This window comes from Aquimarina amphilecti (genome assembly GCF_900109375.1).
Classification (GTDB): Bacteria; Bacteroidota; Bacteroidia; order Flavobacteriales; family Flavobacteriaceae; genus Aquimarina; species Aquimarina amphilecti.
Window position 1 is genome coordinate 1 of record NZ_FOAB01000001.1, and the last position, 461,373, is coordinate 461,373.

Below are 461,373 nucleotides of genomic sequence, written 5' to 3' on the forward strand. Positions count from 1 at the left end.
GTAAAGGCAGTAATGTCATAGCCGAGTAGTACTAATAACCCATAGGCTTATGCGCACGTCCTGCTAAGCAATTAGCAGGACGGAGAATTGCTTTGATAGCTTCTTTTTAGTTACTTTTTTAGATCGTATTTTATAATTTAAATCAATATGTCAACAATATTAGTTGAACTCTTGTGATTAACAAGATTCAGCAAACAGCTTAAGGTGGTTATAGCATCGGGGCTCACCTCTTACCATTCCGAACAGAGAAGTTAAGCCCGTTAGCGCCAATGGTACTACAATCGTGGGAGAGTAGGTCGCCGCCTTCCTTGAAAACCCTTCATTATTATAATGAAGGGTTTTTTTTATATCCAAAATGTAAAGAAAGATATTTGCTCAGTTAAGAAATAGATATCTAGTAAGTAGTTGGTATGCAGTATATAATAGTGTGGTTTTTTTGCAATTATATAGGGAGGCCATTATGCTTAGAAATATTATTGGGAGATGATGTATATGTTTAGGAGATTAATTATGCTAATCATCTTTTTTGTCATCTTAAGAATCAAGAGAAATGAAGAATGACAATCATGTTTATTTATATTATAAATAAAACCTTCAAAACCATAGAGCTAAATATTAGGCAATGTTTGAAAAGATAAATCTACCAGAACTCTAAAATAAAAGCACATTACAATTAAAACAATTAAAACTGCTTCTTTGTCTTTATGAAGCTTTAGAGATAGTACGATTAAGATTGGATTCAATTTTATTGAAAAATTCCTGATTTTTATATGGTTTTCTAAGGAAATCACTAAAACCGGAATCAGGATTAAGAATTGCTTGTACAGTATCTTGAGTGTCTGAAGCTGTTAAAGCTATAATAGGAATGTTAGGATTAAATTCTCTAATTATTTTAGTTGCTTCCATTCCTCCCATATTTGGCATATTTAGATCCATTAATATAAGATCGTAAGAGTTTGATTTAGACATTTCTACGGCTATGAGGCCATCATCTGCGATTTGCGATCTGTATCCCTTTGTTTTGAGAACATTTTGTGTGACTATTTGATTTATTTTATTGTCTTCTACGATAAGTATAGTATATTCTTCTTCATTTAATAATGGAATACAGTCTTTACTATTATTAATAATGTTATTTTCTTCTTTATTAGCGGGATCAACTTCAAAAGAAATAGAAAAATAGAAGTTAGATCCTTCTCCAGGTTTACTTTTTATTTTAATATCTCCACCATGTAGATTCACTAATTTTTTTACAATATTTAATCCTAGCCCTGTTCCTGTTGTATGATCTTTAGCATCCGCTTGGGAAAACTTATCAAAAATTAATTCTTGTTTGTCAACCGGAATTCCTCTTCCGTCATCTTTAATTTCGAAAGTAATTTTAACTTTATTATCTATTATTACAGGATTAATGAAATTTAGCCAAATGTTTCCATTTTTGGTGAATTTATTTGCATTACTAATTAAGTTAATGAAAATTTGAGATAACCTTACCTGATCACCAATAAGAGAATTAGGAATGTTTTTATCAAAATTTAGATGTAATGTATTACCATTTTTATCTGCTTGATATTCAAATGAATTTTTAATATCATCCGCTAGATTTTTTATATTATATGGTGCTTTGTCGAGACTTATTTCATAGGATTCCATTTTTGTTACTTGGAGTACATCATTAATCAAATTAAGCAGGTGATCGGCTGAAAACTTCATCAGCTTTATAAATTTATGGTTTTCTTCATCTTTAATACGTTCCATTAGAATAGACGATAAACCTACTACACCATATAATGGTGTTCTTAGTTCATGGCTAACAGTGGAGATAAATTTTGTTTTCACTGCGGCTAAACGATCAGATTTTTCTTTTGAAATTTTTAATTCTTTGTTTCTAAGTGCCAAGGATTCTCCAAGTACTTTTGTTTTTCTGTGATTATAAATGAAAAAACAAAATAAGATAAGACATAATATGAGTAACGTTAGAGTGAATATAGAAACAGTTTGGGACTGTTTTGCTTTTTGTGTTTGTATGCTGTTATTTTTATTACTTACTACTAATTTATCTTTAAATTGATTCGTTTCTAGTTTTTCGGTTTCTAGAGCTGTCTCATGATGTTTAGTGTATTTTTTAAGAATTGCATATGCTCTATCTTGCCTTCCTATTTTGACAAGTAACTCCTCATATTTTTTATAAATAGTCATAGCCTGACGAAACATTTTGTTCTTTTCTGCAATAGAAGCAGCTTCTTCAAAATGCCTTATGGCACTATTATAATTATTATGAATTTTATAGTACTCTCCAAAACCTAAATATGTTATGAGTAATTCATTAATATGCTCTGAATCCTGACTAAAGTACTTTTGACATTTTTTTAGTAATCTATAAGCTTTTCTGTAATTCCTGGTTTTTAGATAGATGTTGGCTAAATTTAATTCTAAACTATGCTTGTAGTATTTATCTAAATTCTCGGAACTTTCATAGATATTCTTAATTCTTTTTAATGCCCTTGCTGGTTTGTTAAACCCTTCTAGATAGACTAGTGCAATATTATTATTAACGTCTATAATTAATTCAGAATGGCCTTCTAATTCTTTTATAAATAGTTCGGCTATTTTATATTCCTTGAGCGCTTTTTTATATTCTTTATTTAAGAAATGTATTTTTCCTAAAAGATTATAAGAATATCCTTTTAAGTAGTATTCTTGTTGGGTATTAAATTTAGAAGAGATATCAATAATATTTTCAATAAGCATAACGCTATTTGCTCTTCCTATTGAATTTAAATGTTCTTCTGTGTGTATGATTGTACACTCCAATTCTGGAAATGACATTTCTTCATATTGATAAGCATAAAGAGTGGGGAAAAATAAGTTAAGACACAGGAAACATATAAAATGCTTTGCTATTTTAATACTTTTCATTATTCAATACAGATTTGGGGCTTTCAAATATATGAAAAAAAAGGAAATAAATGGTTAAAATGCATTTAATGTGCGTTTAAAAATGATTTTACATATTTTTAACTTTAATAAAATAGGATTATTCCTACATTTTAAATTAATTTCAGTAAATTTAATTAGATAATAATGATATTAGTTAAGTACAAAATGTATCACTTTGCTATTTTTGTTATATATGAAAATACAATCAGCTATAGAGGAAAGATGGAATTGGTTAACACACGCTATTGGTTTGGCACTTTCTGTTTTAGGTCTTTTTTTATTGCTTTTAAATAATACTCATAAGACATCTTACAGTACGTTTTCCGTTTTATTATATTCCATTACATTGATAATTCTTTATTTTTCTTCGTCTGTTTATCATTATGTAAGTGATACTGCTTTGAAAAATAGGTTTAGGGTTATGGATCATATTAGTATTTATTTATTAATAGCCGGCACTTACGCTCCTATAACTTTAATAGTTTTGTTAGATAGTAAAGGGTGGTTACTTTTTACTTTAGTGTGGTCTTTAGCGGGTTTAGGTGCAGTCTTGAAATTATTTTTTACAGGTAAATTTGAGATCGTTTCTGTAATGTTATATTTATTGATGGGTTGGTTAATTGTTCTAGATATATCTAGACTAACTGATATTGTAGGTTTCGAAGGGATTATGTTTTTGATTTATGGAGGACTGGCTTATACTTTAGGAATAATTTTCTATGCTTTTAAGAAGTTATATTTTCATCATGTAATCTGGCACCTTTTTGTATTAGCAGGTAGCATATTTCATTTTATATTTATTTTGAAGTATATTATATAAAAGTTAGAATAAACCATAATAAAAGACATTACTTACTATGGTTTATCCTATTGTAAATTATCCTCTACATCCTCTAATTACTCCAAAAACGTAATCATCGGCAGCTTCATTGAATTCATCTCCACAGTTTCCGTCACTACTTCCTCCGCTAGCATTATTTACATTACTGCACTGATCATGGTCCATACAGTCTTTAGTCCAGGCGCTTGGGATCCACCATCTACCGCAATCACCACCACATCTACCCATGCATCCGTAGTTATTTCTTGGTTTGCTTCCAACTTTTACTCTGTCTTTATGATTCCCTCTTGAATCATCATATTCAGCATTTACATAGGTGTTTTTTCTGATACAAGTAATACCTTCATTTCTACTTTTTAAAGCATTAGGGTTTGGGGCAGATGTAATCTCCCTTTTACTATACACGTAATTTACTGGAGATTTACCCCAATATTCAATTAGGGATAATAATGTATATTCTGTCATTGATATTTCTCCCTTTTTAGTAGCTAAGAGATATTCCGAAATTACCTTTCCTGTGTTTAGTAAAGCTTCTTTTTGTAATTCAGTAAAATTGTTATTGTGACCATTTATAGTTATACCTTCTTTTTCATAATCAACAGAAGCTTCAATTGTTTTTTTGTCAATTGTTAAGTCAATTATAAATTTCAGTTCAGAAATTGCTTCTATGGAATAGGTGATATTACTGTTGTTCGTATAGAGTTTACCTGAAAATTGATTTTCATTCTCTATTTCTAGTCCAATTTCTTCTGCTTGTGGGGAGATATTTTCTTGAGTACATTGTACAAATAATAGTGCGCATAGCAATATCGCTATAAAGCTAACATAGTTTTTCATAATTATTGAGTTTGTGTTTTAGTTAATCCCAATATATGAAAAACTAATCAAAATATTAATTTGGTAATATTTTGATACTTAATTTAAGAATTTGTTACAAATTAGTCTTTATAGTTGCCCTTAAGTTAGTTTTCTATAAAATCTTTATATTCCAAAAAGAATGATTCAAGTTTATCCATTTGATTGTTTAGAAATATCATGGTATCCTCCCATGTGTTACGATTGTGGATACTCACGTTTGGTAGCTCAGTATATACTCGAGAAATAATTTTGTGATTCTCTAATTCGTATAATTCATTAAAAATGATATCACTAATGTATTCTTCTTTGAGTATGTTTTTTAAACTTAAAAGCTTATCGAAATAATAGGCTCTTATTACTTCATCATGAGGTTCTATATCAATTGAAACTTGAGCTATTTTCGTAGTAAAAGTAAACTTAAGTGTTACATCTTTGATTTTCGTATTATATAACAACCATTTTCTTGGATAGTTGGAACCAAAGGTAGTCCAAAATTCTTGTCTTATTTTCTTGGATTCTTCCTTACTAAACATATTAAATGAAGTATGCGCTAGCTGTAGCTCCTAGAATAACCATTAGCTTGGTAATGTTAAATTTATGTCCTTCATTACTTTCAAATAATATAGTTGTAGAAACGTGTAAAAAAATACCGATGACAAGAGCCGTGATCTCTTTATAATAGTCTTGAACAGCTTCAAAATGTTGGGAAATAAATGTTCCCAAAGGTGTCATTAATGCAAAAAGAAGAAGGAATAGTAGTATAATGGGCTTTTTTATTTCAGTATTAAATAAAAAAGTAGTCAATATCATACCTATTGGAATTTTATGTATAATAATACCAATTAGTATACCTTCTGTATGATGAATCGGAAAACCTTCTAAAACAGCATGAATCCCAAGACTTATAAAAAGTAGTTTAGGAACTTTAGTAGTTTTTTTATTAATATGTATGTGTCCATGTTCTGCTCCCCTTGAGAAATATTCTAATACTTTTTGTAATAAAATACCAATCATAATCCAAACACCTGTTTGTTTGGCATATTCATGATCCTCGAATACTTCTGGTAATAGATTGAATATGGTAATTGCCAATAGAAATGCTCCACTAAATGCTAAAAGTAATTTTAGATTTTTTTGATTATTGGGCCTAAATATATATACTATTAAGGAACCAATAAAAACAGCTGATATGGATAATATATAGTTGTACACTATTTAAAAATAAGAATGAGTCTAGGAGAAGTAGTTTTATGAAATTTTTCAAGTTGATAATTTCCAAAAATATCAAGTAGATTAACTTCTGCTTCTTCAAAATAATTCTGAAAATCTTTTAGGGTCAATGCCTTTACTCTTTCAGTAAAGAATAATTCTTCATCATTAACATTAAACTTTATTTCTTTAAAAATATATCCTTCTTTTACATATCGTTTTATATGAAATATAATCCCTGAAACTTCTTTAGTCTCTTCTGGAATAAGATTATCAATAACATAATCTACATTCATGAAATCTATAACACCGAATCCTTTTTCGTTTAGATTTGATTTTATAGCTTTTATGGTATTAAGGTTACATTCTTCTTTCTCAAAATACCCAAAACTTGTAAACAAATTAAAAACAGCAGAAAACTTTTCAGAATATGGTTTTGACATATCGTGTACTCTGAATCTCAATGTTTCATTTTCGAATTTAGCCGCGTAATCAATACTGTTTTTAGAAAGATCCACTCCAGTTACATCAAAACCCAGTTGATTTAGATAAATACTGTGTCTTCCTTTTCCACAAGCAAGATCTAATATTTTCTCATCTTGTTCTAAACTAAGATAACCACTTAGGTTATCCATGAACTGCTGTGCTTCTTGGTGACCTCTGTCTTTATATAGTATATGATAGTATGGTGTATCGAACCAAGATGCGTACCACATTGTAGAATCTTTTAGCATAGGGCGCAAAATTAATGTATTTTTGCGGTTTAATAATAGCGAATTAGAATATAGTGAGTAATTCATTTAAAATGGTAGCCAAAACCTTTTTTGGTTTTGAAGAAATATTAGCTAAAGAGCTAAGAAACTTAGGAGCGCAAAAAGTAGTAGTAGGAAACCGAATGGTTAGTTTTTATGGCGATACGGGTTTTATGTATAAGGCAAATTTATGTTTAAGAACTGCGTTAAAAGTTTTAAAACCTATTTCTTCAAAAAAAATAGGAAATGAAAAAGATTTGTATAGTTTCATACAGTCCATTCGTTGGGAAGAATATCTTAATACTGATGATTCTTTTGCTATCTATGCTACTGTTAATTCTACTGTATTTAGGCATTCGCAATTTGTTTCTTTAAAGTCAAAGGATGCTATCGTAGATAAGTTTAGAAAAGAAACAGGAAAAAGGCCCAGTGTTGATACAGATTATCCAGATCTTACTATTAATATACATATTCAGCAGGATTTATGTACTGTTTCTTTGGATAGTTCAGGAGGATCACTACATCATAGAGGTTATAGAACAGCAACTAATATAGCACCAATAAATGAAGTTTTAGCTGCGGGTTTATTGTTGTTATCCGGATGGGATGGGCAATGTGACTTTTTAGATCCAATGTGTGGAAGTGGTACTATGGCAATTGAAGCTGCAATGATTGCTTGTAATATTCCTGCCAATCTAAATCGAAAAGAATTTGCTTTTGAAAAATGGTTAGATTGGGATATGGATTTATTTGAAAAGATAGAAGAAGCTTCTTTGAATAAAACCAGAGATTTTCATCATACTATTATTGGGTTTGATAAGGCTCCTTCTGCCGTAAGAAAAGCTAAGAATAATGTAGAGAATGCCAATCTTAGTGAATTTGTAAAAATTAAAGATGACAACTTTTTTGAAAGTACCAAGGATAATGATAATAAGTTACATATGGTTTTTAATCCACCATATGGAGAACGGTTAGAATTAGACGAAGAAAAATTCTATGCTCAAATTGGTGATACACTTAAACAGAATTATCCAAATACGAATGCTTGGTTTATCACCTCTAATATAGAAGCATTAAAATTTGTAGGGTTAAGGCCTTCTAGAAAAATAAAAGTATTTAACGGTAAGCTAGAATCTCGTTTAGTAAAATACGAAATGTATGCTGGAAGTAAGAAAGCCAAATTTCAAAATAATTCTTAAATAATTTATCGAAAAATAGCTACTATCTTTTTCTTTTAATAAAAGGGATTAAATAACTTATTGTATAAGTATAACCTACACCGAATTCACTAAAATCGTTGGTTCTACCATATCCAGGAATAAATAAATTTTCGAAACCTGCGGGGTCTTTTTCATTAACGATCCTTCGCAAAGAAACACTTGCTCCTAAATATAAGTTGTTTAACACTTCTACTTTTAGACCTAAAACAAACTCTATCCATCCAGCGGTTAAATCTTTAGATTCTCTTATCTCATTTCTGAAATTTTCAGGATTATTATCGAGGTCAAAAAAATCTGTTCCCGTAAATATGTTATAATTATTAAGAGTTTGATCAAATGTTGAGAAACCGTATCTAAGTCCAGCATAAATATTGTTCTGCATTCCATACCAATTCTTGTAGGTGTTATAATCAACACCAAATCTGATATAACTTCCAGATCCTTCCACTTCAATATTGGTTTCATCTCGTAATAGAGATTCGTTTCCTATTTCTGCAGCTAGATAATAATTTTTATACACTCTATAATCTGCATTTATTTCAAAACCAGAATAGTCATCATTGACAGCTGTTCTAATTAATCTACCAATATCTACACCAACCCTGAGGCCATATTTTTCTGATGGGGGTAATGTATCCCTAGCAGAGATATTGGTTTCTTCTTGTCCTAAAATAGTACCCGAAACTAGGAGACTAATGAAAAATAAGTACGTGCGCAGCTGTTTCATCTGTTACATTATCTTCTTCTATAATTATACTTTTGATCCAATTCCCATCACCATCTTCTTGGACCACACTAGCAGTAAGGCCGTTATAATTGACTTTAAAACCACAAGCGCTACTTACATATTCTTCAACTGGTGTATATTGAAAACTGACTACATCGGTATTTGGAGTGTCAGAATCAGATTCAATAATAAACTCAAAATCCGTTAACAAGCCTCTTGTTCTAAGAGGTATAAGTATGGAATCTTGATTAGTCTCGTAATCAATTATATTCAGGAACCCAGGAGATCCTATTTGTAATTCATTTGGTTGTTTGATATCAGATACTGTACCATCTTCAATAAATTTAATAATAAGTAGAGGAGTGGTTAACGTATCTTCGGCGCAGATATCGTCTCGTTCACAACTCGAACTAAGATAGATACCAGTAATTCCGAGAATAATAGGAATAAAAGCTTTATATAACTTCATTTATTATCTTTTTTCTAATAAAACCACATTTTCTACATGGTGTGTTTGTGGAAACATATCTACAGGTTGCACTTTTGTAACTTTATATGTACTATCTAATAACGACAAATCTCTAGCTTGTGTTGCACTATTACAACTTACATATACAATCTTATTAGGAGAAATGTTTAGTAATTGGCTTACAACATCCTTATGCATTCCATCTCTTGGTGGATCAGTAATTACAACTTCCGGTTGTCCATGAGTAGCAATGAAATCCGAAGTAAACACTTTTTTCATATCGCCTACATAAAATTCTACATTATCAATGTTATTATGTTTCGCATTTGATTTAGCATCTTCTATAGCTTCGGGTACAGCTTCTACACCTATTACTTTTTTCGCCTTTTTTGCAACAAATTGAGCTATAGTACCGGTTCCTGTATATAAATCATATACTAATTCATTCCCTGTTAGACCAGCAAAATCGCGAGTTACTTTATATAACTCATAGGCTTGTTTAGAATTAGTTTGATAGAAGGATTTTGCATTAATTTTAAAACGTAGTCCTTCCATTTCCTCTTCAATATGATCTTTTCCCATATAGCATACTACTTTTTGATCATAAATAGTATCATTTCCTTTAGAGTTTATGACATATTGTAAAGAAGTAATTTCTGGAAACTCAGAAGCTATATAATCTAATAATAGGGTTCTTTTCTCCACATCTTCGTGAAAAAATTGAACTAATACCATAATTTCACCTGTAGACACTATCCTTAACATTAAAGTTCTAAGAAAACCGTTTTGGTTTCTCGCATTATAAAAAGATAGGTTATTTTCTGTGGCAAATGTTTTTACTTTATTTCTAATGTCATTACTTGGGTCTTCTTGTAAATGACAAGTGTCAATATCCAAAATTTTATCCCACATACCAGGAATATGAAACCCTAATGCATTTCTGTTTTCAATTTGAGTATCACTTTGAATCTCTTGGAGTGTCAGCCATCTACTATCGCTAAAAGAAAATTCCATTTTATTTCTATAAAAAAACTGATCTTCAGAACCCAGAATTGGAGTAACTTTTGGTAATTCAACTTTTCCTAAACGAGTTAAATTGTTTACTACTTCTTGTTCTTTATATGCCAATTGATGTTCATATCCCATGAATTGCCATTTACATCCTCCACAAGTACCAAAATGTCTGCATGCAGGATCTACTCGTTTATTCGATTTTTTATGAAAGGTTGTAGCTGAACCTTCATAAAATGCTTTTCGCTTTTTTGTTGTTTGTATGTCTACTACATCACCAGGTACAGCGTTATTAACGAATATAATTTTTCCATCAGGAGCCTTAGCAATACTTTTTCCTTTTGCTCCGGCATCTACGATTTCTATATTCTCAAAAACCTGCTTTCTTTTCTTTCTTGCCATAGCGCAAAAATAAGAATAGATAGCATATACTTATTAATTATTCAATATATCTTATGAAAAGAATAAAAAAAATGAGTCAAATAGATATTTCCATGTCCATTATTCTAAAGACTTCTATATTGTAAATTCTTCAATCAACCGCAATATTATTTTGAATAATTAAAAATAGAATCTATTACAGACTCGAAAATTAAATATTCGATAAAGATTTAGTAATTTGCGACTCTCTTAGGGATGATTTCTCTCCCACGCTGAATTTTCGAGTCTTTTCGAAAGGATAAAGGTACAGAAGGAATGGTTATTTTATCAATTTAAATTATTAAAAATGGCTGTTTTAGAAAAATTAACTTCTCAACAAGCAATCGATTTAGAAAACAAGTATGGAGCTCACAACTACCACCCTCTACCAGTAGTTTTAAACAAAGGAGAAGGTGTATATGTATGGGATGTAGAAGGGAAGAAGTATTATGATTTTTTAAGTGCCTATTCTGCAGTGAATCAAGGACATTGTCACCCAAAAATTGTAGGTGCAATGATGGAACAAGCGCAAACTTTGACATTAACCTCTAGGGCATTTTATAACGATAGGTTGGGAGCGTATGAAAAATTTGCTTCGGAGTATTTTGGTTTTGATAAGTTATTACCAATGAATACAGGAGCAGAAGCTGTAGAAACTGCGTTAAAAATCTGTAGAAAATGGGCCTACGAAAAGAAAGGTATTTCAGAAAATGAAGCACAAATCATAGTTTGTGAGAATAATTTTCATGGAAGAACGACAACTATAATTTCATTCTCCAATGATCCTGTCGCTCGTAAAAATTTTGGACCTTATACATCTGGTTTTATTAAGATTGAGTATGATAACCTAAAAGCATTAGAGCAAGCATTGGAAAGTAATGCTAATGTAGCAGGTTTTTTAGTAGAGCCAATACAAGGAGAAGCAGGGGTTTATGTACCTTCAGATGATTATTTATCCAAAGCTAAGGCTTTGTGTGAAAAGCATAATGTACTATTCATTGCGGATGAAGTGCAGACTGGTATAGCAAGAACAGGTAGACTGTTAGCTACATGCGGTGATTGTTCTTGTAGTGATAAAAACTGTTCAGGAACACCAAATGTTAAACCGGATGTTTTGATTCTTGGTAAAGCGCTGAGTGGAGGAGCATATCCAGTTTCAGGTGTATTAGCAGATGATCATATCATGGAAGTGATAAAACCAGGGAACCACGGAAGTACTTTTGGGGGGAATCCTGTTGCTGCTGCAGTTGCTGTAGCAGCTTTAGAAGTTGTAAGAGATGAAAAACTTGCAGAAAATGCTTTTGAACTTGGAGAACTATTCAGGTCAGAACTAAATGAATATATTAAGACTTCTAATATAGTAAACCTTGTAAGAGGTAAAGGGTTATTAAATGCTATTGTGATTAATGATGATGAAAATAGCGAAACGGCATGGAATATTTGCGTTGCTTTAAAAGAAAATGGGTTATTGGCAAAACCAACTCATGGAAATATTATTCGTTTTGCTCCACCATTAGTAATGACAAAAGATCAATTGCTAGAATGTGTAGCAATAATAACGAAAACATTAAAAGAGTTTGAGTAAAACTTTTTTGATTGTTTAAAAATAATATAAAGAGCGGGAACAAGTTTCCGCTCTTTTTTTATGGGGCTAATATTTTAAAAGGATAAAAAGGAATATTTCGAAGAGCCCAAAAAAAGATTACAAAAATCAATATACCGTATGTATAATATTTGTTGTGTGAAATATCAACCACTTCTTTTTTTAAAAATAGTTTTGCAGAAAAATAATAAAGCTTAATTATTAAAAAACTAAAAAGTACAAGAAACATTAAATTATGACTTAATACTTCATCAATTCTCCCATGAAGTAAATCATGGATTGCTCTTTGACTTCCACAACCTGGACAGTGATATCCTGTTAAATAATGAAACGGACATGTGAGAAAGATGCTTTTTCCAGAACTATTTTCTGGATCGAATAGATAATAATATTTAGTAATAAAAAATATGGGTATCACTAGTAAGAAATACCCATATTTTATGAAATATTTTCGTAACAAGTTAAAAATTATTACCACTAGCTAAACCCGAAAAAATGGCGATTCCAAAAAAGGCAAAGTATGCTATTGCAATGACAACACCCATTCCTATTCCAATAAGTCCCCATAATTTAGCATTTTTAGATGCAGCAACAGCTCCTTCGTAATCTCCTGCATCATATTTTGAATTTACTTGAGTTGAATAAATAATACTTACAATACCTGTTATTAAGCAACATAAAATTGTAGAGATAATTGCTAGGGCTAGGTGATTGTTAGGTCTCGGTTGATTAGCTTCCATAAAAATAAACTTAATTTAGTAATTAATTTGTATTAAATAATAATGTAAAATGGGGTGTTCAATAAATTTACGAGGTACAATATACACAATTTGAGTATTCCAAAAATTAATGTTTAGAAAAAAACTAATATTTGATACTTTTGCGTTATGAATAAATTGAAGTTGAAAAAGATTGTGAGTTTTCTTTTGATTTTAATAGGAGCAGTTCTTTTAATTATGGAAATAGCTTCTGCTAAAAAGAATTATTATACACAGGTTGGGGGTATCATCTGTTTAATGAGTGGAGTGTTTTTGATTAATACAAATGTTACATCTAGGTTTTCAGAAAAAACAACAGAAAATCAGGAAAAAAACGAAGAGGAGTAAGGGTTATGATACAAGTAGGAGACGTAGTTTCGGTATTAGATGAGCCAATATCTGGCAAAGTTATTTTAGTTGATGGAAATGATGTAACTATTGAATCTAATGATGGGTTTGATATGATATTTTCTGTCGATGAATTGGTTAAAGAAGAATCTGATAGTTTAATTATTCCTTCTTATGAAGAAGTTCAAAAAAACCTTCAGCAAAAGGAAATTTTTAAAAAGAAACCTAAAAGAAAAATTTTAAAGCCTAAGGAAAGAAATATTCCTGCTATGGAGGTAGATCTTCATATCCATAAATTAGTAAAGTCCACAAAGGGGTTGTCTAATCATGAGATGGTCATTTTGCAACTTGATACAGCCAAAAGACAATTAGATTTTGCTATCAATAAACGTATCCCTAGTGTTGTTTTTATTCACGGAGTAGGTCAGGGAGTTCTAAAAGAAGAGCTGAAATATTTATTTGGAAGATATGAAAACGTACGTATTTCTGATGCGGATTATAAGAAGTATGGATTAGGAGCTATGGAAATATATATTATTCAAAACCCGAGAAGTTAATTTTAATTAGGTATAGTTATATTATCTAAGCCAAGTACTAAGGATTGTTTTCTTATAGCAATTCCATTTCCTTCTAAGGTTATGTCTTTTAGTGTTACGGTTCGAGAGTATGTTGTTTCTGTTGTAGAAGAAGTTACCTCCATATAACTAATCTCTGCAGTTCCATTGGAGCTTATTAGTTCTTGTGTTACAGTAATACCACTAACAGGAATACTATTGCAAAAATATTCAGTTCCATTAATAGAAGTATCAAATTCTCTATATATAAATTGATTGCTAGTAGTGTTTAGAGTAATTACAGTAGGCTCGTCTATGGATATTTCAGAAACGTTTTCTGGAATAATTTCAAAGCTAGTATCAGTGAAGTTTAAAGATAGTGATCTATTTATATCTTGATCAATTACAAAAAACACAAAAGTATTATCATTTTCATTAGAACAATTTTCTAGATCTCCGTTTAAGTCATCAACAGAAATTTCTATAAGATCACCTTCACTACAGTTTATTAATAATAATGCAAAAAATAAAAAATATAGTCTATTCATAATTATATTAATCTTCATTTTTAGGAGTGGTTATAGAGATGGTTTCATCTCTAAAACCAAAGGAGAATTCATCATTTGTAAATTGATCATTGACTTCGTTTAGAATAAGATTATCTATTGATAATGTAGTTCTAAAAATTGTTATAACCGTATTGTCAAGAATAGATGGGTTATCTATGTTTGTGTTCACTTCGTCATTATCTGGATTATTAGCATCAAGGTAATTTGGAATTCCATCACCGTCAGTATCTTCATTCAATGGGTTGTCATTTGTGCCACTAACTTCATCACGAGTCAAAATACCATCATTATCGTCATCTGGATCTAGATAATTTGGTGTTCCATCTCTGTCCGTATCATCATCTCTAGGATTTCCATTACCATCGACATCTTCATCAAGAGTAGGTATATTGTCATTATCATCATCAGTATCAAGATAATTTGGAGTACCATCATCATCTGTATCTAGAAAACTTTCATCATTAGGATCACTATTAATCAACTCTACACTGGTAAGCACATTATCATTGTCATCATCTTGATCTTTAAAATTTGCGATTTGATCTCCATCAGTATCATATCCGTCTTCAATCCCTAAATTATCTGCGGTTTGATCGGTGTTTCCAATGCTCATGTCATCCATTCCATCGTCTAGGTAATTAGGAACTCCGTCTCCATCAGGATCTGCTTCTGGGTCAATTTCATTTGGGGATTCTTCCGTAGATTCCAACCCATCATTATCATCTTCACTAACTATTTGATTTATAATAGTAGCTTGACCACTTACACTTAAAAGCTCTTCAGTTACAACAATATTGCTATCAGGGATATTACTGCAGTAATAATCTGAAGTAATAGTGTTGTTAAATTTCCTATAAATCAAACCATTATCGGTGTCTTCTAGATCTATAATAATAGGGTTTTCTGTTTCAGTAGTTTCAGAATATGTAGCATCAATAAAGTTATAGGATATAGACTCATTGATAGAAGTATTGATCTTAAAGAAAACGAACTCATTGGTTGTAGCTCCTTCACAAAGTTGAAGGTCAACATCATCAAATTCAAAACTTGTTACAATAATATCACCATCATCACAAGAAGCTAATATTAAAAATATAGAAATATATAAAAGCTTTTTCACTGTTTGCATTTTGAAAATTAATAACAAATTATAGTCTCGTCTTAAAAAACTACAATACATAAAATAACGAATAAAAAGATTTTTTTTTATAAAGACGAATGAAATTTATAAATGTTCATTCAAAAATTGTTTTATGCGTGTTTTGGCAAAAATAATGGAATTGAAAGATTATAACGCTCGGTGTGGAAAATAATTTTATTTGAATTAGATTTGCTTTATTATTATGAGGATATAATAAAATGTATACTCTGTTAATGTGATTATTATATATTTTCACCAATCATCAACTAAATTTTTAAATTTAATGCAAAAAGTTTATTTCGATAGTGCAGCAACTACACAGTTACGTCCAGAAGTAATTGATAAAATGACTACTGTATTAAGAGAAGATTATGGAAACCCTTCTTCTACTCACGGATTTGGTAGGTCTGCAAAAAATCATATTGAACAGGCTCGTAAGAATATTGCTAAATACTTAGGAGTAAAAGCCTCCGAAATTATATTCACATCTGGAGGAACAGAAGCTGATAATTTAGCATTGAACAGTGCAGTTAGAGATCTTGGAGTTAGACACATTATTACTTCTAAGATCGAACATCATGCAGTTTTGCATACAGTTCAAGAGATACAAGCACATACTGAAATTGCAGTTAGTTACGTGGATATTACTTCTGATGGGGCAATAGATTATAAGCACTTGGAAAGCTTATTGGCTAATGCTTCTGAAAAAACATTAGTTAGTTTAATGCATGTGAACAATGAGGTTGGAACAATTTTAGATATTAATAGAGTAGGTGGTTTATGTAAGGAACACGAAGCGCTTTTTCATAGCGATATGGTACAATCTATTGGGCATTTAGATGTAAGTTTAGGTGATCTTCAGGTAGATTTTACTGCAGTAAGCGCGCATAAATTTCATGGCCCTAAAGGAATTGGTTTTGCGTATATTAAAAAGAATTCAGGGCTTAAGCCATTAATATATGGGGGAGAGCAGGAGCGTGGTTATCGAGGAGGAACAGAAGGAGTTCATAATATAGCCGGAATGGATGAGGCTTTGAGATTGGCATATGCACATATGGATGAAGAGAAAGCATATATTTCTGATCTAAAACAATACTTTGTAGATCAATTAAAAGAACAGATTAAAGATGTTAAGTTTAATGCTAATTGTTGTGATTTAAATCATAGTACGTATACGTTAATAAATGTCTGTTTGCCAATATCTCAGGAGAAAGCAGGTATTTTGTTATTCCAATTAGATATTAAAGGAATAGCTTGTTCCAAAGGTAGTGCTTGCCAGAGTGGTAGTGGAAAAGGATCACATGTACTTGCCGAAATACTTTCAGAAGAGGATATGCAGAAACCTTCCGTTAGATTCTCTTTTTCTAAATACAATACTAAAGAAGAAGTAGATTATGTTATTAGTGTACTGAAAGAGTTTCTGGAGGATTAAAACTTCATCCCTAATCGAACATTGAAAACCCTTTGGGTTAAAAAGTTAGGAATAGCAAATTGACGTTGCGAAGCAGCATCTCTAACAAAAGTGTTGGTAATAGAATTAAGGTTATCAAAAAGATTGAAAATTTCGAATCCGACATTCAGTTCTCTAAATTTATTAAAGAAGTTTCCTTCTTTACGTCTTATTTTTTGATCCACCACGATGTAAGAAATTCCTAAATCAGCTCTTCTGTAATCTCGCAATCTAGTTTGAAAGTCATATGGATCTGCATTAGAAGGGGATCCACCAGGTACACCAGTTTGGTATACAAGGTTAAGATACATTTTTAGGTTAGGAATTGTTGGAACATAATCTTGAAACAAAGCACCTACTTTAATTCTTTGATCTGTTGGTCTATCAATATATCCTCTATTGTCTAAGTTTTCTTCTGTTTTAAGTAGTCCTAAGCTAAACCAGCTTTCTGTTCCAGGTACAAACTCCCCATTTAACCTAAGGTCAAATCCAGCAGCGTAAGCCTCAGCATTGTTATTAGCTCGATATCTAATTCTTACATTTTCGATTGTGTATGAGTTTACATCAGTAAGTTTTTTGTAGTATAGTTCTGTTGTAAGTCTGAATGGTCTATTCCACATATTAAAACTATAATCATTACCAGCTACAATATGTATGGATTGTTGTGCCTTTACATCAGGTTGAACAGTCCCTTGAAGATCTCTTAGTTCTCTGTAAAAAGGAGGTTGGTGATACCATCCACCAGAAAGACGAAATATCATGTCTGATTTCCAATCTGGTTTAATAGCGACTTGTGCTCTTGGACTAAATACTGTTTGAGATGAGCTGCTTATACCATCTCCAGAAACATTCCAATTGTGTGCTCTTACACCAACATTTGCCCAAATCTCGTGTTCTTTTATATTTGTTCGCAAACTATATTGAGCAAATCCAGAAAACCTATCAATATTTACCATATTAGTTGCTCTAACACTAGTAAAAGGAACTATTGGACTGGCGTTAGGGTTGTATGGCTGATCGTTTACAAAGGTGCCAGGAGGGCGAATTGAAAAACCTGCAGAATCAATGATTTCATATTCTTGAATTCGATCTCTAATATCTTCAGAAGTGTATTTAATTCCCCAATCTATTTGATGTTCATCTGCAGTATAAGTTCCTTTGTGTTCTAAGTTAAAGATCAATGCGTCAAGATTATTTCTAGCATGTGTTAGTTGGGAACCGACACCTTCACTAAATTCGACTTCTCCTAAATCTTCTCCACCGATATCAGTATTAACAGTTCCTAGAAAGTATGCTGCAAAAATATCAAAGTGCTCTTGTTCTTGTGTGTGATAGGCAGAACCAATTAATTTTAAAGTTAAATTTTCATTTGCTCTATACGTTCCTTTTAAGGCACCAAAATAAGTTTCATACCGATCTTCTTCTTGACCATCATAGAATACTGTTAAGGCTATAGGGTCTGTTATTGGTCCAAAGTTAGTTTGACGTGTTAGCGGTTCATAATCATATTTATTTATTGCTATATTTCCTAGAAAACCAAGTTCGAATTTCTTAGAAAAATTATAAGAAAGATATGTTTGAACATCAGCAAATCTAGGTCTAAAATTAGTTTCTGTTTGTCTAGCATCCACAAGTAGACTATTGTCCCGATATCTTACGCCAACTACTCCAGCGAACTTTTTGTTTTTTGTAATTCCTCCTGCTGATATGCTTCCGCCAAGTAGACTTAGATCAGCTGTTAGATCAAATCGGGTAGGTCGACGATACGTTATATCTAAAACAGAAGAAAGTTTATCTCCATACTTTGCCTGAAAACCTCCAGCGGAGAAATCTACATTTCTAACTAAATCAGTATTTACAAAACTTAGACCTTCTTGCTGTCCAGATCGTATCAAAAAAGGTCTGTATACTTCAATTTCATTTACATATACTAAGTTTTCATCAAAATTCCCTCCTCTTACAGCATATTGAGTGCTCAATTCATTATTAGAACTTACTCCTGGTAAGGTTTTTAGTAAGCCTTCAACTCCTGCATTGGCAGATGGTGTTATACGTATGGTTTCTGGGTCTAATGTTGTGATACCTTCCACTATTTTTCGCTCTCTTCCAGAAATTACAACTTCACTTATTTGTTCAATATCTGTTTTCAATATTGGATTTAGCTCGTATGTTTGATTTTCTTGTAGATTAATAGTGAAAGTGATATCCTTTAGTCCAACATGACTAATTTTAATTGTGATATCTTGATTAGAAGGTATGTTTAGTATGTAAACACCATTCTCATTGGTTTTGGTTCCTGAACTTTTATAGGATACATTAGCTCCCTCAACTGGTTGATTTGATTCGTCTAAGACCACTCCTTTTACAATGGCATCTTGTGCGAATATATGTTGACTAAAAGTGACTAGAAAAAAAATAAAAAGAAAGAGGAGATTTTTCAAAGAGTATATCTGTTTATGGTTTTCTAAAGAATATTGTTTCAAATGTAGTATTATTTCCTACTTTATCTAACACAATAAGTTTAAATTTATTTTCCGTCTCCGAAATTATTTTATCTTCAAAATTATAAACCAACATCCCTGTTTTATAATCGTATTCCATTAAAATAAACTTTCCATTGATAGTGGCTCTATAGCTTTTGATGCCAGAATCTGTATCATCAATCTTAATTTTTAAAAAATTAGCCTTAGACATCCATTTTTTATTAGCCACATTTATTGGCACTATTGTTGGCTTTTCTAGATCCGAAAATAGTGAGTAGCTACCTAGAGTTCTTGTTCTGGTAGAAAAACGATTATTTTTTTTGTTTGTTTTTACGTGGTAATGCTTATTGTTGTAGCCTAATCTTCCTATATATAATTTCTTTTTGTCTGCTTCACTGTAATTAGTGACATCAAAAACAACTGTCATATTCTTATGCAAAGGAATTTCGTCTTGATGGATTTTTATAGTATCGCCGTTAGCTTCGATGTCTAAATACGCTTTTTCATACAAACTGCCTTTTGGGATATATAGATCGAAAATCCCAGAATTATACGTAAAGTTTTCCGTAGGTTTAGCTAGATATGGAGTATTCGTTATCTCTTTTTTGGAGATTTCTTCCATCTGTTCTCCTTTTATAGGTATACTAATTTCTGTTGTATTGTTTTTGAAATCTTTTACAAAAACTTTAACTGTATAAGATAGACTATCTTCTACCGTGATAACACCTTTGTCTGTAACATTTTTGTAGATAGAAAGAGGGTTGTTTTTTTCAATGAATAGTTTTGTAATTCTACTTCGATTCTTTTTGTAATATTTGTAATCGATTAATCGATTTATATACCGCGTTTCAGAAAAAGAAAACCGTTTCATTTCCATAGAAAAGTTTTCTTGTCCATTTATTTCAGTGGTGATGTTATAAACTCCATTTTTGTTTGCCGCTAGATTTTGTTGGTCTATTGTAGAGACACCTATTCCTAGTCTCCCTAAAGCCTTTATACCTTCAGCTTTAAAGTTTCCATTATCCATAGGAACCAATCTTAATTTAGTTAATTCTTGGTTTCCGTTTATATGAGAAGATTCGTCTAGGTTGTATACCCATACACTATTAATTGTTGGTTTCTTGGTGTCTTTTACTTCAATTCCGAAACACATGGGATTCATTGGTCTAGCCTTTGCATCTCTTATTTCAAAATGAAGATGTGGACCTCCACTACCTCCAGTGTTTCCGCTGAATGCTATTACATCTCCTTGTTTTACAGATAATGCGCCCGCCTTTGGAAAAAGCTCTATTTCATAAGATTCTTTTGCATATTGTCTTTTTTTAATGTAAGCTTCTATTTCTGGAGAAAATTTTTGTAGATGTGCATATACCGTTGTGTATCCATTAGGATGGGCGATATACATAGCTTTTCCATATCCAAAATGAGAAACTTTTATTCGACTTACGCGGCCAGTTGCGGCTGCATATACTTTTAAACCTTCTTGACCTTCTGTTTTTAAATCTATACCAGAATGAAAGTGATTGGATCTTAATTCTCCATAGGTTCCTGAAACGGCAAGTGGAATGCCTAGTGGGTTTATAAAATAATCCGTTGGGATGTCTTTTTGACTATATCCAATTGTGAAATTGAAGATTAAAAATGTTATAATAACTCGCATAGAGGGTAAATGTAAAAATTTAGGGATTAAAATTAAAGTGATGTTTAATTAAAAACTAAAAGGCTATAAACGAATCACTTGATTGATGAGATGTTGTCGCTATAAAATTAGTTTAAAAACTATTGGGTTTTTTCAATTGGTATGTTAACTTTGTGTAACGAAGTATTGCGTGAAATTATAATGAGTGATTTAATTGAAATTGTTGATTCCCTTGAGAATAGGATAAGCAAGTTGCTTCATAAGTATGATTTACTTAAGCAACAAAACGCCGATCTTAAAGGAAAGATAAAGAATTTGGAATCTAATTCAGAAATCCAGGTTGATCAATTAAAGCAGTGGGAAGAAAAATTCAGTGCACTCAAAAATGCAAATGCAATGCTAGGCAGTGACGAATACAAAAGGGAAACCAAGCTCAAGATAAATGCCTTAATAAGGGAGATAGATGTGTGTATAGCGCAGTTATCAGAGTAATTGATACTATGGCAGATAAATTAAAAATCAAACTTTCAGTTGCGGATAGAGTATATCCATTAACGATAAACCCTGATCAAGAAGAGGGCTTACGTAAAGCAGCTAAAAAGATTGAAGCCATGATTAAACAGTTTGAGCAAAGTTATGCGGTGAGAGATAAGCAAGATGTATTGGCAATGTGTGCTTTACAGTTTGCAGCACAAGTAGAACAAAAGGTTATAGATAAAGATAGTGATGATATAAATGTTTTGGGCAGATTAGGTGCTCTAAATGATTTATTGCAAGATCATCTATCGTAGACGTTCATTAAAATAAATAAGGTTACTGCCTGCACTAGTTATTATTTTTTGATAAACTCAACAAGAATTATTTTAAAAAGGGTGAGTTTAAGTTGTAAAAGCAAGCCGTGCTGATTTTTCAGTATTACGGATCCTTGATCAGCTTGTTAGCCCTAAACCTGTTTTTACAGAGTTTATACAAAACCCAAACTAGTGCAGGCTTTTTTTATATATAAACACTAACTAGGATTATGGATAATATTATATTTTTGATTGTTGCGGCTGTTGTGGGCTTAGTGATTGGTTTTATCATCGCTAAGGTATTAGAGCGGAATAAAGCTTCAGAAATTATCAAAAGCGCTAAAAAAACATCTAATAGTATTTTAAGAGAAGCTAAGAGTGAAGGAGAAACTATTAAGAAAGATAAAATACTTCAAGCTAAAGAAAAGTTTATTGAATTAAAATCAGAGCATGAAAAAGTAATTTTTTCTCGTGATAAAAAGATGGCTGAGGCGGAAAAGAGAACTAGGGATAAAGAATCTCAGGTTTCTAATGAAGTGTCAAAAGGTAAAAAGCTTAATACAGAATTAGAGCAAAAGATTAAAGATTACAATCATCGGAATGATTATCTCGAAAAAAAGCAAAGTGAACTTAAAAAGCTTCATAAAAGTCAAGTACAGCAATTGGAAGTTATATCTGGATTATCTGCAGAAGAAGCAAAAGATCAACTTGTAGAATCTTTAAAAGAGCAAGCAAAAACAGATTCTATGGCTTTGATTCAGGATACTATTGAAGAGGCTAAGCTTACAGCTCAACAAGAAGCTAAAAAAGTAATAATAAATACAATTCAACGAATAGGGACAGAAGAAGCAGTAGAGAATTGTGTATCTGTTTTTAATATTGAAAGTGATGATGTAAAAGGGCGTATCATTGGACGAGAAGGAAGGAATATTAGAGCTATAGAGGCTGCAACGGGAGTAGAGATTATTGTAGATGATACTCCAGAAGCTATTATACTTTCTTGTTTTGATTCTGTGAGAAGAGAAGTTGCACGCCTTTCCCTTCATAAATTAGTAACGGATGGTAGAATACATCCTGCACGTATTGAGGAAATAGTAAAGAAGACTAGAAAACAAATTGATGAAGAGATTATAGAGGTTGGTAAAAGAACAGTTATAGATCTTGGTATTCACGGGTTACATCCAGAACTTATTAAAACCGTTGGTAGAATGAAATATCGTTCTTCTTATGGACAGAATCTTTTACAGCACTCTAGAGAGGTGGCTAAGCTATGTGGAGTAATGGCTTCGGAATTAGGTTTAAATCCTAAATTAGCTAAAAGAGCTGGGTTATTGCATGATATAGGAAAAGTGCCAGATACTGAAACAGAAGTTCCTCATGCAATTTTAGGGATGCAATGGGCTGAAAAATATGGAGAAAAGCCAGATGTATGTAACGCTATTGGAGCACACCATGATGAAATAGAAATGACTGCACTTATTTCTCCTATAGTCCAGGTTTGTGATGCAATTAGTGGAGCTAGGCCTGGAGCACGTCGTCAGGTGTTAGATTCTTATATACAACGATTGAAAGATTTAGAAGATATTGCGTTTGGATTTAACGGAGTGAAAAAAGCATATGCTATTCAGGCTGGTAGAGAGCTTCGAGTTATTGTTGAAAGTGAAAAGGTAAATGATGAACGAGCAGCTAGCCTATCATTTGAAATTTCTCAAAAAATACAAACAGATATGACGTATCCTGGGCAAGTTAAAATTACGGTGATACGAGAGACTAGAGCGGTTAATATTGCAAAATAGAAACAGAATTATAATGTAAAAAAAGAGCATCAGTTTTTAATTGGTGCTCTTTTTTTGCTTACTTATTGATGTTGTATCATCGTTGTTTTTTTTGACAATATCATCTTTCCAGATTAATGCAGCTTCTAAATTCTCAAACTGTTTGAATTCTTTTTTAAAAAATGACTTTTCATAAGTGGTTAGGATCTTCTGTTTTGGGTCATTGGATACAACAGCGAATCCAATAAGATTAGAAACTTCAGCTGTTTTGATATAGATAATGGGGTCTACTGCATAGGAATTGAGTCTGTGAGTGATATAAACAAAAGGAGTTTTCTTAAAATGCTTTTCAGCAATTTTAATAAGAATTGAGTTTTTAAGTGTGCAAACTACAATTCCTTCGTTCATAACTGCGACCATGTAGTTATGATATATTTCGAGTTTGCAAAAATCTAAATTATATAATCTAATCATTGGGGAGGTTTAGCAAGTGGTATGGAGAATAAATACTGTTCAATATAATCTCATTCTTTTTTTAATATTTTATTTTTCCACTCTAAAGCTTCATCGATTTTGGAGAAATACTCCAGTTCTTTTTCGAAGAATTTACTTTCGAGCTCCGTTAACTTTTTTTGCCTATGATTTTTTGATACTACCGCTATACCCGCAAGAGTATCTATTTTCGTGGTTCTGTGATAAACCGTGGGATCAACTGAGTATGTGTTAATTCTGTTAGAAATATACACAAAAGGAGTGTCCTTGAAGTATTTTGTTACAAATTCCAATAGTAGTTTGTTATGCTTAGGCATAACTAAAAACCCTTCTGAAATGGTGTTTTTAAGATAATCTTCCCGGATTTCCACCACAGCGAAACCTAAATCATAGCGTTTTGACATTTTGATAAAACAAAACTATTATCTAAGTATGGTTAATTTTTTATTAAGTTACGATAAAAGTATTGCTTTTAAAAATTAAAATTTAATTCCCTAATAATATTTTGGGGAAATTTCAGTAAAATGTTCCGTGATATTTTTCTAACAATTCAGTCTTCCATTGTAGCGCAGATTCTATGTCGTCAAACCGTTTTAACTCCTTACTGAAGAAAGCTTTTTCCAATTTTGTTTGTTTTTCTTGGATGGGGTTATCAGATACTACTGCAAAACCTATTAGATTTTCAATTTTGGCAGTCTCTAGATATATAGTTGGGTTTACTGCGTAAGAATTAATGCGATGTGTTAGGTATAAGAAAGCTTTATTTTTGTAATGTTTTTCTACCATTTCTAAAAGAACATCATTGTGTTCTGGAGATACAGTTACGCCTTCGTTTATGGTGACCTTTATGTAGTCTTCGTAGATTTCGATTAAACCAAAATCCAATATATAGGAAGTAATCATTTGGGGTATTTTTTAACTAAAACAAATATATATTTTCATAACTTAAAAAATAAAGATTTTTAAGTTTTATTTGGGATATTTCCCTTGATTAGTTATTTGTTTTTTTTAACTACTTAGTTTAGAGGGGTGTAATATTTTTTTATGATTAAGTTCCATAATAGATAGTGTTAAAGAAAGAATTTTGGTTAAAAAAAAACTCTCGTTTATGTAAACGAGAGTTTTTCAATAAAGACTTTTAATCAGAATTTATGATTCTGTTGATTCTTCAGCTTTCTTTATTTTTATAGTTAATTCATTAGAGTCATCATCAAGATCCATAAATATACTATCACCTTCTTGTAGCTGAGCGCTAATAATCTCTTCGGCTAAAGCATCTTCTATATATTTCTGAATAGCTCTTTTCAATGGCCTTGCTCCATATTGTTTGTCAAACCCTTTTTCTGTAATGTAGTCTTTTGCTTTCTCGCTTAGAGATAATTCATATCCAAGGCCTTTGATTCTTCCGTAAAGTTTTTCTAACTCTATATCAATAATCTTGTGGATGTCTTCACGCTCAAGCGCATTAAATACAATAACATCATCAACTCTGTTAAGGAATTCTGGAGCAAAAGCTTTTTTCAAAGCATTTTCGATGACACCTTTAGCATAGCTATCAGATTGTGTCTTTTTTGCACTAGTTCCAAAACCAACACCTTGTCCAAAATCTTTAAGCTTACGTGCTCCTATATTAGAAGTCATAATGATGATTGCATTTCTGAAATCAATTTTTCGACCAAGACTATCTGTTAGGTAACCATCATCTAATACCTGAAGCATCATATTGAATACATCCGGATGCGCTTTTTCAATTTCATCTAATAGAATCACCGCGTATGGTTTTCTCCTTACTTTTTCTGTAAGTTGACCACCTTCTTCATAGCCTACATATCCTGGAGGCGCACCAATAAGTCTTGATACGGCAAATTTCTCCATGTATTCACTCATGTCAATACGAATAAGGGTGTCTTCGCTGTCAAAAAGCTCTCTGGCAAGAACCTTAGCTAGCTGAGTTTTTCCTACACCAGTTTGTCCAAGGAATATAAAAGATCCAATTGGTTTATTAGGGTCTTTAAGTCCGGCTCTATTACGTTGTATCGCTTTAACTACTTTAGAAACAGCTTCATCTTGGCCAATTACCTTACCCTTAATAAGATTTGGTAATTCTGCAAGTTTGTTGCTTTCCGTCTGAGCAATACGGTTTACCGGAATTCCGGTCATCATGGAAACAACATCAGCTACACTCTCTTCATCAACAATTTCTTTATGTAGTTTAGAATCTTTTTCCCATTGTTCTTGAGCCTGAGCTAATTCTTTTTCAAGATTCTTTTCATCATCTCTTAATTTAGCAGCTTCTTCGTATTTCTGTTTTTTTACAACACTGTTTTTGAGTTCGCGAACTTCTTCTAGCTTTTTCTCTAAATCTAGAATTTTTTTAGGAACATCGATATTTGTGATATGTACTCTAGATCCAGCTTCATCTAAAGCATCAATAGCTTTGTCTGGTAAGAAACGATCTGTCATATATCTATTTGTAAGTTTTACACATGCTTTAATAGCTTCATCAGTATAACTTACATTGTGGTGTTCTTCATATTTTTCCTTAATATTTTCAAGAATTTCTATGGTTTCCTCTATATTGGTAGGTTCTACTATTACTTTTTGGAAACGTCTTTCTAGTGCACCATCTTTTTCGATGTATTGTCTGTACTCATCTAGTGTAGTTGCTCCAATACATTGTATTTCACCTCTAGCTAAGGCTGGTTTAAACATGTTAGATGCATCAAGACTTCCTGTAGCACCACCAGCTCCAACAATCGTATGAATCTCATCTATAAAAAGAATAATATCATCATTCTTTTCTAACTCATTCATAACAGCTTTCATTCGCTCTTCAAATTGCCCTCTATATTTTGTTCCGGCTACTAAACTAGCTAGATCTAGGGTGACTACTCGTTTGTCGAATAAAATTCTAGACACTTTTCTTTTAACGATTCTTAAAGCTAAACCTTCTGCAATAGCAGATTTTCCAACCCCAGGTTCTCCAATTAGTAGAGGATTGTTCTTCTTTCTTCTACTTAAGATTTGCGATACACGCTCTATCTCTTTGGTTCTTCCTACAACTGGGTCTAATTTACCTTCTTCTGCCATAGCAGTTAAATCTCTTCCGAAATTATCTAATACAGGAGTTTTCGATTTTTTGTTTGTTTTTGCTCCTCCAGTTGGAGAGTTAAAAGGATTTTCCTTTGATGTGTCACCGGCCATATCATCATCATCAGAAAATGATTCAGCTTTCGGATTTTCTATATATTCTTCTTCGTTAGCAATCATAAATTTAAATTGATCTTTAACATTATCATAGTCTACCTTTAGTTTATTTAAAAGTTTGGTAGTTGGGTCGTTTTCGTTTCGTAAAATACACAGCAACAGATGTGCTGTATTAATAGAGGAGCTCTGAAATAATTTCGCTTCCAAAAAAGTTGTTTTCAGGGCTCTTTCTGCTTGTCTAGTCAGGTGTAAATTCTTTTTTTCATTTGTCGCTACTGCTACATTAGGATTTGCTGGGCTAAGAATTTCAACTTTTCTTCTCAAATTTGTTAAATCAATATCTAACGCATCAAGTATACTAATTGCTTTTCCGCTTCCATCACGTAGTAGCCCTAACATAAGATGTTCTGTTCCAATAAAGTCGTGACCTAGTCTTAGTGCTTCTTCTTTACTGTATGCAATTACATCTTTGACTCTCGGTGAAAAATTATCATCCATATAATTAGTTTCTTTCTTTTTCTGTGTTTCTTTATTACTAAATATAGTAATTTTTAAAATTAAACTGACAAAAACTATTCCTTTTAACCATCATTAACAGCAAAGCTGACATAATAGTTTATAATGTCATATTTTCAGTAAGCCTAAAATAGTATTGATATCTCTTACAATATTTAGTAATTACAATCCTGAGTATTTAGATTTTTGAGTAAATAGACAAAAAAAGCTTTAATAATCAAAATCTATATTTATAGACTTATTAACTATATGGTGCGGTTAAGTTGTTAATAAATTACGTATATTAGGAAGTGTATTGCATGTTAAAACCGTCTTAATTTACTTAAATTAGCGCGTTAAATAAAATCAATTTTAGAATAAAATAATTTTTATGGCAGAAGGAGAAAAGCTAATACCTATCAATATAGAGGATGAAATGAAGTCTGCATACATCGATTATTCGATGTCGGTGATTGTATCACGTGCACTTCCTGATGTTAGAGATGGTCTTAAACCAGTGCATAGGAGAGTTTTATATGGTATGTATGAGTTAGGCGTAAAAGCTAGTAGTGCTCATAAGAAATCAGCGAGAATTGTAGGAGAAGTACTTGGAAAATATCACCCGCATGGAGATACTTCCGTATATGATACTATGGTGCGTATGGCTCAAGAATGGAGTTTACGTTATATGTTAGTAGATGGTCAGGGTAACTTTGGTTCTGTGGATGGAGATAGTCCAGCAGCAATGCGATATACAGAAGCAAGAATGCGTAAGATTTCGGAAGATATGCTTGCTGATATCGATAAAGATACTGTTGATCATACATATAACTTTGATGATACATTGCAGGAACCTACAGTTTTACCTAGTAGAGTTCCAGGTTTGTTGATTAACGGAGCTTCAGGTATTGCCGTTGGTATGGCTACCAATATGCCTCCACATAATCTTAGCGAAGTTGTAGATGGAACTATTGAATATATCAATAATAATGATATTGAAATAGATGAACTGATACAACATATAAAGGCTCCAGATTTTCCAACTGGTGGTATTATTTATGGATATGATGGTGTAAGGGAGGCTTTTAAAACTGGTCGAGGTAGGATTGTTATGCGTGCCAAAGCTAGTTTTGAAGAAGTGAATGGTAGAGAATGTATAATTGTATCCGAAATTCCTTATCAAGTCAATAAGGCGGATATGATTAAGAAGACTGCTGATCTTGTAAATGATAAAAAAATCGACGGTATTTCTACTATTAGAGATGAATCAGATAGAAAAGGAATGCGTGTGGTTTATATTCTTAAAAGAGATGCCATACCTAATATAGTACTGAATCTTTTGTATAAGTATACTGCTTTACAATCTTCCTTTAGTGTTAATAATATAGCATTAGTTAAAGGAAGACCTCAGTTGCTTAATGTTAAAGAGATGATTCATCATTTTGTAGAGCATAGACACGAAGTTGTTGTGCGAAGAACAAAATATGAACTAAGAAAAGCAGAAGAAAGAGCACATATACTCGAGGGATTGATTATTGCTTCCGATAATATTGATGAAGTAATTAAATTAATCAGAGCCTCTTCTAATGCCGAAGAAGCTAGAGAAAAACTTATCAAACGATTTAAACTCTCTGAGATACAGGCAAAAGCTATTGTCGAAATGCGTTTGCGTCAGCTAACAGGTCTGGAACAAGACAAGTTACGTGCAGAGTATGACGAGTTAATGAAAACTATTGAGGACCTTAAAGATATTCTAGACAAGAAAGAACGTCGTATGGATATTATTAAGGAAGAACTTCTTGAGGTTAAAGAAAAATATGGAGATGCTCGTCGTTCCCAAATAGAATACGCGGGTGGTGATCTTAGTATTGAAGATATGATTCCTAATGAGAAAGTTGTAATTACTATTTCTCATGCAGGTTATATAAAAAGAACTTCTTTAACGGAATATAAAAAACAGAATAGAGGAGGAGTTGGTCAGAAAGGAAGTACTACTCGTAATGAAGATTTCTTAGAACATCTATTTGTTGGTACCAATCATCAATACATGTTATTTTTCACTCAAAAGGGGAAATGTTTCTGGATGAGAGTATATGAAATACCTGAAGGTAGTAAAACTTCCAAAGGTAGAGCTATACAGAATCTTATTAACATCGAGAATGATGATAAGGTAAAAGCATTTATTTGTACTCAAGACTTAAAAGATGAGGAATATATTAATTCTCATTATGTAATAATGGCAACGAAAAAGGGTCAAGTAAAAAAGACTTCTTTAGAACAATATTCTAGACCACGTACAAATGGTATTAATGCTATTACTATCAAGGATAATGATGAATTATTAGAAGCGAAACTTACGGATGGTAAAAGTCAAGTTATGTTGGCGGTTAAATCTGGAAAAGCAATTCGCTTTGAAGAAGAAAAAACGAGACCAATGGGTCGAGGTGCATCTGGAGTAAGAGGAATACGCTTAGCAGATGATAAAGATGAAGTAATAGGAATGGTTGCCGTAAATGATATGGAAAGTAATATTTTGGTGGTTTCCGAAAATGGATACGGAAAACGTTCTAAACTAGAAGATTACAGAATAACCAATAGAGGTGGTAAAGGAGTAAAAACAATATCAGTTACTGATAAGACAGGAGGATTAGTTGCTATTAAAAATGTTACTGACTCTGATGATCTTATGATTATAAATAAATCTGGTATTGCAATACGACTTTCAGTAGAAGACCTTAGAGTTATGGGACGTGCTACGCAAGGAGTTCGTTTAATAAACTTGAAAGGAAAAGATTCCATAGCCGCTGTAGCTAAAGTTATGCACGAGGAAGACGATGTTGAAGATATTGACGAGAATATTGAAGAAATTGACATATCTTTGCAAAATGATGGTGACGCTAACGATGGCACAACTATTGATGAAACAAAAGAAGAAGAATAAAAAGAATCCCGTAAAAACACAAGTAATGAGAACTAAATTTGTCATAGCATTTTTCTTAGCGATAAGTGCTGTTGGATTTTCACAAAAGAAAGCTCTGAATGCAGCTAAAAAAGCATTGAAATCTGGAGATATAGAGGTTGCTAATGATGCGCTAAAAGCAGCTGAAGGTCAATTAGAAGCTGCAGATGATAAGCAAAAAGCACAATATTATTTCCTAAAAGGACAAGTTGCTTCGGCATCCTCAGATAAGTCTTTGGATAAAATAGAGCAGGCAGCTAATTCTTACACGAAAGTGTTAGAAATTGAAGAAGCTTCAGGTAGTAAAAAATATACTAATCAAGCTAATACAGGAATACAAGCATTACGTCAATCACTAGTAGAGCAAGCAGTAGCGGATCAGAAAGCAGGAAATAATAAAGAAGCTGCTGATAAGTTATATTTAGGATATAAAACAAAAAAGAGTGATACTTCTTACTTATATTTTGCAGCTTCTAATGCTGTAAATGGAAAAGATTACGATAGAGCTTTAAAGTATTATAATGAATTAATTGATCTTGGTTATAAAGGAATTGAAGAACGTTTTACAGCTACTAATAAGGAAACTGGAGAAGTAGAACCATTTGATTCAAAAGAATTAAGAGATTTTTCTATAAAAGGAGGAACGCATATTAAGCCAGAAGCTTCCAAGACTAAATCAAGACAAGCTGAGATTACTAAAAATATAGCTCTTATTTATATTACTCAAGGTAAAGATGAAGAAGCGATTAAAGCGATGGAAGCTGCTAAGCTTCAGAACCCTAACGATCCTGCTTTAATGCAAGAAGAAGCTAATATGTTTTACAAATTAGGGAATCTTGAAAAGTATCAAGAATTAATGCAAGCAATAGTTGCGAATGATCCTGAAAACCCTAATTTATTGTATAACTTAGGAGTAAGTGCATCACGTCTTGGAGATAATGAGCAAGCAATCAAGTACTATCAAAAAGCTTTAGAGATCAAGCCTGATTATTCTTCTGCGCAAATAAATATTGCCGCTATTATTTTAAGTGGAGAAACAGCTCTTAATGAAGAAATGAATAGTCTAGGAGGATCAAGTGCTGATTATAAAAGATTTGACGTTCTTAAAAAGCAAAAGCAAGATTTATATAGAGAAGCTGTTCCTTATTTAGAAGGAGCTTTACAATCAAAGCCTGATAATGTAGAAGCTGTTCGTACGCTAATGCAGATCTTCTATCAATTAGATGATCCTAAAGCTGACGATATGAAAAATAAATTGAAAGCTTTAGAAGGAGGAAACTAATTCTTTTAAAAGTTTAATAAAAAAGAGCGAATCAACATTTTGATTCGCTCTTTTTTTATTAAACAATATGTATTGTTTAATAAGTAGTCATGGATGGTTTCTCTAATAGTTGAATATTACTTTGTAGACGTTCTCGTACAATATTCATCATTCTCTTGTTTAATGCTGAGGAGTTTTCAATGTATATCAAATACTCATCTACTGTAAATTGGCCAATGATCATTCCTTTTAGGCTGTTTCTAAACTTCATGTCCTTTTGTACAGCATTTTCAATAAACAGTAAACGTTTTTCTACAGAAAGCTCATAAAAAGTGTTTTTCCTTTTTTTGATATAATTTCTAAACACTTCGACTAACAATCCATTTTGTAATTTAATAATAGGTCTGATTGTTTTGTTTTGAAACTGTTCATCATTTGACATGTTTTCAGAAACTCTTGCATTTAAAATTTGTGGGCGTATAGCCAATAAATTTGATTCCCTGTTTTCCATAATAAAGAGTGTTTACTAAAAATACAGAATTGTTTCATCCAAATTTCAGTATGGTTACCAGAGTTTTAAACCAGTTATGAACATTTTCTAATTTTAAGTTGTATGAAAGAAATAAGGCTTCCAATCTGGAAGCCTTATTTTTTTAACTATTTACTTTTTTAAGAATTCTTCTTTTGGTTTAATATCTATAGGTGTAATTTCATTTTTCTCTAGATATTTAACAAGCTTAGAAATTCTCTTGTCTTTTATTTTTTGAAAATCTACTGTAGCTTTTTTTAATTTTTCATTCAATACTTTTTGGTTATTTAATTGAGCATTCGATGGTTTTTCAAAATTATTTGTAACCGCATTGTATAGATTAGAAATTTTTTCTCTTAATTCAGGTTCAGCTTCCTGGACATAGTTGTCTCCTGTAGTAATAACCAAAGACTCCTTTAGTTCAGTTAGTTCTTTGATAACAGGAGTTGCTATTTTCGAAGATTTTTCTTCAATTGATTTAGCTTTTTTTACAGTTTGATCAATTTCGTGTACTAAATAAGCTAAATCTTCTATCATTACGTAAAGCTCTTTAGAAGTTTTACGTTGTAACTTTCTTTCAGCTTCAGTTACTTCAGAATTTTTGTCCTGCTCAACCTCTATGTTATGTTCATAGGTGTTTTTTCCTTTAGTGACTACAACTTTGTATTTGCCAGCAGCAACTCTCGGGGCAGCACCTATAGAAAATGTTTTACCAGATGCAGATTTAGGAGAGATACTTCTATAGTTCCATCGAACAATATTAATTCCTTTGGCTTTTCCTGGTGGTAAATCGGTTATTTTATTTCCATTCAAATCTTGAATTTCCATACTCATTTTACCAAAAGTATGTCTCTTTTTTAGGTAATACATTATTTTCAGATTGCTACTCGGATTTTGACCTATAAACTGAGTTTCCGTGCTTCCGCCACCAAATCCGTTGTCCTCTTTTATGATTCCTGGTTTTGTGTTAAAAAAATGTACATTTTTAGCTAACACTTCTTGATTGATTTGTCTTAGAGAAGAAATATCATCCAATATTATTACACCTCTTCCATGAGTTCCTAAGACAAGGTCATTAGTTTTTTTGTGTAAATCTATAAAATGTACTGCTGTTGCTGGCATGTTATTTGTAAAACGAGACCAGTTTTTACCTCCATTAATGGTTACAAATAGCCCAAACTCTGTTCCTAGAAATAATAAATCTTCTTGTTCGTAGTCTTCCTGTATGTTTCTGGCAAAACCAAGAATATCACTTGTTGCTATAGATTTCCAGTTTTTTCCGTAATCTGATGTTTTATATACATAAGTATTCATATCTCCAGCAGTGTGTCCATCAAAAACAGCATACGCAGTACCTGCGTTATGAACACTTGCTTCTATGTGATATACCCAAGTGTTGGCTGGTAGACCAGAAATATTACTAACAGTATTGGTCCAGTTTTTTCCTCCATCTGTGGTAACTTGTACATTTCCGTCATCAGTCCCTACCCAAATGACATTTTGGTTTACAGGCGATTCTGCAATAGTAAAAATAGTTGTATGTGTTTCTGCTCCAGACTTGTCTTTAGAAAGACCTCCTGATTCCTTGTCTTGTTTAAGAGGATCATTCGTTGTAAGGTCTGGTGAAATTTTTATCCAGTTGTCACCCATATCTTCAGATTTATGAAGATATTGACTACCCATATAAAAGCGATCCGGTTTGTGAGCACTAATTGCCATTGGTGCGTTCCAATTAAAACGAAGTTCTTCATCACCATCAGGTATAGGCTCGACATTTTTAGTAGTATTTTTGTCAGTATTTATTCGCCATACATTTTGAGCTCCTTGCATTTCAGAATAAATAATAGGTTTTGTAGGATGTTTTAGTACTCTAAAACCATCTCCATAACCTATTCTATTCCAGTCTCTAGCTTCGACTCCTCCTGGAGAAGAAGATGGACCATACCAAGAACCGTTGTCTTGTAATCCACCATATATGTTATAAGGTTCTGCGTTATCTAGACTAATCTGATAAAATTGTGATACGGGAAGATTTTCTACTATTTCCATAGTAGCACCACCATCCCAACTTCTATATACTCCACCATCTGTTCCTGCATACATTCTGTCACTATCATTAATGTCAAAAAGTATATCGTGAATATCAGCGTGCATGTTTCCAAGGTTTTTGAAAGTTTTTCCACCATCTTTAGAAATAGCTCCAAGAAAACCTCCTTTTACAATAGTTTCAGGGTTTTTAGGATCAACAACCAATCTAGAAAAGTAGAATGGTCTTACTACTAATTCAAAATCGTTATTTAATTGTTTCCAATTTTTTCCTGAATCATCAGACCTATATAATCCTTTGCTTTTATCATCTTCACTTTCGATCGCTGCATATAATATTTTTGGATTTGATGGTGCGATTGCAATACCAATTCTTCCTAAGTTTCCTTCAGGAAAGCCAGAGTGAATTTTATTCCAACTTTTTCCTGCATCTATAGATTTATAAAGTGCACTGTTAGCACCACCAGAATTAAAAGACCATCCAGTTCTTCTATGCTCCCACATAGAAGCATAAAGTATGTTAGAATCATTTGGATCCATTAAAAGATCAGAAATACCCGTTGACGTGTTTGTGTAGAGGATTTTTTCCCAATTTTCACCACCATCTGTGGTTTTGTAAACACCACGTACATCACTGTCACCCCATAGAGCTCCGAGTACTCCAATATAAACTTCTTTGGAATTTTTTGGGTTTATAACAATGCTACTGATACGCTCAGATTTTTCAAAACCTATTTTTTTCCAGCTGTCACCTCCATTGGTTGTCTTATAAAGCCCATCTCCAATAGAAACACTATTTCTTGTCCATATTTCTCCTGTTCCTACCCATATTGTTTTGTCAGGATCGTTAGGGTCGACAGCTACAGCTCCAATAGATTGAGCATGTTCGTCAAAAATTGGGTTAAATGTTGCACCTCCATTTGATGTTCTCCATACTCCACCACCAGCTGTACCTGCATAAATTATTCTTGCATTGGTTGGGTGTGCTTCTAGATCAATAATTCGACCACTCATTAATGCAGGGCCTATATGACGTGCTTTTATATCGCCAAAAAGTTCCTTTCCATTTAATGAGATTTCTTGTGCTGTAGTACTCATGTTTATACATAATAAACAGCATAAGATTTTAATGTAATGTTGCATAATAGTTATTTGTGTGATTAAAAAAAGCCTCAAACTTTTATGAGGCTTTTTTTATAATAATATGTTTCTTATTTCTCCGCTGGAAAAGCAAATAGACCAGCTTCTATTTCTGGATTTAATACAATTTCTTTTATCTCAATAGGTTGTGGACCTTGCGACATAGAGAAAGGAAAGTAAAGGCCATCTACTTCTTGATAATCACTCATAGTGATTGAAGTTTTATTGTCTCCTTGAGTTGTTTCAATCAGAATAGGCACATAATTTTCAGTTTCGAAGTAGTAGTAACTAATACTTGGAGATTCTACTCCATTTACAGATACAGGTTCCATAGTTAACTGTACTTTGAAAGTTTCAGCACCTTCTTTAGTTTCTTTTCCTAAGTATTCTACAGTGTATCCTTTTTCTTTGTAATCTATAAAAGGATTAGGGAAATCATTAGAAGATAATTTCATATTATCCGTAGTTTCCTTGTCACTCTTTTCTGCCTTCATGGTCATAAAGTTTGTTGACCACATTGTTTCGCCGTCAAAAGCAAACTGAGTCATTGTTTTACCTTGTAATTCAATTACTACGGCTTGCTCACCCTTATTTCCAGAATATATAGTTACAGGTATCACCATTCCTCCTTGGTTTACTTGTGCTACCATTTTAGTTCCAGTAAGTTTTTTCCAGTTTTCTTTACCTCCTGTATTTTCAAGATATGTATCTATAATTTCATCAGCAGTTTGCGCTTGCGTAGGAGCGATAATTGCTATTATTAATGCTACAATTAGTGATTTTAAAATATTCATCGTTAAATTTTTATTGTTGTTACTGTAAAGTTAGTCATTCGAATCCTATTTTTGTTACACTATTTATAGTGAAAATTTTAAATAAATATTATGAAATTTGGTAAAGTAGAACATCCAGAAGCTATAAACTTTCTCCTACCAAAGGATCATCCAGATACTTTAAAAGTTCTTAAAGAAGAAGATAAAAAAGATATATCAATTTATGTAGGATGTGCTAAATGGAATAAGCAAGATTTGAAAGGATTTTATCCGAGAGGAACAAAAGATGAATTACATTATTATTCGAGACAATTTAATTGTATTGAATTAAATGCTACTTTTTATAGAATATTTTCTGAAGATCAGTTTAAAAAGTGGTATGATAAAACACCTGAAGGGTTTAAGTTTTTCCCAAAACTTGTGCAGAATATATCCCATCTTAAAAGACTGAATGAAGATGTGCAGCCCTATGTTGATCAATATGTAGCTAATGCGATTCATTTAAAAGAAAAGTTAGGGACGATTTTTTTACAGATGCATAGCAATTTTGCTCCTAAATATTTTGATAGAGTTGTACGTTTTGTAGAGAAATGGCCAAAAGAATTATCGTTAGCTATAGAGTTTAGACATACAGATTGGTTTAATGACAAAGTAGTCGCTAATGAATTGTATGACTTGCTAGAAAACTCTAATGTCGCTAATATAATTACAGATTCCGCAGGAAGAAGGGATTTGTTGCATATGAGACTTACTAATAAAGAAGCTTTTATTAGGTATGTAGGGGCAAATCATGAAACAGATTATACGCGATTAGAAGAATGGGCGACTAGATTAAGATTCTGGAAAGATCAAGGGATTGAAGATATTCATTTTTTTGTTCATCAAAATATAGAAAAAGAATCTCCATTGCTTTCTAGATTTTTCATTGAGTTGATGAATAAGGAGCTAAATGCAAGACTTCATTTGCCCAGTCATGCATCTGATGAAGCTACTCTATTTTAGTCTCAAAAGCTTCGATTTACGGTTTTAGCTTTCTTGTTGTAGTCTTAATCAGTCGTAAATAGTGTTAAAAGTGCAAAAATATTTGCACTTAATCTTGTTTATGTGTATTTTGCCGATGTTTTAAAATAATACTGTTCAAATTATCGATATTTAATTTTGGTATTGAATTAAATTTGAACTTGTGTTAATAAGCCAAAAGATATACATATGACTAAACTATTACGCCCCGCTTTATTATTTGTTTTTGTATTGTGTTCTTTTAATATACAGGCACAGGAAGATATATTAAAAGAAACTATTATCCAATTTAATAGTGATATGACAACTTTTGACTTTTCCATTCCTCATGAAAATGAAATCACGCATGATAAGAAAGTTTTTTCTTACGAATGTGTTTTTGAAAATGCTAATCATAATCACGCTAACCACGAAGTTCTACATTCAGAAGATATAGCGTTAATTGATATTATTACTTCAGATGAAGGAACAGACTTTAACTGTTCTGGAGGTTTTTGTATGGATAAATCCCATTTTCATAAAAAGGGATTGACATTGAAAAGGCAACTATTTGATTATTTTATGAAAATCTCTTGCTAAAATTTTAATTAATTTATTCGATGTATTGACCTATTTTGTTGGGCAATGAATTTATTCATCTATTTTTGCATCATAAAAAAATAAAGGATGAAATTTTCAGAACTAGGTGTTCCCAAGGACCTCAATAAAGGTCTTAAAGAAATGGGGATTATTAACCCTACAAAGATTCAAGAGCAATCAATACCAGTGCTTATCAATAATAGAGTTGATTTTATTGGTAAAGCTCAAACAGGTACTGGTAAAACTGCTGCTTTCGGTATTCCTTTATTAACTACAATTGATTCCCAAAAAAAGGAAGTTCAAGCCTTAATTTTGGCTCCTACAAGAGAGTTGGGGCAACAAATTGCGAAACAACTTTTTAAATACACGAAGTATACTGATAAAATTTTTACAGAATCGGTATATGGTGGAGAAAAAATAGAAATTCAATTATCTAGATTAAAGAGGCCTACTCATATTATTGTTGCAACTCCAGGAAGATTAATAGATTTAATTGAAAGGAAAGCTGTCGATATTTCTAAAATCAAAACTATTGTATTAGACGAGGCTGATGAGATGTTAAGTATGGGATTCAAAAAGGATCTTACTACTATACTAAGTAAAACTAAAGGATATAGAAACGTATGGCTTTTTTCTGCTACTATGCCGTCTGCGCTCAATGAAATTATTAATTCCTATGTTGATAAGAATGCCGTAAGAGTATCAATTGATAAAAATGATGCTGTTAATAAAGGTATTGATCATCATTTTGTAGTTGGAGAAGAAGTTAATAAACTAGATACGCTTACATATTTTCTTAAATCTAATAAGAATCAAAGAGGAATTATTTTCACTAAAACTAAAGCTGCAGCTCGTAAGCTATCAAAACAGTTGATAGCGAAAAACTACGAAGTTGGTTTGTTAGAAGGGGATATGACTCAAAAAGATAGAGATAAAGTAATGCGAGCGTTTAAGAAGGGCACTATGGAATTACTTGTGTCTACCGATGTAGCTGCTAGAGGAATAGATGTAGCTGATTTAGCATTTGTTGTTCATTATCAATTACCAGATCAAATAGAATATTATACACATAGAAGTGGTAGGACTGCTAGAGCAGGAAAAACAGGGTTGTCATTAGCATTCATAGTAAAACAAGAACTAAAGGTAATTAGGGATTTAGAAAAAAACCTCGGAATTAAATTTACTCAAATCCGTTAATATCTTTGAAATAATTACCTGAAAACAGGGGGCTTCTTTTACCCAAATACGAGGTAGAGATATTCGATATTTAACTATATTTTTGGTTTAGCTAAAGTATTTATCGTTTTTTTAAGGGAAAAACTACTCAAATAGTATCAAAATGAAATTTTATTTTGAGCAATTTGATAATTTTTTGCTAATTATTCGGTTATTTATTTACTTTACGAAAAACCAACTTCATGCAAATACTAGATTATACGTTATCATCAAAGGTTGATAATGCAATTCACATAGCACAATCAATTGCTAAAGAGTATCATAATGATGAGTACAATGCTGCACATCTATTAAAAGCTCTTTTGCATAAAGATGTAGGATTAAAAGATTTTTTTAATCAGATTGATGGCGATATATATTATTATGAAGAATGGTCAGAAGTTAGAATAGAGGCGTTACCAAGAGTAGTGAATATTCCTGATGCTGTCCAGGGCGATAAGTCGATAGAAGCGGTATTTAACGAAGCAGACACTCTTAAACTTAAATTAGGTAAAGATGAGATTACCCCACATGCAGTTTTAATTGCATTATGCACTCCAGGTGTAGGGTTTTCTTATGAGCAGTTAAAAACATTACCGCTTAAAGCAGATGAAATTTTAATTGCAGCAACCCAAGGTAAAACTGGTAGCGGAAAATCGGTTTCTACAAAAGGAGGAGTAACAACTTCTAAAGGGCAAAAAGGAGATTCTGGGATATTAGAAGAATATTGTTTTGACAAAACTTTTGCAGCTAAAAATAAACAATTAGATGATGTTTTTGGAAGAGATGCTGAAGTAAAGATGATTACTGAGATTTTAGGAAGACATTCGAAACCCAATGTATTGATAACTGGAGAACCTGGTGTTGGTAAAACAGTGCTTTTGGATGGTTTTTCGGAGGCAGTAGTAAACGGGAATGTTCCTGATGGATTAAAAGATGCTCAAATTTATGAGTTAGATTTTATCAATCTCGTTTCTGGGGCAAGTTATAAAAGTGAGGTAGAAGACCGTTTCAAAAAGATTTTAGTTGCTTTAAAAGAATTCGATAAACCTGTTTTGTTAATTGATGAGATTAATAATTTAACAGATAAAAACAGTGGCAACCAAGGATTGGTAAATATTCTAAAATCTGAATTAGCTAAAGGGGAGGTTACCTTCATTGCGACAGCTACGAATGACGCTTTTAGAAAACATATCGAAACGGATGAAGGGCTTGCTAGAAGATTTGAGATTGTTGCTTTAGATGAGCCATCAGAAGAAGATGCACTTACCATGATTTCTAATACTATCGATAAGTATAAAGAACACCATAGTCTAGATATTATAGATGAAACAATCGCCGAGGCAATAAGGCTTTCTAAGCGTTTTAATAAAGATAGAAGTCTTCCTGATGCTGCTATAGATCTTATAGATAGAACAATGTCAGCTTCTAGGTATATGATAGAAACAACTGCAAATAATGTAGAGGCATTATTGAAGGATGTAAAGGAAATAGGTGAAAAGAAATCCGAAGAAACCGATAAAATTACTGCTGTAAGTTGGATATATAATAATCTAAAAAGTAAATTTAGTTATTTATTATTCAATGAACTAGGAGAGGATGAAATGGTTCTGGGAGAAGAGACTTTTGATACTTATAAGACGAAGATTGTTACCATTTTGGATCAGTTTTTTAAGAAAGCCTCAGAGGAGAAAACTTTTATTGATAAAAATGATGTTTCTGCTACAATAGCAAATAAAACAGGAATTCCAGTAGGAAAACTTCAGGCAGATGAAAAAGAAAGGTTACTCAACATGGAGGATCACCTTAAGAAAAGAGTGATTGGCCAAGACCATGCAATTAAAACTATTTCTGAAGCTGTTTTGGAATCTAGATCTGGTTTAAGTAAACCTGGCTTACCAACCGGTTCTTTCTTTTTTACAGGTCCTACAGGTACAGGTAAAACGGAGTTAGCAAAATCATTGGCAGAATTCTTGTTTCAAACAGAAGATGCGATCATTAGATTTGATATGTCGGAATTTAAGGAAGAGCATTCGGCAGCATTATTATATGGAGCACCTCCTGGATATGTAGGGTATGAAGAAGGAGGATTATTAGTGAATAAAATAAGACAAAAACCATATTCTATTGTACTGTTTGATGAAATTGAAAAAGCACATCCATCTGTTTTTGATATTTTCCTTCAAATTTTGGATGAAGGAAAGTTGAATGATAGATTAGGTAAAACAGGAGATTTTTCTAATGCTGTTATCTTATTCACATCTAATATAGGTAGTGAACATGTAGTGAAATCATTTACTGATGGTGAGATTCCTAAGTCATCGGATTTGTTAGAGCTGATGTCCAGAAATTTCAGGCCTGAGTTTTTAGGGAGATTAACAGAGATAGTTCCTTTTGCTCCAATAACAAAAGAGAATGTAGTAAAGATTTTTAATATTCAATTAAAGGACTTGCATAAAGCTCTTAATAAGCAAGAGGTTACATTAGAATTAACTGAAGCTGCACAGGAATATTTGGCTTATAAGGGATTTACCCCCAAATATGGTGCGAGACCGTTACGAGGAGTTATTAGAACTGACTTAAGAGGCCCTTTGTCTAAAATGCTGATTACGGGTAAGATAGGTAAAGGTAGCAAGGTGGGTCTCGATGTAAAAGATGAAAAAATGGAATGGTCCTACGAATAAAGAACCGTATCCTGCAATAAAATTAGTATATTTATAATTCACAATCATTATTTAGAGAAAATATGAGCAATAACACATATGGATTAGGAGGAACAGAGGTAAAAACCGATGCTAGTGAAGCTATATTGGAAATCGGACAAAATAAAACACTTCTTGTTCAGAAATTAACCCAAGATCAGCCTATTAAGCCGCAAATTGTAAACGGTTTGACATCTATTGATCATGTATTTGAAAATTATAAGCCTGAGGTAGAGGTAGAGTTTGAAGATGCGGATGGAGTAGAGAGTAAAGAAACTTTGAAATTCAGTCATTTAGGTAATTTCGGAAAAAAAGGTATCATAAACCAGAGTAAGTTTTTAAATGATTTAGATACTGAAAAGGACCAGTATTTAAAGGTAGTTAAACAACTTAAATCCAATAAGATCTTAAAAAGTGCTTTAGCAGATCCAGATGCGAAACAGGCATTGATAAGATCAATTCAATCATTATTAGCAGAATTACAGCAAGGTTAAAAGATAAAGACACATAAATCACATGGCAGCAGGAAAACAAGCTCAAGAGAGTGTTAAAATAGAGAATCCAGCAAAGGAATTAAAAATAAACGAAGAAAAATTAGCTAGATATGGCGGTTTTGATCTTTTAGAAGCGTGTATAGATGACGTTCAGAATATGAATCCTGATCGTAAGGCTCGTAAAAAGATTTTTCTTACCGAATCAACTAAAAAATTAGAGAGAGCAAAACTTCAAAAAACATTAGAGATTTGGAGTGAAGTTTTATCATCTTCGGAGGATATTTCTGAAATGGTTGAAGAATCGGAAAAGCGTTCTGAAATTGCGGGTAAATCTTTGGAAAAAAACCTAGGAGCAGCTTTAGAGCAAACTAGGGAACTAGAACAATCATATAGATCGGTAGCCTTATTTTTTAAGAATACAGAGTCTCAGAAAGTTAAAAATATCAATATCATGAATGCCGAATTGGAGCAGTTGAAAGATCTTGATAATACTAGATTTATTGATGCTATTCAGGAAGAACTGGTTCAAGGATATGATCGTCTTGATTTAAGAGATAATTATGGTATTTTGGTTATACCAGGTTATTTAGGGTCTAATAAAGTAGTAGAGAAATGGGCTAAGATAGCACATGAAAATAAGGTAATGATGATTACTGATTTTGAGCATCTTGATGAGCCAGATGATGTAATGGAAATGTTTGAAGCTGCTAATCTTACAGGTGGAGATAAGTATAGGTCTAATGTTATGATGGCTTGTAACTGGTTAGTAGGAAGAGGGAAGCATGATGAAGTAGGAGAAGAAGATGATCTTTTTGTACCTCCATCTAGTGCATTAGCTGGACAGGTATATAGAACATTAATGTCACAGGTTGCTGCAGGTAAGAAACATGGTGGTATTAATGAAGTTGATGGCGTTAGATTTGACTTAAAGAAAAGTGAAATCGCTCAGTTAGAAAAGCTTGGATTGGTGCCTATGGTTAATGAGTATGGAAAAGTAATGGCTTTTTCTGCTAAAACATTATTTAATGGTGATAATTTAGGTCTACAAACGTATTCTGTAGTTAGGGTATTTGATTATGTTACCAAGGTATTAATGGACTTTTTGAATAGAAGAGCTTTTGAAAACTTTAATGCAAGAACCCGTAAAGAGTTAATGGGACAGATTGTTAAGTTTTTGGATGAAATTACTGGTCCAGATCAATTAATTGAAGATTTTTCGATTAAGCGTTTTGAACAAGATCCAAATCAAAAGGATAGAGTATATTTAGATATACATATGAAACCTTATTTCCCAGCAAAAAACTTTATGATTAAAATGGATGGTCAAAAAGGAGATGATGGGACTGATTGGGATTCTGATTATGAACAACAATAACAGAAAGTAATAATTAATTATTATATATGAAACGAACGCTCTTTTAGCGTTCGTTTTTTTTTAATTAATTTTTTGTTTGACTTTTGAAATAGCGGATAAAAGTTTGTCAAAATTAACGGGCTTAGAGAAATATTTATCAAAGCCAATTTTAATAAATTTTTGAGCATCACCCGGCATAGCGTAAGCGGTTACGGCATATATAGGAATGTTTTCTAACATGTCTAATTTCTTGAAACGTTTTAATAATTCGCACCCATCCATCTGATTTAGACCGAGGTTTATGTCTACGAGAATTAAATCTAGCGTGGATTTTTTTACCATTTCTAAAGCAGTTGGACCATTTTCTGCAATCATCACTTTCGATGCATTTTTAGAAAGCATCCTATTCATAACCATGGCATTTATTTTATTATCCTCTACGTAAAGTATATTCATATATTTTTTGGGATTGTAATAATGAATTTTGTTCCTTGATTCAATTTGCTAATAACTTCAATTTTTCCTCCAAGGATTTCAATGTATCTTTTGGATAAGCTTAGACCAATTCCTGTCCCTTCATATTTTCGACTAAGGCCTATGCTTTCCTGAATAAATGGATCAAATATTTTCTTTAAACTATCTTTTCCAATTCCAATACCAGAATCTTTTATAGTAATTTTTATCTTTTCTTTCTCTCCTTTTACTTTTACTAAAACCTTTCCCTCATCTGTATATTTAATGGAATTGTGAATGATATTATTTATAGCCGTTCGAAAAATATCTTCATCAATTAAAGCTGATGGACAATCTTCATCAAGTTTTAGAACATATTTTAATTTTTTTGAATTCGCAAAATGGCGATATTCTCTGTAAGACGTCTCTATAGTGTAATTCATGTCAGCCTCTACATAGTTTAGATTTTTTTGAATCGTTTCTATTTCACTAAAATGCGATAGATTGTTTATAGTGGCAAGAAGTCTTTCTTTACTTTCATCTAAATAAGCACTTAGTTTTTCACGTTCTTCTGGATTTTCTTCACCAGATAATAAAATATTGCTTATGGTAACAATACCATTAAGAGGAGTCCGTATTTCATGACTAAAATTTGATAGTATATTTGATTTTAGGTTACTTAGTTCTTGTTCTTTTATATGCGCTTCTTTTCTAGCTATTTCCGCAGTCTTTTGTTCAGTAATATCATGAAAACTAACTAGAATTGAATTAACGTTATTTTCCTCGTCTTTAATAGGAGTATATTTTGATTCTAACCATTGCAAAGCCCCTTTGTAAGTAGTTCTCTCTATTTCTTTTTTGACTGTATGTCCTTTTAGAGCTTCATTGAATTCATGAAAAAATGAGGTTTTAAAATTTAGTGGCATTACTTCTATAAAAAGTGTAGGTTCCGTGGTGGGATCCACATTAAAATCTCTTTTTATTATTTTTAAAGAATCTTGATCTGCCATCAATATTTCTCCAGAAGTATTTAGTAAAACCGTATAAGCAAAACCATTATTAATCATGGCTAATAACCTACTATGATTTTCTGCTATCGTATGCTCATTTAATTTTCTTTGGTGCACATCGATAAGGTTACCAATCATCCTGGTAGTTTTGTTATTTTTATCCTTTTTTCGATATCCGTAGATTTCATAATATCTATAATCACCCTTTTTATTTTTTATTCTGTAATGATTAAAATAATGATGACCTTCTTTTTTTAGACCTTTAATATGACGTTTAATAGAATCATCTAGGTCATCCGGATGAATTAATTTCTTTAATAAATCGGTGGATATGAAATCTTTATCTAACGGTAATCCAAGCATTTTCTTAAAATCCGTACTGTAGTAAGTGGCATTAATATCAAAATGATGATCAAATAAACCAGAACGTATGCCTTTTAGAGCTAGACGTTTGGTTTCTTCATTGTATTTTACTTTTTCTAAATAGTTATATCGTTCCGTTATATCAGCAAAACTACCATTAATAAAAACTACTTTGTCATTATGAATAATAGGTTCTCCTAAAACTCTGATCCATTTTTCTGTACCCTTTTCTGTAACTATTTTTTCTGTATAATCAGTAGGTTTTTTATTGATTAAATCCTCAAGAAACTTCCAAATTTTTGGTCTCGATTCTGGGCGGTAATAACTTATTGCCTTTTCCATTGTTATAGGAGTTCCTGGTTCTAAGTCGTGTAAGTTGTAACATTCTTTAGAAAAAAACATTTCTTCACTAATTGGATTGTAATACCAAGCACCTGTTTTGGTCAATTTTGATAATGAAATAAGCGAATAGTGTTCTTTGTTTTCTTCTGTAATATCGATTCCAGAAGCATAAATAAGATCATTGTAAAGAATGAAATCAAATTTTAGAGTTAGTATTCCAGTATTGGACGCTGGAGAAAACCGAAACGTATAGTTCTGTGGGGATTTAAGATTACAACATTTAGATATGATTTCTTCGAATTTATTTTCTTCTTCATCAATAATAAAATCCCTAATAGACATACCTATTATCTGATCACCAGGCAATTGAAATAGTGTTTCACTACGTTTATTGGCATAATGTACATTTCCTTCTTTATCTATAATAATAAGATAAAGCATTGTTTTTTCTGTCAAAGTAACAAACTCTTGTCCCGTAAATGCCATAAATAATGTAGGTGATTAGCTTTTTAAAGTTACAAAAATGATTTATATAAAGAAGCGTTACGCTGCTTTATATCGAATTACAATCTTTTTTGTAGGTTTTAATTGTTGTTTTTTTATAATTAATATGGGAGTATTGATATATAAAGAGGTACTTATTTAGGTCTTTTTATAAATCTATAAATTATAATAATTACTCCGATCAGTATAAGTACATATAATCCATAAGATTGCCATAAGGAATTACTTTTGGTAGTGAGTAGGAGTGGTGTTTCTTTATTGTATAAAATTTTAATTGTATCTCCTTCATTGTCTAATGGACCTATAAACGGGATATGCATTAGCTTTACGGTACTTGTGAGACTATCACCTTCTAAAGTTTTATAAGCAACTTTGGCAGTTGCAGAAGATCTCCTAGATCTAACTTTGAAATTAATTTCCTGGATTACAGCCTCGGTTTCAATATATTCTGTAGTAGTGTCTTGAGCGATTAGTGAAAAAGAAAAGCAAATAAAAAAAATATTGATGTAATAGATTTTAAAATTTTTCATTGTTGGTCAATTAGAATTCTAAATATACTACATCAATATTGGATTAAGAAATGAAATTTTTATTAGATAAATTTTAATAAGATTTACCAATTTGTTTCCATTTTTTTAATGATTTCTTGTTTTGATTTTTCAGAAGCTAGTGAATTTTCTTTAAACCAGTGTATTGCAGTGTCCTTGTCCTTAATTAGAAGAGACATTGCGGCGATTCTTACCTGGCGTCTTATTTTTATAAACTTATGATAGTCATTTAACCATTCGTGTTTTTTTTCAATTCCATCTAAGATACTTTCTAGTGTTGGAAACTTGTTGAATAAATTAAAACCACCATCTTTAATATTTTCAATAATTTCATTGGCAATACTTTCTACTTGATCCGAATTATTAATAGGGATTGAAATAAAGTTGTTATCCGTATCTTTAAAGTGACTGATAGATCCAGTAATTATAGGATACGAATTTAGAAAATCCTGAATTATCTTTTTATCTAAAGAATTCACTTCCTTATAATAAATACCCGATGTGATACCTATATATGTTTGACCTGTATGCGGAGCTCTTCCTTTTCTGGAGGAAAAAGAAATCACTTCTTCTCTTTTATGAAGTTTTTCTTTTCTAATAAAATCGTTTTTACCTCTTTTTGTATATCCTTTATCTATTAAAAAAGAACCTACTTTATCTTTTACAGATTCTAATAGGTTATTCATGTTTATTAGATACAATATTTTTCTAATTCCGGATAATCTCCGAACCAGAACTTGAAAGCTTTTTTATTAATACCATCTTTCCCTAACCACCAATCTACCGGATAATTCCAATCAGAGCTATGAGTTTTCGTTGGAGCAATAGCCAAATTAGTATATTGATTTAATAAACCTTTATGTTCTTCTGTTTCTAAAATACTGCAGTAACCTAAAGTTTCTAGAAGTGCCTGCCTTTGTTCAGAATCAGATTTAAATCCTTTTATTTTAGAGATTTTTTTTTGTAACTCTTTTTTTACAGTATCCTTGTTGTTTGCATTTTCTAATATTTCTAATATTTCTAAAAATATTTTATAATCCTCTTTTTTAGGTTTGATACTTTTTAATTCATTCGTTTTCTTAAGATAATAAAAATAGTCTAAGAGATCAAAGCCTGTTAATCCTCCTATTTCCTCAAAGGACTCTTCCACTAATTCAGTATCCAGCTCAATTTGTTCATAACTAGAACAAAAATCACAAGGTGATATTCGTGACGGTTTTTGATTTTTTACAAGTTTGAATTTGTGTTTCGGAAATGACTGCAGTATTGCAAAAACTGGTAAACCGCTTCTGAAACTTAAATGATCTGAACTCAAACTCGATAAGAATGCAGATGTGTATTTTATTTTATCCGCCTTTTTATATTCTACGAAAATTCCTTCTATTAATTCATCGTGACTTACGATATCTTTTTCTAATAGTTTATCAGTATTCATAATTATTTACAGCCTAAATCTTTAAAATTTAATTCATCTAACGTTGGTAATTCAGTTACTTTTTTACCATTTAATAGCTTATCAGCTGCTTTGAGTCTTCTTTTACCTTTAGTCTTTTTCTGTTTTGCTTCAGACATACCATTTATTTTATTTCCTCTAGCTTTATCACTATTCCTACCCAGTAAATCATTTTCCGCAACTCCCCTTTGTTCAACACCTCTTACCGTATCCTTTGGTGTTTTAACTGGTGTTTTTCTTTTCAAAGTATCTCCTTCACCGAATCTAGCTCCATCTGTTCCTGTAGTTTTAGAATGTCTCCTTCCTACATCTTTCATACTTTGATTGTCAGATGCTCTACCATGATAATATGCGTTACCATTTGAATCTTCCAAAACGTAATTCCAGTCTAATCCAAAAACATCGATTATTGAGTTAGTGTCTGAAACATAATTATATAAATTATATTCTCTACTATTAATCCCTATAGGATCTTGTGATATATAGACTCCTTCATTCGGGCTATAATATCTAAACCTATTATAGCACAATCCTGTTTCTATATCTTCATATTGTCCTTGGTATCTAAATGGACAATCTTCCAAAGAACCTTTAGCTAACTTACGTACTTTTCCATAAATATCATACTCTACTTGCCAGGTTTTTTCACCATTACTATTATACATTTCTACAGGAGTGCCTAGATAATCCGTAATGATAGAGTAGGAGTCCTCTTCTGTAATCTTAGCAGCAGGTTTAAAGGTGCCTTCATCAAATACCCAAGTAACTAAATTTTCAATAGGCTCTGGTTTACTTTCTTTGAGCATACCATATTCATCTACTACTAATTCGGGTCTTTGATTGAGATCATATTTCCATTCATGGAGCGGTACGTTGCCGTCCCAGACGAATCTTGTTATTTGCTTATTGGCCTTCGACAGGCTCAGGCTGACATCCGTGATCTTAGCGGTACGACGACCAAGTGCGTCGTATTCAAATTCAATAGTGTTATTTTTTGGATCAGTAACTGATCGTAGCATTCCGTTGCCGTACCAAGAATATTCAAATGTGCCAGTGGCACTGATTTTGGTGATTAGATTTCCTTCGGCATCGTACTTAAACTTATTTCCATTGGCTTCCAGTAATTGTCCTCCAGTTCCATATTTTCGATCTCCTTTACCCTCGGTTCTGTATAAATTACCTACTTCGTCTGGTAGTTTATAGTCAAACTGTTTGTTTTCATATCGTGCTCCTGCCAAATTATTGAACTCGTCATAGCTATAGGCTACAGTTCCATTGGTTAATTGATCTACCATTTTGGTCAGTCGATCATTTACGTTCCAGGTATAGGTCCGATGACGCATTTCTTTATTTCCAGCCGTTACTTTGTGTTGTATTGGTCTGCCCGCTTGATCATATTCGATATGATTAATGATACCACCAGGAAGCATTCTTTCTACTTCCATTCCTAAGCTATTGTGTGCAAATTGTGCATTCCAAGCTTTCGTTGATTCTTCAGATTGAGATAGATTATTAGCGTTTATTTTTTCTATCAATCCAAGTTTAGTTCTGGTAATTGCAATATTTGCTCCAAGACTACTTGTAATGTTAGTTCGATTGCTTAAAGAGTCGTATTCACTTTCTACCAGGTGTCCATCTTGATTTTCGGCTATTATACGTCCTGCGGTATCTCGTATGAGTTGCACATGACTATTTTCATTTACAGCTTCAATCAAATTACCGTTAAGATCATAACTATAGGTTTCCCATGTACCATCGCTGTATTCTGCTCTTGTAATTCTACCGTTAAAATCATATTCGTACTCCGTATATTTATCATCAGGTCTATTTACTTTTAATACTTTTCCCGCTCGATCCCGATCATATTTTCGGGTAAGTCCATCAAAACCAATTTCTCTAATAATTTCCCCTTTTTCATTTCTAGAAAAACGATAGTATTCATTATGCTCATTGGTAATGGTATTCAGTTGTTCTTCTGTATCATATTTAAAGTAAACTTTTCTACTATTTTCTTCTCTCATTTTGAGACTTCCCATAGGAGTGTAGTCAAAATTAACTTCTCGTTTCTTTTGATCTATGGTCTGGATTACCTCATCATAGGCATTATACTTTAATTTAATAAGATTATTATCTGCTTGTCGTATTTGATAGATACGGTCTAATTCATCATAAAAGAATTGTTGTTGATGGTCTTCAGAATTTTTGGTATGTAAACATCTTCCCCAAGGGTCATATTCCCAAGTAGATTCTGCATTATTAGGTAATGTTAATTTATTTAGGTTATGATCTTCATCATAATTTAGAAAAGTCCTATTCCCTGCATTGTCTCTTACTTCATTGATCAATCCTTGCTCATTATATTCAAAGGAAGTAACACCTCCATCTAATCCAATTACAGCATGTAGACGATCATTTTCAAAGGATTTTACTACTGATCCACCAGCAGGATCTTTGGTAAGTACTAATCTGTCTTTTTCGTCATATACAAACCCAATTACAGAACCATCAGGCTGATGTAATCCGGTTAGATTTCCTCTATTATCATAACCATATCCAGTAATATTTCCTTCTTCATCAATATCTCGATAGGGTTCCATATACGGAGTATATTCATGGAATATATGATCACCTTTAGGGTCGGTTACTTGAGTACAGAGATTTAGGTTGTTAAAGTAATAGATACTCTCTTGATCTAACGAATTAGTTACTACGTTATATCCTTTGTTATATTCTATAGTCCCCGAAAGAATTCCTTGATCTCCCCAAGTCTCAATACATTTGGCTCCAGTATTTTTTCCGTCGTATTTCCAATAGAAAGCTTGTCCATTACGATCTGTTTTTTTGACCATAAGATGATTCTCATATTCCATGATCGTCTTTTGATCTAATGCGTCGATGATTTCTATGAGATCTCCATCTTTATTATATGTGTACTGTACTAATATTCTTGTAACTCCTTGATGCGTTGCTGTCACTTTTGTCACTCTACTAGCTTCATCCAGATCTAGATCAATTCGTCTGCCAGCGGTATCTATTATTTGTTCTAATTGATATACTGCATTGTATATAAACCTTACTTCAAATCCTTCAGGGTTTCGTAGTCTTGTAGGTTTGTATAATGTATCTGTATATTTTTTAAAAGTATAGGTTTGTTTAGATTGATGATCAATAATTTCATAAGTGCTAGCATCAATACAGCTTAAAGTTAATTTCTCTGTGCGGTTATAAGAAGATTCATTTTCTACAACTAATAAAGGGAAAGAAGTTATTCTTCCATCTGGTAATCGCATTACAATGGAATCTTCATCATAATCAATATACATTGCTAGGTCATAATTACAATGCATTCCATGCCCCATCATTCCTTCATATCCAGAATCTGAATACCAATTTCGTTCCCAACGGATTGGTATAGGTCCGGCAATGCTAAAATCTTCTCCTTCATATACCATACGACCTGTAATAAGGTCGACAGGTTCGAATCCCATTTTACACATTTTTTTACTAAGCCCTTCAGTAGCAGGGAATTTTTTTAATACTTTATGGTTTAGTTTGGTTAGTCCTTTTCCGGCTCCTTTCATTAGCGCTCCAAAACCATATGACATTACAAGAGCCATTAGCATTCCCATCAAATCTGGAGCGTATGGTCCACCTACATTTACAGGTTTTCCCATTGGTAAAGGAACACTCATTGATGATGGTAGATATAAACTAGGAATTGGTTTCATCTTTTTTCCTGGTGTTAATGACAACGGCATTCCGATATCATTACAAGTCATTGTCATATATCCAGCAGGAGTAAAATAAGCATCTTCAGCACTTACTTTTGTACTGCCAAAAAAGTTCATAGAATCATGACCAATCATAGGCGCCATAGCAAATGGACCACCCATAGGAATGTGTATTACAGTACCGATCATACCTGCGGTACCACTATTTCCTTTGGGAACACAATTTACATTAACGGTAGAGCCAATAATCGGAACATAATCCATTGGGTCAACTACCATACCGATATATGGGTGCGGAATTGGTACCGGTACTCCTGGAGGAACGATAATGATATGTATATCAATTCCGATGACAGGGGTAAAGTGTTTACTTGCTAATAACATATCTAGAACCAGTTTAAAATTGAAAGACTCTTTTTTTCCATTTCTTTACGGTGCGTTTCTACAGTTAATCTCCATTGTTCTCCTTCAATCTCTTTCATGAACGTATCTATAGATTCACACTCCTCTTTATTTCTGTTTTTCTCGCAGCTATTGTAATAATCTGCTGCTATGTATGCCAAACAGGTCGATTTTATTAATTCTGGAGCTAACGAAACTCCGTATTGGTAGGCTTCAGTAACAATATTAGTGTACCTTTTTTTGTCTCTTTTTTTAATCACATTGTATCCCAACCACCATGCAGTTAATGCTTGCGGTCCAAAACCATATTCAATAGACATTTCCGCTTGTTTACAAAATAAATCAGCTGCTATATCTTTTTGTTTTTGTAACTGTTTACAACTCGCTTGATACCCATAATTTTGCACAATAATTGGCTTGCAAGTATCATCACCTCCTGATAAACCTTGTTTTGCGATTGCCATCCCTTTTTGTAATAGCTCTTCAATAATTTGATATTCTTTGAAATTGAAAAGCATTCCTGCATAGATAACGTGAGCTGTGGCAAAGGCTGATTTGCTTCCAGACTTCTGGGTAACCATTAGTCCTTTTTTACCCCAATTATGAAGTCGTGGAAGGTTTTTTTTAGTAACGCTTTTAGACATTTCTATCATACATTGTCTAAATTGAACTTCAGGATCATTAGGATCACCAGCAGCCGCTATTTTATTGATGGCTCCTTGTAAATCTATAGGAACTGCCAAAGATTTTGAAATGCCCTGATGTGTTTTTGAAAGTTCGTCAAAGTGCCTTTCTTCAACATAGTCAAAAAACATAAGTCTTACTTTATCTGGTAAACCTAATGTTATCATTAAGTCAATCCACTTGGCATATTCTTTTGTACTTTCTATTGAATAAGGGTAAAGTGATAATGCTAATGATAATTGCGGATTAGGCATGGCTTTCTGAAAAGTGCTTAACATTTCTAATAATAATAAATTGTAATCCGTATTTTTATTTTGGAGTTTTGCTTCATATTCAGAAACTTCCCAATTAAATTTCAGATCTTTTGCTTTCAGATCTTGCTGTAACTTTTCATCTTTTTTATATGTTTCAATCCAATCTTGTATTAGTTTTTGACTATGAGTTTCTTTATTCTCAAAAGCCGTAAGTAATACAATTGGAACATCCGGAATTCCTCCGTTAGGAGTAGATTCTAGTCGTAAGAAACCTTCATATAATCTAGCTTGATCAGGTCTTATGAGCCACCTAATCAATTGGAGATGGTCATGTGGACTTACCTCATCAATCCATTTTTGTTGAATTGTGGTAATTAATTGCGCTATGGGATTATGTTCATTGTTCATGATAATTATCCACAGTTAAGATTTAATAAACCTCCTTTTACATTTGTAGCAACAGTACCATCGATATCTGTCATTTTACCTGACATTTTTAATTCTGCTTTTCCTTCTATTTGCGTACTTTTTGCAGTGATTTCAACTTTAGCCGCACTTTTAATGATGGTTTTAGAACTTCCGTTGTTAAGTATTTCTTTGGATTTAACATTTACATTATTTGTACCATCAATATTTACGGTCTCCGACGCATTAATATTAATTTCTTTAGACGAAAAATTAATTTTTTCGGGAGCACTGATGTTTATTTCTTTTTTGGAAGTGTCTAAGATGATAGAATTTCCATTTTTGTCAGTTATCGTAATGGTTTCTTTTCCGTCTTCATCAGAGAAGGATAGTGTATGACCGCCTCTGGTCTTAATCGCCTTGATATCATTCTTTTCGCTTTTCCAATCACCTGCATTACTCCCTCCGGTAAAAAGAGCTCCCATTACATATGGTCTTTCTGCATTGCCTCCTTCAAAACCTACAATTACTTCTTCGTCTTTTTCGGGCGTGAATTGAAAACCTTTACCACCTCCAGCATGCGGTGTTAAAACACGAAGCCATGGGGTTTCTTCTCCAGTAGCTTTTTGCCAAGGAAACTGAACTTTTATTCTACTCATCCCTTCTGGGTCGGCATTATCCATTACAGTAGCTACCTGAGATTCACTTTTCGGAAATGCCATCATATTTGTATTAGGGTAGACGTCTAAATCAGCGGTTACTCCCACAAAACGATTTTGATACTTTCCATTTTCTGTAGAATTATGAGATACACTGATAATTCTAAAACTTCCATAATCAGAGTTTTCTCCTTTTATTTTGACAACTTGACCAAGATTGACACCAGGATTGTCACTTACTCCTTGTATTTCAACTTGTCTTACTTCAGTGGCTTTCTTTTGCTGCTCAACATGTTTGTCTAATCGTTTTTTTAGTTGAGGGTCATAATATGAATTAACATAGATGCTTGTTTCTTTGGCAAAGATTGCCTCACTTTTTTGACTAGTAAAACCATTAAAACCATTAACACCAGAATTTACCTGAGCTGTAGCCATTTCGTGCTGCTCATCTGTAAGATAGTCGTTGGTGAAGTATTTAAAATTATTAGGAGTAGGGTTGAGGTTTAAAGAGAATTCTTGTAAATCATGCCCATAATTTAATTCTGTTGGCTCTTTATCTTCGGGTTTTCCGAATATTAGTTTGCTACCATCATAAAAAAACCATTCACTATACTGTGCGGCTAATCTACTTGCATATTTGAAGGCACTTTCATTATGCTGAACACTATAATGAAGACTTTCGGAATTTTGAGGACTAATATTAGTTTCGAGTTTAGATTTATCATATCCTTGAAAAGTCTTATTCAATATTTCGGAAAGCCCAACATCACTATGAGAATCATAATGTGGACCGTCATCCGTAATGATGCTGCAGGAATGTGCTTTTATAGAAACTAGATCACCGTTTTGTTGATGAAATCCTTTAGTATTACTCACGGATGTAACAATGCCTTTAAACTCTAGTTCTTTATATCCGTTAACAGTATCTAAAGAGGATACTTTTACGGTTAGAATTTCACCAAGATAATTTTTGCTTTCTGAGGCAATTTCTCCAGTGATAGTTTCTAATACATCCATTCGACATAAAAGCTCTAACACGTGGTGCGTGCCAATTTCTTGATGTAGCATTAACCTTTTATACGCTTTTATTGGAGATCCTCCGATAAAAATTTGTGTGTTTGATTGCAGTGCCATGATTTTTCTTATTTCCAGTTTTGTAAAATGTCCTAATAATAAAAAACTCGTTATTTAGTCAACTATTAGTATACCATTTATAGACATAGTTAACAGCTCGAACGATTTGGGGAAAGAATATATGTTCGAATTGTGTATAAACCATCAAAAATAGTACCTAGCTATTCTCTTATAAAAATACTTAAAATTTTAAAAATCTTATAGTTAGCAACGTTATTTTTACGTTTTCTTACACAAAAATGGGTTGTTTTCCCCCTTTGTTTTGTGCGTTCTACTTTATATACAATCGATAGTGTAATTGTTACCCCTATACATTAGAAAATGTTTTGTAGGTGTGTGATAGAAATTTATGGAAGGGAAGCGGGTATTCTATTTTGGACAGACTAGAACCTCTAAGATTATTGGAATAAAATGTTATATTAAGTTTTTTAATTATGTATCTTGATATGTATGTTCTGATAGGATTTATTATAATTTCCGGAGCTTTCCCACATCGTAGCTATAGGAGTTGCTTTTACTAGAAAAGAGAGATTAGAAGTCCAGAGAATTTCAGTATTTTTAATATTTTGTCCCCAATAAACTATTTCTATTATACGTTTTAAAGTAATTTGATTCTTATTGTCTATTGTATAAATGAAAAACTCAGAACGATGATTATACGGATTAAAATAAAAACAAATTATAGTCTTTTTGTCTGGCGAAATATGTGGGTAATTTGGGAACCTAGTTTTTATTTCTCCATTATTTTGATCGACAAAAAAGAAATCTCCTTCTTCAAAATAACTGCCTTCTATTAAGTGGTAATCGAATGATTCTAAAAATCCGATATATTCGTAAGATTCCGTACTCTCTAGGTATTCTGTGTTATTTATGAATGTTTTTTTCTTTCCATTAGTCAGTGGTAGTGTTATTTTATCTTTTTCTAGTATTACGTTATCATTTTTGGTGATAAAATTAGTAGGGATACTATTGGGTAGTTTTTCTAAAATAATTGAGTATATATCATCTAAACAAACCCTTTCTCCCTTATTAAAAGGGTCTTTATCATCCTCTGTAAGCATATTTGGACATAATTGAGTATTATATAGTTTTAATGCGGTATCATCAACAAGGTATCCATCAAAAACATATCTTCTTTTGTTGTAACCAGATTCATAATTACATATTTCTACTATAGAGCCATTTATTATTTTTCCATTATCATTTACAGATAATTCTTTATTGGTATATTTTATAATATTTACTTTTTCTCCATACAGTAATTTACCAATTTTGTTTCCATTTTCATCTCTAATATTAAGCCCATTTAATGCTTGTACATATTTTACCGCTAATGGATCAAAATAATGAACACAGGTATCTGGGATGTTTCCATTGTAGTATTCTTTTTCACTTACAATTTCACCTGTATCTTTAAAAATAAAATTTATGTACTCTATCTGTTCTGGTTCGATATATAATGCATCCATTCTGTGAATACGGTGTTGGGTAATAGTACTTTCTGATAAAGTCCATCCTTCTGCATTTTCATCCAATGCAAGTTCTTCTGAATCGATAAAATTATATTCTAAATCATAATTTACAAGTGTTGTATGAAGTTCTTCGCCCCAATAATAATAAACAACCCAAGTTTTATAATTCTCGGATAGATCAATACTATAAAGAACACCACAATCTAATCGCTCCCAATCTTCTGTGATTTTATCAAAATGAAGTGCTTTTTTTTGAATTACTGTAATGTGATTCGTCGGTGCGTTATGATCTAATTTCGTTTTTTCTTCTAGTGGAACTTCTTTAGTAGAATAATCGTTTAAAAACTTATAATTAAACTTCTCTTGTCCAAAAGATAAGGTTACAGTAACGATAGAAATGAGCAAAATGAATGTTTTAAATCTTTTCATAAGATCAATAAACTCTTGTTAGATGATTGTTTTCGAATTGATATAATCGTTTTTCTTCTTGAATACTACTTTCTGATTCGTTATGAAACATTAGCATGGAAAAAAATAACGAAGTTCTACTAGTTTTTCGTTTCGAAATGTAAATATATAAAGATCATCAGATAAAGGGTGTGAAAACATGTTGATTGTAATTATTCCATTTTTTTCTTCACTCTTATTTTTTATAAAGGAAACCGGGAAATCTTCTTTAAAATTTAGCAGCGTATATTTTTTTGAAAAAATAACATTCTTATGTTTAATGGTAAAATTAGAAGATTTTAAATCTATTTCTCTGAATGCATATTCAGTTTTTGATACTTCAATTTCACAGTGTAAGTATTTCCATATTTCATCAGAATCATCGATAATAGTTCCACAATCATCTATCTGTTTTTGGATAGTATCAGGTGTTTTTATTAAAAGTTTTAGAATATTTATTTCTCCTTGTAATGGGTATTTGTTATTTATAAATATGATTTCTGACAAATACTCTACTTCTGATTGGTCCCTTAAAACAGCACCTTGTTCTATAGTTGAAGAAGTACTTTTTTTATTTAAATTTGTGCTTATTTCTTGAGAACTTATCTTTGTTGTATAACTACTAAGAAATAAAATACATAGTATTAAAGGTAATATGTTTTTCATTTACTTATTTCCAATAATTTCTCTTTTAAGTAGCACTCCTTTATCTGAATATTCTTCGGTCATTAGAAGTTTATCTGTTTTTTTTGGTAATGGTATTTATTACGTATCCTTCGTCATTTACCTCCTCAATAGTTTCTAACATATAATAATACCATTTTTCAAAACTAATTAGTTTTACTAATTAACTTTTTTAGGTCTAAAAAAACACTATTGGCTTTATGTTTTTCAAATTTAAAATTTGGTTGGGTGCTTTTGCCTTTAAAAAAAATTACTGGGAGTGTTTTTTGGCTAACAGTTAAATCATAGTCATCTTCTCTTTCTATAGAATGATCTAATGAAACTAAAAGTTCCTTGTCTTCATTAATTATTATAGAATCAATATCCCAAGGATACCCCCAAAATAAATCATTTGGAAAATTTTCATCTGTTATTATCGGAGTGAAAAATAATAATGATTTATGATTGTTATCAACAGTGTCATAAATCCCATAATTTATTCCATCTTCATATCCTTGAGCTCTGATAATTTCGTGTAAATCATCATGATCTATATCTATAATCCATTTGTAATTTATTGATACCCATGGGTATTCTATTTTTCTTAATAATTCACCTTTCTTAAACCAAAACTCATATAATTGAGAATATGTGTCATCTGAGGCAGTTATAATTGTCTCAAGTTCTTTATCATTATCAAAATTTAGCTTTTCAACTTTATCAATAATTAGATCTTGCGGAATTTGTTTTTGTAAATCAATTTCTTTGGAGATACTTTGAGATTTACAAGAGAAACAAAAAATAGAGAATAGCACTATTAATATTTTCATTTTTGTGAGTTTTTATCTGGATTTTTTACTACGCAATTCCCTAATTCTTTAATTTCCTGAAGAGGGTCAAATGAAGGTTTACTGTTCTTGACGGTTCTGACTTCGAAATGTAAATGAGCCATTTTAGATGCCTGTCCTTTCGCATTTCCAGTTTGCCCAGTGGTTCCAATAATATCTCCAATTTTTACGGGGCCTGTCTTATATGTAGTGAGGTGTGCATACATTAAATAGTATGTTTTTCCTCTATATTCTCCTTCTAAAAATATTCTATTCCCATAACCACTAGGATCTTCTCGGAAAGTTATAGCCCCTTCAAAACAGGCATATACATTTTTTCCAGTTGGGGAATATAAATCTAAACCGTCGTGTTTTCCTCCTGTTCTTCCGTGAAAGGTACTTTTTGTTGGAGTCCATTGCTTTTCTCCATACCAACCTCTTAATTCCATTATGTCTAAAGGATTAACCCAGTGCAAACTATTTAATTTAAAATAATCTTTAAAATCTTTATTAATCATTTCTCCAGGTTTTTCCATACTATCACACTGCGTCGTTAACCAAAGAGAAGTTGTTTCGTGTTGTGCTATTTTAGGAGTAGAAGCTTCTTGTACAGTTGTAGTTCTAACAAATTGCGGAGTAATACTTAGTTCAGGTTCACCTCTAAAAGGCTCTATCTGTACTTTTTTCCCTTTTAATGCTTCATCAAAAACAATAGTTAGTTTATTTTTCCCATCTACAACTTCTGTTTTGGCATATGTATATAATCCTGATTTACTTTTTGATGTGATGTATGTACTTTTTTTGTCAGTTTTTGATTCGCCCTGTACATAAAAAGACCAACGAATATTATTTTTATCTTCTTCTTTTGCTGTATCCGTATTTTTTATATCGAGAATATATTCTATTTCTTGTCCAATAACTGCTGTTTTAGGAGCATTAATTTTTCCTGAAGGATAAATTCTCTTTATAGCTTCTTTGTCAAATGCCATAATAGTTGCATTTTCACCTTCGGCATCTCTGGCTGTTTTACGAGCTTTAGCATCTTCAATAGCTTTTTTACCATCATCGGTTTCGTTCTCTCGGATATATAAGGCTTCTTGCCAACCCTCAAAACTTTTATGAGCATCTTCTCCTTCAGTTTTGATTTTGTCTTCTTTAGGGCGCAACTGTATTTTTTTGATACCTACTTCTATTTTATTTTCGTTTTCTTCTTTATACAAAAATAAATCATCCCCATCTATGTTTCCATTTTCTTCTTTAACGTCTATTTCTATCCAATCACTAACTTCTGTATCGGTAGTAGTGTCTTCTTTTTTTGCAAAAACCTTTACTGGTAAAGTATCATCTTTGGTTTTTAAGATTTTAAAAACACTTTTGTTTTTGTCATCTTTATCTTTTTCTTCCTTTTCGTGAATCTTGATCTTTACCTTTTTATCTTTAAGATTTTTGGTCTCAGTAACAAGATATACTTGATACCCCATTTGCGCAGAAGGAATCTTTTTGTAATATATCTTAGTTTCGTTTTTATATTGGTCAAAGGTTAAAGTACTATCTTTTGCGTGACTTTGTAAAGGCCATTTTTTACCTGTTTCCTTTTCATTAATAACTTTTGTAATGTCAATTAACTTTACTTCCTTATGTTGCGATGATAATTCATCATTTATACTTTTATGGATAGCTTTGACTACATTGGATCGTTTTGTTTTGCTATCGGTACTCGTTTCTTTATCAAACGTATATTGATAGGTGCCATCTTTTAAGGATTCTTTTTTTACCGTTTTCTCTGCAAAATAAGCACTAGAAACTTCAGGTTCTAAGACATTTTCTAAGGTCAACGTTTCATTATAAGTGAATCGTCTGTCAGCCGCTGTTATGGTATCAATAACTATTTCTAATTCCTTATTACTCATAGCATCCTTTATTTATAATTTAACAAAAGCGATGTTCCCTTATTACTATAGGTTATATCTAAGATGTTAATTTCCTGTTTGTTATTTATTTGATATGTAAAGATATTGTGTTCAAATTGATGTTTTAGCTTTTTTGTTGTTTCAAAAATTTGATATAACCCTTCTAGTGTAAGTTCTTCATTATTTATTTCGAGAATACATCTATTACTTTCTTTAGTTTCTTTTATAGTATAAGAAGATGATTGATACGTACCACCGACATCAATATTTTTTATAGTAAAATTTTCTTCATCAAGTTTGTATTCCATTACCATTTCCTTTTCACGGACTCGATCCAATGATTGAGGTGGTGTATAAAGTGATATATCTGTTGCTGTTAATGATAATGAAGTGCCATATTGATGATCCTGGTATGTTTTAGGTAAGCTGTCCATATAACTAGAGTTTTTTAGAGAGTCTACAAAATGCTTCTGAGACTCTATTTCTGCTAGTGTAAATTGATGTATTTTTTTTAGTCCAGTAGTGTTGTTTTTTAAATTAAAGACATAATTAGCGTCATAATCATTAAGGGATGTATAACGAATTTCCATTTCTTGTTTTTGTGATTTACAAGAAAACAGGAGTGTACAAATCAATATGGATATATAACTATATCTTATCATAATTCTATGTTTAGCATAATTGCAAATGGTTGAAACTTATTTTTATCCTCTACGTTTTTAAAATGTTGAAGACAAAACATAGATACTAATCCAGGGATCCATTGTTTAGCCATTCCATCAGCTCCTCCATCTTCCCATCCAGCTCCGAATGTGTCAAAAAATGAAAGGTTGGTAATCGTGGCACCAATTTCACCATTTTGATCATAAATTTCGTAATTAGCTAAGCAACCTTGAATACCTCCAACAAAAGTTGCAATTTCGTTCACATTAGGATTCATTCCTTGTAAAGCGCTGTAGTAGGGTAGGCTAGTTCTAAAATTATATACTTTTTGCGGATTCTTGGTTACGTAGTTGTTTTTTTTATATTGATCTACCAATTCTTGTTCAAGTTTAGGTATAAACTCATCTTTAAACTGACTAGAGTCTTTGATTTCCCTAACTGGGTTTGATTCGTTGTCAAAAATAAAGTTACTCCCATGTCCATCAAAAAAGTGATTGGCCAAATCCCTTCCGTTTTTACCAAACCCATCTTCGATATCCGAGAAGCTCCATAAAACCGCTTTCATTTCTGTTTTAAGCATAGCAGTATGGTAGGACTTAGTAAGATTAATGTTTGTAACATCATATCCAGACATTCCATTTTTTTTCATTAAACTTTCACTAGGAGCATCCGCATAGATCCAATCATATGCGCGCTTACCCTTAGAATTAACAATAATGATCTTTCCATTTTCGTTAATACGATTTCCCTTATTAACAACTCCAGTTTCTAAAATTACTTTTTCGGAAGTGTTTTCATTTGATGTTTCATTATTTGCAGCAGTCGTTGACGAACTATTAGAGTTGGAAGTAGCTGTTTCTTCTTTTTCAGGTTCATCAATACATACTAGATCTAATGCTACTGTGCCATCGGCTTTTACATTTCCTGAGTAGATTAATTCATTTTTTCCTTCTTTTATCTCCTTACCATTTTTTGCTTTTACTCGTACTTCTACTTTTTCGCCAACTTCCATGTTTTCCGTTTGTACAAACATGGTTGCTTTTTCTCCATAATTGATTTTATCAATCTTTTCTTTACCAGCAGCATCCATCCAATAACTTTCTACTACTTTAGGAGCTTTGTCGTTGCCCATCATCGCACCAGGAATAGTCATTGCAATTTCCTTGAATTTTTCACTAGCATTACCACCAGTATTTATTTGCATAGGTTGCATAATGGTAACTTTACCGCCAGTACCACACATACATTCAGAATCTTCGTATAAGAACTTTTTACTTCCTCCTAATGTTGAGGTTTTAGTAGTTTTAGTCCATTTTTGCAATGCTGGCATACAAGGTAAATATCCACCACTAGTTGGTTTTAGTTTACATTGTCCAAAAGTAGCAGGTACCTGCACATCCATATCCGTAGCTTTAAACTTGCCTTGGATTTTCACTTTCTGATTTTGCGTTACTAAAAGCTTAGCAGGTACAAATCCCTGATTGCATTCTAGTAATGCGCCATCTAATACATATATTTTACTACTCATCTTTTTCTAAATTAAAGGTTATGGTAGTTGTTTTTTTATATAAATCCTTTACTTCGAAGGAGTAATTTAATGTTCCTTTGGTTACCAATCCAAATTGAGGTTTTACTTTATAAGTACCCTTATACTCAAAGTCCAACGTGTGTTTTTCACCAGGAGATGTTGGTAATTTACCTAAAAAACCATTTAGCTTAGCTAATGGAAATTTTTTATGATTAATATCCATTTCGGCTTCTGATGTAATGGTTACTTTAGTGAATCCTATATCTTGCTTAGAAATCTTTTTTTTCTCTAAAATTGGGATGTTTATATTTCCAAGAGCGTTGGCAGCAATTTTAGCTTGTTGTGTTAACTTTTTATCTTCAAATTCTTGATAGAAAATATTTGTAAAAAAGAATTGATAAAAATTATCTTCTAAAAATACCCTTTGAATATTATCTTCTTGCAATTGCCAGTCAAAATCACTTGTCATTTTAAGTAAATCTGGGTATTCTTCTAAAAGATCAATCTTTACCTCTTTCCATTTTTGTCTTATTTCTTTGGTGTTGTTGACTTTATTTAATTTAAAACTTTTGTCAACTTTTAGTTCTAAAATATCATTAACGGAAGCAACTTTTAGTGCAATTTTTTGTGCTTTATCTACTTTACGAACAATACTAAATTTTTCATTTAAGAGGAATCGCTTTTTAACTTCCATTCTGTAATTTAGGAGTCCTTCTTGATCAATCCCATAAAAAGTTAGATCAAATTCAATTGCCACAGCAGCAGAGGATTTGTTTTTACCTAGCTCTATATGGTTAACTACTTCAGAAGTATAGGTTCGTGTAATCCGTTCTCCGTTGAGTTTGATAATCTGATTTGTATGAGGCAGGGTTCGTGGCATTATTATTTTGTTATCCAGCTTGTGTTACTCGTTCTCTATTACCATTTACTCTATTCGGTCCCATACCTATGCCACTGTAATGAGCAGAAAAATGGAAATAACGGTTTCTAAGTGTTTCTAATAGAATTCTATGCTCTGGATTGTCATAAGACATTTCTACACCATCGTTAAATACATATTCATCTAGAATTGTTTTAGCTGAATTTAATTCAGAGGGTATTTTAAATTCTCGAGTGATTTTACTCATTATTAAATTCACATTTTTATCAATTGAGAATTTTGTCATAATTTGTAAAGGAATAAAGCTGTATTTATTACTTAGACCTTTTCTATCTCCAGTTAGCGTTCCCCAAAAATCACTTACCGTTATTTCTTTAGGTTTAAACCATCCTTGATCAATGAGCAATTGCCTTTCTCTTTCTAGATCATTAAGATTTGTAATTGTATAATCAAGACGAACTTCTTCATCCGCATTATCCACATAACCGCCTCCAATATCAGAATGAACTCCAGGAAGAAATTTCTCGACACCTCTATTACCTGTACTTCTGATATCCGTAAGTCTAAAATTACTTCGATGTTCATCGGCGGCAGCAAGTTGCAATGTATGCTGAGATTTTTTTACAGCGTTTAACTTTAATTGAGTAGTATTATTATCGTGGGACAGTCCTAAGGAAGCCACCGTATCGAATAATCCTGCAAAATGAATTACTATCATTTTTACTTTGATTCCTTTCTCTTCTAGGAATTCACCAAGTGCTCCATAATCGACCTTATAATAGATTTTTCCACCACGTCCCACACGTTTTTTAAATTGCCCTTTTCTTTGAGTTATTTCGTATATGAAATTCCTTGCAGCTGCGGCACCTCTACTAAAGCCGTATGTTTCTATATTGAGTATGTTAATATTTGTAATACTTAAATCTGCAATAGCATTAGATACTTCTTCGCACCCTTTTTTTACTTTAGCTCGGACTCCAGTAGATCCTGTACCTAATCCCATTCCGGTTTTAGAATCAGAACTTTCATTTTCTGTACCAATACCTTCTATGTAAATCGAAAATTTTTTTATTGTCTCTTCTTCTACAGGTTCATAAGCTGGTTCCATTCGGGATACATTAGAATGATCATTATCATAGCTACCTGTTTTATTAGGACTCCAAGGAGTGCCCCACCAAAAATCGCGATACTTTTTTACAAGCTCCTCATCATGTGGCTCATCCCGTTTCATCTTCTCATACTCCAAACGAATATTCGTATTTTCTCTATTGTTGGCTGTTCCATCAAAAAAAACAGCGGCAGTGACATTTACAGAATCATCTGGTGTTAACTCTTCGTACTCTGCATTCCCTACATGAACTGGAGCGGTTTGCACATTAACTCCGCTTAGGACATTTTTGCTAGCCTCTTGAGCTCCTGATGATGTAGCTGTCAATCCAATACCTCCCATAATATTTATTAATTAGAAGTTTCGTATACTTTTATTATTGCCTTTTTAATATCGATGCTTTCTGATGCATTCTGTAAAGCAATAGTAATATTGCTATTGTATTTATCAATAGTTAACATCAATTCTGTAGGCACATCTTTTGACTTTTCATACATTTTTTCGAAAACAGTGTGTATTTCATTTTCTTCAAAATAAATTCTAGTCCCATATTGATTATTATTTTGATCTGTCCATTCCATTCTGATATGATCCGGAATAGCATAATTCTGAAACTGATCTAATATTTTGTTTGAACCAATAGTATATAGACTTTCACCATTAAAAAATGTTATTCTTATTTCTTCAAGCTTTCCTTCTTTTTTAAATGCAACAGAGGGCTTCCATTCGAACTTTTTTCTATACGCATTCCATTTGCCAAATGGAATACTATCTGGATTCATTTTAGCTTTTACTTCGTCTTTAAAATCTTCTTCTAGTACAGAATCAATAAATTCTTCCATAGAGAGTTCTGCATAAGGTGAAAATTCCTTAATACTCACTTCCGTTTCTGAAGCTTTAAATATGCCGATTTCTTTGGACCATCCATTTCCCATTATCCATACGACAACTTCTCCTCCCGGAATTAATCCGATATTAATCCTTCCGTAGGTGTCTTTCTTACCTAGTCGATTAATATACCCTTCTTTAAATAGTTTATTTATTTTTTCTGAAGGTAAATCGAAACTACCTGTATAGAATTTTCTTTCTAAGTAGGAAATCCACGTTATTTCTAATTTTACAGGTACAGGCTTTAAGTCTTCACCCACCACATGTGTTGGTCCTATTTTACCCCACCCTTGATGTAATGTATGTCCTGAAGGAATGTAAATACTTTCTCCATTTTCATAAAACAATCTCCCTTTATGAATCTGCATAGGATTATATTTCGGTGCACAGGCAGTAGGTCTCCATTCGTATTTTTCCATTTTTTTTGTAGTCTTAATTTCTTGGGAATTATTCTTTTGACAAGAAACAATTCCAATACTCATTACGGTGAATATTACCATCAATAAAGAAGCGGTATTACCAATACTGCTTTTATTCTCCATATTCCACTGTTTCTGCACTAGCAATTGTAATTTTACCACCTGCGTTGGTTTTTATTTCACCACTGGCATCGGTAGTTATTTCCTGAGCTTCTTGCTTATATTCACTACTGATTACTTTGATCGTTTCTCCTATCTGACGATCTTCATTAGTAGCACTAATAAAATAATCTTCTGAAATTGTTTCGTTTTTATTTTTTCCAACAGAAATATCTAAATTCTCATCTACATTTATCTGCATATTTTTAGCATTTAATGTCATGTTTTCTCCTGCAGAGATCGTAATGTCATTATTAGCAGTATCTATATGAATGATATTTTTGTTTTTATCCGTTATCATTATGAATTCTGATCCGTCTGCATCATTTAATTCTACTGTATGTCCACTTCTCGTGCGCAACGCTTTTACATCATTGCTTTGGGTATTCCAACTTGCGGGATTAGCTCCTCCGGTATAAAGCGTGCCTAATACGTATGGTCTTTCTGCATTCCCTCCTTCGAAACCAATCAATACTTCTTCATCAAGTTCTGGGATGAAATGAAAACCTTTTTCTCCTCCCGCGTGAGGAGTCACAATACGTAGCCAAGGAGTTAATTCTCCAGTTTCCTTTTGCCAAGGAAATTGTACACGTATTCTTCCTATTCCGTCAGGATCACTATTTTCTTTTACAATAGCTACCTGAGATTCACTCTTAGGAAATGCCATTAGATTGGTATTTGGATATACATCTAAATCGGCAGTTACACCTTCGAATTTGTTTTGATACCTTCCATTTTCGGTATTTGTATGTGTTACCTTTGTAATTCTGAAACTACCATAATCGGCACCTTCTCCTTTGATAGTGACTACTTGTCCAATTTTTACTCCAGGATTATCACTAGAACCTTTAAAAATCACTTGTTTTATTTCTTCTGCTTTTTTCTGCTGTTCTACATGAGCATCTAATCTTTGTTTTAGAGAAGGATCATTATAAGAGTTTAAATATATATTGGTTTCGTTAGGAAATATCTCATCACCTTTATTGCTTGTGAATCCATTATACCCGTTTACACCAGAACTAACTTCGGTCGTTGCTTTTTCGTGTTGTCCATCCGTAAGGTAGTCATTAGTGAAATATTTGTAATTATTGGATGTAGGTTTCAAATCCAAAGAAAACTCTTGTAGATCGTGGCCATATGTAAGTGTAACTTCTTCTTGATCTTCCGGTCTTCCGAATACCAAAGCACTTCCATCATAATAAAACCATTGACTGTATTGAGCAGCTAATCGACTGGAATATTGGAATGCACTTTCTTTATTTTGAACACTATAGTGGATGTTTTCTGATCCTGAAGGATTAAAAATAGTTTTTAGTTTTGACTGATCATATCCTTGAAACGTTTCATCTAAAATTGTAGTTAAATCTACATCATTAAATGAATTATAATGAGGTCCATCATCAGCTATAATACTACAGCTATGAGCTTTTATAGTTACTAAGTCTCCGTTTTGTTGGTGAAACCCCATAGTGCTATTAACAGAGGTTACTACTCCTTTAAACTCAAATTCTTTATAACCTGTTAATGTCCCAAGAGATGAGATTTGAATAGTTATAATTTGCCCTAAATAATCTTTGGTTTGAGATGCAATATCTCCAGTAATGTTTTCCAGAACATCCATTCTGCAAACTAATTCTAATACGTGATGTGCATCAATTTCTTGATGTAGCATTAATCGTTTGTAAGCATTTATTGGTGTTCCTCCAATAAATATTTGAGTGTTAGATTGCAATGCCATGTGTTTTATTTTTTTGTGATTTGTTAACCAATATGTATTGATATAATTTCACTTGATTTTTATAAAGTTACCATTTTAGATTAACAAATAGTATCTTTTTATTATCGGATACTGTTTATTGTTCTACTTAACAACGACCCATAAGTACTTGTCAAAGTCTAAGATTAAGAAATGTCTCGTTATTAACAAATGTCTAGAACCCTATATAACTTAAACGAAAGTCTTGTTTTTAAAATTAGGATATCTATTTGTTTAGATAGTTTAATCTCTTTTTTGTTTGCTGAGAACGATTAAAACTTATAATGTTTCTATATAATTATATAGCACTATTAGTCTATTGGTACTGTTACTATATACCCAGAAAACCGATTATCTTAGAATAAAAATTCTATTAGACATTCTAATTCGTTGCGTAAGAAATATTCGCAATTTGAAATAGCTTGTCTTATAGAATTATGCTTTAGAAGGCCAATTATTGGTAAATGTAGTTCCTTTAATCGAAATTTCTTTAGCGGATAGGACTAAGTGTATTTGTAAAGGTTTTGTGCTTTCTGCATTAAAATGCTCTGTATATTCAATACAATAAGCATCTTTAACCTCTACGTTTTTGAGACTTGACATATTATCTCTTCTAAAAAAAGTGATTTTACAACTTTTGGTAATAGTAGGAGAGATGGTCCAGTCTAAGAAATCAGTTTTGGCTGTAGATTCTATTAATAAACTAACTTGTCCTCCTTGTGGTTTTGCACAAGGTCTCCCTGTATAATCTGTATCTTGTCTAAAGGTGAAAGAGCAATCCAAAATATTAATCTCTTCCCCATCAAGATCTAGTTTTGCTAAAAATGACATAAGTAATAATTTTAATGTGAATAACTACTTTATCAATTCCATTATTGTTTACAAGAAAAATGTAATGTAAATAGAGGAAATGATGATGTAAGATAAGAAAGGGAGTGAAAAAACCACTCCCTTAATTTAAATCTTATATAAAACGAATAGGATTATACCCACTCATTCATGTGTTCACCGTTTCCGATAGAAATTTCTCTTGCAGAAAGAGTGATTTTTTCGATCATTGGATTTTTTCCAGTAGCATCAAAATTTTCCATATACTTCACTGCATAAGCATCAGCGAAATTCAATTCCTTAGAAGTAGCTTCTGTATCTCTTTTTAAGAAAACGATAGAACCACTTCTCATTTCGAAATTGTTAAACATCCAATCAGATAAACTTGTGTCTGAAGTAGATTCTACTTCAATAGTGATCATACCACCTCTAGTTACAGATGATGGACGACCTGTTGCATCAGTTTCTTGAGCTAAACCGTAGTTACAGTTCAATACATTGTACTCTTTTCCACCTACTTTTAATTTTGCTTTAAAAGACATAATAAATAATTTTTAAGTTAATAATAATAATTAATAATAAATAATAAACGTAACTTGTACAGTGTAAAGATAGTAAAATATATCAGACTTAGCTTATTATGAAATTGTTAAGCGTTAAGTAATCAGTTAATTAGGAAGGAAAAGGACTACACTGTTTTCAGGGAATTTACACTTTATCGTGAAGTTTATCTAATAAAAAAAAGATCTCAACGAGTAATTAGAGATCTTTTTTTAACAAAATTTTAACAGATTTTTTTTATGCTCTTTTGCATATAATAACATCATTTTCCTTGATATTGTTTCCTTCAATAGTTCGCGTAAAATCAACATGTGATTGCATTCCCATCCAGTTAGGTTTAGTGTAAAAAATCCATCCATAAGGGTTGTTTTTATCATCAAGAAACTCTATTTCTCCTTCAGGATGTCTGTCATTATAATCATTTATAAAGAAGTAGAATAGCTTGCCAAACTCCATCTTTTCTGGTGCTTTTAATCTGAAATTACTCAGTTCATCTACATTTTCACCTTTATTAAACTCAAAAGAAATAACTAATGGATTGATTAGTTCATCGTCTTTAGGGTCTTTCATTTTTTTGTCAATAGGGTAGAACCATTTCTTATAGATAGGTACTGGCACAGATACTGCAAATTCATATAATTTTACAATCATTATAGGAATAAGAAAGCAAATAGATGAGGCAGTGAAAATATATTTATATTCAGGTTTGTAGATTCCTACCACAAACAGAAATGTAATCAATCCAACAAATGTTGTGACTATTGTGTATAAAAATTCTGGCCAAAATTTGGTGGGATTATCGTCTAATAGATTTGGGAAAAATTTACGCATAGCAAATACATGTAAAGATCCCAAGCATAGAAAAATAATCTGGAAACCTATAAAGCTGTTTAAGGGTACATCATTAAGTACTTTTTCATTGCTTAATAAAGCTGTAGCTGCAAATAATAAAAGAACTACCAGCATGTATAGTAAAAATTTCTTTTTGTTTTTAACAAAAAGTTTTTTCAACCCGGCAACAACTCCCATTAAAATAGCACTAACGGCTAATAGTATTATTCCCACCTTAAAAAAATCAGCATTTAATGCTGCAGATTGTAATATCAAATTCATATCATAGTTGTTAGACCCATCCTGGGACCGTTAGTCTCATTTAATACAAATGTTTCTTCTTTACTCGAGTATGTTACGTTAATTTTTGTATCTATTTCCATAGGGATAAAATAGTCACAAAAGATAGTAATAAATTTTTTAGTAGCACCACTTACTATGTATTTATCAATATTTTTTTGGTCTACAGGTCCTATGGTTATTTCCCAACAAGGATAAGAGATTACTGTTTCTTTTAACTCTAAAACTAAATCTACTCCTAGTTGATGCTCTTTAGATGTGTCACTTATATTATCGTCTAAAGTTTTGTATTTTTTTTCAATACTTACTTTTTCTCCTATAATTTTTTCTAGACTTAAAGCGGTTAATTCAATCTCACCAGATATTTTGTGTACATATGGTAATAATTGTAAAAGTTTTATGCTGTAATCAGAAGGGATTTCGGGGTCTAAATTCCAAAATTTTAAAAGAAAATCTGTCTTTAAATTCGCAAACTCATTTATAAGTTTCCGTTCATTTTTTTCAATATTAACCCTTTGGGTGAAAAATTCATTTTCTAGAGGAGAGAAAAAAGATCGAGCATCTTTTTCTTGTTTTTTTTGTGTTTGATGTAATTCTGTAAAAGAAATATTACTTTTTGCTTTTACAGGTTCATGAAAGAGTCCTTCTGGTAAAGTATCATAAAGGCCATTTCTAGCAACGTTAAATTGTAGTTTATCTGTATTCCCAGAATAAGAGTCTATTTTAAAATTAATTACATCTCTTCTATAGGATCTAGAAAAAGTACTGTTATTAAAAACATCGATGTCGGTAAGATTAACACTAGAGTTTTCTAAAATTTCAGTAACAAAAATTTCTGCTTTTAGATTTTGATAGGTAGTAGTTAATTCTTGATAGATATCTTGTATCTCTTTGTTCTTCATTCGTTTAGTTGGTGTAAAGAATGTGAGCTCCTTCTCTAGTTTTCTACAGTGTTTGTGTTGCTAAATTTAGGTTTTTTGCCTCCAGCAACAAACATTTTTTTCCAAGGCTGTTTGGTTAAGTCACTAATTTGGACTCCATTTCCTCCAGAATTTCCTTTTCTAGAAGTAGAGTGAACAAATTTATTATTGCCAAGGTAAAAACCTACATGTGTTATGCTTTTGTGTTCTGAACCTTGGTGGTTGAAAAATATAAGATCACCTTGTTTAAAGTTATGTTGCTTCTTAAACTTTCTCGTGTCTTTTGCATCAAATTGTTTTTGTGCAGTGCGCTCAATTAGATTACCGTAGATATCGTGATAAATATATTGTGTGAAGTAAGAACAATCGATTCCTTGTTTAGTATTTCCCCCTAATAAATAGGGTGCATTCATCCAATCATCAATAAATTCAAACAAAGGAACATTGTCTATTTTTTTTGGGGAAACACCCAATATTGCTCCATATTTTTTCTGAATTGGTGAGATAGCATTTTGTTTTGCTAGTGCGATAGAATCTCTCCTTGCTTGGGCTAAAGCTTCTTGTTCTGCTTTTTTAGATCCACCACAACTCATTGCCCCAACAATAATGATAAATAAAAATAATGTTTTTAAAAGTGTATTCATTTGAAAAATAAAATTTACACAAATATAAAAAACTTATGCTTATTTTCTACTCTTAGTGTATTGATAACACTAAAATAAAATCATAAAATCAATGATTGTTGTTTTTTTGGTTAGTTTATTGAATTATGAAGTGTAGATAAATAAAATCTTTATTAAATTGCATTTACTTTGTAAGTAAATTAAAGCACACAAATTATCTTGTATGAATTCTTCTTATTATAAGTTGCCTTTAGATACATTTAAAATTGTTAAAAATAAAGAAGTTGAGAGCTGTGATCTCAATCAATCTATTATTGGATATATTCATTTAATTACCACATCTTATTTTGGAGAATGTACTTTTGATGAATCTTTTGGATGCTCTATTTGGAATGTAGACTTTGATAACCTTACTAGTACTAATAAGTTACGTAACACAATTTCGGAATCTTTGGTCGAGAGTATTGTTTCTCAGGAAAAAAGACTTAAAAAGGTTACTGTAGATGTGACGATTCAGCAAGAAGAATTTAAAAATAGAGGAAGTTTAAATAGAATAAAGAAACTAGTAGAGATAAAAGTAAATGGAGTTGTAAGTAGGACGAATGAACAATTTGCTTGCTTAGAAAGGTTCTATATCGCTCCACTTTCATTTTAATAGGGTTTATGGGTACAGAAAATAAAGTTCAAATAAAAAATAGAATGATCAAAAAGGCGGCTTCACTTTGGGGAGTTTCCCCGAATGAGATAGAAAGCTCTTTTGATCCTGTAGTATCTCTTCTAATTGGTGCATGTGCTTCTGAGATAGAAAAAATTTCTGGAGAAATTGATAATTCGCAAACGAGAATTACCGAGCGTTTAATTCAATTAATGACTCCAGAAACTTTATATGGGTCTCGTCCTGCTCATGGTATTGTATATGCAGAGCCTATTGAGAAAAAGACGACGATAACACCTGAACATTTATTATATTATAAAAAGAAGATAAAAACAAAGAATGCCAGTACAGAGCTGAAAAATATATATTTTTCGCCGATTCAGAAGAGTCAATTAATAGATGCTTCTGTAAGTAGAATGATTTGTGGAAATAAAATCTTTGAGTTAGAAGGTAAAAGAAAAACACCTATTGATTTGTCTTTAAAATCAGGAGGGTCATTACCACCATCAACTCTGTATTTGGGTATTAAAACAGAGCACAGTAAAATTTCTTTAAAAGATGTTTCCTTTTATTTTGAGTTATTAGATGTGCAGGAAAATGAACTTTTTTATCACCATCTTAAAAATGCAAGTTTTAGTTTTAATAATAAAGAGTTTAAATCTTTTCCTGGGTATTATAACAGTGATATTTCGAGGCGGATTAATTTAGAATCAATATTTGATTATAAGCCAAATAAGACAAGGAACATAGAAGAGCAGATAAAGAAGTTATATAAAAAACATTTTATTTCTATAAAATCTGATATTTCATTAAGTTCTAAGGCTGATATGCCGGAAGAATTTTCTAAATTTATAAATCAGAAAGATCATGATGATTTAGCTGATTTTAATTGGATAAAGATTGTGTTTCCAAGAATCGTAGATAATTCGATTTTAGAAAGTGTTTTCTGTACGGTAAATGCTTTTCCTGGATTGAACAGAAAGTGGGAGAGTATATCTTACCAATTAAAAGATTACATTGATATAGTGCCAATAAGTACCCAAGAATTATTTTTAGATGTAAAATCTATTTCTAATACTTCTGGTAAGGAGTATAGATTACGAGAAAATGATTCGGCGATAGATGATAAAGGAACTTATGTTATTAGAAGAGATAATGTAAGTAAGTTAGATTATAGAAAAGCAAGAGAATATTTGATTCACTTAATAGAGTTGTTGAAAGACGAAAGTGCTTCTTTTTCATTTTTTGGAAATGATTTTTTACAATCTAATATTAATGAGTTAAATCAAAACATTTCTCTATTGGAGAAAAAGGTTTCTGATATGAAAAAGTCTTCTGAAGAGACTAATTATATTTCGGTGAAACCATATAAAAAGAAGGATACTCTTTTAGTAGAGTATTGGACTACTAGTGGAGAAGATGCTAATCAGATTAAATCAGGTAATAGTCTTAGTATCTATCAGGGTAGTGATCTTAAACAAAAAGGAAGTATGTTTCTAACTTCTACATTCCAAGGTAAGAACAATCTAGGGATGGAAGAGAGACTTAATGCGTATAGAAGAGCTTTGCTTTCTAGGAACAGAATTGTTACTAGAGAAGATGTAAAAGCGCTTTGTTATGAATTGTGCAGTAATAAAGTAAAAGAGGTAAAGGTGTCCAAAGGTTTTAAGACGGATATACATGTTTCTAAAGGTCTTATTCCTTGTATTGAGGTAAAGCTTTTAGAAAATAAACAGGAGAATACTTCATCTGTAGAATGGGATTCGTTAAAAAGTAATATTTTATCTATTTTAGAACAACAATCTTTAAACGTTTTTCCCTACAAAATAACAGTGATAAGTTAATTATTTAGAAAACAATTAATAATGAAAACATCAAGTAAAACAACAAATTATCATTTAGATAAAAGTGTGATATTGTTTTTTGTAATAACAATATTAGTGACGGCAACAGTTTTTGCCTTTAAGTATGTAGATTATGTTCCTTGTGAGGTTATTGAATTTTCTTTTAAAGAAACAGAAATAAGGGTTGATGAGTCTATTGAATTTGAAGATAAAACTCTGGGTGCTTTAGAATGGAAATGGGATTTTGGTGATAGTACGGCTATAGATACCAGAAGAAAATTGTATCACACTTTTAAGAAGCCGGGAGAATATAACGTTTCATTAATTGTGAACGGGAAATGTCCTAAAATTCAAACAATTACGGTTTTAGAGAAAAAAGAAGTTTTAGACCCACTTAAGAAAGCTAAGTTTAAAATTTTGACTCCTAGAATTAGGGTTGGTGAGAAACTAAGGGTAGAGGATAATACGTTAAATGCTGAAACTTGGGAATGGAACTTTGAGAATGCTTTAGGAGGAACATCCAGAGAGAAAAGTCCTGAATATATATATAGTACAGAAGGAAAGAAAACGATTACGTTAATTGTTAACGGAGAACTTAAGTATTCTACTAAACAGACTATAGAGGTATTGCCAAAGAAAAAAGAAAAAATTCGTAAAGATGATATAGTAATAAGAGATGTATCTGTTATACCAGATGATCCTATTGGAGATGATCCAGTAGCGGATGATCCTAAGGATGAATTCAAAGCTCCTTTTATTAATGAAAAGTCATTTAAGTCTAAATTGATTTTAGTGTCTACAAAGAAGTTAACGGCTAAAGATTTTAAGGATTATTTATGTGGGAATTTGGATCTTCCAATTATCGTAAAGAAAAAACGAACTACTTTTATTGAATTTTGTGAAAAAATAAAAGGTAAAAGTATTGTTATAAAAGATTTAGATTTAACTCATGAAGATAATAACTGTATAAAGAACATTGTCATTGATTACCGGAAAACGAGTATATTTTAATTGAATGTTCTATAACAAGTATATTTTAAAAAGATGGAATTAAAAAATAAAAATCATCATCGTGTCAATTGGATTGATGGGATGAAGATTAATAAGAATCATTTTATTGAGGCTGATAATGCGTTTACCAATTTTTCTCAATTAATAGGTTCTAAGGATGTAAATGCTATAAATTATGGTTTATTACCTGATTTAGCAGGTGATGACGCCGTGGATATGGTTTTTTCCATGGACGGTCAGGATACAATAAAAATTCAGCTTAATAAGTGTAAAGCGATCACTAAGGGAGGTTATATTATTAATATTACACCAGAAATTTCTTCGGCATTAGAGCAGAAAGGAAGTATTATTAATACTGAATATAAGATTAACAGTGGGGAGGAAGAATGTTATATAGTTCTTAGTGTTGATCCTTATGGAAGAGTTCCTGTTGGTGATGCGGATCCAGAAGAAGAGCCTCCGAGACATCCATTTGTGTTGCCAGAGTACAGCCTTAACATAATCAATTTATCAGAAGCTAATGAAGAAGAGTTTGGTAAGCATCATATTACTATAGGAAGAATTGAATTTAATGATGGTGTTGCTTCTCTAGCAGAGGATTTTATTCCTCCTTGTGTGTCTATACAGAGTCATCAGGATTTACGATATATCTATACTGAAATACATACTTTTTTTAATGCGATAGAAAAGTATTCTATGAACATTATACAAAAGATTTATCAGAAGAAACAGTCTAATGAACTAGCTACGATGGTTTTAACCTTGACTCAGAATACATTACAGTATTTAGGGGGGATGTTGCCAGAATTTAGGCTATATGATAGGCATTTGCCGCCAGTTACTATGATTACTAAACTAATGTCTTTAGCAAGGGTAATCAAAAATAATATGGATATATATGTAGGAACTGGTAAAGAAGAGCTGTTAAATTATTTATCGGATTGGTGTGATTTAAATCAGGGAGCCTTCGAAAATGTTTTGATAGAAATGATGGATTTAGAATATCAACATACAGATATTAATAAAGCCTTGTATAATGTGTCTAGTTTTACGAAATTGATGCTCTCTTTGTTTAAGAAACTAAATGAGCTTGATTATATTGGAAAAAAATCAGATTCTAATATATTTGTGAAAGAAGAGGTGATCGCTAAACCTGATGTTAAGAATAGACGAAGCTTCTTATTAGATTAATGTGTAATTAAATATAATTTACGGAAAATGAAACCAAAAAACAGTAAAGAAAGAAGAAATAGTGTTTTAAAATTTGCCTTACTATTTTTATTTACAGCCGCATTAATTGTTACTGCATTCTTTTTTGATTTTGATAGAATACCTTTTAAAGAAAATGAAGTCTTACGAGAACGTACCGCAATTGTAGAAAAAGATGCAAAATTTCAGAAAGATTTTTCTAAAGGGATGTTTAAAATAGAAAAACTAATAGATTCTTTAGAAAGACCAGGTAAAGAAGATAATCTCTATTATATAAATAGAAATCTTGAATCAGAAATAGGGGATCTAAACGAAGCTATAGATCCAAATGATACTACATATAGATATAAAATGTATGTAAATATAGTAAGTTCGTATAGGCAGATCAAAGAGTTGAAAGCTCAGCTTGCTAAACAGAAAAAAGAATTTCAAGAGTTTGATGAATATAAAGCAGCTTTAGAAAAAGCTAGAGAACAGTTGGATAGAGCTAGGAGCGATCTTGATCGTTGTAGGGCTGCTCTTTAGTTGCTAAATATAAAAAAGTCGACAATAAACATTGTCGACTTTTTTATTTCTATAAGTCAAAAACAAATTATTTTGCTTTTAACCAATTCTCTCTTTTTAGTAAAGCTTTTTTACTTGGCTTAGAAAACTGTGTGATAATGACTTCAGGGTCAACACCAAATTTTACTAAAGCTTTTTTCTCAATACCAAGCCTTCTGTATATAAGTGTAGCTTTTTTACCAGGTTTATATTTGCTGATAACATCGTTGAATTGATCGATATCTGAAAAAGATTTATTATCGATCGCTACGATTACATCTCCTTTTGCTAAACCAATAGTGTAGGCAGGTGTTCCTTTTTTCACATATTTAGAAACCATTGCATTGTCGTCTTTGTCAAATGTAATATCCGCTCCTAAATATGCTTTTTTGCTATTTGTCTTAGGGTATATTGCAACAGATCCAAGTAGTTTTTTGAAATCAGGAGTTTGACTATCAAAAATGTATTTTTCAAAAAAGTCATCTGCAAAAGATTCTCCTGCATATTCTCTTAAAGTAAAGAATAAGTTTTCTATTGTATAAGGGATTTCAGTTTTTCCGTACTTTGTCCATACTAGTTTAAGGTAATCATCTAGATTCAGATCATCTTTATCTCTAAGAGATAAATCCAATGCAAGCCCTAGCATGCTTCCGTAAGAGTAGTAAGATATAAAGGTGTTACCTCTATTAGTTGGGTCTATGGATGTTGCTGCATCTACAAAAGGAGCTTGGTAGCTCATTTCGATCGGATTAAAATATTGTAGGGCAGGAGAGTTCCATACGTAGTTATATGTTTTACTTAATCCAGCAATGTATTGATCCTTAGTAATAATACCAGCTCTACATAAAATCAAATTTGTGTAGTAGCTAGTAAACCCTTCCGCAAACCATAACTCACCAGACATATTTGCATTTTCAAAATCAAAAGGTTCTAGTGATATCGGTCTAATACGTTCTACATTCCAAGCATGAAAAAATTCATGCGCTACTGTACCAATGTTTTTCTCCATACCTCCATCCGCAAGGCTTAAGGTGCTAGTTAAAACAGTAGAGTTTCTATGCTCCATTCCATCTCCTGAAACTTGAGGCATGTAGCTAGCTAGGAATGTATATTCTCCATAATCAAAATTTGGATAATCTCCGAAAACTGCTTTTTCTTGTTCTACAATGCTCTTTATTTGTTCAAAATATTGATCAGCTTCTTCTTCTGTACCTTGATGAAGTAAAGCTAGCTTTATAGTATATTCCGTTCCTCCAGAAGCTACTTTGAATTCTTTTACTGTATGATTGCTGATTTGTGCCGGACTATCCATAAAATACTGAAGGTTAGGTGCTAAAAATGCATTACCTCCTAGTGGAATCAATTGAGTTGCAACTTTCCAATTTAGATCTTCTCTTACCTGATATGTAACCTGTACGGGACGATCTTTTAATGTAGGAATATACATGAAAGTTGCTGGCATATTTAAATGTGCATGAGTTTCATCAATTTGAGAATATGTACCATCTCCTCTGTCAGCAAATAGGATGTATGAAACATTTAAAGTACCGTCATGACCAGAAACATCCCATTGGTATGGATTTGGTCTTGTAACAGTAACATCTTTTCCTTTGCTGTCTGTGATTTTAACATCGTAAACGTTTTTTGCAAACTCATGTAATGCATATCTACCAGGAGAGGTTCTGCTCATTCTTAGAGAGATTGTGCCACTTTCTAAATTGGTAAATACCGCATTAATCTGAGCTTCATGATGCACAGCATTTTCAAAAGAAATTTGGTATTCATTTCGTACTTGTGTATACCCTAATTGGATAACAAATAGAAAGAAAGTAAAAAGAAAAATTCGAAAAGATTTCATTAAAACGGTTTTTGGTTAAAAGATTCGTGCTTTTATTAGCGGCAAAAATAAAAATATTTTATTACCGACAGCAATCAGGGAAGTTCTAAATATTTATGGGGCTCTGAATTGAACTATACTTTCGTTTAGATTAAAACAGAATCCAAAAATACAACAAACTCTTAATTGGACAAATATTAGATAAGGAAATTAAAGGTTATGCCAAAACAGTAAGGATATTATTGTAATTCTTAGGTAAAAAATAAAACATATGTTAATTATTGTTTAACTAATAACGAAAATAGTTAAACAGTTTTGTAACTTTGAGAATGTAAATTATTACTTAAACGGAAAATGTTATATAAAATTTTTAAATCAAAATTTTATGCATTGCCAAAATACAATTATAAACTAGATGAAAGTAGGGATAGAAACATTGATGAATTCTAATGGGTATAATTTAAATGGATTTTCTATTGAAGAAATAGGAGATGATCATATAAGCACAGGGATGGAAACCCCTATGAGAAGAGATGCTTTTGATATATCTAATGATGAGAAAAAGAAAAAAATATCACATTTATTTAAGGAGATTATGGAGGTTATGGGGCTCGACCTTACAGACGATTCGTTGAAAGGTACTCCTGATCGCGTTGCAAAAATGTATATAGAAGAAATTTTTTCGGGATTAGATCCTAAAAATAAACCAAAAGTAGCATTATTCGATAATAAATATAAATACGAACAAATGCTAGTAGAAAAAAATATCACATTTTATTCTAATTGCGAACATCATTTTGTTCCAATAATTGGTAAGGCTCATATTGCTTATGTTTCTTCTGGTAAAGTGATTGGTTTGTCTAAATTAAATAGAATAGTACAATATTTCGCAAAGAGGCCACAAGTGCAAGAGCGGTTAACTAATCAAATTGCAATGGAGTTAAAACAAATTTTGCAAACGGAAGATATAGCTGTTATTATTGATGCGAAACATCTTTGTGTATCCTCAAGGGGGATTAAGGATGATACTTCTGCAACAGTTACCTCTTATTACGGCGGTGTTTTTAGAACATCCGATAAAATTACAGAGTTGCAGAATTACCTAAATAACTAGTAATAAAGTCTTAGTTGTATCCATAATTAGAAATTACACATGCATTATACAAAAGAACAGATTGAAAATATGGAGCGCGTAAAGCGCTTGAAAATTATAAATTCAGTTTCTGGGATAAAACCAGCAAATCTTATTGGCACAATCGATGATACCGGGAAAACAAATGTAGCAATATTTAGTTCTGTAGTGCATTTAGGAAGTGATCCTGCTCTTATGGGTTTTATTATGAGACCAATAGGAGAGGTGCCAAGGCATACGTATGAAAATATAATGCAAAATAAACAGTATACGATTAACCACATTCACCAATCGTTTGTTAAAAATGCCCATTATACTTCAGCTAAACTGGATAGGAATGATTCGGAATTCGAAAAATGTGGTTTAACAGAAGAATTTATCACAGATTTTAAAGCTCCTTTTGTAAGAGAAAGTAATCTTAAAGTTGGATTACAGTTTTTAGAGGCAATAGAAATTCCTCTTAATGGAACAATTCTAATGATAGGAGAGATAAAACACTTAATTCTTCCTGAAGAAATTATTACTGATCAATTAGATTTGGATTTAGGTTTAACGAATACAGTAGGTATATCTGGATTAAATACATATTATGCTTTGGAGAAAATTGAAGAGTTTCCTTACGCGAGAGCTTCAGAAATACCAAATTTTTAATAAATGGATCTTGGAATAATACAGTTGATCTTAGATTTTGGACTTTTGGTGTTGATCTTATTAGTACAATTAGTAGTTTATCCTAGTTTCAGATATTTTCAGATTGATGATTTATTAAAATGGCATCAAGCCTATACATTGCGTATCGGAATCGTTGTAGCGCCACTTATGATTGGGCAGTTAGTGATAGCTTTGATTAATGCTTTTGAAAGACCTATTATTTATAACTTCGTATATCTAATACTTGTTACAGGAGTTTGGGTTTTAACTTTTTCCAAGTTTGTCCCAATGCATAATCGTATTTCAAAAAAACTCGTAGATGATAAACTATTACATAATTTAATCAAGATTAATTGGTTGCGAACTTTTTTATGGTTAGTGATATTTTTGTTGAGTTTTATTCTCTATTTTTTCAATTCATAAATACTCGTGTTACCTTAGAGTGTTGATATAGTTCTTTGATTAGATGTAATTGCCAATATCCGGTGTATAAACGTTTTTATCTTGTTAAAATTCTAATATCATTATAATTTTGTTTAAGTATTTTGTAAATTTATTAAACAAAATAGAAAATGAAAAAATCTCATCTACCTACTAAAGTATGTAAAGTCTGTGAAAGGCCTTTTACCTGGAGGAAAAAATGGGAAAAAGTATGGGAAGAAGTACAGTATTGTAGCAATAGATGTAGGAATAATAAGAACCGACAAAAGAACTTTTCTTAGGAATTGATTATATGATAAAAACAGGACTTGTATGGTTTAGAAATGATCTTAGAGTTAGCGATAATGCTTCGTTGACTAAAGCTACATCTAGTAATGATAAAGTTATTGCTGTATTTTGTTTTGATCCAAGGTTGTTTAAGTTAAATAAATATGGTTTTAAAAAAACTGAAAAATACAGAGCTAGGTTCCTTATTGAAAGTATCACCGAATTAAGAGAAAATTTAGCTAAACTTAATGTCACTTTGCTTACCTATTATAATCCTCCAGAACAAATTATTCCAGAAGTTATAAAAGACTATAATGTAGATGCCGTATATCTCCAAAAAGAATGGACTACGGAAGAAGTGACTGTTTTAGAGGCTGCAAGAGATAATACAAATAAACCAGATTTGGAGTGGGTTGAATCTTACGATCAATTTCTTTATCATCCAGATGATATTCCTTTTGCAATAAATGAAATACCAAAAATTTTTACTGTTTTTAGAAAACAATGCGAGAAACTAGCAAAGGTACGATCAGAAATTTCGATTACTTCTATGGCTATTGATAATGTGTTAGAAAATCCAACTAGTATTCCATCTTTAAGAACACTTGGGTTTGATGAGTTTGAAATAGACTCCCGAACTGCATTTCCTTTTGAGGGAGGAGAAAGTAAAGGATTGTTAAGAATTGAAGATTATTTTTGGAAGACTAATAAAATATCATTTTATAAAAAAACAAGAAATGGATTATTGGGTACTGGGTATAGCTCAAAATTATCTGCTTGGTTAGCGAATGGATCAATTTCTGCCCGTACTATCTATTATCAGTTATTGGATTATGAAAAGAAAGTTCAGAAAAACCAAAGTACTTATTGGTTGATTTTTGAACTTATTTGGAGGGATTTTTTCAAGTATGTTTCTCTTAAGCATGGTAATGATCTTTTTAAGTTAGAGGGAATTCTTTATAAAGAATATTCTTGGTTAGAAGATATGGATAGTATTAATCAATGGATTCTGGGACAGACTAATGAGCCATTTGTAAATGCTAATATGATCGAACTTCATAATACAGGATGGATGAGTAATCGTGGTAGGCAAAATGTAGCTTCTTATTTTGCAAAAGAACTGGGATTAGATTGGAGAATTGGAGCTGCGTATTTTGAGTCTTTGCTTATTGATTATGATGTGCATAGTAATTATGGTAACTGGCAATATGTTTCGGGAGTTGGTAATGATCCAAGAGATAGGAAGTTTAATGTTAAGTTACAATCAGAACGATATGACCCGCAACAGAAATTTGAAAACCTTTGGTTACAACAAACCTTATTTTAGTATATGAAACTACGCTTATTACTTGGCGATCAATTAAATTATAATCACTCCTGGTTTAGCGATGAGAAAGAGGATGTTTGTTATTTTATGGCAGAAATGCGACAGGAAACTGATTATACACAACATCATATTCAGAAGGTTGTAGGTTTTTTTCAGAGTATGAGAAACTTCGCTTCTTGGTTAAGAAATAATAAGTTTACTATTGTTTATTACGAATTAGATCATGGAAATAATAAACAAAGTTTAGTTGAGAATTTAAAAGAAATAATAGTTGAGAAGAATATAACAAAGTTTGAATATCAACTTCCGGACGAATATAGATTGGATACTCAATTAAAAAACTTTTGCAACGAATTGTCTATAGAAACAAAGGTTTTTGATACGGAACACTTTTTAACTTCGAGAGAAGATCTATTGATTTTTTTTAAAGGTAAAAAACAATATATGATGGAATACTTTTATCGTGATATGCGAAAGAAGTATGATGTTCTAATGATTACAAAGAAAGATCCAGAAGGAGGAAAATGGAATTTTGATCAAAGCAATAGAAAAAAATGGACGGGAAATCCTAAGATTCCGGGAAAGAAAGATTTTTATAAAAATGTTAGTGATCTGGTGGAGCTTATCCAAAAATCTGAGGTTAATACTATAGGTAATATAGATTCAAAGGAATTTAATTGGCCAACATCGAGAGAGGACTGTTTGTCTCTTTTGACGTATTTCTGCGAAAACCTGTTGGTATATTTCGGAGATTATCAAGATGCAATGCATCCTAATGAAAAGTATTTATTTCATAGTAGGCTTTCCTTTGCAATGAATACCAAAATGCTTCATCCAATGGAAGTGATTTCCAAAACAATAGAATATTGGAGAGAAAACAAAAATGAAATAGATATATCTCAGGTAGAAGGATTTATTCGTCAAATTCTTGGCTGGAGAGAGTATATGCGTGGAATGTATTGGGCAAAAATGCCTGATTATAAGAATCTTAATAAGTTGGATAATCATAACCGCCTTCCTTCATTTTATTGGACAGGAGAAACTAAGATGAATTGTATGCGTTCTGCAATTAAACAAAGCCTTGATGATGCTTATGCACATCATATACAGCGATTAATGATTACCGGTAATTATGCTTTATTAACAATGACAGATCCGGATGAGGTTGATCAATGGTACTTAGGTGTTTATATTGATGCTATCGAGTGGGTAGAGATTACAAATACTCGTGGAATGAGTCAATTCGCAGATGGAGGATTGGTGGCAACAAAACCATATGTATCTAGTGGTAGTTATATTAATAAAATGAGCAGTTATTGTAAAGGTTGTCATTATAAAGTCTCAAAAAAACACGAAGAAGATGCTTGTCCATTTAATGCGTTATACTGGAATTTTTTAGATGAAAAACAATCATATTTTAAAAATAATCAACGAATGTCCATGATGCTTAATTTGTTACATAAAATGGATAAGGAGAAATTATACAAACTGAAGGAAAAAGCTAATCATATTATAGAAAACCCCAATGAATACTGATAAAGAACATGTTAATATAGTTTGGTTTAAACGTGACTTGAGATTACAAGATAATGAAGCGGTGTATAATGCTATAAATGCAGTTAATCCAACATTGTTATTATATGTTTTCGAGAATTCGCTTAAAGAAGATAAGCATTATAGTGAACGCCATTGGGATTTTATAAAACAATCGTTAGATGATATAAATAATCAGTTAAAGGTTTATAATACAAAGGTATTGTGTGTGTCTTCTGAGGTTATTCATGCTATTGGAACTTTACAACAATTCTGGAAAATCGATCAAGTGTTTTCTCATCAAGAAACCGGTATCCGGTTAACGTATGAAAGAGATAAAGCATTTTCTAGGTTTTGTAAAAATAATTTAATCCAGTGGGTAGAAAACACAAACAATGGCATACATAGAGGTTTGAAAAACAGAGAGAATTGGAGAGAGGATTGTGAACATTATATGAATCAACAGCCGTTTATGTTTGATCCAAATCCAAATAGTTTTATTACTATTAAAAAGATCTTAGAGCTTGAGAAGATTTTTAATGTGGTTAGTTTAAATACTTCCTTAGCTAATAATTTTCAACAAGGTGGAACAACAAAAGGGTATGAATATCTAACCTCTTTTTTTAAAGGTCGTTATAAAAATTATAGTTTTCATATTTCAAAACCAGAATTGGCTCGTAGAGGATGTAGTCGACTATCTCCGTATTTAGCATGGGGAAATCTTTCAATTCGTCAGGTTTGGCAATATGCAGTTCAACGAAGAGAAGTGTTAGATAATAAAAAACAGATTGACGCTTTCACATCTAGACTACAATGGCAGGTGCACTTTGTTCAAAAGTTCGAAATGGAGGATATTATGGAGTTTGAGAGTATTAACAAAGGATATCGAAAATTAAAGAAACAAATTTCTGATGCATATCAATTAGCTTGGAAGGAAGGAAAAACAGGATATCCCTTGGTTGATGCTTGTATGCGCTGCTTGAAGGAAACAGGGTACATTAATTTTAGAATGCGCGCTTTGGTAGTTTCCTTTTTTACACATAATCTTTGGCAACCATGGCAAAATGCAAGTGCACATTTATCGAGTATGTTCTTGGATTTTGAACCTGGTATTCATTTTCCTCAATTGCAGATGCAGGCTGGTGAAACTGGAATTAACACACTTAGGATATACAATCCAGTTAAAAATAGTATAGAGCATGATCCGGAAGGAATCTTTATAAAAAAGTGGGTTCCAGAGCTAAAAAATGTTCCATTGGCTTACATTCATGAACCTCATAAAATGCCTCCAATGGAGCAACAGTTTAATAATTTTGTATTAGGAGAAGACTATCCTTTTCCAATAGTCGATATGGATACCACTAGGAGAAGAGCAAGTGATACTTTATGGAATATGAAGGATGATGCTTTAGTGAAAAAAGAAGGGTATAGAATTTTAAAGAAACATACATTACCGAATAGAAAAATTTAAAAAAAAATGCAAAAAAATTTAACAATACGTGATGTCGATAGAATTATAGAGATGGCTTGGGAGGATAGAACTCCTTTTGATGCAATTCTTATGCAGTTTGGATTAAAGGAGCAAGAAGTGATTACTTTAATGCGAAATGAAATGAAGCCATCTAGTTTTAGGATGTGGCGTAAAAGAGTGCAAGGGAGAAAAACAAAACATCTTAAAAAACGTACTTTTGAAGATGGAAGATTTAAATGTTCGAGACAAAAACAGATTACCCATAATAAAATTTCAAAACGATACTAATGAGTGATAAAAAACCGGATCAGGTAGTTTATAATGAAGATGAAAAAAAGTATGATGCTGCGTTAAAACCATACGCAACAGGAGTAGGTGCTCCTATTATAACAATCCCAGATACTGTAGCCTGGAAAAACACCAACGTTCATAAGGTGAATAAACAGGTAAAGGCAAAGTATGATGAGTTAAAAGCCCAATATGATACTTTAATGGAACAGTTTGAGTATAATAATTTAATTTATAATGCTAAGTTTACTTTTGAGCCAATTGTAGGAGAAATTTATCATTTGTATAGAAATAAAAAAGAAGAATCGTTTTTATCAATAATAGCGCCATCAGAGTGTAGTTTTGATCATTTGGGAACTTTTAGGCTTAATGCTGATAAAATGTGGGAACAGTTGTAGTAATTGTCAGGTCAAGGGTATTTAAAGAAAGAATTTCATAGTTTTTATGAATACCTACTAATAAAAAACATCTTTCTGTCAACGATTTTATCAACTAAAAAAGAAAAGCCTTGTGAATCAAAAGATTACAAGGCTTTTTGCGGAGAAAGAGGGATTCGAACCCCCGGAGGTGTGACCCTCAACAGTTTTCAAGACTGCCGCATTCGACCACTCTGCCATTTCTCCAGTGTTTAGTCTCATCAGGTATTCCCTGAATGCGGGTGCAAATATAGTACCTTTTTTCAATTCTAAAAAAAAAATACAAAATAATTTCAGGATATTTCTTTTAAGAAAATATTCACTATTTGATCTCTCTCTAAATCTGTATATTGCATGGAGTTATAAAAAAGAATTAAATGAAAAATATTATAGTTGTATTTGGTGTGCTACTACTGCTATACTCGTGTGGTAGTTCACAAAAATCATCAAATACAGATGGCTCCAATTCTAAAGAAGTTAAGTTAGATGTAACATCGTATGCAGAGACTATTACTTCAGGGGAACTTAAGGATTATTTATTTACGTTTGCCGACGATAAATTTGAAGGAAGGGATACTGGAGAGCCAGGACAAAAGAAAGCTGCAGAATTCTTAAAAGAACAATATAAACGAATGGGTATTTCTTCTCCATTAGGTGACGATGATTATTATCAAGAAATACCTGAAAGTTATTTTAGAGGAGGTATCAAATCCTCAGAAAATGTATTAGCGTATATAAAAGGAGTAGAGAAGCCGAATGAAATAGTGGTAATATCTGCTCATTACGATCATGTTGGTGTTGATAGTGATGGGAATGTATATAATGGAGCAGATGATGATGGTTCGGGAACTGTAAGTATATTAGAGATTGCTGAGGCATTTGCCAAAGCGGCTGAAAACGGGCAAGGACCTAAAAGATCTATTCTGTTTTTGCATGTAACAGGAGAGGAAAAAGGTTTATATGGATCAAAGTTTTATACAGAAAATCCAATTTTTCCTTTAGAAAATACCGTTACAAACCTTAATATTGATATGATAGGAAGGATTGATAAGGATCATGAAGAGAAGGATAAGAATGATTACATTTATTTAATAGGAAGTGATAGGTTAAGTACTGAATTGCACAATATAAGTGAAGAAGTAAACAATGAATATACTAAGTTGAATTTGGATTACACGTATAATGCAAAAGATGATCCTAATAGATTCTATTATAGAAGTGATCATTATAATTTTGCAAAAAACAATATTCCTATAATATTTTACTTTAATGGGGTTCACGAAGATTATCATAAACCTACAGACACTCCAGACAAAATTGAATATGAGCTTATGACCAAAAGGGCACAATTAGTTTTTTATACAGCTTGGGAAGTAGCAAATAGAGAAAAAAGACTTATAGTCGATGGTATAGGAAAAGAATGATTTATTTTTAAACGAAACTGTTTGAAAACAAAAGACTCTGTACATAAATACAGAGTCTTTTTTTTTTAAAAGGGTGGAAGATCGGTTTCGAACCGACGACCTCCTGAACCACAATCAGGCGCTCTAACCAACTGAGCTACAACCACCATTTAATTTCGGCTGCAAAAATAAGGTATTTCTTGCTTTCCGCAAAAGAAAAAATGAAATTAAATTAAGTCAAAAATGGAATTCACTGCGGGATAGCGTTCTACAGTATACCCTTCAGCGTATTCAACTCCTATTATTCTTCCTAAATCTGCTGCTCGATAACGAATACTTTCTTTAAAATTTTTACTAGAAATAGGTGTAGAAGGCGCATCGCTTTTGGCATCATAAAACTGAGTTTTATAGGCCATAACGCTTTCCATTTTTTTACCCATATAACCACTAACATCTACAACAAAATCTGGTTCGATAATTTGCCATTGAATATAATGATATACTTTTTTAGGTCTCCAGGCTTCTTGTTTTTTACCATCAATAGAAGTTTCTATTTTACGTAAGCCAGATAAGAAACAAGCGTCACTAACTAGTTGGCTTCCTTTTCCATGATCGATATGTCGATCCTTAATTGCATTACAAAGAACTATTTCTGGGCGATATTTTCTTAATATTTCAATGATAGCTAATTGGTGAGCTTCATCATTTTTAAAAAAACCATCTCTAAAACCTAAATTCTCTCTAACAGAAACTCCTAGGATATTAGCAGCATCTTTTGCTTCTTGATCTCGTGTTTCTGGAGTACCTCTCGTGCCAAGTTCACCTCTTGTAAGGTCTAGTATTCCAACTTTTTTTCCGTTGTCTACTTCCTTCGCAACAGTGCCTGAGCAACTTAATTCCACATCATCTGGATGTGCTCCAATAGCTAGAATGTCTAATTTCATTTTATTGCTCAAGTTCTAAAATCTTTATTTTATGTAATGCTTGTTCTATGTCGATAATAAGGTCTTCAGTTTCTTCAATACCGACACTAAAACGAAGTAAGCCATTATTGATTCCTTGATGTTTTCTTTCTTCTTCCGTTAATAAAGCATGGGATGTTAGGGTAGGAGATAGAATAGTACTCTCTACTCCAGCGAGACTCATAGAACTTTTGATTAGTCTTAATTCTTTTTGAAACTTGCTAGCGTCAAGTCCTTCTTTTAATTCAAAAGAGAGCATTCCTCCAAATCCTTTCATTTGACTTTTCGCCAATTGATAATCTGGATGGGATTTCAATCCAGGATAGTAAACAGCCTGTATGTCATCATGTTTTTCTAGCCATTTTGCCATCTTCTTGGCATTCTTATTTTGCTGTTTTACACGTAGTCCTAATGTTTTAATACTTCTTTCTAACATCCAAACTGTAAAATCACTTAAACTACCTCCCAAGTTTTTTGCGAGGTGAAAAATTTGTTCCATATTCTCTTCGGATGAAACAACTGCTCCTGCTAAAATATCGCTATGACCTCCTAAGTATTTAGTGGCGGAATGTATTACAACATCAATCCCTAACTCGATTGGATTTTGGTTTACAGGAGAAGCAAAGGTGTTGTCAATCATAGTTACTATTCCTTTTTTCTTCGCTAGTACTGATATTGCTTTTATATCGGTTATAGTCAAAAGTGGGTTAGAAGGAGTTTCGATATAAATAACTTTAGTATTTTCTTTTATTTTTTCTTCAAAACCATTAACGTCTTGATTATCAACAAAAGAATATTCTATACCATATTTGCTAAATTCCTCATTTACTAGATTTGCAGTTCCGCCATATAGCGTCCTCTGTAGAACTATATGATCTCCTTTTTGTAAAAATGCTAACAAAGCGGTACTTATTGCGGCCATACCACTTCCGAAAATTAAAGAAGCTTCTCCTTTTTCTAGTTGTGCGATTTTTTTACAAAGCGCTTCTTGATTAGGAGTGTTAAAGTAACGAGGGTATCTTTTTATATCTACGTCTTCAAAAGCATACGAAGTAGATAAATAAATAGGAGATATTGCACCTTTGAATTGTTTGTCTTCAATTTCTCCAACGTGAGTACATATGGTGTTAAAACCTTTGTTTTTTGAGTTCATGTCGTATAGTAAGCTTGAATTTTTGCTCTAAAATAATATATTCAAGAATAAAAAGAATAAGCTTTAACAGAATAAATAGTAGATACTAATTGAAATCTAACTGATGTATTTTACTTTAGAAATATTCTTCATTATGGTTTGGAAGAATTGTTGAGTATCATAAGGTTTTATGATTACATCGTTCATACCTACAGATAAGGCCTGATCTCTTATTTCACCTTCTTCTACTGCCGTAAGTGCTATAATAGGAATATGAGAATTAAAAGTTCTGATCACTGTCGTTGCATCTAATCCATTCATTTCTGGCATGTTAATATCCATTAAGATTAAATCGAAACTTTCACTTTTTACCATATCTATGGCATCCATACCATTACTGGCTAGGTTACAGGTGTATCCTTTTTTCTTTAATATATTTTGAGTAACGATTTGATTGATTTTATTATCATCTACAATTAAAATATTAAAGTTAGTAGTACCGATACTGATTGTTTCACCAGTTTGCGAAGCGATATCTTGTTCTTTTACAGCTTTTTCATAGCTTAGATCAAATGTGAATTCTGATCCAACTCCTTCTTCACTATTAATTAAAATTTCACTGTTATGTAGATGAATTAATTTTTTCACAATTGCTAAGCCCAAACCTGTACCTTCGTATTCTTGATTTTGATTTTTTACCTGAGCAAAATTATCAAAAATAGTTGCTTGTTTACTTTCAGGGATTCCTATACCATCATCCTTTATAATAAAACGTAGTTTGTGGATATCACCTTCTAATCCTAAACTCTTTACTTTGATCCAAATATTACCATTATTGGTGAATTTAAGAGCGTTACCAATCAAGTTGATTAATATTTGAGATAATCTTACGGAATCTCCAAGTAGGGTACTCTTGATATTTTTGTCAATATCAATATGAACAGTATTACTATTGTGCTTTTGTTTAGAATGTAAAGAATTTACAATTCCTTCAACAAGAGACCTTATATCAAAAGAAACTTTTTCTAACTTTACTTCATTAGTTTCAATCTTACTTAATTGTAATACATCATTAATTAAGGCGAGTAAATAATCTCCTGAAAATTTAAGTGACTCTAGGTATTCGTTTTTCTTTTTTTCTTCAGGATGTTCCATTAATAAAGAAGTAAGACCAATAACTCCATAAAGAGGAGTTCTTAATTCATGACTTACCGTAGATATAAACTGAGACTTTAAAGTAGAAACTTGTTCAGCGGTCTCTTTAGCATTAACTAATTCTTTATTCTTTTCAATTAGATCATTGTTTAGCTTTTTCTTTTGCAAATTATTTTTATATGCACTAATTAAAAATGCTAGAGATATTAATATAAGGACAACACCAAGAATTGTGATAATATGCCATTTTATTTCTTTAGAGTAGTTTTTAGCATCTTTTTTATTAGCTTGTTCTACTTGATCTTTCATTTGATCAACATTATTCTCTATGATGGCTTTTTGTAATTCTATTTCCTTGATAAAATCTTTTGATTTAGAAATGTGTTCGTAATGTTTTTCTAAAAAAACGGTTGCTAATTCAAATTCTTTTTGAGATTTATAGACCTTATATTTAGTATGATAAGCTGTGGCAAGCTGAACGTGAAAGCTAGATATAAGTCTTTTGTTTTTGTCAGTCTTATGAATTTCGATTTCTTCCTCAGCAAAACCTATTGCATTATCAATATGTTCGTTTGCCCGTTCATACCTTCTTACACGTAAAAAGTACTTTCCGAGTAAATTACTTAACTTAATTTTTTGTGGACTTTCGATATTCAGCTCAGAACCAATTATCGCTCTCACTTTCGTTAGGTATCCATCACTAGTTTTATAGTCATTATTGTCTATATAATGCTCGGCTAGGTTCAATAGAGGTGTTACCATTTTCACGGTATCCTTTATTCCTTTAGCGATATCATGACTTTGTTTAAAACGTTTTATACCTTTATATTTCGTTTCATCGTGTTTAATATATAAAGTACCTAGACTATTTACTAGTTTGGCTTTTAGTTTACTGCTTTTTGCACTGGCAGCATATGTTAATGCAGTAATGTAATTGGTGATAGCTTCGCTTTCTTGTTCGTTTAATTCGTGAATCTGAGCGATTAAATCATATATCTTAGCTAAACTTTTATCATCGTTATTATACTTAGCGCTTTTGAGGGCAGCATTTGCTTTTTCTAACGCTTGCTGATATTTATATTCTTCTAAGAATTCTTCGGCTCTTTCAATATATAATTGAATGCTATCCGAATCTAGTATAGATTGGGCAAAAGTGTTTACAGAAGAAAACACTAAAAATGCGAATACTGTATGTCTAATAAAGTTCTTCAACTTTTAAATTTATAGGCTAAGTTTACTTAGCGAAAATACAAAAATAGATCTAACAAAGTGTAAATCATCGTGTAAAAAGGACAATTTATCCGTAATTTATGTAAGGTATTTTCTTTTTTTGTAGGAATATTTGTTGATCAATGAAGGAATTGTAATGTATTAGAAAAAACTATCAACGTATAGAAAATTAAAATTACCTCATTATATATGTTCAGTAATGAGATGTATATTTGCCACTTCAAAAATTAATTAATCACATTTTAAAAAACAAAAAATGGCATTTGTAGGTAAAAAATTCCCGAATTTAAACGTTGATGCAATGAACGATATGGGAGATACTTTCAAACTTAACGTATTGGAAGAAGCTAAAAACAATAACAAGAAAGTAATATTGTTTTGGTACCCAAAGGATTTTACTTTTGTATGTCCAACAGAATTACATGCTTTTCAAGAAGCGATAGCTGAATTTGAAAAAAGGAATACAATCGTTATAGGAGCTTCTTGTGACACTCCAGAAGTTCATTTCGCTTGGTTAAATACATCTAAGGATAATGGAGGTATAGAAGGTGTAACATATCCAATTTTAGCAGATTCTAATCGTAACCTTTCTAGTACTTTAGGAATTTTAGACGTTACTAATGAAACTTATAATGAAGAAACTGGTGTTGTAACTGTAGACGGAGATAACGTAACTTATAGAGCTACCTATTTAATCGATGAAGAAGGAACAGTTTTTCATGAAGGAATAAATCATATGCCTGTTGGAAGAAATGTAGCTGAGTTTTTGAGATTGATTGATGCGTACGCTCATGTTCAAAAAAATGGCGAAGTATGTCCTGCAAATTGGGAAGAAGGAAAAGATGCTATGTCAGCTAATAGAGATGGAGTAGCTTCTTACTTAGCTTCTCACTAAGAAATAATTATTTATAAACTTCTCTAAAGTCTATACTTTAGAGAAGTTCCTTTTTATTTTATGAATTATGATTCAAGAGTTAACGACAGATAACCTTTCTGAGGTAATAAAAGATAATACTACAGTAGTAGTGCAGTATTCTGCAACTTGGTGTGGAAACTGTAGAATAATGAAGCCTAAATTTAAAAAATTAGCTTCAGAAAAGAATGATACTGCATTCGTTATAGTGGATGCCGAAAAAAACCCTGAATCAAGGAAAATGGCTACTGTGGATAACCTTCCAACGTTTGCTACTTTTAAAAATGGAGTTTTCGTAAATCAAGTGCAGACAAATAAGTTTGACATTCTAAAAGAACTAGTAGATGAAGTTGCCAATAATTAAACACCTTACTTCTTTTATTGAGGAGAATGATGAAGATTTTGTTGTAGAAACAATTGAAACATTAGAAATGCTTACGGAAGTTCCTTCTTTAAAAGATCAAGAACTAGATGTGATAGGGGAGTTGATTTCTAATATGTACGGAGCTATCGAAGTGAATAAAATGATTAAGGATGGTACTCCTAAAAAAGAGGCATTAAATAATTTTATGCAGCGAGTTATGGGGTCGATAGATTCTTAATAAAAGAATTGCTTTAAAAATATAAAAACCCCACTTGTCATTTGACAAGTGGGGTTTTTATATAGTTTAGTAATGTTAAATATATTGGTTTTTCTAATAGCTATTAAATGTTTGTGTTACTATAAAAACAATTATTAAGTTTAAAACCCTAAAAATTTTTTTATTTCTCTTGTTATGTGTAAACTTGAAGTAAAATAAACCCATCTATTTATTTAGATAAAAAAACACAAAAATGGCGGCAATAACATTAGGCGGAAACGCAATACATACAAATGGAGATTTACCTAAAGTAGGCGAAGCGGCTCCAGATTTTGAACTAGTAAACACGGATTTATCAGTATCTAAACTTTCAGATTATAAAGGATCAAGAGTTGTTTTAAATATTTTCCCATCAATAGACACGGGAGTTTGTGCTGCTTCAGTAAGACAATTTAATAAAGAGGCAAGTAACTTATCAAATACTAAAGTTCTTTGTGTATCTCGAGATTTACCATTTGCACAAGCTAGATTCTGTGGAGCAGAAGGATTAGAAAATGTAGTTAATCATTCTGATTTCAGAGATGGTAAGTTTGGAAAAGATTATGGATTAGAAATCGTTGATGGCCCGATGAAAGGACTTCATTCAAGAGCTGTGGTTGTTGTTGATCAAGAAGGTGTTGTAACGTACGCAGAACAAGTTCCGGAGATTGCTCAAGAACCAAATTATACTGAGGCTATAAAAACATTAGCGTAATACCAATTATGAGTAAATTCTCAACTTTTATTATTGGTAGGTTCCGTGGTTGTGGATATGCTATAAAAGGAGCATTGATACTTATAAAAACAGAACCAAGTATACAAGTACAGGCTGTTATTGCAATTGTAATGACAGCCCTTGGCTTTTACAAGAATATTACAGGTGTAGAATGGATATTACAAACTTTTGCAATTGGTCTTGTGATGAGTATTGAGGGAGTGAATACTGCTATAGAAGCAATTGCAGATTTTATACACCCTGATTTTCATAATAAAATTGGATTTATTAAGGATATAGCGGCAGGAGCCGTCTTTATAGCCGCAATAACAGCTGTTATTATCGGTTGTGTTATTTACTTTCCGTATTTATTCTAGAAAATTTTTTTTCCATTTTTACGTTCCAATATAGATATTCGTATTTTTGCGATAACACATCCAAAAAATGGCAAAAAAAAAGGTAACAACAAAAAGGAAAACTTCAAAAAAACCTAAAACTCCTTTAAAAGAAAGACTAACATTATCCAGACAGCAAAAAGTTATTTTGGGTAGTTTCTTGTTTTTTTTAGGGATTGCATTATTCTTTGCATTTATATCTTTTTTCTTTAATTGGAAAATAGATCAAAGCGAGATATCGCAGTTTCCGAATAGAACTTCATCTGCAAAAAATTGGTTGAGTATTTCTGGAGCAAAAGTGAGTGACTTTTTTATTTTTAGAGGTTTTGGTATTTCGGCGATAATTATTCCAGTGTTAATTTCATTAACCGGTGTGTATTTGTTTTTTGATTTGAACAAAAAGAAGCTTGCTGGATTTTGGTTTTGGGGAACTCTAGTGATGCTATGGATTTCAGTGATTTTTGGTTTTGTACAAAAAGAAAGCGGATTGTTTGCTGGAGTTATAGGATATGAAGTTAATGATTTAATGCAGGACTATATTGGATTTATTGGAACTGTATTAGTTCTTGCATTTTTTGCTATTGTTTATATTGTTGTCCGTTTAAGATATACACCAGAAAAGATTTCAGCTTCTTTAAGAAAAACTCAAACCGAGATCACTAAAGATTATGAATCTGCTAAAAAGATTAATGGTTCGAAGGCAAAAAGAAATGAAAATAAGGAAGTAATAACAGACAAAGAAAACTTATCTGCGGGGGACACTAAAGATCTTTCAGTAGATACTCCGGTATTAGAAAAGGTTACAGAAAAAGTAGCCAAAGAAATTAATAAAGCTACAAATTCTACTAAAAGAACTGTAAATGAATTTTTTGGTAATCCAGAAAATCAATCTGATGATGTTCCTGAAAAACTAATTATCAAGTCAGAAGATAATCCTGATGACCTTGCTATGGAAGTGGAGACTGTGGTAGAGGAAGAGGAAGTAGAAAATCTAAGCGCTAAATTAGTAAAAGACTTTGGAGAGTTTGATCCAAAATTAGAGCTTGGTAATTATAAGTACCCAACAATTGAATTGTTAAAGGATTATTCAATTCAGAATGGAGGAATAACGATTGATCAAGGTGAGTTAGAAGAAAATAAAAATCGTATTGTAGAAACATTAAAAAACTACAAGATAGAAATTGCTCAGATTAAAGCTACTGTTGGTCCTACGGTTACATTATATGAGATAGTGCCCGAAGCTGGTATTCGTATTTCGAAAATTAAAAATTTGGAAGATGATATAGCTCTTTCCTTGGCAGCTTTAGGGATTAGAATTATAGCGCCAATTCCTGGTAAAGGAACTATAGGTATTGAAGTTCCTAATAAAAAATCAACTATCGTTTCTATGCGATCGGCAATTGCTTCGTCTAAATTTCAGGGAGCAGAGATGGAGCTTCCTTTATCTTTAGGTAAAACGATTTCTAATGAGACATTTGTTGTCGATTTAGCAAAGATGCCTCACTTATTAATGGCAGGAGCAACTGGACAAGGTAAATCAGTAGGTTTAAATGCTATTTTAACATCTCTTTTGTACAAAAAGCATCCAGCAGAAGTTAAGTTCGTTTTAGTAGATCCTAAAAAGGTGGAACTTACATTGTTTAACAAAATAGAACGTCATTATTTAGCTAAATTACCAGATGCAGAAGAGGCAATCATAACGGATAATAATAAAGTAATTAATACTTTAAATTCTCTTTGTATAGAAATGGATGCTCGATACGATTTGCTAAAAAATGCAATGGTTCGTAATATTAAAGAGTATAATACTAAGTTTAGAGCAAGAAAGCTAAATCCAGAAAATGGGCACAAATTTTTACCATATATAGTTCTTGTTGTAGATGAGTTTGCGGATCTTATAATGACTGCTGGTAAAGAGGTAGAAACACCAATTGCTAGATTAGCGCAATTGGCAAGGGCTATTGGAATACATTTAATAATTGCAACTCAAAGGCCTTCCGTAAATGTAATTACCGGTATGATTAAAGCGAATTTTCCAGCAAGAATTGCTTTTAGAGTAACATCTAAAATTGATTCTCGAACTATTTTAGATACTGGTGGAGCGGATCAATTGATTGGTAGAGGAGATATGTTATATACGCAAGGTAATGATCTAGTTAGGATTCAATGTGCTTTTGTGGATACTCCTGAAGTAGAGAGGATTACAGAGTATATTGGTGGCCAAAAAGCCTATCCAGATGCCTATTTATTACCAGAATATTCTGGAGAAGAAAGTGGCACAAGTCTTGATATAGATGTAAAAGATAGAGATAAACTTTTTAATGAAGCTGCAGAAGTTATTGTCACAGCACAACAAGGTTCGGCGTCTTTATTACAAAGAAAACTTAAATTAGGTTATAACCGAGCAGGAAGATTAATTGATCAATTAGAAGCAGCTGGTATTGTTGGTCCTTTTGAGGGGAGCAAAGCAAGACAAGTTTTAGTAACAGATTTAATTGCTCTCAAGCAACTATTGGATGCTGAAAAGTAATTAAATTATATAAAAGAGTTTTTAAATACAATAGAAATACATAGATGATACATAGAATATTTTTTTTAGTAGTAACACTTTTTATAGCAAACACTCAGGCACAAGATGCTAAGAAACTTTTGGATGAGGTGTCCACTAAAGTAAGAAGTTATGATAATATAGTTATAGGCTTTAAATACGCACTTAATAATCCTGCAGAGAATGTTTCTCAAGAAACTAGAGGTGATGTTACACTTTTTGGAGAGAAGTACTTGTTAAATTTAATGGGCACTGAACAAATGTATGATGGAAAAAAACTACATATGATAGTTCCAGAAGATGAAGAAATAAACATTTCTTCTCAGAGTGCAGAGGATGAATCTAGTGTAACTCCTTCAAAAATGCTTACTTTCTATGAAGATGGTTATACTTCTAAGCTAGATATTGTACAAGATGTTCAAGGAAGAAAGATTCAATTTGTAAAATTAATTCCAATTGATTCTAATAGTGAATTAAAAGAAATTTTATTAGGTATAGATAAACAAACAAAACATATTTACAGATTGATTCTGATGCAAAATAATGGAACTAATATTACGATCACGGTAAATAGTTTTAAAACGAATCAACCCTTATCAAAAACATTGTTTGTTTTTGATGAGTCAAAATATGCTAATTATTATATCAATCGCTTAGATTAGTGATATATTTATACGCTGATATTAAAAACAATTTACATCCCGAAGATTTCGGGATTTATTTTACAGACGAATAAGTGAAAATACTTGACAGATATATTTTAACGACTTTTTTAAAGACTTTTTTTCCGCTCTTTATAATCATTATGTTTATTCTTTTATTGCAAACAATCTGGTTGTTTATATCAGAATTGGCAGGAAAGGATTTAGATTTTGCCGTAATAATAAAGTTTTTAACATATGCTACTCCTAGATTAATACCAATGGTATTGCCATTGACTATTCTTCTTACATCGATAATGATATTTGGTAATTTTGCAGAAAACTATGAGTTTGCTGCGATGAAATCATCAGGGATATCATTACAGAGAGCTATGAGAACATTAGCTGTTTTTATATTTTTTGTTGGGATTGGAGCATTTTTGTTTTCTAATACGGTAATTCCTAGTTCAGAACGGAAATTTGTAAACCTCCGTAAAAATATTGTAAAAGTCAAACCGGCTATGGTGATTACTCCCAATCAGTTTAATGATTTGGGAGATATTAATATACGAGTCTCTGAAAAATATGGGGATAATGATCAATTCTTAAAAGATGTGATTATTCATAAAAAGGGTGCTAGACTTGGTAATTTTACTGTGATTAAAGCTACAGATGGAGAATTACAAGGTAGTATTGATTCTGATTTGATTACATTGATCCTGAATGACGGTAATTATTACGAAGAAGTTCAACCGAAATCACCTAAGAAGAAGAAGAAATTACCGTTTGCCAAAACTCATTTTAAGCAATATGCATTAAATATAGATTTATCATCTTTAGATAATGTAGATATGGATGCTCAGCAATATAGTAAAGGGTATAACATGTTAAATGTAAATGGGCTAAGAGAACAAATAGACACCTTGTCTATTCAAGTAAATGATGAAATAAATGCTACTGAGGATGATGTGAATCGACGAAATGGTTTCAAAGAATTAAATCGGAATTTAAAAATAGATACATTAAAAAAAGCTACGAAGGACACTTTAGATCTTATAGAGGACCGATTTAATACAAAACAAAAGTCGCAAATATATAATCTCGCATTTTCAAATGCGGATGGAGTTATAAGAAGAATTCAAACAGCCAAAAGGTCATTAGAAGTTAAAAAGAGAGCACTCAATAAATATGAAATGTCATTACACGATAAATACGCATTGGGAATAGCGTGTGTTTTATTATTTTTTGTTGGAGCTCCTTTAGGTGCTATTATAAGAAAAGGAGGATTAGGATTACCAATTGTTATTGGAGTTGTATTGTTTTTGACATATCATTTTATTGGAATTTTTGCTAAGAATGGAGCAGAAGAAGGTGGAGTTCCTCCATTTGTAGGATCTTGGTTATCTACATTTATTATTTTTCCACTGAGTATTTTTCTTACGTATAGAGCCACTAGGGATAGGGGATTGGCTAGTTTTGATATTGTAGTTCAGCCTATTCGAGATTTTTTTAATAAAAGGTCAAATAAAAAGGATAGGATTAATAGTTCATCGATTGATCAAGAAATTAATATTGAGATAGGTCAAAACACTCTTGTTGAAGTTGAGAAAGATAGAACAAACTTTAAGGAAAACTCTTCGTTGGTATTTACATTGTTTTTACTATTACTAATAGTAAATATTGTAATTACGCTAATATCAAAAGATGCTGGAGGAAATAAAACAATGCTTTTAGTTTTTAATGGGTTAGGAGGTGTGTCATATCTTACGTTTTTTATAAAGTCATATTTTAATCTTAAGAATTTTTACACAAAACTTAAGGGACTCATAAATGAGCCATCTCTTATATTATTTTTAATTTTGGGTATTCCGCTATTTCCAATAGTATATTTCTTCTATAATAATAGGGTCAATAAAGATCTTAAGAAAATCAGATAATTAGTAGATACTATTCCATTTAATAATTATATAAAGTACCTTTGCTTTTAAATTAAGAATTGTATTGCTATGTCACAAGTTACTGAGACTAAAAACAAGTTAAAACTGAATACTATCCAAGAAGCTATAGAAGATATTCGCCAAGGAAAGGTGATTATTGTGGTTGATGATGAAGATAGAGAGAATGAAGGAGATTTTCTTGCGGCAGCAGAAAAAGTTACTCCTGAAATGATCAATTTTATGGCAACTCATGGGAGAGGGTTAATTTGTACTCCGATAACAGAACAGCGTTGTGAAGACCTCAAACTAAATATGATGGTCGATAATAATACGGATCCTATGGAAACTGCTTTTACAATTTCTGTGGATCTTAAAGGTAATGGTGTTACTACAGGAATTTCTGCGAGTGATCGAGCTAAAACTGTGAAAGCTTTGATTGATCCAGATACTAAATCGTATGATTTAGCTAGACCAGGACATATTTTTCCATTGAAGGCAAAAGAAGGTGGAGTTTTAAGGAGAACAGGGCACACCGAAGCAGCAATCGATTTTGCAAGATTAGCTGGACTGAAACCGGCAGGTGTTATTGTAGAGATTATGAATGAAGATGGTACAATGGCTAGACTTCCACAATTAGTAGAAGTTGCTAAAAAGTATGATCTTAAATTGGTTTCTATTGAGGATTTAGTTGCGTATCGTATGCAGCACGATTCCCTTATAGAAAAGAAAGAGGATTTCGATATCGTTACTCGCTTTGGCAGTTTTAGGTTAAGAGCTTATAAGCAAACTACAAATAGTCAAATTCATATAGCATTAACTAAAGGAAGTTGGTCTGATAACGAGCCAGTACTTACTCGTATAAATTCTACACTGTTTAACAATGATATTCTTGGTACGTTAACCAATAATGCAGATGAACGTTTAGATGCCATGTTTACTCGTATTAATAAAGAAGGTAAAGGCGCAATTGTTTTTATTAACCAAGAAAGTCAATCCTTTAATTTATTGAACAGATTAAAAGCTTTAAATGAAGCGCAGAATGGAAGCGATATTGTTAAAGCACCGAAAATAGCAATGGATAGCAAGGATTTTGGTATCGGTGCTCAAATCTTACACGACCTAAATATTCATAAACTTAGATTAGTATCTAACTCTGTTCAACAAAAACGTGTTGGAATGATAGGGTATGGATTAGAAATAGTAGAATACGTGAACTACTAATAACTAGTTTTTTATAAAATACTTTGTAGAGCTTCAATCATTTTTGAAGCTCTTTCTTTTACTTCTTCTTCAGACCAGCCTACTTTTATTAAACAAGAAATTGTTCTACCCATCCACGCATCACTAGCATCAAAAGATTTATTGTTTCTTTGTAAACCATCTAATTGTGCTTTAGATAGAGCGTTTAATGATGTTGGTTGTAATAAATGTTCCCATTTCTTATAATAGTGCCAATTATTATCATACCAATAAAAACAAGCATCTACTCCATGTTCAGTAAGAGAATTATGTCCCTTTTTAGCTAATTCTTCTGTAGGTAAGAATATATTTAAGAAAGCATAACTTTCAACGCCAGTTTCTGGAACTCTTCTAAAGCTAACTTGTGGAATATCTGATAAGGCTTCTCTTAGAATTGTATAGTTTTTTTCTTGTATAGCCAGAGTTTGATCTAGTTTTCTTAACTGAGCGATACCAACGGCAGCGTTTAATTCAGAAAGTCTATAATTATATCCTAAAAAAGGATGTGTTTCTGCACCACGATTATTGCCAATATGATCATGTCCATGATCTTGATATTTATGAGCATTTTCTGCATATACTTTAGAGTTAGTAATTAATCCACCTCCTTCTCCGCAAGTAACTGTTTTTACATAGTCAAAAGAAAAACATCCCAAATCACCATAACTACCTAAAGGTTTGCCGTCATAGCTTCCTCCAATTGCTTGGCAGGCATCCTCTAATAGAATCAAATCGTTTTCCGTACATATTTTCTTTAAGGCTTTAAGATCTGCCATAGAACCACACATATGCACCGGCATGACCGCTTTAGTTTTTGATGTAATTCCTGCCTTTACTGCTTCAGGATTCAGAGTTAATGTGTCATCAATATCACACAAAATAGGAGTAGCACCCACAGAAAGTATAGCTTCAAAACTGGCTACAAAAGTAAAGGTAGGCATGATTACTTCATCACCAGACCCTACACCAGCAGAAGCTAAAGCAACTGTTAACGCAGCTGTACCACTAGATACTACCTGAGCATGTTCTGTTTGCATTCTAGTAGCTAAATCTCTTTCAAGTTCTAAGGCTTTGTAATGACCATTGCGATTGCCGTCAAAACCATAACGCATTAAAACTCCATTGTCTAATACATCTTGAACTTCTTTTTTTTCTTCAGCTCCAAATAGCTCGAATCCAGGCATAGGTAATATGTTAAATTAAAAAACTCTTTCCGGCAAAAATACCGAAAAGAGTTTTGATTATATAGTGTATGTTTTATCTTTTTATTTAGTAATCATCAATAACTTTAGAAACAAAACTGAAGTATCTATCAGGGTCTCGTAAAGAAGCACTATAAGATCCTTGAGAATCAAGTACTTTTCCTTTGTGATTAAGTGCAATTATATTTGGAAACCCACCTTCTTTATTATATTTACCTAAAAGTTTTTTGTTTGCTTTTAATTGTTCTTTTGAGATTACATCCACTCTTCTTGGTATATCTACTTTAAGTAAAACTACATTTTGAGATTGTTTTTTGAATTTTATAGTGGAAAAAAAATCTTCTTGTAGCATAATACAAGGAGCGCACCAGTCGCTTCCAGTAAAGTACATTAAAATTGGCTTTTTAGAATCTTTAGCAATTTGTTTAGCTTCTTCAAAATCCGTTAACCAGTTTAAGTCACTTTCTTGAGCAGTTATAACTGTTGTAAATATTAATAATAAAAACAGAAATGTTTTTTTCATTTTATTAAGTTTTGGATGTCACAAAAATATACTATTTTTTAAACACCAAATATCTTGCCAATTATTTGATTATAAAGTAATGACGGTTTCATTGATAGAACGTCTTACTTTTTTTAAACCGGCAAACATATCATCTGGAGCACGATAACCGATAGGAAGTACTAAAACAGAAGTTAACCCATATTGTGATAGATTAAGTAGTTCATCATATTTTTCAGGAATAAAGCCTTCCATCGGACAGGCATCTATTTTTTCGGTAGCGCAAACGGTTAAAAGGTTCCCCATAGCTAAATACGCCTGTTTAGAAGCCCAATTAGAAATTTCATCCGCGCTTTTATTTTCAAAAGAATCTATTAATTGTTCTTTGAAAGGTTTTAGTATTTCTTCAGGAGTGTTTCTAATTGTTTTTACATTATCAAAATATTTCGTGATATAAGCTTCACCAACATTTTTTTCAATACAAAAAATTAGTAAGTGCGATGCATCTGCTACTTGTTGTTGATTCCAAGAATGCGTAGTAAGATCTTTCTGAATTTCTTTATCTTTTAAAACAACTAATTTTAGAGGTTGCAGACCATAAGAAGTAGCAGTAAGGTTAAAAGCTTTTGTAAGGATATCTATTTTCTCCTGTGGAAGTGTACGAGTATTATCAAATTTTTTTGTGGCATATCGCCATTGAAGGCTTTCAATAATTTCCATTCTAGAATTTTAAAAATATACCGCAAAGATACAGGTATAACAAGTATCTTTATTCATTAAAATGATAAGAAAAAACTATATTACTATTGTATGAATACTATTGATGAATTAATCAAAAAATCTGAAACTAGAATTTTTAAAGCTGTTTTTCCTAATACGACTAATCATTATGAGACTTTATTCGGAGGGACAGCGTTACAGTTAATGGATGAGGTCTCTTTTATTTGCGCTACTCGTTTTAGTCGAAAAAAAGTGGTAACAATTTCTACAGGCAAAATAGATTTTGAAAAGCCTATTCCTGAGGGTACTATTATAGAACTTGTGGCAAAGGTACAAGAAGTAGGGAGAACTAGTTGTATGGTAAAAGTTGATATCTATAAAGAAGAGATGTATAACTATGATCGTGAGATAGCAGTTTCAGGATTATTTAAATTCGTGGCAATTGATAATGATAAAAAGCCAATTCCGATTATAGATAAAAACTAAAAAATATAAAAAGTGCATTCTATATAGAATGCACTTTTTATATAGTAATATGTTTTTTACTATTTATCTCCTAATTGTTTAATTTTTATTCTAAATGCAGCGAATAATAATGTTGTAAATGGGCTAAGCCAATTAAAGATGGCAAAAAAGAAATAATCCACGACAGGAACACCTAAAACACCACTTTGGTACGCACCACAAGTGTTCCAAGGAACTAAAACAGAAGTTACGGTTCCAGAATCCTCTAAAGTCCTACTTAAATTTTCTGGAGCAAGTCCTTTGTCTTTAAAAGCTTTTGCATACATTCTTCCGGGTACTACGATTGCTAAATACTGATCAGAAGCAGTTAAGTTTAAAGCTAAACAACTAGCAACTGTACTAGCAAATAATCCAAATACTGAATCAAATAAGCTTAATAAGGCATTACTAATTCTTGCCAATGCACCAATTGCATCCATAACACCACCAAATACCATTGCGCATACAATAAGCCAAATAGTGCCAAGCATTCCAGACATTCCACCAGCTGTGAAAAGATCATTTAATTCCTTACTAGACGTTTCTACAGCAGTGTCTACTGTCATCGCCTTCATTACACCGATATAGGCAGAATTGAAATCAAGTTTTTCAGTTCCGGCAATACTCATAACAATATCCGGTTGAGCAATAATTGCGGCAATGGCTCCTAATAATGTTCCTGCTAGGAGGGCGATTAGTGGAGGCGTCTTTTTTATAATAAGACCAATAACAATTATTGGTACTATAAATAACCAAGGAGAAATTGTAAATGCACTTTTTATAGCTTCTAGTTGCTCTCCAATTTCCGGTGTACCAGAGGTATCTAATGTAAACCCAATAATAATGAATACGATAAGTGTAACTACAACAGTTGGTACTGTAGTATATGTCATATATTTTATATGAGAAAATAATTCTCCTCCCGCCATTGCAGGAGCAAGATTAGTGGTATCAGATAGTGGAGACATTTTGTCACCAAAATATGCTCCAGAAATAACAGCACCAGCGGTCATACCTAGAGAAATACCTAAGGTATCACCGATTCCTATTAGAGCTATACCAACTGTAGCAGATGTAGTCCAAGAACTACCTGTCGCTATAGAAATAATTGCACAGATGATTACACAGGCGGCGAGAAAAATAGTAGGATTAAGGATTTGTAATCCATAATATATCATTGTAGGGATAATACCACTAATTAACCAAGTTCCTGCTAATGACCCAACCATAAGAAGTATTAACAATGCACCAGTAGTTGATTTAACATTTCGTGCAACTTCTTCCATCATTTGTTTGTATGAAACCTTATTGAAAAAGCCAACAATAGCAGCAACAGCTGCTCCTAGAAGTAAAATAAACTGATTACTACCACTTAAAGCATCATCACCAAAAGCATAATACACATTATAAAATAACATTCCTACTAAAGCAATAATTGGAATTAATGCTTCCCAAATATTTAATTCTCTGTTTTCAATAATTTCTTCACTTTGGGGATCAGTGGGAGTGATATTTTGACTTTCCATATGTTGTATTCAAAATTTTAAGGATGTAATGTTACGATATTAATAAAATTTATGCAATGTATTTTTCTCGTTTAATCATATAGATCGTTTGCTTTTGGTGAGTGAAAAATTATTTTATGCATTTTATCGATAATATTTGTTTTTTGTCGATAAAATGTTTTATCTTTGTATAGAGATTAATAGTAAAAGAGTATTTATGAAGTACTTTTGACTCATCAAAGAAAAGACATTAAGGAATTGAATATATAGCGAAAGAGAAAAATTGGAATTATTTGTTTACGTTTTTTTGCCCCAACAAATTTGATTTCCCCCAAGATTAAGTTTGACAAATTATAAGCCTCAGAAATGAGGCTTTTTTGTGCAATATATTTTCTAAAAATAGTTTGTTTACTAAGAGGAAAATGCTTTAGTCGTATTTAGATGTTTTTTATCGATGTTTTTGTAAATTTTTGATAATCGTTTTGTGAGCAAAATATGTGTAAGTAATACCTTTGAAAGGTAAAAGAATAAGAGTTACGAAATAGAATTAGTTTTAATGTTACCTCATAAATTAGATAACTTATTTTTTTGCTCCAAATTTATTTCGCCCCTATACTAATAAGCCTCTATCTTCAAGAGGCTTTTTTTATGCCTTGTACTTTAGAGGTAAATCTTCTAATTGTTCTTTTGTTAAAAAAAAACGCTTTTTATCGATAAAAAATGCATTTTGTCGATATATTAATGTTTTTATAGAACTGTTTTATCGCTTTTTTCTTATGTGTAACGTATCTTTGAAGTGTTGTTAATGATTGATAATTAATGAATTAGTTTTAAGGTATTTCTAAAATACCGTTGTTTGATTACCCCAAAATTGTAAATCGAATATACCCCAAATTTGATTTCCCTAAATTAAAGCCTCTTGCCCAGAGGCTTTTTTATTTGTTAAAAATTGACTTGTTTCATTTTTTATCCAGAAATTAGTGGAAAATTGAAATGATGCAATCTACTTTTACCCGAGGACTAGAGTTGTTTTTTTTATTCGTATTACTTCCCGTTAGTTTTTTATTTACATATCCAGCCCCGATAAAAGCTGGTTTAGCAGTAGCAGGTTTTATTTATATTCTTTTTCATTTAAGAAAATCGAGACTTTTAAAAATAAAGTTTCCAGATAAAATTTTCTGGAAACCGTTTTGGAAAGAAACAGTTATTAAATTAGCAATTATTGTTATAATTACTAGTTTATATGTTTTTTGGATTGCTCCTGATAAATTATTTTCAGTCTTGTTAAAAAAACCTATGTTGTGGATAATCATTTTATTCATATACACTTTTTTATCCGTTTGGCCACAAGAAGTTATTTATCGTACTTTCTTTTATGATAGATATGAAAGTTTAATAAAGAATAAATGGTTGTTTATTTTTTTAAACGCAGTACTTTTTTCATTAGCACATATTTTCTTAAGAAGTTTTCTAGTTCAATTGCTTACTTTTTTAGGGGGACTTTTATTTGCCTTTACATATCAAAGAACAAAATCAACCACACTAGTGTCCATCGAACATGCTATTTACGGAAATTGGCTTTTTACTGTTGGAATGGGTGATATGTTAGCATTTCCCGGAGCAGATTAGCTATTTAAAAATAAGATCAATTTTTTTACTGCCTGTGCGCGATGGCTGATACTGTTTTTTTGATTTAGTGATAATTCTGCGAAAGTTTCATCATATCCATTAGGTGAAAAAATAGGGTCATATCCAAAACCTTGATCTCCTTTTTTTTCTTCAGTGATAATTCCTTTACAAATACCAGTGAATGTATTCATATTTTCACTAATGCTAAGCGCGATTACAGTTTTGAATTGTGCATTTCTATTTTGCTCTTTTTTTAAGTTAGTTAGGAGCTTATCCATATTTGCATTAGCATCTTTCTCTTTTCCTGCATATCGGGCAGAATATACACCAGGTTCTCCATTAAGACTAACAACTTCTAAGCCAGTATCATCAGCAAAACAATCATATCCATAGTGTTCCTTAATGTATAGGGTTTTTTGAATAGCATTACCCTCAATAGTAGGAGAAGTTTCCGGGATATCCTCATTACAGCCTATATCAGAAAGACTTAGTAATTGAATATGAGTGGGCATAAGTTTCTGTACTTCTCTTACTTTATTTTGGTTATTTGTCGCAAATACTAATTTCATATTATCTGTTTTCATAAATGATAAGATAGCTTATGCTTTAGCATTATAGTTTGCGATCCATTTGCCTTGTACTTTTAAGACTTGTTCGATAACATCTCTAACACAGCCTTTTCCACCTTTTTTAAAGGAAACGTACTTTGATACTTCTTTTACTTCTGCGACAGCGTCTTGAGGACATGTCGGTAATCCTACCATATTCATAACAGGTAGATCAGGTATGTCATCCCCCATATATAATACATTTTCTAACTTTATATTTTTATTGCTCATATACTCGTTTAGTTGTTCTACTTTATGATGAGCTCCTAAATAAATGTCTTTAATTTCTAATCCTTCTAACCTTTTTCTTACACCTTCATTTTTTCCGCCAGATATAATACATACATTAAACCCTTGTTGAACTGCCGTTTTCAGCGCATATCCATCTTTAATGTTCATTGTTCTTAGTAGCTCTCCATCCGTGTTGATTAATACGGTTCCATCAGTAAGAACACCATCAATATCAAAAATAAAAGTGGTGATATGTTGTAAATATTCTTTATAGCTCTTTTCCATATTTAGATTGTATTGCTTTGGTAAGTATTTTATATATGTTTTTTTGTGATTCGTTTTTTAAAATATCAATATGTCTGTCAATAGTTTTGATATCATTACGAATAGCAGGTCCCGTCTGAGCATTGTCAGGCTCTATTTCAATAATTTTTTTAGCAGTTTCTTGTATCAAGGGGTGTAAAATTTCGAAAGGAACCTCATTTTCTTTACAAATGTCATTTCCTAAGGAAAACATATGATTTGTAAAATTATTTACAAATACAGCTGCAACGTGTAATACATTCCTTTGATCAGAATTAATATCATATATCTTTTTTGATAATTGAGAAGCTAGACTTTTTAATATTGTTTCGTCTTTTTCGCTTTCCGCTTCAATACAAAAAGGTATGTTGGTAAAATTCACTTCCTTTGTAGCACTGAATGTTTGTAAAGGATAGAAAACACCTCGAAAATTTTTATCATTAATAGCATCCATAGGAACACTACCAGAAGTATGAACTACCAATCTATTTTGGAAGGGTAGTGCTCTTGATACTTCTTCTATGGCATCATCACTTATAGCTAATATATATAGATCCGCTTCTTTTAAATTACTTAAGTCACTAGTAACTGTATCTTTTTTTTGATTTTTATGAATAGGGATTCCTTTTCGGTTATAACATTGCACTACTTTCGTTAACTCCTGATTTCGAAAAGCAGTATAAAGATGTTGCGCAACATTTCCAGCGCCAAGAAGAACTACTGTTATCATTTGGCTAAAATAAGGAACATACTTTAAAAATTAGACAAGTTTTATAGTTCTGTTAAAACGAATAAATAGGAGAATTAGAATGTCTGATTATCCTGTCAAAAACACTAAATTTGCCGAGCTAAAAAAATTACAATGCAAAAGAGGTTAGCAAGTATTTTATTTTCGACAAGATTAATGGCAATTCTATTTTTGATTTTTGCTGCTTCTATGGCAGTAGGCACATTTTTAGAAGATGGCTATGGTACAACTGCAGCAAGAATTTGGGTCTATAATACTTGGTGGTTCGAAGCTATTATGGCTTTTTTTATGATCAATTTTTGCGGGAATATTGTACGATATAGCCTATATAAAAAAGAAAAGTGGGCAACATTACTTTTGCATCTTTCTTTCATTCTAATTCTTTTGGGAGCTTTTATTACAAGATATATAAGTTATGAAGGAGTAATGCCAATAAGAGAAGGAGAAACAACTTCTGAGTTTTTATCGGAACGTACTTTCTTAACAGCTTTTCTTGATGGAGAAATAAACGGTGAACCAAGAAGACGTGTGCTTTCTGAACAATTAGAGTTGACTGAGGCTACCAATAATGATTTTACAATTAATACAGATTATAATAGTCAACCTGTAACAATACAATATAGAGATTATATTACCGGTGCAGAAATGGGCTTAGTGGAGAAGGAAGATGGAGAGAATTATCTTAAAATCGTTGAAGCAGGAGATGGTAACAGGCATGATCATTACTTAAAGGAAGGAGAAGTATCAAACATTCATAATATTTTAGTTGCTTTCAATATACCAACTAAAGGTGCCATTAATATTACTTATGAAAATGATGAGTACTACATAGAATCTCCTTTTGAAGGATCTTATTTAAGAATGGCTGATCAACAGCAAGGTTTAGTAATAAAAGATAGTGTTCAGCCTCTTATGTTACGATCTTTATACCAAACCGCTGGAATGCAATTTGTAATTCCGGATCCAGTATTAACTGGAACATATGATGTCGTTCCAATTGAGATAAAAGATAAAGGACAGCAGGATGCACTTATTGTCGATGTTATTACTAACGGTGAAACCAAAGAAGTAAAGTTGTTAGGAGGGAAAGGGTATGCAAATGATATGCAGAAAATTTCTTTGGGAGGATTAGATATGTATTTTAGTTATGGCTCCAAAAGATTAGAGCTTCCGTTTGCTTTAAAACTCAATGATTTTATTGCAGAGAAGCAACCAGGAACGGAAAAAGTGTATAAATCTTTTATGAGTAAGGTAGATATTGTAGAAGAGAACGCAACGCCTCAGCCATATGATATTTTTATGAATCATGTTTTAGATCATAAAGGATATCGTTTTTTTCAAGCATCTTTTGATCCAGATGAAAAAGGAACAGTATTATCCGTTAATCACGATTATTGGGGAACTAAAGTTACTTACGCTGGATACATGTTATTATACCTTGGATTAATGCTTATTCTTTTTACCAGAGGATCCAGATTTAAAGATTTAGAACAAATGCTAAATAAAATTAAGTCGAAAAAGAAAGAGCTAACAATTTTATTGGCATTGTTTGTTTCTACATTTTCATTTGCACAAGAACAACAGGACCATGTGAATCATCTTCAGACTTTACCTAGTAAAGCTAAATTGGATTCAATTATAATGGCAAATGCGGTAAGTAAAGAACACGCAGAAAAATTTGGACGTATTGTAATTCAGGATGAGCGAGGTAGGATGAAACCTGTTAATACATTTTCTTCGGAGTTACTTCGTAAATTAAGTAAGAAGGATACGTATGAAGGGTTGACGGCCGATCAGGTATTTGTATCTATGGTTGAGAACCCCTTTATATGGTATAGCATTCCAATTATTGAATTACAAAGAGAGAATGATAGTATTCGAAAAATATTAGGGGTTTCAAAATCTGAGAGAAGAGTTTCTCTTATAGATTTAGTAGAACAAGATGGTTCTTATAAGTTAGATCCTTATTTAGAAGAAGCTAGTAGTACAAGTACACCAAGTAGTTTTGAAAAAGATTTTCTCAAGACGCACGAAAAGTTCTATTTATTAAATCAAGCTCTTGGAGGAGGAATTCTTAGAATTTTTCCAGTTCCTAATGATGAAGGGAATAAATGGGTGTCGGTTCCACAATTAAATGAGCATAAATTTACAGGAATGGATTCCGTCTACACTAGGCAAATTATTCCAATTTATATACAATCATTACAAGAAGCAAGAAATACTGGTGACTATAGTAAACCTGATCAGTATATAGAAAGTATAAAAGCATTCCAAACAAAATTTGGAAGCGAAGTGATGCCAACAGATGATAAAATACAAGCTGAGATAGCATTGAACAAGTATGATATTTTCAGAACATTATACAGGTATTATGGTATTACTAGTGTGCTATTTATTCTAATTATCATTTTTGGTATATTTTATTATAAGAATAAATTTATAAAAGCGTTGATAAAGGTCTTTATGGGAATTACTGTATTGATTTTTATGATACATACATCAGGCTTAATAATAAGATGGTATGTGTCTGGTCATGCACCATGGAGTGATGCTTATGAATCTATGATTTATGTAGCTTGGGCTACGATGGCTTTAGGATTAGCTTTTGGTAAAAAGAGTAATCTTACTGTTGCTGCAACTGCTTTTGTAGCTGCTATCATACTGTTTTTTGCACATGAGAATTGGACAGACCCGGCAATTGCCAATCTGCAACCTGTTTTAGATTCTTATTGGGTTTTAATCCATGTTTCTATCATTGTAGCAAGTTATGGGCCTTTCTTTGTTGGGGCTATCCTAGGAATCCTTTCATTATTATTGATGGTATTGACAACCAAGTCTAATAAAAAGAGAATGGACCTTAATATTAAAGAGATTACTATTATTAACGAAATGGCGCTGACTATAGGTCTTGTAATGCTAACTATAGGTAACTTTTTAGGTGGTATGTGGGCTAATGAGAGTTGGGGTAGATATTGGGGTTGGGATCCTAAAGAAACTTGGGCCCTAGTTAGCATTATGGTATATGCTTTTATAATACACATGAGATTAGTTCCTGGTTTACGTAGCAGATGGTTTTTTAATTTAATGTCTGTGTTTGCAGTTTCTTCAATTTTGATGACATATTTTGGAGTAAATTTTTATTTAAAAGGATTGCATTCTTATGCTAGTGGTGATCAGGTAGTGACACCATCCGCTGTATATTATAGTTTTGTTGTTTGGGCTATTCTAGGAGCTTTTTCTTATTGGAGATATAGTATACATTATAAGAAGTGATATTTTCTAAACAATTGTTTTTCATTGCTTTATTGTTAATAATACCTATACAAAAACTTTACATCCTTATTTTTTTAATATAATTCTTAACGGTATTGAATAATATCTGATATTTTTATGACTTTTAACAAATCATTAAAATTTCAATATGGGTATTATTTCTTTTGTAGGATTCACACTTTTAGTTGCCATTATATCATATTTGGCCACAAGAAAAACTGATGAAACTTCTTCAGATGGTTATTTTTTGGGTGGGCGTAGTTTGACCGCTGTAGTAATTGCGGGTTCTTTACTACTTACTAATTTATCTACAGAACAGATTGTTGGATTAAATGGTTCCTCATATACAGAAGGGATTTTAGTAATGGCTTGGGAAACATTAGCTGCAATTGCTATGGTGATCACAGCAATTTTTCTATTACCTAGATATTTAAAAGGCGGTATTACAACAGTACCACAATTTTTAGAAAGACGATATGATACTACAACAAAAGCAATTACATCAGGATTATTTTTAACCGGTTATGTTGTCGTGTTTTTACCAATTGTATTATACTCTGGATCTTTAGCGATTAGTACAATGTTTGATGTTCCAGATTTACTTGGAGTTTCTAAAGAAACCTCTATTTGGATTTGTGTTATTGGTATTGGGGTTATCGGATCTATTTATGCAATTTTTGGAGGGTTAAAAGCAGTTGCAGTATCTGACACAATAAACGCTGTTGGATTATTAATAGGAGGTATTATGATCCCAGTTTTTGGTTTGTTAGAAATAGGAGATGGTAGTATTTCTGAAGGTATTAATACATTGATGACAACAAATCCTGAAAAGTTTAAGGTGATTGGAGATAGTGAATCTTCTATTCCTTTTGCTACTATATTTACTGGAATGATGTTAGTTCAGTTGTTTTATTGGGGAACAAATCAAGCTATTATTCAAAGAGCTTTAGGAGCTAAAAACCTTAAAGAAGGTCAGAAAGGACTGTTGTTAGGATCGTTTTTAAAAATATTGGGACCTATAATAGTTGTTTTACCTGGTATCATAGCTTTTCACCTTTTTAATGGAGAGTTAGAAGTTGCTGATGAAGCATACCCAACTTTAGTGAGTAGAGTGTTACCAGTATCTTTGGTTGGTTTCTTTGCAGCGGTTTTGTTTGGAGCAATTTTGAGTTCATTTAATAGTGCATTAAATAGCTCTGTTACGCTGTTTGGGTTAGATATTTATAAAGAATACATTAATAAAGAAGCAAGTGAAAAGCAAGTGGTAAAAGCAGGGAAAAGTTTCGGTGTTTTGTTAGCAATATTGGCGATGGCTGTGGCTCCATTTATTGCTAATGCAGGAAGCCTTTTCGATTATTTACAAGAAGTGAATGGAATATATAGTATTCCTATTTTGACGATTATAGTTGTGGGGTATCTTACTAAAAAGGTGCCTGCAATAGCAGGTAAAATTGGTATTATCTCTGGATCTGTACTGTATATTTTAAGCCAATTTGTTATAAAACCAATACTCCAGAATAATGCAGTAGACGCAGCAAAGGCTAATGGTATTACTGATCTATCAGAATTAGGAAAAATAGAAGCATCTGCGTATCCTCATTTTTTACATGTAATGGCAATTCTTTTTGTAGTTAACATTATTATCATGTTAATTATTGGTAAATTGTATCCAAGAGAAGAGGCATACGTACAACAGTACACAAAGGAAGTGGATATTACTCCTTGGAAATACACGAAAATAGTAGGTGCTATAGTATGTCTAATTGTTATATCTACCTATATTTATTTTAAATAATTGAAATATATTAAAAAGACATTTCTATTTTTATTTCTATTTTTCTCAGCGATAATAGTTGCTCAAGAATTACCGCCGATAGAAGTTTATTCTCCAGATGCGTATGGAGGAGAAACGCAAAATTGGTCTATATCTCAGGCTGATAACAAATATATTTATGTAGCAAATAATAAAGGTCTTTTAGAGTTTAATGGTGCTAACTGGGAATTGTATCCAACTCCAAATGAAACAGTAATGCGATCTGTGAAGGTTGTAGGTCAGCGTATTTATACTGGTTTCTATATGAATTTTGGCTATTGGAAAAAAAACAATTTTGGTAAGCTAGAATACACTTCATTAAGTAGCGTAATAAAGGATAAACTGATAGAGGATGAGCAGTTCTGGCATATAGTTAATCAAGGAGATTGGGTATTATTCCAATCCTTAAATAGAATTTACTTATACAATATTACTACTGAAGAAATTTCTATAATAGAATCTAAATTAACTCTTACTAATATATTTAATGTTAACGGTACTATATATTATCAAGATTTAAATAATGGAGTATATAAGATTGAAAAGGGACTACCAATATTAGTAATAGATGTTCCTGAAGTAATAAACGATAAGATTGTAAATATTTGGAAGTCAAATAATAAGATTTTAGTACTTACCACTTCAAAAGGTTTTTTTGAGCTTTCTAATGGAGAAGTTAGTAAATGGAATACTGAATCGGATGCTCTATTAAATGAGGCTACGGTTTATAGTAGTATTACATTAAGAGACGGTAGTATTGTATTAGGAACCATATCTAATGGGTTCATTTATCTTTCAGATAAAGGAGAAATCATTTACCGAATTAATCAAAACCAAGGATTAAATAACAATACAGTGTTATCTTCTTTTGAAGATATTGACGGCAATATTTGGCTTGCCTTGGACAATGGTATTAATTGCCTGAATTTAAAATCACCTATACAAAGTTTTAATGATGATAAAGGAACTATTGGGACGGTATATGCAACAATTGTCTTTAATGATTTTTTGTATCTCGGAACAAATCAAGGATTGTTTTATAAGAAACTTGATAAGGACGAACAGTTTAAATTCGTAGAAGGTACTAATGGTCAAGTTTGGAATCTTTTTAGCTATGATAATACGTTATTTTGCGGACATGATTCAGGGACCTTTCAGATTAACCAAGATAGTTCTCAGTTAATATGTTCAATAGGGGGAACCTGGATTTTTCGAGTTGTTCCAGGGCATCCCGATTGGTTATTGCAAGGACATTATGGAGGACTTAGTATATTAGAAAAGGAAAATGGTACATGGGGGCTTCGACAAAAAATAGAAGGGTTTGATTATTCTGCAAGATTTTTAGAAATATATGAAGATAAGCTATGGATTAATCATGAATATAAAGGGCTTTTTAGTTTAACATTAGATGATGACTTTTCGAAAGTCTTAGAAATAGTAAAGGATACAATAATTTCGAAAGGCAAAAACTCTAGTATTGCCAGATATAAGAACAATATTTTTTACGCGCATCAAAGAGGGGTATTTTCTTATAATAAGGAAAAGAAAAAATTTGAAGAAAATAATTTAATTAGTCAAACCTTTGATGTGGAGAAAAAAGGTATTGGAAAATTAGTAAAGGATAATAGAGGAGGACTTTGGAATTTTGCTGAAGATGAACTAGACTATATCTTTCAGAGTCAATTTTCTGATAATCTTGATATAATAAAAGTACCGATCCCTTATATTTTGAGAAAGGAAATGATTGGTTTTGAAAATATTCTTCATGTTGAAGAGGATAAATATTTATTAGGAACCACTTATGGATATATGATTTTGGATTTATCTAGGGTGCATTCAAGAGAGTATAATATTATCTTAGAAAAAGTTTCAGCAAAACAAAAATCAACAACGTTTGAAGAAATTGATTTTTTAGATACATCTCCTGTTTTCGAATCTAATTTAAACACTGTTTCTTTTGAATATGCTATTCCTGAATATGACAAATATCTTATCTCAAAGTTTCAATATAAATTAGATGGGTTTTATGAAGATTGGAGTAGTTGGACTACTAAAACGAATATAATATTTGAGAATTTACCATTTGGAGACTACACTTTTAAAGTTCGAGCAAAAATAGGGAATGATCTAAGTGATAATGTTTTACGATATAAATTCACAATAGATAGGCCTTGGTATTTTTCTTTTTTGGCAATTGTTATTTACTCTGTTTTGTTCTTGATTCTGTTATTGATCATGCATAGAACATATAAGCGCTATTACTCAAAACAAAGGGAAAAACTGGTAGAAGAAAACAAGAAACAACTAGAACTTAAAGAGTTAGAGAGTGAAAGAGAAATAATGAAGCTCAATAACGAAAAACTAACTCAAGATATTGATAGTAAAAATCGAGAGTTAGCTTCTTCTACAATGAATATTATAAAGAAGAATGAAATCCTGAATACCATTAAAAAAGAACTTCAAAAGTCAGAATCTGAGCCAAGTGGGTTAAAAAATGTGGAGCGTATTATTGATAGAAACTTGAATAATAAGGATGACTGGAACCATTTTGTAGAAGCTTTTAATAGTGTGGATAAGGACTTTTTGAAAAAGCTTAAAGCGAAGCATGATAATTTAACTCCTCACGATTTACGATTCTGTACATATCTTAGGCTTAATTTATCTTCTAAAGAAATAGCACCATTGTTAAATATTTCAGTAAGAAGTGTAGAAATTAAGCGATATCGCTTAAGGAAAAAGTTAGAATTAGAACATTCAGATAGTTTGGTAAACTACATCCTCGAAATTTAGCACTACAACATACCTTTTAATTACCACAACATTACCTATACTCCAACGTTGTAGTGGGATTACGAGAATATTTTCTTCACATTTTTTTAATAATTAAGAAACCATTATTACTTCCTGTTTTTACTGGACTTTTCCATAAAATATTTATTAATTTTTTAAGTATTCCTGATTATTGTATGTTTTTTGTTGTGGTTGGTTATTAACGATTTCTTAATGTTCGTGGGTAAATTTGAGTAAATCAAACGAAAACATTTATGAAAATTGCTTATTTCTTAATGGCTGTGTTTTTAACCACGGTTATTAATGCTCAGGAAATTCAGATCAGAGGAAACGTAAAAGATGCCAATGGACTAGAATTACCAGGAGTTAATGTCATTGTTAAAAATACTTCAAATGGAGCAGTGACAGATTTTAATGGAAACTACGCCTTAAACAATGTATCAGTAGGAAGTGTTGTATCTTTCTCATATGTAGGTTTTACTACTCAAGAAATTACTGTTGGCCAGAATCCAGTTATCAATATTGTAATGCAGGAGGATAGTGAGTCTTTAGAACAAGTAATTGTAATAGGGTATGGAACACAGACTAAAAAAGAAATTACTGGAGCAGTTTCTGTTGTGGGAGCAGAAACGATCGAAGAATTAAATCCAGTACGAGTAGAACAAGCGCTACAAGGGCAAGTAGCTGGTGTAAATATTACATCACAATCTGGAGCTCCCGGAAGTAGCTCTACAATATCTATTCGTGGAATATCTACAAACGGTGATAGTAGGCCATTGATTTTGGTAGATGGAAATGTAATAGAAGATCTTAGTGTGCTTAATCCGAACGATATAGAAAGTATTAATGTGCTAAAGGATGCTACTGCAGGTATATACGGTGTACGAGCGGCAAATGGTGTAATTCTTATTACAACTAAGTCGGGAGTTCGCAATACAGATTTAAAATTCGAAGTAGACTCTTATGCTGGTTTTCAAGAAACTACAAGAAGATTACCAGTACTTAATGCGACAGAATACGGTGTTATTATTAATGAATCATTTGCAGCTGGTGGGCAAACACCGCCGTTTCCTAATTTTACCTTATTAGGCGAGGGAACGAACTGGCAGGATGAAATTTTTAGAACAGCAGCAATTTCTAATATAAATCTTAATGTTTCTGGTGGTGGTGAAAACTCTACATATTCAGGAGGAGCTTCTTATTTAACACAAGATGGAATTGTGGGAGGATCTGATGCTAATTTCGAACGTTTTACAGGGAGATTAAATTACAGTTTAGATTTTGCTAAAAACTTTAAGTTCACAACTTCAGGGATTTTTACACAAACTAATAGGGAAACATTATTAGAGAATACTTTAGGATCTGTTTTGTTTAATGCTTTAAATATGGCCCCTACATTATCAGTAAGAGATGAAAATGGAGATTTTACTTTGGCAGAAGGTTTAGGAAATGAAGTGATTAATCCAATAGCGCAAATAGAAAACACCTTTAATAATACGGGAGTAAATAGGGTTGGAGCTACATTTGGATTGAAATATAATTTTCTAAACAATTTCACTGCAGAATCAAGATTTCAGTTTAATTATTCAGAAGTTGATGGTAAAGTCTTTTCTCCAGAAGTGTTTTATGGATCTGGTAAAGTGTTTAATGTAGATAGAAGTAGTGTTACAGAGTTTAAAAATTTCTTTAGAGATTTTACTTGGGATAATTTTCTGAAATATGAAAAAGTATTTGCTGAAGATCACGATGTAAAAGTATTATTAGGAATGTCTGTTTTTAAAACGACAGGAACATTTACTGGTTCTACAGGGTTTGATATTATAGATAATTCTTATACCAATGCTAATATTTCACAAGCTTCTGATGTAGTCAATAATTTCCAGAATGGCGGTAACACTTTCGATAGTAGATTACTATCATATTTTACAAGACTACAGTATGGTTATAAAGGGAAGTATTTACTTTCAGCTGTAATAAGAAGAGATGGATCCACAAAGTTTGGACCCAAAAATAAGTTTGGATATTTTCCTTCAGCATCAGTTGGTTGGGTAGTATCAGATGAGTCATTCTTGAATGATAGTAATTGGTTGAATTTCCTAAAACTTAGAGGGAGTTATGGGGTTATTGGAAATGATAGAATTGGAGATTTTGGCTTTGTTTCTTTGTTAAATGGAGAAGGAGCTTATGTTATTGATGATGAATTATTAATTGGTACAGCAATTGGACAGTTATCCAATCCAGAAATTAAATGGGAACAACAGAAGACGTTGGATATAGGTTTTGATACCAGGTTATGGGATAATAAAATAGATATAACATTTGATTATTTTAATAAACGTACAGAGGATTTACTTGTCGTCGCACCAGTCTCTGGAGTTTTAGGGGTTGCAGCACCAGGATCAGCTCCTCCAATTATTAATGCCGGTATAGTAGAGAATAAAGGATACGAGTTTTTAATAAGTTATAAAGATCAATTTTCTGATAATTTTAAGTTTAATATAAGTTTTAATCTTACAGCTATAGATAATGAAGTTGTATCTGTAAATAGTGAAAATAGTTTTATAGCTGGTGGTTCTTTTGGAGTGGGGCAAGACCCTCCTTCGAGAATGGAAGCAGGTAAACCTATTGGATATTTTTATGGATTACAAACTGATGGTATTTTTCAAAATCAATCAGAAGTCGATGCACATGCTACTCAAGCTAATGCAGCTCCGGGGGATTTAAGATATGTTGATGTAAATGGAGATGGAGAAATTAATTCTGATGATAGAACGGATATCGGAAATCCAATCCCAGATGCTACAATGGGATTAAATATAGGCTTTGAATATAAAAACTTTGATTTTACTACTTATGCATTTGCTTCTGTCGGTAATGATATTGTTAGGAATTATGAGCGTAATCAACCTTTAGTAAATAGAAGAAATGCATTTTTGGATCGCTGGACCGGAGAAGGAACTACTAATTCCTTTCCTAGAGTAACTACAGGTGCTAATTCCAATAGTTTGTTTTCTAGTTTTTATGTCGAAGATGGATCTTATCTAAGAATCCAAAATGTACAATTGGGATATACATTTTCGAGAGATTATATGACTCCAATTGGAATAGATAAATTCAGAATTTATGTTTCGGTAAATAATTTATACACATTTACAGAGTATCAAGGCTATGATCCGGCTGCATCTTCTGGAGCTCCTATTGGTGGAGGTATTGATCCAGGTTTTTATCCGGTACCAAGGACATATTTGTTAGGTGTAAATCTTAAATTTTAATCAAGATGAAAAAGATGAAAAATAATATCAAATCAATACTAGTCTTTTTAGCACTATTGACTATAATTTTCTCTTGTAGTGACGATTTTGTAGACGTAGCGTCAGAGGATGAAAATTCAGAAGACTTTTTTAATAGCGAAGAAGATTATCAAAACGCATTGATAGGAGCGTACGATCTATTGCAGTCAACCTATATCAATGTAATGTTAGGTGAGATAGCCTCCGATAATACATTAGCTGGTGGAGAAAGCGCATCAGATACACCTGGTATACAGGAAATAGATGACATGATGCATACACCTGTTAATGCACAACTTAGAGATATATGGAGTTGGATGTATGCTGGAGTTAATCGAGCGAATTATATTATGGAGTTTCAGGATAAAACCGATTTTTCCGGAAAAGATGCAGTGATCGCTCAGACCAGATTTTTAAGAGCTTACTACTATTTTGAATTAGTTAAATGGTTTGGAGATGTACCATTAGCAATAGACAAAAGAATTTTATTTGGAGAAGAAACAGGTATAGATAGATCTGCTAAAGAAGATGTATATGCTCTGATAGAAGAAGATTTACAATTTGCAGCTGATAACTTACCTGTTGCGCAAGCAGAAATAGGAAGAGTTACGCAAGGAGCAGCAAGAGCCTTGCTTGGTAAGGTGTATTTATTTCAAGATAAATTTATGGAAGCAGCAAATGTATTAGATCTTGTTATCGCTGGACCATATGATTTAGTAACCGATTATAACTCAATTTTTGAACAAGAAGGAGAAAATAATATAGAATCTGTTTTTGAAGTACAATATAGCGATGAAGAAGGTGCTGGTTTTGGTTGTTTACAATGTAGTGAAGGTAATGTAGCTGTTGGTTTTAATGGAATTAGAAATTATTCAGGACCATTGTTTGATTCTGGTTTTAGTTTTAATGTACCTACTCAAGAGGTGGTAGATGCATTCGAGACATCAGACATAAGGTTAGAAGTAGCTATTCTGGACATTAATGCTTGGGCTGCTGCTCAAGGTGCAACTTTTTCGACAGGTTTTGAACACACTGGTTACTTTAATAGAAAATACATCGCTCGTCAAGGTGATCTTAATACGGGAGATGCCAATCTTACAAACCCTAATAATTATAGGGCGATCAGATTTGCAGATGTTCTGTTAATGGCAGCGGAGGCTCATAATAGAAAATCTCCTAGTAATGATGGGCAAGCTCAAGTATATCTTAATAGAGTTAGAACTAGAGCTCAACTGCCAGATGTTACAGCAGGAGGAACTGCCTTAACAGACGCAATTTATAACGAACGTCGACTAGAATTGGTAGGAGAAGGTCATCACTTTTTCGATTTAGTACGAACAGGTAGAGCTGCAACGGAAATAGATGGTTTCGTGACAGGAAAACACGAAGTATTCCCAATTCCTTTAATAGAAATCCAATTAGCTGGAAATAGATGGGAACAAAATCCAGGATATTAAAAAACAAAAATTAGAAGAAGATGAAATTTTTAAAATTATTATTAATTATAATTATTCTAGCAGCTGGATTTAACAGTTGTAAAGAAGATGATATTTCTTATGCCTTTGAAGGTATATCAGCTCCAACAGAAGTAAATGCGGTTTTTGATATAGCATCGGACGACACAGGTCTAGTATCTGTAACCCCTAGCGGTGCTTCTACCTCATCATTTGAGATCTTTTTTGGAGATGTAGATAATGAAGAGCCAACAATAATATCTCCAGGAAGCACCGCAGAGCATGTTTATGGAGAGGGCACCTTTACTGCGAGGGTCGTTGCAATTGGAGCAACTGGTCTTACTAGTGAGTTTTCTCAGCTTTTAACGATTTCATTTAGAGCTCCAGAGAATTTAATGATAACATTAGATCAGGACACTGTTAATCCTGCAATTGTTAATGTAAGTGCTAGTGCCGATTTTGCTACTCTTTTTGATGTTTATTTTGGAGACGTAGAAAATGAAGAACCTTCTATTATAATGCCTAATGAAACAATAGAACATATATATGAAACTCCTGGAGAATATACTGTTAGAGTAGTTGCTAGAGGAGCGGGTGTTGCAACAACGGAAGCTACACAAGTAGTAACTATTTCTGAAGCAAATGATCCTGTTACATTACCTGTGGATTTTGAGTCATTTACAATCAATTATGGTTTTACTAGTTTTGGAGATGCTTCTTCACAGGTTATCGATAATCCAAATCAAACAGGTTTAAATGTTAGCGCTAGAGTTGGTCAGACTATAAAACCTTCAGGAGCTCAGGTATTTGCAGGTTCGTTTTTACAGTTAGAAAATCCAATAGATTTTTCTGTTAACAAATTATTTAAGGTAAAAGTTTTCTCACCAAAAAGTGGAATAACAGTAAAATTAAAAGTTGAAAATATTTCTGATGGAAATATAGCTCACGAGGTTGATGTTATTAACAACGTAGCGAATGATTGGGAAGAATTAGAGTTTGATTTCAGTACCATAGATACTAATAATGAATATCAAAAAGTGGTAATCTTTTTTGATTTTGATATTGCAGGAGATGATTCAGAATACTTATTTGATGATATAGAATTAACAAGTTCTGTTATGGCTAGTATTGAAGGAGTATGGAAATTAGCCCCAGAAGCTGGAGCTTTAGGTGTAGGACCAGCACCAGGTGATACTAGTTGGTTTGCTTGTGATGATGTATGTGTCGCTGATAGAGCGTGTTATTATGATGATCTGTATGTTTTTGATACAGATGGTAGTTTTAGTAACGTACTTAGTGGTGAAACCTGGATTGAAGGATGGCAAGGTGGAAGTGATGCGTGTGGTATCCCAGTTGCTCCTTATGATGGTAATACAAATGCTACTTATAATTATGATCAAGTTGCAGGTACATTAACAATTAATGGAGAAGGAGCTTATATTGGATTACCCAAAGCTAATAATCAAGGAGAACTTCCTAATGTAGCAGTACCTAATTCAATAACATATGACGTTTCGTTTATTGATGACAATACAATAAGCGTTATTGTAGAATCTGGATCAGGAGTATTTTGGCAATATAGATTGGTAAGAGAAACGTACGCTACACCAATTGAAGGAGTGTGGAAATTAGCTCCGGAAGCAGGTGCTTTAGGTGTAGGGCCAACTCCAGGCGATACTAGTTGGTTTGCTTGCGATGATGCTTGTGTTTTGGAAAGAGCTTGTTATTATAATGACCTTTACGTTTTTAGCGCTAATGGGACTTTTAGTAATGTGTTAAATGGAGAATCTTGGATTGAAGGATGGCAAGGAGGAAGTGATGCGTGTGGAACTCCAGTAACTCCTCATGATGGTTCTAACGCTGCAACTTATACTTATGATGAAACTGCTGGCACATTAACAATAAATGGAGATGGAGCATATGTAGGTTTAGCAAAAGCAAATAACCAAGGAGAACTTCCTAACGTAGCAGTACCGAGCTCTATTACATATAGTCTGACATTTGTAGATACAAATACGATATCAGTTTTTGTTGAGGCAGGTTCTGGAGTATTCTGGCAATATAGATTAATACGTCTTTAAGGTTTATAAAATTAATAATCAATTATAAATGCTTCAGTGTATTATATAGAAGTAAAGTATACTAACTGAGGACAAAAAATGATTTAGATGATACATACATATAAAAAAATACTCCTATTAATAATCTTAGCAACATTCCTTGGTTGTCAGGATGATGATGCAGAGTTAGGAACGATTCTACCGCCATCCAATCTACAGATTGATGCGGTTATAGAGGATGGACAAACGGGTAATGTTACAATTACTCCGCGAGCTGATGATGCACTTAATTTCCATGTTTTCTTTACTCAAAATGGAGATCCATTAGTAGCTAAACCAGGAGAGTCACTAACTTTTAGGTATACGCAATCGGGTCAATATTCGGTTTTTATTACAGTAGTTGCTTTTGGAACAGGAGGAACATCTTCTTCCCAAACAATTGAATTAGATTTGGATGTACGATTATTTATAGACCAAGAAACTCTTCAGATGATCGGTGGAGATGGTAATAAAAGATGGGTTTGGGATCGTAGTGTTGGAGGGCATTTTGGTGTTGGACCTACTACTAATGATTTTCCGGAGTTTTTTAGTGCTTCTCCAAATCAATTAGATCCTTGTATATATGATGATGTGCTTACATTTAGTTATGATGCTAATGATAACTATAGCTTCGAGTTAACTACAGGAGATGCTAATCAAAGTTTTATGAATTGGGCTGAGGTGACTAGATTTTTTCCGAATGATACGCCAACACAGTTTGTCGATGAATGTAGAGATATTACTGATCAGATAGCTACTAACACTAGTTTTGTGATTTTTGAAAACGAAGAAGGAAAACGAATTATTAGTGTAGAGAATAGTATGTTGTCTTATTGGTCTGGTGCTATGGAATATGAAGTAATAGAACTTACTGCAGATAAACTTAGTGTTCGTGGTATTCAAGAAGTTTCTAGTGATTTTGGAGGTGGACAATTAGCATGGTATCATACATTTGTTCCAGAAGACTCAGGAACTGGAGATATAGCAGAGCCACCTTTTGATACATTAGTATGGGCTGATGAGTTTGATACAAATGGAGCTCCAAATGCAACAAATTGGACATATGATCTAGGAACTGGTGATAATGGATGGGGAAATGGAGAATCGCAATCATATACTGATGATGCCAGCAATGTAATTGTAGAAGATGGATTACTTAAAATAACAGCGAAGGCTGAAAATGGAGGGTACACTTCTTCTAGAATAAAGACTCAAGATTTATTTTCATTTACTTATGGAAAGGTGGATGTTCGTGCAAAGTTACCAACAGGTGGTGGAACTTGGCCTGCTATATGGATGTTAGGTTCTAATATAACAGAAGTTGGATGGCCAAACTGTGGAGAAATTGATATTATGGAACATGTTGGAAATAATCAGGATGTAGTGTCCAGTGCGCTTCATTTCCCAGGAAATAATGGAGGAAATGCAATTTTTGAAGAGACAAATATTGCAGGGGCATCAACAGACTTTCATGTGTATAGTGTAGAATGGTCATCAACAGAAATAGTGTTTTCTATTGATGGCAATCCATATCATACGTATCCCTATTCAAATAATTTACCTTTTTATAATAATGATTTCTTCCTGATACTTAATGTAGCAATGGGAGGAACTTTTGGAGGAGCCATAGATCCTGCATTTACAGAGTCTACTATGGAAATTGATTATGTAAGAGTTTATCAATAGATATACACTTAGTTTTAAATTGTTTTTAGCAGGAAGGTTATTTACCACAGATAGCCTTCCTCATTAACATTAATAATGCTTAAATAAAATTTTTAGATTGTTTATGATGAAAAAGAGTGATTTCATATTTGTTAGTATCCTTTGTAGTTTGTTTTTAGTGAGTTGCAATTCTTCCTCAGAGAAACCCGAAGGTGTTACTACTAATACAACAATCGTTTCGGACGGTTTAGATAGTAAAATAGAAGCAAAAGTAGATTCACTTCTTGCTATTATGACCTTAGAAGAAAAGATTGGTCAGATGAATCAATATAACGGTTTTTGGGATTTAACGGGTCCACAACCTAAGGAAGGAGTAGCTGCTAAAAAATATGAACACTTACGAAAAGGTTGGGTAGGCTCTATGTTAAATGTTAGAGGAGTCGAAGATGTAAGAAAAGTACAAAAAATAGCCGTAGAAGAATCGAGATTAGGAATTCCTCTTATTATAGGGTTTGATGTTATACACGGATATAAAACAATGAGTCCTATTCCACTCGCCGAATCTGCAAGTTGGGATATGGAAGCGATTAGAAAATCTGCTGAGGTAGCAGCTTTGGAAGCTTCTGCAGCTGGAATTAATTGGACCTTTGCACCAATGTTGGATATATCTAGAGATGCCAGATGGGGAAGAGTTATGGAAGGTGGAGGAGAAGATCCTTTTTTAGGTTCTAAAATTGGTGTTGCAAGAATACAAGGTTTTCAAGGAGAAGACCTATCTGCAAATCATACTATCGCTGCTTGTGCAAAACATTTTGCAGGATACGGTTTTTCTGAATCTGGAAGAGATTATAATACCGTAGATGTGGGAACTTCTACTTTAAATAATATGATTTTTCCTCCCTTTGTAGCTGCAAATAAAGTAGGAGTAAAAACTTTTATGAATTCGTTTAACGTGCTTAATGGTATACCTGCAACAGGGAATAAAATGTTACAGAGAGATATTCTTAAAGGGGATTGGGGTTTTAATGGTTTTATAGTTTCGGATTGGGGGTCGATTACAGAAATGATAGCTCACGGATATGCAAAAGACGGGAAAAGTGCTGCAGAAATGGCAGCTAATGCTGGATCAGATATGGATATGGAATCCTATCTATATGTAGAACATTTAGCTGATTTAGTTAAAGAAGGAAAAGTAAAAGAACATTTGATAGAGGATTCAGCAAGAAGAATTCTTAGAGTAAAATATGAACTGGGTTTATTTGATGATCCCTATAAATATTGTGATGCGAATAGAGAGAAAACAATTTTAGGAAGTAAAGAAAATCATGAGACAGTACTTGATGTTGCTAAAAAATCCATTGTATTACTTAAAAATGAGAATAAATTACTTCCACTAAAAAAGGAAGGACAGAAAATAGCTTTAATTGGAGCTTTAGCAGAAGATAAAAATAGCCCATTAGGAAGTTGGAGAATTGCCGCAGATGATAATACAGCTGTTTCTGTTTTAGAAGGAATGAGACAATATAAAGGCAATACATTAGTTTATGCCAAAGGAGCTGATGTTTCTTTAGGAAATACGGCATTTGTAATGGAAACTAAAATTAATACTACAGACAAAAGTGAGTTTGGAAAAGCAATTAAGGTTGCAGCGCAGTCTGACGTAGTGGTAATGGTTTTAGGTGAAGTCGGTTTCCAAAGTGGAGAAGGAAGAAGTAGAACAGAACTTGATCTACCTGGTGTACAACAAGACCTTTTAGAAGAAATTTATAAAGTCAATAAGAATATCGTTTTAGTTTTAAACAACGGGAGACCATTGGCTATTACTTGGGCAGATGAACATATTCCCGCAATCGTCGAGGCTTGGCACCTTGGTTCACAGAGCGGAAACGCGATAGCTCAGGTTTTATATGGAGAGTATAACCCTAGCGGAAAATTACCGATGTCATTTCCTCGAAATGTAGGTCAAGTACCGATTTATTATAATCATAAAAATACAGGTCGACCAATAGAACCAGCTCCTGATATTGTTTTTTGGTCACATTATTCGGATCAAGAGAACTCTCCGTTATATGCATTTGGTCACGGGTTAAGTTATACTAGTTTTGAGTATAGTAATTTTAAGATAGATGCAGAAGACAGTTCGGTTAATACTCCAAAAATTAAAGTGTCTATTGATGTAACTAATTCAGGTGATTATGATGGAAAAGAAGTGGTGCAATTATATATTAAAGATCTGTTTGCAAGCGTTACAAGACCAGTAAAAGAATTGAAAGGTTTTGAAATGACTTCTTTAAAACCAGGGGAAACTAAAACAATTAATTTTGAATTGAACGCTGAGACTTTGGGGTTTTATGATAATGATAATAATTGGATTGTAGAAAAAGGAGGGTTTGAAGTCTATGTAGGTGGAAGCTCTGATAAAACTATTAAATCAACTTTTGAATTAAAGTAAAATGAAAAAACTCTTAACCTATTTTATTCTTTTATCATTCTTTTGTTCTTGTCAAGAATCGGATCCAATTATTTGGGAAGAAAATTTTGATGAACCTCAGTTAAATGAGTCTTATTGGAATTATCAATTAGGAGATGGATGCCCTAACTTATGTGGTTGGGGTAATAATGAAAGACAAATTTATACTAAAGAAAATGCCAAATTAGAAAACGGTAATTTGATTATTACTGCGACTAAAAAAGGTGATATCTATGGGTCTAGTAGGATAACTACAAAAGGCAAAATTGAGTTTCAATATGGTACGATAGAAGTACGTGCTAAGTTACCCACTGGACATGGGTTATGGCCTGCAATTTGGATGTTAGGGGCAGATATTGATGATCTAGGATGGCCGGACTGTGGCGAAATAGATATTATGGAATATGTAGGGAAAGAACCTCATACCATTTATACGTCTTTACATACTAGAGAAAGTTTTGGAGACACCGTGAATTCTAAGAAAACTATTGATTATGCTATAGAAGAAGGTTTTCATGTTTATAAATCTATTTGGACTAAAGAAAAAATAGATTTTTATATAGATAATAAACTGGTTTATACATTTTCTCCAGAAATTAAAAATGATAAAACATGGCCTTTTGATAAGCCATTTTATATAATTATTAACCTTGCCATTGGTGGTAATTTTGGGGGTCCAGAAGTTGATGACACTATCTTTCCAAAGAAATTTGCGATTGATTACATCAAAATCCGGAAATAAATACCATGATAACAAGGAATATTTAATTCAGCTCTACCCTTGATTTTAGCTCAGTATATATTCGATATACAACTAAAATCAGATTTAAGACGTTGATATTTTTTTAAATATCACACACGGAAATAGATAATGGATGTATTTAAAAACACTTCTATTTATCAGGATTACTTGGGAAAAAACATATGTAGTGTTCTGATTGTTTGGTTGAAACAATCAGAGTATAAAAAATAGTATGGCTGTATGTATAAATTACATATGGCTTAGGATTATTAATATGAATTTTTTAAAACTAACTTAATTACACAAACCATTTTAATGATGAAAACAAACCTATTCTTAAAAACCGAACCAAAAATCAAGAACTTTCCTAAACTATTAGGACTACTGCTATTTTTTAGTGTTGTAGTAAAAGGACAAACTTTACCTTATGAAATAGTGAATACCTCAGAATATCCAGATAATGAGGTTTTTGTTGCAATAGTAGGTATTACAGATGGACATGTATGGGTAGACCCTGTAAATGGTCAGGTTCATAATATGGATCCATCAATTAATACAGTGCAAGGACCTGTTATTGATGGAAATCAAGGGCCTGGGCTTGATGGGAAATATGCAGATTGCTTTCGTAAACTAAGTGATATCCCAAATAAAACGATTCAGATTCCCAAAATAGGCGGATGCCGAATAATGATTTCCTTTAAAAGTCAATTGTATTTATACTTTTTTGGACATTCTGGATCACCAAGTGGGTATGCTGCTCCTAATTTAGCGAATCATACTGATCCTAATCAAGGTATTAAATTTGAATTGATCGAATTAACTTTCAATGATTTTGGACTTTGGTGTAACACATCAAGAGTGGATGCATATCAATATCCTATGGGACTGGAAGTTTGGGGGGACAATTTTTATAAAAAAGTTGGAGAACTAAAGGAGCATGCTGAGATTTTAGATCAATGGAAGAGTACAGCTCCTAGTGAGTTTCAAAGCTTATTAAAGGAATCTGATGGCTCAATTCATTTCCCTACAAAAGTAGAAACGTTTCCCGATAACTTTATGGATGGATATATTAATGATATATGGTCCAAATATTCAAATCAGGAACTGGCATTTACATCAGATGCTGGTATTTGGAGAGGAAGTGTGCAAGGAACTAATTTTGTTTTTAGAAGAGATAGTGATGGTCAGATAGGAACTATTTTTGGTAAGCCAACAACTATAGAAGCTATGGAAGGTAGTGGTGTTATGGCATTAGGTGATCGATGGGATTTAGTGGTGCAATCTCAAATGGTCGCTGCAATTACGAGGCATGCTGTTGATTTAAATATATCTTCAGGAGTTTTACAAGATTTTGGTGATACTTCTAAATATTACCAAACCTGGCCTTATAATTGGTATTCTAAGTTTTTCCATCAAACGGATATTAGTTTCGAAAGTCAAACTTACACTTTTGCTTATGATGATGTTTATAATCAATCTGCTACTATTCATACTCCTAATCCAAGGAATATTAAAATTACATTAGGAGGGATTGATGGAAATTCTACACCTAATGATCCGCCAGTAACATTGTACCTTGACTGTTCTTATTCTGGAATTGAAGCAGGACTTTCTGAAGGTAGTTATACTTTATCTCAACTTACTTCTTTGGGAATACCTAATGATAAGGTGTCTTCTTTAAGAGTGAGATCAGGGTATAAAGCAACTCTTTATTGGGATGACAATTTTACGGGTGCCAGTTTAGTAAAAACAACTGATGATAGTTGTTTAACTAATGACGATAATTGGAATGATAAAATGACCTCAATAATTATTTCTAAAACAACTGATAATGAAGTAAGTCAGTTGATTGAGGCAGAAAACTTTTCATCTATGAATGGAGTTCAGATTGAACCCTGTATCGAAGGAGGAGAAAACGTAGGATATATTGATAATGGAGATTGGATGGTTTACAATAATATTAATTTCCCTACTTCGGGTAATTATCTTATCGAGTATAGAGTTGCTGGTTTGGGAAGTAATGCTAGGTTATCTTCAGATTTAAATGCAGGAGCGATTATTTTGGGAGAAGTTGATATACCGAATACAGGTGGATGGCAAAATTGGACTACGGTTTCTCATTTAGTTACTGTAAGTGCAGGTACATACCCTTTTGGGATATATGCAATATCAGGTGGCTGGAATATTAACTGGATTAAAATAACAAATCAAGATTCACAACGACTTAACGAAATAGATGATGTTAAAACGGATAGTTTCGAAATAATTACGTTTCCAAATCCAGCAATAGATCAATTAAATATTTATGGAGTTACTAGTAAATTAAGTCTATTCATAGTTGATGTATCTGGAAAAGTAATTCAAAAAATACAAGTTCCCGCTGGTAATGAAGTATTAAAAGTGGATATAAGTTCTTTACAAACTGGAACTTATTTTATTAAGACGTATCAGAATAATACTTGGAACGTTTCAAGATTTATAAAAAAATAACTAACACAATCTAATAATTTTAATTATGAAAAAGGGTTTATTTTTTAAAGCTATTACAATTTGCATTATTCTTATTTGGTCAATAGAAATAGGATATTCGCAATGCTCAGAACTTATTTTTAATGATGAATTTAATGGATCTACTGTTGATCTTACCAAATGGAGTTTTGATAATGGAGATGGTTGTCCCACACTCTGTGGTTGGGGTAATGCAGAAGAACAATGGTACCAACCAGAAAATACCACTGTACAAAATGGCAATTTAGTAATTACCACTAGAAATGAAGCTGCAGGTGGTAAACAATTTACATCATCCAAACTGATAACCGCAGGGAAGTTTAATTCGAAATATGGACGATATGAAGCTAGTATAAAATTACCATCAGCCGGTGGCATTTGGCCCGCTTTCTGGATGTTACCAGAGAATGGGAGTTGGCCTTTTACAGGTGAAATTGATATTATGGAATCTCAGCATAAAAATCCTGAAAGCATAGGTGGTACGGTACATTATTCTAATGGAGGATGGCAATATAACGGAAGGGAATTCAACGCTGGATTAGACCTTTCTGCTGGTTTCCATGAGTATGCTGTGGAATGGGAACCTAATGAAATAAGATGGTATGTTGATGATCAGTTGTATCATACGGTAACTCCTGGTAATACGGTAGACCCTTGGCCTTTTAGTGAAGGAGATTGGTATTTAATACTTAATGTAGCAGTTGGAGGTCCTGGAACTCCTTATACAGGAAATATCCCGCCTACACCAGCAGATTATCCTACGCAGATGGAAGTTGATTATGTTCGGGTATATAGTGGAACTTTTAACACACAGCTTGTTGGAGATAATAATGTTTATGAAGGAGAAACAGATAAGCCTTATACAATTACACAAACAGAAGGAGCTTCTTATAATTGGACGGTACCTGCAGATGCAACGATAACTTCTGGCCAAGGAACGAATTCTATATTGGTTGATTGGGGGATTGCAGAAGGAGATGTTAGAGTTGTGGTTAATATTCCAGAATGTGGTACAAACGAATTTAAGATGAGCGTTTCTGTGGATCCTGTTAAAACTTTAGAATATGTTTTTGAAGATTTTGAAGGAAATAGAAACTTAACCTATACATCAACCACAGATGGTGCATTAAGTGAATCTGTTCCAAACCCTGGGTCAAGTAATAGTAATAATTCTTCAACTGTAGGAAGGTATATAAGAGCTACAGGAGCACAATATGATGGATTGTATATGACAACGTCCAATATAGGGAATGCTTTGGAGTATACTTCTGGAGAAAAATCCATTTGGTTAGATGTGTATAGTGATGCACCGATTGGTACAGAATTTATACTACAGATAGAAAACAGTTCGCTCTCGGCAGGTGATTGGCCAGCGGGGCGTCATAGTAGATACAGTGCGAAAACAATTTCCCAGAATCAATGGGAAACATTAGAGTTTGAGTTATTAGATAGGCCAGATGCTAGTGTAGGAGCTTTAGATGTGGATCAATTTGTATTATTGATTGATCCAGATAGTTTTACAGGACATACAGTGTATATTGATAATATGCGGAAAATGGATGCACCTGATCCTACTTTATTAGAAGAAATTATTATAGCTGATTATGATGAAATAAATCAATTAGAATTATTTTTTGAAAATGGCGAATATTCCGTAGATGTGCCTAACCCAAATCCAAACGATGTTAATAATAGTGCTAGCGTAGCCAAATATGAACGAGGAACTTTTGAGCTATATGATGTTGTGAGTTTTAATACGGATGCTATAAAAGATTCAAGTTCTTTTATAGATGGTGATAATATCTTTTTTATGGATGTTTTTACATCTGCTCCCGTAGGAACAGAAATTTCTTTGAGTTTAGAAAATCGTATTGGATCAGATAATGATTTTCCAGCAGGAAGAAATAGTCAATATACAAGTGTTGTCAAAGAACAGAATCAATGGCATACTATCGCATTTAGTTATACTACAGCTCCAGATGCAGGAACATCTAATTTATCTATAGATGAGATTTCAATTCTTTTTAATCCTAATTCTAACATATCAGAAACATACTATTTTGATAATTTTAGATATGGTATTACTGAGTATCCACCTACGTATGAATTCTCTGAGATGATTCATAATTATAATGGAGTAAACAATATTTCATTAAATAATACTACGACGGGTAGTTACATAGAAAATATAGTAAACCCTGAGGTAAATGATGTAAATAATTCATCACAAGCAGGGCGTTATGTAAGAGATAATACAGAGCTTTATGATGTGTTATTTTTTGATACTAATTATATAACGGATGCCAGTTCTTATGTGTCTGAAGAGAAGAGGTTTGCAATGGATGTATATACAACTGCTCCGATTGGAACTATTGTTAGTTGGCAATTAGAGGCAAGTTCATTATCTAATACAGATAATTACCCATCAGGAAGGCATAGTATTTATCAAGCAGCAATAAAGGAGCAAGGTAATTGGCATACTTTAGAATTTATATTGACAGCTACACCAGATCTGATTGTAACAGATGCTCAGATAGATAATATAGTTTTACTTTTTAATCCTGGACAAGAATCTGGTGATACATTTTATATTGATAATTTAAGAATTTTAACTCAGGAAGATGAACAGGATTTACCAGTGTTAACTTCTATTGTAATAACTCCTTCTACAAGTAGTCTTAATTTGGGACAAGATCAGTTATTTCAAGCACAAGGTTATGATCAAAATGGAGAATCTTTTGATACTACTTTTAATTGGACTAGTAATGGAGGTTCTATAGATGCAAATGGTTTATTTATAGGCTCAGATATAGGAATTTATACTATTACCGCTTCAAGCGGATCAGTTTCTGGTATAGCATCCATAACGGTAAACGAAAATGCTAGTCCGTTTGAAACTATTCCGGGAATAATACAAGCTGAGGATTACAAAGAAGGTGGAGAGGGTGTAGGTTATCATGATGTAACATCTGGAAATACAGGAGGAGCTTATCGTCAGGATAATGTAGATATAGAAAATACAGGAGATGCTCTTGGAGGAATCTACAATGTAGGATGGATTGACGCTAATGAATGGTTAGCTTATGATATAAGTGCTACTAATTCTAATAATAGTTATGATATCGACTTCCGTGTAGCCTCCCCTAACGGCAATGGTAAGTTTCATTTAGAGCTGAATGGAATTGCCATTACGGAAGTGATATCAGTACCTAATACTGGCAATTGGCAAGATTACGAAACAGTTTCTGTAACAGGAATTTCAATAAATAACGGAGATCATGAATTACGAGTTGTTTTTGATTCGAATGGTTTGAATCTCAATTTTATAGAGTTTAGAGCTTCAGAAGATACCAATACTACTAATTGTACAGGATTGGCAGTGAATAACCAATATAGCTATGAAATCTCATCAGATTCAACAAACCCTACTATAATGTTTGTTCCTGAGTTGGTTGGAGCTGGGGATAATATTTGTATTTTATATTATGGTACTAGCGCAATGGGGCCATATCCAGGTTACTTAGTTACTCCTAATACGCCATTCCAAATAAATGCTAATATTGGAGAACAGATCTATTTTTATTACACTTACAGTTTACCAACAGGAGGTGAAAATAATACGGCAGGATCTAAACATGATTTTGTAGTTGGATCTTGTAGCGATGACTTACAAAGGTTAAATGACAGTATTTTCGAAGTTAAAGTGTATCCAAACCCAATATCTGATAAAGGGCAAATTGTTTTACAATCGAATCATCAATTTATTCGATATAGAATCGTAGATATTTCCGGGAAGTTGATAACACATGGTATGATTGGTCAAAAGGAAGAGAGAATAGAATTTAATTTAGAAGGAAGGGAAACAGGAATATATTTTCTAAAGTTATATGGTAATTCATCAAAGCAAAGTTATAAATTACTAAAAAAGTAGTTAGTAATGTTGTGATAATAAAAAAGCGGTAATATTAATATTACCGCTTTTTTTATAAAACCAAAAAAGATTATTTTGCTTTTTTCTTAATATACTTTGCAAGCTCTTTAGAAAGTTTCGCATATCCTTCAGAAATTCTATAACCAGTGTTATAATCATTTCCAAATGCCCCTCCTCCTGGAACTTTTATGTAATTAGTAGAATATAATATCTTGTCCGGGTTAGCAGTTTCATAGACCGTAATCGTAGCATTAACTTTAGCAGGTTGTCTAGAAACACCAACATTATATCCTGGATATATCCACGTAGTTTTCACTTTCATAGTGTGTGTAGCACTAGTAAGGTCCTTACCAACTTTTACAGCTCCTTCGTCAAAACGTTTGTTAAAAGATTCGATGAATTTTGGTTCATATCTTTCTTCTCGATCTGCAAACCAAGATTTTTTAAATTCTTCTCCTTTACCTTCTCCTGGATTTTTCTTTTCTCTTTTTTCCATTTTATCCTTTAGAAACTCTTCTTCAGTGTCGAATTTGTGGACTTTAATGTTTTCATAATCAAAGACAAGGTTATACTCAGTAATTCCTTTTAGGTTTTTGATACTTCCTTCTTGATCTTTTCTTTTTTGAGCAAAAACAACAGTAGTTGCCATAATAATAGCTACAAATAATAGTTTTTTCATAATTAGGTTTTTTTTAACGTTCGCAAAGATATTTATTTTTTAAAATTATCTATGTATAACATTATATAATTAATAATTCCAATCGGGAAGATCAACTAGTATGCCAATATATTGTTATATCATATTATTTATAGATGCTTCTATTAGAGGAAATATGCAGAAAACAAAAAAGTCTTACCTTTAAAAGATAAGACTTTTCGTGAGCCCGATAGGATTCGAACCTATGACCGCCTCCTTAGAAGGGAGGTGCTCTATCCAGCTGAGCTACGAGCCCGTAACTCTATTATTGTCGGGGTGGCAGGATTCGAACCTGCGACCTCCGCGTCCCAAACGCGGCGCGATAACCGGGCTACGCTACACCCCGAAGTGTAACTATTCAAAAATTTCAATACTAAAAAAATAAAATAGTCATTGAAATAATTGCGGAGAGACAGGGATTCGAACCCTGGCAACACTTACGCGTTGACAGATTAGCAATCTGCTCCATTACCACTCTGGCACCTCTCCTAAATTCAAAAAAAATTATGAACTCCACATTAATATCTCAAATGCGGATGCAAATGTAGCTTTTATGAATCTACAATGCAACATTTTTTTAGCATTATTTGTAATTTATTAGCATTGTTTTTTTAAAAAGTTGAAAATCAGATTTTTTGTCGAAAATATTTTTTTTTAAATGTTTAATAATTGTTTTAGAGTTTCTAAAATAGACGTTTCAATCAAGAATCATATATTTGTGATACTTGACCTAATATGATGTGATATGATTTCAGATAAAAAGTCCTCTAAATTGAAAATTAAATTCTTAGTACTATTTGCAGTTTTTCTATGTGGATATTCTTATGCCCAAAAGCCTATTCTTTCTAAAGATTTCAATTTTGAAATAGGAGAGAAGTATAAAAGAATTAAGAGTGCTAATTCTTATTATGTAGCATCAGGAGATAGAATGGTGGCAATTAAAAAAGGAAGAAAGAGCATGACTATTCAACGTTTTTCTTTAGATGATCTAAAAGAAGATGTAAAGAAAAGACAGGTTATAGAGGATAAAGGTGATTTTCAGACGGTCATGGACCTTAATGGAAAAGCAGTCGCTTTTTATACCGTTAAAGATAAAGCATTCGCGCAAAAAATATCTCTTACCGGAATTATAGCAGAGAAACCGGTTTTGGTAGGGAGTGATAAGGATAATATTAATAATGATGTTGGTTTTAAAAGTACCTATGGTTTTGATGCAGGCGGAAGAATTAACAAATTTGTTTTTAAGAAATCATTTGATGGCACTAAATTATTAGTGTTGTTTAGAGTTAAAACAGCAAATGATAAAGCTGATAAAATAGGAATTAGTGTATATGATTCTAGTTTGAAGCTTATTTGGAGTCGAAAAGTAAAATTGCCTTATGCCAATAAGTGGTTGGAAAATGAGGATTTTGCTATTGATAATGAAGGGAGTTTCTATATGACAGCTTCTGTTTTTAGTTCTAATGCTGAAGAAAAAAATAAATTAGAGTATTCTTATAGAACTGAAGTTTTTAAAATAAAGGAAAACCCTAAAGAAATTATTAAAAGCAAAATAGAATTACCTGGAAAGTCTATAATGGATGCCGTTATTGGTTTAGATAAACAAGGTAAAGTAAGAGTGTCGGGTTTTTATGTTAATAACGATAATAAAATAGAAGCTTCTGGTATGTTTTCTGCAAAGTTAGATGATACTGGACTTGTTTCTTCTGTTATTAAAAGTGACATTCCTACAACTATTGTTCAGGACTATGCTTTAAAAAGAGAAACAAGAATTAATGAAGGAACTCAAGACGAAAAAGATAAACTAGATTTTGAAAGTTTAAAGGTGAATAATGTTGTTTATAACGATGATGCCAGTTTTGTGATTTTGGGAGAACAACGATATGTTGAGTCATTTACTACATCAAGTTCTTCTGGTTCTAGAACAACATATAAATACTATTACAGAGATGTAATTGCTTCTAAAATTTCTTCTGAAGAGACAGTGAAATGGTTTCATAGATTACCTAAGTATCAAACAGGAGCGAGAGGAAAAAAGAGTATGTCTTATATGAATTTTAAAAACTCGGGAAAACATTATTTATTTCATATAGATGATTTTACGAACCTTAAAAGGTCTTTTGATGAATATCCAACTAGATATTTTGATGGTAAAAAAGAGTTTCTATATTTAACGTCTTATACAATTGACGATGCAACTGGAGAAGTGATAAAAGAACCTATACTTACCGGGAGTGATATTAGAAATTCTCGTCTTGATAATTTAGAAGTTTATAAAGCAGCAATCTTGCCTAATCAAGACATGATTTTCGAAGCCTATGATGGTAAAAAGAATAATTTGTTACTAAAAGTTTCTTTGGCTAAATAACCGGATTTTTTATGAGTATATGGAACCTGTTGCCTGTTTCATCTAAATATTTTGTGTGATATAATTGGTTAATTTTCAAAAACATGCTAGTTCTTGGTAGATAGGATCTTGTTGTATAATTTCTATTAATTTCTTTTTTGCTCTAAACTTTTTTTTTCTAATGTTAACTTCGTTAAATCCCAAGGTAACAGCAATTTCTTGCATTGATTTGCCTTCAAAATAAAGGGTCAGTATTTTTTGATTTTCATCACTTAGTTTTTGAAATGATCTTTTGTATAAATATTTTTGTTCTTCGTTTTCTAAGAAATTTCTTAAAGTATCATTGGCACCTTCATGATAGGTTTCATTAATTTCTCGAGTAGGAAATCTTTTTTTGTTTTTTAATTTGGTTAGCCATTGATTTTTGCAAATTCCAAAAAAATAAGAGACAATAGAACCTTTAATTTTAAAATTATCAAACCTCAATTTTTTATATAATTCCATTATAGACTCTTGCATGATATCTTCTGCATCTTCAGTATTTCCTTGATTGTTTAACACATAGTTTTTTACATATTTAATTTGATTTTGATAAAACTCGTTTAGAATGTATTTATCTCCATTAGTGATTCCAATAACAATCTGATTTGTGTTCATTTTTTTTATTCTTTATATGTTTAGATTACCCTATCCTTATCATAAAGAAAATTGACTTCTATAAAAATTGAATTAGGATGGATTTCTTATTTTGATTTATATTAAAAGAAAAACGATAAATGATCTTTTTAGATGTAGTGTCTTGTCCAATTCAAAGGTAGGTCGGAGACTTATAGATTAACAAATGGTGTTATTATAGATTCCTGAAAATGGACTATTAATTCCGGAATTTTTATTTATACGAATCTTAGTTTTTTCTTCTATTTCTGATTGAAAAAAATGTTATAATTTTATCAGCCAAATTGTTTTATAAAGTAATCGTTAATGTTCAAATACTCTTATGCTTGCCTTTTTATATTTTGTTTCTCTTTTTTGTGTCAAGCACAAGAAAGTTTGGACTTTTCATTTGACAATAATGTAAAACGTTTTAGTATTCCTGATTCGTTAGGAGACACCTCATTGAAAGAATTAAAAAGCAGGTATTATAAGTATAGTAAGTTTCCTGAAAAAGCTAATTTTTATTTAAAATGTTTGTATTATAAAAGCCTATCTACAAAGGATTCAATTGAGATAGCGAAAACATATGCTTTTATGAGTGATGCTACGGAAAAAGATTCTTTAAAACTGGCTTTTATTGATAAATCTATCTTTTATGCTCTAAACAAAGAGCATTCTGTCTATCCAGCGTTTAGTTATTTTAAGAAAGGGTATCTATATTTTAGCAAAGCTAATTACAAAGAAGCACTTAGTAATTATTTTTTAGCATTAGATATAGCACAAGAAAATAACCATAAATTGGCTAATGATGTAAAATTTAATATTGGGTTACTTAAAAATCACATAGGGAAATATGAAGAAGCTTTAAAAATCTTCAAAGAGTGTTATAAACCTTATGAGAAAAACCAAAATAAAAACATAAGGCCTTATTTGATAGCCTTATTTGCAATTTCAGATTCTTATACCAAACAAGGTAAATCCGATTCCGCAACTACTGTTAATACGTATGGAATACAGAAATCTGTAGATTATGGCCTGGATGATATGAAACAGTATTTCATAATGAATGAAGGTGTGAATTCTTATTTCAAAAAGCAATATGAACCGTCAATAGATAGTATTATAAAAGTAATTCCCTTTTTGTTGGAAAATGAAGATTATTCTAATTTGATTTTTTCTAGATTTTATTTAGGGAAATCTTATATGGGTTCAAAAAAGATACAAAAAGGTATAAATGAACTAAAGAAAGTTGATAGCCTGCTAAAAATACGCCCAGACTTCATTCCGGAAATAAAAGAAACTTATATATTATTAATTGATTACTATAAAAAAGAAAATAAAACAGAAGAGTTACTCTATTATCACAATAGATTAGCTAAGTATGATAGTTTGATGTATGTTAGTTATCAGGATATTAGTGATCGTATTGTTACTAAATTTGATACTCCTTTAAAGTTTAGGGAAAAAGACGAAATGATTTTAGATTTAACTAGGGCTAATTCTAGTAAGCTTACTTGGGGGATTTTGTCGTCTATACTTTTTTTAATTATTTGTTCTTTATTAGTGTTTAGAAATATAAAAATAAGAAGAGGGTATCAAGAAAAATTTCAAGTTTTATTAAAGGAAAATGATAAAGTAATACAAGTTTCTAAAATCACAAAAAACCAAGTTTCATCTGTAGTTCTATCTAAAGAGATTGTTCAAAGAATTGAAGATGGACTTTCATTATTTATTGCAGAAGAAAAGTATCTTAACAATGATGTATCTGTTAATTCTTTAGCAAAAAAAATGGGATCTAATTCTAAATATTTATCCCAATATCTAAATCATTATAAAAAAACAAAGTTTACAGATTATATAAATGATTTAAGGATAACCTATATTGTGAATAGGCTTAAGGACGATGAAAAAATTAGAAAATATACGATTAAAGCTATCTCTGAGATAGCAGGATTTAGTAATCCCGTGTCTTTTTCTCATGCTTTTTTAAAAAAAACTGGAATCAAACCTTCTTATTTTATAAAAAAATTGAGCGCCCTTTGATTCCTTGTTTACTTGATCTTTTTGAAACTAAAGATTCCTGAAATTACACTAGTGTTTTCTTTTTTTATGATGAAAAACCTACATCTCTAGTATCTTTGTTTTTAAAACAAAATCATTTTTGATTTGGAAAACTTTAAATAATAGTATGAGAAAAAAAATAGAAGTAAAAAAGATACAATTGCGAAAAATTACAATTTCTAAACTTAATAGTTTGCATTTGATAAATGGAGGAAACTATTATCACGATGATTCATATGGATTAGAACTTTGTAATGATCACAATCCTGATGGGAATAATAATAATAATAATGATGCGTCAAATAATTGTCAATCAGTTACTATACCGCATACGAAACATTGTAATTCTGATGATTATAACGTTGGATAAGATTAATGTGTCTTGTTTATTGATGGGGTCTTTCATATAATTGGATTAAAACTTCTTTAATAGTTGTTATGTTATTACTATAGGTTTACGTTAAATAACCAAAGAGATATTGTGCAATAAACAAGATAGCTAGGGGTAGATAATTATAAATTTTTTAGGCTAGTATAAAAACCAAAATATTAAAACAGTTGTTTTAATATTTTGGTTTTTGCGTTTAGCTTTGTTTTTTCATGATGATACAGGTATTGATATGTTGCATTAAAGAGCAATTGTTGTAATTGTATTTTTATGCTTTGATTATCAGTATTTTATGTTTTTTTTATCAAAAAAAATCGAAATCTAAGTCACATTTCACTTCGTTAAGATACCTAGTAGTATACAACAAGTGTAAATTGGCGGAACTCGAAAAGCCATGAATAGAGTAGAGGTGAAATTCGATTAATAAATAAGATAAAAATGAAAAACATTAAGTTATGGATATTGATTTGTGTCCCATTAGTATTTTCCTGTAGTAAAGAAGAGTTTTCTTTAAATGAAGAGGTTTTTGATGCAGAAAATAAAGCTTTACAAACAGAATGTAATGTTAAAGGGAATTCTTGTGGGAATCCAGGAGGTACTTTAGTGCTTACTTATGATTCTGATTTTGGTGTAAATGATGTAAATTGGTCAATTCAAAGTGGAAATATTTCTATAATAAGTGGTCAGGGAACTAATAGAGTTACTTTGCGGTTAGGGAGTAATTTCAGTGGAGGATCAGTTTTTGTGATTGGTTCTGGAAATGGAGGGATTGTATGTAGTGACTCTTATAGTCTAACAAGATGCGTGTCTACTGGGTGTACCCCACCAATAGCTATAGATTTAAGACAAACCTCAGGGTCTTGCCCTGGAGACGTTTTTACTTTTAATGCTAATCCAAATGGTAGTGTTGATAGTGGATCTTATAATTGGGAAGGGTTTCATGGGTCTCAGGTTATTTCTGGACAAGGAACTTCTACGGTAAGAGTTCAGTCATCATCATCATCTACATTTAGTTTTTTAATAAAGGTTACTCATGTAAACTCTTGTGAAAATACTAGTATATCTACTTCGACTCTTGCTCAGTTCGATTGGGATTGTGATGATAATGGTGGTCCAGGTTTAGGTTTTTAATATAAGCGTTCTAAGTTGTTATTAAATATTAGTAATAAACTATATGGAAATCATATTAACTAATAATTAAACTTGTTTTAGAGTAGTTGTTAGTAGCTACACTAACTTTTGTAAACAAAAAAAGGAGGCAATTGCCTCCTTTTTTTATTGTTATCAGAAAAACTACTCTGACATATTTTCTTCCATTTCTACAAGCTTTGCCACATTTCTTACAATATGACTATGCTTTTTTACAAATGGATTTGTTTTATCCCAAACGTAACCCGCGAGCACTGCACAGATTTGCTCTTTGAAATCTTCATTGGGTTTATCATGAAATATGATTTTCTGTAAATTACCAGTGTACCATTCTTTTACATAGGTAGTAAATACATCAACTCCTTGTCTCATGTAATCTACAAAATCAGTTTGCCAATCAACTTCTTCATCGTTCAGTTGTTTGATAGCTAATTTAGCAGATAAAAGACCTGTTTCTGTTGCAAAAGATACCCCTGATGAAAATACAGGATCTAGAAACTCTGCGCTATTACCGGTAAGTACAAAACCATCACCAAATAGTTTAGTTACATTTTTTGCAATGTTTTCTACCTTATACGGTTCGAATAAATATGGGATATCCTTAAACTGCTCATAGTAATATGGCGAAGTTTTCATCATTTGCTGTAAAACTTCGGTTTTATTTCCTTCAAATTTATTAATCCATTCCATAGGCCCTACAAAACCAATACTTGTATTTCCGTTAGAAAATGGGATATACCAAAACCAAACTTCGGTCTCTATAATTTCAAAAGTAATAGTTGTGCCTTCTGTTCCTTCGGGTCTTTTGGTGTCTTTTACTTGTGTGAAAATGGATCCATGTTCCGCTAATTTAGAAGGAGCTTCAAGTCCCAATTGCCTAGCAACAACACGTCCAAAACCGCTAGAATCAATAATGAATTTTGCTTCGATTTGACTTTCAGAGCCATCTTTGTGCTTTACTGTGGTTAATGAATCTGTCCCATTAAACTCTACATTGGTAACTTCGGTTTCAAAGTCAACATTAACACCTTGACGTATTGCTTCGTCTATTAGAGTCTTGTCAAAATGATCTCTCGGTACTTGCCAAGTCCAATCCCAACCTTCTCCGTATTTTTTACTAAAATCAAAACATCCTTTAACTCCATCCTTGATAAATCGGGCACCATGTTTTTTTTCATAACCTTGTTTCATTAGGCAATCTAGAAGGCCAGCTTCTTTAAAATTATCCATGCATCTAGGAATCAGACTTTCTCCTACTTGAAACCGTGGGAATTTTGTTTTTTCAACTACCTTAACGTTAATTCCATGTTTGTTAAGATAAGCTGCGCTTACACTACCGGAAGGACCGGCACCGATTACTAACACATCTACATTTTCTTTTTTCATAATTTTCAAAGGTACTTTAAATACATTACATTTGCCCTCTGTAAAAATAGAGAGTAAACTTGAATTTTTTTACAAATATTGGAAAAAACTTACTAATTCGCGAATGCTAATACTAAAAGAAAGGTTGGAAATTAAAGATTTCCTAAGTGTTATTTTTAATCAAGAGAAGCTAACTATAGATGATTCTATAACCAACAGGGTTGATAATAGCTTTAAATTTCTAGAACAATTTTCTGAGAACAAGGTTATTTACGGTGTAAATACTGGATTTGGACCAATGGCCCAATATAAAATAGATGACAAGGATAGAATTGAATTACAATTTAATTTGATTAGAAGCCATTCATCAGGAACTGGTAAAGCAATGGAACCTGACTATGTGAAAGCATTAATGTTGGCGCGATTAAACACTTTGTCATTAGGGAAATCAGGAGTTAATACTACAGTTATTAATGGATTGAGAGATCTGATTAATCATGATGTTACACCCTTGATTTTTGAGCATGGTGGTGTTGGTGCAAGTGGCGACCTAGTTCAATTAGCACATTTAGCATTGGTATTAATTGGTGAAGGAGAAGTTTTCTTTAAAGGAGAAAGAAGAGATACTGCGGAGGTTTTTAAAGAATTAGGACTTAAACCAATAGAAGTTAAGATTAGAGAAGGATTAGCATTGATGAATGGTACATCTGCAATGACAGGAATCGGAATTGTTAATGTTATTAATGCTCAGAAGTTATTGGATTGGTCTATTTCTTGCTCTTCAGCTATAAATGAAATAGTAGAGGCATATGATGATCATCTTTCTGAAGAATTAAATCATAGTAAATTACATTTAGGGCAACAAGATGTAGCTCGAAGAATGAGAGAACACTTATCGGATAGTAAGTTAACTCGAGATCGAACGGAGCATTTATATTCTGGTCAGAATGGTGATACTTATTTCAAAGAAAAAGTACAAGAATACTATTCTTTGCGTTGCGTTCCACAAATTTTAGGACCTGTCTGCGATACGATTAAACATGTAGGAAGAATTTTAATTGAAGAATTAAATTCTGCTAATGATAATCCAATAATTGATGTAGAAACTAAACATGTTTATCACGGAGGTAATTTTCATGGAGACTACGTTTCTTTGGAAATGGATAAGTTAAAGTTGGTAGTTACTAAATTGTCTATGTTGGCAGAGCGTCAATTAAACTATTTATTAAACTCTAAGTTAAATGATATTTTACCACCTTTTGCTAATTTGGGTAAATTAGGGTTCAATTTTGGTATGCAAGGAATACAATTTACTGCAGTTTCAACTACTGCAGAAAATCAAATGCTTTCTAATCCAATGTATGTGCATAGCATTCCTAATAATAATGATAATCAAGATATTGTTAGTATGGGTACCAATGCAGCTAATATGACTAAGACTGTAATAGAGAACACGTTTGAGGTATTAGCTATTGAGTTAATGACAATAGTACAGGCATTAGAATATCTTGATTTTGGAGATAAATTATCAAGTAGAACACAACGGGTAGTGGCAGATATTAAAAAAATCGTTCCACCGTTTACTAAGGATTACATAACTTATCCATTTGTTCAGAAGGTTAAAGACTACCTTAAAGAAAATGATGCCTATTAGATTATTTGATTAAGATTAAATTTATTTATTAATACAAAAAAGCATGTTAACCTATGCTTTTTTATTTGTACTAAAAATAAACCTTAAATATAAATATGATGAAAAAAGCACTTTTAATTACACTAGCATTAGTATTTGGTTTACAAACCGTATTTTCTCAAGAACTTGCAAAAGCAAGAATGAATGGAAAGTTTGGGTACATTAATAAAAAAGCCGAGTTTGTTATCGAACCGCAATTCAAAAAAGCAAATAACTTTGCTGATGGTGTTGCATTAGTTTTAGAAGGCAAAAAATGGGGTTATATTAATCCAGACGGGAAATGGCTTTTAGAGGCTCAATTCGATAAGGCAAAAGATTTTAATGACGGTGTCGCAATGGTATTGAGAAATAAAAAATGGCAATACATTGACAAAGAAGGTAAAGAGTTGTCATATTCTAGTGCGGAAAAAATATATCCTTTTAAAAATGGCGTAGCTTTTGTTAGAGAAGGTAAAATGGTTGGATTGATGAATCCGAAAGGAGAAGTGATTGTAAAACCACAATATAAAACTATCAAAGGATTTCAGAATGGTTATGCTAGGTTTGCTAATCAATCTGGTCAATGGGGTATTATAGATAATAAAGGAAATGTAGTAATTAAGCCGGAATATACATCTATTGGTAATTATGTGAATGGTGTAGCTAGAGCTGAAAAAGGAGAAGAAGTTTATGGAATAGCATCTTCGAGTAACTTTAATAAAGTTGATGGTGCTACTAAAATATGGGATTTTAGAGCAGGAGGTAAGTATACTATCGCGCGAAAAGATGAAAAAATAGGCTTCATTGATAAAGAAGGTAAATGGGTGATAGAACCACAGTTTGTAAAAGCTAAAGCTTTTAAAAATGGATATGCAGGTGTTTTTGATGGTAACAAATGGGGTTTTATTGATACTAACGGTAAAGTGGTGATTGATTACAAATATGCAGATGTTGATTATTTTGATAGTAATGGAATGGCTCCAGTTAAAATAGAGGATTGGGGATTTGTAAATTTGAAAGGAGAGTTGGTTATAGAGGCTAAATATGGTATTACTGCAGGAAGTTTTGGGTTTTTATCCGGTAAAGCAGCCGAAAAAGGGTTTGTGGATGGTTTAGCTCGTGTGAAATATAACAAAAAGTGGGGTTTTTTAACTCCAGATGGAAAGCTTTTAGGCGATAAGTGGTTTGATAATGCTGAGCCATTTATTAAAGTGAAGTAATTTTTTTTAATTCTTTATAACATTAGACGATTGTTAAAGTTGTGAGGAATCTTTTAATATTGTTAATTAAATCTTAATTTGGAATAATTGTTGTTTCAACATTGTTCAAGAATTATTTGATCTTAAAACCAAAGTTGTAAATGAAATACGCCCTTGTGACTGGTGGATCCAGAGGAATAGGAAGAGCAATCGCTATAAAGTTAGCTAAAGAATTGAAGTATCCAGTTTTAGTTAATTATCAGTCTAACGATGCAGCGGCTAATGAAACTAAGAAAATAATAGAAGATGAAGGAGGACAATGTTCATTGTTAAAGTTTAATGTTGCTGATAGAGAAGATACGCATAAAGTTTTAGATAATTGGATTGCAGAAAATCCAGAGGCTACTGTTGAAATCATAGTTAACAATGCTGGAATTACCAGAGATGGTCTTTTTATGTGGATGAAACAAGAAGATTGGCAGGATGTTCTTAATATAAGTTTGAATGGGTTTTATAATGTTACTAATCATTTGATACAAAAGATGTTGACCAATAGATACGGACGTATTGTAAACGTTGTTTCAGTTTCTGGAGTAAAGGGAACGGCTGGTCAAGTAAATTATTCTGCCGCAAAGGGAGCTTTAGTGGCTGCTACAAAAGCATTGGCTCACGAAGTAGCAAAAAGAAAGATTACAGTTAATGCTGTTGCACCAGGTTTTATCAAAACTGATATGACAGCGGAAATGGATGAAAAAGAATTGAAGCGTATGATTCCGGTGAATCGTTTCGGTGAAGCAGAAGAAGTTGCTGATTTGGTTTCTTTCTTAGCTTCTAAAAAAGCTTCATATATAACAGGAGAAGTTGTGAATATTAATGGAGGAATTTATTCATAGGAAATTAGTATGCGTAGAGTAGTTATCACAGGAATGGGAATATATTCTTGTATTGGTTCTAATGTAGATGAGGTAAAAGAATCATTATATCAAGGAAAGTCAGGTATTGTTTATGAGCCATCTCGTAAAGAGTTTGGATATAGATCAGCTTTGACTGGTACAGTTCCTAAACCAAATCTTAAAAAAGAATTAAGTAGGAGGCAGAGAGTAAGTTTTGGTTCTGAATCTGAATATGCTTATATAGCTACTAAACAAGCATTTGATCAAGCAGGAGTAGATCAAGAATTTTTAGATAAAGAAGAAATTGGTGTTCTGTTCGGTAATGATAGTACTGCAGAATCGGTGATGCAAGCAATAGATAAGATAAGAATTAAAAAGGATACCACGTTGGTTGGGTCTGGAGGAGTTTTTAAATCTATGAATTCTACTGTAACCATGAACCTTTCAACTGTTTTTAAGTTAAAAGGAGTGAATTTTACCATAAGTGCTGCTTGTGCTAGCGGATCACATTCAGTTGGAATGGGATATTTGTTAATTAAACAAGGTTTGCAAGATTATGTGTTATGTGGAGGAGCTCAAGAGATTAACGACTATGCTTTTGGTAGTTTTGATGGACTAGGAGTCTTTTCTGTTAATGAAGAAAATCCAACACAAGCATCAAGACCTTTTGATAGTGGAAGAGATGGATTAGTACCTAGTGGCGGTGGTGCTGCCTTATTTATGGAGTCTTATGAAAGTGCGGTTAAAAGAGGAGCAACTATTTTGGGAGAAGTTGTAGGTTATGGTTTTTCATCTAATGGAGATCATATTTCTACACCAAATCAAGAAGGGCCTGCTAGAGCAATGAAACGAGCTGTGGATCAGGCTAATGTAAGACCTGAAGATGTAGATTATGTAAATGCACACGCTACATCTACTCCGATTGGAGATGCTAATGAAGCTAAAGCAATTAACGAAGTGTTTGGGGATTCAAGACCATATGTTAGTTCTACAAAATCAATGACAGGACACGAATGTTGGATGGCAGGAGCTAGTGAGATTGTTTATTCTTTAATAATGTTAAATAATTCGTTTATAGCACCAAATATTAATTTGGAATCTCCAGATGAAGATTCGTCAAAGTTAAATTTGGTAAAAGAAACTATAGATAAAAAAATTGATGTATTTTTGTCGAATTCATTTGGGTTTGGGGGCACAAATTCTGCAATCGTCATAAAAAAGATTTAGAATAGAAAAAAAATTACAAGAAAGATGATGGAAACAAGTGTAATTGTTGAAAAAGTTGATGACTTTTTGATCGAAGAATTTGAGGTAGAAGCGGATGAAATTGCTCCTGAAGCGAACCTTAAGGAAACATTAGATTTAGATAGTTTAGATTACGTAGATCTTGTAGTAGCTATTGAAGCTACATTTGGAGTTAAGCTAGTAGGTGATGATTTCGTTGGAGTAGAGAGTTTTCAAGATTTTTATGATTTGATAGAACGTAAAGTCAATATTTAGAAGAAGTAATGGCCCAATGGGAAGGTAAAGCTAAGGGGACCCCTTTAGGATATAAAATATTCATTTTCTTTATTAAGAACTTAGGCTTAAATGCTGCCTATTCCATATTGGTATTCGTTGCTGCCTATTATGTGATATTTTCTTACGCTACAACAAAAGCTAGTTATTATTTTTATAGTAAAAGACTTAAACAGTCTCGTTTTAAGTCAATTATAAGTGTGTATAAAAATTATTTTGTCTTTGGTCAAACACTTATAGATAGAACTGCTATTTCCTTTGGTTTAAAGGATAAATTTACTTTCACGCATGATGGTCGAGAAAAAATGCAAGCCTTATTAAATAAACGTAAAGGAGGAGTTATATTTAGTGCTCACGTCGGAAGTTTCAATATTGCGCGTTATTTTTTTGATGATTTTGATATGACCGATACAGGAGTTAATCTGATGGTTACAGATCAAGAAAATGAACAAATTAAGCAATATGTTGGTGCGGTTTCTACAGATACTAGTATGAAATTCATCGTTATTAAAGATGATATGTCCCATATATTTCAAATGAATGATGTGTTATCTAAAGGAGAAGTAATAATTTTTGCTGCGGATAGATATGTAGAAGGAATTCAGTTTCTTGAACATGATTTTTTCGAAAAACCTGTTAAATATCCTTCTGGACCTTATAAACTTGCTGCAAGAAAGAAAATGCCTATCCTTTTTATGTATATTATGAAAGGATCTGGTAAGCGATATAATTTATATGCTCGTGAACCCGAGTTTTCAGAATCATCAATCAAACCTAGCCATGTGTTAAAAGAGTATGTTAGAAATACTGAAATTATGGTTAAAAAGTATCCCTTACAATGGTTTAACTACTATGATTATTGGGATGATCTTAAAACCTAATGTATGAAGAATGTACTTGTTTTGTATTATAGTCAAAGTGGTCAACTAGGAAATATATTAACTAATCTAGTAGAGCCGTTAGAACAAGATGAAGAATGTTCTTTGACAATACATCAAATAAAACCTGAAGAGCCTTATCAGTTTCCGTGGAATAAAAAAGACTTCATACAGGCTTTTCCTGAGTCTTATTTGCAAATTCCAAGTCCTAATATTCCTATTCCTGAAGAAGTAAAATCAAGAAAATACGATTTAATAATACTTGGGTATACTGTTTGGTATCTTTCCCCTTCAATTCCTATCAATTCTTTTTTGAAGGGAAATGATGCAAAAGATTTATTAAAAGATACGCCAGTAATTACTGTAAATGGTTCCAGAAACATGTGGATTTTAACCCAGGAAAAGGTTAAAAGATTATTAGTGGATTGTAAAGCTCAATTAGTAGGTAATATAGCTTTTGTGGATAGACATTGGAACCATATTAGTGTTATTACGATTGTGCATTGGATGATGGGGGGTAAGAAGACTAAATATTTAGGCGTTTTTCCTAAACCAGGAGTTTCAGAAGAAGATATTAAAGGAGCAGGAAAGTTTGGAAAGATTATAAAAAAATATCTTTTTGAAGAAAATTATGAACAATTACAGGGAGAGTTGGTTAAAGATGGTGCGGTTCGAATAAAACCTTTCTTAATTAGGTCAGATAAATCTGGAAACCATATCTTTAGTAAATGGTCAGCGCATATATATAAAGTAGGGTTGAAATCGCAAAAAAGCAGAGCAAAATGGTTAAACTTTTTTGAGTATTACCTACAATTTGCTATTTGGGTTTTTGTACCTATAGTTTTTATTATATTTTTGTTGACTTATATACCTTTTTATGCACGCATAAAAAAAGATATTAAATATTATCAATCAACAAGATTACGATAAGTAATCATTATTTATGAAAAACGTTTACATAACAAAAACAGGGCATTTCTTGCCGAATGAGCCAGTCTCTAATGATGAAATGGAAAAGAGGCTAGGGATGATTGATGATCAACCTTCACGAGCTAGAAGAATTGTTTTAAGAAATAATGGGATTAAAGAGCGGTATTATGCTGTAGATACTCATGGAAACATAACTCATAATAATGCTCAAATCACAAGAGAAACAATAAAAAATTTATGTGATTCTGATTTTTCAGAAAATGAAATAGAGTTACTTTCATGTGGGACATCTACTCCAGATAATTTGTTGCCTTCCCATGCATCAATGGTTCATGGGTTATTAGATACTAAAGATAGTATTGAATTAAATACAGCTTCAGGTGTTTGCTGCTCCGGAATGAGTGCGTTAAAGTATGGTTTTCTTTCAGTGAAATCAGATAGTACTAAAAATGCTATTTGTACTGGTACCGAAAGAGTTTCGACTTGGATGCAATCCAGAAAATTTGATAAAGAAGTAGAGAATTTAAAATCTTTAGAGGAACAACCTATTATTGGTTTTAAAAAAGACTTTCTTAGGTGGATGTTATCTGATGGTGGAGGTGCTTTTTTGTTGGAAGACCAACCAAGAGGAGAAAATTCATTAAGAATTGATTGGATGCAAGCATATTCTTTTGCACATGAATTAGAAGCTTGTATGTATGCTGGAGGAGATAAAAATGAGGATGGGAGTCTTAAGCCTTGGAGTGAATATGAACCAGCAGAATGGTTGTCGGAATCTGTTTTTTCATTAAAACAAGATGTGAAAATATTAGATAAACATGTTGTCCCGAAAGCAGTTTCTAGTATGAAAGATGCTTTTCAAAAAAATAATTTGAAAGAAGAAGAGATTGATTATTTTTTACCTCATATTTCTTCATTTTATTTTGAAGAAAGGTTAAGTAATGAAATGGAAAATCAAGGAATTTCAATTCCTAAAAATAAATGGTTTACTAATTTAGAAAGGGTTGGTAATGTAGGTTCTGCATCTATATATTTAATGATAAATGAGTTGAAAAACTCTGGAAAGTTAAAAAAAGGGGATAAAGTGGTTGCAATGGTTCCAGAAAGTGGACGTTTTTCCTATTTTCATATTTTGTTTACTGTGTGCTAATGGATAATCAATTAGAAGGTAATATTACAGATGTAGACTTTATAAAGAAGTTGATTCCGCAGAAGGATCCTTTTGTTATGATTGATAAGTTATTGTACTTTGATAAAGAAAAGGTTGTTTCAGGTTTGAAAATCACATCTGATAACATCTTAACCTCTGATCAGTATTTAACTGAAGGTGGTCTTATTGAGAATATGGCGCAAAGCATAGCATTACATAGAGGCTATAGAGGGTATATAAACCGAGGAAAAGATGAGAAACCTAAAACAGGTTTTATTGGATCTATAAAACATGCTACTATTAATTCATTACCAAAAATCGGTACTGAACTTATTACTACAGTGGAGATTGTTGCAGAAATAATGCAGGTTTCACTGGTCAAAATTGAGGTTAATGATCCAGAAGGAAATTTAATAGCCTCTTCAGAGATGAAAACTATAATAGTAGATTCTTAAGTTCAGTAAACTTTTAAACCTTAATTTATTGATAGTATGAAGAAAGAAGACGTACCTCAGGATGAAAGCAGTCTTTCTAAAGCAAATATAAAAGAAGTTGTGTATGCTGTCGATAAAGATGGTAAATACGGGAAAACACTCAGTTCTGGTTGGGACGCAAAGACTATCGCGCTTAATGAATCTTTAGAATTGATAGAAGAGCAACTTAAGGATACAATTCAAAAAATAAAAGATGGAGAGCTTAGTCCAATAGCATATTATATGGAACTACAGCGAATGGATGTTGTAGTTTTATCTGGATATGTTGGATTATGGCAGTGGAAAGTAAAACGTCATCTTAAAGCTAAAATATTCAGAAAACTTAATGAGAAGATATTAAGTAAATACGCGGAAGCTTTCGAAATTTCTTTAGAAGAACTTAAAAATCCAAAGATTTGAAAATAAACTTTGAACACAATCAATCAGCTCATTGCGAAAATGGAGTGGTTTCTAATTTGTTAAATTATAATGGGCTTAAGGTTAGTGAACCAATGGTTTTTGGTATTGCTTCAGGAGTCTTCTTTATATATATACCTTTTGTTAAGGTAAATTTCGCTCCTATGTTTAGTTTTAGACCTGTTCCAGGTTTTATTTTCTCTAGAGTAAGTAAAAGATTAGGGTTTAAGATAAAGAGGCATAAGTTTAAATCAAAGGAGAAAGCGCAGCAAACATTAGATGCTGAGTTGTCAAAAAATAATCCAGTAGGGTTACAAGTAGGTGTGTATAACTTGACCTACTTTCCTGATGAATATCGTTTTCACTTTAATGCACACAATTTAGTGGTATATGGTAAGGATGGGGATGATTATCTTATTAGTGATCCTGTAATGCAAGAAGTAACTACATTATCTTCTAAGGAATTAGAAAAAGTACGTTTTGCTAAAGGTCCTTTTGCTCCTAATGGGCATATTTACTACCCAACAGAATTACCAAAAGATATAGATTTAAAAAAGGCAATTACTAAAGGTATTAAACAAGCTTATAGACATATGTTGGCTCCGGTTCCTATTGTTGGATTTAGGGGAATACGGTTTGTGGCCAAAAAAATTCGTAAATGGCCAGATAAAATTGGGATAAAAAAGACAAATCATTACTTGGGTCAATTAGTGCGAATGCAAGAAGAAATTGGAACTGGTGGTGGAGGTTTTAGATTTATTTTTGCAGCTTTCCTTCAGGAAGCTTCAGTAATTATGGAGAATCCTCGTTTAGCTGAATTGTCAAAGGAGATGACTGCGATCGGTGATCAATGGAGAGATTTTGCGATTGATGCTTCTAGACTTTATAAAAATAGAAGTAGAGAAACTGATGCATATAATAAAATTGCTGACAAATTAGATGCCATAGCATTAGCTGAAAGAGCTTTTTTTTTAGATCTTAAGAAAGCAATTAAATAACGGTGAATGGATAAAACTCCTCTTATTGACATAAAAAATATCTCTAAACAATATAAAGGAGCTACATTTCTTTCATTAGATAAGGTTAACTTGCAGATAAGAACGGGAGAAGTATATGGACTTCTTGGACCTAATGGAGCAGGAAAGACTACATTAATATCTATATTGTGTGGATTAATTAAGCCTACTTCTGGAGAAGTGCTAATTTCGGGTAATAGTTTTAAAACGCATGCAAAAGAAATTCAAAAATCTATAGGAGTAGTACCACAGGAATATGCATTATATCCTAAACTTACTGCTAAAGAGAATTTGTTTTATTTTGGAAGCATGTTTGGATTAACAAAATCCGAACTTAAACCCATAATCATATCCCATTTAGATCAATTGGGATTATTGCCTTTCGCTGATAAAAAGATTAAAACATTTTCTGGAGGTATGAAAAGAAGGGTAAACCTCATTGCAGGAATACTCCATAATCCGAAATTGTTGTTTTTAGATGAGCCCACTGTAGGTGTAGATGTTCAGTCTAAACAAGCGATTACTGCGAAACTTAGAGAACTTAATAAATCTGGAACTACGATAATTTATACTTCTCACCATTTAAGAGAAGCCCAGGATTTATGTTCCTTGGTCGGGATCATTGACTCCGGAAAAATTATTGCCGAAGACACACCTTCTAAATTGATTGCAGACACTAAGGAAGCAAGGAATTTAGAGGATGTATTTATAGAACTTACGGGAAGAGAACTTCGTGATTATGCATAGATTTTTAGCATCCATAAGAAAAGAGTTTTTATTACTTCTCAGGGATCCCGGAGGACTAATTATCCTATTTTTGATGCCGATTGTTTTAGTAGTTACTGTTACATTGATACAAGATGCTACTTTTAAATCAGTGTCCAGTAGTTCCATCAATATCTTATTGGTTGATCAGGATAAGGGAAAGTTATCGGATGAAATTAAAAAGAGTTTTTCTGAAATTGAGTTTTTACAGCCAATTTCAGAGTTAGATAATGTGCCTCTCACTGAAGATAAGGCTCGACTTTTAGTAGCTTCTGGAGATTATCAATTAGCAGTTGTAATTCCAGAGGGGTTGAGTGATGAGCTTCAAAATCAAATAGATAAGAACATTACTAAAATACTGGAAGAATTTGAAGGTACTGTAGATTCGTTAAAGATAAGTGGTGTTGAAGAAAAATCACCAAGTAATAAGGTAGTGAAACTATATTTTGACCCAATAACTCAAGAAACTTTTAGAAGTTCTGTAATATTTGCGGTTGATAAGTTGGTGGCAAGTATAGAAACCAAGTCTATTTATGAAGCTTTCGAAAAGGAGTTAGGAGAGTCAGAAAGCCTTAAGTCTTTTAATAGAGATAATTTTGTGAAGTATGATCAAATAAACCCATCATTATCTGGAGAGTTAGTTCTTCCTAATTCAGTACAACATAATATTCCTGCTTGGACATTGTTTGCAATATTTTTTATGATTTTACCTCTGTCATTAAATCTTGTGCACGAAAAAGGCCAAGGAACGTTTGTTAGATTACAAACAACTCCTATTAACTATGCAACTATAATTGCAGGGAAAGCATTTTTGTTCTTACTAGTCAGTCTTTTACAATTCACGTTAATATTATTATTAGGGCTTTATGTATTTCCTAAATTAGGTTTGCCAGTCTTGGATCTTGGGGGGCATCTTGGGTTATTATATTTAGTAGCGTTATCTTCTGGGTTAGCTGCAATAGGTTTAGGAGTTTTATTAGGTACAGTATTTAGTTCTCACGAGCAAGCAGCCCCGTTTGGAGCTGTTTTAGTGGTTTTACTAGCTGCTATAGGAGGAGTGTGGGTTCCTGTATTTGCAATGCCAGATACTATGCAAATTATAGCAAAAATCTCTCCAATGAACTGGGGATTAGAGGCGTTTTATGATTGTTTTTTAAGAAAAGGTAGTTTAATAGATATTCTTCCAGAAATTGGTTTGCTTATTGGGTTTTTTATTAGTACTATCGTAATCGCTATATTATATTATGAAAAGAAAAAAGCGGTCTAAAGAAGTTGTAACAGATATCAAATATGTTCATGAGGTAAGAGTCAGATTTAATGACTGCGATCCTCTTAGCATCGTTTGGCATGGTATATATATTACATATTTTGAAGAAGGACGAGAAGCCTTTGGAAGAACCCATGGGATTTCATATTTACACGTAAAGGATAATAATTATGTAACTCCGATTGTTAATTCTAATTGTGATCATAAATTGCCTTTAAAATATGGAGATATAGCTACTGTAGAAACAATATATGTAGATAGTCCAGCTGCAAAAATGATTTTTAGATATAAGGTATTTAATCAAAATAAAGAACTGGTTTGCGTTGGCGAAACTACTCAGGTGTTTTTAGATATGGAAGGAAATATGTCTTTAAGTATTCCTGAATTTTTTCTTAACTGGAAACGTAAAGTAGGTTTATTATGAAAAAAGTCTACATTGTTGCTGACAACATAATTTCACCACTTGGTTTTTCGACAGAAGAAAACATTACAAATCTTCGTTCGAATTGTACAGGTATCCAGAAAGTAGAAGACGATAATATATGGTCAGAAACATTTTATGGAGCAGTTATAAATAATGATAAACTTTCTAAAGCTTGGGAGATAATATCAGAAAATTCTGATTATTCGAAGCTGGAAAAAATGATGTTATTATCTCTTTCTAAGTTATTAGAAGAGAATCCTCAATTAGATATTATTAAAAGTGGAATTGTTATTTCTACTACTAAAGGAAATATTAATAATTTGCGAGGAAAAAGTGATGAGAAAGCATATCTAAGCAGTATTTCAAGAACCATTCAGAAATATTTTAAGCTAGATCATACTCCAAAGGTTTTATCGAATGCTTGTATTTCTGGTGGATTAGCCTTAGCTATTGGTAAAAGAATGATTCAATCAGAACTTTTTGAAGATGTGGTCGTGATAGGAGGAGATTTGCTTTCAGAGTTTACGCTTTCTGGTTTCTTTTCTTTTCAGGCTGTAAGCCCTGCACCCTGTAAACCATTTTGTAAAAATAGAACAGGTATTAGTTTAGGAGAAGCTGCAGCTTGTGCTTGGTTGAGTTCTAATATCGAAAATGTAACTAAAGAAGCAATTAGTATTGCTGGAGATGCTTCTGCGAATGATGCGAATCATATCTCGGGACCTTCAAGAACTGGAGAAGGATTATATATAAGTATAACTAAAGCTTTAAAGGAAGCTAATTTAGATAGTGATCAAATAGATCATATTACAGCGCATGGAACGGCTACTCCGTATAATGATGAAATGGAAGCTATTGCATTTAATAGAGCAGGACTACAAAATGTTCCGTTAAATAGTTTAAAGGGGTATTACGGACATACACTAGGAGCATCTGCGCTAATAGAAAGTATTGTGGCTAGACATTGTTTGATTAATAATGAACTATTCGCTTCTTTAGGTTATGAAGAATTAGGTGTTTCTAAATCTATTAATGTAATTGCTAAGAACCAAAACAAAGAACTGAATAGAGTATTAAAGACTGCTTCTGGTTTCGGAGGTTGTAATGTGGCATTGATTATAGAAAAAGAAGTATTGTGATTAGAGAAAAATATTACATATCAGATTTTTGTGTAATTAGAGATAAAAAAGTCTTTAAAAATGGAACGGAAGTATATGCAGATTCCGAGGCTCTTAGTGTGAAAGATTTTGCAAAAGGTATTTATAAATTTTTGGACTTAAAATATCCCAAGTTTCACAAAATGGATGAATTATGTAAGTTAGGTTTTTTAGCTTCAGAAGTGTTATTAAAAGATAAAGAAAAAGTTGATCAGGATACTGCCTTAGTTTTGTCTAATCAAGCTTCCAGTCTAGATACAGATAGGAAACATCAATTGAGTATTCAGGATCGTGAAAATTTTTATCCATCTCCCGCAGTCTTTGTGTATACATTACCAAATATTATTATGGGAGAAATAAGTATCAAAAATAAAATGAAGAGTGAAAATGCTTTTTTTGTTACGGATAATTTTGATGCTGATTTTATAACTTTATATTCCGAAGTTTTAATGAATACGGGAAAAGCGACTAATGTTATTTGTGGTTGGGTAGATTTGGATAATGATAAATATGACGTATTTTTGGCTTTTCTTTCAAAAAAAGGTAATAAAGAGCTAACAAAAGAAGAATTAAATAAATTATATAAGCAATAGTTATGGCTGAGTTAAGAGAAGAGCTAAAGGAAAAATTAATAGAGCAATTAAGTCTTGAAGATGTAGAGGTAAGTGAAATAGGTGATGATGATCCTCTTTTTGGTGATGGTTTAGGATTAGACTCTATTGATGCTCTTGAGTTAATTGTGTTATTAGAAAAAGACTATGGAATTAAACTAAAAGATCCAAAAGAAGGTAAAGCTATATTTGAATCTATTAGTGTAATGGCTGATTACATTTCAAAACACCGTACAAAATAATATGAATAAAGGCATTGCCATAACTGGTATGGGAATCATTTCTTCTATCGGAAATACGGTAGAGGAAAATTTGAATGCTTTGAAATCAGTATCTCCCGGAATTTCTAGAATAGAGATGTTGAAAACACGCCATAAAGATCAAATCATGGTTGGTGAAATAAAAAAAACCAACGATGATTTAGAAAAACAATTAGGTTTAGAGCCTTTACATAGTTTTTCTAGAACAGCTATGATTGGTACGATTGCAGCAAAAGAAGCATTGCAAGACGCTCAGATTTCCGATGTTAACGAGTATAGAACTGGTTTCGTTTCGGGGACGAGTGTAGGTGGTATGGATACCACAGAAAAACACTATCTAGGATATACAGAGATTGAAGATAATAGAAGATTTATACAGGCGCAACATGCAGGTTTTACTACGCAATCTATTTCTAATTATTTAGGAATTAATGGATATGTGTCTACGATAAGTACAGCTTGTTCTTCTGCTGCAAATGCAATTATGTTAGGAGCCAGAATGATTAAGGCTGGTAAGATTGATAGAATGATAGTGGGAGGAACAGATGCGTTATCTAAGTTTACAATAAATGGTTTTGGTACCTTGATGATTTTATCAGATTCAGAGTGCACTCCATTTGACGATAACAGAAAAGGATTGAACCTTGGAGAAGCTGCAGCATTTTTAGTTTTGGAAAGTGATGCTGTAGTAGAAAAAGAAAATAAAAAGGTATTAGGGCGTGTTGCTGGATGGGCTAACGCAAATGATGCCTATCATCAAACTGCTTCATCTTCTGATGGAGAAGGAGCTTTTTTAGCAATGAATGAAGCTTTAAGGATAGCAGATATAACTGCGGATGACATTGATTATGTAAATGCTCATGGTACAGCAACTCCTAATAATGATTTATCAGAAGGAGTAGCTATGACCAGAATTTTTGGAGAAGAAAAAGCTCCTGTGTTTAGTTCAACAAAAGCGTTTACAGGACATACATTAGCTGCTGCAGGATCAGTAGAAGCTGTTTACTCACTTTTATCTTTACGTGAAAATTTAATTTTTCCGAATTTGAATTTCAAAAGTAAAATGAAAGAGTTTTCACTGGTTCCACAAACAGAATTAGTTTCTAAAGAAATTAAAACTATTTTATCTAATTCTTTTGGTTTTGGTGGCAATTGTTCCACTTTAATATTTACAAAATAATGAGCGATTGTTATATTAATGGTATTGCCAGTATTTCGGCACAGCCGACAACAGATCCAGATACATTTTTAGAGGATATAATCTCTCATAAGGAGTCTATATTTAGGTCCCATGACCCTAATTATAAAGAGTTTATAAAGCCGGCTGCAATGAGACGAATGTCTAAGTCTGTAAAAATGGGAGTTACAGCTGCCTCTATGGCATTAAATAATTCTGGAGTGGACATGCCTGATGCAATTATTACAGGTACAGGAATGGGATGTAAACAAGATTCAGAAAAGTTTCTTGAAAATGTTCTTAATAATGATGAGCAATTTTTAACACCGACATTATTTATTCAATCAACTCATAACACAGTTGGAGGTCAGGTAGCACTAGGATTAGGATGTAAAGCATATAATGTTACATATGTTCAAGGAGCAGCATCTTTTGAAGCATCTGTTATGGATGCTCAGTTAATGTTGTCAGAAGAATCTGGAAAAAATATTTTAGTTGGTGGTATTGATGAAGTTGCGAAAAATTCTACTTTACTGCATAAATTAGATGGTCAAATTAAAGACGATGATATTAATGTAATTGATTTGTTAGACTCAGAGACATCAGGGACTGTCGCAAGTGAAGGTGCCACTTTTATGGTTTTGGGCGGACAAAAAACAGAGAAGAGTATAGCTAAGCTTATTGATGTAGAAACTGTAAGTGCTGCAAAACCCGATGAAATAAAAATATATATAGAAAAGTTTATCACGCAAAATAAGTTGTCTATAGATGATATAGATGCTGTAGTTTTAGGAAATAATGGAGATGTAATTTATGATAATTATTACAAAAACTTACAGTCATCGATTTTTTCTAAAATAGAACAATTGGGTTATAAACACTTGATAGGTGATTACCATGTAGCCTCTAGTTTTGGGTTTTGGCTTGGCTGCAAAGTTTTTAAAACGAATCACGTACCTGATGTTTTAAAGGTAAATGATATTACTGCAAAGAAATATGATAACATACTTTTGTATAATCAATATCTCGGAAAAAATCATAGTATTGCATTGTTACAACGATGCTAATAAGAAATTTTGTTAATATCGTGTTTATAGTTGCTGGTATTGTTATGATAACAGCAATTAGTTTCAATAAGTTATCGGTATGGAGCTTAATTGTTTTAGTGTTTTGTTGGGTGTTAATCACGACATATGGAGTGCTAAATATCAAAGCTGAATATTTTCTTAAAAGTTTAAATAATAATCCAAATATTAAAGAAAAAAAGGTAGCTATTACGTTTGATGATGGTCCAGATCTTAATACACTTAAGATTTTAGAAGTTTTGGACAAGTACAAGGTCAAAGGAACTTTTTTTTGTATTGGAAAGCAGATAGAAACACATCCAGATATTGCTAAAGAGATAATTAAAAGAAATCATGTTATAGGCAATCATACGCATACCCATGATAAATTTATTGACATTTATAGTACCAATAGGTTTATAAATGAAATAGAGGATGCAGATATTGCAATACAAAAAATTTCAAAAAAAAAACCATTACTTTTTAGACCTCCATACGGAATAACAAATCCAAATATTGCTAGAGCGGTTAAAAAGACTGGGCATACTGTAATAGGCTGGAATAAAAGGTCATTTGATACAACTATCCCTTCTGAAAAGGTAATACTAAAGAGAATTACTAATAATCTAAAAAATGGCGACGTTATACTTCTACATGATACAAAATTGATCACTTTATCAGTATTGGAACAATTGTTGCTATTTTTGCAAAGTAATAATTATACAACCGTTACTATAGATGAACTATTTTCAATACAAGCATATGCTTAGATTTTTTTTATTTAGTTATATTTTTTTAAGCTTTTCTTTGCTGCAAGCGCAAGAAGTAGAACTTTCAGCTTCAGAAGCTAAATCTTTTAAAAATTCTGTTAGTAAAAGTGCTAAGCAATCTAGAACTATAGTGAATACATTTACACAATTAAAACATATAGATTTTCTTTCTAATGACATAGAAAGCAGTGGTGATTTATATTTTAAATCCCCAAATATTATTAAGTGGTCTTATACAAAACCTTATGAATACAGTGTGATTTTTAAGGATAAGAAATTGTTTATTAATGATGCCGGAAAAAAGAGCGATATTAATTTAGCGTCGAATAAAGTTTTTAAAAAATTAAATGATTTAATAGCAAAAAGTGTTAGTGGGGATATGCTTGATGATGCTCAGTTCTCTGCACGTTTTTTTAAAAATGACGAACTTTTTATTGCAAAATTGTCACCTAATGATTCAACTTTAAAAGAGATGTTTAAAGAGATTGTATTGAGTTTTGAATCGAATAAGTATTTAGTTTCAAGTGTGAGACTTATAGAGCCTTCTGGAGATTATACGCTTATTAATTTTGAGAATACATCTGTAAATAAACCTATTCCGGATGCGATATTTGCTCATTAGTATATTTTGTGTTTCTATTTTTAGTTGCAAAGTTGCGACCGTTGAAAATTTTATAGAAACTGAGGTGAAGTCTGATGATGTAGTTCATAACCCTTATTTTTCCAATGCAGCTATTGATTATGTTTATAAATCAGATATATCAGTTTATGGAAATGAGTTTAGTGGTATTCTTATTTTAAAAAGGATAGCACCTCAAAGACATCGTATTGTTTTTACTTCTCAGTTTGGAAGTACATTCTTTGATATTGAGATAGGTAATGAATCGTATAAAATTCATTCTATTGTGGAGCAACTTAATAGAAAAATAATTTTAAATACTTTAATAAAGGATTTTTCACTTTTAATAAAGGAAAATGGTAAAGTGGCAGAAAGGTATCATAACGATGCCTACAATGTTCTTAAAAATGAAAATGATAAGTACAGTAATTATTATTTTTACAACATATTTGATCAAAAACTTGACAAAATAGTTAATGCTACCAAGAGAAAGGAAAAAGTAATTATACTTTTTAATGAGATCTCAGAAGATCAAGTAGCTGAGAATATACGTATTGATCATAAAAATATTCGACTAAATATTGAATTAAACTTCTTAAAAAAATAACATGCTAATAGCTGATTTATATAAAATTAACGAAAATTCTGTAAGGGATGGTATACAAACTACGACCATTACTTTAAACCCAGAAAACGATATCTTTAAAGGTCATTTTCCTGGTAATCCGATTACTCCTGGAGTTTGTACTTTGCAAATTATTAAGGAGTTAACTGAAAATAGGCTTAATTGTTCTTTGTTTATGAAGAAAACGTCCAATGTGAAGTTTATGGCAGTAATTAACCCAGAGAAAACGCCACATTTGGTAATTGTAAATGATTTTAAAGATTCTGAGGAAGAAATTAAAGTAAAGAGTATAGTGCGATATGATGATACTATAGCTCTAAAGGTTGTATTGACTTTTGTTAAATTGTAAAATATAAAGTATGAAATTGTTAGTATTGTTTATGGGTTTAATCTTTGTAAATGCCAGTTCGGTTAATATTACAGAAGTAAGAAATTTATATAGACATGCTAAGGATACAAAAGAGAATACGGATAAGTTTTTTGAGACTACACAGAAAACAAATTATCAAAACAAACCTGTTTTGTCTGCCTATCACGGATGTGCGTTAACCCTAAAAGCTTCTTATGCGGATAAAAAAATGAGTAAAATATCTTTTTTTAGAAAGGGTAAAAAGTTGATAGAAGCGGCTATTGAGGCAGAGCCTAATAATATCGAATTAAGAATGATAAGATTGAGTGTCCAAAGTAGCGCTCCGAAGATCACTAGATATTATAAAAACATAGAAGACGATAAGAATTTTCTGACTAATAATGTAGAAAAAATATCATCTCCAAAACTAAAAGAATTCATTAAAGGTTTTATGTCTACTTCCCAGGCTTTTAACAAATAATCATTCCAGTTCTCTTATTATTTTCGGTACAGTAATAATTCAAAATATAATTATACTATTTTTGCAACTGAAAAAATAGCACTGTGACTGAAACTACTTTATATGATCCTCGTTTCGAGACACTAAATTGTTGTGTTTTCATACCCACATATAATAATCAAAATACTTTAGAAAGAGTACTTGAAGGTGTTATTAAATATACTGATCGTATCATTATTATTAACGATGGTGCTACTGATGATACAGCTAGTATATTAGAAAATTATCAGAATCAATTTACTATTATAACTTTTCCTGATAATAAAGGAAAAGGAATGGCGCTTAGAGAAGGTTTTAAGCAAGCAAGTCAATTAGGGTACGATTACATGATCACTATAGATAGTGATGGACAACATTTTCCAAGTGATTTACCACTTTTTTTAGATGAATTAGAGAAACAAGATAAAGACAGTTCATTGGTATTGATAGGTTCTAGAAACATGGATGACCCTTCTGTTCCTGGAAAAAGTAGTTTTGGTAATAAATTTTCTAACTTTTGGTATTACATAGAGACAGGTATTAAACTTAAAGATACGCAGTCTGGGTACAGATTATATCCAATAAAAGAGATTACAAAACTTAAGCTGTTTACTTCAAAATTCGAATTGGAAATAGAGGTAATCGTTAAGTTGGCTTGGCGAAATGTAGAAGTTCGCAATATTCCGGTACAAGTATTATATGATGAAACCGAAAGAGTATCACATTTCAGACCATTTAAAGATTTTACACGTATTAGTATTCTAAATACCTGGTTGGTTACTTTAACTTTATTTTTTTACTTACCAAAACGCCTTATAAATAGAGTAAAAAAAAAAGGATTTAAGCAATACTGGAGAGAGAATGTATTAAGGAGTAATGATCCTCCATTAAAAAAAGCGAGCGCAATTTCTTTAGGGCTTTTTATAGGGATAGCACCATTATGGGGTTTTCAAACAGTCCTTGTTATATCTCTTGCTATTGCTTTTAAATTAAATCGAACGATAGCTTTTTTATTTTCTAATATAAGTATTCCACCGATAATTCCGTTTATTATTTACGGTAGTTATCAGATTGGCGCAATGGTAATGGGAAAAGAAATGGATCCTACTCTAAATATTGAAGATATCAAGTCGGGAACTGATATTTTTAAAAGTTTGGGACAATATATCTTAGGAAGTTTTATTTTAGCAACATTGGTATCATTGATTTCAGGAGTCATCGCGTATTTGTATTTTAGCTCTCGCAAATCTAAAAGTAATGCAATAGATGCATAAAATTTTTCTTTCACTTTATCAATATATAAAACAGAATAGATTAATTGCCTGGCCAATAATTATAGGGTGTATTGCAGTATTTGCGTTTCTTGCAAGTCGTATAGGTTTTGAGGAAGATATTACTAGATTAATTCCTAACAGCGATAAATCAGAGATCACTCAAAAAGTATTAAAGACTGTTTCTTTTTCAGATAAAATTGTAGTAAATATTGCTAACAAAGGAGAGAATCCCGATGATCTTACAGAATATGCAACTACTTTTATAGATTCGGTAAACGTGCACCTTGCTAAGTATGTAAAAAAAGTACAAGGTAAAGTTGCAGATGATAATGTGATGGAGTTATATGATTTTGTGTATGATCATCTTCCATTTTTTCTAACAAAAAAAGACTACGATGATTTAGGGCAAAAAATTAATCCTGATTCTATTGCTAAGGTTATAGAGAGCAATTATAAATCAGTTATTTCTCCGGCAGGCTTAGTTACTAGAAAATATATAGTAAAAGATCCTTTATCATTAACACCTATTGGACTTCAAAAATTAGCACAACTTCAATTAGGAGATAATTATGATCTATATAATGGATTTTTAATTACTAAGGATAGAAAGAATTTGTTATTATTCCTTACTCCTGCGTTGGCAACAAACGAGACAGGAGAGAATACTATTTTTGTAGAGAAGTTAAAAAAAATAACTAATAACCTTAATAAGAAACATTCCGAAACGACCAACGCTACTTTATTTGGAGCTACGTTGTATGCGGTGGCCAATGCGAAACAGATAAAAGGGGACATACAACTCACAGTTAGTATTGCCATGACAATACTGTTATTGATACTAATTTTCTTTTATCGTAAGTTGGCAGTACCACTTATTATTTTTGCACCCACTATATTTGGTGCTACTGTAGCTATTGCTTTATTATACCTGATCAAAGAAAAAATTTCTGCTATATCCTTAGGTATAGGTTCTGTTTTGTTAGGTATTACATTGGATTATTCCTTGCACATTCTTACTCATTTTAGAAATAATAATAATGTAAAAGAATTATATAAGGATGTTTCTATGCCTGTAATTATGAGTAGTCTTACTACAGCAGTTGCATTTTTATGTTTAATTTTTGTAAAGTCCGAAGCATTAAATGATCTCGGAATTTTTGCTGCAATCAGTGTGGTAGGAGCATCTGTTTTCGCACTAATATTTATACCACAAGTATATCGTTTTTCTGAAAGTAAAAAGACAAAAAGGAAAACGTTTATTGATAAAATATCTGAAATAGATTTTCATAAGAACAAAGTTTTAATTTCCTTAATAAGTATCATATTTATTATTGGATTATTTCTTTTTCATAAAGTTGGCTTTAATACAGATCTGAGTACCATGAATTATCAGCCGGAAGAGTTGGTTGCCGCAGAAGAAGATTTGGATAGAATAAATAATAATAAAGCAAAGTCGATATATTTAGTTTCTTATGGATCCTCTCTAAATGAAGCTTTAAACGCAAATAATAAACTATTTGAAACACTTGATCAAAAGAAATCGAATAATGAGCTTATAAATTTTAGTTCTGTTGGTGGAGTGGTATTATCTAAGGAAGCTCAATTAGAAAAAATAGCTCTTTGGGATGAGTTTTGGACAAAAAAACGGAAAGATTCTTTAACCAGTTTATTAATAGAAAAGGGGAGTGTTCTTGGTTTTAAACCAGAAACGTTTAATCAATTTTATGCAGCATTAAATAAGAATATTAATCCTATTGGTTTTAACGAATATCAAAATATTAAGGAACTGTACCTCGATGAATTTGTAACTAATGACCAAGATTTTTCAACGGTTGTCTCAGCAATAAAGGTTGATCATCAAAAGGCAGATGAGATTAATTCTTCACTTAATAAGATTCCGAATACCGTAGTTATTGATCGGAAACAACTGAATGAGAATTTATTAGGAAACCTAAAGAATGATTTTAATTCGTTGATTGGGTATTCCTTAGTAGCTGTAGTTTTATTATTGCTGTTTTTCTATAAAGATCCGATGCTTACATTGGTTACTGCTTTACCCATTGCTATTACTTGGGTAATAACTTTAGGGGTAATGAAAATGTTACAGATTGACTTTAATATTTTTAATGTAATCATTTCTACATTTATTTTTGGGTTAGGAGTAGATTATAGCATTTTTATAACGAACGGACTTATAAAGGAATATACGTATGGGGTTAAGGAACTTTCGACTTACAAAACGTCTATCTTGTTATCCGTAATTACTACTATTTTAGGAGTTGGGGTTTTGATCTTTGCAAAACACCCAGCATTACGTTCTATATCCACAGTATCGTTGATAGGTATTTTATCAGCCGTTTTGGTTGCATTTACAATTCAGCCAATGTTGTTTAGATTGTTTATTACCAATCGTTCAAAAAAAGGATTGACTCCACTTAGAATACGTCAAACACTATGGTCGATTTTTAGTTTTGGTTATTTTATCATTGGCGGATTTATAGTTTCCTTGTTGAGCAGTCTTATTATTCCTTGGTTCCCTGTAAGCAAGAAGAAGAAAATGACTGTTTTTCATAAAATAGTTTCTAAGTTGATGGGGTCAGTACTATACTCCAATCCTTTTGTAAAAAAGCGTATTTACAATTTAGAAAATGAAGATTTCAGTAAACAATGTATCGTTATAGCAAATCATTCTTCTTTTTTGGATATTATTTCGATAGGAATGTTGTACCCTAAACTGATCTATTTAGTAAAAGATTGGGTTTATGATAATCCAGTTTTTGGTAGAGCGGCAAAATTAGCAGGATTTTATCCGGTTTCATCTGGTATCGAGGGTGGAGTTGATCACTTAAGAGAAAAAGTAAAGCAAGGATATTCTTTGATAGCTTTCCCAGAAGGTAGTAGAACGGATACTGCTAAAATGAGTAGGTTTCATAAAGGATCATTCTATCTAGCTCAAGAATTAAATTTAGATATATTACCAGTAGTGATTCACGGAAATTCTCAAGTATCTCCTAAGGGTGATTTTATTATTCATGATGGATCTGTTCAGCTAAAAATTTTACCAAGAATCAAATTGGATGATAAAGAGTTTGGAGATGGCTATGCAGAAAGAACTAAAAAAATAAGCACATATTTTAGAGAGCAATATGCTATTTTACAAGATGATTTAGAAGGGATAGATTATTATAAAAAAGCACTACTAAATAACTATAGATATAAAAGCTGTTTTGGAGAGATAAAAACTGATTATACAGAAAACAAAGAACTGTATTATAAGGTTGCAAGTTTTATAGAACAAAAAGATCGTGTGATTTGTTATAGTGAGGATTATGGTCAATTTCTTTTACACCTAGCTTTTAAAAGACCATATGCCAAACTAAAAGGGGTATTAACTCAAGCTGGAAAATTGGATGTAGTAAAAAACTGCTATACAACGGTTAGGAACAAAATAGAATTTGTATCTAATGAAGATTTGACATCGACAAAATTTGATGTACTTTTGTTACATACAACTACACCAGTACAACCACAACATTTAAAAGATTTAGTGTCAGAGGGTATTACACGAATTATTGTAACCTCTGAAGATAATAAGTTTTTCGAATCATTGAACACTACTTTCAAAATAGTTGTTCGAGAATTTGGACTAACAGTTTTGAATAGAATTTAATACATGCAAGATAAATTTGATGTCATTATCATTGGGAGTGGATTAGGAGGATTGGTTTCTGCAAATATTCTTGCTAAAGAAGGTAAGAAAGTATGTGTGTTGGAAAAGAACAATCAGTTCGGAGGAAATTTACAGACTTTTGTAAGAGATAAAAGTATTTTTGATACAGGGATTCATTATATAGGGGGGTTGGATAAAGGCCAGAATCTATATCAGTATTTTAAGTATTTAGATATTATGGATGATCTAAAACTTAAAAGAATGGATATTGATGCTTATGATGTGATTACTTTTGATGATGATGAGTATGAATATCCACATGCACAAGGATATGATAATTTTGTAAAACAGTTGGTAAAGTTTTTTCCCGAAGAAGAAAAGGCAATACAAGAATATGTGGATAAGGTTAAAGATGTTTGTTATAGATTTCCTTTATATAATTTAGAAGAAGGAGATCGATATTATGGAGAAGATCTATTAACACTTAAGGCCAAAGATTATATAGATAGTACTATTAAAGATCCTAAATTAAGAGCAGTTCTTGCTGGTTCTAACCTTTTGTATGCTGGGGATCCAGAAAAAACCCCTTTTTATGTACATGCCTTATCTGTTAATTCATATATGGAAAGTGCTTGGAGATGTATTCAAGGAGGAAGCCAGATAGCAAAATTATTAGTAAAAAGATTTAGAGCACTTGGAGGTAAAATTTACAAATACCAAGAAGTAAATCAATTTAATTTCGAAGAAGATAAATTAGTTTCAGTTTCTACAACCAAAGGAGATACCTTTTATGCCGATAATTTTATTTCTAATGTAGATCCAAAACTTACATTACAGATCGTTGGTAAGGAAAGATTTAGAAAATTATATTATAAGAGAATACAGAATACCGAAAGTATAATTTCTTCCTTCAGTTTATATATAGTTTTCGAGAAAGGAACTTTTCCTTATATCAATAAAAACTATTACCATACTAAAACGTTTGATCAAGTTTGGACGACTCAGGGCTATTCAGAAGAGAATTGGCCAGAAGCATATATGTTTACGACCAATGAAGATCTAAAGAACCCAGGTTATGCAGAAAATTTGACATCTATTGCTTATATGCGATTTGATGAAATGGAACCTTGGAGTGATACCTTTAATACAGTTGCAGAAAAAAATGATAGAGGAGAAGATTACGAAGCGTTTAAGCAGCGTAAAATTGAAGCATATTTAAAGGAAATAGAAAAGAAATTTCCAAATATCAGATCTTGTATTAAATCTATTCATACTTCTACACCGTTATCATATAGGGATTATATAGGTTGTTATGAAGGTTCTATGTATGGTTTTGCAAAGGATGCAGATAATCCAATGAAATCCTTTTTATCACCAAGAACAAGGATTCCAAATTTGTTATTTACAGGTCAAGGTTTAAATATGCATGGAGTACTAGGAGTAACTATAAGTGCCGTTGTTACTTGTGGAGAATTGGTTGGTAAAGAACATCTATTACAACGGATTAAAGATACTTTGGCAGAAAAAGAATTATCTGAATCGTAATGAGGAATATTTTTTATTATATTTTTTTTCTATGTATTATCTCCTTATTATCTTCTTGCGGGATTAAGAAATCATTAGCTGCAAGACCCGATATTTCGGGAATAGAAAGTATCGACACTACTAGAATAAAGCATAGTGAAACTTTCTTTACATTAAATAATAATGTCTTGCGAAAGAATAAACAGGGGCTATGGGAAATGTATGTAGAAGGAAAACCTCTAGAAAGAGGAGTAGCAGCAGGAAGTTTGAGTAGAGAATTGATCAAAATTCAAGAAGATGCTTTTATCGGAAAAATAACTGAATTAATCCCTTCAGAAAGTTATCTTAAATTTTTGAGTAAAATTGTAGCTTGGTATAATCGGAAGTTACATTTAAATGTTCCAGAAGAGTATAAAACAGAGATCTACGGGGTTTCTCGATATGCATCCAATGATTATAATGATTTTGCAGAACCTTATGTGCGGATGTTATATGCACACGGAGCACATGATATCGGGCATGCATTACAGGATTTAATGTTAGTCGGTTGTACATCTTTTGCTGCTTGGGATGATAAAACTGTTGATGGAAAATTACTAATTGGGCGTAACTTTGATTTCTATGCAGGTGATGATTTCTCTAAAGAAAAATTAGTGACTTTTATGAACCCTTCAGAAGGATATAAATTTATGACCTATGGATGGGCCGGAATGATGGGAGCATTATCAGGAATGAATGAAGAAGGGTTAACCGTTACCATCAATGCTGGTAAATCTAAAATTCCATTGATAGCAAAGACACCCATATCTATTTTAACTAGAGAAATATTGCAATATGCATCTACTATTGATGAGGCTATAGAAATTGCAAGAAAAAGAGAAGTGTTTGTTTCAGAATCTATTATGATTGGTAGTGCTAAGGATAAAAGAGCTGCGTTAATAGAAGTTTCTCCAGATAATTTTGGAGTCTATAACGTTCCAAATACAAATCAATTAATTTGTTCCAATCATTTTCAGAGTGATTCTTATACAGAAGATAAACGCAATCAAAAAGCTATAGAAGAGAGCCATTCTTTTTATCGATATCAGCGCATGACAGAACTGTTGTCCGAAAATGATAAATTAAATCCTGAAAAGGCAGTCGCGGTTTTACGAAATAGGGATGGTCTGGATGATAAATTAATAGGATATGGTAATGAGAAAGCCTTAAATCAGATGCTAGCACATCATGGAATTGTTTTTCAACCAGAAGAAAGAAAAGTTTGGGTTTCTACCAATCCATATCAAATGGGAGAGTTTGTAGCCTATGATCTTGATGATGTTTTCGAAAGGATGAAACAACAAAAGGAGGAAATAGTAATTGCTACAGAATCTTTAAATGTTCCTGAGGATCCTTTTATTCATACTAAAATGTATGCTAATTACGAATCTTTTAGAATATTAAGCAGAAAAATTGAAAGTGCTATTGATGATGAAAAAGAAGTTTCTGAAGATGAACTTTCAAGGTTTCAAAGCTTGAACTCTAATTATTGGGCAACGTATTATATCCTTGGAGAATATTATTACGTGCAAAAAGAATATAAAAAAGCTTTAATAGCCTTTAAACAAGCACAGAAAAGAGAAGTAACCACGGTCCCTGATGTTAAAAATATAGAGAAATACATTCGGAAGTGTGAACGAAAAATATAAATTGCATACTAGACCTGTCAGGTTTTCAAAACCTGACAGGTTTTGAAATAAATAAATCATGAACTCTGAAATAGAATAGTTTTGGAAGTATTAAATAATAATAATTTTTATCACATATATAATCGAGGAAATAATAAACAGAATATTTTCCTCGAACCTGATAATTATTTTTATTTTTTGACTTTGCTAAAGAAACATATTCTTCCAATAGCTAAGATATATAGTTATTGCTTATTGAAAAATCATTTTCATCTTTTGATTCAGATCAAAGAAAATTCTGAAAACCCATCACAGAAATTTTCTAACTTTTTTAACGCGTATACTAAAGCTTTCAATAAAAAATATGATAGAGTTGGTAGTTTATTTCAAAGACCTTTTAGAAGAATACGGATTGATAATGAAGACTATTTAAAATCATTAATTGTTTATATTCATCTGAATCCTGAAAGTCATAATATTTCTGAGGATTTTAAAAAGTACTCATATTCATCTTACCAAACTATGTTTTCATCAAAAGTTACAAATGTTGAAAGAATAGAGGTTGTTAAGTTATTTAATGATATTGAAAATTTTAAATTTGTTCATAACCAAAAGAAATTCATAAATGATGAAAGGTTCAATGAATTAGCTTTAGAATAATTGTCAAAACCTTACTAGTCTGAATAATAAATAGAGGAGTAATTACTATGCCAGATATGAAGAATATAAAGAAGAATATCAGGGAATGTAAACGAAAAATATAGTTGCACGCTAGACCTGTCAGGTTTTCAAAACCTGACAGGTCTGAAAAGAATAATAATAAGTATAGGGCCTAATATCACATGATCCAAAACATAGAAAAAGCTTTAACAGCAGAAATATCGAATCTTCAGAATGAAAAACTTCTAGAGTTAATCGATTTTGTTACTCAATATTCTCCGTACTATAAAAGATTGTTTGCTGATTTGGGTATTTCTAAAGAAGATATCCAAACTGTTGATGATCTTAAAAAACTTCCAATTACGACCAAGGATGATTTACAGGCATATAACGATGATTTTTTATGTGTATCTAAATCCGAAATAGTAGATTATGTAACTACATCAGGAACTTTAGGAAAACCTGTTACGTTTGCACTAACGGAGAAAGATTTACAGAGATTGGCGTATAATGAAGCAACTTCTTTCGAAACTGCAGGAGTAACTAAAACAGATGTGGTGCAGTTGACTACTACTTTAGACCGAAGATTTATGGCAGGTCTTGCCTATTTTTTGGGAACTAGAAAACTAGGAGCAGCAATGGTGCGTGTGGGTTCAGGAATTCCAGAATTGCAATGGGATTCTATAGAGCGTTTTCAGTCTACCTATTTAGTGGTAGTTCCTTCCTTTTTATTAAAGTTAATTTCTTATGCTGAAACGCATGGGATTGATTATCGAAATTCTTCAGTTAAAGCTGCGATTTGTATCGGAGAACCGTTAAGAGATCAAGATTTTAACCTAAATACTTTAGGCAGTAAGATTAAAGAGAAGTGGGACATAGATTTATATTCTACCTATGCATCTACAGAAATGAGTACAGCATTTACAGAATGCGAAGAACATAGGGGTGGACATCATCGTCCAGAATTGATTATCGCAGAGATTTTAGATGAATCAGGCAATGCTGTCGAAGAAGGAGAAGTAGGAGAGTTAGCGATTACTACCTTAGGTATTGAAGCGATGCCTTTATTACGATATACTACTGGTGATATGGTGCAAGCGCATACTGAACCTTGTAATTGTGGCAGAACGACTATGCGTTTGAGTCCAGTTTTAGGAAGGAAGAAACATATGATTAAGTATAAAGGAACTACGTTATATCCACAAAGTGTGATCGAGGTACTCACAAGTTTCGAAGGATTGGGTATGTATATAATCGAAGTAGTTATTGGTGACTTAGGAACCGATAAATTATTGATTCATATTTCAGATTCTCTAAGTGCTTTACGACAAAAAGAGTTAAAGGAACATCTACGAGCAAACCTTAGAGTAGTACCAGATTTGGTATTGAATTCTAAAGAAGCATTAAAAGCTAAAAAATTCCCAGAGATGAGTCGTAAACCAATTTCTTTTATAGACTCTAGAGAAACTACACATAGTTCCTGAAAGTTATTGTTATTCATTTGATTTTCAGCTAAAAGTGAGTGCCTACTAGTAAATAGAATAAAATTTTCACATTTACTTAACGATTTAAATGGTATTTATTATAAATTTATCGAAATCTAGTTAAGATTTGTTAATTAAATCTTAACTAGAAATATTTTACATACCCATACTCCATATTTTGTAAACTTATTTAATCATATTACTAATTTAAATCAAAAACAAAATGAATCCTGATTTACAAAACACAGTAACACTTGAAACTGCAAAAGAATGGACAACAGCTTGGAGGGAAAAGTACCAAAATCCAAAAAAACCGGAAGTAAACCCTTGCAATGCTTTTTTGATGCCCGCAGTTGATTTGATAGAAGTTCTAAACGAAATGGGGTTACTAAGTGATAAAGTAGCCAAAAAAGCTCAGGAAAAAGCTTGTCTTAAAGGTAAGAAAGTAAGAGCTTATATGGCAATTGGTAACGATAGTCCAGATGAAACTACTGAAGAAAAGTTACTAGTTGTAGGTACTAAGTATAATCGAAAAAAAAGAGTGTATCAAGATATCATTAATGAAGAAATTGATGGCGATGAAGTGAAACTAAACTTTTTTGGAGATCCTATCATTAGCAGTGGAATTTATGATTTTACGGATCCTTGTCCTCCAAGTTGTGATATTGAGAGTCCTTTAAACTAATAATAATTAAGTAAATATACTATTACTAATTTAAACTAAAAATAAATGAATTCTAATAGCGAAAACACAATCCCTAAAGATACAGGAGCAGAATGGACTGCTAATTGGAGATCTCAGCATCCTAATACAGTAAATGCATTTTTAATACCTGCGGTAGATTTTGTAGAAGTACTAAACGAAATAGGAGTATTAGATGATGCCGCGGCTGCTCAAGCTCAAGCTAATGCCAATAATCTGAATTCTAAAATAAGAGGATATTTAGCGATTGACGATAGTAATACAGAAAAAATGATTTTTGTGGGAACAGAAAATGTTGATGGAGTGTATAGAGATATTATAGATGGTACCATTGATGGTGTTACTCCTACTACGTTAAAATCATCGGCATCAGACCCATCTACAAGTGGAGTTTTTGATTTTACCGATCCTTGTCCACCTTCTTGTGATTCAAATAGTCCATTGAATTAGTTAAGAATTGAAGGGAGATTATTTCATATTACTTAGTATTATAACTAATGTATTTTTGATAATAAATATCTTATTATATTTTAAAAGCTTTATTTTAAACGATAAGGCTTTTAAAATATTTACAGTTTATTTGTTATTAATATGTTTTGTGCAATTGACTACAATTTTTGTTGGTAAGATCTTACATAAACCAAATTTGTTTTTATCGCATTTTTATTTTATAATTCAATTTATATTGTTATCTTTTTTTTATGTAGAATTGTTAAGAAATAAATTATTACTTTATTTCTGTTTACCAGTTCTTGGTTTTTTAACTTATCAATATATAGAGGATCCGAGTCTTTTTTATAGGTATAATGCAATTGGTATTTCCATAACTCAAGGTGTCTTAATTCTATATTCTATAATCTATTTATATAGATGTTTACAGGGACAAAATCTATTTTTAATTATAAATGTAGGATTGTTTTTGTATTTGATTTCCAGTACTTTAATATTTGCTTCAGGTAATTTGATTTTTAATTTGGATATTTCTGAATCAATGAATTATTTATTGATTAATACAAATCGTATATTATACTTTTTATTTCAAATCCTAATCTTTATTGAATGGAGAAAGAATTACTACAAGAAGATTCACAGATCATAGTGGTTATTTTGATTGCGATTATGGTATTATTATTAATGGCGGTGTCATTAGTGCTTTTCTTTTTCTTTTCCCGTAAAAAAATCGTTGCTGCTGAGCTAGAAAAAGCCAATATGGCAATCTCTTATCAAAGAGATTTGATACACGGTACTATAGAAACTCAAGAAGAAGAACGTAAGCGTATTGCACAGGATTTGCACGACGCTATTAGTGCCAAACTAAATGTGGTAAGCCTTAGTACCAATGTCTTAATAGATGGTAAACTGGATAAAAAAGAACAAGAACAAACATTACAGCATATATTATCTGTTACTACAAAAACTTTAGAAAGTTCAAGAAGACTAGCGCATAACCTATTACCTCCAATTTTAGAAAATTTTGGATTACAAGCGGCAATAGAAGAACTTTGTGATGAGTTCATCAGTAGCAAAAAAATAAAGGTAAACTACACTGTTGTATATCATGATCTATTTTCTAAAAGTAATGAATTACATATCTTCAGAATTATTCAGGAATTGTTAAATAATTCCGTTAGACATGGTAAAGCCGCTAATGTAGTTTTAAACATTGATGAAACTGATCAAGAATTAACTATTGAATATTCTGATGATGGGAAAGGATTTGATATACAATCCATACATAAAAACAAGGGAATAGGACTTAAAAATATAGAAAGTAGGGTAGAAATACTCAATGGGATACTTTCGTATCAAAGTGAAGTCGGTAATGGAGCAACATTTACTATAAGCACTAAAAAACCTAAGAAATGAAGAAAGATATTATAAAGTTGGCCATTGCGGATGATGAAACATTATTCAGACAAGGAATTACTTTTATTCTGGATAAAGAAAATAATATAGAAATTTGCATACAAGCAGAAAACGGAAATGATTTGATTAAGCAATTAGATCTTGCTAGAGAATTACCGGAAGTCATTTTGATGGACTTAAAAATGCCGGACCTTAACGGGGTAGAGACAACAAAAATTGTTAAAAAGAAGTTCCCGGAAATTAAAATCATTGCACTAACAAGTTATTATAGTAAGCCTTTTATAATTAATATGATACAGCAGGGAGCTGTCGCTTATCTAGCCAAAAATGCGACACCCACAGAAGTAGTAAATACTATAAATCAAGTTGCCATAAAAGGGTTTTATTACGACGATAACGTGATGAGTATTTTAGAAGAAGCTTCTTTGAAAACAAAAAAGCAAACTAGAGATGATGAGTATTTGACTAACCGAGAACGAGAAGTGTTAAAGCTTATTTGCGAACAAAAAACAACAACGGAAATAGCAGAACAATTATTCATTAGTCCGCGCACGGTAGAAGGACATCGTAATAATTTATTGGTTAAAACTGGATCTAAGAATATAGCAGGTTTAGTTATTCATGCGATAGAGAATCAAATATTTGTTAGAAATCAGCAAATCTAAAATGTGGTTGCTTTTTTACAGCACTAATTTCATAGAACAGCCAGAAAACATTGCTAAATTAAATAACATTTAAATGTTGTTTTAACATATTTTTATGTTAATAAGGTTCGCTAAAGGTTAAAACCCGTTAAAGCCCTTGACAAAATTTCTACACGGCTTATATTAAAAGTGTTGATTAATTAATCAGCGTATAAGAATAGAAAGTAATAAGCTTTTATTCTTTAGAATTTGAAATCTTGAAAAGTTATTGAGTATTTTACATATAGTAAGATATTCCAGTACTAACAAAATGTGTTAGTTACTTTCCTAGTAAGTCCTATTACTACAGATTAACTTTTTTCAGACAATATTTTTAAAATACTTTAATAGTAGCTATTCAATATAGTGATATATGATTCAGTATGAATTTTTCAAATTCGTTTAAAACTAATTTTTAACGTTTAAAACTTATTTATGTCAAGTAGTAACAACAACACCATTATCGGATTAGCAACAGGAGCAGCACTAGGAGCAGTGACAGCACTTTTATTTGCACCCGATACTGGTAAAAACACCAGGAAGAAAATAAAAGCAAAAGTGAAAGACACGAAAGATGACTTAGCAGAACGTGCTAATAAAATTTCTGAAGAAATAACATCAAAATTTAATTCACAAAAAACGGAGTTTTCAAAGGAAATCGACGGTCTAGTAGAAGATATGAGTCTGAAAGCAGATGATGTAATTCTAACACTAGAAAAGAAATTGGAAATGATGAGAAAAAGAAATGAAAAAATTAATGCTAACTAACGACTTGTTTAATGTCATTTAGATCTAAATAAAAAATAGTTAGTAATTAATAATTTCAAAAACAGAAACATGAAAATTTTAAATAGAGTACCATTTTTAACGTTATTATTCACCTTTGCAATCACGACTGCACAAGAGTTCAATATGGAGGTTACCAAAGAAACTACTGTAAAGACATACGAGTACGAAAAAGATGATATCACAATTCCTTATGAAGTAACTATATGGAACAAGGAATTAGATCCGATTAAATTAGAGAAAGAAGATCGTTATAAGTTAAATCAAGACCGTGTAGATGCTCAGGAAAGAATTACAAAGGTGATTACTATAGTCGATCAATATGATAATTCATTTGATAACAGAATTCAACTTTCATATTTAAAAGAGGCAGATAAAGATTTTAAGATAATGCCATTAGATGATGGATTCGTAATTATGGTAAGAGGAGAAGAATTAAAGTATTCTTTAGAAAATAAAAGCTACAAGATTAAAAAAACATCAGATGAAAATTTCTTTATGATAGAAAAATTATCTGATTCTAAATAGGATTAGCCTATATGTTTGTAATATAGATTGAAAAACCTAAGTCAGCATTTAAGTTAGTTTTAAATGCTGACTTAGGTTTTTCTACATTTTAAAACTATTTTTTCATCATTACAATTTGTTGTAAAAAACAGATATATATCTCCACCATCTTTAATTTTAAATTTCTTCCGAATTTCTGAAACCGTTTCAGGAAAGTTACGCGTTGTGATATTTGCTTTTGTAATTCTTTCTTTCTTTAGAATTTTTCTTTGATAAGGGAACACAGAAAGTATTTCAAAACATCTTCCAGGAAAGTCAATAAGGTTGTCAGAAGTATATAAATGTGAATGCTGATGGAGTTTTTCTAATTCATAGGCTTTAGAGACACTATAAAACCCACCTGATTTCATAATAGAAGCGTTGGGTTCGTAGAGATACTTTTTTGGAAATGAAAATTTAGGAGAAACGTTGTTTTCTTCATGTAGTAAAAAAGAAAATACTTGGTTTAGTTCTTTATGAATCTGTACAGTCTTAATAAGCGTTTCTAATTTCGTGTCTTTTTCTAAGATCCAGAGTAATTCTTTTACTTCATTGTGTACCGCAATTATATGAATTTCCTTTACAAATTTTAAAGATTTTAATCCAGAACGAATATCAAGTAGAGGAGAGGTTTTAATTAGGATACGGTTACTTTTAGAAAACAACCTCTCCAAATTGGATGGAACATCAGGTAAACAATCTTCTAGAAAAAATACTTTTCCTTTACTATCATGTCTTCTGGATGGATCTATATAAATCCAATCTACGGATGGTAGTTTTTCTAAAATTTCTAAACCATTATTAGCGTGAGTTTGGATGTTGTCAGCTTTTAAAACTTGAAAGTTGTGTGCTGCCATTTCACTTAAGTTGGCGTTTAGTTCACAATGAATAACTTTTTCTACTTTTTTAGAAAAATAATAGTCATCGATTCCAAAACCACCTGTTAGGTCTATTAGGATATTGCCGGTAACTAAATTACTTTTATAAAGTGCTGTAGTTTCGGATGAAGTTTGTTCTAAATTAAGGGTTGGAGGATAATAGATATCTTTTGTTTCATACCATAGTGGTAACTTGCCTTTTGTTTTTAAACGGCCATTAATCTGTTGAGCTAATTCTTGAACACTTATCGTATCAAAGGGACTACCGGATAATATGAATTTGGCTAGATCTATGGATGTATCGGATTTTTTAATTATAAAATCTTGTACTTCCTTATGTAATATGTGTTTATTCACAGCTTACAATTCTTTAGTCAACTGCTTAACAATTTTATACTCAGATAAAAATTCTTTTGCAATTACTTTGATTGCTGTATAAAAAGGAACTGCTACGATCAAACCACCAATACCAAATAATGCACCAAAAATAAGTATGGCAAGAAAAATTTCTAAAGGGTGTGATTTTACACTATTTCCAAAAATCAGAGGTTGGTTTAAGAAATTATCAATTAACTGAATTGCTATGTAGCCTATTAAAATATATGTTAATTTTGGAAGGATAATAGATTGAAAATCAAGCCCTAAATTGCTTGTTGTTGCTAGAATTAACACCAAAGCACCTCCGAAAAGAGGGCCTACATATGGTATTAAATTAAAAATAGCCGCTATGAGCGCAACAGCAATAGCATTATGAACGCCAAAAATTAGTAATAGAATAGTGTATAAAATAAAGAGAATTAATATCTGAAGTAATAAACCAACAAAATAACGAGATAACAAATCTTTGATCTTATTAAAAGCTCTCATAAACCTAGTTTCATCTTCACTTTTAGCGAACACCATTAGACTTTTTTCCAATAACTTACTATCCTTAAGAAGGAAGAATGAAATGAATAATACAGAAAACAACCCTATTAATAAGGCTCCAAAACCACTTAAAAAAGTGTTGATTGCCTCTGGAATTGCTTTTAAATCAAAAAATTCCATTAAGTCCGTTTGCTTAATTAATTCTACAAAATTTAGTTTTTTTACATTAAAATAATCACTAATCTCTTGGTTTAATTGATCTAAATCATCGCCAACTTCATTTATGTCAATCTCTCCAATCAATTGACCTTGTTCAGTAACGATGGGTACGAATAGAAGAAATAAACTAAGAAAAAGCCCAATGGTAATAAACAGAGTAAATATAACAGCAAGTGAGTTATTGAATTTTAGTCGTTTTTTTAAGAATAATACAAGAGGTCTTCCCATCAAGGAAATCACTGCTGCAAATGTGATGTAAAGAAGAATAGATTGTATTTTATATAGAAACCAAAGTAGAATAACTACTCCAACAACAATTCCTAATGCTCTTAGGATACCGTATGCGATTGTTTTTGAATTCATAATTATTTTTTTTAAACAAACTATAGTTTATAAATAGAGCATTTTAATTTTATTGATCCTCGATTATCATTTGTTTTGTGATTTCATATAGAGCAATGCCTGTTGCAGTAGCCACATTCATACTACTATTTGTACCATACATATTGATATGTATATTTTTCATCACTTTTGATAATACATTTTCAGAAATCCCTAATTTCTCTTCACCAATAACAAGAGCTATTTTATCACTAGGAGAAAATAACTTTTCAGAAACCGGAACGCTATTTTCTGTAATTTCCAAACCTATAATTTTATACCCATCTATTTTTAATTTGTCTATCAAAGGTAAAATATTCTCCTGATGTTGATATGGAATTGTTTTGTGAGTAGATCTTGCAGTTCTTTCCATTCTTTTACTAATAACTGTAATGTCTTGACCACAAAAATAAATCTGTTCGACACCAAAGCTATCAGCAATTCTAAAAATACTACCAATGTTAGCAGGAGAATTTACTTGATCACAGATCAAAGTAATAGGAAATTGTTTTTTTATAAAAACAGTTGTTTCGTGAGTTAGTTGCGTAGGCATTAAATTAATTTTCAAAAGCGTATTTGATAATATTTGCACCCATTTTTAGCGCTTTTTGACGAACTTCTTCTGAATCATTATGGATTTCAGGATTTTCCCAGCCATCACCGAGATCACTTTCAAATGTAAAAAGCAAGACTAATCGACCTTCGTTTATAATTCCTAATGCTTGCGGCCTTTCTCCGTCATGCTCGTGTATTTTTGGTAGTCCTTGTGGAAATTTATACTCGGCAGAAAAAATAGGATGTGATAAAGGTAATTCTACTAGTTGTTGATCTGGGAAAACTTTAATTAGTTCTTTTCTAATATAAGGTTCCATGCCATAATTATCATCAATATGAAGAAAACCGCCACTCAATAGATAATTTCGGAGATTTTCTGCATCTTGTTCAGTGAAGAAAACGTTTCCGTGACCAGTCATGTGTATATAAGGATATTGAAAGATATCTACACTTTCTGGTTTTACCGTTTTTGGTTTAGAACTCATAGCAGTTTTGATATTCTGGTTACAAAAACTAATTAGGTTAGGTAATGCAGTAGGATTACTGTACCAATCACCACCTCCATTATATTGTAATACTGCTATATCTTGCGCTAAAGTCATTCCTGAGAATACTAATAGAAAAAGAAAAGTTGTAAGCTTCGTGATCATTGTCGTCTAAATAATAGAATCTAAAAGTACTAAAATAAACAAGATGATGAGAAACCTTTTGATACTATTAACGCTCACCTTCTCTACATTTGTACAAGCGCAGAGTGATGACAACTCAATTGTGATTATGGAATTGTTTACATCCCAAGGATGTAGCAGTTGTCCGCCAGCAGATGAATTGTTAGATGTTATTAAAGAGGAGCATAAAAATAACAATGTTTTTGTTCTTTCTTATCATGTAGATTATTGGAATCGGTTAGGGTGGAAAGACCCTTTTAGTACAGTAGAATTTAGCGATTATCAAAGAGATTATGCAAAACAGTTTAATAGTAGGTCTATATACACACCTCAATTAGTAGTTAATGGGAGCGAACATTTTACAGGATCTAATAGTACAAAAGCATCAGTAGCGATACGTAACTATTCTAAATCAAAAACTACAAACACTATTAAACTTACTAATATAGAACGAGATAATGATGTAATAAAAATAGAATATGGAGTAGAAGGCAACGAATTTGATCAGATCACATTCGCATTGGTAGTATCAGAACGAATCACAAAGATTGGTAGAGGCGAGAATAGAAATAAGACCTTAAAAAACACAAACATCGTGGCAAGTCGCTTGGTAACGAGTGATCTATCTAAAAGCATAACTTTATTAGTTCCTGATTGGATAGGGGATAGAGATGAATTAGCTATTATTGCCTATACGCAAAATAATAAATTGATCACTACTGGAGCTACTAAGATAAATATTTGAATGATTTATAAATTTTATAATAAAAGCTGTAACAGTTAATGTTACAGCTTTTTTAATGTAACAAAATTATGTTTTAAGCGTCTGTTTTAAAACAGTCAAATGAAAACTCGAACCAGCGTATCTATAATTTTACTATTATTAATTTCCGTATCTGGATATAGCCAAAATTTACCAAGTTTATTAACCGACAAGAATATTAATGCTACATTTTCAATTCTAGCTTATGATAAAAACACTCAAGAATTTGGAATCGGAGTTGCTACAAATAATATTTATGTAGGAAATTCTACGGTCTATATTGATCCTGCAGTAGGAGCATTTTCAGTTATTGCAGAAACCGAACCTTTATATGCAATAGAAGGGTTCAAGAAACTAAAAGCAGGCAAATCAATAAAGCAAGCTATTTTAGAAATCAAAGAGAAAGATAATGAGGCTAATTATCGACAGGTTTCTGGAATTGATTTAAAAGGAAATATATATGCTTTTACAGGAGAATCCTTAAAGTACTGGAATGGTAGAGCATCAGAGATTCTTGGTGAAGATTACGTGGTTATGGGTAATCAACTTGACGATGAAGTGCTTTTACAAATGTCAAATACATTTAAAAATTCTAAAGGAACCTTAGGAGAACGACTTTTACAAAGTTTGGTTGCAGGACAAAATGCAGGTGGACAGATTTCTGGAAAACAATCTGCCGCAGTTGTTATTAAAGGTGTAAATAATGAATGGTATAATCAAATTGATTTGCGAGTTGATAATTCTAAAAACCCAATTAAAGAGTTACAGACTTTAATGAATTATCACTATGGAAGAATTAGACTTAATCAATCTCTATACGCACATAGAAAAGGGAATATAAAAAGAGCGGAACAAAAATTATTAGAAGCAGAATCGATGTTAGATGGTTGGGACGGAATTTATTCTAGAATAGCAAAAGCTAATTATTTGATTAGGAGCGAGGAAGATGCAATTGGTTGGATTAAAAAAGGATTAGAAGAAAATCCAAAATGGAGAGTAAATGTTCCCGCTTTTTATTTTTTACATAATAATCCTAAAATGGAATCAATTATTAAACCAGATTTATTTAACATAAATGATTGGGAAAATGCTATGCAGATGTTGAGTAGTTTAGGAAGAGAATTAGAAGTTATAGAATTGGCTCATAGACTAATAAATAAAAATATAGAATCCTCCTATCTAAATTTTTTATTAGGAAGAAGTTATTTTTATGAAAAAGAAACGGATAAGGCTATAAAATATTTAGAGAAAGCTTTATTCTTAGATAAAGCGAATTTCGAAGCAAAGGTCTTGTTGAGTAAAATAAAATTATGATTAGTGCCTTTAAATGTTAAGACTAATTTCTTATCATAACATTTACTACCTTAGCATTAACGATACAATAACAATCAATCAAATTCACATAAATCATTCATCATGGCAAAAAAACGCACTTGGAAATTTTGGACCTCAAGAACAATTCTCATCATTTTGATATTTGGGTTACTTTGGTTAGTTAACCTAGTTTGGTTTAAACCATTTAATATCAATCATTTTTATGATAAAGTATTTGTAGAATTAGCTTTAGAAAGTCCTGAACTAACCACTTCAATGGGAATTCCAGTAATTTACGATTGGTCAAAAGATGAATTAGATGATATCTCTGATATAAAACAATGGGAATCATTTAATAAGATGAAGGAAGATTATGAAACATTACAGAGTTATGATTTTGAGAATCAATCTGAAGCAAATAAGTTGAATACCAAAATATTAGGTTTTTATTTGGAAGGTTTAATGGAAGGAGAACAGTTTTTCTATCATGACTATCCAGTAAATCAAATGGGAGGAATACAAAGCTCTTTGCCAAGTCTAATGGAAAACTCTCATAAACTTAGAGATAAGAGCGATGCAGAAGCTTACATTACTCGTTTGACTAAATTCGAAACTAAGTTTGATCAGTTAATTGAAAATCTTAAAATAAGAGAGAACGAAGGAGTTATACCTCCTAAATTCGTTATGGATCGTGTTATCGATGAAATGAATGGTTTTGTAGGAGCAAATTCAGGAGAAGAATCTGCTGTTAGAACAAATATTCTTTATACTAATTTTCAAACTAAAATAGATGAGTTAGAAGATTTATCTGATGAAGAAAAAGATGATTTAAAGAAACAAGTTGAAGATAAAATACAAACGAGTGTTTTTGGAGCATATAAAAAATTAATAGAATATTTTAAACAATTAAAAAGCAAAGCAACTACAGATGATGGAGTTTGGAAACTACCAAATGGAGAAGCTTTTTATAGATATCAATTAAAACAACGCACTACTACAGATTTAGATCCAGAAGAAGTACATAAAATTGGATTGTCAGAGGTGGCTAGAATAAAAGGTGAAATGCAAGAGATCCTTTCTGCAGAAGGATATGTAGATTCTACAAAAACATTAGGAGCGATTATTCAAGAATTAAATAAGGAAGAGCGTTTTCTTTTTCCAAATAATGACGATGGAAGGAAAATGGTTATTGATGAGTATGATCGCATATTATCGGAGATAAGTGCAGGTTTAGATAACGCTTTTGATGTTAGACCGAAAGCTGGTTTAGAAGTAAAGAGAGTTCCAGAATTTAAGGAAGAAGGATCAGCGGGAGCTTATTATACAAGACCTGCTATGGATGGCTCACGTGGAGGTGTTTTTTATGCAAACCTTAGAAATGTACATGAATCTGTTAAGTTCGGAATGAAAACTTTAGCTTATCATGAAGGGGTGCCTGGACATCATTTTCAGATCGCTATTCAATCAGAGTTAGAAGGAGTTCCAATTTTTAGAACTATAGGTCTTTTTACATCTTATATCGAAGGTTGGGCATTATATTCAGAACAACTAGCTTGGGAATTAGGTTTTTATGAGAATGATCCTTTCGGAAATTTAGGTAGGTTACAAGCAGAAATGTTTAGAGCAGTTCGTCTTGTCGTAGATACAGGGATTCATCATAAAAAGTGGACTAGAGAACAAGCAATTGATTATATGGTGCAGAATACTGGTATGACTACTACAGAGGTTACTACAGAGATAGAACGTTACATTGTTTGGCCTGGTCAGGCCTGTGCTTATAAAATAGGAATGCTTAAGATATTAGAATTAAGAGAAAAAGCAAAACAACAATTGGGTGACAAGTTTGATTTAAGAGATTTTCATAATGCAGTGCTAAAAAATGGAGCGGTTCCTTTAGATATTTTAGAAGAAATAATAGATAGTTATATAGAAGATACTAAGGGAAAGACATCTTAATTGATTTTATAAAAAAATAATCATAGTAAAAGAGGTATGGATCTAGAAGAAAATAAAAAGAATGCTATTGCTTTTTATAAAATGGCATATGAAGGTAATCCTAAAGAAGCCGTAGAAAAATATCTAGGAGATCAATATATTCAACATAATCCAGATGTGGCGGATGGAACGGAAGGTTTTATAGCTTATTTTGAACGAATGCAGAAAGAATATCCTGATAAATCCATTGAATTTGCAAGGTGTATTGCGGAAGGAGATTTAGTAGCTCTTCATACGCATCAAACTTGGCCAGGAAATGATCAATATATCACCATGGACTTTTTTCGTTTTGACAAAAATGGAAAAATATGTGAACATTGGGATTCAATACAACAAATTCCAGAAAAATCTGCGAACCCTAATACGATGTATTAAGAATTTTAAAGACGTTTCTTTATTTTTTAGAATAGCTTAGAGCCAAGAATAAAAATATAATTTTCAAAAACAATAGAATTAATTTGGTAACATATCTCAAGTATTCTGATTTAGATAACCATCTTTTAAAACAATATAGATGTGCTATCAATGAGGCGTTTCCAGAAATTATTTTAAGATCTCAGGTAACCAAAAAATATTGGAGCAGTTTAGAAAGTTATTTTCCTCAGACTCAGATTTTCTTGGTTAATGGTAATAGTGATCTCCTAGGTTTTATGAACACAATACCAATATTTTGGGATCAGAAATTAAGTGATTTACCTAATAATGGATGGGATTGGCTTTTAAAAAAAGGTGTTGAAGATTTTGAAGATAAGATGAAACCAAACGTTTTAGGAGGCTTACAGATTATTGTAACAAAGAAATATCAAGGCAACGGATATAGTAAGTTGTTGATATCAAAAGGGAAACAAGTCGTAGAGAGTTTAGGGTTAGAAAAACTTATAATTCCAATAAGACCAATTTTAAAACACAATCATCCAAAGATCAGGATGAAAGATTATATAGATTTAAAGAAGAATAATGAGATTTATGATCCTTGGATAAGAACTCATTTAGAAAGTGGAGCGAAGATTATTAAGGTCTGTGAAAACTCTATGAATGTTAGAGGAGATATAAACTTTTGGGAAGAGTTATTAGATAAAAAAATAATTCAATCTGGCAATTATGAAATAGATGGAGCTTTGAATTTGGTGTCTATAGATGTGGTAGATGACTCTGGAGAATACAGAGAAGAGAATATCTGGATATGTTATACATAGCAGCATAAGAATAGAAGACGTTGTAAAAAAAGAGCATTATCCACGATAATGCTCTTTTTTTAATAATATGAATAAATTAGTAACTATTCAATTACTAGTTTTTTAGTTACGGATCCATTATTTTGATCTAATTTCACTAGATATATACCTGCGTTTAAATGAGATAGATTTAAAAGGTTGTTATTTAAAGTTTGAGAAATAACTTGTTTTCCTAACATATCAAATACACTAACAGAAACAGATGCATTTGTTGTAGTGGTAATATTTACAAATCCTGAGTTGTTGGGATTCGGAAATATATTAAAGTTTTCCGACTCATCATCAAATGTGTCAATAGATAACGTACTAGCGTTATCATTTACATCACCAGGTGTACCTAGATCTCCGCTACCGAATGTTGTAACTGCTTCTGCCCAATTCGCTCCATCATCATTAGCAACACTATTTAGTTCATTGATAGATAGTTCCATACTTGCTCCAGTAGGGTCAGGAAATGTTGCTCCATTATCCCAGATCACTTGGTCAATAACAGTGGAGCCACATTCTATAATGATACCATCAGTACTGTTTCCTAAAAATACATCACGTGCTTCATATGCATAATCTAATACAATACTTCCATTAGGGTCTCCAATAACAATATATCCATTTGCTGGTATAATTAATGAATTTGCTATCACATGAAGATCATTAACACCATCATCATCTTTAATAGTCCAACTAGCTATATCAATAGGGCTTGTAGTGGTATTATATAATTCAAAATATTCTCCATTAGGATCATCTCCATCAGAAGCTGGATTTTGCATAATTTCTGTTATTATAATGTCACCTACATTTGCACATACAGGTGTTTGATACACTATCCCTGATAATGGAATGGTTTGATCTGTTGTACCAGAAGAAGCTAATGTAATATCTCCTGTATATGAATTAGGAGTTAATCCTGTCGCTAATCTTATAAATACTTCTGTACTATTCACTGTTCCCATAGTTGGTGTTACGCTAACAGAAGCACCAAAACCAGTTCCAGTTGTAAGAGATACTTCAAAATTTGTAGGAGCAGTGATTGTAATGTCTCCAGTAAGAAATAAACCTTCTACATTAAAACTATCTTCGGTAGACGGGCCAGCACCTTCAAAATACGAAAAGCCCCCAATAAATCCATTGATTGTAAATTGAGGATCGGCAGGAGAAACAGTTCCGCTTAATGCTATAGTTTGATCGGTCGCTCCGGTAGAAGATGCTGTAGCATCCCCGACATATGAATTAGATGTTAATCCTGCAGCTAACCTAACATAAATTGTTGTTGTCGCAATTGTTCCCATTGCTGGTGTTATAGCAACAGAAGACGCAAAACCAGTTCCAGTAGTAAGAGAGACTTCAAAATTTGTTGGTGCTGTAATTGTAAGGTCAGTAGTAAGATTTAATCCAGATACCGTCAAAGTACCTTCATTAGATGGACCGTTAGCTTCAAAATAATCTAATCCAGAAACCGCTCCACTTACATTTATTGTAGGTGTTGTAGATACAGTAGTAGAGTATGTGCCAATACCTCCCATAAGAGTTTCAAAAGTATCTGTTCCTCCTTGACAAGTACCCAAAGTGTTTAACGTTCCGGATCCAGGAATAGTCCAATTAACCTCTGTAAAACCAGCATCGGGTCCAGTTCCATCAACTCTTTTAGCATAAGAGTCAGTATATTCCCAAGTTGTCCCAGTTCCATCTGTACCATCTACACCATATTGATCAATTGTCGCACCAGAACTATTTAATATAATTCTAACTCTATCATCACCATTAAGGTTCATAGTTCCTGATGTTATAACATTTGCAGAAGCTAAAGAAGGAAATTCAGATGCAATACTAGTAGCACTGCCCGTGGTTGTAACATAAACAAAACCATCGGTAACAGTACCTAATCCAGAAAGATCTAGGGTATTTCCAAACGTTGTATTTTCATTTGTTTCATTCTCTAACGAGTATAAAGAGAAATCAACCATACCATCAGCATAAATTTCGAGTAATTTTGGGTTTCCCCCAGAGCAATCTCCATCCACTATTGTAGTAATAATTGGTGTTTGCCCAAATGAAGTCAGTGAAATGACTAGAGTAAAACATAAAAAATAAAGTTTTTTCATAATAGTAAGTAATTATAATTGAGTGAAAATAGTTTAGCAATATACAAAGAAATGAGTGCTGTAAAACTATAGCTTGTAACAAACTGCGTATTCTTAATTTTAACTTAACACTGATGTAGAATGTTATAAGTTATTCCCAATAACTTCTTAAGCTAATATTACTAATGAATTATTTTAAAAAGAATTACTTGATTTAACTGAGGTAAAAAAGCATTAAAGTTATTATCAGAAATAACAATCAGAGATTTACTTCCATCAGAAAATACCGGACCTAAAGTTATACCTTCTATATTGTCTACAGTATTATTGGTTAATTCGCTCCGAATACTATCAAATTCAAACAAAAGTGTTTTAGAAGCCTTGGTAATTGATTCTTCATATAGATTATCTATGTTTAGTGTATTACTTGCATTCGTAGCATTAACTTTATAAATTTTTACAGTATTCCCGCCATCCAAATATCCAGAAGAAAAGGATCTTTCTAAAAAAAGAAATTTGTTTTCATCATATTCTAATATTTCAACTAGACCGTTAACGGTAAACGTTGTTCCCAAAGCAGGCTCTCGATCTACTGAATCTAATTCATATAAAAACTGTCGTTCTGGTATTCCAGTTATTTTATTAATTCTAGTAATGCGAACCGGAGATTCTGTTTCTATTGTAGTAGGTTCTGGTCCATCTTGAATTAATGGAAGTTCCATGCCAATCCAATAAGAATTGGTATCAAAACTAATGCACAAAGATTCTAATGTACCATTATGTAGTGGACCAGATAGATCATTTGTAGTATTAGTTTTTAAGTTTTCTGGTAATTCAAAACTTCTTAATTGATTGCCATTGAGATGTATCTCTAACAAAGCGGGATCTACATTATTATTAATAGAACCTTCACTCGTATATATTATATTGCCTGTATTTGTGTCAAATCTAATAGCTTCTGGATCTATTTGATTTTCTGGAATAGAATTTCCTATCTCATCTTTAATTTCTATCATAGTGTTAATTGAAACATTAGAGAAACCTTCTAGATTGTATGATATGTCGGCTGTATAATACTTTATGGGATTGGATCCATCGCTTATAATATACCAGGTGTTGTTTTTATAATCAATTCCAGAGAAGCCTCCTATCGGTATACCGTCAATGTTTTGATCAGGAATTATTATTTCATCTATATATTCTAGACTATTAATGTTGTTGTTAGAGGGTTGTGGTATTTCAGAACTGCTGTCGGAATTATCGTTAGAAGAACAACTTGCAAAAAAAATAATAGCATATATAGATATCTTAATTTTTGCATTCATAATCTTAATTATTAGAGATTATAAAGATATTAATTATTACGGAATGAATTTAAGAAAGCAACACTATGTGTTGCAACAATAGCAGCAGTTTCAGTACGTAATCTTGTTTCTCCTAAAGTAACAGGTTTATACCCTTCTTTTAATGCATTTTCAATCTCTTTAATAGAAAAATCTCCTTCAGGACCTATTAATAGAGTGATATTGTTTTGTAATTTAAGAATATCTTTTAAAGATTGTTTCTTAGTTTCTTCACAATGCGCAATAAGTAACTGGTCAGGATTTTCCTTTTTCAAAAATTCATTAAAAGAAATAGCTTTATTTAATATCGGTAAATAGGATTGTAGGGATTGTTTCATTGCACTTTGTAATATGCGTTCAAATCGTTCCGGTTTAATTATTTTTCGCTCACTATGATCACAAATTATAGGTGTAATTTCATCAATACCTATCTCTGTAGCTTTTTCCAAAAACCATTCATAACGATCATTCATCTTAGTAGGAGCTACGGCTAGATGTAATTTATAATCTTTAGATGACTGAATACTCTTTTCTTCTAATTGTATGATACATTTATTAGGACTAGAAAAAGTAATCACTCCTTTACATAATAAGCCTAATCCATTGGTGATTTGTACCAAATCACCTTCTTTTTTGCGTAAAACTTTAGTTATATGTTTACTTTCTTCTCGGGAAAATTCAAATTCCTGAGTAGTTTCTGTAATATCTTTATTGTAGAATAATTGCATACATAAAAATTAAAACTTAATTCTGGCTTTAGCAACAATACTCATATCAGTAAAATCCCTTTTTAAATATTTTAGATAACCAACAATACCAATCATTGCAGCATTGTCTGTTGTGTATTCGAATTTAGGTACAAAAGTTTTCCAACCATATTTATGTTCTCCTTCTTTTAGCGATTTTCTTATACCAGAGTTTGCAGAAACTCCTCCGCCAATAGCAATAGTTTTTATTCCCGTTTCCTTAGAGGCTTTTTTTAATTTATCAATAAGAATATTAATAATGGTGTACTGAATTGAAGCGCAAACATCCTCCAGGTTTTCTTTTATAAAGTCAGGGTTTTCTTTGACTTGTTTTTGAACGAAGTATAATACGGCAGTTTTGAGACCGCTAAAACTAAAGTTTAAACCATCAACTCTAGGCTTGGTAAAAGGAAATGCTTTAGGGTTACCAGATTGCGCGTGCTTATCGATTAAAGGACCTCCGGGATAAGGAAGTCCTAAAATTTTTGCACTTTTATCAAAAGCTTCTCCTACAGCATCATCAATTGTTTCACCAATAATTTCCATATCAAAATGATCAGTAACTTTTACAATCTGAGTATGTCCACCACTAATAGTTAATGCAAGAAAAGGAAACTCTGGTTTATCAAAATCTTCTTCATCAATAAAGTGAGCTAAGATATGAGCTTGCATATGATTTACATCAATAAGTGGAATCTCTAAAGAAAGCGCTAACGACTTAGCAAAAGAGGTTCCAACTAATAATGATCCCATTAAACCAGGACCTCTAGTAAAAGCAATAGCACTTAGATCAGATTTATTAATATTTGCCTGTTTAATAGCTTGATCTACAACGGGAACGATGTTTTGTTGATGTGCTCTAGAAGCCAACTCTGGGACAACACCACCATATTGTTCGTGTATTTTTTGCGATGCTACAACATTTGATAATACATGACCGTTGCATAATATAGAGGCAGAGGTGTCATCGCAAGAAGACTCAATACCTAAGATGTATACATTTTGTGAACTCATTATGAGGAAAAGGGCATAGAAATTGTTAATATTGTCAGCAAAGTTAAAACAATAAAACGTATCAAAAAATTTGGGAAAATATTGAAAAGGATATTCCTTATCCTTATTTCGCTATTTGTACTATTAGTGATCCTATTTTCTATTCCTGCAGTTCAAACTTTTTTTGGTAAAAAAATTACTAATTATCTTAATGATGAGTACAATGTAGACATTAATGTGGGTAGAGTAGGCTTGACTTATTCTGGTGATGTAAACTTAAAGGAAGTTTTTGTAAAAGATCACCATAAGGATACGTTGATATATGCTAAAAACATAACGACTTCAATTCTAAATATAAGAGAAATTTCTAAAGGTCAACCTGAACTAGGAAGTGTTTCTATTGATGATTTAACGTTTAGAATGAAAATGTATAAAGATGAGAGTAGTGATAACCTTATGACTTTCATTAGAAAATTTGATACTGGTAAAACTTCTTCATCCAATACTAAGTTCTTGCTTACTACAGGAAATGTAACTATGGAAAACAGTAAGTTCAGTTATATTGATGAAAATCTCAGTTCTCCTAGAATAGTTGTATTAAGAGATATCTTATTAGATGCTGAAAGCTTAAAAGTTGATGGAGAAGATTTTTATATAACAACAGATCTGCTATCATTTAAAGATCATAGAGGATTAAATGTATCTAATCTAAAAACAACTTTTTCAATTACTCCTACAGAAATGCGTTTTCGTGAGTTATTGTTAGAAACTATAGATTCCAAAGTAGAAGGTGAAATAGTATTTGCGTATGAACGTGGAGGACTTGTAGATTTTGAAAACAGTGTTGATATTACAGCTAATTTCAATAAAGCAATTATTTCTACTAATGATTTAATACCCTTTTATAAAGAGTTTGGGAATGATGAAGATTTGATCCTCAAAAATACTTTGGTAAAAGGAACATTAAATGATTTTGAAATTTTAAATTCTGATATTTCAGGATTAGATAGATCTATTATACAAGGAGATATTAGAATTCGAAATGCAGTTACAAACGTTTCAAAGTTTAGATTAGACGGTGATCTAAAGAATTTAACTACCAATTATTATGATCTAGTTAATTTACTCCCTAACATTTTAGGAGAATCATTGCCTAAACAATTATATCAATTGGGAAGCGTAAAAGGTGTTGGTAAAACAATTGTTACGATTAAAGATGTTGATGTCGATATGGACTTCTTTTCACAATTAGGAAAAATCAATGCTTTTGTTTTATTGGGAGATTTAGATGATGTGAAAAATGCAACCTATAATGGAAACGTAATATCTAATAATTTTAATGTAGGTCAATTATTAAGTAAAAAGAACCTTGGGAATGCAGCATTTGATATACACGTAGATGGAAGTGGTTTTACATTAAATAACCTTGATACTAAGTTAGAAGGAGATATTAGAAAATTAGAGTTTAATGGATATACTTATACAAATCTAAATGTATTTGGTAATCTCAAGGACCCTGTTTTTGATGGGAAATTAGTTTCAGATGATCCTAATATGAAATTTAGCTTTAATGGTGTAGCTGATATATCTGAAGAAATTAATAATTATGATTTTACGGCTAATGTAGATCATATAGATCTACATCGTTTGAACTTTTTTACTCGAGACAGTATTTCTGTTTTTAATGGAGATGTAAAAATGAAGATGAAAGGTACGGGTATTAATGATGCTTTTGGAACAATTTCCTTTGAGAAAACATTATATAAAAATCAAAATGCTAGTTACTACTTTGATGATTTTGATATTACTTCAAGTTTTGATGATAAGAACGTACGAACAATTACGGTAAATAGCCCTGATATAATTGAAGGTAATGTAAAAGGGGTTTTTAGATTTGAAAATGTCTATGATTTGTTTCGTAATTCTATAGGGAGTTTATATGCAAATTTTGAACCTACTGAGATTACGGATAATGAGTTTATGGAATTCAATTTTAAAATTTATAATAAAATTGTTGATGTATTTTTTCCTGAAATTGAATTTGCCCCAAATACTTCGATAAAAGGAAAGGTAGAAAGTAATGACTCCGAATTTAAATTGACTTTTAAGTCACCTTCTATCAAAGCGTTTGATAACTTAATGAAGAAAGTGGATGTTCAGGTAGATAATAAAAACCCTTTATTTAATACATATGTTGCAATTGATAGTATTAATACAAAGTATTATGATGTATCCAAGTTTAGTTTAATTAACGTAACACTTAATGATACATTATTTATGCGTTCAGAGTTTAAGGGAGGTAAAAATAATGTTGATAATTATAATTTAGAATTTTATCACACAATTAATGAAGATAACAATTCTGTATTAGGGTTTAAGAAATCCGATTTTACTTTTAAAGGATATACTTGGTATGCAAATCCCAACAAAAGTAAAAGTAGTAACAAGATAATTTTTGACAATAATTTTCAAAATATAGACATTAGATCGATAAGGTTAAGTCATGAAGATGAAGAGATAAGTGTTTCTGGAACTGTTGCAGGTAAGGATAACAAAGATATCAAAGCCACTTTTAAAGGCGTAGACCTTAATAAAATCACACCTTATATAGAGAATTTAGAATTATCTGGAGTTGTAGACGGAGATCTTAAGATATTTCAGGATAAAGGAGTGTACTTTCCAAGTTCTACTGTTATAATTGATAAACTAACAGTAAATGACTCAAAACTAGGGGAGTTCCGAATGAATGCATCCGGTAATGAGTCGTTAACGCAGTATTCTGTAAATACTAGGTTAATAAATGAGGAAAATATAAAAACACTCTCTGCTATTGGATCGATTGATGTTTCGGACAATAATCCAGATATGAATATAGATGTAAACTTAGATCAATTCAATATGTCCGGGTTTAGTCAATTAGGTGGAATTGTAATATCAGACCTGAGAGGGTTTGTAAGCGGAAGTGCTAAGGTTACTGGTGATTATGTCAACCCTTCGATTGATGGTTTACTAAAACTAAATAAGGCAGGGTTAAAAATACAATATCTAAACGTTGATCTAGATTTTGAAGAAAACTCTAGAGTTGTTTTAACTAAACAACGTTTTAATTTTGATGATGTTTCTATTGAGGACACTAAATATAATACTAAAGGGATATTAGGGGGTTATATTGGGCATCAGCGTTTTTCTAAATGGGATCTGGGTCTTATCCTAACTGCTAATGAAAGATTATTGGTGTTAGATACCAAAGAGGATGAAGAGTCTTTATATTATGGAACTGGATTTATTAGCGGTGATGCAACTATTGAAGGCCCTACAGATGGTTTAGTTATTAATGTTAATGCCACTACTGAAGAGGGAACTGTATTTAAAATCCCGTTGAATGAATCTGAATCAATTGGCGATAATTCTTATATCCATTTCTTAAGCCCTGAAGAGAAGCAAGCTCGTTTAGATGGAAAAGAAATTATATTAAAAGAGATAAAAGGATTAGAGCTTAACTTTGATCTTGATGTTAATAACAATGCTTTGGTAGAGGTTGTTGTTGATAAAAAGACGGGTAGTTCACTTAAGGGAAGAGGAGCAGGAACATTACTTATAGAAATTAATACAAATGGTAAGTTTAATATGTGGGGGGATTTTGTGGCGTATGAAGGAAGTTACAATTTTAGGTATGGTGCTCTTGTAGGTAAAGATTTTACCGTTAGATCTGGAGGTAGTATTAACTGGGATGGAAGTCCTACTAGAGCAAAGCTTAATCTAAGTGCAGTATATAAGACAGAGGCAAACCCGGCAGTATTATTAGAGAATGCTACTATTAACCGTAAAATACCGGTGGAGGTAGTGGTAGATCTTAACGGAGAACTAATACAACCAGATCTTAATTTTAATATAGAATTACCTAATTTAAGCTCTGTTGCTAAAAGTGAGTTAGAGTATCAATTAGAAGACCAAGCAACCAAAGAACTACAGGCGTTATCATTAGTGACGCAAGGACAGTTTTATAGCGGAAACTTAGATCCAACTTTTATTACTGGTAATCTAGTGGAGCGTGCTGCAGGATTAGTAAACGGTATATTTTCTGGAGATGATGATAAATTTAGAGTTGGTGTAAATTATGTTCAAGGAAATAGAAATGTAGATCAGGAAGCTGCAGATCAATTCGGAGTAACAGTTTCTACTCAGATCAATAATAGAATTTTGATTAATGGTAGAGTAGGAGTACCAATTGGTGGTGTTAGTGAATCTGTAGTAACAGGAGATGTGGAGGTGGAATATCTTTTTAATGAAGATGGAACTTTAAAAGGAAAAATATTTAACAGGCAAAATGAAATTCAATATATAGGAGAGTCTCAGGGTTATAAGCAAGGATTGGGACTTTCTTACTCAGTAGATTTTAATAATTTCGGAGAACTTTGGGATAAGGTATTTAAATCTAAAAAAGTAAAAGATTCTTTGTCTCAAAAAACAAAAGATACTATCAACATAGAAACGCCAGAATTTATTAATTTCACAGATAAGAACAAGTAATAGGATAAAATTTATACATAATAAATGGCTAAACAAATTAGAACTATTGGAGTAATGACATCGGGAGGAGATTCTCCTGGTATGAATGCAGCTATTAGAGCAGTAGCTCGTGCTTGCTCTTATTATAATGTAAAATGTATTGGTTTTTATCGAGGCTATCAAGGAATGATAGAAAATGATTATTGTGAAATGAATGCTCGAAGTGTTCGTAATATTATCAGTGCAGGAGGAACCATTCTTAAGTCTGCTCGTTCAGAAGAGTTTAAAACAGCTGAAGGAAGAAAAAAAGCTGCTGAAAACCTTAAAAAAGCTGAGGTAGATGCGATGATATTAATCGGAGGAGATGGCACATTTAAAGGAGGTAAGATTTTTAGTGAAGAACATGATATACCTGTTATAGGTGTTCCTGGAACTATAGATAATGACATTGCAGGAACTAATTTTACAATTGGATATGATACTGCATTAAATACAGTAGTTGATGCGATAGACAAAATTAGAGATACAGCAAGTTCACATGATCGATTGTTTTTTATCGAAGTAATGGGACGTGATGCTGGTTTTATAGCTTTAAATAGTGGAGTAGGTGCTGGTGCTGAAGAAATTTTAATTCCAGAAGAGGATTTGGGATTAGATAGATTATTAGAATCATTAAAAAGGAGTAAACGCTCTGGAAAATCCTCGAGTATAGTTGTGGTCTGTGAAGGTGATAAAATTGGAAAAAATGTTTATGAACTTGCAGATTATGTAACTGAAAATATGCCGGATTATGATGTGAGAGTTACAGTTTTAGGTCATATGCAGCGTGGAGGATCTCCTTCTTGTTTTGACAGAACATTGGCAAGTAGGCTTTGTGTTAAAGCAGTTGAACTACTGTTAGACGGAGAACAAAATGTGATGGTTGGATTACTTAATAATAAAATTGTAGCTACCGATTTTGATAATGGTTTAAAAGAAGATCATAGTATAAATAAAGAATTGCTGCGTATTTCAGATATCCTATCTGTTTAAATTAGTTATTGTTGATTTACTTTTTGTACTCTTTCTACCTTGTCTTTTTTTGATAAAGAAAGTCTGACAATACTGTTCTCTGATGCTATGAGATTATGGCTTACATTGGGTTTTAATGAAATTAAATCGCCTTTTTTTAAGACATACGTTATATCATGTACCCCAAACCCAATTTCTCCTTCAAAAACTTCTACAGTTATAGGAAATATGGTTTGGTGTTTCTTCATTTCTTGTCCCTTTTTGAAAACTATTCTAACTTCTTTGTTAGCTTCGTTTTCCATTAATTTAGTGATAACAGGGTTTTTATCTCCATAAGTAAGGTCTTTTAGTAATGATGTTAAATGCATATTAATAGTGTTTTTAATTACATCAAAATTAAACACTATGTTCTCCCTTTTTTATGAGTTGAATCATAAAGTAAAAAGTATCGTAATTGTAATTTTCCTAAATAACTAAATACTATGTACACACTATTTGTTACTGATACTGTTAATAATCATCACGTGATAAAATTCGAAAGATTTGAATATAACAATCTTATGGAGTTGTTAATAAATAGGTTATATGATGATATCGGAGCGTGTAAAGGAGACTTGTCATGTTAGACTTCGTCCTTTTATGTCTCTTGGAGGTTTAGAGAAAAAACGTTACAAGATCAGTTGTTGTGGAATCTTTCTATTTATAGCCAATTTTGGATCAATATGTGGATATGGCTATTAATGGACGAGAATCACCTTCTAATACAGTGCGTATTGCATATGTAATTTTTGAGGTGATAAAATTATTCTTGCTCTTTTTTATAGGATTTAGTTAGTTGCCGTTGTTTAAAAAGCAGGAGTAGTAGTGTAATATAGGATATCGGAAAGAAATGATGAAAGCATAAGATGTAGCTGTGATATAAAAAAGCGAGATTATTATAATAATATCTCGCTTTTTAAGGTTTTAAGTATTTGTGTTCCCAGTAATTCTGGTATGAACCAGTTTTTTTTCTGGTTGTTGTTTCCTGAATTAAAATCTTCATATTACCTATGGATTGCATAAGCTGAAGATGCAGGAAGTTCTTTTAAAAAGTTCATAAACGATGTGAAATTAAATCTGAAAGTAAATATTGAATTATTCATAATATATAATTTTAATTAATAACTATTATATAATAATCAATCGCCGTGCCATAAATAATTAAACTCTGAGAAGTATTGGTTTTATTGAGTTTTTCTGATATACTAAAAAGCTGAATTCAAAAGAATTCAGCTTTTTAGTATATCATATTTTTAAAAGAGTATTATTTTACTGCAATTACCGAAATTTCCACATTTACAAACTTAGGTAGTGCAGCGACAGCTACAGTTTCTCTAGCAGGAGCAGTATCCTCATTGAAATAACCTCCGTAAACTTCATTTACTTGCGCAAAGTTATTCATATCACTTAAGAAAATGGTAGTTTTTATAACATGTTCGAATGTCATATCAACTTCGTCTAGAATTCCTTTAAGATTTTGCATTACTTGTTCTGCTTCAGTTTTAATATCATCCATTACTAAATCTCCAGTCTCTGGATTAATAGCTATTTGCCCAGAAGTATAAAGAGTATTACCATTAAGAATTGCTTGGCTATAAGGTCCAATCGGAGCAGGAGCCTTAGAGGTAGTTATGATTTTTTTCATAATGTGTAAAGTGTTATTGTTTATTTCGATTTTGTAAACGTATTATTATTTGACGATTCTTCAAGCATCAAAAGAAAACTTATAGTTGTCTGTCCGGTTCACGTCTTTTATCATACTTAATATCACTAAGAACAGAAGATTTGATACCTATATAGAAATTCCAAGATGTTCTTTCACTAAATGGAATCCAATTAAAACTTAAATTCCAACTATCTAGATCCCTCTGAAATCTTAAATTGGTATATGTAAACCCAGGGTTTTTTAGATCATATCCAGATGATACCCCAACGGTCCATTTAGGTGCAAGTTCTACATCCCCGGAAAACATAATTGAATGAGAAGAAATTTCATTTTGCCTAGCGTTATTACTATAATTGACTGTATATGATAGACGCAATGACCAAGGGATTTTGTAATTATAATTTTTAATATCCCTTTTTTCTTTATTGTCATTAGTTGGACGATTCGACTGGTCATCTCTAAAATCTGTTCCACCACCAAATAAATTATCGGGTCGTCCACCATTCTGTAACGTTTGATTCGATAAGGGATCTTCATTAGACTGACCTTTTTCAAAGTCTTTACTAGAAAAAGAATATCCAAAATTAGCACTTGCTCTCGTTAATCTAAATAAACTGCCCCCATTATCAATGTTCCAAACATCAATTTTACGATTGTTGTTATCTAATGCATAAGGATCTAGTTCTGCACTAAAGTTAATGTCTAATTTGTTTTCAATTATTGGGATATTTCCAGTAATTGATATCGGACTAAGTTGTAGAGAGTCACCAGCAATATTATAAGCCGTTCTAAAATTTAAATTATTTAATAATACTACTTTTCGAGGTTCTAAATCAGTAGTGTCTTTACTCTTAACTTTGGCCTCTAGGTTGTTACTTAAAGAAAAACCGATACTACTAGAAAAAGTGTTACTAGGAGCACCGAAGAAGCCACCTTCGAATCTAGAGTATTCAACTACTTCTGTTTCGTCGATATCTAATGTATTCGGGTCATCGGTTATTGTATACTCATCATAGAACTGATCAAAAGCTGGATTAATACTATAGCTAATGGAAGGTCTCATTGTATGACGAATAGCTTGAATTTTTTTATCTTTTTTGAAATTAAAAGTCCCATAAATTGTGGTTCCTAAACTAGTAGAGAAATTATAAGTTCTGTAGGCGTCAAATCCTGCAATGGTATCTCTTACTACTTCACCTGCACCATCATTAGCGTCTGGATCATAACTTTGGTCAATGGTTTCGAATACCCAGTTTTCTTGGAAACTTGTTCCCATAGTAGCACTTAGATATTTGAAAATTTTGAAGTTTGTACTAATAGGGATGGAGTGTTGCATTCCTATTCTAGCATCATTAAACATATCTCCTGTGAAGAGATCGTCATCAGTAGTTGTAATTCTATTTTCTCCTCTAAAATTATATTGTGTATTTATATTTTGAATGACACCTTTTTTAACACCTACTTTGGGCGCGAAAGGAAATATTCTGGATACGCTAGCATTTATATTAGGAAGCGAAAGATTTACTTCTTGTGTGTTGGTATTAGAGTTGTGGTTCGCAGCAACATTTAAGTTTACTTGTGGATCTCCTTGAAAAGTTTTGGAATAAGAAATTGATGAACTAAGTTGATTGTTCAAGAAATTACCTGTATTAAGTTGATTCGTTGACTGTTGGAAAAAGTCACTACTACCAAAGTTTACAGAAGCGGAGAATCGAGAATTTGGGTTAGCTTTTGCATCCTGAGAATGTGTCCATTGTATATTATAGGTAGTTCTTTGTGCAAAATCAGGAAATCCTCTTTCACTGGTTAAATTGTTTTCGAATCTAAAACGGAGATTACCTCTGTATCTATATCTTACAGCATATGCAGATTCAGTTAGAAGCGTATAACTACCATTTGTGTAGTAATCTCCAGTAACTGTCAAATCAGCATAATCACTTACCGCGAAGTAATAACCACCATTTTGTAAAAAATATCCTCTGTTATTTTCTTCTCCATAACTAGGGATAATAAAACCAGAAGTTCTTTTATCCTGTAAAGGGAAATAGCCAAAAGGTAATCCAAGTGGTGTAGGAACATCTGCAATAAACATATTTACTAAACCGGTAACAATTTTTTTCTTTGGGACCAATTTAATTCTACGAGCATAAAAATAATAATCTGCGTTATCAACATCTTCAGCAGTGGTGAATTTTACGTTACTCATATATATAACAGAGTCATTTACTCTTTTAGAGACCTCACCTTTAACATTCATTTCCCCTTGTTTTGTTCGGGAATTATATATCAATGCCTTTTCCGTGTCAAAATTGAATCTAATAGAATCTGGTTCTACTACATTTTGTGCTTGTTTAAAAACGGGTGTTTGCGTGTAGTCTCCAACAGAATCCTTAATACCATATGCATATACCTCATTTTTAGCATTGTCTACTATAATAAGTCCAGCATTAATCTGCATTTCGCCATATATAATTTCAGCTTCATTGTAGAGATACATTTTATTTTCTCTACGGCTCAATTTCATATAATCTTTGGATTTATATTTAACTTTATCAGTTAATAATTGAGGGGGAACAACTGCTGTGTCCTTCTTTGTAGTATCCTGATCTTTTTCGTTTTCAAGTAATTCAGACTTCGAGTCAGGTGATTTTTTGGGTAAAGAAATAGAATCCTTTTGCGCAGGAATAGGTTTTTTTGTGGTTTTATCGAACTCTTGTGCAGTTGTATAACAAATACAAAATAGTGAAAAACTTAGTGAATAAAGTATGTTACGTACCGTTGTTTGCAATGGTTTAAATCCTATTTTTGTAAAACTATGGCTTAGTTTTTGAAGTGCCAAAATTACATATATTTTTTATGTAGAGATTGTAATTGGTAAAAAAATAAATATTTATATCAAATACTTTACTCTAACGTTATTTTTTAATGAAATCTATATTCTAATTTCTAAGATCATAACCATATGATTATAGAATTATTATACTAAATACGGAAACAATTTGGTAATGTTTCAAGCTAAGTGATAATTTTGCATAATTATGAAAAATAAAATAATATACAGCTCATTTTTAGTAGTAACAGTTTTTATACTCTCTGCATTTACTTTATCCATTGAGGATAAAAGTGATAAGGATAAATTTGTAGTTGTTTTAGACGCAGGTCATGGAGGCCATGACCCTGGAAATCGTGGAAATGGTTATAAAGAAAAAGATATTGCTCTTAAAGTAGTATTGGCTGTTGGTGCTGTTTTAGAAAAAGATGACCGTTTTGAAGTTGTTTACACCAGAAGTACTGATAAATTTATAGAATTGCATGAAAGAGGTAAGATAGCTAACAAAGCTGAAGCAGATCTGTTTGTGTCAATTCATTGTAATGCTCACCGATCACAAGCATATGGTACAGAGACGTTTGTATTAGGGTTACATGCTAATGATGAGAACTTTAATGTAGCGAAAAATGAAAACTCCGTTATTTTATTAGAGGATAACTATGAAGCAAATTATGATGGATTTGATCCAAACTCTCCAGAATCGATAATTGGGTTAACCTTAATGCAAGAGGAATATTTAGATCAAAGTCTTACGCTGGCAAGTTTTGTGCAGAACAAATTTAATAAAGCTTTAAAAAGAAAAAGTAGAGGAGTTAAACAAGCTGGATTTGTTGTGTTACATCAAACCTATATGCCTAGTGTTCTTATAGAATTGGGCTTTCTTACTAATAATAAAGAGGGAAAATATTTAAATTCAAAAAAGGGTCAGGATGAAATGGCAAAATCCATAATTTCTTCTATAGTTGACTATAAAGAAAGCCTTGATGCTACTTATTATGTCCCAGAATCAGAAACTCCAGAAGTAGTAAATAATGATTCCATCACTAAAGTTGTTGGACAGAAATCGTATGAAGGAATAACATTTAAAGTACAAATAGCCGCAGGATCTAATGATATAGAACTCGAATCTAAAAACTTTAATGGACTGGACCAATTGTCAAAGATTCAGTTTGAAGGTTTGCATAAGTATTACTTTGGAAGTACTTCTAATTATAGTTTGATCAAGGAGTTAAGAAACGTAGCTGTTGATAAGGGATATCCTTCTTGTTTTGTTGTAGCATTTAAGAATAATGAAATAATTCCTCTTACAGAAGCTTTAAAAACTCATACTACATCGAACTAATCTAAATAAATACTAATAAATCGTTCGTTAATAATCTTTGGAAGTATATTTTTTATTCTAAATTTGTGTCCTAAACATATGCTATTTTGAAATTTACTCGAGAAGTTAAAACAGGAATTTTAGCACTGTCTGCTATAGCACTTTTGATTTTTGGATATAGTTTTCTAAAAGGTAAAAACCTTTTAGAAAGTGACCGAACGTTTTATGCTGTTTACGACAACGTAGAAGGATTGATACCCTCATCACCAGTTACAATAAACGGTTTGGTTGTAGGAAAGGTTGTTTCTATCAAATTTGCAGACAGAAAAGGAAACCTAGTAGTGGAGTTTAATGTAAGCAGTGATTTTACTTTTTCTAAAAATAGTGAAGCTATGGTATATGGCGGAGATTTGATAGGAGGAAAGTCGCTTGCCATTAATCCAATCTATGAAGCTGGCCTAGAAGCAAAAGATAAAGATACTTTGCCAGGGAGAGTTAAAGCAGGATTATTAGAATTAGTAAACGAACAATTAACCCCTTTGCAATTAAAGTTAGAATCAGCGATTAAAGATGCTGATACCTTATTGACTTCCGTGAATGGAATTCTATCTGTGGATAATAAAAATAATTTAAATTCCATATTTAAAGACCTTAGTATAACTGTGCGAAACTTTAAAGGTGCTTCGGGATCTTTAAATAATATTTTGTCAGGTAACGAAGAAAAATTAAATACTACACTTTCTAATCTTGATGAGATGTCTACTAATCTTAATCAATTCTCAGATTCGTTATCCAAAGTTAATATAGGTAAGTTGGTAAATGACTTGGATAGTGTTTTAGCCAATTTCGAGAAAATTTCTAAAGATTTAGAAGTAGGAAATGGAACAGCAGGTAAATTACTGAAAGATGATAAGCTATACGGAAATTTAGAAAAAGCTAGTAAGGAATTAGAGTTATTACTTCAAGATCTTAGATTGAACCCTACACGATATGTAAATGTCTCTGTTTTTGGAAAGAAGAATAAACCATACGTAAAGCCAGCAGACACAATAAACTAACTACACCAGATTATGCAATATATACCTAATATCATATTTGTAATTGCTTTAATAGCAGGAATTGGATATTTCACTAAAAACATTCGTAAGGTCATTCGAAATATTCGATTGGGTAAAGATGTAGATCGTACAGATAATAAAAAAGAGCGATTGAACAATATGATGATGATTGCTTTTGGGCAATCAAAAATGGTAAGAAGACCTATAGCAGGTATATTGCACGTGGTGGTATACGTAGGTTTTGTTATTATTAATATCGAAGTTTTAGAAATTATTATAGATGGTATTCTTGGTACGCATAGAATATTTGCGTTTTTAGGAGGATTGTATGATTTTTTAATTGGTTCTTTTGAGATTCTTGCCCTTTTGGTACTAGTAAGTGTATTGATTTTTTGGATACGAAGAAATGTAGTAAATATTAGACGTTTTAAAACATTGAAAGGCTGGCCAAAAAACGATGGTAATATTATTCTTTATTTTGAAGTAGTCCTTATGACATTGTTTTTAACGATGAATGCAGCGGATCTACAATTACAAAATTTGGGAGCTGAACATTATATCAAAGCAGGATCATATCCTGTGAGTCAGTTTATATCTCCTTTATTTAATGGAATGTCTGAGGGAGCATTGATTCTTCTTGAACGCGGAGCTTGGTGGATGCATATCGTTGGGATCTTAATATTTTTGAATTACTTATATTTTTCAAAACATTTGCATATTCTTTTAGCGTTTCCGAATACGTACTACGGAGATTTGAAACCTAAAGGGCAGATGGATAATTTAGAAGCTGTTACCAAAGAGGTGATGCTTATGATGGACCCTAATGCAGATCCATTTGCTGCACCAGCAGAAGATGAAGCTGAAACAGAACCAGAAAAATTTGGAGCTTCTGATGTTACTGATTTAAACTGGGTGCAATTACTGAATTCTTATACCTGTACAGAATGTGGACGTTGTACCAGCGAATGTCCGGCAAACCAGACAGGTAAGAAGTTATCTCCTAGAAAAATAATGATGGACACTAGAGATCGCCTTCAGGAGGTCGGAGATAATATTGATAAGAATGGTAGTTTTGTAGATGATGGTAAACAATTACTAAATGATTATATAACACAAGAAGAATTATGGGCGTGTACAAGTTGTAATGCTTGTGTAGAAGCTTGCCCTGTTAGTATTAGCCCATTATCTATTATTTTAGACATGAGAAGATATTTAGTTATGGAGCAAAGTGCGGCACCATCAGATTTAAATAATATGATGTCTAATATCGAAAATAACGGAGCTCCTTGGCCATTTAACCAGATGGACAGATTAAACTGGAACAAAGAATAAAAATTATTAACCATAACTATTAACCATAAACTTTTAAAAATTAAGAGAATTTAGAAATTATGAAGAAGGAAGAAGTAGAAAAATTATTGCATGATAAAGTAGAAGAGGGAGAACACATTAGTCCAGTCTTACCAGAAGGTATTAAGAACTACCTTATTGATATTGATGGAACAATTACAGAAGATGTTCCTAATGAAGAGCCAGAAAGAATGGTTACTTGTGAGCCTTTTCCAGATGCTCTAGTTACATTAAACAAATGGTATGAAGAAGGGCATATTATATGCTTCTTTACATCAAGAACTGAAGAACATAGGGAAGTAACTGAAACCTGGTTAAGAACACATGGATTCAATTATCATAGTCTTTTGATGGGGAAGCCAAGAGGAGGAAATTATCATTGGATAGATAATCACCTAGTAAAAGCAACTCGTTATACAGGTAAATTTACAGAGCTTGTAGAAAGAGTAGTTACTATCGAAGTTTTTGACGACGGTAAACACGATTAAATATAAATTTAGGTTGATATGTTTTAACCTAAATATTTACATATAAATAGTATTACAAATGAGTGAAGCAGTAAAGGTGCCAACAATGGCAGAGTATATGGCTGAAGGAAAAAGGCCAGAAGTTTTATTTTGGGTAGGATGTGCTGGAAGTTTTGATGATAGAGCCAAGAAAATCACAAAAGCTTTTGTAAAGTTACTTCATAGTGCCAAGGTAGACTTTGCTGTATTAGGGACTGAAGAAAGTTGTACTGGAGATCCTGCAAAAAGATCGGGTAATGAATTTTTGTTTCAAATGCAGGCAGTTACCAATATTGAAGTGCTTAATGCATATGAAATTAAAAAAGTAGTTACAGCTTGCCCTCATTGTTTCAATACATTGAAAAATGAATACCCTGCTTTAGGTGGAGATTATGATGTAATGCATCACACGCAATTTCTTAAATCACTTTTGGACGAAGGTAGATTAAAGGTAGAAGGAGGTAAATTTAAAGGGAAACGCATTACTTTCCACGATCCTTGTTATTTAGGAAGAGCTAATAATGTGTATGAAGCACCTAGAGATCTTCTAAGAAAATTAGAAGTAGAACTCATAGAAATGAAACGTTGTAAACGTAACGGTTTATGCTGTGGGGCTGGAGGAGCACAAATGTTTAAAGAACCTGAGCCAGGTAATAAGGATGTTAATATAGAGCGAACAGAAGATGCTCTAGAGACAAAACCAGATATTATTGCTGCTGGGTGTCCTTTTTGTAATACGATGATGACTGATGGTGTAAAGAGTAAAGAAAAGGAAGATAGCATTGATGTAATGGATGTGGCAGAACTGATTGCAAATGCTCAAGATTTATAAAAAGATTTTTAAAGATTAAGTAAAATTCTAAAAGAGTTGATATGTTTATTCATATTAACTCTTTTTTGTTGCAACAATTAGGAATACTTTTTGTTATTTTAGAAAATAAAAAGAAAGCAGATGTTAGTAGATTTTAAAGAACTCCCTGATACATCAAGAATTTGGGTTTATCAAGCCAATAGATCTTTTACTTTAGAGGAGTTAGATGAGATAAAAAACAAATTAGAAACCTTTATAACACAATGGACTGCGCATGGAGCAGATCTTAAGGCAGGTTATGATATAAAGTATAAAAGATTCATAACTATTGCCTTAGATCAAGATATAAATCAAGCTACAGGTTGTTCTATAGATGCTTCTGTTCATTTTATACAGCAATTAGAGACTGATTATAAAGTTGATTTAATGGATAAAATGAATGTATCCTATAAACAGGGAGAATTTGTTGCTTATAAAACACTTACAGATTTTAGAAAAATGGCAAAAAACAGATCTGTTTCGCCAAATACTATAGTGTTTAATAATTTGGTTACTAATATTGCTGAGTATAAAACTGATTGGGAAGTTCCTGCTAAGGATAGTTGGCATAACCGTTTTTTAAATTAGTTTTTGTGCGATATACTTTCTCTAAATACTTTTCATATATAGTTTTTGTTTTTACGTTATCAGTTTTTTCACAACAACCTGATGATGTGATTATGGTAGACTCAATCACTGGAGCTCAATCTGATTCTCTAGTGACACAGCTAGTTGAGAAAAATAAACCTTTAAGTCCACTCATTGTAAAAGACGAATATGATATTCAAAGATTATGGGTAGATAGCATTTATAATAGGATGACTTTAAAAGAAAAAGTTGGACAATTATTTATGGTAGATGTTTTTTCTTCAAAATCAAAGAAAGAAACAGATAAGATAAAAAGCTTAATTGAAGAGTATCACATCGGAGGAATTATTTTTTCTAAAGGAGGACCGCAGCGCCAAGCTAAACTTAATAATGAATATCAAGAAATTTCTAAGGTTCCTTTACTAATTGGTATGGACGCAGAATGGGGGTTAGCCATGCGATTAGATTCTACTAAGGCATTTCCTTGGAATATGACGTTAGGAGCCATTCAGGATAATGGCCTAATAGAGGAGACCGGACGACAAATAGCTAAACATTGTAAACGGCTTGGTGTTCATATCAACTTTGCACCTGTTGTAGATATGAATACAAATCCCAAAAACCCAATAATAGGAAATCGTTCTTTTGGAGAAGATAAAGATAATGTTACCGAAAAGGCATTGGCTTTTATGAAAGGAATGCAAAAAGAAGGTGTTTTAGCAAGCGCTAAACATTTTCCTGGGCACGGTGATACAGATAGTGACTCTCATAAAACGTTACCTACAATAAATTTTGATGAAAAACGGATTGATAGTATAGAGTTATATCCATACCGTAAATTAATAGCGGATGGGCTGTCTAGTGTTATGGTGGCACATCTAAATATTCCTAGTTTAGAACCTAGATCAGGTTATCCATCGTCAATTTCTAAAAATGTTGTAACTAACATATTACAAGATAGTTTAGGTTTTGAAGGATTAGTGATAACAGATGCTTTAAATATGAAAGGAGCTTCGAATTTTAAAGCTCCAGGAGATATTGATCTTGCAGCTCTAAAAGCAGGGAATGATATTCTTTTAATATCAGAAGACGTACCACTAGCATCTCAGAAAATTATTTCTGCTTATTATGCTGGCGATATTACAGAAAAACGTTTGTCACGTTCTGTAAAAAAAATATTATTAGCTAAATACAAAGTAGGGCTTCATAAGTATGAACCCGTAAAAACTGATTACCTTTTAGAAGAACTTAATAGTACCGCTAATGAAGTGCTTCATCATAAATTAGTTGAAAACTCTTTAACATTGATTAAGAATGATAGAGCAATTCTACCTGTTAAAAACTTAGATCTTAAAAAAGTAGCTTATGTATCTTTAGGCGATGATTCTGGAGAAGTGTTCCTAGAGGAACTAAACAAATATACTAAGGTAGATTGGGTAAAAGGAAATCAACTACCAGATATATTAGATCAATTAAGAAATTATAATTATGTGATAGTAGGATTACATAAATCAAATGATAATCCTTGGAAAGATTATAAATTTAAGGATAAGGAATTGGTTTGGTTATATGAGATTGCTCGACTTAATAATACAGTTCTAAGTGTTTTTTCTAGGCCATATGCCATGTTAGATCTTCAAACTACTACAAATTTTGAAGGTGTCTTAATGGCTTATCAGAATAGTACGGTAGCACAACAAAAGGCAGCTCAATTGCTGTTTGGAGCTATTGAGGCAAAAGGAAAACTTCCGGTAAGCTTAGGAGTAGACTTCCCTTTAGGGACAGGTCAGGAAACCAGATCTTTAAAAAGACTGACTTATGGAATACCTGAAACAGTTGGGATGAATTCTCATAAATTAGAACGTATCGATTCTATAGTGAATATTGCATTAAGAGAAGATATGACTCCTGGTCTACAACTTATTGTGGCAAGAAAGGGTAAAGTAGTTTACAATAAGAATTATGGATATCATACCTATGCTAAATCTAGGAAAGTAAAGAGTTCAGATATTTATGATTTAGCATCTTTAACAAAAATCCTTTCAACTTTACCTTTGACTATGGAACTAAAAGATAAAGGTATTTTATCATTAGATACGCGTGTAGGAGAGATGCTGCCTTTATTTAAGGACTCTAATAAGAAAGATATTACAATTAGATCTATGTTATCTCATTATGCTCGATTAAGAGCTTGGATTCCATTTTACCTTAAGACATTGGATACGGTAACCTCTAGGCCTGATAAAAAATATTACAGAACTAAACGTACTGATGATTTCAATATTAGGGTGACAGGTAATTTGTATTTAAGAAGTGATATGAAAGATTCTTTGATGCTACGCATAAAGGATAGTGAATTAAGAAGTAGACTTAGTTATAAATATAGTGACCTTCCTTATTATTTGATGAAATCTTTTATAGAGGGTCATTACGGTAATGATTTAGATGCTTTGACCCAACAGCATATTTATAAGGCAATGGGAGCAAGTAATATGGGGTATTTGCCACTAAATAAATTTGATAAAAAACGGATTGTACCTACAGAAAATGATCAAGCTTACAGAAAAGAGACTATTCACGGATATGTTCATGATCAGGGAGCAGCTATGTTTGGAGGTATTGGGGGTCATGCAGGTTTGTTTGCTAATGCAAATGACGTTGCTAAGATGATGCAGATGTATCTTAATGGCGGATACTATGGAGGAAAGCAGTTTATTAGTAGTCAAACAATAGATGAATTCAATACGTGTACGTATTGTGATAAAAGGGTGAGAAGAGGTGTAGGTTTTGATAAACCGCAACTTGGAGATGTTGGACCTACTTGTGGTTGCATATCTATGAACAGTTATGGTCATAGTGGTTTTACAGGAACATTTACTTGGGCAGATCCCGATGAAGAAATTATTTATGTTTTCTTAAGTAATCGAACGTTTCCTGATTCTGCCAATCGAAAATTAATCTCTAATGATATCCGTTCGGAGATACAGAGATTAATATATGATGCTATAAATTATTAAATCTCAGTTTAAAAGTTGAATAAAATGAATACCAAAATTTCAGAAAATGGACCTTTATTTTCTAGAATAGTTGCCGGATGTATGAATTGGGGAGAATGGGGAGCAAATTTAACTTCCGATGAATCTCTTAAACTAATTGAAGAATGTCTTGCGATTGGAGTAACAACTTTTGATCATGCAGATATTTATGGACATTATACAACTGAATCTTTATTTGGTCAGGCTATAAAAGGTAAGAGTTCTTTAAGAGAACAAATGCAGTTGGTTACCAAATGTGGGATTAGATTGGTAACATCTAATCGTCCAGATAATAATATTAAATCTTATAAGACTACCAAAAAGTACATTATTGAATCTGTAGAGCAATCATTGGTTAATTTGCAGACTGATTTTATTGATATGTTGCTAATTCATAGGCCTAGTCCTTTAATGGATCCCTCGGATATAGCAGAAGCTTTTGAGGCATTAAAATCCAGTGGAAAAGTACTTCATTTTGGGGTGTCTAATTTCACCACTTCTCAGTTTGATATGCTAAACGCTTCTTTTCCTTTGCAAACTAACCAGATTGAGATCTCACCACTGCAATTGACACCATTTATTGATGGTTCTTTAGATCAATGTATAAAACATAATGTAAAACCTATGGCATATTCTACACTTGCTGGAGGGAAGTTTTTTTCAAAACAACCTGAAGAAAGAGTGGTTAGAATAAATAAAGTAATCAATGACTTAATGCAAAAGTACAGTGTTCTTGCTGATCAAATACTAACAGCTTGGTTACTAAAACATCCTTCAGGAATATTACCAATAATGGGATCCACAAAAATAAACCGTATCCAATCTGCTGTAAATTCTGTATCGTTATCGATTACGGACGAAGAATGGTTTAGAATATGGGAAGCTTCTACAGGTTCTGAAGTTGCGTAATCACTTTTTATTTAGATATTAAAAAAGTTTTTGATTTATAACTTATACAAAATCAAAGGTTTATATTAATTAATTAGTGTTGATTTTTAATTAAAGTTTGCTCTTGTTTGAAAAAAATAAAAAAATCACCAAAATCATGGTAACATAATTCCTTCTAATGACACTTACATATAGCGAAAGTTTAGTTTATATTAAATAAGGTAGGCACTTAATTGGACAAACTATAGCTGAGAAATCAATGACTACGGTTTCATAGGGGTATGTGTACCGTAGTCATGTTTGTTGTATTTGTTTGATTATCAAAAAATTGTGTTTTTTTGTTCTTTTTTTCAAATGAAAGTAGTTTATTTGCAAACCCTAAAATTCACCCAAAATGAAGTTGTTATTTACTCTGATTTTTTTATTCGGATCTACCCAGTATATCAACAAGGATATAACTAGAAAGGTTATTTCTGATGATGATTATAATTATACATTCTACGTTTCTAATAAGAATACATCAAGTTATCAAGATTTTAAAGAATATCATTGGTATAAAAGTGGGAAAATTCATTCCTCTTTCGGAGGTGGTGATGGCCAAATTTTACACGGACACTATAATAAAACCTATAGAGACAATGGAATTGCGGAACAAGGGGGTTTTTATTATGGCCTTAAGAATGATACCTGGAGGAATTGGTATGAAAATGGAAAAATAAAAAATATATCTAATTGGCAAAAAGGATTTCTTTCAGGAACTTATAATGAGTTTACAGAATCTGGTGTTTTATTAGTTAGTGGGAAATATAAAAACAATAAAAAGCATGGTAGGTGGATTAGTCATAATACCAATGATACGCTTTATTTCAAAAAAGGAGAAAAAGTAATTAAAGAAGCCGCTGAAGAAGAAATTGAGGATGATAAGAAGAAGGGTATTATAGTAAAGACCAAAGACTTTTTTAAAGATATTTTCAGGAAGAAAACACCTGAAGAAAAAGAGAAAGCTAAGAAGGAAAAAGAGATCCGAAAGCAAAAGAAAGAAATAGACAAACGTAAAGAGTTAGTAAAAAAGAAAGAAGCTAGTAAAAAGAACACTCGAAAAAAACAATAAGTAAATGTTAAAAGCGGGTTCTTTATTATATGCTATTTACGTTTGTCTCATTATTGCTATTCTCAGTGGTGGACTTATGTACGTCTTCACAATCAATAAAACTTTAGCAACCAGACAATCTGTAAAAGAACAGCTTATAGATCGTTGTTCTTCTTGTTTTGATTACTTTTTGTCGAATTCCACATCATTGGGTAAAACAAATACGGAGCAAGTCGATTTATTTAATGATGGATTAATATGCGAATTCACAAAAGAAAGGTGGGGGATGTTTTCTAAATTATTGGGGAAAACTTTTTTTAAAAAAGATACAATTTATAAAAATTATATAATTGGAGAGGTGATTGATAGAGATCCAATAGCACTATATCTATGTGATTTTGGTGAAGAACTTAAAATTTCTGGTACTACCAAAATTGTAGGAAATGTTAAGCTTCCTAAGAAAAGATATAAAACTGTTAATATTTTAGGCAATCAGCATGCAAATAACCCAAAACTAGAAGGAAGTATTTCAATTTCCTCTCAAAACTTACCTAAAATAATTTCGCCAAAATTAGAATATCCAAAAAACACAGTTCAAATAACCTTAGCAAAATTAAAAGAAAATCAACCAATTCATAGGGGGTTTGATCAACCAACTGGAATAGTTTATTTAGAAAAAGGAGAGACGCTAGATAGATTGAATATCAAAGGGAATTTTATATTTAAATCTAGAGATACTATTCGTGTTGATAATACTTCAACAATTGAAGATGTTATTATTCAAGCACCAAAAATAGTACTGGAAGAAGGTTTTGAAGGAAGTTTACAAATTTATGCAGATAAAGGAGTTGATATAGAATCAGATGTCAAATTAAGATATCCATCTTGTATCGTAATAGAGGCTTCTACAAGAGATTATAAAAAGAAAATTAATATAGCTGAAGATGTAAAGATTTATGGTGGAATTGTAATCAATGGATCGAGTTTTAGAGAAAAGCAAAACAACTTTGTTTCCATTGATGAAAACTCTTTAGTGGTAGGAGATGTTTACTGTAATGGTATCATGGAATTAAAGGGGAGTATTATAGGTTCTTTGTATACACATAAGTTACAATTAGAAACTAGAAGTTCTAAGTATGCTGATGTTATCTTAAACGGTGTAATCGATGCTACAGAATTACCAAATAACTTTGTAAGATTACCATTATTTGGAAATACGGGAGAAAATAGACTTGAAAGAATTAAAAACATACAATAAATATTTCCTTAAAGGAAGTTCATTAATTGAATCGGTAATAGCCATTTCGATTATAGCTACTTGTTTATTAGTAGCGATTAGGTTGTACGCTGCCGTTTTAAATAGCAGCTCGTCTTTGAGTTCTTATAAAATAAAATTTACAGTAGCAGAACTACATAATGACGCTAAAATAACTAGTGATTTTGATGATAAATTATATGAATTTAAAACATATTCCATTCAAAAGAAAGTTGAAGATTTTCAAAGCAAAAAGGAGTTGAAGAATGTAAAATATATAGTACGAACAGCTTCAGATACTATTGTATATAACTATTTGTTAGCCAATAAAAAAAGCAATGAGTAAGGTAAGAGCATTTACCATATTAGAAATGTTAATTAACCTGACTATTATGTCAATCATAATGGGGTTAATATATTTTGCATATGCCTCATTTGTAAAACAGGTAATAAATTACCAAGTTTCTATAGATGAACAAAATGAATTGACAACAAGTTATGTACAACTAAGAACTGATTTTTTTAATGCAGAGAGGATTGTAAAATCTTATAAAGGATTTAAAGTGATTCCGTATAATAATAAAGAAATAGAATATAAAATTACGGATAAATATCTTATTAGAAGACAAGTTCATATGCTAGATACCTTGTCTATAAATAAGCTTACGATTTCGTCTGATTTTAATATCATTACGAAAGAAGACCTTATTACTAAAATGATCGTAGAAACGACGCTATTTGATGAACCAATAGAGTTTGTAATTGCTAAAGATTATGCTCCTAATCTTAAACTGAAATTGTAATGGGAATTGATATAAGTAAAATTCATAAAAACACTAATGTTAAGACAGAGAATAAATCATCTTCTGTTGGAGACTTCTTTAGCCAAGAATTGAGTTTTTCCAAAAAAATTGGAGCAAAGGAAAAAGTAGTGTTGTATAAGGATTTATCTACACTGCTTAATGCAGGTGTAGATTTTAAAACAGCACTTGAAATATTAGCAAATCAGCAGAAAAAGAAACACCTAAAAGAATTGATTTTAGAATTAAAATCCAAAATTGTAAAAGGAAAAAGCTTTTATGAAGCTCTAGAAAATACAGGGCTTTTTTCTTCATATGAGTATTTTAGTATCAAGATAGGTGAGGAGACTAAAAAATTAGATACTGTTCTGTTGGAGTTACATAAATATTTTAAACGTCAGATTAAATTAAGAAAACAAATTATCTCAGTGATTACATATCCGTCATTTGTTTTAGTATTGACTGTTGGTGTTCTATACTTTATGTTGACCTATGTAGTTCCAATGTTTAAATCTATATTTAATCAGTTTGATGGAGACCTTCCCGCATTAACAAAAAACATCATTGTATTGTCGGAAAAGTTCCCGACCATATTTGTAGGCATATTGGTTGTTGTTATAACTAGTATGTTTTTATTTAAAATATATGGACAGAATCCTTCATTTAGAAATATAAAATCAAAAATTATTTTAAAAATTCCTTTTTTCGGGAAACTAGTTAAGATGGTATATCTGGCAAGGTATTGTCAGTTTTTAGATTTACTATTGACTTCAAAAACTTCATTAACCGAATCGTTGGATATGGTGAAAAAGATGATTGGTTTTTATCCAATAGAATCATCAATTGATCCTATTAGGAATGACGTAATTAAAGGAATCCCTTTTGCGGCCGCTATGAAGAAACATAAAATCTATGAGTATAAATTGATTTCTATGGTAGAAGTGGCCGAAGAAATTAATGAACTGGATACTATGTTTTCTAGACTCGCTGATGAGTATGATGAAGAAGTAGAGCATAAAACTAAGATGATTGGAGTAATTCTTGAACCATTGATAATTATTGTCATTGGTTTAATAGTTGGTCTGATAATGGTGGCTATGTATGCACCAATGTTTGACCTGAGTAAAATTATAAATGGAAATTAAAAAATTTAGATTTTGTTAACACAATTTAATACTTTTGCAAACCCTAAATCTATCTTAATGAATTCATTAAGATTTTATAACAAACCTATGAAACGCAAAAATAACTGGTATGCTGCTGCATATTCTATGACAGAGATATTGATCGTACTATGTATTATTGGTATTTTGTTGCTAATGGTTCTTCCAAGTCAAACTTCTGTTATTACTCAGGCTAAATCCATAGAAGCGCAGAGTATGTTAAATCATCTTTATGGATTGGAAAAAAATTACTTTTTCAGACATTCTAAATACACAGCCGATTTTGATGAATTAGGTTTTGAGCCGGCCTTGACAATAGAACAAGGAGGACAAGCGGTATATAGAATAGAAATTATTGAAGCTTCTACAAATTCATTTAAAGCTTCGGCTACTTCTTTATCTGATTTTGATGATGATGGTAATTATAATACCTGGGAGATTGATCAAAAAAAGACGTTAAAAGAAACGGTTAAAGATTGATTCGTTGGATATTTTAATTCAAATAACCCTAATACTGTTACTAATTTTGGTATTTATTCAAGATTTAAAGCTTAGAGCTATCCATATACTATTGCCAGTTTTTATTTTAATTTTGGGATTGGTTACCTATTTTAAAGCTGGTTATAGTGTAATTGGATTGTTATATAGTTTAGCGTTTTTACTAGTTACTTTTGGAGGTCTATATTTGTATTTGTCAGCTAAAAATAGAAGATTAACTAATCCGTTTAAGAAGAACATGGGATTAGGAGATGTATTATTCTTTTCAGCAGTAATTCCTTTTTTCTCTCTTCATAATTATATTTTATTTTTTATAACGGGTATGTTATTTTCAATAGTTGGGTTTTTAATAATCAAATTAATTGTTAAAACGAATTTAGTTCCATTAGCAGGACTTTTAGCGTTGTATTTAGTATTGCTGAAAGTAGGAAGTTATATAGCAGGGTTTGATATTTTTTTTACTAATCTTTTATAATTATGGATATAGTAAAAGAAATAATACTAAGTACAGAGGAACAACAAATCATTAGCTCGGATTTGGCACATAATTATCAGATTGTTCCTAAAGAAGATACTGCTAATCTAATAAGTTTTTTTATATCAGAATCAGCCTCAAAAGAAACTGTTAAGGATGAGTTAGAGTTGATTTTAGGGAAAAGTATAAAGTTATATACAGTTTCTATTGATATTATAAATAGAGCTTTAATATTATATTATAGAAAAGGTAAAAGAGATACTGGTCAAGACAATTCTAATACTGAAAAGTTCAAGTTTGCTTCTCAAGATTTTTTAGAAGAATTAATTTTTGAAGCAAAAGATATTGGAAGTAGTGATATCCATTTTGAAGTTTTTAAAGACGAAGCAAGAGTTAGATATCGAATAGATGGTAAACTTACTGAAAAATATAAAATTGAAAGAGATAATTACTTAGAACTAGTTAATAAGATTAAGATTAAATCAAATCTTGATATTACGGAAAAGAGATTACCTCAGGATGGCCGTATTAATTATGATGATTTTGATATAAGAGTTTCCATTTTACCGACTTTACATGGTGAAAAAATAGTAATGCGAATACTCGGAAGAGATACTGCTCATCTTAGTATGGATAAATTGGGAATGGCGCAGAATGAAAAAGAGTTGTATCTAGAAGCATTAAAGGCATCCAAAGGAATTATTCTTATTAGTGGTCCAACAGGGTCTGGTAAAACAACTACGTTATATGCAAGTTTAAAAGAATTAAATAAAGTTACTAGCAATATAGTTACTGTAGAAGATCCTATAGAATATACGCTGAAAGGTATTAACCAAGTGCAACTAAGAGAAGATATAGGGTTAACATTTACGAATGCACTTAAGACATTTCTTAGACAGGATCCTGATATTATTATGTTAGGAGAGATAAGAGATGGAGCTACCGCAGAAATGGCTATTAGAGCAAGCCTTACGGGGCATTTGGTACTATCGACTATTCATACAAATTCTGCATTAGGAACAATTTCTAGATTAATAGATATGGGAGTTCCAGCTTTTCTTATTGCAGAAACTTTAAAGATTTCTGTAGCACAAAGGTTGGTAAGAAAATTATGTAATACTTGTAAGGAATCTGCAGTACTAAAAGGGAATGAATATAATAATGAAACTTTTGATGGTATTAAAGAGCATTGGATATCTAAAGGGTGCGAAAATTGCCATTATACTGGTTATAAAGGAAGAACTGCTATTTATGAAATTATACCTATAGATAGCATATTGACTCAAGAAATAAAGAAAAACTCAACAAATCTGGAAGAATCTATTTCAGATTATAAAGAATCGAATTTGTCGGGGAAAGCAATTCGATTAGTACAAAACGGAATAACATCTATTGAGGAAGTATACTCAATTATTATAGAAAATAAGGGATGATAAGAAAGATACTATTGATTAGCTATTTACTCACAATTAATTTCTTGTGCGCACAGAATGCACCAGTAACTATTGAAGAAAAATTAAATGAAATAGCTCAAACGAAAATAGGTTTAGAAGAAGTAACTCAATTGGATGTTTCTGGTTTAACATTATTTGAAATTATAACCTCTCTGGGAGAAGAGCATCAACTTAATGTTGTGGCGGATTCTGGACTAAGTCAAATGGTTACAAGTAACTTTTTTGATGTCAAAGTTAAAGATGTTTTTCTCTTTTTAATTAGAACCTATGATTTGGATGTGGAGTTTATGAATAATATTATTGTTTTTAAACAACGTGAAATAATTAAGCAAGCGCCAAAGCCAAAGCGAAAAAAAGAATTAGATATTCGTTATAGTAAGCAAAATGATTTTCTTTCTGTTAAGCTTAAAAATGATTCCTTACCATCTGTAGCGGCAAAAATCACAGAATTAACAAATAAGAATGTTGTGCTTGCGCCAGATGTTAAAAGTATGAGTGTTTCTGCATATATCATAAATAGACCTTTTGATCAGGTAATTGATATGATAGCTAAATCAAATCAGATGATTGCAGAAGTAGATGAAAACGGATTTTATTTTCTAACAAAAGATATAGAAGTTCAAACTGCATCAAATACGAACCCTAGGAATAATTCAAGAAGAAGATCATCAAGAACTTCTAATAAAAATGTTTCAGGAGATTTAGATATCAAATTACAGGATAATGGTTATTTAAGTATCAAAGCATTTGATGCTAATGCAACTGAAATTATTACGAAAGCTGCTGAGTTATTACAGCTTGGTTATGCGATGTATGATAAACCAGATGAAATTATCACTACTATTTTTTCTGAAGAAATAGATTTTGATAGTTTATTGAAACATATATTTAGAGGAAAAAAATTCGCAGTTAATAGGTCAGATGAATTTTATTTAATAGGTAAAGAGACTACAGCTGGTCTTAGAACAACAGAGTTAATCCAATTAGAAAATAGAACTATTGAATCCGTATTAGCAACACTTCCTAAATCTTTAACGCAAGATGTAGAAATCCAAGAGTTCGTAGAACTTAATGGAATGCTTGTTTCTGGATCTCAACCAGTGATTATGGAGTTAGCTCAGGTTATCCGAAAACTGGATAAAGTAGTTCCACTAGTACAAATAGAAGTATTAGTTGTTCAGTATAATAAGTCTTATGATATTCAGACTGGTTTACAGGCAATTCTTGGGGATGGATCTGAAGATGTGAAAACACAAGGAAATATTTTCCCTAATACAGATGTTACTGTTAACTCGGGTACTATCAACCAATTAATAGATGCGTTTAATGGACTTGGAATTATTAATATAGGAAAAGTAACTAAGAATTTCTATGCTAATCTAAGTGCTTTAGAAAATAATTCTATTGTCAATCTAAAATCTACTCCTAAGATAGCTACATTAAGCGGTCATGAAGCTAGTATTTCTATTGGAGAAACAGATTATTATTTTGAGCAAACTAACAGATTGATTAATACAGGAGTAAATGATAATATTTTGCAATCTGGTCAATGGAAACCTACTGAAGCGAATTTAAGTGTAAATATAAAACCATTTGTTTCTCTTGATGAGCACGTTACTTTAGAAATTGCCGTAGAGAAAAGTGCGTTTCTAGGAAGAGCAGGAGAAAGTGCTCCTCCAAGTAAATCCACACAAAAATTTGAATCATTGATTAGAGTGAGAAATAATGAGATGATATTATTAGGGGGGCTAGATGAATTAGAGCGAGAAAACTCTGGTAGTGGAACTCCTGTGCTATCAAGAATACCGATTATTAAATGGTTTTTTAGTAGTAAGAGAAAAGCCAGAGATAAATCTAAATTACACGTATTTATTAAGCCTACAGTAATATATTAATGATCTATAATATTCTAAATAGTATCCTTTTAGGGAATAAAATTCAATCTGTTCAAATTCGATTAGATGGCGATCAGAAAGATTTTAATTTTATCGAACTTCATAAGAAGAAGAAGAGTATATCTATTATTAATCGTTATTCTACAAAAAGCTTTGAGGATTTGATCACTAAGCTATCTAAAAATAAACCAGTTATACTTTCTATAACAGGTCAGGGAATTTTATCTAAGAAAGTGAAAAATGAAAAGGGTTTTCAATCAAAAATATTATTTAATGCTGACCCTAATGATTTTTATTGGAATGAATATATAGAAGAAGAAGAAATTTATGTTTCCGTAGCTAGAAAAGATATTATAGATAAAGAAATAGCTTTGTTTGATAAAGTTCAAATTCCTATAATTGATTTCACTGTTGGACCGTTCATAAGTACATCTGTTAAGCCTCTTATAGAAGAAGATACAATACATACGGATACTACTACTTTATATTTTGAAAAAGAATCCTTGTTAGATTTTGAACAAAAAAAAGGACAGGATGTACTTGAATATGTGGTTGGTGATGAAATTATATTTAATACTGACATTCTTGGTTTTGCAAGTACACTTAATTATTTATATCCTAATGATAAAATTATTTCAGAGACTAGTTTAATAGCTTCTAGAAGAGAAGAATTTAGATATAAGAAAGCGTTTAATATCGTAGGAGTTTTTACGTTATCATTTTTTTTAGTATCCCTATTGTTAAGCTATATATTATTAGGTAATTATCAAAGTGCACATCATAAAATACAAGTGGCTTTAGGTGAACAAAATGTAGCATACTCTAAATTAGTTTCTTTAGAAAATGATAAGGAAAATAAAGAAGCAATATTAAATCAATCAGGGCTCAGTGATAGTAACTTTTTAAGTTTTTATATATCCAAAATAACTAAAGAAGTTCCTGACGAAATTAATTTAAAAGTATTAACTGTTTTTCCTGCGAAGTCAAAGATTAAATCAGAACAACGAATTTATTTTGAAAACAATGTGATCGAAATAGAAGGTTATGCTCAATCAAATGATCAGTTCTCATCCTGGATAAAAGTTCTTAAAACTGAGCTCTGGATTAAAAACTTAGAAATTATTTCTTTTCAAAGAGAAAATAGAACGAATTCTTTTAAAATCAAGCTAATATTGAAATTTGATGTTTGAAAACATATCATATAAGAAGAAGTTTTTTGCTCTACTAGCACTTATGGTAGTTTTGGGTATTACTGCTTATAAAAGATCTTTCATTATGACTTTGGATGCTTCTCAATTATTAGAGGAATCTAAGGTTAAACTGGAGAAAGTTAGTAACTCGCAACAACGCATTACCAATTTGATAGCAGAGGTTTCTTATCTAGATAAATTAATAGGTAAAGAGGTAGCAAATCCAGATATAGTTCAGCAGGAGATTCTAAATACATTTACAGATATAAAATCAGAGACAAAACTAGTAAAGTTAGAATCTATTCATAAAGCAAGTGATGAATATTTCAATATTTACACTAATAGATTGATTCTTACCGGTGATTATGGAGATTTACTGAAAACCACATACAATTATGAAAAGTTTTTTGATTTTTCTAGAGTGGTTAGTTTGCGATTTTACATAGAAAAAGAACCAAGAACAAGAAGGGAAAAATTATTTGAACAAATTATATTTCAGAATTATGAGAAAATACGTTAAGTATATTACAATTGCTTACATAGGCTTTTTTATAGGCTGTGATGATATTATTGAAGATGATATTACAAATGATATTGTAACTACTGTAGCTCCACAGGATATGACACAAATAGAAGGGAATTCTGTTCAGTTTAGATGGAATCAAATAGATGGAGCAGATGAATATCGGATACAAATAAATAATCAAAGCTCAAATGCAATTATTTTGGATTCTTTAGTGAATACTACGCTTTTTAATTATGCGATGAATCCAGGTACTTATCAATGGAGAGTAAGAGGAGAAAATTTTGCTTATGATACAGCATATTCTTTTAATTCTTCATTTTCTGTAATCTCATCTATAGATCTTTCAGGGCAAACAGTATTGTTAAATTCGCCTTTAAATAATTTATATACAAATGATGTTGCAATTACATTTTCTTGGGAAGGTATAAGTACAGCGACTTTTTATAAATTTCAAATACTAAGGGTTGATGGTTCGGAGGAGACTGTGATTTTTGAAGATCAAAATGTAGTGGATACATCCATAACTATAGGTAATACAATAATAACAGAAGATGCAGAGTATATATGGCAAGTAAGTGCTGAAAACGATACAAGTTTTACAGATTATTTCCGAAGAACATTTTTTATAGATACTCAAAATCCAGTATCACCTAGTTTAATTACCCCGGCAGTTGGTCAAAACTTTACAACTAGTCAAGAAGTTAATTTTACTTGGAATTTCAATAATGATACAGGTACTATTCAATCAGGAATTATAGGAACAATCCAAATAGCTTCAGATGAAAACTTTAGTAATATTGTTTTATCAGAAAGTAATGCTACAGGAAATTTTATAAATACTTTTGATACTACAGGAGCCTATTATTGGAGAGTTAGGGGAGTTGATGAAGCAGGAAACACGGGAGACTATAATGCCAGTGGTCAATTTAATGTGAATTAATGCAGAAGAAAAAGGTAAATAAAATTTTAATTATTGCTGTCTCATTGATTTGGGGAGTGGTGCTATACAAGTTTGCCGCTCCATACTTTTTAACCAACGATATTGTAGTTACAGCGGATACACTTGTGAGTCCTCCTAAATTAATTTTGCGTAAAAAGGATACTTTCGATCTCAACATTCCACATCGAGATCCGTTTTTGGGGAAAATAAAGAAGCAGAAACGGGCAAAAGTAGTTACTTCTTTAAGAAGTGCAAAAAAAAATCAATCAAGTAAAAATATGCCAAAAAATTGGCCTAGAATCGAATATTTAGGATTCATTAAATCTCAAAAAAGTAAGTCAAAGTTAGGGTTGTTGCGAATTGATGGTATTTTGAAACGGGTTCGTAAAGGAGATGAGGTACAGGGTATTAAAATTAAGAATATTTCACAGGATAATATATCAATTCAACTAGGCAAGGATACAAGGGATTTCGGGAAACTAAATTAATTAAAGAATCTTTTTAATACATTACTTGATGTCTATTTAATTTGTAATAATTGACTTTATGTAAAATAATACATTTTGCTAATGAGAATTTTTTGATTTGCTAGCCCTTTGTTTTCAGCTGTTTTATTTTTTTTAGAAAAATAACTGAATTCCTGTAGTAACATTTTTGGTAGTAATGACACTTACTTATATAGGTTAATATTGTAATTGTTTAGTGTTGAATATAATAATTAAATAATTTTCATTAAGATATCTTACAATATGTAAATAATACAAGTTTTAATCAAATTATAACAAATAATTTATCACTTTAAAAAAGTACGGTATTAACGTATATTTTTGTTTTTTTTAACATATATTTGCCCTGCCCAAAATAAATAACATCTTGAAAAAAAAATACACTTCGTTGCTTATAGTATGTAATGGTTTGCTAGTAATTGCATTACTTACTTTATTATCAATTCATTTTTTTAATAAATCAAAAGTTGAGTCTAAGATTACCTATATAGATAATGTTAAATTATTTAATGGTTTTAATATGTCTAAAGATTTGGGGAGGATTAACAATGAAAAGATCGAAAAACAGAAGAAAATATTAGATAGTCTTTATACAATTTACTCAATCTTCACAAAAGAAAGCAATTTAGAAAAAGCAAAAGAAATTGAGAATAGCTTGAGAAAAGAGGATCAAGAGTTAAGAAAAATTAATGATCATTTTTCTAAAGAAGTGAGTCAACAAGTTTGGAATCGATTAAATCAATATATAGAGGAGTATGGAGAGTCAAATAAATATGAAATTATTCTTGGTACCCAAGGGAATGGTAATATTATGTTTGCTCAAGATGGAATAGATATTACGGAAGAAGTATTAGAATACGTTAATAATAAATACGAAGGGAATTAATAAAATTTATTGGAATCAATAGTTGCGTACATACGCGAATTAAAAGTGAATTTATGAGAGTGATAACTACTAAATTATTTGTGGTATTTGTTTTTACTTCAATTACCATTTTTGCACAAAACAATACAACAAATCAAGGGACAAATTCGGGTGATCAAGGAAATAACAACAGTTTTTTTGGCGCTAATTCTGGAAGGGATAATACATCAAATAATAATAGTTTTTTTGGTGCTAATTCTGGTCAAACCAATACAACAGGGCAATCAAATGTTTTTATAGGTAGAAATTCTGGTCGAAATAATGTGGAAGGAAGTAATAATGTTTTTAATGGAAATTCTGCAGGATTTAATAATGCTACTGGAAATTTCAATACATTTTTAGGGACATTCGCAGGTAGAGAAAATATAGATGGACGACGAAATGTGTTCATAGGCGGTAATGCAGGAAGAAATGCGGTAGGAAGTGGTAATGTTTTTGTAGGATATAGAGCTGGTTTTAATGAGTTGAATAGTAATAAGTTGTATGTAGAAAACACGGATTCTGATATTCCTTTAATTTATGGAGATTTTACTACAGATCAATTGGGTGTTAATACAAATTCAATTCCTGATGGTTATAATTTTGCTGTGGGTGGTAATACGAAAATTAGTAATAATATTTCTATCGATGGTAATATTGGAGTCGGCGCAGATTCTTTTGATGGGGTAAAAGCTTATGTTAAGCATGATGTAACCACTGCACCGACCTACGGAACAGCTTCACTTTTTTCGTTTGCAAGCTCATCACATACAACTGGAGAACTTAGTAAAGTAAGAGGAGCTTGGTTTTTAAGCTTAAACAACAGTACTGGTATATTAAATGAATCTATGGGTATTGATGTTGGGGCAGGTAATGAAAGTAGTGGAACAGGAATTGTAAATAATGCATATGGAATAAATGTGGATGTACAAAATGGTACCGGTACAGTCGAGAATGGTTATGGTCTTTTTATAAAAAGAGTACAAGCAAATAATTCATATGGTATTTATCAGCAAGGAGAAACTACGCAAAATTATTTTGCGGGTAATGTTTCTATAGGAACTACCTTGGATGATCCGGATTATGCATTAACTGTAAAAGGAAAAATGCATGTTCAAGAAGTGAAAGTTGATTTACTAGGTGCTATCGCACCAGATTATGTATTCTATAAAGATTATAATCTTAAAACGTTAGAACAAGTAGAAGCATATATTAATCTAGAAGGACATTTACCGAATATTCCATCAGCATTAGAGATGGAAGAAGAAGGAGTGAACCTTAAAGAAATGAATATGAAATTGCTGGAAAAAGTCGAAGAACTTACTTTATACACTATTGCTCAGGAAAAAGCAATAAAAGAACAGAAGGAAGTAAACCAAAAGCTGGAAAATCGTTTGGAAAGGCTAGAAAAACTGTTGCTAAAATAATCCAAAAAAAATAACCTTAATTTTTTAGAATTATGATGTTCAAAAAGGAATTTGTCTTCTTTTTGATAGGGATCTTACTGGTTATTTCCTGTCAAAGAGAACAAAAAAGAACAAAATCAGAATCAGAATATAAGCTTTTTAACCTTGAACAAGCAGGTTGGAAATCTAAATCAATTTCGCATTTATTTTCTGATATAACATATAAAAGTACGTTGGTTCCATTACAATATTATATTCTAAAAAATCAAGGAGTAAATAATTTGGAAAAAGTAGATTCTATTTATGAATCCTTAAAAAATGAGCGAATTATAGAAATTGAGTTCCAACAAGAAAATGAAGATGATTTACTGAAAGACATATATACCAATAGGGATTACGAAACCTCTGTAAAGTATATGTCTTTTTATATTGAAAAAGATTTTAAAGTAGTAACGCAAAAAGGAGATACGATTAACTGTTCCGGAGTAACATTCGAACGTAATTTTAAAGTAGCACCATTTAAAAGATTGTTACTGCATTTTGGTAATATTCCAGAAGAAGAAAATATTAAGCTTATTTATCAAGACAATTTGTTTGGTAATGGATTAATGAAATTTAATTTCAAAGAAACACCTATTAAGTTATAAAATTATAACACACTAAGTGATATGATCAATACAATACGAAAAAGTAAGGTTACAAAAGTCATTGCAAGTTATTTGGCAATTCAGATGATTATTCAAATGACACAACCTATGCAATTATTTGCCTTGACCAGTGGTCCTTCTCAACCAGAATTTAATGCGTTTACTCCAATTGGAACTTCTGATATGGTGGATTTGTCTTCAGGAGATTTCGGTTATAATATTCCAGTGATGGATGTAGGGGGATACCCTCTTAACTTAGCCTATAATTCTGGTGTAAATATGGATCAGGAATCTTCTTGGGTTGGTTTAGGTTGGAACCTTAATGTTGGACAGATCAATCGACAAGTACGTGGTATTCCGGATGATTTTGATGGTGATGAGATTACGTATGAGAATAATCTTAAGGATAATCAGACTATTGGTGTGACCATGGATGTAAATGCTCAGATATTTGGTATTGAGGCATTAAAGGGAGGAGCAGGTCTTACTATTGAGCATAACAACTATCAAGGAATCACTTTTAAACCATCATTTGGGTTAAATTTTGCTGTTTCTGATCATGTAAGTGTCGGTATGAATTTATCTTCTTCTGCTGCTGATGGAGCAACAGTGACACCTAGTGTTAGTATTAGTGCAGGAAAAAATGATAAAGATAAATATTGTAATAATGCTTTAACAGGTGGATTAAGTTTTGGCGCTCCTTTCAATTCTAGACAAGGATTGACATCTTTTAATATGAGTGCTTCAATAACCAAAAATAAGGAAGTTTACGATAAATATATGAAGTTTGATGCTGATACCAAAGGAGGATACAGAGGTGTAGGACTTGGCTCATCAGGATCAGGAAGTGTATCTTTTATTAATAGTACTTTTAGTCCAACCAAACGAACTGCTTTTAAAAATACTGGTCTCACCTTTGGTATTTCTGTAGGAGGAGACCTTTGGGGGGTTGATGGAGAAGTAGGAGTAACAGCTTATGGAAATAGACAAAGTCTTGCTAGAAAAGTTAATATAGAGAAAGCCTATGGGTACGAATTTACGGAGAATGCCACTCGTAATGATATCTTAGATTTTAATAGAGAGAAAGAAGATATCGTCAGTAAAAATACACGAGTACTTCCTATGGTGAATTATTCTTATGATATCTACAATATCAATGGACAAGGAATTGGAGGCATGTTTCGTCCTTTTAGAAGTCAGACAGGGTATATTTTTGATCAATTTGTAAATGATGAGAGTGATAGTAATTCTGGTGGAGGAGAAATAGAGCCTGGATCAGGTATTCATATTGGGTTAGATTATAAAAATTCGCCTTCAGATAGTCATACTGGGGTATGGGAAACTAATGCAACCCAATTTTTAAAAGAAAGAGAATTGGATGATCCTACCTATGAGAAAGTTTATTTTAAATCAATAGGAGAATTATCTGTAGATCAAGAAAAAGAGTTGTTCCAGAATACGTTAGGAGGCTATAATGCGATGGCGTTGGCAATTGATCAGCCTGGAGGTAATACAACTGCTTTAGGAAGAAATAATAGTTATGGTAAGTATGCTGCAAATCGTTACAGAGTGAAGAATTTTGAAAATGACGGTGTCAATTATAACTATGATGAAGTGGTTTTTAACCAACCAATTCAGAGAAAAAAGAGAGAAATTCGTAATCAATCAATTCAACCAGTAACGGTTCGTGATGCAGATAAATTCGACTTAGGTACTTTTAAGACTAATGAACATGCCAAGCCTCATCATAAAGCAGGTATGAAAATATTACAGGCAGATGGTTCTACATATACGTATGGAGAAACTGCATATAATATGGAAAAAGAGGAAGTCTCTTTTTCTGTAAACGCAGTTGGTGATTGTGCACTAGGTAATGTGGCAATTACGGGAGATGAGAATACAAAAAATAATAGCAGTGGTTTAGATCACTATTTTAGTAAAATTGCAACTCCAGAATTTGCTCATACCTATTTATTATCAAGTGTATTATCTTCAGATTATGAGGATAGAAAAGGAGATGGTCCTACTGATGATGACTTTGGTGCCTATACCAAGTTTAACTACGAAACTACTGAGGATACATATCAATGGCGTATACCTTATAATAAAGCTTCGTTTAATGCAGGATTAAATTCTGATAAAGTAGATCAGAAAGGAAGCTATGTCTATGGTAAAAAAGAATTAAAATATATTAACAGTATTGAAACAAAGACACATGTTGCGGTGTTTCATTTATCTAATAGAAAAGACGGGCGGGGTGTTACGAGTGATAAAGGAGGAGGAAATGCTAGTAGCTCCGCATATATGCAAAAAATAGACAGTATTTCTCTATACTCTAGACCAGAATATATAAAATATGGAGAAGAGACTTCTCCAATAAAAACAGCTCATTTTATTTATGATTACTCTCAGTGTCAGGGAATACCAAATAACCTAGGTGGAACTTTAGATGAGAACGAATTGGATTATTATGATGAAGAAGACCAACTATCTAATGAAGGTAAGCTTACCTTAAAAAAAGTGTTTTTTACATATCGAGATTCTAAAATGGGTAAGTATACTCCATATACTTTTAATTATGGGACAGGAACCTATGATCAAAATGGTAAATGGATACAGAATAATGTTTCTAATCCTATATATAATTTAAAAGGGTATGATATCTGGGGTAATTATAAACCTAATCAAGGAGGTTGCAATGTTAATGATGAAATTACTGCACCAGAATATCCATATGTAGAACAAGGGGATAAGGAGCAACAAGATATATTTGCGCAAGCTTGGAGTCTTACTTCTGTAGAATTACCATCAGGCGGAAGGTTACAAATGACATATGAATCAGATGACTATCAGTATGTTCAGGGGCGTAAAGCCATGCAGATGTTCAAAGTCATTGGCGCCAGTAGAACTGTCAATGGTGCTATTGACGATAAATTATATACGCCAGGCTCGTATAATGGTAATTCTGATGCTAAATATTTAGTAGTAGAAGTTGATAATAATGTTAATACTATAGCTGATTTTAAAGAGAGGTATTTAGGTGAATATATTGACAAGCCAGTGTTCTTTAAGTTTATGGTGAATATGTCTAAATCAGGAGGTACTTCAAGTCCTAATTTTTCTAAAAATGAGTTTGATTATGTAACTGGCTATTTTAGAATTGATAAGGAAGCTTTAAATGATGATATTATATTTGATTCTCCGTCAGTACCAGGTAGGAAAAATGTAGCCATACCTATGAAAATGTCTGATTTAGAAGGTGGAATCAATGGAAGTGGAAAAAATGTAAACCCAATATCAAAAGCAGGATGGTATTTTGGAAGAAAATACCTGAATAGATTGGTTTATGGTATGAAGCTGACTAATGATAGTCAAAATGCAGGAGATGTAGCACAAGAGCTAGTAAAAAGTTTTGGAGGAATCATAGAGATTTTTAAAGGACCTAACGGTAGGCTAAGAGATAAAGAGTTGTGTGCAAGACGTTTTATTCCGGAGAAGTCTTGGATACGTTTACAACACCCTGACGGGAACAAACTCGGAGGAGGTTGTAGAGTAAAACAACTTCTATTAGAAGATCAATGGGATAAAATGTTAGATGTTAGTGGTAATGATCCTAATATTGAAAGATACACCAAAAAATATGGTCAATTATATGAATATAGTCTAGAAGAAGATGGAACTTCTAGTGGAGTTGCAACTTATGAACCTTTAGGAAGTAAAGAAAATCCTTTTGTAGAGCCATTTTATAACAGAGGAGATAAAGTGAGACCTGAAGAGGTGAGCTATGTAGAAAAACCATTTGGTGAATCATTTTTCCCTTCACCAACAATTACCTATAGTAGAGTAACTGTTAAAAATTATAATCCTTCGGAGGATATAAAACAACACGCTACAGGGAAAGTGGTTAATGAATTTTTCACTTCAAAAGATTTCCCAACAATAGCTGACTATACAGATATTGATAATCCTGCTAACTGGAAGTCTAATGATAAAGAGGTAGTAGCAAATGTTTTAAAAGGACTTTTTGGACTTAAAGTATCTGTGAAATCTGAGCTTACATTGTCTCAGGGGTTTGTAGTTCATACAAATGATATGAATGCAAAAACTAAGTCTCAGAGTGTATATAATGAATATGATGAGTTAATTTCTGGAGTAGATTATAAATATAGTACAAGTGATGAAGATAAAAGCAAGTTAGATAATAACCTAGTTACTATATCAAAAGATGGATCTGTTGTAGAAAGAGAAATTGGAGTTCATTATGATGTAATCAACGATTTCAGAGAGAATTATTCAAAATCTACTGTATTTGGGATTCAAGGTAATGTGGCAACATTGATAATTGGGATTTTTCCAATTATAATTCCTACAGCTCCACCAGAGAGATCAGAAATTATATCTACGTTACATACTACGACAACCACTAAGGTTATACATACAACTGGGATTTTAAAAGAAAAAATTGCAAGAGACTTAGGGTCAGAAGTTAGTACAATCAATGAAGCTTGGGATGCTAGTACAGGTCAGGTTCTTTTAACAAAAACAGTTAATGAATATGATGACCAATACTACAATTTTAATTTTCCAGCATATTGGGCTCAGAAATATGAAAATATGGCGCAAGCCTCAAGAAATATTGGTGCTACTGGAAAATTGATAAAAAATGGAAATTACTTTAGTGATAATACTAATGTAAGAGAATTCTTTAGCTTAGGTGATGAGTTATTAGTTGATGGAGGAACAGATCCTATAAGAGCTTGGGTTATTGGTTTTGGCAACTCAGATAGAGGAGTTCGTCTTATGGATAGAGATGGAGGTCTATTAGATAAAGATGATAGATTTAATAATGATATCACTTTTAAAATTATTCGTTCAGGTTATCGAAATCAGCAGTCTGCTAATATGACTTCGATTACTATGATGAGTAATCCTATAGAAGGAAAAATAGGAGGAACGATTACAACATCTGATTTTGCACAAAGTGATGATACAGAGACTGGTAATTTACGAATTATCAATGCAAGTGCAGTAGAATATGGTGATTTTTGGAATGGTCAATGTGAGGGAGATTTAAAAAGTCTGCATGAAGATGATTTAGGGAATGTAGAGATCAGTAGTTATGGTTTTAATCCTTATTTAGAGAATATAAAGGGAGAGTGGAGAGCTAAAAGATCATATGCATACTTAGTAGAAAGATCTAAAATAGCGGAAGGTAATAGTAGTGAAGCATTTAATAGAAGAGAAGGATATTTTAAAAGTTTTGAACCTTTTTATGAATTGGAAAACGGAGCTTGGAAAATGATTATTCCTGATGATTCTAAGCAATGGACTTTTGCTAGTGAAGTAACACAGTATAGTCCTTATGGTGCAGAAATTGAAAATAAAGATGCGTTAGATAGATATTCTACAGCGCAGTATGGGTATAACTTTACATTACCTACTGCAGTTACATCCAATAGTAGATATCGATATATGGGAGCTGATAATTTCGAAGACTCCTATTTTAGAAATGCATTAGGGAGTCATTTTAATTTCCGAGAAGCAATTGATAGAGATGGTGAAGAAGGTATTGGAATTACTGAAGAAACTTCTCACTCTGGACGATCTAGTTTAATAATTCCTGTGGGAAGTAACGGGAGTGCAGATCAGACTACAAGTCTTATAGGAGAGTTAGAGGATAATTTAGATCCTGATGATGATCGCATTACAAATATTGAAGAAGAAATTGACGGAGAGACCAACCCTGCAGACAATTGTCCCTATGAACCTAATAATGATCAATTGGATTATGATTGTGACGGAATTGGAGATGCTTGTGATGATGATGCGATACCAGCAATAACAAATTATGATGTTAGTAAACAAGCGAATTTTGGAAGAGGTTGTTGGGCTAAAATGGCATACATAAGAGTGCAAGGGAACCCAAACGAAGTTATACACTACAAAATCACTCCAATAAGAACAGGAACAACAGGTTGGTATTCGTATTTAAACGATGAACTTATTAGATCCGAAAAGGAAGGGACAATTACTTTAGATGCTTCTGGTAAAAAAGATATAGAGTTTGAAGTTAATGCTAATAGAAGAAATCGCAGACCAAGATCAAGCGTGAATGAAATATTAGTATCATTTACTTTAACTAGTGCAGTAAAATCTTGTCGAAATAATAATAATGACGAACGAGTAGAAATAGGTATTCCTGTTTTAGTAGATCCTTGGGGATACAGAAGATGTAGATCTGGAAATGGAAGGTAAAATAGATTAAAATAGGAATAAGATTATTTAGAAAATATTAAAAATTATATCAGATAAAGGATGAAATTTTTTAAAAAAAATATAAATACTAAGAGTATTGGTCAACGACTAATAGTATTACTGGTATTATTATTTAATATTGGTGTAGTAACCGCTCAGGTATCTCCCGAAGAGCGCCAGGCATTAATTGATTTATACAATAGTACGGACGGTGATAATTGGACGAATACGGTTTCAGGAAATAAACCTTGGTTGATTAATGATCCTACCTCGTTGGTTAGCGATTGGTTTGGAGTTGTGGTGGAAAATGGTTCGTTAACAAAGTTGTTTTTACCTAATAATAACTTAACCGGAAATTTACCTCCATCTATAGGAGATCTAATAAATCTTAGAGATTTTAGTATGTCGCGAAATGTGCTAACTGGATCAATACCTTCTTCTATTGGTAATTTAGGTAATTTAGATTCATTGCTTTTAGCTTTCAATATGCTTACAGGATCCATTCCTAGTTCAATTTCTAACTTAATAAATCTTCGTAGTTTTAATTTATCAAATAATGGATTGACTGGAATTATTCCGGATACTATTGGAAATGTGACATCTTTAAGTAGTTTGATTTTAAATGGAAATGAATTAAATGGTGATATACCTGCTTCTATTGGTAATTTAAATAATTTGTCTTCATTGAATTTGTCTTTTAATTCGCTAACAGGATCTATTCCGAGTTCAATTGCTAATTTAGGTGAATTAAGAGGGTTAATAGTAAATGATAATAATCTTTCTGGAGTTATTCCCTTTGGAAATGGTGATTTACCATATTTGGGGAATTTTTCAATTTCTAATAATAATTTTGAAGGTTCAATACCTTTTGTAAATCCAATTTCTCCAACTGATTTTTATGGTTTAACTTTTGCAATTGATGGTAATGCTTTTGTTTTTAAAGATTTTGAGGTGAATTTTCCGTTTTATGTGGAGAATTTTATGATGTTGCAGTACTCTCCCCAAACAAAAGTAGATGAATCACAAACTGTATCTGTAGTAGTCAATGGATCGATTACCTTATCGAGTGCCGCACTAGCGAGCCCAAATAACAGTTATCAATGGTATAAAAATAATATTATTATCCCAGGTGCTACTAGTAAAGATTTAGTTATTAATGATGCTACTGACGCAGATGAAGGAGCCTATCATTTTATAGCAACGAATAGTATAGTAACAGATCTTATTCTTACACGTAATCCAATTACATTAACAGTTATACCGGCAGTAAATACTTGTGGAGTTTCTGAAGCAGAAAAACAAGCATTAGTTGATTTATATAATAGCACAAACGGGCCCAATTGGACTAGTAATAATAATTGGTTGAGTGATACTCCTGTTTGTGATTGGACAGGTGTTACAGTAGAAGATAATAAGGTAACTGGATTATATCTTTTTGGAGGAGGAGTTTCTGGACCATTACCTAATTCTATTGGAGATTTAATTTATTTAAAATCATTAACTATTACTAGAAGTGTTGGTTTAACAGGTGGAATTCCTTCTACTATTGGCAATTTAACACAATTAGAATCTATTGATTTAAGCTCTAATCTATTAACAGAACCTTTACCAGCTGAATTAGGTAATCTGTTGAACTTAAGAGGCGTTAATTTATATAGGAATCGAATTACTGGCAGTATCCCAGCTTCACTGGGGAATTTAACGAATCTGGTGAGTTTATCCTTAGGAGAAAATGCATTAACAGGATCGATACCACCAGAATTAGGGAATTTAGTTAATCTTACAGGACTAAATCTCTTTCAAAATCAACTTACTGGATCTATTCCTTCTTCTATAGGAAATCTTACAAATTTAGTGACGTTGGCATTATCTCGTAATGGTTTAACTGGAGCGATACCGATAAGTATTGTCAATTTAACTAAAATTAATACGCTAGATATTAGTTCTAATAATCTTTCTGATCCTATTCCGCCAGAATTAGGGAATATGATAAATCTAACAGGTTTAAATTTATATAGAAATAAAATTACAGGTTCAATTCCAGTAGAGTTGGCTAACCTTACTAATTTAGTTAGTTTATCACTAGGAGAGAATCAACTTACAGGCTCAATACCACCCGAATTAGGTAATTTAGTTAACCTTACAGGCTTAAATTTATTTCAGAATCAATTAATTGGAACGATTCCTAATGAATTAGGGGACTTAGTTAACCTTACAGGTTTAAATTTAGGAAGAAATGGTTTATCAGGCTCAATTCCTTCCGAATTAGGAAACCTTATAAATTTAGAAGGTTTAGGTTTAAACTCTAATAATCTAACCGGATCAATACCATCTTCTATAGGGAATATGTCTAGTTTAATAAATATAAATTTATTCCGAAATAATCTTTCTGGTCCAATACCAAATGAGTTAGCTAATTTAGCTAATCTTACTTTTTTATCTATTGAAAGTAACCAAATATCAGGACAAATACCTGTTGGATTAGGGAATTTAACAAATCTAAAAACACTTTATTTGTCTAGCAATCAAATAGAGGGACCTATCCCTGATACTTTGGCAGATTTGCCAAATTTAGAAATTTTTGGGATTCAAGCTAATCAAATTAATGGTAAAATACCATCGGGATTCGCCACTTCTGCTTCCAATGGAGTTTTTAAAAACTTTCAATTATCTAGAAATGAGTTGGTTTTTGTAGATTTTGAATCGGATTATAATGTTTACAAAAATAACTTAACCACTTTTTCATATTTAGAACAATCAAAAGTTGATGAAATAGAAACTATTTCTGCTACAATTGGAGAAAGTATTACACTATCCACAAATAATCTTACTAGTTCTAATAACACTTATCAATGGTTTAAAAATAATGTGGCTATACCAGGTGCGACTACTAAAGATTTGGTAATCAACAATGTTTCTGATAATGATGCTGGTGTATATCATTTTACTGCTTCTAATAGTATTATTACTGATCTTACTCTTGTTCGTAACCCTATTACCATTGAAGTAGGGTGTGGTGTGTCTGAATCAGAGAAACAAGCATTAATTGATTTGTATAATAGTACAAATGGTGTTAATTGGAGAAATAATACTAATTGGTTAACTGATGAACCAGTGTGTGATTGGTTTGGGGTAACGGTGAGTAATGGAAAAGTAACAAAACTTACTTTAGCTCTAAACGATGTTGCTGGACCGTTACCTAATAACTTCAGTGATTTAATTCACCTAGAAAGTGTCACTTTCGAAAGGAATTCACTTACAGGAACTATACCTAGCTCTATTGGGGATATGAGTAATCTTACATTTCTACATCTAGGATCTAATCAATTAACCGGAGAAATACCAGCTTCACTTGGTAACCTTACTAATTTGGTTACTTTAAGTTTATATCGTAATGGATTAACAGGTTCGATTCCGAGTGAGTTTGGAAATCTGGAAAATTTAGAAGCTATGCATCTTCATGAAAGTCAACTTTCTGGAACGATTCCAGCTTCCATCGGAAATTTGACTAAATTAAAGCAGTTAAGATTATATATTAATACTTTAGAAGGTCCATTGCCATCTGAGTTGGGTAATCTTTCTAGCTTAGAAGTACTTCATTTAGAAAGAAATAGAATAACTGGAGAAATCCCTACTTCTTTTGGGAACTTATCGTCATTACAAGAATTTAATTTAGGGAATAATAGATTAAGCGGTAATATTCCAACTGAGTTAGGAAACTTAACTAATCTTATTAATTTGAGATTATTTTGGAATAGTTTGGAAGGAGAAATTCCTTCCGAACTTTCAAATATTCCAGGGTTAGAGACAATTAGTTTAACTAGAAATGCCTTAACAGGAGAAATCCCTTTGTCATTAGCAACAATTTCTACATTAAAGTTTCTTGATATAACTACTAATAATATAACTGGTAGCATTCCTGCTTCTTTTGGTCAATTACCAAACTTGAATCATCTAGGAATAGCTCAAAACAATTTGTCAGGGAAGATTCCATCCGAATTTGGGACATTGACAGACTCAGATATTCTTAATGTCTTAGGTCTCCAGCAAAATAACTTTGTATTCAGTGATTTCGAAACTGATTTTCAGACGTATCAAAGTAATTTGACTACATTTAATTATTTGTTACAAGCAAAAGTGGATCAAGAAGAAACACGATCTGTTCCATTAAATGGTACGATCACTTTAACAAGTACAGCACTTACAAGTACAAATAATAGTTACCAATGGTTTAAAGATGGAACAGCTATTACAGGAGCAACTTCTAAAGATTTTGTAATTACTAACGCAACTGATACTGATGCAGGAATATATCATTTTACAGCAACTAATAATATTGTTACAGATCTTATTTTAGAACGTAATCCAATTACATTAACCATAAGTGAAGATACGTGTGGTGTTTCTGAATCGGAAAAACAAGCTTTAATTGATTTCTTTAATGCAACTGGAGGTAATGACTGGGTTAGAAAAGAAAATTGGTTAACAGATACACCGGTTTGTGATTGGTATGGTGTAACGGTGGAAAATGGAACCGTAACTGAGTTACGTTTTCTGTTTGAAAATAATCTCGTTGGAGAAATACCTGGAGAAAAGATTGTTCTTTTATCAAATCTTATTAGTTTACAATTTCGCAGTCAATCTCAATTAACAGGAAACATTCCTAAAGAATTAGGTCAGTTAAATGAATTAAAAGTTTTATCACTTAGACAAAATAGTTTGTCTGGAGAAATCCCTATTGAATTAGCAAATCTTTCTAATTTAGAAAATTTAAGTTTAGATACAAATGCACTAACAGGAACAATTCCTACTCAATTAGGTAGTTTAAGTAATTTGAAACAGCTTGATTTGTTTAGAAATCAAATAACGGGTACAATTCCTCTAGAGTTAGGACAGTTAAGTAATTTAGGATTTTTGAGATTATTTGGGAATCAACTTACAGGTACTATTCCTCCGGAGTTAGGGCAGTTATCTCAACTTGTACAGTTAAATTTAAGTTCGAATCAACTTACTGGGTTTATACCAAATGAACTAGGACAATTAGGCCAGCTAGATGCTCTAGGACTTGGTAATAATGAATTAACAGGTTCTATACCTTCGGAATTGAGTAATATTGATGTTCTTCGGGCTATAACGGTTGAAAGAAATAATTTATCTGGAGTAATCCCCTCTGATATTGCTCAATTATCAAATTTCGATTTCTTTTATTTTATAGATAACAATTTTGTTTTTTCAGATTTCGAAAATGAACATGTATCATACCAGTCTAATGTTTCAAATTATCAATATAACAGACAATCAAAAGTAGATCAGGAAGAAACCATAGAAGTACAAATAGGAGGTTCTGTTACTTTATCGACTACTCAATTAACAAGTCCAAATAATACATATACTTGGTATAAAGGAGAAGATGTACTGGTAGAAACTACGTTACCACAAATTACTATTGATAATATAACATCTGCTGATCTAGGAGAATACTATTTTACAGCAACGAATAGTGTAGTAGAAGGATTAACATTGACTAGAAATAAAATCACTTTAGCTTTAGGAGTTACAGATCCGGATGGTTGTGATGTTTTAGAAGATGTTGTAGATGGAAGTTTTGAAAGTTGTTCTACAAGTGCAGGTATAATAGGAACAACTATACAAAATAATGACCTTAGTTGTAGTGATTTTGACACTCCAGGGAACCTTATTTATACTTGGAAAATTGATCCAAATAATGAAGATAATTTAGGAGAGATTACAAGTTTAATACAACCGTCTCCAGAAGGAGGTGTATTTGCTTCTTGCAGGGTCTACCAGCCACAAAGTTCATTTCCATCAATAATAATTAATGCATTAGAAAAGGAGTTAGAAGTGCTTGAGATAGGTGCCGAATATGAAATCTCATTTTATCAATCAAATGGTGGGTTTTATGGTGCAACTACTGAATTTGAAGCTTCTTGGAGAGTTTCTTGGGCAGATGGATTAGGAAATTCACAAGTTTCTCCTGCAATGTTGGTTAAAGGAGGAATAGCAGGAAATACTTCTGAAAGACCAAATTGGGATTTGGTTAAAATTAGATTTACAGCACCGGATACCTTTCTGAAATTAAATTTTGTACCTGTTGTTCCTTCACATAATTCAGTAGATAATGGAGTTTTAGTACATTTATTATTAGATGGTATAACGGTAAATAAGATAGATGGTTGTGATGATTCTATTACAGAACAACGTTTTTGTGGTGAGTATGAAACCTTACCTACTATTGGTGACTTAGTAACTCCTATATTAGGTACCACCATAACTTGGTTTGATGGGGAAAATAGTGATGCAGCGTTGCTTCCACCAACGGTATTAACAGATAATACAGTATATTGGGCACGTTCTAATAATGATCCACTATTGCCACGCGTTGGAGTACGGGTAATTTTAGAGAATGAATTTCCAACAGCTCCATCCACTCAGGTTTTTAATGCTGATGATAACCCTACGGTGAATGATTTACAAGCTACTGGTTCTAATATTCAATGGTATCTCTCTGAATTAGAAGGTTCTCCGTTATCTAGTGCTACTCCATTAACTAACAATACTTCGTATTATGCTTCGGAGAATAATGGTCTTTGTAGACTACAGGTTGTTGTTACTGTAAACACATCTGGAAATGAAGACTGTGATATATTAGAAGGTATTGCCGATGGAAGTTTTGAAAATTGTTTAGCTGTAGCGAACCCTATTTCGGAAGAAAATTTTAATAGAACTATTGATTGCAGTAACTGGGATTTAACAGGGAATTTCCCTTTAAATCCTTTGATTCAGAGCTCTGTTAGTACTTGGGTTGTTGATGGGAATAGTTCGAATACTACAGAGTCTCAGTTTAGTCAACATATCTCTACTTCACCTGATGGAGGAGTGTTCACATCGTCTTTCTTAGAAATCCAAAGACGTTTAGTAAATGGAGAAGGTATTAAAACTACGGTGAATGGTTTATCAATTGGAGTAGAATATATAGTTAGTTTTTATCAATCCAATGGTGGTAGTTTTGACGACCCAAATGGAATAGCAGTTTTTTCAGATCCTAAATGGCAAGTGAGTTTTGGAAATGAAGTAAAATTTGGTAGCTCATTAAATATTCGCCCTATTTCAGATATTACGGAATCAATTCCTTGGGAAAAAGTTGAGTTACGATTTACAGCAACTACATCGGAACAAGTTATTAGTTTCACGCCATCTGTAAGTTACCCAGATGAAGCGATATTTGTAGAAGGAGCATCATTTCATCTTTTAATTGATGGTATAAAGGTTTCCAGAGTTGATGGCGATTGTAATAATAATATTACCGAACAACGTTTTTGTGAAGAGAGTGAAATACCTGTAACCGTAGGTGATTTGATATCTCCTATATCGGGTACTACAGTAACTTGGTTTGATGGCGAAAATAGTGATGCAGCATTTTTACCGGAAGAACCATTAGTTAATGATTATATCTACTGGGCAAGTTCTAACAATGATCCTTTGCTTGCACGTGTTGGAGTGAAGGTGATTTTAGACAGCGGAACTCCTACTGGGCTTGATAACCAAGCTTTTAATGCAGTTGATAATCCGACGGTAGCTGATTTACAAGTTGTCGGTTCTAATATACAGTGGTATCTTTCTGAAGAAGGACAAACGCCTTTAACGAATAGCACTACACTAATTAATAATACATTTTATTACGCAGCAGAAGGAAGTAATAGTTGTAGGTTACAAGTTTTAGTAACGATCAATACATCTGGTGATGGAGATTGCGATCTATTAGAAGGAGTTGTAGATGGAAGTTTTCAGGATTGTGCATTGGTTGCTGGATCTACATTGCAGTCAGGATTTAATAATAATATAAGTTGTAGTAATTGGGAACCTGTTGGAATTGACCCTAACACGATACCAAGTACTTGGATTGTAGATTTAAGTGATTCTGGAAGTTCTTTAGATCCAGTAATGACTTCGGAGGTAAGACAATCTCCTGATGGAGGTATTTTTGCATCAGCATTAGTAACTCACGGTAGAGGAGCATCTAATGTTATTAAAAGTCAAGGATTTAAAACTACCTTGAGTAATTTAGAAATAGGAGCAACGTATACCGTTAGTTTTTATCAATCTCAAGGAGGAGGTTTTGATACTTTCGGAAATACTACAGTGCCAAACATTGAAAATGTTTTAGCGCAATGGCAAGTATTTTTTGGAAATGAGGTAAAAAATAGTAGCCTAATTCCTATTCAATCAATTTCAGAAATTTCTATTGCTCCGGTTTGGGAAAAACAGGAAATTACTTTTGTTCCTACTGAAACAGAACAAGAATTAAACTTTGTTTCTTTTGGTTCTTTAATTAATGTAGTTGAAAATGTATTTTATTACAACCTCTTAATAGATGGTATCAAACTAACGAAAAACGGAGAAGATTGTAATGACGATATAACAGAACAACGTTTTTGTATCTTAAATGGAGATATAACTATTGGAGATTTGCAATCACCATTTGCAGATGATACTGCCTCTTGGCATTTAACAGCACTAGATAAGGCATTAATATTACCAGAATATGTAATTCCAGAATCTGGAATTTACTGGGCAGAATCTAATGATAACTCTTCCTTACCGAGAATTCCTGTAAACGTAATTCTTGATGATCAAATACCTACTGGAGATACGGTTCAGATTTTTGATGAAGTAGATTCTCCTACAGTTGCGGATTTACAAGTTATGGGAGATAATATTCAATGGTATCTCTCCGAAAATGGTGAAATACCTTTAACTAATACCACTTCTTTAATACCGAATACATATTATTATGCTGCAACAGGAGAAAGTTCATGTAGACTAAAAGTTTTAGTGAGATTTAATACAATTGACAATTGTAATATTTTAAGCACGTTTGCAGATGGTTCTTTCGAGGAGTGTTTTGCAGATGCAAGTACATCGGGACATAATCATGATATTACCTGTGGTAATTGGGTTAATGGAAAGGGAACTGCTGATTCTTGGAAATCTCCGTATACTTCTACTCACGATGGTGTTTCAAGTAATATGAAAGCATCGCCTAATGGAGGAGTTTTTGCAGGTGCCATAGCAAGGGCTATTGGTATGAATGAATTAGAGTCATTTTATACAGAAATACAAAACTTAACAATTGGAGAAACTTACAGTATAGAGTTTTATCAATCTAACGCTACTGGAAGGTTTGATGTTTCTGAATTAAAAGAAGAAGCGAGATGGAAAGTTCTTTTTGGTGATCAGATACAGTATTCTTCATATATGGAAGTTACAGAAAACCCTATCTGGCAAAAACATACGTTAGATTTTGTTGCTAATAGTGAAGAGATTAGATTAGAGTTTGTAGCTTCATCTGCAAATCGAACGAGTTCTACATCCTATGTATATATGTTAATAGATGGGATAAAGTTTTCTCAAACTAGCGGAGACGGAAGTGAATGTCCTGACGATGTAGTATATGAAACGCAAAGTTTCTGTACTATGATTAATTATCCTAGAGTGTCAGATTTGATAGCACCAGAAGGGGCAACGGATGTTGTTTGGTATAGTTCGGAGATAGGTGGAATAGAATTTGATCAGGATGATTTTCTTGCTTTAGGTAATCCATTCCTACCGGTTGTAGATGTTTATTGGGCAGAAAGCTCACAATATATAGGGCGTAAACCTGTACGGGTCATATTAGATGAAGGTATACCAGTAGGATCGGGGATACAAGTATTCTCAATTGGTGATAATGCAACAATCGCCGATTTGGAAGTTACAGGAAATAATGTATTATGGTATGATAGTCCAACTAGTCAAGAGCCATTACCAATCTCAACACCGTTACAACATTTAGGTGTTTATTATGCTGAACATAATGGATTAGATTGTAGATTGGTTGTAGATGTAAGAATAGAAACAATTTCTCCAGAAGTAGAAGGAGTGCAAATATTCTGTGCTTCGGACTATCCGACTGTAGAGGATTTAGTGGTTACTCCTACAGATCCAACCTATTCGACAAGTTGGTATGCTTCTCCAGAAGGAGGAACGCCTTTAGCTAATAATGTCATTTTAATTGATGGGAATATTTATTATGCCAGTCAAAATGATGGTAATGCAGAAAGTGCACAACGAGCACCTGTTTTTGTAATTGTTAGAGATGTAGCAGCTCCTACAGGACCAACGGTACAAACAGTATATACCAATGATACCGGAACAGTTAGTGACTTAATTGCTTATGGATTTGGAATTGTTTGGTATGATGGGAATGGTGTAATATTATCACCGGATGAGCCTTTAGAAGAAGGAGGTATATATTATGCAAGTCAAACAGATTTCTCTGGTAATTGTTTAAGTATAGATAGATTATCTGTACGAGTTTCTATAAGTCCAGAGCTTCCACCCGAGTATTTTAGTTGCGAAAAATTCAGGCCACAACCTGGAGACAGATATGTAGTTAGTGGTTGGGCTAAAGAAAGTGGAGTTACAATTACTGCTACTGATACTAAAGGTTTTTCTGAAATCAATGATAAATTTATTGATCTATTAAATCATTTAAGAGATCTAATAATTACTCAAACTCCAGTACCAAAGGTATATATCCCTTCTCCTGAGGATAGAATTTATGATGAATTAGTCCCTTATATTGAGACTACAGGAATCGATAACCTAACGATTTATAATTTACAGCCCGTTAAAGAGAATCAAGGTGGTTTTTATAGAACAGTTGGGTTCTCATTTTCTTTTGATGAAGCAGGCAATACTGGGTTTACTTATATGAATCCTGTTAATGTATATGAATGGGGAATTTCTTTTTACCGTTATCCAATGGTTAATGTCAACCAAGTAAGTGAATCAGGTGAAATTACAGGTCCTATGGAAATCACTTTTAATCGTTTGACTAGTTGTTCTACAGGGGTATGTCTTGAAACGAATTTCAAATATCGTTTTAATGCTAATGGAGTTACACCTGTAAATATAAATAGTAATAACAATTATAGAGTATCCAATATTCTTAAAGAGACGGTAGATTTTAATACGTATGTTCCTAATCCTGATTATCAAGCAATGGATTATGCTAATTCATTATTAAAAATTACCTATACGGACAGAGAAGGAGTTGAGTTGCCAGAAGGTGCATCTGTAACTTTTAGACCAAAAGGAAATATTATTGATGGATGGCAACGTATTTCTGCAGACTTTAGAATACCTAATAATGCAGAATTTATGACTGTTTCGTTACAAAGTGAGGATACTAATCTGAATGTATATTTTGATGATATTAGATTTCATCCTTTTGATAGTAATATGAAAACTTTTGTATACGATCCAGAAACACAAAGATTACAATCCGAATTAGATGAAAATAATTATTCGACTTTTTATGAATATGATATAGAAGGCGGTCTAATTAGGGTTAAAAAAGAAACAGAAAGAGGTGTGTATACAATTCAGGAAACTAGATCTGGGAATTCTAAATTAAATAGTAATGAGTAAACGTATTGTTATGAATAAAATGAGACTTTATAACTTATTATTTCTAATTGTAGTACTGATCCCTTCAAGTGTATTGAGTCAAGAAAAAAATGACTTAAAACCAATTTTAGAAAATGTTATGGATTTCTATGAAAATACAGCAAGGTATACTGTAGAAATCGAACAGACATTGTTAAGAGGAAAGTCAGGAACTAATATATCAGAAAATTATAATGGGAATTTTATTAAGGATAAAGGGTATTCTAAACTTATTTTGTTAAACTCTGAAGTTATTCAATTCCCAGGAGTTCGTCTAATTATTGATCACGATAATAAAGCAATTGAGTATAGTAAGACTCCGATAGGACCATCTACTCCGATTGATTTAAAAGGTTTTTTGAAATATTATGAAGGTTCCTCATTGAAGAGTAATGATAAGCAATGGATTTGTGAATTAACAGTAATTCCATCAGCTGCATTTGTCCCTAGTGATAAGATTTTATTGTATGTCAATAAAGATCTTAATTATGTCGAGAAACAAGTTTTATTCTTGAGTAGAAAACTTCCATTTAAATTAAAAGATGGTACAACCGAGGAAGATTTTGGTAGGTTAGAGATAGTATTTAAACATGATCTTAACTTGTCTGATAAGGTAAACGATAAATTAAGCAATTATATATCGAAGACAGGAAGTAACATGGCTCCTGTAAAAAAATATAATGGATATCAGATAGTAAACCTATCTAATTAATAAAAAATTAATAGTAATTCTCACTATAAAAAAATATGAATACTAAAGCTTTACATAACGGATTATTATTCCTTTTGTTTTTCATTGGTTCTATTGGTTACGCTCAGAATGAAGATGTTTATACCGCAACTCAGTTAAATGATATCATAGACAATTCTAATGGCACTTTAGTTTTTGAAGAATCAGAATTGCCTAATGATAATATTCTTGACGTTAATGCTATGACATATATGGCATTGAGTGTTAATGAACAATTGGGCGTTGCATCTTGGTTTAGATTTTCTTTGGAATTAGAAGTTACTCCATTATTTCCGATGGGAGAACCTGTAAAAACAATTGTTTTAGAAGTAGAAAGTAATAATATTCCTGGTTCAGGAGGAAGCTTAACCAATATCAATAAACATTTATTGAGAGATATTTATGGTGCTAATATTAGAATTATTAATACTACCTATAAAGATTTAGATACTGATAGTGCAGAGCAAAATAATGTATCAGTTCCTGAAAATGTATCACTTAAGGTAGGTTTTGACGCTGATCGTTATTATAATTTAGATCCAACAAATGCTCCACAAATTTCGGTACCAACCCCTCAGGATATAACAAGTTCTAAAGCAGTAAATATAAGTTGGACAGCCGTTTCTGGTGCTATTAGTTATGATGTAGAGTGGACTTGGGTTGATAATTATTCTCATGATTTTTCGACACAATTACGACCTGAACAAATTAATTTTTCTACAAGAGATTTTGAATTAGATAATACAAGAATTCAAACTGATCAAACAAATTATTCAATACCACTGATTTATTCAAAAGGATATATCATCTTTAGAGTGCGTGCAGTAGGTAAATATCTGGAAGATATTACAAAATATAAATATGGACAATGGAGTAGTGGTAGTGATGAGAAACAAAAAGTAGGAGATTGGGCACCATATATTGTAGAGGTTACCGAGGATCATGAAAATAATAAAAACTGGCAGTTTCAAGCGAGTTATGCAGAGGAAGGTAAAAAGAAAGAAGTAGTTAGTTATTTTGATGGAACTTTAAGAAATCGTCAAACAGTTACTAAGATTAATAGTGATGATCATGCAATTATTGGTGAGGTGATTTATGATGGACAAGGAAGACCAGCAGTTGAGGTATTACCAGTTCCTGTAAATGAAAATGAAATTCGGTATTACGAAAACTTCAACCTAAACGATGCGAATGCTCCGTATAGTTATCAAGATTTTGATACAGAAGATAAAATTTCACCAAATGAAGTAAAAACAATTGGGATGTCTGATGCTTCTGGAGCTAGTAAATACTATTCAGGAAATAATGATATAGCAACTCTTTTTAGGGATCGTATTGCACAAGCAAGTGGGAAACCATTTTCTCAGATAGAGTATACATCTGATAATACGGGTCGAATTAAAAGAAAAGGGGGAGTTGGATCAGATCATCAGTTGGGAAGTAAACATGAGATGCGTTATTACTACGGGAAACCGAAACAAAAAGAATTAAACAGACTTTTTGGGTATAATGTAGGTAATGAAATTCATTATAAGAAAAATATTGTAATCGATCCTAATGGACAATCAAGTGTTAGTTATATTGATCCACAAGGAAGAACAATTGCTACTGCACTAGCAGGAGGAAGTCCAACAAGTTTGGTGCCGCTGTTTGATGAAACCAACAACGTCTTACACGAAGAACTTTTATTTAATCTTTTTGAAGACCCTAAAAGTAATGCGAACTATGTAACAGGTAATTTTGGAGCATTAGAAGATGCAAAGTTATATACTTCTCAACAAGTAAATGCTGCAGATCTTACAGATTATTTCTTTGAGTATGCCTTAGATGCTACAGAATTACGATTTTCTTATGAATGCGTTAATGGAACAAACGCATATCCTTACGTATATGATCTTCAATTAGATGTAATGAATGATGTAGGGGAAACATTACTTCCTAATACTATCAATACTACGGTTACAACTGAAGATGGTTTATCACTATTTTTATTAGAGGAAGAAGTAGAAGATATGGAAGCTGGTTCTTTTGGTGTTGCAAAGTTGTTAAAAGTTAATAAAGAGAAGCTAGAAGAGTATACAGAAGATTATATCGCTAGGATTACAGATTCTACAAATGTGGAGTGTTATGTAAATCCGTCTCCATTTTCTCCAGAAGCCACTCTAGATGGATGTTCTATTGAAAATAAGGAAGAGTGTATTAATGCTATTCTTATGGGACTATCAGTTGATGGCGCAAGAAATGCTTATATAAGTCAACAAATTGCTGCCTATCAAGATTTTTCTACTACAGAGGAGCTTCAATTATTAGAACAACGTTTTGCTAGAGAATTTGATTTGTTATTAGCTGCCTGCGAAGATGCTTTTGGAACAGATGGTATTAGTACTGATGGAACGGACGATCAAGATGAGGTAATTAAAAATTCTATTTCGTGTAATAATGATAAAGATGGATTAGTAAAAGACATGAGTATTGCAGGTCAGTATGGAATGCAGTTTATTGCTGAAGTTGATGATCAATTAGAAGAATCACGTATTTGGGGCAATTTAGAACCACTTAGTATTTTTAACCCTAGTAATATTTTATTTAGTGCTAATGGTAAAAACTGGAGGAACCCTTTTCATTATGAAAAGGATTTAGGATCAGATAAAGGGCATTATTATGATGAAAATGGCTTTATAAGTTATATTAGGGTAAAAGATAATGGAAATGGAACTTATGAGCCTGCACTAATAGATGATCCACAAATAGATTTTGATTTAATACCTACAGAACAAGAAGGATACTATAATGTAGAACCTCAATTTGTGGCATTTGATAAGATTGATGACTTAAGAAGTTATTGGCAGAATTCCTGGGGAGAATCGCTGATCGTGTATCATCCAGAATATATCTATTTAGAGTATTCTTTTGGAGTATGTGCAGAGATAAGTAATATTGGTACTTCACTTAGAATGAATAGTGATGGTTTTAATAATTATATAAGTGGATTAGAAACATATGCAGAAGCAGAATTAGAGTTTAATGTATTCGCAGGACCTAACGTATTGGTAAATAATGATCCATATTTCAAACAAAGTATTACAAATTTTGAGATAGGTAGTAGCTACACGAATCGTGTTAATTTAATGGAGCACGCATTAAACACTGATTACGATAGCTTTGGGACGTCTATGCTTCAGGTTGCATATAATACAGCGATTTGTAACAGTATATCAGATTGTAATAACAATTTTTCATCATTTAGTGGGTTAACTGGAGCTATAAATAACCTCTCTGAATCTGATCAAAATAGAGTATGGCAAACCTATAGGTCGTATTATCTAGCGCTAAAACAAAAGATCCAATTTGTTTTATCCTCGCTATACGCATATAATAACGGATTTTATAATACCTGTATTGGTGCTGATGAAGCGCCAGCATCATTAGTAGCGGTAATTTCGGATTATCCACAAGCAAGTGCAATTAATGGATTGTTTAGTCAACCATCGGATAACCTATGTAATGCAAATGGAAATGAGTTGTATCTGGAAAAAGAAAAGCGTTTTCCACCAATAGATGATTTATATAATTCGGGTCAAGATGCAGCAGATGTAGTGCAAGAAACTATTAATCAGGCTAATTACGAGTATTATATTAATACTGGTATATGTCCAATGGCTAGAGACATGGAGTTGTATCTTAATGGATTGGCGACGGAACTTGATGATGAAGGAGAACCAATTTCTTTAACAACTTCTAGAGAATATAAAGGCCAGTATTTAAGCAAGGATTTATTTGAAGAATTAGATGGTACGCTTCCTTCAGGCAGTTTTGATGTGGTAGGAACACCAAATGGTAGTACATTAACATTAGCATTTGATAATGGAACTCCTGTTACATTAACGATACCTGCTACAAATGCATCTAGTTATTCCTGGACTGGATATAATAGTCAGTGGCGTATTACTAGGATGAGTAATATTTATTATAATGAAGATTCTTATAGTGCTAGTACAGAAACTTTTGGATTTCAAATTTTAGCAAGAGTACAGACTCCGGGATCAAATGCTAGTTCTTTTGAGGAAATTGTATTATCAGGTACTACGCAGGCTAGAATAGGAGAGTGTTCTATAAATAATTCGGGGAATGATGTTGGTCAGGATTTAGGATCGGGTGCAGAGGGAACCTCAGTCTTTAATGATTGTGATAAGCAACCACGTTTTAAAGCTGCATTAATCAAATTAATGAACGCATTAGTTCAGAATGGAAATATAGGGAATTCTGAATATGAAATAACCAATCTTAACGAATATAAGAATAGTTATTTACCAGAATATTTCGAAATACCAAATGGTCAGAATGTATATTGGCGTGTTGCAGGTAATACGTGTTATATAGAAACAAATTCCGAAACGTACCTTACGTATGTATTAGATGGTAATTTGCCTGCTGGTTCTAATTATACGATTAGTGGATTGTTTATAGGAGAAACGATCAATAATTTCACAGGAGTATCTAATGTTGCGAATTTAACCTATCTAGATGCTAATTTTTCTAAAGTTAAAATAGAAGGTAGAATTTTTAAAGAGGCAAAAACACTCTTGAATTTTTCTTGTTGTGGAGTTGATGATAATGTTGGTGAACCGGATGGTTTTTTAACCTGTGCACAAGGAGCTTCTTCATTAAAGCCAGAATTAGCTTACCATTTTGTGAATTTAATGAATGCCTTACTGTTCAATAATGATTTTTTTAATCAGAATGTTTCATTAGCAAGTTATCCAGAATATAATGAGTTTTTACAGAAGTTTTTTCAGGCTAATTCTATTGAATTCTGTAATCAGTCTAATGTAGATTGTTCTGCTACTAATGTAGATTTTTTTGATACCAATCAAGTAACCTGGAATTACGCCGTTGGAGAAGGAGGAGTATTTTCTCAAATTCAATATAAAGACATACATATTTTCACTACGAAATTAGGAAATTTAGAATCAGAACTTAGTAGCATTGAAGAAATTGTAGATATAGAATTTAATGATAATAATCCGGGGGGGAATGGTGATTTTCGATTTATGTATCGTAATTTTGGTAGTAATCAAATTGAAGAGATAAGTATTAAATTATTTGGTTCTCAAAATAGAATCCCTCTTACCACAAGTGGACAATGGATTTCACGTTCATATTTTGACTGTGATCTATTTGATGTTTTAGAGCCAGAACCTTGTACAGGAACGTCAATTTTAATTGATGAATCATTTGAGGCAATACAAAGTTTGGAATTTTTAAATGGAGGTATTGCCACTGCTTTAAGAAGTACTTTTCTTGATGTAATTCCTGATTTTTCTCCTTCACCATATGGACCTCTTGCTTACTTCAATACTAACTTAAATACTGTTATTATTAATGATCACCCTGCAAGCCCAGATGGGGGAGTTTTTCTTGGTGTTCCAGGAAGCAGTATACAAGGAATTAGTGGTAGTTTCTTTGCGGAAATAGATATAATAGCGGGAAGAACATATACTGTTTCATTTTATCAAGCGTACGGAGGATTTGATTATGAAACTGTAAACCATCCTATTTCCGAAGTTGGAGATCGAACTAATTTTATAGTTACGTTAAATGGACAGGTCAGAAAAGCTCCGACAGTTACTTTTAATGGTTTTGGTAATCAAACTTGGCAAAGAGCAGACGTAAGCTTTACTGCAAATGAAACAAAACAAGATGCGGAATTAAAGTTTAGCGTGAATGTTGTCCCTGATAAATCAAATTATTTAACGATTGATGGTATAAGAGTTGTCGAATCTTGTGGAGAAACTCAACCTATACAGCCAATAGCCGAATCATTATTAGGTAGAAACTCTGGTTTCAACTCTAGAGCCTTAGGAGATGAAGACGATCCTGGATCTTGTCTGCCGTGTATTCCACAAACCGTGGAGCCTGTAAGTTGTACAGATGCTTATGAAGTATTACAAACAGTAGCTAACGGGATTAATGGATATACCTTACCGGAGCTATATACTTTAGAATATTTCTGCGATATTAAATATGCCATCATCACTCAGGATTATAAATATTATATCGACGAATTAGAGATTGATACTATCGAGAGTTTACAGTTCTTAACGATAGCAGAGTTCGCTTCTTCAGAACTAAATTATGGTAGTCTAAATACAAGACCTATTATTGATCAATATGTTATCCACGTAGGTCAAGACGCAGAAAATGCAGATAGTTGGGTAGACTTTGTAGGAGGATATATAGATGAAAACGAACTACCTTGTCAACCTACTGTAATTACAGTAATACCAACAGTAGAGGTAGAAGTTGTGGATGAAGAGAATGATTGTGAAGAATTTATTCTTAATGTAAGTGAAACATATAATGCAGATAGCTATAACAACTTCTTAGATGCTAAAAGACTAACGTTTAAGAAAGCTTATTTAAAAGCTGCGTTAGAGAATGTAAGTGAGGCATTTACAATGCGTTATTTTGATAAAGAATATCAATATACCTTATACTATTATGATCAGTCAGGTAATTTAACACAAACCGTACCTCCTTCAGGAATTGATCGTTTTACTAAAGATGAATTGGATGTTAATGGTATTCATGCACAGATCAATGCACATAGACTAGAGGATAGAGCAACTGAGAATCCTACATTATTGCCAAAGCATAGGCTAGTTACTGAGTATAAATACAATTCTCTAAATCAATTGGTATGGCAGTATACTCCTGATGGAGGCGAAACGCGTTTTGCTTATGATGATTTAGGGAGAATCATTGCATCCCAAAATGCAAGGCAAAAAGAAGATAATACCTTTAGTTATACGACCTATGATTATCTTGGACGTATTACAGAGGCTGGAGAACTTACTCCAAAAGAGAGTATTGCTATTGAAGAGAGTACTGGTAAACTTGTTTTTACAGCAGATAATGCATGGGTGCCTAATGGAATATCAGATAATTATCCTAAGAACGTTTCTGATAATCAGATAGAAGTTACTAGAACTATCTATAGTACACCTGTATTTAATGCAGCAGCTATTTTTAACACAGTAGGAACTGAAAGCACCAATCTAGTTGATAATTCTAGAAATAGAATAACGGGGATCTATTATTTTGATATCGTAGAGCCAGGAGTGTTAATCAGACAGTATAATAATGCCATATTTTATGCGTACGATATTCATGGGAATGTAAAAGAAGTAGTACAACATAATAAACAAATGGCAATAGATGCTACCAATAGTATTTCTGGAATCAAAAACATAGAGTACGAATATGATCTAATTAGTGGTAATGTACAGCGTGTAGTATATCAAAAAGGAAAACCAGATCAGTTTATACATAAGTACGCGTATGATGCTGATAATCGTATTATCAATGTACAGACTTCTGATGATAATATGATCTGGGAGCAAGATGCAACTTACCAATATTTTGCACATGGACCATTGGCCAGAACCGAATTGGGTGATGCTAAGGTACAAGGTATGGATTATGCCTATACACTACAGGGCTGGTTAAAAGGAGTAAATTCAGAAAATTTATCACCAAATGCGGATATGGGTAATGATGGTGCTGTTGGTTCTAATGTAGCAAAAGATGCCATGGGATATTCATTATCCTATTATGGAATCACAGATCCTACTACTACAACTGGCGATTATACATCTGTTGGTAATACTGCTGCTACAGCATTTTCTAACGGTAATGCAGCGGGTAAGAACTTGTATAATGGTAATATTAAACAGATGATTACCAGTTTGATTGATAATGATGAATCCATGCTAGCATTGCAACGTAATGAGTATGAATATGATCAGTTGAATCGTATCAAATCCATGCAAGGATATGATGGTGATGGTAATGAAAATTACAATACTACCTACGATTATGATAACAATGGTAATTTAGAAAAGCTGATGCGTACCGATCATACGGGTACGGTGATGGATAATTTTACCTATAATTATAACGAAGAGGCTACTGCAGATCCTCTTACTACTAAAAAGTATAAACTATCCAATCAATTACGCTCTGTATATGATGATCCAAGTATCGATGCGGTGTATGATAAAGATATCGATAGCGGGCAGGACTTGGATAATTATATCTACGATGAAATTGGACAATTAGTAGAGGATAAAGCAGAAGGTCTGGTGATAGACTGGCGTGTAGATGGTAAAGTACGTAAAGTGACTAAGAATGATGGTACTACCATTAGTTTTGGGTATGATGGATTAGGAAATCGTATTTCTAAAACAGTAATGCCAGAGAATAAGACTACACTTTATGTAAGAGATGCGCAAGGTAATACCATGGCGGTATATGACACCTACTCTGATGGAATCCAGAATCCGGAAGTAAATCCAATAGAATTAGAACAAAAAGGAGAGGATATCGCAGATGCTAAGGATTATAAGGCAGTTGATATCATCACGGTAGGTACAGAGGCAGAAGAAGTTGTTGTCGAACCTACAGCGGTTGTTACGTATACAGCAGGAAACGGAATCACCTTAAAACCTAACACACACCTTAAAGCCGGAGCAGATATCCTTGCTAGGATTGCACCAGTAGAAGGAATGGTGGGTAATGAAGAAGGCGTATTCTTAACAGAGCATCATATCTATGGTAGCAGCCGATTAGGATTAGAAGAAAAGCGTATCAAAACTACTGATGAAGATGCAGAAGTGGCAGATATATTTATCAATAGAGTAGGAGATAAGCGTTATGAATTAAGTAACCATTTAGGTAATGTACTGAGTGTAGTTACCGATCGCAAGTTGATTGATACGGAGAATTTAGCTACCTTTACTCCAGACGTTCTTTCATTTAATGATTACTATCCGTTTGGCATGTTACTACCGAATAGGCACGGTAACAGTAGTGACTATCGTTATGGCTTCCAAGGACAAGAAATGGATAACGAAATCAAAGGAGAAGGGAATAGTCTAAACTATAAATTTAGGATGAATGATCCGAGAGTGGGTAGGTTTTTTGCGATGGATCCTCTAGCTCCACAATATCCGTGGTATTCCCCTTATCAATTTGCAGGGAATAAAGTTATAGCGTGGCGTGAGTTGGAAGGTCTTGAAGAAGAAAATGTTAATGATCAAATTCCTTTAGAAGACGCTAATTGGTTTGTTAAAGGTATGGCGAATTTATTTGTTGCTGCCGTAGAAGTTGGCGATAACTTTAATGAATCTAATTTGGGCTACATGATTAATGAACTTAGCGGAAATCCGACAAGTACAGTTGATTTATCTAGTGATGAAAAATTTATCCATAGCTTACGAGGTTTTAAAAACATGGTTGATGTAGCGTCACTTCCACTAGCAGCGCTTGAAACTTTACAAGTAAGATCGGTAGATTTTAAAACAAAATACAAAAAAGATATTCCTTCATTAAAAGTGGTTAACAAGAAAGTTGTTGATAAAGTAGCAACTTCAACTTCTAAAATAAAATTAAAACTACCTAAAATAGAGGTTCCCGAAAAACCATTAACTCCTCCAGTAAAATTAGTCCCTCCAACAAAAAGAGAAATAGCTGAAGGATTTGTAAAAAACAGTTTAGGCAAAAATGGGGGGGAAGCACAATTTGTTTTAAATACAATAAACTTTAAAAAAGGTGTTCAAAAAGTAGTATTAAACGTTGGAGATAGAATATGGAGATTTGTTACTCCTGGGAGTGATAATGCTCCAAATCAACATTTTTATACAGATGCTTATGGTGCTGATGCTGGACCTGGTGGAGTTGGTCTTACTAGTGGAAATAAGATTTTGATTGAATATAAGGTAACTTCGCCTACAACTGTACTTAAAACAAAAATTAAAGGAACAAATCAAACTCAATATATTTCAAAGGATTTACAAAATAGCGTTGAAGAAATCAGTAGAGAATAAAATGGTAATAGAGAAAATAAAAGAGATAAGAAACCTTCTAACAAAGAAAATGGATAAAAAGACAGAAGCAATAGATTTATTGTTATCTATGTTGCTAGACGTTATAACCTTTGAAATTAGGAGAGATAATTCGATATCTGATAAAACAGGAGAGGCCCTTATACAAATAGTTTCTTTTCAATCAATTGAATACTATTATCATGGTGATTTTTTAGAATTAGATTCTGAATTAAAGAGATTTGCATACATTTTGTGTGATTATAACGAAAATCTTAAAAATCATGAATTGGATGTAATTGGAACAAAACCTGAAAATTGGAGTAATTATTTTGGTGAGTTTGTGAATAGTGTTTTATCTAAAGAATGGATATGACCCCGCTCCCGCTAGTCTGTGACTAGTGGCCACAAAGATGTCTCGTCCTAAAAAAAGTTTACATATTTTACATTAATCCTAGAATAGATTTACAACTTATTCTTAGTCCTATTATTGGTTTACAATAATAGGACTTTTTATATAATAATTCTTCCATAGTTTTTCTGTTTTTATATTGTTTAGATGTACTTGGTTTGGAGTAAGATTTCCCCCTGATGGCGCGAGCATCTCGTAATGATCGCTAGTGCTAGCATCCATGCTAGTACCGTTTGTGAGTAAGCGGTAAGAGTAATTAGATAAGAGTAAGAAATGAAATATAAGATAAAAGCTACCTAGAAATGGGTGGACAATAATTAATAACCCAAAATAAATAAAAATGAAAAAAAGAGTACCCAAAATTTTACTTGTATTATTATTAATTAGTGTTTTTACCGTTGGCTGTTCTAGTGATGATGGAGATGCAGGAAGTGGATCAAGTTTTGATTTTTTTATTGTTGCGGATCTTGATGGAGTGGGATTTGATGCTGGAGTAAATGAAGGATCCACGACAATACCTACATACACATTAGCTAGTGGCGGTATAGATATCATAGGGAACAGTAATTGTGTATACTCATATGATGCTGGCTTTACAGCTATTAATGATGCGGTTTTACCAAGTAGTTATTTTAATTTCAATGCTTTTTATGATGGTTCTTGTGGTTCAGATGCAGAGTTGGCAGTATTTAAAGAACTTTTTGTAGTAGGTAATGAATCATATATTGATAATACCAGTTTTGGTAAAGGGATAGAATATGTGTATGTTCTTAATGGTGAGGATTATTCTACAAAATATGGAGATCAAACAGGTAGTGGTTTTAGGATTACTTCTATAGAATTACAGCAAGAGTTAATAGCAGGAGATCTTTATAAGTTTTTTCATGTAGCAGAAGGTGTTTTTAATTGTAAAGTATATAATTCTTCAGATCCTAGTGATATGCTAGAAATTACAAATGGTAGGTTTAAGGTTGTTATTTTTGCTAAAAATGATGGTTTTCTAGATGCTATAGGAAATTAGTTTGCTCTAGTACTCTTCTGATGGCCCCAGATGGCACTCGAATGAGTGATCGCTAGTGCTCGACTCTGTCGGGTACCGTATCAGTTAGAAAATGTATAATATAAAAAGATAAGAGCTACTGTAACCGGTAGCTTTTATCTTTTATTGTTTGTGAATTTTTGTTAACTCTTATGTCCACTCGACAGGAGTCGAGCGGTAGCAAAAGAACATCTACTTTTACAGGTCAAGAATAAATGAGAGTATTTTTAATAGTACCCTGATAGCGCTCGAATGAATTATGGCTGATGCTCGACTCTGCCGGGTACCGTATCTGTTAAGAAATACCCCCTGATGGCGCTCGTATTATTGCTCGCTAGTGCTCGACTCTGTCCCCTGATGGCGCTCGAATGATTGCTTGCTAGTGCTCGACTCTGTCGGGTACCATATCTGTTAAGAAATACATAATATAAAAAGATAAAAACCAATTGTAATAGTTAGTTTTTATCTTTTATTGTTTGTGAATTTTTTGTTTACTCTTATGTCCACTCGACAGGAGTCGAGCGGTAGCAAAAAAACTAAAAAATGCTGTTCGAATTATATATAGAGTAGCTTTTGTGTTTATAAATAATAATGTATTAGTAGACACTTGTTGTAAACTAGTACCAACAATCTAAGTTTCATCAAATATTCATTTTTACTAGGTAACAATTCTTTATCGACTAACACTAGTATATATAAGAGGGTTATTAATGAGTAGAAAATATAAATTTCATAATAAAAAAGGGCTCTATTTTGTCTCTTTTGCTACGGTATACTGGATAGATGTATTTACTAGACAAATATATTTTGATGTATTAGCAGAAAGTGTAGACTATTGCAGAAAAGAAAAAGGAATGGAAGTATATGCATATTGTTTTATGCCTAGTCACATACATTTTGTTTTTAGATCCAGTAATGAACAACCAATGGAATTACTAAGAGATTTTAAGCGATATACTTCAAAGAAAGTAATTGAAACTATAGAAAAAAATCCACAAGAAAGCAGAAAAGAATGGTTATTGTGGATGTTCGAACAGGCAGGTAAGAAGCAAGGGAATGTACACAAATATCAATTTTGGCAACATCATAATAAACCTATTGAGTTATGGACGGATAAGGTGATTGAACAAAAAATAGATTATATTCATAATAATCCGGTCCTATCTGGTTTTGTAACGGATCCTATAGGTTGGAAGTATAGTAGTGCAAAAAATTATCAAGAAGATCATACTGTTTTAAGAATAGACAGTGATGGTTATTTCTTTGGATTAGTATAATAAAAGGCTTATGCACAAGTTGCAAACTTGCGCCAGCGACCATACTCTGAGAATGATTTACAAACAACAAAGCCGCTATTTCTATTGGCTTTGTTGTTTGTAAACGATAGAAAAAAGCTTAATAAACTTCCAATTTATTATGTATTTTTTCTATTTCTGTATCCACATATGATTGTACAAAATGTACATATCTGTAGAAAGAATTACCCATTCTGGCGCTAGAGTGATTGCTACCCGATATTCAGTAGAATAATATTGAATTAAAAAATAAAATAAAAAAATATTAAAAACGACAGTAACAAAATTTGGTTTAATGACACTTACTAATAGTAAGAACATAATTCAATAATTATGGTAGGCATTTATTGAACACGTAATTACTAAAATAATCAATGACTACGGTTTCATAGGGGTATGTGTACCGTAGTCGGATTTTGTACACTTAAAAAAACAGAAAGCAACTTCGCACGAAGTTGCTTTCTGTTTTTTTTTTTTTTTTATAATATTTTTCTTGTAAAGAGATTGTTTATCATGCACTACACATATCTTAAACATAATCAAATTGTGAATAACTATGCATGCATTGTTAATAAATTGTATCTAAACGGTTTTTTTATTAAAATTTTGTGTACATTTATCAGGCTTAACGATTGGACCCTAATATGATTTAATTAACACATGGATTGTGAATAATCATAATAAATAAAAAAAAACATATCAAATCACGCGAATATTAAAACTCATTACCCCCTATAATGAACAACTACAAACTAACGATTATCGGATTTGCAATATCCGCATTCCTGTATTTCTCATCTATTTTTTTAGAACTTGATCTTTTCGAATTAGTATTATCTTTTTTAGCTAGTATAGAACAGTTTAATTTTGGCGAATTTATTCTTCCCCTTATGATATTTTCTGTTTTCTTGATCTTTGATATGCGTAGACGTGTAAAAAAAATCAAATTAGAAAATGCAAAATTAAAGATTTATAAGGCAATGTTATCTTCTAGCCATCATATCCTGAATAATTTTATTTATCAGATGGATATATTTAAAATTACGGCAGAAGATACACCTGGTTTTGATGCAAAAACATTAGCGTATTATGAAGATATTATAAGTAATACATCGAGTCAGATTCATTCCCTTAGTAACCTCTCTACCATTGACGAGTATTCTATCCGGACTTCTGTAATGGCTGGATAATTAAAAATAACCATAGATTTACTTTACTATGTGTTTGTAAGTATACTTCTTCTTCACCGACTGTACACAAAAAGAATATGGATATTATAGAGTATCTTCTCGGAAAAGGAGGTTTTGCATTATTAGGACTTGTAGTTATAGTAGTTTTATTATATAATAAAATAAAGGCTAGAAGAGAATTTAGAGTTTCTCCTAAGAAGAAAAACAAATAAACTATTTGGTACTAAAAAAGGAGCCAAATGTATCATAAGACTCCTTTTAGTATTATAAGAAATATTCTTTCTTAATTAAATAGACATACTTTGTGTGCAGAAAATGTACTGTATCTACATGAAACATCTCCAGGTCCTAAAAAAGGAGACATATTCCAACAGTCAGAATTACTGTTGCATCTTCTACCAGCAATGTTTCCACCATTGATTTCCTTTTGTTGTTCTTTGTTTAAAGAGGTTCCTAAATTTTTGATTTTGTTAATCATAATGTGAAAAATTTAATTTGTTATATCATGTTCAAGATAAATTCTTCGCTAGTATGAATAACAACTTTGTGGAAGTTCTACAAAATTGTGTGGACCAAAGTTGTGTTTAAGTTAAAAGGATCCTTATGAATCTTTTAATAAATTTTTAGGATTGCTCTTTTTCAAAAAAACTAAAAACGGATCCGCCGTATTTACGAGCATTTCTAAAATTAGGAGCATTCTCTAGAGATGTGTGTTTAGAATGTTCGATGATTAAAATACCTTCTTCATTGAGTAGGTCATTAGCAAAAACCAATTCGGCAATTTTGGTAAACTGCTCCGTGCCGAAATCATAAGGAGGGTCTGCAAATATGATGTCAGATTTTCTTTTTACTTTTTCTAAATAACTATAGACATCACTTTTTATAGTTTCAATGTTGAAATCAAGTTCTTTGGCAATATTCTTTATATAGCCGACACATCCATAGTTAGTATCGACTGATGTGATGTTTTCTGATCCACGTGAGGCAAATTCATAACTGATATTTCCTGTTCCAGCAAAAAGATCTAATAAAGTTACCTGAGAAAAAACATAATGATGGTTTAGAATATTAAATAATCCTTCTTTGGCCATATCTGTTGTAGGCCGTACTGGCAGTTTTTTTGGAGCCTGTAATCTTTTTCCTTTATATTTTCCTGAAATAATTCTCATATCAAAAATGACTTAGTAAAACAAAATGTTCGTGCTCAGCAATAGGAGTTGTTGTTTCTGGTAGCTGTACGGAGTTGTTTCTATTTCCAAAACTCACATTTCTAATATACTTATGAGCTATAGTATAATAAGAACTGTCTTTAGAAATATCTCCTAGAAAAACTAGTTGTAATTCTTCAGGGTTTAATCTTAATTGTTCTGCAGCAAACATTACATAATACAGAAAATCTTCATCAGTTTCATGTATGTATGAATTGCTCAAAACCAATTTTCCTTTAGTAACAACAACTAAATCGAAAGATGTAGAGTTCATATGAGCATAAACTTTGGTGTTTTCGCTATTTTTTTCTCTAGATAAAATATTGTCAATTAGTATGGTTGAGCAGTGTTTGTAGGTAAACGATCCAAATGTTTCAAAAAAGAAATTGGTGATGTTGGTGTAGGGAATATACACAATTACTATCTCATGCTGATTTAGTTCATCATACGCTATAAAATCATTTTCTAATACCTTGATATTGTATTTTAAATAATCTTTTAGAAGCTCAGGATCAAATAAAGCTTTAGGAACTGAAGTGTACAGATCATTTTGATAAATTACCTCTACAGTTTCAAAATCATATTTTAAATGTGTATTGTGATCAAGAATATATTTGATTTTGTTTAATACTTGTTCAGGAGATAAACGTATACCAAAATTATCCTGTTCTAAAGTAATAATTTCATTTTCAGAATTTACTGCACAAAAAGAAAGTCCATTCAAGCTTACCTGAATGGACAATGTATATTTTGTATTACCTGTGGTGTTACTCCTGTTTTGTATTTGAGTCATACGTTTTTGGCCAATTACCTGTGGTATTTACTTCTTGCATAGAACCTACTGATAAAAAAGGTCCATCTACACCTTCTACTGATACTACTTGCTTTTCTTGGAACAATAAATCTTTATCAAGATCGTGTAGTAAAATATCTTTTGCTACTCTTGCTTCAAAAACGCTTACTCGAATTCCATTCTTATCGATAAAGCCAGCGTCAAGATCAAACTTAGCATCTTTACCATCTACAGGAACATTCATCATTGTTTTGTATCGATCACTTCCTTTAAATAAAGAATCTTTAACAGAGGCATAACCAAGTGTATCTACTACAACAGTATCTCTTGGCTCATCAATTTGTAATATTTTGTTGAATGCTACAAAACTAGAATCTCTACGTTGTGTAAGTGTAAACTTTGCTGTATCTATAAAAGCAATTAATTTGGTTGGATCTTTTTCAAATTTACCAACTACCGTTTTATGGGCTAATTCTGCTTGTCGGATATCTCTAAGGTTTTCGATGGCTTTTGCATAACGCACCTTTTTTACTTTATTGAATCTTACAGGACCCATTACAGAATCGTATACCATGTATCCCAAGGCTGCGATAACTACCCATAGAACTAATTGAAGAACAATTTTCATTTTATAATTTAGCTTTTAGACATTAGTGTATACGCAAATCTACAATTTTTTTTTAATCGTAAAAGTTTATAGCCAAAAAATCATTACTATCTTTGATTTATTAACAGATTATGGATTTAAGGAATACGTATATTTCATGAGGGAAACAGAGTTTTATCAATTATTAAAAGATGATTTTCCTTTTGAACTGACTCTAAAACAGGATATTGTACTTCAGAAGCTTTCTACTTTTATTTTGTCAGGCACAAAAGATTCACTTTTTTTATTAAAAGGGTACGCTGGAACAGGAAAAACAACTTTAATAGGAACTTTAGTGAAAAACTTATGGAAAGCGAAGCTAAGTTCCGTTTTATTGGCTCCTACAGGTCGTGCTGCAAAGGTGATTAGCAACTATTCTGGGCGACACGCACAGACAATACACAGAAATATTTATTATCCTAAAAAAAATAGTAGTGGTGGACTTGCTTTTCAGTTAAAACAAAATAAAAGCAGGAATACTATTTTTATTGTAGATGAAGCTTCTATGATCCCTGATACACCTAGTGATAGTAAATTGTTTGAGAATGGGTCTTTGCTAGATGATTTAATGATGTATGTGTATTCTGGTCATAATTGTAAAATTTTATTTATTGGAGATACTGCGCAGTTACCACCTGTAAAATTAGAGGTAAGTCCAGCATTAGATCCAGATACATTATCGATGGGGTTTAATAAGGATGTCATACAGATTGAATTAGACGAAGTAGTAAGACAGGCAGAAAATAGTGGTGTTTTAATGAACGCAACTTCACTAAGGGAATTATTAAATGATGGCTTTTATGAATCTTTTCAGTTTGACGTACAAGGATACCCTGATATCGTTAGACTTATTGATGGACACGATATAATGGATGCCTTGAATGATTCGTATGCTAGTTCAGGTCATGAAGAATCAGTCATTATATTAAGATCCAATAAAAGAGCGAATATTTACAATCAACAAATTAGATCTAGAATACTTTTTCAAGAAGAGGAACTCTCTTCAGGAGATTATTTGATGGTTGTAAAAAATAATTACTTCTGGTTGGATAATAAGAGCGAGGCAGGGTTTATTGCGAATGGAGACATTATTAAAATTTTAGAGATATATGCAATAAAGGAATTATATGGATTTCGTTTTGCTGAAGTTAAGGTTGTAATGGTTGATTACCCAGATCAGAAACCGTTGGAAACAGTTCTTATTTTAGATACCTTAACTTCTGAGAGTCCTTCTTTATCCTATGAAGATTCTAATAAACTGTATCAGGAAGTGATGAAAGATTTTGAAGGAGAAAAATCTAAGTATAAGAAGTTTTTAGGTGTTAAAAACAATAAATTTTTTAACGGATTACAAGTAAAGTTTTCTTATGCAATTACTTGTCATAAATCGCAAGGAGGACAATGGGATACTGTATTTATAGAACAACCATATCTTCCGGACGGTGTTAATAAAGATTATTTACGATGGTTGTATACAGCGGTCACTAGAGCTAAAGAAAAATTGTATCTTATCGGATTTAAGGATGATTTTTTTATCGAAAATTAATTTTTTTTCAAATGCAAGAAACAATAATAAGTATATGTTTAGGAGTTGGATTAGCCGCGTCTGTTGGATTTAGGGTTTTTTTACCTTTGTTAGCGGTTAGTTTAGCAGGACATTATGGTGCTATTCCATTAAATTCTGACTGGGAGTGGGTAGGGAGTAACACGGCATTAATCGTTTTATCTATAGCTACAGTAGTCGAAATATTAGCTTACTATATTCCTTGGTTTGATAATTTGTTAGATACTATAGCAATTCCGCTTGCAGCAATAGCAGGGACGGCAGTTATGGTATCGACTGTTGCGAATTTGAGTCCTGTAGTTACTTGGGCTCTTGCTATTATTGCAGGTGGAGGAACAGCGGCAACTGTAAAAAGCACAATGGGAGCATCAAGATTAACATCATCCGCTACAACGGGTGGATTAGCTAATCCTATAATCGCTACGGTAGAAACAGGTACAGCAACGATTATGTCGGTATTATCCGTTTTTCTTCCGTTCATAGCCATAATTATGGTAATACTGTTGTTTTTTGGTTTAAGAAAAGTTTATAAAAAACTATTCTCCCGCTCTTCTGGAAAATCGATTTAAAAAAGTTATTTTTGACCTGCAAAAGCAAGCAATTTTGAACAATACTAACTTGAAAACTATCGCAATGATTCCTGCGAGATACGCTGCTTCCCGATTTCCTGGGAAATTAATGCAAGATCTTGAGGGAAAATCTGTCATTTTAAGAACATATGAAGCTGCAGTAAGTACCTCACTATTTAGTGAAGTATACGTAGTGACGGATAGCGAGATTATATTTAAAGAAATTACTTCTCATGGCGGTAAAGCCATTATGAGTATTAAAGAGCACGACTGTGGTAGCGATAGAATAGCAGAAGCAGTAGAAAACATGGATATTGACATTGTCGTTAATGTTCAAGGGGATGAACCCTTCACAGAAAGAGAAAGTCTAGAAAAGGTTTTAGAAGTGTTTCAAGGTGAAGACGCTGATAAAATTGATTTGGCAAGTCTTATGACACCAATGACTGATTGGGACGATATTGTTAACCCAAATAGTGTTAAGGTGATTGTAGACGAAGATGATTATGCCCTATATTTCTCAAGAGCTCCAATACCATATCCTAGAGATAAAGAAATTAATCATACGTATTTTAAACATAAAGGTATTTATGCATTTAGAAAGCAAGCAATTCTTGATTTTTATCGCCTACCGATGAGAACTTTAGAAGCTTCTGAAAAAATTGAATGTATTAGGTATCTAGAATATGGTAAGAATATTAAAATGATAGAGACACACCATGAAGGTGTGGAAATAGATACCCCTGAAGATTTAGAAAAAGCAAGGAATTTAATTAATAAACAAAATCTTTTGAATAGTACATCTATGGTTACTCCTAAAATTAAAGAATCTATCCATAAGAATTTTCCTATGGTGCCAAGAGTGGTTTTTGGTAAAGGATCTTTTAATCAACTAGGACAAATCCTCTCTTCTGAAAGAAAAAATGGAGCCCCTTTTATCTATCTTGTTGATGATGTTTTTGAAAATAACAAAGCATTTATAGAAGATAGAATACAGTTATCAGGTAATGATAGTATAGTGTATGTTTCCACAAAAGATGAACCTAAAACTTCTCAAGTAGATCAATTAGTTTCTGATTTTAAAAACACATACAGTTTTACACCAAGTGGTATTATAGGTATCGGTGGTGGATCTATAATGGATCTAGCAAAAGCGGTAGCTATAATGATGAATAATACAGGAAGTGCTACAGAATACCAAGGTTGGGATCTGGTAGACAATAAAGCTGTATATCACGTAGGGATTCCAACAATTTCTGGTACAGGAGCAGAGGTGTCAAGAACAACAGTATTGACAGGTCCTGAAAAAAAATTAGGTATTAATTCTGATTTTACACCTTTTGATCAAGTAATTTTGGATCCAGAATTAATAAAAGATGTTCCTAAAGATCAATGGTTCTATACCGGCATGGATTGTTATATTCATTGTATAGAATCTTTAAAAGGAACATATCTTAATGCTTTTAGTCAAAGTTATGGTGAAAAAGCATACGATCTTTGTAAAGAAATTTTTCTAGAAGATACATTGGATAAAGAGGAAGCAGATGCTAAATTAATGATGGCTTCTTGGCATGGAGGAATGAGTATAGCATATTCCCAAGTTGGAGTTGCTCACGCTATGAGCTATGGATTAGCATATGTTTTGGGTACTAAGCACGGAATTGGTAATTGTATCGTGTTTGATAAACTAGGAGATTATTATCCAGAAGGTGTGGCTCTTTTTAAGAAAATGAAAGAAGTTCATAAAATTGATTTACCGGTCGGAGTTTGTGCTAATGCCTCTGAAGAACAATTAGATACAATGGCTTCTGTTGCTCTTGGTCTAGTGCCTTTATGGGAAAATGCATTAGGAAAGAATTGGCAAGAACAGATTAATGCCGATAAACTTAAAGACATTTATCGTACTTTATAATTAATCTTTAATACTTAAAGTTACTATGATGAGACTAGCATCTTTTATATTTTATAAAATAATGGGATGGAAGATGATAGGAGATTTCAGTAGTGAAACTATTAAGAAATGTGTTGTTATAGCAGTACCTCACACTAGTTGGCACGACTTTTATTTAGGGTTGTTAATCCGGAAGATAAACGGTGTAAAAATTAGTTTTATGGGAAAGAAAGAACTTTTTAGATGGCCATTTGGTTGGTATTTTAGGAAAGTTGGTGGAATAGCTTTAGATAGAACTCCAGGGCAAAATAAAGTCGAAGCAATAGCAAAGGAATTTGAGAAACGAGATGAGCTTAGATTAACATTAGCTCCAGAAGGAACTAGAAAAAAAGTGTCTACTTGGAAAACAGGTTTCTATTATATAGCTGTGGCTGCAGAAGTTCCTATTATTATGGTTGCTTTTGATTTTGGAAAGAAACAAATAGTAATTTCTGATCCTTTTTACCCAACAAATGATCTTGATAAAGATTTACAATTTATGTATACTTTCTTTAAAGGTGTAAAAGGTAAGATTCCGGCATATAGTTTTGAGCCCGAATCCGAAGTTTAGAATTTTTCAGTATTTTCCTTTTTAATTATCTCTTTTTTTGGTTCTTTCTTTTTTTCTTCTAATGCACCAGCTCCAAAAAGCAATTCAGTGCTAGAAAATGTTGTTCCAAAAGTTTTAGCAGCATAATATACTTGTGAGATAGCACTTTCTACCTGTTCTGTGGTAAGTTCTTTTAACGGATGAACATAAGCTGACCAAAGAATACCATTAGAAATGGCGTACTTTACATCTAATGCTGAGTGAAAATTAGCAGTCATAGAATCTAGCAATAAATCTTTATCTAAATTTTTTGATTCCATAATCGGGGCTATGATACGCATCCTATTATTTTTCTGATCCGTAACACATAACATTGGCGTGTCTTTATATACTAATTGCCAGTTACCAGTGATTCCTGCTAATGTATCTGCTTTTCGAGTAATTATTTCACCTAATATCTCATTAGTCATATTTTGAGCTTGAGAAAATAACCCTATTAAGATAAACACTAAAAAAATCCATTTTTTCATAATCATATTGATTTTTTAATTTGTCGAAAAGAGTAATTAAACATAACAAAAAAGACTGTCTTTTATAGACAGTCTTTTTATAAGGTGTGGTTATACTTTTAGTTATTCGTCAGAAGAAGATTCTTCCATAGTATGATATACATTTTGTACATCATCATCTTCTTCTATTTTTTCTAAAAGTTTTTCTACGTCAGCAGCTTGTTCTGCAGTAAGTTTTTTAGTTACCTGTGGTATACGTTCGAATCCAGAAGATAAAATTTCAATTTCTCTACTTTCTAGTTCTTTCTGTATCGCTCCAAAACTTCCAAAAGGGGCATAGATTAGAATACCATCTTCGTCTTGGAATACTTCTTCTGCTCCAAAATCAATGAATTCTAGTTCTAATTCTTCTGGGTCCAGACCTTCTCCATTAATTCTAAAATTACAGCTATGATCAAACATAAACTCTACAGATCCTGATGTACCTAAGTTACCATCACATTTATTAAAATATGATCGTACGTTAGCAACCGTTCGGTTATTATTATCAGTAGCAGTTTCTACAAGAATAGCAATACCATGAGGTGCATATCCTTCAAAAAGTACTTCTTTATAATCGCTTTGATCTTTGTCAGAGGCTTTTTTAATGGCACGCTCTACATTATCTTTAGGCATGTTTACAGATTTTGCATTCTGTATTACAGCCCTTAAACGTGAGTTAGAAGCTGGATCTGGACCACCTTCTTTTACAGCCATTACAATATCTTTACCAATACGTGTAAATGCTTTGGACATTGCCGACCAACGTTTCATTTTACGTGCCTTTCTGAACTCAAAAGCTCTTCCCATAATCTAAATTTAAAATCTGAATACAAACATAAGTAGAAACAAAAAGTTTCACAAATCGATATTCATTTCTGATTTATATTTTATTCTTCCTCTACAATTCCATCAATTGCTCTGGCTAATTTAAAGTCATTTTCAGTAACGCCATCGGCATCATGAGTAGATAACGATATGTTTACTACATTGTACACATTAGACCAATCAGGATGATGATTTAAAGCTTCTGCCTCGAATGCTATGCGTGACATAGCAGAAAAAGCATCCTTAAAGTTCTCAAACTCAAAAGAAGTATGAAGTGCATTGTCTTCATATTCCCAACCATCCATTGTTTTTAATCGGCTTGTAATTTCTGTTTCAGTTAATTTCATAATTATATTATTAATTTAAGTAGATCTTTTTGAAAAAAATTAAAGTCCTAATTCTTGTCTTAAGACTTCATCTTTGTTACTATTCTTGCTCCAATAAGGAGATTTTATACTTTTTAGTTTAGTTGCTTTGGTAACTAATTCTTTTGCATTAGAACCAAAACCACTTTTAAAAGTTTCTGTCCAGCTTTCTATTTCATGCGGAAAGGAAGTGGTAAAGGAAATACTAATACTTCGATTTAGTTCTGGGTATTCTATGGTATATGTACTATAATTGGCATCTTCTAGTAGTGTGGTTTTTGCAGTATATGCCTTGATTTCTATATGTTTAAGTCTACAGTATTCTAGTGATGGAATGATTTTTAATTCTCCTTGTGGCAGGTTTTCTGGATCTATTCGGATTTTAGTCCATAATTCATTCTCAAGAATATCTTTGTCCAATTTGAAATTTTGATCAGCTTCTCCCTGAAAATATGAGTGAGACATAAGTTCATATTTTTCTCGATTATTTAATTGTGCGTATACATGTCCGCACCATTCTTGCATAGAACTAGATACTTTTAATGCGTGTTGATTATTAGCAACAGGGTAAAATATACTTTGCATAATTGAGTAAGGGTATATACCAGTATTAAACTTTTTGGTAGCATTTAATTTTAGAATAGGAATATTATCTGGATTTTGGTAATCCGCCTTTACTTGCTCATTTACTAGAAAATCTTCGGTAACATATACAAGAACTGCTTTTCCTTCTCTCATTTCACCATATCTGGCTTGTTCCAATTTGTACGATGTTATTTCTGCATTTCCAGCATACCAGTATTTCTTGAAATCTTCAGAAAGTTCTTTTGCTGGTGTTAGTACTGTTTCTTCGTTTTCAATATTTTTAATCTTTTCATCTGCTTTGATATTGCTACAAGCAATAATAATCAAAACACCTAGTAATCCAAAAAGGAGCAATGGCTTTTTCATAGGAGTATTTTTTTAGATTTTGTAATTCTCTAGAGTATTTATTTTGAAATAAATTTATATTCAAAATAAAGTTGATAGGTTCTTATAATCTTACCAATTAGTAAAACTAAATTACGATAAAGCTATGATTCTACAAGTTCCATTAACGTTTCATAAACAAGTTGTACAGGTAATCCCATTACATTAAAATAGCTGCCTTCTATATTTGTAATTCCAATATATCCGATCCATTCTTGTATTCCATAAGAACCCGCTTTATCCAAGGGAGAAAAAGTGTCTACATAGTATGTTATTTCTTCACTACTTAGTTTTTTAAAAGTGACTTTCGTAGTTTGATTGATAACTGTTGTCGTAGTCGTAGTCTTAAAACAAACAGATGTAATTACTTCATGTGTTTCTCCAGATAAAGAAGCGATCATATTTTTAGCATCCTGAAGATTTTTTGGTTTTCCTAAAGCTTTATTATGATGCCAGACAATAGTATCACTGGTAACAAGGATATCATTTTTTCTTAAATCTGTAAACTCAGCTGCTTTTAGTTTAGCTAGATAATCAGAAATTTCGACTGCTTTAAGGTGATCAGGATAAATTTCATCTACTTCTTTTAATTGAATAGTGAAATCCAAATCCAAATCTTTAAAAAATTGTTGTCTTCTGGGTGATCCTGATGCGAGAATTAAATTATAACCTTTTAAAACTTGTTTAAGCATATCTTATTTTAGAATAAATTGATAAAGTAGTAGGGATAATGATGCTATAAATAAAACTATTTTTAAGATAAGACTTAAAGTTTTAAATTCTTTGTTGTTTTCTGCTCCCCAACTTTTAAACATAAAATATAATAATGGCGCAACTAGTAATCCTAAAACAATAACTACAGCGATAGAATTATTGAATAAATATGTATAGACATAATAAATAATCAAACCAATAGGAATTAATGTAAGGCCACTAATTAGTTTTGTAGTACGCTCTTTTCCCAAAGTAATAGGTATTGTAGGTAATCCAGCATTATGATCTCTATCTATATGTATACAATCTTTTAGAATTTCTCTTATTGTAACTATTATGAATGCAAAAATAGAATAGTCTACTACTATTAAGAATATTACTTTTTGGGAAACCCTATTTTGCTCAGTGATAGCAGGAAGTAAGTCGAAAATAGTTACCCCAATCAATCCCAACGCCATAAGAACACCAATAAGTATATTTTTTAAAACTAAAATTTCCTTTAAATATGTGGTATAAATATAAAATACACCAGATACTACAATGAACAAAGCAGCAAGCTTTGGTTTTCCTATGATATTTGATAAATAGAAACCGATAGCAACACCTATAACATTAAAAATTATGAAAAGACGATTCATTATTTTTTCAGATATAACCGCCTCAGATGTTTCCTCGATAATAGCATATTCTTTATTCTGAATATGTAACATAATATTTGCTGCTGCCACTAGGGAAATAGTGGAAACGATTAAAAGTGATATTCCGAATGCATTTAATGTAATGTCAATATCAAAAGGTTCAAAAAGACCATATTTAATAAACAATTGCGCTAAGGCTATAAGAATAAGATTATCAAATTTAATCAGCTTTAAATATGCTTGCATATAGGATTGGTTTGATTTGTTCGCAAATGTAGTAATTAATCTTTTTTGAGGACGTATTAACTTAACTTCTTCCTTTCCTTGTTTTATAAGGTTACTAAACTTTGTTAACGTTAATGGTCGGTTAACGATGCTTAATTTCTCGTTTTGATCCAGGCTATCTTATACATTTGATCTCATCAACAATCAAAAAACGAATAGTAATGTTTAGAATCATCATCATTTTTTTAGTAACGTATAGTTCTATTGCACAAACTAAATATCAAAAAGACTTTGATTATTATTGGAATACAGTTGATCAATATTTCGCTTATTTTGATGTTCAAAATGTAGATTGGAATGAAGTAAGAAGGATTTATCAACCTTCTGTAGATACCATTCAGAGGGGTGATGATTTTGTTCGTTTATTAGAAATGACTAATAATGAATTGTATAATGGGCATATAGGTCTTAATACAAATTTAGCTTCTTCAAGCAGACTTATCCCTACAGGTACTGATATTTGGGTTTCATATGATAATAATCGATTTGTTATATCTGGGATTAGAGAAGGTTTTCCTGCAGAAAAATCTGGATTGTTATTAGGAATGGAAGTAACTGGATATAATGGTATTGCAATTTCAGAAGCTATAAAAAAGTTTTTACCTAAAAGTGTTACAAAACATACTGTCAAAATGTACGAGTATGCGGCTAATCTTTTGTTAGCAGGTACACATAATACGAAAAGAAGTATTAATGTTAATGACTCATTAACATTCAATATAGAAAATGTAAAAAATAACAATGCCACTGAATTAGTGGGATCCAAAGTTATAGGCGACAATATTGGTTATATTAAAATCAATAATTCTCTAGGTAATAATGGTACTATTAAGACTTTTGATAAAGTATTGAGTAATCTTCAAAACACTAAAGGGATTGTTTTAGATCTTAGGGATACACCAAGCGGAGGAAATACTACCGTAGCGAGAGCAATTATAGGGTCTTTTATAAGTAAAGAAGCGCCATATCAGCAGCATAGTTTTACATATGAAGAAAAATTATATGGAGTAAAGAGAAATACTATTGAATTGGTTTCTCCCAGAGGGGAAATTTATAAGAAACCTTTAGTTATTCTTTGTGGACGATGGACTGGTAGTATGGGAGAAGGCATAACCATTGGATTTGATGGATTAAATAGGGCGGAAGTAGTTGGTACTGATATGGGAGGTTTATTAGGAGCAATTTACAACTATACACTACCAGAAACTAATATTGGATTTCAATTTCCAGTAGAAAAGTTATTTCATATAAATGGGATTCCTAGAGAAGATTTTAGCCCAAAACATTATATCTTAGATTCCCAAGATCAATTGCAGAAAGCCATTGATATCATTAATTCATCTTTGTAATGAAAAAAAAGGTAAACATACTGATTACTACATCTGCGGTAGCTTTAATAGCGTTATGTGCAATACAAGCTTACTTGATACATAATACGTATCAATTAAAAAAAGATGTTTTTATTAAAGAAACTAAAAAAGCCATTAGTACTATAGATAATACTGTAGAAATGGATTCTTTAGCAGAGGTTTGGTATACTTATTTAAGTGAGAGTCTTATAGAATATAAAAAGAATAATATTCAGAAGAAAGAGGCCCTGAATAGATTTAGACCCATAACAGATTCTTTAAATCATTTGTTTGTAGCCTATTATAAAAAAGAAATTGCAAATCGGAATTTAGAATATGATATACAATACAAAAAAGATATTAAAAGCATTGTGATTTTTGATGGAGAAAAGATGGATTCTATTTTTTCTGAATCAAATGGAGAAAATGTTTATTCTTTTGGAGAAAAGTTTTCTAAAGAAGATGAAGTAGTTATGAGTAAAGCACGTTGGTTTACTGATATGGATTATGAAAATGAAATTAATAATGATATGATAAATGTCTCATTAGATATAGAAGTGAGAACTATAGATTATATCAATATTATAGGATGGAAAAAGATAGTGTTTAAGCAGATGGCAACATTATTTGTTTTCTCTGTTGTTTTGTTTCTTTTTGTAGTAAGCCTTATGTTTTATTCCATAAGAAACTTAATTCGCCAGAAAAAACTAGCGGATATAAAAACGGATTTCATCAATAATATTACTCATGAACTTAAGACTCCAATGGCTACTTTAGGAATTGCTACTAAGAGTTTAAAGAAAACCGAAATACATAATTCTCCAGAAGCATTTTCTAATACATTAGATATTTTGGATCGTCAAAATAATAGGTTACAAAAACTAGTAGATCAGGTAGTTACTAATAGCTTAGGGTCCGAAGAAATAGTACTTAATAAAGAAGAGATATTAGATGATACTTATTTTCAGAATGTTTTAAAGGATTTTGAGTTATCAGTTCAGAATAAGAATGTAACTATTACTTCTAAGATTGAATTTAGAGAAGTACATCTTAGTATTGATAAGTTTATGTTTACTACAGCAATACTTAATATTCTTGATAATGCAGTAAAATATGGTAAGGAAGAGGTTGATATTGTTTTTAGAACATATCTTAAAGATGATATGTATGAGATATCTATCCATGATAATGGAATAGGAATTTCGGATAAGGAACAACGTAAGATTTTTGAAAAGTTTTATCGCGTAGCCAAAGGAGATCTACATGACGTAAAAGGCTTAGGTCTTGGGCTTTTTTATACGAATCAAATAGTAAAAGCACATCAAGGTAATATCAAATTAGAGAGTAAACAAGATTTAGGAACTACGTTTACAATTACAATACCGACACATATATAATTATGAAGCATATATTATTAGCAGAAGATGATTTTGATTTCGGAAGTATTTTAAAACAATATTTAGAGCTTCATGGATACGGTGTAGTTTGGGCTCAGGATGGAAAAGAGGCTTTACAAGTATTTTCCGAAGAACAATTTGATATCTGCGTATTTGACGTTATGATGCCTAAAATGGATGGATTTACTTTAGCAGAAAAAGTAATAGAGATTAACCCAGAAATTCCTTTTGTATTTCTTACCGCAAAGAAAATGAAAGAAGACAAAATCAGAGGGTTAAAATTAGGAGCTGATGATTATATAGTTAAACCATTTGAAGCAGATATTTTAGTTTTAAGGCTTCAGAATATTTTAAAACGATCTCAGAAAATTGAGCCCGTACGCGAAGAAGTTATCGTTATTGGAGATTATAAGTTTGAGGCAACTAATCACTGTTTGAAACTTAATGGAGAACGACAGAAACTTACAGAAAAAGAAACAGTTTTGATTCAGTATTTGTATGATCACAAAAACACTATGATCAAAAGAGAAAATTTATTGAAAGATGTTTGGGGTAATGATGATTTCTTTTCTGGTAGAAGTATGGATGTGTTTATTAGTAGGTTACGAAAATATTTTAAACAAGATAATAAAATAAAAATAGAGAGTGTAAGGGGAGTAGGCCTTACGTTTAATTTGGAATAATAGATTTCATCAATCATCAATCAATCAAAAAACGAATAATTATGAGAACAATGAGTATCATTCTGTGTCTAACAGTTACATTCTGTATTAGCGCACAAACATCAGTAAGTCAGTTTGATAAAAAAATAGATTCTATATACAAAACTAGTAAAATAGCAGGTTTTGGAGTTTCTATAATGACACCAGATAAAATACTTTATCAAAATGGATTTGGTTATGCTGATTTAGAAACTAATAAAAAATATAGTGTAAATACAGTACAAAATATTGGTTCTGTTTCTAAAACTTTTATTGGGATAGCTTTAATGAAAGCTATAGAAGAGGGTAAACTTACAGTAGATACTCCAATAAATGATATTTTGCCATTTAAAATTAACCATCCTAAATATCCAGAAATTCCAATTACTGTTGAACATTTGGCTACGCATACATCTTCCATTTTAGATACGGATGCATATGAAAAGAGTTATGTTATAGAAAATGCAGTAGTATTAAATAAAGAGAATTATACTAAAAAAGAACTCAAAGAATTGAAGGTAATGAGCTCTAATAAGACATATAGTCTAGAGGGCTTTCTAAAAAATCATTTAACTCCAAAAGGAGAATGGTATACAAAAAGTAATTTTTTAAAACATCAACCTGGTGATAGGTATGAGTATTCCAATATTGCATCGGCATTATTAGCGTATATCATAGAAATAGCAACGGATATGTCATTTCCGGAGTATACGCAAAAATATATTTTAGATCCATTAGGTATGAATAATTCTGGCTGGTCGGATGAATCTATTTACCAAGGACATCGTGCTTCTACCTATACAGAAGCCGGTAACAAAATCCCTAATTATAAATTAATTACATATCCTGATGGCGGATTTAAAAGTAGTATCAGAGAATTGTCTCTATATCTACAAGGTCTTATGAGAGGGTATTATGGAGAAGATAATATACTTAAAGCTACGTCATTTCGGGAGATGATGTCCCCAAAATTAGCTAAAGAACAGTACAATAGTAAAAAAGAATTAAAGGATAACTACGGATATTTTTGGGAAGTTTCTCCTTCTGGAAAAATGGGTCATAACGGTTCTGATCCAGGAATATTGACCTTGATGTACTTTAATAAAAAAGAAAAAGTAGGTGCTATATTTTTCATGAATACCTCCTTAGAGGAAAGCAAAGAAATTATACGTTCCGTACAAAAAATATGGAACGCTGTAAAAGAATTTAAAAGAGATTATATCAACAGTTAATTTTAAAAATATACAATCAAGATAGGATAGCAATCATTGCTAATATTTATAGTCATTATATAATACTAAAAATTCATATAAAATGATTAATTCAAAATTTTGGAATCAACTTATACTCTTTGTAATTGCCATACTAACTATTTTATTGTCTAGAGAATATTTTTCAGATTTATTAATAGAAAAAGGAGTCGATTCATATCAAATACATACATTTTTAAATATTGGGTCTAATCTCCTTTTGATCATAGTTTCAATATTATTGATACTAAAAAATGGACTTTCTAAAATAGCAGGAATAAAAGAAACAAAACTAAAAAGATGGTACCTTTTACTATTTCCTCTTGTCTATTTAGTATTGCTTAATTTGTTATTGATAGATGAGATAAATACAGTACTTCTAGCTCCTAATGTTCTTGTGTTTGCAATATATGCATTGTCAATAGGTTTTGCGGAAGAATTAAGTCTTAGAGGATTTTTGCAATCCTATTTAATAAAACATCTGGGTAGTACAAAAAAGAATATTATTTTATCTGTATTAATTTCTTCTTTATTTTTTGGATTACTACATATAATAAACTTTGACAATGGCTTTTATGGAGAATTGTCTCAAATTATTTATGCGACATTTATTGGTGTTATGTTCGGGACGTTACTAGTCGTTACTAAAAGAATTTATCCTTTAATTATTATCCATGCTATTATTGATTTTGTAGGAGATTTTGAGACAATTGGACTTCCCGTAAAGAAAACTGTAAGTGAAAGTGGTTCACTAGAAAATGCGATTTTAATTACCTTACTTATTTCACCTTGCTTGTTATATGGAATTTTTCTAATGAAAAAATATCCAATACAGAATAATACATAAGGATGAAAAATTAAACTCAAGCATATTATGAATGATATCAATCATTAATCAAAAAACAAACATTATGAAAACATTAATTTTAATTATTACGAGTTTAGTATTGGGATTATTAACAACCAATGCACAGACAACAGAAACCAGCTCATCAAAATCCTCATCAGAAATTTCATTTACCTACGATACAGATGATGAGAATAAAAAGTTCTATAGATCTTTTGTAACACTAGACATGGATAATGATTATCGAATCAAAATACGCTTTATGAAATATATGAAATCTAATGTCAAATCATATTTAATTGATCAGTTTGGAAAAGAAAACTTGATAATAAAAGAGGATACTTATTTATGGACTAAAGAGTTGGAGGATGAAGAGGTATATGAAGTGAAATTAAGAGGGAACAGACTAAGGATAAACGTTAATAAGGAACTAGCATCAGATAAGTTAATTAAGAGATTTGGACAGATAGGTAGGGAGTTAAAAGAATTAACTTCAGAATCAGAAAGAAGTTAAATAGATAATTATAAACATCAATCATTAATCAAAAAACAAGTATTATGAAAACAATCATTCTTATGTTATGTATGGCATTTACAATGCCGATGATCAACGCACAGACAAGTTCTAATTCTAAAGTTACAGTTAATTACTCTAGTGATGATACTGGTGGTAAAGGGTATAAGGTAAATATTTCTATTTCCAATACAGATGATACGTATACCTTAAAAGCAAGTTTCCCATCACATAAAACTGATGAAGTAAAAAAGTTTCTTAATAATCATTTAGAAGCAAAAATGTCTAAAGTTTATGGTTCATACGCTTGGAACTATAACAGTAAAGGAGAAGAAGGGTATAAAGTAAAACTTAGAAAAGGAAAGTTATCCGTCTATTTGGATAAAGAAGCATTATCAATTGATTTGTTAGAAGATTTGATAGATGCATTTAGCGATCTAAGAGATTTAATTAAAGATAAATAAAGAATATACCTTAATGAAGAAAGTTATTATATGGATGATGTTTTTTATATATATCATTCCAATCAATGCTCAACAGGGTCAAAAGAAGTTTCTTACCACTAAGCAAATATCAGATTTATATAATTTGATGATTTCCGAGATAGAATATGTAGATGCAGAGGCTATAGTGGTAAGAAATAAAACGAAACAGGTAAATTGGGATGAGTACAAGGCATATCATCAAAAACAGTTTATCAAGGCTGATAGTTATAAAAGTTTAAGAAAGAAATTTCTTGATTTTGGAAAAGGGTTTACAAGCGGACATTCTTATTTTAAGTTCAGTTATCCGATAGAAAAACAAAAAAAGGATAAGATAAAGAGTTCAATTAAAATTGGATTTACATATCCAGAAATTGTGTTTTTTGATTTAGAATCTAAGAGAACAATTTCAAAAATTAATGATAAATCTATTAAAGACATTTTTCAAAAATTTATAAACTATGAAACGAGAGCAAATGGAATAGGAACTTGTCAGTCTAGTTTTAAATATAGATTTGAACAGGGTTCGCTAAAAGTGGATGGTCATCTTCCAAATGAAATAACTTTTGAAGATGGAAGTAAAAAAGAAGTTACTTATTCTGTTAATAACGATGCTGAATCCTCCTATGATCGTTATATGAAGCAAATTGAGATTGATCAATACAAAGGCTGGCGATTGATAGAGAGAGGCTATAAAACCGCGTTACTAATAAAAGATAATGTAGCTTTAGTCAAAATAAAAAACTTTGCATATAATAGAGGCGATAATGATTTAAGGTGCACAAAAGCAGTAAATGATTCTACAGTTTGTAATGATATTACAAAAATTAGAAATGGTTTAAAATCGGTAGAAAATGATATAAGTTATCTGATTTTTGATGTTCAGGATAATCCTGGCGGAAATGAAAACTCATCATTTCTTGCAGAGTTTTGTCCATCAGAATTTAAAGATCTAAGAATACAGTACAAGAAAACAGCTATTCTTGAAGATAATGATCTTAGGACTGCATTATCATATGGTTTTCCTGGAGCAAATAGGTGGTTTGACGAAATTTCAGAAAATGGGATTTACGATAAAACTGAAAATGGAAGTTTTCTACCGCCAAGAGGAGATTTCTGTCGAGGCGGAAACAGTTGCGAATTGAAATATATTGAACCTAACGAAACTGCTAAACGAAAGGTTAAAAAAATAATAGTTTTAGTAAATGAAAGAACAGCAAGTTCAGCAGATGATTTTGTGTATAGAATGAAAGAGTATGGGAATGCAATCATTGTTGGACAACCGCAATCTGCGGATCTTACGTTTGCTCTAATTGGCATTGTTTTTTATATAGATGACCAAGGGAATATAAGAAAAATGTATACAGATAATAATCAAAGAAATTACGATGTTCCCGGAATAGAGCTTTTTCAATTTTCCGTACCGTATTCAAGAACCGTTAATAAAAAAGGAGAAATGCTTCAAGGAAATCCTCTTAAACCTGATCTATTACTAGAAATTACGAAAGATAATTTTGAAAATAGGGAACAAATTGTGTTAAACAAAGCTATTGAAGAGTTTGTTACTAAAGAGAATAACTAAGTCATTTCTAATATAAGTAATGAGTCTTATCGATGATGATAAGGCTCATTTTTTAGAATAGTAAAACCTCTATATAACTGTTCTATAAAAAATAATCGAATCATCTGATGCGAAAATGTCATTTTTGATAAGGAAAGTTTACCGCTAGCTCTATTGTATACTTCAGGACTAAATCCATATGGTCCACCAATAACAAAAATCAATTGTTTGATACCGCTATTCATATGTTTCTGTAAGAGTTGAGAAAAGCCTACGGAGTCATATTGCTTTCCATTTTCATCTAATAAGATTAGAACATCAGAAGTAGTTGTTTTACTTAGAATCAGTTTTCCTTCTTTATCTTTTTGTTGTGCCTCGCTGAGATTTTTAGAATTTTTGATATCAGGTATAATTTCAAAAGTAAACTTGATATAAAACCCTAATCTTTTTGTGTATTCAGAGATAAGATCTTGTAGTTGTCTATGATCTGTTTTGCCGACTGCGATTAATTTAATAGTCATTGATATAGTTTCTTTATTGACTTTGTACTTCCAACTTCGTACTTCCAACTTCTTTTCCTACTTTAGCAAAAATAACCATTCAATATGATTACAAAAGCTCAATTTGATACAGAAATTGAATTAATAATAGCAAATGCTATACGAGAAGATGTTGGTGATGGCGATCACAGTTCTTTAGCGTGCATTCCGGATACGGCAACTGGTAGAGCTAAGTTGTTGGTAAAGGATGAAGGAATATTAGCTGGTGTGGATTTTGCTAAAGAAGTATTTAATTATGTTGATCCCAAAATGGAGGTTGAGGTAAAGATAAAGGATGGATCAAAAGTGAAATATGGAGATATTGCATTTTATGTTTCAGGAAGTTCTCAGTCTATTCTTAAAGCAGAACGATTAGTGCTTAATGCTATGCAAAGAATGAGTGCTATAGCTAGCAAGACCAATCAGTTTGTACAATTATTAGAAGGAACAGGAACTAAAATTCTGGATACTAGAAAAACAACACCGGGAATTAGAGCTTTAGAAAAATGGGCAGTAAAGATAGGAGGCGGAGAGAATCATAGATTTGCGCTATATGATATGATTATGCTAAAAGATAATCATATTGATTTTGCTGGAGGAATTACTAAAGCAATAGAGAAAACAAAAAAATACTTATCAGATACTGATAAGGATCTTAAAATAATTGTTGAAGCTCGTAATCTTGATGAGATTAAAGAAATTCTTAAAACTTCAGGAGTATATAGAATTTTGATTGATAACTTTAATTATGACGATACTAGAAAAGCCGTCGAACTTATAGGAGATACCTGCCTTACGGAATCTAGTGGAGGAATAAATGAAAAAACAGTTCGGAAATATGCTGAATGTGGTGTAAATTATATAAGTAGTGGCGCTTTAACCCATTCTGTATATAATCTGGATTTGAGTTTGAAAGCAGTGTAGTATATGTCAAAAGCAGTTGAAGATAAACTCAATAAAATTCCGATTATAAATATTTTAGTTAAAATCGGTAAAAAAGTTATTCTTCCTGGTTTTGAAGGCCTTTCCGTGTATGATTTGGTAGAAATTTATACCATTGGAATCGTAAAAGGAACGTTTTCTGCTAGAGCGAGTGCCATTTCTTGGAGCTTTTTTCTATCTCTTTTTCCTTTTCTGTTATTTTTATTAAACCTAATACCAATTATCCAGATAGACGGTTTTCAAGAAAATTTCTTTGAATTTATTACCTCTGCCTTACCTAATCAATCTAAATTATTTTTTGAAGAAATATATACGGATATATCTGCTAACCCAAGAACAGGTCTTTTATCTACGGTTTTTGTATTATCATTATTTTTAATGACTAACGGTATTAATGCGGTTTTTTCGGGTTTTGAATATTCATATCATGTTACTCTAAATAGAAATTTTGTAAAGCAGTATATAGTTGCTTTAGGAGTATCTTTGATCGTGGCATCATTGTTGCTTATTACCGTAATAGTAACCTTGTATTTTAGCTATTTGTTAGAAGATCTTAAGGAAATGGGAGTGATGGATAATACTGTTTTTTGGCTACAATTTGGTAAATATGGATTGTTTGTCTTAATGATTTTCCTTGTAGTAGCTACGTTGTTTTATTTTGGAACAACAGAAGGAAAAATGAATAGATTCTTTTCTCCTGGAGCATTTATGACTACGGTATTAATAATGGTAACTACTTATTTATTTGGAATATATATAGATAATTTTTCTAACTATAATAAATTATACGGTTCAATAGGTGCTATGCTGATTCTAATGGTGTATATATGGCTTAATGCTAATTTACTTCTGTTAGGTTTCGAATTAAATGCTTCACTTATTAAATTGAAGAAGAATTTTTAATATTTTAGCAACATACAAACATTTAATTTAACAAAAATGAAAAAACTAAGCTTATTATTTATTCTTTTAGCAATTGTAGGAACTACTCAGGCACAGGTTCAAGTTGGAGATGCTACATTACCAAGTACGGTAACTTTTAGTGGAGAAGACTTAACTATTAATGGAGCAGGAATGAGAGAGAAGTTCTTTTTCGATATTTATGCTGGAGGATTATATTTAAAGAAAAAAAGTACAAGTGCTAGTTCAATTGCAGCTGCAGATGAAACAATGGCTATAAAACTACATATATTATCAGGTATGATGTCTAGAAGCAAAATGGAATCGGCCCTTAGAGATGGTTTCAAAAAATCTACAAAGGGTAATACGGCTTCTTTAGATAAAAGAATAAATACTTTCGTTGGATTCATCAAGGATGAAATTGAAGAAGGACAGATTTATGACATTGTGTATGAGAAAGGTAAAGGTAGTGTGATCTATAAAGATGGAGTTGAGAAAGGATATGTAGAAGGATTAGACTTTAAAAAAGCGTTATTTAACATATGGATAGGAAATAATCCAGCAGATAAAGGGTTAAAAAATGAAATGTTAGGTGCTTTTTAGGTTTAAAAGTATTATTTTAGCGGTGAAATACACAATTTAACGTTTTTTTTCTGTTTTTACTATGCGCGCATAGCAAATTTTATTACTTTTGTAGAGAAAGGAAAAATTTTATTATTAATACACCCCAGATTAAAACTTTAACAAAGATGAAAAAAATTACTTTACTAATCGTAGCATTTATTTCTTTAACAACAGCTACGGCACAAATAAGAGTAGGTAAGGCAGTTTTGCCGTATGAAGAAAACTTTGGCGAAACTGATCTTAAGTTAAACGGAGCTGGGATGCGTGAGATGTTATGGATCGATCTATATGCAGGAGGTCTTTATTTGCAGAAAAAGAGTAAAGATCCGAGAGCTATTTTGGATGCGAACGAAACAATGTCTATAAAATTAAACATTGTTTCAGGTTTTGTAACGCAAAAGAAGATGATTAAAGCCGTTGAAGACGGTTTTAAGAAAGCTACTTTTGGAAACACAAAAGCGTTAGATGAAAGAATCAATAAGTTTATTAAGTTTTTTAATGAACCAATTGTGAAAAATGACATTTTTGATATTGTATATATAAAGGACAAAGGAGTAAAAGCTTTTAAGAATGGAAAAGAGCTTGGATTAATAGAAGGTAGAGACTTTAAATATGCTTTATTTAAAATATGGTTAGGTGATGAACCTGCTAGTGAAGGAATTAAAAATGGGATGTTAGGACTTCAATAATTTTCTATCTCCATAGTATAAAAAAAGCTATCTGAATTTCAGATAGCTTTTTTGTTTTAGCTGCATATTTTCTATATTGAACACTTAAGTAAAAAATACATAATCAAAATGAATAGATCTAAGATTCTTATTATAATATTATTATGTCTTACCGGTTTTGTGAATGCGCAAAATGAAATTATTGGTAAATGGACGACCATAGATGATAATACAGGTGAACCAAGGTCAATTGTAGAAATTTATAAGAAAGGAAATAAATTGTACGGTAAAATAGATCGAATATTGAAAGAATCTGATCGTAATCAATTATGTATAGAGTGTGAAGGAGATGATTATAATCAACCAATAGAAGGAATGGTTATTATTAAAGATTTACAGAAGGATGGTGACGAATATGAAGACGGTACGATAATGGATCCAGAAAATGGAAAAGTGTATAAATGTAAAATTTGGCTTGATGAAGATGATCCTAATACGTTGAATGTTAGGGGTTATATTGCTTTTTTGTTTAGGACTCAAAAGTGGGTTAAAGGATAATGTTTTTTTTAAGAAAACCTTTTTAAAGAAAATTTTAACATTATTTTCTGTTAGTTTTTAGAAAAATACAGAACTAAGCTTTTGTAATAATTAAAAACTAAATCATGAAAAAAATAATTACCCTATCTATCTTATTAGTCGTTACGACAATTGCTTCCGCCCAAATAAGAGTGGGAGATGCAGTTATACCTTACAAAGTTACTTTTGAAGGAGAAGAGCTTACTCTTAATGGAGCTGGTGTTAGAAAAGTTTTAGGAGTAGAAACATATTCAGGTGGTTTGTATACCGTTAATAAGTATTCAGACGATAGAAAAGTTTTAGACGCAGATGAAAGTATGTCTATTAGATTGGTTATCAATTCTAAGAAGGTAACTAATAAAAGGATGAAGAAGGTGTTTAGAAAAGGTTTTGATGATGCTATGTTTGGTAATACTCAGAGCTTGGATGTTAGAATTGATCAATTCTTAGAATTATTCGGAAGTAGTACACAAATTAATGACTTTTTTGATTTAGTATACATTAAAGGAAAAGGTATAAGAACTTTTAAAAACGGAGAAGAAGTTGGTTATATAGAAGGAAGAGATTTTAAATATGCATTATTTAAAATATGGTTAGGAGATGAACCAGCTTGCAAGTTGATTAAAGGAGGAATGTTAGGGCAAAATGGATAAATAAAATTTCCCCCAAAATAAACAAAAGGCTGATCAATTGATCAGCCTTTTGTTGTATATAATAAGGGTAAAAATGTATTTTTGTTCGAATCAAAAGTTTCAATGACGTATTTTATAAATGTAATCTTACCTATTCCTCTTAACAAAGAGTTTACATATAGTGTTAACGAAAATGAAGCACACTTTTTAAAACCAGGAATGCGAGTTGCAGTGCAATTTGGCAAGAGTAAGGTGTATGCAGCGTTGGTCACTAAAATACATCAGCAGGCACCCGAAATATACGAAGCAAAAGAAATTGAACATATTTTAGATGAAACTCCAATCGTAACGGCAAATCAGTTAAACCTTTGGACTTGGATTTCTCAGTATTATATGTGTTCAAAAGGGGAGGTAATGAGGGCGGCACTTCCTAGTGCATTTTTGTTAGAAAGTGAAACTATTATTCTTAGGAATGATAAAGAAACTGTTGATGAAAGTGGGCTAAAAGATGATGAATTTTTATTATATGAAGCTTTACAGCATCAAAGTTTACTTCGGATACAAGAAGTGATGGATATAATTGGAAAAAAAAATGTACTTCCCTTAATTAAGAGGTTAATTGAAAAACAAGTTATTACTGTACAAGAAGAGATTTATGAGCAGTATAAGCCAAAACTTGTAAGATATGTTAGATTAGTAGCTGAATATACAAATGAAGAAGGGTTGCAATTATTGTTGGACTCCTTAAGTCGTGCTCCAAAACAAAGAGATGTATTAATGCATTTATTTATGTTGCAAGCTAAAAATGATGAGGCAATTAAGGTAAGCGAACTTATAAAAGCGGCAAGTAGTAACGCTACGGTAATAAAGACATTAATTAACAAGAATATATTAGAGGAATATTATAAACAAACTGATAGAGTTCAATACGAGAGTGATGAGGTAACAACTACAAAAGACCTAAATTCATATCAAGAACAAGCTTTAAAGGATATTAAAAGGCATTTTTTAGAAAAAGATGTTTGTTTATTTCATGGAGTTACTTCTTCAGGAAAAACTGAGGTATACGTAAAATTAATCGAAGAACAGATACAAGATGGAAAACAAGTTTTGTATCTATTGCCGGAGATAGCATTAACAACCCAGTTAATAAGTAGATTACAAGAGTATTTCGGAGAAAAATTAGCAGTATATCATTCTAAATATTCTGTAAACGAAAGAGTAGAAGCTTGGAACAATGTAAAAGATGCAAAATTTAAAGCTCAGATTGTTATAGGAGCAAGGTCTTCCATCTTTTTACCATTTACTAATCTTGGTTTGGTTATTATAGATGAAGAACACGAAAGCTCATTTAAACAATATGATCCTGCGCCAAGATACCATGCTAGGGATACTGCAGTAGTATTGTCTAGTATGTTTAAGGCTAAAGTAGTTTTAGGGTCAGCAACACCAGCATTAGAATCTTACTATAATGCAGAACAAGGAAAGTATGGTTTGGTTGAATTAACAAGGAGATATGGGAATGTGTTAATGCCAGATATAAACCTAGTAGACTTAAAAACTAAGTATAAGAAAAAAGAAATGACTGGCCATTTTAGCGATACGCTGTTAAAGGCGATCCAAGATGCTTTAAAAGAAAAAGAGCAAGTTATTTTATTTCAAAACAGAAGAGGGTATTCCCCGGTAGTAGAATGTAATACTTGTGGTCATTCTCCTCAATGCCCTAATTGTGATGTAAGTTTAACGTATCATAACTTTCGAAATCAATTACGATGTCATTATTGTGGATATCATATAGCAATGTTGCAAAAATGCCTTGCTTGCGATAGTCATGAGTTAACAACAAAAGGGTTTGGCACAGAGCAAATAGAAAATGAACTTAGAGAATTGTTTCCTGAACATCATATTGGTAGAATGGATCAGGATACTACTAGAGGGAAACATGGGTATGAGAAGATTATAACTAAGTTTGAAGATGGAGAAATTGATATTTTGGTAGGAACGCAGATGCTAACCAAAGGGTTAGATTTTAGAAATGTAACATTAGTTGGAATCATGAACGCGGATAACCTTCTTAATTTCCCAGATTTTAGAGCACATGAAAGAAGTTTTCAATTGATGCAACAAGTTGCGGGTAGAGCAGGAAGAACGAGTAAAAGGGGCAAGGTGTTAATACAAACGTATAATCCATACCATCAAATTCTTCAGCAGGTATCAATTAATGATTATTCAGGTATGTATAAAGATCAGATAGAAGAACGCTATCAATACAAATACCCGCCTTTTTATAGAATAATTAAAATTACTGGACGTCATAAAGATTATAATAAAGTAAACGAAGCTACTTTATGGTTAGCGAAATCTCTTTCGATGACTTTTAAAGAGAATATATTGGGGCCAGAATTCCCTCCAATATCAAGAATAAGGAATCAGTATAATAAAAATATATTGATTAAAATACCTCATGGACAATCTTTAAAAAAGACTAAAGATGTTATTAATAAGGTGCAAAGTTCTTTTAAAAGTATAAAAGAATTTTCGGGAGTACGAATTATTATTAATGTAGATAATTATTAATATTTTAGGTTCTTTGACTAAAAGAATATAACAAACAAAATAAAAAGTCCCGCTTAAGCAAAGCGGGACTTTTTATTTTGTTTGTTATCGAATTCTTTATCCGCTTAATGCTTCTATTAAAGAATGTTTCTTATGTCTACTAAGAGGTATTTTTTCGTCAGCGATTTCTATATTACGACTATTGTATCGTTCTACTTTATCAAGATTTACAATATATGATTTATGTATTCTTAGAAAACGATCACTTGGAAGTTCAGCCTCAAAGGACTTCATAGTTGCTAATACAACTATCGGATCACCATCTTCCATAATTAGTTTTACGTAATCACCCAAAGCTTCTACATATTTTAATTGACTTAAAAATATTTTACGCTTTTTTAAATTACTTTTAACAAAGATATAGTCATCGTCTTCAATAGATGCTTGTTCAGAATTTAAACGAGACATACTAAGGGCCTTTTCTACGGCAGCATTAAATCGATCTTTCTTAAGAGGTTTTCTTAAGTAATCAATAGCATCGTAATCAAAGGCTTTAAAAGCGTATTTCGTTTTTCCAGTAACAAAAATGATATGAGGTTTATTTTCCAGATCATCCAAAAGGTCAAATCCGGTAAGAATTGGCATTTCGATATCTAAAAATAATAAGTCAACAGGAGTATCTAATAATCCGTTTTTTGTCTCAATAGCATTGTTCCACTCAGCCACTAATTCTAGTGATGAATGTTCATCTATTAATTTAACAATGGCCAGTCTTTGTAGACGAGAATCGTCTACTACCGCACATTTTAATTGAGATTGTTCCACTTGCATAGGTTAATATTCTATACAATATTAATGAATATATATTATTTCCACAAACATTTTACGCTTTTTATCGATAAAAGATGTGTTTCGTCGAAGTGATTTTTAGTTTGAAAATCAAAAAAATAATGTTACTTTTGCAGCCAATTTTAATTAAAAATAGATTTTTTATGAATCATTATGAAACTGTTTTCATCTTGAATCCCGTTTTATCTGAAGAACAGATAAAGGAAACAGTTAAGAAATACGAAGACATTCTTGTTTCTAACGGTGCCAAGATGATATCCAAGGAAGACTGGGGGCTGAAAAAGCTAGCTTATGCAATCCAGCACAAAAAAAGTGGTTTTTATCACTTATTTGAGTACACTGCTCCAGGAGAAGCTATTAACCCAGTAGAGGTTGAGTTCAGAAGAGACGAAAGAGTAATGCGTTACCTTACCGTTCGTTTAGACAAGTATGCAATTGCTTGGGCTGAAAAAAGAAGAAATAGAAACAAACAAAAAGCTTAATTATGTCATCTATAGAACAACAAGCTAAAGGAAAAAAAGATGGAGAGATCAGGTATCTTACTCCATTAAATATAGATACTTCAAAAGCAAAGAAGTACTGTCGTTTCAAAAAGTCAGGTATTAAATATATTGATTATAAAGATCCTGATTTCTTAATGGCGTTTGTGAATGAACAAGGTAAATTATTGCCTCGTCGTCTTACTGGAACTTCTTTAAAATATCAACGTAAAGTGAGCGTAGCTGTAAAAAGAGCTAGACACTTAGCATTAATGCCATACGTTGGTGATTTATTAAAATAAAATTCGTCATAACATTATGGAACTTATATTAAAGAAAGACGTTGAGAATCTAGGATTCGCAGACGATGTAGTAGAGGTGAAGAACGGTTATGGACGTAACTTTTTAATTCCTGGAGGTTTTGCAGTATTAGCAACTCCATCTGCTAAAAAAGTATTGGAAGAAACGTTAAAGCAACGTTCTTTTAAAGAAAAGAAAGAAATCGAAGATGCTGAGAAAATAGCTAAAAAAATAGCTGGATTCGAAATCAAGATTGCTGCTAAGGTAGGATCTGGAGATAAATTATTCGGTTCTGTTTCTAATGCTGATGTTTCTGAAGCACTAGGAAAAGAAGGTGTTGAACTAGAGAAAAAGTTTATTACTGTTCCTGGAGGAACGATTAAGCGTTTAGGTCAGTACGAAGCTTCTGTTCGTTTACATAGAGCAGTAGTTACACCAGTTGCTTTTGAAATAGTAGCTCAAGCTAAATAATTAGATTTCTTAAATCAGTTGATAACTGGTTTATAATAATATAGAAAACCGCTCATTTGAGCGGTTTTTTTTATTTAAATTCACTTTATTCACACAAAAATACAATCAATGAAAAAAACTCTTCTAACTTTAGTTTTTGCATTATTGGCAATTACAACTCAAGCTCAGGTAACTACTTCTAATATTTCTGGATTAGTGTATGATAATGCTAATCAATTATTGCCTGGAGCAAATATTACAGCGATACATTCACCTACAGGAACTACGTATGGTGGAACTACTAATTTTGATGGACGTTTTGATCTTATTAATTTAAGAGTAGGAGGACCTTATAGAGTAACTGTTAGTTATGTAGGTTTTAAGAAAAAAATATATGATGACGTTTTTCTTCAGTTAGGACAAACTTATAATATTGATATCATAATGATAGAAGATGATAATCAATTAGAAGAGGTTGTTATTACTACAAATAAGAACGCTACTTTTAGTAGTGAAAGAACAGGAGCCGAAACTAGTATTGGCAATAGAGAATTAAAGTCATTGCCTACTATTACTCGTTCCGCTGCTGATTTTTATCGTTTAGAGCCTACTGCTTCTAGTAATGGATCTTTTGGAGGAAGAAATGATCAGTTTAATAATTTTAGTCTGGATGGGTCTATTTTTAATAATCCATTTGGATTAGATGCGGCTACTCCAGGAGGACAAACAAATGCGCAGCCCATCTCATTAGATGCAATTGATCAAATCCAAGTGTCTACTGCACCATATGATGTAACTCAAGCTGGATTTACTGGGGCTTCAGTTAATGCAGTTACCAAAAGTGGTACTAATGAATGGAAAGGTACGGTATATGGTTTCTATCGTAATCAAGATTTAACAGGGGATAAGGTTGGGGATGATGATATTATTGTTCCTGATCTAACACAAGCGCAGTATGGTGTTAGTGTTGGAGGTCCAATCATTAAGAATAAACTATTTGTTTTTGGAAATTTTGAAATTGATGATAGAGAAGATTTGGGTTCGAATTTTTTGGCTGCTAGACCTGGATTGACAGGGGCAAACATTTCGAGAGTATCAGCTGAGGATTTAGATTATGTTTCTCAACAACTTGGTTTGTTGGGTTATGAAACAGGGCCTTATGAGGGATATACACATAATACAGAATCGACTAAAGGAATTTTAAAACTTGATTGGAATATCAGTAATAATCATCGATTAGCATTGATTTATAATTTTCTAGATGCATCTCGTGATTTACCGGGAAATCCAGAAGCAATAGGTAGAAGAGGTCCAGATTTAACAACGCTTCAGTTTAGAAATGCTGGATACACTATAAACAACAAGATCAGCTCATTTTTAGTAGAATTGAATTCTAATTTTGGAGGAAATATTTCAAATAAGTTTCAAGCAGGATATACTTTTTTTGATGATAGTAGAGATCCATTTTCTGCACCAGCTCCTCCAATTAATATAGCACAAGATGGGGTGCGTTATATTGTAGCTGGTCATGAACCGTTTTCTATTAATAATAGATTAGAACAGAAGGTTTATCAGGTAACCAATAATTTAAATATAGTAACAGGAAACCATACAATTACTCTAGGAGGAAGTTTTGAGAGATTTGAATTTGATAATTCTTTTAACCTAGGAGTATATACCTATTTTAATGCGAATGGAGGAGTAGGTACATTTGCACCTGATTTCGATAGTGTTCGTATAACAGCTGGTTCGACCAATAGTTTTGAACAAGCTATTAATAATGGTCTTATTGCAGAAGCACTGGCGAATGCTCAGAATGTTTTTGACACTAATAATTCAATAGATAATTGGGCGTTAGCAGAAACTAATGTAGGTCAATTAGCATTTTATGCACAGGATAAATGGAGAATGAATGATAAGTTTACATTAACATATGGTGTTAGAGTGGATCAACCTCTTTTCTTCGATACTAGAGATAAAATCGCTGAAAATATAGAAAGAGCAGCTGGAGGTGAATTTCCAGATGGTAATTATCAACCTGGAATTACTTATTTTGATGAAAATGGAACTCCTACGAATTTAAACAGTTTAGATTTGCCTTCTAAAAAATTATTGATTTCTCCGAGACTAGGATTTAATTATGATGTAAAAGGAGATAAAACAATTCAAATTAGGGGTGGTACGGGTATTTTTACCGGTCGTCTTCCGTTTGTGTGGATAGGGAATCAGGTTGCTAATCCAAACTTTTTCTTTTACACAACATCAGCACCTAATTTTCAATTTCCGCAGGTATTTAGAAATAGTTTAGGTGTTGATTATAAATTTAAAAATGGGTTGATAGCTTCGACGGATATTATTTACACAGAAGATATTAATGCGCAGATGGTTCGTAATTATGGATTAGCTACTCCGTCTGGGACACTAAATGGAGCAGATGGTAGACCTGTGTATCTAGCATCGGATAGAGCGGTCAATGAATTTGGAGGTACAACCAATGCATATGTGTTTACAAATACTAATGTTGGTTATTCGTTTAACTGGTCTTTTAAACTTCAGAAAAACTTTAAAAATGGATTGTTCGCTAGTGTTGCTTATAATTTCTTGGAAGCGGAAGATGCTAGTTCTTTAGATGCAGAAATATCAAGCGATGCGTATGACAGAAACCCGGCTATTGGTAATGTTAATCAAGCTGTGAGTACTGCTTCTAGATATGGAGATAAACATAGGATTGTTGGGCAGATCAATAAATCTTTTAGTTATGGAAAAAATAAGCAATGGAGAACTTCTTTAGGAGCTTTTTATGAGTATGCACAAGGAGGGAGGTTTTCATATACATATTCAGGAGATATAAATAATGACGGTTCTGTTTTAAATGATTTGATTTATATTCCTACTGAATCTGAATTGGCAACATATAATTTTAGCGGAACAATAACGGAGCAAGTTGATCAAAGAGCTGCGTTTGAAGCTTATGTACAACAAGATGAGTACCTTAGAGAACGTAGAGGGGATTATGCAGAGAAATATGCAATTCTAAGCCCTTGGAGAGGAAGATGGGATTTAAAATTATTACAAGATTATAATTTCCAAATAGGTGATAAGACAAATACCATACAGTTGAGTGTAGATATTCTAAACTTTGGTAATTTATTAAATTCTGATTGGGGAGTTATTGAGATACCTGTAAATGATCAGCCAATTGGTGTTACTGTTGATGCTACTAATACCCCAACGTATTCTTTTGATACTTCTCAGACCAGAACCTTTGCTAATGACTTTAGTTTAGATTCTAGATGGCAAGCACAGGTTGGACTTCGATATATTTTTAACTAAAAAAAAGAAATTCTGTATTAGATTTAAAAATCCGTTCTTACTTTATTAGGAACGGATTTTTTATTATCACTATTTTTGCACCCAATTTTATTAGAAAAGATGAGATATCGCAGGCTTACCAAAGAACAGTTAGAAGAATTACACCAAGAATTCATCAATTTTTTAGCTACACAATCTATAACAGCAGATGAGTGGAGTGATATTAAAAAGAACAAGCCAGAAGTAGCTGAAGAAGAGATAGATGTTTTTAGTGATTTGGTTTGGGAAGGGGTTTTGAGCAACGCTCAGTTTTTAGAACATTTTTCTAAAGATCAAATACATTTATTTCACCTTGGTGAAACAGAAATGCATTTAATAGCTATTAAAGTGAATTTTCCTGATATAGATATTACGACACAAGAAGGGTATGATTGGTTAAGAAACAATTTGTTAGATGACCAAGTAGCTTTCTATAATGCCAATAAGGATTACACAGAAGATCCTAATATGGATAAGTTTAAGCTTATTTTACAAGGAGCCAATATTACCAAAGGTGAATTATATCAGTATTTTGAAAAGTTAGTAGAGAATAAATCTTAACTAAGCTTTTAGGCTAATTATTGATTATTCATATCTTAAGGATTCTATAGGATCTTGTCTAGCCGCTTTGACTGCTGGGTAGGATCCAGAAACTACAGCTGTTAGAAAAGAAGTGATCACTGCTGCAAAAATGGCTAGCCAAGGAACTGCAAATTCAAAACCAGAAACGGCAACTATAATTGCTCCAATAGTTATACCTAGTATAATACCAACGATACCACCTATTTGACCAATAATTACGGTTTCCATAAAGAACTGACTAGATATGGTGTTCTTTTTAGCTCCAAGTGCTTTACGTACCCCAATTTCTCTAGTTCGTTCTGTTACAGAAACTAACATAATGTTCATTAGAGCTATAGAAGATCCAAAAATTGTGATGATGCTAATAATCCAAGCCGCCCAATAAAGATAGGATGTAATACTAGAAATACGGTTAATTAGGTCATCACTACGTTCTAAACCAAAATCGTTTTCTTCCACAGGATTTAGACTTCTTATTTTTCTAAAAGTAATGATCGCTTCATCTTGAGCACCTTCTAAGAACTGTTTGTCGTCGACTTTTACACTAATGTTATAATTGATATTTGGTAATGTGTATATTGAGCGAGCAACCTGCAAGGGAATTAATACCTTAAGATCTTGATTGTCTCTAAAAGTTGCACCTTTACTTTCTAAAACACCAATAACTTTAAATTTCACGCCTCTTATGCTGATTGTTTTGTTGATAGGATCTGTGTCTTTAAAAATATTCTTTTTAAAATCAGAACCTATTAAGCATACGTTGTTATTGTTTTCTATGTCAAAAAAAGTGAAACTTCTTCCGAATTCTACTTCGGTTCCTGTGTTTTCTAGATAATTTTCATTTACACCAACTACAGATGCTTCAGGATCCGTTTTTTCATTTTCGAATTTAACTTCTGCATTTCTGGTGCCAGTAAAGGATACGGAAGTTTTAGAAAAAGGATATTGAAATTTTTCTTTAAACTGTCTTACGTTACGATAACTAATAATTGGATTTATCTTTTCTCTCTCTCCACTTCCGCCACGTCTTGTTGTAAATTCATAGCGTTGAATATTAAAGGTGTTAGATCCCATAGAAGCAAAATCTCCGGTAATAGTATTTTCTAGTGCTCCAAGAAATGTTAGGATACCAACTAATGCGGTAATACCAATTGCAATAATCAAAACAGTAAGAATTGTTCGTAAAAGCTGACCTTTTATAGAGTCTAAAGCTATACTGATATTCTCTCGAAAAAGTGAAAACATAATGGGTGAATTAGTATCTTTTGAAGTATAAGACTACAAAATGAGCTTAAAGTTACTCAAAAAAGTAAATTTTATTAATATAAGTAAAACTCTTTATGCTTTTCGTGTAAAATTTTATAGCTTTTTTAGATATTTACATCCTTTAATAATTGATAATTAGTAGAAGTATTTTGGAGTTCAAAATATATTTTATTAATTCAAAAAAAATAAAAACCGGACATGGCACAAAAACCATCCATACCAAAAGGAACACGTGATTTTTCTCCAATTGAAGTAGCAAAGAGAAGTTATATAATGAATACAATCAAAGAGCAATTTCAGCTGTTTGGTTTTCATCCTATAGAAACTCCAAGTTTTGAGAATAGTGATACGTTGATGGGTAAGTATGGAGAAGAAGGAGATCGTTTGATTTTTAAAATATTGAATAGTGGAGATTATCTTAATAAAGTGGATGATGTTTTATATGGTAGTAAAGATAGTAGTAAGATAACTTCTAAGATAAGCGAAAAAGCTCTCCGTTATGATTTAACGGTTCCTTTTGCTCGTTATGTGGTACAGCACCAAAACGATATTGATTTTCCATTTAAGCGTTATCAAATACAGCCAGTGTGGCGTGCAGATCGTCCACAAAAAGGTAGGTTTAGAGAGTTTTATCAATGTGATGCTGATGTAGTGGGAAGTAAATCTTTATGGCAAGAGGTTGATTTTATTCAACTCTATGATAAAGTGTTTAGTAAACTGGGGTTAGAAGGTGTGACTATTAAAATGAATAATAGAAAGATTCTTTCAGGAATAGCAGAAGTTATAGGAGCGAGTGATAAATTGATAGATTTTACTGTAGCACTTGATAAATTAGATAAAGTAGGCGAAGAAGGAGTTAAAAAAGAAATGCTTGCTAAAGGGATCTCTGAATCTGCTATAGAGAAAGTGAAGCCACTTTTTAACTTTACAGGAGACACATCTGAGAAAATTAATAAGTTAAAAGAGTTATTGGTGTCTTCTGAAGAAGGTATGAAAGGAGTAGAGGAGCTGGAGTTTATTATAAATACAATTGCAGAAATACCTTTGGATAAAACTTCACTTGATCTAGATGTTACATTAGCTCGTGGTTTAAATTATTACACTGGGGCAATTTTTGAAGTTGCAGCACCAGAGGGTGTGAAGATGGGTTCTATTGGAGGCGGAGGACGTTATGATGATCTTACCGGTATTTTTGGATTAAAAGATGTTAGTGGAGTTGGGATTTCCTTTGGATTAGATAGAATTTATTTAGTTTTAGAAGAATTGAATCTATTTCCAGATACAGTAGCTCAATCTACAAAGGCATTATTTATTAACTTTGGTAAAGAAGAAGCTTTATATAGTTTAAAAAGTGTACATCAATTAAGAAGGAGTAATATAGTTGCTGAACTTTATCCTGATAGCGCTAAGATGAATAAACAAATGAAGTATGCAAATAAAAGAGAAATTCCATTTGTAATTTTAGCAGGTGCCTCAGAAATGGAAAACGACAATTTTACTGTTAAAAATATGCAAACTGGAACGCAGGAAACAATGAATTTAGAAGAATTGGAATTACTTTTAAAATAAATACGACCAATAATTTTATAGACCCAACTAAAAATAACCTTATATTAACTACTTAAAATTGTGATTATGAAAAATATCTTTTTGAGATTTTTACTATGCTTTTTGCTAATTTTTATAGTTTCTTGTAAAAAAGATCCTAAATCTGATAAAGTTGAAATTATTGAAGAAGTGGTGGACTCAACTGATGTTGTGGAGGTTGTAGAGGAAAAGAAAGTTGAAGTAAAGAAGAAAAAGAAACCAACGAAAAAGAAACCTAAGAAAGAAACGATAAAACTTCCGGCAGGAGCTCCCTCATTTAGTAGTATTGAAGCTAAAAAGTATATTAGAGATTATGAATCTTATGTTTCAAAATATAAAAAAGCTGTAGAATCTAAGGCGGATATGGATGCCTTTTTGAAACTAAGCGAATCTAGTTCGAGTTTAACTAAACAATATAGGAAATTAATTTCTACGCTTCCTGCAGCAGAAATGGAGAAAATGAGTAAGTATATGCAGAAAAAAACAAAACAAATTGATGCGCTAAATAGGCAAATGTAAATTTGATAACCGCGTTAAATTTAAGAACAAGTCATCCACTAATGTGGGTGGCATTTTTTATTTAAGGATGTAAACTAAAAAAAGCCCTTAAAAATAAGGGCTTTAACGAATTATTGTAGCGAGAGGGGGGCACGATCCCCCGACCTCTGGGTTATGAATCCAACGCTCTAACCAGCTGAGCTACCTCGCCAAATAGATGCTACATCATTTTAATTCGGGTGCAAATATAAAAACAAAAAGCATTGTAGCAAACAATAAAGAAGAATTAATTTTTTCAAATACTCTTTTCAATATTTTTAAAGTAAATAATTAATCTATATATTGGCTTACTAACAATTTGCAATATGTCTGAAAAAATAAAATACGAACTTGAATTTGTAATACAATCTTCTCCACAACTATTATATCAATATATTTCTACACCATCAGGACTTTCTGAGTGGTTTTCGGATAATGTAAATTCACGTGGTGAAATGTTTACATTTATCTGGGATGATAGTGAAGAGGAAGCAAAACTTTTAAGTAAAAAAAGCGGAGAAAGAATCAAATTTAGATGGGTCGCAGATGACGAAGATGGGAATGACTATTTTTTCGAATTACGCATACAGGTGGATGAGATAACCAAAGATGTTTCTTTAATGGTAACTGATTTCTCTGATGATGATGAAATCGATGAAAACAAAATGTTATGGGATAATATGATAGGTAATTTAAAACAAGTTTTAGGTTCAGCATAAATCCTTTATTTTTATAATGTATATTTGCCCCGCCCAATGATTTATTGGTAATAAGGGGCTTTTTTTATGGTTAATATTAATGGAAACTTAGTTGTAGATAATGAAGCTACATTGTCTATAACTAATAGAGGATATGCATATGGAGATGCATTATTCGAAACGATACGAGTGAATTCTGGAACTATTCTTTTTTGGGAAGATCATTATTTTAGATTAATGGCTTCGATGAGAATTTTAAGGATGGAAATACCAATGAATTTCACTCCAGAGTTTTTACAACAAGAAATTGTAGATTTAATTCAAGAGAATGGATTTATGAATTCTTCTGTTAGAATTAAAATTATTGTTAATAGAAAAGAAGGAGGATTGTATACACCTGCTGTTAATGGAATAGATTATTCGATTTCTGTCATACCGCTTAGTGCTGCCTTTTATACTATTTCTAATACTCCTTATGAAATTACGCTATTTAAGGATCATTATATTGCACCTGATTTACTATCTACACTAAAATCTAATAATAAACTAGTAAATATATTAGGAGGAGTTTTTGCTAAAGAAAATGGCTTTGAAAACTGTTTGTTATTGAATACCAATAAAATGGTGCTTGAAGCATTAAATGGCAATCTATTTTTGATAAAAGGGAATAAGATTAAAACTCCACCAGTTGGAGATGGTTGTTTAAAAGGGATTTTGCGAACTCAATTATTGAGAATTTTGGATAAGTTACCAGAGTATGAGGTAGAAGAAGCATCAATTTCTCCCTTCGAACTACAGAAAGCAGATGAATTATTCATTACCAATGTAATCATAGGAATACAACCTATTACTAAGTTTAGGAAAAAGGAATATACTTCAGAAGTAACAAGAAGATTGTTAGGTGTGTTAAATGCAAGAATTAGAATAGGGGATTAGTTGTAGCTAGGATCTTCAGGAGCGTTTGACCATAACAGATAGTCACCTCCTAATTCAATCATTTTTTCTTTCCAAAAAGTGTCATAGGATTTACCGATGATATTTTTTTCATAAGTGTTTTTTACGATAACCCAAGAATTAGCTTCTAATTCTTGTAATAGTTGCTCTGCATCCCAGCCAGAATATCCTAGAAAAAAGCGAATCTCATTTGGAGTAATTTTATTTTTTTCGATTAAATCCGAAACTACTGAGAAGTCACCACCCCAATAAATACCAGAAGATATTTCCACACTGTTAGGTATTAAATTTGGAATTTTATGAATAAAATATAAGTTATCTTGTTCAACTGGACCTCCATTATATATTTTAAATTCAGCTTCTACTTCAGGAACTAAATCAGATAATACGTAATCCAATGGTTTGTTCATAATGAATCCGATAGATCCTTGGTCACTATGATCTGCAAGAAGTACAACCGAACGATTAAAAGAAACATCACCAATAATAGATGGCTCTGCAATCAGAAGATGTCCTTTTGAAGGTTGTAGTGAAATCATAGTTGGTGTAGTTTATACTAAAACTAAATAATTATTTTTAATAATCAAAGTGGATGTGGGACTTTTACCAATAAACAATAAAAAAAGCTCTCTAAAAAGAGAGCTTCCTATAATATCAAAAACTAAATAATTTAGTTAACTGAACTAGATAAATCTGCACCAGCTTTGAACTTTACAACATTTTTAGCAGCAATTTTGATAGTTTTACCTGTTTGAGGGTTTCTACCTTCTCTTGCAGCTCTTTTAGAAACTGACCAAGAACCAAATCCTACTAAAGAAACACGGTCACCTTTTTTAAGAGAACCTTCAACATTTCCTAAGAAAGATTCTAAAGCTTTCTTTGCTGCTGCTTTTGTAATTCCAGCGTCAGCTGCCATTGCATCGATTAATTCTGTTTTGTTCATAATTCTGTTTTTAAATTAATTGTTGGTTAAACCAAATTTTTGTTAAACGCTCTACAAATTTATACGGATTTATGATTCGTGCAAGGATTAGCCCAGTAAATACGGGGTTTTGTTGATAACTCAGGACGATTGTTAATAAACCTGTAGGTTTTCTATGAATTTTCTTACTCTAGTGATAGCAAGGGCTCAGGCCATTTTAGCATCCTTGTAAAAGGTATACCCATTTAAGAGAGCTTTGGCTTCCATAGCTTTTTTCCCCGGAAGTTGAATTTTATTTAGAATAATGTATCCTTGGCTGACTGCTACCTTGATTATAGAATCTTCTACGATAATTTTTCCAATATCAAAATTATGTTCTTGTTGTTCAATTTCAGCATCATATATCTTAATAGAAATTTCTTCTCCTTTATTATGTAATAAAGACCAAGCTGAAGGATATGGACTTAAACCTCTTATTAGGTTGTAAATTGTTTGAATATTACTATTCCAGTTCACCCGAGTATTATCGCGATGTAGTTTATAAGCGGTATTTAATTCATTATCTTCTTTTGGTTGTATTTTCGTAGTTACAGTTTCGCTTTCAATTGCCTTAATTGTATCCACAACCAAAGAAGCTCCTTTAGTCATTAATGTGTCGTGCAGTGAACCTGCAGTTTCATTATGTTGTATTTCAACTTCTTTTTGAAGAATAATATGACCAGTATCTATTTTTTCATCAATAAAAAAAGTGGTAATACCTGTTTTTTGTTCTCCATTTATAATTGCCCAGTTAATTGGTGCTGCACCTCTATATTGAGGAAGTAAAGAGGCATGAAGATTAAATGTCCCATATTTAGGCATGTCCCATACTACTTTTGGTAACATTCTAAATGCAACAACTATATTTAGATTTGCATTTAATTGTTTTAAATCTTCAATGAATTTTTCATCTTTTAGATTTGTTGGTTGTAATATTGGTAAATTTTTGCTTAACGCATACTCTTTTACAGCGGATGCTCTTAGTTTCCTACCTCTTCCTGCAGGTCTGTCTGGAGCCGTAATAACACCAACTACGTCATAATTATTTTCGATGATTGTTTTTAAGGTTTCTACGGCAAAATCCGGAGTTCCCATAAATATGATTTTTAAGTCTCTCATTATTTCTTTTATACTAGTTGATAGTTGTTATAAGGATCGATCCTTATGATATTATGTTCATTAAGTTCTCTAAGTACTTTTAGTGCAATATCTTCAGGACACTTCAGTTTCATTAAAAGGTCTCTAGAGGATAGTTCATTTTTCTGTAAGAGATTGATAACGGTGCTTTTTATTTCTTTAGGATCAATAATAGTAACATTCTTAGAAAGGCATACGCTGCAAATTCCGCAATCCTTACCATCTTCCTCTCCGAAGTAATCGAGCAGTTGTCTACTTCGACACATCGTTTCATTTTGAACAAATCCAATCATGGTTTTTACTTTGTTGGATTTGGAAGAATGGATTTCTTCAATAAATGGTTTTATACGGTTAATAGTGTGATCGTCTTCTCGTGGTACTAAAAAGGTAATATCAGCATCGGTTAACTGATTATTGAAAATTAGTAGTTCTGCAGCCTCTAATTCTTTGAGAACAGTAATAACATATGCTTCATTAGTATTTACCTTAGACGCTATGAGAGATAGATTCACTTTGATCTCTTCATCAAAAATACCTCCATAAGTTCGAAGAATCGCTTTAGTTACTAGTTCTAAGTGAGGTTTTTGTTCTAAGTATCCTAGTAAATGATTCCCTGTAGAGGTAATATGTATGGAGCTTTTTTTAGTAAAACGTTGGGTAAAATTAATAACACTACAACGATCCAAAAACTGCAAAGCATTATAAGTTACTAAAGTGCTGAGGCCATAGGTTTTACAGAATACGTTAAAATTAAAACCATGTGTCATTTGTTCTCCTTCTCCATAAGATACCCTGAAATAATTACATAATTTTCGATATATCAATTTTACAAAATCTACATCGGGAAGTACTTTAATAAATTGGTTATGAACTCGAACAATATCATTTTCATTTTTAAGAAGAAAAGCATAAGAAATTTCTCCATCTCTTCCAGCTCTCCCAGCTTCTTGAAAATAACTTTCTATACTCTCGGGAATATTATAGTGAATAACGGTTTTTACATTAGGTTTATCGATACCCATTCCAAAAGCATTGGTGGCTACCATAACTCTAATATCTTCGTTTAGCCATTGATGAAAACGTTTTGTTTTTTCTTTTGCATCCACACCTCCATGATAGTATGTGGTTTTATGTCCATTGGCGTTTAGAAAATCACTAATTTCTACTGCAGATTTTCGGTTTCTAACATAAATGATAGAGCTTCCTTTATAATTGTTTAAAATTCGGATAAGTTTATCACTTTTATCTAAAGTGTGATAAACCATGTACCCTAAATTACTTCTAAAAAAGGATTGTTTGAAAGTTTTGGGTTGAAATAAGTCTAATTCTTTAATTATATCATCCGCTACATTAGGAGTTGCGGAGGCAGTAAGAGCAATCATTGGAACAGCAGGTTTGATTTCTCTTAGTATTTTAATTTTTTTATAAGAAGGTCTAAAATCATTACCCCATTGCGAAATACAATGAGCTTCATCAATAGCGATAAGGTTGATGTTCATTTTTTTTAAACGCTCTTTTACTAAATCTTGTTGAAGTCTTTCGGGAGATAGATATAAGAATTTATAATTACCATAAATACAATTATCTAAAAGTACATCTAATTCCGAATACTTAATACCACTAGTTAGTGCAATGGCTTTTATACCTTTTTGTTGTAAATGCTGAACCTGATCTTGCATCAGTGCAATTAGAGGAGATATTACGATACAAATTCCGGGTCTAAGTAATGCAGGAATCTGAAAACAAATAGATTTTCCACCTCCTGTAGGGAGTAGCGTAAATGTGTCATTATTTTCTATAACAGCATTGATGATTTCTTCCTGTAAAGGTCTGAAAGAATCATAATTCCAAATCTTTTTTAATAATTGGATAGAGGTGGTCATCGATACTATATTACGTGTTGTAATATAAAAGTACTACGTTCTTTTACATTTCCAAAAGGAACCTCAATACAATTGTAACCAAATTTAGAATATGTCTCTAATAAATGATGATGAATTTGTTGTGCTTCTTCAAAACTTTCATAGCGTTGCTCATCAGAAGTGTAAATTTCTTTCCAAGGCGGTAATAAGAAAATTTGATTATAGGTGTGGTCAGTGCAAGCTTTTACAAATGTTTCATCATATTCTTGGTTAAAAAGGTTCATGTATGCCAGAACATCAGGAATCCCTCTGTCATAAAAAGCTAGATCTATAGTATCAGCTATAGGATCGTTATATTGATCAATCCTACCGTTTAATAATTGAATATTGAAATCGTAGGGATTAGAAACAGACACGATTGGGTTGGAAACTATCTGAATAGCTTCGTCATTATCTTTTGCTTCTTGTGTGATACTTCTGATAAATTCTGGAAAACAAAAGAACCCTTCTTCTTCAAGTTTTTTGATAATAGATGTTTTTCCTGTCGAAGGACCTCCAGTGATAACTATTTTATGCTTTGCCAAAGATTTTTTTTGCGAATTTCGGAATTATTAACTGATTTTAAAAATATGAAGGTAATGATACCATAAAGCTCTGTTAAAGTTGAATTTGTCGATCCGTATTTTTAGTAACTTCAATAACGAAATAAGAGTTATTCTCTTATTTAGACTAATTAAATACAAATCCTAAAAATAAAACTCATGCCTGTTTATAATCTAAAAGTAAATGGTCAATCGCTTTCAGTAGAAGCGGATGAAGATACACCTTTATTATGGGTCTTACGGGATCATTTCGATCTGGTTGGAACCAAATTTGGTTGTGGTATTGGACAATGTGGGGCCTGCACCGTGCATGCGGATGGAGTTGCAACTAGAAGTTGTTTATTAAAAGTTTCTGTAGCAACAGAAATGAAAATCACAACAATAGAAGGGTTGTCTAAAGATATTTCTCATCCCGTACAACAAGCTTGGAAAGAGATTGATGTTCCTCAATGTGGATATTGTCAAGCAGGACAAATTATGACCGCTGCAGCTTTTTTAGAACAAAATCCTAATCCAAATAGAGAAGAAATTAGAGATGCTATGAGTGGTAATATATGTAGATGTGCTTCTTATAATAGAATAGAAAAGGCTGTAGAACAAGCGGCAAGTAAAATAAGCTAATTAATTAAAATTCTAAACAATGAAAAGTATAACAACTCCTTCTGTAAGCAGAAGGTCATTTATAAGAACATCAGCTTTAGCAGGTGGAGGAATCTTAATTGGTTTTAACTTATTTCAAGCGTGTAAACCAGAAGTTGCACCACCAGTAGATATAGCAGACCTTAACTTTAATGATTTTAATGCTTTTATTAAAATAGCTGATAATGGTAAGGTTACTATTTTTTCTCCTAATCCCGAAATCGGACAAGGTGTAAAAACATCTATGCCAATGTTAATAGCAGAAGAATTAGATGTTGATTGGGGTAATGTTCTTGTAGCTCAAGGTGCATTAGATACCAAAAACTTTACAAGACAAGTTGCAGGAGGTAGTCAATCTCTAAGACATGGATGGGAACCATTAAGGCAAACCGGAGCTACGGCGAGACAAATGTTGATCAATGCCGCCGCCTCTAAATGGGGAGTTGATCCTACTACTTGTAAAACAAAAAATGGAGTTATTTCTAATGGCAACGGAGAAACACTGGGATATGGAGATGTAGTAAAGGAGGCAGCTTCTTTAAAAGTGCCAGAAAATGTAAAACTTAAAGATCCTAAAGATTTCACCATAATAGGGAAGGATATTAATAATGTTGATATTGATAAAATAATTTCAGGAAAACCTTTGTATGGAATGGATTACAAAGAAGATGGAATGGCATATGTTTCTGTTTTGAGACCTCCAGCTTTTGGAAAAAAACTGAACGATTTTGATGCTACTGAAGCAAAAGCAGTAAATGGTGTTATAGATGTGTTTAAGTTTGGAGATAAAATTGCTGTTTTAGCAGAGAATACTTGGGCAGCAATGAAAGGTAAAAAGATCGTGAAAGCAAAATGGATGAACGATTCTGAGCTTGAAAATACCAAAGATCATGATAAGGTGTTATTAGATCTTTTAAATGGTAATGATTTTAATACAATGCGTGCTGATGGAGATGTAAAAAAGGCATTTGCCACAGCAGATAAGGTTTTAGAACGAGTATATGAATCCCCTTTTCTTCCACATAATTGTATGGAACCAATGAATTTCTTTGCACATGTTACAGCAGAGAATGTTAAACTAGTGGGGCCAATTCAGACACCGGCAGGAACAGCCAGAAGAGTTGCTGAATTATTAGATAGAAAACCAGAAGAGGTATCTGTGGATATGACTAGAATGGGAGGAGGTTTTGGTAGAAGATTATATGGGGATTTTGCATTAGAAGCAGCAGAAATTTCTAATATTTCTAAAAAACCTGTTAAGGTAGTATATTCTAGAGAGGATGATATGTCTGCAGGAATTTATAGACCTGCAATTAAATATAAAATTAGTGCAGCCATTAAAGATGGAAAATTAATCGGATATCATTTAAAAGAAGCAGCCATTAACTCTAATATGTATGGATTAATTCCGAACTTTTTTCCTGCGGGAGCAGTTGAGAATTATCAAGTAGACGTAGCAAAATATGATAGTAATATAACTATTGGAGCTTGGAGAGCACCATATACCAATTTCTTAGCGTTTGCAGAACAAAGTTTTTTCGATGAATTAGCTGAAGTGATGGAAGTTGATAATATTCAATTACGTTTAGATTTATTACAAAATGTAAAAGGTAATAATGATGAAAGAATACAATATTCTCCAGAACGATTAGAGCAAGTGATTAAAACCGCTGTTGAAAAATCTGAGTGGGGTATGAAACCAGAAGGTGTTTATCAAGGTTTTAGCTCTTACTATTGTCATAATACACATGTAGCGGAAGTTGCTGATGTAGTGTTAGAAAATGATCAGCCAGTAGTTAAAAAGATAACCTGTGTTGTGGATTGTGGTATTGTAGTGAACCCTTTAGGGGCAAAAAATCAAATAGAAGGTGGAGTTATTGATGGAATTGGTCATGCTATGTATGGTGATTTTTCGTTTAAAAATGGAGAGCCCCAGGATACAAACTTTAATACGTATCGCTTGATCCGTATGAATGAAACTCCAATTGTAGAGACTCATTTTATAGAGAATCAAATTGCTCCGACTGGTTTAGGAGAACCGACATTACCGCCGGCCGGTGCGGCAATTGCTAATGCGATTAAAGCGGCAAAAGGAGTACGATTAACAAAACAGCCTTTCGTTAAAAACATGAAAAACGAGACATTGTTAGGATAGTATATGACGCATGAGTTTAAAGAAATAATTACTTCTTATAAAGAAGCTAGTAATCAGGGAATACGGGCCGTTATCGCAACTGTTGTTGATGTTGATGGCTCGTCTTACCGACGTCCAGGAGTGGGAATGCTTATTCTTGAAAATAGCAAAATGACCGGAGCTGTCAGTGGTGGTTGTGTAGAAAAAGAAGTGCTTCGACAATCGCAATCAGTTTTTGCTAATAATAAAGCTAAAATCATGACCTATAATGGTAGATATCGTTTAGGATGTGAAGGTGTTTTATTTATCCTAATAGAGCCATTTTCCCTAAGTAGGGAGAATATTAAATCAATAGAAGAGTATTTAGTATCTCGCACACCTTTTGAAATTAGTTCTTACTATTCGAAAAAAGAAGGTTATAGTTTTAATTTTGGGTCTACGATCTCTTTTGGTGATTTAGATAAAATGAAATTCTCTAATCATTTTGATTTTCCTAAAATTAATGATGAAGATTTAGACTGTTTTTTAAGAAAGATGGAGCCTTGTTTTCGCTTGATAATTATTGGTTCAGAACATGATGCAACTCAATTAAGTACGATTGCAAGTGCTACAGGATGGGAAGTAGAGATTGTCAATACTCCAAAAACACCAAAAAATACGTCTGATTTTCCCGGATCTATAAAGGTGTGGAACCAATCTCCGGAGAATTTAGTTATTGATAAGGTGGATAAGCAGACTGCAATTATTTTGATGACTCATAATTTTGCTAAGGATCTACTATATCTGCAATCTATTAAAGATACATTACCTGTATACATAGGGTTATTAGGACCTTCTAGAAGACGAGAGAAGTTGCTTTCGGCTTTTATTGAATATTTTCCTGATGTAACCGATGAATTTATGGATTGTATTTATGGCCCTGCTGGATTAAATTTAGGTGCCGAAACTCCCCAAGAAATTGCAATTTCAATTATTGCTGAGATTTTATCGGTAGTTCGTAATCAGAAACCCATTTCATTACAGGATAAGATTGGAGGTATCCATGGGGTTACTAAACAAGTAATGTTTGATAAAATTTCTGTAGATAATTAATAAAATCGCACATATCATATTAGCTGCCGGATCCTCTAGTCGTATGGGGACTCCTAAACAGTTATTACCTTGGAAAAAAGATTGTCTGATAATACACGAAGTTAAAAAATCTCTAGAGCTAAACTTATCAGAAACCTATGTGGTGTTAGGAGCAAATTTCGAATTAATTCAAAAAGAGATCATTCATTTTCCTGTTCACGTATTGAATAATAAGGATTGGGGATTAGGGATGGGTTCTTCTATTACTTTTGGAGTACGTCATCTTATAAATAATCAAATAGATTTTGATGCTATATTAATTACTTTAGTGGATCAACCTTTAATAGATGTGAGTCACTTAAGCTGTCTTATTTCAAAATTTAATTCGAATCAAGACAAAATCATTGCTACCGGAATGAAGAATAAAATTGGCGTTCCGGCATTATTTCCAAAAGCTCACTATCAAGAATTGTTAGAGCTTAAAGAAGATTTTGGAGCTAGATATATAATAAAAAAGTATGAGGATGATTTACTAGTAATTGATGGAGGCAATAGGACAGATGATATTGATACAATAGAACAGTACAACGCATTATTGGAAAGGGAAAAAGAGTAATTATTGCAATTCTGATATATGAATGAGAAGATGTATCTTTGGGCAAAAATTTTGTGATACATGAGTGATGCTCCAAATTCTGAAGAATTCTATAAAAAACTAAAAGTACAGTTAGCCGATACTGCGTTATGGCCGACAGCTTATTTATATAAATTTATTGTTTCTACAGATATTGAAAAAATAAGTCAAATTGAGAAAATATTTGATAATCTTGGTGCGGTTATTACTACTAAGCAGTCTAAAAATGGTAAATATACCAGTGTTTCTATCAATGTGAGAATGAAGAATCCGGATCAAGTAATTTCCAAGTATAAAGAAGTGGCTGAGAAAGTAGAAGGAGTAATTTCTTTGTAACCAAAATATTTTTTTATACTTAAGAAGCATACTAATATTATTTTAGTATTTTGCAAAACAATTAATGAGCTACTGAAAAGTCTACACTTTAACAAGTCTTTTTTATAACTTACCATTCCTTTTTAGAGAAGCTCATATTACTATAGATTTTATGGATGTTAACAATCATATGGAGATAAATAATTTAGAATATAATACAGAGCGCGAAAAACTTATCATACCAGAGTATGGTCGTCATCTACAAAAAATGATTGATCAGGCTGTGGAAATTGAGGATAAAGAAGAGAGAAATAAAGTAGCTAAGGCAATTATTGCTGTAATGGGTAATCTACAACCTCACCTTAGAGATGTGCCTGATTTTCAGCATAAACTGTGGGATCAATTATTTATTATTAGTGATTTTAAGTTAGATGTAGATGCACCTTACCCTATACTTACAAAAGAAAAGTTAGAAGAAAGGCCAGAGCCATTAGAGTATCCTCAAAATTTCCCAAAGTATCGTTACTACGGTAACAATATTAAAAGAATGATCGATGTTGCTATTAGTTGGGAAGAAGGTGATTTAAAAACAGCATTGACCTTTACCATTGCAAATCACATGAAAAAATGCTATTTGAATTGGAATAAGGATACTGTGGATGATAAAGCTATTTTTAATCATCTTTTAGAATTAAGTGACGGTAAAATTGACTTAAGAGATAGTACAGAAGATTTAAGTTCTGCTAGTGATTTGATGAGAGGTAAAAAGAAAAATTATCGCTCTAATACATCTAATAAAAAGAATTATAGAGGCGGTAGCAATAACCGCGGTAAAAAACGTTATTAACCCATACCAACACCCATAACTATTCAACTTTTATGAGTACTTTTCAGATAGAAGGAGGCCATCAGCTCAAAGGTGAAATTACACCTCAAGGAGCTAAAAATGAAGCCCTACAAATTCTTTGTGCAGTATTATTAACACCAGAGAAAGTAACAATTTCTAATATTCCTGATATTAGAGACGTTAATAAGCTTATAGAAATCCTTAGAAATTTAGGGGTTAAAATTCAGAAGCTAGGTAAAGGTAAATATACTTTTAAAAGTGATGAATTAAATTTAGAATATTTAGAAAGTGAACAGTTTAAACAAGAAGGTAGTGGCTTAAGAGGTTCTATTATGATTGTTGGGCCTTTGTTAGGAAGATTTGGTAAGGGATATATTCCACGTCCTGGAGGTGATAAGATAGGACGTAGAAGATTAGATACTCATTTTGAAGGATTTATTAATCTTGGTGCAGAGTTCCGATATAATAAAGAGGAACGATTTTATGGGGTAGAGGCTCCAGAAGGATTGACAGGAACATATATGCTGTTGGATGAAGCTTCTGTGACAGGTACTGCAAATATTGTTATGGCTGCTGCTTTAGCAAAAGGAAAGACTACTATTTATAATGCGGCTTGTGAACCTTACTTACAACAGTTATGTAAGATGATTAACTCGATGGGAGGTAAAATAGAAGGAGTTGGATCTAATTTATTGACAATTGAAGGAGTTGATTCTTTAGGAGGTTGTGAGCATAGAGTGCTTCCTGATATGATTGAAATTGGTTCTTGGATAGGTTTAGCAGCAATGACTAAAAGTGAAATAACTATTAAGAACGTAAGTTGGGAGAATTTAGGAGTAATACCTAATACTTTTAGAAAACTTGGTATTACGCTAGAGAGAGTAGGTGATGATATTTATATTCCCGCACATGTTGATGGCTATCAAATAGAAAGTTATATAGATGGGTCATTTATGACTATTGCAGATGCCCCTTGGCCAGGATTTACTCCAGACTTATTAAGTATTGTTCTGGTAGTAGCCACACAAGCAAGAGGAGAGGTAATGGTACATCAGAAGATGTTCGAGAGTCGTTTATTCTTTGTAGATAAACTTATAGATATGGGAGCTAAAATCATTTTATGCGATCCGCATAGAGCAACTATCATAGGTCATGATTTTAAGTCTACTCTAAAAGCGACTACTATGGTGTCTCCAGATATAAGGGCTGGTATATCGCTATTAATTGCAGCTTTGAGTGCAAAAGGAACATCTACTATTCATAATATAGAACAAATAGATCGTGGATATGAAGATGTTGATGATCGTCTAAGAGCTATTGGAGCAAAAATTATACGTATAGATTCTTAGAAGTAAGAACTTATTTAAAATAAAAAGAGGAGCTTTTATAGTTCCTCTTTTTTGTTATATGATCGACACGCGTACTTTCTTTTTCTTTAGCCTAGTATTGGTGACTTGTTCAATTACCTTTTTCGCTTTAGAAGCTTTCACAGCTACAAATGCACAGTCAGGCTTGATTTCAATAATACCAAGTTCTTCTTTACTTAACTTCCCTTGTTTAAAGAAAAGCCCTGCAATATCCCCTTTGGATATTTTGTCTCTTCTTCCTCCAGAAATAAATAAAGTTTTCCAATCTGATTGCTTTGGGATTGGAGCATCTTTTAATTCCTCTATTTCTGGATCAATTATGAAATCAGGAAGTTCTTCGTTTTTCCATTGCAAGATATAGGATGTGCCATCAGCATTCATCCTTGCAGTTCTACCGTTTCTATGCGTAAATTCTTGATTCTTTAAAGGCAAATGATAGTGAATAATGTACTTGATCTCTGGAATGTCAATTCCTCTTGCCGCTAGATCTGTGGCAATAATTACTTTATGAGTTCCGTTACGAAACTTAATCAGGGCACGTTCTCTATCTTTTTGTTCCATACCTCCGTAAAAACAACCATGACTTATTTTGTATTCTTTTAAAAAATCACTCACTCGCTGAATGGAGTCTTTATAATTACAAAAGATAATCCCTGGTTGATTTCCAATATGGCTAAGAGCTTTTACTAGTGTTGGTAATTTATCTTTTGTATCAGAGATAATACTTTTAATTTCTAATTGCGAAGAAGCTTCATCTAGATAATTGATTTGAACTGGATTTTGTAATCCTACAAAATCAGGAACTGCTACTTCTTGTGTTGCTGATGTTAAAACTCTTTTTTGAACGTTTGGTAGATGTTCTATAATCTCTATCATTTCTTTTTCGAAACCAACCTCTAATGATTTGTCAAACTCATCAAGAACAATTGTTTTTATATGATCAGTAGAAAAACTATCTCTTCGTAGACGATCTGCGATTCTACCTGGTGTGCCGATTAGAATAGCTGGGCGATGTCTTAGGTCTAGTTTGTCTTGTGAACCAGATCTTCCTCCATATACTGCATTTATTTTGTATCCTGTTCCCATATCCCTAGCTACTTGTTCAATCTGAATAGCTAATTCTCTAGAAGGCACTAAAACAAGGGTCTGAATTTCTGCACAACTACGATCCAATGTTTCAATAATTGGCAAGAGAAAAGCTAAAGTTTTACCAGTTCCGGTTGGGGATAACAACACTACATTGTCGCTAGAAGAAATTGCTAGTTTAGCCTCTTCTTGCATAGGGTTAAGCTTTTTAACTCCTAATTTTTGCAATATATTTTGCTGATTTTTTAAAGTAATAGACATAGGGCAAAGGTACAGCTAATTACTACTTAAATTCAATAAAATTTTTAACTTAGAATTAATGTATTGTGTGTTTTTTGATATTTATTTTTTACAAATTGTAAAGTTTTTTTGATATATTACAATACACATTTATTTTATCTTACAAAGGTGGGCTAATTATTATTTTCTAAACTTTAGAGCCTTTACGAGGGTTTTTTAAGAGAAAATTCCCTAATTTTAAATGCACAATACTTTTTTTAACACATTTTACACTTATTGATTTTACTTACTTAATTTTTGAGGCTTAGCAAGAATTTTATGCAAAACATTTAAAAGCTTAATAAATATGAAAAGAATTTTAGCGATAGATGACCAACAGTTAATTTTATTGTCTTTAGAAAAACACCTTTCTGATCTTGGTTATGAGATTAAATGTTCAGATAATGGAAAAGAAGGCCTATCGTTATTCGAATCTTTTTCTCCAGATCTTGTTATAGTTGATATTAATATGGATGGAATGTCGGGTTTAGAAGTTATAAAAACTATCAAAGAGGAAAAAAAATCAAATGTAAAAATACTAGTACTTTCTGGAAATAATGATGAGGATACAATAATAGATGGTTTTGATATGGGTATTGATGACTATATGAAAAAACCGTTATCTCTAAATGAGGTATCCGTAAGAATTGGAAGAATTTTAGGGATTAAACATGAAAGGTCTCCTTCTAAAGATTCTAAAGGTAAAATGTTACAAAGAAATTGTGTTGGAGTTGTAATACCATGTTATAACGAGGAAAAAAGATTATTGAGTAAGGAATTTATAGATTTTACTAATAGTAATTTAGGATATCATTTATGTTTTGTTAACGATGGCAGTACTGACGATACACTTAATGTATTGCGAGAATTAAGTAAAGGTAGAGAGGATAATATAAGTGTATATAATTGTGAGAAAAATGGTGGGAAAGGAGAAGCTGTACGACAAGGAGTTTTGCATTTAGCTCAAGACAAGCAACTGGATTATATAGGGTATTTAGATGCTGATCTATCAACAGATTTTAAGGATTTTGATGACCTTGTTCAGACAATATCTACATCAGATTTTAAAATAGTCAGTGGCTCTAGAATGAGTAGGATGGGAGCAGATATTACTAAAGAATCGGCTCGTAAGATTATAAGTAAAACGATAAACTTGATTATCCGGAATATCTTAGGGATGTCATTTAATGATACTCAATGTGGTGCTAAAATAATGGACAAAGAAGTGTTTAATGAACTTTTTAAGGAGAAATTTATAACCAGATGGCTTTTTGATGTAGAAATATTTATGAGGATGAGAAAGTTTTATGGAAAGAAAAAGGCTATTTCATATATCTGTGAACAACCATTAAAAAGATGGATTCATGCAGATGGGTCTAAATTATCGATGAAGGACTCCGTGAAAATAGTGGGACAACTTGGGCATATAGCATATCACTATGGAGTAAAAGTGAAGAGTACTGCATAAAACAACCTACTTACAAAGTATTTTGTAAGTAGGTTGTTATATTTTGCAGAATACTTTCAAATTCTTCTCGGAGAGTTTCAGAAGCACTTTTTAAATTATCCTCATATTTCTCTGCCGTATCATAGCTGGTTTTTAAACCTAGAATACTAATTTTGTGTTTCAGTTTATGAACATCCTCGGCAGCTTTTTTATATTTTTTTGAATTTATACTCACAAAGTATTTTTCTTTTTCTTCAGGAAATTCTCTTCGTATAACTTTGAAAATTTTTTCTTCAAAAGCTTTGTCACCATTTGATAAATTTTCGATAAAGGATAGATTCGGTTCTTCCATAAAAGTGTATTTGCGTTTAGATACATTCCAAATTTACAGTTAATTAAAGAAAAAAAACATTAATTCTCTTTAATATTTTAAGGGAATTATTAGTTTTTTTAAATCTGGACAGCCATATATTTTAGTTATAATTGAGTGACAATATCATTTAGTTTCTTTAGTTACAATATTCTTTAACTGCTTATGCTAATCTATAATCAGGAGATATTATTTAACAGTAATTCTCCCTAATTATTGTTAATAAGAGTAGTTATTCACATATTTTTGTTTACAATAACTACGTTTTTAACATTTTTATCTAGGTTATCAACATTTTTTGTAAGAAAAAACTTCATTTAAAAATTTATTTTTAATTTTTATTAAATTTTATCGATATAAATGTGTTTTATATATAATTATTAACAATTTTATATTAAAAATGTTGATTATATGTTAATAACTGTATATATTTACTATAATTAATCCTTAAATCACACAGTTATGAATCATCTTTATTCTTCTATTGAGCTTATTTTTAAAAGTGCAGTTGACTTCTTAAGGGATCTTCCCGGCGCATCCAGTTATGCGATCCGTAAATAGTAATAAATTGTTTAGTGTATTTTATAAATAGTAAAAGAGGTTGTTTTCCATATACAACCTCTTTTTTTATGCCTTAATAATGATATAAGCTTTAATGCACTTGCTCACTAATTAAATATTTTGTTCTTTCGCTACTATAGCCAAATATCTTGAAAGATTTAGAACAAAAAATACGCTCCTTTACGCCTGTTAGTGATTCAGATATGAAATACGGCATGCAATTCTATAGAAAAGAAGTGTATAAAAAAGGAGCATATTTAATCAAACCTGAGCAATCTATTGAAGATTTTTATTTTATGAAAAAAGGCTGTGTTACCTATTATACAATAGAGGATGGGGTGACGCGGGTTATGGAGTTCTTTACAGAAGGTTCTTTTTTTACAGATTTGTATCCATATATTGAAGAAATTCCATCCGAATCTTATTTAGAGGTTACCGAAGATTCAACGGTTTATACAATTTCTAAAACCGATGCACTTAAGGTTTTTGATTACTCTCATTCGTTAGAGCGTTTTGGACGATTATCGATGCAAAAAGCCTTTATTAATAATTTTCAAAGAATTAATAGAATGAAGAATCTTTCTAACCAAGAACGTTATCTTCAATTATTAGAAAAACGACCATCACTTTTTCAGCGTGTTCCACAATATCTTATCGCTTCGTATTTGGGTTTAACTCCAGTAGGTCTTTCCAAAATAAGAAAGAGACTAAGTCAACAATGATTTTATTATTAGATGTTTACATTATATGTCTGAGATAGTCAATTAAAATTCTACGCTTATTTGAATAAATTATTTAGAAGTTTAAAATTGATTTTTAAAACCAAACAATATCTTAAAATTCGTATTTATTAAACCAGTTTAATTAGAATCTATTAAATATTCACGAAATTTATTGAGTTGTCAATAATCAACTTCTTAAAACTTCGCACAATGGCTAAAGAATATATAGATATAGATACTCTAAAATACCTTTTATATGATGTTCATCAATTAGAAGAGGTGTTACAGCAAGACCGTTTTGCTGATCATGATAAAGAATCACTAAATTTATTTTTAGATTCAGTAAAAGAATTTTCAGATCGTGAATTGTTCCCTTATTTTAAGGAAATGGATGAAACCCCGGCTTATTATAAAGATGGTGGTGTAGTTGTTCATAAACAAGTAGAGGTTATGATGAAAAAGGGAGGTGAGATGGGGCTGATATCAGGAACTTTTGATTATGAAGCAGGAGGATTACAATTACCAATGATGATGTATACCGCCTCCGCTTTTATTCAGGACGCTGCCAATAATCATTTACCAGGATATGTTGGATTGACATTGGGAGCTGCAGAATTAATTATTCATTTTGCTAATAAAGAATTAAACGAGGTCTATGTTCCCAATATGCTTTCCGGCAATTGGGGAGGAACAATGTGTTTAACCGAACCACAAGCAGGTAGCTCATTATCCGATGTTGTAACAAAAGCAACACCACAGGAAGATGGTTCTTATAAAATACTTGGGCAAAAAATATTCATTTCTGGAGGAGATCATCAATATGCAGAAAATTTTGTACATCTTGTTTTAGCTCGTATAGAAGGAGCTCCTGCAGGTACTAAAGGAATATCTTTATTTATTGTTCCTAAAAAAAGACCAGACGGCAATGGAGGTTTAACTCCGAATGATGTTACCACTGTTGCTGATTTTCAGAAAATGGGACAGCGAGGTTATTGCACCACACATTTAGGCTTTGGAGATGCAGATGATTGCAAAGGTTGGCTCGTTGGAGAGCCTCATCAAGGCCTTAAATACATGTTTTTAATGATGAACGGTGCGCGCATAGCTGTCGGGAGAGGTGCTGCTGCAATTGCGACAGCTGCATATCAAGCATCATTGCAATATGCTAAAGAACGTCCGCAAGGTAGAAAACTAGCCAATACAGGTAAGAAAGATCCAGAACAGGGCCAAACATTAATTATTAATCATCCTGATGTAAGGAGAATGCTATTGTTACAGAAGGTAATTGCTGAAGGGTCCTTAAGTTTGGTTTTATTGGCATCAAAATATTATGATCTAAAAGAGACCTCACAAGAGGAGTCCGAAAAAGAAAAATACAGTTTATTGTTGGAATTGATTATTCCTATGGTTAAGACATACCCTTCTGATATGGGAGCTCATGCTGTATCTAATGGATTGCAAGTGCTTGGAGGATATGGATTTTGTTCGGATTTTATACTACAACAATATCATAGAGATATTCGAATTTTTCCTATTTATGAAGGTACGACGGGTATACAGTCCCAAGATTTGTTAGGGAGAAAACTTCTAATGGAAAATGGAAAAGCTTTAGAAGCACTTAACAATGAAATAATGCAAACTATTAGACAAGCATCAGAGTATGATGATCTTCGGAGGTATGCTAATGCCTTAGGAGAGAAATTGTTATTAACTCAGAAAGTAATAGGTTTCTTGATTGGCTTTGCAAAAAAAGGAGATTATCAACGTTTTTTATCGGATGCAACTCCATTTATGGAATTCTTTAGTAATATAACTATTGCTTGGATATGGTTGGATATGGCGGTTAATGCTAAAAGTGCCATAATAAAAGGAAGTACTAACTATTCTGAAGAGTTTTATGAAAGTAAAATTCACGCAATGAAATTCTATTTCAAATATGAGTTGCCTAAAACAAGTGGACTTTCAGAAATCCTTATGGATGAAGAGGTGCTAACAATTTTAGGAGAGAAGGAAGTTTTTAATTAAGGAGGTTATTTCTGTATTTACGGATTTAAGAATAATATCAATAAAACATTAATTCATTAAACATATAATGAACAGTATAAAACAATCATTTAATTTAGAAGGAAAGGTAGCAATTATAACAGGTTCAAGTAAAGGAATCGGAAAATCTATAGCACAGGGTTTGGCAGAACAGGGAGCAAAGGTTGTTATTAGTAGTAGGAGTCAGGATGCCGTTGATGAAGTAGCCAGAGAGTTTCAGGGAGCAGGTTTAAAAGCGATAGGTATTGCTTGTCATGTTGGAAAGGCAGATCAACGAAAAACTCTAGTACAGAAAACGATTGAGCATTATGGAGGAGTTGATATTTTGGTTAATAATGCCGCTATAAATCCGGTATTTGGACCAATAGAGGATGCAGATGAGAGTATTTTTGATAAAATTATGGATATTAATGTAAAGGCACCTTGGATGTTGTCTAATCTTATATTAGAATCGATGCAACAAAGAGGTGGTGGGAGTATAATCAATATTGCATCCGTAGAAGCTTTACATCCCGGAGCAGGTTTAGGGTTGTATAGTACAAGTAAAGCAGCGTTATTAATGTTAACTAAAAACCAAGCCAAAGAATGGGGACAACACGGAATTCGTGCAAATGTAGTATGCCCAGGATTGATTAAGACTAAATTTAGTGCCGCACTTTGGCAGAATGAGAAGCTATTAAACAAAATTGAAAAAACACTGCCCACAGCTCGTATGGGAATGCCTGATGAAATGGCTGGTATAGTATGTTTATTGTCATCAAAGGCAGGAGCATATATGACAGGAGGTGTTTATAACGCGGATGGTGGTTATATGATTGCAGGATAGTTTTTCTTGCATTTTATGTAATTTCTTTTATTCCAATTAATAGCTAAAACAAATAAGATACTTACAAAATGAATTTTGATTATTCGGAAAAAGTCATAGAATTACAAAACAAACTAACGGTGTTTTTTGAAGAACACATATTACCTGTGGAAAAGGAAGTTAATGACTTTCTTTATAATCCAGATAATCGTTGGAAATCCTGGCCAGGATTAGAAGATTTGAAAAATAAAGCCAAAGCTGTAGGGTTATGGAATCTATTTTTGCCAGAAACATATGGGAACTTAAGTCCTGGATTAACGAATTTAGAGTATGCGCCATTAGCTGAGATTATGGGGCGTGTTTTATGGTCTTCAGAAATATTTAATTGTAGTGCTCCGGATACAGGTAACATGGAAGTTTTAGCTAAGTACGGTTCAGAAAATCAAAAGAAGAAATGGTTAAAGCCTTTAATGAATGGAGAAATTAGGTCTGCTTTTTTGATGACAGAACCACAAGTAGCCTCTTCGGATGCCACGAATATAGAAACTTCGATAATTAAAGATGGAGATGAATATGTTATTAATGGAACAAAATGGTGGTCTTCTGGAGGAATGAACCCACATTGCAAGATTGCTATTGTTATGGGGAAAACAGATCCTAAGGCCTCAAGGCATCAACAGCAGAGTATGATTTTAGTTCCTATGGAGACTCCTGGATTAAAGATTGTTAGACCTTTATCTGTTTTTGGATTTTATGATTCGCCAGAAGGTCACGCTGAGATTATTTTAGATAATGTTAGAGTACCAAAAGAAAATTTGATATTAGGAGAAGGTAGAGGGTTTGAGATTGCCCAAGGAAGATTAGGCCCTGGTCGAATTCATCATTGTATGCGTTTGATTGGAATGGCTCAGCGATCTTTAGAATTAATGTCTACACGTGCCGCAGAGCGTATTGCTTTTGGAAAAACATTTAAAGATTATAGTAGCATTAGACAAGAAATTGCTCAATCACAATGCGATATAGAACAGGCAAGATTGCTAACACTTTCTACAGCTGATAAAATGGATAAATTGGGTAATAAGTTATCTAAAGATTTAATAGCAATGATAAAAATTGTTGCTCCAAATATGGCATTAAAAGTAATAGATAGAGCTATGCAGATACATGGAGGAAAGGGAGTGGGCCCAGATACACCTCTAGCACATTTTTTCGTCGCTGCGAGAATGCTTCGTTTAGCGGATGGACCAGACGAGGTGCATATGTACCAGTTAGGAAAAAGCGTAATTAAGAAATATTCTGAATAAAATATGCAAAATGTACGTAAAGGAGAAGAACTTAGTGAAAACACATTAAAATCATTTCTTCAAAAACAAGGTTTAATTAATGATTCTAAAAGTGATTGGGAGGTAAAACAATACACCCACGGATATTCTAATCTAACATATTTAATACATATAGAAGATAAGGAATATGTTTTGCGTCGTCCACCTTTTGGTGCAATTAAAAGAGGCCATGATATGGGACGAGAGTTTAAAGTGCAATCAAAAATATATAAGGCTTTTCCAAAAGTCCCTAAAATGTTCACTTTTACTGATGATGATAATGTGTTGGGGTGCCCGTTTTATATTATGGAAAAAGTAGAGGGTATTATTCTTAGTGTTAGAGAAGCTAAGAAACGTAATATTACCGCAATTGATTTTAAAACTATTTCTGATTCCTGGTTAGATTCGTTTGTTGAACTACATAATATTAACTATGAAGAAGTAGGTCTTGCTGATTTAGGTAAACCTAAAGGGTATGTAGAAAGACAAGTGACTAACTGGGGTAAACAATATCTTAATGCAGTTACGGAAGAAATTCCTGCGGCAGAAAAAGTAATGAAATGGATGGAAACAAATCAGCCAAAAGAATATCAATATAGTTTAGTTCACAATGATTTTAAATATGACAATGTTGTTTTTAAGGATAACAGTTGGACTCAAGTAAGTGCAGTGTTAGATTGGGAAATGGCAACACTAGGTGATCCATTGATGGATTTAGGAACTTCTTTGGGGTATTGGACTATGAGTAGTGATCACCAATTTGTACAACAAGGTATCCCTTCACCAACAATTATGGAAGGAAATCCTAGTAGAAGTGAAATTGTAGCATTATATGAAGAAAAAAGTGGAAGAGAAGTTGGGAATTTAGTATTCTATTATTCTTTTGGGCTTTTTAAGATTGCTGTGATTGCTCAACAAATCTATTATAGATATAGTAAAGGTTTGACAACAGACCCACGTTTTGCGCAATTGAATAAGGCATCAGAGTTGCTTTGTAATATTGCTTGGAAGGCAATTCAAACTAAGAAAATTGATTAAACATAAAAGGATGGATTATTTAAAGGCGACGTATTATTATGATTATGATACAGTAGAAGTCCAAAGTATAATTGCAGAATTTAAAGTGAGTAATTTGACTCCAAAGGAGAAAGCAAAAGCTTTGTATATAAAAATTAGAGATGATTGGCGTTACGATCCATATCATATTAGCTTAAAAAAAGAAGCTTATAAAGCAAGTGGAGTAGCAAAAAAGAGTAGTGGTCATTGTTTAGATAAATCAGTTTTATTAATTGCTTGTCTAAGAGGGTTAGGGATTCCAGCTAGAATTCATTTAGCGAAAGTGAAAAATCATATTGCGGTAGAACGATTGATTGAGAAATTTGGCACAAATGAATTGACTCCACATGGAATGATCAATGTCTATTTGGATGGAAAATGGTTGAAAGCGTCCCCTGCTTTTAATAAAGCGCTATGTGAGAAATGTAATGTAGCACCATTAGAATTTGATGGAGAAAATGACTCCGTGTTTCAGGAATTTGATAATAAAGGAGGTGTTTTTATGGAATATTTGGAGGATTATGGTCATTTTGATGATATGCCTTTTGAATTTATTCTTACTAATATCAAAGAGCATTACAGTGATATATTCAAAAAATATGAAGGGCTTACAGAAATAAGATTATAAAAATTATTATGATGAAAACATATACAGGAATTAATCAAAAGCAGTTTCAAGATTTTTTAGAATTATCTGTTGATGGTGCTTTTCAGATGATTAATCTTTTAAAGTTTAAAAAAAAAGTTGAAGGAACGGAGCTAACTGGAGCACAGGTATATGCCGAATATTTGAATGCAATATTGCCTTTTTTTCAAGATACAAGAGCTAAGATTATATATCAAGGTAAACCTCTATTCGGTTTGATAGGTCCAGAAGATACCATAGAATGGGATAAAATACTTATTGTAGAATACGAAAGCAAAGAGGAATTCATTGGGATGATTACAAAAAAGGGATATCCAGCAGAAATGCGAAGTCGTGCTTTATCAGATTCACGACTTATTCTCAGTATTGAGAAATGAATGTAGATTAATCAATTTAATATGATATGCAAGTAAAAGATAAAATAGTAATAGTAACAGGTGCAGGTTCTGGTATTGGAGCTGCTACTGCAAAACATTTTGCGAAACATCACGCCACCGTTATTGTTTCTGATATCAAAGAAGAAAAAGCCAAAACTACAGTGGAGCAAATCAAACAAGAAGGAGGAAAAGCAGTAGTAATTACGGCTAATGTTGCCAAGTATGAAGATGTAGAACAACTTATCTCTGAAACTGTATCACAATTTGGGCAATTAGATGTTATTGTTAATAATGCAGGAATTGGTCCTAGAAATATGTCCAAGACGGCAGAGTATACTTTGGAAGATTGGGATAGTGTAATCGCAGTGAATCAAACAGGAGTGTTTTATTGTATGAAACTAGCATTACAACAAATGATGAAACAAGGTTCTGGTAATATTGTTAATATAGCATCTTTGGCAGGTTTGAAAGCATCTTTGAATAACCTTTCTTATTGTGCAAGTAAGTTTGCGGTGGTTGGAATGACAAAATCTGCTGCCTTAGAATATGCTACAAAGAACATAAGAATCAATGCCGTTTGTCCAGGGTATACAGAATCCGCTTTGTTGAGTAAACTATTGTCTGTAAGACCTGATATGGATGATATGTTAAAAAGTGTAATTCCTATGAAGCGATATGGACAAGCAGAAGAAATAGCAGAAGCTGTAGTATGGCTTGCTTCAGAAAACACCAAGTTTATTACTGGTCAGACTATTACATTAGATGGAGGAACGTCTCTATAATTATTTAATTACGAAACAAAGTTGAAAAATATAATGTATACAATAAAAGTTGAAAAGAAACATAACTACGCAATTGTTCAATTAAGCAGAGGGAAAGTAAATGCTATTAATCATCAAATGACGCAGGAAATAAGAAAAGCTTTTTTAGATCTAGAAGCTGATGATACTGTTAAAGGTGTTATAATAACAGGAACACCGCATTTTTTTACAGCTGGTCTTGATGTGATCGAATTATATAGTTATGATAAACCAAAGATGAATGAGTTTTTCAACGATTTTGGAGGGATGTATATTCAATTAGCAAAGTTTAGTAAACCATTTATATGTGCGATTACAGGATATTCTCCAGCAGGAGGATGTGTAATTGCTATTACAGCTGATCATCGTATTATGGCAAGAGGAGATAAGTATACAATTGGATTAAATGAAGTGGCTGTGAATATTCAGATTTCTAATAATCTTATCAGAGGATATTCTTATTGGTTAGGCGAAGGAAAGGCAAATGAATGTATTCTAGGTGGTAGACTAATGCATGTAGATGAAGCTTTGGAGGCAGGTTTGGTAAATGAAGTATGTGATTTAGAAGAAGTTTTACCAAAAGCCGAAGCTAAAATGAAGCAATATTTGCAAGCAGATGAAGATATCTTTATAAATACTAAGTATAAATTAAGAAGAGATTGGCTAGAAAGTATGGAAGATGATCCTAAAGTTGATTTGGAACAAGCTATTTCTCTGTGGTGGAAACCAGAAATAAGAGCAAAAATGAAAGTTTTTGTAGAAAGTCTTCAAAATAAATAAACCAATAAAATAAATAAAAAACACGATATAATGAATAAACAAATCATCCTAAAAAATCGCCCAGAAGGGTTACCAGATAATAACACTTGGGAATTACAGGAAAACCCAATTCCAGAACCTAAGGAAGGAGAAGTGTTAATTAAGCATCATTATATTTCATTAGATCCAGCAATGCGTGGTTGGATGCGTGAAGGTAAATCTTATATAGAACCAGTAGAATTAGATGACGTTATGAGAGCTGGATCAATAGGAGAGATTATAAAGTCTAATAATCACCCCAGATTTAAGGTTGGTGACTATGTTACTGGTTGGGGAGGTGTACAACAATATGCTGTCACTAATGGTGATAATTGGTACGCTGTGGATCCTAATTTAGCACCTCTACCTATGTATATAGGAACTCTTGGAATGCCTGGTATGACTGCATATTTCGGAATTTTAGAAGTAGGGAAAATTAAAGAAGGAGATATTGTTTTAGTTTCTGGAGCTGCTGGAGCTGTTGGTAGTGTGGTTGGTCAGATAGCAAAGATTAAAGGATGTCGTGTTATTGGGATAGCTGGAGGAAAGGAAAAATGTAGTTATATTAAAGATGTTTTAGGTTTTGATGCTGCTATAGATTATAAATCAGAAGATATATATGAAGCAATCAAAAATGAATGTCCTAAAGGCATTGATGTTTATTTTGATAACGTAGGAGGAGAAATTTTAGACGCAGCGTTATCTAGACTGCGTATGCATGCGAGAATTGTGATTTGCGGAGCAATTTCTCAATATAATAATATGGAGAATATGAAGGGACCTAAGAACTATTTGTCTTTATTAGTGAGTCGGGCTACAATGCAAGGTATGGTTGTTATGGATTATGCTAAAGATTACGGGAGTGCAGCGAGAGAAATGGGCGGTTGGTTAGCACAAGGAAAACTAAAGAGTAAAGAAGATGTTTATGAAGGAATAGAAAATTTTCATGAAACATTTTTGCGTCTCTTTTCCGGAAATAAAATGGGTAAATTAGTATTAAAAGTTATCGAAGCTTAGCATGAAAGCAATAGTTTGCAAGAAATATGGTCTACCATCAAATTTGGTATATGAAGATGTTACAAGTCCAAAACCAAAGGATAATGAAGTTTTAATAAAAGTAAAGGCATGCGGAGTTAATTTCCCTGACACTTTGATAATTCAAGGATTATATCAATTTAAACCTAATGTACCTTTTATTCCAGGAAGTGATGTTGCTGGAGTAATAAAAGAATTAGGGGCTAATGTAAAACACCTTAAAGTAGGCGATGAGGTTTTTGGATTCGTAATGCAAGGAGGGTATGCTAAAGAAGTTGCAATTCCTGCGAATGTATGTTTTAAAAAACCTCCTAAGATGGATTTTTCTGTGGCTGCATCTTTTATGATTGCATACGGTACATCATATCATGCATTAAAGGATCGTGCTAAATTAAATGAAGGAGAAACCTTATTAGTGCTAGGAGCATCCGGAGGTGTGGGTCTAGCCGCAATAGAATTAGGTAAGTTAATGGGGGCAAAGGTAATTGCAGCCGCATCTTCTAAAGAAAAGCTTCAGTTATGTAAAGAATATGGTGCAGATGAAGTTATAAACTATACTAAGGAGGATCTAAAAAGTAAAATTAAAGAGTTAACAGATGGAAAAGGAGCAGACGTTGTGTATGATCCTGTAGGAGGAGATTTTTCTGAACTAGCACTGCGAGGGACCGCTTGGGAAGGTAGGTATTTAGTAATAGGTTTCGCAGCTGGACAGATTCCTAAAATACCATTGAACTTAGCATTATTAAAGGGATGTTCTATTGTTGGTGTGTTTTGGGGTAATTTTGCGATGAAAAACCCTAAAGGTAATATGGATAATACATTGCAATTAATGAAATGGATGGAGGAAGGAAGAGTACAACCACACATTCATAAAATATATCCGTTAGAAAAAGCTCCATTAGCTTTAGAGGAGATGATGGATAGGAAAGTAAGAGGCAAAGCGGTGATTCAATGTTCTTAATGTTATTTAATAAACGAGTTTACATATGAGATTAAAAAATAGAATTGCAATCGTTACAGGAGGAGCAAGAGGAATAGGAAAAGCTATTTCTATGTTATTTGCTAAAGAAGGCGCAACTGTAATTATTTGGGATTTATTACCGGAAGGTGAACAGGTGGCTAAGTCTATATTAGGCAATGATCAAGTTGCTGAATTTACAAGTATTTCTGTTACTGATAAAGTGGCTATTGAGGTCGAGGCTGAAAGAATTCATAAGAAGTATGGAAAAATAGATATTTTGATTAATAATGCGGGAATAACTAAAGATCGTACACTGCATAAAATGAGTGAGAATGAATGGGATGCTGTAATTGAAGTAAATTTAAAAGGTGTTTTTTTATGTACCCAAGTTGTTTCTCAATATATGAAAGATACTGGATATGGACGAATTGTGTCTGCAGCTTCTAATGTAGGTTTGAGAGGGAATTTTGGGCAAACCAATTATGCTGCTACTAAAGCTGGTGTTATTGCGATGTCTAAAACTTGGACAATTGAGTTGGGTAAATATGGAATAACTGCAAATGCACTAGCACCTGGGTTTACGCTAACCGAGATGACGGATCAGATCCCTAAAGAGCATGTAGATAGTATTAAGTCTCAAATCCCTCTAAAAAAAGCTGCTACACCTATGGATATTGCTTATGGGTATTTATATCTAGCATCTGATGAAGCTTCTTATGTATCTGGTATTTGCCTAACTATAGATGGTGGGATTTCGAGATAACTTAGGAATTTTTAAAATGGAAAAACATGGATCAACTTATTTGTAAAAACTTTGATGAGTTTAAAGCTTACCGTGGAAAACAATTACCATTGGGTAAATGGTTGACAGTAACTCAGAAAATGATTAATGCGTTTGCTGATGCTACAAAAGATCATCAATGGGTGCACGTTGATTTAGAGCGCATTAAAAAGGAATCTCCATTTAAAAAACCTATTGCTCATGGTTTTTTATCAGTTTCGCTACTATCCAAAATGTTGATGGATCTTATTGATATAGAAAGTTTAGCAATGGGTGTTAATTATGGACTTAACAAAGTACGATTTCCACATCCAGTAATGGTCGATAGCAGATTAAGATTACATAGTAGTATCCTAATGATCGAGTCATACGCAGAGAAGGGATTGAAAACTACTTGGGATTGTTCAGTAGAAATTGAAGGTCTTGAAAAACCTGCGTGTGTTGCGGAATTTGTTTCATTGATGTTTGAGAAATAGTAGTGTTAATTAAGTTTTATTTTTTTTGAAAGGTTTCAAAATCCGTTTTTTTGATATTAATGGTATCTTTAGAAGATGCAGTTTCAGGAATTTTATTTCAATTATAACGATTACCAGCTCTTTGGGCAATATTGGTTGCCAGAGGATTGTAAAGCAATAGTTTTGTTAGTTCATGGCATGGGTGAGCATTCTAGTAGATATGCAGATTATGTCATACCTCAATTATTAGCAAAACAAATTGGTGTAATAACCTATGATAATTTTGGTCATGGAAAAAGCAGTGGTAAGAGAGGTCATTGTCCGGAATATGAATCTTTAATGGATGTTATAGACATAGTTTATCAAAAAGCAAAAGAACTTAGCATTCTACCTATCTTTTTTATGGCCATAGTATGGGAGGGAATTTAGTTATTAACTATGTGTTGCAAAAAAAACCTGAAATTACAGGAGTAATTTTAACCAGTCCATTTTTACGTTTAGCGTTTCAACCACCTAAATGGAAAATGATAATGGGTCAGCTTTTTCAGAGATTGGCGCCGTCAATTACATTACCTTCTGGTTTAGACCCAAATGCTATTTCTAGAGTAAATGTAGAAGTAGAAAAATATAAAAATGACCCTTTAATTCATGATAAGGTAAGTCCAAATTTTACAATACCGGTTATAAAGGCTGGTTTGTGGGCAATAACCCAGGCACCTTTTTTAAAAAAACCAATTTTGTTAGTTCATGGAACAGCTGATAAGATTACGGATTTTAAAGCAAGTCAGGAGTTTGCAGAAAAAAATAATATGATTGATTTTATATCCTTTAAGGATTCGTATCATGAGATACATAATGACTTAGAGAAAGAGAAATTTATTATGATAATTACTGATTGGATTGATCAGAAAGCTTAATCTTTTGATAATTAATATTTAAGCAGGTTTTTCGTCAGTATTTTCATACTAAGTTATTGTTGTTATAAATAAGGTTTTTGTTTATTTTTATTAGCATAATTAATTGTTGTTTAAAAACAACTCTTAAAACCTAAAAACACACAAAAAAAAACAATATAAGATTATGGGCGAGTTAACAAGTTCTAAAAAGAAAGTAACCAATGTATTAAGTATAACTCCAGAAGAACAAATAGGTTCTAATAATTGTTGGGCTGCAGCTTTATCAATGGCTTTGCAGAGTTATGGTACATACAAGTCAGAAAAAATACTTGATGAGATGTTTGAAGCAAATAATCAAGGGTTGGATTTATTTACGTTACATCCGCAAATATCAACTCATTTTAGTTATATAAATTCAGAATATAGAAGTTTAATTTCTGGAAATGACCCTAAATTAAGTTTTAATGAGATACAAGGGCAGATAGATAGTAGTCGTCCAATTTTAATAGGCACACAGAATTATAATGGTTTCATGGCACATGCACTTTTGATCACAGGATATACTGATGATAATACTGTTTTGATAATTGATCCTTGGGTTGGTGCTTTAAAAGAAATAGAGTTGCAAGAGCTAGAAAACTACTGGGTAGAAACTATTGTATTTGATAAATAAAAATAAAGATATCTAATTTTGAGTAGGTTTTTTTTAGCCTACTCTTTTTTTTATTGAGTATAAGGGATTGTGAAATAAAATATAGAACCTAAATCTTTTTTGCTTTCTAACCAGATTTTCCCTCCTAACATTTCACTGTAGGCTTTTGCTATAGACAACCCTATTCCAGCACCTTCTATTGCGTAATTGTTTTCTATGTCTGCTTGTACGAAACGTTCGAAAATTGCTTTTTGTCGATTTTTAGCAATTCCCATACCGGTATCTTTTACATAAAATTGTAAAAATTCATCTTTTACTTCGTATCCAAACGAAACAGAGCCTTCAGGAGTGTATTTAAGAGCGTTTTTTACTAGGTTGGTAAGTATTGCATTGAATTTCTCTTTATCAGTTTTAATAACTGCTTCGTTATCCGGTAAACCGTTATTAAAACTTAATTGTAAATCCTTTCTGTCTGCTTCCGGTTTAAAAAAATGATATAAGTAGGTAACTTGTTCATTGATATTTATATCAGATGTAAAAACCTTTACTTGACCTGATTCAATCTTAGAAATATCAATAATATCTCTTATAATATTTAACATTCGGGCACCACTTTCTTCTATTAAGCTAATGTATAATTGTTGTTCGTCTCCAGTAAGGACAGGCTCTTTAAGTAATTCCGCAAAACCTAATATGCCATTCATGGGGGTGCGAATTTCATGGCTCATGTTTGCTAGGAAAGCGGATTTTAAACGATCACTTTCTTCAGCTTTATCTTTCATCTTATTGAGCTCTATCTCATAAAGTTTAAGCTCAGTAATATCTGTTGCTGTTCCTACATAACCTATTATCTCTTTTTGATCATTATATTCTGGAATTGCTTGTCCTAATACCCAAATTGTAGTTCCATCTGGTCTAATGAATCGATATTCTGCATGAGAAGCCTCTTTTCTTTTAGTATCATCATACCAATTAGATTTTAATTTTTTTCTATCCTCTGGATGAACAGCCTTAAGCCATCCGTCATTCATTGCTTCTTGTTGTCCCAGGCCCGAAATTTCACACCATTTCTCGTTAACAAATGTGGTTTTCCCATTTGCCTTTGTCATAAAAATACCTACTGGTGAGATATCTGTTAAAGTTTGATATCTATTTTCACTTAATTGTATTACTTTTTCAGCTTCTTCAAACTTTTGACGATAGGTTAGTGAATGATATACATCTTTAAAAGTAGAATAGGTGTTTTCCGAAATTTCTTTTTGGAAATACTTAATATATACAGTGAATATGATTCCGTAGTAGAGACTCATAACGATCTTAGAGGATAAGCCAGAAATCAGAAAATTCGTAACATCCATTGGCCCCCAAAATCCAACAACACTAAACATTATTGCATCAAATGATAGTATCAAAAGCATAGTAATAAGTATTCTTAAAAAAAGAGCTTGTATGTGTTTAGATATGTACTCAAATATGAATATTATAAGAATAGAATCAATAAATAAAAGAATAGTGCCATATATTAAAAGAAAGACATTGGTATTGAAAAAATCTGATAGCATTTTAAAAGATACCTGATGAATGTTGGAATCTTTTAAATTAATACCAAAAAGTAGTAATAATATTACGATCATCAAATTTGCTATAACAAGAGCGTATATTAGCTTTCGAGTTAACAAAGCGTCTTCTTTGATGTAAAAGATTAAAACGGTAAATAATGTTACAGAGAAAAGAACAGATGACCCAGGAGATACTGTTATACCATCATAAATCTCAAAATACATAGTTGTGGCTGTAAACACCTGGATGAATTGAAACATTCCCAGTGCAGTAAATAAAAGTCCATTACCTGTAACTTTTCGAAAATGAAACAACGTAAGAACCAAAAAGGATACAACAAACCCCTGTAGTAATAAAACTGATATTTGATAAAAATTTACTGCTTCCATAAAACATTATGAATCATCTTTATTTTAGGTTAAATAAAGAGATTGTATTTATATTAAAAAAAGCCCGAGAAATAATCAATATGTGCAAATCTTTAAGGGGAAATTAGATGTAAACATGCACATCGAAGATACGAAAGTAATTATATTTTGATAGCTACAATACACAAGTTTTTCTAGAAATAGAGTATTATATCCGCTATTCTTTGGTTAATTTTTAATACTAAGAGCTAAGTTGATTGTTTTTATATATTAGATAATGAGAAATCAGATGTTAGCGTTGTAGAAAGGTATATGCGAAAAATAACATAGCAGCTAAGGTTGCGCTTGTGACAAATAAAAGATTCTTTTTGGGATCTTTTGTTTTTTTTAAGGTAAGTATTTTAAAAATTTGAGTCATTTTATTTTGTTCAAAAAAGAGTAGAACTATTAGAATAATAAGGAATACTATGGCATTAATGGTAGCTCCAGTATTTACTTGATAAAATATATCAAATAATACAATATTGGTCATGATTGGGAGTAGTAAAAGTGCGCCAATAATCTTTGTACGTTGGGATAGTAGGAGTAGGGCTCCTGTAACTTGAAGAATTCCGATTATAATAGGTATTGTTTGTGTGTAACCAAAAAAAGACCACATTAGCTCCATTCCTGTTAACTCACTTACTAATTTATCAGGAAAACCGTTATTGTTACTGAATTGTAGTGGTTTTGCAGCACCATAAACGAATATAAAAAATGCAACAAAGTATCGTAAGGTGCGTTCAATTATTTTTTGAAAAGGCATTTGGTAGTTTTTAGTAATCAGACGATTCACTAAAAACAATGTTACACTATGAATAAAAATTTATAACTAAGTTATTTTTCGCCTCCAGAAAGTAACAAATATTAATGTTATTATTGAAGGGGTTAGCCAAATCCACAAGGTACTTGAATCTAATGCGGCTAACAAAAATGCCGTGACCGCTGCTCCATAAGCTCCAGACATTTTTCCAATATGATTAGATAAATAGCCTCTAGGATTCGTTTTAAAGGTTTTATAGAGTTTTATGTCTCTTATTGTGGCCATTACTCCAAATCCTCCAAAAAAGAAAAATAAAGTGCTTTTAGGGATCTCTTGTACGCGATAAAAAATACCAATACTAATCATTCCGAAAAAAATTAGTCCCATTATAATGGTAATAGTTATGTCTGTAGTTCCTAATGTGTGATGCTTCTTAAATCGCAGTATTCTATTTCCGGAAATTACAAGATATATAGTGAAAATTGAGAGTAGATTAAGTAATAGGTTTTTATGATTAGGTAATAGGGTAATAGGTATTGCTATAAGGGCACTTATAAACATAGCTACAGAAAAAACGACCCCCGATTTTCTGTGATAAAACTTACCTTTTTTACCGATAATGCTAATAAGACCTGCTAATAAACCGATACCGCCAAAGAAGGCGTGAATATAAATAAGAATTAGAGCAATTTGTTCCATACAGCTTATCAGTATTTCTATTGTAAATATAATTAAATGTAGAAACAGAAAATATAATTAAGAAGTGGAAATAAATTTCATAATATAATAAACTAGTCTAGCTGCTAATCTTGCGGTGCAATTGTCTAAATCATAGATGGGATTAAGTTCTACAATATCTGTACTTATTAACTTACCACTATTACAGATATGTTCAATAGTAAATAAAGCAATATCAGTCGAAAAACCAAATGGAGAAGGGGCGCTAACACCAGGGGCAAAAGAAGACGAAAAACCATCTAAATCAATAGTTAAATAAACTACATCAATATCGTTTATAAAATTATCAATTACAGTTGCAATGTGGTTTTTGTTTTCAATATTAAAATCTGTGTTTTTAATATATTCTACTCCCAATTTTTGAGCCGTTTGAAATAATATTTTATTGTTAGATTCTTCTTGAATACCTAGGCACAAGTATTTGAAACGATCGTTCTCTTTTGAAATTTGATAAAACGGAGTGCCAGAATTTCCTTTGTCATTTACAGTTCTTAGATCAAAATGGGCATCTAGGTTTATAATTCCAATACAAGTATCTGGGAGGTGTTTTCTAATTCCGTTATAATGGGCATATGCTAAATCATGACCGCCACCTAAAATTATATTAAAATACTTGTTTTTAATCAGTTGAAACACTTTGTCTGAAGTAATACTTTGTGTTTTTTCTAGATCATTTTCAATACAATAAATGTTACCTGCATCGATTGTTTTAACAGATTTATCAAGGTGATTTGACAAGGATCCTATCATTTTTCTTATAAGATCAGGTGCGGACTCTGTACCAATTCTACCTAGATTTCTTTTTACTCCTTCTTCACAAGCGTACCCTAGAATTGCAAAGGCTGTTTGTTCGTTTTCAGGAAGTTCATTGTTTTCTAAATCAACACAAGTTATTTTTTCGTGAAGGTATAATTGATCATTAGATGTTCGTCCTGACCAAATAGTTGAATTTGTTTTTTTATAATTTTTCATTGGAAGAATTATGCTTGTGTATAAAATATTGCACAGATGTTTTGGGTGTTAAAATAATTTGTCTAAAATACTTTTTTCTAATACATTAGGAATGGTTACTTTAAGTTCTGGTGTACGTCTCATTTCTCTTTTAATAGCAAAAATAGCTTCTTCATTTCTTGCCCAGCTTCTTCGAGAAATACCATTATTTACGTCATAAAATAACATGTTTTTTAACTTTTTGGAGGCTTCTATGGATCCATCAAGCAGTAGTCCAAATCCTCCATTGATTACTTCACCCCAACCAACGCCACCACCATTATGAATAGAAACCCAAGTCGCACCTCTAAAACTATCTCCTATCACATTATGAATGGCCATATCGGCTGTGAATTTGCTTCCATCATAAATATTGCTTGTTTCTCTATAAGGAGAATCTGTACCACTTACATCGTGGTGATCTCTGCCTAATACTACAGGTGCGGAGATTTGGTTTGATTTAATGGCTTTGTTAAACGCCTCAGCGATTTTAGCTCTGCCTTCGGCATCTGCATATAGAATCCGAGCTTGAGAGCCTACAACAAGCTTATTTTGCTTTGCTTCTTCAATCCAAGTGATGTTATCTTGCATTTGTTGTTGGATTTCTTTTGGAGCGTTTTCTTTAATTTCTTGCATTACCTGAATGGCAATCTTATCTGTAGTATCTAAGTCACTAGGTTTTCCGGATGTACATACCCATCTAAATGGTCCAAAGCCATAATCAAAACACATAGGGCCTAAAATATCCTGGACATAGGATGAATATTTAAAATCAATATTGTTTTCGGCCATTACATCTGCTCCAGCACGTGATGCTTCTAAAAGAAATGCGTTTCCATAATCAAAGAAGTATGTTCCCTTTGCCGTATGTTTATTTATTGCATCCGCCTGTCTTCTCAGTGATTCTTGTACTTTAATTTTAAATTTTTCTGGATCATTTGCAATCATCTGATTGGATTCTGAATAAGTCATTCCAACTGGATAGTATCCGCCAGACCAAGGATTGTGCAAAGATGTTTGATCAGAACCAAGATGTATATATATGCTTTCATCATAAAACCGTTCCCAAACATCAACAATATTTCCTTTGTAAGCTATCGAAACTACCTCATCGTTTTTAACCGCTGTTCTAACTCTACTTACCAAATCGCTTAAATCATCTACAATTTCATCAACCCATCCTTGATTATAACGTTTTTCTGCAGCATCTGGGTTTACTTCTGCACATACAGTGATACATTTGGCAATATTACCAGCTTTAGGTTGCGCACCACTCATGCCTCCCAATCCAGCAGTTAAGAAAATTTTTCCTTCAGTTTTTTTACCTTGATTTAAAGTTTTTCGAAAAGCATTCATTACTGTGATAGTAGTTCCATGTACAATTCCTTGCGGGCCAATATACATATAACTACCAGCGGTCATTTGTCCATATTGGGTAACACCAAGTGCGTTAAATCTCTCCCAGTCATCTGGTTTGGAGTAATTTGGAATCATCATTCCATTTGTAACAATAACTCTGGGAGCTTCTTTAGATGAAGGGAATAGCCCCATAGGATGACCAGAATACATATGTAAAGTCTGCTCGTCAGTCATGGTTGCTAGATAATGCATAGTTATTAGATACTGCGCCCAATTCTGAAACACTCCACCATTTCCTCCGTATGTTATCAGTTCATAAGGGTGTTGAGCTACAGCTGGATCCAAATTGTTTTGTATCATCAACATAATTCCTGCGGCTTGCATCGAATTTGCAGGATATTCTTGGATAGGTCTTGCATAAATTTTGTAGTCAGGCATAAATCGATACATATAAATCCGCCCAAATTCATTTAATTCTTCAAGAAATTCTTTTGCAAGCTCTTCATGCCAATTGTTGGGGAAATATCTAAGAGCATTTTTAAGAGCCAGTTTTTTTTCATCAATGGATAAAATTTGCTTCCGTTTGGGTGCTCTACTTATTTTGGAGCTAAACTCTTTTCTTGGAGGAAGTGTTTTAGGTATACCGGATATAATTTGTTTTTCGAAATTAGTCATAAGAGGCACTATAGTTACTAGTTTATTGATTTAGAATTGGTTTTTATTATTTAGAATATACTATTTCTCCACGTTTCCAAACTTGTGATGGAGTCAGTTTACCTTGATTGTATAGTATTTCGTTGTAATTGTCGATTGGAAAAAGACAGAAGTCTGCTATCATTTTTGGAGCTAATTTGCCACGATCTTCTAATTTTAAAGCAGCTGCTGCTCTATAGGTTATTCCTGCTAATACTTCTGCATTACTAAGCTTTTGAAATGTTCCTAGAATACAAGCTTGTGTTAGTAAATCTCCCATTGGTGCAGAACCAGGATTCCAATCACTTGCAATGGCCAAAGCACCTCCCGCATTTAGAATTTTTCTTGCAGGTGTAAAATCACATCCTAAGCCAATAGAAGCTCCTGGCAGTGCGACCGATATCACATCACTTTCGGCTAGTGCTTTAATTTCATTATCTGTACTAGCTTCTAGATGATCTGCGCTTATAGCCTTAATTTCAACAGCAATTTCACTACCACCAGTAGTAAACTGATCTGCGTGAACAGTAATGTCGAACCCCATCTCTATCGCTTTCTCAAAATATGGCTTTATGTTTTCTTTAGTAAAGGCACTCTGTTCTATAAAAGCATCTATTCTATTGGTGAGTTTCTCTGTTTTTAGAATAGGAAATAGAGTAGTAGCAATTTCGTTTAGATATTCCTGGTGATTCCCATCATAATCCTTAGGTAGCATATGTGCTGCTAAACAGGTAGGAATAAGATCTGATTCTATATTTAAACTAGCTTCTTTTATTGCACGAAGCATTTTAAGCTCTTCTTGTACAGAAAGTCCATAACCACTTTTTACTTCCACAGTGGTGATACCGTTTTTAAGAAGGTTATTAGCTCTTTTTACTACAGAATGGCATAGTTCATCTTGACTAGCGGTTCGAGTATTGGTAACGGTATCCCATATTCCACCACCAGCTTTTGCGATTTCGAGGTAAGATTTTCCAGAGTTTCGCATAGCATAGTCGTTTGCTCTGGAGCCTGAAAAGCATATATGTGTATGAGCATCGATTAAGCCAGGAAGACAGACGTAATCGGATTGTAGTTCTATAATTTCTGCATTATAGTTGTTTCCGATTTCTTTTAAATTAGAGTAACTCCCAATGCTATGAATATTTTCTCCATCCATTAGAATTCCTGCATCATCAATCACGGGTATTTCTTCATCTTTTAAAGCACCTTTTAGTGATAATCCATCCATGGATATCAATTGCTTGATGGGGCCAATAAGTGTGTACTTTTTCATAACTAGTATATTTCAAATTGGTTGGAGAATTTAGTCTCTAAAGATACACTCTCCTTGTTGGCAATGCTATTTGCTAATGTAATGATGGTTTTATTTTTAATAATATCAATCCCTTTTTCTATATCATCAGCAAATACGCGATCTTTTTCTGCAAAAGAGACTTTTTTACGTACCATTTTATGAATTTCGTCTAAAATGACACCAGATTTCATTGGTTTTCTAAACTCAAAAGCTTGGGCTGCTGTTAGGAGTTCTATAGCTAAAATTTTTTCTACGTTTTCGATCACTCTTAATGCTTTTCTACCACCAATAGATCCCATACTAACGTGATCTTCTTGTCCAAGTGAGGTAGGTATACTATCCGCGCTAGAAGGAAAGCACAAGCCTTTGTTTTCACTTGCTAATGCTGCAGTAGTGTATTGTAAGATCATGTATCCAGAGTTTATACCGGTATCATTCATTAATAGTTTTGGGACTCCAGGAGAATTTCCTTCTAAGGCTAAGTATATTCTTCGATCCGAAATATTTCCAATTTCTGAAGCTGCAAGACATGCGTAATCTATAGCCATAGCTAAAGGTTGTCCATGAAAACTACCACCACTTATTGTAAGTTCTTCGTCAATAATGATAGGGTTGTCTGTTACAGAGTTTAGTTCGACTTCGACTAATTCCTTAAGATGAAGCCATGAGTTTCTAGAAGCTCCATGTACTTGTGGTATACATCGCAAAGAGTATGGGTCTTGAACTCGATCACAGTCAATATGATCTTCCATTATTTCAGATCCTTTTAGTAAAGATTTTACTCTAGATGCCACGTGAATATTTCCTTTGAAAGGACGTAACTCATGTAATTCGTTGTAAAAAGGTTTTACAGAGCCTTGTAATCCTTCGATCATCATGGCTCCAATAATATCAGCTTGAGAAAGACAACTATGCAGTTTTTCTACAACTTTTACAGCATGTGCTGCTATAAATTGTGTTCCATTTATGAGGGCTAATCCTTCTTTGGGTCCAAGATCTAAAGAGACTAACTTACTTTTTTTAAATAAATCCGAAGTAGTTATTTCGTTTCCTTCATAAACTACTTTTCCTAGTCCGATTAAGGGTAAGAAAAGATGAGATAACGGTGCCAAATCTCCAGAAGCACCAACAGAACCTTGAGAAGGAACAATAGGAATTGCATTATTATCAATATGCCATAGTATACGATCTAATGTGCTCTCAGCGATACCAGAATATCCCTTGGCAAGAGATTGTAATTTTAGAATTAGCATAAGTTTAGCAATTTCTTGGTCAATTGGGTCACCCACACCTACACTATGACTCTGTAATATATTAGATTGAAGTATTTTGGTTTCTTCTTTAGAAATCATAGTAGTACACAGGGGACCGAAACCAGTATTTATTCCATATACCGGATTGCCTTTGTCGACAATGTTTTCTACTACATTACGACTCTTTTTGATTTTTTCTCTAGCGGTTGTAGAAATGATACCTTTGATTTCTCCAGAAGCTATTTTGATAGCTTTACTTACTGTAAGGTAATCTTCTCCGAATTGAAAATTTGATGATATTTTAGACATTATAGTTGTTCGTATTTGTATACACTAAGATAATTAGTATTTTTAATAATTATAAATACTAATTTTGTCAATAATTAATAACTATGAGTTATCAGTTAGAATTGCGTCATTTTACCTATTTTTTGGCCGTAGCAGAAGAATTACACTTTAGGAAGGCTGCAGAAAGACTGTTTATTTCACAACCTGGTTTGAGCAGACAGATCAAACAGATGGAAGGTATTATTGGTGCAGAGCTTTTTATTAGGAACAAAAGAAATGTAAGCCTAACAGCTGCAGGAGAATATCTAAAAAAGGAAGTAGCATATATTTTTAATCATATTGATTTCACGATAAAACAAACGTCTTTAATTGATAAAGGAAGCGAAGGAGAAGTTAGGATTGGTTTTTTAGGTTCTGCAATTCAAACGGTTATACCTGATCTTTTAGTAAAAGCTGATAAAGAATATCCTAAAATTCAATTTAGTTTAGAGGAAATGTCTAATTATGATCAAGTAAAATCAATTGTTAGTGATGAATTGGATATTGGATTTGTTCGATTAGCAAGAGTGCCGGATGGAGTTTGTATAAAAGTTGTTCAAACAGATTCTTTTTCATTGGTGTTGCCAAAAGATCACTTGCTTACTAAAAAGAATTTTAGAAGTGTGGCGCAGGTTTCTTTAGAGCATTTTATTTTGTTTTCTTCAGATTACAGTTCTATATATTATGATAAGATCATGAGTATATGTGAAGATAAAGGGTTTACCCCAATAGTCTCTCATAAATCAGTTCACGCACAAACGATTTTTAAGTTGGTAGAAAGTGGGTTAGGAGTGGCTATTGTTCCCACATCTTTGCAGTATGGGTTTGATCTCAATGTGAAATTTTTAGAAATTCCTAAAATTTCTCAAAAAGCGGCGTTATCTGTTATTTGGAAAGAAGATAATCGAAACCCTGCTTTAGAAAAGGTGAAGAAATTTTTGGATCCTGATAATAGACAATAATGGGTGCCACTTTTAAGGTGTTTTTAACTTGATTTTAATTAAATAAGAATAAAATTCTTCGTTTTTTTTAATTAAAATGATTTGTTTATTTTTGGCGCTTTTATTTTTAAAAATTTCACCCCAAAATAATAGATTTAATGATTAAAAAAATACTATTTCCAGTACTTCTTGTCTTTTTAATATCAGTAAAAACAAATGCTCAACAAGATCGTACTCAGCTAGGTTTAAAAGTAGGTTATAACCTTTCATACATATCAGGAGAAGAAATTGATGATTTTATACCTAGAAATACCATTCATCTAGGGATTGTAGGAGAAATACCAATTACAAGATTTTTGGCTATTCAGCCCGAGTTACTGTACTCGTTTCAAGGCTCCTATGTACAACCTGGATTTACGGATAGTTCGGATTTAAGGTTTACAGAATGGTTATTAAAGCTGGATTATATTGTACTTCCTATTATGGTAAAATATTATTTAACTCCTGGTTTTAGTGCTGAGATTGGACCACAATTGGGAGTGTTAACTTCTGCAAAATTATTAAAAAAGAGTTCTGTAAATGGTATTTCTGAAACTACTCAGGATGATTTGAAGGAGCTGATTGCGCCTGTAAGTTATGGGATTAATATAGGTTTTGGATACCAGTTTGAAGATGGATTATTTTTTCAATCTCGTTTTAATATAAGGATTTCTGACATATTTGATTTTGAAGATGCACTAAGTCAAAGAAATCACGTCTTTCAGATTTCTGCGGGGTATAAGTTTTAGAACTTATTACAGGTTTTACTAAATAAAAATGATCGAAAAATATTATTCATTTTATTTCGGATAAAATATATCTAATGATATAAACCGAATCAGTTAATATTTCTCGATCACTTTTGTGTTTTCTTAGCTTGGCATAGAATAAAAGAATTGCTCTTCTGTTATTTTGCCATTATTAACATTGTAAACCGCTAATTCCTCTATTTGCATACGTCCTTGTCCTTTAAAAGTACAATCCATTTTCATTTTGCAAGAAAAATGATTTTCAGCAACCATTGGTTCAGAAACTTCACCTCCGTGAAATTCTTCTACGGTTGCATACCAATCCTGACTTTTTTTGGTTACGGCGTCTTTCCCAGTTACAACTAAATTAGGGGCTCCAGGCATTTCGCGACTAACAACATTGTCCGCATATAATTCTTTTAAAGCTTGCATGTTTTCACCTTTACGGCAAAGTTCTACTAAACGATTAGCTACTTCTTGTGTATTCATTGGTTTTGAAGTTTATTGGTTTGTAATGGCTTTAAATTACAAAAAACTTTGGTGCATATTTTTAAATAAATGTTATAATTTCTTTTTTAAGCAACAGCTTCTTTATAAGTAGCTAAACATCTTTCTCTTGCCATTTTGTGATCAACAATAGGTTGCGGATAGGTTAATTCATTAATATCTTTAACCCACATATTAATATATTCTAATTTCTTGTCAAATTTGGTGACTTGAGTTGTGGGATTAAAGATTCGAAAGTATGGTGCCGCATCAACACCAGAACCAGCAGCCCATTGCCAATTTCCAACATTAGCAGACATATCATAATCCAAAAGTTTTTCTGCAAAATATGTTTCACCCCATCTCCAGTCAATTAATAAGTGTTTACACAGAAAACTTGCAACTAACATCCTAACGCGGTTGTGCATATAACCAGTTTGATTTAATTCCCGAATTCCTGCGTCTACTAAAGGATATCCTGTTTCACCTTTTTTCCAAGCTTCAAATTCAGCCTCATTATTGCGCCATTCAATACGATCATATTTTGGTCTAAATGCTTTGTCTTTAGTGTGTGGAAAGTGCCATAAGATTTGCATAAAGAATTCTCGCCATATTAACTCCGACCAGAAAACTTCATTTTCTTCAGCAATTGCCTTTTTAATCATTTCGCGAATACTAACGGTCCCAAAACGTAAATGTGGTCCTAATCTAGAAGTTCCATTTTCTATTGCAGGGAAATTTCGAGTATCTTCATAATTATTGATAAGGGTAGGTGAAACTTTAAATTTTGGTACTCTAATTTTAGATTTTATAAAACCGATATCAGAAAGCGATAGGTTGGGTAGATTTATGTCATTAACCAAATTTTTTAGATTCTCTATCGAATTATGTTCTTTTAATTTTGAGGCATCAAATCTTTCTTTCCATTTGTTTTTGTACGGCGTATATACTACATAAGGAGTGTCATCAGATTTTGTGATTTCTTCCTTCTCAAAAACCACTTGATCTTTAAAAGTTTCGAACTTTATAGCATTTTCACTTAACAATTTCCCTATTTTTTCATCTCGGTTTCTGGCATAGGGTTCATAATCATGATTTGTATATACTTTGGCTATTTGATATTCTGTAATTAGATTTTTATATATTTCGGTAGGGTTACCATAAAACATTGCTATTGAGCTATTATAGCTATCCTGTAGTTTTTGAGAAATGTTTTGTAAAGTATCATGTATAAATGATAGTCTGCTATCATCTTTTGGTAACTTTTTTAGGATTTCCTGATCAAAAATAAAAACGAGTAAAACGGGAAGATCATCTTTTAATGCTTGGTTTAGGCCTACATTGTCATTTAGTCTGAGATCTCTTCTAAACCAAAAAATATTTACTTTTTTTGGCATATTAATTTACATTTAAAGTAGACATTCCTCCATCAACACCTAGTACTTGACCTGTTATCCAACTACTATCATCACTCAATAGAAATTTTGCAATATTTGCGATGTCTTCCGCTTCTCCTACACGTTTAAGAGGATGTCGTTGGTCCATTTTTTCTTTCTTTTTTTCATTACCTAATAGTCTTTTGGCTAATGGAGTGTCTGTTAGAGAGGGAGCAATAACATTAACTCTTAGTGTTGGTGCATATTCCGCTGCTAATGCTTTTGCAAAACCTTCGATTGCACCTTTAGCAGCAGCTACACTAGTATGAAATGGCATTCCTACTTTAACCGCTACAGTACTGAATAAAATTATGCTAGCTTGTTTTGACTTTTTTAATTGTGGGAGAATAGCGTGCATTATTTTTATCAAAAACATAAAATTAATTTGCATATCCTCATAAAATGCATCAGGAGTTAGCATTGTAAAAGGTTTTAGATTTATGCTGCCAGGACAATATACAAAACCATCCAACTGATCAGGTAATTTGGAGGTGTCAATTTCATCTGTAGATGCATCATAAGGGATGTGAGTTACTTCTAGATTCCCTAAGTTTTGAGAAGTTCTGGAAGCTATATATACGTTATGATTACTATAAAGTTTTAACGCTAATTCGAATCCTATTCCATGGCTACCACCAATAAGTAAAATGTTTTTTCTCATTATGTAATTTTATAAATTATATAGTTATTTGGTTTGTCTTTTAAGAGTTGTAGGTCCCAAATAGCTCAATTAGTTTCTTTTCTCTGTAATCAAATATTTCCTTTAGCTTCGGTTTTACCATAAATGGATGTACTAATTGCCCTAAAATACCAAAAGGTACTTTATAATCAATAATATCTTCCATTTCTACACCGCCAGGAATTTCTTTGATAAAATGTTTATGATGCCAAAGTGAATATGGACCAAATCGTTGTTCGTCTACAAAGTATTCTTTATCTACTGAATGAGTAATTTCGGTTACCCATTTTGTTTTGATTCCAGCAACAGGAGTTACTATATATTGTATAATTTGACCTGCATACATTTTTTTTTCTGCACCAGATAATATTTTAAACCCCATATAATCCGGTGTTATTGTTTTTAAGTTGCTAGGATTGGATAAGAAATCCCAGGCTTCTTGTAAAGAAATAGGAAGGTTTTGCTTTGCTTTTAATGTATATATTTTCATTGTATACCTCTTTTAAGGATAAAGGTACAATCATTTTTGTTTAAATTTTAAACAAAAAAGTTAAACAAAACTAAAAATAGGATTGTGCCCACGATTTGGCTTCTTCTAGATTTTCAAAAAATGCGAATGATTTATCAAATAACTTTTGTTCAATAATGGCTTTGTCTCGCTCTGTTTTTTTCTTAGATACAATGGCAATAGCTTTCATGTTTGATAATTGGCCTTGTTTATATATATCATCAGACACTTCATGGTTATTTTCTCTGTTGGAAATCAAAAGAAATTTTTGGTCTTTGTAGTATGAACGAAGTTTTTTTCTAATAATATTAGCTTTATCTAAAGTTAAATTAACTCCTTCATTAACGGTTATAATTACGTAATTTTCAAATAATTCAATAGAACAAAAATCTGTGGTGTGTAATTGCATTTAAGATACTAATATCCCATAAATATATGTTAAATAAAGTAAATTTTAAAACAAGGAAAGTTTAAAAATTAATTTGAAGTGCTTAACATTCATTACAACAGTTGTCTGTTTTAGTAATTCTACACGTTAATACTGCCAGTATTGCTCCGATTAATGGAGCAATCATATACAACCATTGATGTTCCCAATGACCTGATAATAGTGCAGGACCTAAAGATCTTGCTGGGTTCATTGATGCATTTGTCATCGGCCCAGCAAACATAGCTTCTAAAAGAACAACTCCTCCAATTGCTATACCCGCCATCATTCCTACTTCTTTAGACCCAGTAGATACATTGATAATAACAAGCATTAAAAAATAGGTAAGAAGTAGTTCAAGAATAAATGCTCTAAGTGGATCAAAAGAAGGAAGTGTACCACCAAGAAATTCACTTTCTGGAAATAGGAATAGTAAAATACTACTGGCTGCGATGGCTCCGATGCATTGAGCTAATATATATTTAGGTACTTCTTTCCATTTGAATTTTTTAGCATATGCAAAGGCAATGGTAACAGCAGGATTAAAGTGAGCTCCGGATATATCTCCAAAAGAATAAATCATTGCCATCACTATCAACCCCCAAGTGATAGCTATACCTACATGTGTTACATCACCACCAGTAACCTCATTTATAGTCATAGCTCCGGTACCACAAAATACCATTGTAAAAGTTCCTATTACTTCGGATATATATTTACGCATCATACAATTAGAAATAAAGACAAATATAGTACTACTTATTTTAAGTTTTTGTTAACTTTTAATGTATGTGTAATTATTAATTTCGTTTCGATTAAACTAATTATAGACTAAATTTAAACACAATGAAAAAGATCATCTTATTTGTATCGGTTGCCTTATTATCTCTAGGTGTTGATGCTCAAGTAACAGTCCCACAACCTAGCCCTCTTTCTAAAATAGAACAAGTAGTTGGGTTAACTGATGTTTCTGTTGAATATTCACGTCCAAGTATGAAAGGACGCACTATTTTTGGAAATTTAGTGCCTTATGATAAATTATGGAGAACAGGAGCGAACAAGAATACTCAAATTACCTTTGGTGATGATGTAAAAGTAGGAGGAAGCGAATTGAAGAAAGGTACATACGCGATTTTTACAAAACCAGGTAAAGAAAGCTGGGAAGTTATGTTTTATAGCGATGCAAGTAACTGGGGAACCCCACGTGAGTGGGACGATAGTAAAGTTGCTGCTAAAATAAATGTAAAGGCAACAAAAATCCCTATGAACGTAGAGACATTTACTATTATGTTTAGTGATTTTACAATGAATAGTGCACTTATTAATATTTTATGGGAAAATACAGAAGCTGCTATAAAATTAGAAGTTCCTTCTAAAAAGAAAGCAATGGAGAGTATAGAACAAGTTATGGCTGGACCATCTCCTAATGATCACTATCAAGCAGCAGTATTTTATAAAGATACTGAGGACTATGCGAAAGCTAAACAGCATATTGAAAAAGCTGTAGCAGGTAGAGCAGATGCATTTTGGTATCATAGACAACATTCTTTAATTCTTGCTAAAAGTGGAGATAAAGCTGGTGCAATAAAAGCAGCAAAAACTTCGTTAGAGTTAGCAGAGAAGGCTAAAAATGCTGACTACGTAAAATTAAACAAAGACTCCCTTGCAGAGTGGGGAGCTAAATAACACTCTTTTTTTTCACACAAATCGAAAAGCGCTCTAATATTTAGAGCGCTTTTTTTGTTAGAATTCTATATTACATCAAACATTGTAATAGAAATATTACTAAGCAAAATTTACGATTTGATTATGTTAATGATTATAGAGTATTTCATAATTTTTTATTCATAATGTAGTCCAATTTTATCTCTAACTGCATCCAGTAACCTTACCAATCTTATGCTTTTATTAAAGGTCATAATCTCACTTTCTATATTCCCTTTTGCAATCATTTCTTGTACATGGATCGCTTCATAATTGTATCCGTTGGTGGTAACGGGAAATTCGTATAATTTAGAAATACCATTTTTTGTAATGGTAATTGTAGATGGTTCGTGAAAACGACTATGTATAACAATTGTTCCTTTTTCTAATTTAATAATGGCTTCTGTATTGGTTTTTTCAGTAACAGAAGAAAATAAGGAGGCTTGTATATTATTTTTGTAAGAGAGCTTCATGGTACAGTTTTCATCGATGCCAGTTTCTCCAAATGTAGCTTTTGCTTCGATGTTTTCTGGATAGCCTAATAAGCTTAATGCTGCAAATAATGGATAGATGCCGACATCTAATAAGCTGCCTCCTCCAAGAGCTTTGTTAAATATTCTGCTTTTTGGATTGTATGTACTTGCAAAACCGAAATCAGCTTGTAGGTTCTTTATTTTGCCAAGTTTATTAGATTCAATAATTTTTAAAACATGTCTGTAATGTGGTAAGAAATAGGTCCATAATGCCTCCATCAAAAATGTATTATTCTTTTTTGCTATAAGAATCATTTCCGTTACCTGTTCTAAATTTAAGGCAAAAGGTTTTTCACATAAAACTGCTTTTTTAGCGTTTAGGCACATTATTGTATTTTCATAGTGGAAGACATGAGGGGTTGCTATATAGATAATATCTATTTCGTTATCAGCAATAAGCTCCATGTAACTACCATAACAATTAGAAACTTTAAATGTTCTTCCAAAGTTTTTAGCTTTTTTAATATCTCTGCTCCCCACAGCTAATAAGTTAGCATTTGGTACTTCTAAAAGGTCCTCTGCAAACTTATGTGCTATTTTACCACATCCAATGATACCCCAATTATACTTTTTATTTATTGCCATTAGTTATTGTATATAAAATTGTATGTTATGATTTTTGAGGGTATTTTCCTCTTTTTTTTAATACAACTGATTATACATATTTAGTTTTAATTAAAATTTAGTAGTGATTTTTTTATAAATCGTTTAATTCTTTAGTATAAATATAAAATATGTAGGTATACAGTCTAAAATTTTTGATGTCTTATTTAATATTGGTAAATTTAAAACACTCACTTTTAAAACCAAACCATTATGAATAACCAAATTACACTCAAAGAATCTCCTAATCGACAGACACATGCGCTTAGATTAAGTCGTATGAAGGATGAACTTACCGTAATGCTCTCTGATTTACATTCTTATCGTTGCGAACCTTGCACGCCAGATATGCATAAACAATTTCTGGAATTGGATTTTAATGGGCGAAAACTTTCGCAAACTATTAATAATGCTTTTGATTTATTGAAAAATTCTGTCCAATTTTCTAAAGAAATAGGAGACGAAGTTTTTGAAGTAATTAAAAAATATCATCAGTTTCAAAAAAAAGTATCTTCCTATAGATCCGAAGCTATTGTGCATCATTAAACTTTATTCAGTAGTAATCAATGAATACCTCGATAATAATATTCGAGGTTTTTTAGTTTAAATTTCTTTTGTTTTAGTATGTTTCTTGTGTTTTCTTGAGAATAACTCTAACATATTCAGTTGACTAAAGAAACGAAAGTGAATTTGACCAAACCTTGCTCAAATTGTTTTATGGCTTATGTGTATAAAACCTATTATAAATCAGGAGTTTTATTATTGTTGAGCTGTTAGTAATTCTTATATTTGAACATATTAAATAATTCATATCATTAATTAATGATATGATATACCAAAAAAATATAATAGAGCGAATGAATCTCTTACAAGGTAAAACCGCCATTATCACTGGTGCTACACGTGGTATTGGAAAAGGAATAGCACAAGTTTTTGCAAAACAAGGTGCAAATGTTGCATTTACATATAGTTCTTCTGTAAACGCTGCAACAGATTTAGAAAAAGAATTAAACAATTTAGGAATCAAAGCAAAAGCGTATCAAAGTAATGCAGCGAGTTTTGAAGAATCTGAAAGTTTGGCAAAAGATGTCTTAGAAACTTTTGGTAGTATAGATATATTAGTTAATAACGCTGGTATTACTAAGGATAATTTACTTATGAGAATGAGTGAAGAAGACTTTGACAAAGTTATCGAAGTCAATCTTAAAAGTGTTTTTAATATGACAAAAGCAGTACAAAGAACAATGCTTAAACAACGTAATGGAAGTATTATTAATATGAGTTCTGTTGTTGGAGTAAAAGGGAATGCTGGTCAAGCTAATTATGCTGCATCTAAAGCCGGTATTATTGGTTTTTCTAAATCAATGGCTTTAGAACTTGGCTCTAGAAATATTAGAAGTAATGTGATTGCTCCTGGTTTTATTGAAACCGAAATGACTGGTAAATTAGATGAGAAAGTAGTTGATGAATGGAGAAAAGCAATTCCTTTAAAAAGAGGAGGAGCTCCAGAAGACATAGCAAATGCTTGTTTGTTTTTAGCTAGTGATTTAAGTGCGTATGTTACGGGTCAGGTTCTTAATGTAGATGGAGGAATGCTTACCTAATGTAAACTTTCCAAACAAGCTTTATGATTTTTGGAGAGTTTTTTAATAAGTTTAAGATCTTTTTAGTTTAATGTGATTATTTTCATTTTTTGGATAAGCTATTATTAGGTTTAAGGTGAGAAGTTTTACATAGTAATTTTAAGGTCGTAATTAACAGGAATGCAGATACAAAATATAGGATTGATTATAGCAGCAGGAGTAATTGCCATAATTATTGCACTATTTCAATATATGTATAAAGCAAAGAATAGAACTAAAAAGAATCTATTCTTTGCTTTTTTACGTTTTTTAAGTGTTTTTGCATTATTACTATTATTAATTAATCCTACGTTTCGTAAGAATACGTACTACGTAGAAAAGCCAACCTTAGTTTTTGCAGTAGATAATTCTTCATCTATAAAACATCTTAAGCAGGATATACAGGTAACACAATTTATCAATAAGATTAAAGAAAGCGCTGAGCTTAAAGAAAGATTTGATATAAAATATTACTCTTTCTCTGATGTACTAAAAGATACGCTAAGCTTAACTTTTGACGAAAAACAAACAAATATTTCTGAAGCATTAGAAAGTTTAGATCAGATTTATAAAAACACCAATGCACCGACAGTATTAATTACCGATGGTAATCAGACATATGGAAGAGATTATCAATTTAGTAGTATTAATTATAAGCAACAGATTTATCCTGTAATTACTGGCGATACCACCGCGGTAACAGATACTAAGATCCAACAACTTAATGTAAATAAGTACGCATATCTAAAAAACAAGTTTCCAGTAGAGGTTATTCTTACTTACTCTGGAGTTGATGATATAAATACTCGTTTTGAAGTAAAATCAGGAAACAATACTGTTTATTCTCAACCAGTTCCTTTCTCAGAAGAAAAGAATTCTACAGTTATCAACTTTACACTCCCTGCGAGTGTAGCTGGCGTGTTAAAATACAGTGCGCGATTAATACCTATAGAAAATGAAAAAAATATAGTTAATAATAGAAAAGACTTTGCGGTAGAAGTGATTGATCAAAAAACAAATGTTTTGTTGATTAGTGATATTACTCATCCTGATTTAGGAGCTATTAAGAAAAGTATTGAGAGCAACGAAAGAAGAAGTCTAACAATTATAAAACCATCAGATGTAAAAGATATTGAAGAGTATCAACTTGTTGTTTTGTATCAGCCAAATGCAAGATACAGAGGTGTGTATGAAAAGATAAAAGCTTCTAGGAAGAATTATTTCACTATAACTGGTTCTAAAACGGATTGGGTTTTTCTTAATAGAGAACAAGATATTTATCGACAAGAAATTACTAGGCAGACAGAATATTATCTACCAAGATTCAATCCTAACTATGGGACATTCTTATTGGATGATATTGGTTTTAATGGTTATCCTCCATTAATAGGAACTTTTGGAGAGATTAATATGAAATCATCTTATGATGCGCTATTACAAAGAAATATTGGAAATATAAAAACGGAAGAACCTTTGTTGGCAACTATTGAGGATAATGGTGTTAGAGAAGCGGTTTTATTTGGTGAAGGTATTTGGAGATGGCGAGCACAATCATATTTAGATAACAAAAGTTTTGAAAGTTTTGATGATTTCTTTGGGAGATTAGTTCAATACCTTGCATCTAATAAACAAAAAAGTAGACTGAATACTATTTCGGAATCATTTTATTATGGTAACTCTAGTATAAAGATAAAAGCAGAATATTTTACTAAAAATTATGAATTCGACCGTAGAGGTAATCTGAATATAGTAGTAAGAAATAAAGATACAGAAGCTTCACAAACGATACCGATGTTATTAAAGAATAGTTCTTATGAAGCAGATTTGAGTAGCTTTTCTTCTGGGAATTATGACTATACAGTAGTGGTTGTGGGTGAAAATATTTCGCGTTCAGGAAGTTTTAGTATTTTGGATTACGATGTAGAACAGCAATTACTAAATGCAGATGTAACAAAACTTAGACAAGTAGCTACTAATACAAAAGGAAGTGCTTATTTTATGAATCAAGAAGAGCGCTTAATACTTGATCTCATTAAAGATCAGAGATATCAGGCAATCCAAAAGAGCAAGGAAAATATTGTATCTTTAATAGATTGGAAATATCTTTTAGTTATTATTATTATACTATTAAGTATTGAGTGGTTTATGAGGAAATATAATGGGCTTATTTAAAAATTTAAAAACTATACACATATCATGGAAAAATTACCTAAAATAGGGTTACCTATTCTTATAATTGTTGTACTAACAATTGTCTTTATTTCGAAATCAACTGAAACAATAGGCTCCGGAGAAGCAGGAGTATTATATAAAACTTTTGGAGGTGGTGTAGTAACCGATCAGCCGCCATTGGGAGAAGGTTTTCATTTAGTAGCTCCTTGGAACAAAGTAATTGTATATGAAGTAAGACAACAAGAAGTTTTCGAAAAAATGCAAGTACTATCTTCTAATGGATTAGAAATAAAATTAGATGCTTCGGCTTGGTTCCAACCTGATTATGCTAAATTAGGTTTATTACACCAGCAAAAAGGAGAGCAGTATGTACAAAGAGTTTTGTTACCAACAATACGTTCTGCAGCACGTAGTGTAGTTGGTAGATATACACCAGAACAATTATATTCTAGTAAGAGGGATGCTATTCAGAAAGAAATTTTTGAAGAAACAAAGAAAATAGTTGGGAACCAGTTTATCCAGTTAAATGAGGTTTTAGTGCGTGATGTAACATTACCACCAACTATTAAAGAAGCTATCGAAAGAAAACTGAAGCAAGAACAAGAAGCTTTAGAATATGAGTTTAGATTAGAAAAAGCAAAGAAGGAAGCAGAGAGACAAAAAATTGATGCAGAAGGTAAAGCGATTGCGAATCAGATTCTTAGTGCTTCTTTAACGGATAAAATCCTTAAAGAAAAAGGAATTGAAGCTACTCTAGAGTTAGCAAAATCTTCAAACTCTAAAGTTGTTATTGTAGGTTCTGGAAAAGACGGAATGCCTTTAATTTTAGGAAATCAATAAAAGCTGTTTATTATAAATTATTAAAGCCATCATATTGTAGAAAATATGATGGCTTTTTTATGCTCGTTTGTTATTTTTTTTAAGAAAATATAATACGCTTATTATGGGAATAATACTCCTAATTAGTTTTTTTACAGTGATTTGTATTTTAAAAATATTTAGTTTATCGGTACAAAATTTAAAAAATAATGTATTTTTATCTGCATAAGGGGTCTTTAATCTTTTCTTTATAATAACGTAAGTAAGAATATTTTTACATACCTGCTTTGTATGATTGAACACAATAATACATTATCCAAAATTCAATATTTGCTTGAGAAATCCTACAAGTTTAGGGTTAATAATCTACAAGAAAGTATGAAGTTGGCTAATGAGGCATTGTTATTAAGTCAGGAAATGAATCACACAGAATATGTAGGTAAAAGTTTAAATATGTTATCTCTATTTAACATGATTTGTGGTAAAGGTAATGTTGCTTTGACTTATGCAGAAAAAGCTATAGTGTGTTTTGAACTACTAGAGGATGATAGAGGTGTAGCTGATGCTAAATATAGTATAGCAGGGATTTATTATAAAACTAATGACTATCATCTTGGAATGATTTATCTTATAGATGCATTGGTCATTTATCAAAAATACAATGATTGGCATAATGTATCCCGAACTCAAAAATCATTAGGTACAATTTATGAAATTTTAGGCGATGAAAATAATGCAATTGAAACTTATAAAATAGCAATAAAAGCAGCGCAAAAAAGTAAAAACAAAAACTTAGAATCCAATGTGTATAATCCCATGTCTGGAATTCTATTAAAAAAGAATAAGCCGCTTAAAGCTTTGAAGATGATAAATAAGTCTATAAGCTTAAAAGAAGAAACAGGAGATGATAGAGGGTTAGCCTTTGCCATATATGGTCGAGGTAAAGTGTTCTATTATAATAAAGAGTATACAAAAGCAAGTAAGGACTTTTTTAAAGCTTTAGAAATACATAAGAAGTACAATGAGGTTTTTGGAATAGGAATGGCAAAGCAAAAAATTGCTCAATTATATTTAGATACCGGTTATATACAAAAAGCTAAAGCCTTATTAAAGGATGTAATAGCTCTTGGAGAAAAATATAATCTTTCAAGAACTAAATTTAAGGCTTGTCATCTTTTGTATAAGTTGTACAAGGATGAAAATAAACATAAAAAGTCCTTAAAATATTTAGAAAGCTATTTAAAAGAAAAGGATAAGTCGATTAATTCTCAGACGCTTAAAGTGATTGAAAATTATGAACGTATTTCTAAAATTAAGTATGAACAGCAAGAAGAAGGTTTAAAACGGGAGAAAGAAGCAATTATTCTAAAAAAGAAGCAGACTGAGGAAACTGCAAAAATGCGACAAGAGTTTCTTTCGGCTATGAGCCACGAGATAAGAACACCTCTAAATGCAGTTACGAGTATTATTTCAATGTTAAAAGAACGAGCGGATGAAGATGATCAAAAATTACTTATTTCACTACAGTTTTCTTCTAAGAATTTGATGCGCATAATTAATGACATTTTAGATTTTTCAAAGTTAGATTCTGATAAGATGAAGTTAGAAATGTATGCAGTTAATTTTGTAGAACTTATAAATAATATAAGGGATACTTATTTAGGGATGGCTCTAGAGAAAGGGATAGAACTGAATGTGCATATAGATAATAAGCTAAATAAATTCTATCAATTGGATGACACGAAGTTATTTCAAATTTTAGGTAATCTCGTCAGTAATGCTATAAAATACACCAATGATGGTGCGGTAGATATTGATATTAAGTTGATTTCCTCTAAAAATGATACAGATAAAGTTTCTTTTAGAGTAAAAGATACAGGAGTAGGAATAGCCAAAAAAGAACAATCAAGATTATTTGATAGTTTCTACATACCTTCTACAATTACTACTAGAAATAATGGTGGTACCGGATTAGGTCTAGCAATTGTAAAAAAAATAGTAGAGTTATATGGGAGTAGTGTTACACTAAAAAGTGAAAAAGGGAAAGGCTCAATTTTTAGGTTTGATTTAGTTATAGAAAAAGCAGCAGAAGTAATTAAGGTTGATCAAAAGCGCACAGATCAGTTAAATGATAAAACAGCAATTCTAGCAGAAGATAACGAGGTTAACGCTTTGGTGATGGGTCAATTGCTTAAGAAGTGGGGAGTGAAAATTGAACGTGTTAAAAATGGATACGATGCGGTTCAAGTTGCTAAAAAAATTAAAGTGGACTTTATTTTAATGGATATTCATATGCCAGAAATGAATGGTTTTGATGCAGCAAAGTTGATAAAAGATTCACAAAGCAAAAATCGAAGTACACCAATATATGCGCTCACAGCTGATGTAACGGCTGTCAATAATCAGGATTATCTAAGTTATTTTGATGGTTTTTTATGGAAACCCTTACAGATAGATAGACTTTTTGATACGTTAGCAAATAAAGAAAATATTTAGTCCTTCTAATTTTTTATCCTTGTAACAATTCTTCCACTAATACTACTAATAAATAAATGTATGTTATGAATTATTTATTTGTTACAATATTAAGTTTTGCTGGTTTTTTGTCTATTCAAGATGAGAAGGATAAAAAAAGGAAAACTCTCTTTATAGGGATCTATTTTTCTTTAATAGTAATTGTTTTGATTTTTTCTCTTGGTGAATTTTTTGGTAAAATGTTATATCAAATTCAAAATTCATAAATAAAATGAGAAAGATAATACCCTATAAGAGTAAGGTAGATGCGATGAAATCACTGGATAATGGAGGTAGGTTTTATAATATTCTAACAAAAGCCGAAGATGGAGTTATTTCTCAATCAGAATTGGGAAAAGTATCGGGTCTTTTTAGAGATAAACAAAAAATGATCCTTTTTTTAGATTTAGCAACTTCAAAATTAGATGCTAATGAAACAAAAGAAATCTTTTCTTCCTTATCAAATGAAATGCAATCAGTTTATGATCGGTATTCTTCAAAGGAGTTATTGATTCATGAAGTAAAAGAAAAGGGTGAGTTATCTAAAAGCCTTGTTATAACAGGTGTTCCGAAAAAAATAGCTTCTAAATCTGATTTTAATGGTTTTATTATGATACCAATAGTTGCTGGTAAAGTGACTACTTTTACTATGATTCCAATAGTTGACACATATGATGTATATGAAATAGTTGCTGATAAAGATACCTTTATAATAGCGCATGCTAAGGGTTCTCAAAAACTTCCTGAGCAAAGAATAAAGGTTGCTGGAGTTTTAAAAGAGCTAAAATCTAAGAAAGATGAGACAACTTCCGAAAAATATTTAGAAGTTGTTTATTATCTGGATCTCTGAATTAATAAAGCCCTTATAATATTAGTTATAAAGGCTTTATTTTTTTAAAAATAACTTCTGTATTACTGATTTTTTAGCTTTTCTGCTTGGGTTGTCCAATTATCACGTTCGATACGACCAGGAAAGAATTGTATTAATTCTGTAACAGTTTCTATATCTTCTTTAGTGAATTTACTTATTTGATCAAAAGTATATATTCCAATACTATTTAACTTTTTTTCAATAAATGGGCCAACACCGCTAATCAATTTTAAGTCATCTTTTTGTGATTCACTTGCTGTTCCAAAACTTTCAAAATTTAGTTGAGGCTTTTCATCATTACCTACATCTTTTTTGATTTCTGCTACTTCAATTGATTTTGGAGTTTCAACAGGAATAGGGTTAGAGAATGTGGTATTTGCTTTTTTATAATTATCACTAGCTTTTCGTAGTTTTTCTTTCTCTCTATAACATTGATCTAATTTGTCTTGATATTTATTTTTGAGAGACCATCTTGATAAAAGCCATCCTAATAAGAATGCAATTAATAATAATAAGAGAAGGCACCACCAGTTTGCTTCGTTTAAAAAATCTAACATTTTTGTAGTTGGTATTTAGTTTACAATTATTTCTATTCGTCTATTTTTTGCTCTATTTTCCTCTGTGTCATTCGGAGCAATTGGACTTAATTCTCCTTTAGACTTAGCGGTAAATTTTTCTGAAGGAATACCTTGAGAAGCCAGGTAATTTCTAACATTTTGGGCTCGCTTAAGTCCAAAGAATTGATTTGATTTGGTATCACCCACGTTGTCAGTGTGACCAGTAATCAGTACTTTCTTGTCAGGATATTTATCGAGATATGTTTTAAGTTCTAATGCGTAATTAGCTAAAGTAGCATCTGCTTTAAACTCTTTAGACCCAAAACTGGAGTATAAAGTTTTATTGGCAATACCTTTTTCTATTTCTTTTAATCTAGATTCATCTATTTTATGAAAATTTAAAAGAATACCACCATTGTATTTACCATCTGCATCATAATCATAGTCATATAGTTTTGCTTGAGTAACTATACGATCTCCGTTTACTCCACCAGTCTTAACTAAAATATCTTTTATATAATTAGCTCTCGATATACCAGTTAAAGTGTCTGCTTCTCTTTCGGTTGAAGTTTCATACCCGTAGATTATTAAATCTTGATCTTGATGTTGCCCAAGGTAATTTGCAATTTTATTTTCAAAACCTTTAATACCTTCAGGTATATAAACATCAAAATTAGAATTGTTGATTTGGATATTTTCAGGGTACCTAAAAACATCAATATCTTCGATGTCAATGGCGTAAAGACCGTTTGCTAAAGCTAAGCTATCTTCGTAAGCTTTTTTTGCCTTTGCCTCGATTTCAGGATCTATTTGTTCTTTTACAATATTAGAGCCATCTTGTTTACTCCCGAGGCACCAATTACAGGAATAGTACCACCACATTCCCAGACAGGCGAATAGGATAAAAATAAAGAATGAAATTAAATTTCTCATATGTTGATGATTAGTGTTATCTTCTTAAAGTTATAAAATGTTTTCATTAAATTATTATTGTTGAGTGATTTATGTGTCAAAAAAAGATGAATAGCAAAATTTTAGGCTGAAATGCATTTAAGAAAAAAATATTTTTTATAAATTCGCTGCGTAGAAAAAAATAATGAAAAATATTCTTTTACATCATCATCATTCTTATATCTCCGCCCAGGCGTGGTAAGTTGATATGTGTATAAGTTAATCATATTTAATAACCCGTTTGAGCATATTCAAACGGGTTTTTTTATTTAAAACTTGTTTTGAACTGACCAAACACAACAATAAAAAAATGTCAAAAATTAAAATTGCTATTCAAAAAAGCGGAAGACTTAATCAAGATTCTGTTCAGATTTTAAAAGATTGTGGTATTTCTATAGATAATGGAAAAGACCAATTAAAAGCAGCCACTAGAAATTTCCCAATGGAAGTTATGTTCCTTAGAAATGGAGATATTCCTCAATACCTAAGAGATGGAGTTGTTGATATTGCTATTATAGGTGAAAATGTTCTTGTAGAAAAAGGACAAGATATTGCAATAGCAGAAAGGTTGAATTTTTCAAAATGCAAAGTATCTCTTGCCGTTCCTAAAGATGTAGTATACAATTCTATAAAAGATCTAGATGGGAAAAGAATAGCAACATCATATCCAAATACAGTAAAAGAATATTTAAAGGAAAAAGGTATATCTGCAGATTTACACCAGATTTCTGGATCTGTAGAGATAGCGCCTAACATTGGATTAGCAGATGCTATTTGTGATATTGTATCAAGCGGAAGTACATTGTTTAAAAATAATTTAAAAGAGGTAGAAGTAATGTTAACTTCTGAGGCTGTTTTAGCGGTTTCTCCAAGTATTAGTGATGAAAACAGGAGTATATTACAAAAATTACAATTTAGAATACAGGCAGTATTAAAGGCTAGAGCTTCTAAGTATGTGTTACTGAATGCTCCTAATGATAAAATAGATCGTATCGTTGATATTCTTCCTGGAATGCGAAGTCCAACAGTATTACCTCTTGCAGAAAAAGGTTGGAGTTCAATACATACTGTGGTCGAAAAAAATAAATTTTGGGATATTTTAGATGAGCTCAAAGCAGAAGGTGCTGAGGGAATATTAGTATGTCCTATTGAGAAAATGGTATTATAGTTAATTTAGAGAAAATGCAGAAGATATATAATCCAGAGAAAAATACTTGGGCGGACATATTAGAACGACCAACACAGACCGTTGCAGATATAGAAAATGTGGTTTTAGATGTTTTTAATGATGTAAAAACTAATGGTGATGATGCAATAAAACAATATACAGAGAAATTCGATAAAGTATCTCTAGATTCGATATTGGTGTCTGAGGAGGAACTTGAAAATGCCAAACAATTGGTTAGTCAAGAACTCAAAGATGCAATTGTTTTAGCTAAATCTAATATTGAAGCTTTTCATGCTGTTCAGAAAACAGATAAGGTTTCATTAGAAACAACGAAAGGCGTAAACTGTTGGCAAGAGAAAAGACCTATTCAAAAAGTAGGATTGTATATACCAGGAGGAACAGCTCCACTGTTTTCTACAATTCTTATGCTAGCAGTTCCAGCTAATATTGCTGGGTGTAATGAGATCGTTTTATGTTCTCCACCAAATAAAGAAGGAAAAATAAATCCAGCAATTTTATTTACAGCAAACCTTTGTGGTGTAACAAAAATATTTAAAGTAGGAGGGATTCAAGCAATTGCAGGAATGACGTTTGGTACTAATACGATTCCGCAAGTTTATAAAATTTTTGGACCAGGAAATCAGTTCGTGACTGTTGCTAAACAACTAGCTACAAAATTTGGCGTAGCGATTGATATGCCTGCTGGACCAAGTGAACTACTAGTAGTAGCTGATGACACGGCAAATCCATCCTTTGTTGCTTCGGATTTATTAAGTCAGGCAGAACATGGAAAAGATAGCCAGGTGATTCTAGTATCTACTTCTAAAAAACTTATAGAGCAAGTAGAGATAGAGGTTGAAAATCAATGTAATTTATTACCAAGAAAAGAAATTGCTGAAGCTGCAATAGCGAATTCTAAACTTATTTACATAGAAAGTGACCAAGAAGCTCTAGAACTGATTAATGAATATGGTCCTGAGCATTTTATAGTATGTGTAGAAGATGAAGATTTTTATATTGATAATATTATGAATGCCGGTTCTGTGTTTATAGGTAATTACACGCCTGAGAGTGCGGGAGATTATGCTTCGGGAACGAATCATACATTACCAACCAATGGATATGCAAAACAGTATAGTGGAGTAAATCTAGATAGTTTCATGAAATCAATGACATTTCAGAAACTATCCGCTGAAGGTATCAAAAATATTGGAAATGCCATAGAGATTATGGCAGATGCCGAAGGTTTACAAGCGCATAAGAACGCAGTTACTTTGCGTTTAAAGAGTTTAAGTGATATTACCTAAAATGTTTTTGAATATAGAATGTAAAGTAAAAAAAGAGATCAATGAATTGTAGAAATTGTGGAAATATCTTATCTGATGATGCTGATTACTGTCAATCTTGTGGTGCGAAAGTAATAAGAGAGCGGATTACATTAAAAGGATTAAAAAGTGATTTTTTTAGTAATGTTCTGGGGTTAGATAATCTTTTTATTAGAACATTAATTCATTTTGTGACTTCCCCAGATAAAGTTATTTCAGAATATATTTCGGGAACAAGAAAACGACATATAAACCCATTTGCGTTTCTGGTAATCGGAACTGCTGTTGCTACATTTGTTTTTAACTTTTTTTCTGATGATTATAGTGAATTAATGCTTGCTACTCAAACGGAATCTTTTTATGAATCATTGTTTTCTATGTCAAACCCCGATATAGAAAAAAACACTGTAGAATATCAAGAAAAATACTTGGAATACAAAAAAGAACAGGCTGAAGTTAATAAAATTACCCAAAGTTTTATGCTTAAATATTTTAACCTGATTGCTTTCGTATTGATTCCTTTTTATACGTTTTTGGCATTAATGGTGTTTGGTAAAAAGAAGTTCAATTATGGAGAGCATTTGGTTATAAACTCGTATTTATTAGGATTTGGATTATTTTCCGGAACGCTGTTCTTTTTACTAGGGTTATTATTTAATCCATCAATCTATTTTGTAAGCACTTTGGTAATTATATTTTACTATTTGTTTACTTATAAGAAATTATGCAGCTATAGTACTGGGCAAACGATTCTTAAGCTGTTAAGATTTGTAGTGGTATTGATACTTTCAGTAATAGTTTTCTTTGTACTAGCTATTATGTTAGTTGTTATAATAGCATTTGCGAAAGCAATGATTTTCGGATAATTTATAGAATATTAAGAAGTAATGAAACAATTAAATTTCAACATAAATAATATAACTCGTGAAAACGTTAAAGGACTAAAACCTTATTCATCTGCAAGAGATGAGTATGTTTCTGATGGTTCTGAAATGATCTTCTTGGATGCCAATGAAAATCCATATGAAAATGGAGTGAATAGATATCCGGATCCACAACAACGAAGTCTCAAAGAAGTGCTAGCAACACAAAAAGGAATTAATACAAATGATATATTACTAGGAAACGGAAGTGATGAAGTACTAGATCTTTTATTTAGGGCTTTCTGCGAACCTAAAATTGATAATGTTATTACGTTACCGCCTACCTACGGAATGTATAATGTTTTAGCTAATATTAATGATATAGAGGATAGAAAAGTATTACTTTCAGATGATTTTGAACCAGATGTGACTAAGATATTGGATGCAATAGATGAGCAAACTAAGATAGTTTTCTTATGTTCTCCCAATAATCCAACCGGTAATTCTTTTTCTGAAGATAGTATTATTCGAATTTTAGAAAACTTCGAAGGTTTAGTTGTTATAGATGAAGCTTATATTGATTTTTCTTCTAAAGAAAGTTGGATAGGTAAAATTAGCGAATACCCAAACCTAGTAATAACACAGACTTTGTCTAAAGCATATGGAATGGCAGGAATTAGACTTGGATTGTGTTATGCATCAAAAGATATTATTGGTGTGCTTAATAAAATAAAACCTCCTTATAATGTTAACGAGTTAACTCAGCAAAGAGCTTTGGATAGAGTTAAAGAAGTTAATAAGATTAAAGAAGAAATAGCTAATATTTTAAAGGAGAGAGATTTTATGATAGATTCCTTAGAAGATATTCAGTTTGTAAAAGAAATTTATAAAACCGATGCTAATTTTGTATTGGTTAAAGTTGATGATGCTAATATGAGATATGATCAATTGTTAAAGCAAGGAATTGTTATTCGCAATCGTACAACACAACCGTTATGTGAAAACACACTTAGATTAACGGTAGGAACTAATAAAGAAAACAAAAAGTTAATAAAGGCTTTAAAAAGTATATAAATTCTGTTCTTATGAATATGAATTACAAAAAAATAAATTAAAATGAAGAAAGTATTATTTATAGATAGAGATGGTACATTGGTATTAGAGCCTCCTGTAGATTATCAATTAGATAGTTTAGAAAAATTAGAGTTTTACCCTAAGGTATTTCAGTACATGGCTAAGATTGCGAATGAATTGGATTATGAATTGGTAATGGTAACTAATCAGGATGGATTAGGTACAGATTCCTTTCCAGAAGATACGTTTTGGCCAGCTCATAATAAAGTAATAACGGCGTTCGAAAAAGAAGGAGTAGTCTTTAATGAAGTTTGTATAGATAAAACATTTCCTCATGAAAATGCAGATACTCGAAAACCTAGAACAGGTTTATTAACTGAGTATTTTGATAAAGAAAAGTACGATTTACAAAATTCTTTTGTTTTAGGTGATCGAATTACAGATATGGAACTGGCGAAAAACCTTGGATCTAAAGGGATTTTTCTATCTGAAGATCCAGAACTTGGGGCAGACGAAATTGAAGCTGATTCAAAAGCCATTAGAGAAAGTATCGCTTTGACATCGACAGACTGGAAGGAAATTTATGAATTCTTAAAACTTGAAGATCGAGTTGCTGAAATTACCAGAAATACAAATGAAACCAAGATCTATATTAAACTTAATTTAGATGGTTCTGGTCAAAATGAGATTTCTACAGGGCTTCACTTTTTTGATCATATGTTAGATCAAATTGGACGTCATGGTGCGATGGATTTAACAGTGCGGGTAGATGGAGATTTACATGTAGATGAACATCATACTATAGAAGATACTATGATTGCTTTAGGAGAATTGTTCTATAAGACGTTGGGGAGCAAGTTGGGCATCGAACGATATGGGTTTTGTTTGCCTATGGATGATTGCCTAGCACAGGCAGCCGTTGATTTTGGAGGTCGACCTTGGTTAGTATGGGATGCTGATTTTAAAAGAGAAAAAATTGGTGATATGCCAACAGAAATGTTTTTTCATCTTTTTAAATCTTTTACTGATGGGGCTAAGTGTAATCTAAACATTAAAGCAGAAGGAGAAAATGAGCATCATAAAATAGAAGGCATATTTAAAGCATTTGCTAAAGCAATGAAAATGGCTGTAAAAAGAGATACAGATAATATGTACTTGCCTAGTACAAAAGGAATGTTGTAAAAAGTGGATAGTACAGAATATTAATCTAGAATGATGAAAATAGTAATTATAAATTATGGAGCAGGAAATATCCAATCAATCAAGTTTGCGATTCAGCGATTGGGATATGAAGCTATCTTAAGTGATGATCCCGAAGAAATAAAATCAGCGGATAAGGTTATTTTCCCTGGAGTGGGTGAGGCAAGTAGTGCGATGCGTAAATTAAGAGATTCTGGTCTAGATACCTTAGTACCAAAATTAAAGCAACCTGTTCTAGGAATTTGTTTAGGAATGCAATTAATGTGTAATTACACAGAAGAAGGCGATACTACTGGACTAGGCATTTTTCATACAGATGTCGTAAAGTTCAATCATGGCGTAAAAGTACCTCAAATAGGTTGGAATCAAATAGAATCATTAAACTCTGTTTTATTTAAAGGAGTAGAAGAGAAGGAATATATTTATTTGGTTCATAGCTATTATGCACCAATAATGGAAGAAACCATTGCACAATCTACTTACGGAGTAACTTATAGTACAGCTTTACAGAAAGATAATTTCTACGGAACTCAATTTCATCCAGAAAAGAGTAGTGATGCGGGAGAGAAGATTTTAAAAAACTTTTTAGAGTTAAAAATTAATAACTAATAATTATAAAATAAAGCATGAGGATCATACCTGCAATAGATATCATTGACGGAAAGTGTGTTCGCCTTTCTAAAGGAGATTATGATACTAAAAAAATATATAATGAAAATCCATTAGAAGTAGCAAAAGAATTTGAGGCTCATGGAATTCAATATTTACATTTAGTTGATCTAGATGGTGCAAAATCTAAGCATATCGTAAATCATAAGGTGTTAGACCAAATAGCTTCTAAAACGGGTTTAAAAATTGATTTTGGAGGAGGTTTAAAAACAGATGAAGATTTAAAAATAGCTTTTGATAGTGGTGCAAATCAAATTACTGGTGGTAGTATTGCAGTAAAGAATCCTGATATTTTTAAATCTTGGTTACAAAAATTCGGGAATGGTAAAATTATTTTAGGAGCAGATGCGCAGAATGAAAAAATTGCAGTAAGCGGTTGGTTAGAAGAAAGTGATAAAGAATTAATACCATTCGTTAACGAGTATCAGAAAGAAGGAGTTTCCTATGTTATTTGTACAGATATCAGTAAAGATGGAATGTTAGAAGGACCTTCTTTTGATTTGTATAAAAAAATGTTGAAAGAAATAGAAGATATAAAGCTAATTGCATCTGGAGGAATTTCAACTTTTAACGAATTACCGAAATTGGCTGAAATTGGCTGTGAAGGAACAATCATTGGAAAAGCAATTTATGAGAATCGGATAAGTTTAAAACAATTAGAGAATTATATTCTTCAAAACAGTTAGTAAGCAATGAATGAGGAAATATCACAGGAGTTTAAGGAACAAATCGTTTATAGATTGGATGAAAGTCTTAGGATGATTACTATTAGTTTTGATCAACTTTCTGAAGATGATATCTGGAAACGATTTAATCAATCTTCGAATAGTGTGGGTAATTTGATGCTTCACCTCTGTGGTAATGTTACTCAATATGCTATAGCCTCGTTAGGTGGTTTAGATGATAAACGGGATAGGGATGCCGAATTCGAAGCTAAAGAAGGGGTTTCTAAAGCGGAGTTGCTGCTAAAACTAAATAGTACAATAGAAGAAGCTAAGAAAACTTTGTTGAATTGCGCTATTTCAGAATTAATGAGAAAACGAGAAGTACAAGGTTTTACTTTTTCAGGAATAGGAATAGCTATTCATGTTACAGAGCATTTATCATATCATACTGGGCAAATAGCTTTTTGGACAAAACAATTAAAAAATAAAGATTTAGGTTTTTATGATGGTATGGATCTGAATATAAAAAATAAAGAAAACTAATGTTAACTAAAAGAATTGTACCGTGTTTAGATATTAAAAACGGACGTACGGTAAAAGGAGTCAATTTTGTTGATTTAAGAGATGCAGGGGATCCAGTAGAATTAGCAGATGCGTATTCTAAAGCTGGAGCGGATGAATTAGTGTTTTTAGATATTTCAGCTACTGAGGAGAGAAGAAAAACACTTGCTAATTTAGTTCTTAGAGTTGCAGAGAAAGTTAATATACCTTTTACTGTTGGTGGAGGAATATCATCTATAGAGGATGTAGATATTTTGCTTCAAAATGGGGCAGATAAGGTTTCGGTAAACTCATCTGCTGTAAAGAATCCGCAGCTTATTAATGATTTAGCAGGCAAGTTTGGAAGTCAGTGTATCACAGTGGCTATAGATGCTAAACAAATTGATGGGAAATGGATAGTACATTTGGTAGGAGGAAAAGTACCAACAGAACTTGATTTGTTTGATTGGGCAAAAGAAGTAGAAAAAAGAGGTGCTGGAGAGATTTTATTTACTTCTATGGATAATGATGGCACTAAAGATGGTTTTGCTAATCAGGCTTTGGCAAGGTTATCAACAGAGCTAAATATTCCTATAATAGCGTCGGGTGGGGCAGGTAACATGCAACATTTTATAGATACTTTTAAAAAAGGAAAGGCCGATGCTGCTTTGGCAGCGAGTGTTTTTCATTTTAAAGAAATAGAAATAAAAGATTTGAAAGAGGAATTGAGGTCAAACGAAATTCCTGTAAGATTATAACAGAATATGATTCCAGACTTGATCTGGAATACAAAAGAAATAGATTGATAAAATGGAAATAAACTTCAATAAAAATAATGATGGACTCGTTCCTGCAATAATTCAAGACGTAACTACAAAAAATGTTTTGATGCTTGGTTATATGAATGAAGACGCATACAAAAAGACAATAGAAACTAAAAAAGTAACTTTTTTTAGTAGAACTAAAAATAGATTATGGACGAAAGGCGAGGAGAGTGGAAACTTTTTAAGCTTAGTTGATATAAAGAATGATTGTGATAAAGATACACTTTTGATTTCTGTTAATCCTATTGGACCAACTTGTCATACTGGATCGGATACCTGTTGGAATGAAAATAATGAACAGTCTTTTGGTTTTTTGACAACTTTAGAGAATACAATACAGGATAGAAAAGAAAATCAAGATAATGAAAAGTCTTATGTAGCGTCTCTGTTTAGAAAAGGGATAAATAAAGTTGCTCAAAAGGTTGGAGAAGAAGCCGTAGAAGTAGTTATTGAAGCTAAGGACGATAATGAAAAATTATTCTTAGATGAAAGTGCAGATCTTCTTTTTCATTATTTGATTTTATTACAGGCTAAAGGTTACAAGCTTAATGATATAGTAAAAGTTTTAAAATCTAGAGGTTAAGGGTGTAGGTAAGGATTAATTTTTGTAAGGCGATGCTGTTTTTTTAACATATTTTTATAATTTCGCCGGGCTTTTGAGGTTTAATCAATTTTATTTCATTTGATTAGTAACAAAAAGCGCAAAAATGACACTTACAGATAAACTAATTGATTTTGAAACAAAATTACACAAAGTTACTTTTCGTTTTATTAATATTCCTCGGCGGTATTGGGGAAGTTTTTTCTCAATGTAATCAAGAACAAGTGATAACCATTTGTAATATGGAGACTATCGATTTCGATACAGATGGTACTCCGGATGGTATCATTAACTTGTATGATGAAACAGGTATCGTACCAGAATTAGGAGATTTTTGGGAATCAACTGGGATAGAAGAAGGCGAAGAAGGTATAGAAGCTTCAGGAGTTTTAAGATTATGGCAACTAAGAAATGCTTCTGATCTTTATTTTTTTGAACTTAAGAATCCGAATTGCCCAGATGACTATAGAGTTAGAGTTAATGTGAAACTCGGTCCATATGCTGGTATTGCAGCAACAACTGGTTTCTTTCCTGTTTGTGATAATGATGATATTTGTACAGCAGGATTTGAAATAGACATTAACCTTTTTGATACATTAGAGTCAAGAGAAGGGTTCGCTCTTCCTCATCTAAACGGTATATGGACTTATACCGGCTCTCTACCTTCTGATACATATATTCTAAGCGGCCCAAACTTTGGTACAACCATTGAAAATAATGGTGGTTTCCCTGTGGATAGTGAAGATTTTAGTTTTAGGTATACCGTTTTTAATGTAGATACTTGTATTACTGAATTTGTAGATGTTCAGGTAACTGTAGTAAGACCGGTTACGGCAGGTTATGGATCATCATTTTCGATCTGTGAAGGCGATATCGCATCTTGGGATATGGATATTAATTTATTCGATAACCGATTTTTAAATGGAGAAGAATTAGGAGGAAGTTGGGATGATGATGATAATACTGGTCAAATTACAAGTGCTACGGATGCAGTAATTAATTTGAAAGAAGTATATGATGTTTTTAGAGCTTCTCCAGAATATGTTCCTGGCTTTAGTTGTATAGATTTCAGTTATACTTATAAGATCAACAGTAGGTCTCCTATATGTCCCAATGATGAAGCAACGGTTATGTTCGTTATATATGAAGAGTTAAGGCAGTTTACTCCTGAGAATCCCGTGGAAGAAATTTGTCCTAATTCTTCTCCAGCTCAAATTAACCTTTTTGATTTACTTGAGTTTGAACCTGGTTACGTTTATACAGATGGTTCATTAGTAGATGATTTTGCGTATTGGACATTTCTTGGCGGTATTCCCTTCAATGGTGATCTTAATTTAGAAAATAATTTAAATGATACACCAGAAGATGAACAACATTTAGGACCAATTACTATTGCAGGAGCTAGACCAGGAACGTATAGATTTAGATATGATGTGATTCCTAGACAAAACTGTGGTGCTACATTTTCTTATTCTGGGGATGTTTGTCAACCTATTACTATAGAGAGCAATCCTTGTCCTTCTATCTCTACCATAGTTACTATTGTAATTTTACCTCATGATTATGCAGGAGAAGATACCTTAGATCTAATTATATGTCAGACAGATGCCGATCAATATAGTTTAAGAAGTTTGTTAAACTCAGATGGGCGAACTATTGAAGAAGGTATTTGGACTGATAATATCAATGGAGGTAATGTTGTTGATAATATATTCTTGGTGCCTGAAGAAATTAACACTCCTATTTCTTATTCTTTTACACATACAACGACTAATCCTTCTGGATGTGTTGATGAAGCTTTATTAGAGTTTACTATTTATAAAGAAGCTAATGCTGGAGCAGGAAACGGCGCTGCTACATCACTATGTTCCGATAATTTAACGGTAACACTTTTTAATCTTCTAAATGGTAATCCTGATCCAACAGGAACTTGGACGGGACCTTTTGGTTACATGTCACCAGATCATCTAGGCGTTTTTGATGCTTCAGATAATACATTACCAATTCTTGGTCCAGGAGATTATGTATATACCGTTGGAGGTAATGTTGGTTGTAGTTCTCAAGATCAGGCGACAGTAACTATAAATATTGTAGAACCTACAGAAATTGGTAACGATAGAAGTGATTCTTTTTGTGAAATAGATGGGCGTGTAAATTTATTTACAATTTTAGATAATGATACCCCAAGAACTGGAAGTTTTCAGGATATAGAAAATACAGGTGCCTTGATGCCGGATGGAGTAGTAGAGTTCGATTTATTACCAAATCCTGATAATGAGATTAATAAAATTTATAATTTTAGATATGTAATTCCTAATACTGCTCCTTGTAATGAGTCTTCATTGAATGTAGAAGTGCAGATTATTGATTTACCAGAACCGAATGTGCCAGATCAAGAATTTTGTATTCTTGATGGGAAAAGATTAGATGATATAGAGGTGGATGTATTAAACTATAATTGGTATCCTACATTAGAAAGTGATATGCCTATTATTGATAACCCTTTACTTTTTGATAATCAAGTATATTATATAGCAACTGTAGATGCTGATAATTGTGAATCAGAAAGAGTAACGGTTGCTATAAATATTCTTAATATGGGTGAGCGATTCTCTAATGGAGATATATGTGCATTGGATTTTCAAGATGGAGTTTCTCCAGATGGAAATAATCAAAATGATACCTTTGATTTGTTTATTGAGGATGAATTTAATATCCCAGTTGCTTTTCCAGATTTCGATTTGAAAATATATAATCGTTACGGAGCCAAAGTATTTGAGGGTAATAGAAACACTGAAGAATTTAGAGGAGAAAGTAACGTTTCTATTCGGTTAGGAGATGATTTACCCTCCGGAACTTATTTCTACATTTTTACACCAAATTTTGAAAACAACTTTCCTATTCAAGGAAGCTTTTACCTAAGCAGATAAACAATGAAATCACGATTTATTTTTAGTATAGCGATAGTTTTCTGCTCGGTATTGTATGCTCAGCAGGAACCACAATATTCTCAATATATGTATAATATGAGTACGGTAAACCCTGCTTATGTTAAGAATCAAAGTGGATTAATTTCTACCGGTTTACTATATAGAAGGCAATGGACAGGAATAGAAGGGTCACCAGAAACGGCAAATGTCTTCGGAAACATTCCGATAAGTGAGAAGATTGAGTTAAGTGTGAATTATGTAAATGATCGGATTGGTGAAGCGATTAGCACCAATAATAATTTCTTTAATATTGATTTTGCATACATTACCCGTATTTCAGATCGTTTCAAAATGTCTTATGGTCTAAAAACTGGAATTAATAGTTTTAAACTCAATGCTTCCGGTTCTGATGTGGCTGATGACCCTGCATTTGCGGCAAATAATTCTGAGTTACAACTTACTATAGGAGCAGGGTTATTCTTGTTTTCTAATAATTTTTATGCAGGTATTTCTTCTCCAAATTTATTGCCTAATGATGTAGCTGTAGACGGTATAGGTGTTTCTCAATCAAAGACCCACTTATATGGAGTTACAGGTTTTGTCTTTGATCTTGTGGATGAGGTTAAACTAAAGCCATCTATGGTTATAAAACAAGTTTTAGATTCTCCATTAACATTTGATATCTCGCTAAACTCTTTGATTTACAATAAATTCGAGTTGGGAGTTTCTTATCGTTACGAAGATGCTTTCATTGCGTTGGCAGGTTTTAATATCACAAGAAATCTAAAAGTCGGATACTCCTATGATTTTAGTACAAGTGAATTAAGTGGGTATAATAATGGGAGTCATGAGATTATTCTATTATATAATTTCGATTTACTCAATTTTAGTAATAAATATACATCTCCTAGATTTTATTAAAATATGAAAACTAAAATAACATTTGTATTCATCTTATTGATTACACAGTTTATCTTTTCTCAGAAAAAGAGCAGAGCAGATCGTTTCTTTACTAATGGAGATTATATAAATGCGGCATTGCAATATGAAGAGGAACTAAACGAGGAAGGGTATGAAAAACATATTCTTGAAAATATTTCTATCTCGTATTACAATACATTTCAATTTAAAAAAGCATATCGATATCTTAAAGTTTTAACTTCAGGGAAATTTTATGGAAAAGATAAGTCCTATGATAACTCGTATAATTTTATGATGCATCAAGTACTTTCTTCTTTAGGTAAATATGAAATGGCTGTTGATTTTTTGGCACTATATAAAAGCAATAACGAGACAAATACATTAGATAAGTTAAATGCAATTTCGACAATAGAAGCTTTTAAATTAAAAGATGATGATTACGTTGTTAAATCCGTGGCATTTAATACTGAATCTTCCGAGTTTGGAGCAGTAAAATTGGATAGTACTATATATTTTACTTCTGATCGTAGTTCTCATGGTTTTATGAATCAAAATTATAAGTGGACGCACAGACCATTTTTAGATATATATGCTGTAAAAGTGGATAATAAGAATGTAGAGGTTTCGGAAATTGAAGCACTCTCCGGAGAAGTTAATTCTAAACTCCATGAAGGTAACTTTTGTTTTACCTCTGATGGAAATACTATTTATTTTTCAAAAAGTAATTCGGAAAAAGGGAAAAAGAAATTTGATAGCTTAAGGAATAATGCGATTCATTTGTATAAAGCTATAAAAGTTGATGGGATATGGCAAACACCAGAAAAATTAAAGTTTAACAATAAGGAATATTCTATAGAGCATCCTTCAGTTTCCGCTGATGATAAGACATTGTATTTTTCTTCTAATATGCCTGGAGGTTTCGGAGATTTTGATATTTATACTTCCGAGATAAAGATAGATGGAACTTATGGAGAACCAATCAATCTAGGAGCATCTATCAACACGAAAAACAGAGAACAGTTTCCATATATTTCTAAAGAAGGGCATCTGTTTTTTTCTTCTAACGGTCATTTAGGACTTGGAATGATGGATGTTTTTGTTTCAGAATTGAAAGATAAAGTATTTACAAAACCAGTAAACTTAGGTGCGCCAATCAATTCTAGTTATGATGATTTTTCGTTAACATATTATAATGAAAAAGATGGTTTTTTTGCTTCTAACAGAAAAGGTAAGACTGATGATGACATTTATGCCTTTTCTCAGATAGGAGAAATATTTTTGAAGGAATACGTGACTAATTTTGAGGTGAGAGATTTTGCTACAGATAATTATGTTCCTAATGCAGCCGTAGTTTTACAAGATGTAGAAAAGAAAATGGTATATGAAAATAGATTAGACTCTATAGCATCATTTAGTTTATCTGTTTTTCCCGGAAAATACGATTTTAAGGCTTCTTCTGTAGGTTATAAGACAAATATCAAACCTATTTTGGTTAAAGAAAAAGAAAACGAGCGGTATGTGATTTACTTAGAAAAAGAACCTGTTGTTGTACAGAGTTCCAAAGATCAAGAAACAGGAGCTATTGTTACTTCTGAAAATGATAGGAAAAAAAGAAAAGAAGAAATTACTGCTGAAGAATTAAGACTAAAATTACTTTCTGATAATGTAGGACCTCCGGTGATAGAAAAGAATGGAAAGTTATACTTTGACCTTCCGCCAATATATTTTGATTATGATAAATGGAATATTAGAGCGGATTCTAAAAAAGTATTAGATGAGTTCGCTCTAAAATTAGAAAAGTATAAAACAGTATATATTAAAATTTCTTCGCATACGGATAGTAGAGGAACAGATTCGTATAATCAAGTCTTATCAGAAAAAAGAGCAGAATCTACACGCAATTATTTGGCACTTATAGGATATGTTAATGCAAGAAGAATGCAGTTCGAAGGATTTGGAGAATCTGCACCTTTAATAGATTGCAATACAAAGACTTGTACTGAAGACGATCATCAGATTAATAGAAGAAGTGAGTTTGAGATAACTAAATATTAAAGGATATAATATAATTTATAATACTTTGTTTTCTAATAAATTAAATTGTATTTTTGCACCCCTTTTAAGCGAGTAAGAGAATAAAAAGGGATGAAAAATAATTTAATTTAACGCTTCTGTATAAGTTTTCGCGTTGATTCTCAAATAAATACAGGATACAAATTTTATCTTCAATGTCTGAAGAAACAAAAAACACAGACGTTCAGGAAGTAGAGGCTCCAAAGGCAGCACCAGCTGTATCTCCTCAACAAGAAAATCCTGAGCAATTTTTAAAAGACTTTAACTGGCACAACTACGAGGAAGGTATTGACCCAATCGCAGATTCTAAACTTGAAGAGTTTGAAAAGCTAGTTGCAGAAAATTTTGTTGACACCTTAAATGATGAAGTAGTAGATGGAACTGTAATTAATATTACAGATCGTGATGCTATCATTGATATCAATGCAAAGAGTGAAGGTGTTATTTCATTAAATGAATTTCGTTACAACCCTGATCTTAAGGTAGGTGATAAGGTTGAGGTATTAATTGATGTGCGTGAAGATGCTACTGGTCAATTAATATTATCTCACCGTAAAGCTCGTGTGATCAAGGCTTGGGATAGAGTAAATAATGCTCACGATACTGGCGAAATCGTAAACGGTTTTGTTAAGTGTAGAACTAAAGGAGGTATGATCGTAGACGTATTCGGTATCGAAGCGTTCTTACCAGGTTCTCAAATTGATGTGAAGCCTATTCGTGATTATGATGCATATGTTGGTAAAACAATGGAATTTAAAGTGGTTAAGATTAACCATGAATTCAAAAACGTTGTTGTTTCTCATAAAGCACTTATTGAAGCTGATATCGAAGAGCAGAAGAAAGAAATTATCGGTCAATTAGAAAAAGGTCAAGTATTAGAAGGTACTGTTAAGAATGTTACTTCTTACGGTGTATTCGTTGATCTTGGAGGAGTTGATGGACTTATTCATATTACTGATCTTTCTTGGTCTAGAATCAACCATCCAAATGAGATTGTTGAACTTGATCAGAAATTGAACGTGGTAATCTTAGACTTTGATGAAGCTAAGACACGTATCCAGTTAGGTCTTAAGCAGTTAAAAGCGCATCCTTGGGAAGCTCTTGATAACGAACTTAAGGTTGGTGATAAGGTAAAAGGTAAAGTAGTTGTAATTGCAGATTACGGTGCATTTATCGAAGTTGAAGAAGGAGTAGAAGGATTGATCCACGTTTCAGAAATGTCTTGGTCAACTCATTTACGTTCAGCACAAGATTTCGTTAAAGTAGGAGATGAAGTAGAAGCTGTAATTCTTACTTTAGATAGAGAAGAGCGTAAAATGTCTCTTGGTGTTAAGCAATTAACTCCAGATCCTTGGACTGATATTACTACAAAATATCCTGTAGGTTCTAGACACACAGGTATCGTTCGTAACTTTACTAACTTCGGAGTTTTCGTTGAGTTAGAAGAAGGTATCGACGGATTAATTTATATTTCTGATCTTTCTTGGACTAAGAAAATCAAGCACCCATCTGACTTTACTAATGTTGGTGATAAGCTAGATGTTGTAGTTCTTGAATTAGATGTAGAAGGACGTAAATTAAGTCTTGGACATAAACAAACTGAGGATAATCCTTGGGATAAGTATGAAAAAGAGTTTGCTGTAGGAACTAAGCACACTAATACTATTGCAGAGATTGTAGACAAAGGTGCTACAATTGAGTTCAATGAAGATATTGTTGCTTTTGTACCTTCACGTCACTTAGAAAAAGAAGACGGTAAGAAACTTACTAAAGGAGATGAGGCTGAGTTCCAAATCATTGAGTTCAACAAAGAATTCAAAAGAGTTGTAGCTTCTCATACTGCATTATTTAAAGAAGAAGAAGCTAAGATTGTTAAGCAAGCTGCTAAGAAAGCTGCTGCTAGTAACTCTGAGAAAACCACCCTTGGTGATATCGATGCGTTAGCAGATCTTAAAGCTAAAATGGAAAAAGGAGGAAACTAATAACCTTTTATTTTCAGTATAATACTAAAAGACCGTTCGTATGAACGGTCTTTTTTTTATAAATTAACTGAATAATGGGATGTGATTTATACTGGTTTCAGTGTGTTTGATATTTAGTGTTTTGCCGAAATTTGTAATAAAACAACCAATAGTGAAGAATTTATGGATTTTACTTTTAAATATTTTGTTTATTAATTTATTGAATAGCCAGAGTATGCATACTGAAGAAGAATTGAAAATATTTAAAGAAAAAGTTAATCAGACAATAGAGTTAGGTAGAACTTCTATTATAGATATTGCCGCAAAAACAATTAGTATCAATTCTGAATCTTTGTTTAATGATGAGAAAGTACTTATTTCTGTTTGGTACAATAATGCAGAAGTAAAAGTAGAGTTTAGGGAGCGTTCTCCAATAAAATATCTTACTCCTGGAGCAGAGGTTTATTTTAAGGTTACTGTAAAAGTGTCCGTTGATAGAGTTTCTGGTAGTGGTGGTTCGGTAGTTCGAAATTCTGAAAACAAAACTTCTAGACCTGGTTTTTCTCCAACTTATTTATATCGTTCTACTAATAATACTAAAGCTGCTATTGATCACGTATTGGAATTGAATAATACCAATGATCCTAAATATCATATCGATGAATCTTCGCAGATATATACTATTATAAGAGAACAAAAGGGCTATTATGATATACAGATCTATGATAGATATTCTATAACTTATAAAATAGATAAAAAATCAGGTAAAATATTTGATTATGAAAATCCTTATGAAAACTTTTATCCAACACCTGCAAGTGCTCCTCACTTTCCAATGCCATTCGGTCCCTGGGTCGAAATGAAAAAATAATAGCATTTTATTTTATTGTTTGTGCTAGTAAAAGTTAGGATATTATTTTTTAGTTGAGTATTGATCTTGGCATTTTAAAACTAAACTTAGGATTGATTAATTCTAAATTTTCATTACTTTTGCATACCAAATGTCTATTTGGAGATTATGAGTCAGAAATTACTACTTAGTGCAAAAGAGATAGATATTATTCTGCACCGTTTGGCTTGTCAATTAATAGAAAATCATACTCATTTTGAAGATACAGTTCTAATAGGAGTTCAGCCAAGAGGAATCTTTTTAGCGGATAGAATAAAGGAAGTCTTAGTTAGGGATTATGGGCTGTCTAGTGTTAAAATGGGGCACCTTGATATTACTTTTTATAGGGATGATTTTAGAAGAGGAGAAAAGCCTTTAGAAGCAAATAAAACACATATTGATTTTACAGTAGAGGATAAAAGAGTTGTTTTTATTGATGATGTTTTATACACAGGTCGTAGCATACGATCAGCATTGACGGCTATACAATCTTTTGGTAGACCAAGAGAAATAGAGCTACTTACGTTGATAGATAGACGCTTTAGTCGTCATTTACCTATTCAGCCTAATTACAGAGGAAGACAGGTGGATGCAATTAATCAAGAGAAAGTAAAAGTACATTGGGTAGAAAATGGAGGAGAAGATGCAGTGTATTTAATTAATAATTAAAGTTCAATAATTTCTGATATATGATCGTATTTCAGAAGTATAATAATATAAAGAAGAATGAGTGAATTAAGTGTAAATCACTTACTAGGAATTAAATATCTTACAAAAGAAGATATTAATCTCATTTTCGAAACAGCGGATCATTTTAAGGAGGTAATCAACAGGCCTATTAAAAAAGTACCTTCGCTTAGAGATATTACAATTGCCAACCTTTTTTTTGAGAACAGCACAAGAACAAGATTGTCATTTGAGCTAGCTGAAAAAAGATTGTCTGCTGATGTTATTAATTTTTCGGCAGCATCATCTTCGGTAAAAAAAGGAGAAACACTTATAGATACGGTTAATAATATCCTTTCAATGAAAGTGGATATGGTTGTAATGAGACATCCAAACCCAGGAGCTGGTGTTTTTCTGTCTAAGCATGTAAATGCAAGTATTGTAAATGCCGGAGATGGAGCCCATGAACATCCAACTCAAGCTTTATTAGATTCGTATTCAATAAGAGAAAAACTAGGAGAAGTAGGAGGTAAAAAAGTTGTTATTGTTGGAGATATTTTGCACTCTAGAGTTGCACTTTCTAATATTTTTGCGCTCAAACTTCAAGGAGCTGAAGTAAAGGTGTGTGGCCCGAAGACACTAATACCTAAATATATTGATAAACTTGGAGTTACTGTAGAGACAAATCTAACAAAAGCTCTAGAATGGTGTGATGTGGCAAATATGTTACGAGTACAAAATGAAAGAATGGAAATAAGTTATTTTCCATCGACAAGAGAATACACCCAACAATTTGGAGTAAACAAAAGGTTATTGGATAGCCTTGATAAAGAGATTGTAATAATGCATCCGGGACCTATTAATCGTGGTGTGGAGATCACGAGTGATGTAGCTGATTCTAAACAAGCCATTATATTAGATCAGGTTCAAAACGGAGTAGCAGTGAGAATGGCTGTCATTTATCTTTTAGCTTCAAAAATAAAACAATAAACTTATGATATTCAATAAAGAAGGTTCTACAACCATAATCACACAAGAAAAAGCCACTGTAATAGAGTTTGTAAAAGGTATTGAGGATAAATATGAATCTATGAAAAACGATAATATTGTTGCAAATTTATTTTCGTTAAAAGATTTATCAATCAATGATGTTAATGAGTTTCTTAGAGTATCTAACAAACACAAGTCAAATAAACGTTCTTTTGTTATTGTTACTGATAAAATATCTTATGATGATACTCCAAAAGAAATTACTATTGTACCTACTTTAATAGAAGCATTGGATCTGATTGAAATGGAAGAAATAGAAAGAGATCTTGATTTTTAAAAATATTTAATTAATTCTGTAATCTAAACTAATTTATTACGTCATAATACTTATGAATAAATTAGCCCCATTTATTCTTGTGTTGATATTTTTCGTTTCAGGTAATATTTATGCACAAGACTGGAAATATGATTTCGACGAGGCAGTAACCTTAGCCAAAGAAAAAGATCAGAATATTGTTTTACTATTTACAGGATCTGATTGGTGTCCTCCCTGTATTAAATTGGAAAGGAAAATATTTTCTAATCCAGAATTTAAGAAATTTGCGGATAAAAAATTTATCTGGTTAAAAGCTGATTTTCCTAAGCGAAAGAAAAATAGATTGTCAAAAGAACAGAGCGAGAAGAATTTTGAATTAGCTGAGCGCTATAATAAAAAAATGGTGTTTCCAGTTATTTTAGTTATAGATAAAGAAGGTACAGTTCTTGGCGCGACCGGTTATAGAAAAATGTCTGCCGAACGCTATATGAGTTTACTTACTACTTTTGATTCTTTTGGAAACTGAATATAGATTAATCTGTTAGATTAGATTATCTTGAAACTTTTTTAATTTAAGATATATAAAATTGAAAGTAACAATTTTAGGCTGCTATTCTGCAACACCGAGAACATTTACGAACCCAACTTCACAGGTATTAGAAATAAACAATCATATTTTTCTTATTGATTGTGGAGAGGGAACCCAGGTAGAACTTAGGCGAAATAAGGTTAAATTCTCTAGAATTAATCATATTTTTATTTCTCATCTCCATGGAGATCATTTTTTTGGGCTTGTTGGATTGGTTTCTACATTTAGGATGTTAAATAGAGAAAACCCACTTCATATTTATGGGCCTAAAGGGATAAAGGAAGCGATTACTTTACAATTAAAACTTTCTAATTCTTGGACAGATTACCCGTTACATTTTCATGAACTTACGAATACAGATTCAGAGTTAGTGTTCGAGGATGATAAAGTAATCGTTAAGACTATACCACTTCAACACCGCATTTATTGTAATGGTTTCTTATTTCAAGAAAAGTTAGGAGATAGAAAGCTACTAATTAGTAAGGTTGTTAACTATGATATTGATAAGGCGTATTACAAGTCTATAAAGAAAGGAAAGGATGTAGTACTACCGGATGGAAGTGTTATTCCCAATACAGAGTTAACAGATGATCCTGCGCCGGCTAAAAGTTATGCCTTTTGTAGTGATACTAGGTATGATGAAGATAAGATTTCTTTGCTTAATGATGTAACAGTTTTGTATCATGAATCAACTTTTCTTGAGAGTCATAAACATTTATGTCAGAGAACGGGTCATAGTACAGCTATAGAAGCCGCAACAATAGCTAAGAAAGCAAATGCTAAGAACTTAATTTTGGGACATTATTCTACAAGGTATGGTAATATAGAGCATTTTAGAGAAGAAGCTTCTACTGTTTTTGAAAATGTAGTTATTGGAGATGATGGTAAAGTTTTTGAGTTCTAAAGAAAGAAATACATTTTTTCATATTACATTTAAATCATCAATGCGCTAATTGTAAAATAATGAATAGAGATCTAACAAGTTATAGAAAATCTTACGATAAAAAAGCTTTAGAAGAAAAGGAGTTACCTGTATCTCCCTTCTTTTTGTTTTCTAATTGGTTTAAAGAAGTTGAAGAAGCTGGCGGGGTAGAAGAAGCTAATGCGATGACACTTACAACGTCTGGGTTGGATGGTTTTCCTAAAGCAAGAATTGTATTGCTTAAACATTTTGATGAAAATGGATTTGTGTTTTATACGAATTATGAATCAGAAAAAGGAAAAGCTATGGAGGTTAATAGTAAAATATGCCTTTCCTTTTTTTGGCCAAATCTAGAGCGTCAGGTAATTATAAAAGGAGAAGTTAAAAAAATCTCTAAGAAAAAAAGTGATGATTATTTTAACTCTCGTCCACGGGGAAGTCAATTAGGGGCTTGGGCATCAGAGCAAAGTAACATAGTTGATTCTAGAGCTGTTCTAGAAGACAAATTAGTTTCATTAACTGAGAAATATGAGGGAAAAGAAATCCCTAGACCTCATTTTTGGGGTGGTTATTCTGTGGAACCAAAAGAATTTGAATTTTGGCAGGGAAGACCAAATAGACTTCATGATAGAATTAGATATGTTAAGCAGGATGAAAACAATTGGTTGACAAATAGGTTATCACCTTGATCCCGCAAAACTATTACATAATTACAAAACTAGATCTGCGATTTTTTCTGTATTCTTCTTCAGAACAATCTTCACCATCTTCACATTTGTTTACCGGTTTTGCTTCTCCAAATCCGATATAAGATAGAATTCTATTCTCTGAAATATTTTTACTGATTAAATATCTGTAGATAGATTCTGCTCTTTTTTGAGATAACGTAAGATTATAATCAGTATCACCTCTACTATCCGAATGAGTTTCTATTTTGATAATCATGCCAGGATATTCTTTGGTCATCAGTGATACAACCTTGTCTAACTCAACGATAGCTCTTTCTGTGATGTCCCATTTGTCAAATTCAAAATATATTTCATTCAACTTAATAAGGTCATTAATAGTTTTATCTAGTGCTATTCTAGAGTTCAGATTGGAATCAGATTCTGGATCCTTACTAGTATTTACAATATCATTATTGTTAATACCTGTACTCTCAGTATTTTCTGATCTGTTAGAATTATTTAACTCTACTATGTTTTTGTCTAATTCTTTGGTTCTAGCAGCGAAATCAGTATTGAAATTCGGACAGTTTAATCCACTCATATCAACAGCTAGTTTAAGTTGGTAGTAATCTGGTAAATTACATTTGTTAATGTGATTATATCCTTTACTAAACTTTTTTGTTTCATTAAGAGAACCGTTAAACTCTGCAATGACAGGTTGGTCAACTATAGTAACCTCTCCAGTTTCATTTAATAAATCGCAACTAGTATTTACCTTAATAGAATAACGAATTTCAAATGGATCACTATCAATTTTCACCATTTTGTTAGGCACAGAAAAACTTAGAGTCCTTGTTGGCTCATCATAAGACACTTTAATTTTCTTAGAAGGCAATATCACCGATTCCTTAGCAAATAATACATTCTTAGGTAAAACATCCTTTATAATGGTGTTTTTAGCATCATCATTACCGTCATTATTTACGGTAAGACTATAAATAATGTCTTGGTCTGGTGCGACTATATCATTTGGGAAAACGAAGCTGTTATCTGTATACCGAGATCTCTTTATAATCTGAATAGCAGGCTCGTATATTTCTACGCTAAACGCAACTGCCATTACAGAATATCCATCGTTATCCGTTAATAATCTAAAACTAGATTTCGTTTGGTTATTACCTATAATACTATTTCTCGGGTTTTTTATGTCAAATAAATCAGCGTCATACCCTAAAGTATTTTGACTTGCTGGAACTCTAGAAGCAATATTTTTTCCGTTTTCAGTAATGTTTGCATTAAAGAAGTTATTCATCGGATTAGTGTTATCCGTAATACCTTTATATTTATTAGTTTCATTAGACATAACCTGAAAACGATCACCTCGTATTCCTTTGTCTCCTTCATAAGAAATTACACCGATCTTTCCGTGTACTGCACCTTCTGGTATAGTTTGAAAGTTGTCAAAAGAAAATTCAACTGGTTTAGCTTTAGAATCAATGTTTACAAAACCATCATATACATAAAAACGTTTTCTAGGTTTAGAATTATCTTCATAAATAACAACCATAGTCCAGCCACCTGCTAAACCATTTCCTAGGATCGCATCATCATTAACTTCTGAAGTAGTAGCAGGAATGTTAGCAACTGTATAAGTTCCTGTCGCATCTTCTAGGTTCATTACTTCCTTAGTTATATCTTTATAACAGGAATATTGTTTAAATAATGATTTAGAGTCATTATAATAATCGTGTATTATTTGAGCATTTGTAATGGTGGTATATGAATCACTACCAGGGTATTTAATTTTAATAGAAGAGATGTCGTGCTCTCTATTTTCATCAGCATAAGAAGCTGTCCAATAAAGACCAACGTGCTTAATAGCCGCACAACCTGACTTTATATCAAGATCAGCACTACTAGAATTAAAAGTGGAAGGATCATTATCAATATCAATAAATCCCATTCTAAATTGATTATTCAATCCACCATTATTGTAACTTTTATTTGGATTGAATACATCAGTACCATCGTCATTACTAACTTTACCAAGAATAGTATTGGATACGAATTTAAAATCACCTTTAATTGTAAATTCTGTTCTTTTCTCAAGAGGAACTTCGACTTGAGAATGTAAACTAAAAGCAAAACATAGTATAGTTAGTACAATGCTAACATACGTTTTCGTATAGTTTGTTATTTGATTACCTGTTTTTTCCACTTTTCCTTTTTTATTCCCTATTATATATAACTTAAATCTTGTCACTAAATTGCGTTTAATTAATCAGGGTAAACGTCTTCATTCTAAGGGGAAACCGTAGGTAAATTTAAATTTTAACATTTGATTATGTAAGTAAAATCTGTTCTTTTCGATATAAAATACTCTTTTATCGATTAAGTGTAGGCTATTACCCGACTCATTTCCATAGATTTATGTTTTTGGTTTTACAATATTTTAGGATTTGTTTTACCTTCAGTTAATCTTTTCAAAAATTCTAATTAGTCATAGGTTTTTTATAAATAATCTTTTTTATCATATTATTTATAAAATTGTGAATGCTTATTCTTAAACTTGCGTGTATAATTCTATTTTGCTTAAACTTTTTCTGAAGTATGAAAACTTTATATATTATTAGGCATGCTAAATCTTCTTGGGAGTTTGATTTGGATGATCATAAAAGACCTTTAAATAAACGAGGTTTAAGGGATGCAAATTTGATTGGAAAAGAGCTGAAAGGCCTAGTTAAAACTATTAATAAAGTGGTAAGCAGTGATGCAGAAAGGGCTAAAAGTACTGCTAAGATTATATTAGATAATCTAGAGATTGATGATAGTATATTTAGTTTAGAGCCAAATCTTTATGATTTTAATGGCCATCAAGTAATAGAAGTAATTAAAAATTGTGATAATAAGGTAAATACTCTTTTGATTTTTGGTCATAATCATGCATTTACTTCTATAGCAAACCTTTACGGTAGAGATATGATAGATAATCTACCAACTGCAGGTGTTATAGGTATTGAGTTTGATATAGATAGTTGGAAAGATATTAGTGTAGGAAAAAACATACTGACTCTATTCCCTAAAGATTTGCGATAAATGATAGAAAATCAGGTTAATAAATACATAAATCGAGAATTAAGTTGGTTACAATTTAATGCAAGGGTGTTACAAGAAGCTTCTGATGAAAGTGTTCCTTTATTAGAAAGGTTACGATTTATAGGTATATTTTCTAATAATTTAGATGAATTTTTTAAAGTACGTTATGCAGCTATAAAAAGAATAGATCTTGCCGGTAGGGATGGTAAAAATGTTTTAAAAGGTAAAACAGCCAGTGAGTTATTAGAGCAGATTACTAAAATTGTAATAAAACAACAGGCAGAAAGTTTAAAAACGATTAATACAATTGGAGAAAGGCTTAGAGAGCACAATATTTTTATTATCAATGAAAATCAGGTTACTCCAGAGCAAGATAGTTTTATTCGTAGATACTTTGTGGATAAGGTAAGTCCCGCCTTAGTGACTTATATATTGAATGATCTGGATAAATTTCCGCATCTTAAAGATAGTGTAGCGTATCTAGCGGTAAAACTAGTTTTAAAGGATAAAGTACCTAAAGAAGGAAAGATATCTAAGATATTACACCAGAAAACAAAAGAGAAGATATATGCTTTAATTGAAATACCTAAGAATACAGATCGTTTTGTTGTGTTGCCAGAAAAAGACGGTAAAAAATATATAATAATTCTTGATGATCTTATACGATACTGTATGCAAATCAACTTTAGTATTTTTGATTATGTAAGCGCTTCTGCTAATATGATTAAAATTACAAGGGATGCTCAGTTGGATTTTGATAATGATTTTAGTAAAAGTTTTATAGAAAAAATCTCTAGTAGTGTTAAATCAAGAAGAGATGGAGAACCTGTAAGGTTTGTATATGATAAGAATATAGACAAAGACACGCTTAACTTTTTAATGGAAAAAATGGGTGTTGATAATGCAGACAGTATTATTCCTGGAGGTAGATATCATAACCGCAGAGATTATATGAATTTTCCGGATTTGGGAAAAAAAGAGTTGGTCTATCAATCACTAATTCCATTAACAATCCCCGGATTAAGTCTACAAGGAAGTCTTCTGGATAAAATAGCAAAAAAGGATTATTTACAATATACTCCATATCATACATTTTCTTATACCGTAAAGTTTCTTCGTGAATCAGCAATTGATCCGAAAGTAAAAACGATTAAGATAACGATATATCGATTAGCTAGTATTTCGCATATCGCTAGTTCTTTGATAAATGCAGCTAAGAATGGAAAAAAAGTTACTGTACAAATAGAGCTTCAAGCTAGATTTGATGAACAAGCAAATATTAGCTATGCAGAACAAATGCAAAGAGAAGGAGTAAATTTAATTTTTGGTGTTCCAGGTTTAAAAGTTCATTGTAAAGCTTGTATTATTGAACGAGAAGAAAAAGGAAAACTAAAACGATACGGTTTCATAAGTACTGGAAACTTTAATGAATCTACTGCTAAGATATATACAGATTATACTTTGTTTACTACTAATGAAGCTATTTTGAAAGAAACAAATAAAGTCTTTAAGTTTTTTGAGATTAATTATAAAGTAAGTAGGTATAAACATTTATTTGTATCTCCTCATTATACCAGAAGTTCATTGACAAAGTTAATAGATACTGAAATAGAAAATAGTAAACAAGGAAAACCTGCTGGTATTAAATTAAAACTTAATAGTCTTAGTGATTATAGAATGATTGATAAGCTCTATGAAGCAAGTAGAGCGGGTGTAAAGATTGATTTGATAATTAGAGGAATATGTTGTTTGATTCCAGGCATCCCAGGAATGAGTGAAAACATTAGAGCTATCAGTGTGGTTGATAAGTTTTTAGAACATCCAAGACTTTTAATATTTAAAAATGCTGGAGATCCTAAAGTTTTTATATCTTCTGCTGATTGGATGAGAAGAAACCTTGATAGACGTGTAGAAATAACTTGTCCCATCTATGATAATGATATTAAGGATGAATTGATGGATACTTTTGAGATTTGTTGGAGTGATAATGTGAAGGGACGAAAACTTTCAGAAAATCAGGATAATGGGTATATTCGAAACGATAATGCGAAGGTAAGGTCTCAAATTGCGACTTACGATTATTATTTAAGAAAACTAGGAAATTAAATATTTTGTTGACTATAGAAAAATATGGAGCTATTGATATTGGTTCTAATGCAGTTAGATTATTAATTAGCAGTGTCCATGAAGAAGAAGGAAAAACTACTAGGTTTAAAAAAACCAGTCTTGTGCGAGTTCCTATTAGATTAGGTGCAGATGTGTTTTTGACTAATAAAATTTCTGAGGAAAATATTAAAAGAATGATTGATACGATGCAGGCATATCAACTTTTAATGAATACTCATAAAGTAGTTAGATATAAAGCCTGCGCTACATCAGCTATGCGTGAGGCCGAAAATGGAAAAGAGTTAGTAGATCTTATAAAAAATAAAACAGGAATTCAGATTGATATTATCGATGGAACTAATGAGGCTGCCATTATTGCAATGACCGATCTTAATGATTTAATTAATTCAGATGCGACTTATTTATATGTAGATGTTGGAGGAGGCAGTACCGAATTTACTCTTTATCATAACGGAAATACGATAGCTTCTAGATCTTTTAAATTAGGAACGGTAAGATTGCTTAATAATGTTGTTTCTGAAAGTACTTGGAATGAAGTAGAGAAGTGGATAAAAAATACAACTAAAGGGTATTCTAGATTATCTTTAATTGGGTCTGGAGGAAATATTAATAATATCTTTAAGAACAGTGGTAAGAGTAATGGAAAACCGCTTTCGTTTTTATACTTAAGTTCGTATTATGATCTTTTAAACTCATTATCCTATGAAGAAAGAATATGGGAGTTAAATCTTAATCAAGATAGAGCAGATGTTATATTGCCTGCTACTAGGGTATATTTATCCGCTATGAAATGGAGTGGTGCTCAAGAGATTTTTGTTCCTAAAATTGGTTTATCTGATGGGATTATAAAATCCTTATATAGTGAAAAGCAGGAAAATCGATTAAAGACATAAAAAGTAAATAAATTTACTTTTTGTCGATTTATTAATGAAATATTTGCTGTAAAGTATTTTTACAGCCTTTAAAATTACTTTTTTTGTGTTAAATTGCTTCTACAACCAAATTGATAATAAATACTTATGTTATGAATAAAATTTTACTTTTAATTTTCACCTTGTTAATTGGTAGCGTTACTATAGCTCAGGAGTCAAGATATGGAATCAGAATTGGAGCAAATTTAAGTTCGATAAGTTCTGATGATATTACCGGAGATTTGGATCAGAGCAGAATAGGTGTGGTAGTAGGTTTTTTAGCTGATTACAGATTAACAGATAAATTAAGGTTACAACCAGAGTTTCAGTACTCTGGACAAGGAAATAAGGACAGAGATTTACGAGTTAACTATCTTCAGTTACCAATAATGTTAAAATATAATATAACAGATCTTTTTAATGTTCAATTAGGACCACAGGCTGGACTTAAGATTTGGGAATGGGAAGATAATCAAGCAGGTGATACTGATTTTGGTACTTTTGATTTTGCTGGTGTAATAGGAGTCGGAGCTAATATTACTGATAATTTCTTTGTAGATCTTCGTTATGCTTTTGGATTATCTAACGTTTTCGATGATGGAGCAGGTGTAAGTATAGACGGCTCAAATAGAAATATTCAATTATCTGTTGGATATAGATTATAATAAATTAGTAATAAGGATAAAAAAAATGCTCACTATATAGTGAGCATTTTTTTATCCATGAATCGTTTCTTTTTTACTTAGAGATTTCATGATTTCAGCTTCGTAAACAAGTAGATCTTGCCATTTTTGATCCACTTCTTCGCGGTCCCCATATTGTCTAGCAAAACCAAGAAACATAGTGTAATGATTAGCTTCACTAACCATAAGGTCTTTATAAAATTTTGCTAACTCTGGATCTTCTAATTCTTCAGATAAGAGTTTGAAACGTTCACAACTTCTAGCTTCTATTAAAGCAGCGTATAACAAACGATGGACTAATTGTGTTGTTCTACTACCTCCTTTTGGGAAGAAAGTAATTAATTGAATAACATATTCATCTTTGCGATCTCGACCAAGAACCCATCCTCTTTCTATAATTTTATCATGAACCATTTTAAAATGACTGATTTCCTCTTTAACTAATTTAGTCATTTCCTGAACTAATTCTGTATACTCGGGAAAGCTAACGATTAACGATATGGCTGTTGATGTTGCTTTTTGTTCACAATAAGCATGATCCGTAAGGATTTCTTCGATATTTTTTTCAACAATATTTACCCATCTAGGATCAGTAGGAAGTTTTAAACCTAACATCATTTGTTTTTATAAATTATAGACAGCAAAATTAATGTTTTGATTTTTCTAATACTAATTACTCATATGGAATCGTTTTCAACTCATCAAAAGTAAATGATTACCTTTCATGTAATTTGATTGAAGTCAAAATTTATATTATATGGTTTAGATTTTTGACAGTGTAATGTATTGTGGATAATGTAATATTAGATATCTAGATCAAAATCTGATCGTAACTTATCTATTAAAGGATTTTTTTCTCGAAGTTTTTCGTATTTGTCTTGAGGAGTAAATGCATATTTTTTCGATGCTTCTTCATTTACTTTGATATCAAGAGCGATACTATAATTGTTAAGTTTTTTATAGAGAAACTGAAATAATCCAGGTAAAGCACTCTCCATATCGACTTTCATTGATTGATTTGGTAGTTCTAATTGAATTTTGCCATTTACTAGTGTTGGGATATTCATAGCAAACATAGAACCAATGATACGTTCACCTTTTTTATCTTGCATTTTCCCATATTCTTCCCAAGATTTTTGCATCTCGGATTCGGTAAAATCGTCACTAGGTAGATTCTTTGGATCAACAATCGTGTCTACTTTTTTCTCCTCGTGTTCTTTTTTTCTTTTGATACTGCTAAGGGATAATCCAGATGTTCTGCGTTCTCTAGTTTTTAAAATAGATTTGGTTTCAGAATTATCTGCCGGCGTAGTGACAGTTGCAGTATCCTCTGAATTAATAAGAGGAGATGTTTTTATTTCTGTAGTTTCTTTATTATCAGTAACAGATTCTTCCGGAATACCCTCTTTAGATACAGTCTTTTCAGAAGATCTATTTTCTGCTTTCTCTTTTGCTTTTTCCTTAACCTCTGTAGAAATTTTAACCGGTTGTACTCCTTTTTCTTTGAAATAATTAGGAGGGATTATGTAAGGCTGGTCTTTTTTTTTTCTCCGTCTTTAGTAAGTACAGAGGCAAGTTGCATTAGGCACAATTCGACCAATAATCGTTGATTACGACTTGTTTTATATTTTAAATCACAATCATTAGCAAGTTCAATTCCTCTAACTAAGAATGGATGTGGAGCTTTTTGCGATTGCTCCAAATATTTTGCTTTCGTTTGTTCTCCAACTTCTAGGAGATTAATGGTAGCTTGGTTTTTACAAACTAATAAATCTCTAAAATGAGAAGCTAAACCAGCAATGAAATGATGACCATCAAATCCCTGAGCCAAAATTTCATTAAATTCTAGTAGTAGTTGAGGAATATTATTTTGAAGTATTAGATCGGTAGTTTTAAAATAAGTTTCATAATCTAATACATTTAGATTTTCGGTAACTGCTTGTCTAGTTAGGTTTTTTCCACTAAAACTTACAACTCTATCGAAAATTGATAAAGCATCACGCATAGCTCCATCTGCTTTTTGAGCAATGATTTGTAGAGCATCCTCATCGGCAGTTATACCTTCTTGTTCAGCTACCTGCATCAAATGATTTTTGGCATCGGTAACCGTTATTCTTTTAAAATCAAAAATCTGACAACGAGATAATATAGTCGGAATGATTTTATGTTTTTCGGTAGTAGCAAGTATAAAAATCGCATGTTTTGGTGGTTCTTCTAATGTTTTCAGAAACGCATTAAAAGCGGCCTGTGATAACATGTGTACCTCATCTATAATATAGACTTTATATTTACCTACTTGAGGAGGAATACGAACTTGGTCGATAAGACTTCTAATATCATCCACAGAATTATTAGAAGCTGCATCTAATTCGAAAATATTAAAAGCAAAATCTTCATCCGGATTTTCGTGACCTTCTTGATTAATGGTTTTTGCTAGAATTCTTGCGCAAGATGTTTTACCAACTCCACGAGGCCCTGTAAATAATAGGGCTTGGGCAAGATGATTATTCTCTATAGCATTGAGCAGTGTATTAGTAATAGCCTGTTGCCCCACAACATCTTTAAATGTTTGGGGTCTGTATTTACGTGCAGATACTATAAAATGCTCCATCGATACAAAGTTAAAAATTGATTGGAAATAACGAATTGTTAAAATTGGTTTTTATCCCGAGTTATTAACAGATAAAAAAAAACTGAATTTTTAATTCAGATTTTCTAATTATTCTATTTTTGCAGCAAGCAGATCACCTTATCGCTGTCCGCTTTATGCGGAGAGAGGAAAGTCCGGACACCGTAGTGCAGCATAGCGGGTAACGCCCGTCCGTCGTGAGATGAGGACAAGTGCAGCAGAAAGTATGTACAGGTAAGGCTGTAGTGAAACCAGGTAAACTCTATGCGGTGCAACGCCATGTATACCAACGCCTAAGGGTTGCGCGCCCAATGTTGGAGGGTAGGCGGTTTGATCTTGATAGTAATATCAAGGCTAGATAAATGATAAGGAGTCCGTCTTTGATGGATTACAGAATCCGGCTTATGATCTGCTTTTTTTATTTCAAATAGTATTTAGCATATGTTTTGTTGATATTATATAAACTAAAAATATCTAATATGCGAACCAGAATTACCTTTATATTTTTTACACTGTCTATAGTAATTATATCTGCTCAAGATCGGATTCCTAATAAGGAAGAATTATTTGGAGAATGGTAATTAGTCCTCGGTGATTTTCGTTCTAGAAATACAAAATATATTCTTTTTTCTGGTAGAAAAAACCTTACCAGGAATGATGTTACAAGAAATGATTTTCCCATAGGCGCAAAAATTATTATATCAGAAGAAGGAATAATCAAAAAATATATTCTGGGAGAATCAAGATGTGGTAATGATCATAGACGTATACATAATAGAGTATATGGTAAATATAAGACGCCAATGGTTTACAATAAAAGTGAGGGGATTTTAGAACTATCCTCTAATATTGTTTTTGCACATACGAGGTTTTCGGTTAGGAAATTAGATTCTGGGAATATTCTTTTGACAAAAGTTGAGTGATTTTTTTACAAATCCTTTAACAAGTAGTAATACCATTTTTCTTGTACATTGTGCTACCAAAAGAAAATTGTATTTATGAATATTGCTATTGTTTGTTATCCAACCTTTGGAGGTAGTGGAGTAGTGGCTACAGAATTAGGAATTGCTCTTGCCAAATTAAACCATCAAGTTCATTTTGTAACTTATAAACAACCAGTTAGACTTGGATTACTAAGTCCCAATATTCATTTTCATGAGGTTACAGTTCCAGAATATCCATTATTTCATTATCAACCATATGAATTAGCTTTATCTAGTAAGTTAGTTAATACAGTAAAGAAATATGATATAGAATTACTACACGTACATTATGCTATCCCTCATGCATATGCGGGATATATGGCTAAACAAATATTAGCAGAAGAAGGAATACATATTCCTATGGTAACGACATTACATGGTACCGATATTACGTTGGTAGGAAATCATCCCTTTTATAAACCGGCAGTTACTTTTAGTATTAATAATAGTGATATTGTTACTTCAGTTTCCGAAAGTTTAAAAGATGATACATTAAGACTATTTGATATAAAGAAAACTATTGAAGTAGTTCCTAATTTTATTGAAGCTAGTATTCGTAAAACTGATTTTACAGATTGTCAGAGAGAGTTAATGGCAACTCCAGAAGAACGAATAGTCACACATATTAGTAATTTTAGACCTGTAAAAAGAATTATGGATATTGTAGATATATTTTATAATATTCAGAAAGAATTACCTGCAAAATTGTTAATGGTAGGTGATGGACCCGAGAGAAAAGCTGCTGAAAAAAAATGTAAAGAATTGGGAATAAAGGATAATGTCATTTTCCTCGGTAATAGTAATGAAATTGACAAAATACTATGCTTCTCTGATTTGTTTTTACTTCCTTCCGAGAGAGAAAGCTTTGGTTTAGCCGCTTTAGAGGCTATGGTAAATAAAGTCCCTGTGGTATCAAGTAACTCAGGAGGTATTCCTGAGGTTAATTTGGATGGTGTTTCGGGGTATTTAAGTAATGTGGGTGATGTTCAGGAAATGTCTAAAAATGCAATTCGTATTTTAAGAGATGATGAAACATTAAATAAGTTTAAGGAAGGAGCATTTAATCAAGCATTAAAATTTGATATTGCTAATATAGTTCCTTTGTATGTTGAGTTATATGAAAGCGCATTGGCTGCGGTATAAGTAAATAAAATAAAGCGCTATTATAAAAATAGCGCCTTACAACTAAACAAAAATCAAATCAATTGATTTCTGAGAGGGGTCTAAAAGATATATCTAGCAGCGATTCCGACATTAACTCCGAAGTTATCTACATCACTGAATCCTCCACTGTTTTCTATACTATGAATATCATAGGTTGGGCGAATGCTGAAAGCTACCTGTAGAGGAAAATCAAAACGATAATCTACTCCAAAATCAGCTCCAACGTAAGGAAAGAATTCACTATCTCTATCATTAGATATTCCAAATCCAAAAATGCTAGATTTAAAATCAACGTATCCAGCACCTATTCCAGGACCGGCGAACCAATTTAGATTATCCCAGATATTATAACTCCAGTGAAAATAAGCACCTCCTCGATACGTATTAATAAATGAATTCGTTTTCCAACTTAAGTTGACATCAATTCTATTATGTTCTCCAAACATTTGTCGTTGATATGTGATTTCTGGACCAAATCCTTCGTCACCAACAACACCTTCTGATAATCTAATACCAATTGTGTTTTTAGGAATATCTTGCGCTTGAAGGTTAATACTAGTTACAATTAAAATGAGAACAAAAAATAATTTTTTCATGATTATAAGGTTTTTTTAATATTTACCTTTTGTATGTTATTTAATCAATAGGTTAACATAATAATTGAAAAAAAATATAAAAAAGAAAACCCTCAACAGAATTGTTGAGGGTTTTCTTTTTTATTTATAAGGTTTATTAAAACTTATACCTAGCACTAAGTCCGAGATTAAATATAATATCATCATTCGTATAATCATCAAAATAAATCTCAGGCCTAAAATCTAAAGAGATTAATAGAGGGAAGTCAAAGTTAAATTCAATACCAACATCTCCGGTTACAAAACCAAAAGTTTCTATATCATCTCTATTGTCAAGATTATTATCATAATCTACAAGACCTCCACCTATTCCAGGTCCAACATACCAATTAAGTCCACCATCAATATTGAATACCCACTGATATATACCAGTTAATTTAACAGCATTAAAACTATTTCTTCCTTGCACTCCTAAGTCTAATTCGGCTCTGGTGTTAGAACTTAATCTTGCTTGATAGGAAGCTTCTGCCCAGAATCCGTTACTTTCACTAAGTCTTAGACCTATAGCATGTTCTGAAATTTCTTGTGCTTGCACTGTAAAAATTGAAGCAAATAATAATGAGGTAATGATAAAAATGCGCTTCGTCATTGTAATTTTGTTTTTTTATTGTTATCCCAATATAACGTTAGATCCTATTTTTTAATATGACAAAATTGCTTAAGATTTTGTTAATTCCTAATTCTATTGTAATTTATAAGATAGATCTTTATGCTTCTTGTAATTTCATATCGGTGCTTTCGAAAATCTTATCTGCAGAGTTGGCTATAAACCCAGTAAAAAGTTGCCCATTTTTCTGTTTGTATCTATATGCAAATTCATAGTAACACGAAGTAACTTCTTTTGTGCCTTCAGTAAACTCCATTTCAATTTTATCAGCCAGAATGCTTGATTGTTCTAGAAGTAGAGTAGGAGTCCCCTTGATTTCTCCACCAGATGAGTTTAATATAAAACCATTATCCTTTAAGAAATCATTTAGATTGGTTAAGTGTGCAAAATTAGTCAGTTTATTAACGTCAATTGTAAAATGATTGGAGCAAAAACCATTTACATACATCCAAGCGGCATACTCAGATTCACTCTGTAGTATTTTGTAAGTTTCATAAGAGGGAGTTTCCCAAACTCTACCTTTTAATATTAAATCTTCTTGATCAAAAATATTTGTATCTACTTTATCTAATACCTCTTTTATCGTTTTTTGAAGCGCATCGGAGAAATGATTCGTAAGTAATTGACTTATAAATATTTTTGGAGCATTTGGATTGTCAATATGCTCGTAATGTTTTGCATATAATTTTTTTGCTTCAAAATGGTATTCATTAATTTCTTTATATCCCATTGCTAAAAATGGCTTTGCGATGACTTCAATATTGGTTCTTGAATCATCAAAGGTTCTAATGGCTATATGATCATTAAAAACTGTTTCTCCCGCTCCTTCTAATAGAGTTTTTACTTTGTTAGCAGATGGGGTTTTACTTGCGTAATGTTTCCATAGCTCTTCGAAAAAAAGTGTAGAATTCATTTTTTGTCTGTTTGTTTTTGTTGTAAAAGTACTATTTTTGACTAGTTTTATTTATTTTAGTAGTTGATTTAATCAATTATTATTTTATTTTATGTCAAATTGATTTTACTTCAAAATAAGATATCTTATTTAAGTATAGATCATTCGAAATTTCATTTATTATGAATCATTTTGATTATATAGATCAACAAATATTATTACAGATCCGTGAGGATGCTAGAAAACCTTTTTCTCAGATAGCAGAAGAATTAAAGATTTCTAATTCATTGGTGCATCAAAGAATTAGAAAATTAAAAGAAAATGGTGTTATCAATAAGGCAGAATTTGTTATTGATGAGAAACAGATAGGATATAAAACTAAATCTTATGTAGGTATTAGGCTTAAAGAAGCCAGATATGCTAAGTCTGTAGTTAATGATCTTGCTAAAATACCAGAAATACTAGAATGCAATTATGTATCGGGTAATTACGCACTTTTTATTCTGATATTTGCATACGATAATCATCATTTGCGTAATATACTATATGAGCAAGTTCACCAAATTGATGGAGTAGCTGGTACAGATAGTTTTATTTGTTTTGATACCAATTTTAAAAGACAAATTACTTTAGAATCACTAGTAAAAGGAAAACAAATATGATAAAAGAAGCTGACCTCATAGCTTTAAAAGATCAGTTGGAAGGAGAGCTCCAGTTTGATTTACTTACCAAATCGTTATATGCTACTGATGCATCCGTATATCGAAGAATTCCTACAGCAGTTGCTTTTCCTCATAATATATCAGATCTAAAAAAAATAATTTTTTTTGCTAATGAATATAATTGTGGCTTAATACCTAGAACAGCAGGAACTTCTTTAGCAGGACAATGTGTAGGAGATGGAATAGTAGTAGATGTGTCGAAATATTTTACTAAGATAATATCGTTAGATAAACGTAAAAAAACTGTAGTTGTAGAACCAGGAGTGATTAGAGATGATTTAAATCTTTTTCTAAAACCGTATGGATTGTTTTTTGGGCCCAATACATCTACATCTAATCGATGTATGATTGGTGGAATGGTCGGTAATAATAGTAGTGGTACTACGTCTATACAATATGGAGTAACTAGAGATAAAGTACTCGAACTACAAACTATTTTGTCTGATGGTAGCGCAGTTACTTTTTCTAATATTTCTAGAGAAGATTTTGATCAAAAAAGAGTTCAAAATACTTTGGAAGGAAAGATATATAAAACAATTTTCGAAGAACTTTCTTCAAAAAATGTGCAAAAACGTATAGAAGACAGTTTTCCAAAACCTGATATACATAGAAGAAATACAGGCTATGCCATTGATGAGTTAATTAAATCAAATATTTTCTCGGATCAAGAAGATGAATTTAATATGTGTGATTTATTGTCTGGTAGCGAAGGAACCTTAGCTTTTACTACAGAAATCACTTTACAACTGGATGAACTGCCTCCAAAAGAGTCATTAATGGTAGCATCTCATTTTAATTCCATTGAAGATTGTTTAAATGCTGTAGAACCAGTAATGAAACATTCATTATTTACTTGTGAAATGATGGATAAAACGATCTTAGATTGCACAAAAAATAATGTTGAGCAATTAAAAAATCGTTTCTTTATTAAAGATGATCCTCAGGCGATTTTAATGTTGGAGTTAAGAGCTGATGATTTGATGAGTCTCGAAAAACAAAAAATAGCGCTTCTATCCACTTTAGAAAATTCGGAATTAACATATGCGAATCCTATTTTGTTAGGTAATGAAATCAATCAAGCTTTAGAACTGAGAAAAGCTGGATTAGGATTGTTAGGTAATATTGTAGGAGATAAGAAGGCAGTTGCATGTATTGAAGATACTGCAGTCGCGTTACCAGATTTAGCAAATTATATTTCTGAGTTCTCTGATCTTATGAAGAAATATGATCAGCAAGCTGTTTACTATGCGCATGCTGGTGCTGGAGAATTACACCTTAGACCTATTCTAGATCTAAAAAAGAAAGAAGATTTAGTGCTTTTTAAGAAAATAACGGATGATGTAGCTACTTTGGTAAAGAAGTACAAAGGATCTATGAGCGGAGAACATGGTGACGGAATTGTGCGTGCAGCATATATTCCCTTCATGATAGGAGAAGAAAATTATGATCTATTAAAGAGAATTAAAGAAGTATTTGATCCCAATGGAATTTTTAATCCAGGTAAAATTGTAGATGCCTATGCGATGGATGAACAATTAAGGTATGAAATTGATCGAGAAGAGCCTCAAATAGAAACATTATTAGATTTTACTGATTCATTGGGTATTTTGAGAGCTGCAGAAAAATGTAATGGAAGTGGAGATTGTAGAAAATCTGTAGAAGCAGGAGGAACAATGTGCCCAAGTTATAGAGCTACTAAAAATGAAAAGGATACCACTAGAGGAAGAGCGAATGCGTTAAGAGAGGTACTGACAAATAACGCCAATTCAAATAAGTTTAATCAAAAAGAATTAAAAGAAGTATTTGATCTTTGTATAAGTTGTAAAGGCTGTTCAAGTGAATGCCCTTCTAATGTTGATGTAGCAACACTGAAAGCAGAGTTTGAATATCAATATCAAAAAGAGAATGGTACTTCTATTAGGACTAAATTATTTGCTTACAATAATAAGTTAAATAACATAGGAAGAATAATACCAGGGGTAACCAACTTCTTTTTTAAAAATACTCTTACTTCTGGAATTATAAAATCTACTCTTGGTATTGCTAAAGAGAGAGATTTGCCACTATTAAGTAAACAATCATTAAGAAAATGGTGTGCTAATAATTTGAAATCACTACAACCTGAAAACCCTTTAAGAACTGTCTATTTTTTTATTGATGAGTTTACTGATCATTTAGATACTACTATTGGGGTAGATGCATTAGAATTATTAACCAGCTTGGGATATGAGGTGAGAATTGTAAATCATAAGGAAAGTGGTCGAACTTTTATTTCCAAAGGATTATTAAAACAAGCTAAAGCATTAGCAAATTATAATGTGGATATTTTTGGGAATTTGATTTCAGAAGAAATACCATTGATTGGATTAGAACCTTCTGCTATATTGACATTTAGAGATGAATATTTGAGGTTAGCAGATGAAAAAGAGTCTGCCCAAAAATTGTCAAAACAAGTTTTTTTGATCGATGAATTTTTAAAATCAGAAATAGAATTAGGTAATATTACTCCCGATCAATTTACTAAAGAAAAAAAGGTAATTAAACTACACGGACATTGTCATCAAAAAGCATTGTCCACTATTCATACAACGTTTGTATATCTTAATTTACCTAAAAACTTTACGGTTACTATTATTCCTTCTGGATGTTGCGGTATGGCAGGATCATTTGGATATGAGAAAGAGCATTATGATGTTAGTTTACAAATAGGAGAACAGACATTATTCCCTGCAGTAAGAAAGGCTTCAGAAACAACCATAATTGCCGCAGTCGGTACAAGTTGCAGGCATCAAATAAAAGATGGTACAAAACGTATTGCATTACACCCTATAAGTATATTAAAGAAAGCTTTGTTATAAGATTTTGTTTTGTAATTGTCTTATAATTAGCGTGTTTTAAAATTGTGAATATCTAATATAAAAATTAGTGCTAAGAACTTTTTTTAAGATTTATATTTGGCATCCTAAAAAAGTAAATATATGAGCGCTACTTGGTACGAATGTAAAGTAAAATATAGAAAAATAAATGATTCTGGAGTACAGAAGGTAACTACAGAGCCTTATTTAGTGGATGCGGTTTCCTATACAGAAGCAGAAACAAGAATTAATGAAGAAATGTCTGCATATGTTAGTGAAGAATTTATTATTACTAATATAAAAGTTGCAAATTTTGCAGAAATACATCCATTTGAGAATTCTGATCGTTGGTTTAAGTCAAAAGTTTCTTTGATTGCTTACGATGAAGAAAGTGGTAAAGAAAGAAAAACGAACATGTATCTTTTGATACAAGCAAATGATGTTAAAGAAGCTTTTGATAATACAAATAGTGTGATGAAAGGTACTACGGGTGATTACACAATACCTGCAATTGCCGAATCACCAATTATGGATGTATTTCCTTATTTTACAGGAGAGGAAGAACAGCTAGAAAAATTTAAAGCATTAAGAGATTCTATACAAGTCGTAGAAGAAGTAGAATTAGATGAAGATGTACCTGCTGCTCCTGGTTTTATAGGAGAAGAGGAATAACTTTGATTTTTTGAGTTAGGAAACTTATACTAATTTTTTAATAGAAAAGCTTTTGTAAACATACTCATTGGTATGATGCAAAAGCTTTTTTTGTTTTATGATAAAATTGATTCAAAAAATATATAATTAGAAGCGTGACTATGAAGAGTAATTTTAGTTTGCTTGAGTGATCTAAAATATGGATGATATTTTAAGTAGGTTTTTGGTAACTTATTTTCAAATTTGTCGTCATACTTGTAATAACTATTGATAACAACCACATATCAATCAAAATAATAATCACATGAAATCATCACAAAGAATCAAAACCTTACTATTAGTTTCTTTCTGCACTGTTATATTTTTTAGTGCACAGGCTCAAAATTTAGAAAAAGAAATAGATGCTATTGTTTCTTCCATGTATAGTGCGGAAGAACCTGGTATTTCAATTTTAGTTGCAAAAGAAGGAAAATCAATTTATCGCAAAGCTTTTGGAAAAGCGAACTTAGAATTAGATGTTTCTTTAAAGCCAGAAAATGTATTTGAAATAGGATCTATTACCAAACAATTTACAGCCGTAGCTATTCTTATGTTAGAAGAACAAGGGAAACTTACAATTGATGACGAAATCACAAAATATATTCCGGATTATCCTACAAACGATAAAAAGATTACGATTCATCATCTTCTAAATCATACATCTGGGATAAAGAGCTATACTGGTATGGCTAGTTTTATGGAATCTGCCCGTACAGATATGACTCCAACAGAATTAATTGATGTGTTTAAAAATGAACCTATGGATTTTGATCCGGGAGAAGAATTTAGATACAATAATTCTGGTTATATTTTATTAGGACATATTATTGAAGTAATAACAAAAGACACCTATGAAAATTATATTGAGAAAAATATCTTTGAGAAGATTGGGATGAACTCTTCTTATTACGGAAGTATGAGTGAACTCATTAAAAATAGAGCTTCCGGTTACAAACAAGATGGAGATAAATTCTTAAATGCAGATTATTTAAGTCTTACATTACCTTATGCTGCTGGATCGTTAATGTCTACTGTAGATGATCTTTTGAAATGGCAGAATGCGATTAGTGCTAATACTTTTATTAAAAGAACAAGTTTAGAGAAAGCTATAAATGGTTCTAAGTTGAATAATGGAGAAGAAATTAATTATGGATACGGTTGGGGTAAAACTAATATACAAGGAGCTAAAGGATATGCACATAGTGGAGGAATTTTTGGATATACCACCAATGGAATTTTTCTAGAAAAAGAAAATGTATATGTCATTGGACTTACAAATTGTAATTGCAAGAATGTTGGAGAGGTTACTATGAAGGTAGCAGCTACTGTTATAGGAAAGCCAATTCCCGATAAGAAAGATGCTATTGAATTATCTATTGATGAAGCTAAGAAGTGGGTAGGAGCTTATGAGTTTAAGGATAATGTTATAAGACACATTATGCTAAAAGATGGAAAATTATTTAGTCTAAGAGAGGGTGAAAATTCAAGAGAATTTGAAATATATCAAATGAAAGATGGCTCTTTTATTTTTGATGATGGAACGATATCCTATAATTTCTCGAAAACAGCTGATGGTAAACGACAAACAATATTTAAAACTGCTAATGAAAGTTTTACAGGAAAAGGAGTTGATAAAGCTCCTCCTGCAGAAAGGAAGTCTATTACAGTATCTTCAGATATTTTAAAGCAGTATGTTGGTAAATATGAATTACAACCTAATTTTATAATAGAGATTACTTTGGAAGGAAATTCAATATTTGCTAAAGCTACTGGACAACCTAAATTTGAACTCTTTGCTGAAACAGAAACATTATTCTACTTAAAAGTTGTTCCGGCAGAAATTACATTTAATACAAATGATAAAGGAGTAATTGATAGTCTTATCTTAAATCAAGGAGGAAGGAAAATGCCCGCTAAGCGAATAGAATAATTTTAGTTTTAATAAAAGAATACATAGAGACGATACATGGATTACAGGTTAAAATTATCCATGTATCGTTTCTTTTTTACCATATTTTTGGATAAGTTCACCTTCAAATTCTAGTAAATCCTTCCATTGCTTATCCACATCAATGTCTTTACCATATTTACGCGCAAAACCAATAAACGTAGTATAATGACCAGCTTCACTGATCATAAGGTCATGATAGAATTTAGATAATTCCGGATCTTTTATTTTTTCAGAAAGAAGTTTAAAACGTTCACAACTACGAGCTTCAATCATAGCAGAAAAAAGTAATCTACTGACTAAACCTTGTTGGCGACTACCACCTTGCTTTACTTTGTGCTTAAATAATTCATTTACGTAACTATCTTTTCGTTCTCGCCCAAGCTTGTAACCGCGTTTTTTTATAAGTTCATGAACCATTTGGAAATGCTCTAATTCTTCTTGGGCTAAGATCAATAAATCGGTTACTAGATCTTCATGCTCAGAGTTTAGTGTGATGATTGTGATAGCATTGGTTGCTGCTTTTTGTTCGCACCATGCATGATCCGTAAGAATTTCTTCAATATTTGATTCTACTAGAGCAGCCCAACGCGGATCCGTAGCTAATTTTAAACCAAGCATAGTAGTTTGTTTTAGATGATTTGGAATATTTGATCAAATATACGTATTACAGATCTTAATTTTTTTAAATAGAGTTTTCTAAAAGAATAAGTTCTTCTCTATACAACAGTAAATAATTCTATTTGATCATTTTTACCTCTTAATAAAGTTTTGTCAACTGATGTATATTTTAAACTAGATGTAATTTTTAATTTTTCTATTAAAGTTTTAGAAATTAGAATTGTTACTTCATACGAGTTACAAAGCCCTTGAATTCTGGCTGTTGTGTTAAGAACATCTCCTGTAAAAACAATATCCTTTTTTATAGTGCCAATCTCACCAGCTGTGATCATTCCACAATGAAATCCAGCTTTAAATGTGGGTAAGACACCAAATTCTTTATGGTATTTTGCAGATTGTTTTATTAAAGCCTCTTGCATAGAATAAAAACATCTAATACAATTGTCCTTTTTAAGTCCTTTTTTCAGATTCCAAGAAACCACAATTTCATCTCCTACATACTGATAAACGGACCCAGCATGTTGCACAATCGAATTTGATAAATCTGCATAATATTGAGTTAACATTTCGAAATATTTAACGTGGCCTAATTTTTCTGCAATAGTTGTAGAGGATTTCATGTCTAAAAACATGAAAATGCGTTCTTCTTCAATAGGTTTATGATATTTTCCTGTAAAAAAATTGAATAGTACTTCCTGACCAATATTATCACTTACCTCTAAATAAAAAAGGCAGATTCCAATGGTGGCAATGATATAACATATAATACTCAGAAAAACGATATTGGTAAAAAAGCTCCGAAGATTTATCCATACAGTTATATCAAATATATTCGTTTCAAACTGTACGATAAATGATATTATTGAAGTGGATAATAGGAAAATAATGATGATGACTAGATAAAAAGCAGTTTTATATATTATTTTTTTTAAGAAGCTTTTTGATGAAAAGAATTTATTAAAATATAGAACTTCAAAAGAACCAATAAGCAATCCAAAAAGGGTAGCAGAAATTACACCAATAAATAAGCCGTTTACAAAATTATAAGGGTTTTGAGTAGAAGGATAAGATTGAGAATCTCCCAATATACCTTTCTCTAAAAATAAATAAATAAGAGCGGCAATAATAAAAAATATAATAAAAGGAATAATCCTATAAATTGTTCTCTTATTTAAGTAAGAAATCTTACTCATGTACAGTATAAATATTCATTAACGGTTAAAAGAATCTTGTTCTCTCAAATTTAAGAATAAATAGTTGGGTGCAGAACAATGCAATTAGAAAAAGATCAATGATGCTTTCATTATAGCCAATAAGAATGATACTACATTTTTTAGTTAAGATAAAAACTTATTGAATATTACTTTTTAATTAAATTATTGATTGCAAAAGATGCTTGAATAGTTTCTAAACTTATATCTAAGTCCTCTATATCATCTGTAGATACTTCGGTTTCTGTGTCTTCGTTTTGATAAGTTATAAGCTTCCATTCTTTGTCATGATATTCCAATGCGGATAAATTTTCAATCCAATCACCGGAATTTAAATACATACAAGATCCATTTTTATTAGATTTTTTAGTTATTTGTGGTTGGTGGATATGTCCACAAATAACATAATGATAATTATTTTCAATAGCTAAATCTGCTGCTACTTGCTCAAAATCGTTTATATATTTCACAGCTTTCTTGACACTATTTTTGATTTTTTTGGATAAAGAAAACTTTTCTTTCCCCATACGTAACAGAAACCAGTTGATAAATTGGTTAAATAAAATAAGCATATCGTATCCCCATCCACCTAACTTAGCTAACCATTTTGCGTTTTGAATTGAAGCATCAAAAATATCTCCATGAAAAAACCAGGCTTTTTTGCCATCTAAGTCTAGTACCAATTTATCTACTAATTTAAAATTACCCATAGTAGTATCACTGAATTTTCGGAGCATTTCATCATGATTTCCCGTGATATATATTACTTCGGTACCTTTTGAGGCGAGAGTGATAATTTTTTTGATGATTTTAAGGTGCGGTTTTGGGAAATACCTTTTTCTAAATTGCCAAATGTCTACAATATCACCATTAAGAATAAGTATCCTTGGTTTGATACTATTGAGGTAATTTAGTAATTCTTTAGCATGACATCCAAATGTTCCTAAATGCACATCAGAGATGACAACAATATCTACAGTACGTTTCTTCATAAAAATAACTTACTCCTACAAATAAACCATTATATAGTTAAATAATAATTAAGGCATTATGAGCATATTGTTATCTGTTTTTGAATATTTTAATTAGTTATTACCACAACGTTAAACCACTATTATTATGAAAATGTTGTCAACAATCAAATATTCAATTATGATTGAATTATTTTGTTTGATTGATGAAAATAACATTGTTTTATTAAATAAAATGCTTCTATAAACTTTCTTAACAAAAGGTGATTGGCTTTGTTTTGCTTTTTTCTTATCCTGAAGTATCTCTAAATTCGTCCTATAAATCTTAACAGTTTTCTTACTGAAAAGTTTAGAATCTCTCTTTCTAATTAAATTTATTTTATGACATTTTTACAAGTGAAAACTCACACATATCGATTTTTGATTTTTGGTTTATTGGTAATACTTCTATCATGTAATTCTAAAACTTCAGATATAGGATTAAATATTTCTTCTGAGAATCCTATTGAGCATAAAATAGACAGTATTATATCTAAAATGTCATTAGATGAAAAAATAGGACAAACTGCTCAACGTGGTAAATCAAGTAGAGTAAAAGAATTACCAAAAGACCTTAAAGAAGCTGTTAGAAATGGACACATAGGTTCTTTTCTTAACATAATGAATAAAAAAGATGCTAAAGAATTACAACGGATAGCCGTAGAAGAAAGCCCTAGTAAGATTCCATTAATTTTTGCACGAGATGTAATCCATGGTTTCAAAACAATTTTCCCTATTCCGCTAGGGCAGGCGGCTTCGTTTAATCCTTCTTTAGTTAAAGAAGGTTCAAGAATAGCTGCAATAGAAGCTAGTACTTATGGAATCAGATGGACCTTTGCTCCAATGATAGACATAGCGAGAGATCCTCGATGGGGAAGAATTGCAGAATCTGCTGGAGAAGATCCTTATTTAACTAGTAAAATGGCAGAAGCTTATGTAAAAGGTTTTCAAGGAGATGATTTATCATCTCCAACAAGCTTAGCAGCTTGCGCAAAACATTTTATTGGATATGGTGCTGCAGAAGGAGGAAGAGATTATAATACGGCAAATATCAATGATAATTTACTACATAATGTATACTTAAAACCGTTTAAAACTGCTGTAGATGCAGGTTCTGCGACATTTATGACTAGTTTTAATGATCTAAACGGTGTTCCAGCATCTGCTAATTCATATATACTAAAAGATATTTTGAGAGAAAAGTGGGGATTCGATGGCTTTGTAGTAAGTGATTGGAATTCAATTATAGAAATGGTAAATCATGGATTTGCTAAAGACCAAAAGGAAGCTGCTGAAAAATCTATCAATGCGATGTTGGATATGGAAATGACTAGTACTTCGTATCAAGATCACCTAAAAGAATTGATAGATGAAAGTAAGTTCTCCGAAAAAGAACTGGATGAGATCGTAAGAAATATTCTTCGAATTAAATTTAGGCTGGGATTATTTGACAACCCTTATTTTGATCCTAATGATTCAATTTTGTACGATAAAAACCACTTGTTATCAGCACAAAATACTGCAGAGGAAAGTATTACATTATTAAAAAATGAAAATAAGATATTACCTATAGATGCTAAAAAGAAAATTGCCATTATTGGCCCCTTAGCAGATGCTCCTCACGAGCAATTAGGTACTTGGACTTTTGACGGAGAAAAGGATCATTCGATTACTCCTTTACAAGCGTTTAAGGGTGATAATAACTATATGATTAATTACAGTAAAGGATTATCTTATAGTAGAGACAAATCAGATACAGAGTTTGATAGTGCTATAAACGTAGCAAAATCTTCTGATGTAATTTTATTCTTTGCTGGGGAAGAGGCTATTCTCTCCGGAGAAGCTCATAGTAGAGCGGATATTAATCTTCCTGGAGCTCAAGAAGAATTAATTAAAGAATTGCATAAAACAGGAAAACCGATTATCCTAATTCTAATGGCAGGAAGACCTATCACTTTAGGAAATATTTTGGACAAAGTAGATGCTGTTCTTATGGCTTGGCATCCTGGAACAATGGGAGGGCCAGCTTTAAAAAATGTTATTACAGGGGTAGTTTCACCTTCTGGAAAGTTACCAGTTTCTTGGCCAAAGGTAGTAGGTCAAATACCTATTCATTATAATCATAAAAATACAGGGAGACCTGTAGTTCCCGAAGAATTTGTTCATATGGATTCGATTCCAATTAGGGCTTGGCAGAGCTCTCTTGGTAATACTTCACATTATTTAGACGCAGGTTTCTTACCGGAGTACCCCTTTGGTTATGGGTTAAGTTATAGTACTTTTAAATATTCAGATATTAGTATTTCTTCATCTAATCCTAAGATTGGAGATATTATTACAGTAAAAGTACTTGTAACTAATACTGGAGATGTAAAAGCAAAAGAAACAGTACAATTATATTTTCGAGATTTAGTTGGGAGTTTAACAAGACCAGTAAAAGAATTACTGAGGTTTGAGAAAATTGCACTAAATTCAGGAGAATCAAAACAATTTGTATTTAGTTTTTCGACAGATGATTTATCTTTTTATGGCCTCGATAAAAAGTGGGTTACTGAACCCGGTGATTTTAAGTTATGGGTAGCTACGCATGCATTGGATGAGAGTAATGAATTGAACTTTGTTTTGAAATAAAAGAACGGTATTCTAGTGAATAAAGGTGTTATATATATTATATATGGAGTTTCTGGAAGTGGAAAAACTACAGTAGGTAGAGCTCTCGCGGGAGAATTAAATATTCCTTTTTTTGATGCTGACGATTTTCATCCTGAAGCAAATATCCAAAAAATGTCTGCAGGCTCTCCATTAAACGATATCGATAGAGAACCTTGGTTGCAAAAAATAGCAACTGAAATCATAAATTGGAATACTGATAAAGGAGCAGTATTAGCTTGCTCTGCTTTAAAGAAAAAATATAGGAAAACTCTGGAGTCTATTGATAAACAATATGTAAAATGGATTTTTTTGGACGGGAGCTTTGATTTAATAGCTAGTCGTTTAGAAGCAAGAGAAAATCATTTTTTCAAAAAGACTATGTTAACATCTCAATTTGAGAGTTTAGAGCCTCCAGAAAATGATATTTTGATTAAAATAGATAAAAGCATCGACAAAATTATTAATGAAATTAAATCTACATTGGATACAGATACATCGGAATTAGGGTTAATAGGGCTAGGAGTCATGGGTAAGAGTTTAGCTAAAAACCTCTTATCTAAGGATTTTAAATTATCAGTATATAATAGACATGTAGACCAAATTGAAGTTGATGTTGCTAAAAAATTTGTTTTAGAACAATCAGACACCGATACTATAGTTGGATTTGACGACTTAAAGAAGTTTGTTGATTCATTAGCGCAGCCGCGAACAATTATGTTGATGGTTAATGCAGGGAAACCTGTTGATTTAGTTATTGATGAATTATTGCCATACCTATCAGAAGAAGATTGTATTATAGATGGAGGAAACTCTCATTATAAAGCTACTTTAGAAAGAAGTAAAAGGTTAGCGGAAAAGAGAATTCATTTTCTAGGTACTGGAATATCAGGTGGTGAAGAAGGTGCATTAAAAGGACCATCAATAATGCCTGGAGGATCCAAGACAGCATATAATAGATCAGGTAAATATTTAGAAGCGATAGCTGCAAAAGATAAAAAAAAGAATAGTTGCTGTACTTATATAGGACCTGAAGGGTCTGGTCATTTTGTAAAAATGGTACATAATGGAATTGAGTATGCAGAGATGCAATTATTGGCAGAAACCTATCACATATTAAGGTTTTATGCTGGTAAAACTCCAGTTCAAATTTCGAATATTTTCAATAGCTGGATCAATAATGGGTTGAAAAGTTATTTATTAGAAATCACTTCAGATCTACTTCTTAAAACAGAAGGGAAAGATTTTCTTATTGATAAAATACTAGATAAAGCAGGGCAGAAGGGAACAGGAGGATGGTCTACGAATGCGGCTCTAGAATTAGGAGTGGCTTTGCCTACAATTTCTGAATCTGTTATGGCTCGAAATGTTTCAGGAATCAAGTCTGAACGAATAAAAGCATCTGAAATATATCAATTTAGCACTTCTAGCAATTCTATAGATGATACTAGTTTTATTAGTGATTTAGAAAAGGCTTTTTTAGCTACTAGTATTATTAATCATCATATTGGTTTTAAGTTATTAAAAGAATCATCAGAAGTATATAAATGGCAATTGAATCTTTCTGAAATTGCTAGAATATGGACAAACGGTTGTATAATAAGAAGTAATTTGATGGAACAAATATCCTCGTTGTTATTAGATAATAATGATACTTCGTTGTTATTGTTTCCAGAAATAGTGAAAACAATGAAGTCTAATATAAATTCATTGTCAGAAATAGTAGGAACAGGATTAACGGCTGGATTCTCATTAACAGTACTTTCTGCAGCCACAAATTATTTTTTAACGTATACATCAGCACAGTCTTCTGCTAATATCATACAAGCACAACGAGATTATTTTGGTGCGCATACGTATCAAAGAGTAGACAAACCAATAGATGAATATTTTCATACAAACTGGAAGAATTAAAATATGGATTATCAATTATTAATAGCAGTAGGGGTAGGTATCATCGCATTGCTTTTCATGATTTTAAAGCTAAGAATGCAGGCTTTTATTGCCTTATTAATTGTTTGCATCTTGGTTGGGATAGTCGCAGGATTGCCAGCAGAAGATATTCTAGATAGTATAAAAAATGGTATGGGCGGCACCCTAGGTTTTGTGGCTACTGTTGTAGGGCTGGGTGCGTTGTTTGGTGGTTTGTTGGAAAATTCTGGAGGAGCACAAGGTTTAGCAAATTATATATTACGATTGGCTGGAGAAAAAAATGCTTCTTGGGCATTGATGATTACTGGTTTTATAATCGCCATACCTGTGTTTTTTGATGTAGCTTTCATTATTTTGGTTCCAATTGTATATGCGATTGCACGAAAAACAAAAAAGTCATTGTTGTTATATGCAATACCTTTATTAGCGGGTTTAGCTATTACTCATAGTTTTATTCCTCCAACACCTGGCCCAGTTGCTGTTGCCGATATATTAGGAGCTAATCTTGGTTGGGTGATTGTTTTTGGATTTTTAACAGGAATTCCTGCTGCGATTATAAGCGGACCTATATTAGCAAAATATTTAGCTAAAAAAATTGAGATAGACATTCCTGAAACAAATGATATTGAAGCAACAATAAAAGATACTCCAAACCCTATTGGTATTATGTTGATTATAGCATTACCCATTTTGTTAATAGTTTTAAAAACTGTTTTGTTGGGTGATTGGTTAGGGGAGGATAGCTTACCGAAATCCGTAGTGAATATGATAACACTTTTTGGACATCCGTTTACTGCTTTAATTATGGCGAATTTAGTTGCCTGGTATTTTCTAGGCATAAAAAGAGGAGTTACTAGAGATAATTTATTAAAAATTTCTATGAAATCCTTTAAACCTGCTGGAGCTATTATTCTGTTAACAGGTGCTGGTGGTGCTTTTAAACAAATATTAGTTGATACTAAAGCAGGTGAGTTGCTAGCTTCATCATTACAGAGTTCTTATATCCATCCATTATTATTTGCATTTATTGTAGCTGCATTGATTAGAGTTTTACAAGGCTCTGCTACAACAGCAATGATTGCAGCTGCAGGAATTACATCACCAATTATTCTTGCTGGTGATTTTAGTAATTCTCAAATAGCTCTTTTTGTAATTTCTATCGCATCTGGAGCAACTATTTTATCACACGTTAATGATAGTGGTTTTTGGCTAGTTGGTCAATACCTTGGTATGACAGAGAGACAAACCTTTCGTTCTTGGACAGTAATGACTACACTGATAGCAATTACTGGAGTTTTAATGTCGTTAATATTATGGTATATTTTTTAGGTGTGCTAATGGGTTTTTAATAAACTTATTGTAAAATGTATTGTTTGGTTAAAAATTAGTTAACTGTTTGTTTTATATGTGATTATTATAGCATATATGTTTATTTTGATTGCATTAATTATTAAAACAAAAGATCCAAGGAGGTATACAACAACAACAACAACAACAACAACAATCTGTAGTGATATGGTGTAGAATGGCAATTACAGAAGAAGTATGTTAATCATACTTTAGGTTTCTTAATATTTTGTTTCTGGAAGTAAAAAAAATGTTGATTCTTTATATTATCATTAGTAAAAACAATGATTAAAAATTACGTTATTTGTTTAGCGATGAATCCAGAAATTTTTAAACATATAGAATTATTATTAGGTAGTGTTGGTTTTATAATAGCGCTATTCTTTGGTGTATTTTTGATAATAACAAAAGAGCAGCGATCCAAAGCAAATGTATTTTTGGCAATCTATTTATTAGCTTTTAGTCTTAGGATTGGTAAGTCACTATTTTATAATTATTTTCAGATTGACCCAATAGTTCGAAATGTATTCTTAGGGATGTTATTAGGTATTGGGCCTTCCTTATTTTTCTATTCTAAACAATTACTTGTACAGAGTAAAATCGAAAATAGAAAGTCAATTTTTATTCAGTACGTCCCACTGTTTTTATTTGTAATCTTTTGTTGGGTAATCCCAAATAATGGCTCTGTAACTTCTAGAATTATATTTTTAGCATTATTACTTCATGTACTTATTTATGGAGTGTATACTCTATATTGGGTAATAGTCAATAATAAAAAGCCTAACGATAAATCTAGTAAAGTTTTTAGTTGGTTGTTGTTTTTTAGCATATTAACTATTGCGATGTCATTAATTCAGATTGGAGTATTCCTTAGTATAGTACCATATTTAAGTACCGCTTTTTTGTTTTCTCTGATAATTTTTGTTTTATCAATTAAGGCATTAAGTCATCCTTTTTTGTTTAAAATGGAAAATGAAAAGTATGTTAATTCCTCGTTAAATACTGAAAAAGGAATTCAATATTTACAACATTTAATAGATCTAATGGAACAGGAAAAAGTGTTTTTGGATCCTGAATTAACATTAACAAAATTAAGTAAGAGAATTGGAATAACTTCTAAACAATTATCTCAGGTTATTAATCAAAATGAAAAAGAAAACTATTCGCAATTCATAGCAAGATATCGAGTAGAAGAAGCCAAAAGACTATTAATATTACCTGAATATCAAAATTTCAAAATATCTGCAATTGCTTACGAAAGTGGTTTTAATAGCATATCATCGTTTAATACTGCTTTTAGAAAATTGACGAATACTACTGCAGTGAAATATAGAGAGTCTGTATTGATCTAATCATTATTAAGATTGATATTACCAAGTATAATATATGATCTTTATTCTATAGAAATAATAAAGTCAATAATCCCCAATGTTGACTATGAAATTCGCTTGACGACATTAATTTATTAAGATTCCCTCCTTCTCGAACGAATTCTGATTCGGTAAGGTTTTCCTTTACCATTTCATTTTCTATGTTAAAAATCTCATATTCATTCCATCCTTTGATATAAATAAGATTACCTTCTTTATAAAGTTCATCAATAGAAGTAATTTTTGAAACTCCGTTCTTATCCAAAGAAGCATTTGAAAAGTCTATCATTTCTAATTGATAATCAGATGTTATAGGAACTCTTCCGTAATCGCCCATACCATTATTTCTCCAATAAGAAAATCGCCAAATAAAGAATGTTATACAAATCAAAGGAATTAGGAATCTTTTTTTTAGCCCTTTGTACTTTAGTATTTTATTAATAACCAACCATATTATAGCGCCATATATGAAGGACAATATAGGTATGCGAATTAATTCAAATAATAAATGAAATAGAGAAGCCATATATATAGGTTAATAACCAACTTTATTCGTTGTATAGTACGTCGAGTTGTCTGAGTTATTGTTTTTGATTGTTCCACTTGTCTAAGATCTCAATAATTTCGTTGAAATGCTCTTCGGGTGATTTTTCTTTGAATTTGGTAAAAGCACTAAAAGTATATCCATAGGCATCCATAGTTGGAGATTCTTTTCTAACAAATGGACCAGATAATCCAGCCATGTAACCGTCTTTTTTCCAAGTTTCATCGTCAGCATTGAACTTCCATAAATAAAAATCTGCTGGTCCAACATCATCATATTCAATTGTAAATATTTTGACTAATTCAATATTTGTTGGTACTCTAGCAAGTTCGGTTGGATATATTAGCCAATTTACCATATCAGCGCGAGATAAATCTTTTTGATTTAGGTGTTTTTTAGGAAATATTGATAGTTTATTATACTCTTTTAAATGTTTATATAATAGGCCTCTGGTTTCATCTTCTTTAGATATAGCTAAAATAATTTCTTTATCTACACCCTGATTTCTTCTTAATAATGATATAGTTGCAAAAAACTTAGGTCTTGTATCTATATAATAATTAACAGATTCTTTTAGTTCTTCTATTGATACTGCATTTTTACAATAACCAAGTACATCCAATATAATTCCAGAATTAGTTCTATTTTCTAAATAAGATTCATCATTCCATATCCAATTATGATATTCTTTTACTTGTTTTAATTTACTTCTAAAGTTTTTATTATGTTTTATTAGTGTAAGTTCAGATTCTTTATCAATTATCAATAAGTCATTAGATGCCAGTTCTAAAGAAAGATGTAGCACAGAATAATCGAATGTTGAGTCTTTTAGAATATTATTTAAGTTCTTGTTAATTAATTCTTTATGCTCTGTTAGTCTTGAAATGTCTTTATTAATTGTTTGGAATAATAATGATATGGATTCCTGACGATCATTTTTATTTACTAAATTATTGATATTACTAAGGACAGTATCATCCGTTTGAGCAATTGATAAATTTAAAACACTTATTAATAAAACGAAGATGTAATATTTTTTCATTTCTATGATGCTATTTAAGTTTGCTTGTGCGTTTGATATAAGTATCTTATTTGTCTAAAATGTTACCTTATTTTTTTAGATTTCTAAAAAAATAAGGTATTTATATTATAAATTATTCCGTGTAACTATTTTATCAACTTATAGTTTACTAATTTCATACGTTACGCTTTCAACTTTTTCTTTTAATGATGTTTCTCCATCTATTTTTAATGTTTTACAGTTTAATAGTTTGATCCAATTCAAATGATTTTTCAGTGATCTTCCGGTAAAAATTGGGTTCTCATATTGATTTGCCCAATCAAGAAAGTTTTTTAATTTTTCCTGAGCAGCTTTATTTATTGATAGAACTTCTCCATATCGTTCCTTTTCCCTTTTGTACAAGCGATTCATTCTTTCTTGATTATTTAAATATATAAAAATTGCAAGATCGAATGAAGTTTCCCATTCTTTACCCCAATTTACCATAGAACCACTAATGATGACATTTTTATATTTATTAATGTCATCTTTCAAATGTTGATTTCTAATAGCTAAGGGCACTTTTTCTTGGTAAGCAGGGACTGTTTTTTGCCAATAATAATCATCAACATCTAAATGAGTAAAATCTATATGGTTTGTTACTTCTTTTGCTAATGTTGTGGTTCCTGAACCTGACGCACCAAATATTAGTATTTTCATTTCGTAATATTGTTTTGACTTTTTATAATGAGATCAAATATCAATAGTTCAGAAGGAAAGATCACTTGATTGTGATCAAGAAGTTATGTAATTCTTTTTCGTACTCTACTTAATGTTTCGGGAGTAATTTTTAGAAAAGATGCAATTATTTTTTGTGGAAATTTCTGAAAAAGTAAAGGTTTGTTTTTAAGTATGTATTCATATTTCTCATCAGGAGTATTATTGTTATCAAAAAATGAGACCCTTGCAGTAGATTCTTCTAAGACTTTACCAATTTGAAAAAATGTAGGGGAGATAGCAATCAATTTATGTATTGAGTCTATATTTAGTTCATATACAGAACTATTCTCAAAAGCTTGTATTTCATATTCAGATGGTTTTCTACCGGTAAAGCTTTTATGGTTTATAACCCAATCGTTTTTGATACCTAAATCAATAATATTCATATTTAGATCCGTATCAATAAAATATTGATAGAAACTACCTGATATAACAAAATGTAAAGAAGAACAGATTTCTCCTTTACGAAGTAAAAACTCATTTTTTTTGAGCTCTCTATGTTTAACTTCATTTTGTAGTAATGATGATTCTTCCTCAGAAAAACTTCCAGCCTTATTTAGAAATTCTAGAATAGATGTATCCATTGGTTTTGCGGTTTTCTAAATATAAAGTTTGTATGGCGAAAAACATCATTATCCTTAATATCATGATGATATTTATTCGACATTTTGTTTAAATTTTAAGGATTCATTTCTATTGGTAACTATGATATTATAAGTGCCTTTTTTTAAACTAAGATTACAGCTTTCTTGTACCGATCTAACTTCTGTAATATCCATAGGTACAGCTTTATTTATATCTTCCCCTTCTTTATATGCTAAAACCATGATTGGGAAAGCAATTTGGATTTTTTCTAAATCGACGACAACATTTTGATTTCCATTTTTAAACAACCAGTCAGGTCTATTATTAATATAGCTAGAGGTTGGATGGAAAACAGCAATATCTGACCATGCATCACCTTTTTCATGTTTTAATGGTTGTCCATTTTCATTATTAATAATAATAGAGGATTCTTTAATTTTAAGAGCATTGAGAAATGGAGAATTAAATTCAGGTGTACCTTTTTGACTATATTTAACTTGATCTATAGTCAACGGATTTATTCCTGTATATTCGGTTAATCTACCCGCCATTGCTTTTTCCCAGTATTCATAGTTTCCCTCCAGTGCATGATCATATCCACAGTGAATTAGAAATTTCTCGTTTGGTTTTTCTTCAATAACTTTTTGGATATTTTTTGCCTGATCAATTTCTCTAGGTTTTCCATTGGCTTCTTGATTCTTAGTTTCATAAGGGAAAATAGTATATCCAATCTCAAGTGCTTCTCTAATAAGATTGCCGAATTGAGGGTCTTTTGTATAATAACCGGTTTTTTGTATTGGGTATTTTCTAATTCTATTAAGAGAATCTAAATCATCTTTGTAAGATAATGCTTCAAGGCCTAAGTTTTTATACCCTAAATCATATAGTCTTTTTAGAAGTGATTTAGTGAATGAACGATGAAAAGAATTATGATGCGCTTCATTTATAATAATCACTTGATTTTTTTCTGCTTGTTCTAATATGTAATCATCGGCGTTAATTTTAGTGTATTTTTGATTTATAGAATCTACTTGATCTACAGTAAAACCTTTTCGTTTTATACCCATTGCGGTATCCCATTGAGTCAATGCATTTCTATAATCTCCTTTGCTGGCATATTGCGAAGCTGCTATTTGATATTTCCATGAAACAGTATCTTTAGCCAATTGAGCTTCTATTTCAGAAGAAAGCATATATTTTGTTTTAAAATCTACCTTTTCGATTATTTTTTTTTCCTCTTTACAAGAAACCATTAAAAGGGTCGATATTAATAAGAAATATGTTACTTTCATAATTGTAATTAATTTTAATAAAAATAGTAGCTATTATATACTATTTACAAAATCTAGAAATATCTTTTTGTGAAGCTCTAAATTTAAGTTAGAAGAAAGCGCTACTCTAACTATATAATCTTTGTCACCTTCTTTAGTAGTTCCTTGAGTGGAGGTAGCGGGTATAGTCCAGTAACACCCTTTTAACTGACCATAACTAACACAAAACTTACTCTCATCTGGAATCTCATTAATCATTAAGTTGATTAATTTTAGATTTAAGGCTCTTTTATAGGTTTCTCTTTCATCATCAGTATTTCCCTTGGTAGGAAGATCTAAAGAAAAAACAGAAGGAGTAAACCCTTTACTAGCTAACTCTTCTGAAACAAAATTAATTTTTGCTTTTGGTAATTCCTTCTTTATAAAATTTACAAAATCACGTGTGTTTTTATAAGCATCAGCAATTCTTTGATTCATAGAAGGCAATTGCTTTGCTAATATATCCATTTGTAGATCAGTAGCTTCATTATCACATAGTCTCAAATGTGTTTCTATTTTTTCCATTAAAGCAGCAGATTTGTTATTAGCTACACAATAACCAGCAGTACATTTACCACCACTTGGAAATTTTGAACCACTAACATAAGCTATGGTTTTAACAGAGGATAGTATTTCGTTTTCGCCCAAGAAATGAACATTAGGACAAAATGTTTGATCTAGAATAAAAACTGGATCAACTGCAGTTTGACCATCACTAGTTTTACGTACTTTACTTAAGACTGCTTCTAATTGTTCAAGATTAGGAACCTCAACTCTAGGGTTTGTTGGTATTTCAGCAATTATATATGGTACTGCATCTTGTTCAGCTATTTTATTTAAAACTACTTCAATAGTCTGAACCATATCCTGACCACCATCTACAGGTAAATCAACGACTTCAATCATATCACTACACGCGGCTACACGTCTTGCTTGATCATTTGTACCTCCATAACAGTTTGGTGGTACTACAATTTTTATAGCTTTTCCTTTATGATGTTCCATCGCATGATGTACTAATCCCATTACAATAGCATATTGCATCGATAGTCCGCTAGATCCTACAAGACCATTTACAGTAGTGCCAGTAATTTCTTTTATAGCGTTTAAAACAATTGCTTTGTTTGTATCAACGTCACTATTCGAATCAGATGGAGATGATTGTTGGATTAAATCTTTTAGAACCACTAAGGTGTTAGCAGGTGTCATCGCAATAGTTTCTCTTCTTCTTACGTGTTGAACTTCTGAAATGTACCCTTTATTATCATCTCCATTTATTAAAATTACACTACCTAAAGAGGCATGAATATTAATAAAAAAATCAATATTTGGTTGAACGTTAAATTCAGCAATATTACCTTGTTGTGAAATGAAAATAGTACTTCCATTATATGCAGGAATTTCATTTACATTTTCTACTTTTTTTAGATCAAATAGATACCCATAAATGTTTTTTAACACATCACTATCGAAACAGTTAGGTAATTCACCAGTATATATTATTTGTGTTTTTTTATTAGCTAATAAGTTGGTTCTTAGAACCGCCATAATTGGAGTAGTCTTAGACGAAAAACTAATTACATTTTCTGAGTTTTGTTTATGTAATTTAGCAATAGCCCATTCTAGTATACAAGATAATGGATGACCAAGTCTTATGTAATCATATGCCGTAGGTAATTCACTGAGCGATGATGGCTGTATATTGTTATCGTTAAATAGGGTCTCAAAACTTTCTAAGAATTGACTTTTAGCTAATTCTTCATTATAAATATCAAGTCGATGCGTTGTTAAATTTAACCAATCGGCAGGCATATTTTTTACTACCTTTTTAATATAATTTAATATGTTATTGTTTTGCATGATTTTTACCTTTAGATAGGTTGGTAATATACATTAAATTGATTTTTTTTAAAGCTTTTTCAAAACGTTTTATTTGACTCTTTAAATCATTAATGCTATAAACTTGGTAATTAGATTATAAATAGTTTTAATAGTTTGCTTTTATTCGATTAGTCAATTTTTTAATGGCGTATTCATCCAATATTCTGATACGTTTTCCGGAGTAGTGATAGGTTGATAATTTTTGGATATTGGTTTTGTTTTTATCATAAATGACGTATTCTCACTTTTTGTACTAACATTATTAAGTTCTTGAACAAAAAACTCTCTAAATTGATTATATGAGACAGACTCCTGCTCATAAACAATATTACCATAGATGTCTTTTACATTTTTAACTTCAATGGAGACACCTTTACTACTGGATTTATTAAAGGATTGTATCATTTTGGGAAGAAAAAAAGCTTTTTTATCTTCTGGGTATAGATGTACAGCCTTTTTTTTAACTGCTATACTATCAATTCGTAACTTTATTTCTTTATACCATAATCGATAATTACTTTTCTTCACAGCATCTTTTAAGAATGGAGTGTTATTAAAAATAAGTTCAAAACGCTTTTTTTCATGATTGATTTTTGCGGCTATTGGTTTAAATTTAGGAGGTTGTAACACTTCAAAAGTATTATTAAAGGAGATGTAATTAGGATACATTAGATTATTATTTGCCCGATATTCTACAATGATTTCAAAAAGTAGTTTACCTTGATTTTTTTTAAGAATTTCGATGTTGTCTGATTGCTCCCCGCTTATACTTGATTTTTCTCTATCATAAACAGCATATTCCATTTTGTAAATTTTGAAATCCCCTTTACTAATATAAATTCTTCCTTCTACTTTTATATTTTCCTTGTTTTTTAAAATTTTAATAGCGTAAAGAGATACGCCATTAATAGAAGTCTCTGGAAGAAGTTTAAATCTATGACTTCTAATAAGATCTTTATTTAAACGATTTACAAAATCATAAGCATTAATATTATGATTTCTAATCGCATCGTGTAAGCGAAGAATTGTGTATTCATTTCCTCCTTGACCATCTAAAGTCGCTTTAGAGATAATTTTACTTCTATTAATATAATCATACGGTCTCGAGGCAATAGTATCTTTAGGAAAATCTATATTGTTTTTATAAGAGTATAAAGATGTTTCGGTTGTTTTTAAATCTTCTGAACCAAAACCCTTGTCAAAAACCTTAAGTATAGCTTCATTCATATTAAGATAATCGCCATCTTTTATTTGATAATCTCTATAATAGCCAACATAAGAAAAAGGTGTAAAGGGGTAGTTTTCTGGGATTCTATCTAGGGCAGTTCTAATAATTTTTCTTGCACTTTTTCTTCTTTTCGTTTTTGCAGCAACGATTTTTACTTCATCTAATAATTCTATTTTTTCTATCAGCTTTATTAAATTAACTTTATCTTCTTTTAGGTTAGATAATAGTATTTCTTTTGATAGATATCCTATAGATGATATAATCAACGTATCAGTATTTTTTTTAAATGTATATGGAATTCTAAAGCCTCCATCTGCATTAGAAATTAACCCTCTTTTTTTGTTTTTTATTATAACAGTTGCAAAAGATATTGGAGTTTGCTTCTTAGCATCGATTAATTTACCTTCAATGAAGGTGTCATCTTGACCGAATATTTGTACCGATTGCAAAATAATAATGAAGGTTAAGGTAGAACGTATTATTCTGAAGATTGTATACATTCGATTTATTTTCATTAGGTCCTAGTGTTTATTTGATTTTTTAAACTGCCAAAGAACATTTGTAATTTTCCATTGATCATTGAGCTTTACTATATGCATATAATCAATCCAATCGTCTGCAATTAATTTTACAGAAGCAATGTTTTCAAAAACATCAAGAATAATAACTTCCTTTTTAGGTTTTTCAGGAAACTTGTCTCCATTAATATTATAGGTTTCAGCTAGTAAAATCATGGCATCTGTAAAGGTTTCTCTCAAATATTGTTTATTTGTTTTTTTATCGGTCCAAAAAGTTCGTTTAACCATTCTAGGATGTGCACTTCGTTCAAATTGTTCCGGTTTAACTTCATGTTGTGATTCTATATAATCCAAGGCTGCTTGTTTTATGTTTAAAGAATCTTGTTTAGTTTGAGCGTTTATATAGGTGGTAAATAACACTAATAAAAAAACTTTAATGATCACATCTCGTTTCATAAGTATCTTAGGAATTAATTCAACTATAACCAAGTTTAACCTGATCTATATGCTTATTAATTACTAAGTAAATATATAATTATATATAAGTAAAGATGTGTCGTTATTTTTAATAGTATTTTATGATTCTATAATATTATTGGTTGTGATTTTCTTTTAAAATTTTAGCTACTAGTTCTTTAGTAATTTTTTTTCCTGTAGTTTTAGTTCGTAACATTTCAAATGTATATCTAAAGTCACAACCGTTTTTGAATTCACTACAGCCGTAAGCAGTTTTCCCTTTCAGGATGTGTCCTTTTTTACATTTAGGACATTCCATTTGATCAGGTGTACTGGTCGTAGTAGTTAATTTTGTTTTCTTCTCTTCTAAAATAATATTAAAATGATCATCAAAACGAAGTAAACCTTCTGTAAGTCCGTTTTCTGATTTAAAACCTTTTAAGTTAACAGTACATCCTTTTTTTACTAATCGAATATATTGTTTTTCAGATATTTTTTTATTTAGATACGTAAATGGTAGCTGTAAACTGCACCCTTCTTTAAACGCGCTACAACCATAAGCAGATTTTCCTTTTAGGATTTTTCCTTTCTTGCATTTAGGGCAAAGCTCTTCCATTATTGTGGAAGCCTTTTTAGTTTTTTTTGTATTCGTTTTTTGAGTTTTTTTATTGGTTGTATAAGATATATTAGCTCTTGTTTTCTCTGTTCTTACTTCATACACCAAATGGTCCACCATTTGTTTCATATTTTTTATGAAAGCTCCTGCATTAAAAGAACCTTTTTCAATTTCTTTTAGCTGCTTTTCCCATCTTCCTGTTAACTCAGCAGAAATAAGTAGTTTATTCTGAATAGTGTCAATAAGCTGAATACCTGTACTAGTTGGCAAGATTTGTTTTTTATTTCGCTCTATATATTTACGTTTAAATAGCGTTTCAATAATGTTTGCTCTTGTAGATGGTCTACCAATACCATTTTCTTTCATAAGCTCTCGCATCTCATCATCATCTACTTGTTTTCCTGCAGTTTCCATAGCTCTAAGTAAGGTAGCTTCTGTAAACTGTTTTGGGGGTTTAGTTTCTTTTTCAAGAAAAGTTGGTTCATGAGGTCCTTTTTCTCCTTTTGTAAAAACAGGAAGAATTCCGGTTTCTTTTTTATTAGGAGCATTTGGATTCTCAAAAACCACTCGCCATCCTTTGTCTAAAATAACTTTGCCCGTGGTTTTAAAAGAAACTGAATCAGCTTTACCGATTACCGTAGTATTTGCTACTTTACAATCATCATAGAATACCGCAATAAAACGTTTTGTAATAATATCATATACTTGTTTTTGATTATACTGCAGGTTTATTTGTTCACCAGTGGGAATAATAGCGTGGTGATCTGTTACTTTTTTATCATTAAAAACCTTTGAAGATTTTTTAATTTTTTTGTCTAATATAGGTTTAGTTAATGCACTATAATCAGTCAAATTTCTTAAGATGCCAGGAACTTTTGGGTATACATCGTTTGGTAGAAATGTAGTATCTACTCTAGGATATGTAACAACTTTTTGTTCATAAAGCCTCTGGACAATCTTTAATGTTTCATCCGCAGAAAATCCAAATTTAGTATTACAGTATACTTGTAATCCAGTAAGATCAAATAATTTAGGAGCATATTCTTTACCGTCTTTTTTCGTGATAGAAACAATTTCGAAATCACTTTGCTTTACTTTATTGGCTAATAATTCTCCGTCTTCTTTTTTTAAGAATCGGCCTTCCTCATAACTAAATAAAGTATCTCTATATAATGTTTGTAATTCCCAATATGGTTGTGGTATAAAGTTTTGAATTTCTTTATATCTATGAACAACCATGGCAAGACTAGGAGTTTGAACACGACCTATAGACAATACTTGTTTGTAACCTCCATGTTTTACCGTATATAATCTGGTTGCATTCATTCCTAATAACCAATCTCCAATAGCTCTAGAAAACCCAGCATAATAAAGGTTATCATATTGTTTAGATGGTTTTAGATTGTCAAAACCTTCTTTAATCGCTTCTGTAGTTAATGATGAAATCCACAATCGTTGTATTTCACCTACGTATCCAGCTTGGTTAATCACCCATCGTTGTATGAGTTCTCCTTCTTGTCCAGCATCCCCACAGTTAATTACTAAACTTGCCTTGTCGAATAAGGATTTAACAATATTAAATTGTTTTTGAATCCCTTGATTATCTACAACTTTTGTTTTGAATTTTTCTGGAAGCATTGGTAGATTGTTTAGGTCCCAACTTTTCCAGTGTGGTTTATAATCATTTGGTTCAAATAGGGTGCATAAGTGTCCAAAGGTATAGGTAACAGCATATCCATTTCCTTCATAATAGCCATCACGTTTCGTGTTAGCTCCTAAAACAGTAGCAATTTCTCTAGCGACACTTGGTTTTTCGGCTATACAAACCTTCATGAGTATATCTTTGTTGTACGCCGGAAAATTAAGGAATTTTAAATAAAAAAGATAGTTATAGTGGTTGAGGATATCACGTTTTAATATACCAGAATCACGATCTGACTAGGAAAGATACTGTATATCAGCCAAATTTGTGTAAAACCTTTACTGATATGAATACAACAGGATTTAATAGAAGAAAATTTTTACAAATGGGAAGTACATTAACGGTAGCAAGTACTATATCTCCAATATCGTATGGAGCATCTTTATTAGATAATAATACTTTGGAATTCATGGGGAGTGATAAAAACATTAGGCTATTCTCTAATGAAAACCCTTATGGCCCTTCAAATAAAGTATTAGATGCAATTGCTAAGAATGCTAATCGAGTAAATAGATATGCATCGTTTCATTCCTATTCTACGGATACACTAAAAGAAAAGATTGCAAATATTAATGGAATAGAACAGAATCAAATTATTTTTGGACATGGATCTTTTGAAATACTATGTATGCTTACCCGGACATTTGGTCAAGAACAAGATAGTATTATAGTTCCAGCAACTACATTTAATGTGACAGCTGCTTTTGCGGATAGGATTTTTGATCATAAAGTAAAAAGAATAAAGCTCACAAAAGAAATGGATATTGATTTGGAAACTACTAAAAAAGCCATCACAAAAAATACAAAGCTTGTCTATATATGTAATCCAAATAATCCAACGGGAAAATCTTTATTAGCAAAAGAACTAGAATCTTTTTGTAAACAAGTAGCCACTCCTAGTTGCACTGTAGCGATTGATGAAGCTTACATAGAGTTAATGGAGCCTTTAAAAAAATTAGATACTATTGAATTATTGAAGCAGAAATATAATGTGCTAATTATTAGAACTTTCTCTAAAGCATATGGCTTAGCAGGTCTAAGAGTTGGGTATGCAATGGGGTCATCAGAAACAATAGCTAAGCTATATCACGAGTCTTATACTTTTGGAGGATTAATAGGTAATCCAGGAATCGTGGCTGCACTTACTGCATTAGATGATACTACTTATGTTGAGGCATATCGAAAAAAGAACTCACAGGTAAGAGCATGTATGGAAAAATGTTTGGAAGAATTGGGGTTAAAATATTTGAAAAGTGATACTAATTTTATGTTGATAGATGTAAAAGATGTTAAACGTCTAAAAGAAGAATTAGTGCCATTTGGTATTGCAATTTTTCCAAGTGGTGGGAAACATTATCCAACTTGGGCTCGGATAAGTATAGGAACCTTGGAACAGATGAAAACATTCTTAAATGCTATAAATACTATGAAGTGGTTGAAGTCATAAATGAACTACAAATATTCATTGTTTAAAAAAAGAGTTTGAAATCTGAAAGAGTAACAATTTTTAAGAAACAAATAGCCGTTTTTCTGTCAAATTACTATCGTGTTTTTAAAGATTAACAAGTACATTTGTTAAAAATTGTTTTGAATGGCAGGAAATACATTTGGAAACCTATTTAAGGTAACCACTTTTGGAGAATCTCATGGAGTAGCAATTGGGGGAGTGATTGATGGATGTCCCTCTGGAGTAACATTAGACCTTGACGCTATACAGACAGAATTAGATCGTCGTAAGCCAGGTCAATCGGCTATTGTTACACAACGTAAAGAACCCGATACTGTAGAGTTTTATTCTGGAATTTTTGAAGGAGTAACTACTGGAACTCCAATAGGTTTTGTTATTAAAAACGCTAACCAGAAATCTAAGGATTATTCTCATATAAAAGACTCTTATAGACCTTCTCATGCAGACTATACGTATGATCAAAAATATGGCCTTAGAGATTATCGTGGTGGTGGACGTTCTTCTGCTAGAGAAACTGCTAGTAGAGTAGTAGCAGGAGCTATTGCTAAACAAGTGCTTTCAGGAATTTCATTCAATGCCTATGTAAGTGGAGTAGGATCAATAAAACTGGATAAATCACATACAGAACTTGATTTTTCGTTGACAGAAAGTAATATTGTTCGTTGTCCAGATCCTCAGAAAGCAGAGGAGATGGAACAATATATCAAGCAAATTCGAAAAGAAGGAGATACCGTTGGTGGATTGGTTAGTTGTGCAATTTCTGGTGTCCCAGTGGGATTAGGAGAACCAGTTTTTGATAAATTACATGCAGAATTAGGTAAGGCGATGTTATCGATTAATGCAGTAAAAGGATTCGAATATGGTAGTGGTTTTGCCGGAGCAGAGCTAAAAGGGAGTAAGCATAATGATTTATTCAATTCTGACGGAACAACTAAAACGAATCTTTCTGGTGGTATACAAGGAGGGATTTCTAATGGAATGGATATCTACTTTAATGTGGCATTTAAGCCTGTAGCTACGATCATGCAAGATCAAGAGACTATCGATAAAGAAGGTAATCTGGTAAATATGCAAGGAAAAGGGAGACACGATCCATGTGTAGTACCTAGGGCTGTACCTATTGTAGAAGCAATGGCAGCCTTGGTAATTGTAGATTACTGGTTAATGAATAGAACTATAAAAAAGTAAGCTTTTAAAATATAAAGTTAATGTTGCGGTAATCTTAATAAGGTTACCGTTTTTTTGTTTTTAATTTATATCTTCGACTTTTTGTATTCAAAAAATTAAAATATTCACATGAAGAAACTAGCACTGCATTGGCAAATAATGATCGGAATGATCGCTGGAATATTATTCGGGTTTTTAATGACGCAGTTTTCCTGGGGGAAAGGATTTACAGGGAATTGGATAGCTCCAATTGGTACAATCTTCGTTAACTTATTAAAGTTAATTGCAGTTCCGCTAATTCTCGCCTCTTTAATTAAAGGTATTTCGGATTTAAAGGATATTTCTAAGTTTAAAAAGATAGGAGGAAGAACGATTATAATTTATGTTCTTACTACAGTTATTGCAATTACAATTGGTTTATTATTAGTAAATGTGATGAAGCCTGGAGATGGAATTACTCCAGAAACTATAGAAAAACTTACTGCAGAATATGCGAACAGTTCTAAAATCTCTGAACGTATAGCAGAAGCAGGAAGACAAAAAGAAAGTGGTCCTTTGCAATTTGTTATAGATATGGTACCACAGAATGCTGTTGCTGCGATGAGTAATAATAAACTGATGCTACAGGTAATATTTTTTGCAATTTTCTTAGGGATAAGTATGTTACTTATCAAAGAAGAGCAGTCAGATCCTTTAAAGAAGTTTTTTGATAGTTTAAATGAGGTAGTTTTAAAGATGGTTGATTTAATTATGCTTACTGCTCCTTATGCGGTATTTGCATTATTAGCCAATGTAGTAGTTACTTCGGATGATCCCGATATATTGTTAGCTTTATTAAGATATGCAGGTGTTGTAGTATTTGGATTAGCACTAATGATTGTCTTCTATAGTATTTTGGTTTCTGTAATTACTAAAAAATCTCCTTTTTGGTTCTTAAAACAGATTAGTCCAGCGCAATTATTGGCGTTTTCTACAAGTTCTAGTGCGGCAACATTGCCGGTAACTATGGAAAGAGTGGAAGAACATATTGGTGTTGACAAAGAAGTTTCTAGTTTTGTACTACCAGTTGGTGCTACTATTAATATGGATGGTACGAGTTTATATCAAGCAGTAGCTTCTGTATTTATTATGCAAGTATTATGGCCAGAAGGGCTTACATTTAGTAATCAGATCACTATTGTATTAACTGCATTATTAGCTTCTATTGGCTCGGCAGCAGTTCCTGGAGCTGGTATGGTAATGTTAGTAATCGTATTAGAGGCTATTGGTTTTCCTTCTGATAAGCTTCCTATTGGGTTAGCATTAATTTTTGCGGTAGATCGTCCATTAGATATGTTGAGAACGACTATTAATGTTACAGGAGATGCTACTGTCTCTATGATTGTGGCAAAATCGGTTGGAAAACTAGGTGATCCAAAAGTAAAAGATTGGGATGACCATTATCAGGGAGAATAAGAAAACTTAAAATCTATTTGTTATACTTTTTCTAAAATTGAATACTTTTTCCAATTAATATAATTGGTAGTTTTACCTTTATTGAAAATTGAGTAATTAAGGTACTATGAATGAAAAAATATTCTTAGACGAATCGCTACAAAAGATATATAAACCATCAGATTTTAGAGAAATAGGTCATCAATTGGTTGATATGCTTGCGGACCATCTAAGTCAGGTGCAATCAAATAGAGAGCAGCCTGTTCTTAAATTTCAAGATCCGGAAAAAGAATTGGCATATTGGAAGGATGATATATCTTCTAATAATAGTATTATTGATTTTTATCAAAAGATTCTTGATAGATCTATTCATGTGCATCATCCTAGGTATATGGGACATCAGGTAGCAGTGCCTTCTGTAATAAGTAGCCTCTCTGGATTAATGGTAGATATGTTAAGTAATGGTACTGGAGTATATGAAATGGGAATGGCTTCTAATGCATTAGAAAAAATTGTTACTGATTTTGTTGCTAAAAAAATTGGATATGAAGCTAATGCTTCTGGTTTTCTAACTTCTGGAGGTACACTAGCAAATCTTACAGCTTTATTAGCTGCTCGAAAGGCGAAATCACCAGGTTCTGTATGGGAAAATGGTCATGATCAAAAATTAGCAGTATTAGTTTCTGAAGAAGCTCATTATTGTATTGATCGAGCAGCAAGAATATTAGGTTTTGGATCAGAAGGAATTATAAAGGTTCCAGCCGATGAATATTATAAAATAAATACCTCATTATTAAAAGAGTATTTAGAAAATGCAAAAAATAAAGGATTAACAGTTATAGCACTTGTAGGATGTGCTTCTTCTACATCTACAGGTTCTTATGATGATTTAAATGAATTAGCATCTTTTGCTTCAGCCAATAATTTATGGTTTCACATAGATGGTGCACATGGTGGAGGAGTTGTATTTTCAGAAAAATATAAGCATTTAGCAAAGGGAATTGAAAAGGCAGATTCTGTAGTAATCGATTTCCATAAAATGTTACTGACACCATCATTAAACACAGCGTTGATTTTTAGGAAAAGTGAAGAGTCATATAAAACTTTTGAACAGAAGGCTCAGTATTTATGGGATTCTCAACAATCTAGAGAATGGTATAATTCCGGTAAAAGAACTTTTGAATGTACAAAATTAATGATGTCTCTTAAAGTATATTCTAATATTAAAATGTATGGAGAAGAAGTTTTTGAAAGGAATATCGATCGATTATATGATTTAGGAAAAACCTTTTCTAGAATGATTGAAAATAGGGAAGGGTTTGAATTGTTAATTCCTCCCGAAGCGAATATTGTGAATTTCAGATATAAGAATATCTCTGAAAACGATCTAAATTCTTTAAATTCTAGAATAAGAGAAGAATTAGTCTTATCAGGAAAGTTCTATATAGTACAAACAATGATAGGAGAGGACCGCTATCTTAGGACTTCCATTATGAATCCTTTGACGGAAGAACAAGATTTCGAGTCATTACTAGACGAAATAGAAAGGATTGCGAATGCTATACATAATAACATATAATCTCTAAGACGCAACCAATCCATAGGATTATCATCTTTTAATTGAATAAACTAATTGAAAGCAGCGCGGGATTTTAGTTTTTTCATATTTATTAAAAACTAAAAAAATAAAAAGATGAAACATTTTTGTATTGTATTACTTTCGATTGTTCTATTAGGTTGTAGTAGTGATGATGATAATAACGCCCAGGAATCTACAATTGCAGGAGCTTGGAATCTGGTTAATGTTTCTGGAGGAGTCACAGGAGTGGATGAAGATATAGAAAAAGGTGCTATTGTATGGGATTTTAACGAGACTACAGGAATGGTAACTATTAATAATACAATTACTGATGCATCTTTTAACGTACTATTAGATTCTGGAACATATACTTATAGTGTTTCTGCACCAGCTGATGCTGATCTTCTGATTGTAAATGAAGTAAACGTAGGGAGCTTGAATTTAGCAAATGGAGCTTTTACAGTTGAAGAAACATTTGATGATGGCTTTACGTTTCGTTTTGAGCGATAATTAAAAAATATTGACTTTTATGATTCATTTGTTAAAGTCATGATTTTTATGAAACAAAAGGGTTAGAGATTAACCCTTTTGTTTTTTGGATATTTTAGTTCATAAGAAAATTGTTTTTCTAACTGTGCTTTGGATTTGATAGTTAATTTCCATTTCATGATTCCTGTTTTCGTGTCGAAATCAGCATCATTTGTTTTAATATTATCTACTTTAATTTCTTTATTCTGAGATATAGGAATTCGATCTTCTAGAATCAAATGAATTGAGTTTTGTTTGTTATTTTTTAAGTGTATAGAGTACCCAAGATCTATAACTCTATTATTTCCATAAAAGGATTTTCTTTTAAATTTCTTTAAAGGCTTTCTTTTTACAATAATGTTTGGATCAGTTCCCAGTGAGATCATTAAACTATCCTTAGTAGCGTGTGGATCAATATTCGTTTTTCCAGCATAACTACCTTCAAAATATATATTAGCTTCTCCTTCTAATAGGTCAAATTGTTCCCAGTCACCTAATTTGGCGGTTAAAAATACATTCTCATTTAATTCTGGAGCTACATAATAACTATAAGTTGCATCCATATCAAAATTATCAATCTCTAGTGTTGTGATATCTGTATTAGATTTGATAGTATATTCCTTTTTAATTACAAATCGAGTAGTGGTGATTCCCTCTTGTTTAGAATCGACAGTAAGATTATAAGATTCTTTTTTTCTTTTAGGTTTGTTATGGGAAGCTTTCCTATACCCTGATGAACTGCTGTATCCAGTGATAACAACTTCTTCTAATGCGTGGTCATCTTCTTCTAAATTTATATTTATTATAGAACTTCCAATCTTTATTTTTTCTGTAGCAAAACCAACGTATGAAAATGTTAATTGTTTTCCTTGTTGAATATTAATAGTATATCTACCATCAAAATCTGTAGATGTACCATTACTTGTTCCTTTTTCTATTACATTAACACCAGGTAGCGGTAGTCCTTTATGATCCGTAACAATTCCGCTAACAGTTTTTATATTTGGATTATAGGTAGAAGAATATCTATTTATCCCACCTCTTCTTTTATAACTGCCATAACCGAAGTTTAAGTATCTTGTTGTGAGGTCTGGTTTTATGTTATTAGTGGTTGGGTCTCCAGTAGATAAGATAACTTTTGTTTTATTCCAATCTGTTCCTGTTTTTTGATAAACGTTGGCTTTATAAGTTATTTTTAACGGAGCATCTGTACTTTTTGATTTGATATCATATAAAGGAAACCATCCAGCATCTGTTACGTTATAATTTAATTTCAACTCAAGATTTGTAACAGATGGAACGTCTATTTTTATTTTGATCTCTCCTCTTTCTTCTTGTGTATGATCACTGAGTTTATCAATTTGATTTATTATTTTACTAATATCATCTTGTAGTTTATTTTTTTTCTGATTGATGACGTATGTTTCATTTTGTATAGCGACTGATCTTTTTCTATAATAAGTAGAGATTTGTTTTACTTTATCTAATGAAAGGTCCGTTTGATCACTTCCGATACGTTGATTATTCTCCAACACTTTCATTTCATGATTAAGTCCGGAGAGTACATTTTCTAATTTATTTTTTTGCAATAAGAGTAATTCTAGTTGATTTTCTAAAGAATCCAATTCTTCAGAGTTTTTTTTCTTTTCTAGATAGTTAATTCCATAATTTATTGATAAAATAGAGGCGTTTTTTAACCCTGAAATTTGGATGCTGTTTTCATCTATTTTATTAGAAAGATCATAAAATATGATTTCGTTTACTCCTGGAACTAGATCTGTTATAGCAGTTCTTTGTATTCTTGCACCCGATAGATAAACGGTGACTTCTTTTATGGTAGATGATATTCTTTTCTCATTATTACCAAAAATGATAGTAGGTAGTAATACTAGAAGTAAAGTAAGGGTTCTCATAGTTGTATGTTGTTTTAGATTTTAAACGAAAATATAATTGTAGTACATAAGAATAAAGAGGTATTGAGTAAAGTGTACATTTGATCGAGTAAATCCTTCTATGTTTTTAGTTTTATTTATTATCTATAAAACAAAAAGAGATATAAAATTTCACTAAAATTAAAAGAGCTATTTATAGCTCTTTTTTTATGATCTTATATTAATACTGTATTTTTTGATATTGAATTATTGGTATAATTATCTGGTATTTAATGTTTTGTTTTGTTGATTACGGGTATTAATTATTAAAAAAGGGGGAAAACCCCTATATGATTTTTAGCTAAAGTCCCCTTAATTTGTGTGATAGATAAGTATACTTTTGAACCACACATATTAATAAACTTAAAAAGACTCATTATGAAACGGCTTTTTCTACCAGTAGCTTTGATCTCATTTGCAGTGATATGCCTAAGCATTGTGCATATTGATAATGTAAATAAGCTTGATAAAGAATATAATCAACTAAGAGAAAAACATCAAATTGAGGATAATTCCGACGTAGAGACTACGATGGAAGAGTTTGATGTTAAATGAAGAGAAGGAAAGGATACGTTACAAACTAATAAACAAGAGGGAACTATTACTTCAGAATTGGAGGAATAAAAAAGGAAAACAAAAAAAGTAACGGATAACCACCAATGAACTGTCTTATCTATTTATAGTAAGGCAGTTTTTTTATTCTATTAGGTCCTAGTATACTAATATTTTGCAGGGAGAAATTTTCTGCTAAAACAATAATTATTTGGCTGTAAAAAAGATGTTTTTTGGCTAGCATATTGAGTTGCTTAACGAATTCTAATTAAATCGCTACGAATTCTAAAAGAGTATGGGTGGCAGGGCGTAAACATAGTTACTTTTAAACCGTAATTAAAGGATGGTCTTTTTTTGCTCCCAAGTTATTTTAATCCCAAAATAAAATAGATATGAAGCAATTGTTATTACCGGTAGTTCTTATATGTTTTACAATATTCTGTTTAGGATTTGTGCATATTGACAATATGAATGAACTGGATAAAGAAAAGAGTGAATTAAAAAAAACTGAAAATCAAGAAATACTTTGATTTTTTTGAAATTATATTTTAACCGATTTAATCAATAAATAGAGCTTTAAGTTCTGGAGTTGGAATGACACAATTATCTCTTTTACCAAACCATTTATATCTGTTTTTAGCAATAATATCATAAAACCAATCTCTTAGGATCTTCGGAAAAATAAGAAAAACAGAAAGTAACGGATAACCGCCAGACAGCCGCTTTGCAATTTGTAGAGCGGCTGTTGATTTATGATAGTATGCCACAGATGGCTCGATAAGTAAAATAGTATCTAGTTTTGATGAGTCTACGCCAATTTCTAAAGCTAATTTCTTACCTATTTCACTCTGTAATGAGGCATATCTAAAAACATCATCCTTATCTCGTTTGATAATAAAGTTAACAGCACCATTACACAGATTACATACACCATCAAATAATATAATCTTTTTCCCTTCAAAATTCATAGTACAAAGATAAGCACGAAATATGAATTCTTAATATGGATTATAATTTCATTAAGAATCTGACTTATTTTAAAATAATAGAGTCAATGACTTCTTTGGTAGTAGTTTGTAGGTTTTTTGGTAGCATATTATCTTTAGGAAGTACAGCTAAATAACGATCATTATTAGAGTCAAAAACTTGCTTGAAGATTGGATCTTCTAACTGAAGCATATCACAAATCTCTTTTATAAGATCTAGGTGATAGATAAGGTCAGTACTTCCTAAGTGAAAAACACCTTTCTTACTTCTATTAATAATGTAATGCAGTTGTTGAGTAAGTTTAGAGATTGAAGTAGCGTTTATAATTACATTAGGGAAAACTTCTATAGAAGCTTTAAGATCATACAACGTCTTAAGTTCTTGTATACGCGGTGTACTGGCACCAAAAATCATTGGTATTCTTGCGATTACATATTTATGGGTTGGTAGTCGCATTAATGCATTTTCAATTTTTATTTTAAATCTACCAAATACACTTTCACTTAATGTTTTATCATATTCATAGGATGGATAATTACTAAATGTGTCAAACACATTAGCACTGGATAGAAATATTAATTTTGATTTGTTTTTTTTTATCCATTCAATAATCCTTTGATGCGCATCTACTTGTGAATTAAAGTTTCCTCTAACAGCAGAAACAATGATTGCAGGTTTAAGACTGCTCAATAGTATAGAGATATCTTCTAACTCCATATCATATTGAAAGAATTTTTGATTCTTTTCATAAAAGGGATTATCCGTGTGATACGTTCCATACGTATCAAAATAAGAATTAAGCTCTTTATAAAGAGCGTTTCCTATAAAACCACTGGCTCCTATGATTAGAATTTTTTTCAATATTATGATATGCTAAAAAAGTTAAGTTTCAAAGATTACTATATTTTGTAATCTTTGAAACTTAACTTACGTTTTATTATTGTTATAAAATAATTATCCTTTATAAAAGGGTAATTTAATTACTGTTGCCGAAATTGCCTTTTTTCGAACCTGGATATGAATCTTACTACCAGGAGATGAAAGAACTTTTGGGACATATCCTAATCCTATTCCTTTACCTAAAGAAGGAGACATCGTACCAGAAGTAACTACTCCTATCTTATTTCCATTACCATCTACTATATCATAATCCTGTCTTGGAATTCCTCTTTCATCTAGTTCAAACCCTACTAGTTTTCTTTCTATACCACGCTCTTTTTCTTTTGCCAAAGCTTCCGCATTGACAAAATCTTTACTAAATTTAGTAATCCAGCCTAATCCAGCTTCGATCGGAGATGTTGTATCATTGATATCATTGCCGTAAAGACAATATCCCATCTCTAATCGTAATGTATCTCGTGCAGCAAGACCAATTGGTTTAATTCCGAAATCAGCACCTGCTTCTAATACTTTACTCCAAATTTGCTGTACCTCAGAATTCTTACAGTAAATCTCAAAACCACCACTACCAGTATATCCTGTGGCGGAAATTATCACATGTTCAATCCCGGCAAAGTCCGAAACTTCAAAAGTATAGAATTTCATTGCTTCAAGATCAATAGAAGTCAGAGATTGCATTGACTTAGCGGCTTTAGGACCTTGAATTGCTAGTAAAGAATAATCTTCGGATAGATCGCGCATCTCAGCGTTCATGGTATTGTGACTTTGAATCCACTCCCAATCTTTTTGAATATTAGAAGCATTTACAACTAACAAATATTTTTCATCCGCTAATTTGTAAACAATTAGATCATCTACAATACCACCCTTATCGTTTGGTAAACAACTATATTGCGCTTTTCCATCTACTAATTTAGAAGCATCATTAGAAGTTACTTTTTGGATTAGATCTAAGGCATTAGGTCCTGTAATTAGAAACTCACCCATATGCGATACATCAAAAACTCCCACGTCATTACGAACAGTTTCGTGTTCAATATTTACTCCTTCATAGGATACAGGCATATTATATCCAGCAAACGGAACTATTTTAGCACCTAAAGCAATATGAGTTTCTGTTAATGCAGTGTTTTTCATAATGAATTGATTTGTAGAATTAAGAATCAAACTGACGCCGAAAGTAAAAAACTTTGCGTTGGTAAACAATGCTTTTGTATGATAAATTGTTAACTTTTTCCTAACCAGAAAGCTTATAATTATGGATATAATAATATTAGATGGAATTCTCTTTGTTTTTTAATAACTTTATAAAGTATCATTACTTAATTTATACAATATGCCAGCAGGATATTCGGGAACTCCACTAGCTAAAAAACTTGGTATAAAAGAAGGAGCTACCATACTACTTTACAATCAACCAGATCATTATTGGGATTTGTTTTCAGATCTTCCAGAGTCAATAAAAGTACTCAAAAACATAAGGAAGGATGAGGTAGACTTTATTCATGTGTTTTGTAAAACAACTGAAGAACTACAGAAAGTCATTCCTAGATATAAGGATGCTTTAAAGAAAACGGGGATGTTATGGGTGAGTTGGCCAAAAGGTAGTTCTAAAATACCCACTGATCTTAAAAGAGATTTGATACGGATACATATATTACAGAGTGGGTTAGTAGACATTAAGGTAGCCGCCATAGATGATGATTGGAGCGGCTTAAAATTTGTTTATAGAGTTTCGGATAGAAATTAATTATAAATTATTTTTTAATGAAAAGCAACCTAAACCTATATATCACATCTACCTAATAAACAGACACTATCATGAAAAAGTTTATACCTCTTATTTTGATTCCTCTTTTATGTACATTCTCTTGTAGTAATGATGATGATGCGATTGCTGATCCTGATTTATTAGGAAAATGGCAATTAATAGAACAACTGGTTGATCCTGGAGATGGAAGCGGGACATTCCAGCCAGTAAATAGTGATTTAGAATTAGAATTTCTCCCTGCCGGGGTACTTCAGGTGTCTAATGGAACTTTATGTTTAATAACCATTGGTGGAGAAGGAGATAGCACAGAAAGTTACTCCATTGATGAGAATGTTATAACTGTGGATTGTGGTAATTCTACGAATATTAGTTTCGAAATCAAAGAAGGAAGACTATTTCTATATTTTCCCTGTATCGAAGGGTGTGCGCAGAAATATCAGAAGCTTCCTTAAGCTATTTCTATTTAGAAAGCATTAGATATTTTAATATTATAACGATTATGAAACATATAAAACTGAAGACGGAAACCATAGTTCCTATTTTTTTCCATTTCTTTAGTTTTTTAGGATCTCCAAAGCCAATGGGTTCTTGAATATATAGGCCATTCGGAATATTTAATGAAGCAATAAAATCAAACAGTTGATCAATTGTTATTTTACCCCTTAGGAATTCTATAAACATAGGATTTTTTCGTATAAGATCATGATTTCCTTTTTGTTTGATAATAATGTATTCATCAGATTTGAAAATCTTCGTATCAAGACTTTGAAAATGAACTATTTTTACATCCTGATCTGGTAATTCATTTTTAGTAAATAGAGAAAAGCTTCCAATTTTCTTTTCTACTAAGCCATCTTCTTTTATTAACGATGGATTCTCTTGTAGTGCTTTTTTTATATTTCCTTTTATAACTAGTAATTCAGCTATTGCCAATTTACCAGAACCACCAAGTTCTTCGAGAGAAGTCTTTAGTTTTAGATATTTTTCATGATTTTCTGCTATCAGTATTTTATCATCAGTTTTTATTAAAGATAAGCCAATAGTTTTAGCTTGCTCTTCGAAAACTGACATAAACTTTTTGATTAATAACATATCGATAGATTAATTAGTAAATAGCAAATCCTGTCCATAGATAGAACAGGATTTGCAAAATAACCCTCATCAATTAAGGTAACTAAACTTAACTTAATACTTTTAAATGATTACTGCATTAGCTTTTTAGACAACTCTTGTAATTCAGTTGACTTTGCTGTCATATATTCATTTAATTTTTTTACGTCATCACCAGAAAGGTTCCCCATAACTTCTTGTGCTTTTGTACCTAGTTCTTGTCCTTTTTGACCTAAAGAAGCAAAAGCAGTCATATCCTTACTCTCTACTACTTTCTTATATTCTTCAATATAAGCTTCATAAGAATTTACATACTCTTGTACTTTCTCATCACTAAAATTTGGTACACCATCGGATGATGTAGTTTCGGTGCTACTTTCTTCTTCTGATTTTTCAATTTTTTCAACTTCCTCAGTTTTATCTGCACTTTCAGAAGCGTCAGATTTAGTTTCGTTTTTACAAGAAGTTGCAAAAATAACAGCAATAATTAATGCGAAATTTAAAATGATTTTTTTCATGATTTTTATATAAGTGTTAATTAATTGGTTTCTATTACCACTACAAAGATATGTCGATTGATTCCTTTACCAAACACTCTTTTCAGTGAAAAAAACACCCTGTTTTCAGGGTGCTTATTTGGATATGCTTTGTAGTTTTAAGCGTAATATACTGATAATTAAATTATTGTGTTTTGATGTAGCTCATGTTTTTATGATAAGATTTCATAATTATTGGATAACCATAATCAATAAGGGATAAATCCCCGTTTTTAAAGAGTGTAATACCTGTTGATCTCCTACAGGTAGTGGTGTAAGTTTATACTATCAACTTAAAAATATATTACATATGAAATGCAAAACAACAATTCTGTGGTGCCTTATGGTACTGATGACTACTTTATCGTGGTCACAAAAGACAAAAACAATCAATCAACAACAATTTTCGGAAGAAAAAGATGGTTGGAAATTGGTTGATGAACAATCAGGACAGAAATTCATACTTAGTGATGAAATTACTATTCAGTTTAAAAAAGCACCTTCGGCTAAGGAAATTCAAAGGTTAGAAAATACTTATGGAATGAAATTTATGAGAAGTAACAGGTTAGGCTTCTATGATTTTAAAATCAACAGTAGAAGTAAGATACTTGATTCTTATGAAAAAATGAGTAAAGAAGTAGATGCCCAACAGATTTTTACAAATACTATGGGAACCTATATCTTAACGCCCAATGATCCACAATTCGGAATACAATGGGGGCTAGAACAAGCTAGTGATGCGGATATTGATGCAGAGGATGCTTGGGATATTAGTACTGGAAATAGTTCAGTAATTGTAGCAATTCTTGATAGCGGAACGGATTGGACACATGAAGATTTAGGTCTTGGGACAGATGGATATCAGAATGTATATCTTAATCCAGGAGAAGATGCGTGGTCTAACCCTAATGATCCAACAACAGGAAATGGAATTGATGATGATGGTAATGGGTTTGTTGATGATTGGAAAGGTTGGGATTTTAATAATGCAGACAATGATTCTAGAGGGCCTTTTTGGCATGGTACGCATGTAGCAGGAATCGTTGGAGCTAAAACGAATAATAACACTGGGATGTCTGGCATTGCTGGCGGTAACAACGCTGTAGGGTCTAGATTGATGTTAGAAGGAGTTGGAGATTTTGCTCCTAATGCTTCTATTTTGGACGATGCTATTATATATGCAATGGATAATGGAGCAGATATCATCCAACTTAGTTTAACTGTTGGGAGTTCGCCAGCTATAGATACAGCACTACAAGATGCATATAATGCGGGAGTATTTATAGTGTGTGCTGCAGGTAATTCTGGAGCGGGAGCTATTTCGTATCCGGCGTCAAATGTGAATGCATTCTCAGTAGCAGCAACAACAAATGCGGATGTTAAAGCAGGTTTCTCGCAATTTGGTCCTAACTTGGATCTTGCAGCGCCTGGTGTAGGGATCCGTAGTACACAAAATGGAAATGTCTATGCTGATAGTGATGGAACTTCGTTTGCTGCACCAGCAGTATCAGGAGTAGCAGCGTTGATGCTATCAGTAGATCCGACATTAAGTAATCAGGAGATTGAAGATATACTAAAATGTACAGCTGATAAAGTAGGAGGATATGATTATATCTGGAATCCAGCGGAGCTAGGACATTCTCAGGAATTAGGATATGGTAGATTAAACGCACATCAAGCTGTATTGGCCGCTAATACTTCGGATATTTATATTAGAGATACTACATTAGATGATGGAACAGAACCATCTTCGGGTACCATGTATCTTAGTCCGGACATTTGGGTACGTAACGATGATGATGGAGTGTTAACTCACGAAAATCCAGAATACAAATTATTGAGTCCTAATTGGGTATATGTGAGAATTAATAGAAAGGATTGCTCTAATATTGATGATGGAGTTTTAAAATTATATTTTAGCAAAGCTTCTACAGGATTATCTTGGCCAATACATTGGGATAATTATTATCAGATGGTAAGTGGGAGTAGTGTATTACACGGAGATTTTATTGGTGATGTACCAATACCTACATCTCCAGATAATGAGATTATAGTAAAAATTCCTTGGTATCCACCAAATCCAGCAGATTTTATAAATGATGTACATCACTTCTGTTTATTAGCAAGAATAGAGTCTGCTACAGATCCAATCGGGACAGAAGGAACTTCTGTATGGAACAATACTAGAAACAATAATAACATTGCTTGGAAAAATGTAAGTGTATATGATATCAATGCATTTAACAATACCGCACCTTATGTATTCATAAGAAATGTGGACAAACGAGTTAGAGCTATTAATTTATCATTGGATGTAACAGAAAATAAAACTGGCATACCATTTGAAAAGATAGGAGCTTTTTATATAATCCCTGATGAGAAGTTAAATGAAATTATAGCAAACGCTAAGATGGAAGGAATTGAGCGGGTTGATAGAAATGTCTATAGAGTTTATGAACCTAAGGCTCGAATTTATGAAGTCAAAGCAGAACCTTATGAAACTTTTAGTTTACAATTATTGGTTAAACCAGAAGTGGAATTAAAAGAAGGGACATATCTAAATTATAATATTCTACAGACAGATGAGAAATTCCAACCAATGGGTGGAGAACAGTTTACCATAGGTAATTTCGGAGGAAAAGGAAATGACCGCGAGGATGCTGTACAACCTGAAGAAATCAAGACTATAGATTTTAATGCGTATCCTAATCCAACCCAAGGGGAAGTTACGATACAGCTTAATGATAGCTATACAGATGTAGGGATTGTTATCCGAAATATGGCTGGTGATGTTATTTACGCAGATCATCAAAAAGAAGCAGACCATTTTAATGTAGAGTTAAAAGGGTACAAAGGATTATATTTTGTGAAGATCACTGCTGCTAGTGGAGAAACTAAAACGATGAAGCTGCTTAAGAATTAATTATCGCATGAATACTCCAAGATTAATTAAAACCGCTCTTTTCCTTAGAGCGGTTTTTTCTGTAAGTGCTAATGGTCTGCAATTCATTCGTCGACACCTTTTTGCTATTTACCGATTTAAAAGGGAAAATTAAGTGAATTACAAGTAGTTTAGATTTGGAAAAATAATACATTTGTTTCCTATGCAATACCTTAAAGACTCTATATTTTATAATCAGGCTATACACGAATTAAATTATCCTTTCGGAAATTTTTATTTATTTGATGGATTTGTGGTTGGTGAGTTTAAAGAAGATACTGTAGTTACTTGGGCTGATCACGCAAAACTTTTGGTAGAAGACTTAACCAATTTGTATGATCATGATGGAGGTAACGTAGTCTATATTACTAATCGTGTACATTCTTATGCGGTAAAACCGAGTGATTGGATTAAGTTTTATAGAAGCGATTATAAAATGCGTGGATATGCAATTATAAGTTATACTAAAAAAGGAATACTTAATGCGTTGATAGAAAAGCTCTTCATAAAAAGTAGGTTTCGTAGTTTCGAATCTTTAGGTGATGCAATTACTTGGGCTAAAAGCTTAACCAAATCTCCTGTTTCTAAATAAATATTCTTTCGTTCGATATACTATAAAGGATTTTATAGTCATTTGATTTCTTACATAATAGATTACCTATATTTAAATTAACAGTTTATCACGGGAAAATATACCTATATCGAAATAATTCGTGATGGTAACCGTTGTTACATATATTTTTGATATTTTCAGCTTTCCAAATACCAAATTCAAACGCTTATGGCCTTTCAGGCAAAACTATTTATTAATGACGAAGAACGAAATGTAATTGACAGTACATTTTTATATCAGCAACTGATGGATAGCAATGGTCGTCCTAAAACTACGATTCAGGATGGTAAAATCAATGTTTTAATAGAATCCACTAAGAATGATGAATTGTTTTACGATTGGATGTTTTCTACGCATACCACGTATAACGGATATGTTCGTTTTTTTAAACGGGATGGATTTAGTAAACTATTTGATTTCGAATTTGCGAATTGCCATTGTGTTCATTTAGAGGAAAAATTTAATGCAGAAGGTAATAGTCCGTTAAAAATGGAATTAGTATTGTCGCCAGGTATCCAGAGAGTGCGGGGTCAGATTTTTGAAAAAAACTGGAATCCAAGCAACCCTTTTACGAATGCTACACCGATTACAGAGCGGGAGGAGAAAGAACCGGAGTTTTTAGGATATCATTTTGAAGATAAGGAAGGAGAAGTATTAGAAAAAGATGAGATCGAAGTTGATGATGAAATTTATTTGGTGATTGAAACGCAAGATGCTGTTGGAGAAAGTATTACAATTAATTTAGATGATAAATCTTTGGATTATGAGTATCAGGGAAACAGATTGGAAAATGATGTAATCAGAAATGTGAGTATTACAGGAGATCAAACTAGAGTGAAGTTAAAGGCAATAAAACAAGAAGATTAGATTATGGGAAGAGCAACTTTTGATAATTTTCAGGATAAATTTTTAACAATAGAATTCCCAACTGTTGTTGAACCTTTTCCTTGGGATGTAACTAGAGAAGGAGAAGACATAACTTTTACTTTAGGAGCTGGTGAAGATGAAAAGTCCGAAGTTCATAAAACAACAGACGTTCGAAAATTTTTGTTCGAGAATTTTAACTGGAATGGTATTGTACATTTTATGCATTTATTATCAGATAAGAATGATAATTTCACATATACTAGGCCGACGGATTTGAAAGGAATTCCAGCAGATGATGATATATTAATTATTCCAGATGAAGCTACCGAAGCGATTATTTATGAACAGGCTAAATATGCTATCGAAACTACCTATGCCGATGCTCCCGCAGATAATATTGATAATATTTTAAATGATGTAGATGGTAAAGCAAAAACAGATTTTTCTTCTGATATTTTGGAAACAACCTATGAGGATTTATTAAAAGAAGAGGACAACACCGCAATGGAATATGATGGTCAGAGTTTTGCAATGGTAAATTTACAAACAGCAAGCGAAACAGAATTGTATGATTTTCTCAAAAATGTAATGTTAGCTAGAAATGGTTTATGGTTAGAAGAAGACGGACTAATGAACTTAGTATCAATAAGAAGGGAAATGGTAACGTCGACTACCGAAGATGTAGGTTTTAATGATAGTATGATTTTAGCATGGAAAGATGGAGGGGTTAAAAAAATTAAACAATATATAGCAACGACAGAGCCTTGGAAAATTAATAAAAAGAATGGTAAAATGTTACCACAAACAACAAACATGTTTCTAGGTCTACATAAATTTGTTTCATCGAAAGTAATTATTCCTGCTTTTAGGAGTAAAAACGTTTATCGAAAGAAACCTCAAAGTGATGATAATAAGTTAGAAAGCAATGATAAAGGTTTGGATATACATTTTAAGCTTATTAGTAATAGAAAACCAGTTGGTATTCCTACAGCAGTTGATTCTTACGGGGTAGCGTATAATAGAAATAATGTAGATACTTATTATGGAGATGATAGAGAAGCTTATTTGACCGTTGTGAAAATTTACAAGATTTTGTCAGATTGGGGAGCAGGAAATACGCCTAAAAGTATTAGCTGTTACAAAAACCTTGAGAATTATACCAAAGATTTCACTTTATCTGGTGTTTTAGGTTCTACTGATACTGATAAAAAAATACAAATCAAAGATGGAGAGAATGTTGAAAAAAACATTAAATTAAGTTCTTATCAGGCTTATGTAGGCGCAAAATATGCAAGTAATAAAAATGATGCTGTTAAATTACTTATGTATCACCATGAGCAATCAAATGATGGTACCTTAGAAAGCAGTTATGATGATACCGCGATTGCTGATGTTTTAAAGGAATTGAAAAAGGAAGAAGTTTTTGAAAGTATTGTTAAATTACAATTTCATGAAGAAAAGAACTTTGATAATGTTGATGGACAACCTGGCGGTGGTACTATAACCAAACTGAATAGAACTACTGTACAAAAAACTAATGACACAAATACATATAATGAAAAAGTTAATAAAGCTACAACGGATTTGAATGAGATTACCAATGCATTTGCGGTATGGGATACTAATACAGTATTACCAGAAGATTTGAAGAATAGATTTCAAAATACCGTTAAGATGGTAGCTAATGACTTAGACAGCAAAGCGGTAACAACTATTGATAATTTTGGTGGTAAGGAAATTGATGATAATGTAAGTGGTTGGTCAACAGGATGTCAAGTTATACCTGGAGTACAGGAATTTTTTCATTTTATGTACGATATTACTAAATACATTGACTCAACTAATCAAGAGCGTTGGTATTACACAATAATTGAATCTTCTTCATTAGGAATAACTTTAAATTAAAAAACATGAGATTATTTGTTGTTTTTTTAACACTTTGCTCTATAATAACTTGTAGTTCAGTTAAGAAGGAAAAGGTACAAGATGTTCCATTAAGTTCAGTAATCAAAAAAGGCTGTTTAGATACTTTAATTTTAGAAAAGAGAGAAAACAAAATTTTCAATCAATTTGTTGTACAAAAACATAAAAAATCATCACTTTCTGTAATCATTAAAGCAATTCAAGATTCGACCTTGTCTGGAGTATTAACAGAGAATGAAAAAGATAAATTGATAGAGGTTTTTACGAAAGTTAAAACTATTAGTGCTAAAAACTTACAAACAGTAAAACCAACAGGTAATTGTGGTACATATTTCCAAGATAAATCGAGTGTTGATTTATTAGATATCAATTTTGATTACAACTTTTTTAGACCTGATGGTTTCCAAAATACAGAAGAAAAAGATAAAGAGACTCTAATATTAAAAAAATACATAGATTCATCACAAGTGATTTTTGAATATGAACCTTTTTATTCAGAAAAGGGTTCATATTTTGAGATAAATAAAAATAAGGATCAGTATTTTTCTAAAAACTATGAATTCTATTCCAACGATGGAGGAGATTTTTTTACCACATATAAGATTTCAAATATTTTAGATTATGATAATAGTTGGTTAAAATCAGGAATACTTTATCGTTCCTTTTTTAAACATTATTTCTCAGATGAAAAAAGATTTATAAGTAGTCAAGAAGATGAAACGTTGAATGTAACAGATCATTATACATACTTTGAAACAAAAGTAGATGATAATAATTCTGTCCTTAATAGTATAATTATTTATTATGTTACTTTAGACAGTAGTAATTCTTCAGAACAAGTTGAATTCACATTAAAAAAAGATTTATTAACATTCAAAGGCATTGTTTCTGAGTAAACAATATGGAAATTAGGTCTTTTGTAAATAGTTGTAATTTTAAAGCTAATGATAAAGCAAAGCAGTAATTTTTTATTTGTTATTGTAACGATTTTGTTTATTATTATCTCTCCATCAATACTTAGTTGTCAAGAGAAATATTAAGAAGAAGTAATTTTTTTAGGTGAATATAATGATCAAAATGAACTAAAAGTTTTTAAGGAAGATTTCATAGTTTTTGTTCATAAAGACTCTCTTTCACAAAGAGATCAATTAAAACCAGAGGAATTAGTTAAAATTTTGGATTCTAGTAACTTATATTTTATTGGTGAAGGAGATGAGCCATATTGGCAATTTAAAATAAATTCATCTAAGCTTTTATTTAAAAAAATTGATTCTTTAAGAGAAGAAAGTTTTGAATGTGAATTCTATTATGATAAACAGTCAGGCTTCAATTTAATGTTCAAATCATTAGATAATAAAGCATTTGGTTTAATTCGAAGAGTTGATTATAAGTTAGAATCAGATAAATCTTGCTCTTTAGGACTATCAGATAATTATTTGGTGTATGAAACTTTCATAACCATAAATGGTAAAATGTACGAAGGGTGCGCAAGTATTGATAAGAATTAGGTGTACTTAAATCCTAGTTTTTCTAAATGCTAAATATGAAATATTTAATTTATATAATATCAATTACGTTTTTTGTCTCTTGTAATTCACAAACAAATAAAACAGAAAATTCAAAGACCAAAATAATTATTCTTGAAGACTCTTTACTTATAAATCAATCTTATGCAGTTTTTGAAGAATTGAAAATTGATAATGAAAGTAGTGAAGTAATCAATAAACTTCAAAAAGAAGTCCAAAACGTTTCAGTGAATGGTGAATTAAAATCTAATGATCCTCAAAAACGATTAGAAATAAAGAAAAAACTTTTTTCAGATTGTTTTAAAAAAGATCAGATTAACGAGTGCGTATATTCTCCTGAAGGATACAAAATACAGAGTGAAAACAAAGGTATTGTTACAATTAAATATAGTTACAATCAGTTTAGTAGTTATGATCAATTTTTTAAGTATTTGACATTAGATCTTCAAAAAAATAAGCTTCTTAATTATGATGTTGTATTTGTAAACCCCGACACCATTTTGAAATCTTTCAATGATGATTACACTAAATATTTTCAAGATATTTTGGATGATTTAGATTTAACTAAGGATGAGGATCAAGAAGAATTTGATATTATTGAAAGTCACTTAGAACAACGTAGACCATTTGAATTAAAAGATTTAAATAATTATGAATTTGTTTTTAAGAATAATCAAATAGAAATAATAAGATTTCACTATAATGGAATGACTGGTGCATATAAGTCAATAATTCCAAACGGTTATGTAGACTATAATTTTTTAATGATTTCAGATAATATATCTAATAATATTAAAACAAGATTCAATGTTGAAAAATAGATTTTTCTTTATTTCTATAATACTTATTCTATTAATTTCCTGTCATACAACACAAGAAAATAAAATAACTACCAAGGTAGAAAACGCAGTAGAAAGCATTCCAGAAAAGGTAGAAGATGCTGTAGAAAGTATTGAAGAACCTGCTGAATCCAATGAGATATCTGATCAATCCGAAGATATTTTCCAACCAACACCGTTTATTACTAAAATTCTAGATCAATTAGGAGTACAACCCAAACAAGTGTATGAGCAGTTTGTGGTGCAAAAAGTAATGCCTTATGATGAGACTAGTACCGTAGTAGTGATTCCTACAGTAGCTAGTCAAGAGTACGATTGGGACGTTTTTACATTAAACAGTTATATTTTGGTGGTAGATTCGGAAACAGCAGAGATTAAGCAACAGTTTTATGAAAAGGAAAGTTGGTATTCTGATGCTATTCGTATCGATGAGATATCCATTGACACAGCCAATTATAATGTTACCGATGGAAAGCGAGCTTTTGGAATTACACTTTTTTATATAGGAGCATCTAAACCGAATCCTTATAATTCAACTACCATTTCTCTCTTTATTCAGGAAGAGAATGCGTTGGTACGCGTATTAGACGCTTTCGAAATAAACTCTTACTGGGGCGAATGGGATATGCGATGTACAGGAGAATTTACGAGTGTAGGTAAGGTCCTGATTATGGACCATAATCAAAACAATGGGTTTTATGATATTAAAGTGAATGTGGAAACTACGACCATGGAAACTTTTGAGAAAGGAGAAGATGATTGTGATGAAAAAGAGATAACTCAAAAATCAAAACAATTGCTACGATATTACGGAAGTTATCGGTTGTATCAAAAAGTATACACATTAGAAACAGAATCTTCTTGTGGATTAGAAATCAAGCTAGAAGGAAATCAATATTATCTAAAAACCAGTAAACGAGAACATACGGGAATATTTGTCATAAAAGATGGATATATTACTTTCCAAGGATTACTTAGTGATGATCCTAAAAAAGAAGTACAAGGCAGTTACGATGATGATGAAATTGTAATACAGAATTACGGAAATGCGATGAATCCGTTTACTGTATTTGGAGAATGCGCTGATCAGAAATATCTTCGTTTGGTAAATAAGGAATAATCTTTGTCGACTTACTGTTATTCCAATAAATACAGTTAAATTTTTGTAATTAGAAGAAATCTTCCCTCATTAAACAGTGGTTTTCAGGGTTGATTTTGATCTAAATCAGTGGTTATTTTGATAGGTACAAACTAACAACACTCATTATGCCTATTATTACTATCAGTGAGCATTTAGAACATTATCAAACACTCAAAAGTCAATTTGTATCTCCACATACGAACATGGAAGTGATGATGGAAGTTCGCTTGCATAAAAAGATTATAAATACGGGCTTGGTTCAAAATATTCAGAAGAAACCTGTAATTGCTTTTTACACAACTCCGGAGCGCACCGAAATCCCTAAAAAAGAATGGACACAGCAAATGAAAAAAACTGCTGTTGAATATGCTAAAGAGTATCCGGTTATAGATGCAGGAAAAACGTATTCGACATTCGGAAAAGTTATTTTTTCTACTACTATTATTGGAATAATTGGTGCTTTTGCATTAGTTTTTTACTTATTTGTTTTTAGTAATCCACAAGTAAAAATGAATATAGAAGAGTTTGTTTCTTTACCTAGTCAAGGGGATAAATTTTATGGATTTATTAATCAATCATTGGACGAAAAGAAAAAACCTTTTTTAGCTCATGGATGGATTAAAGTAATAGCTGTTAATCCAGTAGATAGTACGTGTACTTATGTAACTAGTACAGGAATAGGGGAACTTACCTTTGATACTTTAGAGTCAGACCATAGTAGTTTTGCTAATAAGGAAATACAAGGAAAATTCAAAGCTGATAAAAAAGCTCAGAAGATAACGCTTATTTCCTCAGACAAGCGTTGGAGATTCGAATCGCAAGTAATAAGTAATAAAACCAAGAATTATAAAATCACAGCAGAATAGTTTGATTATGGAATTATTACAAAATACGCCCTTAAGTCGTGTTAACCCACCAAAGAATGATACCTTTTTACAGGCGTATCAAAACTTAGAACAGAACGCCAAAGTTGGATTGTCCATCTTAGGCACAGCGACGTTATTTTTTATGTTGGTAGTAGGGATGGGGCTTTTTGATATTTTTGGTAATCTATCTAACGGTAATGATATGCCATTAAGTACCTTGGTAGAACCTCAATTTCTTGCAATAATTGTTGGAGTAATTATCTCTTTATTTTTTATAATTTCATTTCTTAATAAGCAACGAAAACTAGCAATAAAAGAACAGCAAACCTATTATAAGCTGGGAAATGTAATTTCATTGAATCTAGATCAAAAGAAAGCAATCAGGCTCAATTTAGTGCAAATGTTTTATGGAGGTGCTTGGTCAGAAACTTTAGAAGTTTTTCCGTGTAATATTCGTTTAGGAGAACAGAAGTTTAAATCGCAAAGGTTTGATATAAAGCAAGATGTGTTGTATCAGCAATACCTTAATGAAGATTGGGGAGTACTTAATAAAGAACAATACCATGAGATGATAGCTCGCTTATTTGATGGGATGCATTCTAAATGGTTTGCACAGGATATCTCATCAGATGCAGCAAGTGATATGATTAATCAAATCTCTGGACTTACCAAAGTAGATCCTATGTATATAGAAAAATGTGGTGTAGTAATTAATAATAAGCCTAAGAAGTTGATTTGGGGATTTGATTTGTTTAGAGTTATACCAATGAGTCGATGGGCATTTATGGCTGGTTATATCTCAGAAAGCGAAGCTTGGAATAATATACTAAAAGCCTCGGAACTAATTTATTATCTGTTTGACAGTCATGAGGATTATTACGATAATTATCGGGTAGGACATGCTTTTTGGAGTAATAATTTTGAAGCCTGCACGGATCGATTACAGAAATGGACCTATTTTAAAGAAAAATGTGATTGGCCTGCAAATAATTTAGCGTGGACACAACCAGAATCTGTAACGCTACCAGAAAATATGAAGACCAATTTCGAAACACATCTTTCGGAGATAAACAACCAACAGAAAACCACTATCGGGTTTCGGAAAGTAGAAAAAGGGTAAGACTTTGAGAGCTTCAATTTTCTGGATGATTATTGATAGTAAGTAAGATTTTGAGTCTTTATATTTTGTCATAACAATTTGCTAGATCCCAAAAAGAAGCAATAAAATGTATGAATTTCAAATCATAAAACAACCATGTCAGATACAAAGAAGAAAGCATATCAGATCTTAGTGATTATTACGTGCCTTGTTGTGTTATTTGTTAGTTTCATTTTTTTGAAATCTAGATATGATACTAATAAAGTAGCTACAATTATTAAGTTCAAGGCTAAAAAGGATGTGATTCAGGATTTAGACTATCAATATGCAAAACTAAAATATGCAGCAAGAAGTTGGAGTACCTTATATGCTAAAATAACAGCAATACATAATAGAGATACGATAGTCTATCAAAACTATACAGTGGCTGACCTATCAAAGAAGCATCATAATATCATTAGTTTTTGGGATGAATATGAAGATGATGTGTACATAAAACATTATGCTACTAATACCGAATACATTTCTAACATATATCCGGTTAGTGATACCTTAAAACAATTATTTACTACGTACCACCTTCACGAAAAAATATCTCGATATCAGGAATCTTTGAATATGGCATATAGTGGTATCATAAATAATATGAAGCCTACGGATAGTATATCTAGATACTTATCTCATAAAAATCCACAATATTCTACATATTTCTATTATTTAGATAAAATAGATCAAGCGTACTACGAATTGTTATTCGAGCAATATCCAAATTCATTACATTATCTAATAGAAGACAACAACGAATTAGAAAGAGAAGCCGTAAGCAGATTGATATATCGCCAAACGCAGGAGCTAAGTAATTCTTGGTTAAATCATAATAAGACCGTAACAGAAGCGGTTAGTAATCATATCAAAACGCATCTTAATATTTCAAACGATACGGTTAGTATTTATAAAATAAAGAAAAACGATCAAAAATTATTACTGATGGTAAAGACATCACTAGTTTCTCAAAAGGATTCTGAAGCTTCAAAAAAAGCATATCTCAATGCGTTAACGCGAGCTGCAGAGGGTATAAAAGATGAATTTGTAAAAGACATTTATGTCTATGTAGAAGTAATAGATCCAGAAACTTTTTTTACAGATATTTGGATAAAAACACCCAAACAAATAGATCTAGCTGTGGATTACCCTACGGTATTACCAAGTATACTTTCAGGTTTTTATAATGTAGATGCGTATAAATATTATATTAAAGGATCTTTTTCTGTATTAGAAGCTTGGTATCCTAAATTAGATAAATCTAAATCTTCATTATAGTTTCGTACTCTAGCTATTCTCGAATCCTTAACTATTTTCGAACCCTGAGGCTCTCGAAGGGTGATTCTAGTTGAACCGGGCTTCGAGAGCCTCAGCCCTCGGGAAACGATATTTTTGAACATTATGTATTACCGAACCCTGAGCGGAGTCGAAGGGTGAAATCATAGGGTAACAATTGCTTTAATGCCGACACATAGTAATATGAATACTTTACTATCATAAAGGATGACAGGATATATGTACATATTAGCATGTAGTGACGGCAGTTACTATACAGGAAGCACAAAAGATTTAGATAGAAGATTGCAGCAACACCAAAATGGTGAAGGAGCTAATCATACAAAAAAACGATTACCTGTTAGGTTATTATACTACGAACAATATGATAGGATCGATACGGCATTCTATCGAGAGAAACAAGTACAAGGATGGAGCAGAGCGAAAAAGGAAGCATTAATGAATGGAGATTTGGATACGTTGCCAGGATTGTCCATTGCCTATCGTGATATTAGGTGACTGAGGCTCTCGAAGTCACCGGATTTCGGCTACGCTCAATCCTCGGATGTTCGAACCCTGAGGCTCTCGAAGGGTGATTCTAGTTGAACCGGACTTCGAGAGCCTCAGCCCTCGGATTCCGGACCCTGAGTGAAGCCGAAGGGTTAGTACAACACCCCCAATAGTTGGACGCAACTATTGGGGGTATTTTTTGTCTTTTTGTTTGTTGTAAAATATTATTGATTCACATAATTACCAAATGGGATACCGATACTAAATCCTAGTGCGTGCGTACTTTTACCGCTTAAGGTTTTTTCGTGTATTTCTCTCCATTGTAATTCTACACTAATAGCAGAATCATCGTTTTTACCTTTTAGGTAAAATGGAATTCCTATTTTCCAAGTTGATGCTTCATATTCTCCAAATGAATAATCAAAAGAAGCACTTAACCCAACAGGGAAATCACGATAAAAGTAAACAAAATCACCTTTAAGATTATGGGTAATGAAAGAATCAAATTCACCAATATATTTGTTTTGGGTGCTTAATTCTACTGGTGTTGTAGGAGTATTGTTAGGTAAAGAGGTAAATGTTATTTCTTTAAGAATATTTGCTGCTATAGAGTTATTCATAAAACCATTATAAGAACCTGTAAACTGCATCGTTCCTATTCGCATTGATTTACGATAATAACTGAATGAACCTTCTAGTGATAAGGGATAAAAGCTTTTAGTTTCAGAACTAGGAGACGATTCTTCTTTAAAGACCTCATATTCCGTGGTACTTATTGGCATATAAATTCTTGCTGACCACCATGTTTTTCTTAAAGCTTTGATATATTTTCCTTTAGTGATAGTTTCAGCTTCTTCAATTAATGTTTCATTATAAGTGTTTTTTACAGCAGCAGTATAAGCATTATTATATTCATCCTCTGTATTGATAGTAGGATCAAGTGATTTTTTCTTTTCAATAGTTAAATCTGTTTCTTTCTGGGATTCTTTATATTTATCATATTTATATGATAATGCCTGATCAAGCAAGTACTCGTCTCTAAACTTTTTTATTTTTGCTTTGTCCGTATACCCAATGTTTCCGTGAAAAAGTTGAGTGAATTTCACAAAAACACCAATGTCATTTTGTATTTCACTATCTACAGAGAGACTAGAGAAATTGTCTTCTATGTCTGCCTGGATTCCCATACTCCATATATACCTTATATAGTCAGTTCCACTAGTTGTTTTGTTATTAGGATTAATAGAATATCCCAACGTTAGTCTATTGTTTTCTTCTTCTAAGGTAGCAAACGCTGCTCGTGTAGATAAATCAGAAGCTTCCGTTAATAGTTTGTTGATTTCTCTATTAAAAATAATGTTTAATGCCTTATAATGTATGAATTTCTCTTCATTATATGATTTGTCTTGATATAATTGTTTTACATCCGTTTTAAATTTCTCTTCTTCATCCTTATCAGATAATTGAGCATGAAGGTTAGCAATTGTTAAAAATAAAAAAGAAAAGAAAGTAATTGTTCGGCCCATTTTATAAAGTTTTTAGTTCACTCAAAAATAAAGGAAATGCTATATATTAAATATACCCAATTGCGGGTATATTTAATATATAGTTTAATTTACTATTAGAATATATCATAATATACCTCTTGATTTAAATTTTATAACCTATAATGATTTAGATTGATATTCTGATATTAGCATTTTTGAATTAGATATTACCAAAAAATCAGAAACAAAACATTGTTTGATTAGGCATATTTTGTATTAAAATTTTAACACTTGTTTAATCTCCTTATTATAAATAGTATCTTTGTTAGGTAACAAGATGATCTATAATAACTTCTTGCCCCAAAAAAGCGAATAAGATGAAACCTATATTGTCCTTTTATGTACTGCTGTTATGCTCTATGGTAACTACTGCACAGGAAATCAAAGCATTGATTCCTTCTGTAGAACTTTTAGAATTTAGTAAGGAAGGTGAGCAGGAGTTTAATAGAAATTGGAAAGCTTGCGAAGTTATCTGGGAAAAGATGCAAAATGGGGTTGAGTATAAAGATCTTACAAAACAGGAACAACAAGATTTAGAGAAGGTAAGTGAGGTGCATAGCGATTATTGGCAAGTAGGTACTGATGGATGTAGTTGGTATTGTGGTGCTAGTATTGCTAAGGTTTCTGCTTCTTCTTATTTAAAGACACAAGGGAAAACATCATATGTTCCTGAAAATTCTCATGATTTTGATTATAAAAATGCCTGGGTAGAGGGAGTTGAAGGATATGGAGTTGGCGAGTTTTTGGAATTTAGTTTTCCTCAGGAAAATCCTAGGATTACTAAAATTAGTATAGTAAACGGGTATGTAAAAAGCGAAAAAGCTTGGAAAGCAAATAGTAGAGTTAAAAAACTAAAAATGTATATAGATGATAAACCGTATGCTATTTTAGACTTAAAAGATCAAAGAGCAACTAATCATTTTACGGTTGATCCAATTGGTAACGATGATCGCGATAATTATGATGAACTTTCCAAGTTACCGGATTGGACTATCAAATTTGAAATTCTAGAAGTATATCCAGGAGAAAAATATGATGATACCGTGATTTCAGAAATCTATTTTGATGGGATTGATGTGCATTGTTTTGCTGCTGGGACTATGATCACCATGGCTAATGCTACGCAAAAACCAATTGAGTTGGTAAAAGTAGGTGATCAGGTAGTATCTTATCATAAACAAACAAAAACCTATATCACTACTATTGTAGAAGAAGTAGCTAGCCCAATACACAACAACCTAGTTACCATTACTTTTGATGATCAATCAACGATAACATGTACCAATGACCATCCTCTATTACGAGCCAATGGAGATTGGGTTTCTTATAATCCTTCGAAAACAATAAAAGACTATGATTATGACTGGGTTTATCAACTAAAAGTAGGAGATGTTCTACAAGGAAATGATATGCAACGAACCGTTACATCTATTAAAGCAATTGAAGCAGCGCAGCCTACATATACCATAGTACGCTTAGATACAGGAACTACTTTTATTGCTAATAATATTGTGGTAGGAACGGAACCATTAAGGAAGATAAAAAAATGTGATGTTCATAAATCAAATTGTAAAGTAGTAAAGTAAATAGAGATGATCATATACCTTAGCATCATAGAAATAGTATTAGTTGCGTATACTTTGTACGAAGGATATCGATATTTCAGTTTTAAATATTTATCACTTACTATTGATGCTACTGTAATTTTATGTCAGGCCGATAAAGCTTTTCAAACAGTTACTTCAAGATTGTTAAAAGGAACAAGACAGGTAATGAAAGTAGGGCTTTCCTATAAAATAGATGAAAAAAGTTATTCTGAGATTCAAAAAATTCCATATAATCCTGAGATAAACCTTGGCAGTACTATACCACTAAAAGTTCTAAAGAATAATCCTAATGTTTGCAGCTTACATAAGGATATTGTTCGTTTAAGAAGGTTAATGTTAGCATTGATATTCTTGATATTTTGGTCCGTATTGTCCTATGTTGTCCTGAAAACTTCTTAAGCATCTTATATTTTATGTGCCTAAAACTATGGTAATCTTTATTACAGTATGGGCGTTCATAAATTAACTTCTCATTAACAAAAATTGTCTAAGAATACTCAAAACCTACTGCCATTACCAGGGAGTGGGTACCTATATAATTAGGCATATCGAGATGAGTATTTCGCTTAGGGGACTTATCATAGTAGGTGCTGTAAGCCAAAGCTTTGCATGGGTTAGTTCTAGTAAAAGGTAAGGGTACTTCTAATAAGAAGCATGGCTAGGTGTAAAGAGAAGTAACTCTTGTGTCAGAAGGAAGTGTCACTTCTGTTTAACACAGGAACTTCCTATATCGGAACTAGAAGGAGAGTAGTACATAAATAGGAGTGAGGTACCTCTGAAGTACCCCTAAAACAACAAAAAATGTTAAATTTTTATTATAGTATTAGGTGACTGAGGCTCTCGAAGTCACCGGACTTTGACTCTGCGGTTGCTGAGCCTGCCGGACTTCGAGAGCTTCAACCCTGGGATGTTCGAACCCTGAGGCTCTGGAAGGGTGATTTGCTGAGCCTGCCGGGCTTCGAGAGCCTCAGCCCTCGGATACTGATATTCTCGAACCCTGATTACTGCGGGTTTCGATTATTCCAGAATCAGTATTAAATTTTACTTACTGTTATTAAGAACTCTTTATAACTATCCGTTAAACCCTAGTTAAACGAGCCTTTTTACTTGTTTTTGGCGTTCTTGAATGTTATATTAAAGTATGGAAAAAATACTAGTAGTAGGTGCCACAGGTACCACAGGAAATAAAGTCATTAATGAATTAAATAATCAAGATAATTTTGAACCGGTTGCAATGGTGCGAAAAGAAGAGCAGCAGCTAAAGTTTCAAAAACAAGGCATACAAACCGTATTAGCCGACTTATCCGAAGATGTTACTCACGTAACTAAAGGTATAGATAAAGTAATTTTTGCAGCAGGATCAAAAGGAAAAGCATTAGAAACTGTAGATCGTAAAGGAGCGATGAAAATTGTTGACGCCTCTAAAAAACATAAAGTTCATAAACTCGTTATGTTAAGTTCTATAGGAGCAGACGCTCCACAGCAGTCTGATAAATTACAAGATTATCTACAGGCTAAAAATGATGCTGATGAATATCTGGCCAATAGTGGTTTAGATTTTACGATTGTTAGACCTGGTACACTGAATGATGAAGTACCAACGGGAAAAATACGATTAGCAACAAGTTTAGATAATAAAAAAGGTTCTATTCCAAGAGGAGATGTTGCCAAGGTGTTAGTCCAGAGCTTGAAGGACACTATCGCTAGAAGAGAAGTCTTTGAAATTCTTAATGGAGAACAACAGATTGACAAAGCATTAGATACAGTAGCTAGTATTCGATAATTGAATATTAACTATTTGTTGGTAAGCATCCCATTAAACGATTATATGTTTAATGGGATGTTTTTTATTTTCGAACCCTGAGATGTCACACCGCGCCTGTCGGGCTTCGGCTCCGCTCAGCCCTCGGCTGGTTACATTCTCGAACCCTGAGCGTAGTCGAAGGGTGATTACTAAGGACTTCTGCTCCGCGGCTGCTGAGTTTACCGAAGTACAGCCCTCGGATGTTCGAACCCTGAGCTGTTACACTGAGCTTGTCGAAGTGTTGTCGAAAGGTGGTCCAATAAAAAACAAAAAAAGCCGAAGCTTACAACACACAGTAAGCTTCGACTTGCTCGGACTTTCCCCAAAACCCTCGCTATTTATACCCTCGCTATGGTATGAATGTTTACTTCTTCTTGCTTGCCTTTTAATAATACACTTCCTAAAAATTGACACGTTAAATTGGCATTAATCTTCAGATCTTGGATCAGTTTATCAGATATTAATAAAGGTACTTTATAAGCATTACATTGCCCTTGTATCCGTGCAGATGTATTGATAACATCTCCGTGATATGCTATTTCTTTTTTTACAATTCCTACTTCGGTTACCATTAGTTTACCACCGTGTAATCCTGCTTTAAATTCTGGAACAACACCATATTTTTGGAGATAATACTCTGATTTCGCCTGTTTTCTTTGTTGGAAAGCAAAGAAAAGATTTACACAATTGTTATCTGCTAACCCTCTTTTATAAGGCCAGCTTAGGACTACTTCATCACCTACATATTGATAGATTTCAGCATTGTGTTTAGGAACTACTTTATTAAGATCATAAAAACAATCTTGTATCAATTGGCTGTATTTAAAGTGTCCTAACTTTTCTGCTATGGTTGTAGAGTCTTTAAGGTCTAAGAACATAAAGATACGTTTCTCTTCTTGTGGGTTTTTATATTTACCTAAAAGCATTTTTATAAAAACTCCTTTTCCGAATTTTTCATTTGCAATTTTGATAAATGAAAAAACAAATGAAGCTAAAATGATATACAAAATTGCAGCCCAAAATGATTTATTAAAGCAATATAAACCGGTGTGTGTATGAGAAGTAGTGTATGTAAGGGTGACAAATAAATCTGTAATCATCATAAATACCGTAAATGTTACGATAAAGTGAAAAAGAGTTCTTAAAATAATATCATTGGTAAGTGAAATCTTATTACTAGTTAATGCATTAAAAATAAAATCTACACTAGCATATAAGACACCTATTAAAACACCAATGTGAATGAATTTTATAAAATAATAAAATGCTCCGAGTGTTCCGTTATATTTTTTTATTATAGCTAGTCCTTCTTCTGAGTCGATACCATAATATCTAAATATTGAATATAATACCATAGCAATTGTCCAAAAAAGTACAGACTGCTTAAGAAGCTGCAAGTATTGTTTTAATGTATAATTCATAACTGGTATAGTTTACGTGATTTCTGTTTTCTATACCTAAAACACATACGTACGAATTCACCCTACTTTTTTCTTTGATTATATAAAAAAGAATATGTTTTTAGCCCTTTTAGATGGCTACAAGGCTTTCTTTATAGTGTGAATATTTACCTCTTTTTGTTTCCCTTTTAGTAAGACACTACCTAGGAACGTTGCGGACAAATTGCTACTTATACTAAGATCGTGTAATAATTCTTCAGAAATAAGAAGTTTCACTTTATGATTATTACATTCTGCCTGTATTCGGGCTGATGTATTAATCACATCTCCGTGATATGCTATTTCTTTTTTAATGACACCTACTTCGGTAACCATCAACTTACCACCGTGTAACCCTGCTTTAAACTCAGGAATCATACCATATTTTTCTTGATAATAGTTAGCTTTACTTTGTTTTTTTTGTTGAAATGCAAAAAAGAGAGACACACAATTATTATTAGCTAATCCTTTTTTATAGGGCCAGCTCAATACTGCTTCATCTCCTACATATTGGTATATTTCTGCTTCATGTTTTGGGACAACAGTATTAAGATCATAAAAACAATCTTGTATAAACTGACTGTATTTAAAATGGCCTAATTTCTCTGCTATGGTTGTAGAATCCTTAAGGTCCAAAAACATAAAGATACGTTTCTCTTCTTGTGGACTCTTGTATTTGCCGAGAAGCATTTTAATAAAAACACCTCTTCCAAATTTTTCTGTAGCTATTTTTATAAATGAAAACACAAAAGAAACCATCACTATATACAGAATAGTAGCCCAAAATGATTTGTTTTCTTTCCACCACCCTCTATTAGTATCTAAGTTAAGATTATAGATATCCGAAAAAATATCCATAATAATCGTAAAGATGATCACAGTAGTAATGAAATAAAATATAGTTCTAATAATCAGATTATAAACTAGCGATATTTTATTAGAGGCATACTTGTCAAAAAGTAAATCAATTGTAGCATAAACGAATCCAATTAATATTCCAATACTAGAAAAACCCATTAGTGCACGTATGGTACCTGTATATCCTCGATATTCCTGAATCATATAGATACCCTCTTCCTCATCAATACCATAATATCTAAATATAGAAAAGAACCCCATAGCTAAGGACCAAAAGAGTACGGACTGCCATAATAAACGGAGGTAGTTTTTGATACTTCTTTTCATCTATTAGAATAATATTTTTTTGCTAGTATACTAACAAAAATAACTAAATCCTTTAAGGTGTCCTAAACGAATGTAGGGATTGAGAATCCGAATCAGAAATTGTGGAAAATAACGTGGTGAAAATACACAGTTGTGTAATATATACACACTTTTGTTTTTTGGCATTTTATCTAATATGCTGTTATTCAGTAGTGTTTGTGAATGGTATCAATTTTGGTTTTCCTGAGTGGTAATAAAAAAACATTATGGAGATATCAAGAACAATTGAAATGGCAGAAACACCGATAGCAGGAAACTCAATCGGTAATCGAATGAAGAATATGATTTTAAATGGATCTTCTTCGTTTGTGCTGCTAATAACTTTTTTATTATTATTTGGAGCTGCATCATTATTCTATTTTTTACAACCATATTTTGAACAAATTCGTTTAGAGAGAATGAATACTGTTTGGGGAATTAGTTTAATGATTGCGGGTATTTCATTGCTTTTGATTAAAGTAAGCTTTCTAGTTTATATATTATATTTATATCTACGTTATCAAACGACCGATACTGTATCTGATAAAGAATTACCATTATGTACTGTAATTGTTCCTGCGTATAATGAAGGAGAATTGGTATATAAAACACTTCATAGTTTAGCTAAAAGTGATTATCCAATCGAGAAATTACAGATTATTTCTATTGATGATGGGAGCCAGGATGACACGTGGGATTGGATGAAAAAAGCCAAAAATGAATTAGGAAATCGTGTTTCTATCTATCAACAACCGGAGAATAGAGGAAAAAGACATGCACTGTACAGAGGATTTAATCTTGGAATGGGAGATGTTTTTATTACCGTAGATAGTGATTCTATTGTAAAAGAGGATACGCTTCGTGTGATGGCTTCACCATTTGTTACTAATGAATCCTGTGGTGCAGTTGCCGGTAATGTAAAAGTATTAAATAGAGACAAAGCGTTAATCCCAAGAATGCTAAATGTAAGTTTTGCTTTTAGTTTTGAGTTTATACGTTCTGCACAGAGTACTTTAGGTTCTGTATTATGCACTCCTGGAGCTTTATCTGCTTATCGCAGAGAAGCCGTTATGAATTGTAGGGCAGAATGGATTACTCAGACTTTTATGGGACAAGTCTCTAAAATAGGAGAAGATAGAGCAATGACTAATATGATTCTTAAACAAGGGTATAATGTGTTGTTTCAGAGAAAAGCATATGTGTATACAAATACTCCAGAACGTTATAAGAATTTATACAAAATGTTTATCCGATGGGAGCGTAGTAATATTAGAGAAAATATTGCTATGAGTAAGTTTGCCTTTACTAATTTTAGAGAAGGATCAAAAGTGGGAACTAGAATTTTATTATTAAACCAATGGTTAAAAATGGTAATGGCGTATCCTGCTACTTTATTAATGGTGTTTTTTATAGCTACATATCCAATATTATTTTTCAGTTCTACACTAGTGAGCATTCTTATATTCTCAAGTATTCAGGCATTCTTTTATGCTAAAAAACATAGTTTGTCCGAATCTTTATGGGCATACCCATATAGTTTGTTTTATGCATTTACTTTATTCTGGATTACACCATATGCAATAGCGACTGCTGGAAGAGGTGGTTGGCTTACCCGCGACCTATCTAAAAAAGAACTAGACAAACAACAGCAACAACAACAAGTTGTTCCTGTATCCTAACAATATTAATTACCCTTTTTTATTTCAATTAACCAACCAATTTATTTCCGTCCAAGGTTCTGAAAGTTTTAGCCCCAATAAATTTACAGGCCTTGGGGAGATATATTTATAACACAAATGAATAAACTATTATAAAAGTAACTACACAAACTCAACTACACTTTTTTTGCTTATCAATTTAAACTATGATAATCAACCTACCAAAAAGCTCCTCTTCCCCCAATTAGAGGAGCTTTTGCTATCTAATAGTTTAGGTTATTCTTTTTTCAGGGTTTAAAAAATCCTTGTTTTCAGGGGTATTTATTATTGGTACGATAGTTATTTTTACATAAATAAATTGATATAAAATAGCATATTATAGGATGAGTATTATTAAAGGGAACACTGTTTTTATTGTAATAGTATATATAGTTATTAGTAATTTGAATTTTAAGGCTTTTGGGCAAAATGATACGATTTGGTATGATAAAACTTGGAAAACATCAATCAAAGATGATGCAGCTTTTTATCGTCCTCCGGTATCTAAAAAAGGAGAGTTATACCTGATAAGAGATTATTATATAGATGGTTCCTTACAAATGGAAGGTACCTCTTCAAACCCGACCAATGATTTTTGGGAAGGTGTCGTTACTTGGTATGATACTAATGGGAAAGTAATACAATCTTTTACTTATGAGAATAATCGTTTAGAAGGTGATTTTATTACTTATTATAAAGATAAAAAACTTACTGCTCAATATAAAGATGGTCGTTTTGTGTCAGGAGAAGCTAATTTTAATAATGGAACTTCGCAGACCTATTTAGTACAACGTGATAGTATCTTGAAAGAAGTTGTTTATGATAAAGATCTAAATGGTGCTAGGTATGAATATTTCAAAAAAAATACAGGAACTTATTTAGAAATTCATGAAACCAAGTTTTATGATAATGATGGTAAGTACATTGGAACTTCTACACGAGAAAAGGAAACTGGAATATATAAGGGAGTGTATGTTACCTATTATAGAAGTCCATTAAGAGTAAAACAAGTTAGAGACTATAAGTATAAGAACGGTAGAGTGGTGGCAACTTATTATCAGAATGGTGTACTAAGAAATCGATTTGTAGAATTGCCTAAACAGAAAATAGAATATTTTGATCTAGAGGGGAATTTATTACATAGTGTGGCTCTGGAAGATCCTAATAAGAGTTGGAGTTTTATAAATGGAACACATGTTCAGTTTTATTCCAATACAATCCCAGAAGAAATGCATCTTATTGAGTATATAGAAGAATTTAATGAGGAAGGAGATGTAGTATATATGGAACGTTTTTATAAAAATAAAAAAACAAAGTCAAAAATTTTATTTGAAAATAAGTACAAAAAAGAGGAGATTAATTACGATAAAGAAGGGAATCAAGCTAGCAAGCTTACCTATAAAGACTATAAACCATATCAAGGAACATTAGTAGAGACTGGTAGAGCGGTTATATATAATCAGGGTACATTAATGAAAGAAACTACTTTCTATCCTGATACCAATATTCCTTTTAGTGTATTTCAGAATAGTAAAGCTACTTTTTATGATCAAAAAGGATTAGAACTTGGTCAAGTAACATCTAACTCAGATGAATACTTAAGTGAAGAGGATGGGACTAGATATAGAATTAATTATAAAGGGAAAATTAACTATATATCAAAATATTCAAAAGGAAATAAAATCTCTGAGAAAACATATCGATATTTTCCAGAAGACACTAATAAAGTTGGTATCGTAGAGCAATTTTATGAAGGTTATAAAACGTTAAAACAAGTAACGTTTTATCACGATACACCAAAAAAACGTTCGGTTCTTTTTTATAAAAAGGGAAGTAAAGCAAAAGAGATCTTTTATGATCGATCAGATAATGAGATAGCTACATATGATCATCAATTAAAGCAAGGAATCTTGTATAAGTATTTTAGTAATACAGATGTGGTAGAGGAATATAAGGAGATGGATAATGGTACATTAGTAAAAAGTAAAAAATATAAGAAACGCTACATGTCTAATACTAGTAAAGAATATGAATATGTATTAATAGAAGATATAGATATAAATACAAAAGCAGTTTTTTATAAAGAAAGTGGAGAAGTGATTGCAGAGCTGTTATTTAAAGATAAAAAACCATACGAAGGAGTTGCCTACAACCATACTAATAATTCTTATTTGACATTTAAAAATGCTAAAAAAAATGGGGTGTATAAACGAATGAATTATTCCAATAAATTAATAGAAGAAGGGTATTATATAAATGATAAAAGAGAAGGAGCTTTTGTTAATTACGATTATAATGGAAATAAACAAACCGTAAAGAATTATACAAATGATATGTTAGAAGGAGAAACTATTTATTATGATACCCAAGGTAACCTAATAAGTAAGTTGATATATAAAAAAGACCTTCCATATCAAGGAAAAGAAGTACATAGAGGTGAAGAGGTGTGGTATGAAAATGGTGCTATTGTTAAAAAAGAAAAAACATCTAAAAATCAAGTAGTTGTTACGGATTATATATCCGAAAATAATCAAGATGTAGTCGTATATAATGCTAATAGAGAAAGTAAAAAATATTCATATTCCTTAAAAGATTATAAATTAGAAGGTAATGTAATTAGGTATGACACTAATGGAAGTATACTTCATACAGCTATTTTTGATAATGGAGTGATGAAATCAGGAGAGATTTTGATTAAGGAAAACTCTTATAATTTACGAGTATATTCAAAAATATTTATTAAACTAAATCAGGATACTTTATCTATAAAATGTTTTGATAAGGAAAGTAATATTATGCTAGAGGTTACCGAGAAAGCTAATGATTATAATGAATTTCCAAATGCTGTTAAATTAGGATTGAATATGAACTACCTGGGACCAACTATTCTTTTTTAGAACAAAAGACAATAAATTTTAGTAAAGTAATTGTAGTATATTACCACGCAATAAAAGCTAAAGAATAGAGATACCAAAGAATGAAAATACAACTACTACTAATTTCCCTAATGATTTCTATAGTTGCATTAGGACAGAAAAAGGAATGCGATCAGTTTAGGGAAGGTTATTTTAAAATTGAAGATTCTATAACTGGAGTTTCTTTACTCCATAGAGTGGGAAATAAACAAAAAGAGTATAATTCGATTTCTAAAATGAAACTCGAACTTTCTTTAGAATGGTCAGAGTGTGGATATAAGTTAATATTAGATAAGGTGGTTGATAATCCTTATGATATAGAAATGGATGCATCATTTACCATAGATGTAGCCATTCTCGAAACTAACGAAAATTCATATGTACAAAAAAGTACATCTCCTTTCTCTGATATGGTTATACAGACAAATGTGCAACGTATTACTGAAAAAGAATATCGTGAAATTTTTGCTCAGCAAAAGAAGATTGATAAAGGACTCAGTATAGATGATCCAGCTTTTAAAAAAGAAGTGGCAGATAGTATGTGTAATTGTTTCTCCGAAGTAGATAAAACAAAAATTGATCAAAACTTTTTTGCTAATTGTATTGCTAAGGGTTTGTTGAATCATCAAGAACAATTAATATCCATTGCATTACAAGATACTACAGGCACCGATCCAGAGATATTAGGAAGACGACTTGGAGAGGAACTTGTGCTTACTGTACAAAAAGATTTAATTCATGATTGTGATGATTATTTTTATTTTTTAGATGAAATAAAAAAAGAAGGAGAGAACAAAAGATTTGCTAGAGCCGATCAAAAAATAACCGATTCTTTATCCTTTCTAATAGAAAATAGGCAGGAATTATCATTGTATAGGAGTAGGGCTGAAAATTATCTAGGACTTAAAGATTTTGAAAACGCAGAAAAAGATATAGATATTTGTTTTGTGTTTGATCCTAAAGATGTACAGTCTAAATTGTTATATGCGTTAGTTCTGGAAGGTAAAGAAGAATATACTAAAGCTGCCGATCTGTATATAGAGATTTCTGAAATAACCGGAAATAAGTTTCTGCCTATTATCGCGGAACTGGTTAAAAGAAAAGCAAAAAAATAACATTTCTTAATTAAAACTGATGATTATCTATAGTCTCAAAAAATGATTTTCTATAGGTGTTTCCAATTGGTAATTCTTTACTCAGAATCCAAATAGTATCATTATTTATTTTGTCAATGTGTTTAATAGAAATGATATATGATTTATGTATTTGTATAAAATCAGAAGATGGTAAGGTTTCTTTAAAATGTTTTAAGGTATTGTAGGTAATAATTTGCTGATCCTGTAAATGGATAGCTATGTAGTTTTTTAAACTTTCGATGTATATAATATCTTCTAAGAAAACTTTAGCATACTTGTTTTTTCCATCCGTTTTAAAAAAGAAAAATTCTTCCGCATTTTTTCGATTGATTCCTATTTCGGTATCATTTGTCACTCTTAATTTAGATACTGATTTATAAAAACGCTCAAAATCAACAGGTTTTAGGAGATAATCTAGAGCAGCTACCTCATAACTATCTAAGGCAAATTGAGGATACGCTGTAGTAAAAATTATTTTAGTTTTTTTATTGATAATTTTTGATAGCTGGATTCCAGTAATCTCTGGCATTTGTATATCCAAAAATACAAGATCTACAGGTTCACTTTCTAAATATTTTAACCCTTCTAATGGATTTGTAAAGGTATTTTTCACTTCTAAAAATGAAACCTTGGAACAATACTTCTCCAACAATCTAATCGCTGCTGGTTCATCATCAATAATTATACAAGAAAATAGTTTATTCATTATTCAGGTTATATAGGATTAGAGCGTAAGTTTTAGATATGCTTCAAACAGGTTATCATTTTTCTGATAATCTAAAATAAAGCTATCCTTATATATAAAACCAAGTCTTTGTTCAATATTTTTAGTCCCTATACCAGGCTCTGTATATGTGTCAGAAGTACTGATGTGGTTTTTAGTTCTTAATTCCAGCGTATTATCATTAATTGTCAATGTTATATTAGCTGGGCGATTTTTATCATTTATAATACCATGCTTACATACGTTCTCTACAAAATGTATTAAAATAAGAGAAGGGATTTTTAGATTATGTACAAAACCATCAATATGTAATTGTACGTGAAAATTATCTTCATATCTCCGTTTGAAGAAGTATAAATAATCCTCAATAAAGGTTATTTCTTTATTTACTAGAACTAAATCTTCATTAGTCTCATAGGTAACATATCTTAATAATTTTGATAATTTTAAAATATCACCTGCTGTTTTAGGTTTGTCATCATATAATTCTTCATAAAAATTGTTTAAAGTATTAAACAAAAAATGAGGACTAATCTGTGATTTTAATGCAGAGAGTTTTGCCTTTTCTTGTTCAATCTGTAAATGATAGATCTCTTCTTTGTTCTCATTATACCTAAAAAATAGACACACTACAGCACTGACTAGACAAACTCTTAGGGTATAATAGAAAGAGTCCCAAGCGTAGTTGCTAACGAGTTTTGATAGTGGAACATCAAAAAAGTAATTATGCTTGCCTGTGATATTATATAAGATTACTTCTTCTAAAAAAAATCGTAACCCAGCAAATAATAGAATCATCACTATGAATGCTAGGAAGTATTGTAAATATTTTTTCTTAAATAGGAACTTTGGGACACTGTATATATAATTTATAATATATATGGTTAGTAGTGTTATAGTAAATGTGGTCTTAAATAAGAATAAAGTAAAATTCGAAGAAAAAATATCTTTATTAAATATAATATAATCACCAAGTATATCAAGGAGTATAATTGCCAATATAATTAGTACGTTGTATATAAACTCTTTTTTAGTATTCATTTTCCAAAAATACTTTTAAATACTATTTGTTTTATTCAATTAGTACGAACAATTCTTTTAATAGGATAAACTATGGTTTTTATACAACCAATACCTATGTTTTATAATATGTAATGTTGATGAAATAATAACTGGTGTTCGTGTAAAATATATCGTACCCTTCTTAATAGATCATAAAATTGTATAGAATTTTAAAAACAATATATAATGAAATACAGTCTATTATTACTTGCCAGTATCAGTGTAGGTTTTTTTACAACCAAAATAAACGCTCAAAAAATATCAAAGGAGAATGAAGGAATTCTAAAGCCCTATGCTAGCTACTATCCTAAGCAGAAAACAAAGGTGCTGGTCGTAGGTACTTTTCATTTCAGTTATCCAGGTCTTGATTATACCAAGACCAATGAAGATGATAAGATTGATGTATTAAAAGAACCTAAGAGGTCAGAAGTGGAGGAATTGGTTGCATACATTAAAAGATTTAATCCTACCAAAGTAACTATTGAGGCAAAAGAAGATTGGGGGATGGATAAGAAATTTGAAGAATATAAAAGCGGAAAACATAGAGATGTAAGAAATGAGAGTTATCAGTTGGGGATGCGTATAGCGAATGATCTAAAACTAGATAAGATATATTCGGTAGATGCTACTACCTTTAGCTCAGATTTAGAAAAAAAGTACCCAAAAATGATGAAAGAGCTAACAGAAGGGTATGATTTTCAATCAGATGATCCATTTGCACAAATGACGCAGAAATCCTTCGATGAGTCTACTAAATTTCCTTCTAAAGTGAAGATATTGGATTATATCAAATATATGAATACGGAAGAAGGACATAGACATAATTATGGTTCTTATCTTGTTGGTGATTTTAAGTTGGAAGATAATCGAGGAGCAGATTTTCTATCTATATGGTGGTATAATAGAAACCTGAGAATGTTTAGAAAGATTCAGCAAATTGATCATACGAAAGAAGATAGAATACTTGTAATCGTAGGAAATGGTCATGCATCTGTATTAAGACATTTATTTGAGTATTCCCCTGAATATGATTTTATAGAATTTAGTAGTTTGTAATATGATGTAAAAAAGTTATATAGTCATAAACAAAAATATCGAGCATAGTATGCTCGATATTTTTGTTTTATTGATTTAATTTTTAAGAAACTAGTAAACTTAAATCAATTATTATTTTACTGTAACCGCGCTCTTTTTTAATTTAATGATACGCAACTTATCCAACAATAACATGATATAATAAGTAGGATCTATTTCATGCCATCGTACTCCACCAAAATTAGCTCTACCACTATGTTTATGGTGATTGTTGTGATAACCTTCTCCCATCATTAAAAAATCAATTGGCAACAAGTTTTTAGAAGTATTATCAACTTTAAAATTAGTATACCCAACAATATGGCCAAACCAATTAATTATAACACCGTGTATAGGTGCCATAAAGAAAGCTACTGGAAGAAATAACCAGTGCCACCAAACTGATGCAAAAAAATAAAAGAATACTGTATAACCTAGTCCCCAAGCAATTCTAGAAAAATTAGAACTAGCAAAAGCATCAAATGATTTCCATTGAGGAGTATTTTTGGTGAATTTTGCATCAAGAGAAATCCGTTCATTATTAATATCTTGATATATATTTTTAGTACGCCACATCATACTAAACATATTATTATCGTACTTAGGAGAATGTGGATCTTTTTCGGTATCTACAAATGCGTGATGCATACGATGCATTACACCATAACCATACGCACTTAAATAATTAGATCCCTGGCATACCCAAGTAAGAAAAAAACATGCTTTTTCTGTAAAATTAGACATAGTAAATGTTTGATGCGCAGCATATCTATGTAAAAAGAAACTTTGAAAAAATAAGCCTGTATACCATAGTACAAGCATGAAAATAAGAATAGCCATTTTTAATATAGAGTTGAGTTTGTAATCATTTCATATAAACCATTAAAATGGTTTAATTACACGCATGCAAAAATACATATACTTATAAGATGTATTTAGTTATATTTTCGTTTATTTTTAGATAAATATAAAAAGCTGTTCTAGATATAGTAACCAAGTATTTTTATAAATTAATTCAAATTAATTACTAAATGATCATAAAAAAACCAGGTCCTTAAGAACCTGGTTTTCCAATATGTTTTAGATAATAT

The 461,373-nt window shown here is 31.8% G+C and carries 389 protein-coding genes, 6 tRNA genes, 1 rRNA gene, 2 other RNA genes and 3 pseudogenes; 260 read left to right on the top strand and 141 right to left on the bottom strand.

Going from position 1 to position 461,373, the window contains the following annotated elements:
* Positions 1-200 precede the first annotated feature (200 nt).
* A 5S ribosomal RNA gene (gene rrf / locus BMY33_RS00010) occupies positions 201-308 on the top strand.
* A gap of 394 nt (positions 309-702) precedes the next feature.
* Here the strand turns inward: rrf and BMY33_RS00015 are convergent.
* Positions 703-2,919 (bottom strand): ATP-binding protein, encoded by a 2,217-nt coding sequence (locus BMY33_RS00015; RefSeq protein ID WP_091403721.1) that lies wholly within the window; start codon positions 2,917-2,919, stop codon positions 703-705.
* Between the two features lie 214 nt (positions 2,920-3,133).
* Here BMY33_RS00015 and trhA point away from each other — a divergent pair, with 214 nt between their 5' ends.
* On the top strand, positions 3,134-3,760 hold the full coding sequence (gene trhA / locus BMY33_RS00020; RefSeq protein WP_091403724.1) for a PAQR family membrane homeostasis protein TrhA: 627 nt from the start codon (positions 3,134-3,136) through the stop codon (positions 3,758-3,760).
* A 57-nt stretch (positions 3,761-3,817) separates the two neighbouring features.
* Here the strand turns inward: trhA and BMY33_RS00025 are convergent, their stop codons facing one another.
* The 4 genes from BMY33_RS00025 to BMY33_RS00040 all read right to left on the bottom strand — a co-directional run bounded on the left by BMY33_RS00025 (position 3,818) and on the right by BMY33_RS00040 (position 6,582).
* Entirely contained in the window at positions 3,818-4,618 is an 801-nt protein-coding gene (locus BMY33_RS00025) for a DUF8213 domain-containing protein (RefSeq protein WP_091403727.1), read from the bottom strand.
* Between the two features lie 125 nt (positions 4,619-4,743).
* Positions 4,744-5,172, bottom strand: a complete 429-nt coding sequence (locus tag BMY33_RS00030; RefSeq protein WP_091403731.1) for a DUF4268 domain-containing protein — start codon at positions 5,170-5,172, stop codon at positions 4,744-4,746.
* Between the two features lies 1 nt (position 5,173).
* Complete coding sequence (locus BMY33_RS00035) at positions 5,174-5,851, bottom strand: ZIP family metal transporter (protein WP_342028407.1); 678 nt, start codon at positions 5,849-5,851, stop codon at positions 5,174-5,176.
* Positions 5,851-6,582, bottom strand: a complete 732-nt coding sequence (locus BMY33_RS00040; RefSeq protein WP_091403738.1) for an SAM-dependent methyltransferase — start codon at positions 6,580-6,582, stop codon at positions 5,851-5,853. The genes BMY33_RS00035 and BMY33_RS00040 overlap by 1 nt, the downstream gene beginning before the upstream one ends.
* A 71-nt stretch (positions 6,583-6,653) precedes the next feature.
* Between BMY33_RS00040 and BMY33_RS00045 the strand changes: the two genes are divergently transcribed.
* Positions 6,654-7,799, top strand: a complete 1,146-nt coding sequence (locus BMY33_RS00045; RefSeq protein ID WP_091403741.1) for a THUMP domain-containing class I SAM-dependent RNA methyltransferase — start codon at positions 6,654-6,656, stop codon at positions 7,797-7,799.
* Between the two features lie 22 nt (positions 7,800-7,821).
* Here the strand turns inward: BMY33_RS00045 and BMY33_RS00050 are convergent, their stop codons facing one another.
* The 3 genes from BMY33_RS00050 to rlmD are packed head-to-tail and all read right to left on the bottom strand — an operon-like array spanning position 7,822 to position 10,429.
* Positions 7,822-8,547, bottom strand: a complete 726-nt coding sequence (locus BMY33_RS00050) for a DUF6048 family protein (RefSeq protein ID WP_091403745.1) — start codon at positions 8,545-8,547, stop codon at positions 7,822-7,824.
* Positions 8,513-9,016, bottom strand: coding sequence for a DUF6452 family protein (locus BMY33_RS00055; RefSeq protein WP_091403748.1), 504 nt, complete (start codon positions 9,014-9,016; stop codon positions 8,513-8,515). Before BMY33_RS00055 ends, BMY33_RS00050 begins: the two co-directional genes overlap by 35 nt.
* A gap of 3 nt (positions 9,017-9,019) precedes the next feature.
* The gene (gene rlmD / locus BMY33_RS00060) at positions 9,020-10,429 is read right to left on the bottom strand and encodes a 23S rRNA (uracil(1939)-C(5))-methyltransferase RlmD (RefSeq protein WP_091403750.1); all 1,410 of its coding nucleotides are present in this window, start codon (positions 10,427-10,429) and stop codon (positions 9,020-9,022) included.
* A gap of 325 nt (positions 10,430-10,754) precedes the next feature.
* Here rlmD and rocD point away from each other — a divergent pair, with 325 nt between their 5' ends.
* A complete protein-coding gene (gene rocD, locus BMY33_RS00065; protein WP_091403753.1) occupies positions 10,755-12,032 on the top strand; it encodes an ornithine--oxo-acid transaminase in 1,278 nt (425 codons plus the stop codon).
* A gap of 58 nt (positions 12,033-12,090) precedes the next feature.
* Here rocD and BMY33_RS23985 read toward each other — a convergent pair whose 3' ends face one another.
* Both BMY33_RS23985 and BMY33_RS00075 read right to left on the bottom strand, forming a co-directional pair.
* Entirely contained in the window at positions 12,091-12,528 is a 438-nt protein-coding gene (locus BMY33_RS23985; RefSeq protein ID WP_091403759.1) for a DUF2752 domain-containing protein, read from the bottom strand.
* Positions 12,512-12,790 carry a CD225/dispanin family protein gene (locus BMY33_RS00075; RefSeq protein ID WP_091403765.1) on the bottom strand — a complete coding sequence of 93 codons (279 nt, stop codon included), beginning with the start codon at positions 12,788-12,790 and terminating at the stop codon, positions 12,512-12,514. Before BMY33_RS00075 ends, BMY33_RS23985 begins: the two co-directional genes overlap by 17 nt.
* Before the next feature lie 147 nt (positions 12,791-12,937).
* Between BMY33_RS00075 and BMY33_RS00080 the strand changes: the two genes are divergently transcribed.
* Together BMY33_RS00080 and BMY33_RS00085 are read left to right on the top strand one after the other, a co-directional pair.
* A complete protein-coding gene (locus tag BMY33_RS00080; RefSeq protein ID WP_091403766.1) occupies positions 12,938-13,156 on the top strand; it encodes a hypothetical protein in 219 nt (72 codons plus the stop codon).
* 5 nt (positions 13,157-13,161) lie between these two features.
* Positions 13,162-13,713, top strand: a complete 552-nt coding sequence (locus BMY33_RS00085) for a Smr/MutS family protein (RefSeq protein ID WP_091403769.1) — start codon at positions 13,162-13,164, stop codon at positions 13,711-13,713.
* A gap of 2 nt (positions 13,714-13,715) precedes the next feature.
* Here BMY33_RS00085 and BMY33_RS00090 read toward each other — a convergent pair whose 3' ends face one another.
* Together BMY33_RS00090 and BMY33_RS00095 are read right to left on the bottom strand one after the other, a co-directional pair.
* On the bottom strand, positions 13,716-14,276 hold the full coding sequence (locus BMY33_RS00090; RefSeq protein WP_091403775.1) for a hypothetical protein: 561 nt from the start codon (positions 14,274-14,276) through the stop codon (positions 13,716-13,718).
* Entirely contained in the window at positions 14,266-15,399 is a 1,134-nt protein-coding gene (locus BMY33_RS00095; RefSeq protein ID WP_139195562.1) for a hypothetical protein, read from the bottom strand. The genes BMY33_RS00090 and BMY33_RS00095 overlap by 11 nt, the downstream gene beginning before the upstream one ends.
* 304 nt (positions 15,400-15,703) lie before the next feature.
* Between BMY33_RS00095 and BMY33_RS00100 the strand changes: the two genes are divergently transcribed.
* The gene (locus BMY33_RS00100; RefSeq protein WP_091403784.1) at positions 15,704-16,852 is read left to right on the top strand and encodes a cysteine desulfurase family protein; all 1,149 of its coding nucleotides are present in this window, start codon (positions 15,704-15,706) and stop codon (positions 16,850-16,852) included.
* Here the strand turns inward: BMY33_RS00100 and BMY33_RS00105 are convergent.
* Both BMY33_RS00105 and BMY33_RS00110 read right to left on the bottom strand, forming a co-directional pair.
* A complete protein-coding gene (locus BMY33_RS00105; RefSeq protein WP_091406029.1) occupies positions 16,849-19,311 on the bottom strand; it encodes a TonB-dependent receptor in 2,463 nt (820 codons plus the stop codon). The two genes, BMY33_RS00100 and BMY33_RS00105, sit on opposite strands and share 4 nt — an antisense overlap.
* Positions 19,312-19,324: 13 nt before the next feature.
* Positions 19,325-21,013, bottom strand: a complete 1,689-nt coding sequence (locus BMY33_RS00110; protein WP_091403787.1) for a M23 family metallopeptidase — start codon at positions 21,011-21,013, stop codon at positions 19,325-19,327.
* A gap of 180 nt (positions 21,014-21,193) precedes the next feature.
* Here BMY33_RS00110 and BMY33_RS00115 point away from each other — a divergent pair, with 180 nt between their 5' ends.
* The 4 genes from BMY33_RS00115 (at position 21,194) to rny (ending at position 23,579) form a co-directional block, all read left to right on the top strand.
* Positions 21,194-21,484 (top strand): hypothetical protein, encoded by a 291-nt coding sequence (locus BMY33_RS00115; RefSeq protein ID WP_091406030.1) that lies wholly within the window; start codon positions 21,194-21,196, stop codon positions 21,482-21,484.
* Positions 21,485-21,492: 8 nt separating this feature from the next.
* Positions 21,493-21,783, top strand: coding sequence for a cell division protein ZapA (locus BMY33_RS00120; RefSeq protein WP_091403790.1), 291 nt, complete (start codon positions 21,493-21,495; stop codon positions 21,781-21,783).
* A 55-nt stretch (positions 21,784-21,838) separates the two neighbouring features.
* Positions 21,839-21,958: non-coding RNA, 6S RNA (gene ssrS / locus BMY33_RS00125), on the top strand.
* A gap of 55 nt (positions 21,959-22,013) precedes the next feature.
* Positions 22,014-23,579: a ribonuclease Y gene (gene rny / locus BMY33_RS00130; RefSeq protein WP_091403794.1), complete on the top strand. Its 1,566-nt coding sequence runs from the start codon at positions 22,014-22,016 to the stop codon at positions 23,577-23,579.
* A gap of 36 nt (positions 23,580-23,615) precedes the next feature.
* Here the strand turns inward: rny and BMY33_RS00135 are convergent, their stop codons facing one another.
* The 4 genes from BMY33_RS00135 to BMY33_RS00150 all read right to left on the bottom strand — a co-directional run bounded on the left by BMY33_RS00135 (position 23,616) and on the right by BMY33_RS00150 (position 27,755).
* Entirely contained in the window at positions 23,616-24,032 is a 417-nt protein-coding gene (locus BMY33_RS00135) for a hypothetical protein (protein ID WP_244542951.1), read from the bottom strand.
* Positions 24,033-24,082: 50 nt separating this feature from the next.
* Positions 24,083-24,454, bottom strand: a complete 372-nt coding sequence (locus BMY33_RS00140; RefSeq protein ID WP_091403800.1) for a SpoIIAA family protein — start codon at positions 24,452-24,454, stop codon at positions 24,083-24,085.
* A 112-nt stretch (positions 24,455-24,566) separates the two neighbouring features.
* Positions 24,567-24,953, bottom strand: coding sequence for an STAS/SEC14 domain-containing protein (locus BMY33_RS00145; RefSeq protein WP_091403803.1), 387 nt, complete (start codon positions 24,951-24,953; stop codon positions 24,567-24,569).
* A gap of 246 nt (positions 24,954-25,199) precedes the next feature.
* A complete protein-coding gene (locus BMY33_RS00150; RefSeq protein WP_091403804.1) occupies positions 25,200-27,755 on the bottom strand; it encodes an ATP-dependent Clp protease ATP-binding subunit in 2,556 nt (851 codons plus the stop codon).
* A 388-nt stretch (positions 27,756-28,143) separates the two neighbouring features.
* Between BMY33_RS00150 and gyrA the strand changes: the two genes are divergently transcribed.
* Together gyrA and BMY33_RS00160 are read left to right on the top strand one after the other, a co-directional pair.
* Complete coding sequence (gene gyrA / locus BMY33_RS00155) at positions 28,144-30,693, top strand: DNA gyrase subunit A (protein WP_091403806.1); 2,550 nt, start codon at positions 28,144-28,146, stop codon at positions 30,691-30,693.
* 25 nt (positions 30,694-30,718) lie between these two features.
* Positions 30,719-31,993, top strand: coding sequence for a tetratricopeptide repeat protein (locus BMY33_RS00160; RefSeq protein ID WP_170836967.1), 1,275 nt, complete (start codon positions 30,719-30,721; stop codon positions 31,991-31,993).
* Positions 31,994-32,069: 76 nt separating this feature from the next.
* Here the strand turns inward: BMY33_RS00160 and BMY33_RS00165 are convergent, their stop codons facing one another.
* From BMY33_RS00165 to BMY33_RS00175, 3 genes are all read right to left on the bottom strand, one after another.
* Positions 32,070-32,483, bottom strand: coding sequence for a glyoxalase (locus BMY33_RS00165; protein ID WP_091403812.1), 414 nt, complete (start codon positions 32,481-32,483; stop codon positions 32,070-32,072).
* Positions 32,484-32,633: 150 nt separating this feature from the next.
* Positions 32,634-35,645, bottom strand: a complete 3,012-nt coding sequence (locus BMY33_RS00170) for a VPS10 domain-containing protein (RefSeq protein WP_244542952.1) — start codon at positions 35,643-35,645, stop codon at positions 32,634-32,636.
* 113 nt (positions 35,646-35,758) lie between these two features.
* A complete protein-coding gene (locus tag BMY33_RS00175) occupies positions 35,759-36,481 on the bottom strand; it encodes a LolA-like protein (RefSeq protein WP_091403817.1) in 723 nt (240 codons plus the stop codon).
* Between the two features lie 90 nt (positions 36,482-36,571).
* On the opposite strand from BMY33_RS00175, the gene BMY33_RS00180 reads away from it, so the two are divergent.
* The 6 genes from BMY33_RS00180 to BMY33_RS00205 all read left to right on the top strand — a co-directional run bounded on the left by BMY33_RS00180 (position 36,572) and on the right by BMY33_RS00205 (position 43,845).
* Positions 36,572-37,462: a DUF72 domain-containing protein gene (locus tag BMY33_RS00180; protein ID WP_091403822.1), complete on the top strand. Its 891-nt coding sequence runs from the start codon at positions 36,572-36,574 to the stop codon at positions 37,460-37,462.
* 207 nt (positions 37,463-37,669) lie between these two features.
* A complete protein-coding gene (locus BMY33_RS00185) occupies positions 37,670-38,059 on the top strand; it encodes a hypothetical protein (protein ID WP_091403825.1) in 390 nt (129 codons plus the stop codon).
* Between the two features lie 87 nt (positions 38,060-38,146).
* Entirely contained in the window at positions 38,147-39,256 is a 1,110-nt protein-coding gene (locus tag BMY33_RS00190) for a DEAD/DEAH box helicase (protein WP_091403828.1), read from the top strand.
* A 221-nt stretch (positions 39,257-39,477) separates the two neighbouring features.
* Complete coding sequence (locus BMY33_RS00195) at positions 39,478-41,958, top strand: ATP-dependent Clp protease ATP-binding subunit (RefSeq protein ID WP_170836968.1); 2,481 nt, start codon at positions 39,478-39,480, stop codon at positions 41,956-41,958.
* 62 nt (positions 41,959-42,020) lie between these two features.
* Positions 42,021-42,470 carry a hypothetical protein gene (locus BMY33_RS00200; protein WP_091403834.1) on the top strand — a complete coding sequence of 150 codons (450 nt, stop codon included), beginning with the start codon at positions 42,021-42,023 and terminating at the stop codon, positions 42,468-42,470.
* Between the two features lie 22 nt (positions 42,471-42,492).
* Positions 42,493-43,845, top strand: a complete 1,353-nt coding sequence (locus BMY33_RS00205) for a DUF5458 family protein (protein WP_091403839.1) — start codon at positions 42,493-42,495, stop codon at positions 43,843-43,845.
* A gap of 60 nt (positions 43,846-43,905) precedes the next feature.
* Here the strand turns inward: BMY33_RS00205 and BMY33_RS00210 are convergent, their stop codons facing one another.
* The 23 genes from BMY33_RS00210 to BMY33_RS00320 form a co-directional block, all read right to left on the bottom strand.
* Positions 43,906-44,280 (bottom strand): response regulator, encoded by a 375-nt coding sequence (locus tag BMY33_RS00210; protein ID WP_091403845.1) that lies wholly within the window; start codon positions 44,278-44,280, stop codon positions 43,906-43,908.
* Positions 44,277-46,478, bottom strand: a complete 2,202-nt coding sequence (locus tag BMY33_RS00215; RefSeq protein WP_091403851.1) for a PAS domain-containing sensor histidine kinase — start codon at positions 46,476-46,478, stop codon at positions 44,277-44,279. The genes BMY33_RS00210 and BMY33_RS00215 overlap by 4 nt, the downstream gene beginning before the upstream one ends.
* Before the next feature lie 152 nt (positions 46,479-46,630).
* Positions 46,631-47,026 (bottom strand): hypothetical protein, encoded by a 396-nt coding sequence (locus tag BMY33_RS00220; protein WP_091403856.1) that lies wholly within the window; start codon positions 47,024-47,026, stop codon positions 46,631-46,633.
* A gap of 83 nt (positions 47,027-47,109) precedes the next feature.
* Positions 47,110-47,730: a hypothetical protein gene (locus tag BMY33_RS00225; RefSeq protein ID WP_091403859.1), complete on the bottom strand. Its 621-nt coding sequence runs from the start codon at positions 47,728-47,730 to the stop codon at positions 47,110-47,112.
* A 5-nt stretch (positions 47,731-47,735) separates the two neighbouring features.
* On the bottom strand, positions 47,736-48,479 hold the full coding sequence (locus BMY33_RS00230; protein ID WP_091403862.1) for a hypothetical protein: 744 nt from the start codon (positions 48,477-48,479) through the stop codon (positions 47,736-47,738).
* A gap of 2 nt (positions 48,480-48,481) precedes the next feature.
* The gene (locus BMY33_RS00235) at positions 48,482-52,612 is read right to left on the bottom strand and encodes a DUF6531 domain-containing protein (RefSeq protein WP_091403866.1); all 4,131 of its coding nucleotides are present in this window, start codon (positions 52,610-52,612) and stop codon (positions 48,482-48,484) included.
* 2 nt (positions 52,613-52,614) lie between these two features.
* On the bottom strand, positions 52,615-53,976 hold the full coding sequence (locus tag BMY33_RS00240; protein ID WP_091403869.1) for a hypothetical protein: 1,362 nt from the start codon (positions 53,974-53,976) through the stop codon (positions 52,615-52,617).
* 5 nt (positions 53,977-53,981) lie between these two features.
* Positions 53,982-55,766 carry a type VI secretion system Vgr family protein gene (locus tag BMY33_RS00245; RefSeq protein WP_091403872.1) on the bottom strand — a complete coding sequence of 595 codons (1,785 nt, stop codon included), beginning with the start codon at positions 55,764-55,766 and terminating at the stop codon, positions 53,982-53,984.
* A 428-nt stretch (positions 55,767-56,194) separates the two neighbouring features.
* The gene (locus tag BMY33_RS00250) at positions 56,195-57,643 is read right to left on the bottom strand and encodes an SH3 domain-containing protein (RefSeq protein ID WP_170836969.1); all 1,449 of its coding nucleotides are present in this window, start codon (positions 57,641-57,643) and stop codon (positions 56,195-56,197) included.
* Between the two features lie 114 nt (positions 57,644-57,757).
* The gene (locus BMY33_RS00255) at positions 57,758-58,351 is read right to left on the bottom strand and encodes a hypothetical protein (RefSeq protein WP_091403878.1); all 594 of its coding nucleotides are present in this window, start codon (positions 58,349-58,351) and stop codon (positions 57,758-57,760) included.
* Between the two features lie 164 nt (positions 58,352-58,515).
* Positions 58,516-59,178: a hypothetical protein gene (locus BMY33_RS00260; RefSeq protein WP_091403879.1), complete on the bottom strand. Its 663-nt coding sequence runs from the start codon at positions 59,176-59,178 to the stop codon at positions 58,516-58,518.
* Positions 59,175-61,085 (bottom strand): M23 family metallopeptidase, encoded by a 1,911-nt coding sequence (locus tag BMY33_RS00265; protein ID WP_091403882.1) that lies wholly within the window; start codon positions 61,083-61,085, stop codon positions 59,175-59,177. Before BMY33_RS00265 ends, BMY33_RS00260 begins: the two co-directional genes overlap by 4 nt.
* Before the next feature lie 8 nt (positions 61,086-61,093).
* The gene (locus BMY33_RS00270) at positions 61,094-61,747 is read right to left on the bottom strand and encodes a hypothetical protein (RefSeq protein ID WP_139195563.1); all 654 of its coding nucleotides are present in this window, start codon (positions 61,745-61,747) and stop codon (positions 61,094-61,096) included.
* Positions 61,744-63,276, bottom strand: coding sequence for a PAAR-like protein (locus BMY33_RS00275; protein ID WP_091403887.1), 1,533 nt, complete (start codon positions 63,274-63,276; stop codon positions 61,744-61,746). The genes BMY33_RS00270 and BMY33_RS00275 overlap by 4 nt, the downstream gene beginning before the upstream one ends.
* Positions 63,269-64,156 (bottom strand): hypothetical protein, encoded by an 888-nt coding sequence (locus tag BMY33_RS00280; RefSeq protein WP_091403889.1) that lies wholly within the window; start codon positions 64,154-64,156, stop codon positions 63,269-63,271. The genes BMY33_RS00275 and BMY33_RS00280 overlap by 8 nt, the downstream gene beginning before the upstream one ends.
* Before the next feature lie 10 nt (positions 64,157-64,166).
* A complete protein-coding gene (locus BMY33_RS00285) occupies positions 64,167-65,606 on the bottom strand; it encodes a T6SS phospholipase effector Tle1-like catalytic domain-containing protein (protein WP_091403891.1) in 1,440 nt (479 codons plus the stop codon).
* Between the two features lie 8 nt (positions 65,607-65,614).
* Entirely contained in the window at positions 65,615-66,694 is a 1,080-nt protein-coding gene (locus BMY33_RS00290) for a DUF2931 family protein (RefSeq protein WP_091403894.1), read from the bottom strand.
* Entirely contained in the window at positions 66,684-68,468 is a 1,785-nt protein-coding gene (locus tag BMY33_RS00295) for a type VI secretion system Vgr family protein (RefSeq protein ID WP_091403897.1), read from the bottom strand. Before BMY33_RS00295 ends, BMY33_RS00290 begins: the two co-directional genes overlap by 11 nt.
* Before the next feature lie 453 nt (positions 68,469-68,921).
* Positions 68,922-69,317, bottom strand: a complete 396-nt coding sequence (gene tssD / locus BMY33_RS00300) for a type VI secretion system tube protein TssD (protein WP_091403899.1) — start codon at positions 69,315-69,317, stop codon at positions 68,922-68,924.
* Positions 69,318-69,469: 152 nt separating this feature from the next.
* Positions 69,470-69,856, bottom strand: a complete 387-nt coding sequence (gene tssD, locus BMY33_RS00305) for a type VI secretion system tube protein TssD (RefSeq protein WP_091403901.1) — start codon at positions 69,854-69,856, stop codon at positions 69,470-69,472.
* 256 nt (positions 69,857-70,112) lie between these two features.
* Positions 70,113-70,988: a TssN family type VI secretion system protein gene (locus BMY33_RS00310; protein ID WP_091403904.1), complete on the bottom strand. Its 876-nt coding sequence runs from the start codon at positions 70,986-70,988 to the stop codon at positions 70,113-70,115.
* The gene (locus tag BMY33_RS00315) at positions 70,985-71,908 is read right to left on the bottom strand and encodes a hypothetical protein (RefSeq protein ID WP_091403907.1); all 924 of its coding nucleotides are present in this window, start codon (positions 71,906-71,908) and stop codon (positions 70,985-70,987) included. The genes BMY33_RS00310 and BMY33_RS00315 overlap by 4 nt, the downstream gene beginning before the upstream one ends.
* Positions 71,909-71,943: 35 nt before the next feature.
* Positions 71,944-72,570, bottom strand: a complete 627-nt coding sequence (locus BMY33_RS00320; protein WP_091403910.1) for a C40 family peptidase — start codon at positions 72,568-72,570, stop codon at positions 71,944-71,946.
* Positions 72,571-72,772: 202 nt separating this feature from the next.
* Here BMY33_RS00320 and BMY33_RS00325 point away from each other — a divergent pair, with 202 nt between their 5' ends.
* Genes BMY33_RS00325 through tssO form a run of 5 tightly spaced genes read left to right on the top strand, consistent with a single transcriptional unit; the run spans position 72,773 to position 77,793 of the window.
* The gene (locus BMY33_RS00325) at positions 72,773-73,204 is read left to right on the top strand and encodes a GPW/gp25 family protein (RefSeq protein ID WP_091403913.1); all 432 of its coding nucleotides are present in this window, start codon (positions 72,773-72,775) and stop codon (positions 73,202-73,204) included.
* A gap of 44 nt (positions 73,205-73,248) precedes the next feature.
* Positions 73,249-75,048: a type VI secretion system baseplate subunit TssF gene (locus tag BMY33_RS00330; RefSeq protein ID WP_244542953.1), complete on the top strand. Its 1,800-nt coding sequence runs from the start codon at positions 73,249-73,251 to the stop codon at positions 75,046-75,048.
* Between the two features lie 21 nt (positions 75,049-75,069).
* Positions 75,070-76,059, top strand: a complete 990-nt coding sequence (locus BMY33_RS00335; protein WP_091403918.1) for a PKD domain-containing protein — start codon at positions 75,070-75,072, stop codon at positions 76,057-76,059.
* Positions 76,060-76,092: 33 nt separating this feature from the next.
* On the top strand, positions 76,093-77,250 hold the full coding sequence (locus tag BMY33_RS00340) for a hypothetical protein (protein WP_091403922.1): 1,158 nt from the start codon (positions 76,093-76,095) through the stop codon (positions 77,248-77,250).
* Positions 77,251-77,277: 27 nt separating this feature from the next.
* Positions 77,278-77,793 carry a type VI secretion system TssO gene (tssO, locus tag BMY33_RS00345; protein ID WP_091403924.1) on the top strand — a complete coding sequence of 172 codons (516 nt, stop codon included), beginning with the start codon at positions 77,278-77,280 and terminating at the stop codon, positions 77,791-77,793.
* A gap of 67 nt (positions 77,794-77,860) precedes the next feature.
* Here tssO and BMY33_RS00350 read toward each other — a convergent pair whose 3' ends face one another.
* On the bottom strand, positions 77,861-79,669 hold the full coding sequence (locus BMY33_RS00350; RefSeq protein ID WP_091403928.1) for a M61 family metallopeptidase: 1,809 nt from the start codon (positions 79,667-79,669) through the stop codon (positions 77,861-77,863).
* Between the two features lie 394 nt (positions 79,670-80,063).
* Here BMY33_RS00350 and folE point away from each other — a divergent pair, with 394 nt between their 5' ends.
* The 9 genes from folE (at position 80,064) to BMY33_RS00395 (ending at position 87,156) form a co-directional block, all read left to right on the top strand.
* Complete coding sequence (gene folE, locus BMY33_RS00355; RefSeq protein WP_091403932.1) at positions 80,064-80,762, top strand: GTP cyclohydrolase I FolE; 699 nt, start codon at positions 80,064-80,066, stop codon at positions 80,760-80,762.
* 39 nt (positions 80,763-80,801) lie between these two features.
* Entirely contained in the window at positions 80,802-81,431 is a 630-nt protein-coding gene (locus BMY33_RS00360) for a flavin reductase family protein (RefSeq protein ID WP_091403935.1), read from the top strand.
* A 3-nt stretch (positions 81,432-81,434) separates the two neighbouring features.
* Positions 81,435-81,854, top strand: coding sequence for a hypothetical protein (locus tag BMY33_RS00365; protein WP_091403938.1), 420 nt, complete (start codon positions 81,435-81,437; stop codon positions 81,852-81,854).
* A 149-nt stretch (positions 81,855-82,003) separates the two neighbouring features.
* Positions 82,004-82,153 carry a DUF2256 domain-containing protein gene (locus BMY33_RS00370; protein ID WP_091403942.1) on the top strand — a complete coding sequence of 50 codons (150 nt, stop codon included), beginning with the start codon at positions 82,004-82,006 and terminating at the stop codon, positions 82,151-82,153.
* An 11-nt stretch (positions 82,154-82,164) separates the two neighbouring features.
* The gene (locus BMY33_RS00375; protein ID WP_091403947.1) at positions 82,165-83,466 is read left to right on the top strand and encodes a DASH family cryptochrome; all 1,302 of its coding nucleotides are present in this window, start codon (positions 82,165-82,167) and stop codon (positions 83,464-83,466) included.
* Positions 83,467-83,469: 3 nt separating this feature from the next.
* Complete coding sequence (locus BMY33_RS00380) at positions 83,470-85,002, top strand: cryptochrome/photolyase family protein (RefSeq protein ID WP_091403950.1); 1,533 nt, start codon at positions 83,470-83,472, stop codon at positions 85,000-85,002.
* On the top strand, positions 84,992-86,470 hold the full coding sequence (locus BMY33_RS00385; protein WP_091403953.1) for a cryptochrome/deoxyribodipyrimidine photo-lyase family protein: 1,479 nt from the start codon (positions 84,992-84,994) through the stop codon (positions 86,468-86,470). The genes BMY33_RS00380 and BMY33_RS00385 overlap by 11 nt, the downstream gene beginning before the upstream one ends.
* Positions 86,471-86,476: 6 nt before the next feature.
* Positions 86,477-86,758 carry a TIGR03643 family protein gene (locus BMY33_RS00390; RefSeq protein WP_091403955.1) on the top strand — a complete coding sequence of 94 codons (282 nt, stop codon included), beginning with the start codon at positions 86,477-86,479 and terminating at the stop codon, positions 86,756-86,758.
* Complete coding sequence (locus tag BMY33_RS00395; RefSeq protein WP_091403958.1) at positions 86,758-87,156, top strand: DUF2452 domain-containing protein; 399 nt, start codon at positions 86,758-86,760, stop codon at positions 87,154-87,156. The genes BMY33_RS00390 and BMY33_RS00395 overlap by 1 nt, the downstream gene beginning before the upstream one ends.
* A 140-nt stretch (positions 87,157-87,296) precedes the next feature.
* On the opposite strand, the gene BMY33_RS00400 is transcribed toward BMY33_RS00395, so the two are convergent.
* Positions 87,297-87,381: transfer RNA gene (locus tag BMY33_RS00400), tRNA-Ser, on the bottom strand.
* Positions 87,382-87,551: 170 nt separating this feature from the next.
* Here BMY33_RS00400 and BMY33_RS00405 point away from each other — a divergent pair.
* The gene (locus BMY33_RS00405; protein WP_091403961.1) at positions 87,552-88,598 is read left to right on the top strand and encodes a M28 family metallopeptidase; all 1,047 of its coding nucleotides are present in this window, start codon (positions 87,552-87,554) and stop codon (positions 88,596-88,598) included.
* A 71-nt stretch (positions 88,599-88,669) separates the two neighbouring features.
* Here BMY33_RS00405 and BMY33_RS00410 read toward each other — a convergent pair.
* From BMY33_RS00410 to BMY33_RS00425, 4 genes are all read right to left on the bottom strand, one after another.
* Positions 88,670-88,745: transfer RNA gene (locus BMY33_RS00410), tRNA-His, on the bottom strand.
* Positions 88,746-88,804: 59 nt separating this feature from the next.
* A complete protein-coding gene (bshB1, locus tag BMY33_RS00415; RefSeq protein WP_091403964.1) occupies positions 88,805-89,521 on the bottom strand; it encodes a bacillithiol biosynthesis deacetylase BshB1 in 717 nt (238 codons plus the stop codon).
* Position 89,522: 1 nt separating this feature from the next.
* Complete coding sequence (locus BMY33_RS00420; RefSeq protein WP_091403967.1) at positions 89,523-90,692, bottom strand: trans-sulfuration enzyme family protein; 1,170 nt, start codon at positions 90,690-90,692, stop codon at positions 89,523-89,525.
* 96 nt (positions 90,693-90,788) lie between these two features.
* Positions 90,789-93,038 (bottom strand): tetratricopeptide repeat-containing hybrid sensor histidine kinase/response regulator, encoded by a 2,250-nt coding sequence (locus BMY33_RS00425; protein ID WP_091403969.1) that lies wholly within the window; start codon positions 93,036-93,038, stop codon positions 90,789-90,791.
* Positions 93,039-93,312: 274 nt separating this feature from the next.
* Between BMY33_RS00425 and BMY33_RS00430 the strand changes: the two genes are divergently transcribed.
* The 9 genes from BMY33_RS00430 to ribB all read left to right on the top strand — a co-directional run bounded on the left by BMY33_RS00430 (position 93,313) and on the right by ribB (position 102,046).
* Positions 93,313-93,951 (top strand): peroxiredoxin, encoded by a 639-nt coding sequence (locus BMY33_RS00430; protein ID WP_091403974.1) that lies wholly within the window; start codon positions 93,313-93,315, stop codon positions 93,949-93,951.
* Between the two features lie 67 nt (positions 93,952-94,018).
* Positions 94,019-94,333, top strand: coding sequence for a thioredoxin family protein (locus tag BMY33_RS00435; RefSeq protein ID WP_091403978.1), 315 nt, complete (start codon positions 94,019-94,021; stop codon positions 94,331-94,333).
* The gene (locus BMY33_RS00440; protein ID WP_091403981.1) at positions 94,314-94,571 is read left to right on the top strand and encodes a DUF6952 family protein; all 258 of its coding nucleotides are present in this window, start codon (positions 94,314-94,316) and stop codon (positions 94,569-94,571) included. Before BMY33_RS00435 ends, BMY33_RS00440 begins: the two co-directional genes overlap by 20 nt.
* Positions 94,572-94,803: 232 nt before the next feature.
* On the top strand, positions 94,804-95,304 hold the full coding sequence (gene tpx, locus BMY33_RS00445) for a thiol peroxidase (RefSeq protein WP_091403985.1): 501 nt from the start codon (positions 94,804-94,806) through the stop codon (positions 95,302-95,304).
* Between the two features lie 8 nt (positions 95,305-95,312).
* A complete protein-coding gene (locus BMY33_RS00450; RefSeq protein ID WP_091403988.1) occupies positions 95,313-95,681 on the top strand; it encodes a diacylglycerol kinase in 369 nt (122 codons plus the stop codon).
* 67 nt (positions 95,682-95,748) lie between these two features.
* Positions 95,749-98,229, top strand: coding sequence for an FtsK/SpoIIIE family DNA translocase (locus BMY33_RS00455; protein WP_091403991.1), 2,481 nt, complete (start codon positions 95,749-95,751; stop codon positions 98,227-98,229).
* A 44-nt stretch (positions 98,230-98,273) separates the two neighbouring features.
* Complete coding sequence (lolA1, locus tag BMY33_RS00460; protein WP_091403996.1) at positions 98,274-98,909, top strand: outer membrane lipoprotein periplasmic chaperone LolA1; 636 nt, start codon at positions 98,274-98,276, stop codon at positions 98,907-98,909.
* Between the two features lie 74 nt (positions 98,910-98,983).
* Positions 98,984-100,825 (top strand): LptF/LptG family permease, encoded by a 1,842-nt coding sequence (locus BMY33_RS00465; protein ID WP_091403999.1) that lies wholly within the window; start codon positions 98,984-98,986, stop codon positions 100,823-100,825.
* Between the two features lie 69 nt (positions 100,826-100,894).
* Entirely contained in the window at positions 100,895-102,046 is a 1,152-nt protein-coding gene (ribB, locus tag BMY33_RS00470; protein WP_091404002.1) for a 3,4-dihydroxy-2-butanone-4-phosphate synthase, read from the top strand.
* An 11-nt stretch (positions 102,047-102,057) separates the two neighbouring features.
* Here the strand turns inward: ribB and BMY33_RS00475 are convergent, their stop codons facing one another.
* From BMY33_RS00475 to BMY33_RS00485, 3 genes are all read right to left on the bottom strand, one after another.
* Entirely contained in the window at positions 102,058-103,248 is a 1,191-nt protein-coding gene (locus tag BMY33_RS00475; RefSeq protein WP_091404005.1) for a DegT/DnrJ/EryC1/StrS family aminotransferase, read from the bottom strand.
* Positions 103,249-103,333: 85 nt separating this feature from the next.
* Positions 103,334-103,789, bottom strand: coding sequence for a thioredoxin family protein (locus BMY33_RS00480; RefSeq protein ID WP_091404007.1), 456 nt, complete (start codon positions 103,787-103,789; stop codon positions 103,334-103,336).
* Positions 103,790-103,858: 69 nt separating this feature from the next.
* On the bottom strand, positions 103,859-104,488 hold the full coding sequence (locus tag BMY33_RS00485) for an NAD(P)H-dependent oxidoreductase (protein ID WP_091404010.1): 630 nt from the start codon (positions 104,486-104,488) through the stop codon (positions 103,859-103,861).
* 90 nt (positions 104,489-104,578) lie between these two features.
* On the opposite strand from BMY33_RS00485, the gene BMY33_RS00490 reads away from it, so the two are divergent.
* The gene (locus BMY33_RS00490) at positions 104,579-104,974 is read left to right on the top strand and encodes an acyl-CoA thioesterase (protein ID WP_027392852.1); all 396 of its coding nucleotides are present in this window, start codon (positions 104,579-104,581) and stop codon (positions 104,972-104,974) included.
* Between the two features lie 59 nt (positions 104,975-105,033).
* On the opposite strand, the gene nhaC is transcribed toward BMY33_RS00490, so the two are convergent.
* Complete coding sequence (gene nhaC, locus BMY33_RS00495) at positions 105,034-106,518, bottom strand: Na+/H+ antiporter NhaC (protein WP_091404011.1); 1,485 nt, start codon at positions 106,516-106,518, stop codon at positions 105,034-105,036.
* A 975-nt stretch (positions 106,519-107,493) separates the two neighbouring features.
* Between nhaC and BMY33_RS00500 the strand changes: the two genes are divergently transcribed.
* Complete coding sequence (locus BMY33_RS00500; protein WP_091404014.1) at positions 107,494-108,126, top strand: CPBP family glutamic-type intramembrane protease; 633 nt, start codon at positions 107,494-107,496, stop codon at positions 108,124-108,126.
* On the opposite strand, the gene BMY33_RS00505 is transcribed toward BMY33_RS00500, so the two are convergent.
* From BMY33_RS00505 to BMY33_RS00515, 3 genes are read right to left on the bottom strand one after another with little or no spacing between them, the layout of a single operon-like run.
* Positions 108,123-108,695 (bottom strand): non-canonical purine NTP diphosphatase, encoded by a 573-nt coding sequence (locus tag BMY33_RS00505; RefSeq protein WP_091406034.1) that lies wholly within the window; start codon positions 108,693-108,695, stop codon positions 108,123-108,125. The two genes, BMY33_RS00500 and BMY33_RS00505, sit on opposite strands and share 4 nt — an antisense overlap.
* A 30-nt stretch (positions 108,696-108,725) precedes the next feature.
* Positions 108,726-109,250, bottom strand: coding sequence for a KdsC family phosphatase (locus tag BMY33_RS00510; RefSeq protein ID WP_091404016.1), 525 nt, complete (start codon positions 109,248-109,250; stop codon positions 108,726-108,728).
* Positions 109,234-109,998 (bottom strand): Rossmann-like and DUF2520 domain-containing protein, encoded by a 765-nt coding sequence (locus BMY33_RS00515; RefSeq protein WP_091404018.1) that lies wholly within the window; start codon positions 109,996-109,998, stop codon positions 109,234-109,236. Before BMY33_RS00515 ends, BMY33_RS00510 begins: the two co-directional genes overlap by 17 nt.
* A 132-nt stretch (positions 109,999-110,130) precedes the next feature.
* Between BMY33_RS00515 and BMY33_RS00520 the strand changes: the two genes are divergently transcribed.
* From BMY33_RS00520 to BMY33_RS00570, 11 genes are all read left to right on the top strand, one after another.
* Positions 110,131-113,289: a cytochrome c biogenesis protein CcsA gene (locus tag BMY33_RS00520; protein WP_091404021.1), complete on the top strand. Its 3,159-nt coding sequence runs from the start codon at positions 110,131-110,133 to the stop codon at positions 113,287-113,289.
* Between the two features lie 148 nt (positions 113,290-113,437).
* Positions 113,438-115,084: a solute:sodium symporter family transporter gene (locus BMY33_RS00525; protein ID WP_091404022.1), complete on the top strand. Its 1,647-nt coding sequence runs from the start codon at positions 113,438-113,440 to the stop codon at positions 115,082-115,084.
* The gene (locus BMY33_RS00530; RefSeq protein WP_244542955.1) at positions 115,085-117,892 is read left to right on the top strand and encodes a helix-turn-helix and ligand-binding sensor domain-containing protein; all 2,808 of its coding nucleotides are present in this window, start codon (positions 115,085-115,087) and stop codon (positions 117,890-117,892) included. It abuts the gene before it with no gap.
* Positions 117,893-118,146: 254 nt separating this feature from the next.
* Positions 118,147-121,164 (top strand): SusC/RagA family TonB-linked outer membrane protein, encoded by a 3,018-nt coding sequence (locus BMY33_RS00535; protein WP_091404024.1) that lies wholly within the window; start codon positions 118,147-118,149, stop codon positions 121,162-121,164.
* Between the two features lie 14 nt (positions 121,165-121,178).
* The gene (locus tag BMY33_RS00540) at positions 121,179-122,639 is read left to right on the top strand and encodes a RagB/SusD family nutrient uptake outer membrane protein (protein WP_425284216.1); all 1,461 of its coding nucleotides are present in this window, start codon (positions 121,179-121,181) and stop codon (positions 122,637-122,639) included.
* 20 nt (positions 122,640-122,659) lie between these two features.
* Positions 122,660-124,717, top strand: a complete 2,058-nt coding sequence (locus BMY33_RS00545) for a hypothetical protein (RefSeq protein WP_091404030.1) — start codon at positions 122,660-122,662, stop codon at positions 124,715-124,717.
* 87 nt (positions 124,718-124,804) lie between these two features.
* A complete protein-coding gene (locus BMY33_RS00550; RefSeq protein WP_091404033.1) occupies positions 124,805-126,421 on the top strand; it encodes a glycoside hydrolase family 16 protein in 1,617 nt (538 codons plus the stop codon).
* Positions 126,422-126,527: 106 nt separating this feature from the next.
* Positions 126,528-128,852, top strand: coding sequence for a beta-glucosidase BglX (gene bglX / locus BMY33_RS00555; protein ID WP_091404036.1), 2,325 nt, complete (start codon positions 126,528-126,530; stop codon positions 128,850-128,852).
* A gap of 1 nt (position 128,853) precedes the next feature.
* The gene (locus tag BMY33_RS00560; RefSeq protein ID WP_091404039.1) at positions 128,854-129,612 is read left to right on the top strand and encodes a glycoside hydrolase family 16 protein; all 759 of its coding nucleotides are present in this window, start codon (positions 128,854-128,856) and stop codon (positions 129,610-129,612) included.
* Between the two features lie 318 nt (positions 129,613-129,930).
* Complete coding sequence (locus tag BMY33_RS00565) at positions 129,931-132,102, top strand: beta-1,3-glucanase family protein (protein ID WP_170836970.1); 2,172 nt, start codon at positions 129,931-129,933, stop codon at positions 132,100-132,102.
* A 25-nt stretch (positions 132,103-132,127) separates the two neighbouring features.
* Entirely contained in the window at positions 132,128-136,051 is a 3,924-nt protein-coding gene (locus BMY33_RS00570) for a family 16 glycosylhydrolase (RefSeq protein ID WP_091404046.1), read from the top strand.
* A gap of 70 nt (positions 136,052-136,121) precedes the next feature.
* Here BMY33_RS00570 and BMY33_RS00575 read toward each other — a convergent pair whose 3' ends face one another.
* The 4 genes from BMY33_RS00575 to BMY33_RS00590 form a co-directional block, all read right to left on the bottom strand.
* Entirely contained in the window at positions 136,122-136,730 is a 609-nt protein-coding gene (locus BMY33_RS00575) for a hypothetical protein (protein ID WP_091404048.1), read from the bottom strand.
* Between the two features lie 200 nt (positions 136,731-136,930).
* Positions 136,931-137,004 (bottom strand) — tRNA-Arg (locus tag BMY33_RS00580).
* Between the two features lie 15 nt (positions 137,005-137,019).
* A tRNA-Pro gene (locus tag BMY33_RS00585) sits at positions 137,020-137,094 on the bottom strand.
* Positions 137,095-137,153: 59 nt separating this feature from the next.
* Positions 137,154-137,237: transfer RNA gene (locus BMY33_RS00590), tRNA-Ser, on the bottom strand.
* A 256-nt stretch (positions 137,238-137,493) separates the two neighbouring features.
* On the opposite strand from BMY33_RS00590, the gene BMY33_RS00595 reads away from it, so the two are divergent.
* Complete coding sequence (locus tag BMY33_RS00595) at positions 137,494-139,116, top strand: hypothetical protein (protein ID WP_139195564.1); 1,623 nt, start codon at positions 137,494-137,496, stop codon at positions 139,114-139,116.
* Between the two features lie 75 nt (positions 139,117-139,191).
* Here the strand turns inward: BMY33_RS00595 and BMY33_RS00600 are convergent, their stop codons facing one another.
* On the bottom strand, positions 139,192-139,752 hold the full coding sequence (locus tag BMY33_RS00600; protein WP_091404055.1) for an RNA polymerase sigma factor: 561 nt from the start codon (positions 139,750-139,752) through the stop codon (positions 139,192-139,194).
* Between the two features lie 324 nt (positions 139,753-140,076).
* Between BMY33_RS00600 and BMY33_RS00605 the strand changes: the two genes are divergently transcribed.
* The 3 genes from BMY33_RS00605 to BMY33_RS00615 all read left to right on the top strand — a co-directional run bounded on the left by BMY33_RS00605 (position 140,077) and on the right by BMY33_RS00615 (position 143,329).
* The gene (locus tag BMY33_RS00605; protein ID WP_091404058.1) at positions 140,077-141,792 is read left to right on the top strand and encodes a helix-turn-helix domain-containing protein; all 1,716 of its coding nucleotides are present in this window, start codon (positions 140,077-140,079) and stop codon (positions 141,790-141,792) included.
* Positions 141,793-141,937: 145 nt separating this feature from the next.
* On the top strand, positions 141,938-142,180 hold the full coding sequence (locus tag BMY33_RS00610; RefSeq protein WP_091404063.1) for a hypothetical protein: 243 nt from the start codon (positions 141,938-141,940) through the stop codon (positions 142,178-142,180).
* Between the two features lie 456 nt (positions 142,181-142,636).
* Positions 142,637-143,329 (top strand): hypothetical protein, encoded by a 693-nt coding sequence (locus BMY33_RS00615; protein WP_091404065.1) that lies wholly within the window; start codon positions 142,637-142,639, stop codon positions 143,327-143,329.
* Between the two features lie 162 nt (positions 143,330-143,491).
* Here the strand turns inward: BMY33_RS00615 and BMY33_RS00620 are convergent, their stop codons facing one another.
* A complete protein-coding gene (locus tag BMY33_RS00620; protein WP_091404068.1) occupies positions 143,492-144,733 on the bottom strand; it encodes an NAD(P)/FAD-dependent oxidoreductase in 1,242 nt (413 codons plus the stop codon).
* Positions 144,734-144,836: 103 nt separating this feature from the next.
* On the opposite strand from BMY33_RS00620, the gene flxA reads away from it, so the two are divergent.
* From flxA to BMY33_RS00800, 36 genes are all read left to right on the top strand, one after another.
* Positions 144,837-146,366: a flexirubin biosynthesis tyrosine ammonia-lyase FlxA gene (gene flxA, locus BMY33_RS00625; protein ID WP_091404070.1), complete on the top strand. Its 1,530-nt coding sequence runs from the start codon at positions 144,837-144,839 to the stop codon at positions 146,364-146,366.
* 98 nt (positions 146,367-146,464) lie between these two features.
* Positions 146,465-147,604 (top strand): WG repeat-containing protein, encoded by a 1,140-nt coding sequence (locus tag BMY33_RS00630; protein ID WP_170836971.1) that lies wholly within the window; start codon positions 146,465-146,467, stop codon positions 147,602-147,604.
* A gap of 140 nt (positions 147,605-147,744) precedes the next feature.
* Complete coding sequence (flxB, locus tag BMY33_RS00635; protein WP_091404073.1) at positions 147,745-148,476, top strand: flexirubin biosynthesis SDR family reductase FlxB; 732 nt, start codon at positions 147,745-147,747, stop codon at positions 148,474-148,476.
* A 9-nt stretch (positions 148,477-148,485) separates the two neighbouring features.
* Positions 148,486-149,703, top strand: coding sequence for a beta-ketoacyl-[acyl-carrier-protein] synthase family protein (locus BMY33_RS00640; protein ID WP_091404075.1), 1,218 nt, complete (start codon positions 148,486-148,488; stop codon positions 149,701-149,703).
* A 27-nt stretch (positions 149,704-149,730) separates the two neighbouring features.
* Entirely contained in the window at positions 149,731-149,976 is a 246-nt protein-coding gene (locus BMY33_RS00645) for a phosphopantetheine-binding protein (RefSeq protein WP_027392758.1), read from the top strand.
* 8 nt (positions 149,977-149,984) lie between these two features.
* A complete protein-coding gene (locus BMY33_RS00650) occupies positions 149,985-150,875 on the top strand; it encodes a lysophospholipid acyltransferase family protein (RefSeq protein WP_091404078.1) in 891 nt (296 codons plus the stop codon).
* A 3-nt stretch (positions 150,876-150,878) separates the two neighbouring features.
* Entirely contained in the window at positions 150,879-151,802 is a 924-nt protein-coding gene (locus BMY33_RS00655; protein WP_091404080.1) for a flavodoxin, read from the top strand.
* Between the two features lie 13 nt (positions 151,803-151,815).
* Positions 151,816-152,952 (top strand): dialkylresorcinol biosynthesis protein DarB, encoded by a 1,137-nt coding sequence (gene darB / locus BMY33_RS00660; protein WP_091404083.1) that lies wholly within the window; start codon positions 151,816-151,818, stop codon positions 152,950-152,952.
* Positions 152,952-153,407, top strand: coding sequence for a hotdog family protein (locus BMY33_RS00665; RefSeq protein ID WP_091404084.1), 456 nt, complete (start codon positions 152,952-152,954; stop codon positions 153,405-153,407). Before darB ends, BMY33_RS00665 begins: the two co-directional genes overlap by 1 nt.
* 36 nt (positions 153,408-153,443) lie before the next feature.
* Complete coding sequence (DarG, locus tag BMY33_RS00670; RefSeq protein WP_091404086.1) at positions 153,444-153,845, top strand: flexirubin biosynthesis protein DarG; 402 nt, start codon at positions 153,444-153,446, stop codon at positions 153,843-153,845.
* Positions 153,842-154,840 carry a BtrH-related acyltransferase DarH gene (darH, locus tag BMY33_RS00675; RefSeq protein ID WP_091404089.1) on the top strand — a complete coding sequence of 333 codons (999 nt, stop codon included), beginning with the start codon at positions 153,842-153,844 and terminating at the stop codon, positions 154,838-154,840. Before DarG ends, darH begins: the two co-directional genes overlap by 4 nt.
* A gap of 6 nt (positions 154,841-154,846) precedes the next feature.
* Entirely contained in the window at positions 154,847-155,605 is a 759-nt protein-coding gene (locus BMY33_RS00680) for an ABC transporter ATP-binding protein (RefSeq protein ID WP_091404091.1), read from the top strand.
* On the top strand, positions 155,598-156,890 hold the full coding sequence (locus BMY33_RS00685; RefSeq protein ID WP_091404093.1) for an ABC transporter permease: 1,293 nt from the start codon (positions 155,598-155,600) through the stop codon (positions 156,888-156,890). The genes BMY33_RS00680 and BMY33_RS00685 overlap by 8 nt, the downstream gene beginning before the upstream one ends.
* Entirely contained in the window at positions 156,868-157,314 is a 447-nt protein-coding gene (locus tag BMY33_RS00690; RefSeq protein ID WP_091404096.1) for an acyl-CoA thioesterase, read from the top strand. Before BMY33_RS00685 ends, BMY33_RS00690 begins: the two co-directional genes overlap by 23 nt.
* Positions 157,311-158,450: a beta-ketoacyl-[acyl-carrier-protein] synthase family protein gene (locus BMY33_RS00695; protein WP_091404099.1), complete on the top strand. Its 1,140-nt coding sequence runs from the start codon at positions 157,311-157,313 to the stop codon at positions 158,448-158,450. Before BMY33_RS00690 ends, BMY33_RS00695 begins: the two co-directional genes overlap by 4 nt.
* On the top strand, positions 158,447-159,061 hold the full coding sequence (locus BMY33_RS00700; RefSeq protein WP_091404104.1) for a hypothetical protein: 615 nt from the start codon (positions 158,447-158,449) through the stop codon (positions 159,059-159,061). Before BMY33_RS00695 ends, BMY33_RS00700 begins: the two co-directional genes overlap by 4 nt.
* A 2-nt stretch (positions 159,062-159,063) precedes the next feature.
* Positions 159,064-159,321 (top strand): phosphopantetheine-binding protein, encoded by a 258-nt coding sequence (locus BMY33_RS00705; RefSeq protein WP_027392746.1) that lies wholly within the window; start codon positions 159,064-159,066, stop codon positions 159,319-159,321.
* Position 159,322: 1 nt separating this feature from the next.
* Positions 159,323-160,519 (top strand): beta-ketoacyl-[acyl-carrier-protein] synthase family protein, encoded by a 1,197-nt coding sequence (locus BMY33_RS00710; RefSeq protein ID WP_091404106.1) that lies wholly within the window; start codon positions 159,323-159,325, stop codon positions 160,517-160,519.
* On the top strand, positions 160,519-161,583 hold the full coding sequence (locus BMY33_RS00715; RefSeq protein ID WP_091404111.1) for a beta-ketoacyl synthase N-terminal-like domain-containing protein: 1,065 nt from the start codon (positions 160,519-160,521) through the stop codon (positions 161,581-161,583). The genes BMY33_RS00710 and BMY33_RS00715 overlap by 1 nt, the downstream gene beginning before the upstream one ends.
* The gene (locus BMY33_RS00720; protein WP_091404115.1) at positions 161,577-162,350 is read left to right on the top strand and encodes a polysaccharide deacetylase family protein; all 774 of its coding nucleotides are present in this window, start codon (positions 161,577-161,579) and stop codon (positions 162,348-162,350) included. The genes BMY33_RS00715 and BMY33_RS00720 overlap by 7 nt, the downstream gene beginning before the upstream one ends.
* Positions 162,343-162,972, top strand: a complete 630-nt coding sequence (lolA2, locus tag BMY33_RS00725; protein WP_170836972.1) for a flexirubin biosynthesis/transport protein LolA2 — start codon at positions 162,343-162,345, stop codon at positions 162,970-162,972. The genes BMY33_RS00720 and lolA2 overlap by 8 nt, the downstream gene beginning before the upstream one ends.
* Positions 162,953-163,576, top strand: a complete 624-nt coding sequence (lolB2, locus tag BMY33_RS00730) for a flexirubin biosynthesis protein LolB2 (RefSeq protein ID WP_091404124.1) — start codon at positions 162,953-162,955, stop codon at positions 163,574-163,576. Before lolA2 ends, lolB2 begins: the two co-directional genes overlap by 20 nt.
* A gap of 1 nt (position 163,577) precedes the next feature.
* Positions 163,578-163,943 (top strand): ApeI family dehydratase, encoded by a 366-nt coding sequence (locus BMY33_RS00735; protein WP_091404130.1) that lies wholly within the window; start codon positions 163,578-163,580, stop codon positions 163,941-163,943.
* Between the two features lie 10 nt (positions 163,944-163,953).
* The gene (locus BMY33_RS00740; protein WP_091404135.1) at positions 163,954-164,424 is read left to right on the top strand and encodes a hypothetical protein; all 471 of its coding nucleotides are present in this window, start codon (positions 163,954-163,956) and stop codon (positions 164,422-164,424) included.
* Between the two features lie 83 nt (positions 164,425-164,507).
* Entirely contained in the window at positions 164,508-165,716 is a 1,209-nt protein-coding gene (locus BMY33_RS00745; RefSeq protein ID WP_091404138.1) for a DUF2062 domain-containing protein, read from the top strand.
* Positions 165,709-169,386 (top strand): MMPL family transporter, encoded by a 3,678-nt coding sequence (locus tag BMY33_RS00750; protein ID WP_091404142.1) that lies wholly within the window; start codon positions 165,709-165,711, stop codon positions 169,384-169,386. Before BMY33_RS00745 ends, BMY33_RS00750 begins: the two co-directional genes overlap by 8 nt.
* A gap of 3 nt (positions 169,387-169,389) precedes the next feature.
* Positions 169,390-170,931 (top strand): phytoene desaturase family protein, encoded by a 1,542-nt coding sequence (locus tag BMY33_RS00755; RefSeq protein WP_091404145.1) that lies wholly within the window; start codon positions 169,390-169,392, stop codon positions 170,929-170,931.
* Positions 170,931-172,598 carry a C45 family autoproteolytic acyltransferase/hydrolase gene (locus BMY33_RS00760; protein ID WP_091404147.1) on the top strand — a complete coding sequence of 556 codons (1,668 nt, stop codon included), beginning with the start codon at positions 170,931-170,933 and terminating at the stop codon, positions 172,596-172,598. Before BMY33_RS00755 ends, BMY33_RS00760 begins: the two co-directional genes overlap by 1 nt.
* A gap of 255 nt (positions 172,599-172,853) precedes the next feature.
* Positions 172,854-173,237 carry a hypothetical protein gene (locus BMY33_RS00765; RefSeq protein WP_425284213.1) on the top strand — a complete coding sequence of 128 codons (384 nt, stop codon included), beginning with the start codon at positions 172,854-172,856 and terminating at the stop codon, positions 173,235-173,237.
* Between the two features lie 182 nt (positions 173,238-173,419).
* Positions 173,420-174,721 (top strand): flexirubin biosynthesis putative acyl-CoA ligase FlxY, encoded by a 1,302-nt coding sequence (gene flxY / locus BMY33_RS00770; RefSeq protein ID WP_091404157.1) that lies wholly within the window; start codon positions 173,420-173,422, stop codon positions 174,719-174,721.
* A gap of 223 nt (positions 174,722-174,944) precedes the next feature.
* Positions 174,945-175,406: a hypothetical protein gene (locus BMY33_RS00775; RefSeq protein ID WP_091404159.1), complete on the top strand. Its 462-nt coding sequence runs from the start codon at positions 174,945-174,947 to the stop codon at positions 175,404-175,406.
* Positions 175,407-175,451: 45 nt separating this feature from the next.
* Positions 175,452-175,874 (top strand): hypothetical protein, encoded by a 423-nt coding sequence (locus tag BMY33_RS00780; protein ID WP_091404161.1) that lies wholly within the window; start codon positions 175,452-175,454, stop codon positions 175,872-175,874.
* 609 nt (positions 175,875-176,483) lie between these two features.
* On the top strand, positions 176,484-177,290 hold the full coding sequence (locus BMY33_RS00785; RefSeq protein WP_091404163.1) for a sensor histidine kinase: 807 nt from the start codon (positions 176,484-176,486) through the stop codon (positions 177,288-177,290).
* Positions 177,287-177,955 (top strand): response regulator transcription factor, encoded by a 669-nt coding sequence (locus BMY33_RS00790; RefSeq protein ID WP_091404165.1) that lies wholly within the window; start codon positions 177,287-177,289, stop codon positions 177,953-177,955. The genes BMY33_RS00785 and BMY33_RS00790 overlap by 4 nt, the downstream gene beginning before the upstream one ends.
* Before the next feature lie 453 nt (positions 177,956-178,408).
* A complete protein-coding gene (locus BMY33_RS00795; RefSeq protein WP_091404167.1) occupies positions 178,409-178,741 on the top strand; it encodes a YtxH domain-containing protein in 333 nt (110 codons plus the stop codon).
* Positions 178,742-178,810: 69 nt separating this feature from the next.
* The gene (locus BMY33_RS00800) at positions 178,811-179,287 is read left to right on the top strand and encodes a hypothetical protein (RefSeq protein WP_091404170.1); all 477 of its coding nucleotides are present in this window, start codon (positions 178,811-178,813) and stop codon (positions 179,285-179,287) included.
* Positions 179,288-179,358: 71 nt separating this feature from the next.
* Here the strand turns inward: BMY33_RS00800 and BMY33_RS00805 are convergent, their stop codons facing one another.
* From BMY33_RS00805 to BMY33_RS00820, 4 genes are read right to left on the bottom strand one after another with little or no spacing between them, the layout of a single operon-like run.
* Positions 179,359-180,540, bottom strand: coding sequence for a THUMP-like domain-containing protein (locus BMY33_RS00805; RefSeq protein ID WP_091404174.1), 1,182 nt, complete (start codon positions 180,538-180,540; stop codon positions 179,359-179,361).
* A 3-nt stretch (positions 180,541-180,543) separates the two neighbouring features.
* Positions 180,544-181,632, bottom strand: coding sequence for an AI-2E family transporter (locus BMY33_RS00810; RefSeq protein WP_091404177.1), 1,089 nt, complete (start codon positions 181,630-181,632; stop codon positions 180,544-180,546).
* A 49-nt stretch (positions 181,633-181,681) separates the two neighbouring features.
* Positions 181,682-182,203, bottom strand: a complete 522-nt coding sequence (locus tag BMY33_RS00815; RefSeq protein ID WP_091406037.1) for a TrmH family RNA methyltransferase — start codon at positions 182,201-182,203, stop codon at positions 181,682-181,684.
* A gap of 4 nt (positions 182,204-182,207) precedes the next feature.
* Positions 182,208-182,855: a DUF4159 domain-containing protein gene (locus tag BMY33_RS00820; protein ID WP_091404180.1), complete on the bottom strand. Its 648-nt coding sequence runs from the start codon at positions 182,853-182,855 to the stop codon at positions 182,208-182,210.
* A gap of 43 nt (positions 182,856-182,898) precedes the next feature.
* Here BMY33_RS00820 and BMY33_RS00825 point away from each other — a divergent pair, with 43 nt between their 5' ends.
* From BMY33_RS00825 to BMY33_RS00845, 5 genes are all read left to right on the top strand, one after another.
* Positions 182,899-183,618: a DUF1223 domain-containing protein gene (locus BMY33_RS00825; protein ID WP_091404185.1), complete on the top strand. Its 720-nt coding sequence runs from the start codon at positions 182,899-182,901 to the stop codon at positions 183,616-183,618.
* 99 nt (positions 183,619-183,717) lie between these two features.
* Complete coding sequence (locus BMY33_RS00830; protein ID WP_091404189.1) at positions 183,718-184,950, top strand: DUF1028 domain-containing protein; 1,233 nt, start codon at positions 183,718-183,720, stop codon at positions 184,948-184,950.
* Between the two features lie 102 nt (positions 184,951-185,052).
* Positions 185,053-186,906, top strand: a complete 1,854-nt coding sequence (locus BMY33_RS00835; RefSeq protein WP_091404193.1) for a DUF885 domain-containing protein — start codon at positions 185,053-185,055, stop codon at positions 186,904-186,906.
* A gap of 36 nt (positions 186,907-186,942) precedes the next feature.
* On the top strand, positions 186,943-187,320 hold the full coding sequence (locus BMY33_RS00840) for a nuclear transport factor 2 family protein (RefSeq protein ID WP_091404196.1): 378 nt from the start codon (positions 186,943-186,945) through the stop codon (positions 187,318-187,320).
* 83 nt (positions 187,321-187,403) lie between these two features.
* The gene (locus BMY33_RS00845) at positions 187,404-188,141 is read left to right on the top strand and encodes a hypothetical protein (protein ID WP_091404198.1); all 738 of its coding nucleotides are present in this window, start codon (positions 187,404-187,406) and stop codon (positions 188,139-188,141) included.
* 83 nt (positions 188,142-188,224) lie between these two features.
* On the opposite strand, the gene BMY33_RS00850 is transcribed toward BMY33_RS00845, so the two are convergent.
* The 4 genes from BMY33_RS00850 to tsaD form a co-directional block, all read right to left on the bottom strand.
* A complete protein-coding gene (locus BMY33_RS00850; protein ID WP_091404202.1) occupies positions 188,225-190,282 on the bottom strand; it encodes a lamin tail domain-containing protein in 2,058 nt (685 codons plus the stop codon).
* 161 nt (positions 190,283-190,443) lie between these two features.
* Positions 190,444-191,586, bottom strand: a complete 1,143-nt coding sequence (locus BMY33_RS00855) for an esterase-like activity of phytase family protein (RefSeq protein WP_091404204.1) — start codon at positions 191,584-191,586, stop codon at positions 190,444-190,446.
* Positions 191,587-191,615: 29 nt separating this feature from the next.
* Complete coding sequence (locus BMY33_RS00860; RefSeq protein ID WP_091404206.1) at positions 191,616-192,332, bottom strand: 16S rRNA (uracil(1498)-N(3))-methyltransferase; 717 nt, start codon at positions 192,330-192,332, stop codon at positions 191,616-191,618.
* 9 nt (positions 192,333-192,341) lie between these two features.
* Positions 192,342-193,364, bottom strand: a complete 1,023-nt coding sequence (gene tsaD, locus BMY33_RS00865; protein WP_091404209.1) for a tRNA (adenosine(37)-N6)-threonylcarbamoyltransferase complex transferase subunit TsaD — start codon at positions 193,362-193,364, stop codon at positions 192,342-192,344.
* Positions 193,365-193,445: 81 nt separating this feature from the next.
* On the opposite strand from tsaD, the gene BMY33_RS00870 reads away from it, so the two are divergent.
* Complete coding sequence (locus tag BMY33_RS00870; RefSeq protein ID WP_244542957.1) at positions 193,446-197,873, top strand: translocation/assembly module TamB domain-containing protein; 4,428 nt, start codon at positions 193,446-193,448, stop codon at positions 197,871-197,873.
* Positions 197,874-197,897: 24 nt separating this feature from the next.
* Positions 197,898-198,884 (top strand): 6-phosphofructokinase, encoded by a 987-nt coding sequence (gene pfkA / locus BMY33_RS00875; RefSeq protein ID WP_091404211.1) that lies wholly within the window; start codon positions 197,898-197,900, stop codon positions 198,882-198,884.
* 5 nt (positions 198,885-198,889) lie between these two features.
* On the opposite strand, the gene BMY33_RS00880 is transcribed toward pfkA, so the two are convergent.
* Positions 198,890-199,231 (bottom strand): cupin domain-containing protein, encoded by a 342-nt coding sequence (locus BMY33_RS00880; RefSeq protein ID WP_091406041.1) that lies wholly within the window; start codon positions 199,229-199,231, stop codon positions 198,890-198,892.
* Positions 199,232-199,448: 217 nt separating this feature from the next.
* Here BMY33_RS00880 and BMY33_RS23315 point away from each other — a divergent pair, with 217 nt between their 5' ends.
* Positions 199,449-199,604: a hypothetical protein gene (locus tag BMY33_RS23315; RefSeq protein ID WP_170836973.1), complete on the top strand. Its 156-nt coding sequence runs from the start codon at positions 199,449-199,451 to the stop codon at positions 199,602-199,604.
* 562 nt (positions 199,605-200,166) lie between these two features.
* Here BMY33_RS23315 and BMY33_RS00885 read toward each other — a convergent pair.
* Both BMY33_RS00885 and BMY33_RS00890 read right to left on the bottom strand, forming a co-directional pair.
* Positions 200,167-200,547 (bottom strand): RidA family protein, encoded by a 381-nt coding sequence (locus BMY33_RS00885; protein WP_091404216.1) that lies wholly within the window; start codon positions 200,545-200,547, stop codon positions 200,167-200,169.
* Positions 200,548-200,626: 79 nt separating this feature from the next.
* Complete coding sequence (locus BMY33_RS00890; protein ID WP_091404218.1) at positions 200,627-203,407, bottom strand: putative LPS assembly protein LptD; 2,781 nt, start codon at positions 203,405-203,407, stop codon at positions 200,627-200,629.
* Between the two features lie 199 nt (positions 203,408-203,606).
* Between BMY33_RS00890 and BMY33_RS00895 the strand changes: the two genes are divergently transcribed.
* The 33 genes from BMY33_RS00895 (at position 203,607) to BMY33_RS23865 (ending at position 260,271) form a co-directional block, all read left to right on the top strand.
* Positions 203,607-204,740: an N-acetylmuramoyl-L-alanine amidase family protein gene (locus BMY33_RS00895; protein ID WP_091404220.1), complete on the top strand. Its 1,134-nt coding sequence runs from the start codon at positions 203,607-203,609 to the stop codon at positions 204,738-204,740.
* Positions 204,741-204,826: 86 nt separating this feature from the next.
* Positions 204,827-205,777, top strand: coding sequence for an MlaD family protein (locus BMY33_RS00900; protein WP_091404224.1), 951 nt, complete (start codon positions 204,827-204,829; stop codon positions 205,775-205,777).
* A gap of 12 nt (positions 205,778-205,789) precedes the next feature.
* Positions 205,790-207,109 carry a 4Fe-4S dicluster domain-containing protein gene (locus BMY33_RS00905; protein ID WP_091404228.1) on the top strand — a complete coding sequence of 440 codons (1,320 nt, stop codon included), beginning with the start codon at positions 205,790-205,792 and terminating at the stop codon, positions 207,107-207,109.
* A gap of 59 nt (positions 207,110-207,168) precedes the next feature.
* Positions 207,169-207,615: an LNS2 domain-containing protein gene (locus BMY33_RS00910; protein WP_091404231.1), complete on the top strand. Its 447-nt coding sequence runs from the start codon at positions 207,169-207,171 to the stop codon at positions 207,613-207,615.
* Positions 207,616-207,673: 58 nt separating this feature from the next.
* Positions 207,674-208,465, top strand: coding sequence for a (Fe-S)-binding protein (locus tag BMY33_RS00915; protein ID WP_091404234.1), 792 nt, complete (start codon positions 207,674-207,676; stop codon positions 208,463-208,465).
* A 120-nt stretch (positions 208,466-208,585) separates the two neighbouring features.
* The gene (locus BMY33_RS00920) at positions 208,586-209,071 is read left to right on the top strand and encodes an ABC transporter ATPase (RefSeq protein ID WP_091404236.1); all 486 of its coding nucleotides are present in this window, start codon (positions 208,586-208,588) and stop codon (positions 209,069-209,071) included.
* 92 nt (positions 209,072-209,163) lie between these two features.
* Complete coding sequence (locus tag BMY33_RS00925; RefSeq protein ID WP_091404238.1) at positions 209,164-212,088, top strand: serine hydrolase domain-containing protein; 2,925 nt, start codon at positions 209,164-209,166, stop codon at positions 212,086-212,088.
* A gap of 24 nt (positions 212,089-212,112) precedes the next feature.
* On the top strand, positions 212,113-213,015 hold the full coding sequence (locus tag BMY33_RS00930) for an aldo/keto reductase (protein WP_091404241.1): 903 nt from the start codon (positions 212,113-212,115) through the stop codon (positions 213,013-213,015).
* A 373-nt stretch (positions 213,016-213,388) separates the two neighbouring features.
* The gene (locus BMY33_RS00935) at positions 213,389-214,105 is read left to right on the top strand and encodes a toxin-antitoxin system YwqK family antitoxin (protein ID WP_091404244.1); all 717 of its coding nucleotides are present in this window, start codon (positions 213,389-213,391) and stop codon (positions 214,103-214,105) included.
* A 4-nt stretch (positions 214,106-214,109) separates the two neighbouring features.
* Positions 214,110-215,342, top strand: coding sequence for a hypothetical protein (locus BMY33_RS00940; protein ID WP_091404248.1), 1,233 nt, complete (start codon positions 214,110-214,112; stop codon positions 215,340-215,342).
* The gene (locus tag BMY33_RS00945) at positions 215,317-215,685 is read left to right on the top strand and encodes a hypothetical protein (protein ID WP_091404250.1); all 369 of its coding nucleotides are present in this window, start codon (positions 215,317-215,319) and stop codon (positions 215,683-215,685) included. Before BMY33_RS00940 ends, BMY33_RS00945 begins: the two co-directional genes overlap by 26 nt.
* The gene (locus BMY33_RS00950; protein ID WP_091404252.1) at positions 215,678-216,142 is read left to right on the top strand and encodes a PulJ/GspJ family protein; all 465 of its coding nucleotides are present in this window, start codon (positions 215,678-215,680) and stop codon (positions 216,140-216,142) included. Before BMY33_RS00945 ends, BMY33_RS00950 begins: the two co-directional genes overlap by 8 nt.
* Complete coding sequence (locus BMY33_RS00955) at positions 216,142-217,284, top strand: type II secretion system F family protein (RefSeq protein WP_091404256.1); 1,143 nt, start codon at positions 216,142-216,144, stop codon at positions 217,282-217,284. The genes BMY33_RS00950 and BMY33_RS00955 overlap by 1 nt, the downstream gene beginning before the upstream one ends.
* 87 nt (positions 217,285-217,371) lie before the next feature.
* Positions 217,372-217,782, top strand: coding sequence for a type IV pilin protein (locus BMY33_RS00960; RefSeq protein WP_091406043.1), 411 nt, complete (start codon positions 217,372-217,374; stop codon positions 217,780-217,782).
* A 4-nt stretch (positions 217,783-217,786) separates the two neighbouring features.
* On the top strand, positions 217,787-218,275 hold the full coding sequence (locus tag BMY33_RS00965; protein ID WP_091404258.1) for a hypothetical protein: 489 nt from the start codon (positions 217,787-217,789) through the stop codon (positions 218,273-218,275).
* Between the two features lie 2 nt (positions 218,276-218,277).
* Positions 218,278-219,708 carry a GspE/PulE family protein gene (locus BMY33_RS00970; RefSeq protein WP_091404261.1) on the top strand — a complete coding sequence of 477 codons (1,431 nt, stop codon included), beginning with the start codon at positions 218,278-218,280 and terminating at the stop codon, positions 219,706-219,708.
* On the top strand, positions 219,705-221,624 hold the full coding sequence (locus BMY33_RS00975; protein ID WP_091404263.1) for a type II secretion system protein GspD: 1,920 nt from the start codon (positions 219,705-219,707) through the stop codon (positions 221,622-221,624). The genes BMY33_RS00970 and BMY33_RS00975 overlap by 4 nt, the downstream gene beginning before the upstream one ends.
* A complete protein-coding gene (locus tag BMY33_RS00980; RefSeq protein WP_091404266.1) occupies positions 221,624-222,814 on the top strand; it encodes a PilN domain-containing protein in 1,191 nt (396 codons plus the stop codon). The genes BMY33_RS00975 and BMY33_RS00980 overlap by 1 nt, the downstream gene beginning before the upstream one ends.
* A complete protein-coding gene (locus tag BMY33_RS00985; RefSeq protein ID WP_091404270.1) occupies positions 222,807-223,334 on the top strand; it encodes a hypothetical protein in 528 nt (175 codons plus the stop codon). The genes BMY33_RS00980 and BMY33_RS00985 overlap by 8 nt, the downstream gene beginning before the upstream one ends.
* A complete protein-coding gene (locus BMY33_RS00990; RefSeq protein ID WP_091404273.1) occupies positions 223,318-224,280 on the top strand; it encodes a hypothetical protein in 963 nt (320 codons plus the stop codon). The genes BMY33_RS00985 and BMY33_RS00990 overlap by 17 nt, the downstream gene beginning before the upstream one ends.
* The gene (locus BMY33_RS00995) at positions 224,280-224,768 is read left to right on the top strand and encodes a hypothetical protein (protein ID WP_091404276.1); all 489 of its coding nucleotides are present in this window, start codon (positions 224,280-224,282) and stop codon (positions 224,766-224,768) included. The genes BMY33_RS00990 and BMY33_RS00995 overlap by 1 nt, the downstream gene beginning before the upstream one ends.
* Before the next feature lie 385 nt (positions 224,769-225,153).
* Positions 225,154-225,672, top strand: a complete 519-nt coding sequence (locus BMY33_RS01000) for an OmpH/Skp family outer membrane protein (protein WP_170836974.1) — start codon at positions 225,154-225,156, stop codon at positions 225,670-225,672.
* A 53-nt stretch (positions 225,673-225,725) separates the two neighbouring features.
* Entirely contained in the window at positions 225,726-227,117 is a 1,392-nt protein-coding gene (locus tag BMY33_RS01005; RefSeq protein WP_091404281.1) for an autotransporter outer membrane beta-barrel domain-containing protein, read from the top strand.
* Between the two features lie 32 nt (positions 227,118-227,149).
* Complete coding sequence (locus tag BMY33_RS01010) at positions 227,150-227,743, top strand: hypothetical protein (RefSeq protein WP_091404283.1); 594 nt, start codon at positions 227,150-227,152, stop codon at positions 227,741-227,743.
* A 21-nt stretch (positions 227,744-227,764) separates the two neighbouring features.
* Positions 227,765-233,998, top strand: coding sequence for a hypothetical protein (locus tag BMY33_RS01015; protein ID WP_091404285.1), 6,234 nt, complete (start codon positions 227,765-227,767; stop codon positions 233,996-233,998).
* Between the two features lie 60 nt (positions 233,999-234,058).
* Complete coding sequence (locus tag BMY33_RS01020; protein WP_091404287.1) at positions 234,059-245,491, top strand: leucine-rich repeat domain-containing protein; 11,433 nt, start codon at positions 234,059-234,061, stop codon at positions 245,489-245,491.
* Positions 245,484-246,221 carry a LolA3 family protein gene (locus tag BMY33_RS01025; protein ID WP_091404290.1) on the top strand — a complete coding sequence of 246 codons (738 nt, stop codon included), beginning with the start codon at positions 245,484-245,486 and terminating at the stop codon, positions 246,219-246,221. The genes BMY33_RS01020 and BMY33_RS01025 overlap by 8 nt, the downstream gene beginning before the upstream one ends.
* 35 nt (positions 246,222-246,256) lie before the next feature.
* Positions 246,257-256,126 (top strand): RHS repeat-associated core domain-containing protein, encoded by a 9,870-nt coding sequence (locus tag BMY33_RS01030; RefSeq protein WP_091404293.1) that lies wholly within the window; start codon positions 246,257-246,259, stop codon positions 256,124-256,126.
* A complete protein-coding gene (locus BMY33_RS01035; protein WP_091404296.1) occupies positions 256,104-256,499 on the top strand; it encodes a hypothetical protein in 396 nt (131 codons plus the stop codon). The genes BMY33_RS01030 and BMY33_RS01035 overlap by 23 nt, the downstream gene beginning before the upstream one ends.
* 376 nt (positions 256,500-256,875) lie before the next feature.
* A complete protein-coding gene (locus BMY33_RS01040) occupies positions 256,876-257,556 on the top strand; it encodes a hypothetical protein (protein WP_091404298.1) in 681 nt (226 codons plus the stop codon).
* A gap of 728 nt (positions 257,557-258,284) precedes the next feature.
* Positions 258,285-258,851: an REP-associated tyrosine transposase gene (locus BMY33_RS01045; protein ID WP_091404299.1), complete on the top strand. Its 567-nt coding sequence runs from the start codon at positions 258,285-258,287 to the stop codon at positions 258,849-258,851.
* A gap of 755 nt (positions 258,852-259,606) precedes the next feature.
* The gene (locus BMY33_RS01050; RefSeq protein WP_091404302.1) at positions 259,607-260,059 is read left to right on the top strand and encodes a hypothetical protein; all 453 of its coding nucleotides are present in this window, start codon (positions 259,607-259,609) and stop codon (positions 260,057-260,059) included.
* Positions 260,060-260,136: 77 nt separating this feature from the next.
* Positions 260,137-260,271, top strand: a complete 135-nt coding sequence (locus tag BMY33_RS23865; RefSeq protein ID WP_280139498.1) for a hypothetical protein — start codon at positions 260,137-260,139, stop codon at positions 260,269-260,271.
* A gap of 71 nt (positions 260,272-260,342) precedes the next feature.
* Here BMY33_RS23865 and BMY33_RS01055 read toward each other — a convergent pair whose 3' ends face one another.
* The 4 genes from BMY33_RS01055 to BMY33_RS01070 form a co-directional block, all read right to left on the bottom strand.
* Positions 260,343-260,537 (bottom strand): hypothetical protein, encoded by a 195-nt coding sequence (locus BMY33_RS01055; RefSeq protein WP_091404304.1) that lies wholly within the window; start codon positions 260,535-260,537, stop codon positions 260,343-260,345.
* 145 nt (positions 260,538-260,682) lie between these two features.
* Positions 260,683-261,228, bottom strand: a complete 546-nt coding sequence (locus BMY33_RS01060) for an RsmD family RNA methyltransferase (protein WP_091404307.1) — start codon at positions 261,226-261,228, stop codon at positions 260,683-260,685.
* 1 nt (position 261,229) lies between these two features.
* Positions 261,230-262,060 carry a DUF3822 family protein gene (locus BMY33_RS01065; protein ID WP_091404314.1) on the bottom strand — a complete coding sequence of 277 codons (831 nt, stop codon included), beginning with the start codon at positions 262,058-262,060 and terminating at the stop codon, positions 261,230-261,232.
* Positions 262,035-262,688, bottom strand: a complete 654-nt coding sequence (locus tag BMY33_RS01070) for a hypothetical protein (protein WP_091404320.1) — start codon at positions 262,686-262,688, stop codon at positions 262,035-262,037. The genes BMY33_RS01065 and BMY33_RS01070 overlap by 26 nt, the downstream gene beginning before the upstream one ends.
* A 136-nt stretch (positions 262,689-262,824) precedes the next feature.
* On the opposite strand from BMY33_RS01070, the gene BMY33_RS01075 reads away from it, so the two are divergent.
* The 5 genes and pseudogenes from BMY33_RS01075 (at position 262,825) to BMY33_RS01090 (ending at position 267,337) form a co-directional block, all read left to right on the top strand.
* On the top strand, positions 262,825-264,252 hold the full coding sequence (locus BMY33_RS01075; protein WP_091404323.1) for an ATP-dependent DNA helicase: 1,428 nt from the start codon (positions 262,825-262,827) through the stop codon (positions 264,250-264,252).
* A gap of 11 nt (positions 264,253-264,263) precedes the next feature.
* Positions 264,264-264,839, top strand: coding sequence for a DUF4126 domain-containing protein (locus tag BMY33_RS01080; protein ID WP_091404326.1), 576 nt, complete (start codon positions 264,264-264,266; stop codon positions 264,837-264,839).
* Between the two features lie 64 nt (positions 264,840-264,903).
* Positions 264,904-265,608, top strand: a pseudogene (kdsB, locus tag BMY33_RS23950) (3-deoxy-manno-octulosonate cytidylyltransferase); the annotation flags it as partial.
* A 78-nt stretch (positions 265,609-265,686) separates the two neighbouring features.
* Entirely contained in the window at positions 265,687-266,748 is a 1,062-nt protein-coding gene (locus tag BMY33_RS23955) for an iron-containing alcohol dehydrogenase family protein (RefSeq protein ID WP_244542977.1), read from the top strand.
* Positions 266,749-266,773: 25 nt separating this feature from the next.
* On the top strand, positions 266,774-267,337 hold the full coding sequence (locus BMY33_RS01090) for a 1-acyl-sn-glycerol-3-phosphate acyltransferase (RefSeq protein WP_091404333.1): 564 nt from the start codon (positions 266,774-266,776) through the stop codon (positions 267,335-267,337).
* Here BMY33_RS01090 and BMY33_RS01095 read toward each other — a convergent pair.
* From BMY33_RS01095 to BMY33_RS01120, 6 genes are all read right to left on the bottom strand, one after another.
* Positions 267,334-267,846 carry a hypothetical protein gene (locus BMY33_RS01095; RefSeq protein WP_244542958.1) on the bottom strand — a complete coding sequence of 171 codons (513 nt, stop codon included), beginning with the start codon at positions 267,844-267,846 and terminating at the stop codon, positions 267,334-267,336. The genes BMY33_RS01090 and BMY33_RS01095 overlap by 4 nt on opposite strands.
* Before the next feature lie 102 nt (positions 267,847-267,948).
* On the bottom strand, positions 267,949-268,674 hold the full coding sequence (locus tag BMY33_RS01100) for a YebC/PmpR family DNA-binding transcriptional regulator (protein WP_091404339.1): 726 nt from the start codon (positions 268,672-268,674) through the stop codon (positions 267,949-267,951).
* Between the two features lie 80 nt (positions 268,675-268,754).
* On the bottom strand, positions 268,755-269,042 hold the full coding sequence (locus BMY33_RS01105; protein ID WP_091404345.1) for a 4a-hydroxytetrahydrobiopterin dehydratase: 288 nt from the start codon (positions 269,040-269,042) through the stop codon (positions 268,755-268,757).
* A gap of 36 nt (positions 269,043-269,078) precedes the next feature.
* On the bottom strand, positions 269,079-270,008 hold the full coding sequence (locus BMY33_RS01110) for a septum formation inhibitor Maf (RefSeq protein WP_091404350.1): 930 nt from the start codon (positions 270,006-270,008) through the stop codon (positions 269,079-269,081).
* A 122-nt stretch (positions 270,009-270,130) separates the two neighbouring features.
* Entirely contained in the window at positions 270,131-270,718 is a 588-nt protein-coding gene (locus BMY33_RS01115; protein ID WP_091404356.1) for a Maf-like protein, read from the bottom strand.
* 3 nt (positions 270,719-270,721) lie between these two features.
* A complete protein-coding gene (locus BMY33_RS01120; RefSeq protein ID WP_091404360.1) occupies positions 270,722-271,624 on the bottom strand; it encodes a geranylgeranylglycerol-phosphate geranylgeranyltransferase in 903 nt (300 codons plus the stop codon).
* 200 nt (positions 271,625-271,824) lie between these two features.
* On the opposite strand from BMY33_RS01120, the gene BMY33_RS01125 reads away from it, so the two are divergent.
* From BMY33_RS01125 to BMY33_RS01160, 8 genes are all read left to right on the top strand, one after another.
* A complete protein-coding gene (locus BMY33_RS01125; RefSeq protein WP_091404363.1) occupies positions 271,825-273,012 on the top strand; it encodes a S41 family peptidase in 1,188 nt (395 codons plus the stop codon).
* A complete protein-coding gene (locus BMY33_RS01130) occupies positions 273,012-274,409 on the top strand; it encodes a sensor histidine kinase (protein WP_091404366.1) in 1,398 nt (465 codons plus the stop codon). Before BMY33_RS01125 ends, BMY33_RS01130 begins: the two co-directional genes overlap by 1 nt.
* A gap of 2 nt (positions 274,410-274,411) precedes the next feature.
* Positions 274,412-275,092, top strand: coding sequence for a response regulator transcription factor (locus BMY33_RS01135; protein ID WP_091404369.1), 681 nt, complete (start codon positions 274,412-274,414; stop codon positions 275,090-275,092).
* 41 nt (positions 275,093-275,133) lie between these two features.
* Positions 275,134-276,342 carry a serine hydrolase domain-containing protein gene (locus BMY33_RS01140; protein ID WP_091404371.1) on the top strand — a complete coding sequence of 403 codons (1,209 nt, stop codon included), beginning with the start codon at positions 275,134-275,136 and terminating at the stop codon, positions 276,340-276,342.
* Positions 276,343-276,424: 82 nt separating this feature from the next.
* The gene (locus BMY33_RS01145; RefSeq protein ID WP_091404373.1) at positions 276,425-277,207 is read left to right on the top strand and encodes a CPBP family intramembrane glutamic endopeptidase; all 783 of its coding nucleotides are present in this window, start codon (positions 276,425-276,427) and stop codon (positions 277,205-277,207) included.
* Between the two features lie 64 nt (positions 277,208-277,271).
* Positions 277,272-277,721 carry a hypothetical protein gene (locus BMY33_RS01150; protein ID WP_091404375.1) on the top strand — a complete coding sequence of 150 codons (450 nt, stop codon included), beginning with the start codon at positions 277,272-277,274 and terminating at the stop codon, positions 277,719-277,721.
* A gap of 44 nt (positions 277,722-277,765) precedes the next feature.
* On the top strand, positions 277,766-278,185 hold the full coding sequence (locus tag BMY33_RS01155) for a hypothetical protein (protein ID WP_139195565.1): 420 nt from the start codon (positions 277,766-277,768) through the stop codon (positions 278,183-278,185).
* A gap of 13 nt (positions 278,186-278,198) precedes the next feature.
* Positions 278,199-279,785: a S41 family peptidase gene (locus BMY33_RS01160; protein WP_091404379.1), complete on the top strand. Its 1,587-nt coding sequence runs from the start codon at positions 278,199-278,201 to the stop codon at positions 279,783-279,785.
* Positions 279,786-279,811: 26 nt separating this feature from the next.
* Here the strand turns inward: BMY33_RS01160 and rlmH are convergent, their stop codons facing one another.
* Positions 279,812-280,285, bottom strand: coding sequence for a 23S rRNA (pseudouridine(1915)-N(3))-methyltransferase RlmH (rlmH, locus tag BMY33_RS01165; RefSeq protein ID WP_091404382.1), 474 nt, complete (start codon positions 280,283-280,285; stop codon positions 279,812-279,814).
* Positions 280,286-280,369: 84 nt separating this feature from the next.
* On the opposite strand from rlmH, the gene nadC reads away from it, so the two are divergent.
* From nadC to priA, 7 genes are all read left to right on the top strand, one after another.
* Positions 280,370-281,227, top strand: a complete 858-nt coding sequence (nadC, locus tag BMY33_RS01170; protein WP_091404384.1) for a carboxylating nicotinate-nucleotide diphosphorylase — start codon at positions 280,370-280,372, stop codon at positions 281,225-281,227.
* A 3-nt stretch (positions 281,228-281,230) separates the two neighbouring features.
* Positions 281,231-282,148 carry a YihY/virulence factor BrkB family protein gene (locus BMY33_RS01175; RefSeq protein WP_091404387.1) on the top strand — a complete coding sequence of 306 codons (918 nt, stop codon included), beginning with the start codon at positions 281,231-281,233 and terminating at the stop codon, positions 282,146-282,148.
* A gap of 36 nt (positions 282,149-282,184) precedes the next feature.
* The gene (locus tag BMY33_RS01180) at positions 282,185-282,748 is read left to right on the top strand and encodes a chalcone isomerase family protein (protein ID WP_091404390.1); all 564 of its coding nucleotides are present in this window, start codon (positions 282,185-282,187) and stop codon (positions 282,746-282,748) included.
* A gap of 146 nt (positions 282,749-282,894) precedes the next feature.
* On the top strand, positions 282,895-283,458 hold the full coding sequence (locus BMY33_RS01185; RefSeq protein WP_091404392.1) for a chalcone isomerase family protein: 564 nt from the start codon (positions 282,895-282,897) through the stop codon (positions 283,456-283,458).
* A gap of 108 nt (positions 283,459-283,566) precedes the next feature.
* On the top strand, positions 283,567-283,995 hold the full coding sequence (locus BMY33_RS01190) for a DUF2147 domain-containing protein (RefSeq protein WP_091404394.1): 429 nt from the start codon (positions 283,567-283,569) through the stop codon (positions 283,993-283,995).
* A 104-nt stretch (positions 283,996-284,099) separates the two neighbouring features.
* The gene (locus BMY33_RS01195; protein WP_091404396.1) at positions 284,100-284,666 is read left to right on the top strand and encodes a chalcone isomerase family protein; all 567 of its coding nucleotides are present in this window, start codon (positions 284,100-284,102) and stop codon (positions 284,664-284,666) included.
* A 102-nt stretch (positions 284,667-284,768) separates the two neighbouring features.
* Positions 284,769-287,222 carry a replication restart helicase PriA gene (priA, locus tag BMY33_RS01200; RefSeq protein ID WP_091404397.1) on the top strand — a complete coding sequence of 818 codons (2,454 nt, stop codon included), beginning with the start codon at positions 284,769-284,771 and terminating at the stop codon, positions 287,220-287,222.
* A 96-nt stretch (positions 287,223-287,318) separates the two neighbouring features.
* Here the strand turns inward: priA and BMY33_RS01205 are convergent, their stop codons facing one another.
* Positions 287,319-288,032, bottom strand: a complete 714-nt coding sequence (locus BMY33_RS01205; RefSeq protein WP_035084012.1) for a LytR/AlgR family response regulator transcription factor — start codon at positions 288,030-288,032, stop codon at positions 287,319-287,321.
* A 161-nt stretch (positions 288,033-288,193) separates the two neighbouring features.
* Here BMY33_RS01205 and rpsF point away from each other — a divergent pair, with 161 nt between their 5' ends.
* From rpsF to BMY33_RS01230, 5 genes are all read left to right on the top strand, one after another.
* Complete coding sequence (gene rpsF, locus BMY33_RS01210; RefSeq protein ID WP_091406049.1) at positions 288,194-288,532, top strand: 30S ribosomal protein S6; 339 nt, start codon at positions 288,194-288,196, stop codon at positions 288,530-288,532.
* Positions 288,532-288,831 carry a 30S ribosomal protein S18 gene (gene rpsR, locus BMY33_RS01215; protein WP_170837001.1) on the top strand — a complete coding sequence of 100 codons (300 nt, stop codon included), beginning with the start codon at positions 288,532-288,534 and terminating at the stop codon, positions 288,829-288,831. Before rpsF ends, rpsR begins: the two co-directional genes overlap by 1 nt.
* 16 nt (positions 288,832-288,847) lie before the next feature.
* Positions 288,848-289,300: a 50S ribosomal protein L9 gene (rplI, locus tag BMY33_RS01220; protein WP_091404401.1), complete on the top strand. Its 453-nt coding sequence runs from the start codon at positions 288,848-288,850 to the stop codon at positions 289,298-289,300.
* A 108-nt stretch (positions 289,301-289,408) separates the two neighbouring features.
* Complete coding sequence (locus BMY33_RS01225; RefSeq protein WP_091404403.1) at positions 289,409-292,612, top strand: TonB-dependent receptor; 3,204 nt, start codon at positions 289,409-289,411, stop codon at positions 292,610-292,612.
* A gap of 99 nt (positions 292,613-292,711) precedes the next feature.
* A complete protein-coding gene (locus tag BMY33_RS01230) occupies positions 292,712-293,191 on the top strand; it encodes a DUF6495 family protein (protein WP_091404409.1) in 480 nt (159 codons plus the stop codon).
* Between the two features lie 24 nt (positions 293,192-293,215).
* On the opposite strand, the gene BMY33_RS01235 is transcribed toward BMY33_RS01230, so the two are convergent.
* Positions 293,216-294,457: an ABC transporter permease gene (locus tag BMY33_RS01235; protein WP_091404414.1), complete on the bottom strand. Its 1,242-nt coding sequence runs from the start codon at positions 294,455-294,457 to the stop codon at positions 293,216-293,218.
* Positions 294,458-294,676: 219 nt separating this feature from the next.
* Here BMY33_RS01235 and hisS point away from each other — a divergent pair, with 219 nt between their 5' ends.
* Together hisS and BMY33_RS01245 are read left to right on the top strand one after the other, a co-directional pair.
* The gene (gene hisS / locus BMY33_RS01240) at positions 294,677-296,047 is read left to right on the top strand and encodes a histidine--tRNA ligase (RefSeq protein ID WP_091404420.1); all 1,371 of its coding nucleotides are present in this window, start codon (positions 294,677-294,679) and stop codon (positions 296,045-296,047) included.
* Between the two features lie 66 nt (positions 296,048-296,113).
* Positions 296,114-296,584: a hypothetical protein gene (locus tag BMY33_RS01245; RefSeq protein WP_091404423.1), complete on the top strand. Its 471-nt coding sequence runs from the start codon at positions 296,114-296,116 to the stop codon at positions 296,582-296,584.
* A 116-nt stretch (positions 296,585-296,700) separates the two neighbouring features.
* Here BMY33_RS01245 and BMY33_RS01250 read toward each other — a convergent pair.
* Positions 296,701-296,774 (bottom strand) — tRNA-Met (locus tag BMY33_RS01250).
* A gap of 154 nt (positions 296,775-296,928) precedes the next feature.
* Between BMY33_RS01250 and BMY33_RS01255 the strand changes: the two genes are divergently transcribed.
* Both BMY33_RS01255 and BMY33_RS01260 read left to right on the top strand, forming a co-directional pair.
* Positions 296,929-297,321 carry an START-like domain-containing protein gene (locus BMY33_RS01255; protein ID WP_091404426.1) on the top strand — a complete coding sequence of 131 codons (393 nt, stop codon included), beginning with the start codon at positions 296,929-296,931 and terminating at the stop codon, positions 297,319-297,321.
* Positions 297,322-297,387: 66 nt separating this feature from the next.
* Complete coding sequence (locus tag BMY33_RS01260; RefSeq protein ID WP_091404428.1) at positions 297,388-298,236, top strand: aminotransferase class IV; 849 nt, start codon at positions 297,388-297,390, stop codon at positions 298,234-298,236.
* Here the strand turns inward: BMY33_RS01260 and BMY33_RS01265 are convergent.
* From BMY33_RS01265 to BMY33_RS01285, 5 genes are all read right to left on the bottom strand, one after another.
* The gene (locus tag BMY33_RS01265) at positions 298,233-298,793 is read right to left on the bottom strand and encodes a YqgE/AlgH family protein (RefSeq protein ID WP_091404431.1); all 561 of its coding nucleotides are present in this window, start codon (positions 298,791-298,793) and stop codon (positions 298,233-298,235) included. The two genes, BMY33_RS01260 and BMY33_RS01265, sit on opposite strands and share 4 nt — an antisense overlap.
* A gap of 131 nt (positions 298,794-298,924) precedes the next feature.
* On the bottom strand, positions 298,925-299,197 hold the full coding sequence (locus BMY33_RS01270) for an HU family DNA-binding protein (protein ID WP_027391128.1): 273 nt from the start codon (positions 299,195-299,197) through the stop codon (positions 298,925-298,927).
* Between the two features lie 186 nt (positions 299,198-299,383).
* A complete protein-coding gene (gene fmt, locus BMY33_RS01275) occupies positions 299,384-300,334 on the bottom strand; it encodes a methionyl-tRNA formyltransferase (protein WP_091404434.1) in 951 nt (316 codons plus the stop codon).
* Positions 300,335-300,342: 8 nt separating this feature from the next.
* Positions 300,343-302,235 carry a RecQ family ATP-dependent DNA helicase gene (locus BMY33_RS01280; protein ID WP_091404436.1) on the bottom strand — a complete coding sequence of 631 codons (1,893 nt, stop codon included), beginning with the start codon at positions 302,233-302,235 and terminating at the stop codon, positions 300,343-300,345.
* A 5-nt stretch (positions 302,236-302,240) separates the two neighbouring features.
* On the bottom strand, positions 302,241-302,798 hold the full coding sequence (locus BMY33_RS01285; protein WP_091404439.1) for an AAA family ATPase: 558 nt from the start codon (positions 302,796-302,798) through the stop codon (positions 302,241-302,243).
* Between the two features lie 177 nt (positions 302,799-302,975).
* Between BMY33_RS01285 and BMY33_RS01290 the strand changes: the two genes are divergently transcribed.
* The 7 genes from BMY33_RS01290 to murA all read left to right on the top strand — a co-directional run bounded on the left by BMY33_RS01290 (position 302,976) and on the right by murA (position 309,805).
* The gene (locus tag BMY33_RS01290) at positions 302,976-303,437 is read left to right on the top strand and encodes a (2Fe-2S)-binding protein (protein WP_091404441.1); all 462 of its coding nucleotides are present in this window, start codon (positions 302,976-302,978) and stop codon (positions 303,435-303,437) included.
* Between the two features lie 19 nt (positions 303,438-303,456).
* Positions 303,457-305,610: a xanthine dehydrogenase family protein molybdopterin-binding subunit gene (locus BMY33_RS01295; RefSeq protein ID WP_091404444.1), complete on the top strand. Its 2,154-nt coding sequence runs from the start codon at positions 303,457-303,459 to the stop codon at positions 305,608-305,610.
* Between the two features lie 3 nt (positions 305,611-305,613).
* On the top strand, positions 305,614-306,681 hold the full coding sequence (locus BMY33_RS01300; protein ID WP_091404445.1) for an XdhC family protein: 1,068 nt from the start codon (positions 305,614-305,616) through the stop codon (positions 306,679-306,681).
* A 16-nt stretch (positions 306,682-306,697) separates the two neighbouring features.
* Complete coding sequence (locus tag BMY33_RS01305) at positions 306,698-307,276, top strand: nucleotidyltransferase family protein (RefSeq protein ID WP_280139523.1); 579 nt, start codon at positions 306,698-306,700, stop codon at positions 307,274-307,276.
* 60 nt (positions 307,277-307,336) lie between these two features.
* Positions 307,337-307,630 carry a DUF493 family protein gene (locus BMY33_RS01310; protein ID WP_091404455.1) on the top strand — a complete coding sequence of 98 codons (294 nt, stop codon included), beginning with the start codon at positions 307,337-307,339 and terminating at the stop codon, positions 307,628-307,630.
* Positions 307,631-307,799: 169 nt separating this feature from the next.
* Entirely contained in the window at positions 307,800-308,456 is a 657-nt protein-coding gene (locus BMY33_RS01315; protein ID WP_091406052.1) for a DUF4290 domain-containing protein, read from the top strand.
* Positions 308,457-308,488: 32 nt separating this feature from the next.
* Positions 308,489-309,805 carry a UDP-N-acetylglucosamine 1-carboxyvinyltransferase gene (gene murA, locus BMY33_RS01320; protein ID WP_091404460.1) on the top strand — a complete coding sequence of 439 codons (1,317 nt, stop codon included), beginning with the start codon at positions 308,489-308,491 and terminating at the stop codon, positions 309,803-309,805.
* A 54-nt stretch (positions 309,806-309,859) separates the two neighbouring features.
* Here murA and BMY33_RS01325 read toward each other — a convergent pair whose 3' ends face one another.
* On the bottom strand, positions 309,860-311,170 hold the full coding sequence (locus tag BMY33_RS01325; RefSeq protein WP_091404464.1) for a DEAD/DEAH box helicase: 1,311 nt from the start codon (positions 311,168-311,170) through the stop codon (positions 309,860-309,862).
* Between the two features lie 325 nt (positions 311,171-311,495).
* Between BMY33_RS01325 and BMY33_RS01330 the strand changes: the two genes are divergently transcribed.
* On the top strand, positions 311,496-312,656 hold the full coding sequence (locus tag BMY33_RS01330) for a response regulator (RefSeq protein WP_091404467.1): 1,161 nt from the start codon (positions 311,496-311,498) through the stop codon (positions 312,654-312,656).
* Positions 312,657-312,666: 10 nt separating this feature from the next.
* Here the strand turns inward: BMY33_RS01330 and BMY33_RS01335 are convergent, their stop codons facing one another.
* Entirely contained in the window at positions 312,667-312,987 is a 321-nt protein-coding gene (locus tag BMY33_RS01335) for a histidine kinase (protein WP_091404470.1), read from the bottom strand.
* A gap of 728 nt (positions 312,988-313,715) precedes the next feature.
* On the opposite strand from BMY33_RS01335, the gene BMY33_RS01340 reads away from it, so the two are divergent.
* The 15 genes and pseudogenes from BMY33_RS01340 to BMY33_RS01410 all read left to right on the top strand — a co-directional run bounded on the left by BMY33_RS01340 (position 313,716) and on the right by BMY33_RS01410 (position 326,936).
* Entirely contained in the window at positions 313,716-314,288 is a 573-nt protein-coding gene (locus tag BMY33_RS01340) for a Crp/Fnr family transcriptional regulator (protein ID WP_091404474.1), read from the top strand.
* Positions 314,289-314,498: 210 nt separating this feature from the next.
* On the top strand, positions 314,499-316,313 hold the full coding sequence (locus BMY33_RS01345) for an acyl-CoA dehydrogenase family protein (RefSeq protein WP_091404477.1): 1,815 nt from the start codon (positions 314,499-314,501) through the stop codon (positions 316,311-316,313).
* A gap of 67 nt (positions 316,314-316,380) precedes the next feature.
* On the top strand, positions 316,381-317,157 hold the full coding sequence (locus BMY33_RS01350; RefSeq protein WP_091404478.1) for an SDR family NAD(P)-dependent oxidoreductase: 777 nt from the start codon (positions 316,381-316,383) through the stop codon (positions 317,155-317,157).
* 68 nt (positions 317,158-317,225) lie between these two features.
* A complete protein-coding gene (locus BMY33_RS01355; RefSeq protein WP_091404481.1) occupies positions 317,226-318,440 on the top strand; it encodes an acyl-CoA dehydrogenase family protein in 1,215 nt (404 codons plus the stop codon).
* Positions 318,441-318,443: 3 nt separating this feature from the next.
* On the top strand, positions 318,444-319,496 hold the full coding sequence (locus tag BMY33_RS01360; RefSeq protein WP_091404484.1) for a phosphotransferase family protein: 1,053 nt from the start codon (positions 318,444-318,446) through the stop codon (positions 319,494-319,496).
* Between the two features lie 10 nt (positions 319,497-319,506).
* Complete coding sequence (locus BMY33_RS01365) at positions 319,507-320,142, top strand: transglutaminase-like domain-containing protein (RefSeq protein ID WP_091404487.1); 636 nt, start codon at positions 319,507-319,509, stop codon at positions 320,140-320,142.
* A gap of 11 nt (positions 320,143-320,153) precedes the next feature.
* A complete protein-coding gene (locus BMY33_RS01370; RefSeq protein WP_091404490.1) occupies positions 320,154-320,537 on the top strand; it encodes a hypothetical protein in 384 nt (127 codons plus the stop codon).
* 26 nt (positions 320,538-320,563) lie between these two features.
* Positions 320,564-321,319 carry an SDR family NAD(P)-dependent oxidoreductase gene (locus BMY33_RS01375; RefSeq protein WP_091404495.1) on the top strand — a complete coding sequence of 252 codons (756 nt, stop codon included), beginning with the start codon at positions 320,564-320,566 and terminating at the stop codon, positions 321,317-321,319.
* A gap of 33 nt (positions 321,320-321,352) precedes the next feature.
* Positions 321,353-322,117 carry an enoyl-CoA hydratase/isomerase family protein gene (locus BMY33_RS01380; protein WP_091404498.1) on the top strand — a complete coding sequence of 255 codons (765 nt, stop codon included), beginning with the start codon at positions 321,353-321,355 and terminating at the stop codon, positions 322,115-322,117.
* A gap of 27 nt (positions 322,118-322,144) precedes the next feature.
* Positions 322,145-323,152 (top strand): NADP-dependent oxidoreductase, encoded by a 1,008-nt coding sequence (locus tag BMY33_RS01385; protein WP_091404502.1) that lies wholly within the window; start codon positions 322,145-322,147, stop codon positions 323,150-323,152.
* Between the two features lies 1 nt (position 323,153).
* Positions 323,154-324,131 carry an NADPH:quinone oxidoreductase family protein gene (locus BMY33_RS01390; protein ID WP_091404507.1) on the top strand — a complete coding sequence of 326 codons (978 nt, stop codon included), beginning with the start codon at positions 323,154-323,156 and terminating at the stop codon, positions 324,129-324,131.
* Between the two features lie 25 nt (positions 324,132-324,156).
* Positions 324,157-324,894: a 3-oxoacyl-ACP reductase FabG gene (gene fabG, locus BMY33_RS01395; RefSeq protein WP_091404511.1), complete on the top strand. Its 738-nt coding sequence runs from the start codon at positions 324,157-324,159 to the stop codon at positions 324,892-324,894.
* Positions 324,895-324,920: 26 nt separating this feature from the next.
* Positions 324,921-325,388 carry a MaoC family dehydratase gene (locus tag BMY33_RS01400; protein WP_091404514.1) on the top strand — a complete coding sequence of 156 codons (468 nt, stop codon included), beginning with the start codon at positions 324,921-324,923 and terminating at the stop codon, positions 325,386-325,388.
* Between the two features lie 177 nt (positions 325,389-325,565).
* Positions 325,566-326,284: pseudogene (locus tag BMY33_RS01405) on the top strand (lysophospholipase).
* Between the two features lie 163 nt (positions 326,285-326,447).
* Positions 326,448-326,936, top strand: coding sequence for a C39 family peptidase (locus BMY33_RS01410; RefSeq protein ID WP_091404517.1), 489 nt, complete (start codon positions 326,448-326,450; stop codon positions 326,934-326,936).
* Between the two features lie 50 nt (positions 326,937-326,986).
* Here the strand turns inward: BMY33_RS01410 and BMY33_RS01415 are convergent, their stop codons facing one another.
* From BMY33_RS01415 to hutH, 7 genes are all read right to left on the bottom strand, one after another.
* Positions 326,987-328,864 carry a sensor histidine kinase gene (locus BMY33_RS01415; protein ID WP_091404518.1) on the bottom strand — a complete coding sequence of 626 codons (1,878 nt, stop codon included), beginning with the start codon at positions 328,862-328,864 and terminating at the stop codon, positions 326,987-326,989.
* 271 nt (positions 328,865-329,135) lie between these two features.
* Positions 329,136-329,648 carry a DoxX family protein gene (locus tag BMY33_RS01420; RefSeq protein WP_091404521.1) on the bottom strand — a complete coding sequence of 171 codons (513 nt, stop codon included), beginning with the start codon at positions 329,646-329,648 and terminating at the stop codon, positions 329,136-329,138.
* A 66-nt stretch (positions 329,649-329,714) separates the two neighbouring features.
* Positions 329,715-330,344, bottom strand: a complete 630-nt coding sequence (locus BMY33_RS01425) for a hypothetical protein (protein WP_091404522.1) — start codon at positions 330,342-330,344, stop codon at positions 329,715-329,717.
* A 57-nt stretch (positions 330,345-330,401) separates the two neighbouring features.
* Positions 330,402-331,355, bottom strand: coding sequence for a formimidoylglutamase (hutG, locus tag BMY33_RS01430; RefSeq protein WP_091404524.1), 954 nt, complete (start codon positions 331,353-331,355; stop codon positions 330,402-330,404).
* 48 nt (positions 331,356-331,403) lie between these two features.
* Positions 331,404-333,407 carry a urocanate hydratase gene (locus BMY33_RS01435; protein WP_091404528.1) on the bottom strand — a complete coding sequence of 668 codons (2,004 nt, stop codon included), beginning with the start codon at positions 333,405-333,407 and terminating at the stop codon, positions 331,404-331,406.
* 46 nt (positions 333,408-333,453) lie between these two features.
* On the bottom strand, positions 333,454-334,701 hold the full coding sequence (gene hutI / locus BMY33_RS01440) for an imidazolonepropionase (protein ID WP_091404531.1): 1,248 nt from the start codon (positions 334,699-334,701) through the stop codon (positions 333,454-333,456).
* Positions 334,702-334,703: 2 nt separating this feature from the next.
* Entirely contained in the window at positions 334,704-336,284 is a 1,581-nt protein-coding gene (gene hutH / locus BMY33_RS01445; protein ID WP_091404535.1) for a histidine ammonia-lyase, read from the bottom strand.
* An 83-nt stretch (positions 336,285-336,367) separates the two neighbouring features.
* On the opposite strand from hutH, the gene BMY33_RS01450 reads away from it, so the two are divergent.
* Both BMY33_RS01450 and BMY33_RS01455 read left to right on the top strand, forming a co-directional pair.
* Entirely contained in the window at positions 336,368-337,264 is an 897-nt protein-coding gene (locus BMY33_RS01450; RefSeq protein ID WP_091404539.1) for a LysR family transcriptional regulator, read from the top strand.
* A 137-nt stretch (positions 337,265-337,401) separates the two neighbouring features.
* The gene (locus BMY33_RS01455; RefSeq protein WP_091404544.1) at positions 337,402-338,031 is read left to right on the top strand and encodes a porin family protein; all 630 of its coding nucleotides are present in this window, start codon (positions 337,402-337,404) and stop codon (positions 338,029-338,031) included.
* A 123-nt stretch (positions 338,032-338,154) separates the two neighbouring features.
* On the opposite strand, the gene BMY33_RS01460 is transcribed toward BMY33_RS01455, so the two are convergent.
* The 6 genes from BMY33_RS01460 to BMY33_RS01485 form a co-directional block, all read right to left on the bottom strand.
* On the bottom strand, positions 338,155-338,520 hold the full coding sequence (locus BMY33_RS01460; protein ID WP_091404549.1) for a nuclear transport factor 2 family protein: 366 nt from the start codon (positions 338,518-338,520) through the stop codon (positions 338,155-338,157).
* A gap of 86 nt (positions 338,521-338,606) precedes the next feature.
* Positions 338,607-339,914, bottom strand: coding sequence for a cryptochrome/photolyase family protein (locus BMY33_RS01465; RefSeq protein ID WP_091404555.1), 1,308 nt, complete (start codon positions 339,912-339,914; stop codon positions 338,607-338,609).
* A 1-nt stretch (position 339,915) separates the two neighbouring features.
* On the bottom strand, positions 339,916-340,614 hold the full coding sequence (locus BMY33_RS01470; protein ID WP_091404559.1) for an SDR family NAD(P)-dependent oxidoreductase: 699 nt from the start codon (positions 340,612-340,614) through the stop codon (positions 339,916-339,918).
* 40 nt (positions 340,615-340,654) lie between these two features.
* On the bottom strand, positions 340,655-341,122 hold the full coding sequence (locus BMY33_RS01475) for an SRPBCC family protein (protein ID WP_091404562.1): 468 nt from the start codon (positions 341,120-341,122) through the stop codon (positions 340,655-340,657).
* A gap of 70 nt (positions 341,123-341,192) precedes the next feature.
* The gene (locus BMY33_RS01480; RefSeq protein ID WP_091404565.1) at positions 341,193-341,549 is read right to left on the bottom strand and encodes a hypothetical protein; all 357 of its coding nucleotides are present in this window, start codon (positions 341,547-341,549) and stop codon (positions 341,193-341,195) included.
* A gap of 82 nt (positions 341,550-341,631) precedes the next feature.
* Positions 341,632-342,294, bottom strand: coding sequence for an MIP/aquaporin family protein (locus BMY33_RS01485; RefSeq protein WP_342028409.1), 663 nt, complete (start codon positions 342,292-342,294; stop codon positions 341,632-341,634).
* 119 nt (positions 342,295-342,413) lie between these two features.
* On the opposite strand from BMY33_RS01485, the gene BMY33_RS01490 reads away from it, so the two are divergent.
* The gene (locus BMY33_RS01490) at positions 342,414-343,253 is read left to right on the top strand and encodes a DUF2911 domain-containing protein (protein ID WP_091404568.1); all 840 of its coding nucleotides are present in this window, start codon (positions 342,414-342,416) and stop codon (positions 343,251-343,253) included.
* Positions 343,254-343,408: 155 nt separating this feature from the next.
* Here BMY33_RS01490 and BMY33_RS01495 read toward each other — a convergent pair whose 3' ends face one another.
* Positions 343,409-344,389: a Gfo/Idh/MocA family protein gene (locus tag BMY33_RS01495; RefSeq protein WP_091404570.1), complete on the bottom strand. Its 981-nt coding sequence runs from the start codon at positions 344,387-344,389 to the stop codon at positions 343,409-343,411.
* Positions 344,390-344,620: 231 nt separating this feature from the next.
* On the opposite strand from BMY33_RS01495, the gene BMY33_RS01500 reads away from it, so the two are divergent.
* The 6 genes from BMY33_RS01500 (at position 344,621) to BMY33_RS01530 (ending at position 352,384) form a co-directional block, all read left to right on the top strand.
* Positions 344,621-344,953: a hypothetical protein gene (locus BMY33_RS01500; protein ID WP_091404572.1), complete on the top strand. Its 333-nt coding sequence runs from the start codon at positions 344,621-344,623 to the stop codon at positions 344,951-344,953.
* Between the two features lie 311 nt (positions 344,954-345,264).
* Entirely contained in the window at positions 345,265-346,011 is a 747-nt protein-coding gene (gene fabG, locus BMY33_RS01505; protein WP_091404574.1) for a 3-oxoacyl-[acyl-carrier-protein] reductase, read from the top strand.
* Positions 346,012-346,170: 159 nt separating this feature from the next.
* Positions 346,171-348,201: a hypothetical protein gene (locus BMY33_RS01510; protein ID WP_091404576.1), complete on the top strand. Its 2,031-nt coding sequence runs from the start codon at positions 346,171-346,173 to the stop codon at positions 348,199-348,201.
* 24 nt (positions 348,202-348,225) lie between these two features.
* The gene (locus BMY33_RS01515; RefSeq protein WP_091404577.1) at positions 348,226-349,041 is read left to right on the top strand and encodes a prohibitin family protein; all 816 of its coding nucleotides are present in this window, start codon (positions 348,226-348,228) and stop codon (positions 349,039-349,041) included.
* Positions 349,042-349,311: 270 nt separating this feature from the next.
* Positions 349,312-351,516: an ATP-binding response regulator gene (locus BMY33_RS01520; protein WP_091404579.1), complete on the top strand. Its 2,205-nt coding sequence runs from the start codon at positions 349,312-349,314 to the stop codon at positions 351,514-351,516.
* Positions 351,517-351,766: 250 nt separating this feature from the next.
* A complete protein-coding gene (locus BMY33_RS01530; protein WP_091404582.1) occupies positions 351,767-352,384 on the top strand; it encodes a hypothetical protein in 618 nt (205 codons plus the stop codon).
* Positions 352,385-352,446: 62 nt separating this feature from the next.
* On the opposite strand, the gene BMY33_RS01535 is transcribed toward BMY33_RS01530, so the two are convergent.
* Positions 352,447-352,962 carry a hypothetical protein gene (locus tag BMY33_RS01535; protein WP_091404584.1) on the bottom strand — a complete coding sequence of 172 codons (516 nt, stop codon included), beginning with the start codon at positions 352,960-352,962 and terminating at the stop codon, positions 352,447-352,449.
* Between the two features lie 15 nt (positions 352,963-352,977).
* Positions 352,978-353,895: an OmpA family protein gene (locus tag BMY33_RS01540; RefSeq protein ID WP_091404587.1), complete on the bottom strand. Its 918-nt coding sequence runs from the start codon at positions 353,893-353,895 to the stop codon at positions 352,978-352,980.
* A 328-nt stretch (positions 353,896-354,223) separates the two neighbouring features.
* Here BMY33_RS01540 and hisG point away from each other — a divergent pair, with 328 nt between their 5' ends.
* The 21 genes from hisG to pdxH all read left to right on the top strand — a co-directional run bounded on the left by hisG (position 354,224) and on the right by pdxH (position 375,788).
* Positions 354,224-355,081 (top strand): ATP phosphoribosyltransferase, encoded by an 858-nt coding sequence (gene hisG / locus BMY33_RS01545; RefSeq protein ID WP_091404589.1) that lies wholly within the window; start codon positions 354,224-354,226, stop codon positions 355,079-355,081.
* Between the two features lie 14 nt (positions 355,082-355,095).
* Complete coding sequence (hisD, locus tag BMY33_RS01550; protein WP_091404591.1) at positions 355,096-356,388, top strand: histidinol dehydrogenase; 1,293 nt, start codon at positions 355,096-355,098, stop codon at positions 356,386-356,388.
* Positions 356,389-356,429: 41 nt separating this feature from the next.
* On the top strand, positions 356,430-357,272 hold the full coding sequence (locus BMY33_RS01555) for a DUF3667 domain-containing protein (protein ID WP_091404594.1): 843 nt from the start codon (positions 356,430-356,432) through the stop codon (positions 357,270-357,272).
* Between the two features lie 21 nt (positions 357,273-357,293).
* Positions 357,294-358,343 (top strand): histidinol-phosphate transaminase, encoded by a 1,050-nt coding sequence (gene hisC, locus BMY33_RS01560; protein WP_091404597.1) that lies wholly within the window; start codon positions 357,294-357,296, stop codon positions 358,341-358,343.
* A 42-nt stretch (positions 358,344-358,385) separates the two neighbouring features.
* Positions 358,386-359,525 (top strand): bifunctional histidinol-phosphatase/imidazoleglycerol-phosphate dehydratase HisB, encoded by a 1,140-nt coding sequence (hisB, locus tag BMY33_RS01565; protein ID WP_091404600.1) that lies wholly within the window; start codon positions 358,386-358,388, stop codon positions 359,523-359,525.
* A gap of 33 nt (positions 359,526-359,558) precedes the next feature.
* Entirely contained in the window at positions 359,559-360,152 is a 594-nt protein-coding gene (hisH, locus tag BMY33_RS01570) for an imidazole glycerol phosphate synthase subunit HisH (protein ID WP_091404601.1), read from the top strand.
* A 17-nt stretch (positions 360,153-360,169) separates the two neighbouring features.
* Positions 360,170-360,898: a 1-(5-phosphoribosyl)-5-[(5-phosphoribosylamino)methylideneamino]imidazole-4-carboxamide isomerase gene (gene hisA, locus BMY33_RS01575; protein WP_091404603.1), complete on the top strand. Its 729-nt coding sequence runs from the start codon at positions 360,170-360,172 to the stop codon at positions 360,896-360,898.
* Positions 360,899-360,904: 6 nt separating this feature from the next.
* A complete protein-coding gene (locus BMY33_RS01580) occupies positions 360,905-361,420 on the top strand; it encodes a DinB family protein (protein ID WP_091404606.1) in 516 nt (171 codons plus the stop codon).
* Positions 361,420-362,175: an imidazole glycerol phosphate synthase subunit HisF gene (hisF, locus tag BMY33_RS01585; protein ID WP_091404608.1), complete on the top strand. Its 756-nt coding sequence runs from the start codon at positions 361,420-361,422 to the stop codon at positions 362,173-362,175. Before BMY33_RS01580 ends, hisF begins: the two co-directional genes overlap by 1 nt.
* A gap of 52 nt (positions 362,176-362,227) precedes the next feature.
* Entirely contained in the window at positions 362,228-362,824 is a 597-nt protein-coding gene (hisIE, locus tag BMY33_RS01590) for a bifunctional phosphoribosyl-AMP cyclohydrolase/phosphoribosyl-ATP diphosphatase HisIE (RefSeq protein ID WP_091404609.1), read from the top strand.
* A gap of 260 nt (positions 362,825-363,084) precedes the next feature.
* The gene (locus BMY33_RS01595; RefSeq protein ID WP_091404612.1) at positions 363,085-365,772 is read left to right on the top strand and encodes a T9SS type B sorting domain-containing protein; all 2,688 of its coding nucleotides are present in this window, start codon (positions 363,085-363,087) and stop codon (positions 365,770-365,772) included.
* Between the two features lie 3 nt (positions 365,773-365,775).
* Complete coding sequence (locus BMY33_RS01600; protein WP_091404616.1) at positions 365,776-366,693, top strand: PorP/SprF family type IX secretion system membrane protein; 918 nt, start codon at positions 365,776-365,778, stop codon at positions 366,691-366,693.
* Between the two features lie 3 nt (positions 366,694-366,696).
* Positions 366,697-368,748: an OmpA family protein gene (locus tag BMY33_RS01605; protein ID WP_091404618.1), complete on the top strand. Its 2,052-nt coding sequence runs from the start codon at positions 366,697-366,699 to the stop codon at positions 368,746-368,748.
* A 173-nt stretch (positions 368,749-368,921) separates the two neighbouring features.
* Positions 368,922-370,748, top strand: a complete 1,827-nt coding sequence (gene rpsA, locus BMY33_RS01610; RefSeq protein WP_027391195.1) for a 30S ribosomal protein S1 — start codon at positions 368,922-368,924, stop codon at positions 370,746-370,748.
* Between the two features lie 151 nt (positions 370,749-370,899).
* Complete coding sequence (locus tag BMY33_RS01615; RefSeq protein WP_091404621.1) at positions 370,900-371,598, top strand: hypothetical protein; 699 nt, start codon at positions 370,900-370,902, stop codon at positions 371,596-371,598.
* A 147-nt stretch (positions 371,599-371,745) separates the two neighbouring features.
* Complete coding sequence (gene pyrR, locus BMY33_RS01620) at positions 371,746-372,285, top strand: bifunctional pyr operon transcriptional regulator/uracil phosphoribosyltransferase PyrR (protein WP_091404622.1); 540 nt, start codon at positions 371,746-371,748, stop codon at positions 372,283-372,285.
* A 57-nt stretch (positions 372,286-372,342) separates the two neighbouring features.
* Complete coding sequence (locus tag BMY33_RS01625; protein ID WP_091404625.1) at positions 372,343-373,272, top strand: aspartate carbamoyltransferase catalytic subunit; 930 nt, start codon at positions 372,343-372,345, stop codon at positions 373,270-373,272.
* Between the two features lie 4 nt (positions 373,273-373,276).
* A complete protein-coding gene (locus tag BMY33_RS01630; protein ID WP_091404628.1) occupies positions 373,277-373,609 on the top strand; it encodes a ribonuclease Z in 333 nt (110 codons plus the stop codon).
* 52 nt (positions 373,610-373,661) lie between these two features.
* Positions 373,662-374,114, top strand: coding sequence for a thioredoxin family protein (locus tag BMY33_RS01635; protein WP_091404630.1), 453 nt, complete (start codon positions 373,662-373,664; stop codon positions 374,112-374,114).
* Positions 374,115-374,175: 61 nt separating this feature from the next.
* Positions 374,176-375,081 carry a ribonuclease Z gene (locus tag BMY33_RS01640; protein WP_091404632.1) on the top strand — a complete coding sequence of 302 codons (906 nt, stop codon included), beginning with the start codon at positions 374,176-374,178 and terminating at the stop codon, positions 375,079-375,081.
* Positions 375,082-375,140: 59 nt separating this feature from the next.
* A complete protein-coding gene (pdxH, locus tag BMY33_RS01645; RefSeq protein WP_091404635.1) occupies positions 375,141-375,788 on the top strand; it encodes a pyridoxamine 5'-phosphate oxidase in 648 nt (215 codons plus the stop codon).
* 13 nt (positions 375,789-375,801) lie between these two features.
* On the opposite strand, the gene BMY33_RS01650 is transcribed toward pdxH, so the two are convergent.
* Positions 375,802-378,030, bottom strand: coding sequence for an OmpA family protein (locus BMY33_RS01650; RefSeq protein WP_091404636.1), 2,229 nt, complete (start codon positions 378,028-378,030; stop codon positions 375,802-375,804).
* A 347-nt stretch (positions 378,031-378,377) separates the two neighbouring features.
* Here BMY33_RS01650 and BMY33_RS01655 point away from each other — a divergent pair, with 347 nt between their 5' ends.
* From BMY33_RS01655 to BMY33_RS01670, 4 genes are all read left to right on the top strand, one after another.
* The gene (locus tag BMY33_RS01655; RefSeq protein ID WP_091404639.1) at positions 378,378-378,863 is read left to right on the top strand and encodes a SixA phosphatase family protein; all 486 of its coding nucleotides are present in this window, start codon (positions 378,378-378,380) and stop codon (positions 378,861-378,863) included.
* Positions 378,864-380,969: a polyphosphate kinase 1 gene (ppk1, locus tag BMY33_RS01660; protein ID WP_091404640.1), complete on the top strand. Its 2,106-nt coding sequence runs from the start codon at positions 378,864-378,866 to the stop codon at positions 380,967-380,969. It abuts the gene before it with no gap.
* 5 nt (positions 380,970-380,974) lie between these two features.
* Positions 380,975-381,883, top strand: a complete 909-nt coding sequence (locus BMY33_RS01665) for a Ppx/GppA phosphatase family protein (RefSeq protein WP_091404643.1) — start codon at positions 380,975-380,977, stop codon at positions 381,881-381,883.
* A 131-nt stretch (positions 381,884-382,014) separates the two neighbouring features.
* Positions 382,015-382,566 (top strand): porin family protein, encoded by a 552-nt coding sequence (locus BMY33_RS01670; protein WP_091404645.1) that lies wholly within the window; start codon positions 382,015-382,017, stop codon positions 382,564-382,566.
* A 51-nt stretch (positions 382,567-382,617) separates the two neighbouring features.
* Here the strand turns inward: BMY33_RS01670 and BMY33_RS01675 are convergent, their stop codons facing one another.
* Both BMY33_RS01675 and BMY33_RS01680 read right to left on the bottom strand, forming a co-directional pair.
* The gene (locus BMY33_RS01675) at positions 382,618-383,199 is read right to left on the bottom strand and encodes a MiaE family protein (RefSeq protein WP_091406056.1); all 582 of its coding nucleotides are present in this window, start codon (positions 383,197-383,199) and stop codon (positions 382,618-382,620) included.
* Between the two features lie 188 nt (positions 383,200-383,387).
* Positions 383,388-385,195: pseudogene (locus tag BMY33_RS01680) on the bottom strand (DNA polymerase III subunit gamma/tau).
* A gap of 125 nt (positions 385,196-385,320) precedes the next feature.
* Between BMY33_RS01680 and rnpB the strand changes: the two are divergent.
* Both rnpB and bshA read left to right on the top strand, forming a co-directional pair.
* Positions 385,321-385,633: RNase P RNA component class A (gene rnpB / locus BMY33_RS01685), an RNA gene on the top strand.
* A gap of 578 nt (positions 385,634-386,211) precedes the next feature.
* Complete coding sequence (gene bshA / locus BMY33_RS01690; RefSeq protein WP_091404647.1) at positions 386,212-387,339, top strand: N-acetyl-alpha-D-glucosaminyl L-malate synthase BshA; 1,128 nt, start codon at positions 386,212-386,214, stop codon at positions 387,337-387,339.
* 80 nt (positions 387,340-387,419) lie between these two features.
* Here the strand turns inward: bshA and BMY33_RS01695 are convergent, their stop codons facing one another.
* From BMY33_RS01695 to BMY33_RS01705, 3 genes are all read right to left on the bottom strand, one after another.
* On the bottom strand, positions 387,420-387,956 hold the full coding sequence (locus tag BMY33_RS01695; protein WP_091404649.1) for a hypothetical protein: 537 nt from the start codon (positions 387,954-387,956) through the stop codon (positions 387,420-387,422).
* 136 nt (positions 387,957-388,092) lie between these two features.
* Complete coding sequence (locus BMY33_RS01700) at positions 388,093-388,584, bottom strand: hypothetical protein (RefSeq protein WP_091404651.1); 492 nt, start codon at positions 388,582-388,584, stop codon at positions 388,093-388,095.
* Positions 388,585-388,702: 118 nt separating this feature from the next.
* Positions 388,703-389,515, bottom strand: coding sequence for a DUF1338 domain-containing protein (locus BMY33_RS01705; protein WP_091404654.1), 813 nt, complete (start codon positions 389,513-389,515; stop codon positions 388,703-388,705).
* 161 nt (positions 389,516-389,676) lie between these two features.
* On the opposite strand from BMY33_RS01705, the gene BMY33_RS01710 reads away from it, so the two are divergent.
* The 4 genes from BMY33_RS01710 (at position 389,677) to BMY33_RS01725 (ending at position 395,691) form a co-directional block, all read left to right on the top strand.
* Positions 389,677-390,156 carry an Lrp/AsnC family transcriptional regulator gene (locus tag BMY33_RS01710; RefSeq protein WP_091404655.1) on the top strand — a complete coding sequence of 160 codons (480 nt, stop codon included), beginning with the start codon at positions 389,677-389,679 and terminating at the stop codon, positions 390,154-390,156.
* Positions 390,153-393,074 (top strand): FAD-binding and (Fe-S)-binding domain-containing protein, encoded by a 2,922-nt coding sequence (locus BMY33_RS01715; protein WP_091404658.1) that lies wholly within the window; start codon positions 390,153-390,155, stop codon positions 393,072-393,074. The genes BMY33_RS01710 and BMY33_RS01715 overlap by 4 nt, the downstream gene beginning before the upstream one ends.
* A gap of 120 nt (positions 393,075-393,194) precedes the next feature.
* Complete coding sequence (locus BMY33_RS01720; protein WP_091404661.1) at positions 393,195-393,743, top strand: DUF4494 domain-containing protein; 549 nt, start codon at positions 393,195-393,197, stop codon at positions 393,741-393,743.
* A 283-nt stretch (positions 393,744-394,026) separates the two neighbouring features.
* Positions 394,027-395,691, top strand: coding sequence for a serine hydrolase (locus tag BMY33_RS01725; protein ID WP_091404664.1), 1,665 nt, complete (start codon positions 394,027-394,029; stop codon positions 395,689-395,691).
* A gap of 54 nt (positions 395,692-395,745) precedes the next feature.
* Here the strand turns inward: BMY33_RS01725 and BMY33_RS01730 are convergent, their stop codons facing one another.
* The 3 genes from BMY33_RS01730 to BMY33_RS01740 form a co-directional block, all read right to left on the bottom strand.
* Positions 395,746-396,330: a MiaE family protein gene (locus tag BMY33_RS01730; protein ID WP_091404667.1), complete on the bottom strand. Its 585-nt coding sequence runs from the start codon at positions 396,328-396,330 to the stop codon at positions 395,746-395,748.
* A gap of 98 nt (positions 396,331-396,428) precedes the next feature.
* A complete protein-coding gene (locus BMY33_RS01735) occupies positions 396,429-397,523 on the bottom strand; it encodes an adenylate/guanylate cyclase domain-containing protein (protein ID WP_091404669.1) in 1,095 nt (364 codons plus the stop codon).
* 167 nt (positions 397,524-397,690) lie between these two features.
* A complete protein-coding gene (locus BMY33_RS01740; RefSeq protein ID WP_091404672.1) occupies positions 397,691-398,533 on the bottom strand; it encodes a UDP-2,3-diacylglucosamine diphosphatase in 843 nt (280 codons plus the stop codon).
* 360 nt (positions 398,534-398,893) lie between these two features.
* On the opposite strand from BMY33_RS01740, the gene BMY33_RS01745 reads away from it, so the two are divergent.
* The 4 genes from BMY33_RS01745 to BMY33_RS01760 all read left to right on the top strand — a co-directional run bounded on the left by BMY33_RS01745 (position 398,894) and on the right by BMY33_RS01760 (position 405,831).
* The gene (locus BMY33_RS01745) at positions 398,894-401,182 is read left to right on the top strand and encodes a glycoside hydrolase family 3 N-terminal domain-containing protein (RefSeq protein ID WP_091404676.1); all 2,289 of its coding nucleotides are present in this window, start codon (positions 398,894-398,896) and stop codon (positions 401,180-401,182) included.
* Positions 401,183-401,197: 15 nt separating this feature from the next.
* Positions 401,198-403,114, top strand: coding sequence for an NADP-dependent phosphogluconate dehydrogenase (gene gndA, locus BMY33_RS01750; RefSeq protein ID WP_091404682.1), 1,917 nt, complete (start codon positions 401,198-401,200; stop codon positions 403,112-403,114).
* A 3-nt stretch (positions 403,115-403,117) separates the two neighbouring features.
* Positions 403,118-404,461 (top strand): GntP family permease, encoded by a 1,344-nt coding sequence (locus BMY33_RS01755; RefSeq protein ID WP_091404688.1) that lies wholly within the window; start codon positions 403,118-403,120, stop codon positions 404,459-404,461.
* Between the two features lie 302 nt (positions 404,462-404,763).
* Positions 404,764-405,831 (top strand): helix-turn-helix domain-containing protein, encoded by a 1,068-nt coding sequence (locus BMY33_RS01760; protein ID WP_091404691.1) that lies wholly within the window; start codon positions 404,764-404,766, stop codon positions 405,829-405,831.
* Positions 405,832-405,877: 46 nt separating this feature from the next.
* Here the strand turns inward: BMY33_RS01760 and BMY33_RS01765 are convergent, their stop codons facing one another.
* From BMY33_RS01765 to BMY33_RS01805, 9 genes are all read right to left on the bottom strand, one after another.
* Positions 405,878-406,375, bottom strand: coding sequence for a hypothetical protein (locus BMY33_RS01765; RefSeq protein WP_091404694.1), 498 nt, complete (start codon positions 406,373-406,375; stop codon positions 405,878-405,880).
* A 55-nt stretch (positions 406,376-406,430) separates the two neighbouring features.
* Positions 406,431-407,435, bottom strand: coding sequence for a hypothetical protein (locus BMY33_RS01770; protein ID WP_091404696.1), 1,005 nt, complete (start codon positions 407,433-407,435; stop codon positions 406,431-406,433).
* A gap of 138 nt (positions 407,436-407,573) precedes the next feature.
* Positions 407,574-408,113 carry an AAA family ATPase gene (locus BMY33_RS01775; protein WP_091404699.1) on the bottom strand — a complete coding sequence of 180 codons (540 nt, stop codon included), beginning with the start codon at positions 408,111-408,113 and terminating at the stop codon, positions 407,574-407,576.
* An 83-nt stretch (positions 408,114-408,196) separates the two neighbouring features.
* Entirely contained in the window at positions 408,197-408,757 is a 561-nt protein-coding gene (locus BMY33_RS01780) for a Crp/Fnr family transcriptional regulator (protein ID WP_091404701.1), read from the bottom strand.
* A gap of 72 nt (positions 408,758-408,829) precedes the next feature.
* Positions 408,830-410,050: a hypothetical protein gene (locus BMY33_RS01785; protein WP_091404705.1), complete on the bottom strand. Its 1,221-nt coding sequence runs from the start codon at positions 410,048-410,050 to the stop codon at positions 408,830-408,832.
* Positions 410,051-410,083: 33 nt separating this feature from the next.
* Complete coding sequence (locus BMY33_RS01790) at positions 410,084-411,928, bottom strand: PLP-dependent aminotransferase family protein (protein ID WP_091404708.1); 1,845 nt, start codon at positions 411,926-411,928, stop codon at positions 410,084-410,086.
* Positions 411,929-412,081: 153 nt separating this feature from the next.
* On the bottom strand, positions 412,082-413,692 hold the full coding sequence (locus tag BMY33_RS01795; protein ID WP_091404711.1) for a carboxypeptidase-like regulatory domain-containing protein: 1,611 nt from the start codon (positions 413,690-413,692) through the stop codon (positions 412,082-412,084).
* A 6-nt stretch (positions 413,693-413,698) separates the two neighbouring features.
* Complete coding sequence (locus BMY33_RS01800) at positions 413,699-414,151, bottom strand: nuclear transport factor 2 family protein (RefSeq protein ID WP_091404715.1); 453 nt, start codon at positions 414,149-414,151, stop codon at positions 413,699-413,701.
* 136 nt (positions 414,152-414,287) lie between these two features.
* Positions 414,288-416,600: a type IA DNA topoisomerase gene (locus tag BMY33_RS01805; RefSeq protein ID WP_091404719.1), complete on the bottom strand. Its 2,313-nt coding sequence runs from the start codon at positions 416,598-416,600 to the stop codon at positions 414,288-414,290.
* A gap of 155 nt (positions 416,601-416,755) precedes the next feature.
* Between BMY33_RS01805 and BMY33_RS01810 the strand changes: the two genes are divergently transcribed.
* From BMY33_RS01810 to BMY33_RS01830, 5 genes are all read left to right on the top strand, one after another.
* A complete protein-coding gene (locus BMY33_RS01810) occupies positions 416,756-417,916 on the top strand; it encodes a pyridoxal phosphate-dependent aminotransferase (RefSeq protein WP_091404720.1) in 1,161 nt (386 codons plus the stop codon).
* A 144-nt stretch (positions 417,917-418,060) separates the two neighbouring features.
* Positions 418,061-419,125, top strand: a complete 1,065-nt coding sequence (gene aroC / locus BMY33_RS01815; protein ID WP_091404723.1) for a chorismate synthase — start codon at positions 418,061-418,063, stop codon at positions 419,123-419,125.
* A 108-nt stretch (positions 419,126-419,233) separates the two neighbouring features.
* Positions 419,234-420,559, top strand: coding sequence for a dicarboxylate/amino acid:cation symporter (locus tag BMY33_RS01820; RefSeq protein WP_091404728.1), 1,326 nt, complete (start codon positions 419,234-419,236; stop codon positions 420,557-420,559).
* 106 nt (positions 420,560-420,665) lie between these two features.
* Positions 420,666-422,117 carry a pyridoxal phosphate-dependent decarboxylase family protein gene (locus tag BMY33_RS01825; protein WP_091404731.1) on the top strand — a complete coding sequence of 484 codons (1,452 nt, stop codon included), beginning with the start codon at positions 420,666-420,668 and terminating at the stop codon, positions 422,115-422,117.
* A gap of 114 nt (positions 422,118-422,231) precedes the next feature.
* The gene (locus tag BMY33_RS01830) at positions 422,232-422,627 is read left to right on the top strand and encodes a hypothetical protein (protein ID WP_091404732.1); all 396 of its coding nucleotides are present in this window, start codon (positions 422,232-422,234) and stop codon (positions 422,625-422,627) included.
* 62 nt (positions 422,628-422,689) lie between these two features.
* Here BMY33_RS01830 and BMY33_RS01835 read toward each other — a convergent pair whose 3' ends face one another.
* Positions 422,690-424,558, bottom strand: coding sequence for a mucoidy inhibitor MuiA family protein (locus tag BMY33_RS01835; protein WP_091404735.1), 1,869 nt, complete (start codon positions 424,556-424,558; stop codon positions 422,690-422,692).
* A gap of 396 nt (positions 424,559-424,954) precedes the next feature.
* Between BMY33_RS01835 and BMY33_RS23320 the strand changes: the two genes are divergently transcribed.
* Entirely contained in the window at positions 424,955-425,131 is a 177-nt protein-coding gene (locus tag BMY33_RS23320; protein ID WP_170836975.1) for a hypothetical protein, read from the top strand.
* 554 nt (positions 425,132-425,685) lie between these two features.
* On the opposite strand, the gene BMY33_RS01840 is transcribed toward BMY33_RS23320, so the two are convergent.
* From BMY33_RS01840 to gcvT, 3 genes are all read right to left on the bottom strand, one after another.
* Positions 425,686-426,096 carry a thiol-disulfide oxidoreductase DCC family protein gene (locus tag BMY33_RS01840; RefSeq protein ID WP_091404737.1) on the bottom strand — a complete coding sequence of 137 codons (411 nt, stop codon included), beginning with the start codon at positions 426,094-426,096 and terminating at the stop codon, positions 425,686-425,688.
* Between the two features lie 64 nt (positions 426,097-426,160).
* The gene (locus BMY33_RS01845) at positions 426,161-426,976 is read right to left on the bottom strand and encodes a sugar nucleotide-binding protein (RefSeq protein ID WP_091404739.1); all 816 of its coding nucleotides are present in this window, start codon (positions 426,974-426,976) and stop codon (positions 426,161-426,163) included.
* A 93-nt stretch (positions 426,977-427,069) separates the two neighbouring features.
* Positions 427,070-428,152 carry a glycine cleavage system aminomethyltransferase GcvT gene (gene gcvT / locus BMY33_RS01850; RefSeq protein WP_091404742.1) on the bottom strand — a complete coding sequence of 361 codons (1,083 nt, stop codon included), beginning with the start codon at positions 428,150-428,152 and terminating at the stop codon, positions 427,070-427,072.
* 199 nt (positions 428,153-428,351) lie between these two features.
* Here gcvT and BMY33_RS01855 point away from each other — a divergent pair, with 199 nt between their 5' ends.
* Together BMY33_RS01855 and BMY33_RS01860 are read left to right on the top strand one after the other, a co-directional pair.
* Positions 428,352-428,765, top strand: a complete 414-nt coding sequence (locus BMY33_RS01855) for a DUF3052 domain-containing protein (protein ID WP_091404745.1) — start codon at positions 428,352-428,354, stop codon at positions 428,763-428,765.
* Positions 428,766-428,836: 71 nt separating this feature from the next.
* A complete protein-coding gene (locus BMY33_RS01860; RefSeq protein WP_091404748.1) occupies positions 428,837-429,238 on the top strand; it encodes a hypothetical protein in 402 nt (133 codons plus the stop codon).
* A 7-nt stretch (positions 429,239-429,245) separates the two neighbouring features.
* Here BMY33_RS01860 and BMY33_RS01865 read toward each other — a convergent pair whose 3' ends face one another.
* Both BMY33_RS01865 and BMY33_RS01870 read right to left on the bottom strand, forming a co-directional pair.
* The gene (locus BMY33_RS01865; RefSeq protein ID WP_091404749.1) at positions 429,246-429,857 is read right to left on the bottom strand and encodes a hypothetical protein; all 612 of its coding nucleotides are present in this window, start codon (positions 429,855-429,857) and stop codon (positions 429,246-429,248) included.
* Positions 429,858-429,988: 131 nt separating this feature from the next.
* On the bottom strand, positions 429,989-430,414 hold the full coding sequence (locus BMY33_RS01870; RefSeq protein ID WP_091404752.1) for a hypothetical protein: 426 nt from the start codon (positions 430,412-430,414) through the stop codon (positions 429,989-429,991).
* A 328-nt stretch (positions 430,415-430,742) separates the two neighbouring features.
* On the opposite strand from BMY33_RS01870, the gene BMY33_RS01875 reads away from it, so the two are divergent.
* From BMY33_RS01875 to BMY33_RS01930, 12 genes are all read left to right on the top strand, one after another.
* Positions 430,743-433,355, top strand: a complete 2,613-nt coding sequence (locus BMY33_RS01875; protein ID WP_091404754.1) for a S8 family peptidase — start codon at positions 430,743-430,745, stop codon at positions 433,353-433,355.
* 181 nt (positions 433,356-433,536) lie between these two features.
* Positions 433,537-433,965, top strand: coding sequence for a hypothetical protein (locus BMY33_RS01880; protein ID WP_091404757.1), 429 nt, complete (start codon positions 433,537-433,539; stop codon positions 433,963-433,965).
* Between the two features lie 189 nt (positions 433,966-434,154).
* Positions 434,155-434,853: a type VI secretion system tube protein TssD gene (gene tssD, locus BMY33_RS01885; protein WP_091404761.1), complete on the top strand. Its 699-nt coding sequence runs from the start codon at positions 434,155-434,157 to the stop codon at positions 434,851-434,853.
* A gap of 3 nt (positions 434,854-434,856) precedes the next feature.
* A complete protein-coding gene (locus tag BMY33_RS01890; protein WP_091404765.1) occupies positions 434,857-436,758 on the top strand; it encodes a hypothetical protein in 1,902 nt (633 codons plus the stop codon).
* A gap of 5 nt (positions 436,759-436,763) precedes the next feature.
* A complete protein-coding gene (locus tag BMY33_RS01895; RefSeq protein WP_091404767.1) occupies positions 436,764-437,672 on the top strand; it encodes a hypothetical protein in 909 nt (302 codons plus the stop codon).
* A gap of 279 nt (positions 437,673-437,951) precedes the next feature.
* The gene (locus tag BMY33_RS01900; RefSeq protein WP_091404770.1) at positions 437,952-438,284 is read left to right on the top strand and encodes a hypothetical protein; all 333 of its coding nucleotides are present in this window, start codon (positions 437,952-437,954) and stop codon (positions 438,282-438,284) included.
* Between the two features lie 35 nt (positions 438,285-438,319).
* Positions 438,320-439,123 carry a hypothetical protein gene (locus tag BMY33_RS01905; RefSeq protein ID WP_091404772.1) on the top strand — a complete coding sequence of 268 codons (804 nt, stop codon included), beginning with the start codon at positions 438,320-438,322 and terminating at the stop codon, positions 439,121-439,123.
* Positions 439,110-440,261: a PA3715 family protein gene (locus BMY33_RS01910; protein WP_091404774.1), complete on the top strand. Its 1,152-nt coding sequence runs from the start codon at positions 439,110-439,112 to the stop codon at positions 440,259-440,261. Before BMY33_RS01905 ends, BMY33_RS01910 begins: the two co-directional genes overlap by 14 nt.
* A gap of 146 nt (positions 440,262-440,407) precedes the next feature.
* Positions 440,408-441,148: a hypothetical protein gene (locus BMY33_RS01915; protein ID WP_091404776.1), complete on the top strand. Its 741-nt coding sequence runs from the start codon at positions 440,408-440,410 to the stop codon at positions 441,146-441,148.
* 7 nt (positions 441,149-441,155) lie between these two features.
* Positions 441,156-442,268, top strand: coding sequence for a DUF1266 domain-containing protein (locus BMY33_RS01920; protein ID WP_091404779.1), 1,113 nt, complete (start codon positions 441,156-441,158; stop codon positions 442,266-442,268).
* 135 nt (positions 442,269-442,403) lie between these two features.
* Positions 442,404-443,567, top strand: coding sequence for a hypothetical protein (locus BMY33_RS01925; RefSeq protein ID WP_091404782.1), 1,164 nt, complete (start codon positions 442,404-442,406; stop codon positions 443,565-443,567).
* A gap of 237 nt (positions 443,568-443,804) precedes the next feature.
* The gene (locus BMY33_RS01930) at positions 443,805-444,083 is read left to right on the top strand and encodes a GIY-YIG nuclease family protein (protein WP_244542959.1); all 279 of its coding nucleotides are present in this window, start codon (positions 443,805-443,807) and stop codon (positions 444,081-444,083) included.
* 215 nt (positions 444,084-444,298) lie between these two features.
* On the opposite strand, the gene BMY33_RS01935 is transcribed toward BMY33_RS01930, so the two are convergent.
* Positions 444,299-445,600 carry a hypothetical protein gene (locus tag BMY33_RS01935; RefSeq protein WP_091404787.1) on the bottom strand — a complete coding sequence of 434 codons (1,302 nt, stop codon included), beginning with the start codon at positions 445,598-445,600 and terminating at the stop codon, positions 444,299-444,301.
* A 338-nt stretch (positions 445,601-445,938) separates the two neighbouring features.
* Here BMY33_RS01935 and BMY33_RS01940 point away from each other — a divergent pair, with 338 nt between their 5' ends.
* The 3 genes from BMY33_RS01940 to BMY33_RS01950 all read left to right on the top strand — a co-directional run bounded on the left by BMY33_RS01940 (position 445,939) and on the right by BMY33_RS01950 (position 449,011).
* Positions 445,939-447,207: an NADase-type glycan-binding domain-containing protein gene (locus tag BMY33_RS01940; protein ID WP_091404789.1), complete on the top strand. Its 1,269-nt coding sequence runs from the start codon at positions 445,939-445,941 to the stop codon at positions 447,205-447,207.
* A gap of 6 nt (positions 447,208-447,213) precedes the next feature.
* Positions 447,214-447,627: a hypothetical protein gene (locus BMY33_RS01945; protein WP_091404790.1), complete on the top strand. Its 414-nt coding sequence runs from the start codon at positions 447,214-447,216 to the stop codon at positions 447,625-447,627.
* A gap of 742 nt (positions 447,628-448,369) precedes the next feature.
* Positions 448,370-449,011 carry an SDR family oxidoreductase gene (locus BMY33_RS01950; protein ID WP_091404793.1) on the top strand — a complete coding sequence of 214 codons (642 nt, stop codon included), beginning with the start codon at positions 448,370-448,372 and terminating at the stop codon, positions 449,009-449,011.
* A 359-nt stretch (positions 449,012-449,370) separates the two neighbouring features.
* Here BMY33_RS01950 and BMY33_RS01955 read toward each other — a convergent pair whose 3' ends face one another.
* Complete coding sequence (locus BMY33_RS01955) at positions 449,371-450,453, bottom strand: adenylate/guanylate cyclase domain-containing protein (RefSeq protein WP_091404797.1); 1,083 nt, start codon at positions 450,451-450,453, stop codon at positions 449,371-449,373.
* A gap of 117 nt (positions 450,454-450,570) precedes the next feature.
* Positions 450,571-451,656, bottom strand: a complete 1,086-nt coding sequence (locus BMY33_RS01960; RefSeq protein ID WP_091404800.1) for an adenylate/guanylate cyclase domain-containing protein — start codon at positions 451,654-451,656, stop codon at positions 450,571-450,573.
* Between the two features lie 311 nt (positions 451,657-451,967).
* On the opposite strand from BMY33_RS01960, the gene BMY33_RS01965 reads away from it, so the two are divergent.
* The 3 genes from BMY33_RS01965 (at position 451,968) to BMY33_RS01975 (ending at position 457,401) form a co-directional block, all read left to right on the top strand.
* On the top strand, positions 451,968-453,353 hold the full coding sequence (locus tag BMY33_RS01965; protein ID WP_244542978.1) for a glycosyltransferase family 2 protein: 1,386 nt from the start codon (positions 451,968-451,970) through the stop codon (positions 453,351-453,353).
* Positions 453,354-453,715: 362 nt separating this feature from the next.
* Entirely contained in the window at positions 453,716-456,268 is a 2,553-nt protein-coding gene (locus tag BMY33_RS01970; protein WP_091404807.1) for a toxin-antitoxin system YwqK family antitoxin, read from the top strand.
* Between the two features lie 110 nt (positions 456,269-456,378).
* Positions 456,379-457,401: a hypothetical protein gene (locus tag BMY33_RS01975; protein ID WP_091404810.1), complete on the top strand. Its 1,023-nt coding sequence runs from the start codon at positions 456,379-456,381 to the stop codon at positions 457,399-457,401.
* A 10-nt stretch (positions 457,402-457,411) separates the two neighbouring features.
* Here the strand turns inward: BMY33_RS01975 and BMY33_RS01980 are convergent, their stop codons facing one another.
* Positions 457,412-458,128: a LytR/AlgR family response regulator transcription factor gene (locus tag BMY33_RS01980; RefSeq protein ID WP_091404812.1), complete on the bottom strand. Its 717-nt coding sequence runs from the start codon at positions 458,126-458,128 to the stop codon at positions 457,412-457,414.
* 18 nt (positions 458,129-458,146) lie between these two features.
* Positions 458,147-458,944, bottom strand: coding sequence for a sensor histidine kinase (locus BMY33_RS01985; protein ID WP_170836976.1), 798 nt, complete (start codon positions 458,942-458,944; stop codon positions 458,147-458,149).
* Between the two features lie 450 nt (positions 458,945-459,394).
* Between BMY33_RS01985 and BMY33_RS01990 the strand changes: the two genes are divergently transcribed.
* Positions 459,395-460,264: a DUF5694 domain-containing protein gene (locus BMY33_RS01990; RefSeq protein ID WP_244542960.1), complete on the top strand. Its 870-nt coding sequence runs from the start codon at positions 459,395-459,397 to the stop codon at positions 460,262-460,264.
* A gap of 111 nt (positions 460,265-460,375) precedes the next feature.
* Here the strand turns inward: BMY33_RS01990 and BMY33_RS01995 are convergent, their stop codons facing one another.
* The gene (locus BMY33_RS01995; RefSeq protein WP_091404816.1) at positions 460,376-461,122 is read right to left on the bottom strand and encodes an acyl-CoA desaturase; all 747 of its coding nucleotides are present in this window, start codon (positions 461,120-461,122) and stop codon (positions 460,376-460,378) included.
* Positions 461,123-461,373: the final 251 nt, after the last annotated feature.

Bases quoted from the DNA above. Each gene is read 5' to 3' on its own strand.
- BMY33_RS00015 (WP_091403721.1), bottom strand. From the start codon at position 2,919: ATGAAAAGTATTAAAATAGCAAAGCATTTTATATGTTTCCTGTGTCTT.
- trhA (WP_091403724.1), top strand. From the start codon at position 3,134: ATGAAAATACAATCAGCTATAGAGGAAAGATGGAATTGGTTAACACAC.
- BMY33_RS00025 (WP_091403727.1), bottom strand. From the start codon at position 4,618: ATGAAAAACTATGTTAGCTTTATAGCGATATTGCTATGCGCACTATTA.
- BMY33_RS00030 (WP_091403731.1), bottom strand. From the start codon at position 5,172: ATGTTTAGTAAGGAAGAATCCAAGAAAATAAGACAAGAATTTTGGACT.
- BMY33_RS00040 (WP_091403738.1), bottom strand. From the start codon at position 6,582: ATGCTAAAAGATTCTACAATGTGGTACGCATCTTGGTTCGATACACCA.
- BMY33_RS00045 (WP_091403741.1), top strand. From the start codon at position 6,654: ATGGTAGCCAAAACCTTTTTTGGTTTTGAAGAAATATTAGCTAAAGAG.
- BMY33_RS00050 (WP_091403745.1), bottom strand. From the start codon at position 8,547: ATGAAACAGCTGCGCACGTACTTATTTTTCATTAGTCTCCTAGTTTCG.
- BMY33_RS00055 (WP_091403748.1), bottom strand. From the start codon at position 9,016: ATGAAGTTATATAAAGCTTTTATTCCTATTATTCTCGGAATTACTGGT.
- rlmD (WP_091403750.1), bottom strand. From the start codon at position 10,429: ATGGCAAGAAAGAAAAGAAAGCAGGTTTTTGAGAATATAGAAATCGTA.
- rocD (WP_091403753.1), top strand. From the start codon at position 10,755: ATGGCTGTTTTAGAAAAATTAACTTCTCAACAAGCAATCGATTTAGAA.
- BMY33_RS00075 (WP_091403765.1), bottom strand. From the start codon at position 12,790: ATGGAAGCTAATCAACCGAGACCTAACAATCACCTAGCCCTAGCAATT.
- BMY33_RS00080 (WP_091403766.1), top strand. From the start codon at position 12,938: ATGAATAAATTGAAGTTGAAAAAGATTGTGAGTTTTCTTTTGATTTTA.
- BMY33_RS00085 (WP_091403769.1), top strand. From the start codon at position 13,162: ATGATACAAGTAGGAGACGTAGTTTCGGTATTAGATGAGCCAATATCT.
- BMY33_RS00090 (WP_091403775.1), bottom strand. From the start codon at position 14,276: ATGAAGATTAATATAATTATGAATAGACTATATTTTTTATTTTTTGCA.
- BMY33_RS00100 (WP_091403784.1), top strand. From the start codon at position 15,704: ATGCAAAAAGTTTATTTCGATAGTGCAGCAACTACACAGTTACGTCCA.
- BMY33_RS00110 (WP_091403787.1), bottom strand. From the start codon at position 21,013: ATGCGAGTTATTATAACATTTTTAATCTTCAATTTCACAATTGGATAT.
- BMY33_RS00115 (WP_091406030.1), top strand. From the start codon at position 21,194: ATGAGTGATTTAATTGAAATTGTTGATTCCCTTGAGAATAGGATAAGC.
- BMY33_RS00120 (WP_091403790.1), top strand. From the start codon at position 21,493: ATGGCAGATAAATTAAAAATCAAACTTTCAGTTGCGGATAGAGTATAT.
- rny (WP_091403794.1), top strand. From the start codon at position 22,014: ATGGATAATATTATATTTTTGATTGTTGCGGCTGTTGTGGGCTTAGTG.
- BMY33_RS00135 (WP_244542951.1), bottom strand. From the start codon at position 24,032: ATGATTAGATTATATAATTTAGATTTTTGCAAACTCGAAATATATCAT.
- BMY33_RS00140 (WP_091403800.1), bottom strand. From the start codon at position 24,454: ATGTCAAAACGCTATGATTTAGGTTTCGCTGTGGTGGAAATCCGGGAA.
- BMY33_RS00145 (WP_091403803.1), bottom strand. From the start codon at position 24,953: ATGATTACTTCCTATATATTGGATTTTGGTTTAATCGAAATCTACGAA.
- BMY33_RS00150 (WP_091403804.1), bottom strand. From the start codon at position 27,755: ATGGATGATAATTTTTCACCGAGAGTCAAAGATGTAATTGCATACAGT.
- gyrA (WP_091403806.1), top strand. From the start codon at position 28,144: ATGGCAGAAGGAGAAAAGCTAATACCTATCAATATAGAGGATGAAATG.
- BMY33_RS00160 (WP_170836967.1), top strand. From the start codon at position 30,719: ATGAGAACTAAATTTGTCATAGCATTTTTCTTAGCGATAAGTGCTGTT.
- BMY33_RS00165 (WP_091403812.1), bottom strand. From the start codon at position 32,483: ATGGAAAACAGGGAATCAAATTTATTGGCTATACGCCCACAAATTTTA.
- BMY33_RS00170 (WP_244542952.1), bottom strand. From the start codon at position 35,645: ATGAGTACTACAGCACAAGAAATCTCATTAAATGGAAAGGAACTTTTT.
- BMY33_RS00175 (WP_091403817.1), bottom strand. From the start codon at position 36,481: ATGAATATTTTAAAATCACTAATTGTAGCATTAATAATAGCAATTATC.
- BMY33_RS00180 (WP_091403822.1), top strand. From the start codon at position 36,572: ATGAAATTTGGTAAAGTAGAACATCCAGAAGCTATAAACTTTCTCCTA.
- BMY33_RS00185 (WP_091403825.1), top strand. From the start codon at position 37,670: ATGACTAAACTATTACGCCCCGCTTTATTATTTGTTTTTGTATTGTGT.
- BMY33_RS00190 (WP_091403828.1), top strand. From the start codon at position 38,147: ATGAAATTTTCAGAACTAGGTGTTCCCAAGGACCTCAATAAAGGTCTT.
- BMY33_RS00195 (WP_170836968.1), top strand. From the start codon at position 39,478: ATGCAAATACTAGATTATACGTTATCATCAAAGGTTGATAATGCAATT.
- BMY33_RS00200 (WP_091403834.1), top strand. From the start codon at position 42,021: ATGAGCAATAACACATATGGATTAGGAGGAACAGAGGTAAAAACCGAT.
- BMY33_RS00205 (WP_091403839.1), top strand. From the start codon at position 42,493: ATGGCAGCAGGAAAACAAGCTCAAGAGAGTGTTAAAATAGAGAATCCA.
- BMY33_RS00210 (WP_091403845.1), bottom strand. From the start codon at position 44,280: ATGAATATACTTTACGTAGAGGATAATAAAATAAATGCCATGGTTATG.
- BMY33_RS00215 (WP_091403851.1), bottom strand. From the start codon at position 46,478: ATGGCATTTACGGGACAAGAGTTTGTTACTTTGACAGAAAAAACAATG.
- BMY33_RS00220 (WP_091403856.1), bottom strand. From the start codon at position 47,026: ATGAAAAATTTTAAAATCTATTACATCAATATTTTTTTTATTTGCTTT.
- BMY33_RS00225 (WP_091403859.1), bottom strand. From the start codon at position 47,730: ATGAATAACCTATTAGAATCTGTAAAAGATAAAGTAGGTTCTTTTTTA.
- BMY33_RS00230 (WP_091403862.1), bottom strand. From the start codon at position 48,479: ATGAATACTGATAAACTATTAGAAAAAGATATCGTAAGTCACGATGAA.
- BMY33_RS00235 (WP_091403866.1), bottom strand. From the start codon at position 52,612: ATGTTATTAGCAAGTAAACACTTTACCCCTGTCATCGGAATTGATATA.
- BMY33_RS00240 (WP_091403869.1), bottom strand. From the start codon at position 53,976: ATGAACAATGAACATAATCCCATAGCGCAATTAATTACCACAATTCAA.
- BMY33_RS00245 (WP_091403872.1), bottom strand. From the start codon at position 55,766: ATGGCACTGCAATCAAACACACAAATTTTTATCGGAGGATCTCCAATA.
- BMY33_RS00255 (WP_091403878.1), bottom strand. From the start codon at position 58,351: ATGAAAAACATATTACCTTTAATACTATGTATTTTATTTCTTAGTAGT.
- BMY33_RS00260 (WP_091403879.1), bottom strand. From the start codon at position 59,178: ATGAAAATATTAATAGTGCTATTCTCTATTTTTTGTTTCTCTTGTAAA.
- BMY33_RS00265 (WP_091403882.1), bottom strand. From the start codon at position 61,085: ATGAGTAATAAGGAATTAGAAATAGTTATTGATACCATAACAGCGGCT.
- BMY33_RS00270 (WP_139195563.1), bottom strand. From the start codon at position 61,747: ATGATAAGATATAGTTATATATCCATATTGATTTGTACACTCCTGTTT.
- BMY33_RS00275 (WP_091403887.1), bottom strand. From the start codon at position 63,276: ATGAGTAGTAAAATATATGTATTAGATGGCGCATTACTAGAATGCAAT.
- BMY33_RS00280 (WP_091403889.1), bottom strand. From the start codon at position 64,156: ATGCCACGAACCCTGCCTCATACAAATCAGATTATCAAACTCAACGGA.
- BMY33_RS00285 (WP_091403891.1), bottom strand. From the start codon at position 65,606: ATGGGAGGTATTGGATTGACAGCTACATCATCAGGAGCTCAAGAGGCT.
- BMY33_RS00290 (WP_091403894.1), bottom strand. From the start codon at position 66,694: ATGGAGAATAAAAGCAGTATTGGTAATACCGCTTCTTTATTGATGGTA.
- BMY33_RS00295 (WP_091403897.1), bottom strand. From the start codon at position 68,468: ATGGCATTGCAATCTAACACTCAAATATTTATTGGAGGAACACCAATA.
- tssD (WP_091403899.1), bottom strand. From the start codon at position 69,317: ATGTCATTTTTAGCAAAACTAGATCTTGATGGGGAAGAGATTAATATT.
- tssD (WP_091403901.1), bottom strand. From the start codon at position 69,856: ATGTCTTTTAAAGCAAAATTAAAAGTAGGTGGAAAAGAGTACAATGTA.
- BMY33_RS00310 (WP_091403904.1), bottom strand. From the start codon at position 70,988: ATGAATTTGATATTACAATCTGCAGCATTAAATGCTGATTTTTTTAAG.
- BMY33_RS00315 (WP_091403907.1), bottom strand. From the start codon at position 71,908: ATGAAGAACAAAGAGATACAAGATATCTATCAAGAATTAACTACTACC.
- BMY33_RS00320 (WP_091403910.1), bottom strand. From the start codon at position 72,570: ATGAATACACTTTTAAAAACATTATTTTTATTTATCATTATTGTTGGG.
- BMY33_RS00325 (WP_091403913.1), top strand. From the start codon at position 72,773: ATGAATTCTTCTTATTATAAGTTGCCTTTAGATACATTTAAAATTGTT.
- BMY33_RS00330 (WP_244542953.1), top strand. From the start codon at position 73,249: ATGATCAAAAAGGCGGCTTCACTTTGGGGAGTTTCCCCGAATGAGATA.
- BMY33_RS00335 (WP_091403918.1), top strand. From the start codon at position 75,070: ATGAAAACATCAAGTAAAACAACAAATTATCATTTAGATAAAAGTGTG.
- BMY33_RS00340 (WP_091403922.1), top strand. From the start codon at position 76,093: ATGGAATTAAAAAATAAAAATCATCATCGTGTCAATTGGATTGATGGG.
- tssO (WP_091403924.1), top strand. From the start codon at position 77,278: ATGAAACCAAAAAACAGTAAAGAAAGAAGAAATAGTGTTTTAAAATTT.
- BMY33_RS00350 (WP_091403928.1), bottom strand. From the start codon at position 79,669: ATGAAATCTTTTCGAATTTTTCTTTTTACTTTCTTTCTATTTGTTATC.
- folE (WP_091403932.1), top strand. From the start codon at position 80,064: ATGAAAGTAGGGATAGAAACATTGATGAATTCTAATGGGTATAATTTA.
- BMY33_RS00360 (WP_091403935.1), top strand. From the start codon at position 80,802: ATGCATTATACAAAAGAACAGATTGAAAATATGGAGCGCGTAAAGCGC.
- BMY33_RS00365 (WP_091403938.1), top strand. From the start codon at position 81,435: ATGGATCTTGGAATAATACAGTTGATCTTAGATTTTGGACTTTTGGTG.
- BMY33_RS00370 (WP_091403942.1), top strand. From the start codon at position 82,004: ATGAAAAAATCTCATCTACCTACTAAAGTATGTAAAGTCTGTGAAAGG.
- BMY33_RS00375 (WP_091403947.1), top strand. From the start codon at position 82,165: ATGATAAAAACAGGACTTGTATGGTTTAGAAATGATCTTAGAGTTAGC.
- BMY33_RS00380 (WP_091403950.1), top strand. From the start codon at position 83,470: ATGAAACTACGCTTATTACTTGGCGATCAATTAAATTATAATCACTCC.
- BMY33_RS00385 (WP_091403953.1), top strand. From the start codon at position 84,992: ATGAATACTGATAAAGAACATGTTAATATAGTTTGGTTTAAACGTGAC.
- BMY33_RS00390 (WP_091403955.1), top strand. From the start codon at position 86,477: ATGCAAAAAAATTTAACAATACGTGATGTCGATAGAATTATAGAGATG.
- BMY33_RS00395 (WP_091403958.1), top strand. From the start codon at position 86,758: ATGAGTGATAAAAAACCGGATCAGGTAGTTTATAATGAAGATGAAAAA.
- BMY33_RS00405 (WP_091403961.1), top strand. From the start codon at position 87,552: ATGAAAAATATTATAGTTGTATTTGGTGTGCTACTACTGCTATACTCG.
- bshB1 (WP_091403964.1), bottom strand. From the start codon at position 89,521: ATGAAATTAGACATTCTAGCTATTGGAGCACATCCAGATGATGTGGAA.
- BMY33_RS00420 (WP_091403967.1), bottom strand. From the start codon at position 90,692: ATGAACTCAAAAAACAAAGGTTTTAACACCATATGTACTCACGTTGGA.
- BMY33_RS00430 (WP_091403974.1), top strand. From the start codon at position 93,313: ATGGCATTTGTAGGTAAAAAATTCCCGAATTTAAACGTTGATGCAATG.
- BMY33_RS00435 (WP_091403978.1), top strand. From the start codon at position 94,019: ATGATTCAAGAGTTAACGACAGATAACCTTTCTGAGGTAATAAAAGAT.
- BMY33_RS00440 (WP_091403981.1), top strand. From the start codon at position 94,314: ATGAAGTTGCCAATAATTAAACACCTTACTTCTTTTATTGAGGAGAAT.
- tpx (WP_091403985.1), top strand. From the start codon at position 94,804: ATGGCGGCAATAACATTAGGCGGAAACGCAATACATACAAATGGAGAT.
- BMY33_RS00450 (WP_091403988.1), top strand. From the start codon at position 95,313: ATGAGTAAATTCTCAACTTTTATTATTGGTAGGTTCCGTGGTTGTGGA.
- BMY33_RS00455 (WP_091403991.1), top strand. From the start codon at position 95,749: ATGGCAAAAAAAAAGGTAACAACAAAAAGGAAAACTTCAAAAAAACCT.
- lolA1 (WP_091403996.1), top strand. From the start codon at position 98,274: ATGATACATAGAATATTTTTTTTAGTAGTAACACTTTTTATAGCAAAC.
- ribB (WP_091404002.1), top strand. From the start codon at position 100,895: ATGTCACAAGTTACTGAGACTAAAAACAAGTTAAAACTGAATACTATC.
- BMY33_RS00475 (WP_091404005.1), bottom strand. From the start codon at position 103,248: ATGCCTGGATTCGAGCTATTTGGAGCTGAAGAAAAAAAAGAAGTTCAA.
- BMY33_RS00480 (WP_091404007.1), bottom strand. From the start codon at position 103,789: ATGAAAAAAACATTTCTGTTTTTATTATTAATATTTACAACAGTTATA.
- BMY33_RS00485 (WP_091404010.1), bottom strand. From the start codon at position 104,488: ATGGAAATTATTGAAAGCCTTCAATGGCGATATGCCACAAAAAAATTT.
- BMY33_RS00490 (WP_027392852.1), top strand. From the start codon at position 104,579: ATGAATACTATTGATGAATTAATCAAAAAATCTGAAACTAGAATTTTT.
- nhaC (WP_091404011.1), bottom strand. From the start codon at position 106,518: ATGGAAAGTCAAAATATCACTCCCACTGATCCCCAAAGTGAAGAAATT.
- BMY33_RS00500 (WP_091404014.1), top strand. From the start codon at position 107,494: ATGCAATCTACTTTTACCCGAGGACTAGAGTTGTTTTTTTTATTCGTA.
- BMY33_RS00505 (WP_091406034.1), bottom strand. From the start codon at position 108,695: ATGAAATTAGTATTTGCGACAAATAACCAAAATAAAGTAAGAGAAGTA.
- BMY33_RS00510 (WP_091404016.1), bottom strand. From the start codon at position 109,250: ATGGAAAAGAGCTATAAAGAATATTTACAACATATCACCACTTTTATT.
- BMY33_RS00515 (WP_091404018.1), bottom strand. From the start codon at position 109,998: ATGATAACAGTAGTTCTTCTTGGCGCTGGAAATGTTGCGCAACATCTT.
- BMY33_RS00520 (WP_091404021.1), top strand. From the start codon at position 110,131: ATGCAAAAGAGGTTAGCAAGTATTTTATTTTCGACAAGATTAATGGCA.
- BMY33_RS00525 (WP_091404022.1), top strand. From the start codon at position 113,438: ATGGGTATTATTTCTTTTGTAGGATTCACACTTTTAGTTGCCATTATA.
- BMY33_RS00535 (WP_091404024.1), top strand. From the start codon at position 118,147: ATGAAAATTGCTTATTTCTTAATGGCTGTGTTTTTAACCACGGTTATT.
- BMY33_RS00540 (WP_425284216.1), top strand. From the start codon at position 121,179: ATGAAAAATAATATCAAATCAATACTAGTCTTTTTAGCACTATTGACT.
- BMY33_RS00545 (WP_091404030.1), top strand. From the start codon at position 122,660: ATGAAATTTTTAAAATTATTATTAATTATAATTATTCTAGCAGCTGGA.
- BMY33_RS00550 (WP_091404033.1), top strand. From the start codon at position 124,805: ATGATACATACATATAAAAAAATACTCCTATTAATAATCTTAGCAACA.
- bglX (WP_091404036.1), top strand. From the start codon at position 126,528: ATGAAAAAGAGTGATTTCATATTTGTTAGTATCCTTTGTAGTTTGTTT.
- BMY33_RS00560 (WP_091404039.1), top strand. From the start codon at position 128,854: ATGAAAAAACTCTTAACCTATTTTATTCTTTTATCATTCTTTTGTTCT.
- BMY33_RS00565 (WP_170836970.1), top strand. From the start codon at position 129,931: ATGAAAACAAACCTATTCTTAAAAACCGAACCAAAAATCAAGAACTTT.
- BMY33_RS00570 (WP_091404046.1), top strand. From the start codon at position 132,128: ATGAAAAAGGGTTTATTTTTTAAAGCTATTACAATTTGCATTATTCTT.
- BMY33_RS00575 (WP_091404048.1), bottom strand. From the start codon at position 136,730: ATGAAAAAACTATTATTTGTAGCTATTATTATGGCAACTACTGTTGTT.
- BMY33_RS00595 (WP_139195564.1), top strand. From the start codon at position 137,494: ATGATTTCAGATAAAAAGTCCTCTAAATTGAAAATTAAATTCTTAGTA.
- BMY33_RS00600 (WP_091404055.1), bottom strand. From the start codon at position 139,752: ATGAACACAAATCAGATTGTTATTGGAATCACTAATGGAGATAAATAC.
- BMY33_RS00605 (WP_091404058.1), top strand. From the start codon at position 140,077: ATGTTCAAATACTCTTATGCTTGCCTTTTTATATTTTGTTTCTCTTTT.
- BMY33_RS00610 (WP_091404063.1), top strand. From the start codon at position 141,938: ATGAGAAAAAAAATAGAAGTAAAAAAGATACAATTGCGAAAAATTACA.
- BMY33_RS00615 (WP_091404065.1), top strand. From the start codon at position 142,637: ATGAAAAACATTAAGTTATGGATATTGATTTGTGTCCCATTAGTATTT.
- BMY33_RS00620 (WP_091404068.1), bottom strand. From the start codon at position 144,733: ATGAAAAAAGAAAATGTAGATGTGTTAGTAATCGGTGCCGGTCCTTCC.
- flxA (WP_091404070.1), top strand. From the start codon at position 144,837: ATGCTAATACTAAAAGAAAGGTTGGAAATTAAAGATTTCCTAAGTGTT.
- BMY33_RS00630 (WP_170836971.1), top strand. From the start codon at position 146,465: ATGAAAAAAGCACTTTTAATTACACTAGCATTAGTATTTGGTTTACAA.
- flxB (WP_091404073.1), top strand. From the start codon at position 147,745: ATGAAATACGCCCTTGTGACTGGTGGATCCAGAGGAATAGGAAGAGCA.
- BMY33_RS00640 (WP_091404075.1), top strand. From the start codon at position 148,486: ATGCGTAGAGTAGTTATCACAGGAATGGGAATATATTCTTGTATTGGT.
- BMY33_RS00645 (WP_027392758.1), top strand. From the start codon at position 149,731: ATGGAAACAAGTGTAATTGTTGAAAAAGTTGATGACTTTTTGATCGAA.
- BMY33_RS00650 (WP_091404078.1), top strand. From the start codon at position 149,985: ATGGCCCAATGGGAAGGTAAAGCTAAGGGGACCCCTTTAGGATATAAA.
- BMY33_RS00655 (WP_091404080.1), top strand. From the start codon at position 150,879: ATGAAGAATGTACTTGTTTTGTATTATAGTCAAAGTGGTCAACTAGGA.
- darB (WP_091404083.1), top strand. From the start codon at position 151,816: ATGAAAAACGTTTACATAACAAAAACAGGGCATTTCTTGCCGAATGAG.
- BMY33_RS00665 (WP_091404084.1), top strand. From the start codon at position 152,952: ATGGATAATCAATTAGAAGGTAATATTACAGATGTAGACTTTATAAAG.
- DarG (WP_091404086.1), top strand. From the start codon at position 153,444: ATGAAGAAAGAAGACGTACCTCAGGATGAAAGCAGTCTTTCTAAAGCA.
- BMY33_RS00680 (WP_091404091.1), top strand. From the start codon at position 154,847: ATGGATAAAACTCCTCTTATTGACATAAAAAATATCTCTAAACAATAT.
- BMY33_RS00685 (WP_091404093.1), top strand. From the start codon at position 155,598: ATGCATAGATTTTTAGCATCCATAAGAAAAGAGTTTTTATTACTTCTC.
- BMY33_RS00690 (WP_091404096.1), top strand. From the start codon at position 156,868: ATGAAAAGAAAAAAGCGGTCTAAAGAAGTTGTAACAGATATCAAATAT.
- BMY33_RS00695 (WP_091404099.1), top strand. From the start codon at position 157,311: ATGAAAAAAGTCTACATTGTTGCTGACAACATAATTTCACCACTTGGT.
- BMY33_RS00705 (WP_027392746.1), top strand. From the start codon at position 159,064: ATGGCTGAGTTAAGAGAAGAGCTAAAGGAAAAATTAATAGAGCAATTA.
- BMY33_RS00710 (WP_091404106.1), top strand. From the start codon at position 159,323: ATGAATAAAGGCATTGCCATAACTGGTATGGGAATCATTTCTTCTATC.
- BMY33_RS00715 (WP_091404111.1), top strand. From the start codon at position 160,519: ATGAGCGATTGTTATATTAATGGTATTGCCAGTATTTCGGCACAGCCG.
- BMY33_RS00720 (WP_091404115.1), top strand. From the start codon at position 161,577: ATGCTAATAAGAAATTTTGTTAATATCGTGTTTATAGTTGCTGGTATT.
- lolA2 (WP_170836972.1), top strand. From the start codon at position 162,343: ATGCTTAGATTTTTTTTATTTAGTTATATTTTTTTAAGCTTTTCTTTG.
- lolB2 (WP_091404124.1), top strand. From the start codon at position 162,953: ATGCGATATTTGCTCATTAGTATATTTTGTGTTTCTATTTTTAGTTGC.
- BMY33_RS00735 (WP_091404130.1), top strand. From the start codon at position 163,578: ATGCTAATAGCTGATTTATATAAAATTAACGAAAATTCTGTAAGGGAT.
- BMY33_RS00740 (WP_091404135.1), top strand. From the start codon at position 163,954: ATGAAATTGTTAGTATTGTTTATGGGTTTAATCTTTGTAAATGCCAGT.
- BMY33_RS00750 (WP_091404142.1), top strand. From the start codon at position 165,709: ATGCATAAAATTTTTCTTTCACTTTATCAATATATAAAACAGAATAGA.
- BMY33_RS00755 (WP_091404145.1), top strand. From the start codon at position 169,390: ATGCAAGATAAATTTGATGTCATTATCATTGGGAGTGGATTAGGAGGA.
- BMY33_RS00760 (WP_091404147.1), top strand. From the start codon at position 170,931: ATGAGGAATATTTTTTATTATATTTTTTTTCTATGTATTATCTCCTTA.
- flxY (WP_091404157.1), top strand. From the start codon at position 173,420: ATGATCCAAAACATAGAAAAAGCTTTAACAGCAGAAATATCGAATCTT.
- BMY33_RS00775 (WP_091404159.1), top strand. From the start codon at position 174,945: ATGAATCCTGATTTACAAAACACAGTAACACTTGAAACTGCAAAAGAA.
- BMY33_RS00780 (WP_091404161.1), top strand. From the start codon at position 175,452: ATGAATTCTAATAGCGAAAACACAATCCCTAAAGATACAGGAGCAGAA.
- BMY33_RS00785 (WP_091404163.1), top strand. From the start codon at position 176,484: ATGGAGAAAGAATTACTACAAGAAGATTCACAGATCATAGTGGTTATT.
- BMY33_RS00790 (WP_091404165.1), top strand. From the start codon at position 177,287: ATGAAGAAAGATATTATAAAGTTGGCCATTGCGGATGATGAAACATTA.
- BMY33_RS00795 (WP_091404167.1), top strand. From the start codon at position 178,409: ATGTCAAGTAGTAACAACAACACCATTATCGGATTAGCAACAGGAGCA.
- BMY33_RS00800 (WP_091404170.1), top strand. From the start codon at position 178,811: ATGAAAATTTTAAATAGAGTACCATTTTTAACGTTATTATTCACCTTT.
- BMY33_RS00810 (WP_091404177.1), bottom strand. From the start codon at position 181,632: ATGAATTCAAAAACAATCGCATACGGTATCCTAAGAGCATTAGGAATT.
- BMY33_RS00815 (WP_091406037.1), bottom strand. From the start codon at position 182,203: ATGCCTACGCAACTAACTCACGAAACAACTGTTTTTATAAAAAAACAA.
- BMY33_RS00820 (WP_091404180.1), bottom strand. From the start codon at position 182,855: ATGATCACGAAGCTTACAACTTTTCTTTTTCTATTAGTATTCTCAGGA.
- BMY33_RS00825 (WP_091404185.1), top strand. From the start codon at position 182,899: ATGATGAGAAACCTTTTGATACTATTAACGCTCACCTTCTCTACATTT.
- BMY33_RS00830 (WP_091404189.1), top strand. From the start codon at position 183,718: ATGAAAACTCGAACCAGCGTATCTATAATTTTACTATTATTAATTTCC.
- BMY33_RS00835 (WP_091404193.1), top strand. From the start codon at position 185,053: ATGGCAAAAAAACGCACTTGGAAATTTTGGACCTCAAGAACAATTCTC.
- BMY33_RS00840 (WP_091404196.1), top strand. From the start codon at position 186,943: ATGGATCTAGAAGAAAATAAAAAGAATGCTATTGCTTTTTATAAAATG.
- BMY33_RS00850 (WP_091404202.1), bottom strand. From the start codon at position 190,282: ATGAAAAAACTTTATTTTTTATGTTTTACTCTAGTCATTTCACTGACT.
- BMY33_RS00855 (WP_091404204.1), bottom strand. From the start codon at position 191,586: ATGAATGCAAAAATTAAGATATCTATATATGCTATTATTTTTTTTGCA.
- BMY33_RS00860 (WP_091404206.1), bottom strand. From the start codon at position 192,332: ATGCAATTATTCTACAATAAAGATATTACAGAAACTACTCAGGAATTT.
- tsaD (WP_091404209.1), bottom strand. From the start codon at position 193,364: ATGAGTTCACAAAATGTATACATCTTAGGTATTGAGTCTTCTTGCGAT.
- pfkA (WP_091404211.1), top strand. From the start codon at position 197,898: ATGGCTAAACAAATTAGAACTATTGGAGTAATGACATCGGGAGGAGAT.
- BMY33_RS00880 (WP_091406041.1), bottom strand. From the start codon at position 199,231: ATGCATTTAACATCATTACTAAAAGACCTTACTTATGGAGATAAAAAC.
- BMY33_RS23315 (WP_170836973.1), top strand. From the start codon at position 199,449: ATGATGATATCGGAGCGTGTAAAGGAGACTTGTCATGTTAGACTTCGT.
- BMY33_RS00885 (WP_091404216.1), bottom strand. From the start codon at position 200,547: ATGAAAAAAATCATAACTACCTCTAAGGCTCCTGCTCCGATTGGACCT.
- BMY33_RS00895 (WP_091404220.1), top strand. From the start codon at position 203,607: ATGAAAAATAAAATAATATACAGCTCATTTTTAGTAGTAACAGTTTTT.
- BMY33_RS00905 (WP_091404228.1), top strand. From the start codon at position 205,790: ATGCAATATATACCTAATATCATATTTGTAATTGCTTTAATAGCAGGA.
- BMY33_RS00910 (WP_091404231.1), top strand. From the start codon at position 207,169: ATGAAGAAGGAAGAAGTAGAAAAATTATTGCATGATAAAGTAGAAGAG.
- BMY33_RS00915 (WP_091404234.1), top strand. From the start codon at position 207,674: ATGAGTGAAGCAGTAAAGGTGCCAACAATGGCAGAGTATATGGCTGAA.
- BMY33_RS00920 (WP_091404236.1), top strand. From the start codon at position 208,586: ATGTTAGTAGATTTTAAAGAACTCCCTGATACATCAAGAATTTGGGTT.
- BMY33_RS00925 (WP_091404238.1), top strand. From the start codon at position 209,164: ATGGTAGACTCAATCACTGGAGCTCAATCTGATTCTCTAGTGACACAG.
- BMY33_RS00930 (WP_091404241.1), top strand. From the start codon at position 212,113: ATGAATACCAAAATTTCAGAAAATGGACCTTTATTTTCTAGAATAGTT.
- BMY33_RS00935 (WP_091404244.1), top strand. From the start codon at position 213,389: ATGAAGTTGTTATTTACTCTGATTTTTTTATTCGGATCTACCCAGTAT.
- BMY33_RS00940 (WP_091404248.1), top strand. From the start codon at position 214,110: ATGTTAAAAGCGGGTTCTTTATTATATGCTATTTACGTTTGTCTCATT.
- BMY33_RS00950 (WP_091404252.1), top strand. From the start codon at position 215,678: ATGAGTAAGGTAAGAGCATTTACCATATTAGAAATGTTAATTAACCTG.
- BMY33_RS00955 (WP_091404256.1), top strand. From the start codon at position 216,142: ATGGGAATTGATATAAGTAAAATTCATAAAAACACTAATGTTAAGACA.
- BMY33_RS00960 (WP_091406043.1), top strand. From the start codon at position 217,372: ATGAAACGCAAAAATAACTGGTATGCTGCTGCATATTCTATGACAGAG.
- BMY33_RS00970 (WP_091404261.1), top strand. From the start codon at position 218,278: ATGGATATAGTAAAAGAAATAATACTAAGTACAGAGGAACAACAAATC.
- BMY33_RS00975 (WP_091404263.1), top strand. From the start codon at position 219,705: ATGATAAGAAAGATACTATTGATTAGCTATTTACTCACAATTAATTTC.
- BMY33_RS00980 (WP_091404266.1), top strand. From the start codon at position 221,624: ATGATCTATAATATTCTAAATAGTATCCTTTTAGGGAATAAAATTCAA.
- BMY33_RS00985 (WP_091404270.1), top strand. From the start codon at position 222,807: ATGTTTGAAAACATATCATATAAGAAGAAGTTTTTTGCTCTACTAGCA.
- BMY33_RS00990 (WP_091404273.1), top strand. From the start codon at position 223,318: ATGAGAAAATACGTTAAGTATATTACAATTGCTTACATAGGCTTTTTT.
- BMY33_RS00995 (WP_091404276.1), top strand. From the start codon at position 224,280: ATGCAGAAGAAAAAGGTAAATAAAATTTTAATTATTGCTGTCTCATTG.
- BMY33_RS01005 (WP_091404281.1), top strand. From the start codon at position 225,726: ATGAGAGTGATAACTACTAAATTATTTGTGGTATTTGTTTTTACTTCA.
- BMY33_RS01010 (WP_091404283.1), top strand. From the start codon at position 227,150: ATGATGTTCAAAAAGGAATTTGTCTTCTTTTTGATAGGGATCTTACTG.
- BMY33_RS01015 (WP_091404285.1), top strand. From the start codon at position 227,765: ATGATCAATACAATACGAAAAAGTAAGGTTACAAAAGTCATTGCAAGT.
- BMY33_RS01020 (WP_091404287.1), top strand. From the start codon at position 234,059: ATGAAATTTTTTAAAAAAAATATAAATACTAAGAGTATTGGTCAACGA.
- BMY33_RS01025 (WP_091404290.1), top strand. From the start codon at position 245,484: ATGAGTAAACGTATTGTTATGAATAAAATGAGACTTTATAACTTATTA.
- BMY33_RS01030 (WP_091404293.1), top strand. From the start codon at position 246,257: ATGAATACTAAAGCTTTACATAACGGATTATTATTCCTTTTGTTTTTC.
- BMY33_RS01040 (WP_091404298.1), top strand. From the start codon at position 256,876: ATGAAAAAAAGAGTACCCAAAATTTTACTTGTATTATTATTAATTAGT.
- BMY33_RS01045 (WP_091404299.1), top strand. From the start codon at position 258,285: ATGAGTAGAAAATATAAATTTCATAATAAAAAAGGGCTCTATTTTGTC.
- BMY33_RS01050 (WP_091404302.1), top strand. From the start codon at position 259,607: ATGAACAACTACAAACTAACGATTATCGGATTTGCAATATCCGCATTC.
- BMY33_RS23865 (WP_280139498.1), top strand. From the start codon at position 260,137: ATGGATATTATAGAGTATCTTCTCGGAAAAGGAGGTTTTGCATTATTA.
- BMY33_RS01055 (WP_091404304.1), bottom strand. From the start codon at position 260,537: ATGATTAACAAAATCAAAAATTTAGGAACCTCTTTAAACAAAGAACAA.
- BMY33_RS01060 (WP_091404307.1), bottom strand. From the start codon at position 261,228: ATGAGAATTATTTCAGGAAAATATAAAGGAAAAAGATTACAGGCTCCA.
- BMY33_RS01065 (WP_091404314.1), bottom strand. From the start codon at position 262,060: ATGACTCAAATACAAAACAGGAGTAACACCACAGGTAATACAAAATAT.
- BMY33_RS01070 (WP_091404320.1), bottom strand. From the start codon at position 262,688: ATGAAAATTGTTCTTCAATTAGTTCTATGGGTAGTTATCGCAGCCTTG.
- BMY33_RS01075 (WP_091404323.1), top strand. From the start codon at position 262,825: ATGAGGGAAACAGAGTTTTATCAATTATTAAAAGATGATTTTCCTTTT.
- BMY33_RS01080 (WP_091404326.1), top strand. From the start codon at position 264,264: ATGCAAGAAACAATAATAAGTATATGTTTAGGAGTTGGATTAGCCGCG.
- BMY33_RS23955 (WP_244542977.1), top strand. From the start codon at position 265,687: ATGGTGCCAAGAGTGGTTTTTGGTAAAGGATCTTTTAATCAACTAGGA.
- BMY33_RS01090 (WP_091404333.1), top strand. From the start codon at position 266,774: ATGATGAGACTAGCATCTTTTATATTTTATAAAATAATGGGATGGAAG.
- BMY33_RS01095 (WP_244542958.1), bottom strand. From the start codon at position 267,846: ATGAAAAAATGGATTTTTTTAGTGTTTATCTTAATAGGGTTATTTTCT.
- BMY33_RS01100 (WP_091404339.1), bottom strand. From the start codon at position 268,674: ATGGGAAGAGCTTTTGAGTTCAGAAAGGCACGTAAAATGAAACGTTGG.
- BMY33_RS01110 (WP_091404350.1), bottom strand. From the start codon at position 270,008: ATGAAAAAGCCATTGCTCCTTTTTGGATTACTAGGTGTTTTGATTATT.
- BMY33_RS01115 (WP_091404356.1), bottom strand. From the start codon at position 270,718: ATGCTTAAACAAGTTTTAAAAGGTTATAATTTAATTCTCGCATCAGGA.
- BMY33_RS01120 (WP_091404360.1), bottom strand. From the start codon at position 271,624: ATGCAAGCATATTTAAAGCTGATTAAATTTGATAATCTTATTCTTATA.
- BMY33_RS01125 (WP_091404363.1), top strand. From the start codon at position 271,825: ATGTTTAGAATCATCATCATTTTTTTAGTAACGTATAGTTCTATTGCA.
- BMY33_RS01130 (WP_091404366.1), top strand. From the start codon at position 273,012: ATGAAAAAAAAGGTAAACATACTGATTACTACATCTGCGGTAGCTTTA.
- BMY33_RS01135 (WP_091404369.1), top strand. From the start codon at position 274,412: ATGAAGCATATATTATTAGCAGAAGATGATTTTGATTTCGGAAGTATT.
- BMY33_RS01140 (WP_091404371.1), top strand. From the start codon at position 275,134: ATGAGAACAATGAGTATCATTCTGTGTCTAACAGTTACATTCTGTATT.
- BMY33_RS01145 (WP_091404373.1), top strand. From the start codon at position 276,425: ATGATTAATTCAAAATTTTGGAATCAACTTATACTCTTTGTAATTGCC.
- BMY33_RS01150 (WP_091404375.1), top strand. From the start codon at position 277,272: ATGAAAACATTAATTTTAATTATTACGAGTTTAGTATTGGGATTATTA.
- BMY33_RS01155 (WP_139195565.1), top strand. From the start codon at position 277,766: ATGAAAACAATCATTCTTATGTTATGTATGGCATTTACAATGCCGATG.
- BMY33_RS01160 (WP_091404379.1), top strand. From the start codon at position 278,199: ATGAAGAAAGTTATTATATGGATGATGTTTTTTATATATATCATTCCA.
- rlmH (WP_091404382.1), bottom strand. From the start codon at position 280,285: ATGACTATTAAATTAATCGCAGTCGGCAAAACAGATCATAGACAACTA.
- nadC (WP_091404384.1), top strand. From the start codon at position 280,370: ATGATTACAAAAGCTCAATTTGATACAGAAATTGAATTAATAATAGCA.
- BMY33_RS01175 (WP_091404387.1), top strand. From the start codon at position 281,231: ATGTCAAAAGCAGTTGAAGATAAACTCAATAAAATTCCGATTATAAAT.
- BMY33_RS01180 (WP_091404390.1), top strand. From the start codon at position 282,185: ATGAAAAAACTAAGCTTATTATTTATTCTTTTAGCAATTGTAGGAACT.
- BMY33_RS01185 (WP_091404392.1), top strand. From the start codon at position 282,895: ATGAAAAAAATTACTTTACTAATCGTAGCATTTATTTCTTTAACAACA.
- BMY33_RS01190 (WP_091404394.1), top strand. From the start codon at position 283,567: ATGAATAGATCTAAGATTCTTATTATAATATTATTATGTCTTACCGGT.
- BMY33_RS01195 (WP_091404396.1), top strand. From the start codon at position 284,100: ATGAAAAAAATAATTACCCTATCTATCTTATTAGTCGTTACGACAATT.
- priA (WP_091404397.1), top strand. From the start codon at position 284,769: ATGACGTATTTTATAAATGTAATCTTACCTATTCCTCTTAACAAAGAG.
- BMY33_RS01205 (WP_035084012.1), bottom strand. From the start codon at position 288,032: ATGCAAGTGGAACAATCTCAATTAAAATGTGCGGTAGTAGACGATTCT.
- rpsF (WP_091406049.1), top strand. From the start codon at position 288,194: ATGAATCATTATGAAACTGTTTTCATCTTGAATCCCGTTTTATCTGAA.
- rplI (WP_091404401.1), top strand. From the start codon at position 288,848: ATGGAACTTATATTAAAGAAAGACGTTGAGAATCTAGGATTCGCAGAC.
- BMY33_RS01225 (WP_091404403.1), top strand. From the start codon at position 289,409: ATGAAAAAAACTCTTCTAACTTTAGTTTTTGCATTATTGGCAATTACA.
- BMY33_RS01230 (WP_091404409.1), top strand. From the start codon at position 292,712: ATGAGATATCGCAGGCTTACCAAAGAACAGTTAGAAGAATTACACCAA.
- BMY33_RS01235 (WP_091404414.1), bottom strand. From the start codon at position 294,457: ATGTTTTCACTTTTTCGAGAGAATATCAGTATAGCTTTAGACTCTATA.
- hisS (WP_091404420.1), top strand. From the start codon at position 294,677: ATGGCACAAAAACCATCCATACCAAAAGGAACACGTGATTTTTCTCCA.
- BMY33_RS01245 (WP_091404423.1), top strand. From the start codon at position 296,114: ATGAAAAATATCTTTTTGAGATTTTTACTATGCTTTTTGCTAATTTTT.
- BMY33_RS01255 (WP_091404426.1), top strand. From the start codon at position 296,929: ATGTCTGAAAAAATAAAATACGAACTTGAATTTGTAATACAATCTTCT.
- BMY33_RS01260 (WP_091404428.1), top strand. From the start codon at position 297,388: ATGGTTAATATTAATGGAAACTTAGTTGTAGATAATGAAGCTACATTG.
- BMY33_RS01265 (WP_091404431.1), bottom strand. From the start codon at position 298,793: ATGATTTCACTACAACCTTCAAAAGGACATCTTCTGATTGCAGAGCCA.
- BMY33_RS01270 (WP_027391128.1), bottom strand. From the start codon at position 299,197: ATGAACAAAACAGAATTAATCGATGCAATGGCAGCTGACGCTGGAATT.
- fmt (WP_091404434.1), bottom strand. From the start codon at position 300,334: ATGAGAGACTTAAAAATCATATTTATGGGAACTCCGGATTTTGCCGTA.
- BMY33_RS01280 (WP_091404436.1), bottom strand. From the start codon at position 302,235: ATGACCACCTCTATCCAATTATTAAAAAAGATTTGGAATTATGATTCT.
- BMY33_RS01290 (WP_091404441.1), top strand. From the start codon at position 302,976: ATGCCTGTTTATAATCTAAAAGTAAATGGTCAATCGCTTTCAGTAGAA.
- BMY33_RS01295 (WP_091404444.1), top strand. From the start codon at position 303,457: ATGAAAAGTATAACAACTCCTTCTGTAAGCAGAAGGTCATTTATAAGA.
- BMY33_RS01300 (WP_091404445.1), top strand. From the start codon at position 305,614: ATGACGCATGAGTTTAAAGAAATAATTACTTCTTATAAAGAAGCTAGT.
- BMY33_RS01310 (WP_091404455.1), top strand. From the start codon at position 307,337: ATGAGTGATGCTCCAAATTCTGAAGAATTCTATAAAAAACTAAAAGTA.
- BMY33_RS01315 (WP_091406052.1), top strand. From the start codon at position 307,800: ATGGAGATAAATAATTTAGAATATAATACAGAGCGCGAAAAACTTATC.
- murA (WP_091404460.1), top strand. From the start codon at position 308,489: ATGAGTACTTTTCAGATAGAAGGAGGCCATCAGCTCAAAGGTGAAATT.
- BMY33_RS01325 (WP_091404464.1), bottom strand. From the start codon at position 311,170: ATGTCTATTACTTTAAAAAATCAGCAAAATATATTGCAAAAATTAGGA.
- BMY33_RS01330 (WP_091404467.1), top strand. From the start codon at position 311,496: ATGAAAAGAATTTTAGCGATAGATGACCAACAGTTAATTTTATTGTCT.
- BMY33_RS01335 (WP_091404470.1), bottom strand. From the start codon at position 312,987: ATGGAAGAACCGAATCTATCCTTTATCGAAAATTTATCAAATGGTGAC.
- BMY33_RS01345 (WP_091404477.1), top strand. From the start codon at position 314,499: ATGGCTAAAGAATATATAGATATAGATACTCTAAAATACCTTTTATAT.
- BMY33_RS01350 (WP_091404478.1), top strand. From the start codon at position 316,381: ATGAACAGTATAAAACAATCATTTAATTTAGAAGGAAAGGTAGCAATT.
- BMY33_RS01355 (WP_091404481.1), top strand. From the start codon at position 317,226: ATGAATTTTGATTATTCGGAAAAAGTCATAGAATTACAAAACAAACTA.
- BMY33_RS01360 (WP_091404484.1), top strand. From the start codon at position 318,444: ATGCAAAATGTACGTAAAGGAGAAGAACTTAGTGAAAACACATTAAAA.
- BMY33_RS01365 (WP_091404487.1), top strand. From the start codon at position 319,507: ATGGATTATTTAAAGGCGACGTATTATTATGATTATGATACAGTAGAA.
- BMY33_RS01370 (WP_091404490.1), top strand. From the start codon at position 320,154: ATGAAAACATATACAGGAATTAATCAAAAGCAGTTTCAAGATTTTTTA.
- BMY33_RS01375 (WP_091404495.1), top strand. From the start codon at position 320,564: ATGCAAGTAAAAGATAAAATAGTAATAGTAACAGGTGCAGGTTCTGGT.
- BMY33_RS01380 (WP_091404498.1), top strand. From the start codon at position 321,353: ATGTATACAATAAAAGTTGAAAAGAAACATAACTACGCAATTGTTCAA.
- BMY33_RS01390 (WP_091404507.1), top strand. From the start codon at position 323,154: ATGAAAGCAATAGTTTGCAAGAAATATGGTCTACCATCAAATTTGGTA.
- fabG (WP_091404511.1), top strand. From the start codon at position 324,157: ATGAGATTAAAAAATAGAATTGCAATCGTTACAGGAGGAGCAAGAGGA.
- BMY33_RS01400 (WP_091404514.1), top strand. From the start codon at position 324,921: ATGGATCAACTTATTTGTAAAAACTTTGATGAGTTTAAAGCTTACCGT.
- BMY33_RS01410 (WP_091404517.1), top strand. From the start codon at position 326,448: ATGGGCGAGTTAACAAGTTCTAAAAAGAAAGTAACCAATGTATTAAGT.
- BMY33_RS01415 (WP_091404518.1), bottom strand. From the start codon at position 328,864: ATGGAAGCAGTAAATTTTTATCAAATATCAGTTTTATTACTACAGGGG.
- BMY33_RS01420 (WP_091404521.1), bottom strand. From the start codon at position 329,648: ATGCCTTTTCAAAAAATAATTGAACGCACCTTACGATACTTTGTTGCA.
- BMY33_RS01425 (WP_091404522.1), bottom strand. From the start codon at position 330,344: ATGGAACAAATTGCTCTAATTCTTATTTATATTCACGCCTTCTTTGGC.
- hutG (WP_091404524.1), bottom strand. From the start codon at position 331,355: ATGAAAAATTATAAAAAAACAAATTCAACTATTTGGTCAGGACGAACA.
- BMY33_RS01435 (WP_091404528.1), bottom strand. From the start codon at position 333,407: ATGACTAATTTCGAAAAACAAATTATATCCGGTATACCTAAAACACTT.
- hutI (WP_091404531.1), bottom strand. From the start codon at position 334,701: ATGAAAAAGTACACACTTATTGGCCCCATCAAGCAATTGATATCCATG.
- hutH (WP_091404535.1), bottom strand. From the start codon at position 336,284: ATGTCTAAAATATCATCAAATTTTCAATTCGGAGAAGATTACCTTACA.
- BMY33_RS01450 (WP_091404539.1), top strand. From the start codon at position 336,368: ATGAGTTATCAGTTAGAATTGCGTCATTTTACCTATTTTTTGGCCGTA.
- BMY33_RS01455 (WP_091404544.1), top strand. From the start codon at position 337,402: ATGATTAAAAAAATACTATTTCCAGTACTTCTTGTCTTTTTAATATCA.
- BMY33_RS01460 (WP_091404549.1), bottom strand. From the start codon at position 338,520: ATGAATACACAAGAAGTAGCTAATCGTTTAGTAGAACTTTGCCGTAAA.
- BMY33_RS01465 (WP_091404555.1), bottom strand. From the start codon at position 339,914: ATGCCAAAAAAAGTAAATATTTTTTGGTTTAGAAGAGATCTCAGACTA.
- BMY33_RS01470 (WP_091404559.1), bottom strand. From the start codon at position 340,614: ATGAGAAAAAACATTTTACTTATTGGTGGTAGCCATGGAATAGGATTC.
- BMY33_RS01475 (WP_091404562.1), bottom strand. From the start codon at position 341,122: ATGAAAATATATACATTAAAAGCAAAGCAAAACCTTCCTATTTCTTTA.
- BMY33_RS01480 (WP_091404565.1), bottom strand. From the start codon at position 341,549: ATGCAATTACACACCACAGATTTTTGTTCTATTGAATTATTTGAAAAT.
- BMY33_RS01485 (WP_342028409.1), bottom strand. From the start codon at position 342,294: ATGATGCGTAAATATATATCCGAAGTAATAGGAACTTTTACAATGGTA.
- BMY33_RS01490 (WP_091404568.1), top strand. From the start codon at position 342,414: ATGAAAAAGATCATCTTATTTGTATCGGTTGCCTTATTATCTCTAGGT.
- BMY33_RS01495 (WP_091404570.1), bottom strand. From the start codon at position 344,389: ATGGCAATAAATAAAAAGTATAATTGGGGTATCATTGGATGTGGTAAA.
- BMY33_RS01500 (WP_091404572.1), top strand. From the start codon at position 344,621: ATGAATAACCAAATTACACTCAAAGAATCTCCTAATCGACAGACACAT.
- fabG (WP_091404574.1), top strand. From the start codon at position 345,265: ATGAATCTCTTACAAGGTAAAACCGCCATTATCACTGGTGCTACACGT.
- BMY33_RS01510 (WP_091404576.1), top strand. From the start codon at position 346,171: ATGCAGATACAAAATATAGGATTGATTATAGCAGCAGGAGTAATTGCC.
- BMY33_RS01515 (WP_091404577.1), top strand. From the start codon at position 348,226: ATGGAAAAATTACCTAAAATAGGGTTACCTATTCTTATAATTGTTGTA.
- BMY33_RS01520 (WP_091404579.1), top strand. From the start codon at position 349,312: ATGATTGAACACAATAATACATTATCCAAAATTCAATATTTGCTTGAG.
- BMY33_RS01530 (WP_091404582.1), top strand. From the start codon at position 351,767: ATGAGAAAGATAATACCCTATAAGAGTAAGGTAGATGCGATGAAATCA.
- BMY33_RS01535 (WP_091404584.1), bottom strand. From the start codon at position 352,962: ATGTTAGATTTTTTAAACGAAGCAAACTGGTGGTGCCTTCTCTTATTA.
- BMY33_RS01540 (WP_091404587.1), bottom strand. From the start codon at position 353,895: ATGAGAAATTTAATTTCATTCTTTATTTTTATCCTATTCGCCTGTCTG.
- hisG (WP_091404589.1), top strand. From the start codon at position 354,224: ATGTCAAAAATTAAAATTGCTATTCAAAAAAGCGGAAGACTTAATCAA.
- hisD (WP_091404591.1), top strand. From the start codon at position 355,096: ATGCAGAAGATATATAATCCAGAGAAAAATACTTGGGCGGACATATTA.
- BMY33_RS01555 (WP_091404594.1), top strand. From the start codon at position 356,430: ATGAATTGTAGAAATTGTGGAAATATCTTATCTGATGATGCTGATTAC.
- hisC (WP_091404597.1), top strand. From the start codon at position 357,294: ATGAAACAATTAAATTTCAACATAAATAATATAACTCGTGAAAACGTT.
- hisB (WP_091404600.1), top strand. From the start codon at position 358,386: ATGAAGAAAGTATTATTTATAGATAGAGATGGTACATTGGTATTAGAG.
- hisH (WP_091404601.1), top strand. From the start codon at position 359,559: ATGAAAATAGTAATTATAAATTATGGAGCAGGAAATATCCAATCAATC.
- hisA (WP_091404603.1), top strand. From the start codon at position 360,170: ATGAGGATCATACCTGCAATAGATATCATTGACGGAAAGTGTGTTCGC.
- BMY33_RS01580 (WP_091404606.1), top strand. From the start codon at position 360,905: ATGAATGAGGAAATATCACAGGAGTTTAAGGAACAAATCGTTTATAGA.
- hisF (WP_091404608.1), top strand. From the start codon at position 361,420: ATGTTAACTAAAAGAATTGTACCGTGTTTAGATATTAAAAACGGACGT.
- hisIE (WP_091404609.1), top strand. From the start codon at position 362,228: ATGGAAATAAACTTCAATAAAAATAATGATGGACTCGTTCCTGCAATA.
- BMY33_RS01595 (WP_091404612.1), top strand. From the start codon at position 363,085: ATGGAGACTATCGATTTCGATACAGATGGTACTCCGGATGGTATCATT.
- BMY33_RS01600 (WP_091404616.1), top strand. From the start codon at position 365,776: ATGAAATCACGATTTATTTTTAGTATAGCGATAGTTTTCTGCTCGGTA.
- BMY33_RS01605 (WP_091404618.1), top strand. From the start codon at position 366,697: ATGAAAACTAAAATAACATTTGTATTCATCTTATTGATTACACAGTTT.
- rpsA (WP_027391195.1), top strand. From the start codon at position 368,922: ATGTCTGAAGAAACAAAAAACACAGACGTTCAGGAAGTAGAGGCTCCA.
- pyrR (WP_091404622.1), top strand. From the start codon at position 371,746: ATGAGTCAGAAATTACTACTTAGTGCAAAAGAGATAGATATTATTCTG.
- BMY33_RS01625 (WP_091404625.1), top strand. From the start codon at position 372,343: ATGAGTGAATTAAGTGTAAATCACTTACTAGGAATTAAATATCTTACA.
- BMY33_RS01630 (WP_091404628.1), top strand. From the start codon at position 373,277: ATGATATTCAATAAAGAAGGTTCTACAACCATAATCACACAAGAAAAA.
- BMY33_RS01635 (WP_091404630.1), top strand. From the start codon at position 373,662: ATGAATAAATTAGCCCCATTTATTCTTGTGTTGATATTTTTCGTTTCA.
- pdxH (WP_091404635.1), top strand. From the start codon at position 375,141: ATGAATAGAGATCTAACAAGTTATAGAAAATCTTACGATAAAAAAGCT.
- BMY33_RS01655 (WP_091404639.1), top strand. From the start codon at position 378,378: ATGAAAACTTTATATATTATTAGGCATGCTAAATCTTCTTGGGAGTTT.
- ppk1 (WP_091404640.1), top strand. From the start codon at position 378,864: ATGATAGAAAATCAGGTTAATAAATACATAAATCGAGAATTAAGTTGG.
- BMY33_RS01670 (WP_091404645.1), top strand. From the start codon at position 382,015: ATGAATAAAATTTTACTTTTAATTTTCACCTTGTTAATTGGTAGCGTT.
- BMY33_RS01675 (WP_091406056.1), bottom strand. From the start codon at position 383,199: ATGTTAGGTTTAAAACTTCCTACTGATCCTAGATGGGTAAATATTGTT.
- bshA (WP_091404647.1), top strand. From the start codon at position 386,212: ATGAATATTGCTATTGTTTGTTATCCAACCTTTGGAGGTAGTGGAGTA.
- BMY33_RS01695 (WP_091404649.1), bottom strand. From the start codon at position 387,956: ATGAAAAAATTATTTTTTGTTCTCATTTTAATTGTAACTAGTATTAAC.
- BMY33_RS01700 (WP_091404651.1), bottom strand. From the start codon at position 388,584: ATGACGAAGCGCATTTTTATCATTACCTCATTATTATTTGCTTCAATT.
- BMY33_RS01705 (WP_091404654.1), bottom strand. From the start codon at position 389,515: ATGAATTCTACACTTTTTTTCGAAGAGCTATGGAAACATTACGCAAGT.
- BMY33_RS01710 (WP_091404655.1), top strand. From the start codon at position 389,677: ATGAATCATTTTGATTATATAGATCAACAAATATTATTACAGATCCGT.
- BMY33_RS01715 (WP_091404658.1), top strand. From the start codon at position 390,153: ATGATAAAAGAAGCTGACCTCATAGCTTTAAAAGATCAGTTGGAAGGA.
- BMY33_RS01720 (WP_091404661.1), top strand. From the start codon at position 393,195: ATGAGCGCTACTTGGTACGAATGTAAAGTAAAATATAGAAAAATAAAT.
- BMY33_RS01725 (WP_091404664.1), top strand. From the start codon at position 394,027: ATGAAATCATCACAAAGAATCAAAACCTTACTATTAGTTTCTTTCTGC.
- BMY33_RS01730 (WP_091404667.1), bottom strand. From the start codon at position 396,330: ATGCTTGGTTTAAAATTAGCTACGGATCCGCGTTGGGCTGCTCTAGTA.
- BMY33_RS01735 (WP_091404669.1), bottom strand. From the start codon at position 397,523: ATGAGTAAGATTTCTTACTTAAATAAGAGAACAATTTATAGGATTATT.
- BMY33_RS01740 (WP_091404672.1), bottom strand. From the start codon at position 398,533: ATGAAGAAACGTACTGTAGATATTGTTGTCATCTCTGATGTGCATTTA.
- BMY33_RS01745 (WP_091404676.1), top strand. From the start codon at position 398,894: ATGACATTTTTACAAGTGAAAACTCACACATATCGATTTTTGATTTTT.
- BMY33_RS01755 (WP_091404688.1), top strand. From the start codon at position 403,118: ATGGATTATCAATTATTAATAGCAGTAGGGGTAGGTATCATCGCATTG.
- BMY33_RS01760 (WP_091404691.1), top strand. From the start codon at position 404,764: ATGATTAAAAATTACGTTATTTGTTTAGCGATGAATCCAGAAATTTTT.
- BMY33_RS01765 (WP_091404694.1), bottom strand. From the start codon at position 406,375: ATGGCTTCTCTATTTCATTTATTATTTGAATTAATTCGCATACCTATA.
- BMY33_RS01770 (WP_091404696.1), bottom strand. From the start codon at position 407,435: ATGAAAAAATATTACATCTTCGTTTTATTAATAAGTGTTTTAAATTTA.
- BMY33_RS01775 (WP_091404699.1), bottom strand. From the start codon at position 408,113: ATGAAAATACTAATATTTGGTGCGTCAGGTTCAGGAACCACAACATTA.
- BMY33_RS01780 (WP_091404701.1), bottom strand. From the start codon at position 408,757: ATGGATACATCTATTCTAGAATTTCTAAATAAGGCTGGAAGTTTTTCT.
- BMY33_RS01785 (WP_091404705.1), bottom strand. From the start codon at position 410,050: ATGAAAGTAACATATTTCTTATTAATATCGACCCTTTTAATGGTTTCT.
- BMY33_RS01790 (WP_091404708.1), bottom strand. From the start codon at position 411,928: ATGCAAAACAATAACATATTAAATTATATTAAAAAGGTAGTAAAAAAT.
- BMY33_RS01795 (WP_091404711.1), bottom strand. From the start codon at position 413,692: ATGAAAATAAATCGAATGTATACAATCTTCAGAATAATACGTTCTACC.
- BMY33_RS01800 (WP_091404715.1), bottom strand. From the start codon at position 414,151: ATGAAACGAGATGTGATCATTAAAGTTTTTTTATTAGTGTTATTTACC.
- BMY33_RS01805 (WP_091404719.1), bottom strand. From the start codon at position 416,600: ATGAAGGTTTGTATAGCCGAAAAACCAAGTGTCGCTAGAGAAATTGCT.
- BMY33_RS01810 (WP_091404720.1), top strand. From the start codon at position 416,756: ATGAATACAACAGGATTTAATAGAAGAAAATTTTTACAAATGGGAAGT.
- aroC (WP_091404723.1), top strand. From the start codon at position 418,061: ATGGCAGGAAATACATTTGGAAACCTATTTAAGGTAACCACTTTTGGA.
- BMY33_RS01820 (WP_091404728.1), top strand. From the start codon at position 419,234: ATGAAGAAACTAGCACTGCATTGGCAAATAATGATCGGAATGATCGCT.
- BMY33_RS01825 (WP_091404731.1), top strand. From the start codon at position 420,666: ATGAATGAAAAAATATTCTTAGACGAATCGCTACAAAAGATATATAAA.
- BMY33_RS01830 (WP_091404732.1), top strand. From the start codon at position 422,232: ATGAAACATTTTTGTATTGTATTACTTTCGATTGTTCTATTAGGTTGT.
- BMY33_RS01835 (WP_091404735.1), bottom strand. From the start codon at position 424,558: ATGAGAACCCTTACTTTACTTCTAGTATTACTACCTACTATCATTTTT.
- BMY33_RS23320 (WP_170836975.1), top strand. From the start codon at position 424,955: ATGAAACGGCTTTTTCTACCAGTAGCTTTGATCTCATTTGCAGTGATA.
- BMY33_RS01840 (WP_091404737.1), bottom strand. From the start codon at position 426,096: ATGAATTTTGAAGGGAAAAAGATTATATTATTTGATGGTGTATGTAAT.
- gcvT (WP_091404742.1), bottom strand. From the start codon at position 428,152: ATGAAAAACACTGCATTAACAGAAACTCATATTGCTTTAGGTGCTAAA.
- BMY33_RS01855 (WP_091404745.1), top strand. From the start codon at position 428,352: ATGCCAGCAGGATATTCGGGAACTCCACTAGCTAAAAAACTTGGTATA.
- BMY33_RS01860 (WP_091404748.1), top strand. From the start codon at position 428,837: ATGAAAAAGTTTATACCTCTTATTTTGATTCCTCTTTTATGTACATTC.
- BMY33_RS01865 (WP_091404749.1), bottom strand. From the start codon at position 429,857: ATGTCAGTTTTCGAAGAGCAAGCTAAAACTATTGGCTTATCTTTAATA.
- BMY33_RS01870 (WP_091404752.1), bottom strand. From the start codon at position 430,414: ATGAAAAAAATCATTTTAAATTTCGCATTAATTATTGCTGTTATTTTT.
- BMY33_RS01875 (WP_091404754.1), top strand. From the start codon at position 430,743: ATGAAATGCAAAACAACAATTCTGTGGTGCCTTATGGTACTGATGACT.
- BMY33_RS01880 (WP_091404757.1), top strand. From the start codon at position 433,537: ATGCAATACCTTAAAGACTCTATATTTTATAATCAGGCTATACACGAA.
- tssD (WP_091404761.1), top strand. From the start codon at position 434,155: ATGGCCTTTCAGGCAAAACTATTTATTAATGACGAAGAACGAAATGTA.
- BMY33_RS01890 (WP_091404765.1), top strand. From the start codon at position 434,857: ATGGGAAGAGCAACTTTTGATAATTTTCAGGATAAATTTTTAACAATA.
- BMY33_RS01895 (WP_091404767.1), top strand. From the start codon at position 436,764: ATGAGATTATTTGTTGTTTTTTTAACACTTTGCTCTATAATAACTTGT.
- BMY33_RS01905 (WP_091404772.1), top strand. From the start codon at position 438,320: ATGAAATATTTAATTTATATAATATCAATTACGTTTTTTGTCTCTTGT.
- BMY33_RS01910 (WP_091404774.1), top strand. From the start codon at position 439,110: ATGTTGAAAAATAGATTTTTCTTTATTTCTATAATACTTATTCTATTA.
- BMY33_RS01915 (WP_091404776.1), top strand. From the start codon at position 440,408: ATGCCTATTATTACTATCAGTGAGCATTTAGAACATTATCAAACACTC.
- BMY33_RS01920 (WP_091404779.1), top strand. From the start codon at position 441,156: ATGGAATTATTACAAAATACGCCCTTAAGTCGTGTTAACCCACCAAAG.
- BMY33_RS01925 (WP_091404782.1), top strand. From the start codon at position 442,404: ATGTCAGATACAAAGAAGAAAGCATATCAGATCTTAGTGATTATTACG.
- BMY33_RS01930 (WP_244542959.1), top strand. From the start codon at position 443,805: ATGTACATATTAGCATGTAGTGACGGCAGTTACTATACAGGAAGCACA.
- BMY33_RS01935 (WP_091404787.1), bottom strand. From the start codon at position 445,600: ATGGGCCGAACAATTACTTTCTTTTCTTTTTTATTTTTAACAATTGCT.
- BMY33_RS01940 (WP_091404789.1), top strand. From the start codon at position 445,939: ATGAAACCTATATTGTCCTTTTATGTACTGCTGTTATGCTCTATGGTA.
- BMY33_RS01945 (WP_091404790.1), top strand. From the start codon at position 447,214: ATGATCATATACCTTAGCATCATAGAAATAGTATTAGTTGCGTATACT.
- BMY33_RS01950 (WP_091404793.1), top strand. From the start codon at position 448,370: ATGGAAAAAATACTAGTAGTAGGTGCCACAGGTACCACAGGAAATAAA.
- BMY33_RS01955 (WP_091404797.1), bottom strand. From the start codon at position 450,453: ATGAATTATACATTAAAACAATACTTGCAGCTTCTTAAGCAGTCTGTA.
- BMY33_RS01960 (WP_091404800.1), bottom strand. From the start codon at position 451,656: ATGAAAAGAAGTATCAAAAACTACCTCCGTTTATTATGGCAGTCCGTA.
- BMY33_RS01965 (WP_244542978.1), top strand. From the start codon at position 451,968: ATGAAGAATATGATTTTAAATGGATCTTCTTCGTTTGTGCTGCTAATA.
- BMY33_RS01970 (WP_091404807.1), top strand. From the start codon at position 453,716: ATGAGTATTATTAAAGGGAACACTGTTTTTATTGTAATAGTATATATA.
- BMY33_RS01975 (WP_091404810.1), top strand. From the start codon at position 456,379: ATGATTTCTATAGTTGCATTAGGACAGAAAAAGGAATGCGATCAGTTT.
- BMY33_RS01980 (WP_091404812.1), bottom strand. From the start codon at position 458,128: ATGAATAAACTATTTTCTTGTATAATTATTGATGATGAACCAGCAGCG.
- BMY33_RS01985 (WP_170836976.1), bottom strand. From the start codon at position 458,944: ATGATTCTATTATTTGCTGGGTTACGATTTTTTTTAGAAGAAGTAATC.
- BMY33_RS01990 (WP_244542960.1), top strand. From the start codon at position 459,395: ATGAAATACAGTCTATTATTACTTGCCAGTATCAGTGTAGGTTTTTTT.
- BMY33_RS01995 (WP_091404816.1), bottom strand. From the start codon at position 461,122: ATGGCTATTCTTATTTTCATGCTTGTACTATGGTATACAGGCTTATTT.